Below are 461,373 nucleotides of genomic sequence, written 5' to 3'. Positions count from 1 at the left end.
AGATTGTTTTTTGGTTTATTACATCTTTCTATATGGGAATAGTTATAATTTTTACTATGTTAGCTATTAAAAGTAATAGCATAGTTGTTAAAATAATTTATATGGTAATTTCTATGTTATTCCTGTTATTTTTTTCTAGGTTAGGAATAAAGTTGTACAAAAATAAAATAACTTAACTTATTCAATATAGTATTAATATAATATATATTTAAGTTATTATTTAGAATGAATTAATTATATATTAGGGGACAAACTAAAACTAACCTTTAAAACATAGCTAATTAAATTATTCAATAAATTCTATTTTTAATACAGTAAAAAATATTTAGAGAAACTATTTTAAAATTTTCTTTTCCTAACTTATTTAATTGCTTTTCTATATAATATTGTTTTAGACTTATTAAAAGTAAAGCTATTATTTAATGGATGAATTTCAATATGAAATTTTACGTATTTACAGGAAATTGATGGAAAATATGGATAAATGTAATGAATATTGATATTATTATAATATAGGCTATATAATTTCAATATAAGTATTTAAATAAAAAAATAATTTTAAATAAAAGAATAAATATAATACTTTTTTTTATATTTACAATGAGAACCTCTCTATGTATATTATATAGGAGAGGATATAAGAGAGGATATAATTTTTGGAGAGTTTTTATTTTTCTTAGATTAGCCATAATTTTATTAGGCTTAAAAAGTTAAATTGTTATAAAAAAATTATTTGAGTTGTCATAAGAAAAATTACTTAAACCTTAAAGTATAACAATATGGAACTTTGAAAAGGGTAATATAAATTTTAGAAAAAATAGTGTGAATTTGTTGTTTGTATAAGGAGTTGAAAAGTATGGATAATTCAAGAAAAATAACTAATAAATCAATTAAAGAAATTAAAATGAGAAAAAGAAAGAGAAGAAAATTTAAGCGTATAATAGGTAGTATAGCTATATTATTAGCAGTATATATGGGATATGGAGTTTTTAATTCAATTTTTTATAATGAAGACTTAGAAAAAGAAAAAAAAGTTGAAGAAATAAACAAAGTAGTTAAAGTAGAAAAGTCAGAGAAACCAGAACAGCCGAAACAACCAGAAGAGGTAGATTATTTATCTAAAATACCAGAAGAAATAAAAAACTCCAATGATTTAATGATACAAAAATTATTACAAAAGGCTAATGATAATCAAAAGGTTGCTATGATGTTAAGTGATATAAAATCATATCCAAAACAACTTTTAGAATTAGCATCAAAAAAGGATGAAGTTATAGATTTTGTTGCAAATTATCCTAATCATAAAAAATCAAAAGGTGAAAATATATCTATAATAAAAGATTATAAAAAAGGGGAAATTCCACTTTTTATACAATGGGATGAACGATGGGGATATGAAAATTATGGCTCAGAGTTTATAGCTATTAATGGATGTGGACCTACATCTTTAGCAATGGTAGCTGTAGGACTTACTGGTAATACACATATAAATCCAAAAGTTGTTTCAGATTCAAGTGAAAAAAATGGATATCTAGTAGAAGGAGTAGGTTCAGATTGGAAGCTTATGACTGAAGGAGCTATAGAATTTGGAGTAAATGGGAGAGAGTTACCACTAAGTGCAGATGCTATAATAAGTACATTACAGAGCGGACAACCTATAATAGCAAGTATGGCACCAGGGGTATTCACTACTACAGGACACTATATAGTATTAACTGGAGTTGATAGCAATAATAAAATAATAGTAAATGATCCTGATAGTAAGATAAAAAGCAAACAAGCATGGGATTTAGATGTATTCATGAGAGAAACAGATAATTTATGGGCATTTACAGCCATATAAGATAGAGGATATAGAATTAGAAAAAGGCAAGATTTTATAAATAAATCTTGTCTTTTTTATTCTTATTCTTAAATTTACTTTTATTATTTTTAATATAATAATAAATAAAAAGTGTTTATAGAATGAAAATAATATGAAAAGAATGTAACAATAATATGAAAAGAATTATAAAAGAAGATATACTTTTATTTATAAAATCAGATGCTGGAGCTTTATATAGTGAATATGAAGTTAAATCATGGGGGTTAAATCATGAAGGAATAGAAGTTATATTATCTTAGAATGGAATAGATAACTTAATTATTATTTTAAAACTAAGTAATTTAAATTATGTGGAAAAATATACATAAATTGTGTATTATAAATATAAAGAGTGAAAAGATATACCGTATATAATTGTTTTTTATAGGATAAAATTTACTATAGTTACTATTTTGTCCTTTAGTGAATAAAAAGGGGGATAATTTCAATGAATAAAATTACAGTTTTATTGTTTGGAACTACTATTCAAATGTGTATAACCTTTATCATTTTAAGTTGCATAATTAATATTAGTTTTATAAAAAAGATTAAGAAGATTAGCGAAATAAAAAATATTATCTTTGGATTACATCTAACTTTAATTGGCATATTAACTTTTTACTTAACCCATACTTATATATTTACAAGTATGTTTTGGAGTATTGCTATGTATTTCTTACCAATATATATAATTACAACAGGATTTATGATGAGTCTAGTTGGATATTTTGCTAATTTAAATCATGGGGATTAATATATATTTCAACAAATAAGAGCTTTTATAAAGATATATTAATAATCTATAGGGGGAGTAGAATTTATGAAACCAGCAGATTTAACAGGAATTCTTGTATTTGCTTTCTTAGTAGGGGGGATATTAACCTTTTTAGGATCAATAATTAAATTTTTTAATGCAGGAGATATCCTTAATTTTTTTGATGAGAGCAAACATGATAAAGATAAGGTATCTAAAATTGTAGGAAAAGATCTTTTAACTATAGGAGTAAGCGTAATAATAATTGCTATTATAGGTATATTCATTAATGAAAAATATTATAATTTTATTATGATAAGCCAAGCTGCCATTGTGATTTTAGGATTAGTAATAACTATTTATCATCAATTTTTTAAATGTAAAAAAGATAATTAATAAAAAGGATGTATCAAAATTTAGCTTAGATACATCCTTTTTATTATAAATTTTAGCTAGGAAATTTTTAACTTATATTAAAACCCTTTTTAGCTATTAATTACTAACAAGATTTACGCTATTTAGATTAACTTCATTAACATCTAGTTTAACAACTATTTCCTTCTTTTCATTATTAGTAGTTTTATATTCAAAACAAAAATAAAGATTATCTTTAATTGAATCAATATCAGTATTACTAAACAAAGTTTCAGAACTTATTGTTCCAATAGTCTTATTAGCAAGTAATTCATCACGAAGTGAATCAACTTTATAATCTCCTTCATGAGAAATGGAATTCAATAAAATAGTATCTCTTTCACCATGCTTGTCTATAAATATAGATTTTGAGTAATAATTAATATTTGGAATACTATCACCTGAAAACTCTACATTACCACCATTAAGAAGTTCTTTATCTTTAGATAAAAGTATAAATCCATCATTAATTTTCATGTCAGAATTTTCTCCTTTAATGGAGTATATCTTTAAGGAAGAATTGGTGCTTTTATATTTATATACAACAGTAGTAGCAATAAATATCACATTGGTAATAAGTAAAACAATAATGAGTAAATTTTTGTTATATTTCTTCAAAAAAAACCCTCCTATCTTAATTTAATACTATTTAAAAGTTGAAATATTTATTATAAATTTAATTATATAAAATATTTTGATGATATAATTACATAATTTTTACAAAATAAAGTTTTATGAATATAACATATTTTAAATTTAATGATAATATTTGTAAAATGATATAAAATAAAAAATTAAAAATATTTCATAATGTTAATATATTTATATCAATAAACTATAAAAATGATTATAAAAGGTCTTTATGTAAAAATATAAAAATTACCCAGGAAATAATGAAAAAATAAAGTTATTTATATAGAATAATATGTAAAAAGTAAAAATTTATTTGTAAATAATATCAGTACTAAATTTTACAGTTATTAATTCAGGATTTTGCTTTTCTCCAGTTAAAGTTATTAAGGCAGTATCATCATTACTCCAAGAAATATTTATGTTAGATTCATTTAAATTTTTACCATCATTTAATATGGATGTTTTGTATTTAGATGAATTTAAGAAGTTAGTGAATCCAGTTCTTCTAGAAATAATATTTATAGAGTTGTTTCCAAATAAAAATGAATTAGAATGATTTACAAAAATATTCTTCTGTTTTTTATACGCATAATATATCCCCCTTCATAATTTAGAAGTCTTGCAATTTACATCCAAATATATCTTCAAAATCTTTTTCCTTTTCCATATATTCGTCAAATTCCAAATTATATTGTTTTTTTAGATTATTATAAATTTCTTCTCCATTCTCATATTCTTGTACTATATAATCTTTTATATCACTATAATTGAATTTAATTCCCAATTCTTTCACAAGCTCTAGAAAAAACTCCATACCTTTAAATAAAGTTACTACAGACTGTTCTTCATCCCCATCTATCATATGATTTAAATATTCATCAAAATAATCTGAGTAGAATATTTTTAATAAAGCAGTTAATTTTTTTTCTTCTATTGATATTTTCATAAAAAAACCTCCAATAATTTATATTCGATCTGTTAAGTTATATGAACATTGCTCTTCTCAACTCTAGGAAATACAATAAGTTTGACAAGAACTAATTTCCCCCTAGAAAAGGAGAGAAGAACAATGAACAAAACAAATATTAAATGTCCTCGCTGTCATTCAAATAAACTATATAAGTTTGGTTTAGACAATCAGGCTAATCAAAAATATCAATGCCAAAATTGCAAGCGACAATTCGCTCCTGACAAAGTCAGTAGCCGAGTTTTAAAAAACTATCCTAGATGCCCTAAGTGCGGTAAAGGCATTTACTTACATCATTCCTACAAACATTATAATCGCTATAAATGTAATAATAAAAAATGTAACCATATTATAGTTAATCATCATTCTCTTAATATAGATAATGCTTCTAGCGAAGCTATTACCGGCTCCCTTTCTATGAAAGGAATGCGTTTTCCACTTCATGTTATATTAACTACACTCACACTCTATTTTTTAAATAATTCATCAACAAGGGCTATTTCTCAATTCTTGATGATTAACTCTGGAATTAAGGTATCTCATGTTACGATAGCCAGTTGGACTAATAAATTTGAACCTTTCTTTAAATAAAAGGCTGATAAATTTAAAGCTAGTTTAAACCTACAATCTGACGATTGGCACGCTGATGAAACAGTAGTATTTATTAATGGTGAAAGATACTACCTTTGGTTAGCTATTGATTCAGAAACTAGATTTATTTTAGCATTTCATTTAACTAAATCTAGAAGTTCTGATTCAGCGTACACATTGGTAAATGAAGCTAAAAAATTTGGTGAACCAGTTAGTTTTATAACTGATAGATTACCTTCATATAATGAAGCCGTGGCTACGCTATTGCCCAATACAACTCATATTCCTGTAGCTCCAATGTCTAGTGATACAAATAATAATTTAATTGAATCATTTAATAAAACATTTAAAGCCTGGTATAAAACCAAGAAAGGATTCAACTCTTTTCAGAAAGCTAATAACCTTATATATTTATTTATCTTTCACTATAATTTTATTAGACCACATGGATCATTAAATAACTGTACTCCAGCAGAAGTTGCCGGCTTCATAAGCGATAGCTTTGCTAAAAACTCTTGGTTTTCAGCATCTTAATTAAATTTAATACCTTTGATTAACCTGCAAAAAATCAATGCTATTGTAGGCTTATTTGCCATACAATAAAACATTCAAACTTATATAATTTTCAAAGAGCAAGTAATTCTATGAAAAATCAAGCTATTTTTTCATAACTACTTAACAGATTCTATAAATATTTTAAACAAAATATTTATAAATGTCACTTGTAATAGTATATCCTAAAACCTTCCATATAAAAAATATTAGGGATTTTTTAGGTTGTTGAATTGTTATAAAGATTAATTGATACTATATAACAAATTACAAAATTATCTAAATAAAATATAGTAAAAATAATTCTATTAATAAGGGAATATATTCAAAAAACAAGAATTTAATGGAAAAGTAAATATAATTTTCAATAAAATTATAAATAAATACAAAAAATATAAACAAAATAGATATAATTACAAATTTCTACAAAATTCTTATCCAAAACATGCTATTATTAATAAGAAATTATTTAATTTAATAAATAATTGTTATTAAAAGGTCATAACGATTATTATATGTATTATAACTATGGCGCTGTAGTAATACATTCATTAAAAATTTTATATTTAGTAGAGATAGATTATCTTATAGTAAGGTAGTCTATTTAAATGTAGAGGTATTAATATGAATAGAAAAACAAAACATAGACAAGTTGAAATTTGTTTAATAATAACATTTATAATATCAATTTTTTCATTTAGTTTTATTATAAGTGCTAGTGAGACTACTTTTAAAATGGTTACTAGCCGTAATTCTTTTAAAGATAAATTAAAATATGTTCAGATTGAAGGGAAAAATTCAGGAAAGGATTTAATTGAATTACTTAATGAGAGAGAAGTAAAACAAATAATGACACCTGAGATAGTAGAAAAAATTGAAGCAGAATCTGTCAATTATGTAGGTAAAGTTGTAGGAGTAACCTCAGGAGCTGATATTGAAAAGTACTGTAAAATTACTGGCCGTATTTTAACTAATAATGAAATAGACGAAGGTAAGAAAGTAGCAGTAGTAGGATCAAAACTTAAAAAGTGTATTATTAATGTTGATAATAAAGATTATATTAAGCTATTTAAAGAAAATTTTGAAGTAGTAGGAATTATAGAAAATGAAGAATGGTTAACAGGAGAAATATTTATTCCTATAAAAACACATCCAGACTATGAATTTGTAACGGAAAATAACGTAGTTGTTGTTGATAAAACAGAAGTAAATAAAGTTAAAAATATAAAGGATATAGGTATTAAAGTTAGTGATATACCAAAAGAAAAGGTAAGTGAATTTGTACTTACAAGAATTCCAGAAATAAAAGAAAATATGTTTATGGTATTAGTGGCTTTCTTAAATTTAGTTATATTTTCAATATTCTATTGTCAATATATAAAGAGAGATTTAGCTATAATGAGGCTTGTAGGGGCTAAACCTAAGGATATAGTAAAATACATGTTTTCTAAAGTATCAAAAATTTACTTAAAAGCATTACCAATAGGGTTTTTAACATCATTTATTACTATAAAAGTTGCAAATAGTTTTTATACGAAAGTCATGTTTGATCCTATTAGTATTTATAATGTAATAATAACAATAGGGTTAACTATATTAATATTTATTGTAGCTAATTTTATTGTATTATTTAATGTTCTTAGATTTAATATATTAGAGGATATAAGGTAGGCATATGGGAAAATATTTATTTTTTAATAGAAAAAAAGGTTTTTTTACAAATATACTTATAGTTATACAAGTAATATTATGGATATATTACAGTAGTACTTTAGCAGCACTTATACAATTTAATAGCAATTTTATTAATTATTATAAAAATAATTTTCCAATGGAAAAAGGAGCATTTCTAACATTTCCAAAATCTCAATTATATGGTACAAAATTAGACTTTGAAGAATTAATAAAGTCATTTGAAGAAAATAATATTAAATATGGAATATGTTTTAATAAATTAAATAAAATAGAAGAAGAAGCTATACCAGAAGAAGTATTGGGAGTTAAAGCAAAGGAAATTGCTGTTAAAATGTCAGAGAAATACAATGGCGAAGGGTATATTGAAAATATAAAAGTTAATAAAGGGTGTATAGAGTATTATAAAAATAAAATTATTAGTGATGATAACATAGAAGATATATGGGAAATAGATGAAGAAAATAAAATATGCCCTATAGTAATAGGTAATAATCTATCATGTAGTCTTAAAATAAATGATGAGTTTGAATATAATGGAATGAAATTTATAGTTAAAGGCATATTAAATAAAAATTCCTTTATAGCTCCAAGATATAATACTATTTTAGGAATAAAGCCATTAGATGATAAGGTTTTAACGCCAATTAGTATAGATTATATAATAAAATATTTTAGTTATGAACCAATAACTGTATATGGAGATAAGGATATTGAAAGTACAAAAAATATGGTAAAAAGTGTTTTAGGTGAAAATTTAGAAGCAGTAACAGTATCAGATTACGCTGTAAAGTTAGAGACACATTTAAATGATATTAGATTTAAAATAGCTTTTGAAATAACTAAAACATTAATACTAACAATATTAACTATTTTATCTATTGTTATGACGTTAGTATTTAAGGTGAAAATGAGTCATGATATTATAGGAACTTTATATTCTATTGGAATTAGTAAAAAGAAAGTATTTTGTATTTTTGCAAGAGAATTTCTATCTTTTATAGTAATAGCTATTGGTTTAGGATATGTATTTTACATAAAAAATAGTGAGTATATATTTAGAGTATTTTATAACAAATATAAATATAGTAGTTTAGCTGTTTCTACAGTAGTTTTAATAATTATATTAATAACTTCTTTGAAAATAATTTTTAATAGGATAAATAGATTAACTCCAAAGGAAATAATGGGAGGATTCACAGAATGATAATAAAGTTAAATAAAATAAATAAGTTTTATGGATATAGAGGTAATAAAATAAAAGCATTAAATAGTATAGATTTAGAAATAGAAAAGGGTAAATTTATTTCAATAATGGGACCATCAGGATGTGGAAAAAGTACCTTATTAAATATCTTAGGTTGTATAGATTCACCTGACAATGGTGAGTACTATTTAAAACGTAATAAAATAGACTTTAAAAAAATAAATTCACTATCAGAAATAAGAAATAGAGATATAGCTATGATATTTCAAAACTTCGCTTTAATTAGAGATTTAAGTGTTATGGAAAATTGCCTATTACCTTTAAAATTTAGAAAAGAAAAATCTAAATATAAAAAAGAAGTAGTAGAAAAATATTTGAAAGAATTAGGTTTATATGAATTAAGGAAAAAGAGGGTAGTTGAATTATCAGGTGGACAACAACAAAGAGTTGCAATTGTAAGAGCTTTGGCTCAAGAAACTGATATTATTTTAGCAGACGAGCCAACAGGAGCTTTAGATGAACAAAATACAAAAAGCATAATGGAATTATTAAAAAAATTAAATAAAGAATTTAACAAGACAATAATAGTTGTAACCCATGATAAACTAGTTGCTAGTTATAGTGATAAAACACTGTTTATGAAAGATGGGAAAATATTAAAATTAAATATAGAAAACTAAAAAGATAATTATTTAATTGTTTTGAAATTACCTAAATAAAAAGCAACTAATAAGATTAAATATGAATTGACTACTAGCTACTTAATGGAAGGAAATTCATACTTTTATTAGTTGCTTTTTTAATATGTTTAAAATTTCTTCAGAGGATATATCTGCACAACCTATATATATTAATATTGGAGAAAATTTAAACATAATATTTAATCTAATGACTATTCTTTTTAAAGGATGAAGAGCTTTAATTAATGAGTTTAAATTATTAACATCAATTGCTATGTATTCATTGTTAAAATGCTTTTCTATTCTAAAGTCAATTATATTATCCCAAGAAATAACTCCAATGCTTACGGCAGTTGAGTTGTCTATAATACCTGAATTATTTACAACTATTAATGGCTTTGGTTTAATTAATTTCATAATAGTAAAAACATAACAATATCCGAAAAAAATACTTCCAATTATACCTACAATTATAAAAATAACATTTAAGTTATAAACTCCCTTAAATAGAATTAATAAAGATAATAAAACTATAATTGTTCCTAATGCAATAAGGTTTTTTAATTCATTTCTATTTTCTTTAATAATGATTGAACTCATAAAATTACTCCTTAATTTATATATATATCACTAATTAATGAAATAAGAAGAAAAAATTAATAGATAATAATAATAATAAAACTTATTTATAAAATAAATTGTGTTATATTAAATAAGTTCATATAAATTATAGCATTATTTTCTAATAATTCATATGATCTATATGTAAATAATGTATATATTAACTTTATAAGGAGGACACATGAAAAATACTAAGCTTTTGAATATTATAGGCATAATTTCTATAGTAGGATTATTAATATTATTTTTATATTCATTATATAAAAAAGAATATATGCAATCTATAATGTGTATAGCTTTCTCTATATCTCCAATATGCGGAATATTTGTGTATAATAAAAGTAAAGAAAAATTATAAAAGAATATCTTTTTATTACATCAAATTAAGTCCTCTAAACCGTTAACTGTAGCTAGTTCATTTTCATTAATAGGAACAACTATACATTTTTGCCCATCAATTATTTGAGATTTTATTTGAGGTACTTTTTCAGGTTTTACATGAAGTATAACATCATAGTCATTAGTAGTATTATTATTTTCTAAATCTGTATCATTAGTTTTTTCTAAAGACTCTTCTAAACTATTTTCTAAATTAGTTTCTAAGTTTTCTTCTAAATCAGCTTTTAAAGTTTCTTCTAAAATATTATTATTACCATCTGTAGTTTCATTGGTTATAGCCGATTCTTGTTTAACCTCATTAAGTTTAGTTTGAAGGATTTCCACTTGTTTAATAAGACTCTCTTCTTTTTTTCGTTGAGCATTTGCTTTAAGGACTTTTGCATCAATTAAGCTTTCTACTAAAGGAAGATCTTCACCAAAGTTTTCTAAATAGGATTTTTCAATTTTATTAGTGATTTCTTCGGGAACTCCACTGTCTATTAGAAGCTCTTGTATATTATCCTTTGTCAAAGCTATAGGTTCGGCATCTGTATCATTATATATAGAATTATATTCTTCTATCATATTATTTAGATTTTCTTGTACTTCCATAAAAATCTTATCAGCCTTTTTTTCATCAGCACCCATAGAATCCTTAATAATTGATTGGAAAGTTTCTTTTTGTATAGTAACAGTTTGTCTTGAAGAACAACCTAAAGTATTTTCCATTAATTCTGGATGTGTGTCTTTTGCATTTTTAGTATAGTACATAATAGAATTAACATCTGAACTACGATTAATAAAAGCAGGGAATACAAAGCCATTAATTGGAGCTTCAACTACCCAATCTCTAATACGTGCCTTTATTTTATTTTCTTCTTCAAAGTATCTAAGACCAGGCTCAGAAAGTGAGACAGGACATATTGCACATAGCATATATTCATATACTTCTTCAGATTCATCTAATTTTAAATTATCCTTAGTTTTAGTAATAACATCATAAGCATCATGAAAAATAAGTATTAAAAAGTTACCAGTATAATCATAGTTATTTATAATTGATTCATAAAAATTATCAAGAATAGAATCATCTTTTAATTGACTATTTTTAAGTTGCATAAGGAAAAGTTGTTTTTCATTTATAAGATCATCATTTAGTGGGAAGTTAAGTTCTAAAATATTATTTCCAATAGTTCCAGATAAGACTTTTTTAGCAATTTCTAAATACTTAAAGTATTCATCTTCATCTAAATTTAGAAAGGTTTCTCTAAATTTTAAAATAGTATGCTTTTCTCCATTAACATAACAACCACACATTTTAGTAAAGGTGCAGTAATCCTTTTTCAAGCGTTTTTTTAACTCAAGTATATCTTTTTTCATCATATATAAAACCCCTTAATATAATCTTTTTAGGAAGCCTAATTTCACATAAATTAAAAAAAGTAAGCTTCTATAAGAAAAATAAAATATCTGTATACTTATTTAAGTATAATATTTTTTCATTATTAATTAAAGATTTTATTATAGAAAATTACTATTATATGGATATATTGATATTAAGTTTTTAGCTTTTAATGGTGGAACAATGGAAAGGATACGCATATAGAATCATTAGGTAACCTTACAAAAGAAAGATGCTATAAATTAGTTAATGACTATATGAATTAATAAATAAACTTCATATATAATAGTTATTTAAATAAATTATAAATTAATATATGATAAAAATAAGGATTGTCCACATAAATGATTTTAATAATTTGTGTGGACAATCCTTTTTACTAATTTTTATTAGATATAATTTTATCTGAAATAATACATCCATCTTTTAACTCTATAATTCTATCACATTCATTAGCTAATTTTAAATCATGAGTTACTATAATTACTGTTTTACCATTACTATTTAAAGATTTAAAAATATTCATTACTTCTGAACCAGTTACAGTATCTAATGCCCCTGTAGGTTCATCAGCTAATATTATATTTGGATTATTTACAATTGCTCTAGCAATAGCAACTCTTTGACATTGACCACCAGATAAATTATTAGGTTTTGATTTTAATTTATCCTCAATGCCAAGTTTTGAGCTAACATCAAGTATTAAATCCTTTCGTAAAGACTTTTTTACATTACCATATTTTAATGGCAATTCAATATTATCATATACTGTATAATCATTTATAAGTGCAAAATGTTGAACTATAAAACCAATAGTACTATTTCTAAATTTTGAACGTTGATTCTTAGTAAGATTTTTAGTAATTGTACCATCTATAGATATTGATCCAGATGATTCTACATCTAATTGACCCAATAAATTTAATAAAGTTGATTTACCGGAACCAGATTTTCCTGTTAAAGCAACTAACTCACCTTTTTTTATTTCTAGATTAATATTATTAAGAGCTTTAGTTTCACTTTCTAATTCTCCATATATTTTATTTATATTAGTTAATTTTATCATACTCATTTAATCTTCTCCTTTTATTAATTGATTTAACTGGATTTTGTTTATATTAACTATAGGGATAATTAATATAATTAAATTCATAATTAGTAGAAAAATAAATGTTGAAAGTAAAGCAATAACATTTATTTTATTAGTTAACCCTTTAAATATAAAAATTGGAGTAGATAGTATAATTGCTACAAAAGAAAGTATAAAGAGCTCACCAGATATTATCTTTATAATGTCAATGGTTCTAGCGCCAGTTAAATAATGTACTCCAAAATCTTTTTTATATAATAAGATACTATTTAATAATGTTATTGTAATTGATACAAAAATAAAAATAGTTATAATAACGGATATCATTACTATATCTTTTAAGCCATTTAAATATTGAGTAATCTTTATAGATAAATCAGAAGAAAAATCTCTTACATCAATAGATACATCAATTTCATTAAATAAATTTCTTAAATCAGAGCGAATGTTATTTAGATATTCTTTTGAAGTTGATTTATCAAAAATTAATAATGCAGCACCAGTAAGATAGGCACCACTATCAAGATAATTATTTGGTATAATTATATAATTATTTAAGTTTGCAAATCTTTGACTAGATTGTAGATTGCCAGGATTAAATTGATCTTTAGATAAAATTCCTATAACCTCTGCATTATGAGAACTACCTATGGTTATTATATCGCCTATGTTATAGATATTTAAAAAATCATATCCTAATATTATAGGAATTGTATCTTTAGGTGAAGATATATGGGTAAGTTCAGTATCATTAAATGTACGGCCTTCATAAAGATTAATAGGAAATCTTTTTAATGAATCAGAATTTATATGTAATGATTTGGCATAAAATTTATTACCTTCTTCAGGTGAATTTGGAAATTTGAAATTTTCGTAGTTATCAAATTTTTCTAGTGATAATGATTCTATACTGTTTAGTGTAAGAAAGAAATCATGATTTGAATTAGTATTAAGATAATCATTAATTATTTTCTCAGCATTAGAAAATGCATCATTACTAGTAGAAGAGTTTAAGTCAGACCTAAATTCAATTCCATATAAGATTTCATCACTAAAAAACTTTGAAATTTGTTTTTTTTCAATATTAAATCCAGTAAATATATCAAAGCTATTATATAAACTTAAAATTAAAAAAATTAATTGAAATATAAGCAAAACTGATATAAAAAAACTTTTTTTTATATAAAAATAAGAGTATTTAATCATTAGTTATCTCCTTTTTATTAAGCTAACAAGTTCTAATTTATCTATTCTATAGAAAGATATTATAGCTAGTACAATACAAATTAAAGATATAAATAATATGTTAAGTATAAAGTTATAAGAAGTATATATTATAGATCTGTTTAGTATGTTTGAAAATTCTAAAGCATTTTGAATTATTGGACATAAAGTAAGAGATATTGTTGAAATAAAAATAAGTTTTATTGTTATTTCTTTTATAATATCAAAGGTATTTGCACCACATAATTTTTTTACTCCAATTTCATATTTAATACCATTTACCCAATAATACATACAAAGTATTATTGAAATAAATATAACAATAATTAAGGGCGTATATATAACAATAAAACTAAACACACCTATTTTAATAAAATCCATAATACTTACTTTATAAAAAAAATCAGTTTTAATCTTTTTTATTTTAATATAGGGGTTGTCTTGTACTAATTTAATAAGCTCATCATTTGAATAAATATCACTTTCAATTACTATATTATCGAAGTCCATATTAAGGTTTATATCATTAAGTGATAGATTATAAAAAATTGTAGCAAATTTTACTTGGTTTGATTTACCATTATCAATTACACCAACTACAGTATATTTTTCGCTACCAGAATATAAAAATTTAGAATCGTTATTACTTTCTACATATTTAAGAGCACTTTTAGGAATTACAGCAACTTTATTATTATTTTTAAAATCACTAACATCTAAAAACCGTCCTTCTAATAATTTATAGTTATTAGTATAGTTAGAATTAAAGTATAGACCGTTAGTATAAAAACCATTTGAAAATAATTTGCCATTTACTGATTTTACTACTAAATCATCTTTTTCCATTAAATAAGAAAAAAATAATTTTATTTCTTCAATTACTTCTGTATTTTCATGGGTTTTACATATTGGATCATCTTTATTTATAGAAAATGTAATAGCATTTTTATATGTATAATTACACATATTTAAAATTCCCTTTTCATTAATTATTTCACTAATTAAAATAGAAAAGATAAGTAAAATGCTTGTCATTGATAAAGTAATAAATAAACTATTTTTTAAGTAGTTTTTCATTTTTTTAACTCCTTTTAATGTATATTAATAAAAAAAGGATAGTTTTTAAATATACTATCCTTAGTTAATCCATTTATTATTAAATCTTACAATATTCTTTAATTGAAGAAGTAAGACTATTTATTAAAATAATTGAAGCAGATAGAGTTAGATAACTTAAATTTTGACTTGTATCTTTAATAAATTACAATACAACGCTAGTATAGCATGTGAACATAGAGAAAAATGTAAAAAATAGTAGAAAATAAATAAAAATATATAATTTAATAAAATAATATGTAGTAAAAGACATAATAGAAATAATTAATTATTTCTATTATTAATGTAGTTTTTATACATAAAGAATATAATTATCTAAAGGTTAGATATATTGCTTAACAGTAATATATGTTATAAAATCATATTATTAGCAAAAAAAATGTTTAAATGGAGGAAAATATGTCAATTGATTATATAGAAAAACAGATAAGTGAAGCAATTGGTAATGATAGTATAACTTCTGTAGAAAAGGGACAAAGATTTTTACGCTGGACATTATCATATATTTTTGATAAATCTGATAGTGAAATTGAAGAAAATGATTTGAATTATGGCGTATTAATTTGTGATGGGCCTAATGATTCAGGAGTAGATGCCGCATTTATAGAAAATGACACTATAAGTATAATACAAAGTAAGTATCTAAACTCAAATTCATATGAAGCAATTGCAGGATTTTTATATAAAATAAAAACAATTATTATTGATGGAATAAGTAAGGAATCCAGAGGTTGTTTAAAAGATGTCTATAATGCTACTTTAGATATGGAAGGAATAGATATATATTATGTAACAAACGATAGTATAATGGAGAATGACTGGAAAGTTATATCTAAACAAGTTAAAGAAGTAGAAAAAGCAATAAAAGATAATACTCAAACTAAGAGAGTTAAAATAAGAATATTAGATATAAATAATATTGAAGACTTTATAGATGAATCAAGAAGTATTGTTCCGAAAAAATTCCAAGGAACACAAATGAAACTTATTCTAGAAAAATATTTTGAGAATAAAGAAAATAATACAATAATAGCAGAAGTATCTTTAAAAAGCTTAGCATCATTTATTAAGAATAAGGAAAATTATTTATTCTATTCTAATATAAGAAATTTCTTAGGAAAAAGAAATAAAGTTAATAAAGAAATAGAAAGGACATATAATGAAGATCCTAAAAAGTTCTGGTTTTACAATAATGGGATAACTATAGTATGTGATAGATATTATGATATAAAAGATTTTGGTAATAGTGGAGCATCAATGATGATAGAGACACCTCAAATTGTAAATGGTTGCCAAACATCAAGTACTATATATTCTTTATGGAAAAATCAAAGTAAAGAAGAGAGAATAAATCAAGAAGGGACTATTCTAGTAAAAATAATAGAAGATATTAATAGTACAAAAAGAAAAAAGATAACTAAATATACAAATAGTCAAACAGCAGTAACTGGAAAAGACTTCTTTGCATTAGAAGAGTTTCATTATAAATTACAAAAGGACTTTCTAAAGTTAGGTTATAATTACATAATACAAAGAAAAGATAGAATAGAAAAAAAAGATAGGAAAAAAGGTAATAAAAAATATTCATATTTATTTGATAAGAAATTTAATAATGCCTTCTTTGCTAAAGATATAGTACAAGCATTTACAGCTGGAATACATTTCAAACCTGCAAAGGCTAAAAGCATAAGTAACTTAGTGCCAGGGGGAAGTTACTATGATAAATTATTTAATGATCAAACAACACCACAAGATGCAAGATATTATTTTTTTCCATATGCAATAATGTATTATTCTAAAAATATAATGAACCATAGTAAAAATGATAAATTAAAATCAGTTAATTTATTATTTATTAATATTTATTTCAAGATACTTTTATTCTTATTCCAAAGATTAGATTTAGTTACTGAAGATATAGTTGATATAATTCATTGTGATAAGGATGTAATTGAATGGATTGACAGTATATTTAAGAATCAAAGCTTAAATAAGAAGATTTTAGAATTAACAGAGGAAATTACAAAGATATTCTTAAAAGATACAATGATTAAGAGAAAGATAGGAGATAATTTACCTAAATTCTTAAAATCTAATGTAGAAAATGATGCAGAAGTAATAGCTGTACTTAATGATAAAATAAGAGAAGAAATAGAAGACTGTGATGAATTTAATATATATGATATAAAAGCTTGTTTAGAAACAAGCATAGAAGAAAGTTCAGAGGTATAGTAAACGTGAATATATAGTATAGAAATTACTATATAATAGAAGGAAGATTATTTACTATATATAATAAGAAGAAACACATACACAATAATTTTGCAAGAATTAATTCAAATGCAAAATTTAATTAACTAATAACAACATTTAAATTAAAATACATTTGAAGGTAATATTGCAAATAATAAAATAACTGTATTATTAGTAGTTATTTAAAGTAGGAAAATCTAAATAACAGGAATATGCCTAATTATTAAATAAGTAGTAAGATTTAATTAAATCCTACTACTTATTTTTTATATAGTTGGTTTATTAAACCATAATGAATAGTTTTTAACTTATTAATAAATAATTATACTATCCACATGATTATACTTGGAAGTTTGGGTCAAATGGGGAAAATATGGTGCACCAAATGAAGATGTTTGAAAGAAAAGGACCTTCAGAAGCAGTAAAAAAAATTCAAGAGCAGATATACTGGAAGAGTTTAAACCATATATTGAAGATGGTGAAACTATAATATCAAGCCCACATAAAATATTTGAACTTTAAACAAATGATTTAGTATTACAACTAAGAAAACAAAAGATAGATACAGTAATACTTGCAGAAATAAATTTAAACATTTGTATTGAATCACATATGAGAGATCTAGTTGAACAAGGATTTGAAGTTTATATTGCAAAAGATGCAACAGGATCACCAGGAATGGATGCATATAAGACAACAGAAGTTAACTTTGGAATGTTATCAATTGGATCATTAATAATCGAAGAAGTATTAAAAGAATTAAATTAAGATAAGAAAAGTAGTTAGAGAAATTCTCTAATTACTTTTTTTGTTAAAAAAAATAGTGTTAAAGTTTTAACGGTGAATTACGAATACATAAATTAATTAATGAGAATATGATTTAAAAAACAGTTTATGGTAACGAATTTGTTAAATTGAAAATAATGGAAAGTGTTGCGTTATTTTGATTTTTATTGTATAAAAGGTATAATATCATATTGTTTTATTAATTTTTTTAAATTAGATTATAAAAATGGAGGGGTAAAATGAAAACAATAATGGAAAAATGGAATAATATAAGTTTAGTAAAAAGAATCATAGTCGGTCTAATATTAGGAATAGTAATTGCTTTAACAATTCCAAAGATAGGTGCTCCATTATCATTACTTGGATCATTATTTGTTGGTGCATTAAAAGCTATAGCACCAGTACTAGTATTTTTCTTAGTAATGGCAGCCTTATGTCAGTATAAAGAGGGAAAAAAGACTAATATGAAATCAATCATAGTACTGTATCTTTTAGGAACTCTTGCCGCAGGAATAATTGGTGTTATTGGAAGTTTCTTATTTCCAGTTAAATTAGTATTTACTTCAAGTGTAGAAAATTTAACACCACCAAGTGGCGTAGGAGAAGTATTACATAATTTATTAATGAGCATAGTGGCTAATCCAGTTAATGCACTTGCTAATGCCAATTATATAGGAATATTATTTTGGGCAATAATTTTAGGTCTTGCTTTTAAAAATGCTAGTGAAGGATCTAAAGAAATTATATTAAATATTTCAGATGCTATGTCAGAAGTAGTAAGATGGATAATTAATTTAGCTCCATTTGGAATAATGGGACTTGTATATGAAAGTATATCTAAACAAGGAATAGAGTCATTAGTTAAATATGGACAATTAATATTAGTACTAGTTGGATGTATGGCATTTTTCGCTTTAGTAATAAATCCAATAATAACTTTTATAGCTATACGTAAAAACCCATACCCACTTGTTATTAAATGTTTAAGAGATAGTGGAATTACAGCATTCTTTACTCGTAGTTCAGCTGCTAATATACCAGTAAACATGGCATTATGTAAGGAATTAGGATTAAATGAAGATACTTATTCAATTTCAATACCACTTGGATCAACTATAAATATGGGGGGAGCTGCTATAACTATATCAGTATTAGCACTTGCTGCAACTCATACACTTGGTATAAATGTAGATTTAGGTACAACCATAATACTTACTATATTATCAGCTATAAGTGCATGCGGAACTTCAGGAGTAGCTGGAGGATCAATATTATTAGTACCACTTGCTTGTAGTTTATTTGGTATTCCAAATGATGTTGCTATGCAAGTAGTTGGAGTTGGTTTTGTAATTGGAGTTATACAAGATTCTTGCGAAACTGCACTTAACTCATCAACAGATGTACTTTACACTGCAGTAGCTGAATTTGCAAAAGCTCGTAGAAGTAAACAAAAGTTAGTAAGCTCAAAATAGTATTTAATATATAGTTAATTAATTAAAATATGAGGATGATAAAATAATGTATTATAATAAAATTTATGACTTTATAAAAAAATTAGATAGTACTAACATAGAAGAATATAAGCCTCAGTTAACTAAATATATCATTGAATTAATGCTATCATTTAAAGATTATAATAATAGTATTTCATTAGAAGATTTACAATTCATGTTAGATACAGCACTACTTAGGGAAGAGTTTCAATGTGAACTTAAAAATGAATTAGAAGAAGAAGGTTTTAAATTAGGATTATTAACAGGCGCTTTTATAGATATATATAAAGAATTTACAAGTAATATAGCTGAAAATGGATATATTAATGATGCTATAAGCCTAACAAGAAGTGTTATAAAAGCTTTAGATTGTATTAGCATTCCTTTCTATTTAATAAAAAAGAATGGTGGATTTAATGAAGAAAATTTAAAGTATATGGAATCAATAGATTATTTAAATGATTTGCAAGAAGAGCTAGGAAAATATTTAAATCAATATGTAACTAATACTTCAAAGGAATATTTTAATGTATTAGGTTTAGTTGAATATATTAAAAAAGAACTTGAAGAAAATATAAATAACATTGGTCATATAATTATGTCTCAATTAAGTAATAAGTCTTTAGAAGACTTCAATAAAGAAGAACATATGAATGAATATAAAGCTATTTTTAAAAAGGAATATATTGAAGAATTAAAAAGACGGAAATATCAGTGGAGTATTTTAACTTCCAAGTTAAAAGAAAACTATTTTAGAGATGAATTATATAAAGACCTAGATAGAATATAGAAATAAATAATAAGTATAGAGAGCTTAATTGACTGTTTTAAAACAGTCAATTAAGCTCTCTATTTTTTAATGTACAGGAAATTATATAAATTGAGAATAAGTTACTGATGATTTTAAAATTAAGTATGTTGTTTTAACGGATAAAAAATAATTTATAATAAAAATTATAATTCCCTAAAACTATTTTTAGTATTATTACGAATACTAATATGTACTAGTACTTAATTAAACAAATACAAAGAAAAAAGGGGGGAAGGATGATAGACCATGAATTAAGGCTTATTGAAAATATACAGAAAAAAGGTCATAGAGAATCAGCTAATATGCTTATAAAAGTTTACTATAGAGAAATTTATGGCTATGTCTTTAAACAACTCTCCTGCAATGAGTTATCAGCAGATATAACTCAAGAAATATTTATCAGTATGATAAAATCCATTGATAATTATAATAAAGAAAAATGTTCTTTTAGAACTTGGCTTTATAAAATTTCAAGTAACAAAATAATAGATTATTATAGGTCAAAGTCCTATAAACAGAGAATAAAGTCTCAGACTATTGATGATTTAGATATAAAATGTGAGGGAAGTATAGAAGATGACTTTATAATAGAGGAAACAGTTAATGAAGTCTTAAATATAGTTAATAGTTTTGAGGCTAATATTCAGCAAATATTTAGAATGAAAATTTTTTCTGATATGACTTTTAAGGAAATAGGAAAGGTTTTAGACTTAAGTGAATCAACAGTTAAAACTAAATATTATAGATTAATTAAAAGAATAAAAGTTATGTTAGAGGAGTGTAAGAGCAATGAATTATAAAGATAAGAAGCTTAGTGAAAATGAAAAATTTAATATAGACATAGATTTTGATAATATGGTTATTCCAGATTTACAAGGAAATATAGATGAAATCTTAGATAAAGGTTTAAAAGGTAAAAGAAATTTCTTTTCGTTTTTTAAGGAAGTTAAAAATGAACTTGGCTTTAAAAATATATTTCATGATAAAAGTGAATTGATTTTTATAGGACTTATTTTATCAATAGCTGTTATTATGTTTGGTTTATATTTTAATGAAAGGGAAAATAGTAACTTAGATTTCACTTATAAACTTAAGTCTTATACATTTATTACAGCTCCTATTATATATTTTTTTATTTGTTCTTATAACTTTATAAATAGTAGACTTAATGGAACTTATGAAATACAAGCAACTTGTAAGTATAATTTTTATACTTTAACAGCCATAAGAATGTTTATTTTTAGTATTATATCAATGGTAATTAATACGGCTATAATTTTAATAATGTTTCTAGTTAAGAGAAATTTTAATGTGGTAGAAGTTGTTATAGTTTCTATAACATCATTGTTTATATTTTCTGTAATATATATATTAGCTTTAGTGAAGCTAAAGGAAAGAACTTATAAATATCTTGTATTAATAGTATGGATAGGAGTTTCATCTATTATTATGTATGGAGTTAATAGTAAATTAGCAAAGTATTTTTTAGATAGTCCAATATATATAAACATAGGCATTACCTGTATAGTAGCAGTTTTTTATATTAAAAACTTAAAAAAGCTTATAAAGGTAAGGAGAGGAGAAGTTTAATATGTTAATAGTTAATAATTTAAGTAAGAGTTTTGGAAACTTTACTGTTTTAGAGGATATAAATTTAGAGTTTAAAAATGGAGTTTATGGATTATTAGCGCCTAATGGAGCTGGTAAAACTACATTAATAAAGTTACTTACTACTTTGATTTTCCCAACTAAGGGAGAGATTCTTTATGATGGAGTAGATATTATATCATTAGATGAGGAGTATAGAGAAATTTTAGGATACTTACCACAAAACTTCGGATATTATAAAAATTATTCTCCAAAGCAATTTTTAATGTACTTATCAGCTTTAAAAGGAGTTAATAAAAAAGAGTCTTCAAAGAAAATAGATGAACTTTTAGAAATGGTAGCTTTAAATGATGTTAGCAATAAGAAAATGAAGAAATTTTCTGGTGGAATGATACAAAGAGTTGGGATAGCACAAGCTTTATTAAATGATCCTAAAATACTTATATTAGATGAGCCAACAGCAGGATTAGATCCAAAAGAAAGAGTTAGATTTAGAAATATTTTAACAGAATTAAGTAGAGATAGGATAGTTATAATATCAACTCATATAGTTAGTGATATTGAGTTTATAGCAAATGAAGTAATTATGATTAAAGATAAGAAAGTACTTCATAAAGATTCAGTAGAAAATATTTGTAGAACATTAGAGGGAAAGGTTTATGAAACAGAAATAGACTTTTCAATGGCAAAAGATTTTAGAAATAATCATTTATCTCTTTCAGAAAAACAGGAAGATGGAAAAATGAAAATTAGATTTATAGATAAAGAGAAAAAAAATAACTTATGGAAATCTGTAAGTCCAAACTTGGAGGATGTTTTTCTATATGAATATAATGAGGGGATATAAATGAATAATAAAAGAGAAATATTGTTTCATGAGATAAAAAAGGTATTTAAATCACCAATTGTATTAGTGGTGTTTGCAATATTTTTAGGTGTGGATTTATTTATAGTATTTAAAAACTATGGTTTTAGAGATGATTTAAAGGTATTAAACACTATAATTGATGAGGTTGGATATGAAATTAATGATAAAATGATGGATAATTTTAAAGTATATTATGAAAATAGATTTAAAGATACTATGGACATGATAAAGAAAGTAGAAGGAAAAAGTTATTCTTCTATGGGGGAGCATTTAAGAGCTATAGAGTATAACCTTTATGATGTCAGATATACTAAAGAAGAAAAAAGAATATGTTTAACTGGGAAGTAAACTTACCTAATATAGGATGGTTTAGCATGTCCATTAAAGAATATTTAATTTTAATGATTATACTATTTTATTTATGCATTTTTATATTTATTTTTATAGCATTTGTAATTGGAAGATTTATAAAAAATAGTTATATAGCTTTTGTAGCTTGCTGTATTTTAAATGGAGTGTCTTTAATAATACCTTCATTATCACCAGGAAATAGTAAAATTATTATATATTCAACATTTACTCCATTTAACTTAGTTTATAATCCAATTTGTAGATTTATGAATAGTGGAGCATTAACAATGTTTAAATATTATGAAGGAATAACCATAATTGTTTGGTCAGTATTAATGGTTGGATTTATGTATTATTCAATTAAAACATTTAAAAAAGAGTGTATAAGCTAGGGGGAGAATATGAATATTATCATTAATGAGTTAAAAAAGATTTTTAATATAAAAAGCATTTTAGTAGTAGGAGTTATATGTTTTTTAATATATCAGATGTTTATTGAATTTCATATAAAGATATTTCCAAATGGTTATCCAGATACTGATACATATGAAATTGCTAAAAGAATAGTAGAAGAAAAGGGAGTTTTACCTAAAGAAGGATTAGAGTATCTTAGAGGTATAGAAAATGAATATAAAATTAAAGCAACTGAATACTTAAAAGAAAATAAATTAGCACAGGAATTAGGAATAACAAATTATGATGAGTATGCTGATAAGGTTAATAATATTCACAAGAAACATTATGAATCAGAGAATGATATGGATAAAAAGATAAACCAATTATATGATGATATAATGTTTGTAAATAAGGTAGATGCGTATTGGAATCTTCAAGGAATAGAAGGTTTTATAATGAGGGTAAGAGGTAAGAAAATAACAGATAATATGGAATCATTATCAAAAAGTCAAATAAATAGATTAAATGAAATAATTAATAGTGAAAGTTATAATGATGTTTTACCAGAGTTAGTTTTTTCAAACTATAATGAATTTATAATTAATAGTGCTATATTAATATTAATTTCTGTAGTGTTCTTTATAGCTCCTATATTTACTAAAGATAAACATAATAAATTAGAATATATACAATATTCAACAAAACGAGGAAGAAAATTATATAAAGATAAGATACTAACTTCATTAATAGCTACATTTATAATAGCTACAGTTGAATTAGGTGGTTTATTTTATCTTTATTTAACAAGAGAAAATACAGTAGAGATGTTTTATAATTCAAGCATAAATTCTATATTTAGATATAAGATGAATTGGTTTGACGTAAATTTTAAAGAGTATATTATTTTATGTGTAGTTCTCGTGTACATTTTTGCATTTGCAATATCATTAATAACTTGTTATATTTCAAGAAAATCAGATAGATATATTACACTTACAGGAATATGTATATTGTTAGCTATATTATTAACTAGTATATTAAGATCAAACTATATGGTATATAGCGGGCTGGGGGATTTATACATTCCAAGATTTTTTATAGAAGGAATTTTATTAATAATATTATTAGTAGGAGTGACTTTGATAAATTTAAGATATAGAAAAGAAAAGAGAATTAATATTTAATTTAAAACACCTAGAATTCTTTAAAGAAATTCTAGGTGTTTTTATCTTAAATTCTAAATATAAGCTTATTTAATATTCTATCAGCACAGGGTGTTATAAAGAAATATAAATAAAACATTATGCTAATAAAAAATTCAGAGTTATATTTAATTAGTGTTTCACCATTATTACGATTTTTTAATTTTAGTTTTGAAGTAAATTTCTTTAATAATAAAGAATAAATAATAAATCCAATAACAGCTCCTAATGTATTCATTAATAAATCATCTATATCTGTTGCTCTTACATTTAATAATTGAAATATTTCAATTATTAAAGATAACATAAATCCCATTAGTAATGTATTATGAAATTTTTCAAACCTTTCAAAAAGACTTGGAAGTAATATTCCTAAAGGAATAAAAAGAATAATATTTGCTGTTAGTTGAAATAAATTCATCATAAAATCACTACCAGCAATTATATCTTTGAAAGGAACTAGATTAACAATCATATTCATATCTCTACCTATATCAAAGATATTGCCTGGTCCTGTAATTTCAAATACAACACCTAAATAGTAAGCAAATATGTATAAGCCAATAATAAACCATTTTGAAATTTTAATATTATTACTAATTAAATATTTTTTTAAAAAAGTACTGTAAACTATAATTCCTATTGTCATTACAAATAATAACCCCATAATAAATTTCCTTCCTTATAATTAAATCTTATTAATAGATATATTTTACAATTAATTCTTTAAATGCATCTTAAGTGTTTCTTAAGATAACCTTAATTTGTTTAATATTGATTAAATGGTTCTTTATATGTGATTGTTAAAAAGGCAAAAGAAAAAAGCTTTTATACAGACTTATTTACTATAATGCGTTTAAAGAATTAGTTGGAGTTGATGATTATGAAGAGGCTACTAAAAATTTAAAATTATCAATAAATAGTGAATTATAATTTAAAGATTAATTTTATAATTGTAAATTAAATATTTCTATGAATAATCTTAGGAAATATAAATATAACAATTGTTAAAAGTAAAGTGATAAATTGAGAAATATTTAAAAAAGTAACAGCAAAAGATGCTAAATAAGAAGAAAACATATCTATAAATAGTTCTATAATATAAAAAAATGATAATGATAATAAAAAGATACTCCTTTTCTTTAGAAACAAATATATAACAAAAGTTAAAATAATTAAATCTAATATAATGTCCAAATAAGTACCTCCTATAACTATATTTTATATATATTATTAAATAGTATAAAAAAATATAACATATTTTTTACTATTATATCATTAAGTTATATAAAATGGATAAAAATTTATACGAAAATATAATTAAATTAATAAAATATAAATATTTTAAGGGAGGTATTTTGTGGAATTAGTAAAAAGAGATAAGAAAAATATAACTACTAGGATGGCTCTATTATTAGGATTTATACCTATGGTAAATAATATAAACATAGTGGTAGTATCGGCTATTTTAGCAATTATTCTTATTAAAACAAATATAATAAATAATGGAGTAAAAAAAAGGTTTAATATTGGAGAAGTATTTATCTACAATTTAAAATGTATGATTTTATATTATTTGGTAGCATTTACTATTACTTTATTTACTTATTCAGAGGTTTTAAATATATTTCAGATAAGAAACAATAATGGCCTTTTAGATTATGCTTTTATGCTTTTAGATCCTAAAATAATTTTAATATCAATTTCTATTACATTAAGTTCATACATATGTTCATTAAAACACTCAAAATCCGGAATATTATCTATTATTTTAGCTATTATAAATACAGCATTATTAATATACATAATAAAATTTTAAGTTATATGAGAATTTAGATTATACATATTTAAGTTTAATATCATAGGGGAAAGCACATTTATGTTAAGTTAAAAGGATGAAAAATATAATACAAATGTTTTTTATTGAAAAAAATAAAATAAAATTAAAAAAATAATTAAAATTAGAAAAAATTTATTGAAAAAAATATATATGAAGTGTAAAATGGGGTGTGTATTATTAATAAATAATATAAAGAGGGAGAGAGTATTTATGTATAGAAGGGGATATGAAAAAATACAAAAACAAAAACTATACAAGAATGTAATGGTAGGTGCAATAGTAGCTTCTTTATCATTACAAGGAGTTTCAACAAATGCATCTAGTATAAATGATAGCTTAGAAAGTGATAATAAAACTATAATTCAAAAGTTTACAAGTTTTATGAATAATATTATATATAAAACTGAAAACATACTAAAGGGGAATATTGTAAACGTTCCTGATGCTAACTTAAAAAAGTTATTAAATGCAGCGTTATATCATGAAGAAGATGAAGATATTATGAAAAGTGATTTAGCTAATATAAAATGGTTAAGTAATATAGGACCTGAACCAACTTTAGCTGAAACAAATATAACAAATCTTGAAGGTATTCAATATTGTGTAAATTTAGAGAACTTATTAATAGATGTGTCAAATATAAAGAATTTAAAACCTATGTTTGAAATACCAAGTTTAAAGTGGATAATGTTTGATGAAGTTAAGAATGAACAATTAAAAGGAATAGATTCATTAAAAAATCTAGAAAATTTTAATTGTGAGAAACTAGATTCTTTAGAAGAAATTTCGAAAGTGGAAAATTTAAAAACACTAATCTGTGTAAATGGAAAAATAAAAGATATTAAACCACTAGTAAAATTAAAAAAACTAGAAGCTTTATGGTTAATTGACAATGAAATTGAAGATATAAGTTCTTTAGAAAACTTAAAGCAATTACATGCACTAGGACTTCAAGATAATAATGTAAAAGATATAAGAGCATTAACTAATTTAAAAAATATACAGTTATTGAATTTAGATAATAATAATATAACAGATATAAGTTCATTATCTAACATGGAAAAGTTAGCAGAGCTACATTTAAATGAAAATGACATAAAAGATATAACACCATTAGATAATTTGCCTAATTTAAAGTGGTTATTTATAAATAATAATGAAATATATATGTAATTAAGATTTAACTTAGTATAAGTAAAAATATAACTATGATAATTAAATATTAACTATAATAAAAAGTTAAAAATAGAAAGGAGTTGTATAAAAACAACTCCTTTAATAGTATAACCATTATTAAATTTAAACTTTATTTTACGCTAAGTTAAACTAAAGGAATATCTTCAAATTCTCCAATTATAAATCGCTTCTTTTTTTGTCATGATAAACCTCATTAAATATTTACTTTTCTTTATTATATCAATTATATAAAAAATGTAGAAAGAACTAGGAATTATAGAAAAATAAAATAATAATCAAACAACAATTGTAAATATTTTACATATGAAATAATATGTAAAATAATCACTGAGTTAAAAATATTATACTAAAGAACTTCATAAGATTTGTTTATATAAAAAATATTGTTTTATAAGAATAAAGATAATATAATTCACTAAGAGAGATAATAATTTTTAACAATTATAAAACTAAATTATTTTATAATTGTTGCATCTAGGGGGAAAGACTAATGTTTTTTAGGATATTTGGAATAGCACTTATTGGGTTTTCTATATGGGGATTGATATTTACCTGTATAAATAGAAAGGATATGCCAAATTCTATATTTGCTTTAAAACCTAATAGCTATGAAGTTATAGAAAACGTAAAATTCAATAATTTAATGATATATAAAAGTTTAATATTAAGTATATTATTTTTAATATCAGGAATTTTATGTGTGTGTATTCAAGGTATTGAATCATTTATACCAATATATATAGGAACACTTATTCAAAGTGTTTTAGGTATAAGGTCAAAGAAATATATTAGAATTAAATAAATTTTATATTTGATGATATAATATATAAATAATAGGAATTAACAGGGAGGTTTTTAAATGACTAGAAATGAGAAAGTTATTAATCTTTATAAGGAGACTTATGCAGATGAAAATTTAGAAGAATTATCTATAGATGAAATGGAAGAAGCTTTAATGGAGTATTATTTAGCAACTGGTTTTGAAATAAATTCAGTAGATGAGTTATTTGAGAATCGTGATGTTAATCCTGACTTTGATAAAGAAATGGAAAAGAAAATCCAAGTGGTTTTAAAGGAATTAGCAGAAAAAGAAGCTAAAAAGAATGCTTAATAGTTTAAGTTAAAGAAATGGGATGCTTAAAAGCAATCCCATTTTTATTATATATAAGATTTAAATAGTGATAGTAGATAAAATTAGTAAACTTAAATTTATCTACTGTTTTTTAGAAGATGTTTTTTTATATTTAGTTATATCATAGCAATGTATAAGATAAGTTCCTTTATTTTCTTCCCACTCTAGTTTTGAAGCAGTGGAATTAACCAATAATTTATAATATTCATTATAAAGTTCTATGGAATCTTCAGTACAGTTATTGGATTTTTTTAATAATTTAATTGGACATGATTTACAAGGAGAGTTTTGTCCTTTAAATATAACATTGTAACACTTATCACCGATTTTAGCATGAGGGATAAGAGTTCTAATTTTTTTGTTTATAAAAACTAGCTCATAACTTTCACTATCAACGGCATAAGTATAACTATTTACATTATCTAAAATGGAATTATTAATTTTAACGCTTTTTAATAAGTTATTGTAGGATCGTTCTTTAAGTAAAAAAGTACTAACTATATTTGATACTAGTTTAAGTATTTTTATTTCTTCAAAAGACCAATTTCTATTTTCTTTAAAACATTCATCAAAGCCTACAAAACCTCTAAATTTACCATCATCACAAATTGAATATTGTAAAAATGATTTTACATTTTGTTTTTTTACTAATTTAAGAAGAGGGGGTGGTAAAGTATTTATATTATTGCAAAAGAATAAGCCGTTATCATCAAAATAAGGTGAATATATATCAAATTCTTTAACTGAAATACTTTTAAAAATATTTAGTTTAGGAGATACACCCTCATTACACCATTCAAAAGTATTACAACAATAATCACAGTCTTCGGAAAGCTCATAAATATAAACTCTATTTATATTAAAATGCTCACCAATTATTTTCAATATAAGGTTAATTGCAGTATAGGTATCTTTAGTTTCATAAAGTATTCTAAATATATATTCAAATATATTATTATTAATATCAGATAATAAATATTGTGAATTAGATTCATCTATTGAACTTTTAAAAAAACCGTTTTGTTGAAAGTGAATAGTAGGATCATAAAAGTAATAGGAATCTTTAGTATTTACCTTAGATATATATAGTGCTTTTTGTGCAGCTTTACCTAATTCATCTAATACTGTACCATCCTCAGGGTAAGAGGAAATTCCCATACTAGCAGAAAGCTCTACTTTATCATCGTTACGACCAAAACTTTGTTTTAATAGTATTTTAAGCTTGTCTAATTTATATACTAAAGAACTTTTGTTATCTATTTCTTTTGTAAATACTATAAACTCATCTCCACCAACTCTACCAATTACATCAGCATCTTTAAAAACACTTCTAATTTTTTTTGATATATCCTGTAGTACCGCATCACCAAAACTATGACCTAAATTTTTATTAATTAGAGAAAAGTTATCCATATCTATAATTATTAAATAGTAATGGGTGATTAGGGGTTTAGTTAATATATTTTCAATTTTACTTATAGTAAAACTTTTATTATAAAGATCTGTTAAAGGATCTCTTTGAGTCTTTCTTATCATTTCAAGTTCTTTTAATTTTTTATCATGAATATTTTTAGCATAAACCATAAGTATAATTTGATCTTCTATCTTACTTATAGCAGGGGTTACAGCACAAGTAACCCAAATATATTTATTATTTTTTAAAATTCTTACATCCATATAGGGTGGTTCTTTTCCAGCCATAATTAAGTCTATAACATTTTTTAAAGAAAATAACTTTTTAAATTCATTATAATCGTTAGGATGTATAAATGTATTAGCAATATTATCAAATAATGAACTATATATATTTTCTGAAGTTTTATTTATACTTGAAAGTTCATAAGGTAATCCTTCTCTTGAATATAATAATGTATTATTATTAATGTCAATTTCAAAAATCATATCACTAGCAGCGCAAATAATATTTTTAAATCTTTCTTCATTTTCTCTAATTTTAACAATTATGTTTTGCTGATTTTTAACAAGAACATCTACTAATTGACTTAATCTTAGAGTTTCATCTGTAGTTCCATACTTTAAATAAAGATCGCTTAAAATATTTTTAAGTACATCTATATTGTGTACATTATTTAAACTCATAAATAAATACCTTCTTTCAATTGAATACTTAAAAATAACGCTTTACTAAGAAATTACGCTTTGTAAAAAAATAATTTATATTACAATATATTACAGTAATATCGAAAAAAATAAAAGGGGGTTTGGTAGATATATTTAGAATTTTTTGTTAAAAATGAACTTTTTAGCTTTTAATTGTAACTATAGTATATAAAGAAAATTAATAAATAAACTAATTATGAACAAAATATAAGAAATAGTTTATTTTTACTTAAGTTAGGAGGTTTAAATGAGACTATTAGAAATTTTAATAATATTATTAAAGCATAATAAAATAACAACTAAAGAATTATCAGAGCATTTTAATGTATCAATAAAAACAATTCAAAGAGATTTAGATAAACTTAGTGTATTAGGAATTCCTATAACTACCAAAAGGGGAGCAGAAGGTGGAGTTATATTAGACGGGAAATATAAACTTTCAAGGGGCGTATTAACATATGAAGATTATGATGCATTAATTTTTTCTTTAAAACTAGCAGAAAGTGTATTTGAAAATGTATCAATTCTAGAAGTATTAAATAAACTTCTATTAATTGATTCAGAAGAAGTTAAAAATGAATTCGAAAAAATCAATAAATATGTTCATATAGATATTGTAGATAACAAAATAAAATTGGAATCTAAAATTTGTAAAATAATAAATAAAGCTTTAGGCTATAATAACCTACTTAGTATAAATATAAAAGAAAAAATATATGAAGTTGAACCTTTAGCATATGTAGTTAAAGTAGAAGGAATGTTCTTATATGCTTATATGAATAAAGAATACTGGTTAATACCAATAGCTGCAATCGATGATGTAAATTTATTAAATGTAGAATTTACTCCTAAATTGATAAATTATAAAGAAAATAGTAAAGTAAAAAAGCTGGAATTAAATATAGAATAAAATAAAATTTAATATTTGGTAAAAATGTAAAAAACTTAAAAATAAAATCCAAATAAGACACTATGTGTCCTATTTGGATTTTATTATTTATAACTGTCAGCAATAATAGGAGATTTTAAAAACTATCAACAAATTACTATTTATTAATAGTTTATATTAAATGCATTATAACAAAATCAGATCAAAAGGTATATGGTAATTAATAACATTTAAGATAAGGAGAGAGATTAAAATTTGAAAAAGACAGTTAAGATTATAGGAAATTCAATAGTTTACCTTTTAATTGCACTTATACTAATATCTGCATTAGTAAGTAAAACAAGTGATTCAAAAAAGAGTCCAGAACTATTTGGATATAGTGTTTATTCCGTTTTAACAGGAAGTATGGAGCCAACTATGAAAACAGGAAGTATAGTGGTTGTTAAGAACATTCCAGTAAATGATATAGAAAAAGATGATGTAATAACATTTAGAAGTAACAATACTTCAAATATAACAACACATAGAGTAAGTAATATCATTAATGAAGATGGATTAAAGTTTATAACTAAGGGGGATGCAAATAATGCAGAGGATCCATTACCCGTGGATTCAAATTTAGTTATAGGTAAAGTAATATTTAACATTCCTTTTTTAGGTAAAGCGCTTATTTTTATAAGTAAAAATTTATTATTAATAATAGCTGTATTAGTTATAGCAATGGCTGTAGGAAGTAAAGTTAATAACAGCAGAAATAGCTGATATTATAAAATAAAATAGGAGGAAAGTTAATGGTTAAAAGAAAGGGAATTGGAAAAATTATTATAGCTTTAGGTGTAACAGCTATTCTTGTAGGTGGCACATTAGCTTGGTTTGCTTCGTCAGATACTGTAATCAATAAATTTAGCACTGGATCAGTACCAGGAGATTTAAATTCTGGTGTAGATATTTGGGAAAAATTTAATGAAGAGTCAGCAAAAAATATAGTACCCGGAACAATAGTTGAGAAACTTGTACAAGCAAAAAATACCGCTAGTTATAATTCTTTTATAAGAGTAAAAATAGAAAAAGAATTTTTAGGTACTAATAATGCAAATTTAAGTACTGACATGATAAAACTAGATTTTGGAGACAACTTAACAACAGAGCCTTCAAATGGAAAATGGGTTGATGAAAAAGACGGATATTATTATTATATTGACAAAATTGCACCAGGCAAGTTTACAAATGCCCTATTAAAAAATGTTGAATTAAGCACTGAAGCTGGAAATGCTTATAAAAATGCAACATTCAATGTAAAAATTATTGCAGAGTCAATTCAATCAAGTAATAATGCACATGAAACAGGATGGAGTACTTCATCAGAGGCTGTTAAAGCAAAATTAACAGAGCTTGGTGCAGAATCAGTAGTAGCTGGTGGTAATGATGCAAGTGAACCTGGCGCAATTGAAAAATAAGAGTTAAAAGATGAGAAATAAAATGAAGAAAATATCAAAAGTATTTATAATTACACTTTTAACTTTTTCAATGATAACTATAAAAGGCTTTGCAATAGATAATAAGGTTTCTAATGTTGAACTTGTAGGTAATGCAAATGGATTAGTTTTTATACCTGGAAATGAGCCTTTTTTGTATTCAGATAATATAGTTCCTGGAGACAAAATTAAAAGGACAATAGTTATAAAAAATAATCATGAAGACTCATATGAATTGTTTATGAAGGCAGAAAGAGGCATTCCTAAAGAAGAATTTGATTTACTTAATAAATTAAATTTAAAAGTAACATATAAAGATGAAGTTATATATGAAGGACCTGCTAGTGGTGAAGATAGCTTAAGTAATAATATAAGCTTAGGTGTTTTTAATTCAGGTGATAAGGAAGATTTAGTTGCTGAAGTAGAGTTTGATGGTCCAAGTATTGGAAATGAATTTAAAGATAAATCAGCAGAAGTTAATTGGATATTTACAGCAGTTAAAGAAGTAAAAGAAGAAATTGAAAATAAACCTAACCTAGGTATAGGATCACCAAATACAGGCGATAAAGGAATTTCACTATATGTAGTTTTATTCTTAACTTCTATGTTAGCTCTTATAAAGTTTAACAAGAAAATTTAAGAATTTATTTGGTTTGTATTTTAAAGTTAAGGTGGTAATTAAATTGATTAAAAATAAGAAAAGTAGATACATCATACTAGGGCTATGTTTATCTTTTATTACTTTGATTAATACACCAAGAGTTTATGCAAGTGTTGAAGAAATAAAAAATTGGTTTACAGCTAGGGATGAGGTATCAAATAATTTTATAAATGGAGATATTGATATTTCAATAGAGGAAGATTTTAAAGAGCCAGAAAATTGGGATGGTTTAAATCATGATAAAAAGGTTGCTATACAAAACAATGGGAAATCAGATGCATTTATAAGAGTTAGTATAGTTCCAAGATGGGTGGATGAAAATGGAAAGCCGTGGATTGGAGATTCTAATTATGTAGATTTGACATTTGTTAACGTAACAGAAGATTTAAATACAGCTAATGCGGCTTGGATTAAAGGTGAAGACGGATATTATTATTACAATCAAATTGTAAAGACAACTAATAAAACAGTTGATCTTTTAGAGTCTGTAGCACTTAATATTCCTACTGATAAAAAGGATGTATATAAAAATAGAAAGCTAATTGTTGATGTTAAATCGGAAACAGTACAAGCTACTAGTAATGCATACTTAAAGGTTTGGGAAGGTGTTCCAGAAAGTATAAAAATAGTCTTAGATAGATTATTAGCTAATTAATTAAATATTAAATATAAATAAAAATGAATTTTTGGAGGGTTATAAAATGATAAGAAGAAAAAGCATTAACAGAACTATTTTAGCGGTAGGAGCTGCAGCAGTATTAGTAGGAGGAACATTAGCATGGTTTACATCAACAGATACAGTAACTAATAAATTTAAAACTGGTGGAAATGGAACCGGCCAAAGTAAAGGAGTTGAAATATGGGAAAACTTTGCTAGTGATAAAGCATTAGAGGTTCTTCCGGGAACAATTATTGATAAGGAAGTTCAAGCTCAAAATACAGCTACTTATAATTCATTAATAAGAGTGAAATTAACACCAACAATAATATCAGGATCAACTACTGCTGATGTTAGTAATATAAGATTAATATTTAGTGAAAATGTAATAAAACGAGGTAAAAGTACAGAGGGAAATACAAATGGAAAATGGCTTCAAGGTACAGACGGATATTATTATTATTTAGGAAATGTTGCACCAAATGGATATACAACTATGTTACTAAAAGATGTTCAATTAGATAAAACAGCTGGAAATGAATTTAAAGATGTAACTTTTGATGTAGTAGTTAATGCTGAATCAATTCAAAGTGATAATGGTGCTTATGCAGATGCATGGAAAGGAGCAGGTCAACCTGTTTTAGATAAATTAGCGATAGTTGCTGGACAAACTGCAGGAACAGCTTCACAAATACCAGGAGCTGGAAAATAATAAATAAGAGCTTATTTTAAATAATTATATTATAGGAAGTTGCTATTTTGGTAACTTCCTATAATGCTAAGGTTAAAGGAGGGAGACCTTGAAAAAAATAATAACTAAAATATTAATTGTAATTTTCTGCTTTAGCTTAATGGCTACTACCTCCTATGCAAATATAGATGGTAATTCAAGAGGAGTTTCTTCAGGAAACTTAATTATAGACAAGACAGCTGAAGCTGTAGGAAATGGACAGTATAAAATAACATTAGATGTTAAGGGGGACTTAAAGGAAATACCACCAAAACCTGCTGATATAGTATTAGTTATTGATAAATCAAACAGTATGGAAGATAAAATAAGACAAGTTAGGACAGCTGTTAATAATTTTATAGATAATATCTTAGGAGCATATGGAGAAACTACAAGAATATCAGTAGTTACATTTAGTGGTCCTAATGATTTTTATACTAGAGCTAATAATGAAAAAAACTCACAGATTGTTCACGATTTTAGTAATGATATAAATTCTTTAAAAAGTAAAATAAATCGTATAAGCTTAACAGGTGGTACAAATACTGAATCTGGTATTTGGCGTGCAGGTCAGAAGTTAGATGAATCAAAGAATGCAAGACCTGATGCTAGTAGATATGTTGTATTCTTTACAGATGGTTTACCAACTGCAAGTCATGGTAGTAGAGCAACTAGAGATTATCAAGATAAACATTTTAGGGCAGCTCAAAAAATGTATAATGAAATTATAGGAGGAATAGGAACTTTAGGAGGAATAGGAAGTAGTCCAAATGCTGAAACAGTTAATCCAATTCCAGTAGGTAAACATAGTGATGCTAAATTTTATACTTTAGGTTTATTTACAAGGGCAACTACTTCTGATAAAAATATGGCAATTAAGTTCCTAAAAACTATTCAAAATGTAATTGATCCTGAAGCTTTTAAAGATAAATATTATACTCAAAATACAGAAGCTATAAATGGAATGTTTAATGAAATAGCAGAAGAAATAAAAGGAAGTATAAGCCAAACTATAGCAAATGAAGTTGAAATTACAGATGTTGTAACAAAAGAATTTGATATAGTAGATGGTAGTTTTGAAATAACAGGTGATGTAGATAGTAATTCTATAGTAACTGAAGTAATTAAAGGGGATCCAACAGATAAGGTAAATTTCAAAATAGGTAATGTTGGGAAAAATGGTGTTAAAATAACATTCTTAATTACTCTTAAAGATCCTTATATGAGTAAAGCAGGAGTTCCTACAAATGAAAAGGCTGAAATCAATTGGAAAGATCCTTTAACTGAAGCGCCAAATAGTGCAATTTTCCCAGTGCCTACAGTTGATATATTCCCAATGAAGGGAAAGATAACTATTCAAAAAGAAATAGTATCAAGTGAAAATATTAGCTATGATGAAAATGATACATTTTCAGTATTATTAAATGGTGGTAAGGGAAATGAAAGTTATAATGTAGATTTAAAGTCAGGAGAGGCAAATAAAATAGAATTAGATTTTTATCTTAAGGATATAAATAGTGATGTATCTAAAAATCTTGACTTAAATTATATAACTATAGGAGAGTTTTCTATAAAAGAAAAATTACCTATGAATTATAGACTACAAAAAATTTCAGTAAGTACAGATGGTGGCTCAACATTTAAGGATTTTAATTCAGCTGAAGAATGTAAATTCCTTTTAGATAAGGATAATTCAAATGTAGTAATTAAAATAGTAAATGAAGTTTACAATGATAGTTATTGGTATGATGATGAAGTAAAAAATAATATTTTTCATTTTAATCCTACTGAATAAATTTTTTCATTAAAAGATTATTAGTATATTAAAAGATGAATTCATAACAGTGAATTCATCTTTTTACTGCTAAAGAATCTTTAGTTAAATTATTAAATAAATATTTTTAATAATGGAGGTATATACTTTGGATATTATGAAAGAAATTATTAGATGGCAAAGTGGAAATTATGATGCATTTAACAAAATATATACAAGGTATTACGAAAGGATATACTGGTTATGTTTTAATATTCTAAAAGAAGAAGATGATGCTATGGATGCAACACAAGAAACATTTATTGAAGCTTTAAAGAGAATAAATAAATTAAAAAATGTTAAAGCATTTTATTCTTGGATAAGAAAAATAGCAGTTTGTATATGTAATAAAATAATAATTAAAAATAAAAAAAATTTAATTATTAATGACGAAGATTTAAAATTATATAAAGACTCTGAAGATCAAAGACCAGAAGTCGTATTTTTAAAAAATGAAAATAGAGATTTAATGTTAAGTAGTATAAATAGATTAAAAGCAAAAAAGAGAGATGTAATATTTTTATATTATTATAAAGATCTAGATATACAAACTATATCAGAAGTGTTAAATTGTCCTGTTGGAACAGTAAAAAGTAGATTAAATAGTGCAAGAAATGATCTGAAAAATTATTATAAGGCTATATAACAAATAATTTTAGGAGAGATGTATATGAAAAAAATAATAAATTTAATATTAATATCTATAGTAGCCTTTAGTTCATTTAAAATAGTAGATAAGCAAATTAAATATAGTAAAGATATTAAAGTATATAGTGAAATAAATGAAATAGCATCTGATAATAGTCATATGCTAGATAAAAGCATGTTAGAAGTTAATAATGAATATAGATTTTGGATTAAAGTAGAAAATACTAATATAGATTATCCTGTAGCTCAAGGAAAAGACAATGATTATTACATAAATCATGATTTTAATAAAAATGAAAACATATCTGGAGCTATATTTTTAGATTATAGAAATAACTTTATAAATGATTTAAATACAATAGTTTATGGACATCATATGAGAAATGAAACTATGTTTAATAATTTAGTAAAATTTAAGGATAGTAATTTTTTTAATGAAAATAATAAGATAAAAATTATATATGATGGAAAAGAATTAGAGTATAAAGTATTTTCGGTTTATGTTATAGATGATAAGAATAATTATTTAATTACAAATTTTAATAATAATAATGAATATAATAATTATATAAAAGAAATAAGAGATAGATCATTATATAAGAATGATGTAGAGGTAACAGATAAAGATAAAATAATAACTTTATCTACCTGTAGTTTTGAATTTGAAGGTGCAAGAACTGTAGTTCATGGGAAATTAATTAATAATTAAGTCAAAGAACTAGTAGGAATTAATCTTACTGGTTCTTTGACTTTATTTATAAATCAAGAGAGAATAGATAGTTTTGTGTAAAAACAAAACTATCTACTGTCTCTAAATCAAAAGAATTTTATTTCAAAAATAGTTTTAAAGTTTTCATCACTAGTAACTATAATGGTAGCATTATGTTTTTCAAGTATTTGTTTAGTAACATAAAGTCCAAGACCACTATGATTAGTAGATCTAGATGAATCCCCTTGATAAAAGGGTTCAAATATATTATCTTTAAACTCTTCACTTATACCAATTCCATTATCTTTAAAGCGAATTATGTACTTATTTTTTTTAGTTAAACTTTCAATTTCAACATTAGTTGGAGTAGTATTATGACTTAGGCAATTTTCTAAGATATTAACAAAAGCTCTTTTTATATTAACCTTATCGAAATTAATATAATGAGGAGTTTCTTCTATATTTATATTAACATTAAACCCTCTTTTATCAAAAATCATATAATAGTTTGCTGCAATATCTCTAAGAAAATTATTAATATCTCCTTGTTCTAAATTAAGTTTATAATCACAATATTGAAATTTAACTTGCTCAAATAAAAGACTTATTAAGTCATTTAAATCAGATGCACTTTGATTTATATAAGATAAATATTCTTTTTGTTCTTTAACAGGTAAATCTTCAGTGGCTAAAACTTCAGAATACCCTTTAATAGTAGTAATTGGGGATTTTAAATCATGAGATAGATTTGAGATAAGCCTTCTACTTTGATTTTCCAATCTATCTTTTTCATTTTTTATGGAGTCCATCTCATCTAACATAGTATTATAGCAATCAATAGTATTTTTAGCTTCTAATAAATTTATTTTAGAAGTATCAACTCTACTTTTATCATAAGGTGTTTTTTCAATATTTTTTTGGATAAATAAAAAGTTTTTTCTTATGTATCTATAAATACTCCTTACAAACATAAGGAATGCTGTTAAAAATATTAAAAATGTACCTATTATTAAAGTTATTACATATATTCGAAAGAGTCTATTAAATTTTGATAAGGTGTTACTATTAAAATGTTGAATAAGAACAACTGTAACTTCATTTCCGTTATCTTTTTGTAAAATATTATAATATACATTTTTATATTCATCCATGTTATTTAATAGGTCTGTAAACTCAAGTAATGTATATTTAGATTTAGTTTCTTTATTAAAGCCTTCTGAGTAGATTATATTTAAATTTTTATCAATAACTTCAATAGACGAGTGATTATCATTTAAATATTCCTGGGAAATATCTTCATAGTTCTCTAAATCTACATCTAAAGGCTCATATAGATTGCTTTTAATAATGCTAGTAGTGTACATCTCTTTTATTATCCAATTAAATAATATTAATGATAAAATTGAAACTAAGATGTATAAAAATAACTTATTTAAAATTAAAGTTTGTAAGCTTATTGGTTTTTTATTTCTTTTCAAATTTATATCCAAGCCCCCTAATTGTTTTTATATATTCAGGTTCTTTTGGATTATCCTCAATTTTTTCTCTTAGTCTGCTTATATGAACTGCAATTGTATTTTCATCTCCATCCATATAATTACCACATACAGATTCATAAAGTTGAGATTTTGTAAAAACTCTTTCAGGAGAGGATAATAATTTTAATAAAAGTTTATACTCCATAGCAGTAAGAGTACAATCAACATCATTTTTATAAACAATATATTTTTCTTTATCAATTTTTAAATCCCCAATGTAAGTAATAGTTTCTAATTGATTTAATTTATAACTTCTTCTTATATGAGCATTAACTCTAGATACAAGTTCTAGAGATGAAAAAGGTTTAGTAATGTAATCATCAGCCCCTAAATCAAGGCCTAATATTTTATCTTGTTCCATATTTTTAGCTGTTAAAACTAATATTGGAACACGAGAGAACTCTCTTGTTTTTTGAATTAGAGTAAATCCATCCATTTTTGGCATCATAATATCAAATATGCAAAGATCTATTTTGTCATTTAAAAGAATTTTTAGAGCTTCTTCGCCATCATTGGCTAAAATAACTTCATATCCTTCTTTTTGAAGAAATATTCTTACAAGATTTGCAATTTCCATTTTATCTTCAGCAATTAAAATTTTCATAATAATACCTCCATACTGTTATTATATTACAATATATTTAGTCTTTAAACTAAACTTTTGCTGTAATATTAAGAAATCTTAATATTAACTATAATGGTACTTAATATTGAAGGATTATAATTACAAATATGTGTAAGAAGATATAAGGAAGAGAAAGGGTGAAATATGGATATAAATAGGAGAAGTATTACTATTAAGATATCAATAATAATTATATTGATTTTGGCAATAATATTTATACCAAATAAATATAACTCTGAAAAAGTTCAAGTATATCTAGAGGGAGAAGCTATAGTTTATGATGGCATATTATCAAATGAAGGGAATAAAGAAGCTTTTAGACTTTATACAAAAAATATAAATAGATTAATAATAAATTCAGAAGGTGGAGAGATAAACACAAGTTTAGAATTGGCAGAATGGGTATATGATAGAAATTTAGATATTGAAATAAAAAATAAAGCATTTTCCACTGTTGCAAGTTATGTATTTGTTGCAGGGAATAATAAATATCTACATAAAGATTCTGTAATAAGGTGGGATAATAATTTAAATGATAAAAAAAATATAATTTCAAATATATTTTTTAAAGAGTATCTAAAAGAAATAGATGAAAGAGAAGAGGAATTTTTTGAAAAAATTAATGTAGACAAGCGTTCAGTAACTTATGGAAGTAATTTGGATTTTGAGAAATATGAGGATTCAGGTAAATATGTAGGCTGGACATATGGATTAAGTGCTTTGGAGAAATTAGGAATAAAGAATGTTAAACTTATAGATGGAGTATGGAATCCAAATGATAATATGAAAGAAAAAAAGATATTTACAATAACTGATATTAATTAGGAAATATAGAGGTTAATAATTATTTTCTTAATAATTAATTAATATCTTAATAATTCCTTAAGAAAACCATAAGTTTTTTATATCCTTTTGAATAAGCGTATAAAGTGATATATAATAGACAAGGAAATTTAAAGAAAATAATGTTAAGATAAGGGTTGTAAATGTTAAGATAAAATGAATGGGGGTAAGTAAAATACCGTGGATAATAAAATAAAGGGCAGAATAAAGTTAGCTTTAAAAATAATTTTTGTAATAGCAATTTTTGTTTTAATTGTTACAGAATTTACAAAATTATTTAAAACTTTTGATTTTAGAACGTTTAATATGTATAAGGATCAATTAACTATTTCTAATTTGATTGTAATTGGAATTTTAGGGGTGACTTCATATATACCATTATCTATGTATGATTTTGTTTTAAAGGGTGTTTGTAATATAAAGTTACAGAATAGAAGGCTTTATAAATATTCTTGGATAGCAAGTTCAATTGCAAGTATTGTAGGTTTTGGTGGCGCTTCAGCAATAGCATTAAAGGGACATTTTTATTCACCACATATAGAAGAAGCAAATAAAAAGACATTAGTAAAAGAAGTAACTAAAATAGTGGCTTTAAACTTTACAGGTTTTTCAATGGTATGCTTTTTATATACTCTTTTTAATATATGGCATGTAAAAGACTATAATATAATTCAGTATGGGATGATAGTAATGTCTTTATATACTCCATCTCTTGTAATTTATAATATTTATAGATACATAAAGAATGAAAAAAGAGTAGAAGCGATAAATACACTTAAAATAATGGGGATTTCAGTTATAGAATGGATAACATCAGTTATATTAATTTACGGTATTATAAGAATTTTAGGTACAAAATTAACATTGATGAATATATTCCCTATATATGTAACATCATGTGCAATAGGTATTTTAAGTATGATACCAGGTGGACTTGGAACATTTGATTTAACTTTTATTATGGGATTATCAAAATTTGGAGTTCCACAAGAACAAGCGTTATTGGCATTAGTTTTATATCGTGTAAGTTATTACATAGTTCCAGTTTTAATTGGAATAGTATTAGCTATACATGAAGGTAAAACAGTTATAGATAAAAAATATAATAATATATTTTCGTCTATACTTTCACAGATTTCATATAATATATCAGCAATTTTAATATTTTTGTCAGGAATTATGATTTTACTTTTTAGAGCATTACCTGAAATGAGAGCAACATTTAGAGGGATATATAAACTTATAGAACCATCAAGTAATATATCAATAACCACAGAAATAATAATGGGGTTCTTATTAATAGCAATTTCAAGAATGCTTGCATATAAAGCTAAGGATATTTTTACTATAGTAATGATATTACTTGCAATAGCATTAGGTAGTTCATTTATAGATAAATCAATGGGACAAATAATATTTTTAATATTTGTTATAGCATTTTTATGGCTTAGTAAAAAGAATTTCTATAGAGAAAGTTTCTGTTTTTCTTGGGAAAGAATTCTTCAAGATACGGTATTCTTATTTGGATTTCTTTTGTTTTATTTAATAATATATTTCCCAAGATTCCCAATGAAAGCCAAAAGATTAAGTGCATATGTAGCTGAGTTATTAGAATATAATTATAATTACTTACTTTTAAGTAGTTTACTAGGTTTCCTTTTATCTATAGGTTTTATAGCGATTGTGTATTTAATTGCTAAATCTAAAAAATATCCTTTTGAAAGATTTAAAGATAATAAAGAAGCAATAGATAATATTTTAGAAAATTATAAGGGAAGTCCATTAACACATTTAATGTACTTAGAAGATAAATATGTTTTCTTAAATAAAGAAAAAACTGTTTTAATTCAATATCAAAAATATGCAGATAAGTTAATAGCACTTGGAAATCCAATTGGAGAAAAACATGATTTTATATCAGCTATAGAAGAGTTTTATCAGTTAGCAGATAAATATGGATATACACCTATATTCTATCAAGTAGATATAGAAATGATTCCAACTCTTCATGAGTATGGATATCAATTTATGAAGCTTGGAGAAGAGGGGATAGTTGATTTAACTAATTTCTCAATTGCAGGTAAAAAGACTCGTGGACTTAGAGCTGGATATAATAAAATAGCAAAGGCAGGATATACTTTTGAAGTAGTTAATCCAAAGTTTTCTAAAGAGTTAATAGAAGAGCTTAAAGAAATTTCAGATGAATGGCTTAATGGAAAATCAGAAAAAGGATTTTCTATGGGATTCTTTGATGAGGATTATCTAAATTTAGATACTTTATTTATAGTTAGGGATGAAAATTCTAAAATAAAGTGCTTTGCCAATATGATGCCTATGTACGATAATAAGAGGTCTTTATCTATAGACCTAATGAGATACTCAAATGATTCTCTAGTAGGAATTATGGATTTTATGTTCTTAAATATTATAGAATATGGAAAAGCTAATGGATATAAAAATTTCAATATAGGAATGGCACCACTTTCAAATGTTGGTACTTCTAAGTTTTCTTTTGTTAGCGAACGTATAGCAGCACAATTATCAGTATATGGACAAAATTTCTACTCATTTGTTGGTATTAGAAATTTTAAAGAAAAATATACAAAGCAATGGATACCTAAATACTTAGCATATAGAAGAAATAGTTCATTACCTTTTACAATGTTACAAGTAATTTTGGTTTGTAATAGAAAATTAAATGATAATAGATAGTTGAAAATAATAGAGATAACATATATCATAAGAATTAATAGTGTAAGAAAAATATTATTAACTCCTAAATAATGTCTCTTGATCTAAAACCAATTAAAGTAATGTTTTCTTATATTACTTTAATTGGTTTTTTAATATAAATAATTAGTTGGGGAAATATAAATTTATATAATGTGTAAGGATGGGTAATCATATGATTAAAATAGCTATTTGTGATGACAATAGATATGAAAGAAAGAACTTAATAAGTATCTTAAAGAAAATAGCATTATCAAATAATATTGAAATAGACATAGAGGAATTTGAAAAGGGGCATGTCTTAATAGATACATACATAAAAGATTTACCCAGATATAATATAATATTTTTAGATATACTTTTAGGTGATATAAATGGTTTAGAGGTTGCAAGAGTAATTAGAGAAAAAGACATATTAGCAAAAGTAATACTTTTAAGTAGTAGTAAGGAATACATTTTAGATGGATATGATGTAGCTGCTATGTCATATTTAATTAAACCAGCAACAGAAGAAAAAATAGAGAAAAACCTTTTAAGAGCTATAGAAGAATCAAAGATTAATTCAATAGATAGTTATGAAGCAAATAAAAGTGGAAAAACTATAATTTTTGATTTAAAGGATATATTTTATTTTGAAGCAAGGTTAGGAAAAGTGATTTTACATAAAAAAGATAGTAATTTTGAGTTTTATGAGAAAATAAATTCTATAGATAAAAAACTTAATAAAAAAGGCTTTGAAAGATGTCATAGAAGTTATATAATAAATATTTCAAAAATAAAAGAGTTTAAAAATACAGAAGTTATTTTAGCTAATGAGAAAAGTATTCCAATAGGTAGAAAGTATAAAGGGAATATAAAAGAAGCTTTTATGCAGTATTTAACCTTAAGATAACTTAGGAGGAATAATGAGAATTATTGTAGGAATGCAAATAATATCATTTTTATTAATAGCCTCTATAAATATATATAAATTAAATCTTCTATTTGAACCTAGATTTAATAAAGTAATAAATAGTGCCATTTTATTTATATCACTTTTTCTAGTAATGATAGGTTTAAATATATATGTAAATAGTTTTATATCATATTATTTTTTATTAGTTTTTTTATTTCCATGTGTAGTGTTATTATTTTTTAAAGGAAATAAATATTTAATTGTTCTTCTAAATAATATAACTATGTTAATTATAATTAATTCTCAAAGTATAGTTCTTTCTTTAAGTATAATTTTTAGAAAAACATCATTGTATAAATTATATTTGTATGATAAGTTAAATTTGTTAACAACAATTACCTTGGTTATTATTATTTCAGCTGAATTGTTTATAACTATTTTTATAAAGATGAAATTTTCTTTAGAATATTGTCCTAAGAAATCCTCTTTACTTATTATGAATATAACTTTGTTTTCAAAGGTTATTGTAAATTTACTTTTGCTTTTTTATTTATTCTACTCAAAGTTATATATTGAATTTGCAAAGTTTGTTTTACTGTTTACAATAGTAGGAATAGGGACAGATTTTTATATAATTTGGTTATCCATAAAAAATAATAAAGCTGAAGACAGAGAAAAAGAACTTACTATTTTAAATGAGCAAGTAAAATATCAATATGAGCATTATAAGGACTTAGAAGCTTATTATAAAGATGTAAGAAGAATTTGGCATGATATAAATAATCATAAAAATGTAATTTCGGTTTTAATTGAAAATAGACAATATGTTGAGTTAGAGAATTATATGAATGATATTAATGATTATTTAAAAGAGTTGGACAAGAATATGTTTATTTCCAAGAATAAAATCGTAGAAGCTATTTGTTTAAATAAAGCAAAGCTTTGTAGGGAAAAAAACATTGATATAGAATTTAATATAAATATTCCAGAGGTATTATCTATAAGGGATATTGATTTATGTGCTATATATGGAAATGTATTAGATAATGGAATAGAGGCCTGTGAAAGAGTAGAAAGTGGTAGAGAGAAAAAAATTAAAGTGGAATCTTGTGTTAAAGATGGATATCTTTCTCTTTTTGTAGTTAATACTAAAGAACTTAAGAAAGCTGTAATTGGCGCAACATCTAAAGAGGATAGACTAAAGCATGGAATAGGGCTAGAAAGTATAAAAAAATCTGTTTCAAAGTATAGTGGTCATTTAATGCTTAAGGATAAGTGGGAAACTTTTGAAGTAAGAGTAATTTTAAAGTTATAATTAATACTATAAAGTATAGAGTAAAATTGTGAATAGTAACAATTAAAATTATATATTTTAAGAAATAATAGAATATATTTTATATAAGTATGGGGCTTTCTTATAGGAATTTATATGTAGGAGTATTTAGAGATGGAAGAGTTATTTAGACATATAGAAATAGGTGGAGTTGAACAATACATATTAGTAAGAGGAAATAAAGATAAGCCTATTTTATTATTTATACATGGTGGTCCTGGGACTACTAATAGTGGGTACATATATAAATATCAGCAGTCTTTAGAAAATGAATTTTTAGTAGTTAATTGGGATCAAAGAGGAGCAGGAAAATCTTTTAATAATATGTTAGATTTTGATGATGTTTCTTTAGAAATTATTGTAGATGATGCAGTAGAATTAATTAAAATTTTAATGAAAGAATATAGTAAAGATAGTATTTATCTAGTTGGTCATTCTTTTGGAGCATTAGTAGGAGTAAAAGTTGCAGAAAAAGAACCTAATTTAGTTAAAGCATATTTGTCAATTAGTCAAGTTGTTAATATAGAAAAGGAAGATAAAATATGTTATGAACAATTGCTAAAACTAAGTAAAAAAATGCTTAGATTTAGAGATTTAGATAAACTAAAGAGTATTGGAAAGCCACCATATAATAGAGAAAATAGTGTGAATGTATTCAATAAATATGTATCTAAATATAAGATGAATATAAATTCTATGAGTTATTTTAGTTTTATGATTAAAAGCTTTTCTTTTAAATACTATAATCTATATGATTGGATCAATTTTTTAAGAGGAATAGGTTTTTCAAAAAAGGCTATTTATAAGGAAATAGAAAAAATTGATTTATTAAAAGAGTTAAAAAGTATAAAAGTTCCTGTGTATTTTTTTGTAGGGTTTAATGATTATATAACTCCATTAAATGTAATAGGGGAGTTTTATGATAGTTTAGAGGCACCAGAAAAAAAGATATATATTTTCAAAAATTCATCTCATTTACCACATATAGAAGAGGAACATAAATTTTTCACAATATGTAAATCAATTAAAGATAAATATGAAAAATATAATTAGATAAGTAGATATAAGAAAAGCACATGGTAAGGATATTTAATCTTACTATGTGCTTTTTGTTTGGAAAATATCACATATATATTTTACTTTTCAGATAATAAAGGAGTATTTCTCCACTTGTAAACATTACTTATTAGTCCAATTGATAATATATTAATTATTAAACTACTACCTCCATAGCTTATAAAAGGCAGTCCTACTCCAGCTATAGGAGATAGTGAAAAATTCATTAATATATTTAATAGGAATTGAACTGCAAATATTGAACAAAAGCCACTTACTAAAATTTTTCCAAAGATATCTTTTGTATTAGTTACAATAAAACCAATTCTAATAATAAATGCTAGAACTAATGCAATTATTATTAAGGTAGTAGTCCAACCAAAAGTATACATAATGTATGTTAGTATAAAATCACTATGAAATTCTGGTAACATATCAGGTGTAAATGTTGCACCATTTCCAAATAATCCTGCTGACTCTCTTAAAGAATTTAATCTAGTATACATCCATCCAGCACATTCGGAATATTTATATGGATTTAAAAAAATTAATAACCTAGAGACTCTATATGGTTCAGTAAAAATAAAACCTGCAAATAAAACTGTAAAAGGAACTATTGAAAGAATTATATGTTTTAATTTTACTCCTGAAATTAGCATTACTGTTATAGCTGCAATGAAGTATATACTAGCATTAGATAGGGTATGTCCATAGCAAAAAATAATAGTTGGTGCAAAAGCTAATATACTTCCTATAAGAAGATTTTTTTTATTAGTCCAATCCCAATTTTCAAAAATTCCAGCTAAAGCAATAATTAATGGAAAGGGAGCTATATTAAAAATATTAAAAGAAATAGGTCCAATAATTATCCAACCCATAGCACCATTTATATGAGAGGAGAAGAATATAGTTAATATTGAAGCTAGTATCGTTCCTATATAAATATGTTTAGAATACTTTTTTATATTTCTATAATTTATTTTTAATATAACAAGTAGAAGTAAAGCTCCAATTGCTGCGTAAACTATTGTTTTAGATAAAGAGTTAGAATAAATTTCACTTAGAATATTATTCTTATCCATAAATGATAAAATAAATATACCAAATAAAACAAATGCACTAGTTAGTAATAATAATGGCCAATCTACATTAGCTTTATGGACTTTATTTAAATCAACTCCAACTATTTCAGCTGAGCCCATTTTAGCAAGTGCTTTATCAATAGAAGTTTCATAAGATTCACCTTGAGATATATAATCTTCAGTAATTTCTTCTATATGACATAGTAATTCTTCTCTTATACTTGTATGAACTTTTTTATTTTTTATTAAGCTACAAACTTCATTAATATAGCTATCTACCTTTAAGTTACCTTCTATTGACATAATGCACCCTCCTTTAAAACATGATTTACTGTAGAACTAAATAATTCCCAATCTTCTTGTTTTTCTTTTAAAATATTTTTACCATCATCAGTTATTTTATAGTATTTTCTTTTACGCCTTCCTTCACCAGAGTCCCAATATGACTCAATAAAGTTTTCGTTTTCTAAAGCATGAAGAATAGGGTAAAGAGTACCTTCTTTAAAAGCAAAAATACCTTTAGATCTTATCTCCATTTCTTTTATCATTTCATAACCATACATGTCTTTTCTATTTAAAAGACTTAAAATTAAAATTGTTGTACTGCCTTTTAATAGCTCTTTATTAATTTTCATAACCTCACTCCTTACATAGTAATTCTATACATAGTAAATCTAGGTATAATTATAGTGTTTTATCAAAATTTTGTAAAGCATTTTATAGAAAAAAATCTATTAATAGGAAATTTGATAAAAATAGAGATGAAGATATGTTCACAAAATGTTTAAAAAGTATTCTGTTGGTAATTGAAAATATTTTAATATTTTTATAGATAATATATTATATATTTACAAAAAGTAATTGTATACAATTAAATAAATAAAATGTTATTAAAAATGTTAAATATTTTTGAATAAAATTAGTTAAAAATTAATAAATATGTGTTATAATAAGTCCGTTAGTATAAACAGTTGTTTAAAATTACTTGCTAAAGAGTAAACCTAAATTATCCCCTAAAAAATTATAGAATATTAGATCAATCAATAAATTCTTTAGACTTTACTATTAGTAGATAATTTTAAACAATTAAGTGTGTAAACAGAACTAAGATAAAAGCCTTGAATTTAAATTCAAGGCTTTTACTTATTTCCATACTTAAAAACTTGATATATTGTTATAATTATTCCAAAGAGAATAACTGTTGCTTGCATATTAAGAATATAAATGTAGTAACTTTTATCTACAAAAATACTAATTATACTTATAAGCATAATGCTAAATCCAATAATTAGAAAATTATTACCAACTATTCTTGAAAATTTATCTTTATCATGTTTCTTTTCATTGAAGAAATTAATCATATCCCCAGCATTAAAGTGTTTAATTATTCCACCTAAAACAAGAAATAATGTACCAGCCAGTAAAGAAAATATAAAGATTACAGCCAAATTTGTTCCCATAATAATTCTCCTTTTAATAGTATATTACTATAATATGTACACTTAAATAAAAGGTAATATGATAAAAAAAATATTATTAATAAATTAAAGAAAAATATAAAGTAGAAGAAAATAGAGTTTCTAATTTACATTTATCACTATATAATTAGTTTACGAAGTGTTTTACAGTTATTACCTTTTAGTTTTGAGACAAAAAGTGATTAGGACCTAAATGATTTATATTATAAAGTGGGATTCCAATAATGAGTAGTCTACGAGAAGAAAGCTTAAAAAAATTAAGAGAAGATAATGTTTATAAAAATCTAGTAGAGTTGAGGAAAAGTTTAAAGCCAGGAGAAATAGTAGAGGGATACTTTGAAACACTAAATTATACATCTGAGAAACAAAGAAAAAGTCCAATCTCAGGAGAAAGTGTTTTGGGAAAATAAGAGATCGAGACAATAAATAAAGAAGTGGCTTTTTAGCTACTTTTTTTATTTATTATATTTAAGAAGAATAATAAAGAATCTGTAAATTATAGGGGAAGTTAATATAAAATGAAACTTAATTCAATTTTTCTAATTAAGGGCATAATAGGAGTTTATGTTATAATTAATATAAAAAATATCTTTTCATATAATAATTTTAATATCATATTTAATATTATTAGTAGAATATATTTATAAGTTTTTAGAGCTTTGTAATAAAACAACAATTAAGGAGATGAGACATAATGAATAAAGAGTTTATTGAAAAATATGGATATATTTTATTAAGTATATGTACAGCAATAGGAACATTAATTTTTTCAAAAGCTAATATAATAATACAAATATTATCAATAGTAGTACAAGTATTTATAAATAAATATATTCTTAAAATATTTATAGAAAAAAGCACTATTAAATATAGAAAAATGAAGTTACCTAATGTAGAGAGTTTATCAATTAACCCTAAAATAGATTATTTTATTTCTTTATATTTAGATATATTTTTGTATTGTTTTATAATGTACTTTATAATGGTTATTAATATAGATGGATTTAGTAGTTTTAATAAATTAAATTTAAAATCGCCTTTAAGCATTTTATTAATAGTAACAATTATTGGATTAGGCATATATGGTATTATGGGAGCTGAGGTTCAAGTTATAAAGGATAAAGATAAGATTATATACTTGTTAGAAACTACAAGTCCAGGTAGATATACAAGTACATTAAGTAGTAGAGTTGGAAAATTTAAAGATGGAATAATTATAGATGATTATATTTTTTATAATGATGAGATTCTAAATTCTTTTAAAAGTGAAAAAGAGTTAATAATATATTTAAAAAATAGTAGGCAAATAATAATATATGATAAAAGAGCTATTAATTATTTAAAAGAAATTTCTTAGCATTATATACATTGATAAAATATAAAAGAGAAATAATTTAAAATAGTAAGAATATCGTTTACTATATTATAATACTGAAAATAATTGAAATTCATTAATTACAAAATAAATATGAAGTTTATTATTATTTATAGTAAATAAGGAGTCCTATATAGGTCTCCTTATTTTTCAAGTAAAATTTAATATTACTTATTTTTAATAGTATTATGTATTCTATCTAATTTAGAGTTTAAATCATCAAAACGAGAATTCATTTCTTGTTTTGTTTTTCAAAATTTATTAGGAATATAGAAAACAATACTAAAAACAAGTAATAATATAAATATAATTAAACAATATATTGTCATAAACATCCCTATTACTTATTAACATATTAAAGTCTGGAATAAACAATTATTAATTTAATTATAATATAATATCATTTGAAATAATGGCTAACTTTGTATTAAATTGCAATATTATAAGATTGATTTACAAATAAGATATTATAGTTAAGTGTTTATTTTGTTTATTAATTTTTAGATAGAATAAATAAAATATATTTAGTTTCTTTATCATTAATTTAAATGAATTTAGTAAAAGGTAGGGATTAATATGGAAAAATTAAGACTTGAACTTATAAATAATAGGCATAAAAATCAATATTTAAATATGATAGAAGAGTGTGAAGAGGATATAAAAACTACGGGTTTTGAGTTATATATTCCTATTTCTAATAAGGATAGTTTTGAAGAGGATATGTATAAATTAAAGCAAAGACATGAAGGGGTTAATCTTGAAAATGGATGGGTACCTGAAAGTGTATTTTGGCTAATGAATGAAAATAGTAATGAAATTATTGGAGTTATAGCAATTCGGCATAAGTTAATTTAAATTTTATATTATAACTTCATTATTAAAAGTACTGAGACTAAATGGATATAAACATAGAACGGTATCATAGGTAATTGATACCGTTCTATGTTTTAAATATATTGTTTTAAAGTAATAGATTTTTATTGAAATTTCTCGGGAAATTGTTTAATTATGCCATCAGAAATTATATCAGCAAAATTAATAATATGGTTTTCGCCTTTATCGAATGATTCAATATCATCTTTCCAATTATTATTTAATCTAGCAACAACTTGGTCAGTAACAAACTGTAAATGTTTATATAACATATCTTTTAATTCTTTATTATTATAGTTAGGATTGGCTGAACTTAAAAAATCGGCTATTTTATCTGCATTGTCATACCATAGTTTATTATATTTATCTAACTCATCTTTATTTTTGTTTTTAGCTGCTTCAAGAACTTTTCCAGCAAGGGCTATATGATCTCTTAGTAAAACAGCAAGTTTATTTCCAGCTTCTTCTCCATAATAAGGTTTAATTGAATTTCCTATATCATCTTGATTTTTGAAAAGCCTATGCAAAACATCGTTTTTATCTTCAAGTGAAGCTATATCACTTACAATAAAGCTTCTAGTCCATAAAACATGATCAATCCATAGTTTTCTTTCTAGCATTTTGAAATTGCATTTAACTTCGGGGGAATCACTTATACAAGAGGGGTTTGTTATAGCGTATACATTAAATGGAACTAGAATTAATGCTAGTAAAGTTAATATTAATAGTGAGGTTTTAAAAAAATTTCTCATATTTATATACTCCTTTGTTTGGTTATGTTCATTTTATTTTATACAAAACTAAGTATATATATTCAATTTCAAGTATTAATACTATATTTTAATGTATTGTTGTCTAATATCAAATAAAGTATAATTAATTCATAATATTAGAATTTTTTTAAGAGGTAATAGGTTATGAAGTTAGCGGAGGCTTTAATATTAAGAAGCGACTTGCAAAAGAAAGTTGCAAGTTTAAGATCTAGAATTATTAGAAATGCAAAGGTTCAAGAAGGGGAAAAGCCAGGAGAATCACCTAACGAATTAATAGTTGAACTTAATTCAACTATTAAAGAGCTTGAGGAATTAGTAAATAAAATTAATAGAACAAATAGTAGAACTGTTGTTGAAGGAAGTATTGTTATTTCTGATTTAATTAGTAAAAGAGAGTTCTTAGGAAAACAAAATCAGATATTAAGGGAACTTACTGATGCTGCAACAATAAAGTTTGATAGATATTCTAAGTCAGAAGTTAAATTTTATAGTACGGTTAATGTTTCAGAAATTCAAAAAGAAATTGATAGAATTTCAAAAGAGTATAGATTAACTGATACTAAGTTACAGGGACTAAATTGGACTGTTGATTTAATGGAATAAAATATATAGGATTAGCTTAATTAGGGTGAGTACAACTGAGTTTAGCAGAAAATCTAAACAACTATGCTTAAGCATTATTTAATATGGTTCAGAGCCACCTTTTTATTTACTTTTATGCTCAGTAATTTTACATGTGTATTGAAGATTTTATATCAATTATTTTTTATTGGCAATAAATATTGCATTTACAACCATGTACTAATTAATTAAGTGAGGGTGGGAATTGGGGATAGACATCTTACAATTTTTTTTTGTAAGGTGTCTATTTTATTTTAATAAAATATTTAAATATATTGTTTATCTCATTTTAAAATTGGAATACTAGAAATGAGGTGATTTTATGAAATCTGTATGGAGTGAAAGTTGTAAATTTAAAAAAAGAGAAACTTTAAAGGAAGACATAAAAACTGATATATTAATTATTGGTGCTGGAATAACAGGATTATTAACAGCTCATATGTTAAAGAAAAGTGGTAGAAATGTAATTTTAATTGATGGAGATGAAATAGCAAGCGGAAATACGAAAAACACCACTGCAAAGATAACATCTCAACACGATTTAATTTACAATAAATTAATATTGGAATTTGGAGAAGAAAAGGCTAGACAATATGCAAAAGCAAATGAACTTGCTATAGAAAAATATAAAGAAATTATTAAAGAGAGAAAAATAGATTGTGATTTTGAAGATAAGGCAGCGTATATATATTCTTTAAATGAAATAGGTATTCTTAAAGAAGAGGTGGAAGCAGCTAAGAAAGTTGGTATTGATGCTGAGTTTGTAGAAAAAGCTAATCTGCCTTTTGAAATTAAAGGAGCTGTTAAATTTAATAATCAAGGACAATTTAATCCACTTAAATTTTTGAAAAATATCTCAGAGGATTTAATTATATATGAAAATACAAGAGCCTTGGAAGTTAAAGATAATTTAGTAGTTACAAATAGAGGAGATATAACTGCAAATAGTATAGTTATAGCAACACATTACCCAATAATAAATATGCCTGGATATTATTTTATGAAGATGCATCAAGAAAGATCATATGTTATAGCTTTAGAAAATGTAAATGATATTGACGGAATGTATATAGATGTTGATAAAGAGGGGTATTCCTTTAGGACATATAAAAACTTGTTATTACTAGGTGGTATAAAACAAAGAACAGGAGAAAATGAAAAAGGTGGTAGCTATGATGAATTAAGACGGGTTGCAAAAGAGTTATATCCAAAATCAAGAGAAAGATATCATTGGTCAGCTCAAGATTGTATGACCATAGATGGTATACCATATATAGGAAAATATTCTGATGAAACACCTAATATATATGTTGCTACAGGATTCAATAAGTGGGGCATGACAAGTTCTATGGTAGCAGCTATGATAATATCAGATATGATATTAGAAAAGGAAAATGATTTTTCAGAAATCTTTTCTCCAAAAAGATTTGATTTATCCTTATCAATAAATAATATTGCTAAAGATATAAGTGAAACAGCTAAAAACTTTATTGCACAAAAAATATATATTCCAAGTAGTAAGATAGAGCATATTAAAAATGGGCATGCTGGAATTATTGAATATAATGGAGAAAAGGTTGGTGTTTATAAAGACAATGAGGGAAAAGAATTTTTTGTAAGTACAAAATGTTCTCACTTAGGATGTCAATTACACTGGAATGCAGATGAATTAACATGGGATTGCCCATGTCATGGATCAAGATTTGATTATAAAGGAAGGTTAATAGGAGGTCCTGCAACTAAAGGACTTGTAGAAAATTAAACTTTATGGTGAATTTATCATTTATTTTGTTTGCAAAAAATCAATTTTCTTGTATAATCTATTATATTGATTAACAACTATTATTAAATGACAAAAACTATAATAATATGGGGACTATATTAATTATATTTAATAAAGTCCCCATATTATTATGCGAAATTATAAAAAAGTGGATTAACTAAATGTAAAGATAGGTAAAAATATAAGTTTAGCATTTAACGAAATAAATTCAATTACTCATGCACCATTTTTAAGTGGAGGAATTTATACACCATTAGAAAAGCTAAGTAAACAAGAAATTTACCAAGCTATTCATCATGAATTAGTAGCAAGTGCAATGGCTGTAAAGGCATGCCATGAAATTATTCCAGATGCTAAAATAGGGTGTATGATTTTAGGAATGCCTGTTTATCCACTTACGCCATCTCCAGATGATGCATGGGAAACTCTTAACAGAGAAAGAGAAAACTTTTTCTTTTCAGATATACAAGTACGTGGTTATTATCCATCATATTCAAAAAGATTTTTTAAGGAAAATAATATTAATTTAGATATTACTGAAGAAGATAGAGAAATATTAAAAAATACTGTAGATTTTATTTCATTTAGTTATTATATGAGTATTTGTGAATCTAGTGATAAATCTATTGAAGCTGGTGAAGGAAATATTATTGGAGGAGTACCTAATCCTTATTTAGAAGCAAGTGAATGGGGATGTATTGATTTAGTAAGTTTTACAACTGCACAATTAAAGAAACGTTATGGATTTATTTATGTAGATCGTAATGATGATGGAACAGGAACTTTAAAACGTTATAAGAAAAAAAGTTTTAATTGGTATAAAGAAGTAATTGCAAGTAATGGAGATATTAAGGCATTACTTTCTGATGGGAATATTTAAAATATAAATGTATAATCAATAAAAATATCCTAAGTTAATAGGTTTTATATAACCTTATGACCTAGGATATTTTTATTATAAAATCTTTAAGTGGCAAAGAAGATATATTTACACTTGTTAAAATCTACTTTAATTTAGCATCTAATTCATTTGATATTGCAAGATTATAAATATAAGCATTATTAACTTCATTTATAAAATCTACTTTAAGATCATCAGATAAATTAATTTCAGCTAACATATTATGGTATTTCATAACATATCCTCTTAAATCATTAATATCAGCAAATTGATAATAGTTTAATCCTTCATTTGAAATTTTATAATTTGTACTTAATAATGAAAGGAAGGTTCTACCTCCAAATAAGTCAGCTAAGAATCTTGTATAAGCATATGCAACTAAAAGCTCAGGTTTAGTTTTAGATAATTCTTCTATTTTTGATATACAAGCTTCAGTAGAAGCTAATAATTTCATTGATTTTAACTTATCACCTAATAAGAAATCTAAATCTTTTCTTATAAGTTCAGAACGATATAATTCTTTTGTAACAAAAGGATTAACAACATTATTTCCTTCATTTTTATCTAAGGCATCTTCAATAGCCTTGTACATCTTTTCAAGATTATAAATATATTCAGCATAACCTTCAACAGATGCATTTCCATCTACTAATTTTTTTATATATCCTGTATTTTCAGCTGCACTATGTAATAAAGAAGTTTTTTCTCTTATATCCATCATAAATTTCATTTTTTTCACCTCATATAATTAAAATTAACTTTAATGATAATTTATATCAACAGAAAATAATTATCAAATATCAAAAAAGCTTTATATATCTAATTCTGATTAAAATACTAAGATATTCTTGTTATTTCTTTAATGTTCATAATATTTCATATTTTAAAATTAAGTCATATCTACATAAGCCACAAATATATATTTGCCTAAAATGAGTTAAATTTATACTAGTATTTTTAATATCCTTAAAATGGATTATAAATTAATTAGCTGGAGTTTATTTCAATACAAAATCATATTTAGGGTGGGATAATAAAACTATTGTACCTACTAAAGTTATATTTGATTTTTTAGCAATTGCAATAGGTGGGGAATTAAAATGTAGTGAAGAAAGTATAAAAATTCTAAGATAGAATAAAGCAATTAGCAAATTGATATATAAAATAGTAGTATTGATTTAAGTAAAATAGTTTAGAATGGTATAGGTATTTACAATATACTACAAAAGGGCTATAATTTAGTTAATATAAATTAGGTGCACATAATTTAAAATTAAATACTAAATAAGCTAAGAAAGGGAAAAGTATTATAGAATACAGTTTTTAGGGAGGAAATATCATGGACTGAAAATATTTCTAAATATGCCTATAAGAAAAACTACCCTGGAGCTATGATTGATTAGCTAAAACTAGTGAAATGTCATCGGCGAAAGTCGTTAAAGATATAGAGAAGAATTGAATTGTTTAATTCAATTTGGGTGGAACCACGGATAATTGCATTCGTCCCAAGCAGGGATGAGTGCTTTTTTTATTCTTTAGGAAATTATATCAATATTTAAATTAGTAGGAAACTTAATTGTGATTTTAAAACTAAGAATATTTATCTAAAAAATAAAAAATAAAATTAAGTATGTGTGGCTTAGCTTCTTCTCAGACAAGTTCAGAGGAAACATATAAGTGAAAAAATTAAATTTTAAGTAGGAGGTAAAAGAATGAGTATAAAAGTAAGACTTAATGATGGATCAATAAGAGAAATAGATGATAATTCAACTGTTCTTGATCTTGCAAAATCAATTAGCAGAAATTTAGGAAAAGCAGCAATAGTTGGGGAAGTTAATAAAACCCAGGTTGATTTAGATTATAAACTAAAAAATAATGACGAGGTAAATATTTTAACAGCAGATGATGAAAAAGCAGTTGAAGTTATCAGACATTCTACCTCTCATATATTAGCACAAGCTGTAAAGAGAATTTATAAAGATGCAAAACTAGCTATAGGACCTTCAATAGAAAATGGATTTTATTATGATTTTGATATAGAGACTCCTTTAACTACAGAGGATTTACAAAAAATTGAAAAAGAAATGAATAATATAATTAAGGAAAACTTAGAGTTTGAAAGAATTGATATTCCAAGAGAAGATGCTATAAAGCTAATGGAAGAAAAAAATGAACCATATAAGGTAGAATTAATAAGGGATTTACCAGAGGATGAAAAAATTTCTTTATATAAACAAGGGGAGCATATTGACCTTTGTAGAGGACCCCATATTAAATCAACAAAATATGTAAAAGCTTTTAAGTTAACAAGTGTAGCAGGAGCATATTGGAGAGGAAACGAAAAAAATAAGATGCTACAAAGAGTATATGGTGTAGCATTTTCAAATAAAGAATTACTAGAAAAGTATCTTCATAATTTAGAAGAAGCTAAGAAAAGAGATCATAGAAAGCTAGGAAAGGAATTAAAGCTATTTACATTTATGAATGAGGGACCAGGATTCCCATTCTTCCTACCTAAGGGTGTAGTCCTTAAAAATACTTTAATTGATTTTTGGAGAAAACTTCATTATGATGCTGGATATGTTGAAGTTGAAACACCAATTATGCTTAATAAAAATTTATGGGAAACTTCAGGACATTGGTATCACTATAAAGAAAATATGTATACTTCAATGATCGATGAAGAAGAATTTGCATTAAAACCAATGAATTGTCCAGGTGGAATGTTAGTTTATAAATCAGAAGCCCATTCATATAGAGATTTTCCAATGAGAGTTGGAGAACTTGGAAGAGTTCATAGACATGAACTTTCAGGAGCATTACATGGTCTTATGAGAGTTAGAGCATTTACTCAAGATGATGCCCATATTTTCATGTTACCAGATCAAATAAAATCTGAAATAAAAGGTGTAATAGACCTTATTGATAAAGTATATTCTATATTTGGATTTAAATACAGCATTGAATTATCTACAAGACCAGAAGACTCTATGGGAAGTGATGAAGACTGGAATTTAGCAGAAGAATCATTAAAGGGAGCATTAAATGAACTGAATTTAGATTATATAATAAATGAAGGTGACGGAGCATTTTATGGTCCTAAAATAGATTTCCATCTTGAAGATAGTTTAGGTAGAACTTGGCAATGTGGAACAATTCAATTAGACTTCCAACTTCCACAAAGATTTGAACTAGACTATATAGGTAAAGATGGAGAAAAGCATAGACCAATAGTTATTCATAGAGTAATATTCGGAAGCATAGAAAGATTTATAGGAATATTAATTGAACACTTTGCAGGTAAATTCCCAACATGGCTTGCTCCAGTTCAAGTTAAAATACTACCAATATCAGATAAATTCAACACTTATTCAGAAGAAGTTAAAAATAAATTAATTGAAAATGGAATAAGAGTTGAAATGGATTCTAGAAGCGAAAAAATAGGATATAAAATAAGAGAAGCTAGAAATGAAAGAATTCCTTATATTGTTGTTATTGGAGAAAAAGAAGTAAGTGAAAATAAAATTTCTATGCGTAGTAGAAAAAATGGTGAAGAAGGTAGCATGGAATTAGAAGAGTTAATTAAAAGAATTAAAAATGAAGTTGAAAATAAAGAATTATAGAATTTAATTAATTGTATATATTTTAATATAATATTAATTAAATTAAAGAGAAACATGAATGGAATTTTATTTAGGAAAAGAAGTTAAGGTTATAATAGATAGGAAATTAGGATCTAAACATCCAAAACATAATTTGATATATATATTAAACTATGGATATATTCCTAATACCATTTCTGGTGATGGAGAAGAGATTGATGCATATATTATTGGAGGATTTGAGACTTTAGAAAAGTTTCATAGGTATGTTGTAGGAATAGTTAAAAGAGAAGATGACATTGAAGATACACTAGTTGTATGTAAGGAATTAAGTAAATATAATAAGGAACAAATCCAATCCCTAGTAGAGTTTCAAGAAAGATTTTTAATTCACAAATAATGAACATAAAAGCCATATTATAAAATATTAATTTATAAAGCTTTATATAAAAAAGAAGTAAATAATTTAATTGGAACACCTATTAAATTATTTAGGTATGGAGAATTAATTGATTTTGATAAAGATAATATACCAGAAATGGTAATGTTATATGATAAGAAAGTCCTGCTATATAATATAAAAGATGGTAAGGTAGAGGCTGTTTATGAAAAGAGATTGGGGTCTAGATATGGTCAAAGTGATGTATCTTATAGACTAGGTATTAATACTAAAGATGAAAAGATAAGTATTATAAATTATGACTCTAAAAATGCATGGCAAGAGGAACTTATAGAGATCATTACATTAGAAAATGGTAAAGTTGTAATCAAAAAGCTTTATGCAAAAGCAAAAAAAGATAATGATATTCCTGTTAGAGACAATTTGGTTGAATTTTTTATAGATGATAAACCTATAACATTAGATAATTATAATAGTATATATAATTCAACTGTTAAACACCATGTGCTCCAGGACTTATTTATGCAACTGGCAGTGAAATTAATGCAGTTATTTTGCATACTATTTTAAGTGGATTGGTAGGATCAGCTTTTGCAGGAAGTTCGGTAATTTGGGAAATGGATAATTGGAGTATAGCAAAATCAAAAAAATAAATTCAAAATTTAAATAGATTTGGTTTAATTATAAAATTGTTAAAACTACTGAATTAAAGATTGTGGTACTCCCTTGAAATTAATTTACAAATATAGGATAAAGGCTTATTATTAAAATATAAAAAGGTATTTAAAATAATTATGGGGGAGTAGTTATGGATAAATGGAATAATAAAGCTACTTATCAAAAGATAAATAGGATAGTTGATATTATAGGAATAGCATTAATTATAAGTTTAGTTGTAATTACATTAGTAGCGTGGAAAAATGCACCTGATATTGTGCCAACTCATTATAATTTTAGTGGAGAAGTTGATGGATATGGTTCAAAAAATACAATGCTTATTTTATTACCTATAGTTGTTATAGTTTATATTCCAATGGCAGTTTTATCTAAGTATCCTGAAGTATATAATTATTGTGTTGATATAAATCCAATAAATAAAGAAAAGCAATATTTAATGGCATCAACATTTATAAGAATTATTAATGTTGAAACAGTAGCTATGTTCTTTTATGTTCAGTTAAAGATGGTAATGGGAATGAGTTCAGGATCAAAGAATTTATCAATGGCATTTTTACCTATATCTTTAATTATTATATTTGGAACTATTGGAATCTATATTAGAAAATCAATAAAAAATAAGTAATAAGTTAGAGCAGATTAGAGTAAATTTAAATAAGTAGTTAATTTTATATAGAGTTGTAATAAAAAGTACTTAGTTTATAATTAATAAAAATAAACTAAGTATTTTTTATTAATTTAGCCAGGATAGTGTATTACAGCTTCATAAGATTCTTTAAATATCCAATCATTTGATAAGTCCTTACTTTCAAAAACTACTTTTTTATTGTTATTTAAATCTTGACCAAGAACTAATTTATACATACCATTTTCATAAGTTAAAGAGTCAACTTTACTTAAATAACTTACATCTTCAGTAATTTTATCTAAAGGTAAATTAAGTTCATTCCAAGAATCACCTTTATTATTACTTATAAATAACTTTGGAAATTTTTCATCCATTCCAGAATCAAGAGAAAGAACTCCTATAGTATTATCTAAAAAAGTAATTCCTGTTAGAGTGCTAGATGTATTAGAAAGTGGCAGCTCTTTTTGATTCCAAGTTAATCCACCATCATCAGTCAAGCATAGAATTTTAGCTTCTCCAGATCCCATACTCCAATCAGTTCCTAGTGCTAGATATCCATTTATTTCATCTGTAAAACCAATAATTCTTCTTGTAATTGGTTTTTCAAGATTTATATCTAGTTTAATATTGTTCCAGTTATTACCATCATTCTTTGATAATAAAAGAGTAGGGGATTCACCATATAAAAGTGCAATAATACCTCCAGGATTATCAGAAATATAATAACTATCTGGTGGAATTTCTATTCCTAATCTATAAAATTCTAATGTGCTAGAGAGATTTTCCTCTGATATAGGTATATCAATCCATGTTTCTCCATAGTCACGAGTAATTTTAATTTTATATCCATTTATATAATAATCTTTTTTCATAAAATTATTTTTGTTACCAGATAGACTTTCAGAATTAGCTGGAATACAATTATACATAATTTTATTTTCGCTAAGTGCTAAGCTTGAGCCAGAATATAGAGAAAATATAACAGATGTATGACCATTACTTTTCCCATACTTACCAGACTTATATTCATCAAAAGTAAATGTAGGAAATTTATCATTATTGTTAATGTTAACAATTGGTTCACCTTCTAATGGCTTTGTATTAGAATTATATCCAATACTATAGCTTGGAAAGTCAAGTTTTTCTATTTGTTCTTTAATAGGTATCATCTTTAATTGGGTATCTAAAAATGATATTTCATTATTTTCGTTATATATTTGAGGCAAAGTACTTTTAATATTAGATTTAGGACCAGCATAATTTAAAATTTTCTTTTTTGAATTATAAATAAATCTATAGCTTTGTAAGTATTCTTTTGAATTATTATATCCAGAAAGTACAATGTTAAAATTACCAAGTGTTCCATCCTTAGATATATCTCCATCAAAAGTATCTATTAATAAGATGCTAGAAAGTTCAGTATGTGTTCTAAAAATTTCTTCTAATCCTTTAAATCCTTGCTGTTGTAAATTATATTTTCTAATTGTAAATTTTTGATCACCTTCACTAAAAGGTTTATTATTATTTACAAATTTAAATAATAATAGGAAGGCTATTATTGATAAAACTATTAATCCTAAATATTTAACCTGTTTTTTCATTTAAATTCTCTCCCAATAATTATAAATTTATTTATATATTATTTGTATATATGTAATTATTATACTTTAATACTAAACTATAACTTGTTAATTATTTTTAAAGTTATTTAAATAGAAAGCAACTAATAAGACTTTTTATCTTATTAGTTGCTTTCTTATCTATTTATTTATTATTAAATTTTTATATAGTAAAAGATAGATTTTAATAGATTAAGTATTTTTGATAATTTAATAATTAATTATATTTATAGTAGATTTATTTTTTTGTTAAGTTTATTATATACATTTTCAATAATGTAAGGTTCACTACAATATTTTGAAAGTTCATTTATAGGTAGCCATTTAACACCTTTAGTTTCTTCTTCGTTAACAGTTAAAGCTTCCTTTTCATCAGCTTCAAGTAAATATGTAACATTTAAATGTAAGTGAGATGACACATATTCACCTCTTTTAATATGACCATCTACAGTAAGAACATCTAAAGAAAAAATTTCAGGGGTAACAGCTGTTACATTTTTAAGACCTGTTTCTTCCTTAGCTTCTTTTATAGCAACATAAAGCAAATCATCATCACCATCGGCATGCCCACCAGTCCATGCCCATGAATTATAAATCTTATGATAAATCATTAAGACCTTATCTCTTTTTTTGTTTACAATATATCCAGAGCTAGTAATATGCATAATTACATTTTCTCTAGTTAATAAGTTATTATAATTATTAATTGCGCTAAGTATTAATTCTTTATCTTTTAGTTCTTGATTATTATAAGGAACATAGTTTTGTATAGAATGAACCCAAGTCATTTAATCGCCTCACTTTTATATCATCTTTTTCATAAAGTATCTTTTATGGTTAAGTGGACATTCATCTAATATCCCAAAAACTACATAACCATGCTTAATATAAAACTCTTTTGACTGAAAATCAAAGTTAATCTTCAAATCTGTTTTGTAAATCTAGTTCTAAATTTACTTCATAAGTTTGCATTATTCTATCTACAACCCATTTATCTTTTACCTTAATAAATTTCCAAAACTCAGCAAAACTCTTATTTTTAGTACTTCCTTCAACCATATCATTTGTGTTTACATTTATAATATAGTCAATCATTGAGCCTTTTATAGCAAACCAAACAACATCTTTAGAGTTATCCTTATAATGTTTTATAGCTATTGGTTTTGCACTTATAAGTTTTATATTTTCTAAAATATTGCGTTGTTTTCTTATTTTCATCCAGGATAATTTGGTATTGTGAGTATTATAGATATTATCACTCATATAGTTCTTAGATATATCTACATCCATTTTAGTCCATGCTTCCTATATAAATATTAATTTTTTTCTCATGTCTTTTCTACATATATTAAATTCTTATTATAAGAATAACTTATAAATTACCAAATATCAACAAAAGCCAGTATCATTTTATTTTGATACTGGCTTTTGTATTTAAAGAATATTATCTTAGATTAATTTTTATTAGCTTCGACTTTTCTTATTAGTAAATATTGTCCTAGTATAATAATGATACTTAAAATATTAAATGATATTATACCTTTATATGGATTAAAAGTATTTAAACCAAACGAATTTGTAATAAATAACATAAGACTAAGGAGAATATCACTAAATACATTAATATATATAATGAAGGCTACCAATATACCTAATAATAAAAACTTTTTACTTTTATTTAATCTAAACATTAATATTCCTATAAAGAAAGCAAGCATAAACCAAAATATATAAGAAGAAATATTAAATAGGTAAGTAGAGATTAGGTAATTTATAGCGTTATTAGGAATAAAAAAATTAGAAGAAGATAAATTTACAGCATTTCCATATAATGAATCATAGCCCATAGGACAAGAAACTACTAAGTTAAATAGTCTATTTATTATTATATCAATAAATGCTAGTATAGCTGAAAGTGATATTCCGTATAATACAGTACCTTTTAAAAAACTTTTTCTAGAAATATTATTTCCTTGAGAAAAATAAAATTCGTATTTAAATGAATTTAAAGCACAAATAAATATAAATATTATTGTTGAAAATTCAATGACAGAACAATTAGTATTAGTATGAAGAAATTTATTTAAATAAGCTATTAGTGAAAGTACTCCTAAAAATATTGCATAGAAAATCATAATAGATTTTACAGATGATTTTAGTTGATATTTGCAAATCTTTAAACTTCTATTCATTTAAATTTCCTCCTTATCAGTTAAATTTATAAATAGTTTTTGGAGTTCTACTTTATTAACTTCAAGTTGTAATTCTTTTATATAATTTAAGTCCTCTTTAGTTTTTTCTTGTAAAATAGTAGCTTTTTTAAATGAACCTAACACATCAATAGCTATTACGTTTTTATCTACTATATATTTATCAATAAGATTATCTTTACCAGACACAGCATAAGCTCTAGAAAGTAGATCTTCAACATTTTCATTTTCTATTATCTTAGAGTTATTTAAAATAATAACTCTTTCCAATAAGTCCGAAATTTCTTCAATAATATGAGTTGATATAATAATAGTATTTTGTTTTTCAGTATATAAAGATAATAATTCCTTATAAAACATATCTCTATGCTTGGCATCTAAACCTAACACAGGTTCATCAAAGAATAGGAAATTAGCTCCAGAAGATAAACAAGTTATCAACTTACAAATAGATCTATAACCAGTTGATAATTCTTTAATCCTTTTATTTGTATTTAGTTTAAATTTATTACTTAATATATTTGCATATTCTATATCAAAGTTTGGATAGAAGTCTTTAGTATATTTAAAAATATCATTAATTTTCATATCATCAGGAATTAAATTTTTTTCAGTCATATAATAAACCTTTGAAATTGCATTATCATTTTCGTAAATATTCTGGCCATTTATAAGAATTTCACCCTTATCTATAAAGGTTCTATTAGTAATAGCATTTAGAAGGGTAGTTTTACCAGCACCATTACAACCTAATAATCCATAAATTTTACCTTCTTCTATAGTTAAAGAAATATTATCTAATACAGTTTTATTACCATATGATTTTGATATATTTTTAATTTCTATATTATTCATGATAATTACCCCCTTTTATCATATTTATAATTTCATCAACGGTAATACCAAGTCTTTTGGCTTCAGACATTAAAGTTAAAATATAATTATCAAAAAATTTATTTTTTCTATTAGTTAGTAGTTTTTTTACAGCACCTGTACTCACAAACATACCCACACCTCTTTTTTTATAAATAATTCCTTCATTTACTAAAATATTAAATCCTTTTCCAACAGTAGCAGGATTTATTTTATAAGTTATAGAAATTTCAGTAGTTGAAGGGATTTGACTTTCTTCTTGATAGATTCCATTTAATATTCCATCTTCAATTGAATTTGCTATTTGAAGATAGATTGGAGAGTCTTCATTAAAATTAAATACCATAATTATCCTCCTTATGAGAAATTAGTTGGTTAATTAGTTAGTTACTTATATAATTAACTATATGAGCAAGTAGTGGAATTGTCAACTAAAACTTGTAAAAAAGTTCAAATATATGAATTTATATCTAAAAAATGCTAGTTTAATAAAAATATAGTACTTTTTTATAGTAAAAGGCAGTTATAAGTTAATTGGAATATATTTACATAAAAATAAATAAGTAGTAAACTTAAATTGATATAAATAAATGTACATTAAATTTTAAGGGGGATCAAAATGAAAAAACAATCAAAAAAAGTTTTGAAAAATGCTTTAGCTACTACTTGTGCAGTAACAATAGTAACTACTATGACAGGTGGAAACTTAATTAAAGCTGAAACAATAACAAAAGATGGGGAAAGAGTACAAGCTAATATTTATCCAGTACCTCAAAATCTAGAGTATTCATCAGATGAGGGAATGACTTTAGAAGGTGAAGTAAATGTAGTTATTCACGGGAAGCAAGAAGAGGCAACTTTACCTAAGCTAGAAGAAATTTTAGATGAGAATAATATTAATTATTCTATATCTGATTTTGTGAATAATGAAAAAGCCAATATTATAATTTCTTCCGAAAAAGATCACTGTGAAGATTGTATAAAAGGAGAAATTGAAGAAAGTAATGTTTTAAGTAAAAAAGAAGCATATATTCTTAAAAGTAGTAATGATGAAAATAAAAAAGGAAATATTTCAATTATAGGATCAGATGCTGATGGTGTTTATTATGGAGTTTTAACATTAGCTCAGATATTAGAGCAATCAACTTCAGAAGATAAGTTTGCAGAAGTTATAATAAGTGACTATCCTGAAATTGAATTTAGAGGATTTATAGAAGGTTTCTATGGAACACCTTGGAGTCATGAAGATAGAATGAATCTTATGAAGGAAACAAGTAAGTTTAAAATGAATACTTATATTTATGCCCCAAAAGATGATCCATATCATAGAAAACAATGGAAGGAGTTATATCCTGAAGATAAGGCTACTCAAATAGCAGAACTTGCAAAAGCTGGAAATGATAATAATTTTAATTTCTGCTGGACAATTCATCCAGGAGCTACTCTTAAATTTACAGATGAAGATTATAATGCTCTTATAAGAAAATTTGAACAGTTATATGATTTGGGAGTTCGTCAATTTGGAGTGCTATTTGATGATACAGATGATTGGTACAACGGTAGAAAGCAAGCAGAATGGATTAATAAAATAGATACTGAATTTGTTAAAGCTAAAGGTGATGTAGCGCCGATGATAGTTATTTCAGCAAGATATAACTCTGCTTGGGGACCTAACATGAATGTTTATTTTAAACCATTTATGGAAACATTACATGATGATATTCAAGTAATGTGGACTGGACATGCAACAATGTCTAATGTTTCAAAAGAGGTCTTTGAGTGGCCGAAAGTACAAACAGGAGTAAATAAAGATGTAGCAGTGTGGTGGAATTATCCTGTAAACGATTATTGTGATAGTAGGATACTAATGGCACCACTTCATAATCTAAGTACAGATCTTGATAATGTTAGTGGATTCTTCTCAAATCCAATGAATCAGGCAGAAGCATCAAAGGTAGCCTTATATAGTATAGCTGATTATACATGGAATACAGATTCATTTGATTATATGAAGAGCTGGGAAACATCAATAAATAGATTTGTACCTGAGGTTACTGAAGAGTTTAAAAGATTTGCATCTAATACATGTTATTTAAAAGATGACGGGGGAGCTAGTGGTCCTTTTGAATATGATGAATCATGGTATTTATCAGAAAAAATAGATGCATTAAAAAATGCTATTACAAATAAAGAGAACGTAAAAGGTGAAGCAGAGGCACTATTAGCTGAATTTAAAACAATGAATTCAGACTATGAAGCTATAACAACTAAGGTTAAAAATGAGAATTTACTTACTGAATTAGATCCATTTTTAAAATCATATAAAGCATTATCAGAAGCTGGTATTGCAGCTATGAATGCTTTAATATCTGCACAAGATGGAGAAGTAGGAACATGGCTTAATGAAAATTCAGTAGCAACAGAAAAATTAGATTTAATGGATACTTTCAAGGTATCAAGATTAGAGGATGAGCATGGACAAGTTGTCACTAAAGAATATGTAGTGTCAGTAGGTGAAAAGAGACTTAAGCCACTAGTTAAAGAGGCTATAGGAGCATCACAATCAATAATATCTAATTCTATATTAGTTAATCATGAACCAAAGGTTATAAGTTCTATAGATAGTTTATTAAGTAAAACAGTAGAAGTTTCAGGTGGAAATTATGCAATTAAAAATATAGAAAATGTTACCCTTAACAAAGATGATTATGTAGGTATAGCTTTGCCAAAGGCAATGAAATTAGGAGAAGTGAAAGTAAATGCTAGTAATTATGATAATTTATCAATTGAGTATTCAATAAATGGAATTCAGTGGGATAAGGCTGAAACTATTATTGAAGGTGAAACTTTAAAAACTAATGCTAGTATTTCAGCTACTTATGTTAGAGTTTTAAATGATTCAAAGGAAGCAATTAATATAAATATAGAAAATATTCAAGCCATACCGGTATATAAAGCAACTCCAATAATATCACAGAATATAGGAACTTATCAAAACTATGTAATAGAAAATGCATTAGATGGTGATATGGATACTAAATATTGGTCAGATAAGGCATCAGGAAATGGCCATTACATCCAATTAGATCTTGGTAATAATATTCCTCTTCATGATATAAGTGCTTATTTTAATGGAGAAGACTATATGAGAAATTCAGAATTTATGATTTCTAAAGATGGATCAACATGGACTTCTCTTGGAGACTTACAATACTCAGATAAAGAGGGAAAAAAAGTTGCTTCAGCTGATGCTAATGGAGAAATGGCAAGATATATAAAGATACAAGCTAATGGGGAAAATAATGGATGCTGGGTACAATTATGCGAGTTTCAATTTAATAAAACAGTACCTGAATTAGGTGATGATACAGTAGAATTAGTTACAGGTACTCCAGAAGGAAATTGGAGAAATTTATATGATGGAGATTTATCAACAGCTTTTGAAGCAGAAAATGTGCAAGACGGAGATGCTCTTGTGTATAAAATGTCAAGAGTTACAAAGGTTTCAGAATTATCATTTCTTCAAGATGCAAATAAGATATGTGGAGCAGAGGTAAGTATTAAAGATTTAAATGGGAAATGGATAGATATAGGATCTTTAGATAGTCAATTTAATAAATTAAATGTTTCTAAACAAATACTTGAAGTTAAACTTACATTTGATCCATCAAAACCAGCACCTAAAATATATGAGATAATGGCTAAAGAAGGTGAGGTTTCAGAAGCAGAAAAATTCAAAAGACATTTAGAAATAGCGGTATCAGAAGCTAAGAAAATAGATGAAAATGTTCTTGATAAGGTTGTTCCAGCAGTTAAAAAAGAATTTAATGATGCATTAATAGAGGCAGAAGAAGTCTTAAATGATTCTACCTCTACTCAAAAGCAAATAGATGATGCTTTTGAAAGATTAAGTGAAGTAATGCATATGTTATCTTTTGAGAAGGGAGATAAAGAAAATTTAATATCATTAGTTAATGAAATTAACACTTTAAACTCTAATGAATATATTAAGGAAACTTGGGATAAGTTACAAATAGTTTTAGGTGAAGCAAATTCAGTAATAGCTGATGAAAATGCTATGAAGAATGAAGTAGCTGAAACTTATGATAAATTATTAAGAGCATTTTTAGATTTAAGGTTAAAGCCAAGTAAAGATAAATTACAAGACTTAATAAATGAAGCAGAGAAAAAAGATAGAAATGAGTTTGTTGTTGAAAGTTTTGCTGTATTAGAAAGAGAAATAGTAAATGCTAAAGCTATTATTGAAAAAGAAGATGCTACAGAAGAGGAAATAGGAAATGCTGAAAAAGCATTAGATTTAGCTATGAAGGGGCTAGTAGCTTCAGCAGGAAATAAAGACGAAAATAACAATAATGGAAATACTAACAATGGAAATAATGCTAATGGAAGTAATGGAAGCAACTCAAATGTAAGTACATCAGGTAAAAATAATGGTAAGAAGAATGAATTACCTAAAACAGGTATTGAAGCTTTAGGACATCTTCAAACATTAGGTGCAATGTTTTCAACATTAGGTACAGCATTATTATTAAAGAAAAAAACTAAAAATAAATAATTAAATTATAAAATATAATAAAGATAGTAGCTATCAAAATTAAATTTGGAGCTACTATCTTTTTTGTAATTGTTTGACTTTATTCCGTATTATCTATAGTATTAGAAGTAAATATAATGTTTTCTGGAGGAAATATGGCTAAAAATAATAGTGTTAAGGGAAACTTTCATTACAATAATATAGAAAAGATGAATAAAAACTTTATGTATAACAATCTTACAAGAAGTAATTGTTATAACTCTAGTTTTGCTGGATCAAACTTTAACTTTGCAAGTTTTAGAGGTGCTCATTTTAAATCTTGTGATTTTTATGGTTGTACTTTTAAAAGTGCAGAGTTTATAGGAACTAACCTTAAAAACAGTAAGTTTAGACATGGAAAGTTTGAAGATACTTTATTTGAAGGAGTTAACTTAAATGAAGTAGATTTTAGGGACGCAGAATTTAAAAATACAATTTTTGTAGAATGTAATTTAGATACTTGCAAAAGCTTATTCTTTGATAAAGAAGAGGTAACTATATATGAAGAAATGCCTAAACTAAATATAAGTGAGGAGCTAGAAGAAGCAATAAACAAAGCCATGGAAAATGAGTTTATAAAAGCTTCAAGAGTTATAGATACAAAAGAAGGAAAAATAAATCCTATAAAAATTATAATGTTACAAAAGAAATATAATGAGGAAGTTTTAATTAAAGGATTTAATGATATGGCAGAAGCTGTAGATAGAGATTTTCATACATTAAGTTATCTATTCCGTTTCTTTAAGTAAAAGTAAATTACATAATTTTAAATATATTATTATAAAAATAGTAGATATTCAATTAAGTTGGAGGATACTATTTTTATTTTTTTTATCTTAGATGGTATAATTAGTATATAAAGCTAAAAATTTCATAATAATAGACATAGATTTATAAAAAGAGATACTTAGCTAAAAGGGAGGAAAGTAATGTATATGAGGAGAAAGAATTCCTTTATTTACACCATGGGGAGAGGAGATAAAACTTTAAAAAGATTTAATAGGAAGAAAAATATATACAGCTCTTCTTTATTTAGAATTTTAATAGTAATTATAACTATTACTTTAATGGGTGGAGGATTATATTTTTTACATTACTCAAAGGCTTCTAAAGGAAAAGTAGGTAAAGAAATTGATAGCTATAAAAATGTACCTGTCTATTACAACGGATTAAATTATACAAAAACATATGGAGAGAGCTATAGTGAAGATGGATATTATTACGGTTATAAGTGGCAATGTGTAGAATATATAAAAAGATTCTATAAAGAAGCAAAGAATCATAAAATGCCAGATGTATATGGAAATGCTAAAGATTTTTTTGATAATAGTGTTCCACAAGGAGAGTTAAATAAGAGTAGGGATTTAATTCAATATAGAAATGAAGGAAATGTTAAACCAGAACCAGATGATTTAATAGTTTTTTCAGGGAATATATTTGGACATGTTGCAATTGTAACTGAAGTAACGGAAGATTATGTAGAAGTAATTCAACAAAATGTTTATAGTAAAACAAGGGAAAAATACGATTTAACAGAGAAAGATGGTAAATATATTGTTGGTAAATATAAAAAAATAGTTGGATGGTTAAGAAAAAAACAATAAAATTGTGGTACTATAGAAGATGTTAAGCTGTAAAGGGTAGGCATCTTTTATTTTTTTTATTTACATTAAATTAGATATAAATGTTTATTCAAATATTTAAGTAGTAATATAAATAATACGAAAATGAAACTAAGTAGCAAAAAGGGGTAAAAATTATTAAGGAGGAATTTAAATGAAAGGAACAGTAGTAGCAACTTGGATGAAAACCAACAGAAAATTATTTGGCGATAACATAGTAGATGAAGCCATGGATCATGTTGGATGGGGACGAAACAAGATTTTTTCACCAATTGAAACTGTTGATGATGATAAAGTAAAAACTGTTATAAAGTACATAGCAAAAAATAAAAACATGGATGTTAAAATATTATGGAGAAAAATTGGACAAGATAATATGATTACATTTAATAAGTACTATCCAGCTTTTTTTCAGCATGAAAATGTATATTCATTTTTAAAATCTATGTTTGATGTCCATGTAGTAATGACTAAAAAGTTTGTAGGGGCTAAGCCACCATTATTAACAATAGAACCAATTTCAAATAAAGAAGCTATATTTACATATAATTCTTCTAGGGGGATGTTTGATTATTTCCTTGGTTTATTAGATGGAGTTTGTACACATTTTAAGGAAAAAATAAAAATAGAAGAGGTTTCAAGAACTAATAGTAAGTTAGAGTTAAAACTTACTTTCAATAAAAATATATATTACAGTAAAAATTATTCATTTAATAAATTTCTTTCTCTAGGATTTATTAGGAATTTTGGTATTAAAGCTGGTATATTTACATTTATTATATCTCTAATAGTAATGGTACCATTAATGGGATTAGATAATATTATAAAATCTTTAATATGCAGTGTAATATCAGGACTATCTACTGCTTTAGGGGTATCATTAATGTTATCACCTGTTAATAGAATAAAAAATGAGCTTAGTACAATAGTAGATAATAAATATAATGAAGATGGAGAAATCAAGACAAATGATTTCTTTGAGGATATTTTTACTTTAATTAAGAAACATAAAAATATTATACAAGCGGATTTCGTTGGATTTAAAGGTATTACAGATGAAATGAATACTTTTATAAACAATATAAATTCTATATCTAATTCTATGAATTCTACATCTAGTGAAATAAGTGGGATAGTAGAACAAGTGGCACATAATTCAATTATTCAAGCTAACAATACAGATGATGCAGTACAAACATTGAATGGAAATGTTAACGAGTTAAGAAGTATAGTTCAAAATGAAAATGGTCATAAACTTCAATTAGAAAATGCAATAGGAAAAATAAATAACAGCTATGAACAAGTAGATAATGCAAGTAAAAATATTTCAATGTCCTTAGAAAAATTCAATGATGTTAAGGAAAAAGGAACTCATCTTGAAAATAGAGCTAAAGATATAACAAACATAGTTTCTATAGTATCAGGTATATCAGATCAAACTAATTTATTAGCACTAAATGCAGCTATTGAGGCAGCTAGAGCAGGAGAACAAGGAAAGGGATTCGCAGTTGTAGCTGATTCTATAAAAAAACTTTCAGAACAATCTAAAGATGCAGTTAAGGAAGTAAATGCAAACTTAGAACAATTTAGAGATGAAATAAAATCATTAGTAGAACAAATAGGAATACAATATGATTTACTAGAAAAAGAAACTGATAGTTTAGGTGATGTTAGAAATGCAAGCTGCGAAGCTAACGAATCTATACAAAGAGTTGCTGCTTCAATGATACAAACAATAAATAAATTGAATAAAGAAGCAGATTTAATTTCAAATGCCTATAAGAGTATAGAAGCTTTATCAACAATTGCTGAAGAAAATTCAGCATCATCAGAAGAAGTGAGTGCTAGCGTAACAACATATACAAATGAAATTAAGAAGTTAATAGAAAATATATCTGATTTTAAGGGAATTACAGAAGTATTCAAAAAAGACTTAGAAAAATATAAAATTTAAAATATTATAATTATAAAACTTTAAAAAGTGCTAATCATTAATTTGATATAGCACTTTTTGTGTTTTATATAATATATAGATTATAGGAGATATAGTTAAAATTGTTATACCAACAGAAATTAAAGAAGATTTTATTGATTTTGCAGAGTATACTATTACTTTTACAACTAATAAATTAAAGCTTCTATTCCTAAATGAAGGGAAATATATATTACGGGAAATAGTAGCACCAAATGGATATATATTAAATTAATTTCCTAATAAATTAGTAACTAGTATTACTACAAATGAGGAAAGGCGTAGTAATGATAAATTTGACAATTGGAAAATATAAATTGGTAGAAATTTTGGCGCCTATAGCGGATTAACACCTTTATATTGGACAAAATCTATTAAATTCTAAGTTTTTCTCAGATTTATATTTTTATACAAATTTTTTCTACATGCTCTCCAAAATAAAGAGTATAAAATTCTCTAGGCGGCATATATTTCAAGCTAGAGTGTAATCTTCTTTCATTATAGAAACTCATAAAGGTATTTACTATTTTATAAGCTTCAGCATAAGTTTGAAATTCATTTATTTCACCATGAACATAACCGTATTTTATATCAATTTCCCATACTTGATTAGAAGCTGTGACAGTCCTATTAGATGCTAATATTCGTTTAGTTTTAAAATGTATTTTTCTTTGCCATATAAGGATATTCAATTCTTTACAAAGCCTGTATACCTTTTTGCAATTTATTATTAAATTATATGTGCGCCTTAAGTGATAGGTTATTTTTCTATAACCATAATATTGAGCATCACCATTTATAGATTCCATAATATATTCTTTAATTTCATCATCGCATATTTTTTTATTATTTTTAGTTAATGAATATCCAACTGGCTTACGCCCTACGGCTTTTACTTTATCTTCATCTTTAACTTTATAATTCAGATTATAATAATAAGTAGACCTGCTAAGCTTAACTATTCTTAAAACTAGAGATATACAGTAGCCTAAATTTATATATTTATTAGCAATTTTTATTTTATCTTCAATTGAGGGTTTGCTTTTTTTTATAGATCTTTAAGAATAGATATTTCTAAGTCTTTTTCCCCTAAAATTTTCTTCAACTTATCATTTTCTTGGGTCACTTCATTTATTTCTTCTTCATTACTTTTTCCCTCAACTGAAGTTTTTCTACCTGGTTTAGTTTTTATCTGATCTCTATTTTTTGACTTACTTATCCAAGTGAAAATTGTACTAGTTGATATTCCATGTTTTCTTCCTACTAAAGAAACATTTCCTACCTCTTTAACCTCTTGCAATATTTGTTCCTTTTGTTCGTCTGTGTAATGTTGTCCTCTCATAGTCACCTCCAATTACTTACTATATTTAGTATATATTATATATATTGTAATTGTTCAAATATCTATAGGGGCTTAAGAGTAATAGCTTTGATGAAATTTAAAGTATAAAAATAGATTAATATTTATGTCAAAAACACATCCTAATTATTAAAGGAAAGATTTTTTAATTTATTAATAGGTGGTAACTAAAAAGTGCCTAGTTTATTATGACGCACTTTGTCTATATAATTAGCACATATAATTTACAAAAAGAGGGGATAAAATGAAAAAAAGAGTAGGAGTAATTATATTACTATTAATAATGATAGGCATTTTATTAGGCGGAATAAATTTATTTTTTAAAAATAAAAGTAATTCAGCTAGAAGAATTGTAGTAGGAACATCTGGAACTTATTATCCATTTACTTTTTCAGATGGAGATAGGGTAAGTGGATTTGAAATAGACCTTTGGAATGAAATTGGCAAAAGGTTAAATTATGATATAGAATATAAAACTGCTTCATTTAGTGGTTTATTTGGATTATTAGATTCAAAGAAAGTAAATGTTATATCTAATCAAATAACAGTTACAGATGAAAGAAAAAAAAAGTATTATTTTTCAGAGCCATATGTAGAAAGCGGAGCTCAGATTATAATCAAAAATGACTATGAAGGAAAAATAGAGTCTTTTGAAGATTTAAAAGGGAAAAAAGTAGGAGTAGATTTAGGAAGTAATTATGAGAATTTATTAAGAGGTAAGGACAAAAGTAATGAAATAGATATAGTAACATATCAAAGCACAGATTCTGCCTTTAATGATCTTATGATTGGAAGAATAGATGCAGTTGTAATAGATAAAATATCTGCAGTTATAAACATAAATGAGAAAAACCTACCGTTAAAATTAGCAGGAGAACCATTTGAAAAAGTAGTTAATGCATTTCCTTTCATAAAGAATGATGAAAACTTAGAATTTATAAAAACTTTAAATAATGTATTAGACGATATGAAAAATGATGGTACGTTACAACAAATATCTAATAAATGGCTTAATATTGACGTTGTATCTTATAATAGTGACAGTTTCTTTAACAGATTAATTAAAGGAATTTTTTCAGGGGCTAAGACAACACTAGCATTAGGCATTATATCAATGATAATTGGATTAATTATAGGTACCATAATTTCAATTATTAAAAATTTAAAGGTTATAGGATTAACTCAAATACTATCTATATATGTATCATTTTTTAGAGGAACTCCAGTTTTAGTACAATTATTTTTACTATACTTTGGGTTACCTCAAATATTTCCAGCACTTAAAGGGATGAGTGCATTTACTGCAGCATATATAGGATTAGGACTTAATGCATCAGCATATATTGCAGAAGCGTTGAGAGCAGGCTTTGAGACAGTTGATAAGGGACAGTTAGAAGCAGCTTTAGCAATAGGAATGACTAGAATACAAGCTACAAAAAGGATAATACTACCACAGGTGTTTAGAATGTCAATACCTTCCCTTGGAAATATATATATAGATGTTATAAAGGGCTCCTCTTTAGCATTTACTCTTGGAGTTACTGAAATATTAGCAAAATCTCAAATGTTAGCAGCAGCAAGCTATAGATTTTTTGAAAGTTATATAGCAGTAGCTATTATATATTGGGTATTAATAGGTATATTTAATTATTTACAAAGAATACTTGAAAAAAGACTTTCTATTTATTAGGGGGAAGAATAGATGATAAATATTAATGGATTAAAGAAAAGCTATGATAAATTTGATGTTTTAAAGGGAATAGATTTAGAAGTTAAAAAAGGAGAAATAGTAACAATTATAGGACCATCCGGTTCTGGAAAGTCTACTTTTTTAAGATGCTTAAATTACTTAGAAGAACCAACAGAAGGAATGATTCAAATTAATGATATAAAAGTAGATGCTAAAAATCACACTAATGATGATATACATAATTTAAGAAAGCATTCAGGGATGGTTTTTCAACAATTTAATCTTTTTAATAATAAAACGGTTTTAGAAAATGTTATGGAAGGCTTAATAATTGTTAAAAAGCTAAATAAAAAAGAAAGTGAAGAAATAGCTTTAGAAGCTCTTAAAAAAGTAAATATGGATAATAAAAAAGATGTGTATCCTAAAAACTTATCTGGTGGTCAAAAGCAGAGGGTATCCATAGCACGAGCAATAGCTATGAATCCTGAAGTAATATTATTTGATGAGCCTACATCAGCTTTAGATCCTGAATTAGTGTCAGAAGTTTTAACTGTCATTAAAAATTTGGCTAAGGAACATAGAACTATGATTATAGTTACCCATGAAATGTCTTTTGCAAAAGAAATATCAGATAAGATAGTATTTATTGATAATGGAGGAATTATAGAGCAAGGAACTCCAGAAGAAGTATTATTAAATCCAAAAGAAGATAGAACTAAAGAGTTTTTATCAAATGTAAGATTTTTATAAAAACATACTAGTAACTTAAAAGTGCCTAATTGTTTACTAAATTTACTGAGAATATAATGAAATTGTATTAAAGATAGAAAAACGGAGGAATTTAAAGTGGTAAAACATATAAACGAACAAGAATTTGATTTAGAGGTTTTAAAAGAAAAGGGAGTAGTTGTAGTTGATTTCTTTGCAACATGGTGTGGACCTTGCAAAATGTTAGCTCCAGTTTTAGAAGATGTTCAATCTGAAATGTCTGATATAAAAATAGTTAAGATAAATATAGATGAAAATCAAAAAGCAGCAGAAACATATGGAGTTACCAATATTCCAACTATAAAGATATTTAAAGAGGGAAAAGAAGTTACAACTAAAGTTGGATTCCAACATAAGGATGCATTAATCCAAATGATAAAACAATCTATGTAATCTGAACTAGCAGAGAAGGTAGTATAGCTTCATCATCTGATGTATCATATCTTGATAGAAGATAAGTAAATTTAAAAAAGGAGTATCGTAATTGATACTCCTTATATTTTTTAGGTATATTTTATATGGAGGAACTTTTCTGCTTTTAATCCTCCAACTTCCCCTAAGTATAAATTATATAAAGTTTGTATGTCTTTATTTTCATGAGAAAATCTTATTTCAGATTTTAAATCAATTTCTTCTAATACAAATTTACGTAATGCTATATAATTAGTTTCTAGAAGTGAATTAGTGCTTTTATCATAATAATCTACTGAGATTGCATTACTTCTACATAAATTACTACATAAAGTACATCCTACACATTTATTAATAGAGATTTCAGCAATGTTCTTTGAATTAAAATTTATAGCGTTTACAGGACAATTATTTATACAAGTGCCACATGAAATACAAAGTTTTTCATTAACTCGATCTTTTTTACTTACTTTAGGTGTTCCCCCACCATTGATACAACCCCCTGGACAAGCCATAACTTCTATAAAATGATAATTTATCCATAAACCACTATCTAAGAATTTTATTAAATTTGAAATTCCGCTAATCGCAGCTGTTTTTATAATAGAACCATTTATATTATAATTAACAACTTTTACACCTGGAAATCCATTTAAATCTACTAAATTTATATTATTAGTTAAATCTGGATTTTTATTGTTAAAATAATAATATAAAGTTCTTAAGGTAGATTTAAGAACACCACCACTACTTCCAAATAAGTTTCCAGCACCACTATATTCGCCTAATAGTGTATCAGGATTTTCAGGTTTAAGTGTATTTATATCAATACTATTTTCTTTTAAAAATTTAGCATATTCTCTAACAGTTAAAACTGCATCTATATCAAAGTAATTATTCCTACCCATTCCAGGCCTTTTAGCTTCAAATTTTTTTGAGGTACAGGGTTTAATTGAAGCAATAAAAATATTTTCAGGAGGTATCCCCTTTATTTTAGCGAAATAAGTTTTTATAGTTGCACCAATCATTTGTTGAGGGGATTTGCAAGTAGATATACAAGGAAGTAATTCAGGTTTAAATCTTTCTACCCATTTTATCCAAGAAGGGCAACAAGATGTAAACATAGGTAATACTCCAGCTCTAGTAATTCTTTTAAACAACTCTTTAGCTTCTTCAACAACAGTTAAATCAGCTCCAAAGTCAGTTGTAAAAACCTTTTTAAAACCTAAAGCTTTGGCAGATGGGACAAGTTTTTCAGATACGTTAGTTCCTATAGGTAAATTAAACTCTTCTCCTAAAGTTGCTTTAACAGAAGGAGCAAAAATTGCAACCATATATTTATTACTTTCCTTAGCAGCAATAATTTTATTAGTAGAATTTTCAGCATCAATAGATCCTGTTGGACATAGTAGAGTACATTGTCCACAATATATACATCCACTATTATTAAAATTTCTTTCCTTAGGTATTGTATATTTCTTATTTGGATTATTTAATTTTAAAACAGAAATATTTGTTAATTTAGTACAATTAATTGCGCAAGCTGTACAAGCGATACATTTTTTTCTATCTATTGATATTAATTCATTGGGTTGGCGTATAAGTTTTTTGCTTTTTTTATGATTTTTGCTCAAATTGATTCCTCCTAAAAAATACATCAGTAAAATATATTCTTACAGAAGATTAAAAATACAAAAATTGTAGTTTAAACTAGGATAATTTTAAGCATAATAAATTTTAAAATAATGATTTATATACCTAACTCAGTATTTTTAGATCCAACTTTACCTAGAGTAGGATTAAGTGAAGAAGAAGCAATAAAACAAGGATATGAAATAAAAGTTGCAAAGCTATCCGTAGCATCAGTTCCTAGAGCAAAGGTTATAGATGAAATAGAAGGAATGATGAAAGCCGTAGTTGATGCAAAAACAAATAAAATATTAGGATGTACATTGTTATGTGCTGAATCAAGTGAAATAATTAATATAGTAAGTGCTGCTATGAAAGCTAATGAGGATTATACATTTTTAAGAGATAACATATTTACTCATCCAACTATGAGTGAAGCATTAAATGATTTATTCTCATTAATATAAATAAAAGAGGTAGGTAATGAAAAAAAGAACAATAATAATATATACTATAATTATTTTAATTATAGGTTTAGGTATTGGAGTTACAGTTAATTCAAAAACTAATTTTTTAGGCTTGCTTAGTGGAAAAAGTGAAAGGGAAGTAATAAGTGGTTACTCCTTTGAGAAAATTAAAAATAATGTAATTAACAAAGAGTTTGATGGTAAATATTTAGATCCATTTGTAACTATAGCATTAGAACAAGACGAATTTTCTATAAATTTAAAAGGAATAAAGAAAGAAAGCAAAGTTTTTTTAATTGACCCAAATACTGGAGAAATGAAAGAGATAAAAAATGATAATGAATTGTTTTCTATTACAACAAAACTTGAAAAAGATATAAACTATGGAATCATAGTAGATTACAATTTAGTAGGATCAATTAGAGTAGTTCAAGACTTTAATAGTATAGATGAGGGGAAATTTTATAGAGATATATTGATAAACTTAGGATGTGGGTTATAATTATATAAAATGTAATTTTAGGAGATTGTAGAATGTATAATGTAGATGAAACAATTTATGAATGCCCAGTAGAAGCTTTGTCTAATATACTAGGTAAAAAGTGGGTTGCTGAAATAATATGGAAAATTAAAGAACAAAAAGTTAGATTTGGAGAATTACAAAGAGCTTTAGACGGATGTAGTAAAAAGATGCTAACACAACAACTAGAATTATTAATTAATAATGAAATTATAATTAATAACAAAAAGATAACAAATAATATAGTAGAATCAACGTATTATTTAAGTGATTCAGGATTGAAGTTGTTACCTATTATGGCAAAAATGATAAATTGGAGTAATAATAACCTTTCATGTGAAAAAATAAAAAATTCTTAGAGAATAAGATTTAAGTAATTTTTAAGCAGTATTATTTAATGCAATAAGAAGCAATTAATAATACTGCTTTATTTTTTTACAGTAGTTACAAAAAAGTGCCTAATTGAGTAAAGTAAACTTTTAAACTATTATAAGGAAAAGAGTTAAAACGTAAATATTAATTTTAGATAGGAAGTGATTTTTTTTATGGAAAATATTAATTTTTTAGTGGTGTTTATAGAGGGAGTTCTCTCGATTTTTTCACCGTGTATTTTGCCTATACTGCCTATATATTTAAGCATGCTATCAAATAGCAGTGTAGACAGCATGAAAGAGAATAAGTTTAAAAGTAGTGTTTTATTAAAAAATACTATATTTTTTACCTTAGGGATATCTACTACATTCTTTATATTAGGGTCATCAATAAATGCATTAACTTCATTTTTTAATACAAATAAAAATATGATAATGATTATTGGTGGATTCATAATAATATTTATGGGTTTATTTTACTTAGGTATTATACAGTCAAATATATTAAGTAGAGAAAAAAGATTTAGTGTTAAATCAAAAAATATGACATCATTATCAGCGTTTTTATTAGGATTTACATTTAGTTTTGGATGGACTCCATGTATAGGACCTATATTAGCGTCAGTAATTATTATGGCATCAAGTTCAAAAAATGCTTTAGCATCAAATTTACTTATATTAGTTTATACAATAGGATTTATTGCACCTTTCATAATAGTGGCATTATTCTATAGCAAACTATTTAAAAAGTTTGATAAGGTAAAAAAACATATTGTTTTAATAAAACAAATAAGCGGAATTATTATTCTTGTAGCTGGATTAATTATGATTATAAATGGATTCGTTGGGATAAATAAAGAGTTAGGAACTAAGAATCAAAGTCAAAATAATATAAGTAGTTCACAAAATCCAAATAGTCAAAGTAATGGAAATAATTATGATGATAAAAGTGGTGAAGAACATAAGGTAAAACCTATAGACTTTACTTTAAGTGATCAATATGGAAATAAACATTCTCTTAGTGAATACAAGGGTAAAACTATATTTTTAAACTTTTGGGCAACGTGGTGTCCACCTTGTAGAGCAGAAATGCCTTATATAGATGAATTATATAATGAATATAATCAAAATAAAGATGATGTAGTAATACTTGGAGTTGCATCACCTAATTTAGGTAGAGAAGGTTCAGAAGATCATATAAAGAAATTTTTAGATGATGAGGGACATAAATTCCCAATAGTATTTGATGAAAATGGTGCTATGGTATATCAATATGGAATAAACGCTTTTCCATCAACTTTTATAATAGATAAAGAAGGTTATATAAAAAGATATGTGCCAGGTGGTATGAATAAAGATACTATGAAAAAGTTAATAGAAAGTGAAAGATAGATTTAAATAAACAAATTTACTTAACAATATGATAATATAATTTTACGGTGTATATTTAATAAATAATATAAAATATATTGGGGTGTAAAGTTATGAAGAAATATAAATGTGTAATATTTGATTTAGATGGAACTGTTTTAAACACTGAAAAAATGAACATTCTACCACTTCAAAGATTAATAAAGGAAGAGTTAGGAGAGGAACATTCCTATGAAAGTCTATTAAAGTATATGGCTTATGCTGGGAAAAAGACATTAGAGCTTTTAGGATTTAAAGATATAGACAGATCTTATGAAAAATGGGTAAAATATGTTAATGAATTTGAAGAAGGCGCTACTTTATATGAAGGTTTTGATAAAGTAATAGAAGATTTAAGTTATAATGGTATTTTATGTGGAATAGCAAGTTCAAAAATGAGAAATCAATATGAAATAGACTTTTTTAAGACTGGCTTACAAAATTATATGAAAAGTGTTGTTCTAGCAGAGGATACAGAAAAACATAAGCCACATCCAGATCCATTATTAATGGTGGCTAAAAATCTTGATATAGATCCTAGTAAATGTTTGTATGTTGGAGATACAATATTTGATTATAAAGCTTCTAAGGCAGCAGGAATGGGATTTGCATTAGCTTTATGGGGAGCAGCAGATTTAAGTGGAATAAATGCAGATTATAATTTAGAAAATCCAAGTGATCTTTTAAGTATTTTATAATATAAAAGTAATGAAAATAAGGGGGTTAGTAATCCTCTTATTTTTTATAGTATTTAGAATACAGTGTTAGACGTGGGCTTCAAAAGAGCTTATAGCTTTTATACATAACATAAAAACTCCTTCTGATATAATAAATATGCGGTCTATCAATTTCATTAATATTACAAAAAAGTAATAATATATTAAATATTTATATTAATATATAAATATTTAATATAAATTTGAATTGTATTATAGAATATGTGTGGAAAATCATTTATAATGAAAATCAATATATTAATACAGGTTCTTTATAAAGTATGCACATGCAGTAGTGAAAAAGTATTATTGTAAGTGTGAATAATAGTAAAAGTGAAGTTAATATTAAAAAGTTTATTAGAATTTGAAGAGAAACAAAATAATATTTATATTATTAATGAAATGAGGGGGTTAAACTTATCCCTCTTATTTTTTACCAAAGAATAAATAACTTTAGAATTAAGTCAATAGCAAAAAATATATTAACTAAAAATTCATTAATTAATATTTTCTAATGTTGTTTATTAAAAAAAATAAGTTGTTTATAGAAAATATATATCTATTTTTATAGTATTATATATAATTATATTAAGGAATTTTAAACATGAAACATAAGATTAACATATGTTATATAAATGAAGAGTATAACACATAAAGGGGTTCTACTGAATGGGCAAAATTAAGGGAATGAAAAATAAAGGTAATTTAGTAAAGTTAGCTGTTATTATTGCATGTATATTAAGTTTAACTACTTTTATAAATATAAAAAATGCTAAGTTTACAAGTTATGAAAATGCAGATAGTATAAAACAGGCTTTAAAGCTAATTGAAGAAAATAAAGAAAGCACTATGTATGAAAATAGAATTATAGAGCATTATGATGCTATAAAAAATGAAGTTGAAGTGGCAATATCAGATGAAGAAAAAGAAAAAGGATATTATGCATTAGGGTATATAGAATATATAAATGAAAATTATGAAGAATCTAATGAATATTTATTTAAAGCTCTAAATTATAGAAGAGGAAGTAAGAATAAAACTAAAATTTTAATTTATAATTATATAGCTAATAACTATTTAGCATTAGGAAATTTAAAGGAATCACAGAGAATTTTTAATATAGCAGAGAAAATGGCAATAGACAATAAACATACAGACGAGCTTATTAAAATTTATAGAGAGAGAGCTATCTCTTTAGTTAATTTTAGAAATGGAGTAAATGATGGAATTGAATTATTAAAAAAATCATTAGATGTTAAGCAAGATGATATAAGCATTGCAGAAACTAATATACTACTATCTAAAATGTATCTTTTAATTAATAATTTTCATAAATCTTTAAAATCTGATATTAAAGTATTAAAAATATCAATAGAAGATAATTATGATGATTTTAGAATTAAGGGATGTATAAATTTAGCCACTAATTATTATCTACAAGAAAAGTATGAAGATGCTATAAACATCTATGAAAAAGTATTAAAAGAGGCAGAGGTTTTGGACTTAAGTGATGAATTAACAACTCTTATGTATAGTTCAGCATGTTACGAAGAACTTGGTATGTATGATAAAGCTTATGCTATTAATGATAAAATTTTAAAAAAATCATCTAATATAGTTGGATTAAATAAAAAAAACATTTTAAAAGGTGTTTATAATTCTTATGCAAATTTAAATTTAAAAGAAGGAAATATTGAAGTAGCTGAAGATTATATAAATAAGGCTAAAGAAATAGCAAGTTATACTGAATCATATATACATAACGGATTAGATTTAATTACAGATAATATTGAAATAGGTATAATGTATAAAAAAGGTACCCCTTACGAAGAGGTGTTAAAGGCATATAAAAACCTTCATGAAAGAGTTTCTGATATAGGAATAAATTTTAGAGTATATAATTTAATTACAAAATCAGTAATAGAAATTAGTAAAGAAAATAATGATGAGGAAACCGCTATAGAGTATTTAGATAAGAATGTTAAAGCTATAGATTTTAAAAATAAGTCAAATTTAAATATTAATACAGATTATATAATTAGCAAAATAAAAAATGATTCTATATCAAAACATTTAAATAAATTAAGAGTAGGTTCTAGTATTATGCTTCTAATTACAGGAATATTTTTAGTTGCTTTTTATATTATTTATAATAAAAATAGAAAAATAAATATTTTAAATAGTGAACTTGAAACTTTAAGCCTTACAGATGAATTAACAGGATTAGCTAATAAGAGATTTCTGTTTCAAGAATTAGAATACATGATAAATGGAAAATCAATTACATTTATCATGCTTGATGTTGATTGTTTTAAAGAATATAATGATAATTACGGACATATAGAAGGCGACAAAGTTTTAAAGCAAGTTGCAGATATTATTAGAGCGGTATTTCATGATGAAATAACATGTAGATTTGGTGGGGAAGAATTTAGTATTATCTCTAAAGAACCTAAAGATAACGTAATAGAAAAAATAAAAGAATTAATGGAAAAACTAAATGATTTAAACATAAAGCATTCATATTCAAAAGTAAGTGATAGAATAACTATAAGTGTTGGAATAGAAAGTAGTACTTTACATAGTAAAGATGAGATTATGAGTTTACTTAAAGCAACAGATGAAAAATTATATGTATCTAAAAAATGTGGAAGAAATACTTATACATATTAGGGTAAAGAGATATAAAAGGAGAGTTTACTTATGCACACTCTAATAGATATATTAAAAAAATATTTTGGCTATACATCCTTTAGAGAAGGTCAATTGGAGATTATATCTAGTATTTTAAGAGGAATAGATTGTTTTTGTATTATGCCAACAGGAGGAGGAAAGTCATTATGTTATCAAATTCCTTCTGTAATATTAAGTGGCATAACATTAGTAATATCTCCTCTTATATCATTAATGAAAGATCAGGTTGACAGCATTAATGATAATGGAATATCAGCAGAATATATAAATAGTACGCAATCCATGGATGAAATTAAAGATATTCTTAGAAGATGTTATAAAAATCAGGTTAAGCTTTTATATATTTCTCCAGAAAGACTTGAAAGTGAATATTTTAATAAGATGTTAAGAAAATTAAATATAAGTCAAGTAGCAATAGATGAAGCACATTGTGTTTCTATGTGGGGACATGATTTTAGAAAAAGTTATAGAGGTATAGCACCATTTATTAATAGTTTAAATAGAAGACCTATAGTTACTGCTTTTACAGCAACTGCAACAGAAGAGGTAAGGAAAGATGTTATTAACCTTTTAGAACTTAATAATTATTATATGTATTCAGGAAGTTTTGACAGAGAAAATTTAGCTATATCAGTATATAAAGAAGAAGATAAGGCTGAATTTGTTAAAGACTTTATAAGAGAACGAGAAGAACAAGCGGGGATAGTATATTGTGTTACACGAAAAGAAGTAGATGCTTTATATTATTATTTAAAAGAAAGAGGAATTGAAGTAGCTAAATATCATGGTGGCTTAAGTGATAATGAAAAAAATTACTATCAAGAAGAGTTTCTAAGAGATAATTTTCAAGTAATGATTGCAACTAATGCTTTTGGAATGGGAATAGATAAATCTAATGTAAGATATATAATTCACTTTACTCTTTGTAAAAATATAGAAAGTTACTATCAAGAAATAGGTAGAGGCGGAAGAGATGGTGAAAAAACGGAATGTATCCTTTTATATAATAGATCAGATATTAGAACATTAGAGTATTTAATATACACAACCATAGGCAATAGTAGAAAAGAAATAGAAATAAAAAAGCTTCAAAAAATGGTTGACTTTTGTGAAACACAGGAATGTTATAGAAGCTTTATATTAAATTATTTTGGTGAAAAGAAACCATTAAATTATTGTAGTAACTGTAGAAATTGTTTAAATAATGATGACCTTAGAGACCTTACCATAGAGGCTCAAATGATATTATCATGTGTGTATAGAACAAGAGAACAATATGGTATTTCTGTATTAATAGATATATTACGAGGATTTAAAGGTCCTAAAATAATACAATATAGATTAGATAGACTAACTACATATGGAATAATGAAAGATTATAATAGTAAATTTATTAGAGACTTAATAAATACATTGATAGAGTTAGGTTATGTACAATTAAAAGAAGGCACATATTCAATGTTAAAGCTAAACAGTAATTCTATGAAAGTATTAAAGTCCAAAGAAAAAGTTATATGTAGGTTAGTTGAAGAGAATGAAGAAAAAATAGTTGATAAAGAGCTATTTAGTAAACTTAGAATTTGGAGAAAAGAAAGGGCTATTAGAGAAAATATAAAACCATATATAATTTTTTCGGATGCAACTCTTATAGAATTAGCTAACAAAAAACCTAAAGATAAAGATGAATTATTAAATATAAGAGGACTAGGTGAGAAAAAGTTTGAAAGATACGGAGAAGATGTTTTGGGGATAATTAAAAACATTTTAAGAAAATAGAGTAATAAAACTGGAGGAATATAAATTCTCCAGTTTTTAATTATAAAAAAATATTAAAATTTTAAAAATATGCTTATTAAATGAAATGTAAATGTTGACATAATAAAGTAATAGATGTCATAATATAATTAATGTAATATTATCAAAAAATAGGTAAATGACTTAATAAATTTTGCTTTAGATATTCAAGACTTCTATTGGGTTGCATTATATTAAATTTTATTGTTATTTTTCAATATGATTTGTATGCCTAATTATTTAGAATTGATATTAAATTATTTAAGAAAATTTTTAATAAAGGGCATTCAAATAAATAAAAAAGGGGAGGATTAAATTAATGCAGAGTCTAAGAAAAAGAAAGGGAATTAAAAGAATTTTACCTTTATTTCTTGTGTTTGCTATGATGATTGGTAATGTTTATACTTTTGCCAATGTGAACATTTCAGCAGAACGAGAAAACTTAGCATTAAACAAAGATGCATTTGCATCAAGTGAGGAGACAACTACACTTACTGCAAGTAAAGTAACGGATGGCCAAATAGACAGAGAAGGGGCCAAAACATCAAGATGGGCATGTGAAAGACATGAACAAAATCCATGGGTTGCAATAGACTTTGGAGCAAAGACAAAATTTAATGAGGTTGTAATTGAATGGGAAAGAAAAAATATTAATTCTTATAAAATAGAAACATCAGATAATAGAGAGTCATGGACAACTATATATACAGGAGAAAAAGCAAGTGCTTATAGAGATATTATAAATGTTGGAGAGCAAGATTCTAGATATGTAAGAGTTTTAGTATCAGGATATTCTCCATCAGAAGAAGGATCAGATATTTCTTGGGAAACAGTTTCTATATATGAAATTGAAGTTTATAGAAACCAAAATGTTTCTAAGCCAGAAGCAGGTGTGAATGTAGCTTTAAATAAAACTACTACAGCATCAAGTGTTGAAACAAATAATTTTACAGCTAATAAAGCTACTGATGGACTAGTAGACAGAACTGGAGCTAAATCTTCAAGATGGGCAAGTGCTGTGTCATCAGATGATCAATGGCTTAAAGTTGATTTAGGTGAAAATACTCAATTTGAAAATGTAGTAATTGAGTGGGAAAGAAGAAATTCACCTAGTTATAGAATTCAAGTGTCAGAAGATGATAGTACTTGGATAGATATTTATACTGCAACTTCAGCACCTTCTAATTTTAGAGATGTAATTAATTTAGGTGAAAAAGTAAGCGGTAGATATGTAAGACTTTATATTGACGAACATATTTCTAATTCAGAGGGAGTTGATTGGAATACTGTTTCTGTATATGAATTAGAAATATATAATGGATCAGCTCCAGAGCCACCAAAGACTGCAGATGAAGTAGCTAGAAATTTAACAATTAATGAGCTTACTCCAGAAGACACACAACTTACAATGCCAACAGTTCCAGATGGATATGGAATATCTTTTATTGGAGCAGACTATGAAGAAGTTATAGACTATGATATGAATATTCATAAGCCACTTGTAAATACAAAGGTTGTTGTAAACTTTGAAGTTACAAAGGGAAATGAGAAAGCAACTTCACCAGCAATTGAAGTAACAGTACCAGGAGCTAATGAAGTAACAGGAAATAATAAACCAATAGTTGTTCCAGAACTTAGAGAATGGGCTGGAAAAACTGGAAACTTTGAAGTAACAGAATCTTCTAGAATAGTTGTAAATCCTAGTTCAGAAGCTAATCTTAGAAAGGCTGTTGAAGTTTTTGCAAAAGATTATAAAGATATACTTGGAAGGGAAATTGAAGTAGTTACATCAAATGAGCCAAACAGTGGAGACTTCTATTTTGAATTAACATCTAATTATCCAGAGCTTAGAAAAGAAGGATATTACATGGATGTTAACGATGTACTTAGAGTACAAGCGAATGAAGAACAAGGTATATTCTTATCAACAAGAACTATTCTTCAAATACTTAAACAAAATACAACTTATATACCAAAGGGATTAGTTAGAGATTATCCACAATATGATGTAAGAGGATTTATGTTAGATGTGGGAAGAAAATTTGTTTCATTAGAGTATCTATATGAAATAATGAAAACTATGTCATGGTATAAATTAAATGATTTCCAAGTACATTTAAATGATAACTATATTTGGTTAGCAGATGACTATGGTAATGAGGCATTAGAAAATGCTTATGCTGCATTTAGACTTGAGTCAAATGATGTTGGAGAAAATGGGGTTAAATTAACAGCACAAGATGGACACTACACTAAAGAAGAGTTTGGTAAATTTATAGATGATTCTAAACTTCATGGAGTAAATATAGTACCAGAATTTGATACTCCTGGACATGCTTTAGCTTTCACTAAGGTGCATCCTAATTATGCTTATGAAGATGGAAATGGTGAAAATGCAGCAATGTTAGATGTTACAAATCCAAAAGTTGTTGAATATATAAAGGGCATATTTAATGAATATATGGATGGTGAAAACCCTGTATTTAGAGATTCAACTATTCATATAGGAACAGACGAATTCTATGGAAACTCAGAACAATACAGAAAATATGCTGATGAAATGTTAAAATTTATAAGAGATGAAAAAGGCTCAACACCAAGATTATGGGGAAGCTTAACACGTAAAAATGGTTCTACTCCTGTAACAGTAGAAGGTGTTGAAATGAATATATGGAATACAGGATGGGCAAATCCTAAAGTTATGTATGATGCAGGCTATAAATTAATAAATACAGATGATGCATACCTGTATATAGTACCAGGAGCTAATTATTATAAAAATTATTTAGACATACAATGGTTATATAATAATTGGGAAGTAAACAAATTTAGTAATGGAACTATTTTACCAGAAGGATCTCCTAATATGATTGGTGGAATGTTTGCTTTATGGAATGACTTAATAGATAAGAGAGCAAATGGAATAGTTCAGTATGATATTTTTGATAGAATATTCCCAGCAATACAAGTATTATCAGAAAAAATGTGGGGAGAAGCTGATGATAAAAACTTTAATGAGTTTAAAGAAGCAGCTAATAAAGTAGCTCTTGCTCCAAATACTAACCCTAAATATAAAGTTGAATCAGCAACTGAAAAGGTAGTAGAATATGATTTTGAAAATGCAACCGGAAATATTGCAAATGATAAATCAGGAAATAACTATAATACAGTTAGTGCAAATAATGCAGAAATTACAAATGGATCAGTAAATTTAAATGGAGAAAATAGTTATGTTAAAACTCCACTTAAGAGTATAGGACCAAACTATTCAATTTCTTTCAGTATAAATAGATCAGCTGAAAGTAATGAAGAAGAACAAGTTATTTTTGAGTCATCAGAAGGTTCATTTAAAGCAGTTCAAAAAGAAACTGGAAAATTAGGATTCTCAAGAGAAGCATATGATTATTCATTTAATTATACTCTTCCTAAGGGAGAATGGGTTGATATAACTATAGTTGGAAAAATGAATAAAACTGAATTGTATGTAAATGGTGAATATGTAGACGAAATAAGTAAGTCAAGTACTGCAAATAAATTTGGGACATTTGTATTCCCACTAGAGAAGATAGGTAGTGAAGAAAAATCATTTAAGGGATCAATTGATAACTTATTAGTAACTAATAGAGCTTCTTTAGAAGACCCAACAAAGATTCCACAAGAACAAATGTTAGCAACAGCAACAAGTGAACATCCAAATGTAGGTACTGAAGGATTAGCAAGCTTTGCTATTGATGGAGATGAAACAACTATATGGCATACTAATTACAATACTTCAAGTCCATTACCTCAAAGTATCACATTAAATCTAGGTGGAACTTATCAAGTAGATAGAGTAAGTTATCTTCCAAGACAAAGTGGTGGTTTAAATGGAAATATTACAGGTTATGAGCTACATGTAAGCACAAATGGTTCAGACTTTACAAAGGTTAAAGAAGGAACTTTTGAAAATAATGCTAGTCTTAAAACAATTAAGCTTGATACATCAGCAGAAGCTACACATGTAAAATTAGTTGCAACAGAAGGTGTTGGTGGATTTGCATCAGCAGCAGAATTAAATGTTTATAAGACTAAAGAAGTAGTAGATCCGTCACCAGATCCATCAGAAGTAGGATTTAAAGTTACGGCAAATGAAGAAGTTAAAGTAGGAGAAAACTTTGAAATAAAAGTTGGTACAGAAAACTTAACTTCTGATAATATGTACGCTATGGAATTTAACGTAGAGTATGACAGAGATAAATTTGAGTTTACTGGAGGAACTTCAGTTGATGATTCAAAATATATAGTTAGAGCAGCTGAAAAAGATGGAAAGCTAAAAGTAATAGTTGCAACAAAGGGAGTATCATTAGAAAATAATGAAGATGTTGTTAAACTAGTATTTAAAGCAAAGGCAACAGGAGAAAATGTTGCATTTAACATTGTAGATGGAAAGCTTGCAGATGGAGAAGGAAATGAACATGCATTAGGCAATGCATTAGTAACAACTAATGTAAAAGAAGAAGCTATTAATCCAAATCCAGAAGTAAATAAGAGAGCTTTAGAAATAGCTATAGAATATGCAGATGAAGTAGTAGCTAATGGTGGGCTAGTAGGAGTAGTTCCAGCAGTAGTTAATGAATTTAATACTGCATTAATAGAAGCAAGAATAGTTTATGAAAATGAAAATGCAACAGCAGAAGAAGTAGATAAAGCATTTAATAGATTAATGAAAGCAATTCATATGCTAGAATTTAAGCAAGGAGATAAGACTGAGCTTCAAAACTTAGTAAATATTATAGAAGCTTTAGATAAAACTCTTTATACACCAGAAACATGGGCTAATTTAGAAACAGCTCTTGCAAAGGCTAATTCTGTATTAGCAGATGAAAATGCCATGACAGAAGAAGTAAATACAACTTTTGATGAATTAATGGATGCATTTAATAAGTTAGAAAAAGCAGTAGATAAGACCGAACTTCAAAAGATGGTAAATACTGTTGAAGCTTTAGATAAGACTCTTTATATTCCATCAACTTTAGAAGAGTTAGAAGTAGCACTTCAAAAAGCTAAAGAAGTATTAGCAAATGAAAATGCTACACAAAAAGAAGTAGATAAGGCATTTGAAGATTTAGTTAAAGCTTATGGAAAAATAAGACTAAAACCAAATAAAGATATGCTTAATGATTTAATTAAGGAAGTTAATAATATTGATTTATCAAAATACACACAAGGTAGTGTAGCAAAACTTAATAAAGAATTAAGTAAAGCTATGGAAGTATTAAATAATGAAGAAGCAACACAAAAAGATGTAGATAAAGCGGTGAAAAATCTTAGAAAAGCAAAAGATAATTTAGTAGCAAAAGGAGATAATTCACAAGGAAATCAAAATAACGGAAATAACAATTCAGGAGGAAATAGTAATTCTGGTGGAAGTAACTCTAATGGAGGAAACTCAAATAGTACTTCAGGAAATAAACTAAATACTATACCTCAAACAGGTGGAATGGCTTCAGCAGCAACTGTCTTAGTTTTAGGAGCATTAGCTTCAGTAGCTGGAGTAACAATGATTAAAAAAAGAAAAAACTAAGTTAAGAAAAAAAGAGAGTGTCTTGTAAAAGACATTCTCTTTCCCTTTATGAATTTATATAAATAGGTAGAGTATGTATAACTTAATTATAATCTTAAAAGTAATATATAGATCTAAAAAATGAAATCGTGAAATTTAGCTTTATAAAAGTTGTATAAAGATTATATGTGCAAAAAAATCTATAGATACTTAGTTATATTAAAAATTTTATTATTAGATAAAATAGTATAAAAATATACTATTTTCTTTATATTTAATAATATGTAAATGTTGACATAATAAGGTTGAAAATGTCATAATATAATTAATATTGAATTAAAAATTTATAGAGGTTAAAAAATATTTTAATTCCAACTTAATATGCTTTTATAAATGAATGATAATTGGTTGCTAAGATTTATATTAATATCTGTAAAACTCAAATTGTTTTGAAGTACCTATTTTATAAATTAAAATTCATAGGTATTCATATAAATTTTAACTAATAGGGGAGTATACTGATTCATAGAGGAAGAAGGGGGATGTGATTGTAGAGTTATATAAATTGGCAAATATTTATTCTTATTAAGTTTATTCTTGAGAGTACATGATGGAACTTGACGTAGGAAATTAGAAAGCATAATGTGCTTTGTTTTTAAAAGGGAAGTAAATAATAAGTATCATTAGTGTACAATAATATTTTCTAATGAAGAAGAGTTTAAAAAATCGTATAACTAACAAAAGAATGAAGATATACTTAGAAAATCAAAAGAAGAATTAACAACCTAAAAATTATAGATTAAAAATAGTACTATAGATTATTTAGGCTGAAGTAACAATGCTGAAATAAAGAGAGAGTTAGATTTATATCATAAATAAATTACTCTTTCAAATTACTAATAATTTTATTAGTAACTATCAAATAAAAATTATTAAATTAAAAATAATTAGGTTAGGAGATAGACAACATGAGGTATAAAAAGATATTAGCTACAATTCTATCAACATTGTTAATTACTACATCTTCAGGTATAGCGACATTTGCAGAAATCATTGGAAGAGAAGGGAATGAAATAGTTAGTAAAATAAGTAATGAATCTCAAAGAAAAATATTATTTAATGATGGGTGGACATTTAATTTAGGAGATGTTCCAGCTGCTAAAGAGAAAGATTTTAATGATAGCAGTTGGAGAAACTTAAATTTACCACATGATTGGAGTATAGAATTAGATTTTAATAGGAACTCTCCATCAACACATGAAGGTGGATTTTTAGATGGTGGTGTTGGATGGTATAGAAAGACTTTTGTGTTACCACCTTCAATGGAAGGAAAGGAAATAACAATAGATTTTGATGGAGTTTATATGGACAGTTATGTTTATGTAAATGGAACTCAAGTAGGAAATCATCCTTATGGATATACACCATTTTCTTTTAAGATAACGGATAAGTTAGTATGTGATGGTGTTACTGAAAACGTTATTGCTGTAAAGGTAAATAACAGACAGCCAAGTAGTAGATGGTATTCGGGAAGTGGTATATACAGAGATGTAAATCTTACAGTTACTAATAAAATTCATGTTAAGAAGAACGGAACATTTGTTACAACACCAGATTTAGCAACTAATTATGCAAATGGAAAAGCTAAAGTTAACATAAAAACTGATATTGAGAATGAAGAAAGTGAAAATAAGGAAATAAAAGTTAAGTCTGTTATATATGATGCAGAAGGAAATATTGTTGGAGAAAATTTAACTACAGAAACAGTTGAGGCGGGATTAACAAATAAATTTAATGCAGATGTAGATATTAGTAATCCTACACTTTGGTCAACAGAAAATCCTTACATGTACAAAGTGGCAACTACAGTAATGGTTGAAGAAAATATTGTTGATGAGTATGAAACTGATTTTGGTATAAGATGGTTTGAATTTACAAATAACAACGGATTCTACTTAAATGGTAACCAAATGAAGCTTGAGGGTGTATGTATGCACCATGATCAAGGCGCTTTAGGAGCTGTAGATAATAAAGCATCAATAAAAAGACAAGTTAAAAAGCTAAAAGATATGGGAGTAAATTCAATAAGAGTTACTCATAATCCAGCTTCTCAACATTTAATAGATATATGTAACGAAGAAGGAATACTTCTTATAGAAGAAGCATTTGATACTTGGTATGATGGAAAGAAAACTTATGATTATGGAAGATTTTTTGAACAAAAATCAATTCATGGAGAAATGACTTGGGCTGAATTTGATATAAAGCAAATGGTTGATAGAGGAAAGAATGCACCAAGTATAATAATGTGGTCACTTGGAAATGAAATATGGGAAACTAATCAATCTAAGGCAGTTCAAACAGCACAAAATTTACACAATTGGGTTAAAGAAGTTGATCCAACAAGGCCTACAACAATGGGAGAAGATAAATTTAGGATGGGTACAGGTCAAGGAGCTCATGAGGCTGTAGCTAATATTATCGATGTTGTTGGATTTAATTATGCTGAAGATAATTATGATAGCCTTCATTCTAAACATCCAAACTGGAATATATATGGATCAGAAAATTCATCTGCTGTAAGAAGTAGAGGTGTGTATTCACATCCAGAACAAACTTTATCAATGCATACACATTCAGATAAGCAGCAATCATCTTATGATAATGATCATGTTGGCTGGGGGAAAACAGCAGAAGAGGCATGGAAGAGAGATAGAGATAAAGGTTATATAGCAGGGGAGTATATATGGACAGGTTTTGATTATATAGGAGAGCCAACTCCTTATTATAATGCTTTCCCAGCAAAATCATCATATTTTGGAGCTATAGATACAGCAGGATTTGAAAAAGATATATTCTATTTCTATCAAAGTCAATGGAGTAATAAACCAATGGTACATTTATTACCACATTGGAATTGGGAAAATGATAATAGTATAAAAGTTGATGGAGATAAGATATTAGTTTATGCATATACAAATGCAAACAAAGTTGATTTATACTATAACTCAGATGTAAATAGTGAGGAATTAGGGGAATTAGTAGCAACAGATGAATATGAAATTACAAACGCAGGTTACAATGGAACTTATAAAGAAACAAATGAAGGTAAGCTTCATTTAGAGTTTAGAGTTCAATATAGACCTGGAAAATTAACAGCTGTAGCTAGAGATGGAAATGGACAAGAGATTGCAAGAGATATAGTTAAAACTGCAAAAGAGGCAAAGAAAGTTAATTTAACAGCTGATAGACAAGTTATAGAGGCTGATGGATATGATCTTTCATTTATAACTGTAGATATAGTTGATGAAAATGGTAACATAGTGCCTAATGGGAATAACTTAGTTAACTTTGAAATTTTAGGCAATGGTAAGATAGTTGGGGTTGATAATGGTAATGCTGCAAGTGTGGAAAGATTTAAAGATAACAAGAGAAAAGCATTTAATGGAAAGGCATTAGTTATAGTTCAATCTACCGATAATGCAGGTTCATTTACGTTAAGTGCAACAAGTGAAGGTCTTTCATCAGATAATATAACCATTTACTCAGTTGAAAAAGAAGATATGAATAAAACAGAAATAGTAGGTTATGATGTTAGTGATATTTTTGTACCAGTTAATGGAGAGTTAAATCTTCCAAGTAAAGTTACAGCATTATATAGTAATGGAAGTAAGGGAGAAGTAAATGTTACTTGGGAAGAAGTTTCAAGTGATAAATTATCTAAGGCAGGTACATTTAAAGTTACTGGTACTAATGAACATAGCAACAAGCCAGTAGTAGTTAATGTAATTGTTAAAGATATTATAGGTGTTTTAGATTCAAGGATTTTAACACCAGTTGGAGAAATTCCAACACTTCCAGAAGTGGTATCAGCAGTCTACAATGATGGAAGTATAGAGAATCACAAAGTAACATGGGAAAGAGAATTAACAACAGTAGATGTAGATTCACCTAAGACTGTTGAAATATTAGGAAGGTTAGAAGGTATTCAAGGACTTAATGCAAAAGCTATAATAGTAGTTTCTAATAACTATGAGCTTAAGAATATAGCATTAAATGAAGGAGGAGCTTATCCAAAACCAACTGCATCATATGCTGGACCAGATAATATAAATCATATAAATGATGGAATAATTTCTAAGGGGAATTCTCCTAATAATAGATGGACAAACTGGGGAAAGCCAGGTGGAAATTACGATGACTATGTAACAATAGAATTTGAGAAAGAACATTTAATTAATAAAGTAGGTTTATCATTATATAGAGATGGTGGGGTAGAAATCCCAAGAGAAATCATAATAGAATATTTTGATGGATTAAATTGGGTAGCAGTATCAAATCAAAGCAAGAAAACTGAATTCTCAGAAGAAGGAACTGAAGAAATATCTTTTGATGCAGTAACAACAAATAAAATAAGAGCATTATTAAAAGAGGATACAACTGCAAACAAAGCTGTTGGACTTACTGAATTTGAAGTTTATTCAAATGTTATAACAATGGAAGGAACTGCATTATTACAAGATATAAAAGTTAACAATGTATCTATAGAAAACTTTAATGAAAACAATACAGAATATACAGTTAATGTTGCATATGGAGAAGAAATACCTGTTGTTTCAGCTGTAGCTAAGGATAATGCAAGTATATTTGTAATACCAGCTCTTACTACAAATGGAACAGCAAAAATAATAGTAGCAGCAGAAGATGGAGTAACAAAGAAAACTTACTCAATTAAATTTAAAGAAAGTGCACCAACTTTAGAAAGTGCAAGTATTGCTTTAGATAAAGAAAATGTAATAGAGGATGATATAGTTAATATTTTAGTTGATGCTAGATTACAAGATGGAAATAAAATTGATTTTAGTAATTTAGATGTTAAGTATCATGTATCATCAGAAAATGGTGCAGAAGTTAAAATAGTAGATAATAAGCTATATGCATATACAGCTGGAGATATAAGCTTATATGCAGAAGTAACTTACAAAGGAGTTACGAAGACAACAAATACTATAAATATAAATATTGCAACGAATACTACAGATAAGAAGATAGTTTCTTATGAAAAAATTACTGTTGAAACAGAAAAGGGAGTTAAGCCAGTATTACCTGATAAGGTAAAAGCAACTTATAATACTGGATTACCAAGAGATGTTAAAGTTACTTGGAATGAAGTTAAAGAAGAAGACTATAATAAGTATGGAGTATTTGAAATAGAAGGAACTGTTGTAGGACAAGAATTAAAACCAACTGTAAAAGTTTTGGTAAAAGGAGTATCAGCAGTAAATAATATTTCTCTTGCAACAAATATAGGAGTAGAACCGAAACTTCCAGAATCTATTAAAGCATATTATACAGATGGTACAAGCATAGATATACCAGTAGTTTGGGAAGAATACAATAAAGAGTTATTACAAACAGAGGGAACATTTATTGTAAATGGAACTTTAAATGGGGTAGATATTGTAGCTAAAGCAAGTATTAGAGTTACTTCAAACTTTATAAAGGGAGATAATATAGCTAGAGGAAGAAATGGATATGACTTACCTATGGCTATGGCATCATATACTAACGATAGTTCAATTGATCCAGCATCACAAGATAGTATTTCAAAGGTTAATGATGATGTAATTGAACATGATCCAAATAGAGCTAATAATAGATGGTCAAATTGGAAAAGAGGAGATAAGAACGTAACTGATTGGGTTGGAATTATATTTGGTTCAGGAGTTGTAGAAGAAAAATATATAAACAACTTAGAGGTTGATTATTTCGAAGATGGAGGCTCAAAAGTTCCTCAAAGTCTAACAATTCAATATTATGTTGGGGAAGAATTACCATTACCATCAAATCCAGCTCAAGTTGGAAGTGATTCAAATTCATCTTTAAATGATGATAGTAACTGGGTAGATGTATCTAACTTAAATACTAATCCGGAAGAAATATCAGGATCAGCAACTAATTTCTATACTTTTGACATGGTTAAAACAAAAGCTTTAAGAGTAAAAATGAGTGCTAAACCAAATATGGCATTAGCAATAACTGAAATTAAAGCGTTTGAACAAAAAGTAGTTCAAAACTCAGATTTTGCTGTAAATATGATTAAAGTAAATAATAAAGACCTAGAAGGATTTACTGAAGATAGATACAACTATACAATTAAGATTAATAAAAATGATAATTTACCAGAAATAAAGGCAGAAGCAACTAATAATGCATCAGTTTCAACAGTATATACTACAAATGACTATGAAAAAATTGATGTTATTGTTAAGTCAGAAGATGGTTTAAAAGAAAAGAAATATTCAATAACTATAGAAAGAGAAGACAATAAAGAAGAAGTAAGCAAAACAGCATTAAAAATAGCTATAGATTATGCTGAAGATGTTAAGTTAAATGGAGGCCTTGAAGGAGTAGTTCCAGTAGTAGTTAATGAATTTGAAGAAGGCTTAAAATTAGCTAAGGAAGTTTATGCAAATGAAAATGCAACAGTAGAAGAAGTAGATGGGGCATTTAAGAAATTAATGAATGCAATTCATATGCTTGAGTTTAAGCAAGGAAATAAAGCAGAGCTTGAGAGAATAGTAAATATAGTAGAGGCTTTAGAAAAAGATAAATTTATAGAAAAAACTTGGGTAAAATTAGAAGCTGACCTTGAAAAGGCAAATAAAGTATTAAAAGATGAAAATGCTCTGCAACAAGAAATTGATGAAACATTTGATTCATTAGTAAGAGCTTCTCTTGAATTAAGATTAAAACCAAATAAGTCTTTATTAGAAGATTTAATAAATAGAATTAATAATATGGATTTATTAAAATACACTGAAGAAAGTGTAGAAAAGCTTAAGATTGAGTTAAGTGAGGCAAATAAAGTACTAAATGATAAAGATACAACACAAGAGTTTGTAGATAAGGCTGTTGAAGAATTACAAATAGCATTAGCAAAATTACAAGAAAAACCATTAAATAAGCCAGAAGAAGATTCAGGAAATAAGCCAGGTAATGGAAATAATAATGGAAGTGCTGGTGGAAATAATAACTTAAATGGAAATGGATCTTCAAATAATTCAAGCCCTGGAAATAATTCGAACTCAGGAGGAAAGCTACCTAATACAGGAGGAGTGCAAGTAGGAGTATTTGGATTAGTGTCAGTTTTAGCTGGTTTAGGCTTTTATAAGAAAAGAAAAAGAGCATAGTTAAAGAATTTATAATATAAGGGAGTCGTATTTAAATATATGACTCTTTTATTATATTTAAATATATTATTTAGATTTTTTATTTTAAATATACTTTTAAAAGTAATTATTAATTTGTCATATATAAGCACTATTAATGAATATATTTTAATTAAAAGGGGGGAGTAGTATGAACTTCAAAGAGTTTATCCAAAACGATAGGGAGAGCCATAACAAAGAAAAATTTGAAGGAACTTTTCTTGATTATTTAGAACTATTAAAAGAGAATCCAGATCTAGCAAAGCTTTCTCATAAGCGTATTTACGATATGATTGTTAGTAAGGGTATAGAAGTATTAAAGGGTGAAGAAATCCCTAAGATAAAGAGAATATATGGAAATGACGTAATAAGAAGATATGGATTCTTTAAAGACGACTTTTTTGGTATTGACAAAGTAATTATGAAAATAGTAAATTATTTTAATTCTGCATCTATGAAAGGGGAAGAAGCTAGACAAGTTTTATATCTAGTTGGACCAGTTGGAGCAGGTAAATCCTCTCTAGTTGAGGCACTTAAGAAATCACTTGTAGAGTGTGAACCTATTTATACACTTGAAGGATGTCCTATGCATGAAGAACCGTTACATTTAATACCAAGACATTTAAGAGGGAAATTTGAAGAGTTATTAGGTGTACAAATAGAAGGAGATTTATGTCCTGTTTGTAAATATAGATTAATGAATGAGTTTAATGGAGAATATGAAAATTTTCCAGTAGTAAGAAAGGACTTTTCTATTAGGTCAAGAAAAGGAATTGGAGTTGTACCACCAGTTGATCCAAATAATCAAGATACATCTATTTTAACAGGATCTATTGATATTTCAAAAATGGATATGTATCCAGAAGATGACCCAAGAATATTTTCATTAAATGGTGCTTTTAATGTAGGAAATAGGGGATTAGTTGAATTTATTGAAGTATTTAAAAATGACGTTGAGTATCTTCATACCATAATTACAGCTACTCAAGAAAAGTTAGTTCCATCACCAGGTAAAGGATCAATGATTTACTTTGATGGTGTAATTATAGCTCATTCAAATGAAGCGGAATGGAATAAATTTAAGTCAGATCATACAAATGAAGCAATTTTAGATAGAATTGTTAAAGTGGAAGTTCCATATTGTTTAGAGCTTGATGAAGAAATAAAAATATATAATAAGATTTTAAATAAGAGTAATTTTAAAGCTCACATATCGCCTCATACAATAGAAATTGCAGCTATGTTTGCTATTCTCTCTAGGTTGGCTCCATCAGCTAAAATAGACCCTATGACAAAGCTTAAGATATACAACGGTGAAGAAATAGTAGAAAAGGGTACAACAAAGAGAATAGACATAATGGAGCTTAGAGAAGAAGCAGGTCCATATGAAGGAATGAAGGGGATTAGTACAAGATTTATAATTAAAGCTATAGACAATGCACTTTCAAACTCAGAACATGATTGCATAAATCCTTTAAGTATTATGGAAAGTATAATTAAGTCTGTTAAAGAAATGGATATTTCAGCAGAAGACAAGAAGAAGTATTTAGGATTTATTCAAGATACAATTAGAAAAGAATATAATAAGATATTAGAAAAAGAAATTACAAAAGCATTTATACATTCATTTAGAGAACAAGCTGATAGTTTATTTAATAATTATATTGATAATGCTGAAGCTTTTGTAAATAAGAGTAAAATAAAGGATGTTTCAACTGGAGAAGAATTAAATCCAGATGAAGATTTTATGAGAAGTATAGAAGAGCAAATAGGTGTATCAGAAAGCTCATCTAAAGGATTTAGAGCAGATGTTACATCATATATGTTCTATTTAGTTAGAAATGGTGGGAAAATAGAATACATTTCTTATGAACCATTAAAAGAGGCTATAGAAAAGAAACTTATGGCTTCAGTTAAAGATTTATCTAGAATAATAACTAAATCTAGAGTTAGAGATGAAGAACAAAAAGAAAAATATAATACTATGGTTGAAGAAATGCAAAAGAATGGATATTGTCTACATTGTTGTGATGTAATACTTAAGTATGCAGCAAACAACTTATGGAAGGATTGATAAGAAATGGCCATTTTTAGGGATGCGTCTGATAATCCATTAGAGCATGATCGATCAGTAGAAGATAGAAGAAGGCATAGACAATTAGTAGAGAAATCCATAAAGGAAAATCTAGGAGATATTCTATCAGAAGAAAGTATTATAGGAGAAAGTAAAAATAAAAAATTTAGAATTCCAATTAGAGGTATAAAAGAATATCAATTTGTTTTTGGGAGAAATAATAAAGGGGTAGCAACAGGGACAGGAGAAGAAAAGCGGGGAGATAAAATAGGTGATGGAAGTCCTAGCGGCAAAAATGGAAATCAAGGAGCTGGAAATGCTAGGGGAGATGATATTTACGATACTGAGATAACTTTAGAAGAGCTTATGGATTATATTATAGAAGATCTTGATTTACCCAATTTAGATAGGAAAAAGTATTCAGATATAATTACGGAGAGTTCAGGTAGAAAAAGGGGATATCAAAGATATGGTATTAATCCGAGGCTTGCTAAAAAGAAAACTGTAATGTCTAAAATAGCTAGAAAACAAGGTAAAAAAAGAGCCTTAATGGAAGCTGGGATAGATACTGAAATAGAAAGATTTCCATTTAGGGAAGATGACCTTAGGTATTATAAGGTTAAAAAGAAGCCTAAAAAGGAAAGTAACGCTGTTATGATATTTATTATGGATGTATCTGGATCAATGGATTCTACTAAAAAATATTTGGCAAGATCATTTTTCTTTGTTTTATCTAGATTTATTAAAAGAAAATATAACAATATAGCTTTTGAATTTGTTTCCCATACAACTGTTGCAAAACAAGTTAATGAATATGAATTTTTTCATAAAGCAGAATCCGGAGGAACTTATATATCTAGTGGATTGAATGTTGCATTAGATTTAATAAAAGAAAAGTATCCACCAGAAATGTGGAATATTTATCCTATATACGCTAGTGATGGGGATAACTGGAGTGAAGATAATGAAAGAGCTATAATTGCAGTTAAAGAATTATGCCAAGTAAGTAATATGTTTGGTTATGCAGAGCTTTTACCATCAACATATTCTACAACTATGTATTATAGATTTGAGAAGGACATAAATTGCAAAAACTTTCAAGCTGTAATTGTAAAGGAAAAGAAGGATCTTTGGGAAGCCTTAAAAGTTATGCTATGCAAGGAGTTAAAGGAGGAATAAGGGGTGGAATACAGTCTTAAGGATTTAGAGGTTTGGAATGAGACTATAGAAAAAAAAGCTATAGAAGTTGGTTTGAATTTTTATCCTCAAGAGTTTGAAATAATAGGTTTTAATGAAATGTTAGGATATGAAGCTTATGTAGGTATGCCATCAAAGTATCCGCACTGGAGTTACGGGAAGGCATATGATAAAAATAAGACTCTGTATTCCCTTAATATGACAGGCTTGCCCTATGAGATGGTTATAAATTCAAACCCTTGTTTAGCTTATTTAATGAGAGAAAACACTTTGTTATTACAAATATTAACTATGGCACATGTTTATGGTCATAATGATTTTTTTGCAAATAATAGATTATTTATAGAAGGAACTAAAGCTAAAAATTCATTAGAAATGTTTAAATTAGATGCAGAAATAATACGAGGATATATAAATAATCCTAATATAGGTTATGAAAGAGTTGAAAAGATTTTAGATGCAGCTCATGCAATAAAATTTCAAATCCCTAGAGTTATAGGTGTTAAGGAATTAACTCAAGAAGAAATCAGGGAAAATATTATAGGTGACTATAATAATGAAATAGAAAATAGAAGTATTTTAGACAAAAATAAAGAGATACCAATGCCTGATATAAGTAAAGTTCCATTAGAGCCTTGTGATGATGTTATGGGATTTATAATAAAGTATAGTGGTTTAGAGGAATGGGAAAAATCTATATTAAAAATTGTAAAGAGGGAAACAAAATATTTTATGCCTCAAATAGAAACCAAAATAATGAATGAAGGATGGGCTAGTTTTTGGCATTATAATATATTAAAAGAATTAGATTTAGATGAAGGTCTATATTTTGAATTTTTAAAAAGACATAATGATGTAGTTGCACCTGTAATAGGAGGTTTGAATCCTTATTATATAGGATTTAGGATATTTGAAGATATAGAAAAAAGGTATGGAAGAGAGAAAATATTCGAGGTAAGACAGCTTGAAAGAGATAATTCGTTTTTAAGAAAATATTTAACTCAAGAGTTATGTGAAGAGCTAAACTTATTCCAATTTGCAAAGAGAAGTTTTGAATTTGTTATAGATGAAGTGTCTGATGAAGAAGGTTGGAAAACTATAAGAGATAATTTAGCTTCAAACTGTGGAGTTGGATCTATACCTTATATAAGAGTTATAGAATTAAATAAAAAAGATTATTCATTAACATTGGAACATTCTTTTGATGGACGGGAACTAGAAATATCTTATGCAAAGGAAACATTGAAATATATTTATGATTTATGGAAGCATAGGGTTGTGCTTAGAACTAAAACGAAAGATGGAAAAGAAATAGAAATAATCTGCGATGACAGAAGAGTATTTGTAGATTAAGTTTAAGGTTTGTTAAAAACAGATGATGTATGTTTTATATATCATCTGTTTTTTAGATTATAGAGTACTTATTGCTGTAACAAAAGCTGATGTCATGAATAATTTATAAAGAGAAATATTTTTTTAGGAGAATACAATGGAGTTAAAAGGAAGTAAAACTGAAAAGAATCTATATAGAACTTTTGCTGGTGAATCAAGGGCAAGAAATAAATATAATTTATATGCAGAGAAAGCAAGAAAAGACGGGTATCAATGGGTTGGAGAAATATTTGATACAACAGCTCATAATGAGTTTGCACATGCTAGAGAAGTATATAATAAATATTTAGGGTTGCTTGGAACAACTAAGGAAAATTTAATTGATGCCATAATGGGTGAAACAGAAGAGTATAAGGTATTATATAAGAATTTTGAAATTGAAGCTAGAGAAGAGGGGTTCATGGATATAGCTGATTTTTATAAAGAGCTAAGAGAAGTGGAAGAGCATCATGAAGAAAGATTTAAAAATTTATTTGATAAATTAGAAGATGGAACCATGTTTAAAGGGCCAGAAGAGTCTAAGTGGATTTGCATGAACTGTGGATATATTCATGAGGGAATGGATGCACCATTAGTTTGTCCTTTATGTAAGTACCCTAGAGCTTATTTTAAACCATACTGTGAAATAACAAATGTTTAAGGAGGGAACTTATGTTTATTTCAATGCCAAAGGATTTTTTTATCCCAGTGCTTTTTAGTGATAATTTTGAATTAGATTCAGAAACAGGACAAATGGAATATGATACAAATACAAGAGAAAAAATTAATATAAATGAAAATATGTCTAGAGGAGAAGGAGCCGAAACTTACCAAAAAAAATATGCAGAAAATGTTATAAAAGAAAAAGTAAATACATCATTACAGCCAGAAAAGGAAGAATTTAAAAAGGTTCAAAATGAGGAATTAATAGATATTCATATTAATGTTATTGAGAAGGCTATAATTAATAACATTAATATTAAACAGAATCTATGTAATTTAAATAAGGTAAGTATAAATGGAAAGAATTTCGAAGATAATTTAGATGAACATTTAGATAGAATAGAAGATATTATTAAGCAGCATATTCAAAAATATGCTTATGTAAATAAATCAGCAGTAGGTACTGAATTTACCAATGGGGAAAAAGCTAAGTTAAAGGATAAGTTAATAAATATAACTAAGGATAATTTTGCATTTTTAAATGAAATTACATCTAATATGGAACCAGCAGAAGAGCTTAATGTAATATTAATATATTTAAAAGTTATATTAATGTATCATATAAATAATATGGGATGTCCAAATAAATATAATGGAAATAATATAGAAGAATTAATAGAAATGCACTTAGATAAGATAAAGAGTAATTTTTGTAATAATTGTAAGCTTTTAATGTGTAATAGAATTTCAGATGATGAAAATTATGAAGATGATAAAGAAGTAGATTTAAAGGAAATGCAAAAGAAAATTCTTTATAAAGATAATTTAATATCAGAAATAGATAATGAATATATTTATTCAGTAATTACCAACTAGCAATAAACCGCATTGTTATTCATATAAATAATGCGGTTTCTTTATATGAAGAGGAGAGGTTTTATGGCATATAGAGAATTAATAAAAGATCATTATGATGATTTAAATAATCTTAATTCCCTTTTAAATAGTATGGTTAACTCTTATAGACTTTTAATTGCAGGAGCAAGTGAATTATATAGTATATCATTAGCAAAAAAAAGTGACGTAAAAGATGCGATAGATAGGGCAAATAAACTTGGAGATGTTATAGATGATTTATTAGATACTGTTCAAGATTGTGGAGGTTCTTATTTTAAATATTGTACAATTATGAGTAAATATGTTAAAGCTCAAACAGACAAGAATAATGTATTAACAGAAGTAGATTATGAATTAGATTTTGATAATTCAGAAAGAGATGAATAAATATATGAAGTATATAAATAAAACTCCCTAAATAAGGGAGTTTTATTATAATTTTTTTATTTCAAATGTACTAACCATTAAATATGAACCTGATAACATTAATGCTATTAAAATCCATACACTTATTGAAAAGTTTAATGTCAATAAAACAAATAATGCCATAAATGCTCCTGCTATTGTAATAGGAACACCTCTAAAAGAACCATCAAAATCTGTAGCATTATATCTAGCAAGTCTAAATGCACCACATATTGGGAAAGTAAGTAAAACAACTAATCCTATTATCCCACCAGGGCCAACTTCTCTTAAATTATATAATATGAATACTAATATTGATGGAGCAACACCAAATGATACTAAATCAGCTAAAGAATCTAATTCTTTACCTAAATCACTTGAAACATCTAGCCATCTAGCTACTCTTCCATCATATCTATCTACAAGCCCAGCAACTAATATAAAGACACAAGCTAATAAATAATTTTTATCAAAAGTACATAAAATAGATATAATACCGCAGGATAAGTTAATAAATGTAAATAAGTTTGGAATACAACTTTTTCTCATACTATCACTCCCGTATTAAACTTTAAATTTAAAAGTTTAATTTTCATTTTTCAAAATAATATTATAACACAAAAGAATATGAATTATAAGTGATTTATTGGAAATATAAAATATTAAAATAAATTTAAGAAATTTATTGATATATAGATAATATAAATAGTAATATACTATTTAAAGATAGTTTGTGATAATTAGTATAATTTAATCATAATAATATATACGTAAACTCGACAGTATTTGGTATAAATGATATAATTTAATCAATTTCGCCTAGGAGGGAATATTGTGAAGAAGGTAAAATTTATTTATAATCCATATTCGGGAGAAAATGCTATATTAGATAAATTAGATAAGATTATAAAAATACATCAGGAAGCAGGATATACTATTATCCCTTATAGAATAGAAAGGGATGTTGATGTAATTAAAGCTTTTGAAGATTTTAAAGAAAGTAGTTATTATTATGTATTAATTGCTGGTGGTGATGGGACTATAGATACAGTAGTTAATGCTATGGCTAAGTGTGGGATATCCATTCCAATAGGAATACTGCCAGTAGGAACTGCAAATGATTTTGGTAAATTTCTTGGGATGCCATCAGATATTGTGAAAGCTTGCAAACAAATATTAGAATCAGAAGTAACAACAGTTGATCTTGGAAGTATAAATGATAAATATTTTGTAAATGTTGCAAGTACAGGTCTTTTTACAGATATTTCACAAAAAACAGATGTTAACTTAAAAAATACTATAGGTAAACTTGCATATTACTTAAAAGGTCTTGAAGAACTACCTAATTTTAGAAAATTAAAAATTCGTATACACTCAGAAGAATGCCACTATGATGGACAAATATATTTTATGTTGGTATTTAATGGACAAACGGCAGGAAACTTTAAATTAGCTACTAGAGCAGATGCTAGTGATGGGATGCTTGATGTAATAATATTTAAAGCTATTCCTATAATAGAACTTATACCATTATTTGTTAAAGTTTTAAAAGGGGAACATTTAGATTCTAATAATGTAATATATTTTAAAACAAATAATTTATTTATAGAATGTGATGAAAATATAGTTACTGATATTGATGGAGAAAAGGGACCGGATTTCCCATTAAATATAAAATGTATAAAAGGTGGACTAAAAATTTTAGGCGTAAAAATAAATTAAATATAGAATAAAATATAAATTGTATTAATAATTATAAGTAATAGTACTATGAAAGGATAGGAAGTGGGAATTGATAGGATTTAGCTACTTATGTGTATTATTATTTATAACTATATTAATTTTATACTTAATAAAGAAAAATATAAAATCATCACCTAAAAAGATAAAGTTATTTGTTACAATATCTTTAATACCTTTGGTTTTAAGATATTTAGTATTAATATTAGGTGTTGTAATAGAAAAACATTCAGTTATTTATTTATTAAGACATATAATATTTTTAAATTATTTTAGTATTCCGCTAATAATATTAGCAGCTTTATTTATTTTCTTAAGAGATGAAAAAATAAGATTTAATGTTAATTTTATTTTCTTAGCAATGCTATTAGTTGGCTATGTGCTTATGATTTTTTCAAATAAAATAAGCGTATCAATAAATAATGCTTTTGGGTTTGTTTTAATATTGGAACAATATTTAGTACCAACTCTTATATACTTAATAATATTAGCTTCTCTATCTGTTTTTAGCTTATTATATGTTGATAAGCCTTACAGTAATAAATTAGGAATGAAATTATTGCTTTTAAGTCTTGTTATATGCATAGTTGAATTTATATTATTTTTAGGAGGAATAAAATTATTCCCTTATCCAATAATAGGAGAATTGTTAGTTTTAATATCATTATCAAAAGGATTAAGTACCTTTAAATAATATTAATTATTTTTAAAGTTTAAAAGAGATGTTATGTTACAAAGATAGCATCTCTTTTTTTATTATTAAATTTATAAAAAAATTAAGGTATAATAAGGTAAAAATAACATCTTGAAAAGTGTTGCCTTTTTATATTGTTTTAATATAATATAGTATGGGAAAGATAGTACCATACTAGGTATTATCTTTAATATATTATGTTAATTTAGATTAAAAAAACGAGGAGTGAATTTAAGATGGAGGGTGTCCCTCAGAGTATTAAATTATCAAAATTGAATAATAACTATTTTAGAGGAGACATATTAAGTTTAGATTCATTAGTCTAAATATAATAGAATTTTTATAGTAAAGTATATGTTTCCTCTAAAATTAAGGAGGAAGCTATATGAAAAAACTATCAGTATTTTTATACACTAGCATACTAGGAAAGAAGATGTATGATGAATTTGATGAGGTTTTAGGGGTTCTAAGGGATGTTTATGTAACAACTGAAGATGGTTATCCTAGAATTATCGGATATAGAGTCAAGAGAGATGGTCATACCTTCGATTATGAGTTTAGAAGTATTTATTTTTATCAAAGTGAAAATAAAGTAAAAATAATGACTAGAGGTAGTAAGGAAATACTTCCAAGAACATATTCTTATTTATTATCGCAAAATCTTTTAGATAAAAAGATTGTTGATATTAATGGTAAGCAAGTTGTTCGAGTTGATGACTTAAGAATTGCAGAAATAGCAGGAGAATATAGAGTGTTAGCAGTTGAAACAGGTCCATCAGCTAGATTTAGAAGAATGAATTGTGTGAGCCTAGGAAAATTCATATATAAACTAATAAATAAGGATTATGAAGATAAGGTATTAATGTGGGATGATGTTGAATCATTGGAAATGGTCAATAATAATTTACAAATATCAGTACCTTATAAAAAATTATCAACATTGCATCCAGCAGATTTGGCAGATATATTAGAAGATTTAGATGAAGGAGCAAGAAAGCAGGTATTTGAATCTTTAGATGAGGATTTAGCTGCTGATACATTGGAAGAAATAGAACCAGAATATAAAGGAAGTATTATTAAAGAATTAAGTGATAGCAAAGCAGCAGAACTACTAGAAAATATGCCAAATGATGAAATTGCAGATCTTTTAGATGAATTAGATGACGAAGAAAGAGAAAAGATTCTTATAAATTTAGAAAGAGAAGATGCAGAAGAAGTTAAAGAACTACTACAATATGAAGACGAATCAGTAGGTAGTATAATGAGTAAGGATTTTATATCATTTAATATGGATATTACAATAGGTGAGATAATAGATATATTAAGAGAAATGGAAGATCCAGAGGAAGAAGAATTATATTGTATTTATATAACCGATGAGGAAGATAGAGTTCTTGGGGCTCTAAAGCTTATGGATTTAATATTAAATGCAAATAATGTTAAAGCAAAAGAAGTTATGGAAACTAATATAAATGTTATAAGATATGATGTTGAAATACAGGAAGCTGTAGAACTAGCATCAAAATATGATTTATTAACAATACCTGTAATTGATGAAAATGAGCAGTTAATTGGTGCAGTTAGTACTCATGATTTAATTGATGAAGTATTATATCCTACTTGGAAGAAAAAAATAAAATAGATTATTTAAAAGTGTTGACAATTTAAAGATAAGGAATATAATAAAAATATAAAGTATATTAAAATACTCGGAATTAAAGACGATGAAAAAGGAAAGTAACATAGAGGAAGTTTACAGAGAGAAAAGGATGCTGAGAACTTTTCAATGGTAATTTATGTGAAGTGCCCTTTGGAGTTTAAGCCTGAAAGTTTTAGTAAGGTTTTACGGGTTCACCCGTTATAGTGATATGGTATAGGCATTGTACCTAATTTTTGAAGTGAGATTATTTATATAATCTAATTAGAGTGGAACCGCGGATTAACTTCGTCTCTATAATTTATAGAGACGGGGTTTTTTTATTTTTTAGAAATTTATTATTGGCAAATTAAACTAAATAAAAATAAATTTAAATTATAGGAGGAGTTATAAATGATATATAATGGAGTATTAGAATTAATAGGTAAAACACCAATTTTAAAGGTAAGTAATTTAGAGGAAAATAGTGCAGATGTATATGTAAAATTAGAAAAGTTTAATCCAGGTGGAAGTGTTAAAGACAGAGCTGCTTTAGGTATGATAGAAAAAGCGGAGAAATTAGGATTAATAAAGCCAGGAGATACTATTGTTGAACCAACAAGTGGAAATACTGGAATTGGATTAGCTATGATAGGAAGATTAAAAGGATATAAAGTAGTAATAATTATGCCAGAAACTATGAGCAAAGAAAGAAGAGATTTAATTAAAGCTTACGGGGCGAGTTTAGTTTTAACAGAAGGTGCTGAAGGAATGAAGGGAGCTATAGAAAAGGCAAATGAATTAGTGAAACAACATGGATATTTTATGCCACAACAATTTGAAAATTTAGCAAATCCAGAAAAGCATTATGAAACTACAGCAGAAGAAATATACAATTATTTAAGTGATTTAGATGTATTTGTAGCAGGAGTTGGAACAGCAGGAACAGTTACAGGAATATCAAAAAACTTAAAAAATAAAATAAAAAAATTAGAAGTAGTTGCAGTAGAACCAGAAAAATCACCAGTAATAAGTGGAGGAAAAGCAGGAGCTCATAAAATACAAGGAATAGGAGCAGGTTTTGTACCAAAAATATACAATTCTGAATATATAGATAAGGTAATGACAGTATCAGATGAAGATGCATTAAGAACAACAAAAGAATTTGCCATAAATGAAGGAATATTAGTTGGAATATCATCAGGAGCAGCAATATATGCAGCAATGAAAATAGCTAAAATATTAGGTAAAGGAAAAAAAGTGTTAGCAATAGCACCAGATGGAGGAGAAAAATATATATCAATGGGAATATATGACTAATATTCTATTAATTCAGTTCAACACAAAAGGAGGAGAAGGGCTGTGTTTAGTAGATTAAAATATGATTTAGAAAATATACTAGAAAATGATCCAGCAGCTAGAAGTAAGTTAGAAGTTTTTCTTTTATATCCTTGTATTCATGCTTTAATAGCATATAGAATATCTAATTATTTTTACAAGAACAAATGGTTTTTCCTTGCAAGATTAATATCTCAAATATCTAGATTTTTAACAGGTATAGAAATTCATCCAGGGGCAACTATTGGAAAAGGATTATTTATTGATCATGGAATGGGTGTAGTTATTGGAGAGACAGCTGAGATAGGTGACGATGTAACTCTTTATCATGGAGTAACATTAGGTGGAACTGGAAAAGATAAAGGTAAAAGGCATCCAACTGTTGGAAATAGAGTAATTATTGGTGCAGGTGCTAAGGTTTTAGGGCCTATAACATTAGGTGATGACTGTAAAGTAGGAGCTAATACAGTTGTTCTTAAAGATGTACCAAAAGGTGCTACAGCTGTAGGGTGTGCAGGTAAAAATTTAATTAGAAATGTATGTGATATAATAGACTTAGTAGATGAAGACGGAAATACGAAGACTATATACAATGATATGATTATATAGAGGTTTTAAGATGGGAATAAAAGAAGATATACTAGAATACTGCTCCTCACTTGGACTAGATACAGTTGGCTTTATAAAATGTAGAAAATTTGAAGAGCTTAAAGATTTCTATGAAGATAGAAAATTAAAGGGTTTAGAAAACGAATTTGAAGAAGAGAGTATAGAAAATAGGATAAATCCAAACATTTATATGAAAGAGGGGAAAACTATAATTTCTATAGCTTTCCCTTATCTTCATAATATAGATTATATAGAGAATGGTTTTTCTATGTATACTAGAGGATTAGATTATCATAAAGTAGTAAAAGAATATTTAGAAAAAATATCAAATTATATAAATTCTTTAGGGGGAAACGCAATAACTTTTGTTGATAGTAATACACTACCTGAAAGATATATAGCATATTTATCAGGAATAGGATTTATAGGTAAAAATAATATGATTATTACCAAAAAGTATGGATCATATGTATTTTTAGGTGAAATAATAACAGACTTAGAAATTCAATGTGAGGATATTAGAACATTTAGTGAAATTTCTAGTTTTAAAGAATGTGGGAACTGTGAAATATGCTATAGTGAATGTCCTACTAAAGCTATAAATAGAATAAGAAAAAATAGCAATATATGTGTATCATATTTAACACAAAAAAAAGATTTAGAAGATAAGTTTATAAAGCTTTTAGATGGTAGAGTATTTGGTTGTGATAGCTGCCAAAAAAAATGTCCATATAATTTAGAGGTAGAATATTCTACTATAAAGGATTTTTATCCTTTAAATTTTATGAATGAGGAAAATAGCGATTTTTTAATAAATATGGGAAATAAAGAATTTAAAGAAACTTTTCAAATAACTTCATGTGGATGGAGAGGTAAAAATGTTTTAAAAAGAAATGCTATAATAAGAAAGAAATATAATGGAGAAAATATAGATGGATTTAAAACCGACTCACCATATCTTAAGGATTATATACATAGACTTTTTTTTAGGAATAAAATATAATATTACATAGACTAAATTTATAAGAAGGTGGGGGATTATAGTGTTATCACCAACAATGGCCAAAATTATAAACATATTACCAGATTCTTTACTTATAAAAGTTATAAAAATGACTATAAATGGGTATCTTAAAAAATATGCTAATTTAGATGTAAAAGGAATGGAAAATATAGAGAAAGTAGAAGGCGCTAAAATATTTATTTGCAACCATTTAAGTAATGCAGATGGATTAGTTTTAGATAAAGTATTAAAGGAAAAATATGATCCAACCTTTGTAGCAGGAGTAAAACTTTCAAATGATCCAGTAACGAGACTAGGAACTGAAATAGTAAAACATATTAATATAAAACCTAATTCAGCAGATAAAGAAGCTTTAACTAAAATGGTTAAAGTAGTTAAAGAGGGTGGAAACTTATTACTATTTCCGGAAGGAACTAGAAGTAGAACTAGTCAAATGATAGAAGGAAAAAAAGGAGTTTTATTAATAGCTAGGTTAACTAAAGCAGAAATAGTTCCAATAGGAATGTGGGGAACAGAAGAATTATTACCGATAAGTGAATCGGGAGATATGGCATCAGAAAAATTTAAAGATGCAGATGTTCATGTTAGATTTGGTGAGCCAATAACTTTACCTAAGAAAATTGAAGGTGAATCAAAACATGAATTTGAAGAAAGAAGCATGAATTATGTAATGAAATCTATTGCTAATTTATTACCAGAAGAATACAGAGGAGTATATAAATAGGTGATTTTATGAAGCAAAGAACAAAAACTATATTACAAGTTTTAAAAGAAGAATATCCAGATGCACGTTGTGAGCTAAATCATGAGTCTCCATTTCAATTACTAGTTGCAACTATTTTGTCAGCACAAACTACTGATAAAAAAGTTAATGAAGTAACAGAAACATTATTTAGAGATTATAGAGATTTAGATGCTTTTTTGACATTAAGTATAGATGAGCTAGAAGCAAGAATAAAGCAAATAGGATTATATAGAAGTAAGGCTAAAAATATAGTAATGATGTGTAATCAGTTAAAAGAGAATTTTAATGGAGAAGTACCTAAAACTATGGAAGAGATAACTTCTTTAGCTGGAGCAGGAAGAAAAACAGCTAATGTAGTTCTTTCAAATGCCTTTGGGGTTCCATCTATAGCTGTAGATACTCATGTATTTAGAGTATCTAATAGATTAGGCTTAGCTGATTCTGATAATGTTTTAGAAGTTGAAAAGCAACTTCAAAAAGAGTTACCCAAAAAGGAATGGAGCGATACTCATCATCTTTTAATTTTTCATGGAAGAAGATGTTGTACTGCTAGAAATCCTAAATGTGATATGTGTAGATTAACTAAACAATGTAAATATTATAAACAAAATAAAAAGATTGCTACTAAAAAATAAGTAGCAATCTTTTTATTATTTAGAAGTAGTAACGGATGATGCCGATTTTTTATTATAGAAAAACATATATATAGAAGCTCCTATTATAAATATATATCCAATAATACTTAAGTAATCTGGAATTTGATTAAAGATTATAAAACCAATAATTGCCGAAAATATAATTTGTGAATAGTCATAAATAGAAACTTCCTTAGCAGGAGCGTTTTTATAAGCTTCAGTTAAAGCAAATTGAGATGAAGATGCACAAACACCTGCAAGTAAAAGATATATTAATTGTGTTAAAGAAGGTATTTTAAAATTTAATATAACTAATGGTAATGTTGTAATACATGAAAATGCAGAAAACATAAATACTATTGTAGCGCCTTTTTCTTTTCCACCTAAATATCTTACAAAAGTATAGGCTGCACCAGCAAATATAGCTGATGAAATACCAATTATAGCAGGCAACATTTCTACACTAAATGTAGGTTTTATAATAAATAAACTACCTGAAAAAGCTATAACTAGTGCGAAAATCTGTTTATTACTAATTTTTTCTTTAAGAAAAATAAAAGAGAAAATTATAACAAAAAAAGGCGATAATTTATTTAGCATATTGGCATCAGCTAAAATTAAATGATCTATTGCATAGAAGTTTGCAATAATTCCTAAAGTACCAAAAAGAGATCTAAAAATAAGAGCTCTTCTATTTTCAGATTTTCCTACAAAAGAAGCTTTACTTCTAATAATTATATAAGTTGCTACTATAAGGCTTATAAAATTTCTGAAGAAACTTTTTTCTATAGAAGGCAAATCACCTGCAAGTTTTACAAAAGTGCTCATAAGTGCAAAGCCTAGTGCAGATATAAGCATTAATACTATAGCTTTATTTTTATTTTTCATTGTTCCTCCTTAGTTTGATAAAAATTTTCAATTACTAATTCATAATATCATATTTATGTGTATAAAATAATATTTTGATACAAATAAAATTATTCTAGTTGTTACCTATAGAAACTTTTACTATATAATATATAATGATATAATTATAAAGACTTATATAACAAAGACTTTATTATATTAAGAGTTTTGTAATGTGGAGGAATTAAAATGAAAATTGGAGTAATAATGGGAGGAATATCTTCAGAAAGAGAAGTTTCATTAAATAGTGGAAACTCAATAGTTGAAAATATAGATAAAAATAAGTATGAAGTTGTTCCAATAATAATTGATAAAAAGGAAGATATTATAAATAAAGTTAAAGGAATAGATTTTGCTTTATTAGCGTTACATGGAAAATTTGGAGAAGATGGAACAGTTCAATCAGTTCTTCAAACATTAGACATTCCTTATTCAGGATGCGGACCATTAAGTAGTGCTTTATGTATGGATAAAGATCTTACAAAAAGAATATTAAAATCAAATAATATAAGAACAGCAAGATGGTTAAACGTAAGAAGTGTAGAAGAAATAGACTATGATAAAATAGAAGAAATGAAATATCCTGTTTTTATAAAACCTACTAATGGAGGGTCAAGTGTTGCTACATTTAAAATAACTAAAAAAGAAGATGTGGAAGAGGCTGTAAGAGAAGGCTTAAAGTGGGATAATGAGGTAATGATAGAAGAATTCATTAAAGGAGAAGAAATTACATGTCCTGTGTTTAAGGGAGAAATGTTTCCTGTTATAGCAATAAGACCAAAAACTGATTTTTTTGATTATACTCAAAAATATTCAGGGGATGGAGCAGAAGAAGTAATAATAGAATTAGAGGAAAAGCTTCATAAAGAAGTAGAGCAAATGGCTTTAGACACATATAAAGCATTAAAATGTTCAGTTTATTCAAGAATTGATATGATAGTTACAGAGGATAGGACTCCTTATATCTTAGAAGTAAATACTCTTCCAGGAATGACAAAAACAAGTTTATTTCCTAAGAGTGCAGAAGCAAAAGGAATAAACTTTACTAAATTTATAGATATGATTATTGAACATTCAATAAAAGAAAATAGATAATATTAAAGTATATAAAGTAGGGTAAATTAATAATATTTACCCTACTTTTTGTTAAGGTTTTTTTAAGAATTACATAGATATTTTATTAAGATTTAGAATATAGAATAAGGTTAAAGAGTTGATTAAAAATATGTTAAAATTAATCTAGATAAATCAATTTGGAGGTTAGATTAATGGATAAAGAGAAAATTTTAATAGTAGATGATGAAAAGGAAATAAGAGATTTAGTAGAGATATATTTAAAAGGTGAAGGATATAATACATTAAAAGCTGAAAATGGAGAAGAAGCATTAGATATTTTAAAAACAAATGAAGTAGATTTAATAATTTTAGATATAATGATGCCTAAATTAAATGGTATTGAAGCCTGTTTGAAAATAAGAGAAGAAAGAGAAATGCCAATAATAATGCTATCTGCTAAATCAGAGGATATGGATAAAATATTAGGGTTAAATACAGGAGCAGATGATTATTTAACTAAGCCATTTAATCCACTTGAGCTAGTAGCAAGGGTTAAATCACAACTTAGGAGATATAAGAGGTTTAATAATATTACAATAGCTGAAGAAAGTAAGATTACAAAGCATATAAACATATTAGAAATAGATGAAATAACTATAAATTTAGATACACACGAGGTTTTTAAAGAAGGAGTTGAAATAAAACTTACTCCAACAGAATTTGATATTTTAGTTTTACTTGGAACTAATAGGGGAAAAGTTTTTAGTATTGAAAATATATATAATAGTGTTTGGAAACAAGATTTTATGCAATCAGATAATACTGTAATGGTGCATATAAGAAAGGTCAGAGAAAAGATAGAACATGATCCAAGAAACCCGAGGTATATCAAAACAGTTTGGGGGGTAGGTTATAAAATTGATAGGTAGAAAAAAGAAAGAGAATATTGATAAAGAAAAGGTAGGATTATTTAAAAGAATAGAAAATTTTATAGTAAGGTTATTCTATAAAATATATAATTCAGCATTAGGAATTAAGCTTAGAAAATATTTGGAGTGGTTGATAAAAAGAATTGAAAGAAGTATTAGATTTGAATTAGTTGTTGTATTTGGTATATGCTTTTTATCTGCATTTATGTTTTATGGGTTTTCCAATAATATTTTGGCAAGGGAACAAACTAGCACAAGATTAGAATATGATTATGGACAAATTCAATCAGTTGCCAATGATATTGTTTCACAACTTAGTGGTAGATATGAAACATCAATAAATGGACTTCAAGATAAACAGGGAATAGAAGGAATACTTGAGAACTATAGAAACTCTAAGGCTAAAATTTATTTGACTGATTTAGATGGGAAAATATTATATAAGATAAATGGAGAGGTAGAAGAAAAGCTAGATATATATGCTGTTATGGATAAAAGCAATAATACAGTAGAAGATGGTGGAGAGAAGAGTATTATATATCCAGTGAGAATAGGTGAAGATAGAGCATATCTTATATATTCAAAAATTCCAAGACCATATATTAGTTATGATAATTATATAGTTGAAAACTCATTTTTAGCTTTGTTTTTATCGGTTTTAGTATTTATATCTATATTTATAATAGTAACAAATAGAAAAATGAAATATATAGATGAAATAGCTAAAGGAGTTAAAGTTATATCTTCCGGAAATCTTTCACATAGAATAGAAGAAAGGGGGAAGGATGAAATAAAAAATTTAGCAGAAGATATTAATACTATGGCTACAGAAATCCAGACAAGAATAGAAAATGAAAGAAGATCTGAAAAGACCAAGGCTGAACTTATAACCAATGTATCACATGATTTAAGAACTCCTTTAACATCAGTTATGGGTTACATAGGTTTGGTTAAGGATGGAAAATATGAAAATGATGAAGTTATGAAAGAATATTTAGATATTGCATTTAATAAATCAAATCAATTAAAAGAATTAATAGAAGATTTATTTGAATATACTAAACTTAACAATAGTGGAATACAACTTAATAAATCTAAAGTAAATATAATTGACTTTTTATCACAGTTAATAGAAGAGTATATTCCTATTTTTGAAGATAACAACTTAGAAATTAAGAAAAAGTTTGTTGATGAAAGTATTACAGTAGAAATTGATGCAGGAAAGATAGTGAGAGTATTTGAAAACTTATTTTCTAATACAATTAAATACTCATTTAAACCAGGAGAAGTAGTAGTATCAGTATATGAGAATAACGGATATGTGAATATTGTTATTAAAAATAAAGGAGAGAACATACCAAAAGAAAAAATAGAAAGATTATTTGATAGATTCTATAGAGTAGATGAATCAAGAAACTCAAATGTTAAAGGAACAGGATTAGGACTTGCAATTTCAAAAAATATAGTAGAGCTTCATGGAGGCTTAATATGGGCAGAGTCCATTGGGAATGATGTAAGCTTTTTTGTGAAATTAAAGTGTATCAAATAAATATATTAATAAATGTAACTTTTAATATAAGAAAATAATACTCTAATAAAGAGTATTATTTTTTTTATTTGGAGGAAAAATGCAAAATAAAAATCCTAATAGCCTTTTTGGAATAGACATAAACGAATTTACACAAGGAGCTGATTTTGCAACATTAGCTAGAACTATAGATTTTTTATATCTTAGATCGTCAGGCTCAGGATCAGGAAGGTTTAGAGTAGATAAAAAGTTCTTAGAGTTTGCAAGGTTATCAAGGGAATATGGAATTCCAGTTGGAGCATATCATTTTGGAGTACCATCTTATGATTTAACTACAGCAGATTCTCAATGTGATGATTTTATAGGTATACTTCAAGATGGATTTGGTAATAAGAATTATGGAGATTTATTTCCAGTATTAGATGTAGAAGCACCAACAGATAAAACAATTAGCACAAAAGCATTAATAGATTGGATAGACAGGTTTAGGAAGAGATTTGAAAAGAAAACAAGAAGAAGATTAATGTTATATACAGGTTTATTTTTTATAGACCTATATAATAATTTTACTTTGCCGGGAGGGGCTCAACCTTTGAAAAATATGCCATTATGGATAGCTATGTATACAAAGGTACCAAGTAATCCAGCTTATCCACCAGATGCAGGAGGATGGACCAAGTGGAGAATATGGCAATATAGTGAAGATCAAAAAGTTAATGGAGTACAAAACCCAGTAGATGCAAATTGGGGACCTGATAATATAGCATTATTAATGCAACCTATGAATGTTAGGAATTTTAAGGCTGTCAAGGTAGGAAATAATATAAAAATATCTTGGAGAAAAAATACTGATGTTGATTTATTAGGATATAATTTATTTGCAAATGGATATTGGATAGGTACAGTAGATAAAACAGATACAAACTTTGAAGTTAGTACAAGAAATCTACCATTTACACCAAAGGGACCTATAACAATTAGCATAGAGGCATTTGACTATGACGGAGAAACCTCACCACAGAGAAGTAAAGTAACTGTTTAAAACTAACGCAAAAATCCAGAATAATCTGGATTTTTTGCGTTGAATCTTTAGCAACAAAAAATTAATATTTTGTAACTTTAAATTTAAATGAAAACATAATAAAATAAAGTATAATATTTTATACATACTATTAATTAAATTACATAAATTAATAATTAATGTTAAATTTTTTATTTATATTTACAATTATTTTAATTATGATGGGAGGGGTAATAAATTGGTAGACGACAGAAATAAAACTGAGAAAAGGAATTATAAAAATTTTATATCAGAAAATAAAAAATCTATTTATATATCTTTAGCAATTATTATAACAATAATAACAGTGGGATTTATATACATATTTTCTGTTAAAAGCGAAGTAGAGTCATGGCAAAGTAAAATATATCCTAATGTTACTGTACATGGTGTAGATATTGGAGGTTTAACAAAAGAAGAAGCAAATTTAAAGTTAAAAGAAGAATTATCATCTCCAATAATGGATAAAATACTTAAAGTAGTAGTAGATGATAAAGAGATAGATTTAAAATATTCAGAGGTAAATCCAGTATATGATGTGGAATCCATAACAAATGAAGCTTTTTCTTTAGGAAAAGAAGGAAGTCTTTTCGAAAAGAAAAAATTAATAAGTAAAGGCATAAATAAAGAGCTAGATGCTAAAATAACTTATGATGAAAATGAATTAAAAAAATTCGAGGAAAAAGTTAAATCAGAAGTTAATGTTAATGCAAAAGACGCAACTATATCAATAAATGGTGGAAATATATCAGTAGATGCAGAGGTAGCTGGTAAAAAGATAAATGATGATGAGCTACATAAAAAATTAGTTGAAAGCATAAATGGAAATCCATCTGAAGAAATACAGTTAAAATTCACATTAGAAGAATCACAAGCAAAGGTTAAGGAATCAGATCTTAAAAAGATAACAGGAAAAATAAGTTTTTTTACAACATCTTATACAGATACAGGTGATGGAAGAGTTACAAATATGAATATAGCCTTAAAAGCTGTTAATGGAACAGTTTTAATGCCAGGTGAAGAATTTAGTTACAATAATTTAGTTGGAGATACAACTCCGGACAAGGGTTATCAAAAAGCTAACACATATATAGGAAATGAAATTGTTCCTGATTATGGTGGAGGTATATGTCAAGTTTCAACTACACTATATAGAGCAGTAATGGGAGCAAATTTAAGATCTACAGAAAGAGCTAATCATTCATTAACAGTTTCGTACTCAGAGCCAGGTTTAGATGCTACAGTAGCTTATGGGGTAGTTGATTATAAGTTTGTTAACACATACGACTTTCCAGTATATATAGAAGGATATATTAGTGATGGAACAATTGGATTTAATATTTATGGTAATAAAGAAGCTTTAGGTGGGAAAACTTATAAATTAGTAAATGAAGTAGTTGAAAAATATGAACCACAAGTTAAATATGAAGATAATCCATCACTAAAAGAAGGAGAACAAAGAGTTAAGGTTAATGGTATGCCAGGATATAAGGCAAACTCTTACCAAATTACTTATGAAAATGGTGTAGAGGTAAAAAAAGAAAAAATATCTACCGATGTTTATAAAACAACGGATACTATAATTGAAAGAGGAACTAAAAAGGAATAATAGAAAAAGCTATTATTTCACATAATAAATAGAGAGGTAGGGGAATTAGGTTAGTCTAATCCTCTATTTTATTATTAAAAAATGTAAAATAAATTTAACATTTTTCAATTTTTTCGACATTAATTTAAGTGGTATCATATAATAAAATATTACTTAAAGTTATAGAGGAGATTTTTTATGAAATATAAGATGATTTGCATAGATATGGATGGAACTTTACTAGGAAAAGGTAGAGAGATATCAGAAGAAAATAAAAAAATTATAAAAGAAGCTCATGATGAAGGAGCTGAGATTGTAGTAACTACAGGAAGAATATATAATAATGCAGCTTATTTCTCTAATATTTTAGGTGTTAAATCTCCAGTAATAGCAGCAAATGGAGCCATAATAAGAGAAAAGCATGATAGTAAAATAATATATAAAAATACCATTCCTATAGAGGTCTGTATAAGGCTGGTAAAATTACTTTATAAAAACAAGATGCATTTTCATTTTTATACTACAGATAGTATATATTGCAGTAATAATTTAATTAAATTAGGAACAGAAATTTTTATGACTAAGCAAATAGGTTACGATAGCCTTAAAATAAATTACCATGTAGAAAAGACTTTAAAAGGATGGGAAGAGTTATTTAATAGATTAGGAGATAATATAACTAAATGCATAGCATTTTCAACTAATAAGAAAAAAATAAAGAATTTTAAAGAAGAATTGAATAAGGTAGATGAAGTTGTATATTTTGGCTCAGGAAGTTTTAGCATAGAAATTAATCATAAAGGTGTTTCAAAAGGAAATGCAGTACAAGAGTTAGCAAAGTATTATGGATTTAATAAAGATGAAATTATGTGTATAGGGGATAACGAAAATGATTTATCGATGATACAATATGCAGGTCTTGGAATTGCAATGGGAAATGCAATAGATGCAGTTAAAAAAGCAGCGGATTATATAACAGATACAAATAAAAGGCATGGGGTAGGTAAAGCTATAAAAAAATTTGTTTTAAAGAAATAAAAAAAGTATGTAAATACTTATGTATAAGCATAATAACATTGAGGTGATTTTATGTTTATACCAGATAAAGTAGTTTTTGACGAAAAAGCTTTAAAATATCAACTAGGAATAGAATTACTTAATAGATTTAAAAAAGAAAATATAGAAGTACAAATAAATAAAAGTGGTAGAGTTATTGGAAGCAATAAAGAAACAGATAGAGAAAAATATTTTAATGGCAAAAGGACTTTAGTTGTAGGCGTAAAAGGAGATACAAAATTTCAAAGTTGCAAGCCATCAGCACATTATCAGTTACCATTAGTAAGTGGATGTATGGGGATGTGTGAATATTGCTATTTAAATACACAATTAGGGAAGAGACCTTATATAAAAGTTTATGTTGATATTGATGAAATATTAAATAAAGCTTTTAAGTATGCAGAAGAAAGATTACCGGAGGTAACAGTATTTGAGGGTTCTGCAACATCAGATCCTATACCAGTTGAAGATTATACACATGGATTAAAAAAAGCTATTGAGGCATTTGGAGCTAATGAAAATACTAGATTTAGATTTGTAAGTAAGTTTAAAGAGGTAGATGAGTTTTTAAAACTTAATCATAATGGACATACAACAATAAGGTTTAGCATAAATACAAATGAGATTATAAGAAAGTATGAACATGGAACAGATTCTATTGACGAAAGAATAGAAGCTGCTAAGAAAATAAAAAAAGCTGGATATAAGTTAGGATTTATAATAGCACCTGTTTTTATGTATGATGGATGGAAGGAAGAATATGGTGAGCTTTTAGAAAAAATAAAAAATGAATTTAGAGGGGAAAAAGTGGAATTTGAGGTTATATCTCATAGGTTTACAGAAAGAGCTAAAAATAATATATTATCAATATATCCAAATAGTACTCTACCAATGGATGTAAATGATAGAAAATTTAAGTTTGGTCAATTTGGGTATGGTAAGTATGTGTATAAAAATGAGGAACTTCAAGAGATGAAGGAATTCTTTAAAAAAAGTTTAGTTGGGGCTTTTGACGAGAAGAATATAAAGTATATAATATAAAAACATTTAGTAAATTGTTAGCATTTTCTTTGACTAATATATTTCTATATAGTATCATTTTCAATAGGAAAAGTTTAATAAGTAAGGTGTGGCCATCTTACTTTTTTAGTTGGAGGGTGAAAGACTTGAATTTAAATATAGTATTATATCAACCTGAAATTCCTCAAAATACAGGAAATATAGCAAGAACATGTGTTTTAACAAATTCAACATTACATTTAATAAAACCTATGAGTTTTAGTATAGATGATAAGCATGTAAAAAGAGCAGGACTTGATTATTGGAAAGATTTAAAATTAGAAATTCATGAAAGTTATGAAGATTTTATGAAAAAATACGGTAATGAAAGAATATTTCTAGCTACTACTCATGGAGGAGTACATTATGATGAAGCTTCATTCCAACAGGGTGATTTTATCATGTTTGGTAGAGAATCTTCAGGTGTTCCAGAAGATGTTCATAACAAACATAATGGAATAAGAGTACCTATGATTAAAAGTAGTACTAGAAGTTTAAACATATCAAATACAGTTGCAATTGTAGCATACGAAGCTTTAAGACAAATTGGTTTTCCAGAAATGAAATAGATAATTAGGGGGAGAGCTATATGCAAAAAATAAAAATTGTTACAGATAGTTGTTTAGATATTCCACAAGAAATGATAAAGAAAAATAATATAGAGGTTTTACCAGTACTAATTAACTTTGGAGAAGAAAGTTATATAGATATGGAAGAAATAAACCCAAAAGAGATGCAAGAAAGAATAGAAAAGGAAAATATTTTACCAACTACATCTCAGGTAACGCCAAGTAGATTTGAAGAGTGTTTTAGAAAAAATTTAGAAGAAGGATATAAGGTTATAGCAATTATAATGTCTTCTAATATGAGTGGAACATATCAATCAGCATGTTTAGCAAAAAATATGGTAGAGTCAGATGATATAGTCATTATTGATACACAAACTATTACTTCAGGTCAAGGATTATTAGTTTTAAAGGCATGTAAATTAAGAGACGAAGGATTATCATTAGAAGAAATAGAAAAGGAAATATTAAATACTATTCCTAAAGTTAAAAGTTCATTAGCATTTGAATCTTTAGAGAACCTTGTTAGAGGCGGAAGAATATCAAAAGCAGCAGGAGCTATAGGAACTGCTTTAGGACTTAGAATTATATTAGAAGTTAAAGATGGTATAATGTCTGTAAAGGATAAGGTTAGAGGAAGTAAAAAGGCTTTCAAGAAAATAATTTCAGATTATGAAGCTGCAAATGTAGATCCAAATGAGCCTGTAATGTTACTTCAGTGTGAAAATCCAGAGCTTTATGCTGTTTTAAAAGAGTACTTAACTTCAAATAATATTAAACATATTGATACAGAAGTAGGATGCGCAGTTGGAATACATTCAGGTCCAAAGGCAGGAGGATTATTTTTTATAACTAAATAGGAATTATAATATAAATATATGCGTTAAGTAGTAGGTAGTTATTACTTAACGTTTTTATTTTTCATAAAATTAATATATTAAATGAATAAAAGTTAAAATATAGAATAAAATGAAGGTTTTTCCTAGTGAAGGTTGAATATAAGATATTATATATAGCTATAGGAAGGAGTTGGTATTAATAAGGTAATTAAATTCAAAAGTTCATATAGCAAATAAAAAGATAGAAGCGGGGGATAAAAATTGATAAAAAGAAATAAAAAAATGATTTCGTTAATTATGGCCACGACACTTTTTATTGTAGCAACAGAAGGAGCATTATGGGGAACTGGAAAGTATGTAGGAGCATTAACATCCTGGGGATCAGAGTGGAATAATAATCCAGATGTTTTTCAGGTAAATAGAGAAGAGGCACATTCAACTTTTGTATCATACAAAGATAGTTCTACAGCATTAAAATATGAACAAATGCCTATTAGCCAAAGAGGAATAAGAGTAAATTCAGATTACCATATGTTACTAAATGGTCAATGGGATTTTAATATAGTTGATAAACCAGATTTACGACCTACTGAACTGACAGAAAACGGTTTCGACACAGAGGAATGGACTAATATAAGAGTTCCAAGTAATTGGCAAACGGAAGGATTTGATTACCCAATATATACAAATACAACAATGCCATGGACTGGAAGAGAAAATCCGCCGCAAGGAGGAGCACCAGTTCAATATAATCCAGTAGGAACATATCAAAGAAAGTTTGATTTGCCAGAAGGATGGAATACTGAAAGAAGAGTATATGTATCTTTCCAAGGTGTAGAATCTGCATTTTATCTTTGGATAAATGGAGAGAGAGTTGGGTATTCAGAAGATAGCTATACAGCTAAAGATTTTGATATAACAAATTATTTAAAAGACGGGGAAAATACTATTTCAGTACAAGTATTTAGATGGTCAGATGCAAGTTGGGTAGAAGATCAAGATTTTATAAGATTAAGCGGTATTTTTAGAGATGTTGCCATTTATTCTACTCCAGAAGTTCGTATAAGAGATTTTGGAGTAGTTTCAAATTTAGATGAAAAGTATGAAAATGCAACTTTAGATATAGAAGTAGATTTATCAAATTACTTAAAAAATAATGATGAATATACAGTAGAAGCAATGCTTTATGATGGAGAATATAATAAAGTATTTGAAGAACCAGTTATATCAACTACTGATTTTTCAAGTTCAAGTAAATTAAATAAAGATGCAAAACGAAAAGTTTTAAATATGAGTAAAGAAATACAAAATCCAAGAAAGTGGTCTGCAGAAGATCCATATATTTATACATTAATTTTAACTTTAAAAGATAAATCAGGAAATGAAATGGAAGCAGTAAGCACTAAAGTTGGATTTAAGAAAATGGAAATTAAAGATAGACAAATACTTATAAATGGACAACCTATATATTTTAAAGGTGCTAATAGACATGAAACAGACCCAACTGATGGTAGAGCTGTATCTGTGGAAAGTATGATTGAAGATATAAAAATAATGAAATCACATAATATAAACTCTGTTAGAACATCACATTACCCAAATAACCCGGCTTGGCTTGAATTATGTGATGAATATGGCTTATATGTTGTAGATGAAGCTAATATTGAATCACATGCAGCTAGATTAGCAGGAGATCATATACCAGGTAACAAACCACAGTGGTATGAAATGTGTTTAGATAGAATAAAGAGCATGGTTAAGAGGGACAAAAATCATGCATCGGTAGTTATGTGGTCTTTAGGAAACGAAGCAGGTGCAGGTTCTGGATTTATAAGGTTAGCAGATTGGATTAGAGAAAATGAACCAACAAGACCAATTCATTACGAAGGTGATTATAATTCAGAAACTAGAGCATCAGATGTATATAGTATGATGTATTCAAGTCCAAGTACATTAGCTTCATATAATACTAGAAGTAAACCAGTTATATTATGTGAGTATGCACATGCTATGGGTAATAGCATTGGAGATTTAAATAGTTATATGGAAACTTTTGAAAAATACGATAATCTTCAAGGTGGATTTATATGGGATTTTGTAGATCAAGGTTTATATAAAAATATAGAAGAGAAGTTTACTATTGTTGATTCAAGTAAAAATAACTTTAATGCAGAAGTTAAAGAGGGTGGAAAAGTAGAAGGAAAACAAGGAAATGCCTTAAGAGGGTATGCAGTTTTACCTAATGATGAAAGGTTAAATGTAACAGGGAAGGGATTAACTGTTGAAGCTACAGTTAAACCTGAAGAATTATCTACTGGACATAATGTATTTGTATCAAAAGGAGATAACCAATTTGCATTAAAAGAAAGTGCAAATTATGAAGGTTCAGGAAAAAGAGGATTAGAATTCTTTATATACGATTCTAGTATTCCAGGAAGTTACACTCAATGGGTATCTGCAAGTACAACAGATCTTCCAGATAATTGGGAAGGCAATTGGCATGATATAGCTGGAACCTTTGATGGGGAAAATGTAAGACTATATATAGATGGTGAAGAGGTTGCTGTTAATGCTAAAACTGCAAGTATAAGTTCATCTAACTATGCAGTGGCAATTGGTGGAGATACTCAAGAAAATAGAAGAAGTAATTCAGCCATAGATAATGTAAGAATATATAATAAAGCTTTATCAAAAGAGGAATTAAATGATAAAGGAAGGCAACCAGATGATAATACAGTTCTTTGGATGGATTTTGAAAATTGGAAATCAACTAAGCCAGAAGGTGTAGATAGATTTATTGCATATGGTGGAGACTGGGGAGATAATCCTAATGATAATAATTTCTGTGCTAATGGATTAGTTAATGCAGATAGAACAATAAAACCACAACTTATAGATGTGAAGTATCATTATCAAGATATTGAAATAAGAGATTTAGACATTAAAAATGGAAAAATAACTATTGAAAATGAAAGTTTATTCACTAATATAAATAAATATAATGGAGCATGGGAGCTAGTTAAAGATGGGAAAGTTATTCAAAATGGTGAATTAAATGTGGATATAGAACCTTTAGCTACTAAAGAAATTATAGTTCCATTTACAATGCCTGAAGAGATAGATAGAGGATCAGAATATTTTATTAATATAAAGTTCACAGAAAAAGAAGCTACAAAGTGGTCCGAAGTAGGTCATGAAGTAGCTAAGCAACAAATTAAAGTTAATTTAACTGAAGAATCTAAAGATGTATTAGATACTTCTAATATGGATAATTTACAAGTAGAAGAAACTGATTCTAATCTTAAAGTTAATGGAACTGGATTTGAGCTTAATTTTGATAAAAACACTGGAAATATAAGTTCATTTAAAAATAACGGTAAAGAACTTTTAAGTAGTCCTATTGAACCAGATTTTTGGAGAGCCCCTAATGATAACGATAGAGAAAATGGAATGCCAAATAGAACAGCTACTTGGGAAAAAGCTGGTAAAAATAGAAGTGTAAGTAATGTGGCTATAGAAAAGGGAGAAAAAGTTATAAAAATAGAAATAGAATCAACTTTACCAACAACAACAGAGTCAGAATATAAGAATATAATTAAAATCTATGGAAGTGGAGATGTAGTTATAACTTCAGAGTTAAAACCAGGATCTACATCATTACCAGAAATTCCGGCAATAGGAATGGAATTTAATATGCCTTCGGAGTTTGAAAATTTAAAATGGTTTGGCAGAGGACCATATGAAAATTATTGGGATAGAAACATGAGCACTGACGTTGGCATATATGAAAGTACAGTTGATGATCAATATTTTGATTATATAGAACCACAACAAATGGGAAACAAAACAGATGTAAGATGGTTAACTTTAACTAATAATGAAGGTGTAGGGTTAATGGTATCAGGTGATGATTTAGTTGAAACATCAGCTCTTCATTATACAGAAGAGGAGCTTGGAACTAAAGCACATCCGTATGAGTTAGTTAGACAGGATGAAGTAAATGTTAATATAAATTATAAACAAATGGGACTTGGTGGAGATGATAGTTGGGGAGCAAGACCACATGAAGAATTCCAATTAAAACCAAATAAAGACTACACATATAGAATGAGAATGAGGCCTATAGATATAAAGAGTCAAAATCCAATGGAAATAAATAAATTAGCATTACCATTTGAATTAAAAGAAAATCAAGAAATTTCAATAGATGGTATTAAGGGACATAAGCCAATTTTACCAAATAAAATTGAAGTAGAAACAACAGATGGAATACTTAAAGAGGTTTCTTTTAAATGGAATGAAATTAATGAGTCAGATTATAATACAGTTGGAACATTTACTGTTGAAGGAACTATTACTGGAACTACAAATACAGTAACAGCAACAATAACAATTAAAGAATTGGAAGAAGTTTCACCTAATATAAGTGCTAAGTTAGGAGAAAGAGTATTCTTACCAAAGGAAATAGATGTTAAATACAGCGATGGAAATAAAGTCACTGTACCGGTGGTTTGGAATGAAGTAGAGGATTCTATATTCCAAATAGCAGGAATTCATAAGGTACCTGGTAAATTCACATTATTTGGTATAGATTTTGACGTAACAGCTAAGTTAAATGTGGCAGATGGAGATTATGCAAGTGATATAGATTGGAAGAGTGCTACAGTTGGTTGGTCAACTATAAAGAAGGATAAATCAATAGATGGTAATCCACTAAGATTAATATTAGGAAATAAAGTTGAAACATTTAAAAAAGGATTAGGAACTCACACTGATTCTACAATAATTTATGATGTTACGGGAAAAGATTATAAATATTTCCAAACTTATATGGGTAACGATCAGGAAATGTCAGGGGCAAATAGTGATGGTATTAATTTCTTAGTTTATGTAGATGAAGAACTTGTTTATGAAAGTGGTAAAATGATGCCAGATACTCCAGCTAAATTTATAAATATTGATATTGAAGGAAAGAGAGAAGTTAAGTTAGTTGCCGATAAAATTGGTCATAATGGAAGTGATCATTCTGATTGGGCAGATGCAATGTTTATTAAAAAGGCTGAAGAAATAGTTGATGAAAATATAGGTGACTTTAATGAAAATGGTGTATTAGATATTGGAGATGTAGCATTAATATCTAAAAACTATGGAAAAAAAGCTACTGATAATGATTGGAACAATGTAAAGAAATTTGATATAAACAAAGATGGAATAATAAATGAAACAGATGTAAATATTTTGACAGATAAAATGCTAAATAATTAAAGAAAAAATAGCTAGGAGTTAAAGCCTAGCTATTTTTATTTGGGAAACAATATAAATTCTATAGTATTTAAAACTTAAGTATTTTCTTACAATATAAGAGATTGATAAAATTTAAACAATATTTACTTGATATATTAATTGTTTACAGTTTATACTTGTATTGGGGTACATAATATATTTATTTAAATATTGTGTTATTTTTTGAATGAGGGTGTTTTGTATGAAGCTAGACTTTAATTTGAACCTATCTCAAGAGCAAAAACTTATAATGACTCAGCAAATGCAATTATCTATTAAGTTGTTGCAAATGCCAGCATATGATTTAAGAGAGTATATAGACAAAGAGTTTTCAGAAAATCCTATGTTAGAAGGTAATTTTGATATGGTCCAAGAAGAAATTACATGTCAAGATAAAATTAATTATAAGGAGATGATTAAATATTTAGAGTTTGATAATTATGGTTCACAAAATTATTCAGACTATGGTGATAATGAGGTGTCTCCATTTAATTTTATATCTGAGAAACATTCATTAAAGGAATATTTATATGAACAATTATGTGAATTAAATGAAAATGAATTAGTAAAGAATATAGCAAAATATATAATTGAAAATTTAGATGATAGAGGATATTTAACTATGTCTTTATCAGATATGAGTAAAGAAATACATATTGAAATAGAGATTTTAGAGCAAGCATTAGAAATAATTCAAGAGTTTGAACCAAATGGTATAGGAGCAAGAGATTTAAAAGAATGTTTAAAAATTCAGCTTATAAATCAAGGGTTATTAGATGAAGAAATAAAACTTATAATAGATGAGTACTTAGATTTAATAGCAGACAACAAATTTACTTTAATAGCTAAAAAGTTAAAAATATCTCCTAAGAAAGCACAAGATTATGGAGATATTATAAAATCTTTAGAACCTAAACCATCAAGAGGTTTTTTTACTGGAGATGAAGTGAATTTTATAATTCCAGATGCATGTATTAGAAAAATAGATAGAGAGTATTTTGTAATTACGAATGATAATATATTGCCAAAACTTTCTATAAGTAATGTTTATAAGAAAACATTACTTAATGGCGGAGATAAAAAAACAGAAGAGTATATAAAAGAAAAATTAAATAGTGCAATGTTTTTAATAAAAAGTATAGAACAAAGAAGATCAACTCTAGTTAAAGTATTAGAAGCCATAGTTAGAAGACAAAGGGAATATTTTGATAAAGGTGAAAAATATTTAAAGCCCATGACTCTAAAAGAAATAGCAGATGAGCTAGGAATACATGAATCAACAGTAAGTAGAGCAATAAAAGATAAGTATGTATTAACAAGTATAGGAACAATTAAAGTTAAAAATATGTTTAAATCAGGAATTACATCTAATAAAAATGGAGAAGATACAACTGTAATAAATATAAAAAATCAAATAGAAATTTTAGTAAGTAATGAAAATAAGAAAAAACCTTTATCAGATCAAATTATTTGTGATGAACTAAATAAAAAAGGTTTGAATATATCTAGAAGAACTGTGGCAAAATACAGAGAGGAATTAGGAATTAAATCTTCTAGTAAAAGAAAAAGAATAGAATAAACATAAAATTATAGCAGTTTAAAAGGGAATTTTATAAAATAAACTAATAACTTATAAAAAAATTATTAAAAAACATGAAAGTTTTAGAAAAATTTTATAAACCCCTTTTAAAATATAAAGAAGTGTTTTATAATAATAAATGTGGGACACATAAAAAATGTGTGGGACATTTTGAGACCAAAGGAGGGTTGGAAGTGCAGGAAATATTATCTTTGCAAAAAAAAATAGTTCCTGAACTTGTGGAAGTCCTCGAGAAAAGATACAATGTATTAAGAACTATATATTATAATCAGCCTATAGGAAGAAGGGTTTTAGCAAATCAACTTGATTTAGGAGAGAGAATTGTAAGAACTGAAATAAGTTTTTTAAAGTCTCAAAATCTTATAGAGATTAACACTCCAGGTATGACTGTAACTAAAGAGGGACAAGAAGTAGTTGATAAGTTAAAGGATTTTATGCATGAGATAAAAGGTTTATCTGATATCGAAGGAAATGTAAAATCATTCCTAGGTTTAAGAGAAGTAATAATTGTTCCAGGAGATGTAGAAGCAAATCCTATGGTATTTAAAGAGCTTGGAAAAGCAGCAGCCAATTATTTAAAGTCAATTATAAAAGATGATAATATAATTGCAATAACTGGCGGGAATACTATAAGAGAATTTGTAGATGCTTTTCCTAAGGTTAATAATGTAAACAACATTCTTGTTGTTCCAGCAAGAGGTGGAATGGGAAGAAAAGTTGAAATACAGGCAAGTACTTTAGCAGCATCTTTAGCTAAAAAGTTAAATGGAAATTACAAAATGCTCCATATTCCAGAAAATTTAAGTTTAGAACTTTTAGATACTTTACTTAAAGAAAAGGAAATAAAAGAGGTTATAGACCAAATACATAAAGCTGATATATTGATTTATGGTATTGGTAATGCACTTGTTATGGCAGAGAAGAGAGGGGTTTCATTAAAGGAATTTAATAAACTTAAGGAACTTGATGCTGTAGGAGAAGCGTTTGGATGCTATTTCAATGAAAAAAGTGAAGTAGTTTCAGAAAATACCACTATTGGTATAAAGATAAATGATGCTAAAAAAATTAACACACATATTGCAGTAGCGGCTGGAAAAAATAAAGTAGAGTCAATTTTGGCAACTATGATGAATAACAGCAATGCCGTATTAGTAACAGATGAAGCTGCAGGAAGAAAAATAGTAGATTTCATAAAGGAAAGCCATAATAAATAAGTTTAAAATTTTTAATTTTAATATATAACTATTTTTAGGAGGTAATTGCAAATGGTAAATGTAGCAATTAATGGTTTTGGAAGAATAGGAAGATTAGCTTTAAGATTAATGATTGAAAACCCAGAATTCAACGTGGTAGCAATCAATGACTTAACAGATGCTAAGACTTTAGCTCACTTATTCAAATATGATTCAGCTCAAGGAAGATTTAACGGAGAAATCCAAGTTAAAGAAGGAGCTTTCGTAGTTAACGGAAAAGAAATAAAAGTAACTGCTGAAAGAAATCCAGCTGACCTACCTTGGAAAGAATTAAACGTAGATGTAGTATTAGAATGTACTGGATTCTTTACATCACAAGAAAAGGCTGGCTTACACTTAGAAGCTGGTGCTAAGAAAGTTGTTATCTCAGCTCCTGCAAGTGGAGATATTAAGACAGTTGTTTACAATGTAAACCAAGAAATTTTAGATGGATCAGAAACAGTTATTTCAGGTGCTTCATGTACTACAAACTGTTTAGCTCCAATGGCTAAAGTATTAAATGATAAGTTCGGAATCGAAAAAGGATTCATGACTACAATCCACGCTTACACTAATGACCAAAATACTTTAGATGGTCCTCACGCTAAGGGTGACTTAAGAAGAGCTAGAGCTGCTGCTGCAAGCATCGTTCCAAACTCAACTGGAGCTGCTAAAGCAATCGGATTAGTTATTCCAGAATTAAAAGGAAAGTTAGATGGAGGAGCTCAAAGAGTTCCAGTTATCACTGGTTCATTAACTGAATTAGTATGTAACTTAGAAAAGAAAGTTACTGCTGAAGAAATTAACGAAGCAATGAAAGCTGCTGCAAATGAATCATTTGGATATACTGAAGAACCATTAGTATCATCAGATATAATCGGAATCAGCTTTGGTTCATTATTCGATGCTACTCAAACTAAGGTTATGGAAGTTAACGGACAACAATTAGTTAAAGTTGCTTCATGGTACGACAATGAAATGTCATACACTAACCAATTAATCAGAACTTTAAAATATTTCGTTACTAGATAATTAAATATAAAAGTTTAGAATTTAATTTAAAAATCAAATTTTATATTTAGATTTTTAATGAGGACATAGTGATTGGTCTGGTTTTATAGTAAAAGCTATGAGGCCAGACCAATTTTAACATATGGCCAAATTAAACATAAATAAAGTAATTAAACTTGTTCTATTATTTAGAATAAGATTTCATTATATAAAAATTTTTTAAGAGGTGAATAAGATGAACTTCAACAAGAAGACTATCGAAGATATCGATGTTAAAGGAAAAAGAGTATTAGTAAGATGTGACTTTAACGTACCACTAAAAGATGGTGTTATAACTGATGAAAACAGATTAAATGGTGCATTACCAACAATACAATATCTAATAAAGAACGGAGCTAAAGTTATCCTTTGCTCACACTTAGGAAAAGATGCTTCAAAATCATTAGCACCAGTTGCTAAGAGATTAAGCGAAATGTTAAACCAAGAAGTAGTTTTTGCAAGAGATGAAGAAGTAGTTGGAGAAAACGCTAAGAAAGCTGTTGCTGAAATGAAAGATGGAGATGTTGTATTATTAGAAAATACAAGATGCAGAAAAGAAGAAACTAAGAATGTAGATGAATTCTCAAAAGAATTAGCTTCATTAGCAGAAATATTCGTTAATGATGCATTTGGAACTGCTCACAGAGCTCACTGCTCAACAGTTGGAGTTACTAATTACTTAGATACAGCTGTTTGTGGATACTTAATTCAAAAAGAATTAAAGTTCTTAGGAGATGCTGTAAACAACCCAGAAAGACCTTTCGTTGCTATTTTAGGTGGAGCTAAAGTTTCAGATAAAATCAACGTTATAAACAACTTATTAGAAAAAGTTGATACATTAATAATCGGTGGTGGAATGGCTTATACATTCTTAAAAGCTCAAGGATATGAAATCGGAACTTCATTAGTTGAAGCTGATAGAGTTGACTATGCTAAAGAAATGATAGAAAAAGCTGCTGCTAAGGGTGTTAAGTTCTTATTACCAGTAGATCACAGAGTTGCTGCTGAATTTAAGGATGTAGAAGCTGTAGTTACAGAAGATCAAAATATTCCAGCTGGACACATGGGATTAGATATTGGACCTAAGACAGAAGCTTTATATGCTGATGCTATAAAAGATGCTAAGACAGTTATTTGGAATGGACCAATGGGAGTATTCGAATTCGAAAACTTCAATAAAGGAACAATTGCAGTTGCTAAGGCTATGGCTGATGCAGATGCTACAACAGTTATCGGTGGAGGAGACTCAGCTGCTGCTGTTAACATTTTAGGATTTGGAGATAAGATGACTCACATCTCAACTGGTGGTGGAGCATCATTAGAATTCTTAGAAGGTAAAGTATTACCAGGAATTGAAGCTTTAAATAACTAAGATTAAAAATATAAAAGTGGCGTAAGCCACTTTTATTGATAAATTTATAGATTATAAATTATTAATTATGAGGTGAAGAAAATGAGAAGACCAATAATTGCAGGAAATTGGAAAATGCATTATACTCCAGAAGAAGCTGTTAAAGTAATTACAGAATTAAAGCCATTAGTAAAGGATGCTAACTGCGATGTAGTTATATGTCCAACTTTTGTTTGTTTAGACGCTGCTTTAAAAGCTGCTGCTGGTTCAAACATAAAGATAGGTGCTCAAAATATGCACTTTGAAGAAAAAGGAGCATTTACAGGGGAAGTAGCTCCAGGAATGCTTGAAGCTATGGGAGTTGACTATGTAGTTTTAGGACATAGTGAAAGAAGAGAATATTTCAATGAAACAGATGAAGCTTTAAACAAAAAGGTTAAAGTTGCGTTTGCTCATAACTTAACTCCAATTCTTTGCTGTGGTGAAACACTAGAACAAAGAGAAAATGGAACAACTAACGCTGTTGTTGGAGCTCAAATAAAAGCTGATTTAGAAGGCTTATCAAAAGAATTAGCAGAAAAAGTTGTTGTAGCTTATGAACCAATTTGGGCTATTGGAACTGGAAAGACTGCTACTAATGAACAAGCTAATGAAACTATAGCAGCAATAAGAGGAATACTTGCAGAAATGTTCGGTAAAGAAGTTGCTGATAAGATAAGAATCCAATACGGTGGATCAGTTAAGCCAAACACTATTAAAGATCAAATGGCTATGTCAGACATAGATGGAGCTTTAGTTGGTGGAGCTAGCTTAGTAGCATCAGATTTCTCACAAATAGTTAATTTCTAATATTTTTAATTAGAAGACTATATAATTAGAAATTTAAAGAAACTCAGCTTTGCTGAGTTTCTTTTTTAATGTACAGGAAAGTATAAAAATTTTGAAGGCTGAAAGTTAGATATTATCTAGCTTTTAGCCTTCAAATATGTTAGATTAATTAATTATAAATTAGAGGTTTAACAGATGAAAAAAGGTAAGATAAAAAGAATATTAGAAGACCATTGGAAAGAGTTTGAAAAGTTATATAAAAATAAGATTAGACCTAATGTTAAAAAGGAAGTAGAAAAAGTTTTAAAGTGTAAAGATACAAAGTATGGATTTATTGAATTGAAGTGTAATAATTGTAATACTACAAAGAGAATCGGATTTACATGTAAAAGTAGATTTTGTACTTCATGTGGAAAGATTTATACGGATAATTGGATTGATAATATGTTGGGAAATTTAATAAATGTTAGGCATAGACATATAGTTTTTACTATACCAAAAGAATTAAGAGAATTCTTTGGACTGGATAGACAAAGACTTAAGATATTGCCGAAGTGCGCAGCGAGAGCTGTTACGAGTTGGATGCATAGTTTAAATAGAAAGGAGGAATTCACACCAGGTATAGTAACTGTAATACATACATTTGGAAGAGATTTAAAGTGGAATCCTCATGTACATATGATGGTTACAGAAGGAGGGAGAGGAAATATAACAGAATGGAGGCATATAAGGCACATATCTTATGAATCATTAAGAAAAAGATGGCAAAAGGTTTTGTTAGATGAAATAACTTATATAAATGGAAATACAAAAGAAATTAAATTACTAAAAAATAAACTATATAAAGAGAAAGATAAAGGTTTTTATGTTCATGCTAAAACTGAGATAAAATCAGCGAAGACAGCAGCAAAATATGTAGGGAGATATGTGGGACGTCCTGCGATAGCGGAATCAAGGATTCTTAAATATGATGGTGAAAATGTGACTTATAAATATACTAGACATGAAGATAATAAGGTCATAGTTGAAACTGTACATGTATATGAGTTCATAAAAAGAATAATAAGACATATTCCAGAGAAAAATTTTAAAATGATAAGATACTTTGGAATTTATTCTAGAAGAAGCAAAGGAAAATTTAATTTTATAAAAATGATAGATGAAAAGATATTAAGTATAAGAAGATCTATAGCAACTTGGGAGAATAGAATACTGGCAATAAGTGGTGTAAATCCGTGTAAATGTCCTAACTGTGGTAATAAAATGAGATTTCATGATATTGTATATCCTAAATATGGGTCCATGAGGGAACGGCTGAGAATTAAGATTATAGAAGAGAATGAAGAAAAATTAGAAAAGGCTATAGAAAATTATGCTATTACTAAACGTATATTAAGTGGTAAAATAATTCCGAAAACAACTTAGTTGGAGGAAGTAAGATGAAAACAGAGGAAATATTATATATTTGTACTATTTGCGGAGCTAAAGAAAATATTCCTAAAGAAGTAGTTGAATATTTTGATGAAATGGATCAAAGCAATGTTGATGAACCACCATGCTTTTCATGTGAAAAGTGCGGAGGAGTAATGAGGCCTAAAGAGTATACTGGAGTATATGGAATAAAGTATTAATTAATAGGAAAAATATAGCATAGAACAGATATCGGTTCTATGCTTCTTAAGGTACTTAAAATTAAATTCCCGAAGGGAGCGTGGCGAAAGCCACTTTTTTATACATTTTACGACTAAATGCGAATTATTTGAAAATTAATTAAAATAATTTTTTGCAATGGTTTACTGAAGTATGTATTTAGTTGTTAGTAAGAGATAATTATAGTATAATAAAGTAGAATTTAAAGAAAGATAATATTGTATATTGTCAAATATAGATTTTTTATAATTTGGAGGGACTTATGGCGAAGAAACCTGTAATGTTAATGATATTAGATGGATTTGGAATTGCTCCAAAATCAGATGGAAATGCTGTTGAAGCTGCAAAGAAACCAAACTTTGATGCATTAGTAGAAAAATATCCTCACACTGAATTACAAGCAAGTGGATTAGAAGTTGGATTACCTGAAGGTCAAATGGGTAACTCAGAAGTTGGTCACTTAAATATTGGTGCAGGAAGAATAATATATCAAGAATTAACAAGAATCACTAAGGAAATAAAAGAAGGTGGATTCTTTAAAAATGAATCATTAAACTTAGCAATAGAAAATGCTAAAAAGAATAATTCAGCTCTTCACTTAATGGGCCTTTTATCAGATGGTGGAGTTCATTCACACATAGATCACTTAAAAGGATTATTACAATTAGCTAAAAAGGCTGAATTACAAAATGTATATGTACACTGCTTTATGGATGGTAGAGATGTTGCTCCATCATCAGGTAAAGATTTCATAGTTGAGCTTGAAAACTACATGAAAGAAATCGGAGTAGGTAAAATTGCTACAGTATCAGGAAGATACTATGCAATGGATAGAGATAATAGATGGGAAAGAGTTGAGTTAGCTTACAATGCAATGGTATTAGGAAAAGGTGAAACTGCAACATCAGCAGTAGAAGCTATAGAAAGATCATACCATGATAACAAAACTGACGAATTCGTATTACCAACAGTAGTTATGGAAGATGAAAAGCCAGTAACAACTATAAAGAATGGAGATTCAGTAATATTCTTCAACTTTAGACCTGATAGAGCTAGAGAAATAACTAGAGCTATAAACGATAAGCAATTTGATGGATTTAACAGAGAAACATTAAATTTAACTTTCGTTACAATGACTCAATATGATAAGACTTTAGAAGGTGTTTCAGTAGCTTATAGACCTGAAAGCTACTCAAATACTTTAGGTGAATATGTAGCTAGCAAGGGATTAAACCAATTAAGAATAGCTGAAACAGAAAAATATGCACACGTTACATTCTTCTTCAACGGAGGAGTTGAAAAAGAAAATGAAGGTGAAGATAGAGCTCTTATAGCATCACCAAAGGTTGCAACTTATGATTTAAAACCAGAAATGAGTGCTTATGAAGTAACAGATGAACTAATTAAGAGATTAGATTCAGATAAATATGATATGATTATATTAAACTATGCAAACCCAGATATGGTTGGTCATACAGGAGTAATAAGTGCTGCTGTAAAGGCTGTTGAAACTGTAGATGAATGCTTAGGAAAAGTAGTAAACAAAGTTTTAGAAAAAGATGGATCAGTATTTATAACAGCTGATCATGGTAATGCTGAAACTATGATAGATTTCTCAACAGGAAATCCATTTACTGCTCATACAACAGATCCAGTTCCATTTGTTTGGGTATCAAACCATACAGAAGGAAAAGGTCTTAAAGAAGGAAAGCTTGCAGATATAGCTCCAACAATGTTAACAGAAATGGGATTAGAAGTTCCAGCTGAAATGACAGGAGAATCTTTAATAGTAAATAAGTAATAAAAAAAGACGTCTGTTGTAGACGTCTTTTTTTTATTTGTGAAACAATTATTAATTTTATATTTTGATAATCAAATGATTTGACTAGGAAAATAAATCTGTGTATAATGAAATAAATAAATTTAAATAAACTAGGAGAGAAAAAATGGGGATTAAAATTATAACAGATTCTGCATGTGATTTGCCGGTAAAATATATAAAAGAAAATAATATAGAAATAGTATCATTAACAGTTAATATAAACGGAGAATTTATACCAGATGATTTAGGGCAAACTTTAAAATATGATGAATTTTATAAAATGATTAGAGAGGGAGGGATGCCTTCTACTGCTCAAGTAAATGTTGGAACTTTTGAAGAAGTATTTAAGAAATACGCAAATAAGGGAGATTCTATCATTTATATAGGATTATCATCAGCATTAAGTGGAACTTTTAATAGTGCTAACATAGCTATGCAGAGTATATTAGATGAATATCCTAATGCAGATATTTCAATAATAGATTCTTTAAGTGTATCATTAGGTGAAGGGGCTATAGTATATTATATTTGCGAAATGCTTAAAAAAGGAGAATCTAAAGAAAGTGTTGTTAAATGGGCTGAAGATAATAAGAGAAAAGTAATTCATGCCATAACAGTAGATGATTTAAACCATTTAAAAAGAGGTGGACGTATTTCAGGAGCTACAGCTGCAGTTGGAAGTTTACTTGGAATAAAACCTACTTTAATATTAGATAATGAAGGAAAGGTTATTCCAGGAGCTAAAATTAAAGGAAGAAAAAAAGCCATGAGATACTTAGTTCAAGAATTGAAAGATAAGGCAGTTAACATAGAGGAACAAGTTGTCTTTATATGTCATGCAGATTGTTTAAAAGATGCAGAGGAACTTAAAGAAATGATATTATCTGAAATTAATGTTAAAGATATTATGCTAAACTCTATAGGTGCAGTTGTAGGAACTCATGGAGGACCAGGAACTTTAGCAACAATTTTTATAGGAAAGAATAGATAATAGTAATATATGTAGAGAATACTTGATTATTAGATCTCATCAAGTATTCTTTTTTACAATAATTTACTAGATTTATATTGTTTATTTTATTAAGTTAAATTAAACTAAATTATTCAAACAATTTATAAAATAAAATTTATTCTATAAAAAAGTCAAAAAATTTGTTACAAAATTGTTGACATCCTTTACATGAGTATGTATAATAAAATCATAGCAAAGGTAAACCAGTTTACTAATTAAGTTTACTAAAATGATTTACTAAACAAAATAATGAATGTAAAATGTAGGAGGTAGTTATGAATAACAGATATGCTAATCATCCAGAGGATTCAAAAAAATACACTACAAGCGAGCTAAGAGACCATTACTTAATAGAGGAAATATTTATTGATGATAAAATAGAGCTTACTTATAGCCATGTAGATAGAATAATTTTTGGTGGTATAAAACCGGTTTATAACGAATTAAAGTTAGAAGCAGGAAAGGAAATGGGAGTTGAATATTTCCTAGAAAGAAGAGAACTTGGAATAATCAATGTAGGTGGACCAGCTATTGTAACTATAGATGGAGAAGTTTACGAATTAAATAGAAGAGATGGATTATATGTAGGAATGGGAAACAAGGAAGTAAGTTTCAAATCAGTAAATCCTAAGGACCCAGCTAAATTATATGTTAACTCAGTTCCAGCACATCATGCATATAAGACAGTAAAAATTGAAATAGAAAAAGCTAATCCAGTTAGACTTGGAGACAATTCAACATTAAATAAGAGAACAATATATCAATATGTTCATCCAAATGTTTGTGAAAGTTGTCAATTATTAATGGGATTAACAATGTTAGAACCAGGAAATGCATGGAATACAATGCCATGTCACACTCACGAAAGAAGAATGGAAGTTTACTTCTACTTCGATATGGAAGAAGATACAAGAGTATTCCACTTAATGGGAGAACCAACAGAAACAAGACATTTAGTTGTTAAAAATGAACAAGCTATAATTTCACCTAGTTGGTCAATTCATTCAGGTGTAGGTACAAGCAATTACACATTCATTTGGGGTATGTGTGGAGAAAACAAAACATTCGATGATATGGATGCAGTTTCAATGGAAACTTTAAGATAATCCAGGAGGAAGTATGATTAAGGAAATAAATGTAGAAGAAATCAAAAAAAGAGAAGAGTTTTTAAACACAAAGCTTCTAAGTAAAGAAGAAGTAAAGACAGCTATAGAAAATGCAATAAAGCAAATAGATGCTAATATGGACTATTTCAAAGATAAGTTCCCATCATCAGCAACTAAGGAAAATAAGTATGGAATCATTGAAAATATAGAATGGACAGATGGATTCTGGACAGGAATGTTATGGTTAGCTTATGAGTACACAGGAGATGAAAAGTATAGGGTTCTTGCAGAAAAAAATGTAGCGTCATTTAAAAATAGAGTAGATAAAGATATAGAAATTGATCATCATGACTTAGGATTCTTATATTCATTATCATGTGTAAGTGGATACAAATTAACAGGGTCAGAAATGGCAAAGGAAGCATCGGTAAAAGCTGCAGATAAATTAATCTCAAGATATCAAGAAAAAGGCGAATTTATTCAAGCTTGGGGTGAACTAGGAAGTAAAGACCATTATAGATTTATCATAGATTGTCTTCTAAATATTCCTTTATTATACTGGGCCTCAGATGTTACAGGAGATAATAAGTACAGAGAACTAGCAGATAAGCATTTTGTTACTTCTTGTAATAATGTTATAAGAGATGATGCTTCGGCTTTCCATACATTCTATATGGATCCTGAAACAGGAAAACCTGTAAAAGGTATTACTAGACAAGGTTATAGTGATGACTCAGCTTGGGCTAGAGGCCAAGCTTGGGGAGTATATGGAATTCCTTTAAATTATAAGAACACAAAAAATGAAGCATGTTTTAACTTATATAAAGGAATGACTAATTACTTCTTAAATAGACTTCCAAAAGATAACGTTTGTTATTGGGATTTAATATTCAACGATGGAGATGGACATTCAAAGGATTCTTCAGCAGCTGCAATAGCTGTATGTGGAATGCATGAAATGAATAAGTTTATTCCTGAAGTGGATGAGGAAAAAGAAGTATATAAATATGCAATGCATAATATTTTAAGAGCATTAATTAAAGACTATACCCATAAGGATGTGCAAGAAGGTAAACCGATTTTATTACATGGGGTTTATTCATGGCATTCAGGTAAAGGTGTAGATGAAGGAAATATATGGGGAGATTATTTCTACCTAGAAGCATTAATAAGATTCTATAAAGATTGGGAATTATATTGGTAAGAAGGAGTAATAAATATGAGTAATGTAAATATTGAAATGATGAGAATAGATCAAAGATTAATACATGGACAAGGTCAAATGTGGCTAAATGCACTTGGGGTTAATACTGTTATAGTTGCTGATGATGAAGCTAGTGAAGATAAAATACAACAAACATTAATGAAAACTGTAGTTTCAAAATCAATAGCAATGAGATTTTTCTCAATTGCACATACATGTGAAATTATACATAAGGCATCACCTAAGCAAAAGATTTTTATAGTGTGTAAAACTCCAGAAGACGCATTGAAGTTAGTAGCTGGAGGAGTGCCTGTTAAAGAAATAAACATAGGTAATATTCACAATGCTGAAGGAAAAACTCAAGTTACACGTTCAATTTATTTAGGAAAAGAAGATAAGGCTGCACTAAAGGAATTATCACAAAAATATGATATAAAATTCAATACAAAGACAACACCTTCAGGTAATGACGGAGCGCTACAAGTAGATATTACAAAATATTTAGATTAATATTGTAAACCTTAAAATGAAACTAACCTGCTAAAGAAATTTAGCAGGTATAGATAAAAATTTAATTATATGGAGGGGAAATTCATATGGAAATCACTTTACTTCAATGTATTCTGATTGGATTATGGACAGCGTTCTGTCTATCAGGTATGTTACTTGGAATTTATTCAAATCGTTGTATTATTTTATCATTTGGTGTAGGTATTATCTTAGGAGATATTCCAACAGCTTTAGCAATGGGAGCTGTATCAGAAATTGCATTTATGGGATTCGGTGTTGGTGCCGGTGGAACAGTGCCACCTAACCCAATGGGACCTGGAATAATTGGTACATTGATGGCTATTACAATGAAGGGTCAAGGAATGGACCCGGCTACAGCATTAGCATTATCTTTCCCATTTGCAGTAGCATTCCAATTCTTAATTACAGCTACATATACAGTAGTTTCAGGATCAAGTGAATTTGCTAAAAAGTCAATTCAAAAAGGTCATTTTACACAGTTTAGAATTGCAGCTAATTCTACAGTTTGGGTATTAGCATTAGTTGGATTTATCATAGGATTTGCAGGAGCTTATAGTGTAGACGGACTAAAGGCAGTTGTAGAAATGATACCAGCATGGTTAATCACAGGATTATCAGTAGCAGGTAAGATGTTACCAGCTATCGGATTTGCAATGATTTTATCAGTTATGGCTAAGATTGAATTAATACCATTTGTATTACTAGGATATGTATGTGTAGCATACTTAAATCTACCAGTAATCGGTATAGCATTCGTAGGAACAACATTTGCATTACTAGAATACTTCAGAAAAAACAATAAAAATAATTCAAATAATGAATCAGTGGAAGAAGAGGAGGTTGTGTTTGAAGATGGAATCTAAAGCAGTTTTAACGAGAAAAGACTATTTAAGAACAAGTTTAAGAGCATTCTGGTTACAAAATGGTTTTAACTATGGTAACTATCAAGGTTTAGGATATGCAAATATCTTATATCCATCATTAAGAAAGATATATAGAAATAATGAAGAAGAATTAAAAAATGCGTTAACTGACAACATAGAATTCTTCAACTCAAACCCACACTTCTTACCATTTATCACAAGCTTACATTTAGTAATGCTTGAATCAGGAAGAACATCAGATGAAGCTAGATCAATTAAGATGGCTTTAATGGGACCTTTATCAGGTATTGGTGATTCATTATCACAATTCTGTTTAGCACCATTATTTTCAACAATAGCAGCTTCATTAGCACAAGATGGAATGATTGCAGGACCAATCTTATTCTTCTTAGCAATGAACGGTATATTATTAACTATTAAGTTATTAACCGGTTTATATGGTTATAAACTAGGAACTAGTATTATTGAAACATTAAGCGATAAGATGTCTCAAATATCAGCAGTAGCTAGTATGATAGGTGTTACAGTTATTTCAGGATTAGCAGTATCTTTCGTTAAGATAAACATTCCTATCAAATATGTAGCAACTATGCCAGATGGAGCTGAAAATGTAGTTTCAATACAAACAATGCTAGATAAAATAGCACCAGCTTTATTACCAGCTATATTTACAATAATAGTATTCTATTTAATTAAGAAACGTAAATGGACAACTTATCATTTAGTTATATTAACAATAGTAATAGGTATTATTGGATCAGTACTAGGAATATTAGCATAATAGATAAATAAAATAAAATCACTAAAGAAAAGTAAGTTACACTACTGATTCTAGTTAGTTGTGTAACTTACTCTCATAAATAAGATATATAAACATTAAACTGAGGGGATGAGCGATATGAAAATATTAGTAGTAGGACACGGAGAATATGCAACAGGAATTAAATCAGCAATAAAATTATTAACAGGCGTAGATGAAAATATAGATGCAATAAACCTTAATAATGATTTAACACATGAAGATTTTACAACTATGATTAAAAAGTACGTAAAAGAAAATAATGAATTAATAATATTTGCAGATATTACTGGTGGAGCACCATTCCAAATAACTTCAAGAGAAGTATTATTAAATGAAGAATCTCAAGATCAATATGTTATAGGCGGAGTTTCTGTAGCTTGTATTCTTGATATAGTTATGAATACAGTAGTTATTGGTTCAGGAGATGATACAAGAAAAATAATAGATAACGCAGTTGAAGGTTTAAAAGATATGGCATCAGTTATGTGTAGAAAGGATTTAATGGATTAATATCATGAGTAATGGATTATTAGGAGTTATAATTTTTCTAGCTGCTTATCCAATCATAATATCAATGATTATGCCAATAATCAATAAAAAGAAAATTAGACAACAAGAAGAAAAAAGAGACGAATATTTAAATACTTTAAAGATTAAAGACAAAGTAGTTACTATATCTGGTATTTATGGAACCATTAAAGGTATCCAGAATAATATTGTAAGATTAGAAGTGGCTAAAAATGTAGAAATAGAAATAGACAAAGCCAGCATAATGGTGACTTTGAAGTAGTAAGGAGATGGAGATAAATGAATAACAATAACAAATTTTCACTAGATTTCTTTAACTTAGAAGGTAAGGTAGCTATCGTAACAGGTGGTAATACAGGATTAGGAATGGCTTATGTAGAAGCATTAGCAGCAGCAGGCGCTGATCTTTTTGTAACAACATTTGATAATAATGTAGAAGAAATAAAAGGTATAGTAGAAGGTTTAGGAAGAAGAATAGTTTTCATACAAGGAGACTTAACTAAAAAAGAATTTGTTGAAGAAGTAGTTGATACTTGTGTGAAAGAATATGGAAAAGTAGATATTTTAGTTAATAATGCAGGAACTATTAGAAGAGCTCCTTTATTAGAATATAAAGATGAAGACTGGGAAGCAGTTATGAATATCAACCTAAATGCTGTTTATCACTTATCAAAGAAAGTAGCTAAAATAATGGTAGAACAAAAATCAGGTAAAATAATAAATATAGCATCAATGCTATCATTCCAAGGTGGAAAATTTGTACCACCATATACAGCAAGTAAACATGGGGTAGTAGGTATCACTAAAGCTTTTGCTAATGAATTAGCAGTACACAATGTACAAATCAATGCAATGGCTCCAGGATATATAAAGACGGCTAATACAGCTCCAATTAGAGCTGATGAAAATAGAAATAAAGAAATTCTTTCAAGAATACCAACTGAAAGATGGGGAGAAGTTTCAGATTTAATGGGAACTGTTGTATTCCTATCAAGTAAAGCATCTGACTATATAAATGGTCACGTTATAGCAATAGATGGTGGATGGTTAGCAAGATGATAAATAAAGTAAAGGTATTAAAAGGATTAGAAGAAGAGGCTTTTGTATTAGTGTTAAGAACTAATACATGTGAGGAAGGAATAGATGTTGCAAAAGCCGCAATAGAAGGTGGATGCAATATTATAGAAGTTACATTTACAATTCCAAACGCAAGTACTGTAATTACAGAACTTTGCAAAGATAAAAAAGAGGGAGTAGTTATTGGAGCAGGTACAGTACTTGATTCAGAAACAGCTAGAATAGCAATTCTTGCAGGAGCTGAATTTATTGTAAGTCCAAGCTTTAATAAGGAAACTGCTACTCTTTGTAACAGATATGGAGTTCCTTATATTCCAGGATGTTTTACAGTTAGGGAAATAGTAGAAGCTAGAGAAATGGGCGCTGATGTAATAAAGCTATTCCCAGGATCAGCATTTAAACCATCAATTGTAAAAGATTTTAAAGCTCCAATTAAAGGCCTAAGTATTATGGTTTCAGGGGGAGTAAGTTTCGATAATATGGAAGAATGGTTTAAATATGGATGTGATGTTGTTAGTATAGGAAGTGCCATAGTTAACTTAAAGGATCCAAAAGTTGTAAAAGAGGAAACTAGAAAATATATAGATAGAGTAAAAGAAATAAAAAAATAATGAGGTAGGAAATGAGCACAGTTTTAGTATTAGGAGAAGTATTATTAAGATTAACTCCACCAAATAATTTGAAAATAAGCCAAGCAAATACACTAGATATTTGCTTTGGAGGTGCAGAGGCTAATGTGGCTGTAGGTTTAAGTCATTTAGGAGTTAATACTAGAATCCTAACATGTCTGCCTCCAAATGAATTAGGTGAGTCTGCAAAAGGTTTTCTAAAATCTCATAGTGTTGACTGTGATAATATAGTGATAAAAGGTGAGAGATTGGGGCTGTACTATTATGAAGAAGGTTGCTCATCAAGAAAAGCAAACGTAATATACGATAGAAAGTATTCTTCAATTACAGAATTAAAATATGAAGATATTAATGTAGATGAAGTTTTAAAAGATGTTAAGCTTTTACATGTATCAGGAATTACATTTGGTTTAAATGATGAAGTCAGAGAAGTAGCGGCTAGAATTATTGAAGAAGCTAAATCAAAAAACATAAAAATTAGTGTTGATTTAAATTATAGATCCAAATTATTTAAAAGTTATGAGGAATTTGTATCTATAATGAAGCCTATAGTTAAAGATAGTTATTTATGTTTCGGATGGTTAAGTAGAGATGTTAAAAACTTTAAGGTTTTAGATCCATCAGCTGTAGAAGTAACTGATGAAATGTTAATAGATCAGTTTAAGTATATGACAGAAGATTTAAATGTAAAAAATGTAGCAACTACATTAAGAACAGGTACACCATATAATTATCATTCACTAACAGGCGTATTATTTGATGGAGATAAGCTTTATAGATCATCTAAATATGAATTTAGTATGATATCAAGAATTGGTGGTGGAGATGCATTTGCAGCAGGTGCAATTAAGGGATTAATTTCAGAAGTGAATAATATGCAAGAAATTATAGAATTTGCAACAGCTACAGCAGTATTGAAGCAAACTCAAATAGGAGATGTAAGCTTATCGACTATTACGGAAGTAGAAGAGTTAATGAATAATAAGAATTTAGGAAGCGTAAACAGATAGTTTATGATTAAAAAGAGCTACTTGAAATTTCAAATTCAAGTAGCTTTTTTAGTAAAGGAGAAGTGAAATAGCAATGATAAAATTTGAAAAAGAATTAGTAGCTTTAAAGAAAAATGTTAAAAAAATCATGAAAGATTATGATGTTGATTTTGTGAAAAACTATATAAAAGAAAAATGTAGAACAGAATATTTAAAGAAATTACTTGGGGCAAATCTTTTGCTAAAAAACTCCTTTATTTTTGATGAAACATGGGATATGGAGCAATGTAGAATTCCATATGTAAATAATCCAGTAAAGTGGGATTTTACTCCAAATGGAGATGAAGAGTGGATATTTATGCTTAATAGACATGAATATTTAAATAAATTAATTTTAGCTTATTATATTGAAAAAGATGAAATCTATATAAATAAGTGGAAGGAATTAGTTTTAAACTGGATAGATAATAATGAAATAAAATCAGAGGGCGGCTGTACTATAAGAACCATAGATACAGGGATAAGATGCCAAAGTTGGTTAAACTCATTATTTCATATTATAAATGAAGAAAAAATAAGTGATGAAGAATTATTAAAAATAATATTAAGTATTAAAGAGCAGATACTATATTTAAGGGGAGCTTATATAGATAAGTACATTTTAAGTAATTGGGGAGTATTACAAACTACTTCTATAATGTGTTGTTACTTATTATTAAAAGATTTTATAAAAGATGAGGAATTATTTAATTGGGCTCTAGAGCAAACCTATAATCAGATGGATATACAAGTTTTTGATGATGGATCTCATTGGGAACAATCAGTTATGTATCATGTTGAAGTTTTAAATTGTTCTATGAAAGTAATTAGTACCTGTGAAAAATTTGGTTTTGAACTAAAAAATGAATATAAAGAAAAAGTTCATTCCATGGCAAGATATCTAATGTATTGTGGAGGACCTAGGTCAATACAAGAAGCTCAATGCGATAGTGATAGGACTGATATAAGAGACGTTTTAGTTAAAGGGGCTATACTATTTGAAGATGAAGAACTAAAAGGAATTGCGTTTAAAGAAATAGATTTAAGCAGTATATATATGCTTGGTAAAAAGGGGTATGAAAAGTTTAAGTCTATAAATGGAAGAATACCAACAGAAATAAATAAGTCATTTGTAGATTCGGGAAATATATATATTAGAAGTGATTTTAAGGAAGATGCAAGTTTTACTTATATTCAAAACGGTACCTTGGGAAGTGGTCATGGCCATGCCGATTTAGGACATATATCATTGTATTATAAAGGGGAGCCATTTTTAGTTGATAGTGGTAGATATACTTATGTAGAAGAAGATGTTATGAGAGAATATTTAAAATCAGCAAAAGCTCATAATGTATCTGTAATAGATAAAGAACCTTTTGGGATACCAAATAAATCATGGGGATATAAAAAATATAGTGATGTACTTAAAAATTACTTTGTAAACAAGGGAGAAATAAGTTATTCAGAAATAGCTTATTTAGGTGAGTTAAAGGATAAAACTCAATATACAGTTATAAGGAAAGTTCTTTTTCTTTCTCCTAGGATTTGGATTATAGTAAATGAAGTAAGATGTACGGGAAATCACAGCTGTGAAAACTACTATGTTTTAGATAGCAAGGTAAAGATAAGAGAAGAAAGTAAATATTTGTTAGCAGAAAATAAATCAGGTAAATTAAGAATATATAATTATGGTTCTGATGAAATTAATATTAAGAATACTTTAATATCAAAAAACTATAATCAAATAGAAAATAGTAAAAGATTAGAAACAAGTACCGAATTTAATAACAAGCTCATAAATTATGATATAATTATTGGGGACGATGGTTTCAGCGATATAATTATTACAGATGGAGACTTAAAACAATATAATAATAATGAACGATTATCTAAAGATAAGGTAATTGTTAAAAATATTAAATTAGGCAATAATGAAGAATATGTAATAATAATTTTTAACGAGGAAACCTATAAGGGTGGAAAAGTTTATTTTTATGACAAAACACCTATTTATGGAAAGGTAGTAGTTATTCATAAGAATAGTGATATGAGTAAAGTTATAAGGTTAAGAGGTTAACCAATTTATAAATATTTTAGAAAGTTGAGGCACTTACTGATGGGAAAGGGAAAGAAAGTAACAATAAATGATATTGCTACAAAGGCAAGTACTTCTAAAACTACTGTATCATTCTATTTAAATGGTAAATTTGATAAAATGTCTCCAGATACTAAAAGAAGAATAGAGCAAGCAATTAATGAAACTAAGTATAGTCCAAGCATAATGGCAAGAAGCTTAAAGTCAAAAAAGTCTAATTTAATTGGAGTAGTTGTTGCAGATATAACAAATCCTTTTAGTAATAATATAGTTAAGGGTATAGATGATGTAGCAAGAAAAGAAGGATATCAAATTTTAGTAGGAAGTAGTAATTTTGAGTATAATAATGAAAAAAAATATATAGACAGAATGTTAGATATGGGGGTTGATGGTTTTATAGTTCAACCAACATTAAATTTTAATAAGTTAATAAAAACTATACAAGATAGAGGTAAGAAAATAGTAGTTTTAGATAGTGTTAATAAAGAATTTAAAGGTAGATGGGTTAAAACTAATAATTACGATATAACAAGCAAAGCTACTAGAGAATTATTTAAAGAAGGATATGAAGAATTCATACTTGTTACAGAAGATCCAAAATTATTAATGGCTAGAATGGAAAGAAAAAATGGATTTGAAGATTCATTAAAGGAATTAGGAGCAAAGTATTCAACATTAATAATTGAAAATGATATAAACTATGAAGATTTAGCTAAATTACTAAGAGAAAAAATAAATAAAGATAAAAAAACATTAATTTTCGCAATTAATGGTAGAACACTTCAAAAGGTGTTTATGACATCTAAAAAGGAAAAATGGAATGTTCCAAATGAAATTGGTATTATAGGATTTGATAATTGGGATTGGACATTTTATGCTAGTCCTTCCGTAACTACAATAGATCAACCCACATATGAGGAAGGAACATATGCAGCGAGTATTTTAATAGATATGTTGCAAGAAAAAGGGGATATAGAAGAATCCACTATTTTTGAATGTAGTATAAACTGGGCAGAATCAACTAATATAAATGAAAAACCTTTAGAGCATAGGGAATTTCAAAGTTAATATAAAGGCTTGAAAAATACAAAATATTTTTCAAGCTTTTATATTTAAAATTAAATTGTAAAATTTGTTAATATTATTAGGGCTTTAGAATAGTATATAATAATAAGACTATATGTGAGGGGTAGATTATGGTTAGGACATATGCCTATTCTGCAAACTTAGATAAAGAAACAGAGAAGCTATTTAGAAGCGCTGAGTTTTTAGGGGAAGGTCATAATGGTATTGTATATGAGCTACCAGGAAATAGAGCTATAAAGATTTTTCAACAATCTAAATGCTGTATGGATGAAGGTAGAGTATTAAAGAGAGTAAGTAAGTCAAAATTTTTCCCCAATGTTTATTCAGTAGGCAACCATTATATTGTAAGAGAAAAAATCGGCGGAGAAAGATTAGATCATTATATAAAAAAGAATGGTTTAAGTTATAAACTATGTAAAAATTTATTTGATTTAATTAAAGAATTTAAACATTTAAGATTTACAAAATTAGATGCAAGATGTAGAGATATTTACGTTTTAGATGATGAAACAGTAAGGGTTATAGATCCAAAGCAATGCTATACAAAGAAAGTAACTTATCCAAGGCACTTAATGAAGGGTTTTAAAAAAATAGATTGTCTAGATGAGTTCTTGGAAAATATCAAAGCTATAGATAAAAAAATAGGACAAGAGTGGGAAACAAGAATAAATAAATACTTTTACGATAATGAACGTGAATAAAGGCACCTGAAGGTGTCTTTTTTAATGTACAGGAAAGTATAAAAATTTTGAAGGCTGAAAGTTAGATATTATCTAGCTTTTAGCCTTCAAATATGTTAGATTAATTAATTATAAATTAGAGGTTTAACAGATGAAAAAAGGTAAGATAAAAAGAATATTAGAAGACCATTGGAAAGAGTTTGAAAAGTTATATAAAAATAAGATTAGACCTAATGTTAAAAAGGAAGTAGAAAAAGTTTTAAAGTGTAAAGATACAAAGTATGGATTTATTGAATTGAAGTGTAATAATTGTAATACTACAAAGAGAATCGGATTTACATGTAAAAGTAGATTTTGTACTTCATGTGGAAAGATTTATACGGATAATTGGATTGATAATATGTTGGGAAATTTAATAAATGTTAGGCATAGACATATAGTTTTTACTATACCAAAAGAATTAAGAGAATTCTTTGGACTGGATAGACAAAGACTTAAGATATTGCCGAAGTGCGCAGCGAGAGCTGTTACGAGTTGGATGCATAGTTTAAATAGAAAGGAGGAATTCACACCAGGTATAGTAACTGTAATACATACATTTGGAAGAGATTTAAAGTGGAATCCTCATGTACATATGATGGTTACAGAAGGAGGGAGAGGAAATATAACAGAATGGAGGCATATAAGGCACATATCTTATGAATCATTAAGAAAAAGATGGCAAAAGGTTTTGTTAGATGAAATAACTTATATAAATGGAAATACAAAAGAAATTAAATTACTAAAAAATAAACTATATAAAGAGAAAGATAAAGGTTTTTATGTTCATGCTAAAACTGAGATAAAATCAGCGAAGACAGCAGCAAAATATGTAGGGAGATATGTGGGACGTCCTGCGATAGCGGAATCAAGGATTCTTAAATATGATGGTGAAAATGTGACTTATAAATATACTAGACATGAAGATAATAAGGTCATAGTTGAAACTGTACATGTATATGAGTTCATAAAAAGAATAATAAGACATATTCCAGAGAAAAATTTTAAAATGATAAGATACTTTGGAATTTATTCTAGAAGAAGCAAAGGAAAATTTAATTTTATAAAAATGATAGATGAAAAGATATTAAGTATAAGAAGATCTATAGCAACTTGGGAGAATAGAATACTGGCAATAAGTGGTGTAAATCCGTGTAAATGTCCTAACTGTGGTAATAAAATGAGATTTCATGATATTGTATATCCTAAATATGGGTCCATGAGGGAACGGCTGAGAATTAAGATTATAGAAGAGAATGAAGAAAAATTAGAAAAGGCTATAGAAAATTATGCTATTACTAAACGTATATTAAGTGGTAAAATAATTCCGAAAACAACTTAGTTGGAGGAAGTAAGATGAAAACAGAGGAAATATTATATATTTGTACTATTTGCGGAGCTAAAGAAAATATTCCTAAAGAAGTAGTTGAATATTTTGATGAAATGGATCAAAGCAATGTTGATGAACCACCATGCTTTTCATGTGAAAAGTGCGGAGGAGTAATGAGGCCTAAAGAGTATACTGGAGTATATGGAATAAAGTATTAATTAATAGGAAAAATATAGCATAGAACAGATATCGGTTCTATGCTTCTTAAGGTACTTAAAATTAAATTCCCGAAGGGAGCGTGGCGAAAGCCACTTTTTTATAGATATAAAGTTTTTTATTAAAATTATTAGAAAAATGAACATAATAGACAATCTAGAATATTTTTTAAAAACCATATAAATTTAGTTGAAATATGTAGAAAAATATATTTTTTTAAACAAAAGTGTCTAAAAACTGTTGGAATTATCTACATATTATTACAAAAATATTTTAACCTAAATGATATAATATTAAATAACAAGCTTGTTCAAATAAGAAACTGTTGAAAAATGTAAAAAATAGTTTGGCATTGTAAAAACTATAGAACAGTTTAAAATAAATTTAAGAATTTATGGGTGTAAATTAAATCTTTTAGTAATTAATTAAATTTAATACTTAAATATAAGAAGTTACAATGGGGAAAAGCCACTAGTAAATATACGAATTTAAGTAACAATAGCGGTAAAATTTAGAAACGCATAACAATTAATATGAAATAATATTTATAATAAGAAACATGTCTTAGGTATGTTTTCTATTTTTGAAAGGTAAAGTATGAAGAGAAATGCAATGGTTTTTGATAGACAAACATTTGATTTTCCAATAGTATTGGGATTTACTGTTTCATTAATTTCATTATTTATTGCACTATCATTATTTAAAACTAATTTTGATTTTTTTAATGATACAAATATATATTGGAATAAAAAAGTAAGTTTAAATATAAAAATGAAGCATAAAATTAATAGTAATAGTTTCTACGATAAACTAAATGAAGGTAAAATATATTATTTAAATCAAGATGAAATATATAAAAGAGATATAAAAAATATTAATTATATAAAAGGAATACATGATACTGATTTAAGTGAAATAATACCATTATATTCAGGTGAATATTTAAATGAAGAAGAAATAAATTCTGAAGAAAAGATTGTGGTTATAGGTAAATACCTAGAAAAGGACACTTATAAAAAGAATGAGAAAACTTATATAGATATACATAATGAGAAATATGAAGTTAAAGGACTAATTGGAAGAAAAAGTGACAGTAAATATTCTATATATATATTTATGCCTAGTAGAACTTATAATAAGGCATTTAATGGTGAAGAATCTGATAGTTATATTATAGAAGTGGACAAAGAAACTAATAAGGAAATTATAGATAAAATTAATAATATTTTTAAAGATGAAATAAGTGATATAAATATTGATTATAAAAAATTAAATAAGCCTATTGTAAAAGCTTTTAGATTACAAAAAAATATACTAACTGACTTAAGTGTAGCTATAATTTTTTCAATAGTTTGTAGTATTACTTTTGTTTTATTATGGTTTATGAAAATTAGCAAAAATATTTCAATAAGAAAAGCATTAGGAGCTAATGGAAATGATATATTTATATTTGTATTTAAAAATTTAATACAAATGCTTACTATTTCTATAATTATTGCTTCGGTATTATCATATGGATTATTAAATATAGTAATGAAATATATAACTACATTAGAAATAAGTATAAATATATATGTGATTTTTCAATCAATATTAATATTAATATTAATATTAATTATTATTTTAATGAGTGTAATATTGTTGAAAAAGTTTTCTAAAATGAAAATAAGTAATTTATTAAGGAGTTAAAAGAATGAAAAATAGATTTAGTGTAATAAAGATGAAACCTATAGAACTCCTATTAATATCCATAATATGTAGTTGTACTGTATATTTTATATTTTCAACTATAGCACAAATAAACTTTAAAAAGGATATATTAAAGACTTATGAAAAAAATTATCCACTTGATAAAGGAATATTTACAAGTTTTAGTGAAATAGCAGATAATGAAAAACTTATTATTAAGGAAGATTTAGATTTTAAGTTAGAAAGAAATATATATAGTTTTTTTAATAATCAAAAGGATATAATAGATAAAATATATTTTAATAATTTAAAAATATATCCAATAGATATTGTGAATATAAAAAAACCAAAAATAAAGGATTTAAAGTCAAATGGAGATGTTGAAATTTTAAAAGTTTTTTCTATTAATAAGGATTATTATATTGATTATATAAAAGACTATATAGATGGAGAAGGGTTTGAAAATGTAGATTTTGAAAAAGGTAGTATAAATATTCCTGTATTACTAGGAAGTGATTTTAAGGGGATCTATAAAATAGGGGATATAATTGAAAATGAGAAAATTAAGAAAAGTTTTAAAGTTAAGGGCTTTATCGAAAAAGATAAATTTATATTTTCTATGACAGGTAAACCTGCATATGGAATAGAGGGATTAAATAGTTCAATAGTATGTGCATATAATCAAGAAGGATTAGAAAGAGCTATTAAAATGAACTTATCAATGAAAAAAGATGAGGATATTAGTAATAAGGATACTGTATTAATTTATGATCTATCTAAAATAATACCAAGTATAATTTTAAAGGTAAGGCCAGAACAGGAATTAGACCAAGCCATAGATGAATTGAATAAAAGACTTTTAAATAATGGTTTATCTGTAGAATTATTGTCTATGAAAAGTGATATAGATACATTTTTAGAAAGATTCAATTATGAAATTTCATTTAATACTCTGATATTATTTATTTTTGGAATCCTTTCAGTGCTTGTAGTTTCAACAATAATTAATTATACAATTCAAAAGTTTAAATATAATATAGGAATATTATATTCAATAGGGGCCACAACTAAGGATATATTAAATATATTTTTCAGAAGAATACTACAAATTTCTATTATTGCATTAATATTAGGTGGAATATTGTATGTAGTAATAAGAAAATCTGTATATTTATTCTTTGTAAATGAAATAAAGATTGAATATATAGTATATGGATCATTAGTATATATGATTATAATAGGTATTTCCTTTATAGTTCCAATTGTAAAAATTAAAAAATATAGACCTATTGATTTATTAAAGGATGGTAGAGAATGATTGAATTAAAAAATATATCTAAAATTTATGGAGAAAAAGAGTCTATTACAAAGGCACTAGATAATATTAATTTGAAAATACATAATGGAGATTTTATTAGCATAATGGGACCTTCAGGGTGCGGGAAAAGTACTTTACTAAATATATTAGGATGTCTTGATACCCAAAGTAAAGGTGAGTATATCTTTAAAAATAATAATATTAGTGATAAAACAGAAAAACAATTAGCATTTATAAGAAATAGAGAATTTTCTTTTATATTTCAAAACTTTTCTTTAATAAAAGAACTAAATGTAATTCAAAATATTATATTACCATTAGAGTTTAGTGGAAAAAGAAAAGTTGATTACAAAAAAATAAATGAATATATGGATGATTTGGGAATATTAGAATTGAAAGAACGTAAAATATACACACTATCAGGAGGTCAGCAACAAAGAGTTGCTATTGCAAGAGCATTAGTGCAAGAATCTAATGTTATATTAGCAGATGAACCAACAGGTGCGTTAGATCAATCAAATAGTATAGTAATTACACAAATACTAAAGATGTTAAATGAAAAATATAATAAAACAATAATTCTAGTTACTCATGATAAAAATGTAGCTAGTTGTGCAAATAAGATAATTGAGATGAGAGATGGGAAAATTTTGGCATCTTAACTTATAGGAAAAAGATAAAACTCATATTAGTTTTATCTTTTTTTATTAAACTGAAATGAATAAATTACTTTTCCTAGGTCACAATAAATAAAGTAGGAAAGAATTACTAAAATATTATTAGTAAACTTTGAAGATAATAAAAAAGTATTGATTTAAATACTTAAATATAAAGGAGGAAAAGTAATGAAAGATTATTGTGAAATAGTAGATGTGGTAGCCAGACAAATTATCGATTCTAGATGTTTCCCGACAGTAGAAGTAGAGGTTTATCTTGAAGATGGAACTATGGGAAGAGCGGCTGTACCATCAGGAGCTTCAACAGGTATGTATGAAGCTGTTGAGTTAAGAGATGGTGATAAAGATAAATTTATGGGAAAAGGAGTATTAAAAGCAGTTCAAAATGTTAATGATACAATTGCAGAAGAGTTAATAGGATGCAATGTATATGATCAAACATACATAGATAAAATGCTTATAGAATTAGATGGAACTAACAACAAAGGTAAATTAGGAGCTAACGCTATTTTAGGAGTTTCATTAGCAGTTGCTAATGCAGCAGCAAATTCATTAGGAATGCCTTTATATCAATATGTAGGTGGAGTAAATGCCAAAGTTTTACCAGTGCCTATGATGAATATAATAAATGGTGGATCACATGCAGATAATTCAGTTGATTTACAAGAATTTATGGTTATGCCAGTAGGAGCTTGTTGCTTTAGTGAAGCATTAAGAATGTGTGCTGAAGTTTATCATACATTAAAGAAAATCCTTAATGATAAAGGATATTCAACAGGAATAGGTGATGAAGGAGGATTCGCACCAAATTTAAAATCAAATGCAGAAGCAATAGAAGTTATTTTAGAAGCAATAGAAAAAGCTGGATATAAAGCCGGTGAAGATATGTTTATAGCTATTGATGCAGCTTCATCAGAATATTATAAAGATGGAAAGTATGTTCTTGAAAATGAAGGCAAAACTTTAACAGCTGCTGAAATGGTTGATTTCCTTGAAGATTGGGTAAATAAATATCCAATTATATCTATAGAAGATGGTATGGCTGAAGAAGACTGGGAAGGTTGGAAGTTAATTACTGAAAGATTAGGAAAGAAAGTTCAGTTAGTTGGTGATGACCTTTTTGTAACTAATACAGAAAGATTAGAAAGAGGAATAGATATGGGAGTTGGTAACTCAATTCTTATAAAACTAAATCAAATAGGTACTTTAACAGAAACATTAAATGCAATAGAAATGGCTAATAGAGCAGGATATACAGCAGTTATATCTCATAGATCTGGAGAAACAGAAGATACTACTATAGCTGATTTAGTTGTTGCAGTTAATGCAGGTCAAATTAAGACCGGTGCACCAGCAAGATCAGAAAGAGTTGCTAAGTATAATCAATTACTAAGAATAGAAGAAGAATTAGATGATGTAGCAGAATATAGAGGAAGAAAAGCTTTCTTTAATATTAAAAAGTAATAATCATAAATTAAGAAGTAGTTAAAATAAGGCACATAATACTTTAATAAGTAATTAAAATCCTTAGTAAGTGTTATGTGCTAAATTACGACTATTTCTTATTTATTTTTATTAAAAAATTAGAGAAATTAAATTAGAAAATACTATTTGTTTTATAAATATAAACAAATAGTGAATTAAAGGATTAACTCTTATGTATTCCCTTAAATTTACAATATTCACTTGTTTTTTAACAGTTAATATGTTATGATAGCTTTACGTAAATACGACTGTTTTGAAGATATCGTGGGAGGTGTAATTATGAAGAATTTTCTATTCATACTAGAAGCTGTTCTAGGATTATTAATTATAGTATCAGTATTATTACAACCAAGTAAAGCTGATGCATTAAGTGGTTTAATCCAAGGAAGTAAGACTGAAACATTTTTCTCAAAAAATAAAGCAAGAACTAAAGAAGCAATGCTTGTGAAATTAACAATTATATCAGCAGCAGCTTTTGCTATAAATACTATAGCGTTAAATTTAATATAAGACTTACAAGGCTACTATAATATATTATGGTAGCTTTATTTGTAAGAAAAATAAAATATAAAAGGAGATAGTTTATGGGATTATTTAATGGAATTATGGGAAATGCTTCAGAGGTAAAAATTGAAGATTTAAAAAAAGAATATGTAAAAATATTAGCACCTTCTGAAAATATAGAAAAAGCTTATAAGTTAATAAGGGATATGTTTATCTTCACTAATAAAAGACTAATATTAGTAGATAAGCAGGGCGTAACAGGAAAAAAGACAGAATATCATTCAATACCTTATAGAGCTATAACACATTTTAAGATAGAGACATCAGGACATTTTGATTTAGATGCAGAATTAAAAATTTGGATATCAGGAACAGACTTACCAATAGAAAAACAATTTAATAGTAGTTTAAATATATATGAGCTTCAAGCAGTATTAGCCGAATATTGTTTAAGATAAGATTAAAAAATGATATAAATTTGATATCATTTTTTTTATTATCTAAAATTAATATTAAATTTAGATAATAAAAGAAATAAAAGCAATAAAAGATACACTAATGTATATATTATTCTAACTAATTGTATAAAATATATTGTGTATGGTACTATTATAGTGTATGATAAGAAAATTATGGATACACTTAAAATAGAAAATAATTTTACGGAGGAACTTAAATATATGGGAATAAAACAAACGTTAATAAGCTTTATGAGAGAAGAAGCTTATAGACCTATGGATATTCAAGAATTAGTTGCTGTATTTGATATAAATCCTGACGAGTATAAACCATTTAAAAAAGCATTAAAGTCTATGGAAAAGGAAGGATTAATAGTTAGAACTAAAAAAGATAAGTTTGCCCTTCCAGAAAGATTAGGACTAATAACAGGAAAGATTCAAGTCCATCAAAAAGGATTTGGATTTTTAATACCAGAGGTTGAAGGGGAAAAAGATGTATTTATTCCTAGCTCATGTATGAACGGAGCTATGAATAATGATAAGGTTATTGTTCAAATAACAAGAGATGATTTAAATGGAAAGAAAAGAGAAGGCGAAGTTAGTGAAGTTTTAGAAAGAGCAAATACTAAAGTTATAGGGATTTATGAAGATAGCCGTAACTTTGGATTTGTTGTTCCAGAGGACACAAGATTAAATCAAGATATATTTATTTCAAAAAAGGATAAACTAAATGCTAAAAATGGTGATGTTGTTATTTGTGAAGTAACTAAATGGCCGGAGAAAAGAAGAAGTCCAGAAGGTATAATTAAAGAAGTTTTAGGTCAAAAAGGAGAAAAAGGCTTAGATATTCTTACAATAATAAAGAAATATGGATTACCAGAAGAGTTTTCAGCCAAAGTATTAGACTATGCTGAAAATATTTCCGAGGAAATTGACGAAAAGGAATATAAAAGAAGAAAAGATATTAGAAACTTAAGAATGGTTACAATAGATGGTGAAGATGCTAAGGATTTAGATGATGCAGTATCTATTGAAAGGTTAGATGAAGATAGATTTAGATTAGGAGTTCATATTGCAGATGTAACTCATTATGTTAGAGAAAAAAATCCTTTAGATAAAGAAGCATTAAAGAGAGGTACTTCAGTTTATTTAATTGATAGGGTTATACCAATGTTACCTAAAAAATTATCTAATGGAATATGTTCATTAAATCCAAAGGTTGATAGGTTAGCTTTAAGTTGTTTTATGACTATAGATAGAAATGGAAAAGTTTTAGCACATGAAATAGAAGAAACAGTAATTAGAACAAGTGAAAGAATGACTTATACAGATGTAACTAAGATATTAAGAGATAATGATGAAGAGCTTATAAAGAAATATGATTATTTAGTCGACGACTTTAAGGCTATGGAAGAGCTTTGCACAATTCTTAGAGGAAAAAGAATGAAAAGAGGAGCTATAGACTTTGAGTTTGAAGAATCAAAAATAATATTAAATGAGCAAGGCAAACCAATAGATATAAAGCCATATGATAGAGCAATAGCAAATAGAATAATAGAAGAGTTTATGTTAGTTTGTAATGAAACAATAGCTGAGCATATGTTCTGGACTAATACTCCATTTGTATATAGAATTCATGAAGATCCAGATGAAGAGAAGTTAGAAAAATTTAAAGAGTTCGTTTATAACTTAGGATATGTTGTAAGATGGGGTCAAGAAACTCATCCAAGAGCTTTACAGGATTTACTTGAGAAAGTAAGAGGTAAAAAAGAAGAAACAGTAGTAAATACGTTGCTATTAAGATCTCTTATGAAAGCTAAGTATTCACCTGAATGTGTAGGTCACTTTGGACTTGCGGCTAAATACTATTGTCACTTTACATCACCAATAAGAAGATATCCAGATCTTCAAATACACAGAATAATAAAAGAGCATATAAATGGTAAAATAGATGATAAGAGAAGTACTAGATTAACCAACATTGTTGAGATAGCATCTAAACAATCATCAGAGATGGAAAGACTAGCTCAAGAAGCAGAAAGAGAAGTTGATGATTTAAAGAAAGCTGAATATATGTTAGATAGATTAGGTGAAGAATTCCAAGGAATAATTTCATCTGTAACTTCATTTGGTTTATTTGTAGAATTACCAAATACAATAGAAGGACTAATTCATATAACAGCTTTAGATGACGATTATTATATTTATGATGAAGCTCATCTTTGTTTAATAGGTGAAAGAAGAAAGAAAGTTTATAAATTAGGTGATGAAGTTAAGGTTAAATGTAGTAGGGTTGATATAGAAAATAGAGAAGTTTATTTTGATTTAGTGGAAGTTGAGGATACAAAAGAAGAAATAAAAGCAACTAAAGAATTAGTAGAAAAATTACCTGAGGTAAAAGCTGATATGAAAACAAATTTTTCTGAAGAAATAATGGATGAAAAATAAAAATCATGGCGTAGCTACTTTAGATTATGATATACTAGAATTATTAATAATAGGATAAAAATTGCGTGGTGAGAGAAAATGGTAAGAAAGAAAAATAGCAATACACTAGCAGATAATAGAAAAGCTAGACATGATTATTTTGTTGAGGAAACTATGGAAGCTGGAATTGCTTTAGTTGGGACAGAAGTAAAATCAATTAGGGCAGGAAAATGTAATTTAAAAGATTGCTATGCTGATATAGATAATGGAGAAATATTTATTAAGAATATGCATATAAGTCATTACGAACAAGGAAATATATTCAATGTAGATCCATTAAGAGAAAGAAAGCTTTTACTTCATAAGGAGCAAATATCAAGATTTGCAGGTTTAGTTTCACAACAAGGATACACATTAATACCTTTATCATTATATTTAAAAGAAGGAAAAGTAAAAGTAGCACTTGGATTATGTAGAGGTAAGAAAAATTATGATAAGAGAGATTCAATGCTAGAAAAGGCTCATAAAAGAGATATAGAAAGACAAATGAAAAATTCTAACAGATATTAAATATGAAATTAAGTAAAGCATGTAGTTTTATAAAAGCTACATGCTTTTTATATGGAAAAAAAGCATATAAAAAGGTAAAATGTTATTAGAATATTAATTCAGTAAAAAGAGGATGTGGCCTATGGAAGAAAGAAGATTATTAATTGAAAAATCTCACAAAAGAAGCGAAAGCTATGGGGTAGAAAAAAGCTCAAGTCACTCTAAAAAAATATTAGTTGGAGAAAACTTAGAGGGAGTTTTAACTAAGCACAAAGAATTAATAGAAGTATCTATACCATATATAGATATGGTTTTTTCAGCAGTTCAAGATAAGGATTTTATTATAGTTTTAACTGATAATGAAGGATGTATCTTATATATTAGAGGAGAAAAAGAGATAACCAATGAATTAAATAAGCTTAATGTAAAAGTTGGTGCTTATATGAATGAACAAAATATAGGTACTAATGCAATGGGAACTGCAATAAAAGAAGACAAGTGTGTTCAAATAACAGCTAAAGAGCATTATATAGAAATATTTCAAAATTTAACTTGTTCAGCAGCTCCAATACATAATTCCAAAGGAGAAATTATAGGAACATTAAATTTAACAGGAAATTGTAGTTTAAAACATCCGCATACATTAGGATTAGTTATATTTGGGGTTAAAGCAATTGAAAATGAATTAGATAAACGTAAAATAAATGGCATTCTAAATCAAACATATAATTACATGGAAAGTGTTATAGATAATGTGGATAAAGGTATAATTATTGTTGATGTAGAGGGAAAAATAGTCAATATAAATAAAGTTGCATCCAATGTATTAAATAAAGATAAAGAAGATTTAATAAATGAAAATATAGCTCATATAGTATCAGACCTTGGAAATATATTAGAACAATTAGAAGAGGATGATAAAATAATTATAAAAGAAATTAAGTTTAAACATACAAGTAAATATAAAACTAAGTTTACTTTTAAGGGAATTAGACATAAGGGTAAAGTTATTGGTGTAGTTGTTACAATGAGCAAGGAGAAAGAAGAAGAAGATGTAAATGATGCAACAGGAGCGTTTTTTACTTTTAATGATATTATTGGAGAAAGTGCTGCCATTACAAATGTAATTACAAATAGCAAAATAATTTCTAATAGTCCATCAACAGTTCTTATTGAAGGTGAAAGTGGAACAGGAAAAGAGGTTTTAGCACAATCTATGCACAATTATAGTTTAAGAAGAAAGAATAAATTTGTAGCTATAAATTGTGGAGCAATTCCTGTTAACATAATAGAAAGTGAATTATTTGGCTATGAAGATGGAACATTTACTGGTGGAAAAAAAGGTGGAAAACCAGGAAAATTTGAAGTTGCAAATGGAGGAACTTTATTTTTAGATGAAATAGGGGAGATGCCTCTTGATATGCAAGTAAATTTATTGAGAGTCCTTCAAGAGGGAAGAGTTACAAGACTTGGAGGAAGTGATGAAATACCAATTGATGTTAGGGTAATTGCAGCAACTAATAAAAATCTTAAAAAAGAAGTTAAAAAAGGAAGATTTAGAGAAGATTTATATTATAGATTATGTGTTATTCCAATAAAATTACCTCCTCTTAGAGAGAGAAAGGGAGATTTAGAGAAACTTATAGAATACTTTCTAAGAGTTAAATCATTTAAACTAAATAAAGAAATGCCAGACATAAATAAGGAGTTATATAATAGTTTATTATCTTATAACTGGCCAGGAAATATAAGACAATTAGAAAATTATATTGAAAACATAGTTAATTTAGATGGAAACCTTTCTTTTGATTTATGGGAAGATAATGATGAAAGAAAAGAAAAAACAGAAGAAATTATATATCATAAAGAAATAGTTAATGAAAAAAGTAACAAAGATATAGAAAAAAGTCTTAATTTATCGACACTTGAGAAAGATACCATAGAAAAAGCTATAAAAATTTATAATCATAATATGACTAAGATTGCTAAAGTTTTAGGTATAAGTAGAAATACGTTATATCTAAAGGCTAAAAAATATGATATAAAACTGTAATAAAATAAGACAATGTCCTAAAATAGTACACATATAAAAATAATAGTGTATTATTTTAGGACATATTTATTTTTTGAAAATTTTATCTTATTAGAAAACCTTGAAAATAAAGGGTTGACAAAAAAATAACAAATTGGCACGGTAATTGCTATACATATTTATGTGAATTAAATAATAAGTTATTAAGAATAAATTTTATAATTTTAGGAGGCAATATAATGGCACGTTTTACATTACCAAGAGATTTATATCATGGAGCAGGATCTTTAGAAACGCTAAAGACTTTAAAAGGTAAGAGAGCTTTCGTAGTAGTTGGTGGAGGATCAATGAAAAGATTTGGTTTCTTACAAAAAGTTGAAGATTATTTAAAAGAAGCTGGAATGGAAGTTAAATTATTTGAAGGTGTTGAACCAGACCCATCAGTTGAAACTGTTATGAAGGGTGCTGAAGAAATGAGAGACTTCAAACCAGATTGGATAGTAGCAATGGGTGGTGGATCACCAATAGATGCTGCAAAAGCAATGTGGATATTCTATGAATACCCAGATTTTACTTTTGAACAAGCTGTAGTTCCATTTGGATTACCAGAATTAAGACAAAAAGCTAAGTTTGTAGCTATTCCATCAACAAGTGGTACTGCTACAGAAGTTACTGCTTTCTCAGTAATAACTGATTACAAGGCTAAGATTAAATATCCTCTAGCTGATTTTAACATAACTCCAGATATAGCTATAGTTGATCCAGACTTAGCTCAAACTATGCCTGCTAAATTAGTAGCACATACTGGAATGGATGCTTTAACTCACGCTATAGAAGCTTATACTGCATCATTAAGATCAAACTTCTCAGATCCATTAGCTATGAAAGCTATAGAAATGGTAAGAGAAAACTTAGTTAAATCATATGAAGGAGACAAGGAAGCTAGAAACTTAATGCATGAAGCGCAATGTTTAGCTGGTATGTCATTCTCAAATGCATTACTAGGAATAGTTCACTCAATGGCTCACAAAGTAGGTGCTGTATTCCACATTCCTCATGGATGTGCAAATGCAATATTCTTACCATTTGTAATTCAATATAATAGAGTTGAATGTGAAGAAAGATATGCTGATATTGCTAAAATGTTAAAGTTAGAAGGAAATACAAATGCAGAATTAACTGATTCATTAATTAAACTAATTAACGAATTTAACACTGCTTTAAATATACCTCATACAATGAAAGAATATGGAGTTACTGAAGAAGACTTCAAGAACAATGTTAAGTTTATAGCTCATAATGCAGTATTAGATGCTTGTACAGGATCAAGTCCAAGAGCAATTGATGATGAAACAATGGAAAAATTATTAACTTGCACTTACTACGGAAATAGAGTTGATTTTTAATAATTAGAAAATAGATATTTAGAAAAAGATAATTAATGCACTAGAAAATTTAAAATAAGAAAACCCTACACAAAGGCTCTCACCTAGAGAGCTTTTGTCGTTAAAAAATGCAATTGTAAAAAAGTTAATAAAAATGAGAAATTTATGAAAAATTATCAAGGATAATTAGATACTTATACAAAAGTAAAAAAATATGTTAATATTAAGTAACATGAAAATTAGAGGGGGTACAGGGGATGTACAAAATAGTTGGTAAAAGAGAACTTACAAACAATATCTTTTTAATGGATATTGAAGCACCTAGAGTTGCTAAATCTGCACAACCGGGACAATTCATAATAATAAAGAATGATGAAAAAGGTGAAAGAATACCATTAACAATAGCAGATTATAATAGAGAACAAGGAACTGTAACAATAGTATTCCAAACTGTAGGTGAAGGTACAAAGCAATTAGCTACTTTTAATGAAGGAGACTATGTTTCTGACTTTGTTGGACCATTAGGACAACCAAGTGAACTTGTTCATGAAGACTTAGAAGAACTTAAAAAGAAAAATACAATCTTTGTTGCTGGAGGTGTTGGGGCGGCACCAGTATATCCACAAGTTAAATGGATGCACGAACACGGAATTAAGTGCGATGTAATTGTAGGTAGTAGAAACAAAGAATTATTAATATTAGAAGATGAAATGAAAAAGGTTGCAGGAAACTTATATGTTGCAACTGATGATGGATCATACGGATTTAATGGTAGAGTTACAGATTGTTTAAAAGATTTAGTTGAAAAAGGAAATAAATATGATCATGCAGTAGTAATTGGACCAATGATAATGATGAAATTTATGTGTGTACTTACAAAGGAATTAGAAATTCCAACAACAGTTAGCTTAAATCCAATTATGGTTGACGGAACAGGTATGTGTGGTGCTTGTAGAGTTACTGTAGGTGGAGAAGTAAAATTTGCATGTGTAGATGGACCAGAATTTGATGGACATTTAGTTGATTTTGATGAATCAATGAGAAGACAAACAATGTATAAAACTGAAGAAGGAAGAGCTAAACTAAAACAAGAAGAAGGGGACACTCATAGCCATGGTGGTTGTGGATGTAAAGGTGATAAATAATGGATATGAAAGATAGAATGAAAAGAACACCTGTTACTGAACAAGCTCCAGAAGTAAGAGCAACTAATTTTGAAGAAGTTTGTTTAGGATACAATGAAGAACAAGCAATTAGAGAAGCTAACAGATGTTTAGGATGTAAAAATCCTAAATGTGTTGAAGGATGTCCAGTATCTGTAAATATCCCTGGATTTATAGCAAAGGCTAAAGAAGGTGATTTTGAAGCAGCAGCTAAAGAAATCGCTAAGTATAGTGCATTGCCAGCAGTTTGTGGTAGAGTATGTCCACAAGAAAGTCAATGTGAAGGTAAATGTGTATTAGGAATAAAAGGTGAAGCAGTAGCTATAGGTAAATTAGAAAAATTTACTGCTGATTGGGCAAGAAAACATAACATAGATTTAACAGAAAAAGAAGAATCAAAAGGTAAGAAGGTTGCCGTTATAGGAAGTGGTCCTGCAGGATTAACTTGTGCTGGAGACCTAGCTAAAAGAGGATATGATGTAACTATATTTGAAGCTTTACATGAGCCAGGTGGAGTTTTAGTTTATGGTATTCCAGAATTTAGATTACCTAAAGATGAAGTTGTTAAAGCTGAAATTGAAAACATAAAGAAGCTTGGAGTAAAAATTGAAACTAATGTTATTATAGGTAGAACTATAACTATAGATGAATTAATGGAAGAAGAAGATTTTAAAGCTGTATTTATAGGATCAGGAGCTGGTCTTCCAAAATTCATGGGAATTCAAGGAGAAAATGCTAACGGTGTATTCTCAGCAAATGAATTCTTAACAAGAGTAAACTTAATGAAGGCTTTTAAAGAAGATTATCATACTCCAGTTAAAGTTGGTAAAAAGGTTGCTGTAGTAGGTGGTGGAAACGTTGCTATGGATGCTGCAAGAACAGCTTTAAGACTTGGTGCTGAAACACATATAGTTTATAGAAGAAGTGAATCAGAACTTCCAGCAAGAGCAGAAGAAATACATCATGCTAAAGAAGAAGGAATTATTTTTGATGTATTAACAAACCCAACAGAAATCATAACAGATGAAAGTGGATGGGTTAAAGGAATGAAATGCGTTAAAATGGAATTAGGAGAACCAGATGCTTCAGGAAGAAGAAGACCTGTAGTAGTAGATGGATCAGAATTTGTTATGGATGTAGATACTGTAATAATGTCACTTGGAACATCTCCAAATCCATTAATTTCATCAACAACTAAGGGATTAGAAACAAATAAGTGGAAATGCATAGTTGCAGATGAAGAAGGCTTAACAACTAAAGAAGGTGTTTATGCTGGAGGAGATGCAGTTACAGGAGCAGCTACAGTTATATTAGCTATGGGAGCTGGTAAAAAGGCTGCTGAAGCAATAGATGAATATCTTGCTTCAAAATAGTATTTTTAAAAGGTAATTTTATATAGAGGTAATGTATTAATTTAGTACATTACCTCTATTTTTATTAAAATTATTATAAAAAGAAAAAGGAATTATTAATAATGAATAAATTTTTAGAAAATTCAATAAAAACCCTTTAACATCAATTGACTATTTAGATTTACAATAATATAATGTGGGTGTATTAAGGCGTGTTACTATAACATAGGCATAAGCTGAAAGATGATTAATGCAAGGGAAGAGGAGAAAGTTATGAAGAAGGGGAAAATTATATCAATTTTAACAGCTGCTATGGTAACTAATTCAATAATGTTAGGAATGGGAGTTTCAGCAAAAGATACTTTAAATGAAGTAGAAAAAATTGTTAGCAATATGACTTTAGAGGAAAAAGTAGGTCAAATGTTAATGCCTGATTTTAGGCAGTGGAAGTTAGAAGGAGAAGAGAAGGCAAAGGATTTTACTGAAATAAATGAAGAAGTATCAAATATAATAGATAGATATGATTTAGGTGGAGTTATATTATTTGCACCTAATGTTAAAACAACAGAGCAAACAACTAAATTAGTTCATGATTTGCAAAATGTTGCTATAAATGATAAGGATGGTAACTTACCACTATTGATTACAATAGATCAAGAAGGAGGAATAGTTACTAGGTTAGGAACAGGAACGAATCTTCCTGGTAATATGGCACTTGGGGCAACAAGAAGTGAAAAAAATGCATATGATGCAGGGTATGTAATAGGAAGAGAGCTAAATTCTCTTGGTATAAACGTTAATTTTGCACCATCATTAGATGTTAATAATAATCCTAATAATCCAGTTATAGGTTTAAGATCTATATCGAGTAATCCAGAATTAGTAGGTAAGTTAGGCGTAAATATTATTAATGGTATTCAAGATCAAGGAGTATCAGCAGCAGCAAAACATTTTCCAGGACATGGGGATGTAGCAACAGATTCGCATACTGGTCTTCCAAGAGTAAATAAGAGTATTGATGAGTTAAGAGTAAATGAACTTAAACCATTTAAAGATGCAGTAGATAATGGAGTAGATATGATAATGACTGCACATATTCAATTTCCACAAATAGAAAAGGATAAATATATATCAAAGGCAGATGGAAGCGAAATTGAATTACCAGCAACATTATCAGATGACATAATAGAAGGTTTGTTAAGAAAAGATATGGGATATAACGGTGTAGTTATAACAGATGCCATGAATATGGATGCTATATCAAAGAATTTTGGTGAATTAGAGGCAACAAAATTAGCAATTAATTCAGGAGTGGATATAGTACTTATGCCAACTATATTAAGAAGTAATGAAGATTTAGGAAAACTTGATGGAATAATTAATGGTGTTATTGATGCTGTAAATAATGGAGAGATATCAATTGATGAAATAAATGATTCTGTAGAAAGAATTGTTAAATTAAAAATAGATAGAGGCATAATGAATATAAAAGAAGATAATAGAACTGTTGAAGAAAAGATAAATAATGCTAAAAAGATAGTTGGTTCTGAAGAAAACCGTAATATTGAAAGAAGAATATCATCAGAGGCTATAACTGTTGTTAAAAATGAAAAAGACATATTACCAATAAAGGCTAAAGAAGGAGAAAATGTACTTCTTTTAGCACCGTACAATAATGAATTACCAGGAATGAAATTTGGTATTAATAGATTAATAAGTGAAGGAAAGATGAATTCTATTAATATAAATACTCATTCATATAATAAAGAATCTGAAATAAGTGACGAACTTAAAGCTAAGATAGATAAAGCAAATTATGTAGTTATATTAACTGAAATGGGAAATGTATCTCATTTGGCACCAACACATTGGTTAACTAAAACTCCAAGTGAAGTAATAGATTATGCAAATAAATTAAATAAAGAAGCTATTGCAGTAAGTGTTGGGAAGCCATATGATGCAGGAATTCACTCAAATGCTAAAACTCAACTAATAGCATATGGATATAAAGGAATGGATCCAACAGAGGTAGATGGAGGGCTAACGCCAACAGAAGCATTTGGTCCTAATATTCCAGCCGCTATGGAAGTGATTTTTGGAGGAGCTGATGCTGAAGGGGTACTTCCAGTAGCTATTCCAGTTTTAGAAAATGGAGCCTTCAGTTTAGAAAAGAATGTATATGAATATGGTTTTGGAATAACTAATTTAACTGAAAAAGGTATAGCAAAAATAGAAATACCAAAGGAAGTAATCTCAGGAGATGAATTTAAAGCAAAAGTTAATATTTCTGATATAGAAAGTTTAAAATCAGAGAAATATGAAGTAAATATTAATTATAATAATGATGCATTTGAAGTTGTAAAAGTAGAATCAGTAGATAAAAATACAAATATTACATCAAGTAGCATTGAAGGGGACAAAATCAATATTAACTTAGAGGATTTAGAATCAGAAGGAGAGGCTAAAGATAAAACAAAAATACTTCTTACTTTAAAATCTAAAATAAAAGAAGGAGAAGTAAATGTTATAAATGGATTAAATATTATAGACAAAAATGACAGAGATTTTAAAACAACTCTTGAAAATAATACGATTATAGTTAATAAGTTAATTATTGAAAATCCTGGTAATGATGAGAATAAGGGCGAAGAAGATGGGGATAAAAATGGAGAAAAACATCAACAAGTTAAACCAAATGGCAAATTACCTATAACTGGAGGAACAGCAACATCAACAGTATTAGGTTTAGGACTAATATCATCCTTATTAGGAACATTATTTATGAAAAGAAATAAGAAATAGTAATTAGATCAAATAAACCAGCATTAAATTTGTGCTGGTTTATTTTATTTTTTAATATTTTAATAAAAATAGGAAAATTACTTTTAACTTTGTGGATAAATCGTTAAAATATGTTTATAACAATAATAAAAAGTGAGGTAAGGAAATGTATTTATCTAAATTTACAGATTACTCATTTAGAGCATTAATATATTTAGCAATTAATAAAGATAGGTTATGTACAGTTGAAGAGATTGCAAGTAATTTAGAGATATCAGAAAATCATTTAAAGAAAATAATTCACAAGCTAGCAAAAACTGATTATATAATTTCTATAAAAGGGAGAGCAGGCGGATTAAAATTAGGACTTGAACCAAAAGATATAAATTTAGGAGAAGTTTTAAAAGTTACAGAAGATAACTTAAACATAGCTGAATGCTTCAATAAAGAAAAAACGTGTCCATTTATAAAAGGTGGATGTAAGTTAAAGGGAATTATGAATATATAATTAAAATCATTTTTAGAGGAATTTTCAAAGTATACATTAGAGGATGTCTTATAGATGCCACATAATAATTATTCAGAAATAAAAAAAGAGACTAAAGGTCTTATAATAGACACATATAAGAATTTTACATTTAACATAAAACCCTTAATATACTTTGAGCTTACATATAGATTAATAAGTACATTTTTATTTATACCAATAAATATGTTTATTATAAATAGATTTATGGGACAAATTGGAGTAAATAATATAACAAACAAGGATTTTCTTAAGTTTGGATTAACAATTAAAGGAATAATATATATAACTATGTTAGTTATAGTATCTTTTATAGCTATTTTTATAGAGATGGGGGTTTTAACCTATATATCCTCAAAATCTTATAAGAAAGAAAAGGCAACTTTAATGGAGGCTATCCTAAATAGCATAAAAATAGTTCCACAAACACTAGGTTTTAGTATGATTTTTATAGTTTTAGTGGCTGGGGTTATAGGTCCACTAACAGGAATTGGACTTTATAGTTCATTGATTAAAAAATTAAGTATACCATCTTTCATTACTATTGAGCTTTTTAAAACAACTGGAGGAACTATTTTTTATATTGCTTTTATGATTTTAATAGTAATACTATTTTTAAGATGGGTTTTATCAATTCCAGCAGTAATTATTGAAGATAATAAACTAAAGACGGCAATTAAAAATAGCATAAAGATATATAAAGGAAGTAAATTCAAAATATTTGGTTATGTAGTAGCATGGATTATTATAACCTCTCTAGCTACAGGAATTCTATTATTTTTATATATTATGCTTGGTGAATATATAATAGAGTTATTAGGAAGCGAAAGTATTATAAGTGGAATATTTATGGTATGTTATATATTAATATTTTATATTGCCTATATTATAGCTTCTCTTATAAGTATTCCTTTATTTATTTCATTTACAGTAGAGCTTTATTATAAATATAGAAATTATGAAGTTTTAGAACGTAAATTTAATAGTATAGATATTTATAAAAACAATAAGTTTATAATATTAATACACTCAAAGAAGAACATAACAAAAAGAGTGATTGTAGGAATTTTTATAGTAACTGTTACTTTAATTGGAGTCAATACAATATTCTTTAGAGTAGTAGGTAAGGAAACTCTTGTAACAGCTCATAGAGGAAGCACCATGAAGGCTCCTGAAAACAGTATATCGTCAATAAAACAGGCTATTTTCGAAGAAGCAGATTATGCTGAAATAGATGTTATGACTACAAAGGACAATATAGTAGTTTTATTTCATGATCTTACATTAAAAAGAATTAATAAATCCAATCTTGCAATTAAGGATATGACTTTTGAGGAAACGCAAAAAGTAGATAATGGATCATATTTTAGTGAAAAATTTGCAGGAGAGAAGATTCCAACTCTTGAGGAAGTTTTAAAACTAGCAAAAGGAAAGATAAAGTTAAATATAGAGCTAAAACCAATGCAAGAAAATGAAAAATTAGCAGAAGAGGTAGTAAAGCTTGTAAAGAAATATGATATGGAAAATGAAGTTGTTATAACTTCATTAAATTATGATATACTTCAAGAAACAAAGAATTTAACTAACAAGATTCCTGTTGGATATATATTAATGGCAGGGGTAGGTGATTTAACGAAGCTTAATGTAGACTTTTTAAGCGTAGAAAAATCAGTTCTTAAATCAAAACTAGTTTATGCTATGCATGCTTTAAATAAAGAGGTTCATGTATGGACAATAAATGATATAGACGAAATAGAAGAGGTAATATCATTAGGAGCAGACAATATAATTACAGATGATGTAGAGTTAGTTGAAGAGATAAAAGAAAGTATAAAAAATTCAGGAGAAAAAGATTATATAACAATATTTTATGAAACAATAAATACAATATTAAAATATATAAAGATATAGAAAAGGAGCTATCTAAATTTTTTAGATAGCCTATTTTTATTCTATAATAGACAATAAATTAAATGTAATATCATCATTACTCCAACCTAAATCAAATGGAAATTTATATTTATCTATAGAGTTTGAATTAACTAAAGGATATCCTTTGTTGTCAAAGTCAGTAACTATAGCTGTATGTTCTATTGAATTATTTATGTTGTAAGATATTAAATCTCCATGTTGAAGGTTATTAAAATTACTCATAAGATTTTCAAAATTTCCTGAATTTATTAAAGTACTTCGTTTAGTTGATAGTAGATAATTTATTAACTTATCTGAATTAATCCAAGTTTCACTTGCAGTAGGAGGCTTAGAATGTTTAGTTTCATATAGCCATATTTTATCTTGCTTTAATTTTCCACCTTCATTTTTATCAGATAGACACTGAGATATAAAATTTGTACAATTACCACAAGATGCAGTATAAACATAATAATTATTATTGTAGCGTGAATTATTATCATTGGCCCATGATATTCCACAATACTTATTGGCATAATTAACAGCAGCTTTTCTATCATAGAACTTGTTAGTATTAAATTCTAAATTATTTCTATTAAAATTAACATTATAAGCTTTAAATTTAGTTAAAGGTATTTGTTTTTCAGTAAGATCAAATTTATAATCTTTTAAACCTTCTTGGAAACAATCTAAATAATAATCTTTTTGAACAATAAAGGAATTTCCCATCTTTTTTAAATCCACATTGTGAAGTAATGAAACGCCAAATTCATTATTTATATCAGGAGTATCTTTATAAAAATAATCAAATTTATATTCTTCCCTTAAAACAATAGAATAAGTACTATTATTTATTTTAATGTCCCTAATTTTAGGGGTGGAGCTAATATTTGAAAAGGATATATTTCTTTCATTAGCCCAATCACGCAAATAAGCAATTCTTTTAAACTCATGAAGAAGAGAATATTTACTGTAGGTATGAGAAGTATCATAAAATTTATATAAGTCTGCAACATTTCCAGTTAAAAAAGCTTTATTACGAGTAGTAAATAATTCATTAAAAAATTTTATGATTTCATCTTCATTAGGTTCTTCGCCATCAGTTATGAAAGTACCTACATTAGTTGTAGCTTCATATTGAATATTTTCTTCAAATTGGCAAGATGGAACTAAAATTAAATTATTAGTTCTAGATAATGAGTAAAAGAAACTAATAAATAACACTAATATTAAAAATATATTTAAAAATATAGAAAAAAACTTCTTTTTACTTTTAAAAAACTCTATTAAATCTTTAAACCAAAGTCTCATTTTAAAATCCTCCTTTGAAGAATAATTTATAAGAATAGTATGTGCATTAGAAATAGAAATATTTATATAAGTTTTATATAGTTTAAATAATATATTTTAATTAAGATTAGTAATTCGTATTTATCTTCAGAAATTCAAGGGGAAGAGGGTAGCATAGTAATAGATAAAATAAATAAATTTAATAATGTAAAAATAGTTTATAGAAAGGGTGAAATTGAAGAAATATCAAATCCACAAAAAGTAGATGATATGTGTTATGAAATAGAAGAATTTATAAATTTAATTTTAAACAAAAAATTAGAATCAGAAGTGAATTCATTAGAAAATTCTAGAATAGTTATGAAAATAATGGATGAAGCCCGTAAACAAATAGGATTAAGGTATATAGCGGATTAGAAGAGTTAAGTATCAAGTTGACAGAAAAACGTATATAATATATAATTACTACACAAGATAGAAACAAAATTGAATAACGATGCGTTAAACTTAATTTTTAACCTGGGGGCGTTTTGGCTTCGACGGGGGTAAGATGGGTTTGATAAGCGGGTGGAGGCAAGCATGTCACCTCCTTAATAAAGTATGCATTAAAGATAAACGCAGAAGACAATTTTGCATTAGCAGCTTAATATAAGCTACTCATCAGTCCGGGATGCCCACGTCTCGGGTAGCTGGTGTCATAGAGTGGGAAACGAAGTCTAACAAAGCTTTGAGTTAGAGGGGTATTTATGAAGCTAGGAAATAGGAAGTTTGTTTGTGAGCAACCTAGGACCGAAACCTTAATCACAAACTACACTCGTAGAAATTCAGATTGGTCTACTTTCGGACAGGGGTTCGATTCAGAAAGAGTCGCCTTAGAAAGTGATTTCTAAGTGATAACCTAGCTTTATCGGTGAAACCGTAGCAAGTAGTGTTGCCGGCAATACCGAGAGGTATGTAGAGAAATCTAACAGCCTTGTATCGACTTATAGGTTCCTAAAGCTTATAGCAAAGGAATACTAGGATAGAAGATAAAAACTAAACTAAGCTTCTATAATACGCTAGGTAGCTTAAATAATAATTTAAGTTAAAGATATAGTCAGTGCCATTTTAGAAATAATGGATGCACATGACCCCTCGCCTCCACCAATAAATCAACGAAAGATAAAACTGTACACTATAAGTGTGCAGTTTTTTATTTTATTATAAGGAGTGATAATATGATTAACCAAAGCTTTGTACAAGCTATAAATGAAATTAGTTAAAGTAGTATTTGATTCATATGAAAAGGGAAGAATTACAAGAGTTTGCGTACCATTTGATTACGGACCAAGTAGACGATATAGAGATGGAGAAAATAGATATCATTTTTATGATTTGGATAGTCCATTAAGTAATCATAATTTATCTATATTACCTCAACAAATAAAAAGTATTGAAATACTAAATGAAACGTTCTGTCCAGAAGATTATGTCAAATGGACACCAAGTTGGTTTTTAAGTAGAGATTGGGGAATCTATTCATAAAATTGTATAGTATAGGGGAAAGAAATGAATTTATTAATAAAAAATTGTAATAATATTGACTTAGCTAATATTGAAATAAATGAATACGAATTAAATATAAAGTATGGAATAAATGGAACTGGAAAAAGTACTATATCAAAAGCAATAAAATATTGTATTGAGAATAAAGAAAAATTAATTGAATTAAAACCATTTAAATATTTAAATGGTGGAGAAGAGGTTGCGCCTATAGTAGAAGGGCTAGAAGGGATTAATACAGTAAATATTTTTAATGAATAATATGTTAATCAATATGTTTTTCAAGAAGATGAGGTATTGAAAAATAGTTATGAAGTTTTTATAAAGAATGAAGAATATGATAATTTAATGAGTGAAATTGAAAAGCTTATCAAAGAGGTTAGAGATACATTTAATAAAAATCCGGAGTTAGATAAGTTAATTCAAGACTTAAATACTCTAACAGAATGTTTTGGAAAGTCTAGTAGTGGGTATTCAGCAGCAGGAAGTATAGGAAAAGGATTGAAAAATGGTAATAAAATAATACATATTCCTGACGGTTTAGAAGAATACGGTGATTATATAAAAAGTGATGTCAATTCTAAATGGATAAAATGGCAGGTTACTGGTAAAGAATATTTAGATATTAGTTGTAAATGCTATTTTTGCACAACTGATATTACTAGTAAGAAAGAAAAAGTTCTAAAGGTAAGTGAAGAATATGATTCCAAATATATTGAACATTTAAATAAGGTTATGGATGTGTTTAATAATTTGAAATTATATTTTACAGATGAAACCAATAAAAAGATAAGCGAAATAACCCAAAGTATAAGTGGACTATCGAGTGAGCATATAAACTATTTAAAATTAATTAAGTCACAAGTTAATATTTTACTAGAAAGATTTAATGAATTAAAAAATTTAAGTTTTTTTTCTTTAAAAGATGTTGATGAAATAATTGAGAAAATAAAAAGATATAGAATAGAGTTGGATTTCTTACCAAATTTAAACACTGGTTTTACAGAAGAAAAAATAGGAAAAATAAATAATTCATTAAATGATCTTATTAATAAAGCCGGGATATTAAAAGGAAAAATAAATAAACAAAAAAGTTTAATTTTAAAAAGAATAGAAAAATATAAAAAAGAAATAAATAACTTTTTAAAATATGCAGGCTATAAATATGAGGTAAATATAGAATCTAAAAATAATGAGTATAAGATGGTATTTAAACATAAAGATTGTTGTAAAGAATTAAATAATGCAAATTTATATTTAAGTTATGGGGAAAAAAATGCCTTTGCTTTAATTCTATTTATGTATGAAACTTTAAATAAGAAACCAGACCTGGTAATTTTAGATGATCCTATTTCTTCGTTTGATAAGAATAAAAAATATGCAATAATAAATAAATTATTTAAAGGAGAAAATAGTTTTAGAAACAACACTGTATTGATGCTAACTCATGACTTTGATCCCATAGTAGATATGGTGAAAAATTTTAGATATAAGTTTAATGAAATTAAAACTAATGCATATTTTATATCAAATAAAAATGGAGAGATTATTGAGAAAGAAATTTGCTATTATGATATTAAAACATTTATTGAAATAGTGAAAGAAAATATACTAAGACTAGATAATAATATTAATAAGTTAATATATTTAAGACGATTATATGAAATTAATGATTCGAAGGGATTAGAATGGAACTTACTATCAAATTTATTTCATAAAAGAAAAGAACCTATCACTGATAAGAAAATAAATGGAATAAAGAAAGAGGTTTTAATGGAGTATAATGAAATAGAAGAAGCAACATATAAAATAAAAGAGTTTATAAATGATTTTGATTATGATACTGAATTAGATAGATTATTAAGTAATGAGATTCTAATAAATGCTTATATTGAGTCGAAAAATAATTACGAAAAGCTTCAAATTTTTAGAGTTATTAAAAATGAAAATAGCTCTAATGATATAATAAAAAAATTTGTAAACGAAACTTACCATGTAGATAATGATTATTTATTTCAATTAAATCCATTTGACTATGAAATTATACCAGACTACATTATAGAAGAGTGTGATAATGATTTAATAGATAGTGGCTTTAGTATAGAAGAAAGGTCTTGTATTTTAGTATGATATAAAATTTAAAAGTTAAATGGTGGATTTGAAAGGTCATGTATTGCCTTCACCAAAAAATCCACGACAGAAATGTCGTGGATTTTTATATTTAAAAATTAATTAATAGTATAATTTGTGATAATTAATTCAGGGTAATTTTCACGTCCTTTTTTTTGATTACTTCCGCTATAAGGAATATTTATATGTGTGATATTAAAATTTGAGAAAAGACATTTAATAAAGTAATCATCATTTATTGATAATAAAAATTTTCCTTTTATGTTTTTACATAGATTACTTAAATCAGAATAATCTTTGTCTGTAAATTTTCCAACAGGATAAGATGAGCGAGAAGTATCTCTATAAGGTGGGTCTAAGTAAAAAAATGTATTTTCAGTATCATAGTATGACATTATATTTCTAAAATCTTGGCATTCAATAGTTACTTTTAATAGGCGGTTATGAGCTTGTACAATATCATTTGGAAGCTTGTCCAATCTTAGGCGGCTTACTCCTTTTGATTTACCAAAACCGCATCCACCACCATCTGGTAAGCTTGCGCCAATTCCAGCCTTTAATAGATAATAAAGAATATGAGCTTTATTAACATTATCAAGATAAGTTTTATTTTTATAAATTTCCTTATAATTATTAAAGATAGAGCGACTAATTACTTCATATTTAAAACTATCAATAAATTCATTCTCTTTTTCTTTAAGTACCATCCAAAAATTGCTTAGATTTTCATCCAAATCATTAATTACTTCCCAGTTAGAAGGGGATTTTGCAAACAGTAACCAACCAGCACCACCGAAAACTTCAACATAACCTTCGTGAGGAGGAATTAAAGGTAGAAGGTATTTTAGCGATTTAGATTTTCCACCAACCCATTTTATGGGGCTACGCATATTTATCACCAATATAATTATTTTATCTATAAAAGATATTAAAAAATAAATAAATTTATGAATAATTGGAATGATAAGTATATATTTTTCTTGGGAGTGAAGCTAAATGATAGATGATATAATACAAATATTTAAGGACAATCAAAATAAATGGATGACTTATAAAGAGGTATTTAATGCTTTAAATGAAAGAAAATTTAATTGGGGATCAAATATAAAAGGATCAATAGGTCATAAAAATATAGTATCAAGAGAATTATCAGAAAGGCATAGGGATAAATTTGAAATAGATAAAAGGTTTAGACCACAAAAATATAGATTAAAAAATTTTAATAATAAAGAAATTGAAAATGAAATTTCTATTGATTTAGATATAAATGATAATGATGGAGAAGATGAAATAACGGAATTTGTACTAGATATAGATAATTTAGAGTTTAAAGAATATGATAGTCCCAGTGGTATAGAAATAAGAGAACCATCTGTTAAAATAAAAGAAAAAGGTAGAAAAATTAATTATGATAAAAAGAGTAGGAGAAATAAGAAAAAAGGAGATATAGGCGAAGAGGCTGTTGTTTTACTTGAAAAAAATAAATTAATGGAGTTAGGGAGAGTAGATTTAAGTGAACAAGTTGAATGGGTATCTAAAGAGAAAGGTGATGGATTAGGATATGATATTATTTCGTGGAATGTTAAAGATGGAGAATGGAATAAAATATATATAGAGGTAAAAACAACAGAAGACAATATAAATACACCTTTCGATATAAGTGATACTGAAGTTAGAGTATCTGAGATGCTTGCAGAAAATTATTATATTTATAGAGTTTTGGGAATAGGAAGTGTGATAAGTACTATAAAATATTACACAATAAAAGGTTCTGTTAAGGATAACTTTAATTTAATTCCAATTTTGTATAAAGCATATCTTAAAACTAATGAGAATACATAAACTATATAGTTAATTATATTAACAATTTTAGGCTATATAAATAAAGTTTAAATAAGATATATTTGTTAAAACATTACATTTATTATACAATTAATATAAAATTTAATTAAATAAGGGACAGTAGATAGATTTGTGTAAAAACAAATCTATCTACTGTTTTTTTGTATTAACTAAAAGATGTAAAACAATTGATGATGTTATGGGTAGAAATGAATTAATACAAAGATTAGTTAAAGATATTCTTGAAAATATATTACAAGGTAAAATGGAAGAACATCTAGCAAGAAATAAATATAAACGTGTAGAAATAGTTGATCAAACTAAGAAAAACTATAGGAATGGTTATAGTATCAAGAATTTAAGAAGTTCCTTCGGTTACGTCGACCTAGACGTACCCCATGATAGAAATGCTGAATTTGAACCGCAAATTATAAAAAAATATGAAACTGTATGTACTGAATTAGATAAAAAGATTATATCTCTATATGCGAAAGGCATAAGTACAAGTGATATTCAAACAGAAATTGAGGATATATATGGAATAACTATATCACCATCAATGGTATCTAAAATAACAGATAAAGTATTAGCTAGCGCTACCGAATGGCAAAATAGAGCTTTAGATAAAATATATCCTATAGCTTATTTATATGCTATGCATTTTAAAGTTAGAAGTAACGGGAAAATAGTTAACAAAGCTGTTTATATTTGTTTAGGATATACAATGGAGGGATATAAAGATATTTTAGGTATATGGGTTGATGAAGCAGAAGGTGCTAAGTTCTGGTTAGGAATTTGTAATGACTTAAAAATAGAGATGTTAAAGAAATATTAATTGCATTATGAATGGACTAAAAGGATTACCACAAGCTATTAAAACAGTATTTCCATCAGTAAATATTCAAACATGTATTGTTCATCAAATAAGAAATTCAATAAAATACATATCTTCAAAGGATAAGAAAGCATTTATGAAGGTTTTAAAGGAAGTTTATAAGGCAGCAACTGAGGAACTTGCGTTAGCGCAGCTAGATAATTTAAAAACCTTATGGTGTGATAAATATGGTATAGTTATAGACTCTTGGTACAATAATTGGAGTAATCTATCAAAATTCTTTGAATTCTCTCCAAGTATAAGAAAGATGATATATACTACAAATGTGTTAGAAGGATTTAATCGTCAAATACGTAAATTTACTAAGGTTAGAGTAATTTTTCCAACTGATGAATCTTTAAATAAGAGTGTTTACTTAGCTACAATGGAGATAATTGAAAAATGGAGTCAACCTACTCCAAATTGGGGTGCTACGTTAGCGGAGCTATCAATAATATTTGAAAATCAACTAAAAGATGAATTAGCTTAAAAGCTTGTACTTTTTATAAATTTTATGTATACTATTCGATTTTATTGAAATACTAAAAAGGTAATAAAAAACATTATTAGTATTTCTTAAATATAAAAAAATATTACTGGAAATAAAAATTTCCAGTAATATTAAAACAACAAAAATAATAATAACACAAAACTATCTAGTCTCTCTCATATAAAAAAGCTCACATAATATGAGCTTTATTTTATTTCTCTAAATCGTCTATAAAAGTAATATTTTTCCTTTAAAAGTTCTTCAGAATATCTACCATTTCTAGGCGTTAAGTTTTTATATTCTTCAATTATCATTTTAGCTCTTAATTTTTTTGATTTTATAATTAAATAGGGATAAACATCTTTAAGTAAATTAATAGCATTATTATAGTTAACAACAAATGTATAGCAATTTTTATGTTTTTCTATATTATAATTAGTCTTTTTTGTTATTTTTCCAAATCCAATAGTTGCTTTTAAATATTCAAGTAATTCAATAGTTGTAGAAGTAACAGATATAACAGGAGATGGATAATTATTTTTATGGATTTTTTCTAGCATAATACTTCCTTCGCCATCTATTATTCCAGCAATATAAGATTTTTCTATTTCATTTATAAAATCACCTTCTTTAATTTAGATTTTTGAGATTATCAAAAAATAATATAATTAATAAATGAAATTTGTTATAGCATTTAATGATATATAATTAGTATTTAGAAAAAGATTTTAGAATATGTAAATATAGATAGTAAAGTTAATGGTATTTATTTAAAGAATATATGCTATAAAGGTAGTAGTATGACTTTTTAATAGGATAGTATTTCTTTTTATATAGTTATGTAAAATAATTAAAGTATATATTTCCTTTTAGTATGTTTGAATAAAAATCAACTTAAAATACTAAAAATTTAAAGATATATGTTTACTAAATAAAGTAATATAAAATTTATTATTAATTAAATTATAATCAACAACAAATTGAATTATGGCTTAGAATATCAAGGGTTATTAAATATGATAAAGAAAAAGGCTAATGGGGTAGAAATAGGTCAGCCACTAATAAATATACTGCAAAAGTGCTCCAGCAATAACTTGTTTACTTAATTTTCACGCAAATAACAATTTATAGATATTTCTAAAATAATATTAAAATTTCAATGAATACTTTACAAATGTTTAGAAGGAATTTATAATTAATATGTTTGCAATTGTGACGAAAAATGTCTATTGATATCGATATTATTAACAGATTATAAAGTATAATTATAAAAAAATTTAAAATTTTATTTTAAGAACAATCTACTAAAAGTAAAGTGTATTTAGTGTAGTGTATATGGAACATGATAATACAAAATTTGTACTATTAAGAAGGAGCAGTAAAATGAAATATATTATTGGAATTATAGGATTAGTTGTTGTTTTAGCACTTGCGTGGATTGGAAGTAGTGATAAGAAAAAGATAAAATATAAGCCAATTATTGTAATGCTTGTTTTACAATTTATATTTGCATTTCTTTTACTAAATACTCAATTAGGAAACTGTTTAGTAAGCAGTATAGCAAATGGTTTTGATGTGTTACTTAAATGTGCTGGAGAAGGAGTAGATTTTGTATTTGGTGGATTAGTTAATAATGAACAGTTCTCGTTTTTTATTGGCGTTCTTCTACCAATAGTAGTTATTTCTGCTTTAATAGGAATTTTACAACACTTAAAAATACTTCCTTTTATAATGAAGTATATAGGTTTAGTTTTAAGTAAAGTTAATGGCATGGGTAAATTAGAATCTTATAATGCAGTAGCATCAGCTATACTTGGACAATCTGAAGTATTTATTTCAGTAAAAAAACAACTTGGTTTATTACCTAAACATAGATTATATACTCTTTGTGCATCAGCTATGTCAACGGTATCTATGTCTATAGTTGGTTCTTATATGGTGCTTTTAGAACCTAGATATGTTGTAACAGCACTTGTTTTAAACTTGTTTGGTGGATTTATTATATCATCAGTTATAAATCCGTATACTGTAACAGAAGAAGAAGATATTTTAGTAGTTCGTGAAGAAAAGAAGCAAACATTTTTTGAAGTTCTTGGAGAATATATTTTAGATGGATTTAAAGTAGCTGTTATAGTAGCTGCTATGTTAGTTGGATTCGTAGCAATAATTGCTATGATTAATATTTTATTTAAAGGAGTTTTAGGAATTAGTTTCCAAGATATACTTGGATATGCATTCTCTCCATTTGCATTTTTAATGGGAGTTCCTTTTAATGAATCAATACAAGCTGCAAGTGTAATGGCAACTAAATTAGTATCTAATGAATTTGTTGCAATGAATTTACTAGCAAGTGAAAGTATGAATCTATCAGTAAGATCAATAGGTATTGTTTCTGTATTTTTAGTTTCTTTTGCGAATTTTTCATCAATTGGAATTATCTCAGGAGCAGTAAAAGGACTTAATGAAGAGCAAGGAAACGTAGTTGCACGTTTTGGATTAAAATTATTATATGGAGCAACATTAGTAAGTATGCTAACAGCAATTATTGTTGGATTACTTATATAAAATAAATAAAAGACATTAAAATTAGAGATTTCAATTTAGTAGTATAAAACAACATGATATGGTAAAAACAGCAATAGTATTTTAAATTATTATTGCTGTTTTTAATTATTTAATAACTAAATAATTAGCCATTTTCGTATAGAAAGAGTAGTTAATAATTTTTGTAATATAAATAGAAAATAAAAATAGGGATAAATAATAATCTTTATTTTTTTATGTATAAGTATTAATTTATAAAGAAAAAATAGAGCATATAAGGAGTTGTATAAAAATGATAGTTGAAATATGTAGAGTCTAATTAAAATCCATAATTTCTGTAAGTATATTATTTTTGCTAACTAAAATTATGAGAAAAAAGCAAATATCACATCTAACATTATTTGATTATGTTGTAGGTATTTCTATTGGTTCAATAGCTGCAGAATTTGCTGTAAATGATACAATTACATAAGGAAGGTATTGAAAATTTATCATATATCCTATTTGCTTATGTTGATAGTTCAGATAAAATTAATATATATTTGAAAAATAAAGGGGCGCCTGCTTCACCTACGCTTTAGATTTTATTATAGAACTAATATGAAAAAATCGATAATAAATATAATAGGGTACTTTATTCTTGTATTGAAGAGACAGATAGAGTTCTTTTATTTAAGAACTGTTGTAGTACAAGTGTGTATTGCATTTAGAATTGCAATTATAAAATAACTTTGTTATTTAGTTAGCTTATAAGCTAAAAAGTAATTTTTAAGTTTTACAACAGGTCAATATTTACAACAGGTCAATAAATATTTTAAAATAAAATAAATTTAAAACTAAATGAGGTGTAGTTATGAATAAGTTTATGGAGCAAGCTAAATTGATAAAGGATGATATGATAGTTTATAGAAGAACAATTCATAGTAATCCCGAGGTTGGATCAGAATTATTAAAAACAAAAACTTATGTAATGGATAAGTTAAGAGAATTTGGTTATGATCCTAAAGAAATATGTGAAAGTGGTATAGTAGCAACAATTAAAGGAAATAAACCAGGAAAAACATTTTTACTAAGAGCAGATATGGATGCATTACCAATGAAGGAAGCTACAGAATGTGATTTTAAATCAATTAATGGTAATATGCATTCATGTGGACATGATATGCATACAGCAATGCTTTTAGGAGCTGCAAAGCTACTTAAAGAAAATCAAGATGAAATAGAGGGTACTGTTAAATTAGTATTTCAACCAGATGAAGAAGGATTTACAGGTGCTAAGAAGATGATAAAAGCAGGAGTCCTTGAAGATCCTAAAGTTGATGCAGCAATGGCAATGCATGTACATTCTGGCACACCTTCAAATGTGATATTATGTGGTTTAGGCACTAGCATAGCTGGATGTAGTATATTTAGAATTGTTGTAAAAGGAACTGGATGTCATGGAGCTATGCCTGAAACAGGTGTAGATCCAATAAATATAGCTTCTCACATATACATATCTTTACAGGAAATAATAAGTAGAGAAATATCAGCTACTCAGTCTGCTGTTGTTACAATAGGTAAGTTTATAGGAGGAGATGCACCAAACATAATACCACAAGAAGTTGTTATGGAAGGAACTATAAGAACCTTAGATAAAAAAGTAGAAGAGTTCATATTTAATAGAATGAATGATATAGTTACATATACTGCTAAAATGTTTAGAGGTGAAGCAGAATTAATAAAATTATCATCAGTACCACCACTAGTTAATAATAATAATTTAGCTCATGAAATTACTGGTTATATGAAAGAATTAGTTGGGGAGAAATCAGTTATACTATTTGAATCTGGCGGAATGGGATCAGAAGATTTTGCTTCTTATTCATATGAAGTCCCAAGTCTATACGTTATGTTAGGAGCAGGTTCAAAGGAAGAAAATCCTTTGTTTGGAGAGCCAATGCATAGCGAAAAAGTTGTATTTAATGAAGAAATATTATCTACAGGAGCAGCTATGCATGCATATAGTGCTATAATGTGGTTAAAAAATAATAAGTAAATATATCTTAAGTTATTGTATTTATGTAATTTAAAAGAATGTACTTTATATTTATTATGATAACTCTAGGCAATACATTTTTGTGCTGTCTAGAGTTATTTTAATTTATAGATATGTAGATAAAGACTGTATTTATAGTAGATATACTTATGTAGATTTATGTAGAATTATGTATTTATTTGCAAATTGCAATTAGCATATTATAAATGACTCAATACATTAATATTGGTTATTTCTTAATTGTTATTACAATTTGCAAGGAGATTATTTAAATAACTATTGTTAAATTTAGGGATTAATTTTAACTAATTGTAAAGTTACGTTAAGAAATTTGAAAACGAAACGATATACTAAAATGAAACGATTTGATACATTTAGTGTAGTGTTATCTAAAGTATTAAAGGAGGAAAGTAATGAAAAAATTTTTTTACCCTGGAATTAAACTTATGAATAAATTAAAGTATTCAAAGAAGTTTTTATTAATTCAAATAATGTTTTTAATACCCATTTTAGCAGTTCTTTCCCTATTTGTTACTCAGCTTAGTAGTGATGTTAAAAGAACTAATAATCAAATTAAAGGATTAAACTATATTAATACATCAACAACATTATTAAATCATGTACAACAGCATAGAGGGTTAACAATAATGTTTTTAGATGGTAACAAGTCTGTTAAAGAAAAAATAATTGAAAAAGAACAAGAAATAAAAAAAGATATAGAATCAATAGATAATTTATATGAAAATCATAGTGATTCACTTAATACAATGAATGAATGGAGTAGTATAAAGAATTATTGGTCTTCTGTAAAAATAGATGGAAATAAATCTACAGTTAAAGAGTTAACAGAAAAACATAATGAATTAATAAATACAATACTTAATTTTAATTATGAAATTGCAGATAATTCAAATTTAATGTTACATAAAAAACTACATAAATTTTATTTAGTAGATTCAATAGTGAAAAAGTTACCAGTAGTAGCTGAGAATATGGCATTAGCTAGAGGAATTGGTTCTGGAGTTGCAACAAAAAAATCAATAACCAATGAGGAAGAGTTTAAATTATTATATTTAAATGAATCAGCTAATACTAATTTAGATGAGTCTATAAGAGGAATGGATGTGGTATATAAAACTATACCAGAGATGAAAAATAAATTAAGCGGAAAAACTACAGAGGTTTTTAATAGCTCAAAGAATTTAATTAATATAATTAATAAAGAGCTTCTACAAGCAGGTAATATAACTATTGACTCAACTGAATATTTTAATACGGCTACAACTACTGTAGAGAGTATTTATACTTTAATAAATGATGAGTCTGCAGAATTAATGAATATATTAAAACAAGATAATTCTTATTCATATAAAGTTAGATTTTTTGTTTTAGCTATTTCAATACTAACAATTCTTATTATAATTTATATATTTATAGCTTTTTATTATGGAATAAAGGGTACTATAGAATTAATTGAAGAGGGTACAAATAAAATTTCTAATGGAGAATTAGATGTACATATTGATAGTGATGCGGAAGATGAAACTAGTTTAATAATTAATGCTATAAACAATATGACAAAATCTTTTTCGGAAATTATCATAACAAATAAAAATGTTGCAAATGACGTAATTAATTCAACAGAAAACTTGGCAAAAACTACAGATCAAACAGCTAATGTTGCTAATATTATTACTAATTCTATTCAAAATATTGCAATGAAATCTGAATCACAATTACAAATGTCAGAAGAAGCTTCTATTGTAATAGAGAAGATGTCAAGAGATATAGAATATATTGCAAAAAATTCTAATGAGGTTTTAAATGCTTCAAAGCAAGCTGATGAATTTGCAGAAGATGGTAATACGTCAATATTAGAAACAATTGATATGATGAATAATATAAATAATTCAGTAAAAGAATCTAATTCAACTATTAATGCTTTAGGAAAAAGGTCTAAGAGCATAGGTGATATTATAGATACTATTACATCAATAGCAGAACAAACAAATTTATTAGCTTTAAATGCATCAATAGAAGCAGCTAGAGCTGGTGAAGGTGGAAAAGGTTTTGCTGTAGTAGCAGAAGAAGTAAGAAAGCTTGCAGAACAGTCATCTAACTCAGCTAAAGAGATTTCAGAGATAATACATTCAATACAAAAAGATAGTATGGATTCTATGAGCAATATGGACAAAGTTACAAAAAATGTTCAAGAAGGCTTAAAAGTAGTAAGCGAAACAGGAGAGGTTTTCCAAAAAATCCTATCTTCAGTAAGAAATATAACGAAACAGGTTAGTGAAGTAACAGATTTCTCTAAAAGTATATCAAATAACTCAGAAAAAGTAACAGCTACTATTAATGGAGTAAGACAAATGGCTGTTGAATTTTCAGATAATGCACAAGAAGTTGCATCAGCATCAGAGGAACAATTAGCATCTATGGAAGAAGTATCTTCTTTAGCAAATTTACTTAATGAGAAAGCAGATGAGTTACAAAAGGTTATTGAAAAATTTAAGTTGTAGACTTTTTACTATCCACTATTTTAAGGAGCTAGAGCTTTGTACTCAACAAGTACAAGCTCTGCTCTTTTGTTTTTATATTAATTATAAATTTTAATGCTAAAATTATTAAAATAGTTAAAATTATACTGAAGAAAGATTTATATAGATATGTATAAAAATCAATATAATTAAATTTATGGCTACATTTTATCTGTTTAATACTGTTTATATATATAGTTTTATAAAAATATACATAAATTTAATGTTTTTTTAGGAAGATTAATTCAAATAATAAACGAATCGATAAAAGTCGATTTATGTATAAAAATAGAGAAAAAGTCAGAAAATATAATATAATCAAATCATAAAGAACTTATTTACAAAAAAACAATTTAAAAGTATGTTATTATTTTAACATCTTAAAGAAGAGGTGATACAAATGAAAATAGCAATTGCTGGAGCTGGGGCTATGGGAAGCAGATTTGGACTTATGCTACATAAAACCGGTAATGAAGTTATCTTAATTGATAAGTGGGCTGATCATGTAAACAAAATAAAAGAAGTAGGTTTAAAGGCAAATTTTAATGGTGAAGATGTTGTTGAAAAAATACCGGCATTTTTCCCAAATGAAATGGAAGAATATACAGATAATATTGATACTGTAATATTATTTACAAAGGCTATGCAATTAGATGATATGTTACAATCAATAAAATCAATATTATCAAAGGATACTAAAGTGTTATGCCTATTAAATGGATTAGGACATGAAGATACTGTTAAAAAGTATGTGGCTGAAGAAAATATTTTACTTGGAAACACTATGTGGACAGCTGGATTAATAGGTCCTGGAGAAGTAAAACTTTTTGGGAATGGAGAAGTAGAACTTCAAAATGTATATCCAGGTGGTAAAGAAGCAGCATTAGAGGTTGTAAGTGTACTAAGCGAAGCGGGATTAAATGCAAAATACAGTGAAAACGTTAAGTATTCAATATGGAGAAAAGCTTGTGTAAATGGAACATTAAATGGAACATGTACTATTTTAGATTCAAATATTGCAAGCTTTGGAGCAACTAAAGCAACTGATAAAATAATTCGTACAATTATTAACGAATTTGCAGATGTAGCAGAAAAAGAAGGAATTATTCTTGATCGTGAAGAAATTGTAAATCATGTTAAAACTACTTTTGATCCAAATGGAGTGGGTAAACATTATCCATCTATGCATCAAGATTTAATTAAAAATAATCGTTTAACAGAAATTGATTATATTAATGGAGCAGTATGCAAAAAAGGCGAAAAATATAATGTGCCAACACCTTATTGTCAATTCTTAACTTTATTAGTTCATGCAAAAGAAGAAATTTTAATAGCACAATAAAGGTAAAGGGGATATTTAAATATGGCTGAAAATAAGAAAATTACACCTAAGGATTTTCTAAATAAAGTCCTAGCAGGAACAGCTTTAGGAATTATAGTTGGACTTATTCCAAATGCTGTTTTAGCATCAATTTTAAAATTGTTTGAACAAACAGATTTTGTAGTTTTATTAACTAGAACTGTTGTTATGTTTCAATTAACTACTCCTTTATTAATAGGAGCACTTATTGCATTGCAGTTTGGATTAAATCCAATGAAGATGGCTGTTGTTGCAGGAGCTGCATTTGTAGGTTCAGGTGTTACTATGTTCAATCCACAAATGCAAAACATGGCAACTAATGCTATGGGGGCATATGTAAGTACAGGAACTGGTGATATAATAAATACTATGCTTACAGCATCATTAGCAGTAATGTTAATATTATTAATAGGAGAAAAATTTGGATCAGTAGGAATAATATTAACACCTATTCTTATTGGTGCTGGATCAGGTCTAATAGGATTACTTATACTTCCTTATGTTAAGAGATTTACAGCACTTATAGGAAATGGGATTAATTCATTTACAAACTTACAGCCTATAGTAATGAGTATTTTAATAGCTTGCTCATTTGCTATATTAATTATTTCACCAATATCAACAGTAGCTATTGGTATGGCAATTCAATTAAATGGCATATCAGCAGGGGCAGCGGCTATGGGAGTTGCAGCAACAACAATAGTATTAGTTGTACATTCTTGGAAAGTTAATAAACCAGGACTTACAATGGCTGTGGGGTTAGGTGCAATGAAAATGATGATGCCAAACTTATTCCGTTATCCAATTATTTTAGTACCTGTTTTATTTACTGCAGCTATTTCAGCAATACCTGTTGCACTATTTAATGTTATGGGAACACCTTCATCATCCGGATTTGGATTAGTTGGACTAGTTGGACCATTAGCATCAATTAATGCAGGATTAAATATAATTGTAGCATTAATGGTATGGTTTGTTATTCCTACATTAGCATCAATTTTATCATTAGTTCTATTTGAAAAAGTACTTAAATTATATAAAAAAGAAGAAGCTTTTGCTTATCTTGGATAAAACAATAAAAGTACCAAAGTCAGAATTAATTGGCTTTGGTATTATTTTATATGAGATAAATTAAAGAAGAAAGTTGAAGATTTATAGTTTTATTAGAAATAATATTATTTTTAAAGCTCGAAAGATTTTAGTTTAACTTAGAAAAAATTTAAAGCTTTAAGATAATTATTATGTTATAATTAGTGGAAATTAAAATAAGAGGAAAAAGAAATGAATTTTAAAGAGTTAGGAATAAATGAAAATATAATAAAAATTTTAAAAAAGGCGGGGATAGCAACGCCAACTGAAATTCAAAAGAAAAGTATAAAAGAAATATTAAATGGTAGGGATATTATAGCAGAAGCACAAACAGGTACAGGTAAAACTTTAGCATTTTTATTACCTATATTTGAAAATATCTCATTATCATCTAAAGGTGTTCAATGTTTAATAATTACTCCAACAAGAGAATTAGCAATACAAATTACTGAAGAAGCTACTAAGCTAAAAGAAGGTAAAGAAATTGGTATTTTAGCTATGTATGGAGGAAAGGATATAGGAGCACAGTTAAATAAGTTAAAAGGGGATATTCAAATTATTATTGCTACGCCAGGAAGACTTCTTGATCATATAAAGAGAAAAACTGTTGATTTAAAGAAATTAAAAACTATAGTTATAGATGAAGCAGATCAAATGTTGCTTATGGGATTTAGAAATGAAATAGATTTAGTAATGAAAGAAAGGCCGAAGAAAGTTCAAACATTATGTTTCTCTGCAACAATGGATTCTTCAGTTAAGAAACTAGCATATAGATATATGAATGAACCAAAAGTTATTTCTGTTAAAAAAGAAGAAATAACCTTAGAAAATATTAGACAACAAGTTGTAGAGACTACAGATAGATTAAAAAGAGAAGCTTTATGTGAAGTCTTAGATAAAGATAATCCTTTTATGGCTATTATATTTTGTAGAACAAAAAGAAGAGCTGATGAGCTTGAGATAGTTATGCATAGAAGAGGATATAACTGTAAGGTAATACATAGTGATATACCACAAAACAAACGTGAAAGAATCATGAAGTCATTTAGAAATGCAGATATTCAATATCTAATAGCTACAGATGTGGCTTCAAGAGGCTTAGACATAGGTGGAGTAAGTCATATATATAATTATGATATTCCTGAAAAGGTAGAAACATACATTCATCGTATAGGTAGAACAGGTAGAGCTGGAGAAGATGGTTACACATGTTTATTTGTAGATCCAAAGGATGCAAGACTTTTAGGAGACATAGAAAAGGAAATAAAATTTAAAATACCAAGAAGAACTATTATAATAGAATAAATATTTTTATCTTCCCCAAGGCTAGAGCTTGGGGATTTTTTTGCTTTTTAGGAAATTATATAAATTGTGGATAACTTAATCATAATAATGATTTTAAATTAGTATGTGAACCTAAAGAATAAGAAGGTAGAGGTTTATAGAATATAATTCTACTAACAGTTAAAAATCATAGTTTTTAAAATATAATAAATATGTAGAATAAAGTCGAATATCTTTTGAAAAAGTTATTATATAAATGAAAAAAGTATATTAAGTTCAATTTAATTCATTAATTTACATGAATTATTTAATAAAATAGCATAAATTAAATTGCATTTTAGTAAATTAATATAGTATCATAATAAAATGTAAGGAAATACTAGAAAACATTAAATTTATTTTAAAAAGTTAAAATAAATAAATAATTTAATTTCTAATTTAAATAAATTATTTTATTTGATTTTAGAAATTTTGTTATTTATAATTTATAAATCACGAATTTATTAATAATAATTAAGTTGGTAAAAATGAATAATTATAAATAAATTTAATCAGTAGATTAGGGGGAGGTTTTATGGCTATAACAGTTGAGGAAGCACTAGAACTTCAAATATTAGATGGATTTGAGGTAATAGCAGGAAAAAATGGTTTATCTAAAAAAATAACAAATGTAGCTGTTTGGGATTACGAAACAGGAAGTTTGATAAAGGAAAATTTTAGAGCTGGGGATTTTGCATTAAGTACATTAGTAGCAATAAAAGATAATATAGACGAGCTATACGGAAGTGTAGAAAGAATGATTGAAGTTGGTATTACTTGTTTAGCAATTAAGAATATATATTTCGATTATATTCCAGAAGAGGTAATAAAGCTTGCTGATAAAAACGATTTTGTTTTAATGCTATTTAGGGATACATTTACAGAAGATGTAATAGTTGAAGTAAATAAGGCTATAACAATAAAAAAGCAATATGAAAATTTAGCTTTACAAATAGATAAAATATTATATGATAATTTAAATGAAGAAACTATAAAAAAACTCGCCTATAATATAAATATTAATTTTAAGGAAAATAATATTGTTGCATATTGTAAGAAGAAAAATAACAAACTAATAGGATTAAGAGAATTTTCACATGAAGAGATGCAAGATGCGTATAGTAGAGTAATTCATTATAAAGGTGGTTATTTAGTTATTAATACTTTTAATGATATAGATTCAGATGAGGTTGAAAATATTATTTTAAGAAGGTTAGAGTGGTTGGGATTTTCCCCAAAAGAGTATGTTATAGGAGTTAGTAATTTACATTATAAAATTGCTGATTTGGACAAGTCAATACAAGAAAGTTTATATGCTTTTAAGCACTCAAAAACTTACAATAAAGAAACTTCATTCTTTAGAAAAATAGGATTAAATAGAATTTTTATACCTATTTTAGATAACCCTTGGGTACAAAAATATTATAATGAAGTAATAGAGCCATTAATTCAATATGATAAAAGTAACGATACTGAACTAGTTAGAACTGCCATAAAATATATTGAAAATAACGGAGATATAAAGACAACAGCTGAAGAATTATTTCAGCATGGTAATACTGTAAGATATAGAATTGATAAAATCAACAAGATAATTAGTGCTCATTGTAAGAATGAACACTTTTATGAGGAACTAGCTGTAGGAGTTAGAATATATACTTTGCTTAATAATCCATTGTAATTTTTACAATGGATTGTGTTTTTTATTTTAAAATATTACAAAGACAATGCTATTAATAAAGGTGTATTATATGTACTGTAGTAAAAATATGAGTCATAGGTTAATAAACCTTAAATATTTAAAAAAATATTATTTAAATAAAGATAAATAGTAAATACTAAGTATGACTAATAATATTTACGGGGGGAAAAATATGAATAAATTAAAAATTGCTTATACGCTAGAATCAAAAGAATATTTTGATACTACAAGAGAATTAGTTTTAGCAGAGGAAACAGATTTTACAGATGTAGCAGCAGTAGTAGTAACTGATTCAGATATTGAATTAATAAATGCAGCACATGATACTAAATTTGGAATCCCAATATTTATAGTACTTAAGAATACAGACAAATTATCAAGTGAGTTTGCAGAAAAAGCATACCGTGTAATAGATGGAAATGCTTTTGATTCAAAACTTTATACTAGAGTTGTTGAAACTGCAGCATCACAATATGAAGAAAAAATGTTACCTCCTTTCTTTAAAACTTTAACTAGCTATGTAGAAAGAGGAAATGTTCAATTTGATTGTCCAGGACATCAAGGAGGACAATATTTCCGTAAACATCCAGCTGGTAGATATCTTTATGAATTCTTTGGAGAAAATGTTTTTAGAGCAGATATCTGTAATGCAGACGTTGCATTAGGAGATTTATTAATTCATGAAGGACCAGCAGTTGATGCAGAACAAAATGCAGCTAGAATTTATAATGCAGATAAAACTTACTTTGTAATGAATGGTACTAGTGCATCAAACAACGTTGTTGTAGGATCTTTAGTTTCACCAGGAGACTTAGTATTATTTGATAGAAACAACCATAAATCAGTATATAACTCAGCTTTAGTTCAAAATGGTGCAACTCCTGTATATTTAGAAACAGGACGTAACCCATTTGGATTTATTGGAGGAATTGATGCTCATTGCTTCGATGAAAAGTATATAAGAGAAGAAATAAGCAAAGTTAATCCAGAAAAAGCAAATGAAAAGAGACCATTTAGATTAGCAGTAATCCAACTTGGAACTTACGATGGAACTATTTACAACGCAAGACAAGTAGTTGACAAAATAGGACATTTATGTGACTATATCTTATTTGACTCTGCTTGGGTAGGATATGAACAATTTATTCCAATGATGAGAGACTGCTCACCATTATTACTTGAATTAAATGAAAATGACCCAGGAATATTTGTAACTCAATCAGTTCACAAACAACAAGCTGGTTTCTCACAAGCATCACAAATTCATAAGAAAGATAGTCATATAAAAGGACAACGTCGTTATGTTGATCATAAGAGATTTAATAACTCATTTATGCTTTATGCATCAACAAGTCCATTCTATCCTTTATACTCAACTTTAGATGTAAATGCTAAAATGCAAGAAGGAGAAGCTGGAAGACGTCTATGGGCTGATTGTATAAAACTAGGTGTTGAAGCTAGAAAATCAGTTCTTAAAAGCTGTTCAATGATAAAACCATTTATACCACCAGTAGTAAACGGAAAGAAATGGGAAGAATATGATACAGAAGAAATAGCTAATAACATTGATTTCTTCAGATTTGTACCAGGAGAAAAATGGCATTCATTTGAAGGATACGGAGAAAACCAATACTTTGTTGATCCAAATAAATTTATGTTAACAACACCAGGTATAAATGCAGAAACAGGAGAATATGAAGACTTCGGAATACCTGCAACTATACTTGCAAACTATTTAAGAGAAGTAGGAATAATTCCAGAAAAGAATGATTTAAATTCAATATTATTCTTATTAACTCCAGCAGAAACTTCAACTAAAATGCAAAACTTAGTTGCTCAATTTGCAAAATTTGAGAAGTTAGTTAATGAAGATGCACCATTAAGTGAAGTTTTACCAAGCTTATATAATAAGAATATAGAACGTTATAGAGGATATACAATCAGACAATTATGTCAAGAAATGCATGACTTCTATAAGAATAGTGATGCTAAGAATTATCAAAAGAGATTATTTAGATCAGAATACCTACCAGAAAGAGGAATGGTATATGACAAGGATGCAACAGAAGCTAGAGTAATGACAGCTCAAGATGCTAAATGGGCATTAATAAGAAATAATGCTAAGTTAGTTCCACTAGAAAATATAGTAGGGGAAATAGCATTAGAAGGAGCTCTTCCATATCCACCAGGAGTATTCTGTGTAGTTCCAGGTGAAGTTTGGAGTGAAACAGCTAAAATATACTTTACAATTTTACAAGATGGAATAAATCAATTCCCAGGATTTGCTCCAGAAATTCAAGGTGTTTATCTTGAAGAACAAAATGATGGTACAGTTAAAGCATTTGGATATGTATTAGATAACAAGCATATTTAATTATTAAAAGTAGCTTATAGGTAAGCTATAAGCTACTTTATACTCAAATCAGAAGTTAAGTATCAAAATAGTAAAAAGGATTGGGTAATAATTATGAAAAAACAAAAAAATAAAATGAGTGTAATGCAGTTAACAATGATAACTGCAATAAACATGATGGGATCAGGTATAATAATGCTTCCAACTAAGTTGGCAGAAGTAGGTACTATGTCTATATTATCATGGGTAGTAACAGGGGTAGGATCTATGGCGTTAGCCTATGTTTTTGCTCAATGTGGAATGTTTAGCCGTAAACCAGGCGGAATGGGTGGATATGCTGAATATTCACATGGAAAATCAGGAAACTTTATGGCAAACTATTCATATGGAATATCTTTAATAATAGCTAATATAGCAATAGCAATTTCAGCAGTTGGATATGCAACTGTATTATTTGATGTTGAACTTTCTCCAGTGGCAGTAGGGTTATGTACAATATTTACATTATGGCTAGCTACTGTGTTAAATTTTGGAGGAGCAAGTATAACTGGTAAACTTGGTTCATTTACAGTTTGGGGAGTAATAATTCCAGTATTAGTAATGTCAACAGTTGGTTGGTTCTGGTTTAGTGGAGCAGATTATGTGTCTTCATGGAATCCTAACAATTTCTCTTTCTTTGATGGTATAGGTAAATCAATTTCAATAACATTATGGGCCTTTTTAGGATTAGAATCAGCTTCAGCTAATATGGATGCAGTGGATAATCCTAAGAAAAATGTTCCAATAGCTTGTTTAGGTGGAACAATAGGTGCAGCAATTATATATATCGTATCTACAAATGTTATTGCGGGTATTGTACCGAATGCAGATTTATTAAGCTCTAATGCTCCATTTGGACTAGCTTTTGCAACAATGTTTAGCCCTATGGTTGGAAAAATTGTAATGGGTATGATGATAATTTCATGCTTTGGTTCATTATTAGGATGGCAATTTACTATAGCAGGTGTATTTAGAACATCAGCTATTGAAGGATATTTCCCAAAAATATTTGGAAAAGTTACAAAGAATGAAACACCAATAATTGGTATGGTTATAATTACTATAATTCAATCTTTACTTGCATTAATGACAGTTAGTCCAAGTTTATCAAAGCAATTTGATGTACTTGTTAACTTAGCAGTAGTTACAAATGTTATTCCTTACTTATTATCAATGGGTGCAGTTAATGTAATATTAAAATCAGAAAATGTACCTGAGAAGAAAGTTAAGATTACGACATTTATATCTATAATTGCTTCAATATATAGCTTATATGCTTTATATTCTTCAGGAGTTGAATCAATGTTCTATGGCTCAATAGTAACATTTGCAGGTTGGGTATTATATGGATTTGTTTCATATAGATTTGATCTAAAAAAAGATTCAGAAGCAGAAAAAGTGGAAGTACAATCTTTAAATACGATTCATGAGTAAATCTTCTTATATAAATGAGGTGTTACAAAATGATTTTTCATTTTGTAACACCTCTAATTTTTATTTAAATATAGTTCTGTTAATAAAAGTAGCAGTTATTATTTTTTTCTCTTTAACTCCTGAAATGCAAAGTTTAACAGCTTCACTTCCTAGAAGGTTTAAGTTAAAGTCTATTGTAGAAAAATTAAGAACTTTACTTATTGAGGAATTATCCTGACCAATAATAATAGGTACTTTTTTTTCATGGGTATTAAAGTACCAGTAAATTCCTGATGCAATTTCATCACTATTGGCAAAGATACATTGTAATTTAGGTATAAACTTATGAAAGTAAGTAGCTGCTTTTATCCCATCATCAAAAGTTCTACAGTTTGGAAAGGTGTTTTGTTCATTAAAGTTAATTAAATTTTCACAAAATGTAGAGTATGTATTTTGTGAATTTAAACTACTATTAATGTTTCTACTAAAAGTAACACCTATATTTTCTATATTGTTATCTTTTAATATTTGTAATATATATTTATAAGTTTTAGTTTTTTCTATAATTACTGATGGAATAGAGGAATTGTCGGTATATTCACAACTTACAATATGACCATATTTTAAATACTTTTCAATAGTATCATAGGAATTTGCAGCAGAACTTATAATTATTCCATCAAATTCTTTAGTGGAAAGTAATTTCAAATAATCTATTTCAATATCTTTTTGATAATTAGTTGGCAAAAAAGTTACTCTATAATTCATTTTAAAGCTTTCATAAATAATAGAGTTAATTATAGAATCATAATAGGAGTTATATGTTATATAAGGAATAATAACTCCAAGAGTATAACTTTTACCAGTACTTAGACTAATAGCTTTATTATTAGGTACATAATTCATTTCATTAGCTATATTGCAAATTATTGTTCTTGTTTCTTTTGATATTCTAGAATTATTATTTAAAGCTCTTGAAACAGTAGATGGTGAAAAGCCAGATTTCTTTGCTATATCATATATATTAGTCATACTAAACTCCTCCTTATAAAAATAATATCATAAAAAATAAATTAAAACTATTGACGTGCAATCGGTTGAACAAATTATAGTTAATATATAATAATTAATATTTTATAGAATTGAGAGGAGATAGTTAAAATGAAAAGATTATTAAGTTGTTATGCAAGTGATATTAAAAATATGTCATCTAAGGATCTAAAGCAAGCTATTTTAGCAAGTGAAGGAAGAATAATACTTGGAGAAACTGTTGTAACTTCAGCACCTCTTTTAGAAGGGGTTACAAATGCAGAAGTAATGTGTGCTTTTGGAGCAGATATGGTTTTATTAAATGAATTTGATGTATTTGAAAAAAAGATTAATGGAATGAAATATGAAGATAATCCAATAAAAAAGATTAAGGAGCTTGTAGGAAGACCAGTAGGTATAAATTTAGAACCTGTAGATTATGATGCTAGTTTATTAGAAGAAAAAATAAATTTATCTAGTGGAAGACTTGCAACAGTAAATACTTTTTGCGAGGCTGAAAATTTAGGAGTTGATTTCATATGTTTAACAGGAAATCCTGCTACAGGTGTATCCAATGAATCAATTAATAATTCAATTGAAATTGCAAAGAAGCATTATTCAGGATTAATATTTGCAGGAAAAATGCATGGTGCAGGTGTTTCAGAGAAATTACTAGATGAAAAAATAATACTTTCTTTCATAGAAAATGGAGCAGATGGTATTTTAATACCAGCAGCTAGTACAGTTCCAGGAGTTAATGAAACTTTGTTAACGGATATTATTAATAAAATAAAAGAAAAAAATGCTTTAGTTATGTGTGCAATTGGAACTAGTCAAGAAAGTTCAGATGAAGAAACAATTAAATTAATAGGGTTAAGTAATAAAAGAGTTGGAGCAGATATACATCATATTGGAGATGGTGGATACGGAAGAATGCCAATTCCTGAAAATATAATGGCTTTATCAATAGCAGTAAGAGGTAAAAGGCATACCTACTTTAAAATGACTCAATCTGTAAATAGATAAGATTAAATATTATAAAACGGTTAATTTACGGCGTTAATTATTATTAATTTTAAAAATGATAAAAAAAATTTTTCTTATATTACAAAAAAAGACAAAAAATTTAATATATCTATGGTAATATAATGTTGAAAAAATAATAAAAACAAAACTATGGGAAATTAAAAGATGAATAAAAAAGTAAAATCAATTGCAGTAATGTTAGGACTATTTCTTTCAATAGGTGTAGTTGCAAATGCATCAGTAGGAGTTCCTGTGGAGGGACAAAGTGGAGCTGGAACTCGTTACTCAGGATATGTTCAAGGATCAAAAAATATTTTTGCATGTTGGGTTGCAACAAATACGTCAAGAAAATCAGGATACGAAGATGTCTATGCTTATGTTGAAGTTGTTAATTCTCAGGGATATGTAATTGGAGCAGGAGCAGAAAATACTGGTGCTGATTATGCTTATTCAGGAACTGTAACTAGAAATGGTGGTAAAAATGCATATGGAAGTGTTGGTACAGCTAATGAAACATCAAGAACTTTCGCTCATTTATATTAAATAATTTATAAAAAAGTGTATGAATTCAATTCGTACACTTTTTAAATAGGTGGTTAAATGATAAATTTAAAAAAATATATGAAAATGATATTTATAATAATAATATTTTCATTAATCGTATTTACATTTTCTATAGTTTCTAGCATATTAATTTCAGATTATAAAATGAATGTAGAAATTAATAATGCACAAAATATAGATACAAGTTATTTACAATTTGATGATTCAAATAAAGTTTCATTTAATGATGTAATAAATATTTTAAATGATTATCAAAAATCGAAAATATATATGGAGTATGATCCTATACCTAAATATATTAGCAATAATACATTATTTGGTAAAGGGATATATTGTAATTATAATATAAATAATAATATTCCAATCCTAGAAGGTAGAGATTTTACTCTTAAAGAAATGAACTCAAATGATAGAAAAGTTCTAGTTGGAAATAAGTTAAGATCATATATTGTTAAAGAAAATGATAAGAATTATTTTACTATAGGTAAAGAAAAATTTGAGGTAATTGGTATCTTAGGAAGTATAGAAAGAGAAACGGGATATGATTATACATTTATAATTAATTTAAAATCTAGTGACGATTTTTCAGATTTAAGAGCTAGATGGAGATTAAATGTAAGTGATGAAAATGACTTGAAAAGTATTTTAAATAACTATAAAGATTTAGCTATAGAGCATGGTATGAATGTTAATATTAGTAATGAAAACTATAGTAAAGTAAATCTGATTGATATTTTTGGAATTCATCCTGAATTTACAGGTGTTTTCATAATGGTTTTTGGATTTGGATTAATAAATCTTATAATTGTAGTTTATTATTGGATGAATAAAAATATTAAAGAAATAGGTATTAGAAAGGCTTATGGAGGTAATGATTTTAAAATATCTCTTCATATAATAGTACAATATGAAATAGGTGTAATTATTTCTGTAATAGTTGGAATACTGGCTCATTTATGTTTAAAACCAATTTTAATTGTAATGTTTCCAATGTTTACTTTTAAATTATATTATGAAAATATTATTTTTGCTACAGTATTTTTCATGATTATTGGAGTGATTGTTGCCATAATTCCTTTAATTAAAGCAAAAAAAGTTCAGCCAGTGACAATTATGAAAGGAAATCTAAAATGAATAATTTATGGTATTCCTTTAGGGAATTAAAAAATAACTTATTATTTAAAATAATAATAATAATACAAATAACTATAGCTATTGTACTATTATATAGAGTAAATGAACTTAGAAGTTATGAAACTAATAAGTTAAAAGCTATGGGGGAGATAACCAACAATAAGAAGATTTATAAATTGGTATCAGAATATGAATCAATAGATAAATTTTTAGAAGATAAGAAAATACCAAATAAGTTCAGTAATTTCTCAAGAAGTATACAAGAAAGATTTACATTAGTTACAACTAAATATGGAGAAATGACTTTAAAAAATTTTGATGGTATAGAGAAATTCTTAGATAAGGATCTTCAAAATGCAGAAGTAGAAGAAGGATATTCTTTGGTAAATTCACTTCAATGCACTTCAAACTTTTTTGAAGTTTTTAATATTAAATTATCAGATGGAAGTTTTGATGAGTTTAACAAATTTACAAAGATTAATTTTTTAGAATGGGATGAACAATGTATTCCCATTATTCTAGGAGATTCTTATAGAAAAATATTTAAACTAAATGAAGTAATAGAGACAGCACATATTAAGTGTAGAGTTGTTGGATTTATGAATGAAAATCAATTTATTTTAGATAAAGGTATTTATGATTTATGTAGAGTAAAAAATCTTAATACATTCATTGTATGTCCTATTCCTAAAAATCTTATGGATGCTAACATAAATAACGCTTTTTTAATAGTAGACAATAAAACTTCTGATGATTTTAATTTTATTAAAAATTATATAGATAATTTAGCTGAAAAACAAAATGTCAAGTTATCAATTACAGATCCTAGTGAAAATATAACTAATTTTGTACAATCCCTTCAATATAATGCTAATATAAAACTAATAATTATATACTTTATAGTATTTTTTGTAACAATTGGCTTGATAGTTATATTTACTAATAGTATTTCAACAAGGCGAAAAGAATTTTCAATACATATAATACATGGAGCAACAATTAAAGATATATGTATAAGAATAATTTTAGAGCATGTTTTTCTAGTTAGTTTATCAACAATATTTTCATTTTTATACCTAATAAAAAATAATGTTTTAATAATTACAGAGATAATTAGATTTGAACCAAAATTATTTTTCCAATCTGCTTTAATACTTATTATTATTGTATTTTTAGTTTCTTTAATTCCTATATATTATTTGAAGAAATACAGATTAAATTATTTGATAAAAGGAGAATAAAAATGGAGCTAATTAACTTAAAGGGTATTATAAGAGAATATGGATCTGGAGAAAATATTGTCCACGCCTTAAGAGGAGTGGATTTATCAATAAATAGTGGAGAGCTTATAGCTATTATGGGACCATCAGGATCAGGAAAGACTACTTTACTTAATATTTTAGGATGTTTAGACTCACCAAATTTAGGAGAATATATTTTAAATGGTATAAATATAACGAAATTAAAGCAAAAAGATCTTGCAAGTATTAGAAATTCTAAATTCGGTTTTGTTGTTCAATCATTTGCACTATTAGATGATTATACAATATATGAAAATATAAAAATTCCTTTAGACTATAATAGTAATAAAGTTAAAAATAAAAAATTAAAGATTAAAGAAATATTAAAAATGCTAAGTATTGAAGAAAAAATAAATAAATATCCAACAGAGTTATCAGGAGGACAATGTCAAAGAGTTGCAATCGCTAGAGCTTTAGTAAATAATCCTGATATTATTTTAGCAGATGAACCTACTGGTGCTTTAGATAAAGAAATAGGTGAACAAGTAATGGGGATATTTAAAGAAATTAACAAAAGTGGAAAAACTGTAATAATAGTAACCCATGATTTAAATATAGCATCTCAATGTAGTAGAATAATAAATATTGAAGATGGAAAAATAAAGAATTAATATTATTAATAATAGAGTTATCTTATAAGTGATTTAAAATCATTTGATAAGGTAACTCTATTTTTTGTAACCAATATTATAAATATTACATAATATATAAAGTACAAAATATTAATTATGTAGGAGGCAAATTATATGGGAATTTGTAATATATTATATAATGTAAATGAAATTGTAGTTAAACCTGGATTAGAATGTTCATATATAGAATTTTCAAATAAATTAAACAAATATTTAATTTGTAGATATGGGAAGTACTATTTAGGATTACAACTTTATGAAAGTAAGGATAATCCTTGTGTCTTTTATGTTGTAGCATCCTATAGAGATATTCCTTGTGTATATAAAGCAGCACCTAAAATAGGAAATGATATAAGTGATATTTATGATGAGTGTTGGGGAGATTCTGTTAAACGTACTTCAATATTAAATTTTGTAAATTGTAAAAGAGTAATTTCATAATTAAATTTAATTATTACACCATAAAAATACTTCAGTAAAATAAACTGAGGTATTTTTTTATGTGAATATTTATTTAAAGTAAATATTTACATGAATGTAAAAAATCAAAAACATATAAGGTTAATTACATATATGTTAAGGGTGAAGTATAAGTGGTTTTTTTAAAATTAGAATTAAGAAGCAAAAAATATAAAATGCATTAATAGTAAAAATAACGGAAGAAAAGTTAAGATATAATTTAATAAAAATTCCTAAAATATGTATATAAAATAAAAAATGTCGAAAATTTTGAAGAAATAGCACTAATGATGTAAAGTTTTATAAAAAATTATCGAAAAATAACAAAAACATTCTTGGGGGTGCATTATGAAAAAAAATACTTTTAAAATAACTCATGGGATCATAACTCTTGGAATAATTTCTCTTGTGACTACACTTATAATAAGTTGTATGGCATATTTTAATATGAGAAATTTAAATGACAATATAGAAAAATTATATAGTCATCAATTAAAAAAAGTTGAAGATTCAGGAGCTATTAGTGATAGTTTAGGACAGCTTAGGAATGCATTAACTAAAGTTATAGATAGAAGCTATAGCGAAAATATTGTAAGTACTATTAAGGAGAATGATAAAATAATTAAAGAAAAAATACAATCTATGAATGAAATACCTAGCAATGAAGAGGAAAAAAATACTATTAATACATTAAATACTACTTATGATAAATATATTAAAGATTCAGAGACTATAATTGCTAAAAGAGCTAAAAATGAATTGCTAGATGCGGAGTTCGTTAATAGATATGGAAAAGAAGGAGATGAACTTTCTAAACTTCTTAATGAACTAAGAAGTGAGAATATTAAATCTGCTGAGGATTTATTTTTATCATCTAAAGAAAGTTCCATTAAAACAATTAAAATATTTATAACAATAATTATATTAGCTATTTTATTAATATCTTCAGTTATGATTTTAATATATAAAATTATAAAGAGCTCAATTAAAGAGTTTATAGATACTCTTAAGATTTTATCTACTGGTGATTTTACTGTAGAAATTGATAGAAACTCTTCAAATGAATTTGGAGTTATGCAAAGGGAATTAGCTTTAACAGTAGATTCAATTTCTAATATAATTAAAAATTTTAAGAATAGTGCATCTGAAATAAATGAACAATCTATTTCACTTTATAATATATCAGATGAATTAAGTCAATCTACTGATCAAGTTAGTAGAGCTATAAGTGAAGTAGCTAAAGGTTCAGAAGGACAAGCGAATGAGCTAAGTGATATAAATGCTTCTGTAAATAATTTTGCTGAATCTATAGATAATATAACTTTAGTAGTAAAAGATGTATTAAATAATTCAAATGATATAAATAATATATCTTCAAATGCCAATAGTCAGCTTATGGGATTAATAACATCTTTAGATGATATTCAAAAACTATTTGAAAGTGTATCTAAAAAAGTAATTACATTAGGTGTAAATATAGAGAAGATAGAAGATATAACAAATCTTATAAATAATATAGCTGATCAGACTAATTTACTTGCATTAAATGCAGCTATAGAAGCTGCAAGAGCAGGAGAATCAGGAAGAGGCTTTGCAGTAGTAGCTGATGAAATAAGAACACTTGCAGAACAAAGTAAGAATTTCTCAGATGATATAAAAGAAATAGTAAACTTAATATCAGCTGAATCTAATCAGGTTGTGGAAAGTACAAAGGAAGTAAGTATATCTTTTAAAAGTCAAGAAGAGGTATTAGACAGTTCTATTACTTCATTTAAAGAAATAATAGAAGCTATTAATACAAGTACACCTTTAATTAATAAAATGAATTCACTTGTATATAATTTAAATTCAGAAAAAGAAACAATTATTTATAAAGTAGAAAATATCGCTTCTGTATCAGAGGAAAATGCTGCTTCATCTGAAGAAATTTTAGCTTCTAGTGAAGAAATAAATGCTGCATCTCAAAAAGTTTCTATGAGTTCAGAAGAGTTAAGTAAGATTATTAAAGATTCTATTGAAGAAATAAATAAGTTTAAAATCTAAAAATAAACATAGATAAAATAGAAAGTCTTAGAAATATCTAAGGCTTTTTATTATGTTAAAAAATTATTAAAGCTTTTTAAGTTAAATAGTTGTTAAGGAATTAGATGGGTTATAAGGTTTATTCATAAAAAAATAAACTAGCAGATAAAAATTTAATTATTACTTGCTAGTTTATTTTAAATACTAAAACAGTATTTTGTTTGAGAATAAAAACAAAGAAAAATGCTTTATATAAAATAATAAAACATTATATCAGTATTATTACCTGATTTTATATTTTTATTATAGGATTATATAATAAGCCCTAATTTTATATAAGTTATACTGGTAGGGATTTAATTTAAACTATTATAATATTACTTTAGAAAGTATCTACTTTCTTAGTTTGATATAGTAATGTTTTAGTATATAATATGAATTAAGTAACTATTAAAAGTGAGACATTATTATTTAAAGTTAAGAAAATTTATTTTACGAAATATAAGAGGTCGAGGGGAAGTTATGAAAGTTACAATAAAAGATGTAGCAAGAGAGGCAAATGTTGCTACTTCAACAGTCTCTAGAGTTTTATCAAATAGTAGTCAAATAAGTAAGGAAACAAAAGATAGAGTAAATGCTGCTATAAAGAAATTAAATTATACACCAAATATTATTGCTAGGGGATTGGCTAATAAGAAAACAAATATATTGGCTGTTGTTATTCCTGAAAAGGCAGAAATGATATTTGCAAATCCATTTTTTATTCAAGCTATGAAGGGAGTAAGTATATGTGCTGAAAAAGAAAATTATTACATAATGTATGCTTTTAAAGAAGAAGATAAAAATGATGAGGAACATATTAGAAGATTTATAGATAGTAATTTAGTTGATGGAATATGTTTATTTAGAGCAAAAGATCATGATCCATATATTGATTATTTAAAAGATAAAAAATTTCCTTTTGTAGTTATAGGAAGACCAGAAGAAGCTAATAATGTTTTGTGGGTAGATAATGATAACTTTAAAGCTATGTATGATTTAACAAATAAATTAATAGATATGGGACATGAGAAAATAGGGTTTATTGGAGCTAATATGAGTCTTAATGTATCAAAAGATAGGTTAAAAGGATATAAGCAAGGTTTATTATCTAGAGGAATAGAAATAGAGGAAAAGTTAATTTGCGAAGTTGATGAATTTAAGGAAGAGTGTGGATATAATGCAGCTAAGAAAATGCTAAAGTATACAAAACCTACAGCAATAGTAGCAACAGATGATATAATGGCTTTTGGTGTTCAAGATCTTTTAAGAGAATTAGATATAGAAGGAATATCAGTTATTGGATTTAATAATATTCCATTAGCAGATTATAGAATACCTAAATTATCTTCAGTAGATATTAATTCAGAAAAGTTAGGGTTTTATGCAGCCAAGCTATTAATTGATAATCTTAATAAAAGTGATAATAGAACTAATTATATTATAGATACTAAATTAATAATGAGAGAGTCATTAAAAGAAAATAATGCAATCGGTTGCATAAATAAAAGAAAATAAAAGATATTGTAAGATAAGCTATTATAAATTTAATATAATAGCTTATTATTGCTTTTGAAAATGTTTACTTAAAATGATATATTTAATTTGTAAAAGAAAATTTTTTATAATTCAATGCAAACGGTTGCGATAAAGTGGAGGATATATGAAAAGAAAGTGGTGGAAAGAAGCTATAGGATATCAAATTTATCCAAGAAGCTTTATGGATTCAAATGGAGATGGAATAGGAGATATTCCAGGTATTATATCTAAATTAGATTATTTAAAAGATTTAGGAATAGATGTTATTTGGGTATGCCCATTTTATAAATCTCCTAATGATGATAATGGATACGACATTAGTGATTATAAAGAAATAATGAGTGATTTTGGAACAATAAATGATTTCGATAATTTACTTAGAGAAGTCCACAATAGAGGAATGAAGTTAATAATTGATTTAGTTGTTAACCATACAAGTGATGAGCATCCATGGTTCATTGAATCAAAATCATCAAAGGATAATCCTAAAAGAGATTGGTATATTTGGAGAGAGGGTAAAGACGGAAAGGAACCTAATAATTGGGAAAGTATTTTTAAAGGTTCTGCATGGGAATTAGATGAAAAAACAGAAGAATATTATTTACATCTCTTTACTAAAAAGCAACCTGACTTAAATTGGGAAAATAAAGATGTAAGAAATGAAATTTATAATATGATAAATTGGTGGCTAGATAAAGGAATTGATGGATTTAGAGTTGATGCAATAAGCCATATAAAAAAGGAACCAGGACTTAAAGATATGCCAAACCCAAATAATGAAAGATATGTATCATCTTTTGATAAACATATGAATGTAGAAGGGGTACAAGATTTTTTAAAGGAATTAAAAGAAAATACTTTTGATAAATATGACATAATGACTGTTGGAGAAGCAAATGGTGTTAGTACTGAAGATGCTGAAGAATGGGTGGGAGAGGAAAATGGAAAATTTTCAATGGTATTTCAATTTGAACATTTAGACCTTTGGAATAATGCTAATAATGAAAAATTCAATGCAAAGCAATGTAAAGAGGTTCTTTCAAATTGGCAAATAGCTTTAGAAGAAAAAGGATGGAATGCATTATTTATAGAAAATCATGACATTACCAGAGTAGTTTCTTCATGGGGAAATGATAAGGATTACTGGAGAGAAAGCTCTAAGGCATTAGGATTAATGTATTTTATGCAAAAAGGTACTCCTTTTATATATCAAGGACAAGAAATTGGAATGACAAACGTTAAGTTTAAATCTATTGATGAATATAACGATGTAAAGGGAATTAATTATTTTAAGGAAAATATAGAAAATGGAATGAGTGAAGATGAAGCCCTTAGAATTATAAGAGCTACTTCGAGAGATAATACCCGTACACCAATGCAATGGGATAGCACTAAAAATGCAGGTTTCACTTATGGAACTCCTTGGATAGGTGTAACAGATAATTACAAAAATATAAATGTAGAAATAGAGCTAAATGATGATGACTCCATATTAAATTTTTATAAAAAAATGATTAAACTTAAGAAAGAAAGGTTACCATTAATTTATGGTAAGTATAATCTTATCTTAGAAGAAGATGAAGATATTTATGCATATGAAAGGATTTTAGATAATGATAGATATATTATAATTACTAATCTTTCAGAAAATAACGTAATTTATTCTTATAAAAATGCAGTATTAAACTCTGATAATTTACTTTTGAGTAATTATCAGGTTAAAGAACATAAAGACAGTACAGAGTTTGACTTAAGACCATATGAAGCAAGACTTTATAAAGTAAAATAAATTTAGGGGAGAGATTATTATGAAGGAAAAGGTTAAAAAGTCTAAATTATTCTCATTTGATTTTTGGCAAAAGTTTGGTAAGGCATTAATTGTTGTAATTGCCGTTATGCCAGCAGCAGGTATAATGATATCTTTAGGTAAAGTTGTTGGAATGTACACAGATGCTGTTTTATTAGAAACAATAGCAAGAGTTATGGAAGACATAGGTTGGGCAATTATAACAAACTTGCATGTATTATTTGCTGTTGCAATAGCAGGATCATGGGCTAAAGAAAAGGCTGGAGGAGCTTTTGCAGGGCTAGTAGCCTTTGTACTTATAAATCGTATAACAGGTGCATTATTTGGAGTAAATAATGCTATGCTTGCAGATAACACAGCAGTTGTTAATTCAATGTTTGGTACTGAATTACCAGTTGCAAATTATTTTACTAGTGTTTTAGGTGCACCAGCTTTAAATATGGGTGTGTTTGTTGGAATTATTTCAGGTTTCCTTGGAGGAACATTATATAATAAGTATTACAATTTTAGAAAATTACCAAAATCCTTAGATTTTTTTAATGGAAAAAGATTTGTACCTTTTGTTGTTATTGCTTGGTCAATAGTTGTAGCTTTAGTAATGTCTATATTATGGCCATTTGCTCAAAGTGGATTAAATGCTTTTGGTGTTTGGCTTGCAGAATCAAAAGATACAGCACCAGTACTTGCACCTTTTGCATATGGATTTTTAGAACGTTTATTACTTCCATTTGGATTACATCATATGTTAACTATTCCTATAAACTATACTGAGTTAGGTGGAGCATATCAAGTTTTAACAGGAACTAATGCAGGTGCTATAGTAGCAGGACAAGATCCTTTATGGTTAGCTTGGGTAACAGATCTTGTAAATTTCAAAAATTCAGGAAATATGGCTGAGTATAATAATTTATTAACAGCAGTAGTTCCAGCAAGATTCAAGGTAGGTCAAGTTATATTATCTTGTTCATCATTATTAGCTATTGCCTTTGCAATGTATAAGAATGTTGATGAAGATAAAAAATCAAAATATAAGACAATATTTTTATCAGCAGGAATTGCAGTATTTTTAACTGGAGTTACAGAACCAATTGAATTTATGTTTATGTTTGTATCACCAATACTTTATGTAGTTTATGCTGTTATAACAGGTATAGGATTTGCTTTAGCAGATTTAATATCATTAAGAATACATGCATTTGGATTTATAGAGTTACTAACAAGAATTCCTATGAGTATTAATGCAGGGCTTTTAAAAGATTTAATTAATTTTATAATTACATGTGCTGTTATGTTTGGAGTAAACTTTACAGTATTTAATTTCTTAATTAAAAAGTTTAATATAGGTACTCCAGGACGTAGAGGAAATTATATGGAAGAAGAGGATAATGATTCTACAAAGGAAACTAAAAATACTAACAATGATGAACAAGCATTAAATATAATATCTTTACTTGGAGAAAAGGAAAATATTGAAGAAGTAGATGCTTGTATGACAAGATTAAGAGTTACGGTTAAAGATATTGATAAAGTAGCTGGTGAAGCAGAGTGGAAAAGAAATGGAGCACTAGGTCTTATAAGAAAAGATAAGGGTGTTCAAGCAATTTATGGACCTAAAGCGGATGTTTTAAAATCAAATATACAAGATATACTGGGGATGTAGTAAATGAATTTATTAACTTTAAATTGTCATTCATGGCAAGAAGATAATCAATTAGATAAAATAAAAGTTTTAGCAAGAATAATTAAAGATAATAAATATGATGTAATAGCTTTACAGGAAGTTAGTCAAATAATTAGTGGTGAATTAATTAGTAAATTATCAAAGGAGAATTATATATCTATATTATTAGAAGCCTTAAAAGCTCTTGGAGAAACTTCTTATAAATGTATTTGGGATTTTTCACATATAGGTTATGATATTTATGAGGAAGGGCTGGCAATAATTACAAGACATAAAATAAAAGAATGGAAATCCTTTTATGTGTCTAAGGATACTAATATTAAGAATTATAAGACAAGAAAAATTATTGAAGTAAAAATTGAAGTAAATAATAAAGATTATAAGTTTTACTCATGTCATTTAGGTTGGTGGGATGACTTAGAAGAACCATTTAAAGATCAAGTAGATAAGCTAATAGATTCTTTAGATAAGAAATATATAAATATTATTATGGGAGACTTTAATAATGATGCTCTTATAAGAAATGAAGGATATGATTATTTATTATCAAAAGGTTTATTTGATACTTATTATCTAGCTAGAGAGAAGGGTGAAAGATTTACTGTTGAAGGAAAAATAGATGGTTGGGAAGATAATAAGTCTAGTAAGGTTTTAGATTTTATATTAGTTAACGAGAAAGTAAACGTTGTAGAATCAAAAATTATTTTTAACAATAAAAATGAAGTTAAAGTATCAGATCATTACGGAGTGCAAGTTAAAATAGAAGTTTAAGTATATTAATTTTATAAATATTTTAAGATATTATTTCACGTATTAAAAGATTAAGTTTTAATACGTGATTTTTTTTATAAAAATATTTATATATTTTTATAAATTTATATTGACAAAAATGGAGAAAGAAAATAAAATATAATTGAAGTTGATAATTAATATCAATTAAATTAAGTTTTATAAATTGTGCAAATCAAAATAGCTATTATATATATTGCACACAGGTGTATATAATAACTTCAAAGAGTACATCATATCGAACATCCAAATTTTATTCCTATTTGCACAATTATAATTACAAAATATAGCAAAAGACCTATGCAATTTTGCGTAGGTCTTTTTGAATAATATTCAATTAGATTTTAAGGAGTGTTTTTATGAAAAAAGATTTAAAAATAGTAAATGTAATTGGTAGACAAATTTTAGATTCAAGATGTTTTCCAACAGTTGAAGTTGAAGTTTATTTAGAAGATGGAACAGTTGGTAGAGCAGCGGTACCTTCAGGAGCATCAACAGGTATTTATGAAGCTGTTGAACTTAGAGATGGAAACAAAGATTTATTCCAAGGAAAAAGTGTTTTAAATGCAGTAGCTAATGTTAATGATATAATTGCTAAAAATTTAAAAGGAATTAATGTATATAATCAACCATACATAGACAAGCTACTTATTGATTTAGATGGAACTGAGAATAAAGGTAAATTAGGAGCAAATGCTATACTTGGTGTATCTTTAGCTTGTGCTAAAGCAGCAGCAGAAAGTTTGTCTTTACCACTATATCAATATATAGGTGGAGCAAATGCTAAGGTTTTACCTGTTCCTATGATGAATATTTTAAATGGAGGATCTCATGCAGATAATTCAGTTGATTTACAAGAATTTATGATTATGCCTGCTGGAGCTGAAACATTTAGTTTGGCACTTGAAATGTGTGCAAATGTTTATCATACGCTTAAGAAGATTTTACTTGAAAAGGGATATTCTACAGCAATTGGAGATGAAGGTGGATTTGCACCTAACTTAAAGTCAAACGAAGAAGCTTTAGAAGTAATAATTGAAGCTATAGAAAAGGCTGGATATAAAGCCGGAGAAGATATGTTTATAGCAATAGATGCTGCTTCATCAGAATATTATAAAGATGGAAAGTATGTATTAGAACATGAAGGTAAATCATTAAATGCAGAAGAAATGGTAAGCTTCTTTGAAGAATGGGTAAATAAATATCCAATAATTTCAATTGAAGATGGTATGGCAGAAGAAGATTGGGAAGGTTGGAAGCTGTTAACAGAAAGACTTGGTAAGAAAGTACAACTTGTAGGTGATGATTTATTCGTAACTAATACAGAAAGATTAAGTATGGGAATTGAAAAAGGAGTTGCAAACTCAATTTTAATTAAGTTAAATCAAATAGGAACACTAACAGAAACTCTTAATTCAATTGAAATGGCTAATAGAGCTGGATATACAGCAGTTGTATCACATAGATCAGGAGAAACAGAAGATACAACTATAGCGGATCTTGTTGTTGCTGTTAATGCAGGACAAATAAAGACAGGAGCACCAGCTAGATCAGAAAGAGTTGCTAAATACAACCAATTACTTAGAATCGAATCAGAATTAGGAGAAATTGCTGAGTATAGAAAGAAAAAAGCATTCTTTAATATAAGATAGAAAAAGAAAAATCCACGAATTTAATCCGTGGATTTCTTTTTCTTTTTTAGTTATTTATCCATTCAACTACACCAGGAGTTAAAGAAGCAACGTTATCTTTATTTACTTCAGTAATAAAAAGTAAATCTTTTTCTTCTATAAACTCTTTAAGTTTTACTAAAATTTCTTCAGCACTTAAATCAGTTTTAACTAAAAAGCTAGTAGGCATTAAATGAGCCCATCCTCCTAATGCTTTTATGTTTCCTGTAATAGCATAGTCATCACGAGTATGGTGATGATGGTGATGGTGTTCATCTCCACATCCACATGAATGAGAATTTTCTTTTAAATAATATGTAATTGCATAAATTGTCATATCTTTACCGCCTTTGGTTTATATTTTATTTATAATAATCATAATACATTTTAGAATAAAAATCTATAGTTATTATAAAATAATGATAATTAATTTCAATATTAATATAGCCTTCAAAGCCCCTAAAATCGGTGAAGTTCTTCAAAGTATCAACGTTGAAACATCAGATGTATTAATGAGTTCTAACTATAGAACTTATAAGGTTCTATAGTTAGAACCCTAATAATACAAATAAAAAACAATAAAGATTAGTTTTTTAGAAATATTGATTATATATTTTTAGTTTATTAATTTAAAAGAATACTTTATAATAAAATCTTTGAATTAATTGCTTATATATATATAATAATGTTATTATATAGAAATAATTCTAAAACAAATAATAAGGTGTGTTAGTATGGAAGATTTAAAAAAAGCTATTAATGAAATTGCAAAAGAAGAGATAATAAAAATTATAGTTAGTAATAAAACTAATAAGGATATTAAATATAATAAGATAAGCTTTATATTAAAGGAGAATTCCAAAAAGAAAAAGTATTATCAAATTGAAAAATATACTGATAAGCAAGTATTTCATGAAAATATAGAAACGAATGCTTTAGAAAAAAAGCTTATGGAATACGTATCATCTAATTATAAGCAAGTTGGAGCTTGGTCAAGTGAAACTACATTTGATTTGAAAATATCTAAAAAAGGTAAAGTGCATTTAGGTAAGAAAAAGAGCAATAATTTAAAGCTTGTAAATAAAGGACATAATAAAGAAAAAAATTATATTCTTAAAGAAGGCATGATAATAGAACCTCTTATAGATTTAGGGATTTTTACTAAAGAAGGAAAAGTTATAAATTCAAAGTATGATAAATATAAACAAATAAATAGGTTTATTGAAATTGTTGATGATGAAATTAAGAAAAATGATTATAAGGAGCTTAATATATTAGATTTTGGATGTGGAAAATCTTATTTAACATTTGTGCTATATTATTACTTTGTACAAATAAAGAAAATTAAAGTTAAGATGATTGGTCTAGATCTTAAAGAAGATGTAATTAAGAAATGTAATGAAATAGCTAAGAGATATAACTATGAAAATTTACACTTTGAATTAGGTGACATAAATGGATTTAAGTATAATAATAAAGTAGATATGGTAATTACTTTACATGCTTGCGATACAGCTACCGATTATGCTTTATATAATGCAATAAAATGGAATAGTAAAATGATTTTTTCAGTACCTTGTTGTCAACATGAATTTAATGCTCAAATGAAAACAGAATCATTAACTATTTTAACTAAATATGGAATAATTCGAGAGAGAATGGCAGCTCTTATGACTGATTCAGTAAGGGCTAATCTTTTAGAGTGTTTAGGGTATAAAACTCAGCTTTTAGAGTTTATAGATATAGCTCATTCACCTAAAAATATTTTAATAAGAGCATCAAAAACTAATATATCCAAGGAAAAGAAAGAAAAGGCTTTAAATGAGGTTAAAGCTTTAATGAAGGAATTTAATTTTAATCCAACTTTATTTAATTTATTAGAAAATGATAATTTACTTTAATATTTAAGAGCAGTACTAAAATTTATTAGTACTGTTTTTTAGTTCTATATGTTTTTAGCCAATTTTATAAATGGAACAATAGAAAGTAGAACAATATAGCTATAGTATAGCTATCAGTTTATTGAAAAAAATGTAAAAATTAATTTATTTACAATAATATATTTAAAAAATACAAAAAATATGTTGATTACATAGTAAAAATATGATATAAAATATGTTGTCGAACAAACGATATTATAAAATTATTAATGTTCGTATATTTGCAGAGAGAAGGTTAACAAATGAAGAAGAAATTATTATCAATATTCACAGTAGTGATTTTAGTAATGTCAGCTTTAGCTGGATGTACTTCAATGAATAAGGCATCTAATGATAGGGTGTTAGGTATAATTGGTGCTATGGAAGAAGAAGTTGAAATACTTAAAGCAAAAATGGAAATAAAGGAAACTATAGATGTTGCAGGAATGAAATTTTATAAAGGGAAACTTGATGGAAAAAATATAGTTTTAGTTCGTTCAGGGGTAGGTAAGGTAAATATGGCTACTTGCACTGAAATATTAGTAGATAAATTTAATGTAACTGCTCTTGTAAATTCAGGAGTTGCAGGAACAATGAATCCAGAATTAAAACAAGGAGATATAGTTATTTCAAAAGATGCTGTTCAACATGATTTCGATACAACAGTATTTGGTGATCCACTTGGACAAATATCAAGATTAGATATCACATTCTTTGAAGCAGATAAGAATATGATAGAAGTATCTAAAGAAGCAGCAAATCACGTTTCAGGAATAACAATAAAAGAAGGGCGTGTTGCTTCAGGAGACCAATTTGTAGCTGGTGGAGAAGTGGCTAAAAGAATTAAGGAAAACTTTGGAGAAGTGGAAGCAGTTGAAATGGAAGGCGCTTCAATGGCTCAAGTTGCTTACTTAAATAAAATACCTTTTGTAATTCTTCGTTCAATATCAGATAAGGCAAATGGAGAAGCAGATTTATCATATGAAGAATTTTTACCAATAGCTGCAAAGAATGCAAGCAATTTACTTGAAGAGTTTGTAAAACTTTATTAATATATAAATATTAGAATATTTTTAAATATCTAGTTCTTAAAATATAGGTTATGTAATTATAAAGATGAAATAATAAAAGCATCTAGTAAGATTGGTTATTTTTTCCAGATGCTTTTATTTGTATTATTTTTATAACGGTTGTGTTTTATATTATTGCAAGTATTTAAAAACTCCTATCATATCTAGAACACCATATCCCCATTCAGCATTAGGATAAACATCATTCATTCTCTTAGAGGTACCTCTTGATAAGTAAGTTCTAAGTTTTTGAGCATACATATCAGGATCATTTCCATCTGTTATGCCCCATTGGAACATAAGGGCACTTGCTCCAGCTACAACGGCAGCAGATACACTTGTACCACTAATTACAGCTGTTTTGTTATTAGGAGCAATAGTTTTAACATTTACTCCACCAGCTGCTATATCAATTCCATTTTTAACATTATTTAAAAATGCCATACCAGAACTATTTACTAGATTGTAATTATTTTGATTATAATTAGCTACAGTTATTATAAATTCAGAGGAACCAGGTCCAGTGAAAGTTCCATAAGGGTCTGGAGAGATAAATCTAGTATCTCCTAAAGTAAGTCCTTTTGGAAGTAACCAGGAATTATAAGTGCCATCTAGGACATAATCTCCGAATAAACGTAGTTTCCAAGTTCCTGGTCTTAAATAACTCATATCTATAACTATAAGCTCATCACCAGATAATTCATCAGGTAAATAATAAGTTACTGTAACAATAGTTTTTTCAAATATAAATTGATTAGTTTGCTGTTGATTTAAAAATGCTGGAATTATACCAGAATTCTCACCAGATGAAGATATTATTTCTAGTGACATGATATTAGGTTTATCTACCCATATTTCTATTCTAAGAAAGTTTTGTTTATCAGATATATATAATGGTATATCTTTAAAATCACCTTTTTTTTCAATTCTACCAGATGCATGTCCGGAAGTATCAGCCTCATTACCGGATCCTGTTACAACGGCTAATCCTTTATTATTAGATATGTCGTTTATAAAATCTTCTAATAATCCATCACCTTTATGGTTGCCAAAAGTAGTTCCAAGAGGAAGAAAAATCACCATAGGTTTATTAACAGTTATTGCATATTGATATAGATAATTTAAAGCAAACATAATAGAAGTTCTACCATATATAGGAACTGTTGGAGTAAGATATTTTTCAACTGAAAGAGCTTCAATAAGTTTCACTACTACATATTCACAATCTGGAGCAGCTCCTTTAACTTCAGGATTTAGTCCTTTAGCTCCAATAATTCCAGCCATAGCTGTTCCATGTCCAAGTTCATCCTTAGAAGGTACAATACGGTAAGGATCATTACCTTCATTATAAGCTTTTATTGCATTGTTTATATCAGTATTAGTATATATTGAACCAAATGGAATATTTCCATTTACATTTGGTAATTTAATAGTTTGATCCCATATATTTAGAATTCTAGTAGTTCCATCATCATTCATAAATTCTTTATTTAAATAATCTATTCCAGTATCAATCATTCCAACAATAACTCCTTTTCCAGTTAGAAAAAAGGGTGATTCTATTTGTGTAAGATTAATATTTGCAGCAATTATTGGACTTAGGCTTTGTAATGTATATCCATAATACCTACTTATATAAACGATAGAAGGAAAAGGATTATTTTTAAGGGTAAATCTATCAGTAGGACTTTTTAGAGGCATTGATATAACTGCATATTTATTATTTATCACCGTTATATACATAGTGGATGAGTTTTTAGAGTCTTCTACTATGTTACCTTGATATTCAACTATATAATGTATATAATTTTGATCACCGAATATTGATGGTGGAGCATTAGAGAAATTTTCAATCATATAAACTATCCTCCATTTCTTTAGGAATCCTTATAAATAAGTTATTAATATAATATTCATAATAATCATAATTAAGTAAATTTCTAGTACCGGATAATGTATTAAATATTCCAGAAATATCTAACTTCCCATATCCCCAATCAGGATTAGGATATTCATCAGTTGAATTTCTAGAAGCACCGGTTATTAAATAACTTATTATTTTAGGAGAATACATTGTGGAATCATTTCCATTTACAATTCCCCATTGAACTAAAAGTGCACAAGCTCCAGCTACTATTGAAGCAGCAACGGAGGTACCAGTAACTGTCGTTAATGTATTATCTGTATTAGTAGTAAGAATATCAACTCCAGGAGCTACAATATCAGGTTTTATAAAATTATTTAATGGATAACCTTTACCCGATTCAGAAACTATGGAATCTGTTAACTGATTATAATATCCTACAGAAATGACTTTTTTTGAAGCAGATGGCACTGTTAAGGTAACATATGGATCTGGAGTTAAGAATTTTGTACCAGCTGGTAGGGTGATTTTGGGAGATAACCACATATCAAATCTACCATCTGTAACATATTCACCTTTAAGTTGAAATTTCCAGATGCCAGGTTTTATATCAATAAAAGATAGTATAATAACTTGTAATCCAGTTGTATTATCAGGAACATAAAATGAAATATCCAGTTTGGTATTTTCATAAATAAAATTAATTTGTTCAATCTGATTTATTTTAGATGTTATAAATCTAGAATTCTGACCAGAGGGGGAAATAACATTTAAAGAAAATTTATTAGGTTTTCTTATCCATATTTTAAAAGAAAAATTTTGAAGACTTTTAACAATTCTAAGTTCTGTAGTTTTTATTTCTCCTACGTTAGATATATGCCCAGAAGCATGAAGATCAGCAGCACCTTCATTACCAGTAGATGTAACTACTACTAGTCCTCTATATGATGCAAGTTCATTTATATATCTAGCAACCAAACCAGTACCATCATGGCTATAGTCAGAAGAACCGAGTCCAAGAAGAATTATCATAGGTTTGTTAACATTTATAGCATATTTACGTAAATACTCTAACCCTGCAACTATTTCTGCAGTATTATAGACGGGAACATTAGTAATACCATTCATTAAAAGTTCTTGTTTATAGGTAGCAGATTCTTCAAGTTTAACTATTACAAAGTTACAATCATGGGCAATTCCTCTAATTTCTTTATTATATCCCCTAGCACCTATTACTCCAGCCATTTGAGTTCCATGTCCATTAGTATCTTTTGAAGGAACAATTAAATAAGGGTCCTTACCTGATCTAGCAGCATTTAATGCTTTATTTATTTCATCTTCAGAATAAGTAGTTCCGATGAAGACGGATTGGTTTGGAATATTATTAATTATAGTCTGATCCCAAATAGATTCAATTCGAGTAGTTCCATCTTCACGAGTAAACTCTTTGTTTAGATAATCTATACCAGTATCGACAATTCCAACTAAAACACCAGAGCCTGATAAATTTAAATAAGGATTTAATTTTATAGGTTCAATATTACTAGTAGCTTCGGAAGGAGTTGATTCCAAGACAAAAATATTTCGAAAATTAACAAATAGTATAGAAGGAACGTCTTTTAAAAGTTGATTAAGCTGTCCAGATTCTACAGAAACTATAGCAAATCGCTCTGTTAATATATCACCACATGCATAAGATACTTTGGAAATTTGCCCTAAAAAATCTCCTCTATATTCTATTAAATATTCGTAATAGTCAGGATTAGAATAAAAACTACATTGTTTTAATTCAGTCATAATTAGTCACCCAATAATTAATATAATTTATGATATGAGCTATTAAAGAAATGTGACAATATAGATTTATTTAGACTTATATCAAAATTAAAATAGACATAAGCTTTCATTACATTTTGAACAACCTAAAGATTTTTTTAGATAACATAAATCTTTAATAGTTAAAAAACCATGTTTAAATTCTATTAAGTCTTTAGATTTTAATTTACTTATTAATCTACTTATTGTTTCAGGAGTAGTTCCAATATATTCAGATAAAAGTATATTAGAAAGTTTGGTGTTTATTTTCCATCCATTATTGGTTTTTACTCCATAAGTATTACATAGTCTTATAAGTATAGAAAAAAGAGCTAGTTTTTTATCATAAAAACTAAGATCTCTCATTTGTAGAAAAATTTTTTGACAAAGAAAATCGTGATATAAACATAGATTTCTTAATATAGTAATATCTTTATTTATTATAGTTCTTAAAGTATTAATTGATATTAGTCCAAAGGTACAATCTGTTAAAGTACTTATTTTAAAAAGAGATGAAAAATTATTTTCCATATTAAAAATAGCAGGAAATATAATAGTTTCAGATTTATAAATACCAAGTAAAAGTTCTTTAGAATTTGGTAACATATGAGAAGCTTTTATAGTTCCATTTAGTTTTATTATTATTTTATCTCTTTCAGTTTCTTGTTCTAATAGAGAAACTTTATTTTTTACTGTAATTATATTTTCTATAAAAGGCTTTAGATCCTTTATTAAAGTTTCTCTTAAAGTTATAAGATTCATTTTTCACCTCTTAATATTACGAAAAAATTAATATTAATTATTATAACACATTAATTTAAGTAGCTTTAAAGATAAGGATTTACCAAAGTCACCTTATTCCTTAACCACTATGGGAAAAGTTTTAACTAAGTTAAGTACATTTGCTAATATAATGTCTAAAAGACCAGGAACAGAAGAAGTTACTTTTTATTCTATATTAAATGAAGCACAAAGTACTTGGTGTGGAAATTACTTTGATAAAAAGATGTTAGATATAGTATCACCTCCTATAACATGGAGGCGCATAGAAATAGAAAAATCAATCAGAGATATTTTAAAAAAGTATGTATTTGATTATAAAGAGTCTTTTGCATTTGTAGATATTGGTTGTGGTGGTGGATTTGATAGTTTAGAAATAGAAAGAATTATTTTGGGAATTAATGACATAGCAGGAGAAAATATTATAAATGATTATGATATTTTAAATATAGATATTGATACAAAGTGGTTAAACAATAATGAAAAGTTAGACAAGCATATGTTTGGAGAAAAATCAAAAATAAGAAGATGTAATATGTCTATATTTGAATATTTAGATAGAAGATATTATGCACAAGAATTTTCACATGAAAATAATTTAATAATATCCTGTAATGGCTTTGCAGAATTCTTAACAGATGATGATTTAAAAAGATTATATATAGGGATACGTAATATGGCAGATACATTTAATGGGAAAATACATATTATATTACCTTTTGCAAATAGAAATGAAAAGCAAGAAGCGCTTGGAAATAAAATCGGATTTAAGTTTAGAGCAAAAGAAAAAGAGTATATGATAAGTTTAATAGAAGAAGTATTTAATGGATTTAAAGTTTCATTTACTGAAAAGTATAGTCAAATAGTTCTTGTTGTAGAAAAGTAGATAGATAATAAATTATAAAAGCTTCAATTTTTATAAATTGGAGTTTTTTTTTAGTAAATTAATAAAGTTATTGCCTTAGCAATTTTTTTACTTTTAACAATATATTTAATGGAAAGTGTTGATCTAATAATATATCTTAATATAAAATTACTTTATAAGTTGGTATTTAAGGAGACAATATGAGAAAAGCTTTAGAAGATTTAATTAAAACAATAAATGTACAGGATTTAAGTATAGATATAAAGGAAATAATTGAAGAGAAGTATCTTGTTAAAAATAAGCTTATAGTAAATTCGAAAAAGGGAAATCTTTTAAAAGAATTAAAGTTAAGCTTGCAGGAGTGTAGAAGTTTTTATTTTAGTGTAGCTTTTATTAATTTTAGTGGTTTACAACTTCTTTTGGATTCTTTTAAAGAGTTAGAAGAGAGAGGAGTAAAGGGAAGTATAATTACATCCACATATTTGAACTTTACGGAGCCAAAGGCATTAGAACGGTTAAAGGGATTTAGTAATATAGATTTAAAGGTATTTATAGCAGATAATGAAAAGGGGTTTCATACTAAGGCATATATTTTTGAAAATGAAGAAAGCTATAAAGTTATTATAGGATCATCTAATATTACTCAAAGCGCATTAAAAAGCAATGTAGAATGGAATGTTATGGTGATTTCTAAAAAAGAAACTGAATTTGTTCAGGAAGTTTTAGAAGAGTTTAATTATTTGTGGAGTGAAACTGGATTTATAGATAATGAGTTCTTAAATAAATATAAGAACTTTATAAATATAATAAAAAAAGGAAAAGATAAGAACTTAATTTATTTTAATGATTATAAAATAATTAAACCTAATTTAATGCAAGAGAAAGCATTAGAAAATTTAAATAGACTAAGAGTATCAAAAGAGAATAAAGCGTTAGTTATTGCAGCAACAGGTACTGGAAAAACATATATGTCTGCATTTGATGTAATAAACTTTGAGCCTGAAAAATTACTATTTATAGTACACAGAGAAGATATTTTGCGTAGTGCAGAAAAAACATACAGAAGTTTATGTAAAAATAAAAATATAAAAATAGGTTTTTATACAGGAAATATTAAAGATGAATCTGTTGATTATCTTTTTGCTACATCACAAACTATGGAGAAGCATTTAAAAAGTTTTAAAAGAGATGAATTTCAATATATAGTTATAGATGAGGCTCATCATAGCACAAGTCCAACGTATGAAAAAATTTTAAGTTATTTTGTTCCAAAATTTTTATTAGGGACAACGGCTACTCCAGAGAGATGTGATGATGGAAATATTTTTGAGATATTTGATAATAATGTTGCTTTAGAAGTAAGGTTACATGAGGCATTAGAGAATGATTTAATAGTACCATTTCATTATTTTGGAATAACGGATATTGAAAGTGCTAATTTAGATACAATAAATATAGATAATATTCAAGAAGTATCTAAAAGATTGATGATAAATAAAAGAGTAGACTTTATAATAGAAAAAATGAACTTCTATGGTTTTGACGGTGAATATCAAAAGACAATAGGATTTTGTATAAGCAAAGAGCATGCAAATTATATGGCAGATGAATTTAATAAATACGGTATAAAAAGTGTTTCATTAACAGGAGATGATTCAATTAATAAAAGGCAAGAGGCTATAAAAAAGCTTCAAGATGATGATAATCCATTAAAAGTTATATTTACAGTGGATATTTTTAATGAGGGTGTTGATATACCGGCTGTTAATCAAATATTAATGTTAAGGCCAACTAATTCACCAGTTGTATTTATTCAGCAATTAGGAAGGGGATTAAGAAAATATAAGGATAAAAATTTCTTAACTGTTCTTGATTTTATTGGTAACCATAATAAGGCATTTTTAATTGCGTTAGCTCTAAAGGGAGGTAGATACTATGATAAGGATAGTTTAAAGGTAGCTGTTTCAACTGAGTTTATGGATATACCTGGCTGTACCAATATACAAATGGATAGAATTTCAAAAGAAAGAATATTAGATCAATTAAATACTGAAAATTTTAATAGTTTAAAATACCTTAAAGATGAATATAATGAATTTAAATCACTTTTAGGAGGAAAGGTTCCTTATAAATTAATGGAGTATATAAAATATGATGGGGCACCAGATCCAATTAAATTTATAAATTATCAAAAAACATATCAAAGTTTTTTATCAAAGGTTGAAAAAAATATAAATGTAGAGGAGTTTTTAATAGATAAAGAATTTTTTAGTATTCTTAAAGAACTATCTAATAAGTTGCCTATAAAAAGACCATATGAATTTGCAATAATAAAATATCTAATTAATCATGATAATCTAACAGTAGATACAGCTATAACAGAAATAGCTAGATATTTAGATTCAGTAAATGAGAATACAATTATACATAGTTTTAAAACTCTAAATCAAGATTTTTATGATTCAGCACAAAAAAATAATAATATTAAGTTATTTAATTACCAGGATAATAAGTTAATTAAACTACTGCCATTTGAAAAAATATTAAAAAATAAAGATTATAAATATATAATTGAAGATTTAATAAATTATGGACTTATTAGATATGAAAAACAATTTGGAAGTAAAAATTATGGAGAACCTTTTTTAAAATTATATGAGCAATATCAAATGGTAGATATAGCATTATTATCAAATTATGAAAAAACACATAGTTCATTTAGAGGGTCAGGACTTATAACTAATGGATCAGAATATTTTTTGTTTGTTGATTTACATAAAGGAGATACTGTTAAAGAAAGTATAAACTATAAAGATGAATTTATAAATAGTAAGAATTTTCAATGGCAAACTCCTAATAGTACTTCTACAACTTCAGAAAGAGGTAAAAATATAATTTTTAATAAAGAGAGAAAAATTAATTTGCATTTATTTATTAGAAAATATAAAGAAATAGATAGATCAATACAGCCTTATATTTATATTGGTAAAGGAAATACTTTAAGTTATCAGGGAGAAAAACCAATTACAATTAATTTAGAATTAGAAAATAAAGTGCCAGGAAATTTATATATTGAGTTTACAAAGAAGGTTTAAGTTAGTTCTAATAGTAAAATTTAGAATATTAAGTTTAGTTTCAATTTGTAAAAAACATTCTAAATATATAGAATCCTAAAAATATATATAGTTTTTAATGACAAAATTAATATTACGTAAAATAAGGATTAAAGCGATTTTACTTTAATCCTTATTTTACTGATTTAGCTAGCTGTTTCATAGCAGGAATATCAGCAGGAGCCCATGTTAGGCTTTCTATGTAATCTGTATGTAACCATAATAATTTAGCGTGCTCATTAGCTTTGGGAGTCCCTTGTACTAACTTACATCTTGTAACTATTAAATTTACTATAACATTTTCATACTCGTGAGTATTATCATTAAAAATATCCATAAATTCAACAGTACAATCTAATTCTTCTTTAATTTCTCTAACTATTGCATCGCCTATACTTTCACCATCTTCAACTTTACCACCAGGAAATTCCCAAAACTTAGATACTGACATATCCTTTGATCGTAAGGCACAAAGAATTTCTTGATTATCATTTTCAATGATTGCTCCAACTACTTTTATTAATTTCTTCATTTATAACCACCTCTAAAGCTATAGTATCATAAATTAATAATTAATAGTAAAAAAATTGTTAAAAAAATCTAAATTATTTTATTGAATTGAGTTTAATTAAAATTGAATAAAAATAATCAAAGATAACAAATAGAAAATAGAGCCAAACAATGATTTAACAAATTTACTTATAGGAGAAATTAAAATATATTAAAAAAACAGGAGAACTATACTACAATTAAAATTAAATTAAGATGAATTATTAGCAAATTAGTATATCTAATTTGCTTTTTTTATTAAAAATTATAAATTTAATTTGTTTTTGTACGAAAGTAATATAGAGAAGTATATTTTCTAAAATTCTGTAAAATACCATATTTTAAGTTTAGAGAGGAGACGTTGATGAGCATATGCAAAAAGAACGTGTTAACAAGGCTAAAGATAAAACCATATTGAAATCAATTCAAGGAAAGCTAATATTAATTGTCGGTGCAATAATAATATTTAGCTCGGCAATAACAAGTATATTCACATTTAATGCTATGGAAGAAAAGCAGTATGAACAAATATTACATACATTAAAGGCTGATGTAACTGGAATATCAAACACTATACAATATAAAATGAATAGTGAAGCAGTAGAGGTTAATGGATATATTTTTGATGATGATTTTGTTAATTTTATAAAGGTAGACATTAATGAGTTAAAAAAGAATAATGCTACATTAATTGAAGCGCAAAATAAATTAAATAATACATTAAAGAATAATGTCAAAAGTGAATATATAGAAAATGAATATATGGTAAATAAAGATGGTATAGTTGTTGCAGCTTCTGACAAAGCTGGATTATTGGTGGATGTTTCCAATAGAGAGTACTTTATAAATACAAAAAATGGACAGGATATATATTATTCAAATGTACTTAAATCAAATGAAACAGGAAATTATATTAATGTTATAGCCAAAAGAATGAACGATGAAAATGGGAATTTTTTAGGAATAATTTGTAAAGATGTTGTTGCAGATATTTATAATTCATTATTAAGTCAATATAATCACGAAAGATATGAAGTATTTCTAACAGATAGAGATGGAAAGGTTCTTTATAAGCAGGATAAAAATCTTATTGGAACTGTAACAGGAGTAGATGAAATAGATAATAATCCTAATGAAAAAATTGGTGAAATTAATCAAATTAATTATATATATAATGGAGAAAAGAAAATTTCATTAAGTACTGTAATACCTGAGCTGGGATGGCATGTTTATTCAACTGGATATGTAGATGATATAAAAGATACAATAAACCAGGCATTTAATTCTACTAAAATTGTTACAATAATAACATTAATTATAGCTTTAATAATTATGTATTTTGTATCAAAAAAGCTTACAGATCCAATAAAGAAACTTACAACATGTATGGATGATATCTCAAAAGGTGATTTAAGTATTAGAATTACAGATATTAATACAAAAGATGAAATTGAAGAATTATCCAATCAAATTAATAAGACTGTAGAAAGTTTAGGAAATATTTTAAGGGATATAAATGGTTCTATAAACACAGTTAATGATCAGTCACAAAACTTATCAGCAATAAATGAAGAAGTTTCAGCATCTAATTATGAAATAATGCAGGCTATGAATGGTATATCAGAAAGAACATATGAAGCTGCACAACAAGCTCAAGAATCTGAAGAGCAAACTAAGGATTTAGAAGAATCTATAAATAGTCTTGATAAGAATAATAATATAATGGTTGAGCAAAATAGAGAGGTTATGAATTCTCTTAATGAAAGTAACGAAAGAGTAAATACATTAATGACTTCTAAAAAGGAATCAGTAGAAAGTTTTAATGATTTAAAAGATACTATGGAAGAACTATTTAAAGGAATAAGAAATATAGCTAATTTTTTAGATATTATTAGTAATATTGCAGAACAAACAAATCTTTTATCATTAAATGCAGCAATTGAAGCAGCGAGAGCAGGAGAAGCAGGTCGTGGGTTTGCAGTTGTGTCAGATGAAATAAGAGGATTGTCAAATGAAACACAAAAAGCTACTGATAATATTAAATCAATTATAGATAGCATTAATTTACTAGTAAGAAATACAAGAAATACTTTAGATAGCACTGAAAAAATTAGTAATGAAGAAAAGCATAACTTTGAGTTAATGGAAGAAGCTTTCAATAAAATGCAAGATGTTTTAAATAGAATGGTTAATACTACAACTGAAATAAGCAATGATGTAAAAGTGGTAAATGGTAGAAAAGAAAAAGTATTAGGTGCAATTTCAGAAGTAGCAACTTCTGCTCAGCAAATAGCAGCTATAACAGAAGAAGTTAATGCTTCTGTAACAGAGCAATCAGCAACATTTACGTCAGTTAATAAAAGTGCTGAAGAATTACAATATACAGCGGAAAATGTCAAAAATAGAATAGATGTATTTAAATTATAATATGATAAAAGAACTTCAAAATAAAAAATTGAAGTTCTTTTTTATTTTATATTAAGTATATTAATTATTGAGGGGAATTTTAATAGACAACTAAGAAGTGCATGAAAGGGTGATTATAAATGAATAGAAATCTAAAGTGTGACTATAAAGAATTAGCAACTAAGATAGTCAGTGTAATAAGAGAGAATTTAGAGGATAAGGTATCAAAAAGAGAGATTCCTGTGGGGGTATCTAACAGACATATACACTTAAGTCAAGAAGACTTAGAAATTCTTTTTGGTAAAGAATATCAGTTAAGTGAAATGAAAAAGTTAAAACAACCGGGGCAATTTGCAGCTAAAGAAACAGTATATATAGCAGGTCCAAAAGGATGTATTTTTAATGTGCGTGTACTTGGACCAGTTAGAAAGTCAAGTCAAGTAGAGCTTTCAAGAACAGATAGCTTTGCATTAGGAATAAATAATTGTCCTATTAGGGAATCGGGTGATTTAAAAGGATCAGGTGATATATGTGTTATAGGTCCTAAGGGAAGTATTGTTTTAAAGGAAAAAGCTATAATAGCTAAGAGACATATTCATATGAATTCAAATGATGCTGAAAGCTTAAATGTAGAAAATGGACAAGTAGTTAATGTAATAACTTTAGGAGATAGAAAAACTGTTTTTGGAGAAGTAGTTGTTAGAGTAAATGATAGTTATAAGTTAGAATTACATTTAGATAGGGATGAAGCAAATGCAGCAGGTTTATCTTCAGATGATAGTGTTGAAATAGTAGAGTTGGCCTTATAAGATATTAAGGTTATATTATATAAATTAAGAAATAAGTTTTAATACACTATAAACTAAAAAGGAGGCTGTTTAAAACAGCTCCTTTTTAGTTTATAGTGTATAAGTTATTATAGAAAACTTTTATTCTGATATAGGTAATTTTTCTGTTGGTTAATAAAAATTAATTAGAATTTAAAGAATTATAAATAGTTGAATTTATAATTCTTTAATATTTTCTAAGAAAATTAAAGAAAAATTTATATAGCTTTCAAGTATCGCTTTATTTGCAGTAGAAAGATTAATATTTTTAGATTCATCTTTAAGTGAATTTATTATTTTTTTAGCTTTTAATATACTTTCTTTATTTCTTAATATAGAAGCTTCAAGGTAAAGGGACTCCCTAAGTTTACATAATATATCTTTAAACTTTTCTAAATCTTCTTTAGTAGCCTCAATATCAAAAGGAGTATCTATATTAAAGTCTTCAAATTCGTGAGTTTTACAATACTTACTAGCATTTTTTCCAGCAATTGCACCAAAAACTAATGCATTACAAGTAGATAAGCCGCCTAGCCTATCAGCGCCATTAACACCACCTGTAACTTCACCACAAGCAAAGATTCCATTAACAGTAGTAGAGGCATTTTCATCTATTTTAAGGCCACCATTACAAGCATGAGCAAAAGGTGCTATATGTATTTTATCATTTATATTTTTCTTAGAATCTTTAAGCCATTTGAAATAATTATAGATTAAAGTGTCGTCTATGTCCTCTATATTTTTGGGATATTCAAAATAAGCACTATCATTATCTTTTTTATAATATTCAAACAATTTTTTATCAATAATATTTGATTTAAGTCTAGTTGTAAAAGGTCCATAAGTAGATCTTTCTTTTAATAAATTATTTAAATCCTTTATATTTTCTAATATATCATTACCATCTCTATCTTTTAATGTTATATAATTAAAAACTCTTTCATTAAATACTGTTTTATACATGGGTTTAATATAGGCTGGAATAAATTGAATATACTCTAGATTTATAAGTTCACAGCCATTTTTATATGCTAAATATTGAACTATAGGAGAATTAAGTTCTAAAGAAAAATTGTGCTTAAACAAACAAGTATATCCTCCAGAAGCAATTATTATAGATTTTGATTTTAATATATCTAAAGATTTATCCTTATATTCAACTAAAACACCTTTAGAACTATCTTTAATGTTATATATATCAATTACTTTAGTTTTTGAAAGAACAGTTAAATTTTTATCTTCTAACATTTTTGAAAATACTTTTTTAGCACTTGGAAAATCAAAGCCAAACCATCTTCTTTTATTAGAATCAAAACAAGGAACAACTCCATCAGAATCTATGCTTCTTTTAAAATTAACTCCTTCTTTTAAAAGTAAATCAATTTCATCATTAACATTATCTACTAAAATTGAGCTAAGTTTAGGGTTAGATTTATTACACCCAACTTTAAGTATATTTTCTAATAGATTTTTTTTATCTTCCTCATCTTTAGGGCCAATCATTCCAAGTCCCCAAGTTCCAGGGTAAAAGCTAGCTCCAGAGCAGAATTCCTTAGAAGTTATCATACAGACCTTTAAATTATTTTTTAAAAGTTCTTGAGTAGAACGTAATCCACCAAGACCAGATCCTATTACAATTACATCAAATACATTACTATTCATAAAAACACCCTTTCATTTTTGAAATGTTTATTTATTATGAAATTCTAGATATAAATAATGAATCCTCTTTAATTTAAAATTTAACTTACAAATAATCCTAAAATACTTCAAATATTAATGATATAATACTTTTAAAAAGAGATTTAAACTATAATTAAAAGATATTATGATTTTAAAATAAATTTTTATATAATAGCTATTATTTGGGAGGGATAAAATGAGAATATTACATACAGGAGATTGGCATTTAGGTAAAAACCTAGAAGGATATAGTAGAATGGATGAACAAGAGGAATTTTTAAATGATTTTATAGATATAGTTGAGGAAAATAATATAGACTTAGTAATTATTGCAGGTGATGTTTATGACAGCAGTAATCCACCAGCAAGGGCTGAAAAAATGTTTTATGATACTTTAAAGAAAATATCAAAAAATGGAGAAAGACTCACTTTAGTTATTGCAGGTAATCATGATAATCCAGAAAGATTAGTTGCAGCAGGACCTTTAGCTATGGAACATGGAATTATTATGTTAGGAACTCCTAAAAGCACTGTTGAAGAGGGGGAGTATGGAAAACATAAAGTTATAAAATCAGGTGAAGGATTTATTGAAATAGAGATAAATAATGAAAGATCAATTATATTAACAGTACCATACCCAAGTGAAAAAAGATTAAATGAAGTTCTATATGGAGAAATGGATAGTGATGAAGAAAAAATGAAATCTTATGGAGAAAGAATTCATTCATTATTTAATTCACTTAAGGAAAATTATAGAGAGGATACAATAAATCTTGTAGTATCTCATTTATTTGTTATGAAAAGTGAAGAAAGTGGATCAGAAAGAAGCATTCAATTAGGAGGAAGCTATATTGTAGATGGAAGCTGTTTTCCAAAAGAAGCTCAATATGTGGCTTTAGGTCATGTCCATAAACCACAAATAGTACCAGGAACCGAAAAAAAAGCAAGATATTCAGGTTCACCTCTTCATTATAATAAAAAAGAAATTAATTTTACTAAAAAGTGCTTTATTGTAGATGTTAAAGTAGGAGAAGAAAGTAAAATAAATGAAGTAGAATTTAAGGTTTATAAACCAATTGAAATTTGGAAATGTACAAGTATAGAAGATGCAATAAATAAATGTGAAGAAAACAGAGATAGAAGTTGTTGGGTTTATTTAGAAATAAATACTGATAGGTATATTAGAGAAGATGAAATAAAACAAATAAAGGATATAAAGAAAGATATTCTTGAAATAATTCCCAAATTAAATGATTTTGAAGAAAATGAAGAAGAAGTTAGTATTTATGAAAAGTCATTTGAAGATATATTTAAAGATTTTTATAAAAAGGAAAGAGGAGTAGAGGCTGACCATGAAATTTTAGAACTACTTTTATCAATAGTAGAGGGAGGGGAAGAAAATGAAACCAATTAAACTTAAAATAAAAGGATTAAATAGTTTTATAGAAGAGCAAACAATAGATTTTGAAAAACTAACTGATAGAGGTTTTTTTGGTATTTTTGGACCTACGGGTAGTGGTAAATCTACTATATTAGATGGCATAACATTAGCCTTATACGGAGAAGTATCTAGAAAAAGCTCTAATTATATTAATACTAATTGCGATAGGCTAAATATTAGTTTTGATTTCCAAATATCAGGTGCTGAAATTAAAAGATATTTAGTTGTTAGAGAGTTTAAAAGAGATAAGAAATCGGGAAATCCTATATCAGGAAAATGTAAAATAGTTGATATAACTAATGGAGAAGAAAGGATTTTAGCTGATAAAGTAAAAAGTGTAAATGATAAATGTAAGGAGATAATAGGGCTTAGTTTAGATGATTTCACTAGGACTGTAGTTTTACCACAAGGAAAGTTTTCAGAATTTCTAAAGCTAGAAGGTAAAAGTAGAAGAGAAATGCTTGAAAGATTATTTAATTTACAACAATATGGTGACAATTTATCAAGAAAGCTTTCTAGAGAAATAAATAAAGAAAAAACTGAAAACAGTGTACTTTTAGGACAGCTAATGGGATATGAAGATGTTAGCGAAGAAAAGAGAAATGAAAAAAGTGAAGAATTAAAAATAAGTAATGAAAATTTAGATAATGCAAATAAAGAATTAAAGTTTATAGAAGAAAAGTTTAAAGAAAGTCAAGAAATTTGGAATTTACAACTTGAAATTAATGATTATAAAAATAAAGAAATGGCTCTTATTTGTAAAGGGGAAGAAATTGAAAAATACAAAAATACTATAAAATTAGGAGAATCAGCTCTTAAAGTAAATCCTTATATTTTAGCATATGAAGATATTATAAGGAATATAGAAGTTACAGAAAAAGAATTAAGTAAACATATGTTAAATTTAGATAATATTAAAGAAAAAAAATTAAAGATAGAAGAAGAGTGGAATAATGCTCGATTAAAGAAGGATAAAGAATTACCAGAATATAAGATAAAAGAACAAAAAGTAAAAGATGCCTTAGAAGATAAAAAGCTTTTATTAAACTTAGAAAAAGAAATAGAAAAATTAAAAAATATAGTTTTAACTTTAGAGAAAAACCAAGAGTTAAATGAAAAGAATTTAATTGAACTTGAAGGAAGAGTAGAAAAAGGTAATAAAGTAATAAAGCTTGAAGAAGAACGTAAGGAAAGCTTAAAGGTAGATAGTGAATTTAAAAATGAAATTCAACAGGGGTTACTTATTACTAATAGTTTAGAAGAATCTATAAAGAGATTAGAGGAAAGTAAAGTAAAAACAGAAAGACTTACTAATGAAATAAAAGAAACTAGTGAAAATCAAATAGTATTAAAGAATGAATTAGATAAAAAAATTAAGGTTTTAGTAGAAAATGAAAAAAGCTTAGAAGAATTAATAAAAAATTGCCCGGGAAATCAGAAAGATCTATTAGAACTTCAAAAATTATATTCAGAAAGTAAAAAAAGTTGGATTGAATTTAATAAATGTGACACAGAAATTAATAAATATAAAACTGATATATTAAAATATAGTGGAGATTTAAAAGAAAATAAAAACAACAAGGTTAAAATAGAAAATGAAATAGAAGTTTTAAAATTAAAAGTTAAAGAATTAGAAATAGAAAATATAGCTCAAACTTTAAGAAAAGATTTAAAAGATGGAGAAGTTTGCCCAGTTTGTGGAGCTTTAGAGCATCATAAGGAAAATATAAAACATATAGAATTAAGGGATGTTAAATCTTTAGAAGAAATTATAAAAAATAAAGAAAAGCAACTTAAGGAAATTGAGGCTACTATTACAAAAATAGAAACAAATCAAAGTATAGCTAATGATAGAATTGAAGAAAATACAAAAATTATTGAAATTTTAGGAGTAGAATTTAAAAAATATTCAGTAGAAGAATTAGAAAAAAGATTCATAGAACTAGAAAAAAATATTAATGAATATAGCTTAAAAAAGGAAAACTTAGAAAAGTTAATAGTTAAATTAAAGGATGAGCAATACAATTTAGATATTAATTATAAACAGGTTGAAGCAAGAATCCAAGAAGGTAAAAAGCAATTAGATATTTCAACATATGAGCAAAATAATGAATTAAAACAATTAGAAAATATTAAAGAAGAATTAAATAATATTAAATATAGAACTAAGGTAGAAGATTTTAAAGCTAAAAATGAAGAAATAATTAATACTGAAAAGGAAAGAGAAAAATCTGAAAAAAATATTAAAAGGTATAGAGAAAAACTAGATGAGTTAACTACTGAAAAAGAAAATATAGCTAATACTTTAAATAGTATAAGAGAAAATTTAGCTAGAGAAAAATCAATATTACAAGAAAAAAATAAAAGTAAGGAAGAAAAAAATCTTCAAATAAAAAATAAAATTGGAGATGTAGATAATATAGAAAATCTATTATTATCTATTCAAAAAATAATAAGAGAAATGGAAGAGAACTTTATTAATATTGAAAAAATAAAGGAAGAAACAGAGGAAAGTTATCAAAAATGTAATGATATGATAATTAGCCTTAATGCAAAAAATAATGAGCTTAATAAAAGAAGAGATATTGATAAAGAAAATTTAGATAAGATATTAAAAGAAGAAGAATTTTTAAATGTTGATGAAGTAAGAAATAATCTTATAGAGAAAAATAAGATAGAAAATTTTAAATTAGAAGTTGAAAAATATAATGATGAATTATCAAAAGTTAGAGGAGCTATAGAAAACTTAATTAAAAAAATTAATAATAGAGTTATAACAGAAGAGCAATGGTTAAATATTCAAAATGAAAAAGAGTTAAAAGAAAAAGAAGTTTTAGAGTTAAGTAAAATAAAAATTAAAGTTGAAGAAGAGCTTAAAAATATAGAAAATAAAATTATAGAGCTTAAGGGTTTATTAAAAGAAAAAGAAAAGCTTGAACATAAGCTAGCTTTATTAAATGATTTAGATAAGTTATTTAAAGGTAAAAAGTTTGTAGAGTTTGTTGCAGCAACTAGGTTGAAATATGTTTCTATTGAAGCATCTAAAAGACTTAAAGAAATAACTAATGGCAATTATGCTTTAGAAGTAGATGAAAATGGAAAATTTATAATTAGAGATTATAAAAATGGTGGAGCGGAAAGAGATGCATCAACTCTTTCAGGAGGAGAAACATTTATTACATCATTAGCTTTAGCACTAGCATTGTCCACGGAAATTCAATTGAAAGGAAAGGCTCCATTAGAATTATTTTTCTTAGATGAAGGTTTTGGAACTTTAGATGATAATTTATTAGAAGTTGTTATGAGTTCATTAGAAAGGATTCATAATGATAAATTAAAGGTTGGAATAATAAGTCACGTAGAATCTATAAAAAATAGGGTACCTGTAAAACTAATACTTACACCAGCTGAATCAGGGAGAGGTGGAAGTAAAGTTAAGATAGAAAGAACTTAATTTATGATATAATTGAATAAAAATTAAAAATAGTACAGTAATGTACTATTTTTTTATGTAGGGGATGAGAGTAAATGAATAATAAAATTTATATTATAGAAGATGAGGAGAAAATAAGGTTAGAGTTAAGTACATTTTTAAATAGATATGGATATGACACTAAGTATTCAATAGATTTTGAAAATATAATTGAAGAAGTTTTAAATTATAAGCCACACTTAATTTTATTAGATATTAATCTTCCTTATTATGATGGCTATTATATTTGTAGAGAAATAAGAAAAAAAAGTGAAATTCCTATAATTGTTGTAACAAGTAGAGATAGTGAAGTTGATGAGCTTATGAGTATGAATTTCGGAGCAGATGATTTTGTAACAAAGCCATATAATACACAAATTCTTTTAGCTAGAATTTCATCAATTATAAAAAGAACATACAATAATAATCAAGCAGATATTTTTGAGTATATGGAATTAAAATATAACTTATCTACAAGTGAATTAGAATATAAAGGGGAAGTTATAGATTTAACTAAAAATGAAAGCAGAATAATATATACATTAATAAAAAATAATGAAAAAATAGTTTCTAGAAATGAAATAATACAAGTTTTATGGCAATCAGATGAGTTTGTAGATGATAATACATTAACTGTTAATATAAATAGGCTAAGAAGAAAAATTGAAGGTATAGGGGCTGTAGGATATCTACAAACTAAGAGAGGTCAAGGGTATATTTTAAAATGCAATTAAAAGATTTTATTAAAGAAAGAATAGTATTTATTCTAATTAATATTGGAATACTTGCATTTACTGCAGCTTTATTAAGTATATTAAAGGTTGATGGTTATGCAATAATTTTTATACTAGTTTTAAATTTTATAGGTATTTTAATTTTTCATATAAATGAATATTTAAAGAAGAGAAAATACTATAATGAATTTTTATGTAATATTGAAAAGTTAGATAAAAAATATCTTATATCAGAAGTTATGGAGGAAGGAGATTTTTTAGAAGGAAAAATTTTATACGATATAATAAGGCAAACAGATAAATCAATGAATGATGAAGTAGCAAGTTTAAAAATTAATAATAATGAATATAGAGAATATATAGAGCTTTGGGTACATGAAGTAAAAACTCCAATAGCAACTTGTAAATTACTTATAGAAAATAATCCTTCAGAAATTACAAAAAGCATAAATGAAGAAGTCGAAAAAGTAGAAAATTATATAGAGCAAGCTTTATTTTATACAAGAAGTAATACTTTAGAAAAAGACTATATTATAAAAGAAATAAATATAAAAAATTGTATAAACTCAGTAATAAGAAAAAATGCCAATATTTTAATAGAAAAAGGAATTAAAATTAAAATAGAAGATATTGATAGAATAGTTTATACAGATATCAAATGGATAAAATTTATATTGCATCAAATTATATCAAATTCCATTAAATATATGGATAAGGAGATTAGTATTCTTAATATAAGTTGTGAGGAATATAAAGAAAGTATTATATTACATATTTCAGATAATGGTATTGGAATGAATGAAAAGGATGTAATAAAGGCTTTTGAAAAAGGTTATACAGGAGAAAATGGACGGAAGTTTGGAAAATCTACAGGAATAGGATTATATTTATGTAGAAAATTATCTTTGAAATTAGGATTAAGTATAAAACTTAAATCAGAAATAAATAAAGGCACTAGAGTCTCTATTTTGTTTCCATTAAATAAGATGATGATTTTTGAATAATAGTTAAATGACAAAAATGTAAGGTTTATGTTATGTTCTTCTATGGCTGCTATCTTTTATAGTAGGTAAAATGTAACTGTAAGAAAAAGTAGGAGGCAAAACTATGACTAAAGAAGTTTTAAAGGTAAGTAATATAGAAAAATATTATGGGAGAAAAGGAAATATTACAAAGGCAATAAATAATATAAGCTTTTTAGTAGAAGAGGGAGAGTTTGTTGGAGTAATGGGAGCTTCAGGTAGTGGTAAGACTACACTACTAAATTGTATATCTACTATAGATAAAGTAACAAGTGGACATATTTATATATCAGGGAAAGATATAACAACATTAAGTTCAAAAAGTTTATCTAAGTTTAGAAGAGATAAACTAGGTTTTATATTTCAAGATTTTAATCTTTTAGATACATTAACGGTTTATGAAAATATTGCATTAGCTTTAACTATATTAAAGGTAAACCATAAGGACATAGATAATAAGGTTAAAGATGTTTGTAAAAAATTAAATATAAATGAAATATTAAATAAATATCCATATGAAATATCAGGAGGACAAAAACAAAGAGTCGCTTCAGCAAGAGCAATAATAACTAATCCTTCTTTAATATTAGCAGATGAACCAACAGGAGCTTTAGATTCAAAATCAGCAAAGATGTTACTTGAAAGTTTAGAGAATTTAAATAAAAACTTAAATGCAACAATTATGATGGTAACTCATGATGCTTTTACAGCAAGTTATGCAAATAGGATTTTATTTATAAAGGATGGAAAGATTTTTAATGAATTAATAAGAGGAAATGATTCAAGAAAAGAGTTCTTTAATAAAATAATAGAAGTTATAACTCTCCTTGGAGGTGACCAAAGAGATGTATTCTAAACTAGCAACTAGAAACTTAAAAAGAAGTTTAAAGGATTATACAATATATTTTTTAACATTAATTTTTGCAGTAAGTATATTTTATGTATTTAATTCTATAGAATCACAGCGTATTATGATGGAATTAAGTGATATGCAAGCAAATGCTTTTGAACTAGTAAGTAAAACTATGGGGATTGCATCTAAATTTATGGCTTTTATACTAGGTTTTTTAATTGTTTATGCAAATAATTATTTAATAAAAAGAAGAAAAAAAGAATTTGGAATTTATATGACTTTAGGTATGGAAAAAGGAAGTTTATCTAGAGTTATATTTATGGAAACTTTAATGGTGGGAGTAATATCACTTATAATTGGATTAACTATTGGAGTTTTATTATCACAAGGACTATCTATTTTAACAGCAAAAATGTTTCAGGTAAATCTTGTGAAATTTAAATTTGTATTTTCAGAAACAGCAGCTATAAGAACTGTATTATGCTTTGGAATTATTTATTTAGTTGTTTTACTTTTTAATACAATTTCAATTAGAAAAATAAAATTAATAGATTTATTAACATCTTCAAGAAAAAATGAAACAGTTAAAGTGAAAAATATATGGGTTTCAGTATTAGTTTTTATAATAAGCTTAATGATGATAGGAGAAGCTTATTATATAGTATTAAGTAAAGGTATAGCAGAAATAGGTTTTAATTTTAATTTAATGAGTATATTATTAGGTGTTTTAGGAACATTTTTATTTTTCTTTTCTTTATCTGGTTTCTTATTAAAATTAGTTCAAAGTAATAAGAGGCATTATTTAAAAGGTTTAAATATGTTTATATTAAGGCAGATAAACAGTAAGATTAATTCAACATTTGTATCAATGACATTTATATGTTTAATGCTATTCGTAGCAATATGTACATTTTCAGGTGGAATAGGAATAAATAAAGCTTTAAATTCTGATCTTAAAGACTTAACTAAATTTGATGTTACCTTTTGGGATTTAGATGGTAGTGATATAGAAGAAGTACTAAGAGAAAAAGGAATAGAAATAAACGACTATGCTAGTTCTTATATGAAATATACAACCTATAAAAATAATTTTGGATTTAAAGATTTTTTAAATGAAGATGAAGCAGAAGATGCAAAATCATATTATCCAGTAGCTAAAAATCAAGGTGTTCCAATAGTAAAGCTTTCAGACTTTAATTCTATAATGAAGATGTTAAATATGAAGGAAGTTTCATTAGAAAAAGATGAGTATTTAGCTTTTGGAGATATTAAGGATTTAAAAAAAGGAGTTCAAAATCAAATAAATAATAAGAAGAAAATAAATGTTAATGGTATAGAGTTAAAACCAGCAAATACAGAGTTTTTTGAAATAACTCCATATAATCAAATGATGAAAAGTAATTTGTGTACTTTTGTAGTTAATGATTCGTTAGTTGATGGGTTAGAAAAGCTTCAATCATATTTAAGTATGAATTATAAAATAGATAAAGATAAATGTGAAAAAGATTTTGGAGAGAAAGTAAGAGGTGGATATAAAGATTCTGAAATGGATACTTATTATATGACTAAGGAAGAGCAACTTTCAAATTCAGCAGGTCTTGGAGCAGTAGTATCTTATTTAGGAATATACATTGGGGTTGTTTTCTTAATTACATCTGCAGCCGTATTAGCACTTCAACAACTATCAGAATCAACTGAAAATATTGAAAGATATAAGTTATTAACTAAAATTGGCGTAGATAGAAGTATGATAAATAAATCATTATTTGTTCAAATATCTATATACTTTATAGTTCCATTGTCATTGGCATTAGTACATTCAATTGTTGGGCTTAAGATATCATCTCATGTAGTTGCTACCTTTGGAAATTCAAGTATTATGGACAATATATTAATTGCAGTAGTAGCATTAGTAATAATATATGGAGGATATTTTATGGCAACTTATTTAGGAGCAAAGAAGAATATTAGTCAAAACTAAAATTAAACTATGAAAAATAAGGTGTTTTATAATTAGGTCTTAAGAATACTTCTGTAAAGTAGTTAGTAAAAGGATAACTCATAAAATAAGATTTATGAGTTATCCTTTTGTATAAAAATTAAAATATTATATATAAATAAATACAGTTAGATTTATATGTAAAAATTTTTTTAACAACTTTACATATAAATGTACATATAGTATAATTTGTCTTAACAAGATTATATAGGAAATGAAATTAGCGTGTTACCGCAAGGACATTAGCTAACTTACTACAATAAAGTAAGTTAGCTATTTTTTTATTCTTTAGGAAATTATATAAATTGTGGATAACTTAATTATTATTTTAAAACTAAGTATGTAGGTCTAAAGAATAAAAAATAAAGTACCAGTGCTACATCTTTGAGGCAGGATTTAGATATGTAAAATAGATAAAAGATTCATGCCTTAATGGTTTACTTGGTGATTTTTTAATACATAAGCATAATGGTTTATAATGCATAACATATTTTCAGTAGAGAATATGTAAGATTAATGCATTATTTATAAAACTTTAAATGAAATGGAGGGATGGAAGTCTAAGGCTATCTAGCATATAAGTTTATTATTAAAGGGAGGATAAGAATGAATTCAAGAAAAAAAAGAAGAAACTCGTTGCTAGCATTTTTTATGACTTTTACTATGATATTAGGATTAGCACCTAATATATATACTCAAGCTGTTGAATCAGCAGAAAATGAAAAAATAAATAAAGATTATGAAATTTACCCTATTCCTCAAAGTATAGTTTATAATGGAGGAAATTTAAACTTAAGCTCTGAGGTAAACGTTATCTTTGAAGATGGCTTGGATCAAGCAACTAAAGATCGTTTAATTGAAGTTTTAGAAATTAAAAATATTAGTCATACAATTGGAACAGAAATTGATGAAAGTAAGACGAATTTCTTAATAGGAATCCAAAACTCTATTGGGATTGTTGACAATTATTTTGCAGAAAAAAACCTAAAAGATGCAGAACATTTTAAACATATGGATTCACATATAGTATCAGTTGACAATAATGTTGTAGCAGTATTAGGTAAAGATACTGATTCAGCCTTTTATGGAATAACAACATTAAAAATGATATTTAATCAATTAGAATCTAATGAAATTCGTAATTTGTTAATTAAGGATTATGCAGATGCTCAATGGCGTGGATTTATTGAAGGATATTATGGTATTCCATGGAGCAATGAAAATCGTATGAGTTTAATGGAATTTGGTGGAGATATTAAAATGAATGCGTATATGTTTGCTCCAAAAGATGATCCATATCATAACTCACAGTGGAGAGAACCATATCCAGAAGAAAAATTAGCAGAATTAGCAGAGATGGTTAAAGTAGGAAGTAAATCTAAAAATAAATTTATATGGACTATTCATCCATTTATGCACAATGCAATACGTTTTGATACAGAAGAACATTATCAAGAAGATCTAGCTATAATAATTAGAAAGTTTGAATCTTTATATGATATAGGAGTTAGACAATTTGGAATTTTAGGTGATGATGCTGGTGGAAATGCAACAGATCAAGTAAAACTTATGACTGATTTAGAAGAATGGAAAAAATCTAAAGGTGATGTATATAACTTAATATTTGTTCCAAAAGAATATTGTCAATCTTTTGCAGGTAACAACATAAACTCACCATATTTAAAAACTATAAGCCAAATGCCAAAAGATATTGAAATAATGTGGACAGGTTCAGGGGTTTGTGGTTGGGTAACAACTGATACATTTAACTGGTTTATGCAAGCTTGTTCTACAGCAGAGAATCCATCAAGATTGCCATTTATGTGGTTAAATTGGCCTGTAAATGATATTAATAAAAAGCGTCTTGTTATGGGGAAGGGACAAATGTTAGATCCAACTGTCACAAATTTTAAGGGAATTGTAACTAATCCAATGCAACAAGCTCAAGCTTCAAAGGTGGCATTATTTGCTGTTGCTGATTATACATGGAATAAAGATACATTTAATGCAGATAAAAGTTGGGAAGATTCATTTAAGTATATAGATAAAGATGCAGGCTCAGAATTATATACACTTGCAAAACATATGAGTGATCCAGCTCCAAATGGACATGGATTAGTTCAAGATGAATCAGAAGAAATTAAATCCTTATTAGATGAGTTTAATAGAAAGTATTTAGCAGGAGAATCAATTAAAGAAATAGGACAAACCTTAATTAATGAATACGAAAAAATAGTAAAGGCAGCAGATGATTTTGATACTAAATCTAAAAATGAAGGATTAAAGGCAGAAATAGATCCATGGAGGCAATCTCTAAAGGCTTTAGCTCAATCAACTATTGAGTATATAAAGACTGCAATAGCTATAGAAGATGGAAATAATGGAGAGGTTTGGAGTCACTATTCAGAAGGTGCTGCTAAGTTTGAATTATCAAAAACTTTTCAAGTGCAAAATATCCATGGAAAAGATTACGTAGAAGCTGGATATAAAAGATTAATTCCTTTTGTTAAAAAATTAGGAGATTCTTTAGCGGGAAAAGTTGGAGATATTGTAAATCCAGAAGAAGAAAAATTAAATGTTACTCCATATACAAATGTAAATAATGTATATCAAGGAAATATTCAAAATATAGTAGATGGAGATTTAAATACAAAAGTATGGTTTGGAAGATATATTCAAGAAGGAGACTATGTTGCTCTTGAATTAAGTAAGTCAACAAAAATAACAAGCCTTTCAATAGAACAAGGTAAAAATGCTACTGATAAGGATGCTTTCCATTATGGTAAATTCCAATACTCTATGGATGGAGAAACTTGGACTGATGTAAATAATAAAACTTATGGACCATACCAAAATAAAGTTGAAGTTTCAAATTTAGATATAGAAGCTAAGTATGTGAGATTTATAGTAACTGGAGAGATAAAAGCAGAAGGTGAAGCAAACCCTAAGTGGGCATCATTTAGAGAATTTACTATAAATAAAGATATAAATGAAGGAGATTTAAGCTTATCATTAATTAAATCATCAAATATAGGAAAAAGAAGTGGTGGAAATGAATCTGATATTTTAAGACCAGAAGGTGTATCAAGTCCAATAATGTACGCAAAAGCACCTTATGAAGGAGCAGATAGAGATGGAATACCACAAGATGCATATATAGGTGTAGACCTAGGTAGGGAGGCTAGATTAGGTAAAGTTCATATTGTAGGGGATAAATCAGTTCCTGGTGATATATTTGTAAATGCAGTATTAGAATATTCAGTTAATGGGGAAGATTATACTGAGATAGAAACTTTCACAAATAAGGTAGAAATAAATAAAGACTATTCACAAGAAAATATAATAGCAAGATATGTTCGTTTAAGAAATAAAACAAAAACTAATGTATGGGCTAGATTTACTAAATTCAATGTAACAGAAAGTAATTTAAACACTAAAATTTATACAAATGTTGCAGCTTTAGCTAATAATAAAGTTAATATTCAAAATGATGTTGCTATAATTTCTAATTTAAATGAAATTACATTAGCCACTAATGAATATGTAGGTATTAAACTACCTAGAATTAAAGATTTGACAGAAATAGTTAAAAATTATACAGAAAGTGAAAATCTTACTTTAGAAACTTCTATGAATGAAATAGAATGGGAAACTATAAATAATTTAAATGAGTTACAAGATGCTCGTTATATTAGAATTATTAATAAAACAGAAAATCCTATTGCTTTTAATCTTAATAATTTAGAAGTACATTCATTAGAATATCAAGTTAAAACATTAAAGGATACTAATTTTACAGCAGTAGAAAATACAGATAAAGCATTTGATAATGATTGGACAACCCAAGCATGGTTTAAAAATAATCAAGATCAAGGTAAGTATTTCACTTATGACTTAGGAAGATTAATTAATATAAATTCATTAAAAATGGTAGTAAATGATTATGAACATGATTATATACGTAATGGTGTAATTAAAGCATCAGAAGATGGTAATACTTGGACAGATGTTTTAACTATTGGAGGAAATTTAGATGGAAGTGCAGAAATATCAGATGCATTCCCTAATCACGAAATTTCATATAATACTATTTCAGTAGCAGGATTAAATATTAATGCTCGTTATTTAAGAGTTGAAGTAACTAAGACATTAAATATTGCTAAATGGGTAAGGTTTAATGAAATTATTATAAATAATGGACAATATATTCCATCTGAAAACAATCCAACATTTGTAAGCAATCCTATTGAAGTAGCTGGATATGCTCCAAGTAATTTAATTGATGGAAACTTAAATACAACTTATAAACCAAATAAGCAAGATTTAACTTCAGGATCATTAGTATATCGTATTTCAGAAAATACAGAAATAACTAAGATTAATATACTACAAAGTCCAAATACAATTTCTAATGCATTGGTATTAGTAAGAACTGTAGATGGATGGCAAGAAATTGGAAGATTAGATCGTAGTTTAAATGATTTTATAACAAAAGGCTTAGGAAATATTTTAGAGGTAAAACTAGAGTGGAATGAAGTAGCACCAACACTTCATGAAATAATTTTATCAAATGGAGATCAAAATGTAGATAAGAGCTATTTGGAAAGCAAATTAGAAGAAGCTAGAAATATAGATACATCAAACTGGACACAAGAAAGTAAAAATGCATTAAAAGATGCTATAGATGAAGGGGATAGAGTTCTTGAAGATAAGTATGCGTCACAAAATAAAGTAGATGACCTTATAAGATTATTAAGTACTATTATGGAAAATCCAGAAATAGTAGATACAAATAAGGAAGAATTACAAGCATTATATAATGTAAATAAAGATAGAGTGGAAGCTGATTATACAGTTTCAACTTGGGCTATTTTTAATGAAGCACTTAAAGGGGCAGAGGTAATTCTAGAAAAAGCAGATGTCACTCAAGAAGAAGTAAATGAAGCTAAAGCTAATTTAGAAAATGCAGTAAATCAATTAAAAGAAAAAGCTAAGTTTGTAAGACATTTAGAAATTGCCGTAGAAGAAGGTAAAAAAGTTTCACAAGAAGAACTTGATAAAGTTGTTCCTGCTGTTGTAGAAGAATTTAAGGCTGCTTTAGCTCAGGCAGAAAATCTATTAAATAGCAATGATGCTGCTCAAGAAGATATAGATGCATCTTTCCATAGATTAAGTAAAGCAATGCATATGTTATCTTTCTACAAAGGAGATAAAAAAGAGTTAATAGCATTAGTAGCAAAAATAAATTCATTAAACTCTTCTGATTATATAACAGAAACTTGGGAAGCATTACAAATTGTTTTAGAAAAAACTAATAAAGTAATAGAAGATGAAAATGCATTAGAAGAAGAAGTAAGTACAGCTTACGAAGAATTATTAAAAGCATTTTTAGATTTAAGATTAAAACCAAGTAAAGAAAAATTAGAGGAATTAATAAAGAAAGCTGAAAGTCTAGACAGTAATAAATATACTGAAAAAACTTGGAATGCATTAGAAGAAGAATTAGCTACAGCTAAAAATGTATTAGAAAATGAAAAAGCTAGTGAAAAAGAAATAAATAAAATTACAAAATCTTTAGAATTAGCTATTAATGCATTAGAAGAAAAAGAAAACAATTCTAATGAAGTAGATAAGGAGAAATTAGTTCAGTTAATTGAAAAAGCTAACAAATATTTAGATAGCTCAGAGGAATATACAAATGAATCATATGAAGCTTTCTTAGTATCATTAGATGAAGCTAATAAAGTTAATTTAAATAAAAATGCTACACAAAAAATGGTAGATGACGTTATTGAAAAATTAAATAAAGCAATAGAAGGTTTAGTTAAGAAAAATGAGGAAAAACCAGGAGACAATAAACCATCTACAGATAATCCAGGATCAAATGGAAATAATTCAGTAGATAAAAATAATGGAGATAATACATCATCAGGTAGCAATGGAATAATTCAAGGTAGTTCAAATAGAAAACTACCACAAACAGGTGGTGGAGTAATGTTAGGTTACTTAGGAATAGGATTACTTGCTTTAGGTGGAATTGTTACAGGAAAGAGAAGAAGAAAAAATTAATTAGGGGCTAATTTATAAATTAAGTAAAAATAGGAAGCTATGAATTATAGAATGGAAAGTTCTTAATTCATAGCCTTTTCTGATTAAATATAAGGTTTAAATGGATATATATTAATAATCGCACATAATAGTTGTAAATTTAGAGGGATTTAAGTAAAATATTTATAAATTAATATATTTTTAATATAAAATTAAAAGGAGACAACTTTAGATGAGAATAAATAAACTCCTTAGCAACCTAGGGTTTTGCTCAAGAAAAGAAACTAATAGATTAATAGAGGAAAATAGAATAAAAGTAAATGGAGAGTATTGTATCCCAGGACAATGGGTAGAAAGAGAAGATATTATACTTATAGATGATAAACCAATTCAGGAAAGAGAAAAAGTATATATTGCTTTAAATAAACCAGTTGGAATTACATGTACAGCGGCAAAGGAAATTAAAGATAATATAATTAGTTTTATTAATTATCCTAATTATATATTTCCAGTTGGAAGATTAGATAAAGCTTCACAAGGGCTTATAATAATGACTAACGATGGTGAATTAGCTAATAAAATATTAGAATCTGAAAATAAACATGAAAAAGAATATATAGTAACGGTAGACAAACCTTTTGATGATGAATTTATTAAGGGAATGTCTTCAGGAGTTAAAATTTTCGAAACTATAACTAGACCATGTGAAGTAACTAGAATCTCAAAAGATACTTTTAAAATTATATTAACTCAAGGATTAAATAAACAAATTAGAAGAATGAGCAAGGTATTTGGATATAAAGTTATTAAATTAGAGCGTATTAGGATTATGAATATAAAAATAGATGGAATTGAAATAGGAAAGTGGCGTAATCTTACTGAGAAAGAAATATTAGAATTGAGATATATGTAGTTTTTTTAAAAAAAGATATAAATGTAGTTTTTTGTTGATATAAAGGTTTTATTTGTTTAATACCTTTATTTTTTTCGTATATATAGGAATAAACGAAGAAATATTCATAAAAATTTAATATATTTTTATAAATAATATTAATCCAAAAAAAAAACTAGGTAAAAACTAAAAATTTTACATTTATAAAAATTATTATGTTAGCTATTATAATACTAAATGTAGGTACTTTTGATATTATATATTATTAAAAATTGGAATATTAGTGAGGTAATTATGAAGTGCTAAGGTATTTTTTTATAGCTACTAAATAAACCTCACTTTTTATGATTTAAAATCACATATTATGGAAAAGATTATATATATGCTATTTAATTAATAATTAGAAATTTGTAAGGAAAGTATATTTAGAATAAAATAATATATTCATTGATAAAATGATAAATACAAAAATAGGGGAACAATATTGAAGTATAAAAGTGTAAAAAAAATTAATGTTAAAGATAAATTTTATAAAGTCTTAATGTCTATAGTATTGGGACTAACTAGTTTCATATTAACATTTATTTTTATAAATGCTTATATTTATAACTTAAAAATAGGAACGGGGTTAAATCTTATATTACCTATTTTAGTAACTTTAAATTGGGGATCTATATATGGGTTATTAAGTATGAGTATAGGTCTTGCTGGGGTTTATCCATTCATTATTTTTGATGGTAATATAATATTAGCTATATTTACGTTTATGTACGATTTAGTATTTATAGTATTACACGGATTAGGAAAAAATAGTAGAAAAAACAAAAGAACAATAATCAATAATATATATATATTGCAAATACTATACTCAATATTTGTAATATTGAGTATGATAGTTTTTACAGTTATATATAAAAAATCTATATTAGATGTTAGCATAAGATTATTTATTATAAAAGAGGTAATAGGTAAATTTGCGGTAATATCAATTGGAACTACATTGATGAAATTACCATTTATAAAAAAGATATTTAAAATTAAATCAAATAGTGTAGATTTAAAAAATACAAAGATCATGGCATTAGTAATAGCTATAGGTACTACATTTTTCTTAGGAGTAATTAGCATTACTCAATATCTAATAGAAGAAGATAAAACTTTTAGATGGATTATATCCCCTACAGATAAAGAAAAACTTGTTTATATCATGTCTTTAACTATTCTTATAATAATAGCTGGAAAAATAATTGATTTATATGAAAAAGCTATAAAGGCAATTAAAGAAGCAGAAATAAATAAATTGGAGTACATAAAAGCAAAATATAAGCAAAAAGAAACAGAAGAATTATATAAACTAATACTTTATAAAAGTTTAAATAGTGTAGTAATTTATGAAGCAGTATATGATGAAAATAAGAATGTAGTAGATTTGCAGTATGTTTATGCTAATAAAAGCTATCGTGATCTAATGGGTTTAAGCGATGAAAAAATTATAGGAAAGCTTAGAAGAAAAGATTTAGGTTTAGTGGATGAGGGATTAGATAAGTATTACGAGATACTAGAGAAAAATAAAGAATATAAATACATAGAGGTTTATAATAAAAAAAACGATAGATACTTTTTAGTTAATGGATTTAAATTAAAAGAAAATAAATTAGCTTTAATAATATTGGATATATCAAAGATTATTAAGACTAAAAATGAATTGAATTCAATATTAGAAAGTACAGATGAATTCATTTGGGTTGTAGATAAAGAGTATAAATTAATTAGATATAATTCATCATTAGCTAGATATATAAAGAAAATTTATGGCTTAGATATAGATAAAAATTTAGAGGATATAAGTAAACTTTACGATAGTCATGAAAGTAATTGGAATAAATATTATGAAAGGGCAATTAAAGAGGGTAGGGTAAAAATAGATTGTGTTCCAATTATAGGTGGATTAGAGTTAGAGGTAACATTAAATCCAATATATAAAGATAATGAAATTTCTAAAATAGCTATTTTTGGAAAAGATGTAACAGAAAGAAATAAAGCTAGAAATGATTTAATAAAATTAAATTCAGAATTAGAAGAAAAGATTTTTAATAGAACAAGAAAACTACAGATTGCAGTAAATGAATTAGAAGCCTTTAATTATACAATAGCCCATGATATAAAGTCTCCTCTTAGAGCAATAGAAGCTTATGTAAGGTTTACCTTAGAAGATCATATCGAAACTCTTGATGAAGAAGTTATAAATACCCTAAATGAAATAAGCAAAATAACACAAAATATAACAGACATGACAAATAAGTTGTTAGATTATTCTTGTACATCCATATCAAATATAGATAGAAAAAATATTAACATAGAGGATGTATTTTTTGAAGTCTTTAAAGAAATAAAATTATCATGTTTAGAAAGAAAAATAGTATTTAAAATAAATGATAAATTACCAATAGTAGATGTTGATGAAACATTAATTAGAATTTTAATATACAATTTATTGTCAAATGCTATTAAATTTACAAGGTATAAAGAAAAAGCATTTATAGAAGTAGGATATAAGGATGAAAAAGAAAAATATATTTTTTATGTAAAGGATAATGGAATAGGTTTTGATATGGCTTATTCAAATAAATTATTTGATTTATTTGAAAGAGTACATTCTATAGATGAGTTCGAAGGAAATGGAATAGGATTAACAACAGCTAAAAAAATATTAGAAAAACATAACGGTGAAATATGGATAGAATCTAAAGTAAATGAAGGGACAGTAGTATATTTTTCGTTATTAAAAGTAAATTAAGGATACTGAATATAGGTGATAAATATGTTTAATGTAATGATCGTAGATGATTTACAAATAATGAGAAAAGATATAATAAGAAAAAAAGTATGGGGAGAAAAAACAGGATTCTTAGTAAAAGCTGAAGCTTCTAATGGAGAAGAGGCCTTAGAAAAAATAAAAGAAAATAATATAGATTTAATAATAACGGATATAAAGATGCCAAAAGTAGATGGTCTTGAATTGTTGAAAAAGATTAAGGATAAGAATTCATCTGTTTGTGTAATATTATTAAGCGAATATAGTGAATTTAAATATGCAAGAGAAGGAATTATATTTGGAGCATTTGATTATTTAACAAAGCCCATAAATGAGAAGCAGTTAGAGGAAGCTTTATTAAGAGCCAAGAAATTTCTTGTAAATCAACGTAAAAAAGAAGAAAAAATTAATAAGTTGGATAAATTAGTTAAAGAAGATGACATTATTGAGTTAATAGAGTACATAAAAACTAATAATGAACTTGCGTTAAATAAAGTTGAAGATATTATAAATAGTGCAGTAGAAAAAAATTTTGAAAATTTACAATCGGATAAGTATATAGTAAAGAAAGTTGCAGACGAAATAATATATAAAATACTATTAGAATATAAATGGTACAACAAATTTGTTAATATATCAAATTGGAAAAAAAGCAGTAATTTTAGATGTGATGATATAAGTTTAATAAAAAAGCACATTAAAGAAATAATTAAAAAACTAATGGATGATATAGCAATATTTAAATTTACCAATTTAAAAAATAGAAGAGTAGAAGAAATATGCAACATAATTATAGAAAATATAGAAAATAATATTTCATTAGAGCTAATTTGCAAAAATATGAATATGAATAAGAGTTATATAAGTCATTTTTTTAGAAAAGCTACAGGAAAGACTATAGTTGAACATATGACCTTTATAAAAATGGAGAGAGCTAAAAATTTATTATTAAATGAAGATATAAAGGTATATGAAGTAAGCTATAAATTATCCTATAATGATGTAGAATATTTTAGTAGAACTTTTAAAAAGTATGTAGGTATTTCACCAAAAGAATTTAAAAATTTACAAAAAATGAGCAATTAATATGTTTAGCTAGAAATTAAGTTATATTTCTAGCTTTTTTTTATAGTTTTTTATTATTTGAAAAAATAAATAAAAAAAAACAGGGATATAAGTATAAAAAAATCATTAATTATAAAGGCAAAATAGGATAATATTTACTTATAAAATGGGAGTTATTTTTAGAAATTATATAGAAATTAAACTTTAGAGAGGAATAGTGAATATGAAACAAATAAATTCGAGAATAAACGACATGGATACATTAAAAATATATAGACTAATATTAGAAGGAAGCGTGGAAAAGTTTCCAAGAGGATTTTGGAAAAGGCCAGAAGCTAAACAAGATGCAGCAATATTAACTAGATATTTAATTGAAAACATATTAATGTGGTCAGATGAAGAATTAAAGGAAAATTTAAGATTTATAGTTTTAAAGAAATATAAATTAAGTGGAATGGTAGAAAAAGTCTTTAATTATTCTATTTTTAACTTAGTTGACAATGCATATCCAGGAAAATTTAAACCTTGGGAATTAAGTAAAGTAGAGAATAATTATTGGAATGAAGAAACATGTAGAGAAGCTTTAAAGTGGTTATTTGAAGAAAAATTAAAATGGGGATTAGAAGATATAAAAGAAAATCTTACAGGAGAGGTATTTATAGAAAATAAATTAAACGGAATGTTCTCCAAAATTTTCAATGGATCACCATATGAAGTAGTAAATTTTATTTATCCTAATAAGATTAAACCTTGGGAATTAAAACAAGTTCCTAATAATTATTGGAATGATAATACAACTAAAGAAGCTATAAATTGGCTTTTAAAAGAAAAAGTTGATTTTAATAATAGAAAAAAAATAAGTAGAAAAGTATTTGTAGAAAATAGATTAGATGGAATGATACAAAAAATGTTTTCAGGTTCTGTAAAAAGAGCTAATGTTAAAATAAAATTAGATACAGAAATTTAGTACATAAAAAATAATAATAATATAAAAAATATACTATCAACTAGATTTATAGTATATTTTTTTGTATATTACTTGACGCTATCAATTAATATAGTATAATTGACATTATCAAGTATGTTTAGAGGTGATGTCTATGAGTAATTTAGAAAAATTTATAACTAATTTATGTGGAGAGTTTGATAATAGTGATCAAATTAAAGAGGAAGTTAAGCTAAATAAATTAAATCATCCAAAAGCAAGACATATAAATGGAATATGTAATAGTAAAATAAAAAATTTACCTAAAGATTTTAAAGGATATTTTATTATAGAAGAAAGTTATTATGAAAAAGACAATTTTAAAAATGTATTACCTCATTTATTTTTATTCACACTTAATGAAGATAATAAAATTGTATTAACATCATATGAAATTCCTAAGAATATAAAAAAAGAAGAGTTTCGAAATGATAATAAAGATTTACTAATGGATTATAATGAATTAATACTATCTGAAAAGTTTAAACCTATGGTTTATAATGAAGAAAATGAAATTTTTCAAGGTGAAAGCATAAGTTATTTTTCAGCAGAAAATAAATTTACTCTAAGAGAAAGAATAGAAAATGATATTATTTATGTAAGTGAAGTTTTCGAGAAAAATGGCAAAATAACATTTGGTTTTTTAGATCCTATAATATACAAAAGAATAAGATAGTTTTGAGGTGAATAATTTGTCATGTAATATATTAGGTAAATATATTTCTAATATTAATAGAGATTTTATAAAATATTGTGAACCAAAGTTAGCTAAGTATAATTTAACACTTACAACCTGGAGATGTATGATAGTTATTGATAAAACTCAAAATTGTAGCTTGAAAACAATAGCAGAATCTTTGAATGTAGATAATGCACTTATTACAAGAAATATAAAGAAGCTTAAAGAGTTAAATTATATTTTAAAAAATCCTAGAAAAGAAGATAGTAGATATTTTCAGTTGGAATTAACATCAAAAGGAAAAGAAGTACTTTCTAAAGTAGATAAATTTCAAGGTTTATGGTATGAAAAGATAACAACAGGATTTAATGAAGAGGAAATAGAAACACTTGTTAAGTTATTCGATAAGTTATGCATGAATATTAAATAAACTTTAAAATAGAGTATGTTAAATTTACATACTCTATTTTAAAGTAGGAAATTATATTATCTTTTGAATTTGTAAATAACTTAATGATGATTTTAAAATTAAGTAGTTTATTTAAAGAATAAAAAATAGAATAAAGTACTTAGGTAACAGCTTCTTTTTAGGGGAGTTTAAGAGAGAGAACTTGAATGGAAAAAATCCATGGATTAAAAGTAGAGTTAGAGATTTTTTTATAAATTAAATAAAGATAAATAATTATAAAAACCTATTGTAATTGTTTACTAAAAGGTGTATTATATAGTCAACCGGTTGAGTCAATCGGTTGACTATAATTCTTAGGAGGAAAAATTATGAATAAGATATGTGTCTTAGGAAGTATAAATATGGATCTTGTTTTACAAATTGAAAATATGCCTAAGGTAGGAGAAACTATTTTATCAAATGGATTTGAAAAAATTCCAGGTGGTAAAGGAGCTAATCAAGCTGTAGCAGCTAAAAGAAGTGGTGCTTCAGTATACATGATATCTAAAATAGGCAAAGATGATAATGGACAACTTTTATTAAAGAAATTAATAGATGATAATATAAATACTAAATATGTTTTAATAGATGAAAAAGAGCCAACAGGAATGGCTATGATAATGGTTAATAAAAATGGAAACAATTCTATAATTGTTGTTCCAGGTTCTAATATGACAATAAATAGAGAAGATATAAAAGCTTCAAAAGAAGCAATAATAGAAAGTGATATATTAATATCTCAATTTGAAACACCAGTAGATGTAACATTAGATGCATTTAGAATAGCTAAAAATCTTAATAAAATTACTATACTAAATCCAGCACCAGCAAAATCAATAGATGATGAATTATTAAAGTATACAGATATAATAATTCCTAATGAAACGGAAGCTGAATTAATTACTGGTGTGAAAGTAGATGATTTAGAAAGTGCTAAAGTTGCAGCTAGCAAAATAATAGAAAAGGGCGTTAAATTCGTAATAATAACTTTAGGTTCAAAAGGAGCAGCAATAATATCTAAAAATGAAGCGAAAATTGTTGATGCATTTAAAGTTAATGCAATAGATACAACTGCTGCTGGAGACAGCTTTATAGGCGGATTGAGTTCCAAATTGAATACAAGTGAATTAACATTTGAAAATTTAATTGAAGCTGTAAGATTTGGAAATAAAGTTTCTTCAATAGCAGTTCAAAGAAAAGGTGCACAACCATCAATACCTTATTTAAAGGAAGTATTAGAAGTATATAAGGAGAATTAAAATGAAAAAGACAGCATTATTAAATAGTGATTTATCAGAAGTAATCTCTAAAATGGGACATACAGACATGTTAGCTATAGGTGATTGTGGCTTACCTATACCTGGCTGTACTAAAAGAATAGATTTAGCATTAATAAAAAATTTACCAACTTTCATAGATACATTAAAAGCAGTTTTATTAGAATTAGAAGTAGAGGAAGTTGTAATAGCAGCGGAAATAGAAAGTAAAAATAAAAATGTTTATGAAGAAATAAAAGGATTAATTGGAGATGTAAAAATAACAATAGTATCACATGAGGAATTAAAAGTATTATTAAAAGATTGTAAAGCAGTAGTAAGAACTGGTGAGCAAACACCTTATGCAAATATTATTTTAAAATCAGGAGTTGTATTTTAAAGGAGGTATTTAAATGAGTGCCAAGAACCCAATGTTAAAAATGGTAAATGTAAGCAAAAGTTTTCCAGGTGTTAAAGCGTTAGATAATGTTAATGTAACAGCATTTGGCGGAGAGGTTACAGCTCTAATGGGTGAAAATGGAGCAGGTAAATCTACACTTATGAAAATATTAAGTGGTGTTTATCAAAAAGATCAGGGACAAGTTTTTGTAGAAGGAAAAGAAGTTAAAATTAAAGGGATAAAGGATGCTGAAAGACATGGAATTACAATAATTCATCAAGAATTAAGTGTTATTCCTAATCTTACAATAGCTGAAAATATATTTTTAGGAAATGAAAAATATAATAGGTTTACAGGAAAAATAAATAAAAGTTTATTAATTGAAAGAAGTAAGATGTTTTTAGAACAAATAGGCTGTAATTTAGATCCTAATATGTTAGTTGAAGATATTAACGTTGGGGAAAGGCAAATGATTGAAATTGCAAAGGCACTTACTAAAAATGCAAAAATAATAATTATGGATGAGCCAACTACAGCATTAACAGATGTCGAAACTAAGAAATTATTTGAAGTAATTGATAATTTAAAGAAAAAAGGTATAGCTATTATTTACATATCTCATAGAATGGAAGAGATTTTTACTATATGTGATAGAGTAGAAGTTTTAAGAGATGGTAAATATGCAGGTGAAGCCAAAATTGCAGATATAGATAATGATAAGTTAATAGCCATGATGGTTGGTAGAAAAATAGAAGATCAATTTCCATATAGAAAAATTAAGTTGGGAAGTACTATACTTCGTGTAAACGATTTAAATTATAAAGATATAGTTAAAAATGCCTCATTAGAAGTAAAAGCAGGTGAAATACTTGGAGTTGCAGGATTAATGGGATCAGGAAGAACTGAACTTGTTAAAACAATTTTTGGAGAGTATAGAAAAACTTCAGGAGAAATATTTTTAGAAGGAAATAAAGTAAATATAAAATGCAGTAAAGATGCTATAGAAAATGGAATTTGTTATCTTTCAGAGGACAGAAAAAAAGAAGGTTGTATATTAGGAATGTCAGTTGCAGATAACATGACATTATGTAATTTAAGAAAGTATGAAAGAAAAAATAAATCAATTAATAGAAAAGAAGAGCAAAGAGATGTTGAAGAGTATATTAAAAAGATTAATATAAAAACTCCGAATAGCGAACAACTTATAAAAAATCTTAGTGGCGGAAATCAACAAAAGGTTATTTTGGCTAAATGGTTACTATTATCTCCAAAGGTTCTTATAATTGATGAACCAACTAGAGGGATAGATGTAGGCGCTAAAAAGGAAATATATGAGCTTTTAAATGAATTAAAATCAATGGGAAAGGCAATTATAATGATTTCTTCAGATTTACCTGAAGTTTTAGGTATTAGTGATAGGATAATGGTAATGAGTGAAGGTAAAATATCAGGAGAAATTAGTAGAGAAGAAGCTACTCAAGAAAAAATTATGAAGCTTGCAGTTGGTATGCAATAAGAATGTGGAGGTATTAAAAATGAAAGAAAGTATAAAAGTAAATTTAACAAAGTATAAATCACTTATAGGATTAGTTGCTTTATGTATAATAATATCAATTATAACTCCAAGATTTTTAACAGTAACAAATATAACTAATGTATTAACTCAAATATCAGTAAATGCTATTATAGCAGTTGGTATGACATTTGTTATATTAACAGGTGGAATAGATTTATCAGTAGGTTCAACACTTGCTTTAAGTGGAGCATTTGCAGCATCTATAATTAAATCAACAGGCAATATTTGGCTTGCGATTATAGTAGCTATTATAATTGGTTCAATTATTGGTTTAGTAAATGGAGCTTTAGTATCAAAAGGTAAATTACAAGCATTTATAGCAACACTTGCAACAATGACAATATTTAGAGGTGCAACATTAGTATTTACAAATGGAACACCTATATCAAAGTTACCAGAAAGCTTTATGAAAATAGGAAATGGAAAAATAGGAGTTTTACCTATAGCAGTTTTAATTACAATAATAGTAGCAGTAATCGCAATGTATATGTTATCACAAACTAGATTTGGAAGATATTTATATGCTGTTGGTGGAAATGAAGATTCAGCAAGACTTTCAGGAATAAATACAAATAAAATAAAAACTTTAGTATATGTACTTTCAGGAATTGCAGCAGCAATTAGTGGTGTTATTATAACAAGTAGAATAGGATCAGCTTCACCAAATGCAGGATCAGGTTTTGAATTAGATGCAATAGCAGCAGTAGTAATTGGAGGAACAAGCCTTGCAGGTGGAGAAGGAAAGATATCAGGAACAATTATAGGTGCTTTAATTATAGGAGTATTAAATAACGGATTAAACTTAATGAATGTATCACCTTTCTATCAATCAATAGTTAAGGGATTAGTAATATTAATTGCAGTATTATTAGATAAGAGAGATAGAAGAAAATAACATAATGTAAATATAAGGAGTGATAAATATGAAAAGAAAAGCTTTAAAAATATTAGCTATATCTTTAGTAAGTGCATTAAGTATTAGTATATTTGCAGGATGTTCAAGAAAAGAAGAAAAGAAGAAAATAGGTATGGTACTTTCAACATTAAATAATCCATTCTTTGTATCTATGAAAGATGGAGCAGAAAAAAGAGCAGAGGAGCTAGGGTATAAATTAATAGTTTTAGATTCACAAAATGACCCTGCTAAAGAAAGAGCAAATGTTGAGGATTTAATAGAATCAGGAGTAATTACATTACTTATAAATCCTACAGATAGTGATGCTGTTTCTACATCAATTAAAGTAGCTAATGAAAAAAAAGTACCAGTTATAACATTAGATAGGCAAGCTAATGAAGGTGAAGTTACTAGTCATATAGCATCAGATAATGTAAAGGGTGGAAATATGGCAGCAGAGTTTGCCCTAGAAAAACTAAAAGATAAAGAACATATAAAGGCTATAGAAATACAAGGTGTACCTGGTGCATCTGCAACTAGAGATAGAGGAAAAGGATTCAATGATATAGTAAATTCCAATAGTAATATAGAAATAGTATCAAGTCAATCAGCAGATTTTGATAGGCAAAAGGGACTTCAAGTTATGGAGAATATAATACAAGCAATACCGGAATTTGATGTGGTTTTTGCACATAATGATGAGATGGCATTAGGCGCAGCAAAAGCTATAAAAACTGCTAATAAAAAAGTTATTTTAATCGGATTTGATGGTAATGCTGATGCAGAAGATGCAATTTTAAAAGGAGATATGACTGCGACTGTAGCTCAACAACCAGATGTAATAGGGGCTTTGGGAGTAGATATATCTAAAAAAATAGATAGTGGAGAAAAAGTTGATAAAGAGATTCCAGCATCATTAAAAATACTTATAAAAGAAGATTTATAGAAATTATATAAGTAATAAAGCACAACTATATTTATAATATGTGATATAATTGGATAGTACAAATGACAAAAAGGAAATACTTATATAATATGGGGTGTTTTATGAGGAATGTAACAATGAGTGATATTGCTAAAGAAGCTAATGTTTCAAAGACTACAGTTTCTAAGGTTTTAAATAATAAGCAAATTAGTGTAAGTAATGAAACAAGAAAAAATATTTTTGAAATTGCAAAGAGATTAAACTACGTACCTAATAGCGTAGCAAGAAGTTTAAGTACAAGAAAAACTAATACTATTGGGATTATATTACCTGATATAGAAAATCCATTTTTTTCAGAAATGGCAAAGGCAATAGAAGAAAATGCTGAGTCACTTGGATATAATGTAATCTTATGTAATTCATATAATAAAGACGAAAAAGAAGAAAGGTATATAAGATTATTAGTAAGCAAACTTGTAGATGGAGTTATATTTGCTTCTGGTGGAAATAGTGAAGATAGTCTTAATATATTAAGAAGTAATAGAGTACCATTTGTAGTTATAGATAGAGAGATAGAAACTATAGAAAAATATAGTGGAGTCTTATGTGATAATGAACAAGGAATTGAATTAGGTGTAAATTATCTTTTTAACAAGGGGAAGAGACAAATAGCATTTGTAGCAGGAGAACCTAAATTTCAAATATCTAAAATAAGAAATGAGAGTTATAAAAATATAGCAAAGAAGTTAGGTGTTTATAATCCAGATATAATATGTGAAAGTGAGTTTTCTATAGAAGGTGGAATGAAGGCAACAGAAGAGTTACTTTTAAGATCAAAATATATTGATGCTATATTTTATAGTAGTGATGTAATGGCATTAGGAGGAATGAAATATTTAATAAGAAATGGTTATAAAATTCCTGATGATATATCTATATTAGGATATGATAATATTAATATTTCATCACTTTCAGAACCAGAGCTTACAACAATAGCTCAACCTATATATAGTATGGGAGAAGAGGCTTTTAAGCTTCTTATAGAAATAATAGGTGGTTCAGATAAAAATCAAATTATAAAGTTAAAAACTAAATTAATAGAAAGAGATAGTGTTAAATAATGGGTAAAACTAATAGCAGTTTTACCCATTATTATTTATAATATAATTAGTATAAATAATATTTTTATAGAGGGGGATTTAGAAAAAATGTATAATAATGCTTATAATCAAAGTAAAATTTTATATAGAGAAGTTAAAAGTTATGAAGAAGCTTATAGATATAATTCAGAGTATCAAGAATTAAAACCTAGAACAATTAAAGTAGAAAGTAGATTTTTAAAAGAAGATAATAAAAATGAGAAAAAATTTTCAATAATGCCTATAATATTTGAGAGTATTGAAGCTTTAATTGAGATTATTATAGATATAGTTACCTAAAATAATAGAGATAAAATAAAAATTAATAGTATATATAGTATTTTAAAATAATTTAGTTAGAAAAATTAATAGTAAAATAATAGATGAAAGAGCAGCTAATAAGAATATTTAATCTTACTAGTTGCTTTTTATTATGTAAATTATGAATAAATTAATAATGATTAAAAAAATAACAAATTGTATTTTTAGATCTTTTCCTTATCTATATATAAGAAAAATTTATGTTGAAAAACATAAACTTTAAAGTTTATTATTTAATTATTTGTATAAATTTGTATTAATAAGATGTAATATATTAATTGAAAATGTTATTGTAAAATGTTACTATTAATACATAAAATGGAAAGAAAGGGTTGGGAGGAGAGGCTTTTGATAAGACAAGAAGACATTGCAAAAAAGCTTAATATTTCCAGAACAACTGTAGCCAGGGCATTAAATGGTACGGGTAGTGTAAATGAAGAAACTAAAGAAAAAGTATTAAAAGCATGTGAAGAACTTGGATATAAAAGAAATCCTATAAGTAGTTCATTAGCTCTTAAAAAGAAAAAAAATATATATGCTTTTATAGTAAAAGCTAAAAATAATTACTATACAGATGATATAAAGTTAGGTTTCCAAAAGGCCCAAGGGGAATTTAAATTTTATAAATATCAGTTAAATATAATTGAAACAGATATAGATTCACCAAGGGAGCAGTTAGATGAGTTGAAAGGAGTCATAGATAAGGGTGATATAGATGGAGTAATTATAACGCCGCTTTTAAAAGAAGAAATTAAATTATTGAAAAGAAATAATCCTAATATATTCTTTATAGCATTAGATTTACCTTTAGATAATGTGACTTTTAATATATATTCAAATTATTATAAATCTGGAAGGTTAACTGCAGAATTATTACAAAATGTATTAAATCAAGGTGAGGAAATACTTTTAATAGATACAGAAGATGATAGGATATCTTCTAAACCATATTACTATGGATTTTACGAAAAGATAACTGAGGATAATATTTGTAAAATTGCTAATATAGTATATCAAAGTGATTTGAAAAATAATATAGGCAAAGTTATAAAAGATAATCTAACAGATAATGTTAAAGCTATTTATAGCAGTAGATTTTTAGTTGATATAGTAGAATATGTAATAAAAAACACAGATAGAAAGTTAAAGATAGTAGCTAACGGATTATCTGATAACACTAAAAAGCTTATAGAAAGTAATAATATTATAGCAACAGTAAAAGAGAAATATAAAGAACTTGGATATATTTCAGCTAAAGTAATGTTTGAACATCTTTATAAAGATATAAAACCTAAACATATAAATATAGAGCTTGAAAGTGAAATAATATTAAAAGAGAATTTAAATTAAAAAGAAAACGGTTTCCCGATTCACATCAATGTAGTTAGGCAAAATTTAAAAACTTAAATGTTCACGAGAACATAAAATAGTTAAATGTTACTATGAAAATATTAAATTTTCTTAATATAAAAATTTAAGGGGGAAGTATATTTATGAAAAAGCTTAAGTTACTATCAACAGTTTTATTAGCTACAGCAGTAGCAATGACATCCTTTGTTGGGTGCGGAAACTCAGGAGGGAAAGACTCAGGTAAGGATAAACCTGTAGAAATTACATGGTGGAATTTTCCTAACTTTGAAGTAAAGGATGGACAAGTTGGAAAGTATGAAGAAGAGTTAATAAAATCATTTGAAGAAAAAAATCCTGATATTAAGGTTAATGTAGAAATGATTTCTTTTAATGGTGGTGGTGAAAAATTAAATGCAGCAATAGCATCTAATTCAGCTCCAGACATTCTATATGATGCACCAGGAAGAATTATTGATTTTGCAAGACAAGGAGTATTAGCACCAGTAGATGATATGATCAAAGCTTTAAATGGAGATGTATCTGATGAATTATTAGCAGGATGTAAACTAGAAGATACTTATTATATGTATCCATTTAATACAACAACATTTATGATGGCGGCAAATAAGACTATGTTTGAAGAAGCAGGTCTTTTAGATTTACTTCCATTGAAAAAGGAAGATAGATTATGGACTATAGAAGAATTTGAAGCTGCACTTAAGGGTATTAAAGAAGCTAAGCCAGATGTTATACCAATGGCATTCTTTAGCAAAAGTACAGCTGGAGACCAAGGAACTAGAGCATTTGTTTCCAATCTGTATGGTGGTAGTGTAATGAATAATGATCAAACATCTTATACTTTTGATGAAGAACCTGCTGTAAAATCTATGGAATGGGTTAAGAAGAGTATAGAAAGTGGTCTAATTGGCTCAGGTAGCGAAGCATTGGCTTCAAATGATGCTATAGATCTATTTTTACAACAAAAATCAGCATTTACAATTCTTTATTCAACAGGACTTAAAAAGAATAATGCTGATAAAAAAATAGGAGATTTTGAAGAAGTATTATTACCAATTCCTTCACCAAGTAAAGATAAACTTGCTTTAGAAGCATTAATAGGTGGATTATGTGTATTTAACAATGGAGATGATGCAAAAATAGAAGCTTCTAAGAAGTTTATAGATTTCTTAGCTAATGATCCAGATTGGCAAAAAAAGAATTTAGTTGCAACTGGTACATTCTCAGTTAGAGATTCAATTAAAGGGTTATATGATGAAGAAGAAATGAAGTTTGCTGAAGGAATGGGTAAATATACAGCTGAATATTACAATACTGTAAATGGGTTTGCAGAAATGAGAACTCATTGGTTCCCAGCACTTCAAGAAATAACTTTAGGTCAAACTCCAGCAAAAGAAGCTTTAAAGAACTTTAATGACAAAGCTAACGAAACATTAAATAAAAAATAAATAAAAATATTAATATGAAGGGGAATATCCCTTCATATTAACTATATATGGGAGGTAAACTTAAATTATGGTTACTGAATTAGAGCATAGCAAAAAACCAAAGTTTAAAATGAAAAAACACAGTAAGTTAGCTAAGAAAGAATGGCTTTCAGCATATATTTTCTTATTACCAGCAGCAATATTTTTCTTATCATTTGTTATAATTCCTATGGTAGGTGGTATAGTTATAAGCTTTTTTAACTATACTCCTAGGTCATCAGAATTTATAGGATTAAAAAATTATGTCCAAATATTTAATGATCCTGTATTTAGAAAGTCTTTATGGAACACTTTATTTTTAGTTATAGGTAATGTTCCTATAGTTCTTGTTTTCTCAATGTTTGTCGCAGTAACAATTTACAAAAGGTCATCTAAAGTTAGATCATTTTTTAGATCAGTATTTTATTTACCAGCTATAGCATCTGTAGTTAGTATTACAGTAGTTTGGGGGTGGATATTCCATCCTAATTATGGAATATTAAATTATGTCTTAAGCTTCTTTGGTGTTGAAGCACAATCTTGGCTTGGAAATCCAAGTATAGCTAAATGGGCAATATTAATGGTATTAGTTACATTATCAGTAGGCCAGCCTATAGTTCTTTATATGGCATCTTTAGGTAATATACCAAAAGATTATCTAGAAGCTGCTGAAATTGATGGAGCTAGTGCAAGACAAGTATTTTGGAATATAACATGGCCTTTATTAAAGCCAACAACTTTATATATAGTAATAATAACTACAATAAATTCTTTCCAATGTTTCTCAATAATTCAACTTTTAACAGCTGGAGGACCCAATTATGCTACCACTACAATTATGTATCAAGTATATGAAAGATCATTTACTTTAGGGCAATATGGATTGGCTTCATCTATGGGAGTAGTATTAGCAATTATAGTTATGGCTATATCAGTTGTTCAATATAAATATTTAGGTTCAGATGTTGAATACTAATAGAAGGGAGAAAAGGCATATGTTCGGAAGAGAAAAAAAGAAGAAAGAAAAAGAAGAATTATATGATTGGAGAAATAGGTGGACTCCTAAATATATTTGCTCATTAATTTTATTATGTATATTTATGATAATTTTCATTTTCCCTTTTTATTGGATTATAACAGGGGCATTTAAAGATCAAGCATCTACTATAGTTATACCACCACAATGGATACCAAATAATCCAACATTCCAAAACTGGACAGACTTAGCAAGGCAGCCATTATTAAAATGGACCTTTAATAGTTTTTTCATAGCTATTAGTACAACATTCTTAGTTTGTTTAACTTCTTCTCTTGCTGGTTATGTATTAGCTAAAAAGAGATTTCCAGGAAGGCATATTATCTTTTGGTTACTTATAATAGCAATGGCACTTCCAAAACAAGTTATAATGGTACCTTTATTTAATATATTAACAAAGCTTGATTGGATAAACAGCTATAAGTCTCTTATATTACCAGCTGTAGGATGGCCATTTGGTATATTCCTTATGAAACAATTTAGTGAAACAATCCCAACAGAGCTTTTAGAAGCGGCAAAAATAGATGGTTGTACAGAGCTTGGAATATTTAAAAATATAGTATTGCCTATAGTTAAACCAGGAGTTGGAGCATTAGCTATATTCACATTTATAAGCTCTTGGAATGATTACTTTATGCAATTAATACTTATTAGAAGTACAGATATGCAAACACTTCCATTAGGCATAGCAACAATGCAACTTGAATTTACTACTAATTATGGATTAATGATGGCAGGTGCAGCGTTAGCATCAATACCTATGATAATAATATTCTTAATATTCCAAAAATCATTTACTCAAGGTATTACAATTGGAGCAGTAAAGGGTTAATGATGTTCAATGAATTAAGGAAATTATATATTTTATAGTATAAAGATTTGTATAAGTGAAAATATTAAATAAAAAGTTCGCGAGAACTTAGTTAATATAAATAATTATGGACAAAACTAAAATTAGTTTTGTCCATAATTATTTACTATGGTTATATATTTTTTTATCATTCCAAGTTCAATTATATTATATAAAATGTCTTTATTTCTTTTAATAGGAAGCTTTTTTAGATATTCTCTACAGTTATAAGAACAATTTAAAATTATAAATTCAATTTTAGGTTTTAATATTGTATGAAGCTTTTCAAAAGGTAAATTTTCTTTGTTATACAATTGATTTATAGGATTAAATTTATTTTTTTTAATATCTTCTTTTAAGTCATCTAGTGCATCTATAATATATATCCATTTCCCTAGAGAATAGCCAAAGTTATATAGATCATCTCTTAAATTCTTTCCATCTTTAAATAAAGAATAAGGATAATTTTTAAGTATGTTTCCAACTATATCACTAAAAGGATCAGATATTTCGTCAATTGATGAAAATGACTTTTCTTTTTCAAAGGTTGACAACTGAGAAAGTCTATTTTTTATTAGTTCATTTATAGCAGACATAGATTTATCAAATTTTTTTGTATATAAATAAAGAGATGTAGCATAGAGTTTACTTTTAAATTTATTATCATCTTTAATATCATCTAATAGCTTATAATAAAATAATGATACGTTTATATCAGCTGCATAGGATAATGCATGATTATTTATAACAATAGACCTTTTTTGAGTAGGATGAGAAATACATTTTATTATTTTAAAATTAGGTTCATCTTTAGAAAGTGAATCTAAAAGGACTCCTAAAAAAGTCATATCATAATTTAATGTCATTCTTGGGATATTCCCAAACCTTTCTTTTATATGAAGACATAATCCGCAATAATAATATTTAAATAAGTTAAAATCTCTAACTTTAAGTTCATCTATTAATGGAGTTACATAGCCAAACAATATAATACTCTCCTTACAATTATTGTTAATTAATGTTAACGAAAAAGCAACTTATAATAAATTATATGGAATAAATAAATAAATTAGAAATAATAACAAAAAATAATTTAACAAATGTATAAACAATAGGAATATATTTTAAGTTATTACAGTAGAAAAAATAATATAACTTTTAAATAATTAGTAAATTTTATATGTTTCATAATAAATATTATAAGAAAAAATATCAGATAAAATTATAGTAAGTTATAATAGTTTAAATTATTATAGATATATTTAAATATCTTAGACAAAAAGTGAGGTTTTCTACTGTAGAAAACCTTTATTTTTTATAATATTAATTAATTAAATTCATTAATTGCTAATAGGCATAGAAAAGCAACATAATCTTAATATTTTATTTACAAAATATTTTAGTATCTAGTATATAATTTTATTTAGCGTTATATAATAGTAATGTAAATATTTGAAAATACTCTATATTTAATTAGAATTAAATCGTTAATGTTCGTGTTTTGTAAATTTATAGAATTTTCACAATATAAAACTATTTTATTTTTATCAAGTGAAAACGTTAATTAGTATTTATTCGATGGAATTATAACAACTTTAATTAAAGTATGACAAAAACAGATAAAAAAATGGAATTAAATATGTTGTATTTACGAATTTTATATTGTATAATTTAATTAAAATTCGAATTGACAGTTAAATTTAAAAATCAATATTAGTAAACCTAAGGGGGAAATTAAAAGATGAAAAAAAGAGTAATTGCATTAGCATTATCAGCATTTATGGTAACTGGTTTAGTAGGTTGTGGAAAAAGTGAAAACCCAGAAACTGGAGATGCAAATTTAAAAGTTGGGATGGTAACGGATTCAGGTACAATCGATGATAAGTCATTTAATGAAGGTACTTGGACAGGGGTAACAAAGGCTACAGATGAATTAAAATTAGAAAAGAAGTACTTGCAACCAAATGGAGAAACTCATGCTGACTACATAAAAGAAATTACAAATCTTTATGATGCAGGATTTAAATTAATTGTAACACCAGGATTTAAATTTGAAACTGCTATATATGAAGCACAAGAAAAGTATAAAGATGCTAAATTTGTTTTAATAGATGGAGCACCAAAAAAAGATGATAAATCAGAAGCATCAGTTGCAGATAATACAGTATCAATTTTCTTTGCAGAAGAACAATCAGGATTTATAGCAGGTGTTGCTACTGCTTTACAAATAAAAGAAGGTGAATTAGGATTTATCGGTGGTATGGAAATTCCTCCAGTACAAAAATTTAACTGGGGATTCCAACAAGGCGTTAAATATGCTAATGAAAATTTAGGTACTAAGGCATCAATTAAGAAAGAAAATGTAGTATATCAAGGAACATTTAATGATGTTCCAGCAGGACAACAAATAGCTAATAAAATGTATAATAGCGGTGTTAAAGCTATATTCTGTTCAGCTGGTGGAACTGGGGTTGGAGCTATAAATGCAGCTAAAGCTAAAGTTGAAAAAGGTGAAGAAGTTTGGATAATTGGTGTAGATGTTGACCAATATAGTCATGGTATCTATGAAGGAGATAAGTCAGTTATATTAACTTCAGCAATGAAAAAAATTGATCATGCAGCAGCAGATATGATTAAAGCAGAAAAAGAAGGAAAGTTCCCAGGTGGAAAAACTTTAACTTATGATGTTAATAACGATGGTGTAGGTCTTCCAGAAAAAAATCCAAACTTAAGTGAAGATACTATTAAGAAAGTAAATGAAGTATTAGAAAAGATCAAGAGTGGGGAAATAAAAGTATCGGCTGAAAAAGGTGATTTAATATAATTCGAATGTTAATCTAGGTTGTGTTTTAGCAAAGCAAAATAAAATAAGGGCTATTTAAGGAAGAATTATATATAAAAAAGACGGTTCTTCCGTCTTTTTTTATATATAGCAATTTGGAAAATAAGGGTATAAATTACTTATTTGTGTAAAATTTAAGAAGGAGGAATTAGCATGGAATATGTAGTAGAGATGCTTAATATTCGTAAAGAGTTTCCTGGAATCGTTGCAAATGATAACATCACCCTTCAGCTAAAAAAAGGAGAAATTCATGCTTTACTTGGAGAAAACGGTGCTGGTAAATCAACTTTAATGGGAGTTCTATTTGGTATGTATCAACCAGAAGTTGGTAAAATAAAAATAAAAGGAAAAGAAGTGAAAATAAGCAATCCTAATGTTGCAAATGATTTAGGAATAGGAATGGTTCACCAACATTTTAAGCTTGTTAGTAACTTTACAGTAACAGAAAATATAATTTTAGGGTTAGAACCTAAAAAAGGATTAGTTGTAGATATTAAATCAGCAGCAGAGAGAATATCAGAATTATCAAAGAAATATGGATTAAATGTAGATCCTTATGCAAAAATTGAAGATATTTCAGTTGGGATGCAACAACGTGTAGAAATATTAAAAATGCTTTATAGAAATGCAGAAGTACTAATATTTGATGAACCCACTGCTGTATTAACTCCTCAAGAAATACAAGAACTAATAAAAATAATGAAAGACCTTGTTAAAGAAGGAAAATCAATAATAGTAATTACCCATAAATTAAAAGAAATAAAAGCTTCAGCAGATAGATGTACTGCTATTCGTAGAGGTAAATATATAGGGACAGTTGATGTAAAAACTACTAGTGAAGCTGAAATGGCAAAAATGATGGTAGGTAGGGAAGTGTCATTTAAGGTAGATAAAAAGGATAGCAATCCTAAAGAAACTATTATGAGTATTAAAAATCTTTCAGTTATGAATAATAAAAAAGTATTGGGATTAAAAGATTTTTCATTAGATATAAGAAAAGGGGAAATTGTAGGTATTGCAGGAGTTGAAGGAAATGGACAAACTGAGCTTGTAGAGGCAATAACAGGCTTAAGACCAGTTCATTCAGGAAACATTATTTATAATAATGAAGACATAACTTCAATTCCAGTTAGATCTAGAGTTGAAAAAGGAATAGCTCATATTCCAGAAGATCGTCATAAAAGAGGACTAGTTCTTGATTACACTATAGAAGAAAATATGGTTTTAGAATCTTATAATAAAGCTCCTTTTTCTAAAAGAGGCTTATTAAACAAGAAGTTAATAAAAGATCATGCTCAAAAAATAATAGATACTTTTGATGTAAGATCTGGAGAAGGTGCAGATTCTATAGCTAGAACATTATCTGGTGGTAACCAACAAAAGGCTATTATAGGTAGAGAAATTGAATTAAATCCAGAGGTACTTCTTGCAGTACAACCTACAAGGGGACTAGATGTTGGATCAATAGAATATATTCATAAAAGATTAGTAGAGCAAAGAGATAATGGAAAAGCAGTTTTACTTATATCTTTAGAGCTAGAGGAAGTATTAAATGTATCAGATAGAATAGCTGTTATAAATAATGGTGAACTAGTTGGTATAGTAAGTGCAAAAGAAACAAACGAAAATGAAATTGGCCTTATGATGGCTGGAGTAAAGGGAGGAGAAAGCCATGAAGAATAAAGGATTAAAATCCATTCTTGCAGTTGTTTTAGGTTTGTTAGCTGGAGCAATATTAATGGCTATTATAGGAAGTAATCCAATAGAAGGATATAGTTATTTATTCCAAGGTGGATTAAAGAACATAGAAAGAATTGCTAATACAGTAGCAACTGCAACTCCACTTATACTTACAGGACTTTCAGTTGCATTTGCTTTTAGAACAGGCCTATTCAATATAGGAGCAGCAGGACAAATGTTATTTGGAGGACTTTGTGCAACAGCAGTTGGATTAACAGTAAATCTTCCAAGACCACTATTATTAATAACAATGATTTTAGCAGGTTTTTTAGGTGGTGCTCTTTGTGCAGCAATTCCAGGAATATTTAAGGCTAGATACAATGTAAACGAAGTTGTTTCAACAATTATGATGAACTGGATAGCTTATTGGGTTGTCTATTATACAATACCAGCGTATTTTAAAGGAGCTTTCTTAGAAACAGAATCAGCTAAGTTGTCTCCAGAAGCTTCATTACAAGCACCCTGGATTTCAGAGTTATTTCAAGGATCTTTTATTAACTATGGATTTTTAATTGCAATTATAGCGGTTTTATTAATAGCATTTATTTTAAACAAAACAGTTCTTGGATATGAATTAAAAGCTGTTGGATTTAATAGATATGCAGCAGAATATTCAGGAATGCCTGTAAAAAGAAATATTGTACTTTCTATGATGATATCAGGAGGACTTGCAGGACTTGCAGGAGTTGCTCAATACGCAGGAAATATAGCTAATATGCAAATTGGTGTTACACCATCTCAAGGATTTGATGGTATAGCAGTAGCTTTGCTTGGTTCTAATTCACCTATTGGAGTTTTATTTGCTGCTTTATTCTTTGGATTACTGTATACAGGTAAAGGATTTATGAGTGCTATGACATCTATTCCACCAGAAATAGCAGATACAATAATGGCAACAATTATTTATTTTGCAGCAACAAGTGCAGTAATGGATAGAGTGTTTGATAAGTTTAGACGTAGGAAGGTTCAAATGAATACTAATAAATTAGCTACTGATGGTACTTCAGAAAGAAATGATAAAAAAGAAAGAAAGGGGGATAAATAATATGTGGGATATAATGCAACAAGTATTCCCAAATGCTATAGCATTTACTATTCCTCTTTTAATAGTAGCATTGGGAGCTTTATTTTGCGAAAGAAGTGGTATAGTAAATGTAGGTCTTGATGGACTTATGATTATAGGTTCATTTGCAGGAGCATTTACAATAGTTAAATTACAAGAAAAGATGCCAGGTAGTTCTTTACCTTTATGGATAGGACTCTTAGTGGCAATGATAATAGGAATGTTATTTTCACTATTACATGCATTTGCAAGTATAAACCTAAATGCAAATCAAGTTATAAGTGGTACTGCTATAAATATGATTGCAGGATCATTAACAATTTTCTTAGCAAGGACTATTACAGGAAGTGGTAATATAAGAATTATTAAAGGATTTATACCACAAGATGTACCGGTACTTTCTAAAATACCTATACTAGGAGATTTATTCTTTAGTGATAGTTATATTACAACATGGCTAGTTTTAGTAATTCTTATAATAAGTATATTTATACTTTATAAAACAAGTTTTGGATTAAGGTTAAGAGCTTGTGGAGAACATCCTCAAGCAGCAGATGCAGCAGGAATAAATGTATATAAAATGAGATATATAGGTGTCATGATTTCTGGAGCATTTTCAGCTTTAGGAGGAGTAATTATATTAGTAACATATTCAGGAGAATTTAATGGAAGCGTTGCAGGGCTTGGATTCCTTGCTTTAGCAGCATTAATATTTGGTCAATGGAGGCCACTTGGAATATTAGGAGCTACATTATTTTTTGGAACAGCAGTTACAGTAGCTAATATTTCACAAGTTACGCCAGAATTAGCTGCAGTTCCACAAGTTATATTAAAAGTATTCCCTTATGCCATAACATTATTAGCATTAGTTTTATTTTCAAAATCATCACAAGCACCAAAGGCTGCTGGTGAGCCATTTGATTCAGGTAAGCGTTAATTTTTATTGCGAGAAAAGTGAATTTTCATTTTTCTCGTTTTTTTATATTAAAATAAAAAAGACTTTAACAATTCTTAAGAAATATATGGAAAAATATAATACTCAAGGTTATAATGGTTATATTAGTAATAAGTAACTTAAAAGAGGAAGTAAAATGAAAAAAAGTCAGAATTGCTTTATTGGTGTTAGGCAATATAGGATGTGGAGTTTGTATGATTTTAAATTATAATAAGTAAGATTATAATATTACATTTGTTATATAAAAAAGTGAGTTTTCTAACTAAAAGAAAAGTCACTTTTTTTATACAATAATATTAGGAGGGATAAGAATGAAAATATTAGATGTTAAAAATCTATATAAAGAGTATGAAAATAATGTAGCTGTAGATGATATAAGTTTCTCTATTAGTAAAGGTGAAATATATGGACTATTAGGACCAAATGGGGCTGGGAAAAGTACAACTATTAGCATGATAACAGGATTAAGTAAAGTAAATAGTGGTAAAGTAATTTTTGAAGAAAATGAAACTAACATAAATAAGTGGAAAAATAATATAGGATTAGTTCCACAAGATTTTGCTTTGTATTGGGAATTATCTGCAGAAGAAAATATAAAGTTTTTCTGTTCACTTTATGGCTTTAAAGGGAAGGAATTAAAAAATAGAGTTTATAAAGCTTTAGAGTTTGTTGGACTTACACAATTTAGAAAGAAGAAGGCAAAAGAGTTTTCAGGTGGAATGAAAAGAAGGCTTAATATGGCATGTGCAATTGCTCATACACCAAAGCTTATAATAATGGATGAGCCTACAGTTGGAATAGATCCACAATCAAGAAATCATATTTTAGAATCCGTAAAACAACTAAGATCTGATGGAGCAACTATAATATATACATCTCATTATATGGAAGAGGTTGATGAAATTTGTGATAGAATTTCAATTATGGATCATGGGAATATAATTGCAGAAGGTAGTAGTGAGCATTTAAAAAATTTAGTTAGTGATAAAAATATATTTTCAGTATCTTTAGTTAATAAAGTAAAGGGAATTGAAGAAAATTTAAAAACAATTACTGGAATAGAAAAAGTTATAGTAGAAGGCAATGAAATAAAATGTTACTACTTAAAAGAAAGTAATGTTATAGAACAATTAGTTTCAACTATTTCTAAGGAGAATGGAATTATAAAAAATATTAAAAATGAAACTCCTAGTTTAGAAACTGTATTTTTAGCGTTAACAGGAAAGAATTTAAGGGACTAGGAGGTATATATGATACTTTTATCAATGATAAATAAGGAAGTAAAGCAGTTCTTTAGATATAAGGGAAATGTAATAATGCTTTTTATATTTCCATTAGTTTTAATTACATGCCTTGTTTTTGCTTTAAAGGGCGTTATGGGAGGAGAATTAAATATATTTAAAGATACTAAGGTTTTGTATAAAGTAGAAGAAAAATCAAAGTACTATCATGGATTTGAAATTTTTAAAAATAAGTTTAATAAAATTTCAAGTGTTGAATTTAAAGAAGTAGGTAATACAGACCAAGCAAAGGCATTAGTAGATGAAAGACAAGCTATAGGGTATATAAGTATAAATGAAGAGGGATATAATTTTTATAGAAGAAAGAGTGGAGAAACTACAGCAGGAAAAATATTTAGAGGAGTGTTTGAACAAACATTAGCTAATTATTCCTTAGTAGATACTATTTTGGAGGAAGATCCAACCAGGCTTCAAGAAGTCTTAAAAGAAGAAAGCAACAAATACGTTAGTGAAGGATCTATAGGAGGAAAAGGGATAACTTCTTTTGAGTATTATACTTTCGCAGAACTTGCTCTTATTATTTTATATATCTCCATTACTATAGCTTATTCAGTATATGAAGAAAATAAGTTAACTACTATAAATAGAATTAGAATATCTAAGTCTAATGATTTTCAGCTTATTTTTTCTAAAGGTATTGTAGGAATAATTATAGCTATACTTCAAATAGTTGAAGTATATATTTTTTCAACATTTATATTAAATGTTGAATGGGGAGACAAGTTACCTATAATGGTATTAGTTTTAATATCATTATCTATATTTTCATCAGTTATAGGAATTATAGTAGGTTTACTAGCAAGGGATTCTAAAAATATAAATGGAATATTAAATTCTAGCATTATAGTAATTTGCATGTTAGGGGGGTGCTATGCACCACTTTCAATGATAAAATCAATTCCTATTTTATCATCTTTAGTTAAGGTTAGTCCTGTATATTGGGCAAATACTGCTTTAATTAGTTTAAATACAGGAGTTGATAATAATAGTGGATTAACATCAATATTAGTGTCATTAATATTATCATTAGTATTGGTTTTAAGCTATTTTTTCATAAGAAAGATAAAAGGGGGAAAGATAATTGCTTAAAATAATGTTAAATACATTCAAAATATTAACTAAGAAAAAAAGCTTTATAATAGTATCAATACTATTACCGGCAGTTTTTACAATTGTCTTTAGCTATATGTTAGGTCAACAAACTGTATATAAAATAGGTATTATTAATAATGATAATGCTGAAATATCAGAAGTTATAAAAAATAGAATTGAGAATATTGATGGAGTAAAGATAGAGAATGTTAAGGAAAACGAATATGAAAGTTTTTTAGCATCAAGAGAAATAGAATTAGCTATTGTAATAGATAAAGGATTTTCGGAAGATGTTCTTAAAGGAAAAGAAAATTCTATAAAAATTAGCTCTGTATCTGAAAGTGATATTAAGCCAGTAGTAAAATCAATAATAGAAGCGGAAAGTAAAAATTTATATGTTTTAAGTAAATTAGCAAAGGGTGATTTAAAAAAGTTTAAAGCTTTAGAAAAAGAGTATAGAAGTAATATGCCTAAATATGTACTTAATGAAGTTAACAATTCAATATCTGTTATGCAATCTCTTGGTATAGTTATTATGATAATATTTATATCAGGTCAAGTTATAACAAGATTCATTTTAGATGATGAGGAAAATGGAACAAAGGATAGAATATTATTAAGTAATATATCTGAAAGAAACTATTTTGCAGGTATATTAACTATATTCTTTATATGTTCTTCATTAACATCAATATTTTATTATTCTATTTGTAAATTATTAAACTTTAATTTTGGAATGGAAAATAGCACATACTTTTTATTAATATTATTATTAGTAAACTTACTATCGGTAACATTTAATTTATGTATTGTATCATTTATTAAAAATCCTAACTTAGCATCAAATTTAAGTGTTTTAGTAATAATGCCTACATCAATGCTATCAGGGGCATTTTGGGATTTTGGATTTATGCCAGAATCAATGCAAAGGTTAGGAAATTTATGTCCTCAAAGGTGGGCAATTAATGCAATTGAGAAATTACAAGAAGGTAGCAGTTTTTTAGAAATAATACCGATGGTTTTAGCGTTAATTATGCTTTCTATAGTACTATTCTTATTAAGCTTAGTTTTATCAAAAGCTAAGAATAAGATGGTGCCTTAATAGTTTTAAAAAGATTTTAAATATTATTTATTAAATAAACTGTAGTTTATATTCAAAGATTTCATTGTTTGTAAATTACAGTTTTTTATTATGGCTTTTTAGTATTAAAAACAGTAACAATTAATTTGGAGAATATAGTTTATAAATTATTTCAAAAATAAATTTTAGTTAAATCCCTTTAATTATTTATTAATTTAATTGATATAAAATTGAATAATTGTTAATATAAGTATAAGGATTAGTATATTAAAAAGGGGAGAAATATTATGCAAGAAATGCTTATTAAATTTGCTACTATAGGGGTTCCTATATTAGTAGTAATACTAATTATTTTATCTACTTGGAAAAAGGCACCTCAAGATAAGGCAATTGTAGTAACTGGGTTAAAAAGACGGGTAATTAGTGGAAAAGGTGGATTGGTTGTACCTTTTTTTGAACAGACAGATAGAATATCTTTAGAAAATATGAAGGTTGAAGTTAAAACTCATGAATCACTAGACAGAAATGGAGTACCAATAGATACAGATGGAGTTGCTATTATAAAAGTTAAATCATCTTCAGATGGTGTTTTACTTGCCATTGAGCAATTTAACACTGGAAAAGAAAGAGAAACTATAGAAGTTATAAGAGGTACAGTACAAGATGTCCTTGAAGGAAAGCTTAGAGAAATAGTTTCTAAAATGTCTATTGAAGAAATTTATAAAGATAGAGAAATGTTTGCAAATGAAGTTGAAAATGTGGCAAAAGATGATTTAGAAAGAATGGGATTAGAAATTAAGACATTTACAATTAGAGATATAGATGATACTAAGGGATATTTAACAGCTCTTGGAGCAAAGCAAATAGCGGAGGTTAAGAAAAATGCATCTATAGCAGAAGCTGAAGCTAAAAAAGAAGAAATGCAGAAAACAGCAGAAGCTAAAAGACTTGGAACAGAAGCACAAATAAAAGCAGAAACAGAAATAGCAAGAGCTACTAAGGATAAAGAGCTTAAAGTTCAAGCTTATAAAGAAGAAGAAAAGAAGGCTCAAGCAAAGGCTGACTTTGCATATGAGGTAGAAAAGAATATAGTTCAAAAACAAGTAATAGAAGCAAGAAAAAATGCTGAGTTATTTGAAGAGCAAAGACAAACAGAAATAGCAGAACAACAAGCAAGAAAAAAAGAAATGGAACTTGAAGCTACTATTAAGAAAGTTGCAGAAGCAGATAAATATAGTGAAGAACAAAAAGCAGAAGCAGATAGATATAAATTAATAAAACAAGCAGAGGCAGAAGCAGAATCTATAAAGATAAAAGGTATGGCAGAAGCAGATGCAATTAGACTTAAAGGTGAGGCTACAGCAGATGCTATGAAAGCAGAGGCAGAGGCTATGAAAGAAAAGGCAGAGGCATATAAGATGTATGGTGAAGCCGCTATTATTCAAATGTTAGCAGATAAGCTACCAGAAGTAGCTAAATATGTTTCAGAACCTTTAGGAAAAACTGAAAAGATGGTTATTATAGATAATGGAAATCAAGGTGGAGCATCAAAAGTAACTAAAAATATTACTAATATAATGGCTGAAATTCCTGAAGTAATAAATTCATTAACAGGAATAGATATTATAGATTTAGTAAAAGATTTATCAAAAAATAAAGGTAATATAAATAATTCGGATAATAATAAAGTTAATGAAGAAATAGTGATAGAAAATATAAAAGAAGAGCAAGGTGAAAAAGTATTAAATAATAAGGAAAATTAGTTAGTAAAAATGTTATTTATTTAGAAAATTGCAAATATATTTCATTGAATTTAAAATTATACAGGATTATAATTAGCTTAAATTAATTATAATTAAAAAGAGGTGAAAAGTTTGCAATTTACAAAATCTATTAGTAATATACAAGCGGAAAATTTAATAAAAGAAGATAAAGAACTTCTTATATTGGATGTAAGAAGATTTACTGAATTTAAGGAAAATAGAATACCTAATGCTATAAATATACCTGTTGATGATTTGGAATGGGAGATGGAAACTTTAGAAAATCATAAAGATAATCCAATACTTGTCTATTGTAAAGTAGGAATGAGAAGTAGTGTAGCCTGCGATATTTTAGAAAATGAAGGATTTACTAAATTATATAATTTAAGAGGAGGAATTTTAGATTATACAGGAGCTATTGAAAAGTAAACTAATAAATTAAAAATATTTTAATGTTATTCATACTTAGATAAAATTTTTAAAATGTAGGTTTTAAAAATTAATTTATACTAATAATAAGATTAATAGTTAATATTTATGGAAGGTGGCTAAGTATGATAATAAGAAGAGAGTTAAAAAGTAATTCAAAAGATCAATTAAGAGGAAATTGGGGATTAGCAATAATCACTATTCTTGTTTATAGTTTAATTATTAGTATATTTGGTTATAGTGATAGTATATATAATAATAATATTGAAATAATATTAGATTTATCATCATTATTGTTAAGTGGAGTTCTTACTTTAGGTATAAGTAAATTTCTATTGAATTTAACTAAAAAAGATAGTAGTGCAAAGTTTACAGATCTTTTTTCAGGGTTTAATGTTTATTTTAAAACATTAGGATTAAATATTTTACTTGGAATTATAATAGGAATAGGAACTATATTTTTAGTTGTACCAGGACTTATATTTGCTTTAATGTTTTCACAAACATTTTTCATTTTAAGTGAAGATAATGAAAAAGGAATTATTCAATGTTTATCAGAAAGTAGAGAAATGATGATAGGCTATAAATTTGATTACTTTGTTTTAATGTTAAGTTTTTTAGGCTGGTGGTTAGTAAGTGCTTTAACCTTAGGAATAGGAGCCTTATGGGTATATCCATATCAAAAATTAACAGAAGCAAATTTTTATTTAGAAATTAAAAGTAAATAACAATATAAATTGAAATGTATCTAAATGGAAAGATTTTTCTATTTAGATACATTTTTATTTTAGTAATATATTATTAAAATAAAGGTTTATAAGTTTTTGAAAAAAGATAAGAATTAACTTATAATAATGTATATATTAAAATAAGGTGGAAATTTTTCTTAAAAAGGAGGTTAAAATGAGAATAGGATTAGTATTGTCAGGTGGTGGCGGAAAAGGTGCTTACGAATTAGGTGTTTGGAAAGCTCTAAAAGAGCTAGAAATAGACAAATATATAGACGTTTTTTCAGGGACATCTATAGGGGCTTTTAATGCTGTATTATTTGCACAGGACGATATGTATGCAGCAGAAGAATTATGGGACGAAGTAACTATGGACAAACTAGTCCCTATAGGTAAATTTGAACTTTTTAAAAAGGGGTTTGAGCTTGCAATAGGTGGTAAGTACTTAAACATAGCTAAAAAATATATGTTACAAAAATTAGAAGAGGGTGCGGTTCCTAAAGATGGGGCAAAAGAAATAATAGATAAATATTTAGATATTTCTAGAGTGAAAGAGCGTAAAAAAATATGTTATGCTGCATGTACTGAATTGCCAGATTTTACAGCTAAGTATTTTAAAATAAATGATTATGATGATAAATTAGCCAAAGAAATGGTAGTTGCATCTGCATCCTTACCACTTATATATGATTGTACAGAAATTTTAGGACATAAATATATAGATGGTGGAGTTGCTGATAACACTCCTATTCAACCAGTATATGGTGAAGGATGTGATATCATTATAGTAGTTTTATTATCTAAAGAAAGTAGAATAGATAGGTCGTTATATCCTAATACAGAAATAATAGAATTAGCTCCTAAAAAGTTAGATGAAAATGTAATTAAGGGAACTTTAAATTTAGATGAGGAATCAAAAAGAATAAGAATACGAGAAGGATACTATGATACCATAGAATTACTTAAACCTATAATGTTAATGACTGAATTAAAAGTGAAAATTGAAGAAGAAAAAAATTATCCTATATTATTTAAACTTTATAATTGGATTAAGAAGAAGACTAAGCATTGGAGTAAAAAAACAAATTATAATAATAATAAAAATACCATAGATATTTAAAAGCTATATTAAGGAATGAAAGAAATGAAAGTATTTGATTTATCTCATGAAATTACAAGAAGTATGACAGTTTATTCAGAGAAAGAAAGACCTAATTTTAATAAGGTATCTTCTATAGAAGAAGCTGGTTATAATGAAACAAATATCAATATATATTCACATAATGGAACACATATGGATTCCCCTTATCATATCTTTAAAGAAGGTAAAAAATTAAGTGAATTTCCTGTAGAAAATTTCCTAGGAAATGCTTTTATTTTAGATGTAACTAAAAATAAAGAAAATGAAATTACTTTAGAGTTTTTAAAATTATACCAAGAGGAAATAAAGAAAAGTGAGTTTTTAATATTAAAAACAGGTTGGGAGAAATATTGGAATAATGAAAAATATTTTAATGATTTTCCAGTGTTATCAGAAGAAGCTGCATTATGGTTATCTATGTTAAATATAAAAGGAATAGGGGTAGATACTATATCTGTAGATAAAGTCCATTCAAAGGATTTTAATATACACAAAATATTGTTATCAAAGGAAAAGATAATAATAGAGAATTTAACTAATCTTAATAATTTATATGGAAAGTTTATGTTTATAGCAACACCTTTAAATTTTAAGGAATCAGATGGATGTCCAGTAAGAGCTATAGGCATTTTCAAATAGAAGATAGAAAGTTTACTATCTTCTATTTTTATTAAGGGTGTATCGGTTTACTAAGGCTTAAAAATTATTCATTATTTTTGAAGGATTATAACATAATCCACAGCTACATCTAGCAGATCCAAACATAGTAGTATATGAAGCTGGAAATTCTTTATTTATCTTTCTAACGGTTTCAGAAAAATCCTCTTTATCTTTAGGTAGTTGGGGTAACATATCTGCAATTTCTTGAGTATCCACAATCATAGATGGTGGTATAAATTTATTATCTGCAACAATAACTCCACCTGTAACAATTGCATTTGGAGAAACATATGTGTTTTTACCAATAGTCGCATTAAAAACAATAGAATTAAAACTTATAAAGCACTTGCTATGTAATAAGCATGGTCCATGAATTAAAGCTCCGTGAGCACATGAAACATTATCAGAAATATAAATTGAATATTCTTTAGAATCTACATTTACTTTTCCATCTTCCAATCCGTGAAGTATAACACCATCTTGAATATTTGTATTAACACCAATAAAAAAAGGAGTCCCTTCATCAGCACGAATAACAGCATTACAAGCTATAAATACGTTTTCAGAAATAGTAACATCACCTATTATAGATGAAAATGAACCTATGAAAACAGTAGGATGTATATTAGGAAATTTAGATTCTTTATTAAATGAAGTAATAGGATTACCTCCAATGAAATAATTTACGTTGTTATTAAAGTCATGCGGATTATAATTATTAGAATTAAGTTTTTCAAACACTCTCAATTTTATTCCTCCCTTTGAAAAAAGTATTATTATATTTATATCAAGTAAAATAAATAATATCAATAGTTTTTAGAAAATTAATAAATTTAATATTAATATGTAATAATGTTAATTATTTAAAGTAATATTTAATAATAAATAGTATAAGTATAGACAGATTTAGAATATAATAATTTAAAGAGTATAAATGACTAAAGAAGGATTTTTTATTTATGTACTGAATATTTTTTATAGGAAAATTAAAAGTAGTAAATATTTAAGAGGTGAGAAGTTGAAAAAGAATGCAATGCAAAGAGATTTTAAAAAACTTAAATCACAAATAAATCAAATTGAAGAAATAGTTCACAATTCAAAGATAGGTGCTTTAATTGAACATGAGTCAGCGGTTCGAAAAAAAATAAGACATCTTAAAGATATGGAAAAAGAAGGCTTTAAGGAATATAAAGATTTATATGAAAGATATGAAGAGTTATTAGAATATATATCAAAGAGAATCTTAGATGATTATAATAGAAAAAATAATACAGATTTTGATTTTTATCAAGTATTAAGAGGAAATTAGAATGTTTTTATAAATTCTGGTTTTATGACAGTATTAACTAAACAACACATACCTAAACTTATATCTAAAGAGTTTGAAGAAAACTTCCCAGCTAATCCTAAAGAGGAATATAAAGTTGCAAGAAGTATGAGAAGAAAAATTTTCATACATTTAGGGGAAACGAATACAGGAAAAACTTATACTGCTATGGAAAGGCTTAAAAGTGCTAAAAAGGGAATATATTTATCTCCACTTAGAATATTAGCTTTAGAAAATTATGAGAAATTAAATAATGAAGGAGTAGTATGTAATTTATTAACCGGAGAAGAAGAATTAATTAATAATAATGCTACTCATATATCATGTACAATAGAAAAGGTAAATTTAAATGAGGAGTATGATATTGCTATAATCGATGAAATTCAAATGATTGATGATTCACAAAGGGGAGCAGCTTGGAGTAGAGCATTATTAGGATTAAGATGTAATGAAATTCATATTTGTGGAGCATTAAATGCAAAGGAAATACTAGAAAAGATAATAGAGGATTGTGGCGATGATTATGAATTTAAGGAGTATAAAAGAAATATACCTTTAGAAGTTGAAAATAGAAACTTTAATAATGTTGAGGCAGACGCAGGAGATGCAATAGTTGTATTTTCTAAAAAGAAGGTTTTAAGTTTAGCAGAGCAGTATTCTAATTTGGGAATAAAAGCAAGTATAATATATGGAGATTTACCTCCAGAGGTTAGAAGAAAGCAATATGATCAATTTATAAATAAAGAGAATAAAATATTAATTACAACGGATGCTATTGGAATGGGTGTAAATCTTCCAATAAAAAGAATAATATTTCTAGATTTGCAAAAGTTTGATGGAGAAGAAATAAGACCTTTAACATCACAGGAAGTTAAACAGGTTGCAGGTAGAGCAGGAAGAAAAGGAATATATGAAGTAGGCTATGTTGCTACAGTTAGAGATAATCAAAAATTTATCAAAGAAAAGCTACAAGAAAATGATAGAGTAATAAAAGAGGCTGTAGTAGGTCCATCTGAAGCTATTTTAAAAGTACAGGGACTACCTTTAAATGAAAAGCTGGCCTTATGGGCAACTAGAGAGGAAAAGGTTGATTTTTATAGAAAAATGGATATAAATGAATATCTAATAATCTTAGAAAATATTAAAAGATATAAGCTTAAAGAAAGTATTCAATGGGAGTTATTAAAGGTACCTTTTGATGTTTCAAAAAATGAACTTATGGACACATTTTTAGATTATGTAGAAGAATTATTTGTAATTAAAAATAAAACTATTACAAAACCACAATGTTATAAGGGAAATTTAGATGAATTAGAATGTTATTATCAAAGAATAAATATGTATTATTCTTTTTGTAAAATATTTGGTTTAGATTTTGATGTAAACTGGATATATAAAGAGAGATTACAGGTAAGTGATGAGATTAACAAAATATTATTAAGGATTTAAGAAATAGTCACAAATTTAACAATTTTAAATATAATAAACTATAAATAAAATAATCCTCGGTAGGTGAGGTTACTTTAAGGATACGGATTGATACCGTGAAAGAGTGGAAACACTCTAAGCTGGTTAGCAAATTTTACCGAACAAAGAAGGTTTAATTTAATTCAATTTCATTGCCTTAAAGAGCTAAAACTTGAACGAGAAAGTGTATTTATTAGTTAAATAATACCCTTGTTTGTTCAAGTACAAACAAGGGTTTATTTTTTATAAAGAAATATATTTTTGGAGGTGGAAGAATGGAACCAGAGTACATTTTAGAGAGTGATAGTGGAGAGCGTTTAAAATATATAGTTCATCAAAGAAATGGAAGTAAGGTCTATTCTTCCAAGGTAGAAAATTCCTAGCCTAAATTTCTAGAACCTTTAATCTTTATAGCATCTACTATTTCTTAAGTATAATCTAAGATAATCTCTAAAATGGTTTAATAAAGTAATGTTAAAAGTTATATTTATTTACTATTGTAATTTGGGAGGTATGGGTATGGTTAACGGAAGAAATAGCAATATATCAATAGATAAATTAATTAGGTTTAGCAAAATAAATATAAATGACGTATATAGGATTTTGAAAACTAGTATAAGAGGAATTAGTAATGAAGAAGCAGAATTAAGAAGAAAAAAATATGGAGAAAATAAAATAGAAAATTCCTTAAAAGAAATAAAAGAAAAAAAGTACTATAAAGTAACAAGAGAAGGTGCAGAGATATTGGTATCAGTAGAATATTTAACTATTGGAGATGTAATACATTTAAATATAGGTGAATATGTACCAGCAGATGTTAGAATTATACATTGTAACAATTTATATATTAGTGAGTATACGTTAACAGGAAGAGATACTTTAGTAAAGAAACATGAGAATATACGGGGAGATTATTACCTAAATAAAAAAATAACAGAATTAGATAATATATGTTTGAAGGGAACAGAAATTGTAAAAGGAACAGCTTTAGGTATAGTAATAGCAATTGGAAATAACACTTACTATTCAAAAAATAAATCTCTATCTAACTTTATAATAAAAAGAAAAAATAAAAAGGGAATAATTAGGATAAAAGATATGATAAAATTATTAGAGGCATAATTTTATTATAGAGAGAAGGATATGAAATGATTTTAAATATTTCTCACAGAGGATATAGTGGAAAATATGATGAAAATACAATGATAGCTTTTAAAAAGGCTATAGAGTTTGGAGCAGATGGTATTGAAACCGATGTGCAGTTATCAAAGGATGGTATTCCAGTTATAATTCATGATGAAACTTTAGAGAGAACTATGAATGGAAAAGGGTTTGTTAAGGATTATTCTTTAAATGAATTAAAGTCTTTTAGAAGTAAAAATAATCATGAAATTCCAACTTTAGAGGAATTAATAATATTATTTAAAGATTCTAGTTTAAAAGTGTTAAATATAGAACTTAAAAATAGTATAATAAAATATCATGGGTTGGAGGAAATAGTTTTAGATTTAATAAGAAAATATAATATTGAAAATAGAGTAATTATATCTTCATTTAATCATTACAGTTTATTAAAGGTTAAGGCATTAAATAAAAATATAATTACAGGAGCATTAACTGAAACAACACTTGTAAATGTTCATGAATATTTGAAAAATATAAAGTGTGAGTGTTATCATCCGTATTATTATTCTATATTTGATGAGAATATAATGAATGAGTTAAAGGAAAATTATATTAAAGTCAATCCGTACACTATAAATAATAAAATAGATATGAAAAAGGCAATTGAGTTTGGTGTTACAAGTATTATAACCAATGAAATTGAGTTATTAAATGAGTTAAAATATGAATTAAGAAAATAATTTAGACTTTAAATATAAAAGGATTATCGTACGATAATCCTTTTCAGTTTGTTAAAAATATAATTTATATATCAAATGGTTTTATCAAATGTTTTTTAAAAAGATAATTTGTTTTTATAAAGTAATGTTATTGAAATTATTAAACATAATAATTCAGAAATTAAAGTAGAAATCCAAATTCCTTTTTCACCAAATAAAGAGGTCATAGCAATTAAAACAATAGTAATTAAAACAAGGCCTCTAGACAAAGAAATTATAGTGGCGTCAAAAGTTTTTTCAATTGAAGCAAAGTAACCTGATGTTAAAACATTAAAACCAAGAACTAAAAAAGTAATAGAAAATATTCTAAAGGAACTTACTGAATAGGCAAATAATTCAGGGGATTGTCCCTTTAAGAATATAGATACTATTGGACTAGCAAAAACAATACATAGCATAAATATAAATATTGAAGAAAAAGCAATTGTTTTTATGCTCATCTTTAAAAGTTTTTTTACTACATTATTTTCATTTTTTCCATAATGATAACTAGAAAGTGGTTGCATACCTTGAGTTATTGCAATCATTGTCATTATAACTAAAGTATTTACATAGGAAATTATACTATAAGTTATTATCCCATCTTCTCCAATATATTTTAAAATTGTTTGATTAAATAAAAGTATTACTACTCCAGATGTTAATTCGGTAATTGCATCAGGAAAGCCTATATATAATATTCTCTTTAGCATTTCAAAATTAATTTTAAATTTAACAAATTTCAATTTTCCACGAGAACTTAAAAAATGTATTAAGAAAAATAAACAAGAAACACCTTGTGATATTATTGTTGCAAAAGCAGCTCCTTTAATTCCAAAGCCTAATAGTATAACAAAAATAAAATCTAATACTATATTTGTTACAGCTGAAATAATCATTCCTATTATAGATAAATGAGGAAATCCATCAGTTTTACTTAATACTTCAAGACAATAAGAAATTATAAAGAAAGCATTAAAAATCATTATAATCTTTAAATAATCTTTAACTAATTGAAATGTAGCATCTGTAGCTCCTAAAAATAATGTTATTTTATCTATATTTATTAAACTTATAATAGTAATTGAAATAGATACTACTATTATACAAAGCACATTAAAACTAAAAGCTTCTCTAGCTTTGTCCAATTTTTTTTGTCCTAAATAAATAGCAATTACAGTAGATACCCCTGTTGAAAAAAGCATAGAAAGTGCAAATATAAAATTAACAAATGGCATAGATATATTTACAGCAGCTAAAGCCACGGGACCTACACCTCTACTAACAAATATTCCATCTATCATTGTATATAATGAAAATACCCACATTGCAGCTACTGATGGTAGCAAATATTTAATAAATTTTTTTCTAAGTGTGAGGTTATCATTTATATTTTCTTTTTTTTCCTTCATTGTATAACTCCTTAAGTGAAATTTGATACTACCTATTAATAAATATAAACTATGGTATAATACTAAGGTCAAATTTATTTTAGTAGAAATAAGGAGATTTTATGAAGGAGTATTATAAGATAGGTGAAATTTCTAAGATTTATGGAATTGGAAGAGACTCTCTAATGTATTACGAGGAAATAGGCATATTAAAGCCTATTAGAGATACAAATGATTATAGGTTATATAGTATTAGTGATATATGGAAGTTAAATTTAATTAAAGAATTAAGAGAGTTAAATTTTTCAATGGCAAAGATAAAAGAATATATTAATAATAGAAATATAACTTCTACTAAAGAAATGTTAAATGAAGAAATACGGTTATTAAACAAAAAAATAATAGATTTAAATAAACAAAAAGCTAATATATCTAAAAGGCTTAAAGATATAGAAGAAGTAATAGAGAACAGTTTAATTAATAAAGTAGAAGTTGTTTATATAAAAGAAAGAAAAGCATTAAAGTTAAATGGAGATATATCAAGAGATGTAGAAGTAGATTTTTTAGTTAAAAAACTTCAAAAGGAATATGAAGAGAAATTTTACCTTTTAGGAAATAATCATATTGGTGCGATTTATAATTCAAATAAGTTAGATAAAGGTATATACAATCAATATAAATCTGTATTTTGTCTTTTAGAGGATTTAGATGAAGGATACAATTTAGTTTTAAAAGAAGGTAAATATGTTACATATTCATATAAAGGTGCCTATAGTAAAAATAAAATTTATTTAAAAGAAATGTTTGAGTTTATAGAAAGAAATTCTTATGAAATATTAGATGATCCAATAGAAATATATAAATTAGATGTTCACGAAACATCTATAGAAAATGAATTCATAACAGAAATACAAATTCCTATAAAATAAATTTTTAAAATTAATGCAAAAAATCTTTATAGGTGCAAAGAATATTAAGGTATGTTAAACTAATTTATATAAATTAATGTTGATTATAGTAAAAATCAATAGTAAAAAGGAGATTAATTTATGACATATAAGTTTAATTTTGAAGGAAAAGAATATGAATTAAAAGAAGATAATTTAGATTACTTTGCAAATGATGAAGAATTTGAATTAGAAGGAATAGATGAAAAAAAAGTTTTAGAATTACTTGCAAATAGTGACGATGTAGATTTTGATACTGCATATTATGAAACTTGTTGTGAGGAGTGCAGAGCTGGAAAAGAAGAAAAGAAAAAGGTATTTGATTTTCTAGAGTTTTTCTTTTATGCTTATGGAAAAGATGGTAAATTTATAACAAGTAGTATAGACGATGAATATGAAAAAAAATCATTTACTAAGCTTTATAGAGAAGGAAAAGTCGATCGTAGTTATCTTGTAACAGTAATAGTATGTAAAAACTGTGGAGTATACTCTATTGAAATAGAGAACTTTGAAGTATAAAAATATAAATGCATTAAAAATTTCTATAGGTACAAAATAAGTAAGAAGGACAAATAGTACTTTATAGAAAGGATGTGCTTATATATGCCAAAAAATAATAAAACAAAAGAGTCTCAACAAAAAGGTGAAAGAAGACAAAGACTTCATGGGAATCAAAACAATGTAGGAAATGATAAAAATAGAGCTGAGTACACAGATTTTGATGGAAACTCAATTGAATAATTGAGACAGTAGATAGTTTTGTGTAAAAACAAAACTATCTACTGTTTTTTTTTGTATCAACAGTTGGAAGTTTTGGAATAATATACTATATAAATTAGGAGGAATTATTATGACAAGAAAAATTGATACCGACTTTGATTACAACGAGGAAATTAAAAGATGCAAAACAATCGATGATGTGATGGGTAAAAACGGATTAATACAAAGATTAGTTAAAGATGTTCTTGAAAATATATTAGAAGGTGAAATGGAAGAATATCTAGGAAGAAATAAATATGAACGTGTAGAAGCAGTTGATCAAACTAAGAAGAACTACAGGAATGGTTATAGTCGCAAGAATTTAAGAAGTTCCTTCGGTGACGTCGATCTAGACTACCCCGTGATAGAAATGCTGAATTTGAGCCATAAATTATAAAAAAATATGAAACTGTGTGTACTGAGTTAGATAAAAAGATTATATCTTTATATGCTAAAGGTATGTCAACATCTGATATTCAGGCTGAAATTGAAGACTTATATGGAATAACTATATCACCATCGATGGTATCTAAAATAACTGATAAAGTGCTTGCTAGCGCCGCCGAATGGCAAAATAGAGCATTAGATAAAATATATCCAATAGTTTATTTAGATGCTATGTACTTTAAAGTTAGAAGTAATGGAAAGATAGTTAACAAGGCTGTCTATATATGCTTAGGATACACTATGGAAGGATATAAAGATATTTTAGGTATATGGGTTGATGAAGCTGAAGGTGCTAAATTCTGGTTAGGAATTTGCAATGATTAAAAAAATAGAGGTGTAAAAGAGATTTTAATTGCTTGTATGGATGAATTAAAAGGGCTTCCACAAGCTATAAAAACAGTATTTCCATCAGTAAATATTCAAACATGTATTGTTCATCAAATAAGAAATTCAATAAAATACATACTACAAATATCTTAGAAGGTTTTAATTGAAGATATAGGTTAACATCCTATATCGTTTTTATTAATAAATAATTATTATATATTTTAACATATTGTTTTACTATGTATTAAAATAGTATAATAAATAATGTTAATTTGTAAATAAAAGGAGATTGTGTTATGAGAAAGAATTTAAAAAAATATTTATTAACTATGTTAGCAACCAGCTTAAGTTTAGTAGTTTTAGTTGGATGTACCTCTTCTAAAAATAATGGAAAAAAAGAAGGATCAACAGAAAATTTACCAATAGCAACTATTAAAATAAAAGATTATGGGAATATAGAAGCAGAACTTTATCCCGACATAGCACCTAATACTGTAAATAACTTTATATCTTTAGCTAATGATGGATTCTATAATAATTTAACATTTCATAGAATAATAGAAGGTTTTATGATTCAAGGAGGAGATCCAGAAGGTACAGGTGTAGGTGGCCCTGGATATTCAATTAAAGGAGAATTTAAATCAAATGGATTTGAAAATAACTTAAAGCATGAAAAGGGAGTGTTATCAATGGCAAGAACTAATGATCCTAATTCAGCTGGAAGTCAATTTTTTATAATGACAGAAGATGCTTCTCATCTAGATGGACAATATGCAGCATTTGGTAAAGTAATATCAGGAATAGATGTATTAGAAAAAGTAGAGAAGGTAGAAACTGATTCTAATGATAAGCCAAAAACAGATGTAATTATTGAATCAATTACTGTTGATACAAAGGGAGAAAAATATAATAAACCAGAGAAATCAAAGTAAATTTAAGAGAATAAAAATTAAAAATTAAGATTAATTTAAGATGTATCAGTTAAACTAAAATAAACTAGAAAATACATATGAAAGAAGGTTTAACATTGGGCATACAAGAAATTATGCAATACATTTCTCAATATGGTATGATGTTCTTGTTTTTTATTATATTTTTAGAGTATCTTAATTTTCCAGGTTTAGGAGCAGCTATTATTATGCCTGCTGCAGGTATTGTTGCTTCTAAATCAGGAACTAACTTTTTTGTTGCATTAGGAGTATCAATATTAGCAGGAGTAATAGCTAGTTATATTTTATATGCTATATCATATTACTTTGGAAACTCTATTTTAGATAAAATATATAAAAGATTTCCAAAGACAAGAAAGTCTATAGAGAAAACATATAGCTATGTAGAGAAATATGGTAATAAAGGAGTTTTAGTAACTAGATTAGTACCAGTTGGAAGAACTTTAATACCTTTTGTAGCGGGGACATTTAGAATGAATATAGTAAATTTCACGATATACTCTACTATAGGAATAGCAATATGGAATGCTATATTTATATATGCAGGGTATGCATTTGGTTACTTTTTTATTTAAATTATTAAAATATTTGAAATAAATTTAAATTTATAATATACTTTTTAATAAAGCATATTAACTAAACTTTAAATTAGTTTAGCAAACTAAAGGGTAATAGTTTAAGTACTAGCCTTATTTAGTTAGTTACATAATAAGAGGGGTTGTAAAACCTCTCTTTTAATTGTTAATAAATATTATATAGGTTAAAATAATACTATAAATTTAGAAATCGAGGTATTTTAATGAATAATAAAACATTTAAAAATATGGGATTAAGTGAAGAGATACTTAAAGCTTTAAATAACTTAGGATTTAGCAATCCATCAGAAGTTCAAAAAGAAGCTATACCTAATATGTTAAATAAAGAAGACATAATAGTAAAATCACAAACCGGTAGTGGAAAGACAGCAAGTTTTGGTATACCATTATGTGAAATGGCAATAGTTGAAGAAACAAAAGTTCAAGGACTAATTTTAGTACCAACAAGAGAGTTAGCAATTCAAGTAAAGGATGATATATCCAATATAGGAAGACTTAAAAAAGTTAGATGCGCAGCAGTATTTGGCAAACAGCCTTTTAATGAACAAATTAGAGAGCTTAAACAAAGAGTACATATAGTAGCAGGAACTCCTGGAAGAATAAATGATCATATAAATAGGGGGAATTTAAACTTAGAGCATATTAAATATGTAGTTATAGATGAAGCAGATAAAATGCTTAATATGGGATTTATAGATCAAATAGGTGAAATATTAGATAGATTGCCTAAAGAAAGAAATACTGCATTATTTTCAGCTACTTTACCTGAGGAAATAGAAAATCTATGTTCAAAGTATATGAAAAATCCTAAAAGTCTAACTGTACAATCTAAGGTTTTTAATAGAGAAAAAATAAAAGAAAGTTACATAAACATAGATTCTAATAATAAAGATGAAGAATTATGTAGATGTTTGTATGCACATGCTCCAGAAGCTGCAATAGTTTTTTGTAATACAAAAGATAAGGTTAAAAGTCTTTATAATGAATTAAAGAGAGATGGTATAAAAGTAGAACAACTTCATGGTGATATGGAGCAAAAAGACAGATTAAATACTATGGAAAGATTTAAAAATAAAGAATTTAAAATATTGGTAGCTACAGATATTGCGGCTAGAGGAATACATGTAGATCATATAACTCATGTATTTAATTATGAAATTCCTATGGAAAGAGAAAGTTATGTACATAGAATAGGAAGAACAGGACGAGCTGGAAAAGAGGGATTTGCTATATCATTTGTTTCTAATTATGAAAATAAATTATTAGAAGGAATAGAGGAATATATAGGTTATAAAATTCCAATGGGGAATTTACCATCGCAAGAAAAAGTTATAGAAGGAAGAAAAGTATTTAGAGAAAGTCAAAAAGAATTAAGCAAAAACATAGGAAATAATAAAAAATCTATACATAAGGATGTAACTAAACTTCATCTAACAGCAGGTAAAAAGAAGAAAATTCGTCCAATAGATATAGTAGGATGTCTAAGTAACTTAAAGGAACTAACAGGTGAAGATATAGGAATTATAGATGTTCAGGATATATGTTCATTTGTTGATATTTTAAATGGAAAAGGGAATGAAATTATTAAAAAGTATAAAGAAGTATCTATAAAAGGCAAGAATGTAAAAATTAGTAAAGCTAAAAAGTAAAATAAAAAGGTAGAGTATTAACTTTTTGAAAGTATTGAAAATAAGACAGCTCATAAGATTTAATTTGTGAGTTGTCTATTTTTTTGAAGTTTTTTAAGCTTTAAATTGATATGACATTTTTATAAATAAGTAATGGTATATGCATATAAACATTAACAGAAATTAACATATATTATATAAAAGGGGGTAATATTGTGAATATATTAAAAAAAACAGGAAAACTAGAGATTTTTGACCCTCATAAAATTATGACAAGTATAGAAAATTCAGCTACTGATATAGGAGTATTTCTTAATGAATCAGATTTGAAAATATTGAAAAAAGATATATGGAAAATGATAGCGAAGGCTTTTTGTGGTATTTAAAGTTAATTACTCTAAAGTCACATTTGTGATTTTTTATAAATTTAATAGTTAACAGTAAAAATTCACATAATATAATAAAAGGAAGGTGAGTAAAATGAAAATAATAAAAAAGGATGGTAGAATAGAGGAATTTGATTCTAAAAAAATAATAACAAGTATAGAAAATGCAGCAGATGATATTGGAGAAATGATGAATGAGTCAGATTTGAAGATATTAGCACAAGATATTGAAAGAAAGATACTAGAGATAAGAAAAGATTCTCTTTTAACATCTAGTTATGAAGTTGTAGGAGTAGTATTTTATATTCTTAAAAGAGATGAATTTAGTGATATTTTAAAAGCATATATAGAGTATAGAAAATAGTCTTAATTTAAAATCTATTAAGTATATACTTTATGGAATAAGATATTACTTTATGTTATAATTTCAATGAATCAAATTTGTGGAGGATTAATGAATGTACAAGTTAATTGCACTAGATATGGATGGAACTTTATTAAAAGAAGATAAAAGTATATCTGAAAGAACAAAGTTAGCTATACAAAAAGCAAGAGAAAAAGGAGTAACTGTTGTTTTAGCTACAGGAAGACCTATAGAAGGAGTATCAAGATATTTAGAAGAACTTGATATGTATAAAGATAGTGATTATGTATTAAGTTATAATGGAGCTTTAGTTCAAAAAACTAAAAGCAAAGAAGTGGTTTCTAAAGTTAGCTTGAAAGGTGAAGATGTACATCACTTATATAAATTAAGTAAAGAAAATGGAGTTAATATTCATGCTTTCTCAGAAATACAAGGTTTAATTACACCTAAAACAAGTAAATACACAGAGGTAGAAGCAACAATAAATGGAATAAATATTAAAGAAACAGATTTTGATGCTATAGATAAAAATGAAGTTATAGCAAAAGTAATGATGATAGATGAACCAGAATTATTATCACCAACAGCAGAGAATTTACCAAAAGAAATTTATGAAAAATATACAGTAGTAAAAAGTACTCCTTATTTTTTAGAATTCTTAAATAAAGATGCCAATAAAGGTACAGGATTAGAACTTTTAGCAAAACATTTAGGAATAAAGAAAGAAGAAGTTATAGCTATGGGTGATGCAGGAAATGACTTACATATGATAGAGTATGCAGGACTTGGCGTTGCTATGGGCAATGCTTTTGAAGAAGTTAAGAAAGCAGCAAATTACATAACATCAACTAACGAAGAAGATGGAGTTGCAGAAGTAATAGAAAAGTTTGTATTATAGTTAATGAAAAAGAGGTGTTTTGCATCTCTTTTTATTTTTAATAATAGTATGAGTAATATATTTTGCATAAAGAAAATTTGTATAGTAAAATGTTTATATTAAATACCTATATTAATAAAGGAGAAAAGTAATGAGTAATACTTATGGAAATCTTCAAAAAATTAGAGATGGAGTAAGAACTTATGGAATAACACCTCATTTACCAGGAGGTTTTGTTACACCAGATATGTTAGAAAAAATAGCTAATATAGCTAGGAAATATAATGGTGTGTTGAAAATTACTTCTGGTCAAAGAATTTTAATTACAAATTTGAAAGATTCTGATTTACCTAATATATGGGAAGAGTTAGAAATGAAACCAGCAGTAAAATGCCAAAATTCCGTTAAAAATGTAGAAATGTGCCCAGCAGGATTTTGTAAAAGAGCAAAATATAATACTATAGGTATTGGAATGAGATTATCTAATAAATATCAATGGATGGAAATGCCTTGCAGAACTAAAATAGGGGTAGCAGGTTGTAAGAATGCTTGTGCAAGTACATATTCAAAAGATGTTGGTATAATAGCAGACAAAACTGGATTAATGGTAATTGCAGGTGGATCAGCCGGATACAATCCAAGAGTTGCAGACATAATAGAAGTAGATTTAAATGAAGAACAGGCATTAAGACTTGTAGATAGCATATTTGAATATTATAAAAATAATGCAGATGCAGGAGAAAAATTAAGTTTCTTTATTGAAAGAATAGGAATAGAAAAATTCAAGGAAGAAGTAATAAAAATATCAAAGATATAAACAGCTTATTAAATATTAGCTGTTTTTTTTATGTACGCTTTTTTTACCTGTAGGTAAGAAATATTTACTTATATCAAATTTAAGAAAAGGTTTACTATATAATAAGAGTATAAATTATTGATTATAAAAGATCTAAGGGGGATTAATAATGAAGAGGAAAAGATTATTAGCACTTTCAGTTGCTACTTTATTAACTGCAGGTTTATTTACAGCATGTGGTTCTAAAGAAACATCAAAAAATGATATGAAATTAACTATTTATTGTGGATTAATGGAAGATCATATGGTTAAGATTGTTGAAGAATTTAAAAACGAAACAGGAATTCAAGCAGAAGCAGTTAGAATGTCTTCAGGAGAGGTTCTTGGTAGATTAAGAGCTGAAAAAGATAATCCTAAAGCTTCAGTATGGTATGGTGGTCCAGCAGATGCTTTTGTACAAGCTAAAGAAGATGGATTACTAGAAAAATATGTATCAGATAATGCTAAAGATATTCCAGATAAATATAAAGATAAAGATGGATCATGGACAGGGATATATGTTGGATATTTAGGTTTTGCTTCAAATAAAAAATTATTAGAAGAAAAAGGGGTAAAGGCTCCAGAAAGCTGGGAAGATTTATTAAAACCAGAATTTAAAGGACAAATATCAATTGCAAATCCAGGATCATCAGGAACAGCATATACAGCATTGGCTACAATGGTTCAACTTAAAGGTGAAGAAAAAGGTTTGGAATATATGAAAGAACTTAATAAAAATGTTAAGTCTTATGAAAAATCAGGAACAGCTCCAGCAAGACTTGCAGGACAAGGAGAAGTGATGATTGGGGTTTCATATTTACATGATGGTATCAAATATAGAGAAGAAGGTATGAAAGATATAGTTTTAACTTCACCAAAGGAAGGTACAGGTTATGAAATAGGTGCAACTGCAATAGTTAAAAATGGACCAGATCAAGAAACAGCTAAAATGTTTATTGATTTTGTTTTAAGTAAGAAGGGTCAAGAAGTAGGACAAACAGTAGGTTCATATCAATTCTTAACTAACGAAACAGCAAAAGCTCCTGCTATAGCAGATGAAATAAAAGATACAAAATTAATTGATTATGATTTAGAATGGGCTGGAAAAGTTAGAAGCGAACTTGTAGAAAAATGGAATAATGCCATTAAATAATATTTGGGGGAATAGGCTTTAAAGTGTCTATTCCCAATTAAATATATAGGGGTGATAAGAATGAGTGCTAGCAGACGTCAAATGGCTAGAAAGCATAAACTTAATGATATGAAAAAGATATGGAGAGATCCTATACTTTTAACAACAATAATATTTTTAATAGTAACTTTATCTATATTTATACTATATCCTCTATATTCTGTACTAAAAGCTAGTTTTATTGAAAGTGGAAGTTTTTCACTAAGTGCTTATAGACAAGTGTTAAAAGATATAGATTTTAGACAAACGTTTATAAATACCATTCTTTTAGGGGTTACAGTAGGTGTTTTATCAACAATAATAGGATTTATTTTTGCATATGCTGATGCATATATAAAATCACATTTTAGAAAGCTTTTTAAGTTAGTGTCAATTTTACCAATAGTTTCACCACCATTTGTTCTAGCATTATCTGCAATAATGTTATTTGGACAGTTTGGACTTATAACTAGACAACTTTTAGGTATAACAGATGCTAATATTTATGGATTTAAGGGAATTGTAATGGTACAAACTATGACATTCTTCCCAGTTGCTTATCTTTTACTAATAGGATTGTTAAAGAAGATAGATCCATCATTAGAAGAAGCAGCAAGAAGTATGGGAGCATCAAGGTGGAAAACATTCAGAACAGTAACACTTCCTTTAATGTTACCTGGACTTGCAAATGCATTTTTACTTACATTTATAGAAGTTGTAGCAGACTTTTCAAATCCTATGGTTATAGGAGGAAATTTTTCAACATTAGCTACAAAAATTTATATGCAAGCTATAGGTAACTATGATATGAAAGGTGGAGCTGCCATAGCAGTTATGTTATTAACTTTATCAATATTACTTTTTGTTCTAGAAAAATTTTGGATAGAAAAGAAGTCATACGTAACAGTTACAGGTAAGGCTTCAAGGGATAGAGATTTAATAACAGAAAAAAATATAGTATGGCCAATAGATATAATATGCTTATTAATTTCAATATTTGTATTTGCATTTTATATATTAGTACCTTTAGGTGGAATATTTAAAGTAATGGGAATTGATTATACATTTACCACAGATCATTTTAAATATGTGTTTAATTTAGGATTAAAACCTCTTAGAGATACTACGTTATTATCAATTTATGCAACACCAATAACAGGTATACTAGGTATGATTATAGCTTTCTTAATAGTAAGAAAGAAGTTTATAGGCAGAGGATTTATAGAGTTTACTTCACTTTTAGCAATGGCAGTTCCAGGTACTGTATTAGGTCTTGGATATATAAATGCATACAATACAAAACCATTAATATTAACAGGAACTGCATTTATAATAGTTATAGCTTTTATTGTTAGAAGTTTACCAGTAGGTGTAAGATCAGGAGTTGCATCATTGCAACAAATAGATCCAGCAATAGAAGAAGCGGCTCAAGATTTAGGGGCTAATTCAACGAAAGTATTTTCATCAGTAACATTACCATTAATAAAGCCAGCATTTTTCAGTGGACTTGTATATACTTTTGTAAGAAGTATGACAGCTGTAAGTGCGGTGGTTTTCTTGGTGACACCAAAGTATCAACTATTAACAGCTTCAATTTTATCTCAAGTAGATAATGGAAGATTTGGTGTAGCATCAGCATATTCAACAGTGTTAATAGGGATAGTTTTAATTGCTATTGCATTTATGTACTTTATATTAAATAAATTTGGTGTAAGTAAAAGTGATGATAACTTATTATAGGGAGTGATAGATATGCAAAGAAGTAAAGGTGTTAATATAAAAAATTTAACTAAAATATATTTGGCGCACAGTGGAAATTCAGAATTTAAAGCTGTAGATAATATTTCAATTGATATAAAAGCAGGAGAATTTGTAACTTTACTAGGACCATCAGGTTGTGGTAAAACAACAACATTAAGAATGATAGCGGGTTTTGAAATACCAACAGAAGGTGAAATATATTTAGGAGGAGATAAAATAAATATTTTAACTCCAGATAAGAGAGATACAGCAATGGTTTTTCAAAGTTATGCATTATTCCCACACTTAAATATATACGATAATATTGCATATGGATTAAAGCTTAAAAAAATGGAGAAGAAGGTACTAGACAATAAGGTTAGGAATATAATAGATTTAGTAGGATTAAAAGGAATGGAAGCCAGATATCCCAACCAATTATCAGGGGGACAACAACAAAGAGTTGCTCTTGCAAGAGCATTAGTTATGGAACCAGGAGTATTATTATTTGATGAACCTTTATCAAACCTAGATGCAAAACTAAGGGTTTATATGAGAACTGAAATAAGAAAGATTCAAAAAAAGGTTGGAATTACTGCTGTTTATGTAACACATGATCAATCAGAAGCAATGAGTCTTTCTGATAGAATAATAATAATGAACAAGGGAATAGTTGAACAAGTAGGAACTCCTAAGGAAATATATCATACACCAGCTACAGAGTTTGTTGCAGATTTTATTGGAACAGCAAATTTCTTACCAGGAAAAATTATTGATGCTGAATATGAAAGTGTAAGAATAAAAGTACAAGATGAGGTATTTAAAGTACCATATAAAGGAGCAAAATCAACTGGTGATACTTGTAAGATTGTATTAAGACCTGAAGCAATAGAAATAGGAGAAAAAGGAATATTTAAAGGTAAAATTATAACTTCAACATTTATGGGAGCATTCCAAGACTATTCAATACAAGTTGGAGAAACAATAATAAAATGTGAGGATTTTAATCCTCAAATAAAGAAGATATATGAGGAAGGACAAGATGTAATGATTAACTTTAGCAAGGAGAATGTTCATATAATCTAGTAAAGGAGGTATTATAAACTTATGCCTTTACAGGAAATTGGATTAAGATTGTTGCTGTCAATAATAATAGGTGGAGTAATAGGATATGAGAGAGAATCAACAAATAGTCCAGCTGGGTTTAGGACTCATATTCTAGTTGCATTAGGGGCTACTGTAATTTCATTAATACAAGTAGAAATGGTAAATAAATCAATGGTATTAATAGCAGCAGATCCTACTTTAGCAAATTCTATAAAAATAGATATGGGAAGACTAGGTGCTCAGGTTGTTAGTGGAATAGGCTTCTTAGGAGCAGGAACAATAATCCATACTAAAGGATCGATAAAAGGATTAACTACAGCAGCGTCTTTATGGGTAGTTGCTTGCGTTGGACTGGCTACTGGATTTGGGTACTATTCAATAAGTATTTTAGCAGGAATAGCAATAGTATTAGTTTTAGTAACATTAAAAAGATTTGAAAATAGATTTATAAATAATCGTGGCATATGTAAGGTATATATTGAGTATATAGATAAGCAAGAAGCTATGAGCTGCATTGAAGGATATATGCTGAAAAAAGGAATAAAGATTGCAAATATAGAATTTTATGTAAATGACATTGATGAAACTAATGAAATAAAAAGCTGTTTAATTACTGTAGAATTACCAAAGACAATGGAAATAAATGAACTTTTGGTCCAATGCGGTACAAATGAATATATAACACAAATTTATGAATTGAAAGATTAAAAGTAGTGGCCTAAAATTTTCTAGAGATATTTTAGGTCACTATTATTTTTGTTAAAAATAGTTTATTATAAATAATGGAAATATTTTTAATTATTATACTAGGAGAATTAAAATGTTTAAAAATAACTATAGTTTTAAGAAAAAATTACTAATGGTATTTTTATTAGTTGGAATAATTCCATTAGTATTATTATGGATATATGATGCTATATTTATTATGAAAACAACTTATGAAAAAATAGAGTATTATACAAAGAGTAATATAGAAATTGCATCTGAATTAATAGATAATAATATAAATACATATACAAAAATGGTTAATTATATAGCTGAGAACCAAGATATTCAAAAAATAATAAATAAAGAATATTCAGAAGAAAATTACAGTAGAGAAAAAAGATTTAATGATACTCAAGAACTATATAAAATAATAATGGCCATATTATCAACTCAAAATACAGAAATACCAATTCACATAGTTAATTTAGATAAAACAAGTAGATTCTCAACTACAGATTATTATGCGCCTATATATAATGATATAAGAGGAGATTTTTATAAAAAGCTAGATAATAATGAAGACATTGCTATTACTCAAATTCATAGAAGAGTAGAAGGAAAAGATTCTAAGGATACTGTGTTAGTAATAGGAAAGGCAATAGTAGATAAAGAGACAAGAGAAGTAATAGGTTATGTTATAGCTGATATATATGATGCTTATTTTGACAATATTTTTAAAGCTATATCTTTTGTTAAAGGTTCAAATGTAATGTTACTTGATGATAATGGATATATAATTACAGATAAAAATTATAAAAACTCAACAGGATTTAAATATCCAATTGATTATTTAAATAAAATGAATAGTCATGGAACAGGCACATTAAAAATGAATATAGATGATGTTAATTATGAAGGATATTATACTAATACTAAGAATACAAAAATAAAGGTAATTGAATTAATTCCTAGGAAATATTTTTTTAGTGAAGTACTAGAAAATATGAAAGTATTAATTATTTTAGCTCTAGTAGTAATTACATTATGTATTATAGTTGTTTTAATAACTTCTAAAAAAATGTCTAAGCCCATAATAGAAATGACATATTTAATGAAAGAAGTTGAAAAGGGAAATTTAGATGTTTCTATAGAAAATTATAGTAATGATGAAATAGGTGAATTATCTAGAGGATTTAATGATATGACAAAAGAACTAAGAAGACTTATAGATGAAGGTTATAGAAAAGAACTTTTAGTTCAACAAGCAGAATTTAAAGCATTAAAATCTCAAGTAAATCCACATTTTCTTTATAATTCTTTGGGATTAGTAAATTGGATGGCAAGGCTTGGAGAAGTTGAGGATGTAATAAAGGCAACAGATGCTTTAGCTAAATTTTTTAGATATAGTGTAAATAATACAGAAGATATAGTTCCAGTGAAAAAGGAATTTGAGCAAATAAAAAGTTACCTTACAATACAAAATTACAGGTATAAAGATAAATTTACAATAAAAATAAATGTAGATGAAAATATATTAGATTGGAATATTTTAAAATTAATATTACAACCATTAGTTGAAAATGCTATTATTCATGGTTTAGAGAAGAAGATTGGACAAGGAATTCTAATTATAAATGCATTTGAAATGGAAGAAAAGCTATGTTTTGAAATTAAAGATAATGGCGTAGGTATTCGAGGAAATAGTAAAAAAGGAGAAGGGATAGGAATTAGTAATGTTAATAAAAGAATAAAGTTATTTTATGGAGAGGAATTTGGAGTAGATTATAAAAGGGAAGATGAATTCACGATATTTTCTATTGTAGTGCCTAAAAAGGAGTGCGAATTAAGTGATTAAAGTATTAATAGTAGATGATGAGTATTATTCAAGAAAAGGACTTAAATGCATAATTCCATGGGAGGAAATGAAATGTAATGTTCTTGGAGAAGCATCAAATGCTTATGAAGCTATAGATTTAGCAGAAAAAATTAATCCAGATATAATAGTAACAGATATAAATATGCCAGAAATAGATGGAATAGAAATGGCAAAGAGGATAAAAAAGTTTTTGCCAGATGTAAAGTTTGTAGTAATAACAGGATATGATAATTTTCAATATGCAAGAGGAGCAGTAAAAATAAATGCGTTAGACTTTATTTTAAAGCCAATTCAAGTAGGAGAATTTACCGAGGCTATTACAAATGCAGTAAAGTTAATAGAAAAAGAAAGGTTAACAACTACTATATCTACTGAAAAGCAGATATTAAGGATTTTAAGAGGACAAACTCCTATAGAGTTTGTACATAGTTACTTCAATAATGAGGATAGTGTAAAAATTGTACTTATTAATAATGATAGCTATGATTATTTTGTAAATAATAATAAATCAAATATTAATACTAAAATTAGTTATATAATAAAAGAATGGATAAAGATTAATTTAGGTAAAGTATATATAGTAGAACCACATGCAAATAGAATTGCGTTAATTATAACTGAAGAATATAATTTAAACTTTAAGGAATTAATAAAAAAGGTAATAGAAGAAGTGGAAGGTGTACTTACAATATCCATAACTAATGTTGAATCACCTTTAAAGTTAGAGGAGCTTTATAAGAGAGCAAAGAATTTATATAGTAAATGTTTTTATGAAGGATATGGAAAGGTTTTTAATGAAAATAAAGAAGAGAATATAAAACCTAATTATGAAAAATTAGATGATTTAGTAAATGAAATAGTTAATAATATTTTAAATATAGATATAAAGAAAAGTGAAAAAAATGTTAATAAGTTATTTGAAATTTTTAGTAACAATGAAATTAAAAAAAGTAAGATAATTAAGTTAGTATTTGAATTAATACTTAGAGTAAAACAAGGTTTTCAAGAACTTGATATTTCGGTTGAATCTTTAGAAGCAATAGAATTAGAAAATGATTATGATCAAATGCTTTATTTGAAAAAGGATTTAGAGACATTTATAGTAGTTGCAATAGAAAATATAAGAGAGTATAGGGGAGAGTTAGAGGATAGTAGCATAAAAAGAGCTATTAAATTTATAAATAGTAATTTTAATAAAAACATATCACTAAAAATTGTAGCAAGTAGTGTTTATTTAAATGAAAGTTACTTGTCTAGAGAATTAAAACAAACACTAGGAATGGGTTTTTCAGAATACATAAGGAAGTTGAGAATAGAAAAAGCAATGGATTTATTAAAAAAGGGTTATTCTATTTCAAATATAGCAAAGGAAGTTGGATATAGTGATTATAGACAGTTTTCATCTAATTTTAAAAAATATACAGGAGATGTTCCTAGTAATTATAAAGGTGTGAAATAATAAAGTGGGTAAAAATGATTTTAATTCAGATAAAAGATTTGCAACATCGTTAATAGTTACAATATTTATAATTATAATATTATTAGTTAAGCTATTGAGTTTTATAATTAATTAAGGAGGACATATGGAGAAGTTAAAGAAAAATATAAATTTAATAATAGGAATTGTTCTATGTATATACGTTGTATTGATAAATTTAATTTGTGGAAAAGTTAGTTTTAGTTATTCATTTTTTATATTAGGTATTATTTTAATAATATATCACTTTATCAAAGATAAAATCAAAGGTATAAATAAGGTATTAAAAGTAGTAAAACCAATAATATTAGTATTCATAATTATTTTTATTACTATAGAAGCAGCTATTATTTTATATCCTAAAAAGAATATAGATAAAGCTGATTATATGATAATACTAGGTGCCGGCTTAAAGGGAGAAAAACTTAGTATGACATTGGAGCAACGATTAAATAAAGCTTTAGAATATATAGAAAACTATGATAATGGTATAAATATAGTAGTATCTGGTGGACAAGGTCCAGGAGAAGATATAACAGAAGCAGAAGCAATGAAAAGATATTTGATTAAAAATGGAGTTAAAGAAGATAATATTATAATGGAAAATAAATCTACAAGTACTAGTGAAAATTTAATTTATTCTAAGGAGAAGATAGAAAATATAGTAGATGGAAAGATAAAAAGTGTTAAAATAAAGGTTGTAACATCAGATTTTCATGCTTTTAGAAGTAATATGTTAGCTAAGAGAAATGGATATGAAAAAATTAGCTTTTACACCAATAATACATTTTTTCCTTTAATACCAATAATGTACACTAGAGAGTTTTTAGCAGTAATAAAGTCATATATTTTAGATTAGTAAAAATGGTAATAAATAAAATTATTACCAAGTAAAATTTATTAATAAATTTGTTAGAAAATTAAGTTAAGGTAAAATATTACAGAGGAAATTGAAAGTTAAAGTAGAATAATATCAATGAGTAATTATGTTTTTATGCTATTATATTAAAGGGGGATATCCATGGGAAAAATAGTAGGTTGTTCTGTTGTTATTAAAGATGATTTTAATAATATATTAATAGTTCAAAAAAAGGTAAAAAGAAATGAGCCAAAGTTATGGTATTTGGTTGGTAGAACTCTTAGAGGTAAGGAGAGCACGGAAAAATGTATAACTAGAGCTGTTAAAGATGATTTAAAGGTAAATATTTTTGATTTACAAATTATAGATGAATATAAAATAAATGATGATGAAAATATTTTACTTTATACTGGAAACGTAAAAGAAAGTATAAATATGGGTAAGGATATTACCTCATATAAATGGATAGGCATAGATAATTTAAATTCATATGAATTTGCAGAAGGTGAAAAGGAAAGATTATTATCATGCTTTAATAAATAGCAACTTTAGCTACTAATCATTTTATGGTTAGTAGCTTTAATAATAGTATTTAGATAAATTATAAAAGGGAATATTTAAAGTATATATTGTTGTGGGAGAGGCTATGGATAATTTAAAAAATTTACTCAAAGAGTTATGTGATAAAACAAATATTAAGTATAGATTAACTAATGATAAAGGAGAAGAAATATTTAATAACCTAAATTTAGATTTAGATATAATTATAAAAAATATAAATATAAATAATGGTATATATAAAATTTATATAAAAAGAGAAAATGAAATTTTAATTCCATTTATAGAGTTTTCCCTAGATAAATTTATTGAGAAAAATAACAGTATTCAATTATTATTAGAAGGAGAAAAACCGTGGGATTCTTTTAAAGAAACTTTATTGTTTAGAAAGGGTAAACTATTTATAATAGACTGTAATAATAAAGGTGAGGCACTTAAAGTTATAAAAAATAGCTATTGTCAAGAAGATGTTTTTATTGAGGAAGTTTATGAACAAATAATATTGGTTGGAGATTTGGAAGAGGAAATTGAGCATGGGCTTTCTTTAAGAGAAAGTATAATACAAAATACAGGGGAAAAAGTATTTATTTCAGTTTCAAATTTAGATGGTACCCATAAAGGCTTTTTAAAGGGATATAGGAAGGCTACAGAAGCAATAAAAACAGGAAAGGCATTGAAAATTGTTCCAGAAGTTTATATATCCAAAGATATGGAAATAGAGAATACAATTTATAATTTAAAAAATCAGTACTCTAAAAGTTTGAAAAGCGAGTACGATAATATTTGCAAGAGTTTGAATCATGAACTTATACTAACTATTGAAGAAATATTACGATGTAACTTTTCATTAACTCAAGCGGCAAAAAATTTATATATACACAGGAACACGTTAATATATAGAATAGAAAAAATAAAAAAGGAAACTTCATATGATATAAGAAATTTTAAGGAAGCAACGTTTTTATATATTTTATATGTAAATAGTAAAAGAATAGATTAAGGTGGTTGTATCGATTTATTTCGATACAACTTTTTATTTATTTATAAAATAAGCCTAATTTTTTAAAGTCAATATCGTTATACATAAACGCAACATAATTATAGAAAATATGTAATTATATGTATAATATAGATTTATGAAGATGTTTACATCTAATAAATTTATTAAAGGGGATGAGAGAGTTGAAAAAAAGATCATGTATGAATAGAAATATAGCATATATAATTGCTGGTGCTATTATGGTAGGACAATTACCAGTTACAACATTGGCAGAATCCAATCAAAATTTACCAATAGTTGAAAGAGCTGCAGAATCTAAAGTAGCAGGATTATATGAGCAAAATTATGATGATGATTCAGGGCTTACATGGACTAGGTTACAAGGTAACGGAACTATTTCCAAAAATAAAGATGAAGGTGTATTAAATATAAAAAGAGATTCAACAGATAATAAATTAGTATTTATAGAAGAACAATCACCATCATTAGTAGATGGAGAAGCTGAAATTAGATTTACATTAAATCCATCAGAAGGTGATAATGTTACTGGAAGGTTCGGATTAGTACTAAGAGGAACAAGTGCAAATAGCTATGCGTTTATAGGATATAACCAAGGTGGAAAATGGTTAATAGAAACAGCAAATGCATGGAAGGACGATATAGATGGACCACAAATATCCGCTGGTGAAGCTGTAACTATGACCGTTAGAGTAGTTGGTAATAAAGTTACATTAGTAGTTAATGGAGAGCAAATATTTAATGATGTAGTTAATTTAAATGGTTGGCCTACAGGTGCAGGTAAGTTTGGATATAGAACTTGGTTTGATAATAAAGATATAAAAGTAGATTACTTAAAAGCTGGAGAACTTGGTTCACTACAAAGCCAAGCATTACCAGAATTACAAGTAACAAGTATAGATGAAGTTTCAGCTGAAACATATCCAAGATTAAAACCAACATTACCAGATAAAGTTAACGTAACATTTAATGATGGTTCTAAAACTAGTAGAAGTGTTCAGTGGGATTATATCTCACCAGAAAGTTATTTAAATCCAGGAACTTTTAAAGTTAATGGAACAGTAGCAGGTACAGAAATTAAAGCTGTGGCTAATATAATAGTTAGAAATGAAGCAGTTGTATATGAAACAAACTTTGAAGCGGAAGAAACAAGTGGTAATTGGCAAGTACTTCAAGGTGGTGGAAGTGCAACAGTAGAAAATGGTGTAGTTAAGGTGCCAATGAATGGCGTATCAACTTCAGCTGATATGAATTCACCATCAGTAAAGAATTTTATATATGAAACTGATTTCTCAACAAGTACTGACTTAGGAAGAGTTGGACTTGGATTTAGAATAAAAGATGCAAATAATTGGGGTGCAATTTGCTATGATGCTGGTTCTTGGGTATGGAAAGCAAAAAATAATGGACAAGAGTCATATGGTAATTTCCCAGGTTCATTTAGTATTAGGCAAAATACAACTTATAGAATGAAATTAAAAGTAGAAGACAATAATGTGTCACTTTGGATAGATGGACAATTAATAGGAAAAGCTTCTGTTTCTAATTTTCCAAGTGAAGCTGGAAAAATTGGTTTATCAGCTTGGCATAGTTCAAAAGTTGTTACTTTAGATAATGTAAGAGTTGAGGAATTAACTCCATTAGCACCTCCTGAAGTAAATGAATCATATGAAACAATAGAATCTAACAAAATGAAAGTAACTTTAGATTCAAATTTCCCAAGAGTAAAGCAATATGAGTGGAAAGAAGATAAATCTACACTTATAGGTGAAGAAGAGCAATTATATATTGTTGAAGTAAATGGAGATAAGCACATTCCTAAAGTTAGCTCAAACAAATTGGAAAATAATTCTTTAGAATATACATTAACTTTTGATGAGCTTAATATGAATATTAAATTAAAAATGTCAATTGAAGAAAATAAATTAAGAATGGATGTTACTGAAGTACAAGAAAATGGAGAAACTAAGCTTCAATCTTTAAATTTCCCAGGACAAAGTTTAGCGTCAGTAACTGATAGAGATGGAGGAAAAACAGCATCAGTTCTTACAACAGGTGACTGGAATAATATAATTGAGGAGTTTACAGATGTAGAAGATTTGCAAACAGGAGTTAGAGGAAAAACATATGCATTTATAAATAATAGTGATTTTGCAATAACTATAAATAATAATACTGTAGAAGGCGGTAATAGAGTAGTTTTAACTACAGAAAATAGAGGAGATGAAAATGGTACCTATAAGAAAACTGGTATTTCTAATGGTACTTGGACATATAGAGAAGTACTTGAAAATACAACAGCATTAGGTAGTAATCTATATCAAGGCGAACTTCCATGGTCAGAAGTAATGATAACTAAGGATAATAATGGAGACTCCACAGTTGATTGGCAAGATGCAGCTATACTTTATAGACAGAATATGAAAGTTCCAATGGGTGGAGAAGATATAAAAAATAATTTATCTTATATAGCATTTAATATAGGATATACTCAAAATCCGTTTTTAAGATCATTAGATACAGTAAAGAAAATATCAAACTTTACAGATAATTTTGGACAATTAGTATTGCATAAAGGATATCAAGCAGAAGGACATGATGATTCTCATCCAGATTATGGTGGACACATAGGAATTAGACAAGGTGGAAAAGAAGATTTTAATACATTAATAAATGAAGGTGCTAAGTATAATGCTAAAATAGGTGTTCATATAAATGCAACAGAATATATTAAAGATGCATTTGAATATCCAGGAGCAATTGTAAATGAAAATGCTCCTGGATGGGGATGGTTAGATCAAGCATATTATGTGGATCAAAGACAAGACATAATGACTGGTGAGTTATTTAGAAGATTAGATATGTTAAAGGAAGATGCTCCAAATTTAGGATGGGTTTATGTTGATGTATATACAGGCAATGGATGGAATGCCCATCAATTAGCAAGTAAAATAAATGAATTAGGATATATGTTAGCAACAGAAATGAATGGACCATTAGAACAACAAGTACCATGGACCCATTGGGGTGGAGACCCTGCATATCCTAATAGAGGAAATGAAAGTAAAATAATGAGGTTTATGAAGAATGATACTCAAGATTCATTCTTAGCAGATCCATTATTAAAAGGAAATAAGCATCTTTTATCAGGCGGATGGGGAACTAGACATAGTATAGAAGGTGAATATGGTATGGATGTATTCTACAACCAAGTATTACCTACTAAGTATCTTCAACATTTCCCTATAGTGAAGATGACTGATAATGAAATAAAAATGGAAAATGGTGTTAGAGCAGTAAGAGAAGGAGCAAATATTAACTATTATAGAGATAATAGATTAGTGGCAACAACTCCTGAAAATTCACTTGGCTCAACAGGAATAGGTAAAACAAAATTATTTTTACCTTGGAATCCAGTAGAAGAAGATGAAAAGATTTATCATTGGAATCCATTAGGAACAAGTTCAGAATGGGAATTGCCAGAAAGTTGGGAAAATATTTCTACCGTTAAATTATATGAACTTAGTGATTTAGGAAGAACATTTGTAAAAGATGTTAAAGTTAAAAGTGGAAAAGTTCAATTAGATGTAGATCAAAATAAACCTTATTTAGTTATGAAAGGTGAAGTTGAGGAAAAGAGAATAGCAGATTGGGGAGAGGGTGCTCAAATAAAAGATCCAGGATTTGATTCACAAACATTTAATTACTGGACAGTTGAAACTAAGGCAAGAAATACAAACCATGTAATAATTGAAAATGAAACAAATTCTAGGAGAAAAGGTAATGATTTAGTTAAAATAGGTGCAGGAAAAGAAACAACAATAAAACAACAAATAAGTGACTTAGAAGAAGGTGTAACTTATTCAATATCTGCATGGGTAAAAAATGAAGGAAATAGAGAAGTTACATTAGGTGTAAAATCAGGGGATAAAAATATTACAAATATGGTAACAAGACAATCAGAACCAAGGCAAGGTGAAGGTGTAAAATGGATAGATGATAGATTTAGTAGAATTGAAGTTGAATTTACAGTTCCAAAAGGAGAAACAGGAGCAGAGATTTATTTAACTGCTGCAAAGGGAGATTCAGCTGTTTATGTTGACGACTTTAGAATATGGAATAATCCTGGACATACTAATAAGGATGGTTATGTATTCTATGAAGATTTTGAAAATGTTGATGAAGGAATTAGCCCATTCTATTTAGCTCCAGGAAGAGGACACTCAAATAGATCCCATTTAGCAGAAAAAGATCTTTTAGGTAGACAACAAATGACTTGGGTATTAGATGGTAGATTCTCACTAAAGACTAATCAACAACCAAACGAAACAGGACAAATGTTAATTACTGAGGAATCAACATTTAAGTTAGAAGCAAATAAAACTTATGAGTTAGGATTTATATATTCTTTAGCAAGTGCAGATCCAGGTTATACTGTAAATATTAAATCTAAGTCACAAGGAACATTAGTAAGTATTCCATTAGATGCTACAAATAAAAAAGATATAAAGAGAGAGTTTACAACAGGAGATGTAAATGACTACTATATTTCAATAGATAAGGGAAATGGATTTAAAGAATTAATAGTAGATAACATTTATGTAAAAGAAATAAATAAATCTATAGAAAATGCAACTATAGAATATGTTAATTTAAATACTATGATAAATAATATAGCATCAGGTGAAACAGTTGATGTTTATACTAATGCTTTAAAGAATAATGGAGAAAATGTTGATTTATCATCAGCAACTGTAGAGTATAAAACTTCAAATCCAGCTGTAGTTACAATAGAAAATGGACAAATTAATGGTGTTTCAAAAGGCTCAGCAGATATATGGGTAGAAGTTACTGAAAATGGAAAAACTGTATCATCAAATAAAGTGTTAATAAAAGTTGATGGGGGCGGTGTAGTTACTCCAGATGTTAATAAGTCAGAATTACAAGAGGTAGTAGATAGAGCATCAGAGATAACTAAAGATAATTATACAGAAGAAAGTTATAATTTAATGTTAACAGCACTTAATGAGGCAAAAGCTATATTATCTAAGGAAAATGCAACTCAAGAAGAGGTGGATAATGCAAAGGTGGCATTAGAAAATTCTATAAATAATCTAGTAGAAAATGAAAATAATGAAGTATTTAAGAGACATCTTGAAATTGCAATAGAAGAAGCTAAAAAGGTAAAAGAAGAGGATCTTGAAAATGTTGTTCCAGTAGTTGTAGAAGAGTTTAGAGCAGCACTTGAAGAAGCAGAAGGAATATTGGCAAATGAAAAAGCTACTCGTGAAGATGTTGATAAGTCATTTGAAAGATTAAGTTCAGTAATGCATAAGTTATCATTCTTAAAGGGTGATAAGTCAGAATTAATAAAGCTTGTAGAAAGAATTAATACATTACAAGGAGATTTATACATTAAATCAACTTGGGATGTATTACAAGGTGTTTTAGCAGAAGCAAATGGAGTTATTAATGATGTAAATGCTATGGAAGAAGAAGTTTCTCAAATTTATGATAAATTATTAAGAGCAGAATTAAATTTAAGATTAAAGCCGAATAAAGATATTTTAGAAGAATTAATAAAGGATGCTGAAAATCGTGATTCAAACAAATACACAGAAGAAAGTTGGAGGTCTGTAAGTGATGCATTAGCAAAAGCTAAGGAGGTTTATGGAAACGAAGAGGCTACTATAGAAGAGGTAAAGAATTCTGAAAAAGCTTTAAGAAATGCTCTTGATAATCTTATAGCTAAGAATAATGAAGGTAATAACGGAGGCTCATCCAATAATGGGGGATCATCAAATAATGGAGGTTCATCAAATAATGGAGGAAGCACAAGTGGTAGTAAATTACCACAAACAGGAGGGGTTCCAAGTGGAGCAGTTTCTTTATTAGGATTAATAGCTTCAGCATTAGGTATTACTATTTATAAAAAAAGAAAGTAAGAATATATTTTAAAATGTAATAGTATAATTATAGAAACTACGTTAAATTAATTAACGTAGTTTCTTATTTAATAAAAATAATATATAATAAATTATGGTAAATAATATTCAATTATTAAGAGAGTAATCTTTTTATATTTGTTTATTATTTATAAAAATAAAATTAATCTAACAGAAAAGAGTAATCTAATCTGAAAGAAAATAGTTAAAAGCTTTAAATATTTTAAAGTAAATTAATGATATTAAATATAGATTAAGCATAGTTGATTATTTATCAGCTTTATTTTTAATGGAATTAATATTATTAAAGTCTAGTTTTCTTTTAGAAGAATAAGAAAACTAGACTTTTTTATTAGTTATTAATTATTTAGGAAGTTAGATTAATAAAAAAGGAGGAATTATTATTAAGAAGATAGCTGTAATAAGTGCAATTTTAGAAAATCCTTCAAAGTGTCAACAAGAGTTTAACGAAGTTGTAGCAACCTTTAGAGGAAGTATAAGAGGCAGAATGGGAATACCTTTTGAAGAAGGAGTTTCTGTTATTTCAATAACTGTAGTTGGAGAACTAAATGATATTAATAGCCTTACAGGAAAGCTTGGTAATATACAAGGAGTTACAGTAAAAACTGCTATATCGAAAATAGAAATTTAAATATGGGAGTGATTAATATTAAGGTAAAATTAATAATTGATAAGATTTATAAAGAAAATAATGCAACAAGAGACGAACTTTTATTTTTATTAAATAATTTAAATGATAAAGATAAGGAATATCTTATAGAAAAGGCTCATGAAACTAGAATGAGGACATATGGAGATAAAGTTTACATGAGGGGACTTATTGAGTTTACAAACTTTTGTAAAAAAGATTGTATATATTGTGGAATTAGAAGAAGCAATAAAAAAGCAGATAGATATAGACTAACATATGAAGACATAATGGAATGTGCTGACATTGGGGATAAATTAGGTTATAAAACTTATGTACTTCAAGGTGGAGAAGATGCTTATTTTACTGACGAGAAGATGATAGAAATTATAAAAGGAATAAAAGAAAAATATCCTAATAATGCAATAACATTATCTTTAGGAGAGAGAAGTTATGAATCTTATAAGAAAATGTTTGAAGCAGGAGCCGATAGATATCTTTTAAGACATGAAACTGCAACAAAAGAGCTTTATGAATCTTTACATCCAGGAGCTAGCTTTGAAAATAGAAGAAAGTGCTTAAAAGATTTAAAGAAAATAGGGTATCAAATTGGTGCTGGATTTATGGTTGAAATACCAAACCAAACTAATGAAGATTTAGTTAATGATTTGATATTTGTTAAGGAATTAGAACCACATATGTGTGGAATAGGACCATTTATTCCTCATAAAGATACTCCGCTTAAAAATGAAGTTGCAGGAACAGTAGAGAAAACTACTACAATGTTAGCTTTAATAAGATTATTACTTCCTAATGTTTTATTACCTTCAACTACTGCTCTTGGAAGTATTGATCCTAATGGTAGAGAAAAAGGAATAAAGGCAGGAGGAAATGTTGTAATGCCTAACTTATCACCAACAAGAGTTAGAGAAAAATATTCATTGTATGATGGAAAGATATGTACTGGTGATGAGGCTGCAGAATGTAGAATGTGTATAGAAGGAAGAATAAAAAAAGCTGGATTTAGAGTAGAGGTAACAAGGGGAGATAATATACTTTGGGCTAAATCTAATAATGTAAATAAAGGGACTGGAAATAAAGTTAAAGTTGAGAATATAAGAATTAATAATTTATAAAATTATTAATATAAAAGGAGAGTAAATTATGTTTATAGATCATGAATATATAGAAAGAATTTTAGAAGAAGCTAAATCAGCTACTAAAGATGATATACAAAATGTTTTAGAAAGAGCTAAAGAGAGAAAAGGATTATCACATGAAGATATTGCTATTTTACTTCAAGCAGATGATGAAAATTTAAAGGAAATGTACAAAATAGCTGGAGATATAAAAAATTCAATATATGGAAAGAGAGTTGTTATTTTCGCTCCACTATATGTTAGTAATTACTGTGTAAATAATTGTGTTTATTGTGGATATCAACACTGTAATGAATTTGAGAGAAGAAGATTAACTCAAGAGGAAGTTAAAGAAGAAGTAAGAATACTAGAAAAAATGGGACATAAGAGATTAGCTTTAGAGCTTGGAGAAGATCCAGTTAATGCACCAATAGAATATGTTTTAGAGTGTTTAGACACTATATATAAAACTCAAAATAGTAATGGAGAAATAAGAAGAGTTAATGTAAATATAGCTGCCACAACAGTTGAAAATTATAAAAAATTAAAGAAGGCTAACATAGGAACATATATATTATTCCAAGAAACATATCATAAGCCTACTTATGAAAAAATGCATCCAAAATCAATAAAAGGGGATTACACTTATCATTTAACTGCATTTGATAGAGCAATGGAAGCTGGAATAGATGATGTTGGTGGAGGAGTATTATTTGGTCTTTCAGATCCAAAGTTTGAGGTTTTAGCTTTAATGATTCATAATGAACATTTAGAAGAAAAATTTGGAGTTGGATTCCATACAGTTTCTTTCCCAAGATTAAAAAAAGCAAAAGGAATGGATTTAGAAAGTTTTCCTAATTTATTAGATGATAATATGTTTAAAAGAATAGTAGCAATTACAAGAATAGCAATACCATTTACAGGTATAATAATGTCTACTAGAGAAACAGAAGAAATGAGAAGAGAATTATTAAAGTATGGAGTTTCACAAGTAAGTGCAGGTTCAAGTACAGGTGTTGGTGGATATAAAGAAAGAGAAGAAGGTAGAGAAGTACTACAATTTAAAACATCAGATGAAAGAACACCTCTAGAAGTTTTAAAAGCACTTTTAGATGATGGATATATTCCGAGTTACTGTACTGCTTGCTATAGAAAAGGAAGAACTGGTGAAAGATTTATGAAACTAGCTAAATCAGGAAATATACAATATGTATGTGAACCTAATGCCATGATGACATTAATGGAATTTGCTTTAGATTATGGTGATAAAGAAATATTAGAAAAATCAGAGAAGCTTGTTAGAAATGAAATAAAAAATATAAAAAGAGATGATATTAGGGAGCTTGTAAAAAATAATATAGAAAAACTAAAAAAAGGTGAAAGAGACCTTTATTTATAGTAGGTGGTTAATTATGAATAATACTCCAAATTCTAATAGAAAACATATAGCTATATATGGAAAAACTAACTCAGGAAAATCTTCTTTAATGAATAAGCTTTTAGGACAAGAAATATCTTTAGTTTCAGAATTAGAGGGAACAACTACAGATCCAGTATCAAAAGCAATGGAACTTATTCCAGTAGGTCCAGTATTATTTATAGATACAGCAGGACTTAATGATACTACTATTCTTGGAGAAATGAGAGTAAAAAGGACTCTTGAGATTTTAATGAGAACAGACTTAGCTTTATATATAATGGATAGCAACGATTTAGATTTTAATTCATACAAAGACATGAAACTAAAATTTAAAAAATATAATATTCCTTATATAACAGTTATAAATAAAATAGATACATTAAGTTATGAAAAGTTAGAAGAAATAAAATCAAATTTTGAAGAAGCAGTTTTTATTTCAACATGTGAAAATCAAGGGGTTGAAGGGTTAAAGGAATTACTTATAAAAAAGCTACAAGATGATGAAAGGGAAATACCTATTTTAGGGGATTTAGTACCTTATAATGGAAAGGTAATATTAGTTGTCCCAATAGATTCAGAAACTCCAAAAGGTAGAATAATTCTCCCTCAAGTACAATGTATAAGGGACTGTCTAGATCATGGAATAAAAAGCTATGTTGTAAGAGATACAGAGTTAGAATCTGCTTTAAAAGATATTAAAGATGTAGATTTAGTTATAACTGACTCTCAGATTTTTAAGAAGGTAGATAGAATTGTACCAAAGAATATAAAGCTTACAAGTTTTTCTATATTATTTGCTAGACATAAAGGTGATATTAATGCCTTTGTAGAAGGAGCAAGTAAAGTTCGAAATTTAAAAAAGAATTCTAAAATACTTATATCTGAAAGTTGTTCTCATAATATATCTCATGAGGATATAGGAAGAGTAAAAATACCTAAAATGTTAAACAATTATATAGGTGCTGACCTTAATTATGAATATAGAGTAGGGCATGACTTTCCAGAAAACATAGAAGAATATGATTTGATAATTCATTGTGGAGCTTGTATGATAAATAGGAAAACTGTATTAAATAGAGTGGATTTATGTAAAGAAAAAGGTATTCCTATAACAAACTATGGAGTTTTAATAGCATACTTAACTGGAATTCTTGATAGAACTATAGTAGTTTTAGAAGATAGTAAGAAGAATTTAGATTAGTTATAAGCATTATTATACAGTTATATAAAAATTTAACTATAAATGAATAAATAAAAAAGCAACTAATAAGAATATGGACTGTTTTATGTCTATAACAGGGATAAAAGCTTATATTTAATCTTACTAGTTGCTTTTTATTTTAATAATTGCAAAAATAATTAACAAACTATAGTTTTGAGAAATTATAGTTTTTATTCAGCTATATTTATAAATTTAAATTTAGTTACATCAAAAAGTCCCTTATCTGTAATTTTCAATGAAGGTATTACAGGTAATGATAAAAAAGAAAGGGTTAAAAAAGGATTAAAGTCTATAGTTGGAGCAATTGTATTAATTGATGTATGTAAATTATTTAAATCCTTAACAACCTCTTCTGACTTTCTAGAAGTTATTAGACCTCCTATTTCTAATTGAATAGATGCTAAAACTTTTCTATTTTTTACAACTATTATTCCACCATTTAATTTTTTCAACTCTTCAATAGCAAATAGCATATCATCATCATTGCAACCACAAACTATCATATTATGGGAATCATGGGCAATAGTTGTAGCAATAGCACCTTCTTTAATATTTAAGCCTTTTATAATTCCTAGACCTATGTTAGAAGTTGCATTATGTCTTTCAATTACAGCAACTTTTAAAAGATCTAAAGTTACATTAGAATGAAATTCTTCTTTTAATTTAAGATTATCAATATTTATTTTTAAATGATTGCTTTCTAATTTATTTGGTATTATTTCAATAACATTTAAAAAAGATTTATTTTTAGTAGTGATTTTAAAGTTTTCTTTTGATATAGAAGGAAGATTAATACTATTTTTAAAATCTAATTTAGGATCTTTACTATCATATATGTTTACAAGTTTATTATCCTTAACAACAAGATTTCCATTTTTATAAACGGAATTTATTTTAAAGTTATTTAAGTCATCTAATATTAAAAAGTCTGCAATATATCCTGGAGCAATAGCACCTTTATGTTTTAAATTATAACATTCAGAAGTATTTAAAGTGGACATTTGAATTGCGGTTTCAGGTTTTAAACCATAATTAATAATCATCTTAATAGAGTTATCAATACTTCCATTGATAATTAAATCATCTATATGTTTATCATCTGTACATAAACAAATACGTCTACTATTTGATATTGATGCAGCCTTAATTAGTTCTTTTAAATTTTTAGCTACAGTTCCTTCTCTTATTAATACATACATTCCACGTCTTAGTCTATTTATAACTTCATTAGCATTATGACATTCATGATCTGTTAATATATTAGCTGTAGCATAAGCGTTTAAATGGGTTTCATTGAAACCAGCAGCATGTCCATCTATAATTAAGCCTTTACTTTTAGCATCCCATATTTTATCTATCATTTTTTCATCACAGTTTAATACTGCAGGAAAATTCATAACTTCAGCTAATCCTAAAACTTTATGGCTATTATAAAGAGGGGATAAATCATCCTTTTCTAATATTGCTCCAGAACTTTCAAATGAAGTTGCAGGAACACAGGAAGGAAGCATAAAGTAAAAATCAAATGGTATATTTTCACTTAAATTAATCATTAATTCTATTCCTTTAATTCCTAGAACATTTGCTATTTCATGAGGATCTGTAATCATTGAGGTTATTCCATGAAGAAGTGCAGTTTTATAATACTCATTTGGAGTAATTAAAGAAGACTCTATATGAGCATGAGCATCAATAAGCCCAGGACATATGAATTTACCAGTACCATCAATAGTTTCTAAACCTTCATAATTACCAAGACCAACAAAGAAACCATCTTTAATACCTACATCGCTAATGAAAGAATCATTTTGAAATACATCTATAACAGTAATATTTTTAATAACTAAATCACATAAAGTTGATTTAGAAGCAGCTTTAATTTGCTGAATAAAACATCTTTTGTTCATTATAATAATCCACCTTTTAAATAAAAATTAACCTCCGTGGATATTTTTATTATCTTCATAGTAATACTTTTTACGGTAGTATTGTAGAAACGCTTAAACCATATTATTAAGCATATACGAAGGTTATTGTTACTTATTATAGTTAAGAAGCGAAAATATGTCAAAGGGGAATTTAAAAAATGTTATTTGTAAATTTATTCAAATTACCCATAATATATGATTTAATATTTTTTATAAGAATGGGGTTAAAGTGCCAATTAAGATTCCTAAGGAATTACCAGTTTTTAAAGTTCTGTCAGAAGAAAATATATTTTTTATAAATACTAAAAGAACTAAAAATCAAGATATTAGGCCACTTAAAATTGCTATATTTAACTTAATGCCACTTAAAGTCCCAATCAGAAAATCAAATTTTAAGATATCTATTGAATATACCTATAGAACATCTAGAAAAATTTTATAATTATTTTGATGATATTAAAGAAGAAAAGTTTGATAGCTTAATAATAACTGGAGCACCAGTAGAAAAACTAGGTTTTCAGGAAGTATAGATAATATAAAATAGCAAATATTAAATTGATAATGACATTTTTTTATTAAATTAATATAATAAAGTATAGTACTTAAATTAAGGGGTAAGAAATGAGAAAAAGGATAGTTTTACTAGGTGCTATAGATGATTTTATGGTGTACTTTAGTAAATACCTAATTCTAAATGATACTGAATTATATATAATTATTAGAAAAGAACAAACTAAAAAGGTTTTAGATGAACTAGGGAATAATATAACTATAATTAGGTATGATGGGAATACTGAACATTTAAAATTATTCTTTAAATCAATTGATGCTGACATAGTATATAATCTTTCATATTTTTGCAAAGATAGATGCAATATAAAGGAGTTTATAGATAAAAATTATACATTTATTACTGATATTTTAGAAGGTCTTAAGTCATCGCCAAGAACTAGATTTATAAATTTAAAGGAAAAATATAAATTAGATGATGAAAATGAACCTTTAGAGGTGAATTCTGCTATATTAAAATCAATGGAAATAATAATTAAATATTATACTAAAAAATGTAATATTAATATAGTAGAGTTAGAAAAATTTAATGATCCTAAAATAGATATGGAAAATATTTTAAGTATAACGTAAAAGAGAGGCTATATGCCACTTTTTTACGTTATTTTTATAAGTTTTTTATCCATTGAGTTTAACCTCCAAGGGTTATATCTTGTTTATTATACCAATCTAATGCATCATAAAAATGCTGCGGTTTAAAATCAGGCCATAAATCATCAACTACATAAAAGTCAGAGTATACTGATTGGACAGGTAAAAATCCACTAAGTCTTCTCCTACCGCCCCATCGTATAATTAAGTCTATACGAGATATATCGTTTGATTTTAAATTTCTAGTAATATTCCTTTTCTTAATATCAGCAGATTTTAGAGAGTTTAAGTCCCATTCCCATCCATAGTTAATTAAAAAATTAACTTTAGTTCCACCTTTGCCAAATGTTTTTCTAGTAGTAAATTCAGATAGTTCTTTTGGGAAAACATGAGATTCGGTATTTCCAATTACTAATATTTCACAGTCTTCATGAGTTAAAAGATTTACAGCTTTTATACAAGCATCAATAAAGGCTTCTTTTTGATCAGATGGCCTTTTTGTATTATCTGTTGTAAAGCCATAATAAGTTATTTCATCTATTCCTTCTTTTTGACAAAGTTTAAATAAAATTAATCCAGGATCTATGCCTAAGGAATACCCCTTATCTTTAGTTAGACCTTTAGACACTGCAAATCGTCTATTACCATCTGGAATAATTCCTATATGTTTAGGTACTCTCATAAATTCAACTCCTTATAATATAATAATTAAATTATTCCCAATAAATATTTAATAAATACATAAAAAGGGCTTGAAATAATAATCAAGTCCTTAAAAATTATCCTTCTATTATTTTTACGTAAAATGTTCTATTTCTAGGTCCATCGAATTCACAAAAATATATGTCTTGCCAAGTACCTAAAATTAAATTCCCATTATTTATAATTAGATTTTGGGATGTACCAACAGTAGAGGATTTTAAATGAGCATGAGAGTTTCCTTCAAAATGACGATATTTAGAATCCATAGTTGGATATACTTTTTCAAAACCATAAATCATATCTCTAGTAACATCGGGATCAGCATTTTCATTAATAGTTATACCGGCAGTAGTATGTGGACAATAAACAACCATAATACCATTAGTTACATTACTTTTATTTAAATCCTCTTTAATAATATTTGTAATATCAATCATAGCTTGAGTATTAGAAATTGATATAGTATGTTTATATAAATTAGCCATAGTAAACCTCCTAAATATATTAAGTATATACATATTATAATAATAGAAATTTATTTTTTTAGTAAGTTAAAAATAAATTAAATATTAAATTTTTTATTGATTTTTTTGTAAATAGGATTTAATATGTAATATAGAGTTAATAACAATTATTTGTTAATAGGAGATGGCGATATGAAAAAGTATTTAAATTTATCAACATTTTATTTAATTTTAGGACTAGCCTTTGGTGTGTTTTACAGAGAATTTACTAAAATGAATTCTTTTGAAGGTGTTACAGTTTTAGATGGAATACATTCACATATTTTAATTTTAGGATTTATATTCTTCTTAGTAATATTGCTATTAGAAAAGAGTTTTAAAATATCTTCAGTAAAATCATTTAATAAGTGGTTAATATTTTATAATGTATCATTTATTTATATGATTATATCTTTAACAATTAGAGGAATAATGCAAGTTAATGGCAGTGACTTTGCAGGGTTAAGTCATATAGCGGGATTAAGTCATGTTATGTTAGGTGGAGCATTAATATGGTTTATAGTTATTGCAAATAAAGCTTTAAGGTCTGAATAATAAGAGGGTTTAATAGAAGAGGATTTAGTTTAACTAGATTCTCTTTTGTTTTAAGAAATTTTATATACAAATTTAAATGGTTGATATATAGTTAAAGTAAGAAGATAAAATTTAGGGTGATATTATGAAATTTATAAAAGAAGAACAGCTACGTAGTATGGAAACATTTAAGGATGTATCTGATAGAACTATAGAAAAGTTATGTTCACTTGGAGAAATTACTTGTTATTTAAAGGGATCACATATTTTTAGAGATAAAGATGAAGTTAAAAAGATATATATTGTTTACTCAGGAAAAGTTGCGCTATATAAAATGAATGAATCTGCGCAAAAAAAAGTAGTATTTATTTTAGGAGAAGATAGAATAATAAATGCAGTTGTAATAGATAATTTACCAGCATCTATTAATTGTGAAATATTTGAAAATGCTGAGATTTTATCCTTTGATAGAAATAAATTTATAGAAATAATGGAAAGTGATTTTGAATTATCAAAGGTTGTAATAAGATCTTTAGCAATAAAAGTTAGAAGACTTTATAGACAAATGAAAAATTCTACACCAATTAAGGTAGAGAAAAGAGTAGCAGCTAAAATTTGGAAGCTAGCTAAAGATTATGGTATAGAAAGTGAAGATGGAGTTTTAATTGATTTAAACATAAGTATAACCTATTTGGCAGATATGTTTGGAATGCCAAGGGAAACTATATCTAGAGCAGTAAAGATACTTCAAAAAGAAGGATTAATAATACATAAAAATAAAAAACTTGTAGTAAGAGATAGAGAAAAACTTTCGAATTTTTTCAAGGGATTGTGATAATTATCACAGTCTTTTTTTTATGCATAAGTATAATAGTTATTATGGTTGTTATTTAAATAACAATATAAAGGCTTTAAAATTTAATTTTACTTCCATTTAAAGTTAAATTTGACTGTTTTTACATGATGAGAATTGCATATAAAAGCGATTTTATTATTAGAAAATAGAAACAGTAATAAGCATATGGAATACATTTAATATTTTTAAGTAGTAATTTTATTTAGTATGGTTAGATGAATGGCATTAATATCATATTAAAAAAGAAAGCAAATTAAGAGGTGTTTAAAATGGGATATAAGCTTAACTTAGAAAACTTAAATATTGCTTTAAGGGAACTTTCAAAGGAATATAAAATATATGCGCCGAAAGTTCTTGAAGGAAAAGGAACTTTTTCAGATACTGATATAGTAAGATATGGTGAAATTTCTAAGGTAGAAGAAATTGAATTTGAAAAGAAGTCACAGTTTTCATATAAGGAAGTAATTCTTCCAATTACTCAAACGCTATTTTTCTTTACAGAAGATGAAGTTAAAGAAGCAAGTATAGAAGAAAAATCATTATTAATATTTTTAAGAAGCTGTGATATACATTCATTAAAAAGAATAGATGATATTTATTTAAGAAATGGATTTGTAGATCCTTATTATGAAAAATTAAGAGAAAAGGCTAAGTTTGTTTTAATTGGATGTAATAAAAGTTTTGAAAATTGCTTTTGTGTTAATATGGGAACAAATAAAACTGATGAATATGATGCATATTTAAAGTTAGATGGACAAGATGCATATATAGATTTAAAAGATGAAAAGTTAGAAGCATCATTTACTAATGTAGATGTTGAAAAGTTAGAAGTAAAACCAGAATTCGTTTCAGAAAATGAAGTAAAGGTTAATATTCCAAATAACTTAGAACTTAAAGTTATGGATTCAAAAATGTGGGATGAATATTCACAAAGATGTATAGCATGTGGAAGATGTAATTTCGTTTGTCCAACATGTACTTGCTTTACAATGCAAGATATATTTTATAAAGATAATGGAAAAGCTGGAGAAAGAAGAAGAGTATGGGCTTCATGTCAAGTAGATGGATATACTGATATGGCAGGAGGACATAGTTTTAGAAAAGCTAAAGGTCAAAGAATGAGATACAAGGTGCTTCATAAGGTTTATGATTACAAAAAGAGATGGGGATACCATATGTGTGTTGGCTGTGGAAGATGCGACGATATATGTCCAGAATATATATCATTCTCGAATTGTATAAATAAATTAGAAAATGCCATGGAAGAGGTGAAGTAAATGAGTAAGAATGTTTATACACCATTTATATCAGAAATATTAGAAGTTATTAAACATACAGAAATAGAATATACTTTTAGAATGTCTTTTACAGGAGATGTTAAGCCAGGACAATTTTTTGAAGTGTCATTACCTAAGTTTGGAGAAGCTCCTATATCAGTTAGTGGAATAGGTGAAAATTATGTTGACTTAACAATTAGAAAAGTTGGTAAAGTTACAAATGAAGTATTTAAAAATTATGCTGGAGATAAGCTATTTTTAAGAGGACCTTACGGAAATGGATTTGACATAGAAAACTATAAGGGAAATGAAGTTATAGTAGTAGCAGGGGGAACAGGTCTTTCACCAGTTAAAGGAATAGTAGATTATTTTTCGAAAAATCCAAATGATGCAAATGGTTTTACATTAATATCAGGATTTAAGTCACCAAAGGACATATTATTTAAGAAAGATATGGAAGAATGGAATAAAAATATGAACTTCATATTAACTGTAGACAGTGCAGAAGAAGGATATGAAGGAAATGTTGGACTTGTTACAAAGTATGTTTCAGAGCTTAAAATAAAAGATATGAACAATGTACAAGTTATAGTAGTTGGACCTCCAATGATGATGAAATTTACAGTTTTAGAATTTTTAAAGCTTGGAATAGATGAAAATAATATTTGGATATCACAAGAAAGAAAAATGTGTTGTGGTTTAGGTAAATGTGGACACTGTAGAATAGATGATACATATATCTGTTTAGATGGACCAGTGTTTAATTACTCAAAAGGTAAACAATTAATAGACTAGGGAGGATTTACTATGGATATAAATACTAAAAAGCTTAAAAAAAATGCTTTTAGAGTTACAAAAAGAAGAGGAATAACATCTTCAAGAATAAGAGTTCCAGGTGGATTCTTAAAAGCAGAGTACCTAGGACTTATTCAAGAAATTGCAGAAAAGTACGGTAATGGTTCAGTCCATATTACAACAAGACAAGGATTTGAAATACCTGGAATAGATATGAATAATATGGAAAAGGTAAATGAACTTATACAACCTATAATTGAAGGGTTAGAAATAAATCAAGAAATTCCAGGAAAGGGATATACTTCTGCAGGTACTAGAAATGTATCAGCATGTATAGGAAATAATGTTTGTCCATATGCAAACTATAATACAACTAATTTTGCTAAGAAAATAGAAAAAGCAATTTTCCCAAATGATTTACATTTTAAAATTGCATTAACAGGATGTCCAAATGATTGTATAAAAGCAAGAATGCATGACTTTGGTATTTTAGGAATGACAGAACCACAATTTGATAGAGATAAATGTATATCATGTGGAGCTTGTGTTAGAGCTTGTAAAAAGAAATCAACAGAAGCTTTACATGCAGAAAACTATAGACCAGTTAGAGATCATAGTAAGTGTATAGGTTGTGGGGAGTGTGTTATAAACTGTCCAACTGGTGCATGGACAAGAAGTAAGGAAAAATATTATAGATTAGCTATAATGGGTAGAACAGGTAAGAAGAATCCAAGACTTGCAGAAGATTTTATAGTATGGGTAGATGAAGAAAGTATTATAAAGATTATATTAAATACTTATAAATATGTAGAACAATATATAGATAGAGCTGCTCCAGGTGGAAAAGAACATGTAGGATATATAGTTGATAGAACTGGATTTATGGAATTTAAGAAATGGGCCTTAGAGGGAGTTGAACTTTCAGATAAAGCTATTCTTAAAGAAAATGTATATTGGAATGGTATAAAGTACTAAAATATTTATATATAATGTTTTAGTTATAGTAAATATAAAAATTTTATATTGGATTAAATAAATTTTTTGATTTAATATTTATTTAGGTTAGTCCATATAAGGTTAGATATAAAAGTTAAGTTTAGACCGCTATTTACTTTAAATAGCGGTCTTAGTTCAAATTGATGAAAAAATCTTATGAAAATTAAAGTAAAAGAGGTATAATAAAAGTAATTACAGATAATCTAAATAAGAGATTCTATATATGATGTGTTTAGGAGCGAAATTATGATACAACTAGTTGGAATAAAAAAAAATATAGATATAGAAATAAGAGAAAAATTAGCATTACATAGTAAAAAACAAGAAAATTACACAAAAGAACTTTTAAATTACTTTGATGAAGTAGTGATAATAAGTACATGTAACAGAACAGAAATTTATTTTAATGGTTCTTTATCAGGGGAAGAAGGATTAAAAAAGGTTTTTGAGATATTTAAATGGGATATAAATTTATCTAAGTATTGTTTTTATTTAGATGAAAAAGAAACTGTTAAGCACTTAATGGAAGTAGTATGTGGTTTTCATTCAAGAATACTTGGAGAAGATCAAATATTAGGGCAAATAAAGTCTGCATATCAAAAATCATTAGAAATGGGAGCCGTTAAGCTTGAGCTTCAGAGATTATTTCAAGATGCAATTACTTGTGGAAAAAGGTTTAGAACTGAAGGTAGGTTGTATGAAATACCAGTTTCATCATCATCTATTGCGGTAAATGATGCTATAAATAAAGGTGCTAAAAAGTTTATGGTTATAGGATATGGAGAAGTTGGGACATTAGTCGTTAAGTATGCTCTATCCCATAATATAGATTCATTAAAATTAGTAGTTAGGGATATAACTAAAATAGAATATATAGATGATATCAGAGTTGAGGTAATGGATTATAAACATGGAAGAGAAATAATAAACGATATGGATTGTGTTATTTCATGTACATCGGCACCTCATTTAATAATAGAACAAAAGCATATAAAAGAATATGGAGATAGATTAATAATATTTGACTTAGCTGTTCCTAGAGACGTTGATGAAAAAGTTAAAAATTTTAATAGAGTAGAACTTTTAGACATAGATGATATTAGCTCTATAGATGATGAAAATAAAAAATTAAGAGATGAGCGTATGCAGTATTTTAAATATATACCTTATCAGTACATAAAAGAATTTTTAGAATGGAAAAAATTAAGGGGAATAGCACAAAATATTAAAGAGTTAAAAATATCAGGTAATAAGGTAGTTGAAGAAAGATGTAAGACATTTTCTCATAAGTGTAAAAATCCACAAGATATCCAGCTTGCTAATGTTTTAATAAAAAGTACTTCTGATGCCTATGTAAATAGAGCTATAGAAGTTCTAAAAGAAGAAAAGTTAAAGGGTTGTGAAGAAGAATGTCTAAGAATATTAAAAAGGATATTTCAAATATAGAAAAAGACTATATATACCTATCATTAAAATCAGATAGCCTAAGAATTGGAATTATAGGTGGAGGAAAAGCAGCTTTAATTAAGGCACGCAGTTTTTTAAAAAAAGGATGTTTTGTTGAAATTATATCAAAGAATTTTAATGAAGAATTATTGAGTAATAGAAGTGATTGTTTAAAATTAAATCAAGGGAGTTACTCTAAAGAGTTTATAGAAGATAAACATATTGTAGTAATAGCAGTAGATGATTATGAATTAGTAGAAAAAATAATAGTACACTGTGATGAAAGTTCTAAAATATATGTTAATGCAACAGATTTTAAAAATGGGAAAGCAATAATTCCCGTGCAAAGAGAGAGTAAAAATTTAAATTTTGCAGTAAGCACAAAATTAGGTAATCCTAAAGGAGCTTTATTAGTGGCTAATAAAGCTTTAAGTATTTTAGAGGAATATGATGAATTTATAGAGTATTCTTCTAAAGTTAGAAATAATGCAAAATATATTGAAGAATATAAAAAAGAAATAATAGATTTTGTATGTACGGAAGATTTTAAGTTTATATATAATATTAAAAAACATAAAGAGGTACTAACTATGTTTTTTAATGAGGACATAATAAATAAGTTGTATAAATAAGATGAGGTGGATTTATGGAATTAATTATTGCAACTAGAAAGAGTAAATTAGCTCAAGTGCAGGCAGATAAAGTAATAGATTTAATAAAGGAAAAACAAGGAGTAGACTCTAAAAAATTATTAGTTGTAACAGAAGGGGATAGAAGATTAGATGTATCTTTAAATAAAATAGGTGGAAAAGGTCTATTTGTAAAAGAAATAGAGCTTGCAATTCTAAATAATGAAGCCCATGCAGCTGTACATAGCATGAAAGATGTACCTTTTGAACTTCCGGAGGACTTTGAATTAATTGCAATGCCAGAAAGAGAAGATATAAGAGATGCTTTTATATCACCTAATGGAATTAAAATTAATGAGTTGAAAATTGGGGCAAGAGTTGGAACAAGTAGTATTAGAAGAGCAGCACAACTTAAAGAAATTAGACCAGATTTGGATATAGTTTCTATTAGAGGAAATGTTCAAACTAGACTTTTAAAAATGGAACAAGAGAGATTGGATGGAATAATATTAGCAGGTGCGGGACTAAAAAGATTAGGTATGGAAAATATTATAACAGATTATTTTGACCCTAAAGTATTTTTGCCTGCTATAGGTCAAGGAGCGTTAGGTATAGAATGCTTAAAAAATGGAGTATATAATAAGTATTTTAAGGCATTAGATAGTAAAGATGTTAGAATAACAGTAGATGCAGAAAGAAGCTTTATGAAAGCATTAAATGGAGGTTGTCATACATTAATAGGAGCTTATACAGAAGTTAAAGGCAATGATTTATATATGATAGGAACTTTTAGTGTAGGAGATAAAATAGTTAAAAAAGATATTTTAGGAAACAAAGAAGAAAATATTTTACTTGGAATAAAATTAGCTGAAAAGATTTTATCAGTTTAGGAGGATATCAATGAGTAAGGTATATATAATTGGAACAGGACCAGGCAATGAGGAACTTTTAACATTAAAAGCAGTTGATGTATTAAAAAGATGTACAGCAGTATTATATGATAGATTGGTATCAAACAATATATTAAATTATCTTTCAGAGGATTGCGAAATTTACTATTGTGGAAAAGAACCTGGATGTCATTATAAAACCCAAGAAGAAATTAATGATATGTTAATAGAATTAGCTAAAAAAGGTCATATTGTAGGACGAATTAAAGGTGGAGATCCGTATGTCTTTGGACGTGGAGGAGAAGAGGTTATAGCATTAGCTGAAGAAAATATAGATTTTGAAGTGGTACCAGGAGTAACTTCGCCAATATCTGTACTAAATTATGCAGGAATTCCCATTACTCAAAGGGGGATAGCGCAAAGTTTTCATATAGTTACAGGAATGACAGCTGGTGTCTTAAATATTAATTGGGAAGCCTTAGCAAAGGAAAAAGGAACATTAGTATTTATGATGGGACTTAGCAATTTAGATAAAATAGTAGGAAATTTAATATCAAATGGAAAAGATAGAAAAACTCCTGCAGCTGTAGTAATGAGAGGAACATCATCTAAACAAAGAAAGGTTATAGGAACCTTAGATAATATAGAAGAAATAGCTAAAGAAGCAGGATTTAGATCACCATGTATTATAGTAGTTGGAGAAGTTGTAACTTTAAATGATAAGTTATCTTGGTATGAAGAAAAGCCCTTATTTGGTTCTAATATATGCGTAACAAGATCAAGAGAGCAATCATCAAATCTTAAATGTAAATTAAGAGATCTTGGTGCAGAAGTTACAGAAATAAACTCCATAAAAATTGAAGGAACTAAAGAGAATTTAGAAGGATACTTAGATAAATTAGATAAATATAATCATATTCTTTTAACATCAGTAAATGGAGTAAATATGTTTTTTGATTATTTAATAGAAAAGAAGTATGATATAAGAAATATAGATGCAAAATTTTCTGTAGTAGGAAAAGCAACTAAAAAAGCTTTAGAGAATAGAGGGATAATGGCTTTTGTTATGGCAAAGGAATTTGTTGGTGAAGGTTTATTTAGAGCCTTAAAGCCATATCTTAATAAAGGGGAGAAGGTTCTTATTCCTTGTTCATCATCAAGTAGAGAATATTTAAAGGATGAAATAGAAAAACTAGGTTTAGAAGTAGATAGAGTAAATACTTATAATACTAAATGTGGTGATGTTAAAAATAATAAAGCTTTTGAAGAAGTAGATATAGTATTGTATACTAGTCCAAGTACAGTTAAAAACATGATTAATATGTTTGGAATAGAAAAGATAAAAGAGAAAAAAAATATAGCTATTGGACCACAAACATTTAAGACTCTAGAAGAAAATAATATAAAGAGTCATATGTGCAAAAAACATTCAGAAGATGGTTTTTTAAAAGAGATAACAGATATATATAAAAGTTTATAAGAAAGTTAAGGTGAAGTCAGTGATAAAGAGGGGTAGAAGATTAAGAGCAAATGCTGCAATAAGAGATTTAGTAAGAGAAAATACATTAACTAGTAATGATTTAATTTTCCCTATATTTGTAGTTGAAGGTGAAAATAGAAAGGAAGAAATAAAATCATTAGAAGGAAATTATCATTGGTCTTTAGATAGATTAGATGAAGTTATTAAAGATGTTGAAAATTTAGGAATTAAAGGCGTTATTGTTTTTGGTTTACCAGAGCATAAGGATGAGTGTGGATCTGAAGCATATAGTGATGAAGGAATAGTTCAAAAGGCAGTAAAGAAAATAAGAGAAATTTCAGAAAAGTTATATGTAATAACAGATGTTTGTATGTGCCAATATACAAGTCATGGACATTGTGGAATATTAGAAGGAAATAATATTGATAATGATTTGACTTTAGAAAAGTTAGGGGAAATAGCATTATCTCATGCAAGGGCAGGAGCTCATATGGTTGCACCATCAGATATGATGGATGGAAGAGTTGCTTACATAAGAAATATATTAGATAAAAATAATTATGAGAATGTTGCTATAATGAGTTATTCAGCAAAATATTGTTCTGCTTTTTATGGACCATTTAGAGAAGCGGCACATTCAGCTCCACAATTTGGAGATAGAAAAACTTATCAAATGGATCCTTCAAATGGAATTGAAGCTTTAAGAGAAATAGAAATGGATATAGATGAAGGTGCAGATATAATAATGATTAAGCCAGCTATGTCATATTTAGATATAGTTAGAGCCACTAAAGATAGAATAAATCTTCCTATCTGTGCTTATAATGTAAGTGGAGAATTTGCAATGGTTAAGGCAGCTGCAAAGGCAGGTCTTATAGATGAAAAAGGAATTACATTAGAAATGTTACTTTCTATGAAAAGAGCTGGAGCAGATATGATAATAACATACTATGCTTTAGAAGCAGCTAAATGGTTAAAGGAGTATTAAAATGAGAAATCAAGTTATATTTCATGAGTCTAAGAAATTTATGCCAGGTGGAGTTAATTCACCTGTTAGAGCATATAGAGATATGAACATAGATCCTCCAATAATTAGGAGTGGTAAAGGTGCTATAATAAAGGACGAAGAAGGAAAGGAATATATTGATTTTGTATTAGCTTGGGGTCCTATGATTTTAGGACATTGTGATGAAGATGTTGTTACTTCCATAAAAGAAATATCAGAACATGCTATTGCTTTTGGAGCACCAACAGAATTAGAACTAATAATGGCTAAATTTCTATGTGATAATTTAAAAAATATAGAAATGGTTAGAATGGTTAATTCAGGGACAGAAGCAACTATGAGTGCAATTAAGCTAGCTAGAGGTTATACTAAGAAAAATAAAATAGTAAAATTTGCAGGATGCTATCATGGACATTTTGATGGCTTTTTAGTTGAAGCTGGTTCAGGTGTATTAACAGAAGGAATACCAGGTTGCTTAGGAGTACCTCAAGATAGTATAAAAAACACTCTTATAGGAGTTTATAATGATTTAGAACAAGTAAAGAGTTTATTCCAAGAGTATGGCAATGATATCGCAGGAATAATTATAGAGCCGGTAGCAGGAAATATGGGAGTTATAAAAGCCGAAGATAATTTTATGATAGGGTTAAGAGAACTATGTGATAAATATGGAGCTTTACTTATATTTGATGAAGTTATGAGTGGATTTAGAGTAGACTTTGAAGGAGCACAAAGTCTATTTGATGTTAAGCCAGATTTAGTAACTTATGCTAAGATAATAGGTGGAGGACTACCTTGTGGAGCTTATGGAGGTAAAAAAGAAATAATGGAATGCTTATCTCCAGTAGGTGGTGTATATCAAGCAGGAACAATGTCAGGAAACCCTGTAGTAATGGCTGCTGGAATTGCTACACTAAATAAAATAAAAGAAAATAAAGAAAAGTATTATAATCATATAAATAAACTAGGTGATAAGTTAGAAAAAGGTATGTTAGCAATAGCTAAAGAAAAAAATATTCCAATGGTTATAAATAGGCAAGGTGGAATGTTAACAATATTTTTTAATAACCTAAAAGAAATAAAAACTTATGATGATGTAAAAAAATGTAATAGTGATATTTTTAAGAAATATTTCTTACATATGATAAATAAAGGATTTAATATACCACCGTCACAATATGAGGCGTTATTCTTGTGTACGGAACATAATGAAGAGCATATAAATAAGTTTTTACAAGCTTTTAGAGAATTTGAATAGTTAGTAAAAGGGTGAATTTATGTCAAAAGCAATTATTATAGCTTCTTTTGGAACAACAGATTTAGAAGCATTAAAGAATTTAGATAAAATAGAAGATGAAGTTAGAGTAAGGATAAATAAGAAATATCCTGTAATTAGAGTATTTACATCTAAAACTATAATAAATTCATTAAAGGTTAAACATAATATTTCTGTCTTAAAATTAGATGAAGCATTATTTAAACTAAGTAGTGAAGGATTTGAAGAGGTAATAATACAACCTCTTCATATTATGGAATGTTTGGAATATGAAGAAATAAAAAAAGTAATATATAGCTATGATTATACATTTAAAAGCATAAAGATAGGAAAAACTTTACTGGGTTATTATGGAAGTGAGTTAGAGAATGCTTGTGATAGATTAATATGTGCAATGGATGAGGAATTGCCAAAAGATAAAAATATAGTTTTAGTAGGGCATGGATCAAAAACAATTACTACTGAGGCATATTATATACTTGAAAGTAAATTTAGAGATAAGGGATATAGTAACCTGTTAATAGGAACTTTAGAAGGGGATAGAACAAGAGATTTTATAGTTGATAAATTAAAAAATGAAAATATTGATGAAGTATTAATATTACCTTTATTAGTTATAGCAGGTAACCATGCTAAGTTAGATATAGCAGGTGATGAAAAATCTTGGAAATCTAAATTTTTAGAGGAAGGAATAAAAGTAGATATAAATCTTAAAGCGCTATTAGAATATAAAAAAGTAAGAAACTTATATATTAATCAAATAGAGAGAGTTTTATAAAAAGTACGCATTTAGCGTACTTTTTTAATAAATAAACAAGAATATATAAAAAATAGACAAAATTAGAAAGTTTTCATTGAAAATTTTAAAGTAAGATTGTATTATATATAAATGTGGGCTATAGATGCTCCAATAAATACAAACTTATTAAAAATATAACAAGTTAATTAATAATATATAGGTAGGTGTAGTATGTACAGTAATGAAATTCATAATCTGGCTCATTCGGCTGAAGTGAAAGCAGATTTATTAAAAAGAAGTAAATCAAGATACATAGTAAGTGCTATGTTAGGTAGTTTATTTATTAGTTTAGGAATTATGCTGATTTATTCTATTGGTGGAATCATGCATCATGGTGGTTCACCATTTTATAAAATTATTATGGGTGTATCTTTTGGTGTTGCATTAAGTTTAGTACTAATGGCTGGGGGAGATCTTTTTACAAGTAATAGTATGATAATGACTATGGGAGCTTTAGAAAAATCAGTAACCTGGATGGATGCTTTAAAGATATGGTTTGCAAGTTGGTTTGGAAATATATTAGGTGGAGTAATTGGAGCTTTCTTATTTGTACAAGCAGGATTAACATCAGGGAAAAGTGATTATATAGGAGAGTTTATAGTAAATAATGCATTAGCTAAGATAAATACTCCATTTATGCCACTTTTAATAAAGGGTATTTTATGTAATATACTTGTATGCTTAGCTGTTTGGATGTGCTATAAGTTAAAAGAAGAAACAGCTAAAATATTAATGATTTTTTGGTGCTTATTTACATTTATAACAGCAGGGTTTGAGCATAGTGTAGCTAATATGGGATTATTAGCTATGGGGATTTTTATTGATCCATCAGCTATAACTGTAAGTGGATATATGTATAATATAATTGTTGTAACTATAGGAAACTTTATAGGTGGAGCATTATTCTTAGCGTTACCATATTACTATATAACTAATACTAAGAAGTAAAACAAAAAGAGTTAGATTCATTTTAAAATGGTCTAACTCTTTTATTTATATAAGTTTTACATTAAAGTATAATAAAAGTAAGAATTATAAATGAAGTGAGGAGTTATATGAGTTTCTTTAATCTAATATATAAAAGGGAAAGTGTTAGAGGGTATTTTGATAAGGTAGTAGAAAGAGAAAAAATAGAAAAGATAATTGATGCAGCAAGGGTAGCACCATCAGCTTGTAATTCACAACCTTGGAAATTTGTTGTTGTAGATAGTGAAAAACTAACAAAAGATTTAGCTAAAACATTATACGACCCATTGATAGGAATAAATAAATTTACAACTACTTCAAGGGCATTTATAGTAGTTGTGGGAGAAAGAAGAAATTTAACTTCAAAATTTGGAGAGTTAGTTAAGAAAAAAGACTATACATCAATAGATATAGGCATAGCTTGTGAGCATATATGCTTAGCGGCAACAGAATTAGGTTTAGGAACCTGTATGATAGGATGGTTTAAAGAAAAAGAGATAAAAAATATATTAGATATACCTAAAAATAAAGAAATATACTTGGTTATATCAGTAGGATATTTTGAAAATAAAGAACCTAGAAAAAAGGTAAGAAAAAATATAGAGGAAGTTATAAGTTATAATAAATATAAATAAAGAGGTTGCTTTGCAACCTCTCTATTTTGATCTTTTTTCTAAAAAATGTTTACTCTTTTCTAATATTACGATTAATAGTCCACCTATAATGAAGAAAATAAAGCTAAAACTTTCTAAATTCATAGCAGGTCTAGGAACTTTTAATGTAGTAGGTCCCATAAACACTGCATAGAAAGAACCAATCATTAACCCTATTATAAAGTAAATCATTTTAGATCTATGTTTTTTTAATAAATATCTTATTAACCTTATTGTAGTTACGATACCAGTAAGTACTCCAAAACCAAATATAATTAATATAGGAAGATAGCTTAAGTTAAAAGTTAAAAACTCTTTGACTGCACTTATAATTGGAGCATAAAGTCCAAATACAAGAAGTAAAGTTGAACCTGATATACCTGGTAAAACCATAGCAGAAATAGCAATCATACCAACAACAAATACATAAATTCCAAGAGAAAAAGAAATATTACTTAAATCAACTGATGAAGAACCAGAAGATGTAGGATTGAAATATGTAATTGCTGCAACTACTATAATTCCTAATATAGCATATATTATATTTTTATAGTTTTCTTTTAATATATCTTTTTCTTCACGTATTATTATTGGGATAGAAAATAATATAAATCCAACAAAAACAGAGCTTATATTATAAATTTCTTTATCAAATATAGAGGATAAAAGAAAGATTGAAGAAACCATACCTACAACCCAACCAATTCCTAATTTAAATAAGAAAGCCATAGAAGATTTTTTTCTTTCAAGTCCACCTTTAATAGACACTAATGAATTAAGGGAATTTATAAAATCATCATAAAATCCTAATATAAAAGCGATAGTTCCTCCAGAAACTCCAGGAACGCTATCAGCTAGAGCCATACAAAATCCTCTTATAAAGTTTACTATGTACATAATGTCACCTCTTTAATTAGTAGTATCTTAGAAATAATAACATTGTTAAGTTAAGAATGCATTAAATAAAAGTTACAAATTTCTTAAGATTTATTATAAATATAAAATGTTTATAAATAAAAATAGAGTCCAAAATGGAGCTCTATCTTTTAGTATTAAACTTCAAATATCCAACCTTCTGGAGCTTCAATATCACCAAATTGAATTCCACAAAGAATTCTGTAAAGTTCTTTCGTTGTAGGACCAACTTCAGTTTCACTGTAGAAAACGTGAAGATTATTTTTATATTCTATTCCACCAATAGGAGTTATTACAGCTGCAGTACCACAAGCACCTGCTTCTTTAAATTCATCTAAGTTATCTATAAGTACATCTCTTTCAAATACAGGCATATTTAAGTAGTTTTTAGCTATATCCATAAGCGAATATTTTGTTATACTTGGAAGAATTGAAGGTGAGTTAGGTGTAACAAACTCATTATTTTTAGTTATACCAAAGAAATTAGCAGCTCCAACTTCTTCTATTTTAGTGTGAGTTGCAGGATCTAAGTATATACAATCTGCAAATCCTCTATCAGCTGCAATTTGATGAGGATGAAGAGAAGCGGCATAGTTTCCACCAACCTTTTGTCCACCTGTACCAAGAGGTGCAGCTCTATCATAATCAGCTATCATAAAGTTACATGGAGCTAATCCTTCTTTAAAGTAAGGGCCAACAGGAACTGCAAAAACACAGAATATGTATTCAGGAGCTGGTTTAACACCTATGTTATTACCAACACCAATCATAAATGGTCTTAAGTAAAGAGTAGCACCTGTTCCATATGGAGGAACAAAATGTTCATTAGCTTTAACTACTTGCTTACAAGCATCTATGAATTTTTCAACAGGAACTTCAGGCATTAATAATCTTTTATTACTAACGTTTAGTCTTTCAGCATTTCTATCTACTCTAAATAATTGAACTTTTCCATCTTTTCGTCTATAAGCCTTTAAACCTTCAAAACATTGTTGTCCATAATGTAATGCTGTAGAAGCTTCACTAATAGTTAGCATATTATCCTCTACTAATTTTCCTTCATCCCATTTTCCGTCTTTCCATATAGAAACATATCTATAGTCAGTTTTTATATAACTAAATCCTAAGTTATTCCAATCAATATCTACATTTTTTTCCAAAATAATACCTCCTTAAATTATATAATATCTAATTTTATCATTATTTCAATAAAGCATAAAGATTTAATTTTCGAAAATATATAATTAATTATGAATAAATGAATTATTTGGATTGAATAAACTTAATTAAAAGAAGTTGAAAGTACTGGAAAAAGAATGTATAGTTAAAATATGACATGTTAAATTTAAGATTTGAATTAAGGTGCTAGGATAAAATAAAAGTGTTAATTCATTGGACCAATTAATAAAATTATTTGGAAAAATCCTAGCACCAAATTTTAATGGGAACTGTGACTATTAAAGATCACAGTTATCAGCTTCTTCTCCATATCTAACAGTACCCTCTGTAGAATAATTATCATTAGGATAGTTATCTATAAAGGTACCATCATTAGGTTCTGGAGAGCTATTTTTAAAGTATTTATTATTTATTTTAGTATTAATTTTAGAAGTTTTTTTACCCATATTAACTCCTCCAAATAAGATTATTTGTAGTTAGTATTGGTTAAAATTAAATTAATATACTATAGTTTTAGAAAGGAAGTATAAGAATGACGAGAGAAATAATTTCCACAGAAAAGGCACCACAAGCAATAGGACCATATTCACAAGGAATTAAATTTGGTAATATGGTATTTACATCAGGGCAAATTCCAATAAATCCAGCAACAGGAGAGCTTATTACTGAAATAAAAGAGGCAACAAAGCAATCTTTAGAAAATGTAAAAGCAATATTAGAAGAGGCTGGAAGTAGCTTAGATAAAGTAATAAAAGTTGGAGTATTTTTAAATGACATGAATGATTTTGCTGTTGTAAATGAAGTTTATGCTAAATATTTTAATAATAATAAACCTGCTAGAAGTTGTGTAGAAGTAGCTAGATTACCTAAAGATTCTGTTATAGAAATAGAAGCAATTGCAAGTTTAGAATAATTTCAAAAAGACTTATCAAATTATTTTTTGATAAGTCTTTTTTTATTTTAACTCGGTAAGATTTTTCCAATATCTTTTAGGCATACTTCTTTTTTGAAGTTTTAAATTAAGCCTTTCATCTATAGTTGTAGATTTAAAATATTCTTTCCAAAGTTCTTCAAAATTATCAAATGATTTGGATAAATTCATGTAATCATTCTTATCTAGCTCTGTTATTTCCCAAGAAATTTTATTATATATAGTGGCTATATTTCGTTTAGTGTCATGTATAATCCAATATTCATTTGGAAGTCTTTTTTCAAAGTGAGGAGATATAAGTTCAAGTATATTATTATCAGGATATATTTGTGAATATAAAAACTTATTTCCTATATAAGAGAATCGAACAAGACCAGTAAATCTATGAGCTTCTAATGACACACGTCTATCTATTAAATTAATATTTCTAACTATGTCTAAATGTAAGAAACTATGAATTTTATTAGAAACTTTAAAAGCAAGTTTTAAGTATTTAAAGCATAGTATTCCTTTATCTTTTTCAGAAGATAGATATAGTTTATATATTTTTTCAAGACATAGCCTATCAATTTTTAATATTATAGATTCTTTAACTTTTTTATATTTTTTGTAATCAGTATTTATATTTATATAAGTAGATAAAAGATCTATAGAATATTCATTTTTTGCTAATATTGAATTAGGTGGTATTTTAGAGTAAAAACTATCATATATAGCTGAAAGTAACCCTTGAAAAGAACCATCATAAATGTATGTAATCATTATTTATACTCCTTAAATTAAAATTCACCAGTTATTGATGTGATAGTATCTTTTGGTAATAATATTTTAGGTGATTTATTTAATAATATACCATTAGTAGAAATATCATCGAAAAACGATATTTGTTTTGATAATTCTTTATCTATATTAGGCTTATCAAAATATAATAATCTATTTTTAATTTTTTCGTTATCGAAATTAACATCACCATAATATTTTCCTCTGCAAGTAATAAAATATTGTGCTCTTTTTAATACAATACCAAGCTTTTTTAAATCATCAAAGCTTAAAGAATGAACCTTTCTAGTTAGTAGTATTCTTTTTGCTGATATAACACCTATACCAGGTATTCTCAATAACATTTCATAGGAGGCTTTATTGATTTCAATAGGAAAATAATTAATATTATTTAATGCCCAACTAGTTTTAGGGTCAAAGTTTAAATCAAAATTATCATTTTCATTATTTAAAAGTTCATTAGCTTTAAAACCATAAAATCTAAGTAACCAATCTGCTTGATATAATCTATGTTCTCTAATTAATGGAGGATGAGTTATATTAGGTAAAAATTTATTATTTTTTATAACAGGTACATATGCAGAATAATAAACACGTTTAAGTTTATATTTATTATAAAGATTTTCTGAAAGATTTAAAATTTTAAAATCACTTTCAGGGGTAGCACCAATAATTAGTTGAGTGCTTTGTCCTCCAGGAACAAAACTATTAGCATAGTTAAATTTTCTTTTTAAATCAGTATTTTCTGTAATAGAAGATGTAATAAGTCCCATTGGTTTTAAAATATTTTCTTTTTTCTTTTGAGGTGCAAGTAATTTTAAACTGCTAGAAGACGGAAGTTCTATATTAACACTCATTCTATCTACATACTTTCCAGCTTCCTTTATTAATATATCATCTGCTCCAGGAATTACTTTTAGATGTATATAACCATTAAAATTTTCATTAATTCTAAGTTTTTTTACTATTTTTAATAAAAGCTCCATAGTATAATTGGGTGATTTAAAAACGGCAGAGCTTAAAAATAAACCTTCTATATAATTTCTTTTATAAAAATTAATAGTAAGTTCTATAATTTCTTCAGGGGTAAAAGCGGCTCTTTCAATATCTTTGCTTACTGCGTTAATACAATATTTACAGTCATAAATACAAATATTAGTTAAAAGAATTTTAAGTAAAGATATACATCTTCCATCAGGAGTAAAAGAGTGACAAATACCATTAGAGGAAGTATTACCAATACCATTTTTATTCTTTCTTTTAGATCCAGAAGAGGAACAAGAAACATCATATTTAGCTGCAGCTGATAAGATTCTTAGTTTTTCATTAATATTCAAAAGTATCACCTCTATAATAAGTAGTATTCTTTTATTATACAGAACATATGTTCTCAAATCAATATTTACTAAACTATATTTAATAAGAATAAAATTAGAGAATTTTGGAAAGTATATATTATGAAGCTAACTTAGGAGGTATCTTATGTTTACGATAATGGCTATAAAGATAGAGCCAAGAGACTCAGCAGCACCTAAAGTTCAAGAAGTACTTACTAAGTTTGGATGTATAATTCAAACTAGATTAGGATTACATGAAGCAAGTAAAAATATTTGTTCAAACTCAGGGCTTGTAATTTTAAACTTAATTCATGAAGAAAAAGAAGAAATATCTAAATTAAGTAATGAACTAAATGAAATAAAAGGTGTTGTAGCTAAATTAGTTGAAGTTTAGAATGTTTTTTAAATGAAAATCTTGGAAGTATTATCTCCAAGGTTTTTATTTTTTTACTTTTCAAGTATGTTAATTAAATATATAATGAGTATGTTCGTATTTATAATAATTTTAAAGGAGAATGATTAATGAGAAAAACAATTAAGATTACCTCTTTTATGTGTGTGTTTGTTCTTATGGTGTCACTTTTCACAGGATGTAGTTCTAAAGAAAAGAAGAAGACAATAAATATATTAAACTATGGTGAAAATATAGCAGATGGTTTATTAAAAGAATTTGAACAACAATATAACATAAAAGTTAATGAAGTTACATTTGATACAATGGAAAAGATGTATATTGAATTAACATCAGGTAAAACAAAATGGGATGCTGTGTTAGTTTCAGATTATATGGCTGATAGAGTTATTCAAGAAGGTTTAATTCAAAAAATAAATAAAAATAATATACCAAATTTAAAAAGTATGAATGAAGGGGATATGGGAAGATCTTATGATCCTAATAATGAATATACAGTTCCTTATATGAATGGGACAATTGGTATAATATATAATAAAGATATAGTTACAGAACAAGTAGATAGTTGGGATATAATGTGGAATCCTGAATATAAAAATGAAATTTTTGTTCTTGACTCGCCAAGAGATGCTATAGGAATGGCTTTGAAAAAGCTTGGTTATTCTTTAAATAGTACAAATCCTAAGGAATTAGAAGAAGCAAAGAAACTTTTAATAGAACAAAAGGAATTAGGAACTATTTATGGGGCTGATGAAGTTCAAGATTTAATGATTTCAGGGGAAAGAGCTGTGGCTATGATATGGTCAGGAGAAGGTTTAAATTTAGCAGATGAACATGAGAATTTAGAATATGTTGTTCCAAAAGAAGGTGCAAATTATTGGTTAGATTCATGGGCAATACCAGTAGATGCTAATGATAAAGAAGCTGCTGAAATATTTATTAATTTTGTAAGTGAAAAAGATAATGCATTAAAAATAGCAGATCAAATAGGATATACAACTCCTCAAAAACAAGCTATGGAAGCTCAACCAGAGGAAGTTAGAAATAATCCAGGTGCATATATGCCAAAAGAAGTTACGGATAAATGTGAAGTTTACAAATACTTTTCTCAAGAAGACTTAAAGTTATATGAGAATATTTGGCTAGAGGTAATGACACATAAAGTAGATAAACAATAATTTAAAAGTAAGAGATTGTATTTAAATTAGTTAACAAGTACAGTTTCTTACTTTTTTATTAATTATTCTTAAGAAAGTTTGAACTATTTACCACTATTGTAGAATAAAATAAAGCATTGATGTATAATAATATAAACATCTATTTTGATTTAGAGGAGTGTGCTTAAAGATGGATAGAGTAATTGATTTTAATGAGTTAAAAAATAGAGTTAATGATAAAGATATAGATAAATTTGAATCTTATATATATTCACTATACTATGATATGTCAGCAGGAAAACTAACAATGGCTGATTTTACTAAAGAAATGATGTCATATATGGAGAAAAATAATATTTCACAAGATAAGTTTTTGAAAATGCAAACAAAACTTATGGAGAGATATGGCTTTGATGCATCAAGTTTAGAAGAACAAGTTAAAGCTTTAGGATTAGATAAAATAGCAGGAGCTTCAACAGATGTTGAAAAAATAAGAAAGACTATGAGCTTTCAAGAAAAATATAAAGATAAAATGCAAATGAAAGCAGTAAGTACCTATTCAATTAATAATGAAAAGAACAACGTAGGTATTTTACTAGAAGAAGAAAATGTAATACTTAAAAGCTTTGGAAAAATAGATCTAGCAGATTTAGAATTAAATGAATTTTTATGCTCATATAAAAAGGTAGTAGATAATAAACAATTAAAGATATCTATTTGTGAAAATGTAAAAGAATATGAATATTAGAAAAGATAATTAAATTTACTAAAAGAAATTTCTTTATTTTATAAAATAATCGTATATAATAAATAAGGTGTGATAAAATATCACACCTTATTTTTAATTAGGAAATTATAAATTTATTATAAATGATACTTACGGAGGGGATAAAATGAGCGTTTTAACCGTTAAAAATATGAATCATGGGTTTGGCGATAGAGCAATATTTGAAGATGTATCCTTTAGATTATTAAAGGGGGAGCATGTTGGTTTAATTGGAGCAAATGGAGAAGGTAAATCAACATTTATGAATATAATAACTGGAAAATTAATGCCTGATGAAGGAAAGATTGAGTGGAGCAATAGAGTTAGAGTTGGTTATATGGATCAACATGCAGAATTAGTTAAAGGAACTACTATAAGAGATACATTAAAAGGTGCGTTTAAATACTTATTTGATTTAGAAGCTGAAATGAATGATATCTATGGAAGAATGGGAGAAATGGACGAGGATGAAATGAATAAGTCTCTAGAAAAGACTGCAGTTATCCAAGACATGTTAGATAATAATGGATTCTATCTTATAGATGCAAAGGTTGAAGAAATTGCTGCTGGATTAGGTCTTAAAGATATAGGGCTTGATAGAGATGTTACAGATTTAAGTGGTGGACAAAGAACAAAAGTATTACTAGGAAAGCTTCTACTTGAAAATCCAGATATATTACTTTTAGATGAGCCTACAAATTATTTAGATGAACAACATATAGAATGGCTTAAAAGATTCCTTCAAAATTACGAAAATGCTTTTATTTTAATATCACATGATATTCCATTTTTAAATTCTGTTATTAATTTAATTTATCATGTTGAAAATAGAAAGCTTACTAGATATGTTGGAGATTATGAAAACTTCCAAAGAATTTATGAAGCTAATAAGAGACAGTTAGAAGCAGCTTATGAAAGACAACAACAAGAAATAGCTGGACTTAAAGACTTCATAGCTAGAAATAAAGCTAGAGTTGCAACTACAGGTATGGCTAAATCAAGACAAAAGAAACTTGATAAAATGGAAATAATAGAACTTCAAGCAGAAAAACCAAAGCCAGAATTTAGATTTAAGCAAGGAAGAACTTCAGGAAAGTTAATATTTGAAACAAGAGATTTAGTAATAGGATATAATGAGCCATTAACTAAGCCACTTAACATATCAATGGAAAGAGGACAAAAGATAGCCTTAGTTGGAGCTAATGGATTAGGTAAATCAACATTACTTAAAAGCTTAATGGGGTTAATAAAACCAATAAGCGGAGAAGTGGAACTTGGGGATTACCAAATGCTAGGATACTTTGAGCAAGAAATAAAAGAGGCCAACTATAAAACTTGTATAGAAGAAGTTTGGGAAGAGTTCCCTTCATTTACACAATATGAAGTAAGAGCAGCATTAGCTAAATGCGGACTTACAACAAAACATATAGAAAGTAAAGTTTGTGTATTAAGTGGTGGAGAACAAGCTAAAGTTAGATTATGTAAGCTTATAAATAATGAAACCAATATACTTATACTAGATGAGCCTACAAATCATTTAGATGTAGATGCAAAAGACGAATTAAAGAGAGCATTACAAGAATATAAAGGAACAATATTACTTGTATGCCATGAACCAGAGTTTTATAGAGATGTTGTAACAGATATATGGAACTGTGAGGATTGGACTACAAAAATTGTATAATATTTTTTAGGTTTGGAAGAGTTAGTATAAAAACTAACTCTTTTTAAATGTACAGGAAAGTATAAAAATTTTGAAGGCTGAAAGTTAGATATTATCTAGCTTTTAGCCTTCAAATATGTTAGATTAATTAATTATAAATTAGAGGTTTAACAGATGAAAAAAGGTAAGATAAAAAGAATATTAGAAGACCATTGGAAAGAGTTTGAAAAGTTATATAAAAATAAGATTAGACCTAATGTTAAAAAGGAAGTAGAAAAAGTTTTAAAGTGTAAAGATACAAAGTATGGATTTATTGAATTGAAGTGTAATAATTGTAATACTACAAAGAGAATCGGATTTACATGTAAAAGTAGATTTTGTACTTCATGTGGAAAGATTTATACGGATAATTGGATTGATAATATGTTGGGAAATTTAATAAATGTTAGGCATAGACATATAGTTTTTACTATACCAAAAGAATTAAGAGAATTCTTTGGACTGGATAGACAAAGACTTAAGATATTGCCGAAGTGCGCAGCGAGAGCTGTTACGAGTTGGATGCATAGTTTAAATAGAAAGGAGGAATTCACACCAGGTATAGTAACTGTAATACATACATTTGGAAGAGATTTAAAGTGGAATCCTCATGTACATATGATGGTTACAGAAGGAGGGAGAGGAAATATAACAGAATGGAGGCATATAAGGCACATATCTTATGAATCATTAAGAAAAAGATGGCAAAAGGTTTTGTTAGATGAAATAACTTATATAAATGGAAATACAAAAGAAATTAAATTACTAAAAAATAAACTATATAAAGAGAAAGATAAAGGTTTTTATGTTCATGCTAAAACTGAGATAAAATCAGCGAAGACAGCAGCAAAATATGTAGGGAGATATGTGGGACGTCCTGCGATAGCGGAATCAAGGATTCTTAAATATGATGGTGAAAATGTGACTTATAAATATACTAGACATGAAGATAATAAGGTCATAGTTGAAACTGTACATGTATATGAGTTCATAAAAAGAATAATAAGACATATTCCAGAGAAAAATTTTAAAATGATAAGATACTTTGGAATTTATTCTAGAAGAAGCAAAGGAAAATTTAATTTTATAAAAATGATAGATGAAAAGATATTAAGTATAAGAAGATCTATAGCAACTTGGGAGAATAGAATACTGGCAATAAGTGGTGTAAATCCGTGTAAATGTCCTAACTGTGGTAATAAAATGAGATTTCATGATATTGTATATCCTAAATATGGGTCTATGAGGGAACGGCTGAGAATTAAGATTATAGAAGAGAATGAAGAAAAATTAGAAAAGGCTATAGAAAATTATGCTATTACTAAACGTATATTAAGTGGTAAAATAATTCCGAAAACAACTTAGTTGGAGGAAGTAAAATGAAAACAGAGGAAATATTATATATTTGTACTATTTGCGGAGCGAAAGAAAATATTCCTAAAGAAGTAGTTGAATATTTTGATGAAATGGATCAAAGCAATGTTGATGAACCACCATGCTTTTCATGTGAAAAGTGCGGAGGAGTAATGAGGCCTAAAGAGTATACTGGAGTATATGGAATAAAGTATTAATTAATAGGAAAAATATAGCATAGAACAGATATCGGTTCTATGCTTCTTAAGGTACTTAAAATTAAATTCCCGAAGGGAGCGTGGCGAAAGCCACTTTTTTATGTTGAAAGGAACAATAAAATATGTTTAGGAATAATTTGTTAGTAAAGTATTTTACCGGGGGAAAGTTATGGGATACTACGTTAATGTTGATTCAGGAGTTAAAGTATATGTAGAAGATATTAATGAAAAGGGAGATAAAACAATTGTTTTTTTACATGGTTGGCCAGGTAGTCACGAATTATTTGAATATCAGTATGATTATTTAATACAAAAGGGATTTAGATGTATTGGCTTAGATCAAAGGGGATTTGGTAAATCAGATAGACCTGCATATGGATATGATTATGATACATTAAGCGATGATGTGAAAGCTGTAGTAGATCAACTAGGTTTAAGTAATTTTACATTATTAGGACATTCAACAGGAGGAGCTATAGCTATACGATATATGGCAAGACATTGGGGAAGAGGAGTAGATAAATTAATTCTTTGTGCAGCAGCGGCACCAAGTCTTATTAGACGTCAATATTTTCCTTATGGATTAAAAAAGGAAGATGTTGAAGAAATAATAAAAGGAACATATAGTGATAGACCTAAAATGTTGAAAAATTTCGGAGATACTTTTTTTTATAAAAAGCCAAGTAAGTGGTTTATGGAATGGTTTTTACAACTAGGCTTCCAAGCGGCAGGTTGGGCTACAGCAGAGGTTGCTAATACATGGCTTGATGAAGAAAAATTATTTGAAGATATTAAGAAAATAAAAGTTCCAACATTAATTGCTCATGGTATTCATGATAAAGTGTGTTTATTTCCTTTAGCAGAAGAACAAAAAAAGCTTATTAAAAATTCTAAGCTGATAAAGTTTCAAAATAGTGGTCATGGAGTTTTTTATGATGAAAGAGATAAATTTAATAAAGTAATAGTGAGTTTTATTGGAGGATCTGAAGAAAATACTACTCATATGATTTAATGATATAGAAAAATAATTAAGAGTGATAGTTATATTTTAGAGGAGTTAGTGTAAAAGCTAGCTCTTTTAATATATAATTAACTTATAAATATTATGGAAAATATTTCATATAAAATAATTAATTAATAAGGAGGAAATATGAAAATTAATATTAAATATTTAATAGCTTTTATTAGCATATTTATAATTGAGGTGGTAATTGCACTTTTTATAAAATGATGAAATTATTAGACCTTACATTGGAGATATATTAATAATTATTTTAATGTACACTTTTATAAGAAGTTTTATTAAGAAAAAAATAAAGTATTTACCTATATATTTATTTTTGTTTGCTACATTTGTTGAGATAATGCAATTATTTAATATTGTAGAAAGGTTTGGATTACAAAATAATAAAGTATTTTCAATTATTATTGGTAGTACATTTGATATAAAGGATATTTTATGTTATTTAGTTGGAAGTATAATTCTAATAATATGGGATAGTAGATGGAATTATAGAAAAAATAGCATTAAAAGATATAAATGATAATAAAAGAAAAAAAGTGTATAAAGTTTTATCAGTTTAAAACATATAAATAAAAATTATTCATAATATAGTAATAGAAAAGAAAGGAGGAAATCATATTTAACAAAAGATATGAAATGATAAAGGAATAATGGGGGGAAATATGAATAAAAAATTTATAAGTATTATTTTAGCAACTATTATTTTAGTTGCAACATGTTTTAATTTTAAATTGGTATCAGCTAATACTATAAAAGACTTTGATCTAAATGACTCACTATTAGGATATTATACATTTGAGAATGACAGTATAAATAATATGACAGTTACTAATTTAGCTACACTTGGAGAAAAATATAATGGTAAATTAGGTTCATTAAATAACGATAATGGAACAAATATAACTATAGATAAAGGAATTTTAGAAGATGGATTAAAATTTGATGGAAGTGAAAGTTATTTTAGAGTACCGAATATAATTAATGCAAAAGAAAATTATACAGTTTCATTATGGCTATATAACGATAATTCACAGCCAACTGATTCAACATCAATAAATATTATACAACAAACAGGGGCTGGGAGAACCTTACTATATTTAAAGAATAAAAAATATGGAAGCTATGTTACAGGAAAGGATATTATATCTAGTAAAGTAGAAGAATATGGACAGTGGCAAAATGTTATTATAACAAGTAATGTTAATGATGATGAAAGTATTACCTTTAAAGTATATGCAAATGGAGAGTTGCGTAAAGAAGAGGTAATTCAGGATTTAACTTTAATTAATGGAGGTATTACTGATTTACAATTTGGATGTCATAAAAATACAGATACAGGACATGCTTTTAAAGGTAAAATAGATAGTATTCGTATTTATAATAAATCAGCAGATAATAATATGGTTGATGCATTATTTAATGAGCATAGAAATGTAATTGTTTTCGAAGGGCTTGGTAATACAATAAATTTAGCTGAAGAGCTTTTAGAACATGGAATATTAACAGATGAATATAAAGAGTACACTGATTTATATAGTAAAGTTGAAGAAGCAAAAAATATTACTATAGATTCACCTTATAGTGAGATAGCCTTAGTAAAGACAGAATTAGAAGCACTAATTAATATATATAATGAAACGGCAAAAGACTTACCAGTAAAAATATCTGTTAATTATAATAATATAATTAAAAACATACCAGATTATATGTTTGGAGTAAATCATAGGTATCATATGGATGGGTACGGAAGTTACAATCCAGAAACTCAAAATTTATATGGTGAATTTAAACAGTTATCCAATAGTGCAAATTTTGGTTCTGTAAGATATCCAGGTGGAATTGTAGCTAATTTATTTCAATGGAAAAGATCTATAGGGGATGTAGAAAATCGTATTACAACTATTCATGGAAATTGGAATGAACCAACTATAACGCCTAATTTTGGTTTAGATGAGGCAGCTAGATATATTATTGATGAAAGTAATGGAGAAATGATATATGTATATGGATTTGGTAATGGATCAGCATTAGATGCAGCTGATTTAGTAGAATATCTAAATTGCGAAGTAGGTGAAAATCCTAATGGTGGAATTGACTGGGCTGAAGTACGTGCTAATAATGGTCATGCTAAACCTTATAATGTTAAATTATTCGAAATTGGTAATGAAGTTGACGAAGGATGTGGATATTGGATGCAAAACAGTCCAGATCAATGGTCAGGAAATGGATTAGATGTTGCTAGAATGTATGCAGAAGGAGCAGTTAGAGAATTTGTGAAAGAAAAGGTAGCAGAGATAGATAACTGGAATACATCTAATGATAAGTCAAAGGCTTCATATTTTAGTGATGGAACAGCAAATCAAAAGAAGTATATGCGTTATGCAAATGATGTAACTGATCAAATTGATAAGTCAAAAGCAGTTGAAAGTGATAGTGTACATGTATATATAAATAATGAAGAATGGGCAATTGTAAAAGATATTAAAAAAGCAGATGCAAATGCTAGGGTAGTGCAAGTTAATTATGAAAATGGAGAAATACTTTTTGGTGATGGTATAAATGGAGCAATTCCACCTAAAAATTCAGATATAAGAGTATCATATACTGTTTATAAAGATGGATTGGCTGATTATTATGAAGAAATGAAAAAAGTTGACCCAGATGTTAAAGTATATTCAGGATATTCAAATTCTAATATAGCGCAAGCTATTGCTGAATCAGAAAAAGCAAGTAAAGATGGAGGGAAATTTGATGGTGTAGCGGTACATCCGTATTCGCATAGTAATGGAAGCTTACAAGATAATGATCCGTTATTTTATGAAAAGATAATGGAAAGAATTGAAACAAGTGTTGTATCACAAGTTAGAAGCCGAGAGAATGTCTTAAAAAAATATTGGCCAGATGGAAGTAAAAAGTAGCTATATCAGAATTTGGAATATTTAATCATCCTGGTGATGTTGTACAATCACAAACTCATGCTATATATATAGCAGCAAATATTATAGAGTTTATGAAGTTTAACACTGCATTTACTAATAAGCATTGTTTAATAGATTTCCCAGGTGGAGATGTATTAGGTCCAGGAAAACAAGCTTTAATACAATCTATAAAACAGCCAGATGGAAGTTATAGATTTTATGGAACTCCTTCTTTAAAGGTCTTTAGTATATTAAATAATATGATAGCTAATGATCTTATAGAAACTAAAATTATAAATAATAAAAAGTTCTATAATAACGTAGACACGATCCATGCAATGACAAGTAAAGACAAGGATAGTATTTATGTACTTCTTATAAATATGGATAGAGAAGAAAATGTAAAAGTTAAAATTGATGTAAATAATTCAGAGATAAAAGATAATAAGGCAGAGGTAATGACTCTATCTGGAAATGGTGTGTATGATGTTAATTCATTAGAAGAACCAAATAAAGTAGATGTAGTTAAAAGTGAAGTTATTATTGATCCAGATAATGTGGAATATGAAGTTCCTGCTCATTCAGTTGTTGGAATAAAGTTATCTACAAATGGAGAAGAAGTAGATAAGAGTGCATTAAAAGAGGTAATAGATTATGCAGAAAAACTTAAATCTGAAGGAGCATTAGAAGGAGTATCGCCAACAGTTCTAGAAAAATTTAATAAAGCATTAGAAAAAGCAAATTCAGTAATAGCTGATGAAAATACAACGCAAAAGGAAGTAGATGAAGCACTTAAGGGTTTGCAAGAAGTTATAGGTAAACTAGAAATTTCTAATGTAAACAAGGAGGTGCTTCAAGAGCTTGTAGATAAAATTAATGGTTTAAATAAATATGAGTATATAACATCAACATGGGAGGTTTTAGAAGCTGAATTAAAAAATGCTTTAAATGTATTAACTAATAAGGAAGCAACTCAATCAGAGGTTGATTTAGCACACAATAATTTAAATAAAGCATATTTAAATTTAATATTAATACCAGATAAGTCTAAGCTTGAAGAGTTAATAAATAAAGCAGAGGGTATAGATGCAACTAAATGTACTGTAGATAGTTATAAGACTTTAGAAGAGGCATTAATTAAAGCAAGAGAAATATTTAATGATAAAAATGCCACTTTAGAACAAGTTAATAAATCACAAAAAGAATTAGAAGGTGCTTTAAAGGTTTTAGTTAAAAATAGCAATAATGATATAGTACAAGACGAATCAAATAAGGGCAATAATAGTAATAATATTAACAAAGGAAGCTTGCCAGAGACAGGTAAAACACCTGCTGTAGCAGTAGGATTATTTGGATTATTAATATCTTCTATAGGATTAGATTTACTAATTAGAAAAAATAAATAATAAATGCTGAAATATAAAAATAGAGATTACTCAATTTGTAATCTCTATTTTTATATTTATTTATAAGGTTTAATTTAGTTAATCTTAAGAGTGCAAGGGAAAAAGGAATAGCACCATGTTCAAAATGTAATTAAAATAAACTCTAAACTAACTTAAGTTTTAGAAGGTAAATTTATTAATATATATGGAAGAAATGGAGAATAGTAAATTTGTTTAAGAAGAATTTAAAAAAATAATAATTATATATATAGTATTTATAATTGGAAGTTTTATGGGCGGAATAGGAACAGTTTCTAAATCATTAGAAAAAGATATAAATTCTAAAGTTGAGAGTAATAAGAGGTTACTAGAAAGTAAAAAAGTGCTTTAGAAGATTTAAATAGCAAAAAAGCTAATTTAGAATCAGAAATAAAGAGTCAAAATGTTCAATAGAAGCAGTTTGATTTATGTGTGTACTAAGGATAAAAGTGAAGTTATAGAACTTAAAAATATAAAAGAAATATTTTAAATATTGTTATAAAGAGATAACCTTGGAATTTAAAAATCTAGGGTTATTCTTATAATATTGAAAAATTTAACAATAAGTAATACTGTGAAAAGTGCATTAAATGGGATCTTTATGTAACAAATATAGTTCACATTTAATGCATCTTTTATAGTGAGTTAAGACCATTTAGTAATATTACTATTCGAAATTACTGAGATATTATTAATATTTTTACTAATTTCATAAGTTTAAATTACTAATGTATATAATAAGTTAAAGCGCATCTGCGTAATGGAATTTATTTAATAATATTATATATATTTAATATTTAAGTGTTATTTTGTGTAAATTTTAAAATGAGATGAAGCAAAGAGCACTGGATATTCAAGTTGAAATATCAGCTCTAAATTACAAAGTTGAAGATGAAGCTATAGCAGAGATTCAAGAGTTACCTACTGTACTTGGAGTAGATGAACATATTAAAGCACTGACAAGTGGGCTAATAGATAAAAAGACTTGGCTTATAGTATGTACTAATAAGCGTGTATTAATGTTAGATAAAGGTATAATCTATGGATTAGAATTAATAGATATTCCTTTAGATAGAATTAATAGTATATCACATTGTAAAGGCTTTTTATATGGTAAAATATCTATTACAGATGGAACAACCACAAGGACTATAGAAAATGTGCCTAATATAACAGTAAGTTTCTTTGCTGATGCAGTTAATAAAGAGATGGAAATATATAAACAGTCTAAAACAACTCCATTGACTCAAGTGGCAAATACTAAATCTGCTGCAGATGAATTAATTAAATATAAACAATTATTAGATATGGGAGCATTAACACAAGAAGAATTTAATGTAAAGAAAAAAGAACTCTTAGGCTTATAATTAATGGTGTATAGGGAGATATAATTTATATTTCTGTATACACCATTTTTAGTAATTTTTATAATGTATATTATGACAAAGTAGATGTAATATCAATTAAAAGTAAAGAAGTTCTTAAATATGAGAGGATATCTATTGAAGTTTAAAAGAATAGAACCTAAGAAAATAAAATATTCAGTAGATATAATGGATAAGATATCATTTTTTGATGGCAAAAATAGTGAGAGTGCATTAGAATACAGAGAATATTGTAAAGCAGCAGGATGGGAATTTGTTTGCGAAAGAGAAAAAATACAAATTTATTGCAGTGAAAGTGATTTAAGTAATAATCCTATTCACACTGATGAAGAGGAAAAGTTTAATTGTATTTTTAAAGCATCTTTAAAGCATGTTTTATCAAGTTTAATTATGATATTATCAGTTGTATATATTCAATATATAACCATATTTAGAAGTTATAATGTAAACTTTTTAGCAAATGATATACAAATATTTTTATTATTTATTTTATCTATATTTATAATACATGGAGTAATAGGCGTAGTTAATTTTGTTATTTGGGGTGTTAAGGGTAAAGTTGCTTTAAAAAAAGGAGATGTTGTGTCATATAACTGCTTTAAAGCAATGAAGGTTAGATTAGTTCTTAATAATATAAGTATACTATTAATGCTATCATTAATTATATATATGGGGACAAGTGGAGAAGCATATATGTTAAAATTGTTAGTATTAATTTTATTAGCAACAGGTTTATTATCTATAATAATGAATTTTATAAGTAGAAGTAATTGTAAAGATAAAAAAACTTTAAACATAATAGTTTATGTTGTTTTTACAATAATTATTTTTATTGGGATTAACGTATTAGTTTTTAGTGAAGTTTTTTCAAAAATTAATTCAAGTGATACTAAAATTGAAGAGGAAAATTATCCAATAGTTTTAAATGATTTTAATGATAAGAGTATAAATGATGAGGGTAAGCATATTGATGAAGAAAAGGGGATTTTAGCATCTACATTATATTATAGTGTTAAAGGAGAAAGAATTGATTTAAGTTATGATTTATTTGAAAGTGATTATAAATGGACTGTAGAGTATGTTGTTAATAAGAAGATGGATTGGTTAAAAAAATTTAATATAAAATATATAAAAAAGGAAACAAATCTTCCATCGGAAATACAAGTTTATAAAAAAGAAGATAGAAATACTTATTTAATGTTCTCAGATAATAAAATTATTGAGATTAATGATTGGAATGAAATTTTAAGTGAAGATGAACTATTAAATAAATCTTATGAAAAAGTATTTAAGGAATAATATATTATTTTATTAAAGGTATATAAAAATAGTCCCTAGTAAGAAAAATTAAGTTTACTAGGGGCTGTTTTTTGTGATTTTTCAAAAATAATTATTAAATTATAGTTTTAATATAATGTAATTGTAATTAATACTAATATGATTACAGCTATAAAAATTTATATTTTAGAATAGTTTATTATATTTTGAAATACTGCTTTATTTTCTTTTATGTTTTTATATGTATGAGATTTATTAGCTATAAATCTAATAGAATCTCCCTTTTTTAACTCAAAGGACTTTGAATCTATATCAATAACAATTTCCCCTTCAGTAACTATTATATATTCTTCTACCCCATCATTATGAGGATTAGATATATGATTACATCCAGGATTAAGTTCTATGGTGAATATTTCAAAGCCCTTATTAACATCAAAAGGAAAGATTGGGTACAAACTCATTTTTTTATTATCTTCTATTATTGGTGTTACTTCATTTTGATGTATTATTTGAAGATCATTTTGATTTTCTTCAATAAATAAAGAAAAGGATACTTTTAAACCATTTGCAATTTTCCATAGGGTAGAAACAGTAGGGTTTGATTGACCACGCTCTATTTGACCAAGCATAGCTTTACTAACTCCTGTTATTTTAGAGACTTCATCTAAGGTTAAATTACGCGTATTTCTTATGATTTTAAGTTTATTACCTATAATTAAATTTAAATCTTTCATTTTAATCTCCTATTAGAATTTGTATGTTTTAACAGATATTATTTTATAATATTAGATTGATTTTGTAAAATATATATTATACAATATAACGTATATTTTACAATATAACATATAAAATAAGGAGGAATAGAGTTGAAGAAAGCAATTTTATTTGGTATTGGAGCATCCCTATTTTTTTCGTTAACATTTATATTAAATAGGCAAATAAATATTGAAGGAGGAAGTTGGATATGGAGTTCATCTCTTAGATATATTTTTATGTTGCCAATTTTATTTATTATTATGATTTTAAATAATCAGTTAAATCCTGTAATAAAAGATATTTTTAAAAGACCTATTCAATGGATTATTTGGAGTACAGTAGGATTTGGATTATTTTATGCACCACTTAGCTTTGCATCAGAATACGGCGCTTCATGGTTAGTTGCAGGAACTTGGCAAATAACAATAGTAGCAGGTGCAATTATGACACCATTATTTACTAAAAAAATAGAAGTTGGAAAAAATGTAGTATATGTAAGGAATAGTATTCCTAAAAAATCTTTAATGATGTCATCAATAATATTATTAGGAATATTTATTATGATGTTTGAAGAAGCAAAAGATATTTCAATAGGTAGAACATTTTTAATAATTATGCCTGTAGTTATAGCTGCATTTGCTTATCCACTGGGCAATCGTAAAATGATGGAAGTTTGCAAAAATGAATTTACTACATTTCAAAGAGTGTTTGGAATGACATTATGTAGTATACCTTTTTGGTTATTTATATCAATTTGGGGCACAATAATTGTAGGACTTCCAAGCAAGGGACAAGTAGTTCAATCCTTTATTGTTGCTATGTTTTCAGGTGTTATTGCAACTATACTATTTTTTAAAGCTACTGATATGGTAAGTAATAATGCACATAAAATAGCAATAATAGAATCAACTCAAGCTGGGGAAGTAATATTTACACTTTTAGGAGGGATATTTATATTAAATGATAAGATTCCAACAACTATAGGAATAGTTGGAATAATTTTAGTAGTAATTGGTATGGTTCTAAATAGTATTATTAAATCTTAAAGATAAGGAGGGTAATGATTATAAAGGGTAGTTTAGACTTGTTAAGAAGAAATATTTATATTTGTATACTTAGTAAATATACATGGATTAATTAATGAAGGTAGTAAGAATATATTATTTTATAAAATACATAATTATTAAAAAATAGAATGAAATTTTAAGAATTTAACTATAAATATAGAGAAATAAAATGTAGAATGGCAAAATTTCTGTAGAAATTTTCAAAATAAATATGTATAATGGATAAATAAAACATAAAATATACAATTATGAAAGGGAGATGAATATGGCACTAATAGGAATTTTAATCATAATAATTGGATTTGCATTAAAACTAAATACAATTGCAGTTATTATATCAGCAGGAATTGTAACAGGACTTGTTTCAGATATGAGTTTTGTAGATGTTTTAAGTACTTTAGGAGAAACCTTTGTAGCTAAAAGAGAAATGTGTTTATTCTTACTAACTTTACCTGTTATAGGATTATGTGAGAGATATGGCTTAAAGCAGATGGCAATTATGCTTATAGAAAAAGTAAAAGGACTTTCTACAGGAAAGTTACTTACTGGATACTTATTTATTAGAGAGTTAGCAAGCACATTATCTGTAAGACTTGGAGGGCATCCTCAATTTATTCGTCCATTAATAAATCCTATGGCTCAAGGGGCAGCTATTGCAAAGTATGGTGAAATAGATAGAAAAGATGAGGATATGATTAAATCATATGCAGCAGCTACAGATAACTATGGTAATTTTTTTGGACAAAATGTTTTTATGGCTAATTCAGGAGTTCTATTAATAGCGGGAGCTCTTAGTGAATTGAATTTACCAGGAATAGGATCTAATGTTGATACTTTAGCGGTAGCAAAAGCATCTATACCAGTAGCTATAATTGCATTTATATTAGGAGTAATTCAAAATATTTATTTAGACAGAAAATTATCTAAAAAGTATGGAATTAAAGATAATAAAAAGGGGGAGAAATAAATGGATATAGCTAAACTTTCAAACCTTTTATTAAATATTTTTTATATAATGATTGGTATTATGATGATTATAACAATGGTATATACATTAAAAGATACAAATCATAAAACAAGATTAGGTACAGCAACATTTTGGGGAATACTAGCTACAATATTTATATTTGGTGAATTTATTCCTTCTATTGTTGTAGGAGGTTTAATTGTTATTATTGGAGTTTTAGGAGCATTTAATCAAATAAATGTAGGAACAATAGCTCAATTAAATGAAACTTTTGCAAGAGTAAAAGCAGAAAAAATCGGGATAAAAATATTTTTACCTTCTTTAATAATAGCATTTGTTGCTCTTGGAATAGCACAATTTACTAAGTTATCAGGCGTAACAGCTATAGGAATATCAGCAGTAGTTGCAATAATAATAACATTTTTTATTACTGGAGCAAAGCCTAAGGAAGCTATAGTAGATAGTGATAGAATGTTGCAAGCAATAGGATCAACAGCAATATTACCACAACTATTAGCATCATTAGGAGCATTATTTGCAGCAGCTGGAGTTGGAGATATTATATCAAATATGATTTCTGGTGTAATACCTGAAGGAAATGTTTGGATTGGAATAACTGCTTATTGTGTAGGAATGGCTTTATTTACAGCTATAATGGGTAATGCTTTTGCAGCTTTTACAGTTATTACAGCTGGCATAGGTGCACCTTTTGTTTTTGCTCAAGGAGGAGATCCTATAATAGCATCAGCAATAGCCATGACGGCAGGATTTTGTGGGACATTGTTAACACCAATGGCTGCTAATTTCAATATACTTCCAGCAGTTTTGCTAGATATTGAAGATAATAATGGAGTAATAAAAGCACAGTCAATATATGCAATAGTTTTATTGTTAATACATATACCACTAATGTACTTCTTAGCATTTTAAAATTTAAGAAATGAATAGGAGCGATGAATAATGAAAGTATTAATAACAGGATTTGATCCTTTTGGAGGAGAACCAATAAATCCAGCTTTGGAGGCTGTTAAGAAACTTCCAGAAATAATATCAGGAGCAGAAATAATAAAATTAGAAATTCCAACAGTATTTAGAAAATCTCTTGAAAAGATTGAAGAAGCTATAATAAAAAAAAATCCAGATATTATTATTTCAGTGGGTCAAGCAGGAGGCAGATTTGGAATAACTCCTGAAAGAGTTGCAATTAATATAGACGATGCAAGAATAAAAGATAATGAAGGAAATCAACCCTTAGATATAAGAATATTTGAAGATGGAGAAAATGCATATTTTTCTAACTTGCCAGTTAAAGCTATGGTGAAAGAAGTAACAGATGGAGGATTACCAGCTAGTCTTTCTAATACAGCAGGTACTTTTGTATGTAATCATGTTATGTATGGTGTGCTTTATTTAATAAATAAAAAGTATCCAAATAAAAAGGGTGGATTTATTCATGTTCCTTATGTTTCATCACAAGTAATCTCAAAACCTAATACTCCATATATGTCATTAGATGATATAACTTCAGGATTAGAATTATGCATTAAAGCAGCAGTTGAACATGATAAAGACGTAAAGGTTGTAGGTGGAACTATTTGTTAGAAAATAAAGAAATTAAAATATTTGTGTATGGTAGTTTAAGAGAGGGATTTTTCAATTATGATAGATATTTAAAAGGAAATGTAATTGAAAATAAACCCGCTAAAATGAATAACTTCATTTTATATCATATGCCTTATAAAGGATATCCCGCAGTTATAGATGGTAATGGAGAAGTATATGGAGAAGTTATGACACTTTCAAATTATGATGAGGTTATGAACTCGGTAGATGAAATGGAAGGTTTTATTTCAAAAGGAAATCCTAATAATGAATATAATAAAGAATTAGTAGAAGTTTTATATGAAGATGGAACTAAGGAATTATGTTATTCTTACATATATAATAAAGAATTAGATGTAAATTTTAACGAAGAAGCTATCTTTATTGATAATGGTAACTGGAAAGAATATCAGCAAAAAGAGAATGTTTAAATATATAATTAAAAAATCTTTGTAGACTTTTGTTTACAAAGATTTTTTAGTTATATGATAAATTATTTCTTATAGTATAATTAAAAATATGATAAATAATATTGTTTTAGGATGTGAATTATATGTGGCAGTTATTGAGTCAATTAGCAAGTAATTTAGGATATGTAATATTAATTGCATTTACAATGTCAAAAAGTAAAATAATTCAAAAAGCTATAGAGTATAAGGAGCAAGAGAAAAAGGATATTATAATAGTTTCAATAGTTTTTGCTTTATTAGGTATGATAGGTACTTACCTTGGAATAAATTATAATGGAGCAATAGTTAATATAAGAAATGTAAGTATTGTTGCTGCATCTATTACTTGCGGACCAATAGTAGGAGGAATTGCAGGTACTGTTGCTAGCTTGCATAGATTATATTATGGACCATTAATAGGAACAACAATTCCTTGTGCAATAGGCACTTTATTAGCTGGAGTTTTACCAGGATTATTGTATAAGAAATATCAGATAAAAAATGAATATTCTTATGGGATTTTTAGCACAATTTTTGTAGAAACAATTAGTATGATTTTAATAGCATTAATGATTGAAGATGGAAGAAGTATAATATCAACAATATATGTACCTATGGTAATTATAAATTCTTTAGGAATTTTAATGGTTATGACAATTATAAAAAGCATATTTCAAGAAAAGGAAAGATTAGAGGGAGAGCAAGCGAGAATAACTTTAGAAATAACTAACAAAACTTTACCGTATTTTAAAGAGGTTACAAATGAATCTTTAAAAAAAGTATGTGAAATAATAAGATTTAGTATAGATGCACAAATAGTAATTTTAACAGATAAGGAAGAAATTTTAGCTTATTCATCTCAAAATACTAAGTTAAAGCTTAATAATAGAAAAATAGTTAGTAATTATACAAAGAGAGTTTTAAAAACTGGTGAAACAGAAATATTAAAAAATGAAGAAGGTACAGAATTATTTAGTTGTATTGAAGGCAAGGAATCTAAAGGAGCTATAATAACACCATTAGTTTTTGATAATCAAGTTATTGGAACATTAAAGGTTTATTTTAATAAAGAAAATGGAATTACGGAAAAAAATAAACATTTAGTAATAGGATTAGCTAATTTAATTTCTTATCAAATACAAATAGGTAAGATTAAAAAATATAAAGAAATGGCAGATAAAGCTGAAATAAAAGCACTTCAAACTCAAATAAATCCACATTTTTTATTTAATTCTCTTCATACAATAACTTCATTTGTAAGAATAAACCCAGAAAGAGCTAGAGAATTAATTGTAAATTTATCAGATTATTTAAGATATAACTTAGAGGTTAATGGTGATTTTATCTCATTAAAGAAAGAACTAGAACAAGTTAAGGCTTATGTATCTATAGCTGAAGCTAGATTTGGAGATAGAATTAAAGCTCATTATGAAATAGATGAATTTTATATGAATCTTAAAATACCACCATTAACAATAGAACCACTTATAGAAAACGCAATAAAACATGGTATTTTAGAGAAAAGAACAGGAGGGGATATTTGGATTAGATGTGAAAAATATAAAGATAGGCATAGAATAGTTATAGAAGATGATGGTTGTGGAATTGATTCTAGTATAATAGATAAAATTTATAATGGACAAGTTGATGAAAATAAGATTGGTTTATATAATGTACATTGTAGGATGAAGCTTATATATGGAAAAGGGTTAAAAATAGAAAGACTTCAAAAGGGAACTAGAATTTCCTTTGAAATATGATAGGAAGTGAATTTTATGAATTGTATTATAGTAGATGATGAATTACCAGCAAGAGAAGAACTTAAATATTTTATTAAAAATTTTAGTAGTATGGATATTTTAAGTGAATTTGAAGATGGTACGGAAGCATTAAAGTTCTTACAAGCAAATAGCGTAGACATAATATTTTTAGATATTAATATACCAGGAATAGATGGAATTAATTTAGCGAAAATATTATGTAAGTTAAATTTTAGTGGTAAAGTAATATTTATAACAGCATATAAAGAGTATGCATTAGATGCATTTGATATTCATGCATTTGATTATTTATTAAAGCCATTTTCTGAAGAACGTATTATTTCATCATTAGAAAGAATAGAGGATTCTAGAGATGAAAAATTAAATAACGATAGAAAAAGTGATAAGTTGTCTGTAATGAGAAATGGTAAAATATATGTTGTAAATACTAAAGATATATGCTATTTAGAAGCATCAGGGAGAACTGTTAAAGTTTGTGTTAATGGTGAAGAATATTTATCTAAACATAAAATTTCAGAAATTGAAAGTAAATTATCAAATAAAGAATTTTATAAATCACATAGATCATATATAGTGAATTTAGGAAAGGTAGAAGAAATTAAACCTTGGTTTAATGGAACCTATGTATTAAAAATAAAGGATATAGAAAAAGAAGTTCCTGTTAGTAGAAATAAAGTAAAAGATTTTAAGCGTATATTAAGTTTATAGAATTATTTTAGGTGTATTTCATAACAACATATTGCAGTTCATGTATAAATAGAGTATTTCATGCATAATGAATACCTTTTCAAAAGCTGTAGATATATACTAGGATTAATAAATAAATCCTACTTAAGGAGTGATTGTTATGATATCATTTTTAATTTCATTAGTATTATTAGTAGTTGGTTATTTTACTTACGGTAAGTTTGTGGAAAAAGTTTTTGGAACAGATGACTCTTTTAAAGCACCTTCTGAAACAATGCAAGATGGGGTTGATTTTGTTCCAATGAGTTGGCCAAGAATATTTTTAATTCAGTTTTTAAATATTGCAGGTTTAGGGCCAATATTTGGGGCTATAGCTGGGGCTTTATGGGGACCAGCAGCATTTTTATGGATAGTATTTGGATGCATATTTGCAGGTGCAGTTCATGATTTCTTTACTGGAGTATTATCTATGAGAAATAATGGAGCTTCAGTAGCAGATTTAGTTGGTAAATATTTAGGGGATATACCAAGAAAAATAATGGTTGTTTTTTCTGTAGTTTTATTAGTTTTAGTTGGAGTTGTATTTTTAACAGGTCCTGCTGATTTATTAAAAACATTAACAGGAATAGATAGAAATATATTTATTGTAATAATTATAATTTACTATATTTCAGCAACAGTTTTACCAATAGATAAGATTATAGGGAAAATTTATCCTCTTTTTGGAGCATGTCTTTTAATAATGGCAGTTGGGATAGGAGTTGGAATTTTAATAGAGGGATATACTATTCCTGAAATCCAATTTGTTAATTTTCATCCAAAGGGAACACCAATATTTCCTTATTTATTTATAACTATAGCTTGTGGAGCGATTTCAGGTTTCCATGCAACTCAATCACCAATAATGGCAAGATGCGTAAGAAAAGAATCAGAAGCAAGAAAAGTATTTTATGGTGCCATGATTGCTGAAGGTGTAATTGCATTAATATGGGCTGCAGCCGCTATGAGTTTCTTTGGAGGAACAGAAGGATTAAATACAGCATTAGCAAATGGTGGTCCAGCTACTATAGTAAATACTATATCAAATTCTTTAATGGGTAAGATTGGAGCTATACTTGCCATATTAGGGGTAGTAGCATGTCCTATAACTTCTGGTGATACAGCATTTAGAAGTGCAAGGTTAACTATTGCAGATACTATGGGAATGAAACAAGATAAGTTTGCAAATAGATTTAAAATAGCAATACCTTTATTTGCTGTAGGAATAGCATTAACTTTTATAGACTTTGCTATAATTTGGAGGTATTTCTCTTGGGCTAATCAAACTTTAGCTATGATAATGTTATGGGCTGCATCAGCTTATTTAGTACAAGCTAAGAAAAATTATTGGATTTGCGCAGTACCAGCAGTATTTATGTCAGCTGTAACTAGTGCATATATACTTCAAGCACCAGAAGGTTTTAAATTAGCAGCTGGAATTTCAAATATAGTAGGAATAATATTTTCATTAGTTTTATTTGTAATATTTATTAGATATACAAGAAAGAATCAAAAAGTTTAAATGAATAATATATAAAGATATTAAAAAGTAGTAGCTAAATAATATTAACTACTACTTTTTTTCTGTTGAAAAATATTAAAGGTATGATATTATCATAATAAGTACAAACTAGCTTAATGAGAAGGTGAAGCAAATGAGAAAATTTGATTATAGTAATTTAACAGGAAAAGTAGTTACAAGAGAGGATTTTAGTTATGAAGAAGATAGAAAAAGCTGGAATAGGGCTATTGAAAAATATCCTTTAGTAATTATCTACTGTTATAATAGAGAAGATATTATTAATTCCATAAAGTGGGCAAGAGATAATTTTGTACCAATTAGAATAAGATCAGGTGCTCACAACTATGAGGGATATTCTACAGGAAACGATGTAGCAATTATTGATATAAGTAATATGAATGATATTGATATAGATGAAAAAAATAATATAGTAAAAATACAAGGTGGGGTAAGGAATAGAGAGTTGTATGAATTTTTAGGTGAGAGAAATTATCCTTTTCCAGGAGGTGGATGTCCTACAGTTGGAGTTTCTGGATTAGTATTAGGAGGAGGATGGGGATATTCAGCTAGATTATTAGGACTTGCTTCTGATAATTTAATTGAATTAGAACTTATAAATTATAATGGTGAAAAAATAATTGCAAATAAAGATAAAAATGAAGATTTATTGTGGGCATCTATGGGTGGCGGAGGAGGAAACTTTGGTGTAGTTACATCAATGACATTTAACCTTCCAGAGAAAATAAAAATGGCTACATTGATAAATTTAGATTATAAGAATGTAAGTATGGAAGAAAATATAAATATATTTGAAGTTTGGCAAGAAGAATTTAAAACATTAGATAAAAGATTTAATTTTAAAATGGGAATATATAATTCAAAAGAAAAAGGTAGAGGAGTTCGAATTACAGGGCTATTTTATGGGACCAATGAAGAGGCTAATATAATTTTAAGTCCATTTAGAAATCTATCTAAGATAAGTGACTTTGATTTAGAGTATATTACAGTATTAGAAGCTAATAGAAGAATTCAAGATAGTCATCCACCATATGAAAAATATAAATCTACAGGAAGATTCGTATATAAAGATTATACTAAAGAAGAAATAATAGATATAGTAAATTTAGTAAAAGATAGAGAAGAAGGCTCTATATATGCAGCTGTTTCATTTTATGGATTAGGAGGAGTTATTTCTAATAAGGATAAAGTAAATACAGCTTTTTATTATAGAGATGCAAAATTTATTATGGGATTACAGTCAGTTTGGGAAGAAGCTGAATATGCACCTATAAATAGAGAATGGGTTAAGGAAAAGTTTAAGTATATAAAATCAATTACTAAGGGATCATTTATTAATTTTCCTATTGCAGAACTTGATAATTATGAAAAAGAATATTATGGAGAGAATAGTATAAGATTAAGAACTATAAAGAGTAAGTATGATCCAGAAGATGTATTTAATTTTCCACAAAGTATAAAAATAAATAATGATTAATATCAATAATCTTAGGGAGGAATATTTTTATGGAAAAATTCAATGGAGAGTTAAAAATGGCACAAGGAAAAGGTGGTGCATACATAGAAATTCCTTTTAATGTAGAAAATGTATTTGGAGCAAAAAGAGTTAAAGTAAAAGTAACCTTTGATGGAGTTGAGTATAGAGGATCAATAGTCAAAATGGGAGGGGGATGCCACATAATAGGAGTAACTAAAGAAATAAGAGGTAAGATAAATAAGGATTTTGGAGATATGGTTTTAGTTACAGTAGAAAAAGATGAAGAAGAGAGAGTTGTACAGGTTCCTGAAGATTTAGAATTAGAACTAGCTAGAGATAAAGAGATTAATGATACTTGGAATAGTATGTCTTTTTTAAATAGAAAAAAATATGTTAATTGGATAGTATCTGCCAAAAGAGAAGAAACTCGTAGTAATCGTGTAAAGGAATCTTTAAGAATGCTAAAAAATAAAAAAAGTTTAATTAGCTAAATAATAATTATTCAAATTTAAATTTATTATTATAAAATAAGGGGGAAATTTTATGATTAAACATATTGTAATGTGGAAGCTAAAAGATAATGCAGAAGGAGAAAATAAAATTACAAATGCTAATAAAATTAAAAAATTAATAGAAGACTTAAAAGAATTAATAAGTGAAATAAAATTTATTGAGGTAGGTATAAATATAAAAGAAGGTTCTCAAGCATATGATATTGTTTTAAATTCAGAATTTAGTAGTTTAGAGGATTTAGATAGTTATCAAAAAAATAAAAAACATTTAGAAGTAGCAAAATTTATAAGTAAGGTATCAGAAGAAAGAGCAGTAGTAGATTATAGGATTTAATAAAAAATCAGCTAAGATTTTCTTAGCTGATTTTTTATTTAGTATTTATTTATATTTGACATATTTTGAATATTCCAGTTTCCAGGAACCTGCTCATGTCTAATTGAATAATGTATTCTTCTAGAAAGCTCTTTCCAATTAGGTAAACTTCTAATTTGAGAAGAGAATTTCTTAGAAAAATATGATAATGATTTTGAAATTAAATCAGAGGAACTATTTTCAATAGCTAAAGGATATATATATCTTTCTTGACTTCTTATACTTGTAAGCATTTCATAAGCATCAATTGATGAATCTCTTGCAGCAAGATTTATTTGCTCTTTTAAACTATCACTAATATTTTCGGGATAGCTTACTTCTAAAGTTATTTTGTAACTTACAGTTCTAGTTTTTGTACAAGGGATTTTACTTTCAATGGTTCTACCATCTATTGAACCAATATTTTCAATAAATACATCTTCTTTATATTCAGGTATATCAACAACAGAAAGAACTCTAGAATAAATGTTTTTAACACCTTCATTAGAAAATTCAGTTTTTATATTTTCTCTAAACGTATCATTTGGGTTTTTGTAACAATATCCAGTACAGTCCTCATTTGAAGAGTTAGACCTGTAACATATGAAAGAATCTATTTTCTTTAAATCAATTCCAAAGTATCCCCAATTAAATCCCATCCATCTAAATCCAGAAATAGATACCTTATCTACAGTTATTAGATAAATCCAATAACTACGTCCACTTACTTCCCAAATATAAGTAAATTTATATAAGCAAAAGCTTATTGCATTAGGGCTTACAGCTTTAGTACTAACTCCTTTAGATTTAGAAGAATTAAATGATTGAACTCCAGGATCATTTTTACTTGGTATATAGCTTGGAGGCTTTCCAAGTTTCATGCTAGGATTATTTATGCCAGGATTATTAGGTGGTTGAGGAAAATTCCCAAATGGAGGAATTCTATTAGAATCAGTACTGTATTCATTTAAATTTTCATCATGATTATAGAAATTTTCATCATGATTATAGAAATTTTCATTTCTATAACTATCTTCATAAATAATCATTTTTAACTCCAAATATATTAATTAATTAATAGTATATTTTTATATTTAAATAAATGTTACACTTTATAGTTAAATTATTATTAAGTAAACTTAACTTAAATAAAGACATTAGTATAAAAAGGTGTTATAATTTATAAAGATTTAATAAACAGAGGTGATTAGATGAGTAGCATATCAGGAAAAGGTTGCGAAAGAATGATTCCGACAGAGGAAAAAAAATCATTAGAAGAAATTGAACGTAGTATCGTTAAGAAATATAGAAAGCATATTTGGTCTAAATTTATAAAAGCAGTAAAGGATTATAAATTAGTAGAAGATGGTGATAAAATAGCTGTTGCTATATCAGGAGGAAAGGATTCTTTATTAATGGCTAAATGTTTCCAAGAATTAAAGAGACATGGTCAAATGAATTTTGAATTGGAATTTATAGCTATGGATCCAGGATATCACCCTCAAATTAAAGAATTACTTATAGAAAATTGTGAGCATTTAGGTATTCCTGTATATATTTATGAGGGTGGGATATTTGAAGTTGTAGATAAAATGGCTAAAGATTATCCTTGCTATCTTTGCGCTAGAATGAGAAGAGGATCATTATATAGTAAGGCAAAAGAACTTGGATGTAATAAATTAGCTTTAGGACATCATTATAATGACGTCATAGAAACAACTTTATTAAATGTTTTATATGCAGGTAATTTTAAAACAATGTTACCTAAATTTAAATCTTCTAATTTTAAAAATATGGAGCTTATAAGACCTTTATATTATGTAGAGGAAGATTATATTAAAAGATTTACAAATTATGCAGGAATATGGCCACTAAACTGTGCTTGTATGGTTGCGGCTGAAAAAATAGGAAATAAAAGGTATGAAATAAAAGACTTAATAAAAGAATTAAAGAAAAATTTTGATGGTGTAGAAAAATCAATATTTAAGTCAGCAGAGAATGTTAGTATGGATGCTATTTTAGGTTGGGAAAAGGGCGGAAAGAAAACAAAATATTTAGATGTATATGATGAAGAATAGATTATTTTAAATTTATAAAAATCTATATTATATGTTAAGTAATATTGTTACTTTCACATATAATATAGATTTTTTCTTATAATACATATTTTCTTATAGCATAAGCAACCCCATTTTTATAATTTTCCAAAGTTGTGTACCTACAAATATTTTTTACTTCTTTATTTGCATTTCCCATAGCAATACTATATTTAACTTTTTCTAGCATAGAAATGTCGTTATAATTATCACCAATGGCAACGACATCTTTTAATTCAATATTAAGATAATTAGCTAAAAATTCAAGAGCTTTCCCTTTAGAAGCATTTATGTTAGTTGCATCAAAATTATGAAATGCGGAAGAAGATATGTTTAAGGATTTTATATGAGAAAGATCTTTTCTTCCATTATCTAATCTTTCTTGGTTAAATGAGTTTGCTGCTATATAAAATAGTTCTTTATTAGAAGATAGAATTTCTTCATAGTTTGAAACTCTTACAATGCTTTTATTTTCAACAGTAAATAATTCAAGTAAAGTAGTGAATCCCATATTTGCAAGTGGCGAATTAAGTTCTTCAGTATTATTATAGTCATATTTCAAACGCTTTGAATTATCATCTTTTTGAAAAATTATATCTTCAGTAAATACTGAGTAAGGAAAGTTATTTTTGTCCATGTAATCTAAAACTAATTTAGCATCTTTTTTTTCAATTGGATATGATGCTAATTTTTCACCAGTTGATTTATGGACCATAGCACCATTTGAAGATATTATATAATTAGGATATAAATTAGCAGATTTTAATATGTTATAGGCATCAAGAAAGGGTCTTCCAGTACAAGGAATAACTTCTATTCCTTTAGCTTGTACATCTTTTAAAGCCTTTGCGTTTTCATAGCTTATATTTTGACAATCATCTAGTAAAGTTCCATCTAAGTCAGTAATAAATAATCTCATAATTACCTCCTTTAGTATAAAAAATTATTGTTTTGATATTATAGTAACAAGAAAAGGAATAAATGTATATCAAAATTTAGAATAATTTTAATAGTGAGATAAATACTAGTAGTATAAACTTGGAGGTGATTAGTATGGCAAAACATGGACAACAAGCTTCATGGGAAAAGAAAAGATATAAATCTCCTAAGAAAAGTGAAGCAGCAAAGGTACCAGAAGTAAGTAAAGAAGAAAAACAATAAAGATAGAACTCAAATGAGTTCTATTTTTATTAAGAAAATTAAGAATATATTAAAATTATGACAATAAATTTTAATATGTTTTTTTATTAAATAATATATGATATAGTTTTTATATAGACTATAGAAAATAGGAGTGATAAACAATGGATAGAGAAAGTATTTTATCAATGGATCCTAATATTTTAGTAAGTATGGTAAATATGAAATTAAGGGATTTATATTCATCTTTAGAAGCTTTTTGTGAGGATATAGGAATAGAATCTAAAGAATTAGAGGATAAACTTTCTGCTGTAGGTTATAATTATGAAAAGAAACAAAATCAGTTTAAATAATAAAAATTTTAGAATCTGTTAAGTAGTTATGAAAAAATAGCTTGATTTTTCATAGAATTACTTGCTCTTTGAAAATTATATAAGTTTGAATGTTTTATTGTATGGCAAATAAGCCTACAATAGCATTGATTTTTTGCAGGTTAATCAAAGGTATTAATTAAAATTAAGTAGCAACAAAGCAAGAGTTTTTGGAAAGGGTATCGCTAGTAAAGCCAGCAACTTCAGCTGGAATATAATTATTTAATGAACCATGAGGTCTAATAAAGTTATAGTGAAAGATAAATAAATATATAAGGTTATTAGCTTTCTGAAAAGAGTTGAATCCTTTCTTGGTTTTATACCAGGCTTTAAATGTTTTATTAAATGATTCAATTAAATTATTATTTGTATCACTAGACATTGGAGCTACAGGAATATGAGTTGTATTGGGCAATAGCGTAGCCACGGCTTCATTATATGAAGGTAATCTATCAGTTATAAAACTAACTGGTTCACCAAATTTTTTAGCTTCATTTACCAATGTGTACGCTGAATCAGAACTTCTAGATTTAGTTAAATGAAATGCTAAAATAAATCTAGTTTCTGAATCAATAGCTAACCAAAGGTAGTATCTTTCACCATTAATAAATACTACTGTTTCATCAGCGTGCCAATCGTCAGATTGTAGGTTTAAACTAGCTTTAAATTTATCAGCCTTTTGTTTAAAGAAAGGTGAAAATTTATTAGTCCAACTCGCTATCGTAACATGAGATACCTTAATTCCAGAGTTAATCATCAAGAATTGAGAAATAGCCCTTGTTGACGAATTATTTAAAAAATAGAGTGTGAGTGTAGTTAATATAACATGAAGTGGAAAACGCAGTCCTTTCATAGAAAGTGATCCGGTAATAGCTTCGCTAGAAGCTGGATCAATGTTAAAATTGTGATGATTGACTATAATATGGTTATATTTTTTATTATTACATTTATAGCGATTATAATGTTTGTAGGAATGATGTAAGTAAGTGCCTTTACGCACTTAGGGCATCTAGGATAGTTTTTTAAAACTCGGCTACTGACTTTGTCAGGAGCGAATTGTCGCTTGCAATTTTGGTATTGATATTTTTGATTAGCCTGCTTGTATAAACCAAACTTATATAGTTTATTTGAATGACAGCGAGGACATTTAATATTTGTTTTGTTCATTGTTCTTCTCTCCTGTTCTAGGGGGAAATTAGTTCTTGTCAAACTTATTGTATTTCCTAGAGTTGAGAAGAGCAATGTTCATATAACTTAACAGATCGAAATTTTATATAGGGAGGCAAATTTATGAAAATAAAGAAAGCAGGGAAAATAGCTTTGTTAGTAGCGGCATCTACTGCACTAGTGGCTACATTAATAAATGATAAAAAAATTAAAATAGGAAATAGAATAGAAGAAGGAAAAAATAATAATTAATTTTAAAAAATTAAGGGGGAAAGACAGTGGTCTTCCTCTTTTTTTAATGTACAGGAAAGTATAAAAATTTTGAAGGCTGAAAGTTAGATATTATCTAGCTTTTAGCCTTCAAATATGTTAGATTAATTAATTATAAATTAGAGGTTTAACAGATGAAAAAAGGTAAAATAAAAAGAATATTAGAAGACCATTGGAAAGAGTTTGAAAAGTTATATAAAAATAAGATTAGACCTAATGTTAAAAAGGAAGTAGAAAAAGTTTTAAAGTGTAAAGATACAAAGTATGGATTTATTGAATTGAAGTGTAATAATTGTAATACTACAAAGAGAATCGGATTTACATGTAAAAGTAGATTTTGTACTTCATGTGGAAAGATTTATACGGATAATTGGATTGATAATATGTTGGGAAATTTAATAAATGTTAGGCATAGACATATAGTTTTTACTATACCAAAAGAATTAAGAGAATTCTTTGGACTGGATAGACAAAGACTTAAGATATTGCCGAAGTGCGCAGCGAGAGCTGTTACGAGTTGGATGCATAGTTTAAATAGAAAGGAGGAATTCACACCAGGTATAGTAACTGTAATACATACATTTGGAAGAGATTTAAAGTGGAATCCTCATGTACATATGATGGTTACAGAAGGAGGGAGAGGAAATATAACAGAATGGAGGCATATAAGGCACATATCTTATGAATCATTAAGAAAAAGATGGCAAAAGGTTTTGTTAGATGAAATAACTTATATAAATGGAAATACAAAAGAAATTAAATTACTAAAAAATAAACTATATAAAGAGAAAGATAAAGGTTTTTATGTTCATGCTAAAACTGAGATAAAATCAGCGAAGACAGCAGCAAAATATGTAGGGAGATATGTGGGACGTCCTGCGATAGCGGAATCAAGGATTCTTAAATATGATGGTGAAAATGTGACTTATAAATATACTAGACATGAAGATAATAAGGTCATAGTTGAAACTGTACATGTATATGAGTTCATAAAAAGAATAATAAGACATATTCCAGAGAAAAATTTTAAAATGATAAGATACTTTGGAATTTATTCTAGAAGAAGCAAAGGAAAATTTAATTTTATAAAAATGATAGATGAAAAGATATTAAGTATAAGAAGATCTATAGCAACTTGGGAGAATAGAATACTGGCAATAAGTGGTGTAAATCCGTGTAAATGTCCTAACTGTGGTAATAAAATGAGATTTCATGATATTGTATATCCTAAATATGGGTCCATGAGGGAACGGCTGAGAATTAAGATTATAGAAGAGAATGAAGAAAAATTAGAAAAGGCTATAGAAAATTATGCTATTACTAAACGTATATTAAGTGGTAAAATAATTCCGAAAACAACTTAGTTGGAGGAAGTAAGATGAAAACAGAGGAAATATTATATATTTGTACTATTTGCGGAGCTAAAGAAAATATTCCTAAAGAAGTAGTTGAATATTTTGATGAAATGGATCAAAGCAATGTTGATGAACCACCATGCTTTTCATGTGAAAAGTGCGGAGGAGTAATGAGGCCTAAAGAGTATACTGGAGTATATGGAATAAAGTATTAATTAATAGGAAAAATATAGCATAGAACAGATATCGGTTCTATGCTTCTTAAGGTACTTAAAATTAAATTCCCGAAGGGAGCGTGGCGAAAGCCACTTTTTTATTATATTTACTTTTAAGTTTATTTTATCTAAAATGATATGTGATAGATAAGAATCTGTTAAGTTGATATGAAAAAATAGCTTGATTTTTCATAGAATTACTTGCTCTTTGAAAATTATATAAGTTTGAATGTTTTATTGTATGGCAAATAAGCCTACAATAGCATTGATTTTTTGCAGGTTAATCAAAGGTATTAAATTTAATTAAGATGCTGAAAACCAAGAGTTTTTAGCAAAGCTATCGCTGGCGAAGCCGGCAACTTCTGCTGGAGTACAGTTATTTAATGATCCATGTGGTCTAATAAAGTTATAGTGAAAGATAAATAAATATATAAGGTTATTAGCTTTTTGAAAAGAGTTGAATCCTTTCTTGGTTTTATACCAGGCTTTAAATGTTTTATTAAATGATTCAATTAAATTATTATTTGTATCACTAGACATTGGAGCTACAGGAATATGAGTTGTATTGGGCAATAGCGTAGCCACGGCTTCATTATATGAAGGTAATCTATCAGTTATAAAATTAGCTGGTTCACCAAATTTTTTAGCTTCATTTACCAATGCGTATGCTGAATCAGAACTTCTAGATTTAGTTAAATGAAATGCTAAAATAAATCTAGTTTCTGAATCAATAGCTAACCAAAGGTAGTATCTTTCACCATTAATAAATACTACTGTTTCATCAGCGTGCCAATCGTCAGATTGTAAGTTTAAACTAGCTTTAAATTTATCAGCCTTTTGTTTAAAGAAAGGTGCAAATTTATTAGTCCAACTGGCTATCGTGACATGAGATACTTTAATTCCAGAGTTAATCATCAAGAATTGAGAAATGGCTCTTGTTGATGAATTATTTAAAAAATATAGTGTTAATGCAGTTAGTATTACATGTAGCGGAAAACGCATTCCTTTCATTGAAAGGGAACCACTAACTAATTCACTAGAAGCTGTATCAATATTGGTGGTGTGATGTTTTACTATTATGTGATTACACTTCTTGTTATTGCACTTATAGCGATTGTAATGTTTATATGCATGATGTAAGTAAGTTCCCTTACCGCATCTAGGACATTTAGGATTATTTAGTTTAGGACGTCCGTCACCGTCGCCTAGGACGAATTGGCGCTTACACTGCTTACATTGATACTTTTGTTTAGCCTGCTTATTCATACCAAACTTATATAGTTTATCAGAATTACAGCGTGGGCATTTTATATTAGTTTTGCTCATTGTTCTTCTCTCCTTTTCGAAGGGGGTATTATTTAGTCTTGCAAACCTATTGTATTTCCTTGGGTTGAGAAGAGCAATGTTCATATAACTTAACAGATCGATAGATAAAAAAGGGGGATAAATATGAAAAGTAAAGTAGATTTAATATCAGATAATATTTTTAAAACTTTAATAAAATTATCATTACCAATACTAGGAACTTCATTTATCCAGATGGCATATAACATGATAGATATGCTTTGGATTGGTAGAGTAGGAAGTGATGCTGTTGCAGCAGTTGGAACAGCAGGATTCTTTACTTGGTTTGGTAGTGCTTTAGTTTTTATATCTAAAGTTGGGGCTGAAATTGGAGTTTCTCAATCTATAGGAAAAGATAATTTAAAGGAAAAAAATAAATTTGTATATAATAGTCTATTAATAAATATTATTACAGCTCTAATATATACAGTTACTCTTATAATTTTTAGAAAACAACTTATAGGATTTTTTAATTTAGGAGATATAAATATAATTAATATGTCTATAGATTACTTAGTAATAGTTTCTATAGGAATGATATTTATGTTTTTAAATCCATTGTTTACGGGGATTTTTAATGCATCAGGAAATAGTAAAACTCCTTTTATAATAAATACAATAGGTTTAGTATTCAATATAGTATTTGATCCTATATTAATATTTGGTATGGGAGGATTTCCGGAATTAGGGGTTAAGGGAGCTGCTTTAGCAACTGTATTTGCTCAAGTTATAGTTGCTATAATTTTTATAATAGAGTTTATAAAAAATGGATATAGTTTAAGCTTAAATAATAAAAAGTATATAGACAAATTATATATTTTTAGAATTTGCAAGTTAGGATTACCAGCAGCATTACAAAATGGATTATTTTCAATTTTTGCTATGTTAATAGGGAAAATTATAGCAGGTTGGGGTCCAGTGTCAATAGCGGTACAGAAAGTAGGTTCTCAAATAGAAGCAATATCGTGGATGACAGCAGGTGGATTTTCTACAGCATTAACATCATTTATTGGACAAAATTATGGAGCTAATAAGTGGGATAGAATAATAAAAGGTTATAAAGCAACTATGATAATGGCAATTATAGTTGGAATATTTGCCACAGTATTGTTAGTGTTTTTTGGAGAACAAGTATTTTCATGGTTTATAAAAGAAGCAGATGCTATAGAGCAAGGAAAGGTTTATCTTAAGATTTTAGGGTATTCACAGTTATTTATGTGCTTAGAAATAACTACAGCAGGGGCTTTTTCTGGCTTAGGAAACACAATTACACCATCTTGGATAAGCATTATATTTACAGGATTTAGAGTTCCATTATCAATTATATTATCAAACATTGATTTTTTGGGTATAAATGGAATATGGTGGAGTATAAGTGGAACAAGTATGATAAAAGGAGTATTAATAATTATATTATTTATGCTAATGGTGTTAATTCCCAATAAGAAAAAAATTAAAATGTGTTGACAATTTTAGGGAAGTATCATAGTATAATATTAAGAAAATACTTAGAATAATCCTTTGAAGAGGAAGAGTAGCTACTATGTAAGGTTTAAGAGAGCTGGAGATGGTGTGATTCCAGTACTGTAGCAAGTAGTGAATGGGCCTTTGAGGAGTGAGGTGAAATCTTTTTAGAAAGTAGCTGATCCGTAATTCCCACGATATAGGGAATAGGGTATGTTAGTACCTGAAAATGAGAGGCTTTTTATAAGCAATTTAGGTGGCAACGCGGATATCTCCGTCCTATATTTTATAGGACGGAGTTTTTTTATTTATTTGTAAAAATTATATGGGGGTGTTGAAAATGTTATGAAGTGAATGGTGGTATAAGACGTAGAAAAATAGTTTTTAATTTTAGGAGGAATAGAAAATGAATAGAAATGAAAATGTTAAAAAAATGATATTGAACTCAATATTAATAGCTATAGGAGCATTATTACACCAAATTACCCCTGTATTAGGTTTGCCAATGCAACCAGACTTTGCAATAGCAATTTTATTTATAATTATTATAAGTAATAAAGATTATAAAACAACTTTAATATCAAGCATTATAATAGGAATATTTACTGCTTTAACAACTAAATTTCCAGGTGGACAACTTCCCAATATAATAGATAAAGTATTAACAGCAAATATTATTTATTTTATATTATTACCTTTGAGAAATAGAGTTAGTGATAACGTAAAGATGATACTATCATTAATATTTGGAACAGTTTTAAGTGGGTTAATTTTCTTATATTCAGCACAATTAATAGTTGGACTACCAGGAGAATTTATGAATTTAGTAAAAGTAGTTGTTATACCAGCAGCTATTATGAATGCTATATTAGGAAGTATTTTATATAAAGCAATTACAATTGCATTTAAAGCTACAGGAATGAATTTTAGCGTAAAATAATAAGAGACTAGGATAAACCCTAGTCTCTTATTATTTTTTCATAATTTTATAAAGCTCAGGTGTGTTTTCATCTATAGCCTTAAATTTATAACCTTCAGACTTATAATACTTTATTATGTTTGGCAATGCTTTTGCAGAGTTTTTATGCATATAAGAACAATGCATAAGAAGTATTACTTTATTTTGATTTTTATTTGAGCAAGCTTTTTTTATTATTGTTTCAGGTGAAGAATTTGGATTAGCTCCATCACCACTATCAGTATTCCAATCATATACTCTTAAATTATTTTCATGAAGTAAGTCAATCATTGATTGATTTAATTTATAAGTATTATTGTTACAACCAAAAGGAAATCTTAAAATATGATATTTTTCTCCAGTAACTTTGTAAAGACTTTCTTGATCTTCAAGCATTTCTTTTAAGAAGCCTTCATTTCCACGATATAGCTTTGCTTTTTCATGAGAAAAGCTATGTAATCCTATGCTATGACCTTCATTTTTCATTCTAAGAATAGTATTTTCTTGTCCTTGAATTTGTTCTCCTATAATAAAAAAGGTAGCAGGAACATTTTCTTCTTTTAATGTATCTAATATTTTAAGTGTTGTTTTACCACCTGGACCATCATCGAAAGTAAGATAAACTATTTTTTCTTCGGATTCTGTATTATCATTTTCATTATGTATTGTTAAAGCATTTGGACAAATATTATAAGAAATAAATAATATAAAAACTAAAGAGAAAATGAAAATATTTAATTTATTTTTCATTACATATTACCTCCTTGTTTGTAATATATAATTTAGTATTTCCGAATATAAGTATAATATAGTATTAATTATTTGGAAAAAAGTAAAATTATATTGCAAAATAAAATTAAAGTTGCTATAATTGAGCACAGAAAATAAAAAAATTCTTTAATTTAGTCCAGAGAGGCTGATAAGAAGTTTAGTAATTAAATTATGTAATTCTTGGTTTTGGGGATTATTATAACTTCTTGCAGCTAAATGTCAAGGAGTTTTTTTATTATATAGAATAAGATACCTTTTAAAATCAGTACAGAGATACTGAAAAGGGGAGAAATTAAATTTCTCCTTACTAAAAATAAGGAGGCATGTTTGTATGGCACAATATGTTGAGACAAAAGAAAATTATCAATCACAAGTAGTTAAAAGAGGTTTACGTAAAGGAATTTTAGGATTACAACATTTGATAGCAATGTTTGGAGCTACAGTACTTGTTCCGATGATTACAGGATTAGATATTTCAGTAGCACTATTTTCTGCAGGAGTTGGAACTCTTATATTTCATTTTTGCACAAAAAGAAAAGTTCCAGTATTTTTAGGATCATCCTTTGCATTTATACCTGTTATAGGTGCAGTTACAAATCAATATGGAGATCTAAGATATGCACAAGGTGGAATATTTGTAGCTGGACTTGTATATGTTGCAGTATCATTCTTGATAAAAAAGATAGGTGTTTCTAAAATAAAGAAAGTATTGCCGGCACAAGTAGTGGGACCAATGATAATTGTAATAGGATTAAATCTTATTCCAACTGCATTAGATATGGCTGGAGTAAATTCAGTAATAGCAGGAGTAGAAGGATCAGGAAAGTCTTTAACTATAGCGATGGTTACTTTAGCCTTAGCACTCTTAATTAAAAAGTTTGCAAAAGGTTTTTTATCTCAAATATCTATAATTATAGCAGTAGCTATTGGATATACATTAAGCTTAATATTAGGAGTAGTTGATGTAAATACTATTAAAGAGGCTAGTTTAGTAGCAGTACCAAATTTTACTCTTCCAAAGTTTAATTTTGGAGCAATAATGATAGTAGTACCAGTTGTATTAGCTGTGTTTATGGAACATATAGGGGATATAACAACTAATGGGCAAGTTGTCGGAGAAAATTTCATAGAAGATCCAGGGTTAAATAGAACATTATTGGGAGATGGACTTGCAACTATAGCAGCATCTTTATTAGGAGGACCTGCAAATACTACGTATGGAGAAAATACTGGTGTTCTTGCAATAACTAAAAATTATGATCCGGCAATATTAAGATTAACAGCAATTTTTGCAATAATATTAAGCTTTGTTGATAAGTTTGGAGCAACAATAAAAACCATTCCATCATCAGTTATGGGAGGTATAAGTATAATGTTATTTTCTATGATAGCACTAGTAGGTGTTCAAACAATAAAGAATGAAAAAGTAGAGTTTAACTCAAAGAATATAGTTGTTATGGGTGTGATAATGTTTATAGGTTTATCTGGAATATTCTTAAAAAATCCTATAGCAATAGAAATAACTGAATCAGTAAGTATTTCTGGATTGAGTCTGGCAGCACTAGTAGGAGTTATATTAAATGCAATATTAACTAAAATTTATAATAAATCACTTCAATAAGTTATAAAAATATAAAAGTCCCTATTAAAGAAAGAGGATTTTGTAGCAGTTACATTTAAGTTAGGTTATAAAAATATAAAAGTCCCTATTAAAGGGGCTTTTTATTTATATCTAAAATAATTTGAAAACGTAATACAATTAAATGAAAAATATGGTAAAATATTAGTGGGTAAATAAAAGTCTAATAAGGGCAGTGGTGACATTTATGGGTATGAGACAAAGGGTTTTAATTATGTTTATTACAGTAATATTATTTATCGAAAGTGTAATTATATTAAGAAAAGATGTTAATATAATATGGTTAATTATAATAATATTAGGATATTTTCTAATGATTAAGGAGATTTATTTAGAAAATAGTTATGAAAAATTATATATGATGTCGGAGTATGATGTTGTAACAGGTGTACCTAATAGAAGATATTTTATAAATGAAATGGATAAAATTATAAAAAAATCTCAAAAAAATAAAGATAAAATTGCAGTTGTTTTTATAGATTTAGATAATTTTAAATGTATTAATGATACATATGGTCATTATCTTGGAGATAAAGTATTAGTTGGATTTTGTAATGTTTTAAGTGAATTTTTCTACGATAAATCATTAATTTCTAGATTTGGAGGAGATGAGTTTGTAGTAGCTAAATATGGAATAAAAGATCTAAAGGAAATAAAAGATATACTAGATAGATTGTATAAAACTTTATATAATCCAATAATAATAGAGGATAGAGAAATTTATTGTGCTATGAGTATAGGTGTTAGCATCTATCCAACAGATGGTGAAGATACAGAAACATTATTAACAAAAGCTGATATGACTATGTATAAAGCAAAATCAGATGGTAAAAATAAATATAAAATTTATGATAGGTCTGTATTAGATAGTTTAAATAAAGATAATAAATTAGAAATGGCTTTAAAAAGTGCTATAAATAATAATGAAATTTATTTAGTTTATCAATCAAAAGTAAACTCAATTACAGAAGAGCTTGAAGGATATGAGTGTTTAGTTAGATGGAATAGTAAAGAGTTAGGAAATGTATCATCAACAAAATTTATACCTATAGCAGAAAGTACAGGGCTTATTCTTATATTAGGCAAGTATATAATTGATTGTGCTTTTCAAAATTGCAAGGAGTTAATATTAAAAACTAATAAAAATTTTAAAATATCAATAAACCTTTCTTATATACAAATAAGAGATGAGAAGTTAGTAGATTATATAAAAAGTAAATTAAAGGAATATAATTTAGATAGTCATTATATAGAATTTGAAATTGCAGAAAGTGCTATAATGAAATCTTTTAGTAAAAATATAAAAGTATTAAATGAATTAAAAGCATTAGGAGTATCAATTGCTTTAGATGATTTTGGTTCAGGATATTCGTCTTTAGAATATTTAAGATTATTACCAATAGATGTTTTAAAAATAGATAATAGAATTATAAAGCAAATAAATAAGGATGAAAATATAAATAATATGATAGAAAGTATAGTAGAATTATCTAATACTCTTAACTTAAGAGTAGTTGCAGAAGGAGTTGAAACTAGAATACAACAGGAATATTTAAGAAATATAGGTTGCGATATAATACAAGATTCTTATTATAATACACCAAATAGGTTAGATATGGTAAGTCAAATGATAATAATAAAGCAAGAAAAAGAGCTGATTTAAAAATTTTATTAAATCAGCTTTTTTTTTATCACAAAAAAGGGCCGTAAATCATATTATGTAACTATATTGTTATTAGGAGGGTACTATGAAGATAATGATAGATGACGAGTTTTCTACTAATGAGAATGGCGAAGTGCAATTTAATAATAATTCTAAAGTGAAAAATCAAGGGAATCCAAATGGTGGTGTATCAATTAATGGAAATGAAAATTATAATGTATTCCTAGAAGTACGGGAGGAAGGAGAATGTGATTCTGCACCAGAAAATAATAATTATGCTAACTCAAATAATATTCACCAGGATTATGGTAATGGTATAAATGAAAGTTATTCTAATAATACAGGAGATTATTGCTGTAATAGAAATGCAGCAAATGGACATAATTTTACTAATACTGATAATGCTGGGCAAGAGTATTTTAACAAATTAAATAATTTAGATAGAAATTTAGATAATAATTTAAATAATAGTTGTGCCGAAGAGCTTAACCAAGAGAAAGGACACATTATAGTCTGTGTTAAGTTAGGTAGCAAAGATGGTGTAGAGTTAAAGAGCGCCAAAGTTAATTTGTACATGCTAAACGGTGTATCACCTAGATTATGTGAATCTAAATTAACGGATTCAGAAGGTAAAGTTATATTTGATAATTTAGATGATGGATGTTATAGGGTTATATCAATTGTTGATAGAAGATATTTTGAAAAACCATGTTATATAAACTGGAATGAAGTAATAATTGATTCTAATGTAAAAGAGGCAACAGTATGTGTAGTTAATAGAATAAAGGCATGCTGTTATAGAAAGTAAGATAAAGTAAGACCATAAGATTTAATCTTATGGCCTTATTTTACTTTATATTATCATATGGTAGAATAGGTATATATTTTTTATTGGAGGATTATTAATAATGAATGAATTTAATTTAAGAGTTCAAAAGATACATAAAGATGCGATATTACCTAAATACGCTCATGAAGGAGATGCAGGATTAGATTTATATTCAGTAGAAGAAGTTATTATTGAAAGAAATGAATCAGCTTTAATAAAAACTGGTATAAAAATAGAGCTTCCAAAACAAACTGAAGCTCAAGTAAGACCTAGGAGTGGATTAGCACTTAAGCATGGGATAACTGTTTTAAATACTCCAGGAACAATAGATGAGGGATATAGAGGAGAAATAGGAATTATATTAATTAATCATGGTAAAGAAAAATTTGTAGTAGAAAAAGGAATGAAGGTTGCACAAATGGTAGTTAAACCAGTATGGAAAGTAGAAGTGACAGAAGTTAATGAGTTATCTGATACAGAAAGATCAGTAGGTGGTTTTGGTTCATCAGGAATACGATAATATTAGAATAAAATATTACTTGGTTTTAACCAAGTAATAGAGACAGTAGATAGTTTTGTGTAAAAACAAAACTATCTACTGTTTTTTTTTGTATTAACAGTTGGAAGTTTTGGAATAATATACTATATAAATTAGGAGGAATTATTATGACAAGAAAAATTGATACCAACTTTGATTACAACGAGGAAATTAAAAGATGTAAAACAATCGATGATGTGATGGGTAAAAACGGATTAATACAAAGATTAGTTAAAGATGTTCTTGAAAATATATTAGAAGGTGAAATGGAAGAACATCTAGGAAGAAATAAATATGAACGTGTAGAAGCAGTTGATCAAACTAAGAAGAACTACAGGAATGGTTATAGTCGCAAAAATTTAAGAAGTTCCTTCGGTGACGTCGACCTAGACGTACCCCGTGATAGAAATGCTGAATTTGAGCCACAAATTATAAAAAAATATGAAACTGTGTGTACTGAGTTAGATAAAAAGATTATATCTTTATATGCTAAAGGTATGTCAACATCTGATATTCAGGCTGAAATTGAAGACTTATATGGAATAACTATATCACCATCGATGGTATCTAAAATAACTGATAAAGTGCTTGCTAGCGCCGCCGAATGGCAAAATAGAGCATTAGATAAAATATATCCAATAGTTTATTTAGATGCTATGTACTTTAAAGTTAGAAGTAATGGAAAGATAGTTAACAAGGCTGTCTATATATGCTTAGGATACACTATGGAAGGATATAAAGATATTTTAGGTATATGGGTTGATGAAGCTGAAGGTGCTAAATTCTGGTTAGGAATTTGCAATGATTTAAAAAATAGAGGTGTAAAAGAAATTTTAATTGCTTGTATGGATGGATTAAAAGGGCTTCCACAAGCTATAAAAACAGTATTTCCATCAGTAAATATTCAAACATGTATTGTTCATCAAATAAGAAATTCAATAAAATACATAGCTTCAAAAGATAAAAAAGCATTTATGAAAGATTTGAAGGAGGTTTATAAGGCTACAACAGAGGAACTTGCGTTAGCACAGCTAGATAATTTAAAGGAGAGATGGGGAGATAAATATGGAATAGTAATAGATTCCTGGTATAATAATTGGAGTAACCTTTCAACATTTTTCGACTTCTCTCCAACTATAAGAAAGATGATTTATACTACAAATATCTTAGAAGGTTTTAATCGTCAAATACGTAAATTCACTAAAGTTAGAGTCATATTCCCAACTGATGAATCTTTAAATAAGTGTGTTTACTTAGCAACGATGGAGATACTAGAAAAATGGACTCAGCCTATACATAATTGGGGTGCTACGTTAGCAGAGCTATCAATAATATTTGAAGATCAATTAAAAGATGAATTAGCTTAAAAGCTTGTACTTTTTATAAATTATATGCATACTATTAGATTTTTTTGAAATACTAAAAAAGGTAATAAGAAACATTATTAGTATTTCTTAAATATAAAAAAATATTACTGGAAATGAAAATTTCCAGTAATATTAAAATAATAAAAATGATAATTACACAGAATTATCTATTCTCTCGTAATAGAGAGTGTAAAATAGTCTGTGTAAACTTCAGAAAATGATATAATAAATTATCAATTATGGAGGGAACACAGACTATGTCATTTTCAAAGAAAGAATTAATAAAAATATTAGCAAAGGATCCAAATATTAAAACAGCTGAAGATATTCAAAATGTTTTAAAAGACTTATTTGGAGGAATGCTTCAGCAAATGCTGGAAGCCGAATTAGATAATCATCTTGGATATGAGAAACATGATTACCAAAATAAAAACACAACTAATAGCCGTAATGGCAAGAGCCGAAAAACTATGAAATCCAATCTTGGCTACTTCGACTTAGATGTTCCAAGAGATAGAGAAGGTTCTTTTGAGCCTGAAATAGTAAAAAAACATCAAACTGATGTTTCACATTTAGAAAGCTCAATAATTGGGATGTATGCTAAGGGAATGACTACAAGAGATATAGCATCACAAGTAAATGAAATATACGGAATGGACATATCACCAACATTAGTTTCTAATATAACAGATAAAGTAATTACAATGATTAGAGAATGGCAAAGCCGTCCGTTGGAAACAGTATATCCTATAGTATTTATGGATGCTATTCACTTTAAAGTGAGAAAAGATAACACCGTTGTTTCGAAAGCAGCCTACGCTGCGATTGGAGTAAATATTGAAGGAAAAAAAGATGTTCTTGGTATATGGATAGGAGCATCAGAGTCATCAAAATATTGGTTGCTTGTTCTGAATGAGTTAAAAAATAGAGGCGTAAAAGATATACTAATTGCTTCAGTTGATGGGTTAGTAGGGTTTAACGAAGCCATTAGAGCTGTTTATCCGAACACTGAAATTCAAAGATGTATTATTCATCAAATAAGAAATTCAAGTAAATACTTATCTTATAAGGATTTAAAAGCTTTCAATGCAGATTTAAAACTAGTTTACACCGCTTCTACTGAGGAGGTCGCATTAGCGGAATTAGATAGATTAGAAGAAAAATGGGGAGAAAAATACTTAATAGCAGTAAGGTCTTGGAGAAATAACTGGAATGAGTTATCAACATTCTTTAAATATCCACCAGAGATTAGAAAAATAATATATACAACTAATGCAATGGAAAGTTATAATCGTCAACTGAGAAAAGTTACTAAAACTAAATCTATATTTCCGAATGATGAATCATTAATGAAGATTTTATACCTTGCTACCGTTGATATAACAAAGAAATGGACCCAATCAATACGAGGATGGGCTCAAATTTTAGCTCAACTATCAATCTTCTTCGAAGGTCGTTTAGACGACCAGTTGTTCTAAAAAATATTTAGTCTAACTCTTATTAAAGTGCAGATTATTATGTAAAATTTATCAATTAAAGAAAAATAAAGGTTGGATGTTGTATTAACCTTTCCAACCTTTAAAATAAAACTAAATTTTCTAAAGTTTACACAAAAATATTGACAGACTCAAGTAATATTTTTTTGTTTTTAACATAAATTTTCCCAATCCTCATAAAGGCTAGCAATTATATCTTCAATATTTTTAATTTCTTTACTAACTCTTTCACTTTCAGTAGGATTAGAATAAATTTCTTCAAGGCAAAGTTGTTCCTGAAGTTTAAGTAGATCATTTTCTTTTTTTGCAATTTCTTCTTCAAGTTTTTTAATTTTTAGTTTTAAAGCTTTTTCTTCTTTTTCCTGTTCTTTTTTTTTCTTCTTTTCATCTTTAAGTTTGGTTTTTGTTTTTCCATTTGCTAATTCTTCTAATTCTTGATATCTAGTAGGATTAAGCTTTTTTTCTTGGAAATAGCTGTAGTTACCTAAGTATTCTTTGGCACCATCTTCTTTAAGCTCTAGTATTCTACCTATGACTTTATTTAAGAAATATCTATCATGGGATATTACTAAAAGAGTACCATCATAACTTATAAGAGCATCCTCTAAGGCTTCTCTAGACATAATATCTAAATGGTTAGTAGGTTCATCAAGAAGTAAAAGATTTGACTTTGAAATCATTAGTTTAAGTAAATTTATTCTACACTTTTCTCCACCACTTAATGTTTTAATTTCTTTAAAAACATCGTCACCAGTAAATAAGAATGATGCAAGAATACCTCTAAGTTTAGAAGTTGTAAGATTTGGAAACTCATCCCAAACTTCATCTATTATTGATTTATCAATATTTAAATCAGATTGTTCCTGATCATAGTAACCTACATTAACATTTGTTCCAAGTATTATATTTCCAGAATCACTATCTAGTTTATTTAATATCATTTTAAATAATGAAGTTTTTCCTCTACCATTTTCACCTATTAAGGCTGCTTTTTCTCCCCTTTTTAAATCAAAGGTAAGATCTTTAAAAAGAGTTTTTTCTCCATAGCTTTTTGAAAGATTTTCAATATGTAGTACATCATAACCACTTTTTACAGATGCCTCAAATTTTATTTTAGAAGCTTCTTTTTCTCTATCTGGAGCATCTATTTTTTCCATTCTATCAAGAGCTTTTTCTCTACTTTCAGCCGCTTTAATACTCTTTTCTCTATTAAAGCTTCTAAACTTTTCTATTATAGCTTCTTGTCTTTTAATTTCTGCTTGTTGAATATTATATGCTTTAAGGTCAGCTTCATATTTTTTCTTACGTAAATCTATAAATTTAGTATAAGGAACATTATAACAATTTATATGTCCATTTATTACTTCAAAAGTATTATTAGTTACAGAATCTAAAAAGAATCTATCATGGGAAATAACAAGTACAGTACCCTTATATGATTTTAAATAATCTTCAAGCCATTCTATTGCTTCTAAATCTAAATGGTTTGTAGGTTCATCTAAAAGAATAATATCTGGATTTCTTAAAAGAAGTTTACATAAAGATACTCTAGTTTTTTGACCACCACTTAAAGTGGAAACCTTTTTTTCAAAATCATCTTCTACAAAGCCAAGACCTTTTAATACACGAGATATTTCTCCTTTGTAAGTATATCCACCTTTATGATCATATAAATCTTGAAGAGTTGTATAATCCTTTATTAATTTATCATGGTAAGATGCGTTATTTGCATCATAAGGTTCATTTAGACTTTCTTCTATTTTCTTTAATCTAATTTCTATATTTTTAAGTTCTTTAAAAACAGAAACCAGTTCTTCATATATTGTATTTTCCAAATCTAAATCAACATGTTGAGTTAGATATCCAAGGGTTTTATTTTTATCAATAAAAACTTCACCAGCATCTTGAGTAAGTTCTTTAGAGATAATTTTAAACAATGTAGATTTACCTTCACCATTACCACCAATTATACCAACCTTATCTCCTTCGTTTATCGAAAAGGTTATATTTTTTAAAACATCTCTTATACCATAACTTACAGATATATCTTTACAGCTTAAAACTATCATTTTTATCCTCCAATTAAATTTATCTCTATTTAAATAAAACAATTACTATTAATTATACTATCAACCAACTATGTAATCAAATATAGAAAATATATATAGATTACATAAATATATATATTAATGCAAATACTCTAAAATTGATAAGAGATTTTAGGAGTGAAGGTTTGTGAAAAAGAAAAGATTATTAATGTATATAGCATTTTTTATATTAGTAGGAATTATATTAAGTTTAACAATTATAAAAAAGTCAGATGTAATAAAAGTAAAGGTATATTCGGTGAGAAAGGGAAATATAGCTAGATATATAAATACAACAGGAATTGTTCAATCAAAAAGTAAACAGGAATATTATGCAGGACAATTTAAGATTGTTAGTTTAGATGTTAATGTAGGGGATAAAGTAGAAAAAGGACAACAACTAGCAAAATTAGAAGTTGGAAATATAATTTCAGATAATACTGGAACAGTAACTGAAATAAATGCATCAGAAGGAGGATATACTAATCCCTCATATCCATTAATTGTTGTTCAAGATATAAATAATTTAAAATTAAGGATATTGTTAAATCAATATGATAGTAAATATGTTAATTTAAATCAACTAGCAATAGTTAAAAGTAATAACGAAAATATTGAAGGAAAGGTATCTTTTATAAGTCCTGTGGCTAAGAATATATCGGGTTCCATAGATGGAGAGCCCTATTTAGATGCTGATATAGAAGGCTTAAATAGTGTTAATAATCTTAAAATAGGATTTAAAAATGAAGTTGATATACTAGTAGGAGAAAAGAATGATGTTGTTGTAGTTCCCACAGAATCAATAAAGATAGAAAAGGGAAATAAGAATTATGTATTTGTTTGTACTAACAATGTTATTGAAAAAAGGGAGGTTAAAGTAGGTCTTGAAGGAGAGATGGATATGGAAATATTAGAAGGGATAGAAGTAGGAGAAGAGGTAGTTTTAAATCCTTCAGGAGAATTAAATAATGGAGATAGGGTTAAAAGGGGGAAATAATTCTGATAGAACTAAATAATATAAGTAAAATATATAATACAGGAAAGATACAATATGAGGCTTTAAAAAATATTTCTCTAAATATAGAAAAAGGAGAATTTACAGCTATAATGGGACCATCTGGCTCAGGAAAAAGTACTCTTATGAATATTTTAGGATGTTTAGATAGATATAATAGCGGTAAGTATAAGCTAAATAATAGACTTATAAATGACTTAACTGATGATGAGTTAGCAAAAATAAGGAATATAGAAATAGGATTTGTATTTCAAAATTTTAATCTTTTACCCAGGCTTAATATTCTAGAAAATGTAGAATTACCTATGATTTATGCAGGAGTATCAGTTAAGGAAAGAAATAAAAGAGCTATTAGTGCTTTAGAGAAAGTTGGACTATTACCATGGATTAAACATAGACCAAATGAAATTTCAGGTGGACAAAGACAAAGAGTAGCTATTGCAAGAGCTATTGTTAATAATCCTTCAGTAATAATGGCAGATGAACCTACTGGAAATTTAGATTCAAAAGTTAGCTTAGAAGTTATGAAGATATTTCAAAACTTAAATAAGGAAGGAACTACTATAATCATGGTAACGCATGAAGAGGAAATTGCTAGGTATACAAAACGGGTAGTATATGTAAAAGATGGAGAAATATTTAAGGATGAAAATATTATTTGTAAAGATATTTAAAAGTAAGAGGAGATTTTATGAGGGAAAACTTTAAAATGGCTATTGAAAGCATAAAATCAAATAAGCTTAGAAGTTTTTTAACTATGCTTGGAATAATAATAGGTGTTAGTTCGGTAATTACAATTATTTCTTTGGGGAAGGGTGGAAAGGAAGTTGTAACAGGAAAATTAGAAAAAATAGGATCATCAACAGTACAGATAAAAGTTGATAATTCACGAGCTAAGAAGAAAGATTATATTAAGTTAGAAGATATAAATGAGATAAAAGAAAAAGGTGAATTTGTAAAAGCTATTACTCCAACTGTTATGAGAGTTGGAATATGTAAAGTTGATAATAAAGAAAAGAGTATATATGTAAATGGAGTAACTTCAGATTATAAATATATAGAGAATGCAGAAATAATACAAGGAAGATATTTTACAGAAAAAGAATGTGTAGAAGGAAAAGCAGTAGTTGTTATTGATGAATTTACTGCAAAAAGTTTATTTGGATGCAAAGAGGTAGTAGGAGAAAATATTTTAATTGGAACTTCTAATAACCTAAAAAAGCTAATAATAATTGGTGTAACTAAATCACCAGGATATATGGATGCAGCTCCAGTAGAGCATATACCAGCTATAGCAACAGTTCCTAAAAATAGTTTAGATAATATATTTGGAAAGTCTGAAATAGAGTCAATTTTTTTACTTGCAAAATCTAAAGAAGATATAGAAGCTGCATCTAATGAGGCAATAAATATAATATCAGCAAGGCATAATAATAGGGAAAAGGAGCTATATATTGGAGAAAAAATAATAAAACAAGTTGAAGAAATAAATAAGGTTATAGATATTTTTAGTTCTTTTATTAGCGCAGTTGCAGGAATATCTTTATTAGTTGGAGGTATTGGGGTTATGAATATTATGTTAGTATCAGTTACAGAAAGAACTAAAGAAATAGGAATAAGAAAGGCAGTTGGAGCTACAACTAAAAGTATATTACTACAATTTTTAACAGAGGCAATGATAGTATCATTAATAGGAGGAATTATAGGATTAATTGTTGGAATAACAAGTGCCTTTTTAGTGGGAAGTATAATGGGAGTAATACCAAAGGTTACATTTTTACATATATTTTTAGTAATTATTTTTTCATCGGCAGTTGGAATATTTTTTGGAATTTATCCAGCTAAAAAAGCAGCACAATTAGATCCAATTGATGCTTTAAGAGAGGAATAAAAAATAAGAAGTAGCAAATAAAGTATATTTACCACTTCTTAATTTTTTATTAAACTCCATCTTGAGCAATAATATATCCAAGTTGAGGAGTATTGTTAAATAACCCAATTATATAAATTGTGTAAAATTTACCATTATCTAATTTTAAATCCTTTATAAATTTAAAAAGTCCTTCTGAACTACCAAAAGATACTTTATAGTTATAGATTCCAGGTGAAAGAGGGTAATATCCAGTAGTTTCAATATATTCTACACTATTAAATAGAGAAATATCATTAGGTAGTGATAAAGTTAATAAAGGAGAATTAGAAGATAAATTAATAAATCTTAGAAAAGAATTATTAATTTGTCCAGGGGTATTAGCATCATTTAATACGAATAAATCTATATTATTATTAAGTGTAATGGCCGAAATAGTTGAAGCAGAATTTGGAAGTAAATCTATATTTTTAGTTAATAGTGGGGTATCATATGTTCCAGCTACGTAGAGCTGGACTTCATAATTACCAGGAGCTACAGTAGTATAACAACTTAGGTCACTAAATGATAAATCTTTGGCAATAAGCTCACCATTAGCATAAATATCAACTGCCGGAGCAGAAGGTATTGCATGTATTAATCTTATCTTACATTGTAAGTCAGGTAAATTATCTCTAAATAAAATCATTAAATCACTACTCCTTTTTAGAATATTCAAGTGATAGCTTAATTACCTTTTTCACTATTAAAGAAGAAATAGGATAAGGCATTCTATAAGCTTTAAAGGTTCCTAATATCCCACTATGATTATCTTCTATTTCTTTGAAAATTTTATCTATATTGGAGCAATTAGAAGATCTTAAATCTGAAGAGTCATCCATACTAAAATCAAAATCTTTAAGTATATTCATATGAGTTAAGTCTTCATTAAATTTAGAGTTAAGATTTTCACTAAGTGTAGATGGTATATCAACAACTCTATTTGCTTTACAACTTCCAGTTTTGTTATAAGAATATAACTCATCAGAAGGAACTTCAGATGGATATAATAAATTAATAGCACCTTCATTATTATTTGGATTAGTAGTATTATTTTGCGGTAAAGTTGGTATAATACTAGGGTTTAATGAAGGTTCCAATGTATTTTGTGGAATATTTGTGGTATTAGGCGACATAACTGGAATTTGTGGAATGTTTACTATACCAGAGTTAATACTATTATTATCAATAGGGGAACCAAAACCAAATAAAAAATTGTTAGTAATATTTCTATCTGGATCCACATCGAAATTTATAAAAGGTATCCATTTAGAATCCTTACAAGAAAATGGTTCCCTAATATTTAATGGGACGAATTTTAAGTCATCATCAACTTCAATAATATTATTATTGTTATAATTCATTTTTTCCCTCCAAAGAATATTTATTATAAATATATGTTTAAAAAATCTATATGTTACTTTATACAATATGAGATAAATCGAAATATTAGCACACTAAAATGAAGTTATGAATAAAATATATGGGAGGTATTAGGATGAATGGTATTAGAAATGATTATTTAAGAAACTTGTTGATAGGTCTAGATAGAAAAGTTCCTATTTTAGGTGGACATGAAATAATTCCTATAAATTTTGATAATGCAGCTACTACCCCAGTATTTAAAAGGGTTATGAGCAGAATGTTAGAAATAAGTGAATACTATGGATCTATAGGAAGGGGTATGGGGCAAAAATCAGAATATTCAACTAAGGTTTATAATGAATGTAGGGAATACATTCTTAAATTTTTTAATGCTCCAAATGATAGATACACAGCTATCTTTGTTAATAATACTACAGAAGGTATAAATAGACTTTCTAATATGCTTATATGTAATAAAAACGACATTGTAATAACTACTAGAATGGAACATCATTCAAACGATTTACCTTGGAGAGGAAAATGTAATCTAGACTATATAGAAGTAGATGACCTTGGAAGATTAATGATTAATGAGCTAGAAGATAAATTAGAAAGCCATAATGGTAATGTTAAATATGTATCAGTTACAGCAGCTTCAAATGTAACTGGTTATGTTAATGATATATATAAAATAGCAAGAATAGTTCATAAATATGGAGCAAAACTAATAGTAGATGGAGCACAAATAGTAGCTCATAAAAAAGTAAAAATGGTAGATGGTGATTTAAATGAATCTATAGATTTTTTAGTTTTTTCAGCTCATAAAATGTATGCACCTTTTGGAAGTGGAGCTATTGTAGGGCTTAAGGATACATTTGAAGAAGTAGAATCAGATTTTAAAGGTGGGGGAACTGTAAATACAGTACTTGATTATGAAGAAGTTTATTTAGATCCTCCAGATAAACAAGAAGCAGGAAGTCCTAATTTTTTTGGAGCGGTAGCTTTAGTTGAGTCAATGAAACAATTAAGGGAAATAGGATATGATGAAATTGATAGTAATGAACATGCTTTATTAAAAAGAGCTATTGATGGAATGAAGAGTATTCCAAAAGTTAGAGAATATGGGGATTTAGTAAATATCGAGGATAGATTAGGTATAGTAGTTTTTAATGTGGAAGGCGTATATCATGCAGAAGTAGCAAGAGCATTAGCAAAGTTAAGAGGAATAGCTGTAAGACAAGGAGCTTTTTGTGCCCACCCATATGTAAAAAGACTTTTAAAGTTAACAAATGAAGAGGCAGCAAAACATTTAACAGATCCAATGTATAAAATGCCTGGTATGATTAGAGCTAGCTTTGGTATATATAATAGTGTAGATGAGGTAGATATATTTTTAAATACTTTAGAGTTAATAAGTAGAATGTGATAAATAAAAAATGAAGGGAAATCCCTTCATTTTTTATTTGTTAAATGTTTTAAATTTAGGCATGGTGTTTTCAAAAATTAAATTTGGTAATCCATTTACTAAAGGAGTAAAGTAATTAAGAGCCTCTTCTTTTATATTATTACCATCATGGTTAATCCATTCAATAGGAAAGTATTTAACGTTATTTGCAACTTTATCAGCTTCAATTAAAAAATGAGATGTTGAATAAGGGGAATTTGAATCTCTTTTAATTGCAACCATATATCCACTATTACCTTCAATGGCAAATTTAAGTGCAGCATATCCAGCATCAAAGGCTTCTGTTAAATCTGTATCTGATGCACAATGAATAGAACATCTTTGTAATACACCAAGTTCAAGAGATTTAACTCTTTTAGTTATTCCAGCATCTATAATTAAGTGTTTTAAATATGAACCAACACCTCCAAGTTGAGCATGTCCAAATTTATCATGGACTTCATCTTTTGCTTCTGTTACAAACTTTCCATCTTTATTTCTAATTCCTTCAGATACAACTATAAAAACTTTATTTTGTTTTTTAAATTTTTCTCTAACATCATTAAGGAATTTTATAGCATCAAAAGCTACCTCTGGTAAATAAATAAAATCGGCAACTTGTTTTCCATCTATTTTAGCAAGACAAGCAGATGCAGCTAGCCACCCAGTATCCCTACCCATTGTTTCTAGTATAAATATGCCATTATTTATATATACTGATGAATCTAAATATGTTTCAAGGGTAGAGGTTGCGATAAATTTAGCAGCACTGCCAAATCCAGGAGTATGATCAGTAAACATTAAATCATTATCTATAGTTTTTGGAATTCCAATAAATTTGATATCAATTCCATTTTCTTTAGCATATCTTCCAAGTTTTGCAGTAGTATCCATTGAATCATTTCCACCAACATAGAAAAATGCTTTTATATTATGAAATTTTAATATTTCTAAAAGTCTATCATATTCTTCAGTTGAATCTTCAAGTTTCTTCATTTTATATCTACATGAGCCTAAGCCAGATGAAGGTGTATATCTAAAGGATTGAATTTGATCATCATTTAGAGATGATAATTCTATTAAACTTCCATTAAGTACACCTTCAATTCCGTTTAATCCACCATAAACTTTATCAAAAGTCTTTAAATCTTTATTTGCTTGTAGTAAACCTACGACACTTGAATTTATAACAGAAGTTGGTCCTCCTGATTGTGCAATTATACAATTTGCCATTTAATATACTCTCCTTTGTGATAAATCACTAAATGTGATATACTTTTTGATTTATTAATATACTCTAATTAATAATATACAACAAAATATTAATTATTAAAAGAGTTTATTTAAAATATTTTACTCATAAATATTGTAGAGCTTAATAAAATATATAGTAGATTTCATAAAAAGAGGAGATATGGAAATGAGTATAAAAGAAGTGGTTCTTATAGGAATAGCTATGGCTATGGATGCATTTGGCCTTAGTATAAGTTTAGGAATAAATCCTATATTAAAAAGAAAAAATAAAATTGGCTTTATATTATCCTTTGCCTTTTTCCAATTTTTATTTATATTTATAGGAGGGCTAGTAGGAGTAGTTTTTAATACATATATAGCTAGTATACCTAATTTAGTAGCTGGAGGGGTTATAGGAGTTATAGGAATTATAATGATAATAGAAGGGTTTAAAAATGAAGATAGAGATGATACTTTTTTAATAAAAAAATGCATGTATATTATATTGGGTATGTCAGTTAGTATAGATGCATTAGTTGTGGGTTTTACAGCCTTTCACCATATAACTTCAGGTATTGTATTATTACTTGATTCAATTATAGTGGGATTAATTACTTTACTTATGTGTTTAATAGGATTTTATATGTGTAGATATATAAGGAGAATAGGTTTTATATCTAAGTATTCAGGATTTTTTGGTGGAATAATTCTTATGATTTTTGCAATTAAAATGATATTTTTTTAAGAGTACAAATAATATGGCTTTATGTTATAATTAAACATATTATAGCTTAGGAGATTAAACAATGGAGTGGAAAACTTTTTTAAAAGAAAAAGAAATAAAAGTTACAAAAGGAAGAGTAGCTTTACTTAATATATTAGAGAGCTCTGATAGTGGATTATCTGCAGATGATCTATATGATGAGTGTAAAAGACAAGGTGTAAATTTAAACCTAAGTACTATATATAGAAGCTTAGAGTTATTTGAAGAAAATGGTGTTATTAAAAGAATCGCTGTTGGGAATGGACCGTCTATATATGCTATGAAAAAAGAAAGTCATGAACATATATTAAAATGTGATATTTGTAATAGACTAGTAAAAATTCCATGTCCGATAGATCAAATAGAAGAAATAATAAAAAAAGAAGTTGGATTTAGTCTTACAGAGCATAAGCTTGAACTGAAGGGTATTTGTGACATATGTAAAAATAAGAAGAGGTAGTTATTTACCTCTTCTTATTTTTTAGTTTGTTATTTTTTGAAATAGTATAACACATATAAGTGTAAGTACAGATGTAATAGCTATTGTTCCTCCAGGAGCACTATTCATATAATATGATAAAATTAATCCGAGCATAATATCTAAAAAGCCAAATATTATAGAGTAAATTAATGTGCTTTTAAAGCTTTTCTTTAATTGCATAGAAGTTGCAACAGGAACTACCATAATAGAGGATATAACTAAAATCCCCATAATTCTTATAGACATAGAAATTGTAGCTCCGACTAATAAGGTAAATATGTAATTTATTAATTTTACTTTAATACCACAAGTCTTGGCACCCTCTTCATCAAAGGTTATGTATACAAGTTTATTGTATAAAACTATTAAAGTTATTAAGCATATAATCCCAATAATTGAAATCATAACTATATCGCTTGTACTTACTGTTAAAATACTTCCAAATAAATAAGAATTAACATTAGTAGAGGCTTTTCCACTACTAATAAGTATAATTGCAATACCTAAACTAAAAGTTAATACTAAAGACATTACTAATTCAGCATATTTTTTATAATAATCTCTTAAGAATTCTATAATGAGTGCACAAAATGTAGTAAATAAAAATGCTGAAATTAATGGATTAACTCCAATAACTAATCCTATGGCAACTCCAGCAAAGGATGAGTGAGATAGGGTATCCCCTATCATTGAATATCTTCTTAGCACCAAAAAAAGTCCTATAAAAGGACATAATATAGCTATAATAAAGCTTGCCATAAAGGCATTTTGCATAAATCCTAATTGAAACATTAAAGCCTACCTTTCTTTGAATAATATAATTTTTTATATTATTTGTTTAAATTGCATTATCTAAAATTGAATTTTGTTCTCTAACTTTAATATAATCTTTCACAGTATATAAATTAATAGTACCATTATGGACTTTAAGTATATGAGTTGAATATCTAATAGCTATATTAATGTTATGCTCTATAGAAATAATAGTTTTATTTTTATCTTTATTTAAAGTATTTAATACTGTATAAATTTCTTTTTGATTTATTTCATCAACTCCTGTAGATGGTTCATCTAAAATTAAAATTTCAGGATTTCCCATTAGAGCACGAGCAATTAATATTCGTTGTTGTTGTCCACCAGATAAATTTCCAAGAAGAGTATTCTTAAAATTATACATATTGACTTGTTTTAAAGCAGATTCTATATTTATATTTTTAGTACTTTTTAATGTTTTTCTATGACAGTCTAATACTTCAAAAACTGTAATTGGAAATTGGGCATTAAACGAATCTAATCTTTGAGGAACATATCCTATAGAAGTAGCTTCATTTTCAATAGAGCCAGAAGAGGGGGATAATAATCCTAAAATTAATTTTATAAGTGTTGTCTTACAGCTACCATTTTCTCCAATAACAGAAACGTAAGCACCTTTAGGAATACTTAAATTAATATTATTAAGTAAGTAAGGTTGCTTATTAGTGTATGAAAAACATAAATTGTTTATATTAATCATTAAATCATCTCCTAAATTTTCTAGCTCTATTATATATGATAATGCAAATAGTTTGCAATAACTACTTTTCATTAGCAACTAAAGTTTCCTTATTTAACTCCCATATTCCTTTTTTATTTTTTGTAAGCTTAGCTTTAACGCTAGATTCAGCATGAGGCTCTTCATGACTAAGCCCATGAGCTTCAACTATAACATTATCACCATCAGCAAAAAGTAAATCATATTGCTGAACTCTAAGTAGTCTATCAGATTTTATATTTCTACTTGTAAAGTGATAGTCTATAGCATAGTTTAAATCTTTTAGCTTATTATTAATTATTAAAGTATAAATAAGGAATGTTGAGGATAATAAAATAGCTATTCCTATAGATATAGCTATAAAGAATTTTTTCCTCCTATGTTTAAGTCTTTCCTTTCTTTTCATTTTTAAAACTTTTCTTGAAACTTTTTTACTCATAAAAAACCTCCTTTAAAAAACCCTTTAAAATAATATTACCATAATTTAACATTAAGTAAATACATATCTTGCTTTATTATAGGTTTAAAACATATAATAGATATATATTTTAAAACATTAGATAAAAAATGAATTGGAGGAAAATATTAAGATGGATTTTTCAAGTTTAGTATTAATGGAGAAAGATAAGGAAACAGGATTTATAACAAAAGAATTAGGAAGTTTTGAGGTATCAGAAGGAGCATTGTATGTAAAAAAGTTATTTGTATTAGATAATATTATTAATTTATATTTTGATACAAATAAAGATGTAGAAGAATGGGAATACTCTGCAATATATGATTTATTTAATTATAAAGTATTTGAAGAAAATGGATTCACAGTAGAAGATGTTTTAGATGAATACAACCCAACATTTATGATAAGGTTTGATTATAACGAGGATTATGCTGTTATTAAAGAAAAACTAGATAAATGTGTAAAGCTAATTGAAGAATCCATGGAAAAGGTATTTAAAGATATTTTAGGTAAGGAACAAGAATATATTTAGAAGGGAGGAGCCTAGTTACTAGGCGAATTTTTATGAGTGAAAGTAAGATTTTAAAAAAAAGGGATGAGATTAAAGAGGAAGATAAGTGGAAAGTAGATAAAATTTTTAAAACAGATGAAGAGTGGGAAGCGGCTTTTAATGAACTTAAAAGCAATGCACCTAGTTTAAAGAATTATGAAGGGAAATTAAATAGTGCAGAAAATATTTTAGAGTATCTTAAACTTTATGTTGATATTGGTATAAAAGCAGAAACTATTTATGTATATGCACATTTAAAGTCTGATGAAGATACTTCAAATTCTAAATATCAAGGTATGATGAATAGAATAGATGCATATATGGCTGAATTCTCAACATATACAGCATATTTTGTACCGGAAATTCTAACTTTATCAGAAGAATTTATAAAAGAGTGTATGGTAAAATTGCCAGAGCTTAAAATTTATGATTTTATGTTTGAAGATATCTTTAAAGAAAAACCTCATATTTTAAGCAAAAATGAAGAAGAACTTTTGGCTAGTGTATCAGATTGTTTAGCAGCTCCAGAAGCAATTCACAATATGTTAACAAATGCAGATCTGAAATTTGGTAAAATTTTAGATGAAGAGGGACATGAAGTTGAGTTAACAGAGGGAAATTATTCATCATTTATAAAAAGTAAAAATAGAAGTGTAAGAAAAGCAGCATTTGAAACTTTATATAAGGAATATAAAGCTTTTGAAAATACTTTAGCTACTGCTTTATCAAGTTCAATAAAAAACTTTAATTTTAATGCTAGAATAAGAAAATATAAAAATGCTTTAGATGCATCGTTAAGTCCTAACGATATTCCACAAGAAGTATATAAAAATGCAATTAAAACTATTAATGATAATTTATCTTCTCTTCATAGATACGTAACTTTAAAGAAAAGATTGCTAGGTCTAGATGAAATGCATATGTACGATTTATATGTTCCAGTTATAGAAATTAATAAAGAACATATAGAGTTTGACAAAGCTATAGAAATGGCTGTAGAAGGTCTTAATCCATTAGGTAAGGAATATTTAAAAATATTTAAAAATGGAATAGAAGAAGGCTGGATAGACATTTATCAAAACAAAGGCAAAAGAGGTGGGGCATACTCTTGGGGAGGATATAGTACAATGCCATATGTACTATTAAACTATAATTATGAATTAAATGATGTATCTACTCTTGTACATGAAATGGGACATTCAATTCATTCATATTATTCAAGAAAAGAGCAACCTTATATTTATGCTGGATATACTTTGTTTTGTGCAGAAGTTGCATCAACTACAAATGAAGCATTACTTATACATTATTTAATAAATAAAGAATCAGATAGAAATAAGAAATTATATTTAATAAACCAAGAATTAGAACAAATAAGAACAACTGTATTTAGGCAATTGATGTTTGCAGAGTTTGAGTTATATACTCATGAAACTTTAGAAAGTGGAAATTCACTTACATCAGATGACTATAATAAGATATGGCATGATTTAAATGTTAAATATTTTGGTAAAGATATGATAGTAGATGAGATAATTGATTCAGAATGGTCAAGAATTCCACATTTCTATTCAGATTTTTATGTCTATCAATATGCAACAGGATATGCAGCAGCATCAGCTTTTGCAAAATCAATATTAGAAGGTGAAAAGGATGCTGTGGAAAAATATGTTGGATTCTTAAAAAGTGGCGGAAGTGATTATCCTATAAATATTCTTAAAAAGGCTGGAGTAGATATGACTACATCAAAGCCATTAGAAGCTACAATAGAAAGATTTAATGAGCTTTTAGATATGTTAGATAAAGAAATTTAATGAGGACTATATGGAGAAATTTGAAAAAGTATTCTATAACTTATTAACTAAGAATGCTGGTTTTTTTATGAAGAATTATTATAGTGAATTTCATAAGAAGACTAAGTGGATTGGGATTTTGGATTTAGGTAATTCAGTTTTAGGTGTAATAGTAACTGGGGATGATGAAGAGGATATAAACTATAGAGAGGCAAAAGAATATTTAACTGGGGCTTTTAATAAGCCTCAGATTTTAAACTCTGTTATACTAGCTTCAGGAGAATATATAGAAAATAAAATATCTAGTAATGAAGATAAGTTAATATTTTCTTTAAAAGATAGAAAGATAATTTATTGTTCTCAATCAGCAAAGCCACTAATACCAATTATTGAGTATATAGTTAAAATAGATACATCTCCTAAAGATAAACTTAATAAATATAAGTTTACATATACATTGATAGTTGTAAATATATTAATATACATGATATCAGCAATTAAAGCTAAAAATATTATATATATAGATATTGGTACTTTAATACAAATGGGTGCTAAAGTTAATCCTTTGATAAATCAGGGACAAATATATAGATTAATAACTTCAGCCTTTTTACATGGTGGAATTATTCATATTACTTTTAATATGATGGCTTTAAAAATAATAGGTGTACAAGTTGAAGAAATATATGGAAGAAAAAAATATGCTGTAATATATTTTTTATCAGCAATAGGAAGTTCTTTTCTTAGTTATTTATTTTCACAAAGTAGCGTTTCAGTTGGAGCATCAGGAGCGGTATTTGGGCTTTTAGGAGCTATGCTTATTTTTGCATTTAATAAAAGAAAAACTATAGGTAAAGAATATATGATGAATATTATTCAAGTAATAATATTAAATATAGTTATTGGATTAACAGCAACTAATATAGATAATTTTGGTCACATAGGTGGATTAATAGTTGGTATTTTAGTAGCAGGAATATTTGCAATTAATAAGGAGTGATAGAGTGAATTTTAAAGACAAATCTCAAGAGTTAAAAATAACTTGGTTATCTATGTTCATATTGGCAGTTACAGCTATATATGATTTTATCTTTAGAGCTGGAATCAAGTTTCCTAGAATAATATTATTAGTAGTTACTATATGGGGAGCTTATATAGTTTATAAAAAAAGCTTTTTAAGAAAATCTAAAACATCATATTATATGGTTTTGATTTTTATATTTTTAGCTATGTATTTTGGAAATGTGTGGGATTTTTATGGCATTCCGCATTATGATAAATTTTTACATTTAGGATCAGGAGCTATAATTGCAATTATTGGTTATGCATTTTTTATAGCATTATGTGGGCAAGATGGATTAAAAGTAATAAATCCTGTTACATCGGTTGTATTTGTAATAATTTTTTCAGCAGCAGCAGCTGGAATATGGGAGATATGGGAATTTACAACAGATTCTCTTTTTGGTTTAACAGCGCAAAATAATAGTTTAAATGATACAATGTGGGATATTATTTGTGGAACATTAGTAGGTATAATAACATCAATTCCAATATATATGTATTCAAAAGGAAAAAATGTGAAATTTATAGGTAATATTATAAAAGAAATGCAAGAATAAATTATAAGTTCTATTTAAGTATAAGTTTACTTAAATAGAACTTATTTTAATTATTATAGAAATAATAATTTTTAGAAAGTTCTATATGATATTTACAAGCTATTTTATAAAGATATTCCTTACATTTATTAAAATTTCTTTCTTTTAATAATTTATAAAAATGATTAGATTCCTTACTTGTCATATAACTTTTAAGTTCATTTTCTAATAATTTTAAAACATGTGTTTTATTCTCTACCAAAATTTCATTGTACATAAAAGAATCTATAAATTTATAAAATTCTATTAAAGAAGTATTTTTATTTAAAATATTATATCCTTCGTATAGTATATTTTCTCCTTGTTCTAGTAAGATGAACTTATAATTCTTGAACTCTGTATCTATATTTTCCTTTAATAATGCATTAGATAGTTCTAAAATAGAATTTACAGCTTTAATTGCAGATATATTCTTATCTTTAACTTCAAGCATTATGTCTAATTCAAAGTCCTTACATAAATCTAAATAATATAAAAAGTTAGTTATATTTAATGACTGGGAATGAGCTCCTAGTTTTTTTAATGGATTTTGTTGACTATAATGAACTTTTATGTTTCCATCTTTTTTATTCCAAGTTTTTTTTACTCTTTTCAATATATTAGAAATAGAGTAATTATTATCATTAAAACATTCATTGTGTAAATTATCAAAAACTACAGGAATGGATAAATTTTCACCAATAAACAGTACATCGTCTATAGAGAAGTTTTTTTCATCATTTTCTATAACTAATCTATTTTTTATATTTTTATCTAAATCTTTAAAAACATTCATAAATCTTTTTATAGCTAATTCTTTATCTCCATAAACACCACCAATATGTAAGATTATTTTATGAGAAGAATCTATGCCTAGTGAATCAAGAAATTTAGCATGGTATTGTAAATCTAGTATAGACTTTTTTACAACATCTTCCTTAGGTGAATTAATTACAGTATACTGACCAGGATGCATAGAGACACGCATAGAATTATTTTTTATGAATTTACCTATATTATTTAGTTCATATTGAAAATAGTTATTCCAATCAAAGGTATTTATTGGATGGCTTCCAAGAGGGATTATATCAGAACTTATTCTAAACATTTTTATTTCTTTATCTCTGTTATAAGAAAGAATTCTTAATAAATCATTTAAATTTTCTTTTATAGTATCGATAAGTAATTTTTCGGAATAATATTTTAATGAGATCCTTCTAGTAGTTTTATAAGGAACTAAAAGAGGAGTACATGCATATCCTATTTTCATTAGACAAAACCTCCTATAACTTTATAGAAATATTATTTAATTAAATAAATTTTTATATACTAAAATAATAAAAGAATAATTAGAAAAACAAGAAAAGGTTTTCTGATTGATGATTTATTAAAAAAATGCTTTAAATCACGAGGAATAATTAAAAAAATCAGATATTTCAAAAAAATATAGTAATTTATTTGGGGGTATTGTATTATATAAATAATTAGTAAATAAAGGAGATGAAAATATGAACGGTAGAGAATATGTTGATAGCGTTCTAGAGCAAGTAAAAAAGAGAAATTCAGGTGAAGTAGAATTTTTAGATGCAGTAACAGAGGTATTAAATTCTCTAGTTCCTGTATTTGATAAACATCAAGAATATATAAAAGCTGGTATTTTAGAGAGAATAGTTGAGCCAGAAAGACAGATATTTTTTAGAGTTCCATGGATAGATGATAATGGAAATATTCAAGTAAATAGAGGTTTTAGAGTACAATTTAATAGTGCTATAGGACCATATAAAGGTGGACTTAGATTTCATCCATCAGTAAATCAAAGTATAGTTAAATTTTTAGGTTTTGAACAAATATTTAAAAATTCATTAACAGGACTACCTATTGGCGGAGGAAAAGGTGGTTCAGACTTTGATCCAAAAGGAAAATCTGATATGGAAGTTATGAGATTTTGTCAAAGCTTTATGTCTGAGCTTTATAAACATATAGGTCCTAATATAGATGTTCCGGCTGGAGATATTGGCGTTGGTGGTAGAGAAATAGGATATATGTACGGATATTATAAAAAGTTAAAAGGTGCAAATGACCAAGGTGTTTTAACAGGTAAGGGATTAACATATGGTGGAAGTTTAGCTAGAACAGAGGCTACTGGATATGGTTTAGTATATTTTACTGAAGAAATGCTAAAAGATAATGGTTTAAGCTTTGCAGGGAAAACAGTAGTAATATCAGGATCTGGGAATGTTGCTATATATGCTACTAAGAAAGCAATGGAACTTGGTGCAAAAGTAGTTGCATTAAGTGATTCTAATGGATATATATATGATGAAAATGGAATTAATTTAGATGTAGTTAGAGAGATAAAAGAAATAAAAAGAGGAAGAATTAAAGAATATATAGACAAAGTTCCAACAGCACAATATTTTGACGGTTTTAGAGGAATATGGTCAATAAAATGTGATATAGCATTACCATGTGCAACTCAAGGTGAAATAGATGCAGAATCAGCAAAAATTTTAGTTAAAAATGGAACCATAGCTGTATCAGAAGGTGCAAATATGCCAACAACTTTAGAAGCTATTGAAATATTGCAAAATGCTTCTATAATGTTTGGACCAGCTAAGGCAGCAAATGCTGGTGGAGTTGCATGTTCAGCCTTAGAAATGTCACAAAATAGTATTAGATTATCATGGTCATTTGAAGAGGTAGATAAAAAACTTCAAAATATAATGACTAATATATATCAAAATTCAAAGAAAGCATCAGAGGAATATGGAAACCCAAAAAATATTTTACTTGGAGCAAATATTGCTGGCTTTATGAAAGTTGCTGAGGCTATGATGTCTCAAGGAATAGTTTAAAATTCAATATAGTAATCTCTATTTTGGGTTTTATAAGCATACCTATTATTATAATTAACATAATAGGTGTGCTTTTATTTTTATTTAATAAAAATAAAATTTTAATGGAAGTTATAAATAAGATTACATGAGGATAAGATATAAGTGTAAGAATTAGAGATGTAAATGTTTAATTTGCAAACTTAATGAAATATTAAGATTTCGCACTTGATTTTTTAAAGTCTATGGAATATATTAAAAAGGATGCAGAGAAGGACATTAATGTATTTAAATAAATTTGTAAATTTTGTAGAGTAGTCCTTAAATTTTATAGGAGTGGATGTAATGGGTGATATAATTTTTTCAGTGACAGCAGTTTTTCAAATATTCGTCTTTGCAATTACAATGTATTATTTTATTCTTGCCTTTATGGGATTAAGAAGAAAAGATGAAAAAAAGAACTACAAACCTGAAAAGAAATTTGCTATGATTGTTGCAGCTCATAATGAGGAAGTTGTAATAGGAAAATTGATAGAGAGTATGTTAAATCAAAATTATCCTAAAGAACTTATAGATATATTCGTAATTGCTGATAACTGCACTGATAACACTGCGAAAATAGCAAGAAAATATGGCGTAAATGTCTATGAAAGATTTAATGATGAGCAAAGAGGTAAAGGTTTTGCGTTAGAATGGATGTTTGCTAAAATATTTAAAATGAAGAAAAAGTATGATGCTATAGCTATATTTGATGCAGATAATTTAGTATCAAAAAATTGGTGTAAAGAAATAAACTCAAAGATGCTAGAAGGATATAAAGTAGTACAAGGTTATATAGACAGTAAAAATCCAAATGACTCATGGATAGCAACTTCATATTCAATAGCTTTTTGGTCACAAAATAGAATGTATCAATTAGCAAGAGCAAATGTTGGATTGTCTAATCAAATTGGAGGAACTGGGTTTGCTATAGATACAGAAGTACTTCAAAAACTTGGTTGGGGGGCCACTTGCCTAACTGAAGACTTAGAGTTTTCATGTAAATTAGTTTTAAATGGAGAAAAAGTAGGTTGGGCACATGATGCTATAATTTATGATGAAAAACCTTTAACATTAAAGCAGTCATGGGTTCAAAGAAGAAGATGGATGCAAGGATTTACAGATGTTGCATCAAGATATTTCTTTAAACTTATTAAAAGGGGCTTAAAAGAGAAGAAATGGTTTATTTTAGATTGTGCCCTTTATGTAATACAGCCATTTTTAACATTAATGTTAGGTATTTCATTATTACTAACAGTTCTTCAAGTAGTTAGTTCAAATGGATTAAATATATTCTTAATAAGTTATTTATTTGGAGATGTTTTATTTAAGGCGTTAGCTGTTATACAATTCCTTATAACGCCTTTAATTATGAAATTAGATAATAAAATTTCTTCAGGGTTCTTTTGGATGATTTTATTTTATTCCTTAAGTATATTTATTTTACCAGCAATATTAGGCGATGAAGGTAATATGGGTACATTTATATTAGCTAATGTAGTGTATAATGGAGCATTTTTATTAGCTACAGGATTATTCTTAGGAAAGAAGAATTTAATATTATTCTTTAGATTTTTATTATATGCATTATATACATTAACTTGGATTCCTATAACAATACAAGGTATGTTGAAAAAGAATAATAAGGATTGGAATCCAACAAAACATGTTAGAAGTATAGAAATTTGTGATGTATAGAAAAACCAGCGAATACGCTGGTTTTTATTTTTATTATAATTACAAAGAACAAATGTTTGACAATTTTCTTTAAAACAATTATATTTTAAAAGAAACATTAATTATGTTAAAATTATAAAGATTGTATAGAAGATGTATACTTGGATAAATTATATTTTGAAAGTATGCATTATAAATTATCTATTTTATTTTGGAGGTTAGAATGAGTGATGATTTAATTAAGGGATACGATGTTACCGATTTAACATCCTTAGAAAAATTAGAACCTGTAAGAGTTAGACCAGGTATGTATATAGGGTCAACGGGAAGCAAGGGGTTACATCATTGTATTTGGGAGATATTAGATAATTCAATAGATGAAATTTCAAATGGTTATGGCGATAAAGCAATAATAATTTTAAATAAAGATAAAAGTGTTACAGTTATAGATAATGGTAGAGGAATACCTACAGGAATACATCCAGTTAAGAAAAAGTCTGGGGTAGAGATGGTATTTACAGAATTACATACTGGTGGGAAATTTGATAATAAAAATTATAAAACTTCAGGTGGATTACATGGAGTTGGAGCAGCTGTTGTAAATGCTCTTTCAAAATGGTTAGAGGTTGAAGTTCATCAAAATGGTAATATATATAAACAAAGATTTGAATACTGCTATGATAAAGATCTAAAAAAAGATATGCCAGGAACAGCGGTAGGAAAACTTGAATCTGTTGGAAAGTCAAAAGATACTGGTACAAGAGTTACATTTATGCCAGATAAAGAAGTTTTTTCTACAGTTGATTTTAAATTTGATATTATAGATGAAAGGCTACAAGAATTGGCATTTCAAAATAAAGGGATACATTTAGAGCTTATAGATAGAAGAAAAGATGAAGAAACAAAGAAAGAATATTATTCAGAGAGAGGACTTCTAGATTTTATAGATTATTTAAATGAAAGTAAGACTACTCTTCATCCTAATCCAATTTTCTTTGAAGGAGAAAGAGCACTTGATTCTACCCAAATGTTTGGTGAAGTATGTATTCAATTTACAGATTCAACAACAGAATATATAGCAAGTTATGTTAATAATATACCTACAACTGAAGCTGGCACTCATGAAACAGGGTTTAAAACAGGAATGACTAGAGCTTTTAAAGAAGGTGCAAAAAAGTTAGGTATATTAAAGGAAAAGGACAAAGATTTTGAAGGTGACGATTTAAGAGAAGGTATGACTGCAATAGTAAGGATTAAAATAACTAATCCTGTATTCGAAGGACAAACTAAAACTAAGTTAGGAAGTAGTGAAGCTTATACCATGATGAATGATTTAGCTTATACTAAGTTTGGTGAGTGGATAGAGGATAATAAAGATATTGCAACAATGATAATAAATAATGCTCTTCAAGCAGCACAAAGAAGAGAAAAAATAAAAAAAATAAATGATGCTGAAAAGAAAAAAGTAGGTAAAGGAACTGCTCCTTTAGCAGGAAAAGTTGCAGTATGTACTTTGAAAGATAATGCAGTAAATGAATTTATAGTAGTTGAGGGAGATTCTGCTGGTGGTTCAGCTAAACAAGCTAGAGATAGAAGATTTCAAACTATAATGCCATCTAAAGGTAAGATAATGAATACTGAAAAACAAAAGCTTGAAAATGTTTTGGCTTCAGAGGAATTAAAAATATTTAACACAGCAATTGGCACAGGAACATTAGATAATTATAAAGAAGAAGATTTGAAGTATGATAAGATTATTATAATGAGTGATGCTGACGTAGATGGTTATCATATTAGAACCTTATGGATGACGTATATTTATAGATATATGAGACCACTTATAGCTAATGGACATTTGTATCTTGCGCAACCACCACTATACAAGGTGTATAAAAGTTCTAAAAGTGGAGAAATTTCTAAATATGCATACAGTGATGATGAATTAGAAAAAGTTAAGAAGAAAATTGGAAAAGGTGCTCTTATACAAAGATATAAAGGACTTGGAGAAATGAACCCAGAACAGTTATGGGATACAACATTAAATCCTGAAACAAGAACCCTACTTCAAGTAACAATTGAGGATGCAGCAAAAGCTGAAAAGATGGTTTCATTATTAATGGGTGATATAGTGGAGCCAAGAAAGAATTATATGTATAAGTACGGTGAATTTTAATAGAATGGAGAAATGTTATGGCAAAGAAAGTTAATGATATACCTAGAGATAATAATATTATTAGAATCCCTATAGAAGAGGCAATGCCAGATAACTATCTTCCTTATGCAATAGAAGTAGCGAAGGATAGAGCTCTTCCTGATGTAAGGGATGGATTAAAGCCTGTTCATAGAAGAATATTATACGGAGCATATCTTCTTAAGGCGTATCCAGATAGACCATATTATAAGTCAGCTAGAATTGTTGGTGATATTCTAGGTAAATTCCATCCTCATGGAGATAGTTCTGTTTATGATGCAATGGTAATTATGGCACAAGATTTCTCTACAAGAGAAACTCTTATAGATGGACATGGTAACTGGGGATCTATGGATGGTGATGGTGCAGCTGCTATGAGATATACAGAAGCTAGACTTGCACCTATTGCAATGGAAATGCTTAGAGATATAGAAAAGGAAACTGTAGATATGGTTCCTAACTACTCAGATAGTGAATTAGAACCTAAAGTATTACCAAGTAGGTACCCAAACCTTTTAGTAAATGGGGCATTTGGTATAGCTGTAGGACTTGCAACTAATATACCACCTCATAATTTAGGCGAAGTAACAGATGGGGTACTTGCGTATATTGATAATCCAGAAGTAACAACAAAAGATTTGATGAAATATATAAAGGGACCAGACCTTCCAACAGGTGGAACACTTATAGGGCAAAATTCTTTACTTTCTGCATATGAGACTGGTGAGGGTAAAGTTACCCTAAGAGCAAAAACAAGTATTGAAAAACTAGAAAATGGAAGAATGGGAATAGTAATAACTGAATTCCCTTACAGAAGAAATAAAGCTAAATTACTTCAAATAATTTCAGAGATGACTGGAGATAAAAGGCATGCCAAAGCATTAGAGGCTATAACTGATATAAGAGATGAATCAGATAGAAATGGTATAAGAGCAGTTATAGAATTAAAAAAAGCAATAGATGAAGATGGTGCTGATAAGATTTTAAAGTATCTTTTTAAGAAAACAGATCTTCAATGTAACATAAGCTTTAATATGGTAGCATTAGCAGATGGTAAGCCACAAACTATGGGATTAAAAACTATAATAAGTCATTATGTTAATCATCAAAAAGAAATTGTTACAAGAAGAACAATTAAAGAACTTCAAATAGCTGAAAAGAGATTTCATATAGTAGAGGGATTTATAAAAGCTATAGATGTTTTAGATGAAGTTATAAAAACAATTAGAAATTCTAAATCAAAAAAAGATGCCGGTGTAAATTTAATAGAAAAGTTTGGATTTACTCAAATTCAAGCAGATGCAATATTAGAGTTAATGCTTTACAGGCTAACAGGTTTGGAAATAAAAGTATTCCAAAAGGAATATAATGAGCTAGAAAAAACTATAAAGAGATTAAAGAAAATATTAGATGATGAAAAAGAATTATTGAGAGTTGTGAAAACTGAGCTAAAAGAGATAACTGCAAGGTTTGAAACACCTAGGAAAACAGTTATTATACAGGATGATAGTGAAGCAAAGATAGATCTTGAAGAACTTATAGTAGTGGAAGACGTAATGCTTACAATATCAAAGGATGGATTTATAAAGAGAATACCTCTTAAAACATATAATAGATCTAATGCTAATGTAGAAGATATAGAATATAGGGAAGGGGATAAACTTAAGTTCTTAGTTAAGTCTAATACTGTTGAGAGTTTATTACTGTTTACTAACTTAGGTAATATGTATCAAATAAAAGGAATCAATATACCAGAAGGTAAATGGAAAGAAAAAGGTGAAAGGTTAGATACCTTAATAAAAACTTTAAATTTAGAGAAAGAAACTTTAATAGGCGTAATTTCTACCAATAATTTAAATCCAAATAAGTATATTCAATTCATTACTTCAAGGGGCGGAATAAAGAAAAGTTCCTTAGATAAATTTAGTACTTCATATACAAAGTTACAAGCTTTAAAAATGAAAGATGGAGAAGAAGTTATTGATATAATTTTATTAAGGGAAGATGAGGAAACTAACTTCTTAAAGGTTGAAACTAGAAATGGATTAAACTTTAGTTTAGAAATACCTGTACTTGAAAATCAACCAAGAAATATTCTTCCATTGCAATTATTTAATTTATCATCTAGAGATGAGATTTTAAATATAGAATATACAGATGAAATGGAATTTTTAGAGTTTTCTATAGGTATAAATTCAAGGGGAATTATTAAGGGAGTGTCTAAAGTCAGAAAACAAGATGCTCTTAAAGTTAATACTGATTCTAAAAGTGATATCTTACTGTTTACTAATAAGGGAAATGTATATAAAATTTCTGCATTTTTACTTCAAAATATTAATAAAGGTGATATAGTATTAAATAATATAGTTGATGGTATGTTACCAGGGGAGATAGTTATAAAACTATATTCTTTAAAGAAATTTACAGAAGATAAGAGTATATATTTCTTTACAAAAAGGGGAATGATTAAGAAAACTTTATTAAAAGAGTTTGATGGAGGATATTCTTCTCAAATAGTTTATAAGTTTAAATATGACAAAGATGAAGTTATATCTGTAGATATTTGCGATAATATAAACTCAGAAGTAGTTATAGTAACTAAAAAAGCTATGGCAATTAAATTCTCTACAGAAAATGTAAATCCTATGGGTAAAGTTGCCTCAGGAGTTACAGGGATAAGTTTAAAAGAAGATGATGAAGTTATATTTGGAAGAGTATTTATTAGTAATAGAAATGATGTCAATGGAGAAGTAGCAGTAATGTCGCATATAAAATTAACTCTTGTATCAAAAAGTAAGAGTAAAAAAGAATTAGATATAGAAGAAATAAAACTTCAAAATAGAGCTGGAAGAGGTAGTAGTGCCTTAATGATAGGTATTGATGATGAAGTTAAAGAAGTTATATATAATTAAGTATTAAAGGGAGGAATTTTTATGAAAAAAGTAGCTGTTTTATTAGCAAATGGGTTTGAAACATTAGAGGCGTTAACAGTTGTTGATATTTTAAGAAGAGCAGAAGTAGGTTGTGACACTTTTGGAGTAAATGGTTTAGAGATTACAACTTCTCATAAAATTAAAATTATTGCAGATAAAGTTTTAGATGTTAATGAAGTAAATAAATATGATGTTCTAGTTTTACCAGGTGGAATGCCAGGCTCTATAAATTTAAGAGATGATGAGAGAGTTGTATCATTAATAAAAGAATTTAACAATAACGGAAAGTATGTATGTGCAATTTGTGCAGCACCTATTGCACTAGGAAAAGCGGAAATAACAACAGGTAAAAATATAACTTGTTATCCTGGTTTTGAAAAAGAACTTGAAGGTTGCAATTATAAAGAAGATTTAGTTGTTATTGACAATAATATTATAACAGGTAAAGGGCCAGCAGCGGCTATTGAATTTGCATTTGAAATTTTAAGCAAGATTAACTTAGAAAAGGTAGATGAAATTAAAAAAGGTATGCTATTTATCTAGATTTAAGTTTTCTAGGGGGATGGAATGAAGGAAAAATGGATATTAACTAATAAAAAAGAAAGTTTTTTAAAGTTACGTAATAATATTAATGAAAATCCACTAGTTTTAAGAATATTAGCCAATAGAGGAATCTCAGAAGCTGAAATAGCAAATAAGTTTTTAAAAGTTAACTTGTCAGATTTATATAATGGATTTTTAATGAAGGACATGGAAAAAGGAATAGGAATAATAAAAGAAGCAATAGAAAAAAATAAAAAGATAATTATTTATGGTGATTACGATTGTGATGGTGTTGTAAGTACAGTTGTTCTTTATAAAACTTTAAAGAAATGTGGTGCCAACTTTAGCTATCATATTCCAAATAGAGAAGAAGAGGGATATGGTATGAATAGTGACAGAATAAAAAAGTTAAATGAAGAAGGATACGAGGTAATTTTAACTTGTGATAATGGGATATCTGCATTTGAAGAAGTTAAATTAGCTAAAGAACTTGGAATGGAAGTTGTTATAACAGATCATCATGATATACCTTTGAAAAAGCTTGGTGATGAAGAAATGATTCAAATGATTCCCATGGCAGATGCAGTTATTAATCCTAAAAGACCTGAATGTAAATATCCTTTTAAAAGTTTATGTGGAGCAGGCGTTGCTTTAAAATTTGCACAATGCTTATATGAAAAACTTAAAATAGATAATAGAGAATATGAAAAGTTAATAGAATATGTGTCAATATCAACGGTATGTGATGTTGTTGACTTGTTAGATGAAAATAGAGTTATTGTTAAAAAAGGGTTAGAGATGTTGAATTCTACCAATAATATGGGGATCCAGGAACTAAAGAAAGTTGTAGAGTTAGAAGATAAACAAATTAATGAGTATCATTTGGGATTTGTTATAGGACCATGTATAAATGCAACTGGTAGACTTGAAACAGCAGATCTTTCGGTGGAACTTTTGATAACAGAAGACAGAAATAGAGCTAAGGAGTTAGCCAAAGAATTATATAATTTAAATTCTAGGAGACAAGAACTTACTAAAGAAAGTTCGGAAAGAGTTATAGAAAAAGTAGAAAAGGAAAAGCTGCCTAGTGAAAAGGTAATTGTAGTTTATGATGAAAATATACATGAAAGTATAGCTGGAATAGTAGCAGGAAGAGTAAAAGAAAGATTTAATTTACCATGTATAGTAATCACAAAAGGAAAAGAAATGCCAAAGGGATCAGCCCGTTCTATTGAGGGTTACAATATGTTTGAAGAATTATCAAACTGTAAAGAATTATTAAGTAAATTTGGAGGTCATCCAATGGCAGCTGGATTATCTTTGGAAGAAGAAAATATAGAAAAGTTAAGAAAAAAATTAAATAATAATTGTAAACTTACCAATGAGGATATTATTCCTATAGTTAGGATAGATTCACCATTACCTTTAGAATATTTAGATGAAGAATTAGTGGAACTTATCGAAGGATTAAGACCATTTGGAAAAGGAAATCCAAGTCCATTGTTTGCAGTTAAAAATGTAAATGTAAATAGAATGTGGTTAATGGGGAAGGATAAAAACTTTCTTAAATTAAGATGTGAAATTCAGGGTAAGAATCTAAATATAGATGGAATAAGCTTTGATAAATTTATAGATTTTAAAGAAGAATATACAAAAAAATTTGGAGAGGCAGAGTTTTTAAAAGCTTGTGCTAGTAGCTATATTAATATAAAAATGGATATAATATATTATCCAAATATAAACGAGTTTAATGGTAAAAAAAATATTCAATTAATGATTAAAAATTTAAGAATAGTTTAAACTAAAAGGGGACCTAAATCATTAGGCCCTCTTTTACTTAAATAAAAAATAATTTTAATTTAAGTAATTATTTTTTGTAGAAACATTATTATTTAAATAATGTTTCTTTTCATATTGCAAAAATTCTATACTGCAATATTATTTCAACTATTTATGAAAATATATTACTTCATACCATTTTCATATTGTTGAACCATTCTTTTAACCATTTCTCCTCCAACAGATCCACATTGTTTTGAAGAAAGGTCTCCATTGTAATCAGTGAAAGGAACTCCCATTTCACTAGCTACTTCATTTTTGAATTTAGCTAAACCGTTTTTAGCTTCTGGTACTAATGTCTTAGCCATTATAATCACCTCCTTATATCTTTATGATAATAGCTTGTGTAAAAAAAAGAATTTTATTATATGTAAGTTGAGGAAATTATAGCAAACAATTACTATAATGTAGCTTAAGAATAGTGATTTAACACGGATTTTATGATTTAATAAGTATAGGAAATATAATATAACTATAGAATTTATGAAATTATTTAATCACATGTATGATTTAATTAAGTATAATAGTTTAGGTTAATATATTAAGGAGGAGTAATAGATGAGTAAATATAAAATAATCATGACTGGCGGAGGAACCGCAGGGCATGTAACACCTAATTTAGCTTTAGTTCCAAAACTTAAAGAAAAGGGATTTGAAGTTAAATATATAGGTAGTAAAACGGGAATAGAAAAAGAAATAATAACAGATGCTAAAATACCTTATTATGAGATTTCTTCAGGAAAACTAAGAAGATATTTTGATTTTAAAAATTTCACTGATCCATTTAAAGTAATGAAGGGGATTTTAGAAGCAAAAAAAATATTAAAAGAAGAAAAGCCAGATGTTATATTCTCTAAGGGTGGTTTTGTAGCTGTTCCTGTTGTTATAGCTGCATCAATGAAAAAAATTCCTGTTGTTTCTCATGAATCAGATTTAACTCCAGGACTTGCTAACAAGTTATCAGCTCCATTTTGTAATAGGCTTTGCGTAACTTTTAGAGAAAGTCTTAATTATATTAAGGATGGAAAAGGGGTACTAACTGGAACACCAATAAGACATGAAATTCTTGAGGGAAGTAAATTAAGAGGAAAAGAAATTTGTGGGTTCAAAGACAATAAAGATATATTATTAGTTATAGGTGGAAGCTTAGGGGCAAAAAGTATAAATGAAGAAATTAGAAGAGATTTAGATGAAATATTAAAAATGTTTAATGTAATACATGTTTGTGGTAAGGGGAATTTAGATAAGAAATTAGAGAATACTGTAGGATACAAGCAGTTTGAATATGTTAAAGAAGACCTTCCTCACTTGCTTAAATCAGCAAATTTTGTAGTGTCAAGGGCAGGAGCAAATGTGATTTTTGAATTGTTAGCATTAAAGAAACCAACACTTTTAATACCATTATCTAAAAAAATTAGTAGAGGAGATCAAATATTAAATGCAAATTCTTTTGAGAAAGAAGGGTATTCATTAGTTTTAGATGAAGATGAAATGCAAGAATCCCATAATTTAATAATTAAATTAAAAGAATTAAAAGAAAAGAGTAATTATCTTGCGAAAAATATGGAGAATAGCAATTTAAAGAATGGAGTAGACGCGATTTTGGAAGTAATATTAAACAGCATGGAGTTAAATATGTAAAATAAGCTTATTTTTACGAGTGTCAAGAATATTAGCCTAATATGGATACTTAGTAACTTGCAAAAATAGAATACTGGTATATAATAATAGGGTAAGTAAAAATTAGGTAATATATGCCCAAAAATAAGATTCTATTAATTTATAGTTAAAGAATGAGGTGCTATTTATGAAGAAAATTTCAATTATTTACTGGAGTAATGGGGGAAATGTTGAGGTTATTGCAAATGCAATTGCTGAAAGTGCACAAAAAAATGAGGCAGAAGTTACAATGAAACATGTAGTTGATGCTACTGTTGAGGATGTTACAGAAGCAGATGCTGTAGCATTTGGAAGTCCATCAATGGACAATAATAGAATAGAGCAACAAGAAATGGAGCCTTTTATTAATCAATTTAAATTAATTCAAAATCATCAAAAGAAATTAGTTTTATTTGGATCATATGGATGGGATGATGGAAAATTTATGGTTGATTGGATTGAAAGGATGAAAGACTACGGATTTAACGTAGTAGGAAGTTTAGCCGTTAAAGAATCACCAAGTGATGCTGAATTATTAGAAGCTGCTAAGTTAGGTGAGGAATTAACTAGATAGATTTTTTAGGGGATAGACCAATGTTAGAGTGTTTACTTAGGGGGTAAGGACTCTGCTAAAAGTGCATTGATTGAATCTTTTTCTTACAAAAACTTTGTTTTTGTAATCATAATATGTGATTTTGGTTAAACTAAAATCACGTTTACTAAAGAATGTGAAATTTTAATTAAAGGAAGAGAGGTCAAACATAATGAGAAAAATGAAAACTATGGATGGTAATACAGCTGCTGCTCATATATCATATGCGTTTACAGATGTAGCTGCTATTTTCCCAATTACACCTTCATCACCAATGGCTGAACACGTTGACGAATGGGCTGCACAAGGCAGAAAGAATATATTTGGTCAAACAGTTAAGGTTATGGAAATGCAATCAGAAGCTGGAGCTGCTGGTGCGGTACACGGATCTTTACAAGCTGGTGCATTAACAACAACTTATACGGCTTCACAAGGATTATTATTAATGATCCCTAATATGTATAAGATTGCAGGTGAAATGCTTCCAACAGTATTCCATATTTCAGCAAGAGCTTTAGCTACTTCATCATTAAATATTTTCGGGGATCACCAAGACGTAATGGCTGCAAGACAAACAGGTTTTGCTATGCTAGCAGAAGGTTCAGTTCAAGAAGTTATGGACTTATCAGCAGTAGCTCACTTATCTGCAATTAAGTCAAGATTACCTTTCATGAACTTCTTCGATGGATTCAGAACTTCTCATGAAATTCAAAAAATAGAAGTAATCGAATATGATGAATTAAAGGATTTAGTTGATTATGAAGCTTTAGAAGCATTCAAGAATAATGCTTTAAATCCAAATAATCCTGTAACAAGAGGTACAGCTCAAAATCCAGATATATACTTCCAAACTAGAGAATCAGTAAATAGATTCTATGATGAATTACCAGAAATCGTAGAAGGTTACATGGCTGAAATTACTAAGATAACAGGAAGAGAATATCACTGTTTCGATTACTATGGAGCACCAGATGCAGATAGAATTATAATATCAATGGGATCATCAATTGATGTTATTGAAGAAACAGTTGACTTCTTAAATGCAAATGGAGAAAAAGTAGGTTTAGTTAAAGTAAGACTTTACAGACCATTCTCAATAGAAAGATTATTAAAAGCAATACCATCTACAGTTAAATCTATAGCTGTATTAGATAGAACAAAGGAACCAGGATCAGCTGGAGAACCTTTATACTTAGATGTTAAAAATGCATTCTATGGAAAAGAAAATGCTCCAATAATCGTTGGTGGTAGATATGGATTAGGTTCAAAGGATCCAAACCCATCACATATAGCAGGAGTATATGCTAACTTAGCAAAAGCTGAACCAAAGAACGGATTTACAATAGGAATTGTTGATGATGTAACAAATACTTCTTTAGATGTAGTTGAAGTTGATGCAACTCCTCATAGCACAAAAGCTTGTAAGTTCTGGGGTCTTGGATCAGATGGAACAGTTGGAGCTAATAAGAGCGCAATTAAAATTATTGGAGATCATACAGATATGTATGCTCAAGGATATTTTGCATATGACTCAAAGAAATCTGGTGGTATAACAGTATCACATTTAAGATTTGGTAAACAACCAATTAAGTCACCTTACTTAATTGATAAGGCTGATTTTGTAGCTTGTCACAATCAAGCATATGTTTACAAATATAATGTTTTAGAAGGGTTAAAGAAGAATGGTAAATTCTTATTTAACACTATATGGACTCCAGAAGAAGTTAATGAAAAATTACCAGCTTCAATGAAGAGATTTATAGCTGAAAATAATATAGAATTCTATACACTAAATGCTGTTAAAATAGCTCAAGAAATTGGTCTTGGTGGAAGAATTAATATGATAATGCAAGCTGCATTCTTTAAGATTGCTAACATCATTCCAGTTGAAGATGCAATTAAATACCTAAAGGATGCTGTTGTTAAATCATACGGTAAGAAGGGTGAAAAAGTTGTTAACATGAATCACGCTGCAATTGATAAGGGTGTTGAATCTATCGTAAGAATAGATGTACCAGCAGACTGGAAAAATGCAGTTGAAGAAGTTAATGCTGAAGATCCAACTAAACCAGAATTCATTAAGAATATAGTTGAACCAATCAATAGACAAGAAGGATTTGATTTACCAGTTTCAGCATTTAAGGGAATGGAAGATGGTACTTTCATGGCAGGAACTGCTGCTTATGAAAAGAGAGGCGTTGCTATAAACGTACCAGAATGGCAAGAAGATAAATGTATTCAATGTAATCAATGTTCTTTCGTTTGTCCTCATGCTGCAATAAGACCATTCTTATTAACAGAAGAAGAAAAGAATAATGCTCCAGAAACTATGAGAGTAGTAGCTGCAAAGGCATTAAAGACAGAAGAACCATTATTATATACAATTGGAGTTACTCCATTAGATTGTACAGGATGTGGAAACTGTGCTCAAGTTTGTCCAGCTCCAGGAAAGGCTTTAATTATGAAGCCACAAGATACACAAGAAGGACAAATCGAAGCTTGGGATTATGCTGTTAAGAAAGTTTCAGCTAAGAAGAACCCAATGAACAAGAATACAGTTAAGGGTAGCCAATTTGAGCAACCATTACTTGAATTCTCAGGAGCTTGTGCAGGATGTGGAGAAACTCCATATGCTAAGCTAGTAACTCAATTATTCGGTGATAGAATGATGATTGCTAATGCTACTGGATGTTCATCAATTTGGGGAGGATCTGTTCCAGCTACTCCATATACAGTAAATCATAATGGACACGGTCCAGCATGGGCTAACTCATTATTCGAAGATAATGCTGAATTTGGTTTAGGTATGTTCTTAGGAGTTGAAGCTATAAGAGAAAGAATAGCTAGCAACATGAAAGCAATGCTTGAAACAGAAGTTTCAGAAGATGTTAAAGCAGTTCTTAATGACTGGTTAGAAAACATGGCTAATGGAGAAGGAACAAGAGATAGAGCTGAAAGAGTAATAGCAGCTTTAGAAAATGTAAACTCAGAATTAGCTAAAGAAATCTTAAAGGATAAAGAATTCTTAGTTAAGAGATCACAATGGATCTTCGGAGGAGACGGATGGGCTTATGACATCGGATACGGTGGATTAGATCACGTTTTAGCTTCAGGAGAAGACGTAAATGTTCTTGTAATGGATACAGAAATTTACTCAAATACAGGTGGTCAATCATCAAAATCTACTCCAACTGCTGCTATAGCTAAGTTTGCTGCTGCAGGTAAGAGAACTAAGAAGAAAGATCTTGGAATGATGGCTATGTCTTATGGATATGTATATGTTGCTCAAATTTCAATGGGTGCTGATAAAAACCAAGCACTTAAAGCAATAGCAGAAGCAGAAGCATATCAAGGACCATCATTAATCATAGCTTATGCTCCATGTATAAGTCATGGTATTAAGATTGGTATGAGCAATAGCCAAGCGGAAGCTAAAAAAGCTGTTGATTGTGGATACTGGGCATTATATAGATACAATCCTACTTTAGTTGGAACTAAGAATCCATTCTCATTAGATTCAAAAGAGCCAAAAGCTGACTTTAGAGAATTCTTAATGGGTGAAGTAAGATATGCATCATTAGCAAAAGCATTCCCAGAAGCTGCAGAAGCTTTATTTGAAAAGACAGAAAGAGATGCTAAAGAAAGATTAGCAGGATACAAGAAACTAGCAGAACAATAATCTCTATATTAATAAGGGGCTTTAAGCCCCTTATTTTAATATAATAGGAAAAATACATAAATAAAAATAAAAAAAAAGCATATTTTACTTTTAATTTATTTAAATTAGGGGTAGAATGAAGAGGACTACATAATAAAGGAGGAATTTTATATGTGTAATGAAAATAATTGTGGATGCCACGATGAAGAAAATAAATGTGGATGTCATAGCGAAGGACATGATTGTGGATGCGATCATGATCATAACGAAGGTGGATGTGGTTGTGGAGAACATGAACATGAACACTTTGTAGTAGATTTAGAAGATGATAATGGAAATGTTATATCATGTCCTATTATAGATGCTTTTGAATTTGAAAATAATGAATATATTTTAGCACAACATCCAGAAGAAGATTCAGTGTACTTATTCAGATCAACTGAAGAAGGAGAATTAATAGTTCCAGAAGAAGATGAATTTGATAAAGTATCTAAGTTTTATAGTGAAGAACTAGCTAACGAATAAAAAATGCCGAAAGGCATTTTTTTTATTTTTATTTTATTTATTATTATTTTATATATTTTACATAAAGTACTAAAATATATATTAATTCATAAATTAAAGTATTTTAGTTGTCAATTTATTTTAATAGTGATATATTTTTAATATATAATTTTAGAGAGTAAGGTGTTTAATATGAAGTATGCAGACCTGCATATCCATTCCAACTATTCTGATGGAGCAAAGACACCGGAGGAAATTATTGAAATAGCAAAACAAAATAATGTAAAGTGTATATCAATAACAGACCATGACTGTATTAAAGCTCAATATGTAACTAAAAATACGTATAATGATATAGAAGTAATACCGGGAATTGAATTAAGTACAGAATATAAAGATTTAGAACTTCATATTTTGGGATATTTTATTGATATTGAGAATTCAACATTAAAGGATGTAGTGAATAAACTAAATAAGTCAAGATCAGATAGAATAGAAGAAATTCTACTTCAACTTAAAAAAAATAATATTCATTTAAGTCTAGAAGAATTGGCTGTTGATATAAACTCTACTTTAGGAAGAAGTCATGTAGCTAATGCAATGGTTAAAAAGGGTTATTTTGATAATTATAAGACTGCCTTCACTTCCTTTTTAGTTAAAGGGAAACCAGCTTATGTAAAAGGATTTAAATTAGATTATAAAAAAACAATAGATGTAATAAATAAAGCTGGAGGAATAGCTGTTTTAGCTCATCCAGGTCAGATATATAGAGGGATGGATGTTGAAAAAATTATAAAAGATCTTAAGTGTTATGGACTAAAGGGAATTGAGGTATATCATCCAAGTCACTCAAAATGTCAAATAAACAATTTCTATAATTTATCTAAAAAGTATAAAATTTGTATTACAGGTGGAAGTGATTATCATGGTAAGGAGTTAATTCATGATACTAGAATAGGAAGCTATGGTATAAATGAATTATTACTTAATAAAATATATAATTTAAAAAGTAGATAAAATGGGGGGACAGTAATGAATTTATCAAAGAAAGCTAAAGAAATAAACCCATCGATTACTTTAGCAATTACAGCGAAAGCTAAAGAATTAAAGAATTCAGGTATAGACGTAGTAAGTTTTGGAGCAGGAGAGCCAGATTTTAATACTCCTAAAAATATTATAAATGCAGCAATAAAGGCCATGGAAGAAGGTAAAACTAAATATACACCAACTAACGGGATTTTAGAACTTAGAGAGGCCATTTGCAATAAATTTAATATAGATAACAATTTAAGCTATAATCCTTCGCAAATAGTTGTGTCAACTGGTGCAAAACAAAGTTTAGCAAATGCATTTATGGCTATATTGAATGAGGGAGATGAAGTTATTATTCCAACTCCATATTGGGTAAGTTATCCAGAGTTAGTTAAAATGGCAGGTGGAAATCCTGTTTTTGTAGAAAATGGTGAAGAAGAACATTATAAATATACAATCCATAGCTTAAATAAAGCACTAACAACAAAAACTAAAGCTATAGTTTTAAATAGTCCTAATAATCCAACTGGTACTATATATACAAAAGATGAATTAATAAAAATTGCTGAATTTGCCAAGAAGAATAATTTAATTATTATATCAGATGAAATATATGAGAAGTTAATATATGATAATAATAAGCATGTAAGTATAGCGTCATTATCAAAAGATGCATATGAAAGGACTATAGTTATAAATGGTCTTTCTAAGTCTTATGCTATGACAGGGTGGAGAATTGGATATTCAGCATCAAGTAATGAAATAGCAAAGCTTATGACAGCAATACAAAGTCATATGACATCTAATATTAATTCAATATCTCAATATGCAGCTGTAGAAGCTTTAAATGGCTCGCAAGATGATATAAAAGATATGATAGTAGAATTTGAAAAAAGAAGAAATTATATGGTTAATAGACTGTCTAAAATAGATGGTGTATCAATCATTAATCCAAGTGGAGCCTTTTATGTTATGGTTAGTATAAAAAAATGTTATGGTAAAAAGGTTAATGGGAAAATAATAAATAATTCTTTGGAGTTTGCATCAGAAATTTTAGAAGATGAAAAGGTAGCTGTTATACCGGGTATAGCTTTTGGTTTAGATGATTACATTAGATTGTCTTATGCAACTTCTATAGAAGTGATAGAAGAAGGTTTAAATAGAATTGAAAGATTTATAAAAAAGTTTAAATAGTAAATGGGGTAGAAAATATTTTAAATTTTCTACCTCTTTAATTTTTACAAGTAAGGAGAAAATATTATATAAATCAAATAATATTTTAAATATAAAAAAGTTTATTTTATTTGTTAGAAATGAATAAGAGCTAATATATTAGTATTGATAGTAACATATACTTATTTGATATATAATATATATAAGACTTGGTATGGAGGAATTAATGTGGATAAATTAGCAATATTTGACGTAGACTATACAATAACAAGAAAAGAGACGCTAATGGAGCTTTTTAAATATATGGTTTATAGGGATAAAAAAAATATTAAGTTTCTTCCAAGAGCTATATACAGTGGAGCTATGTATGCATTGAAAGTATATGATGAAAAAAAGGTTAAAGAAAAATTTTTGAAATTTATTGACGGAATAGATGAGGGTGATTTAGCTTTATTAGTTAAAGATTTTTATAAAGATAGGTTAACTAAAATTATATACAAAGATGCTATTAATATGATGAATAATTTAAAAAGTGAAGGGTATAAAATATACCTTATATCAGCATCCCCTGAATTTTATTTAAAAGAACTATATAACATAGATAGTGTAGATATGATTATTGGAACTAAATTCTTATTTAAAAACGGAAAATTCATAAGGAAGATGGATGGAGCCAATTGTAAGGGTGAAGAAAAGATAAGAAGATTGATGGAGGTTTTAAAAAGAGAAAAGTTAGAAATAGATTTTAAGAATTCTTATATGTTTTCAGATTCATTATCTGATAAACCTTTATTAGATTTAGTTGGTAAACCATATTTAATAAATTATAAAAAGAAACATAATTTTGAAATATTAAGATGGAATTAACCGGGAGGAATTAACATGGAAGCTATAAATAAGTTTTATTTAGAAGATGGAAACCTGCAAAGTATTGAAAATTACACTGAAGATACAAAGGAAAAAGGAAGAGTTATATATGAAGTTTTAAGAGTTATAGATGGAATTCCTTTATTTTTAGAAGATCATATAGATAGAATGGCAGAAACATTTAAGTTGATGGATAAAAGTTTTGTGTACACATATGAAAAAATTAGTGAATTTGCAATGGCATTAATAGAAGCAAATAGAGTGAAGAACGGAAATATAAAAGTAACCTTTGATATAAAGACAGATACAATGAAGGTGTATTCAATTAAGCATAGTTACCCTACAGAAGATATGTATATAAATGGAGTGAAAAGTATTTTGTACCATGGAGAAAGGGTTAATCCAAATGCAAAGGTAGTAGATTCAGATTTTAGAAAAAAAGTGACTATAGAAATAGAAAAAGCAAATGCTTTTGAAGCAATTTTAATAGATAATGAAGGATATATAACTGAAGGAAGTAAATCAAATATATTTATGGTAAAGGATAATATATTAATTACGCCTAAACAGTCGAAGGTATTGCCAGGAGTAACTAGGAAAAGAATAATATCTATAGCAAATAGAGAGGAAATACAATTTGAGGAAAGAAATATTTCAGCTAAAGAACTTAAGAGTATAGATGCTATGTTTATATCAGGAACGTCTCCTAAAATTTTACCGATATTTAAAATTGAGGATATAGATTTTAATATTAATAACGAAATTATAAATATAATAAAAAATAAGTTCAATGAAGAAATACATGATTATGTAAATAGCAGAAGATATAATTGATTATTAATAATAATTTATATTATAAGTTTGTGCTAGAAAATATTTATATTATAAAAAGGAGGAATTATGAATACTAATCTTAAAGAAACTTTAGATGAAAACGTTAATGGAAGTATAAAGATAGAAAAAGGAGAATTTATTATAACTAATCCAAAGGGAAATGGAGAGTTTGCAAAATTAATTCCAACTAATAGTGGGGAACTTTATGTAAATGATAAACTTATAACAGACTCTATAGAAGTTAAAGATACGGACAAAATAACTTTTAAAGGTAAAAAAGAGGAAGGTAACTCAGTTATAAATATTACAACTAATAAAAGTAATACTGAAGCATACCTAACTATAGAGTACACACCTTCATTTGTATATAAATTAAGTGATACAGATAAAAGGAATTTTATTCAATTAGAAACAGAAAAGGTTGAAGAAAACATAGAACAAAAAGTATCAAGTCTGGACATTATTAAAGCATTAAAGGAAAAAGGAATTGTTTATGGGGTTGATACAGAAAATTTAAAATTAGTTAATGATAGCTATGAGGTAGAAAAGTTAATTATTGCAAGAGGATTATTTCCAGTACATCCTGAAGAGGACAAGCTTAAAATATATTTTAATAAAAAAAATCAAAAGGATTTAGATTCACTAAAAAATATAGATTATAAAAATTTAAATTATGTAACAAGTGTTAAAGCTGGAGAAATTTTGGCCGAAATTATAAAAGGAGAAGAAGGTAAAGATGGTATAGATGTTTTTGGAAAGCTATTATTAAAAAAACCTAAAAACAAGTTAAAGTATAAAGTTGGAGACGGATGCATATTAAAAGATAATAAGATAGTGGCTAGTATTGATGGAAGGCCTAATATAAAAAAGAATGTTATAACTGTAGAACCTATATATGTAATAGAAAAAGATATAGATATTTCAACGGGAAATATAGAATTTGCTGGAGCTATAGAAATAAAAGGTAAAGTTACAGAAGGAATGAAAGTTAAAGCGGAAAAAGGTGTATTTATATTAAAAGGTATATTTTCATCAGAAATAGAGGCTAAAGGTGATAGTTCTATTTTAGGTAGTATAGTTAATTCTAAAATTAATGTAGGAAGCACCGATTTATTGAAAGAAACAAGAATAACTTCTCTAAATGAATTAATAGAAAGTTTAAACTCTATAGTAGAAAATATAAAGTTTTTAAAGGAAAAGAAACTTGTTAATAATGGTGGAACAGATGGTTTATTGATAAAAACTTTAATAGATACAAAATATAAAATGATAGTGAGACAATGCATTAGTGTTATATCTAATACTATAAATGATGAAGAAGCACAGTCAAGAGTAGTTTCACTTATAAAATCAAAATTAATAGGATTAGGACCTACAAAGATATTGAATTATATGGAGCTTAATCAAATAATTGATGAAGCATTACTAGAAATAGAAAAACTTAAATGTAATTTAAGTTTACCTGTTGATTTGAATATTGAATATGCACAGGAAGCTAATATTGAAGCTTCAGGTAATATATGCATAAGTGGAAAAGGTGTATTTGCATCTAATATAAAAAGTTTAGAAAGTGTAGAGTTTATTCAAAATAATGCTATATGTAGAGGTGGACATATTAAAGCAAAAAAAGTAATTAAATCTAAAATTATTGGAAGCGAGGCAGGATTTACAACTAAGCTAGAAGTTGAAGCTAAGGGGCATATATATGCAGATATTGCATATCAAAATACTGTTTTTATAGTTGGTAATAGGAAGTATGTCTTGGACAAACCTTCAAAGGATATACATGCTTATCTAGATAAATTTGGAGATATTGAAATAGAAAAGTTTGTTTTATAGGAGGATATATATGGATGAGATGAAAATACTTATATTTAACTTGGGAAAAGAATTCTATGCTACAGATATTAGCGAGGTAGAAAGAATTTTAGGCTCAGAAAAAACTACTAAATTACCAGATTCCCCAAGTTTTTTAGAAGGAGTAATAGACTATGAAGAGGGAATATTGCCAGTAATAAATCTTGTAAAAAGATTTAATAAGAGTCTAGAAGATAATTTCAATCTAGAAGATAAAAAAATTATTGTTGTAAAAAAAGAGTTTGGAAAAATTGGTATATTGGTAGATAATGTTAGTGAGGTTTTAAGTATAGGTAAAGATGAAGTTAATAATCCCAAAACAGTTTCTTCATTAGTTTCTAAAGAATATATGAGAGGATTCATAAGAAAAAATGACAATATAGTAATTATGCTGGATTTAGATAAGATATTATCAACAGAAGAAGAAGCCATGTTGTTTCAAGGGTGAATCTAATGCATGCTAAAAATGAGGTTAGAGTAGGAATTGCAGATTACTCTATTGTTTTTGCACCAGGAAGTGTAATTACAATGGGACTTGGCTCATGTGTTGGAATAGCTTTTTATGATAGAATAAAGAAAGTTGCTGGATTAGTTCATATAATGCTTCCTGATAGCACTCAATTTAAAAATATAACTAATCCAATGAAATATGCTGACTTAGCAGTTCCTGCTTTGTTAGATAAAATGATGAAATTAGGATGTTCAAAAAGGAACATAGTTGTTAAAATTGCTGGAGGAGCCTCTATGTTTAATTTTACAGATAAGAAAATTGTAAGTGATATAGGTAAAAGAAACATAGAGGCAACCAAAAATATAATTAATTTATTGGGACTTACTTTAATATCCGAAGATGTCGGTGGAGATAAAGGAAGAACTATGATAGTGGAAGCGGAAAATGGGACAGTAAAAATTAGAGTTGTAGGAGCTGGTATAAAAGAAATATAAGGAGGTAAATGATTTTTGTGTGTAGTTAAAAAAAATACATATGAAGTAATAGTTATCGGAGCCTCTACAGGAGGACCAAAAGCAATAGAAAAAGTATTAAAGTATTTACCATATGATTTAGGTGTTCCTGTTCTAATAGTACAGCATATGCCAAGAGGATTTACAAAATCATTTGCAGATAGATTAAATAAATGCTGTAATATAAGAGTTTTAGAAGCTACTACAGGAATGAAAATAGAGAAAAATACTGCCTATATAGCTCCAGGGGGATATCATATGGAAGTTGAATCAAATAATAAAATTTACTTAAATGAAGATCCTGCTATATGGGGTGTAAGACCTGCAGTAGATAAATTATTTGAGTCAGCATCGAAAGTATATAAAAAAAATGTTATTTCTGTAATATTAACTGGAATGGGAAGAGATGGTGCTAATGGAACTAAGGCAATTAAAGAAGCTGGAGGTACAACTATATCAGAAGATGAAAGTACTTGTACCATATATGGTATGCCAAAGATGGCATATGAAACAGGAGCGGTAGATTTTGTATTGCCTTTACATGAAATCTCAAATAAATTAAAAGATTTATTAGGTAAATCGTAGGAGGAAATATGGATTTTAATGATTTTCATCAGTGGGTTTTCAAAGAACTTGGTGTTAATTTAAATGCATACAAGCCAGAACAATTAAATAGAAGAATAGGCAGTCTAATGTCTAGAGTAGGTGTTAAATCATTAGAAGAATATAAAATTATTCTAAGTAAAGATAAAGAACAAAGGGAAAGATTTTTAGACTTTATTACTATTAATGTTACAGAATTTTTTAGAAATCCAGAGATATTTAAGCAATTAGAAGAGGCTATTAAAAATGAACTTTTAACTAGTAATTCTAAAATAAAAGTTTGGAGTGCTGCATGCTCAATTGGATGTGAGCCATATAGTTTAGGTATATTATTAAAGGAATTAAATCCTTTAGGTAGAAACACTATATTAGCAACAGATATTGATAAAGGAATTCTAGAGAAAGCTAAGTTAGGTGAATATACTTTAGCGGAAATGAAAAATGTAAGAGAAGAGTATATAAACAAGTATTTTAAAAATGTTGACAATAAATATATTATAGATAGTAATATAAAATCTATGATAACATTTAAGAGACATGATTTAATACTCGATACATATGAAAGAGATTTTGATCTTATAGTTTGTAGAAATGTAGTTATATATTTTAAGAATGATGTTAAAAATGAAATTTTTAATAAGTTTAGTAATTCTCTTAAAAAGGGTGGTTTACTTTTTATAGGGGCTACCGAAAGTATATATAATTATAAAGATTATAATTTAGAAAAGGTGTCTACGTTTATATATAAAAAAATATAAAGGGGGGATTTGAAATGGATACATCTCAATATATGAATATGTTTTTAGAAGAATCTATGGATAATTTACAAGTTTTAAATGAAGCATTATTAGATTTAGAACAAGAACCTAATGATATAGATAAACTAAATGAAATTTTTAGGGTAGCACATACTATAAAGGGAATGGCTGCTACTATGGGGTTTAATGATATTGCAGAATTGACCCATAAGATGGAGGATGTATTATCAAATTTCAGAGAAGGAAAGTTAGAAGTTACTCAAGATGTTGTAACAATTTTGTTTGATTGTTTAGATACATTAGAGAGAATGGTAACTAACATAGAAGAAGAAAATGATGAGGTTGTAGATATAAATGATATTATTAGTTCGTTACAAAAAATATCAGTATCTGAACCAGAAAAAAATATAAAAATATTAGAAAGCAAGGATGAAATAGATATTCAATTAAATGAATATGATTTATCTATTATAAAACAAGCTATACAAAATAGTTTCAATGTAATAAATATAGAAATAACATTAAGTGAAAATACATTATTGAAATCAGCCAGAGCTTTTTTGATTGTACAAGAATTAGAAAGTCATGGAGAAATAATAAAGTCTATTCCAACAACTGAAGATATTGAAAATGAACAATTTGACACCAAGCTTATATTTACTATAATTACAAGTAGTGAAGTAGATGAAATACATAATATCGTAAAGAATATATCAGAGGTAGAACAAGTAAATACAAGTACTATAACTATTGATGATATAGCAATGAATGAAGAAGAGACTAAAGAAGAAAATGAAGATAATAAAGAAAATGATATAAAAGAGAATGATATAAAAGTAAATGAATCTATCAAAAGTACTACTTCAGAAAAAAAGATAGATAAGAAAAAAGAAACTAAAAAATCACATCAGTCTGTAAGAGTAGATTTAGCAAGAATAGATAAGCTTATGAATATGGTATCAGAACTTGTAATATATAGAACTAGATTAGAACAAATTGTAATTGATGATAAATCTCAAGAACTTGTTGAGACTTTAGAACAAGTTGAAAGAACTACTTCTGATCTTCAAGATTTAGTGATGAAAATAAGAATGTTACCATTAGATGTTGTGTTTAATAGGTTCCCAAGAATGATAAGAGATTTATCAGTGGAGTTAGATAAAGATATAAAATTTGTTATTGAAGGGGCAGACACTGAGTTAGATAGAACAGTAATAGATGAAATTGGAGAACCTTTAATACATCTTTTAAGAAATGCAGCAGATCATGGAATAGAAAGTAAAGAAGAAAGAGCAAATAGTGGTAAATCTAAAGAAGGAACTATAAAATTAGTTGCTTACCAAGAAGGAACTAAAGCATTAATTAAAGTTATTGATGATGGTGGAGGAATAAAGGTTAATAAGATTAAAGCAAAAGCTGAAAAAGTAGGAATAAGTACAGAAGGCTTAAGTGATAATGATATTAGAAATCTTATATTTTCTCAAGGGTTTAGTACTAACGAAGTTGTAACAGATGTTTCTGGTAGAGGAGTTGGAATGGATGTTGTAAAAACTAAAATAGCTTCTTTAGGTGGAACAGTAGATGTTATAAGTGAAGAAGGTGTTGGTTCTACTTTTGTAATAAAACTTCCATTAACATTACAAATAATACAAGCTTTATTAGTTAAAGTAGGAGAAGAAACCTTTGCAATTTCTTTAGGCTTTATTGACAAAGTTATTGATTATAGGGAAGAAAACATCCAAAAGACTAATGGAGAAGAAGTTATTATATATAGAGATAGTGTAATACCTCTTGTAAGACTAAATGAAAGACTTGGAATTGGAAATAATTCTACAACAAAAAATTTCATTATAATAGTAAAAGTTGGTGAGAAGACTATAGGATTACTTGTAGATTCTTTACTAGGACAACAAGAAATAGTTATAAAACCTTTAGGAAAAACATTAAAAACACTAAAGGAATATATTGGAGCTACGATATTAGGAAATGGGTCAGTTACATTAATCTTAGATGTAGCAGCACTTATATAACACGGGGGAAAGACTATGAATTATAAGGAGTTGACTAAAATTCAATTGGATGCCTTAAAAGAAATTTCAAATATAGGAGCTGGTAATTCAGCAACATCTTTATCTATATTGTTAGGCAGTAAAATTGATATGTCAGTACCTAATGTTAATATAATAGCGTTTGAAGACTTATTTGATCAGCACAAAGAAAATGAAGTAGTAGCAGTTTTAGTTAAGGTTTTAGATGACATTGAAGGAAGCTTACTATATGTTTTTGAGACAGAAATTGCATTAAATATTATTTCTTCATTATGTGGATATAAAAACCAAATAGACGATATGGGTATTTCAGTAATAGGTGAAGTTGGAAATATAATAGCCTCTTCATTTATGAATGCAATAAGTGATTTTATTAACATTAGAGCAACTGTATCTGTTCCAGCTGTAGCTAATGATATGTTAAGTGCAGTTCTTGTATCTACATTCATAGAAGCTGGACAATATGATGAGTATGCACTAGATATAGAAACATTATATACTGGAGAAAATAATAGTAATATTCAAGGTAACTTATACTATATACCTGCTCCAGGATCATTAGAAAAAATATTAAAATCTATAGGAATAGCATAATTGGAGGTAAAATATGTCAAGAGTATTAATTGTTGATGATGCAGCGTTCATGAGAATGATGGTAAAGGACATACTTGAAAAGAATGGTTTCGAAATTATTGGAGAAGCTTGTAATGGAATAGAAGCAGTAGATATATACATGAAAGAAAAGCCAGATGTTGTTACAATGGATATAACAATGCCAGATATGGATGGAATAGAAGCCGTTAAAGCAATAAAGAAGTTTGATCCAAATGCAAAAGTTGTTATGTGTTCAGCAATGGGACAACAATCAATGGTTATGGATGCTATAAAGGCTGGAGCTAAAGATTTTATAGTAAAGCCATTCCAAGCTGATAGGGTATTAGAGGCTATTACAAAAGTTATAGGTTAAAAACCTAATTAGGAGGCATGTTAAATGCAATTTGTAGTATTTAAGTTAGGTAAAGAACATTTTGCTGTAGAAACTGAAAAGATACAAAGTATAAATGATATGATGTCTATAACTAAAGTACCTAAAGCACCTATTTATATAAAAGGATTGATTAATTTAAGGGGAAGTATAAAGTCTTTAGTTGATATTAATTTATTATTAAATATTGCTTCAGATAGGCAGCAAAGTAATATTATAATTTTAAAGTTAGATGAAGAAGAAATTGGAATTGCAGTAGATGAAGTAGATGAAGTAATAGACATAGATGATAACAACTTACAAAAATTAGAATTACACAGTAATCAAGGATATTTACGAGGGGTAATTGAAATAAATGATAAGTTACTTACTATAATAGATATAGAAAAATTATTAAATCAATAGGAAATGAGGGAGGAAAATGGCAGAAGTTTTATCTCAAAACGAAATAGACGCCTTACTATCTGCCTTATCAAAAGGGGATGTTGCTCCAGAGGAGTTAGTTGAGAAGGATGATAAACAAAAGGTAAAAAAATATGACTTTAGGAGCCCTCAAAAGTTTTCAAAAGATCATATAAGAACACTGGAGATGGTACATGATAGTTTCGCTAGACTCGTGGGAAATTATCTTTCAGGACAATTAAGGAAAAACGTAAAGGTAGAAATTCAAAGTGTTGAACAAATAACTTATCAAGAGTTTATACATTCAATACCAAATCCAACAATGATAACTGTTTTTAGGATGCCACCATTACAAGGAAATATACTTCTAGAAATGAACCCTCAGTTTTCTTTTCAAATTTTAGATATACTTTTGGGAGGAACGGGAGATAGGAAGAAATATTCTAAGGAATTTTCTGAAATAGATAAAAATATAATATCTCAAATAACATCTGATATGATAAGCAACTTAGTCTTGGCATGGGATGGAGTATTAGATGTTAAACCGGAATTTGAGGGATTGGAAACAAATCCATCTGCTAATCAAACTTTAGGACCAAATGAACCAGTAGCATTATTAAGCTTTTCAGTAGAGCTTGGAAGAAATACTACATATATGAATTTATGTATTCCATATTTAAGTGTGGAGAAGATATTAGATAAATTAATAGTTCAATATTGGTTCCAAACAGATGAAGCAGCCCTTATAGAAGAATCAAGGGAGAGATTAAAGGAAGGACTAAATCCTGTTGAGGTATCCATGCATGCTGAAATTGGAAGTACTCAAGTTACAGTAGATGACTTTTTAAATTTAGTAATAGGAGATGTTCTAGTATTAAATACAAAGTCTGATAATCCAATTAAAGTTTATGTAGAAGATCAAGAGTGTTTTATAGCTAAACCTGGAATTGTAGGGAAAAATATGGGCATAGAGCTTTTAGATATTTTAGATAAGGATGTGAATGAGTATGAGTAATGGATTTTTATCACAAGAAGAAATAGATTCCTTATTAAATGGAGATTCGGGGTCAGAAAAAGAAAATAATGTTGAAGAAGAACAATTATCTGATATAGAGAAGGATTTACTTGGAGAAATAGGAAATATTTCTATGGGTTCAGCATCAACAGCTCTTCATCAAATAATAAATCAACAAGTTCATATAACAACGCCTAAAGTTTCAATAACAACATTAAAAGAAATAAAAGAAGGGTTTGATTATCCTACTATAATTCTTGATGTTGAATATGTAACGGGAATAATTGGTAGAAACATATTAATAATGAAAATTACAGATGCAGCTGTAATAGCAAACTTAATGATGGGTGGAAATGGTGAAGTAGATAGTATTGAATTGTCAGATATTGAAGTAAGCGCTGTACAAGAAGCTATGAATCAAATGATAGGATCAGCGGCCACTTCAATGGCAACTATGTTTGCAAGAGAAGTAAATATTTCTCCACCACATTCAAAAATATGGAGAGCCTTAGAAGAAAGTATTTCAGATTCAATAGATGAAAAAGAAGAAATAGTTAGAGTATGTTTTGATTTAAAGATAGGTGAATTATTAGAATCTAATATAATGCAAATTTTACCTATACCAACAGCTAAAAAGATAGTTTCTATAATGATGGGTGAAGAAATAGAAAAATTTAATAATGTAGAAGCTAAAATAGAAGATATAAAGGCTGAAGAGATTGCAGAATCAAATTTACAACAAGACATTAGCAGCAGTAGAGTAGAGGAAGCTATTATGAGTAAAGAAATTAACGTAAATCAACCAACAATAGAAGTAAATAAAGCTTCATTTGTACCATTAGAGTCTAAAAAGATAGGTGAAGCAAATAAGAATATAGATTTAATACTAGATGTTCCTTTGAATATATCAGTAGTATTAGGAAGAACAAAGAAAAGTATAAAAGATATATTAAGCTTAAGCACAGGTTCATTAATAGAACTTGATAAGTTAGCTGAAGAGCCAGTAGAGGTTTTAATTAATGGAAAGCAAATTGCACATGGAGAAGTAGTAGTTATTGACGAAAGTTTTGGAGTTAGAATTACTAGTATTGTAAATGGAGTAGATAGAATTAATTCATTAAGATAAAAAAAAGCCAATCTTTTTAAACGGATTGGCTTTTTTGCTTTTTAGTATAAACTTACAATACTTACATACGATAATTAAGTACGGAATTAAAATAGGAGGGAATTTCAATGGATATTAAAGGAATAGGAATAACCAATAGAATTAATTCTTATAATAAGATATCAACTAACAAGGTGAACAATGTGGCTAATAAGGTAACAAAAGACAGAATAGAAATATCTAAAGAAGCAAAAGCCTTGAGGGATTATGGAATAGATAAAAGCGAATTTGATAGAGAAAAAAAGGTAAGTGAAATAAGAACTAAATTATCAAATGGAACTTACAATGTAGATGCGAAGTTAACTGCAAAAGCTATGCTTGATCACATGAGAGGAATTAAATAAGTATGGTTAAAGATTTGGTAGACTTATTAATAGAAGTATTAGTTAAAGAAAAGGAATCATTAAATCAATTGTTAGGTTTATTAGATAAACAGTATAAATTGATAATGGATAAAGATATATTTGGTTTAGAACAAATTGTAGAAGATATTCAGTACTGCAACAAAGAAGTTGCAGTACTAGAAATAGAAAGAAGAAAAGTTTTAAATGAAAATACAATTAGTGAAATTTTAGAGAATATAGAAAATGAAAATTTAGAGAATATATATAGGGAAATTCAAAAAATGTTAAATGAAGTAATACTTCAGAAGAATACTAATGAGTTATTAATAAAACAACAATTAAGTTTTACGAATAAACTTTTAGCTATATTAAATCCAAGGAGAGAAGTTCCAATTTATAATTCTTATGGAAATATAAAAAGATAATAAAAAATAGATATAGAAAATATTGATTTTTTAAGGAGGAGAAAAATGTCAGGACTATTATCAACTTTCAATATAGCAAAGCGTGGTATGAATGTACAACAAAAAGCTTTAGATGTTACATCACATAATATAGCAAATTTAAATACAAAAGGATACACTAGGCAAAGGGTTAAGGTAGAAACCACACGTCCTTTTGGTGGAACAGGAATGAATGCATCAGTTCAAGCAGGACAACTTGGAACTGGGGCTCAGGTTCAAGCTATAGAAAGAGTAAGGGATACTTTTTTAGATTATCAAATTAGAAATGAAAATTCTGTTCTTGGTAGATATGATGCAAGAAATAATTTTTTATATCAAGTAGAAAGTGTTTTTAATGAACCATCAGATACAGGAATATCTACACTTATGGGGAAATTTTTTGATTCTTTTCAAGAGTTATCTAAGCAACCAAGTAGTTCTAATGCAAGAACTGTAGTAGCTCAACAAACAGCAGCATTAACTGATGCTTTAAATAATACTTATAGTAAACTTGAAGATTTACAAAAAAACACTCAAGAAAGACTTAAAAGTGATGTAGTTGAAATAAATAGCTTACTTAATCAATTAGATAGATCAAATCAAGAAATATTAAATGTAAGTGTTTCAGGAAATTCACCAAATGACTTAATGGATAAAAGAGATACATTGTTAGATCAATTAAGTTATAAATTTAATCTTAAAGTAGATAAAAGAGAATTTAATGGAATTGATATAAGCCCACAAGATACTGGGGTAGTAAAGCTTACTAATTTCATTACTTCAAGTCCTAATACTGATGTAGCTAGATTATCTTATATATCTGATATTAGTAAAGATCCACAAGATATATTTAACGATACATATATAATTACATATTACAAAAAAGGTAGTATGGATAGTGAAGAAAATAAACAAACTTTAAAAATTACTGGGCTTTCACCAGAACAAATAAAAGAAATAGAAGATAATAGAATTATATGGGCTTCAAAGGATGGACAAGCAATAAAGGCTGATGGATATCCAATAAAAGATGGTTCTACTATAAATGCATCAGAATTAATGTTATTTGAACCTACTACAGGAGAGTTAAGTGGGTTAGTATCAGTTCAAAAAGATATTAAAGACTATATGGATCAGTTAAATAAACTTGCTAAGTCAATAGCATTTTCTGTAAATGCTATTCATAGTGGGATGAGCAATCCGTTAAATGATGGAGGAGAAGTAGAAAGAGACTATTTACCTTTCTTTGTTAATAAGGATGTAGCTAAATACAATAATAGTAATTTGCTAACAAATTTAGAAAAAACTTTATATTCAGAAGAAGAAATAACAGCTAAAAATATTTCTATAAATAGAGAAATACTTGAAGATGTTATGAAAATTAAAACTAGAACTAATGATGATAAATTTGGATATCCAGATCAAAATACAATTGATGGTGAAGCAGATGGAGCAAGAGCATTAGCTATAGCACAAATAAGAGATTCAGTTATTAAAATTCAAGATATAAATGAAACTATAGTTTCAAGAAAAGATATGTTTGATCCAACTAAAGGAGGAAGCCTATTACAAGATAATGGACTTAAAATATTAAACAGTTCTTCTGGAATGAGAGTTGGAGCATACTTTAAAGATACTATAGATAGACTAGGTGTACAAACACAAGAAGCTAAGAGAATGGTTTCTAATCAAGAAGATTTATTATTTAGCTTAGAAGAAACTAAGGAGTCCATATCAGGAGTATCTTCTGATGATGAAATGGCAGACTTAGTTAAGTTTCAACATGCATATAATGCAAATGCAAAAATAATTTCAACTATAGACGAATTACTAGATGTTATAGTAAATGGGTTGAAAAGATAGAAAGGAATAGCAATATATGAGAGTTACAAATTCAATGATGTCCACAAGCTTCTTAAGAGATTTAGGAAGAAATCAAGAAAACTTAAAAACTTTAAATAATCAGTTAACATCAGGTAAAGAAATAAGAAGACCGTCAGATAATCCATTTAAAGTTGCGAGAGCTATGCAATTACATTCTGATATAGGAGTAAATAAGCAATATAATGAAAATATTAAAGATACTTCAAATTGGTTAGAAACAACAGATGTTGCTTTAGAACAATTAAATAATTCTTTTCAAAGAATTAGAGAGCTTATGGTATCTTCAGGAAATGCATCTTATGGTCCTGATGAAAAAAGAGCTATAAAAGATGAAATAAATGAAAAAACAAATGAAATATCACAAATATTAAATACAAGTTTTGATGGGAAATATTTATTTGGTGGAACTAAAGTAAATTCTAAGCCAGTAAATATTATGCAAGACCCTGTTACTAGCAATAATTTACTTAATTTAAGTGGTAGAGATGGAGAGTTCTTAAGATTAGATTCAAAAGATATAGATATACAAAATCAAATTTCTATGATAGGTACAAAGTTAAAAGTTGAAATTACTCAAGGAGTAACTATGGATTATAGCGTGTCAGCTACAGATTTATTAGTATTTAAAGGTAAAAAAGATGATATAAATGTTATGGATTTACTTAGTGAAATTACTAATAATTTAGATTCAAATGATCCTGTTAAATTATCAAGAATAATTAATGAAAACTTAAAAGCAATGGACGAGGTTATGGCTAATATAAATAAGGTTAGAGCTGAAGTTGGTGCTAAGATGAATAGAATGGAATCAGCTCAAGATCAAAATGAAGAGCAAAATTTTAGTATAAAAGATATATTATCTCAAACTGAAGATATAGATTTTGCAGAAAAAACTATGGAGGTTGCAGTAGCACAAAGTGTTTATATGGCATCACTTCAAACTAGTGCAAGAATACTACAACCTTCACTATTAGACTTCTTAAAATAGAGGAGGAAAAAACTATGGAAATAATATCTCCTGTACACGGTAAAATAGTATATAGTGAATCAGACATAATAAACTTTGAAAAAGGAATACCAGGATTTGATAATTTAAAAAAGTATGTAATAAAAGAAGTAGAAGAAACTAATTTTAGTTTATTACAATCCATAGAAGATTCAGATTTAGCATTTATTATAACTTCCCCTTTTTCTGTAGAAGAGAATTATGAAATAAAATTAAGTGAAGAAATAATAAAAAATTTACACGTACAATCTCCAAATGATGTGATGTTATATGTTATAGTTACACTTAATTCAGATGTCTCTAAAGCAACAGTTAATTTAAAAGCCCCATTAATTATTAATATAAAGGATAGAAATGGGGAACAATTTATAGTAGATAGAGAAGAATATAAAATAAGACATCCACTTTCAAAATAGAAAATAGACAATTACCAACTTGCAATGTACAATTTAAAGCAATGGATTATAATATTGTTAAATATTAATTGTCAATTAATAAGGGGGAGTATAATTGTTAGTAATTACAAGAAAAAAGGGTGAATCAATTTTAATAGGAGATGACATAGAGATTTCAATTTCTAAAATAGAAGATGGAAGTGTAAAACTTGCAGTTAAAGCACCTAAAGAGGTAACTATTTTAAGAAAAGAATTATACAAAGAAGTAAAAGAGGAAAATATACAGGCAACTAAAATTGATATAAATATGTTGAAAAACATAAAAAAATAGAGGTGACAAATGTTAGGAAAGTTAGTTAGCGGAGTTGGACAGACTAACCTAAGCATATACTCAGCACAAGATTCTCAAGTGCTAGGGGATAATGAAGTTATAGAGAGAATACCCGACAGTGAAAGTGAAAAAGAGAAAATTTTAAAAGCTATAGATGAGCTTAATAAATTTTTAAAAGAGAAAAATACATATGTTAAATATTCAGTTCATGAAGAGTTCGGAGATGTAATGATTAAAATAATTAATAGTGATACAGACGAAGTTATAATGGAATGTCCTCCTAAAAAAATATTAGATTTTGTAGCTAAAATGTGCAAGATGGTTGGTGTAATGGTAGATAAAGAAGCCTAATTAGGGGGAGGTACTATGAACTTTTTATTAAATAAAATAGATACAGATTTAAGAAAAAAAGTTTACGAAAAAACTGTAAATGGAATTGTTCATAGAAAAACTGAAATTTCAATATATAAGGATAGTGAAAAGCAAAAAGGTAAATCATTTAATGAGTTTGTTAAGAAAGATAAGAAATCGAAGAAAAAAATAACTGTTAAAGCAAATAAGTTTGTACAACCATTAATACAAGTTAAAGCTGAAAAGAAGGATGATTTTAAGGTATCAGAATATGGAAGTTTTTTAGATATCAAAAAGTAGGAGGAAATAGATGTACGGTAATGCATATAATATATATAAAAATAATAGTGTAAATTATGCTTCAAAGGAACAGCTATTATTGATGTTGGTAGATGGGGCTGTAAAGTTTGCAAAAATTGCAAGAGAAGGTCTAGCAAATAAAGATGTGAATAAGAGTCATGATAATTTAGTAAAAGTACAAAATATATTTACAGAATTAATAGTAAGTTTAGATAAAGATTCAGGAGAATGGGCAGATCAATTACTAGGAGTTTATATATTTATAAAAGATAAATTAGTACAAGCTAATATTACTAAAAATGTAGAATACTTAGATGAGGTTTTACCCTTAATAGATGAAGTTAAAAATATATGGCATGAGGCGTATGAAGTTTCAAAAACTATTAAATAAATTACAGAGGTGAGTATAATGAGAATTACAGGTTTAGCAACAGGAATGGATATAGATAGTATAGTTAAAGATTCTATGAAACCATATAGAATTAAAATTGATAAAGTTAAACAAGATAAGGATAGAATTTCTTTTAAGCAAGAAATGTATAGGGATTTAGTTAAAGAATCAAGAGAGTTTTATAATAAATATTTTGATCTTCAAAGTGAAGATAATTTAATTATGACTAAAAATTATGAAACTGTTAAATTTACTTCAAAAGATGATGTTATTGCAACAGCAAGAGGAGAAGCTGGAGCAAAGGCAGGTAACTATACAGTTACAGTTGATGAATTAGCAGAGCCATCAAAAATAGTAAAAACAGTTGATGAATTAAACGGAAAAAAAGAAATTAAATTTAAATATAGAAATAAAGAAGTAAAAGTAAATATAGATGGATTAACTGATAAAAAAGAGATTGCAAGAAAACTAAATGCAGAAGCATCTAGTATTGGATTAAAAGTTGAATACTCAGATTTTGCAAAGGGATTTGTATTTGAAACTAGAGATACAGGAAAGCTTATTGAAGGTGAAGAAAATAAATTTGAATTAACTATTGATTCAGGGGTTGCAGAAAAATCTGATGGAGAAAAAAATGCAAAAGTAACAATTGAAAATTCAAGAGGAGAAAAAGTTGAATATTCAGACAGTAAAGAAGTTCTAGCTAGTAATAAGGTTAAAATAGATGGGATAGAATTTTCATTTAATAAGGTTGGAAAAACTGATATATCAGGAAAAGTAGATGTTACAGATGCTAAAAAGAAGATAGTATCCTTTGTAAAAGATTATAATAAACTTATGGAAAACTTAAATAAGTTAACTAATCAAACTAAAGCAAAAGGATATAATCCTTTAACAGAAGATCAAAAGAAGGAAATGAGTAAAGAGGAAATAGAACTTTGGAATAAAAAAGTTAAACAAGGATTACTTTACAGAGATAATGATGTTACTAGGTTAGTAAATAATTTAAAAAATGCTATGAGTTCAGTTGTAAATGGTAGTTCAATAGCTTTAAAAGATATAGGTTTAACACCAGTAAAAGACTTTAAAGATAAAAATGGAACATTTACTTTAGATGAAAATAAATTAACAAAGGCATTAGAAGAAAATTCCGATTTAGTTATGGATTTATTTTTAAAGAGTCCTAAAGAAAATGATACAAACGAAAAGAAATTCCAAAATTCAGGAATATTCCAAAGACTAAAAACTGTTCTATATGATGAAACAGTTACAGTAACTGCACCTATAATAAAAAAAGCAGGGGTTGAAGGATCTGTTACAGTGGTTAATAATGAATTAACTAAGATGTTACAAAAGAAAGATAGAAAAATAGAAGATATGGAAAAGGATTTTACTCGTAGAGAACAACAGCTTTATACTAAATATTCTAAGTTAGAAACAGCTATGAATAAATTAAATGCTCAGCAAGCTAGTTTAAGTCAACAATTAGGTGGAGTTTAATATGCTAAGAAGCTTATTAGAAGAATATAAGAAAATTACAGATGAGATATTCTGTGAAGTATCAGGAAATTGTGATGTAGAAGATTTGTTAGATAAGAGGCAAAAGATAATTGAAAGTTTATTTGAAAATTTCAATAAAGATTCTATAAAAAATGAATATTTAGGCCTTGGATTAAAGGAATTAGATGATAATTTATATGATGCTATGGCAAAAGAAAAAAACAAAGTTAAAAGTGAACTACTGAAATTAAAGAAGGTTAGAGCTGCAAGACAATGCTATGAACAAAATATAAGAAAAAATAACTTTTTTAATGAAAAAGTATAAAGGTATAAATTTAAAATGCGATATATTAATTGTACACGACAGAAATAAGGTTGTGTCAATAAAATAGAGACAAGGAAGTCTAAGTTAAAATCAAGGAGGAGAAATATTATGATAATTAATCACAATATGAACGCAATGAATGCACATAGAAATATGGCATCAAACACAGTAGCAACAGGAAAGTCAATGGAAAAATTAAGCTCAGGTTTAAGAATAAACAGAGCAGGAGATGATGCAGCAGGATTATCAATCTCAGAAAAAATGAGAGGACAAATCAGAGGATTAGAACAAGCATCAAGAAATTCACAAGATGGTATATCATTAATACAAACAACTGAAGGAGCTTTAAATGAAACTCACTCAATTCTACAAAGAATGAGAGAATTATCAGTACAAGCATCAAATGATACAAACACAGCAGAAGATAGAGGACAATTAACAAAAGAATTAGATCAATTAAGAAGTGAAATAGATAGAATATCTTCACAAACACAATTCAATAAAATGGATGTATTAAATGGAGATGGAGACAAGTCATTTAAAGCTAATATCCAAGTAGGAGCAAACTCAAATCAAGCAATTGAAATAGCAATAGACAAAATGGATTATAGCAGCTTATTTAAAGCTCACAAAGTAGCTTCAACTGATGAAGTAGCAGGGGATATTACTGTAAAGGCTACAAAAGATATTAAAGTAACTATAGATGGTAAAGACATAACAATTGCAGCAGATAAAGCAAAAGACAAAGTTATGACTAAAGAAGAATTAGTATCTGCAATCAATAAGGGAATCGAAGCAGAGGCTACTTTAAAAGGAAAAGTATCAGCTTCATTTGAAGATAATAAATTAACAATATCAAGAATAGATGGAGTAGATAAAGAAGTTACAGTTAAAGTTGAGAGTGATGGAACTAATACTAAATTAGGATTAGGTACTGATGCTAAGTCAAAAATGGAAGTATTCAATGTTGATTTAACATCACACGCAGCAGCAACAGGATCAATAAGTGCAATAGATAGAGCAATTGAAAAGGTATCAACTCAAAGATCACAACTAGGAGCATACCAAAATAGATTAGAACATACAATAAAGAATGTTGATAATGCAGCAGAAAACTTACAAGCAGCAGAATCAAGAGTAAGAGACGTTGATATGGCAAATGAAATGATGACATTCTCAAAGAATAATATCTTAACACAAGCAGCACAAGCAATGCTTGCACAAGCTAATCAACAACCACAAGGTGTTCTTCAATTATTAAGATAATTTAAAAGTTTATAAAACGAGCCTCCTTATATGGAGGAGGCTCATTATTATATAAATAAAAATAAGACAAGGAAGTCTAAGTTAAAATCAAGGAGGAGAAATATTATGATAATTAATCACAATATGAACGCAATGAATGCACATAGAAATATGGCATCAAACACAGTAGCAACAGGAAAGTCAATGGAAAAATTAAGCTCAGGTTTAAGAATAAACAGAGCAGGAGATGATGCAGCAGGATTATCAATCTCAGAAAAAATGAGAGGACAAATCAGAGGATTAGAACAAGCATCAAGAAATTCACAAGATGGTATATCATTAATACAAACAACTGAAGGAGCTTTAAATGAAACTCACTCAATTCTACAAAGAATGAGAGAATTATCAGTACAAGCATCAAATGATACAAACACAGCAGAAGATAGAGGACAATTAACAAAAGAATTAGATCAATTAAGAAGTGAAATAGATAGAATATCTTCACAAACACAATTCAATAAAATGGATGTATTAAATGGAGATGGAGACAAGTCATTTAAAGCTAATATCCAAGTAGGAGCAAATTCAAATCAAGCAATTGAAATAGCAATAGAAAAGATGGATTACAGTAGCTTATTTAAAGCTCATAAAGTAGCTTCAACTGATGAAGTTAAAGGTGATATTACTGTAAAGACTGGAAAAGATATTAAAGTAACTATAGATACTAAAGAAATAACTATTAAAGCAGATGCTAAGGTTGATAAAACTTTAACTAAAGAAGAATTAGTAGCTGAAATCAATAAGGGAATCGAAGCAGAGGCTACTTTAAAAGGAAAAGTATCAGCTTCATTTGCAGATAATAAATTAACAATATCAAGAATAGATGGAGAAGATAAAGAAGTTACAGTTAAGGTAGAAGATAATAATGCATCTGGTAATACTAAATTAGGATTAGATGGTGATAATAAGTCAAAAATGGAAGTATTCAATGTTGATTTAACATCACATGCAGCAGCAACAGGATCAATAAGTGCAATAGATAGAGCAATTGAAAAGGTATCAACTCAAAGATCACAACTAGGAGCATACCAAAATAGATTAGAACATACAATAAAGAACGTTGATAATGCAGCAGAAAACTTACAAGCAGCAGAATCAAGAGTAAGAGACGTTGATATGGCAAATGAAATGATGACATTCTCAAAGAATAACATTTTAACACAAGCAGCACAAGCAATGCTTGCACAAGCTAATCAACAACCACAAGGTGTTCTTCAATTATTAAGATAATTTAAAAGTTTATAAAACGAGCCTCCTTATTTGGAGGAGGTTCATTATTATATAAATAAAAAAAGACAAGGAAGTCTAAGTTAAAATCAAGGAGGAGAAATATTATGATAATCAATCACAATATGAATGCAATGAATGCACATAGAAATATGGCATCAAACACAGTAGCAACAGGAAAGTCAATGGAAAAATTAAGCTCAGGTTTAAGAATAAACAGAGCAGGAGATGATGCAGCAGGATTATCAATCTCAGAAAAAATGAGAGGACAAATTAGAGGATTAGAACAAGCATCAAGAAACTCACAAGATGGTATATCATTAATTCAAACAACTGAAGGAGCTTTAAATGAAACTCACTCAATTCTACAAAGAATGAGAGAATTATCAGTACAAGCATCAAATGATACAAACACAGCAGAAGATAGAGGACAATTAACAAAAGAATTAGATCAATTAAGAAGTGAAATAGATAGAATATCTTCACAAACACAATTCAATAAAATGGATGTATTAAATGGAGATGGAGACAAGTCATTTAAAGCTAATATCCAAGTAGGAGCAAACTCAAATCAAGCAATTGAAATAGCAATAGACAAAATGGATTATAGCAGCTTATTTAAAGCTCACAAAGTAACTTCAGCTGAGGAAGTTAAAGGGGATATTACTGTAAAGGCTACAAAAGATATTAAAGTAACTATAGATACTAAAGAAATAACTATTAAAGCTGATAAAACAGATAAAACTTTAACTAAAGAAGAATTAGTAGCTGAAATCAATAAGGGAATAGAAGCAGAGGCTACTTTAAAAGGAAAAGTATCAGCTTCATTTGAAGGTAATAAATTAACAATATCAAGAATAGATGGAGAAGATAAAGAAGTTACAGTTAAGGTAGAAGATAATAATGGAGCTGGTAATACTAAATTAGGATTAGATGGTGATAATAAGTCAAAAATGGAAGTCTTCAATGTTGATTTAACATCACATGCAGCAGCAACAGGATCAATAAGTGCAATAGATAGAGCAATTGAAAAGGTATCAACTCAAAGATCACAACTAGGAGCATACCAAAATAGATTAGAACATACAATAAAGAACGTTGATAATGCAGCAGAAAACTTACAAGCAGCAGAATCAAGAGTAAGAGACGTTGATATGGCAAATGAAATGATGACATTCTCAAAGAATAACATCTTAACACAAGCAGCACAAGCAATGCTTGCACAAGCTAATCAACAACCACAAGGTGTTCTTCAATTATTAAGATAATATAAAATTATTAGTTTATAAAATGAGTCTTCTTATATTAGGAGGAGACTTATTTTTATATAAATAAAAATAAGACAAGGAAGTCTAAGTTAAAATCAAGGAGGAGAAATATTATGATAATTAATCACAATATGAATGCAATGAATGCACATAGAAATATGGCATCAAACACAGTAGCAACAGGAAAGTCAATGGAAAAATTAAGCTCAGGTTTAAGAATAAACAGAGCTGGAGATGATGCAGCAGGATTATCAATCTCAGAAAAAATGAGAGGACAAATCAGAGGATTAGAACAAGCATCAAGAAACTCACAAGATGGTATATCATTAATACAAACAACTGAAGGAGCTTTAAATGAAACTCACTCAATTCTACAAAGAATGAGAGAATTATCAGTACAAGCATCAAATGATACAAATACAGCAGAAGATAGAGGACAATTAACAAAAGAATTAGATCAATTAAGAAGTGAAATAGATAGAATATCTTCACAAACACAATTCAATAAAATGGATGTATTAAATGGAGATGGAGACAAGTCATTTAAAGCTAATATCCAAGTAGGAGCAAACTCAAATCAAGCAATTGAAATAGCAATAGAAAAGATGGATTACAGTAGCTTATTTAAAGCTCACAAAGTAGCTTCAACTGATGAAGTAGCAGGGGATATTACTGTAAAGGCTACAAAAGATATTAAAGTAACTATAGATACTAAAGAAATAACTATTAAAGCAGATCCTAAGGTTGATAAAACTTTAACTAAAGAAGAATTAGTAGCTGAAATCAATAAGGGAATCGAAGCAGAGGCTACTTTAAAAGGAAAAGTATCAGCTTCATTTGAAGATAATAAATTAACAATATCAAGAATAGATGGAGAAGACAAAGAAGTTACAGTTAAGGTAGAAGATAATAATGCAGATGGTAATACTAAATTGGGAATAGCTGGTGACACTAAGTCAAAAATGGAAGTATTCAATGTTGATTTAACATCACATGCAGCAGCAACAGGATCAATAAGTGCAATAGATAGAGCAATTGAAAAGGTATCAACTCAAAGATCACAACTAGGAGCATACCAAAATAGATTAGAACATACAATAAAGAATGTTGATAATGCAGCGGAAAACTTACAAGCAGCAGAATCAAGAGTAAGAGACGTTGATATGGCAAATGAAATGATGACATTCTCAAAGAATAATATCTTAACACAAGCAGCACAAGCAATGCTTGCACAAGCTAATCAACAACCACAAGGTGTTCTTCAATTACTAAGATAATTATTAAATTAAATTTTATTTAATAATAAATTTAAACATTTTAATTTTAAAAGAATAATTTTGTTCTAGAAAATAACCAGATTATATTCTGGTTATTTTTTTAAATATAAAATTTAAGTAATTTTATACGATATATAATTTAAGGAGTAGTCTAATTATGAAAAAACAACTTAAACCAAGTTTTTACAATGATTTTAAATGTGTAGCAGATAAATGTGAGATTATTTGTTGTGAAAATTGGAATATTTTTATTGATAAAAAAACTTATAAGAAATATATGAATTTAAAAGGTGATATAAAAAAAGATATTAAGCAGAATATAAAAATAAATAAAGAACATGAATCTACTTGGGATTATGCATTAGTTAAATTAAATAATGAGAAAAGATGTTCTTTATTAAATGAGCAAGGATTATGTAGAATACATGCGGAATTGGGAGAAGATATGCTTTCACATACATGTAAAGTGTACCCAAGACAAAATGTTAAAGTGGGAGATATCTATGAGTATAATTTAAGTATATCTTGTCCAGAGGTAGCAAAAAAGGCATTATTAGGTAAAGAAAAATTTTCATTTATTCTTGAAGAGGATTATATTAGTAAAAAAGAAGAAATAGAAATGGGATATGTTAACTTAGATGAATATTGTGCTAACTTATTATGGGAAGTAAGAAAATTTTCTATAGAAATAATTCAAATGAGAGATATAGAATTATGGAAAAGAATTGTATTATTAGGATTATTCTGTAAGGAGGTTGATGAGAATTTATCTGATGTCAATAAATTTATAGATGAAATTGAAAAATATAGATTTATGACTAGTAATGAAGATATATTAAATTCTTTAAATAATATTAAGATAAATAATGATAAAAAGTTAAATTTATTAACACAATTTGTAAGAAGTAGAATTAATTTTGTAGTAAATAACGATGTTTTTATAGAAGTATGTAATGATTTAGATAGTGCACTAGGTTTTGGAGAAGAAAAGTCTGAAGAAAAAATTATAGAAAATTATACAAATATAGAAAACGGAATTTATAAAAAATTCTTAGTTGATAATAGTCATATATTAGAAAATTATTTAGTTAACACAATATATAGAGAGTTTATACTTTTTTATGCTGAAAAAAGTTTTTATAATAGATTTGTTAAGGTCATTATCCAATATTCTATAGCCAGATTTTTATTAATGGGGCAGTTAGCAACTAAAAAAGAAAGTTTTAATAATAATGATATAATAAAAGTATTTTACTCTTATTCTAGAGTAATTGAACATAATCCAGTTTTTATAGATAATTTAATAGCAGGTTTAAAACAAAAAGGATATGATGAATTAAATTATATGAGTATTTTAATTAGAGAATAGTTAAATTAACAGCAATTACTAAGGTTTAATAATAAGCATTCGATAATAAAACAAGAAATAAAGATGAAAGGAGTAGGAAGATGAGATTAAATCAAAATATAGCATCTTTAAATATATATAAAAACTATAAAAGAAATTTAAAGTTACAATCAGCGTCTTTAGAAAAAATAAGCACTGGAAATAAAATTAATAAAGCTAAGGATGATCCTAACAAGCTTGGAATGAGTGAAGGCCTTAGAATGCAAATTAGAGGTATTCAATCAGCAGAAAAGAATCTACAAGATGGCTCTTCAATGATGCAGTCAGTTGAAGGATCTCTTTCAAGTATAACTGAAATGTTACTTAGAATGAAAGAGCTTGTAATACAGGGTAGTAATGGAACTAATAGTGATGCTGATTTACAAACTATACAAGCTGAAATAGTTCAAATTAAAGAAAATATAGACTTTACTGCAAATACTTCAGATTTTAATGGAGTTAATCTTTTGCACAATGAAAATGTAGATAATAATAATTACCCAGGATATAAGACTCATATGGTAGGAGCTAATTCAGGAGAAGAACTACAAGTACCATTATTCAATATATCTACTAATATTTTAAAAGATAAAGATGGAAATAATGTAAAAAATATAGATGTAACAGATAGAGATAAGGTAAATAAAAATATTTCTGCTATAGACTCAGCTATTTCTATCGTAAATGATGTAAGAAGTAAATATGGTGCTATACAAAGTAGAATGGAAACATCTTATGAAAACTTAATATCTACATCATCTACTTTACAAAAGTCAGAAAGTAAAGTTAGAGATGCGGATATTGCATTAGAAATGGTGGAATATTCAAGAACATCAGTATTACATAATAGTGCTTTATCTATATTAAATCAAAGTAATAATTTTCCTCAAGATGTTTTAAGGATATTAGAAAGAATTAAATAGAAATAAACACAGGACTGTATGATATTGAATATTTTTATTCGATTAGTGTACAGTCTTTTTTGAGTTTTCTACATAGTTATAAAATTATGATTTATATGAATACATATTAATAAAAATCTTTATAATGTTAAGTTATTTAAATTATATAAATATTAAATAGTTATTTAAAGTACGCCAATTTTATCAACTATTATTTTATAGTTTTTCAATTTTTCTAATATTCACTTACTAATTTCTGAAATGGTAATTTTATATATAATAGGCATTCAGAAAAAAGTTAATTATATAAAAAGATTATTAAAAATATTGTTTTAAAATTGGATATAATGAGCAAATATACTAAAAAACATATACAAATAATTAGTATTTAATAAAAAATAAAATAATTTTAAAAATATACTAGAAAAAGTCAGAAAATTTTACTATAATATACTTATATTAGACAAAAAATAAGCAAATAATTAATTGGAAAATGTAAAAAAAGTAAGGGGTGAATTAAATGAATTTTACTAATGACAGTACATTTAGTTTTATAAAAAGGGGATTAGATGTAGCAACTTTAAAAGGAAAGGTTATATCTAATAATTTAGCTAATATTAACACTAAAGGATATAAGAAATTTAGTGTTGATTTTAAAGAAAACCTAGAAAAACAATCAGAAGGATTTAATTTAAAGAAGACTAATGTTAAGCACATTGGTGGAGAGTTACAAAATGGTGATATTTCTGTAAAAAGAGATAAAAGCACAAGCATGAGAATGGATGGAAATAATGTTGACTTAGATTTGGAAAAAGTAAATCAAGCAGCAAATACTCTTATGTATAATGCTTTAATTACTCAAGCCAATTCAAAAATGAACATGACTAAAACGGTTATTTCAGGAGGAGTTAGATAAAAATGAGTTTATTTAATACTATGAGAATTAGTGCAAGTGGTCTTTCAGCAGAGAGGCTTAGAATGGATACTATAACATCAAATTCAACTAATGTAAATACAACTAGAGGGAAAGATGGTAAACCATATGTAAGAAAAATAGCTGTATTTCAAGAAAATCTAGATAATGCTATGGGACTTAATGGAGTAAAAGCGGTTGGAGTAGTTGAGGATAAGTCACCATTAAGAAAAGTTTATAATCCTAGCCATCCAGATGCAGATAATGACGGATATGTAACTATGCCAAATGTAAATATTCTTAATGAAATGGCAGATATGATTGCATCATCTAGGGCTTATGAAGCTAATGTTGATACTTTAAATGCAACTAAGAATATGTTTACTAAGACATTAGAAATAGGAAAATAAATTATTTTTATATAGAAACAAATAGGAGAAAGAATATGAGAGTTAATAGTTTTATACCAGCTAACAGTAACTTAGAAATTAATTCAGCAAAAGACGGAGAAGAAAAAGTTAACAGTTTTAAATCTTTTCTAAAAGAAGGTTTAGATAAACTTAATGAAAAGCAAGTTATTTCAGACAAACTTACAGAAGAATTTGAATCAGGAGATATTGATGTTCATAAAATGATGTTAGCTACAGAAGAAGCAAAAATGTCACTCCAACTTGCAGTACAAGTTAGAAATAAATTTGTAGAGGCAATTCAAGAATTGACAAGAACACAGTTATAGACAAGATAGGAGTATAATTATGGATAAGCTTAAAGAGCGCTTTAAGAGTATATTGGACAAGTTTAAATCCTTAGGCAAGGGCATAAGGATTTGTATTATTGTTGCAATAATAACATTTTTTATTGCAATAATTTCTATGTTCTTTTATTCTTCAAGCAATAAATATAAAGTTTTATTTTCTAATCTAGACCCAAATGATGCTCAGCTTGTAACTAGTAAGTTAAAAGAGCAAAAAGTTGATATGAAAATAGAAGGGGACACAATTAAAGTTCCTAAGGAACAAGTGGATGAGTTGCGTCTAGAAATGGCACCAGAATTATCAAGTGGAAGTAAAGGCTATGAACTTATGGATAATAGTAGTTCATTTGGTATGACTGATGATGAATTTAAACTTAAGAAGTTAAGAATTCAACAAGGTGAATTAGAAAAAACAATAAAAAGTTTTCCACAGGTTGAAAATGTAAGAGTACATATAACACCGGCTAAAGACTCAGTTTTTGTAGAAAATAAAGATCCAGGAAAAGCTGCGGTATATCTTAAATTAGTACCTGGAAATAATCTTAAACAAGAGCAAGTTAAATCTATTGTGGCTTTAGTATCTGGTAGTACAGAGAATATTCCAAAAGAAAATATCGAAGTAATAGACGATAAAATGAATCTTTTAACAAAGGATTTAAACGATACTGATGTAGATGTTGCTAATGCAGAAAGCGTAGAAAAGCAATATGGATTAGAAAGAAAGTATGAAGAAGAACTTGAAAAGTCTATAGTTAACTTATTAGAACCAGTTATAGGTAAAAATAAAGTTAGATCTAAAGTTAAAGTAGATTTAGATTTTGATTCTAAAAAGAAAACAGAAACTATAATAGATCCAAATAAAGTTATAATTAGTCAAGAAACTTCAAAGGAAAACAGTAGAGATAACTCTGGAGCAAATAGTGAGAGTCCAGTTGATAACAATATGGGTAATACTATTGATGATAATAAAAATAGTAATATATCTACAAAAGAACAACAAAAGACTAATTACGAAGTTGGAAAAACTGAAAATACTATTATAAGTGCACCAGGAGAAGTTAAAAGATTAACAGCTTCAGTATTTGTAGATGGAAATCTTCCAGCAGAAGTACAAAAAGCAATGGAAGATTCAGTTAGTACGGCTATTGGGTTTAATCAAGAAAGAGGAGATAAAATATCTGTAGTTGGAATGACTTTTGATGCAGTGGCTAAGGCTGATGCAGAGAAGGAGATAGAGGCTGCAAAAGGAATATTCTCCGATAGTAACAATAAAGTATTAACAATAGGTGGAATTATTTTAGCGTTAATTATATTATTAATTATTCTTATTATTGTATTAGTTCTTAGAAGAAAGAAACGTAATGCTGATGCAAAAGCAGAAGAAGAAGCTTTATTAGATTTAGTTATAGACGATGATACTTTAGAGGATAATGAATTCTTAAAACCTATAGATTTTGGTACAAATAATGCTAATATTCATAAAGAAGATGAAATTAAAAGGTATGCAACCGAAAAACCTGATCAAGTATTAGATATAGTAAAATCTTGGTTAGCTGAAAGTGAGAGGTGATAATATGGCAAGAGAAAAGAATAAATTATCAGGATTACAGAAAGCAGCAATATTATTTATAACTCTTGGACCAGAAGTATCATCACCTATATTTAAAAAGCTTCCAGATCATGAGATTCAAAAAATAACATATGAAATTGCTAATATATCAACAGTTTCTGTAGAGGAAAGACAGGAAATTCTAGATGAATTTTTAGAAATGAATAGAGCTAGAGATTATATTATAGAAGGGGGAATAGAGTATGCAAGAACCCTTTTATCAAAAGCTTTAGGTCCTCAAAGAGCTTCAGATATCTTAAGTAAAGTAACAGAAGCTACACAACAATATAGACCATTTTCTATTGCTAGAAAAGCAGATGCACATCAACTTTTAAATGTTATAAGTTATGAACATCCTCAGACAATAGCTTTAATATTATGCTATCTTCAACTAGATAAGGCAGCACAAGTAATGGCTGAATTGCCAGAAGATACTCAAAGTGAAGTTGCTTATAGAATAGCTACAATGAGTGATACATCTCCAATGGTAATAAGAGAGATAGAAAAAGTACTAGAAAATAAATTAAGTATGGTAGTAAGAAGTGAAATGACTTCACTTGGTGGAGTAGATACATTAGTTGGAATACTAAACCAAGTTGATAGAACTACAGAAAAGAATATAACAGAGTCATTAGAACGAGAAGATGCTGATTTAGCAGATAGAGTTAAGAGTTCAATGTTTGTATTTGAAGATATTATTACTCTTGATGATGTATCAATTCAAAGAGTTCTTAGAGAAGTTGACATTAAAGATCTTTCTCTTGCACTTAAAGGATGTTCTGATGAAGTTTCTAATGCTATTTATAGAAACCAATCAAAGAGAGCTGCTGCTTCATTAAAGGAAGATATGGAATACTTAGGACCAGTAAGATTAATGGATGTAGAAAAGGCTCAACAAAAAGTTGTTTCTATAATAAGAAGGTTAGACGATGCTCAAGAAATAGTAATTTCAAGGGGTGGAGAAGATGCAATCATCTTATAATCTTATTAAAAAATCCGGTGCACATTCAGGCGGTAGTAAGCCTATAGAAACTAATTATGTTAATGAAAAAATAAAAGAGCAAAAAGAACATATTGAAAAAAATATAATTGATATAGATGCAATGGTAAAAAAATATGAAAATCTTGGCGCTAACATAATTAAAAATGCTAAAGCAGAAGCTGAAAAAATTACAATTGCTTCTACTAAAAAAGCCATAGAAATAGAAAGATTAGCTTATGAAAAAGGTTATGAACAAGGTAAGCAAAATGGATATGAAGATGGCTATAAATCAGGATATGATACAGTAATGCAGGATACAAAAGAAAAGGTATTAGAAGATTTAAAATTAGCAGAGTATGTATTAAGTACTGCAAAAGATGATTATAAAACTTATATGAATGAAAAAAAAGATGCTATATTAAAACTTTCATTAGATATGGCAAAAATAATTGCAGGAAAAGAATTTCAATTAGAAGATGGGATTTTACAATTAATTGAACCTATTTTAGAGGATTCTATAGGAGAAGAAAATATAATAATAAAGTTTAATCCTACTTATAAAGAAAAAATAATGGAAAAAACAGATTATTGGAAGAAGGCTTATAGATTAAAAGGTGAGATATTTTTGTTAGAAGATCCATTTATGGAAATAGGAAATGCTGTAATTGAAAAGAATACTGGAAAAGTAGTTGTTGGAATGGATGTCGCTTTAGAAAAATTAGAAGAAGCCCTTTTTAAATAAGATAGGTTGGTGAAAATTATGATAGACATAGATTTTAATATTCTAAACAAAAGAATAAGTGAGATAAACCCAACTTATTGTGAGGGAAAAGTAAAGCAAGTTATAGGATTAACTATAGAGGTACAAGGAATTAAGAGTTTTGTAGGTGAATTATGTACTATTTATAATCAAGAGAATAAGCCTATAAGCTGTGAAGTTGTTGGTTTTAGAGAAGATGCAGTTTTACTTATGCCCTTAGGGGAACTTATAGGAATTGGACCTGGATGTAGAGTAGTTCCCGAAAAGATACCTCTAAGTGTAAAATGTTCAGATGAACTTTTAGGTAAGGTTTTAGATGGACTTGGAAATCCATTAAATGAAGAAGGAATTTTAAATGGGGAGAGATATTCTTTAGAGAATGATCCCCCAGATCCTTTAAAAAGAAAAAGAATAAAAGATATACTTCCAACAGGTGTTAGAGCTATAGATGGTTTTTTAACTGTTGGAGAAGGCCAAAGAATAGGGATATTTGCAGGATCGGGAGTTGGTAAGAGTACTACTTTAGGAATGATAGCAAGAGAGGCTGAAGCAGATGTTAATGTTATTTCTTTAATAGGTGAAAGAGGTAGAGAAGTTTTAGAATTCATAGAGAAGGATTTAGGTCCTGAAGGAATGAAGAAGTCTATTGTAGTTTGTGCAACATCTGATAAACCAGCACTTATTAGAATAAAGGGAGCATTAACAGCTACAGCTATTGCTGAGTACTTTAGAGATCAAGGTAAAAAAGTTATTTTAATGATGGATTCTGTTACTAGATTTGCTATGGCTCAAAGAGAAATAGGACTAGCAATAGGAGAACCACCAGCTCAAAAAGGATATACTCCATCAGTTTTTGCTAAATTACCAAAACTTATGGAAAGGCCAGGTACATCTGATAAAGGATCTATAACTGCTTTTTATACAGTTTTAGTAGATGGAGATGATTTTAACGAACCTATAGCAGATGCTGTTAGAGGTATATTAGATGGACATATAGTTTTATCAAGAGCATTAGCCCATAAAAACCATTATCCGGCAATAGATATATTAAATAGTGTAAGTAGACTTATGTCTAATATAGCTAGTAATAATCATAAAGAAGCTGCATCAATAGCTAGAGATTTGTTAGCAACCTATAAAGATTCAGAAGACTTAATAAATCTTGGTGCTTATGTTAGAGGAAGTAATCCTAAAATTGATACAGCTATAGATTATAATGAACTGATAAATAGATTTTTAAAGCAAGGTATAGAAGAAAAGTCAAATTTTGAAGAATGTATATTAAATCTTACTTCTATGTTTAATAAATAGAAAGAAGTGTAGTTATGGCCAAAAGATTTGAATTTGGATTAGAAAAGTTATTACAAATTAGAGTGGAAAAAGAAGATGAAAATAAGAGGCTATTTACAGAAAGTCAAAGGGAGAGAGAAATAGTAAAGGAGAAACTTAAGAGCCTAAAAGAGAGTTATAGTAAATATAATGGAATAGGTTCTGGAGATTCTGCTGCTTATCAAAAGATTAAGAAAAATTATTTATTTGCTCTTAATAAGGGGATTGATAGTACTGAAAAAGAAGTTGCCTTAAAAGAAAGAGAAGTAAACTTTAGAAGAGAAAATTTAAAGAAAAGTCAAATAGAAAGAAAAACAGTTGATATATTAAAAGAGAAGCAGAAAATAGCTTATATAAGAGAACAAGATAGAATAGAGCAAATATCGAATGATGAATTTGCTTTGTATGCATATATGAGAAATCACCGAAAGGAGGTGAAATCATAAATGATAGATACAAATGCATTTATAAATTTTAAAACTAATGAAGTAGATGTAAAGAAGATTTCTACTAGAAAAGATAGTTTTAGTAGAAAAAGAGATTTTAAAGAAACTTTGAATAATGAAGTAGGAACTAAATTAAAGTCAAATGTAAATTTAGATAATAATAAGGAACCTATAAAAAATGAAGTTGTAACAGTTAAAGAAACTACGAAAAAAATTGAAAAGGCTTTTGAAGAGTTAAAAGATTTCCAAGGAAATAAAGAAGATACTGATTGTCTTGAAAATATTACGCTTTTATTAGGTGAATTGATGCAATCTAAAGAGTTCCAAGATGTTACTTTAGATAATCCAGAAATTAAAGATGAAATTAATTTGATTTTAAAAGATATATTAAAAAGTGATGAAAATTCAGTATTGGGTAAGGATGTATTAAGGCTAGATCTAGAAGAATTTCGTAGTAAACAAGATATTCTAAATGAAGCTGTTAATTTAACAAACAATATATTGGAAATGATTAATTCAAATGATTTTAAAAAAGTTTTATCAGATGAAGATAGTAAAAAACTTAATGCTATTTTAGAGATGTTAAATGAAAAATTATTTTCAGAAGATGCAAATAATTTAAATTTAGCAAATGAAATTAAGAATGAGGAAAACTCAATTATAAGCAAAAAGCATTTAAAGGACTTTGATTCAAAATTAGAAAAATCAGATGAAGAAGTTAACTCAGTTAATAATAAATCACAAAATAATACTTCAATAAATAAATTTAATAAGTCTGATTTGGAAAAAGAAGCTTCTAAAGATAACGCGAATTTTGGTGAGACTTTAAAAAAGGAAGTTATTGATAGTAAATCTAATTCTAAAAGTTTATCAAAAGAAGATAAAATATTATCAAAAATTTTAAATGATGATAAAAATTTAGGATTAAATAAACTATTAAACAATAGATTTTCTTTAAATGATTTAGAAATTATAAAAGAGCCTGCAGTAGTTAATAAGCAAACTATGGATTTAGATATTATTAAAAATGTTAAATTCATGGTTAAAAATGCCATGTCTGAATTAAAGGTTAAAATTTATCCTAAAGAGTTAGGAGAGATGACTATTAAAATTCTTTCAGAAGAAGGAATAATGAAAGCTGAAATAAAAGCTACATCAAAAGAAACTTATAATTTATTAAACTCTAATATAAATGATATAAAGAAAGGCTTAGAACAACAAAACATAAAAATACATGATGTTAATATAGGCCTATATCAAGAAGATGCTACTTTTTATAATGGAGAAAACTTCTCAAACTCACAGAATCAAAATAAGAGTAAAAGAAGTAAAAGCAATTTATCAGAAATTACATCTTTAGATTCTGTCCAAGATGATGAGATAGTAAAAGATGATAATAATGTAAACTTATTAGCGTAGGAGAGATAAATATGAGTAATGTAATTAATAATAATTATGGTGCTAGAGCTACAGAAAGAGGAACTAAGATAATGAAACCTGGGGAAGACATGGACAAAAATGCTTTCCTAAAGATATTATCAGCAGAGTTGTCTAATATGGATCCTATGGGTAATAATGATTCAACTCAATATATAACACAAATGGCTCAATTTGCATCTATGGAACAAATGAGTAACTTAAATAATACTATGTCAAGTTATGCATCACATAGTCTAGTTGGAAAAGGTGTAACTATGAAATCAGTTGATTCAGATGGAAAACCATATACTGGTGTAGTTAAAGCTGTTACAATTCAAAATGGAAAAACTACTTTATCAGTAGAAGTAAATGAAAATGGTCAAAATTCATATAAAGATTTTTCTCTTGACGATGTTATAACAGTTTTAGATGTGCCAGATTATTCTATTCCGCCATTAAATAATATGAATGGAAATATGTCATTTTTACTTGCATCATCATTTATAGGAAAACATGTAGAACTAAATGAACAAGATGATAATAAGAAAAATATTGAAGGTGAAGTTCTTAGTGTAATTAAGGAAAGTGGATTAATAAAAGTAAAAGTTAAACTTCAAGGATCTGAGGAAATAAAAGATTTTGATTATGATAAAGTAATTAAAGTTACTAAATAAATAAATCTAAAAATAATCTAATAAATATTTTATTTTTAGATTTATAAGAATGTAGGTGATTTTCATGGGATTTAGAATAGTAAATGGAAGCCTATATCCGGTGGACAATCTTCAAGCACCTATTCAAAATGATAAGAATAGAGAATTAAATAGTAAAAATAGCACTTTTAAAAATATTTTAGACAAAACAATAGGTAATAGCTTTACATATACTCTTTCAAAGCATGCAGTAGAAAGATTAAAATATATTGATTTTTCAAATAAAGATATGAAGGCTATAGAAAAAGGCTTTCAGATGGCTGAGAAAAAAGGCGCAAAGAATTGTGTGATGATATATAAAGATACAGCATTAATAGCTAGTGTACAAAATAAAACAGTTATAACAGCTGTAGAAAAAGAAAGAGCTAAGGAAAATGTTTTTACAAATATAGATAGTGTTGTGATTTTATAGGCTGGACCTAATATGTAGGAAGCCGAATTCTTGTGGAATGATAGAAACAAGAATAAAAAGAGAGAGGTGTAATTAAGAAATGTTAAGATCAATGTATTCCGGTATTAGTGGAATGAAAGTAAACCAAACAAAATTAGATGTTATAGGTAATAATATATCAAATGTAGGAACAACATCATTTAAATCATCAAGAGCAAGATTTAGCGACATGTTAAGTCAAAATATGTCTAGTGCAATGGCTCCATCTAAAAATCAAGGGGGTGTAAATGCTAACCAAGTAGGACTAGGAGTTCAACTTGCAAGTATAGATTCAGTTATGACTCAAGGGAATTTACAACCAACAGGTAGATCACTTGATATTGCAATAGATGGTGATGGATTCTTTATGGTAAGTAAGGGTCCTTCAATTTATGGTGAAAGCTTAGAAGTAAACCATAGAGCAGGAGCTCATAATATAACACAACAATCACTTGCTAATTCAGATTCTGAAATAATGTATTCAAGGGATGGATCATTTATATTAGATGAACAAGGTAATTTATTAACTGGTTCAGGATATAGAGTATTAGGTTATTCATTAACTAATGATGATAGTGCTAAAGAAGCTACAGGTAAACAACCTACTTTAGTTTCAACTGCTGGATTAGATTTTAGATTTGGACCTGGATCACAATTAAATGGATATAAAGTTGTATTAGGTGATATAGGACCTGGAACAATAACTTCAGCAGATGTTGATAAGTCAGAAAAGAAGATAGTATTAAATGGGGATTTCTCTACACCAGGAGCATTAACAACAACTCAAATTGAATCAGCAATAAATAAAGGTATATCATCAGCTGGTTTTTCACAACAAATGTTTGTTTCAGGTAAGCCTGTAAGTATACCGGATTTAGCTTCAGAAAGAGTTGCAGGTGGGGCTGATGCAACAGCACCAGGAACTGTTTCAATAGGAGGATTTGCATTCCAATTAACTGAAGGTAGTGAATTAAATGGATATTCATTTGAAATAGGAAAAATAGGAACAGGAACACCAACTAAAGTAGAAATTAATAAAGATAATAAAAAAATAAAAATAGATGCTGACTTTGTAACAAAGGGAGCACTATCAGGAAATGTCTTAAAGGATGCTATTAATAGTACTTTAGCAGCAAATGGATTTAAACAAACAGTTGGTAACTTCTCAGGTTCACCAATGAACATATCACAAGTTTATGGACAAACAGACGAAAGTGGATCAGTAGAAAAGAAACCTGAAAATAAATATATTGATTCAACTGGAAAAGATACATCAGACAAAATGGGTGGTTTAGACCTTACTTTTGAAAATGGTGCTGGCTTAAATGGATACAAAATTAAGTTAGGAGATACAACTGCAGGTATATCAACAAAAGTATCTTTAAATAAAAATGATAAAATCATAACAATAAGTGCTGATTTTGACAAATTTGCTACTATTAAAGATGATATTAAAACAGCATTTAATAATGAATTAAGTAAAAATGGAATTCTTTCTCCTAAACTTGAAAAAATAGATGGTACATATGATGCCAAAAAAGCAAAAAATATATTAGTTTTAAATAATGGTAAGGATCTTAAATCACCAAAGGCAATCGATATAGCAGGAGTATCTGTAACATTCCCTAAAGGTGATACTTACAATGGATATTCAGTAGAAATCGTTGATGTTAAGGCTACAGCTTTATCAGTAAAAAAAGATGCTGCTAGTAAAAAAATATTAATATCAGGTGATTTTGTAACGCCAAATGAAGTTACTTCTCAAAAGCTTGCAGATGCGATAAATACGGAATTAGGAATTGGTTTAACTGATAGTAATAGAGTATTGGTTTCAGGAACTCCTAAGGTGTTTACTGGTTTAACATCTCAAGGAATTGATGGTGGTACTGATTTACAAACAGCAGGTTCAGTAAATATTGCTGGAATGGAACTTGAATTTACTCCAGGAGCATCTTTAAATGGATATAAGATTCAAATAGGTAAGGTAAATGCAGGAACTAAAACATCAGCTAATATAGATACAACTAATAAAACAATAGTTATAAATGCTGATTTAGTAAGTGGTTCTGGAACTTCAGCAGCAATGATTCAAAATGTAATTAATGAAGCACTACAATCAAAAGGTATTAACCAAGCTATTAAAGTCTCAAATCAACCAACTCAAATAAGTGGTATAGAGTCAGCAGCTACTGGTGGTGGTACTCCAGTACAAAGTTTAAATGAAGATGGATCTATAAACTTTGTTGATGGAACAAAAGAGTTAAAATCATATGATGGAAATTTAAAAACTCTTAAAATTCCAGATAAGGTTAAAATTCCAGGAACAGATCAAGAACTAAGAGTTAAGACATATACTATAGATAAAAATGGAATAATAAATGGAGTTTTAGAAGATGGTAGAGTTGCGGCTCTTGGACAAATTGCCATGGCAAGTTTTAAAAATCCAGAAGGCTTAACAAAACTAGGCGGAAACCTATATAATTCTTCAGTTAACTCAGGAGAAGCTGTAATAAAAAGTGGTGTTGGAACTTTAAATGATGATAATTCAAAAGGATACGGCTCCAACTTACAAGGTATGCTTGAAATGTCCAATGTAGATTTAGCAGAACAATTTACAGACATGATAGTTTCAAGTAGAGCTTTCCAAGCATCAGGAAAGATGATAACAACAGGAGATGAAATATTACAAGATATAATTAACTTAAAGAGATAATTTTATAAAGAATAGTGCAATGATTTAGCATGATAGTAATATCATTGCCTATTCTTACTCATTTATAAAAGGTGGGAAGAGAAGAAATGATTAATTTAACAGGTATGAATAATGTAGAACTTATTTTAAATGCTGATCATATTGAAAAAATTGAATCAGTTCCAGAAACAGTAATAACTTTAGTATCTGGAAAGAAGTATTTAGTACTAGAAAGTACTGACGAGGTAGTAGAAAAAGTTATTAGATACAAAAATAAAATTGTAACTTATAGGTTTTAGGAGGCATTATTATGAAAAAGTCAGATACATTAACCTTCTTTGGGTTATTGGTAGGTGGAATTTTATTAGTATATGGAATGATGGCAGGAAGTAGTTTAAGAATATTTTGGGATTTTCCATCAGTACTGATAACTGTAGGAGGATCGTTTAGTGCCGTCTTAATAACTTATTCTTTAAAAGAAGTAAAAAATCTAGGTAAATTATTTGTTGAAGCATTTAAAGAAACGAAAGTATCAGCACAAGATATAATATTACAATTTACAGATCTATCAAAAAAAGCTAGAAGAGAAGGACTATTATCATTAGAAGATGATATTTCAGATTTAAAAGATGATTTCTTAAAAAAGGGTCTTCAAATGGTAGTAGATGGTATAGAGCCAGAAACAATAAAAGAAATATTAGAACTTGAAATTGATGAAATGGAAAATAGACATATGAAAGGTTCAAGTATATATAGTACTTGGGGAGTATATGCACCAGCATTTGGTATGATAGGTACTCTTATAGGACTTATTCAAATGTTACAGAACTTAACAGATGTATCAAATATAGCATCAGGTATGGGAAAAGCATTAATTACAACTTTCTATGGTTCAATTTTAGCAAATGTTTTCTGCAATCCTATGGCAGCAAATTTAAAGAGCAAAAGTGAACAAGAAGCTCAAATTAGACAAATGATGTTAGAGGGAATACTTTCAATACAATCTGGAGTTAATCCAAGAATAGTAGAAGAAAAACTTCTTACATATCTTAAGCCAAATGAAAGATTAGCTTACTTAAGCAATACAGTTGAAAACAATGAAGGAGTTGTCAGCTAATGGCTAGAAGAAATAAAAAAATAAAAGTTAATGATGAGCCAACAGGAAATGAATGGTTAGCCACATATTCGGATTGTATTACTTTATTGCTTACTTTTTTTATACTTTTGTATTCAATGTCTAGTGTTGATAATCAAAAAATGCAACGACTATCTAATGCTTTCCAAACATTAATGAATGGTGAAAAAGGTAACACTATAATGGAGTACGACATGTACAATGGTGAGGTTCCTTTAATTGGAGGAGAAGCTGATATAGAAGTTAACGTAGATGAAGCTGCAAGAACAGAGCAACAAAAAATGTATATAGATGTTAAGAAATTTGTTGAAGAAAATGATTTATCATCTGTAGTAGAAATTGTAGATAGTGAAAGAGGCGTAGTAATTCAATTAAGAGATAACATATTATTTGAAACTTCAAGTTCTTCACTAAGAGAAGATAGTAAAGGAATATTGGATAAGATAAATTCTCTTATAGCGTCTATGGATAACCCAATTATAGTTGAGGGACATACAGATAATAGACCAATACATACAACGGAGTTTCCATCAAACTGGGAATTATCAGCTGATAGAGCAGTTAATGTTGTAAGATATTTTGTTGAAGCTAAGGGAGAAAATCCAAAAAGATTTACAGCAGCTGGGTATGGAGAATATAGACCAGTAGCACCAAATGATAGTTATGATAACTTAGCTAAAAATAGAAGAGTTAATATTTTAATAATGTCAAAAGACAAGGAGTGATAAAATGGCTATTGAAAAGGATAAAGACGGAAATAAAGGTAAAAAGATAATTGTTATAATTTTAGCTTTAGTAGTAGTAGGAGCAGCTACTTTTGCAGCAGTTTATTTTGCAGAAAGTAAGAAAGTTTCTGCAGGTGAAGTAGTTATTGAAGAAAGTTACAATGATTTAGGTGAAGTTTTCATAAACCTTAGTGATGAAGGTGGAAGAAGATATGCTAAATTAAGCGCTTCAATTGGATATGATAAGAGCAATGAAGAATTAGGAAAAGAAATAGAAGATAAAAAAGTAGCAATTAGAGATACTGCAATATATTATTTTAAATCTTGTAAAGCTAAAGATTTTAATGCGGAAAGTGAAACTAACTTGAAAGGTGAGTTAGTTAAGAGAATAAATCAAAAGCTAAGAACAGGAGCTATAAGAGACGTTTATATAAAAGACATAGTAATTCAATAGGGAATATAGAAATATGGAATTTATATGGATGTGTGTAAGATTAATACTATCTCTAGTAATTGTATTGGGAGTTATGTATTTAACTTTTAAGGTTAGTGGAGATAGGATTAACCGAATTAATAGAAAGAATTATATTAAAGTATTAGAAAGATCTCAAGTATCAAAAGATAATTTTATTGTTATTTTAAAGGTTGGA

At 27.1% G+C, this 461,373-nt stretch carries 401 protein-coding genes, 1 other RNA gene, 13 pseudogenes, 2 riboswitches and 3 other annotated features (2 of these 420 cut by a window edge); of the genes and pseudogenes, 351 read left to right on the top strand and 64 right to left on the bottom strand.

Annotation, left to right across the window (positions count from 1 at the left end; all coding sequences use genetic code 11):
• The 5 genes from CP523_RS04580 to CP523_RS04565 all read left to right on the top strand — a co-directional run.
• Positions 1-176: the 3' portion of a hypothetical protein gene (locus tag CP523_RS04580; RefSeq protein WP_066675832.1), read on the top strand. Its footprint begins 91 nt before the window's first position; only the last 176 of its 267 coding nucleotides appear in the window; the start codon falls outside the window, past its left edge; it ends in the stop codon at positions 174-176.
• A gap of 680 nt (positions 177-856) precedes the next feature.
• A complete protein-coding gene (locus CP523_RS04575) occupies positions 857-1,843 on the top strand; it encodes a C39 family peptidase (RefSeq protein ID WP_227909576.1) in 987 nt (328 codons plus the stop codon).
• 155 nt (positions 1,844-1,998) lie between these two features.
• On the top strand, positions 1,999-2,124 hold the full coding sequence (locus tag CP523_RS16450) for a hypothetical protein (protein ID WP_265586021.1): 126 nt from the start codon (positions 1,999-2,001) through the stop codon (positions 2,122-2,124).
• 188 nt (positions 2,125-2,312) lie between these two features.
• Positions 2,313-2,618, top strand: coding sequence for a hypothetical protein (locus CP523_RS04570; RefSeq protein WP_066675837.1), 306 nt, complete (start codon positions 2,313-2,315; stop codon positions 2,616-2,618).
• Between the two features lie 66 nt (positions 2,619-2,684).
• Positions 2,685-3,014, top strand: a complete 330-nt coding sequence (locus tag CP523_RS04565) for a DUF3784 domain-containing protein (RefSeq protein WP_120140545.1) — start codon at positions 2,685-2,687, stop codon at positions 3,012-3,014.
• Positions 3,015-3,110: 96 nt separating this feature from the next.
• Here the strand turns inward: CP523_RS04565 and CP523_RS04560 are convergent, their stop codons facing one another.
• On the bottom strand, positions 3,111-3,650 hold the full coding sequence (locus CP523_RS04560; RefSeq protein WP_066675839.1) for a hypothetical protein: 540 nt from the start codon (positions 3,648-3,650) through the stop codon (positions 3,111-3,113).
• Between the two features lie 433 nt (positions 3,651-4,083).
• On the opposite strand from CP523_RS04560, the gene CP523_RS15910 reads away from it, so the two are divergent.
• Positions 4,084-4,221 (top strand): hypothetical protein, encoded by a 138-nt coding sequence (locus tag CP523_RS15910; RefSeq protein ID WP_162925942.1) that lies wholly within the window; start codon positions 4,084-4,086, stop codon positions 4,219-4,221.
• A gap of 54 nt (positions 4,222-4,275) precedes the next feature.
• On the opposite strand, the gene CP523_RS04555 is transcribed toward CP523_RS15910, so the two are convergent.
• On the bottom strand, positions 4,276-4,611 hold the full coding sequence (locus CP523_RS04555) for a hypothetical protein (protein ID WP_066675844.1): 336 nt from the start codon (positions 4,609-4,611) through the stop codon (positions 4,276-4,278).
• Positions 4,612-4,734: 123 nt separating this feature from the next.
• On the opposite strand from CP523_RS04555, the pseudogene CP523_RS04550 reads away from it, so the two are divergent.
• From CP523_RS04550 to CP523_RS04535, 4 genes and pseudogenes are all read left to right on the top strand, one after another.
• Positions 4,735-5,757: pseudogene (locus CP523_RS04550) on the top strand (IS6 family transposase).
• 642 nt (positions 5,758-6,399) lie between these two features.
• The gene (locus CP523_RS04545) at positions 6,400-7,446 is read left to right on the top strand and encodes an ABC transporter permease (protein WP_066676399.1); all 1,047 of its coding nucleotides are present in this window, start codon (positions 6,400-6,402) and stop codon (positions 7,444-7,446) included.
• A gap of 4 nt (positions 7,447-7,450) precedes the next feature.
• Positions 7,451-8,674 carry an ABC transporter permease family protein gene (locus tag CP523_RS04540; protein WP_120140544.1) on the top strand — a complete coding sequence of 408 codons (1,224 nt, stop codon included), beginning with the start codon at positions 7,451-7,453 and terminating at the stop codon, positions 8,672-8,674.
• Positions 8,671-9,354: an ABC transporter ATP-binding protein gene (locus tag CP523_RS04535; RefSeq protein WP_066676404.1), complete on the top strand. Its 684-nt coding sequence runs from the start codon at positions 8,671-8,673 to the stop codon at positions 9,352-9,354. Before CP523_RS04540 ends, CP523_RS04535 begins: the two co-directional genes overlap by 4 nt.
• Positions 9,355-9,450: 96 nt before the next feature.
• Here the strand turns inward: CP523_RS04535 and CP523_RS04530 are convergent, their stop codons facing one another.
• The gene (locus CP523_RS04530) at positions 9,451-9,954 is read right to left on the bottom strand and encodes an STM3941 family protein (RefSeq protein WP_066676406.1); all 504 of its coding nucleotides are present in this window, start codon (positions 9,952-9,954) and stop codon (positions 9,451-9,453) included.
• A 202-nt stretch (positions 9,955-10,156) separates the two neighbouring features.
• Here CP523_RS04530 and CP523_RS15905 point away from each other — a divergent pair, with 202 nt between their 5' ends.
• Positions 10,157-10,333 (top strand): hypothetical protein, encoded by a 177-nt coding sequence (locus CP523_RS15905; RefSeq protein WP_162925941.1) that lies wholly within the window; start codon positions 10,157-10,159, stop codon positions 10,331-10,333.
• A gap of 20 nt (positions 10,334-10,353) precedes the next feature.
• Here CP523_RS15905 and CP523_RS04525 read toward each other — a convergent pair whose 3' ends face one another.
• From CP523_RS04525 to CP523_RS04510, 4 genes are all read right to left on the bottom strand, one after another.
• A complete protein-coding gene (locus CP523_RS04525) occupies positions 10,354-11,736 on the bottom strand; it encodes a DUF4317 domain-containing protein (RefSeq protein WP_120140543.1) in 1,383 nt (460 codons plus the stop codon).
• Between the two features lie 398 nt (positions 11,737-12,134).
• Entirely contained in the window at positions 12,135-12,827 is a 693-nt protein-coding gene (locus tag CP523_RS04520) for an ABC transporter ATP-binding protein (RefSeq protein WP_162925940.1), read from the bottom strand.
• Positions 12,828-14,051 carry an ABC transporter permease family protein gene (locus CP523_RS04515; protein WP_066676411.1) on the bottom strand — a complete coding sequence of 408 codons (1,224 nt, stop codon included), beginning with the start codon at positions 14,049-14,051 and terminating at the stop codon, positions 12,828-12,830.
• 3 nt (positions 14,052-14,054) lie between these two features.
• Entirely contained in the window at positions 14,055-15,146 is a 1,092-nt protein-coding gene (locus CP523_RS04510) for an ABC transporter permease (RefSeq protein WP_066676412.1), read from the bottom strand.
• A gap of 438 nt (positions 15,147-15,584) precedes the next feature.
• On the opposite strand from CP523_RS04510, the gene CP523_RS04505 reads away from it, so the two are divergent.
• From CP523_RS04505 to CP523_RS04460, 10 genes and pseudogenes are all read left to right on the top strand, one after another.
• Positions 15,585-17,417 (top strand): AIPR family protein, encoded by a 1,833-nt coding sequence (locus CP523_RS04505; RefSeq protein ID WP_066676413.1) that lies wholly within the window; start codon positions 15,585-15,587, stop codon positions 17,415-17,417.
• A gap of 558 nt (positions 17,418-17,975) precedes the next feature.
• A pseudogene (locus CP523_RS16175) lies at positions 17,976-18,206 on the top strand (isochorismatase family protein); the annotation flags it as partial.
• A gap of 257 nt (positions 18,207-18,463) precedes the next feature.
• Positions 18,464-19,696: a serine/threonine transporter SstT gene (sstT, locus tag CP523_RS04495; RefSeq protein ID WP_066676414.1), complete on the top strand. Its 1,233-nt coding sequence runs from the start codon at positions 18,464-18,466 to the stop codon at positions 19,694-19,696.
• Between the two features lie 46 nt (positions 19,697-19,742).
• Positions 19,743-20,507, top strand: a complete 765-nt coding sequence (locus CP523_RS04490) for a hypothetical protein (RefSeq protein ID WP_066676415.1) — start codon at positions 19,743-19,745, stop codon at positions 20,505-20,507.
• A 257-nt stretch (positions 20,508-20,764) separates the two neighbouring features.
• A complete protein-coding gene (locus tag CP523_RS04485) occupies positions 20,765-21,328 on the top strand; it encodes an RNA polymerase sigma factor (RefSeq protein ID WP_066676416.1) in 564 nt (187 codons plus the stop codon).
• Positions 21,318-22,118: a hypothetical protein gene (locus CP523_RS04480; protein WP_066676418.1), complete on the top strand. Its 801-nt coding sequence runs from the start codon at positions 21,318-21,320 to the stop codon at positions 22,116-22,118. Before CP523_RS04485 ends, CP523_RS04480 begins: the two co-directional genes overlap by 11 nt.
• Position 22,119: 1 nt before the next feature.
• A complete protein-coding gene (locus CP523_RS04475) occupies positions 22,120-22,983 on the top strand; it encodes an ATP-binding cassette domain-containing protein (protein WP_120140542.1) in 864 nt (287 codons plus the stop codon).
• On the top strand, positions 22,984-23,352 hold the full coding sequence (locus CP523_RS04470) for a hypothetical protein (RefSeq protein WP_120140541.1): 369 nt from the start codon (positions 22,984-22,986) through the stop codon (positions 23,350-23,352).
• Positions 23,334-23,747 carry a hypothetical protein gene (locus CP523_RS04465; RefSeq protein WP_066676422.1) on the top strand — a complete coding sequence of 138 codons (414 nt, stop codon included), beginning with the start codon at positions 23,334-23,336 and terminating at the stop codon, positions 23,745-23,747. The genes CP523_RS04470 and CP523_RS04465 overlap by 19 nt, the downstream gene beginning before the upstream one ends.
• Before the next feature lie 9 nt (positions 23,748-23,756).
• Positions 23,757-24,935: a hypothetical protein gene (locus tag CP523_RS04460; RefSeq protein ID WP_120140540.1), complete on the top strand. Its 1,179-nt coding sequence runs from the start codon at positions 23,757-23,759 to the stop codon at positions 24,933-24,935.
• Between the two features lie 46 nt (positions 24,936-24,981).
• On the opposite strand, the gene CP523_RS04455 is transcribed toward CP523_RS04460, so the two are convergent.
• Positions 24,982-25,620 (bottom strand): VanZ family protein, encoded by a 639-nt coding sequence (locus CP523_RS04455; RefSeq protein WP_066676425.1) that lies wholly within the window; start codon positions 25,618-25,620, stop codon positions 24,982-24,984.
• A 693-nt stretch (positions 25,621-26,313) separates the two neighbouring features.
• Here CP523_RS04455 and CP523_RS04445 point away from each other — a divergent pair.
• From CP523_RS04445 to CP523_RS04430, 4 genes are all read left to right on the top strand, one after another.
• Positions 26,314-26,772, top strand: a complete 459-nt coding sequence (locus CP523_RS04445; protein WP_066676428.1) for a hypothetical protein — start codon at positions 26,314-26,316, stop codon at positions 26,770-26,772.
• A gap of 231 nt (positions 26,773-27,003) precedes the next feature.
• Complete coding sequence (locus tag CP523_RS04440; RefSeq protein ID WP_066676430.1) at positions 27,004-27,966, top strand: leucine-rich repeat domain-containing protein; 963 nt, start codon at positions 27,004-27,006, stop codon at positions 27,964-27,966.
• A 514-nt stretch (positions 27,967-28,480) separates the two neighbouring features.
• Complete coding sequence (locus CP523_RS04435) at positions 28,481-28,792, top strand: hypothetical protein (RefSeq protein ID WP_066676434.1); 312 nt, start codon at positions 28,481-28,483, stop codon at positions 28,790-28,792.
• A 57-nt stretch (positions 28,793-28,849) separates the two neighbouring features.
• The gene (locus tag CP523_RS04430) at positions 28,850-29,101 is read left to right on the top strand and encodes a hypothetical protein (protein ID WP_066676438.1); all 252 of its coding nucleotides are present in this window, start codon (positions 28,850-28,852) and stop codon (positions 29,099-29,101) included.
• 102 nt (positions 29,102-29,203) lie between these two features.
• On the opposite strand, the gene CP523_RS04425 is transcribed toward CP523_RS04430, so the two are convergent.
• On the bottom strand, positions 29,204-31,222 hold the full coding sequence (locus tag CP523_RS04425; RefSeq protein WP_120140539.1) for a sensor domain-containing diguanylate cyclase: 2,019 nt from the start codon (positions 31,220-31,222) through the stop codon (positions 29,204-29,206).
• 268 nt (positions 31,223-31,490) lie between these two features.
• On the opposite strand from CP523_RS04425, the gene CP523_RS04420 reads away from it, so the two are divergent.
• From CP523_RS04420 to srtB, 9 genes are all read left to right on the top strand, one after another.
• Positions 31,491-32,153 carry a helix-turn-helix transcriptional regulator gene (locus tag CP523_RS04420; protein ID WP_120140538.1) on the top strand — a complete coding sequence of 221 codons (663 nt, stop codon included), beginning with the start codon at positions 31,491-31,493 and terminating at the stop codon, positions 32,151-32,153.
• Between the two features lie 234 nt (positions 32,154-32,387).
• Positions 32,388-32,894, top strand: a complete 507-nt coding sequence (locus CP523_RS04415) for a signal peptidase I (RefSeq protein ID WP_066676442.1) — start codon at positions 32,388-32,390, stop codon at positions 32,892-32,894.
• Positions 32,895-32,923: 29 nt separating this feature from the next.
• Entirely contained in the window at positions 32,924-33,589 is a 666-nt protein-coding gene (locus CP523_RS04410) for a BsaA family SipW-dependent biofilm matrix protein (protein ID WP_120140537.1), read from the top strand.
• Positions 33,590-33,599: 10 nt separating this feature from the next.
• On the top strand, positions 33,600-34,247 hold the full coding sequence (locus tag CP523_RS04405; protein WP_083089483.1) for a hypothetical protein: 648 nt from the start codon (positions 33,600-33,602) through the stop codon (positions 34,245-34,247).
• 43 nt (positions 34,248-34,290) lie between these two features.
• Positions 34,291-34,923, top strand: coding sequence for a hypothetical protein (locus CP523_RS04400; protein ID WP_066676446.1), 633 nt, complete (start codon positions 34,291-34,293; stop codon positions 34,921-34,923).
• 46 nt (positions 34,924-34,969) lie between these two features.
• A complete protein-coding gene (locus CP523_RS04395) occupies positions 34,970-35,638 on the top strand; it encodes a BsaA family SipW-dependent biofilm matrix protein (protein ID WP_120140536.1) in 669 nt (222 codons plus the stop codon).
• Between the two features lie 88 nt (positions 35,639-35,726).
• Positions 35,727-37,451 carry a vWA domain-containing protein gene (locus CP523_RS04390; protein ID WP_120140535.1) on the top strand — a complete coding sequence of 575 codons (1,725 nt, stop codon included), beginning with the start codon at positions 35,727-35,729 and terminating at the stop codon, positions 37,449-37,451.
• A 136-nt stretch (positions 37,452-37,587) separates the two neighbouring features.
• Entirely contained in the window at positions 37,588-38,115 is a 528-nt protein-coding gene (locus CP523_RS04385) for an RNA polymerase sigma factor (RefSeq protein WP_227909599.1), read from the top strand.
• A gap of 24 nt (positions 38,116-38,139) precedes the next feature.
• Entirely contained in the window at positions 38,140-38,826 is a 687-nt protein-coding gene (gene srtB, locus CP523_RS04380) for a class B sortase (protein ID WP_066676453.1), read from the top strand.
• 107 nt (positions 38,827-38,933) lie between these two features.
• On the opposite strand, the gene CP523_RS04375 is transcribed toward srtB, so the two are convergent.
• A complete protein-coding gene (locus CP523_RS04375) occupies positions 38,934-40,304 on the bottom strand; it encodes an ATP-binding protein (RefSeq protein ID WP_128499671.1) in 1,371 nt (456 codons plus the stop codon).
• Positions 40,291-40,968, bottom strand: coding sequence for a response regulator transcription factor (locus CP523_RS04370; RefSeq protein ID WP_066676457.1), 678 nt, complete (start codon positions 40,966-40,968; stop codon positions 40,291-40,293). The genes CP523_RS04375 and CP523_RS04370 overlap by 14 nt, the downstream gene beginning before the upstream one ends.
• A gap of 165 nt (positions 40,969-41,133) precedes the next feature.
• On the opposite strand from CP523_RS04370, the gene CP523_RS04365 reads away from it, so the two are divergent.
• The 5 genes from CP523_RS04365 (at position 41,134) to CP523_RS04345 (ending at position 47,843) form a co-directional block, all read left to right on the top strand.
• Positions 41,134-41,814, top strand: a complete 681-nt coding sequence (locus CP523_RS04365; RefSeq protein ID WP_066676459.1) for a hypothetical protein — start codon at positions 41,134-41,136, stop codon at positions 41,812-41,814.
• A 198-nt stretch (positions 41,815-42,012) separates the two neighbouring features.
• Entirely contained in the window at positions 42,013-44,544 is a 2,532-nt protein-coding gene (gene mprF, locus CP523_RS04360) for a bifunctional lysylphosphatidylglycerol flippase/synthetase MprF (RefSeq protein ID WP_120140533.1), read from the top strand.
• A 193-nt stretch (positions 44,545-44,737) separates the two neighbouring features.
• Positions 44,738-45,454: a LytR/AlgR family response regulator transcription factor gene (locus CP523_RS04355; protein WP_066676463.1), complete on the top strand. Its 717-nt coding sequence runs from the start codon at positions 44,738-44,740 to the stop codon at positions 45,452-45,454.
• A 13-nt stretch (positions 45,455-45,467) separates the two neighbouring features.
• Positions 45,468-46,772 (top strand): sensor histidine kinase, encoded by a 1,305-nt coding sequence (locus CP523_RS04350; protein ID WP_066676465.1) that lies wholly within the window; start codon positions 45,468-45,470, stop codon positions 46,770-46,772.
• A 132-nt stretch (positions 46,773-46,904) separates the two neighbouring features.
• On the top strand, positions 46,905-47,843 hold the full coding sequence (locus CP523_RS04345; protein ID WP_120140532.1) for an alpha/beta fold hydrolase: 939 nt from the start codon (positions 46,905-46,907) through the stop codon (positions 47,841-47,843).
• 83 nt (positions 47,844-47,926) lie between these two features.
• Here CP523_RS04345 and CP523_RS04340 read toward each other — a convergent pair whose 3' ends face one another.
• The 3 genes from CP523_RS04340 to CP523_RS04330 all read right to left on the bottom strand — a co-directional run bounded on the left by CP523_RS04340 (position 47,927) and on the right by CP523_RS04330 (position 50,388).
• Positions 47,927-49,231: an FtsW/RodA/SpoVE family cell cycle protein gene (locus CP523_RS04340; protein ID WP_120140531.1), complete on the bottom strand. Its 1,305-nt coding sequence runs from the start codon at positions 49,229-49,231 to the stop codon at positions 47,927-47,929.
• Positions 49,222-49,563 carry a PadR family transcriptional regulator gene (locus tag CP523_RS04335; RefSeq protein ID WP_120140530.1) on the bottom strand — a complete coding sequence of 114 codons (342 nt, stop codon included), beginning with the start codon at positions 49,561-49,563 and terminating at the stop codon, positions 49,222-49,224. Before CP523_RS04335 ends, CP523_RS04340 begins: the two co-directional genes overlap by 10 nt.
• A 504-nt stretch (positions 49,564-50,067) precedes the next feature.
• Positions 50,068-50,388, bottom strand: a complete 321-nt coding sequence (locus CP523_RS04330; RefSeq protein WP_066676474.1) for a DUF3784 domain-containing protein — start codon at positions 50,386-50,388, stop codon at positions 50,068-50,070.
• A 242-nt stretch (positions 50,389-50,630) separates the two neighbouring features.
• Between CP523_RS04330 and CP523_RS04325 the strand changes: the two genes are divergently transcribed.
• From CP523_RS04325 to CP523_RS04315, 3 genes are all read left to right on the top strand, one after another.
• A complete protein-coding gene (locus CP523_RS04325; protein WP_120140528.1) occupies positions 50,631-50,816 on the top strand; it encodes a hypothetical protein in 186 nt (61 codons plus the stop codon).
• Positions 50,817-51,100: 284 nt separating this feature from the next.
• Complete coding sequence (locus CP523_RS04320; protein ID WP_120140527.1) at positions 51,101-51,763, top strand: hypothetical protein; 663 nt, start codon at positions 51,101-51,103, stop codon at positions 51,761-51,763.
• 594 nt (positions 51,764-52,357) lie between these two features.
• Positions 52,358-52,636, top strand: a complete 279-nt coding sequence (locus CP523_RS04315) for a hypothetical protein (RefSeq protein WP_120140526.1) — start codon at positions 52,358-52,360, stop codon at positions 52,634-52,636.
• Positions 52,637-52,758: 122 nt separating this feature from the next.
• Here the strand turns inward: CP523_RS04315 and CP523_RS04310 are convergent, their stop codons facing one another.
• Positions 52,759-53,274, bottom strand: a complete 516-nt coding sequence (locus CP523_RS04310; protein ID WP_243106774.1) for a glycosyltransferase — start codon at positions 53,272-53,274, stop codon at positions 52,759-52,761.
• A 297-nt stretch (positions 53,275-53,571) separates the two neighbouring features.
• Between CP523_RS04310 and CP523_RS04305 the strand changes: the two genes are divergently transcribed.
• From CP523_RS04305 to CP523_RS04295, 3 genes and pseudogenes are all read left to right on the top strand, one after another.
• Entirely contained in the window at positions 53,572-54,030 is a 459-nt protein-coding gene (locus CP523_RS04305) for a DIP1984 family protein (protein WP_066676479.1), read from the top strand.
• Positions 54,031-54,370: 340 nt separating this feature from the next.
• Positions 54,371-55,810, top strand: a complete 1,440-nt coding sequence (locus CP523_RS04300; protein ID WP_120140524.1) for an FAD-dependent oxidoreductase — start codon at positions 54,371-54,373, stop codon at positions 55,808-55,810.
• 208 nt (positions 55,811-56,018) lie between these two features.
• Positions 56,019-56,711: pseudogene (locus CP523_RS04295) on the top strand (family 1 glycosylhydrolase); the annotation flags it as partial.
• Between the two features lie 124 nt (positions 56,712-56,835).
• On the opposite strand, the gene CP523_RS04290 reads toward CP523_RS04295, so the two are convergent.
• On the bottom strand, positions 56,836-57,462 hold the full coding sequence (locus tag CP523_RS04290; protein ID WP_120140523.1) for a biliverdin-producing heme oxygenase: 627 nt from the start codon (positions 57,460-57,462) through the stop codon (positions 56,836-56,838).
• 552 nt (positions 57,463-58,014) lie between these two features.
• Positions 58,015-58,243: a binding site (T-box leader), on the top strand.
• 201 nt (positions 58,244-58,444) lie between these two features.
• Here CP523_RS04290 and thrS point away from each other — a divergent pair.
• The 5 genes from thrS (at position 58,445) to CP523_RS04265 (ending at position 62,037) form a co-directional block, all read left to right on the top strand.
• Positions 58,445-60,355, top strand: coding sequence for a threonine--tRNA ligase (thrS, locus tag CP523_RS04285; protein ID WP_066676487.1), 1,911 nt, complete (start codon positions 58,445-58,447; stop codon positions 60,353-60,355).
• A 58-nt stretch (positions 60,356-60,413) separates the two neighbouring features.
• A complete protein-coding gene (locus CP523_RS04280) occupies positions 60,414-60,734 on the top strand; it encodes an inorganic diphosphatase (protein WP_066676488.1) in 321 nt (106 codons plus the stop codon).
• A 144-nt stretch (positions 60,735-60,878) separates the two neighbouring features.
• Positions 60,879-61,304 (top strand): hypothetical protein, encoded by a 426-nt coding sequence (locus CP523_RS04275; RefSeq protein WP_128499665.1) that lies wholly within the window; start codon positions 60,879-60,881, stop codon positions 61,302-61,304.
• Entirely contained in the window at positions 61,289-61,387 is a 99-nt protein-coding gene (locus tag CP523_RS04270; protein ID WP_243106772.1) for a DUF3021 domain-containing protein, read from the top strand. The genes CP523_RS04275 and CP523_RS04270 overlap by 16 nt, the downstream gene beginning before the upstream one ends.
• A gap of 155 nt (positions 61,388-61,542) precedes the next feature.
• Positions 61,543-62,037: a DUF1648 domain-containing protein gene (locus CP523_RS04265; RefSeq protein ID WP_120140522.1), complete on the top strand. Its 495-nt coding sequence runs from the start codon at positions 61,543-61,545 to the stop codon at positions 62,035-62,037.
• 113 nt (positions 62,038-62,150) lie between these two features.
• Here the strand turns inward: CP523_RS04265 and CP523_RS04260 are convergent, their stop codons facing one another.
• The 7 genes and pseudogenes from CP523_RS04260 to CP523_RS04230 form a co-directional block, all read right to left on the bottom strand.
• Positions 62,151-63,641 carry a WD40/YVTN/BNR-like repeat-containing protein gene (locus tag CP523_RS04260; protein WP_066676495.1) on the bottom strand — a complete coding sequence of 497 codons (1,491 nt, stop codon included), beginning with the start codon at positions 63,639-63,641 and terminating at the stop codon, positions 62,151-62,153.
• Positions 63,642-63,886: 245 nt separating this feature from the next.
• Positions 63,887-64,447 (bottom strand): NUDIX hydrolase, encoded by a 561-nt coding sequence (locus CP523_RS04255; protein WP_120140521.1) that lies wholly within the window; start codon positions 64,445-64,447, stop codon positions 63,887-63,889.
• A gap of 15 nt (positions 64,448-64,462) precedes the next feature.
• Positions 64,463-64,573: pseudogene (locus CP523_RS16290) on the bottom strand (GNAT family N-acetyltransferase); the annotation flags it as partial.
• 1 nt (position 64,574) lies between these two features.
• Positions 64,575-64,952: pseudogene (locus CP523_RS04245) on the bottom strand (Tim44 domain-containing protein); the annotation flags it as partial.
• A gap of 161 nt (positions 64,953-65,113) precedes the next feature.
• Entirely contained in the window at positions 65,114-65,851 is a 738-nt protein-coding gene (locus tag CP523_RS04240) for a hypothetical protein (protein WP_066676504.1), read from the bottom strand.
• Positions 65,852-66,724, bottom strand: coding sequence for an ABC transporter ATP-binding protein (locus CP523_RS04235; protein WP_120140520.1), 873 nt, complete (start codon positions 66,722-66,724; stop codon positions 65,852-65,854).
• The gene (locus CP523_RS04230) at positions 66,717-67,088 is read right to left on the bottom strand and encodes a GntR family transcriptional regulator (RefSeq protein ID WP_066676507.1); all 372 of its coding nucleotides are present in this window, start codon (positions 67,086-67,088) and stop codon (positions 66,717-66,719) included. Before CP523_RS04230 ends, CP523_RS04235 begins: the two co-directional genes overlap by 8 nt.
• A 273-nt stretch (positions 67,089-67,361) precedes the next feature.
• Between CP523_RS04230 and CP523_RS04225 the strand changes: the two genes are divergently transcribed.
• From CP523_RS04225 to CP523_RS04210, 4 genes are all read left to right on the top strand, one after another.
• Positions 67,362-71,318: a glycoside hydrolase family 84 protein gene (locus CP523_RS04225; RefSeq protein ID WP_120140519.1), complete on the top strand. Its 3,957-nt coding sequence runs from the start codon at positions 67,362-67,364 to the stop codon at positions 71,316-71,318.
• Positions 71,319-71,452: 134 nt separating this feature from the next.
• Complete coding sequence (locus CP523_RS04220) at positions 71,453-72,085, top strand: pentapeptide repeat-containing protein (protein ID WP_066676509.1); 633 nt, start codon at positions 71,453-71,455, stop codon at positions 72,083-72,085.
• Positions 72,086-72,271: 186 nt separating this feature from the next.
• A complete protein-coding gene (locus tag CP523_RS04215; RefSeq protein WP_227909577.1) occupies positions 72,272-72,940 on the top strand; it encodes a CHAP domain-containing protein in 669 nt (222 codons plus the stop codon).
• Positions 72,941-73,112: 172 nt separating this feature from the next.
• A complete protein-coding gene (locus tag CP523_RS04210; RefSeq protein ID WP_066676513.1) occupies positions 73,113-74,912 on the top strand; it encodes a heme NO-binding domain-containing protein in 1,800 nt (599 codons plus the stop codon).
• A 416-nt stretch (positions 74,913-75,328) separates the two neighbouring features.
• Here the strand turns inward: CP523_RS04210 and CP523_RS04205 are convergent, their stop codons facing one another.
• A complete protein-coding gene (locus tag CP523_RS04205) occupies positions 75,329-75,754 on the bottom strand; it encodes an IS3 family transposase (RefSeq protein WP_265586023.1) in 426 nt (141 codons plus the stop codon).
• Positions 75,755-75,978: 224 nt separating this feature from the next.
• A complete protein-coding gene (locus CP523_RS04200) occupies positions 75,979-76,272 on the bottom strand; it encodes a transposase (protein WP_120140517.1) in 294 nt (97 codons plus the stop codon).
• Between the two features lie 262 nt (positions 76,273-76,534).
• On the opposite strand from CP523_RS04200, the gene CP523_RS04195 reads away from it, so the two are divergent.
• The 3 genes from CP523_RS04195 to trxA all read left to right on the top strand — a co-directional run bounded on the left by CP523_RS04195 (position 76,535) and on the right by trxA (position 79,141).
• Positions 76,535-77,980 carry an ABC transporter permease subunit gene (locus CP523_RS04195; RefSeq protein ID WP_066676853.1) on the top strand — a complete coding sequence of 482 codons (1,446 nt, stop codon included), beginning with the start codon at positions 76,535-76,537 and terminating at the stop codon, positions 77,978-77,980.
• Between the two features lie 12 nt (positions 77,981-77,992).
• Positions 77,993-78,730 carry an amino acid ABC transporter ATP-binding protein gene (locus CP523_RS04190; protein ID WP_066676855.1) on the top strand — a complete coding sequence of 246 codons (738 nt, stop codon included), beginning with the start codon at positions 77,993-77,995 and terminating at the stop codon, positions 78,728-78,730.
• Between the two features lie 96 nt (positions 78,731-78,826).
• On the top strand, positions 78,827-79,141 hold the full coding sequence (gene trxA / locus CP523_RS04185; RefSeq protein WP_066676857.1) for a thioredoxin: 315 nt from the start codon (positions 78,827-78,829) through the stop codon (positions 79,139-79,141).
• A gap of 110 nt (positions 79,142-79,251) precedes the next feature.
• On the opposite strand, the gene CP523_RS04180 is transcribed toward trxA, so the two are convergent.
• Positions 79,252-80,793, bottom strand: coding sequence for a [FeFe] hydrogenase, group A (locus tag CP523_RS04180; protein ID WP_162925939.1), 1,542 nt, complete (start codon positions 80,791-80,793; stop codon positions 79,252-79,254).
• 117 nt (positions 80,794-80,910) lie between these two features.
• Between CP523_RS04180 and CP523_RS04175 the strand changes: the two are divergent.
• The 15 genes and pseudogenes from CP523_RS04175 to CP523_RS04105 all read left to right on the top strand — a co-directional run.
• Positions 80,911-81,255 (top strand): annotated as a pseudogene (locus CP523_RS04175) (pyridine nucleotide-disulfide oxidoreductase); the annotation flags it as partial.
• Positions 81,256-81,271: 16 nt separating this feature from the next.
• On the top strand, positions 81,272-81,757 hold the full coding sequence (locus CP523_RS04170; protein ID WP_120140516.1) for a hypothetical protein: 486 nt from the start codon (positions 81,272-81,274) through the stop codon (positions 81,755-81,757).
• Between the two features lie 32 nt (positions 81,758-81,789).
• Positions 81,790-82,134, top strand: coding sequence for a winged helix-turn-helix transcriptional regulator (locus tag CP523_RS04165; protein ID WP_120140515.1), 345 nt, complete (start codon positions 81,790-81,792; stop codon positions 82,132-82,134).
• Between the two features lie 186 nt (positions 82,135-82,320).
• Positions 82,321-83,538, top strand: coding sequence for a cytochrome c biogenesis protein/redoxin (locus CP523_RS04160; protein WP_120140514.1), 1,218 nt, complete (start codon positions 82,321-82,323; stop codon positions 83,536-83,538).
• Between the two features lie 92 nt (positions 83,539-83,630).
• Positions 83,631-84,254, top strand: coding sequence for an HAD family hydrolase (locus CP523_RS04155; RefSeq protein WP_120140513.1), 624 nt, complete (start codon positions 83,631-83,633; stop codon positions 84,252-84,254).
• 687 nt (positions 84,255-84,941) lie between these two features.
• On the top strand, positions 84,942-86,945 hold the full coding sequence (locus CP523_RS04150; protein ID WP_120140512.1) for a tetratricopeptide repeat-containing diguanylate cyclase: 2,004 nt from the start codon (positions 84,942-84,944) through the stop codon (positions 86,943-86,945).
• A gap of 30 nt (positions 86,946-86,975) precedes the next feature.
• Positions 86,976-88,742, top strand: coding sequence for a DNA helicase RecQ (gene recQ, locus CP523_RS04145; protein WP_066676874.1), 1,767 nt, complete (start codon positions 86,976-86,978; stop codon positions 88,740-88,742).
• Positions 88,743-89,079: 337 nt separating this feature from the next.
• Complete coding sequence (locus CP523_RS04140) at positions 89,080-94,323, top strand: discoidin domain-containing protein (RefSeq protein ID WP_120140511.1); 5,244 nt, start codon at positions 89,080-89,082, stop codon at positions 94,321-94,323.
• A gap of 947 nt (positions 94,324-95,270) precedes the next feature.
• Entirely contained in the window at positions 95,271-101,495 is a 6,225-nt protein-coding gene (locus CP523_RS04135) for an Ig-like domain-containing protein (RefSeq protein WP_120140510.1), read from the top strand.
• 169 nt (positions 101,496-101,664) lie between these two features.
• On the top strand, positions 101,665-103,587 hold the full coding sequence (locus tag CP523_RS04130) for a PrkA family serine protein kinase (protein ID WP_066676879.1): 1,923 nt from the start codon (positions 101,665-101,667) through the stop codon (positions 103,585-103,587).
• Positions 103,588-103,593: 6 nt separating this feature from the next.
• On the top strand, positions 103,594-104,766 hold the full coding sequence (gene yhbH / locus CP523_RS04125) for a sporulation protein YhbH (RefSeq protein ID WP_066676883.1): 1,173 nt from the start codon (positions 103,594-103,596) through the stop codon (positions 104,764-104,766).
• A 3-nt stretch (positions 104,767-104,769) separates the two neighbouring features.
• Positions 104,770-106,137, top strand: coding sequence for a SpoVR family protein (locus CP523_RS04120; RefSeq protein ID WP_066676885.1), 1,368 nt, complete (start codon positions 104,770-104,772; stop codon positions 106,135-106,137).
• Between the two features lie 136 nt (positions 106,138-106,273).
• A complete protein-coding gene (locus tag CP523_RS04115) occupies positions 106,274-106,816 on the top strand; it encodes a rubrerythrin family protein (protein WP_066676887.1) in 543 nt (180 codons plus the stop codon).
• A gap of 11 nt (positions 106,817-106,827) precedes the next feature.
• Complete coding sequence (locus tag CP523_RS04110; protein ID WP_066676890.1) at positions 106,828-107,694, top strand: hypothetical protein; 867 nt, start codon at positions 106,828-106,830, stop codon at positions 107,692-107,694.
• A gap of 63 nt (positions 107,695-107,757) precedes the next feature.
• Positions 107,758-108,102 carry a hypothetical protein gene (locus CP523_RS04105; protein WP_066676892.1) on the top strand — a complete coding sequence of 115 codons (345 nt, stop codon included), beginning with the start codon at positions 107,758-107,760 and terminating at the stop codon, positions 108,100-108,102.
• Between the two features lie 45 nt (positions 108,103-108,147).
• Here CP523_RS04105 and pssA read toward each other — a convergent pair whose 3' ends face one another.
• Positions 108,148-108,669: a CDP-diacylglycerol--serine O-phosphatidyltransferase gene (pssA, locus tag CP523_RS04100; protein WP_066676894.1), complete on the bottom strand. Its 522-nt coding sequence runs from the start codon at positions 108,667-108,669 to the stop codon at positions 108,148-108,150.
• Positions 108,670-108,954: 285 nt separating this feature from the next.
• Here pssA and CP523_RS04095 point away from each other — a divergent pair, with 285 nt between their 5' ends.
• The 8 genes from CP523_RS04095 to nth all read left to right on the top strand — a co-directional run bounded on the left by CP523_RS04095 (position 108,955) and on the right by nth (position 116,541).
• A complete protein-coding gene (locus CP523_RS04095) occupies positions 108,955-109,842 on the top strand; it encodes a YegS/Rv2252/BmrU family lipid kinase (protein WP_066676898.1) in 888 nt (295 codons plus the stop codon).
• Positions 109,843-109,912: 70 nt separating this feature from the next.
• Entirely contained in the window at positions 109,913-110,554 is a 642-nt protein-coding gene (locus CP523_RS04090) for a hypothetical protein (RefSeq protein WP_083089505.1), read from the top strand.
• A 385-nt stretch (positions 110,555-110,939) separates the two neighbouring features.
• Positions 110,940-112,196 (top strand): magnesium transporter MgtE N-terminal domain-containing protein, encoded by a 1,257-nt coding sequence (locus CP523_RS04085; RefSeq protein ID WP_066676903.1) that lies wholly within the window; start codon positions 110,940-110,942, stop codon positions 112,194-112,196.
• 73 nt (positions 112,197-112,269) lie between these two features.
• Positions 112,270-112,510, top strand: a binding site (T-box leader).
• 94 nt (positions 112,511-112,604) lie between these two features.
• Positions 112,605-113,510 carry a cysteine synthase A gene (cysK, locus tag CP523_RS04080; protein ID WP_120140509.1) on the top strand — a complete coding sequence of 302 codons (906 nt, stop codon included), beginning with the start codon at positions 112,605-112,607 and terminating at the stop codon, positions 113,508-113,510.
• A gap of 42 nt (positions 113,511-113,552) precedes the next feature.
• Positions 113,553-114,137 carry a serine O-acetyltransferase EpsC gene (epsC, locus tag CP523_RS04075; protein ID WP_120140508.1) on the top strand — a complete coding sequence of 195 codons (585 nt, stop codon included), beginning with the start codon at positions 113,553-113,555 and terminating at the stop codon, positions 114,135-114,137.
• Between the two features lie 10 nt (positions 114,138-114,147).
• Entirely contained in the window at positions 114,148-115,140 is a 993-nt protein-coding gene (gene queG / locus CP523_RS04070) for a tRNA epoxyqueuosine(34) reductase QueG (protein ID WP_066676909.1), read from the top strand.
• Between the two features lie 40 nt (positions 115,141-115,180).
• Positions 115,181-115,885, top strand: coding sequence for a lysophospholipid acyltransferase family protein (locus CP523_RS04065; protein WP_066676911.1), 705 nt, complete (start codon positions 115,181-115,183; stop codon positions 115,883-115,885).
• A gap of 8 nt (positions 115,886-115,893) precedes the next feature.
• Complete coding sequence (gene nth, locus CP523_RS04060; protein WP_066676913.1) at positions 115,894-116,541, top strand: endonuclease III; 648 nt, start codon at positions 115,894-115,896, stop codon at positions 116,539-116,541.
• 15 nt (positions 116,542-116,556) lie between these two features.
• Here the strand turns inward: nth and CP523_RS04055 are convergent, their stop codons facing one another.
• Positions 116,557-117,429, bottom strand: coding sequence for a DMT family transporter (locus CP523_RS04055; RefSeq protein ID WP_066676915.1), 873 nt, complete (start codon positions 117,427-117,429; stop codon positions 116,557-116,559).
• Positions 117,430-117,636: 207 nt separating this feature from the next.
• On the opposite strand from CP523_RS04055, the gene CP523_RS04050 reads away from it, so the two are divergent.
• The 49 genes from CP523_RS04050 to CP523_RS03810 all read left to right on the top strand — a co-directional run bounded on the left by CP523_RS04050 (position 117,637) and on the right by CP523_RS03810 (position 176,448).
• The gene (locus tag CP523_RS04050) at positions 117,637-118,542 is read left to right on the top strand and encodes a D-alanine--D-alanine ligase (RefSeq protein WP_066676917.1); all 906 of its coding nucleotides are present in this window, start codon (positions 117,637-117,639) and stop codon (positions 118,540-118,542) included.
• A gap of 173 nt (positions 118,543-118,715) precedes the next feature.
• Complete coding sequence (locus CP523_RS04045; protein ID WP_066676919.1) at positions 118,716-119,432, top strand: response regulator transcription factor; 717 nt, start codon at positions 118,716-118,718, stop codon at positions 119,430-119,432.
• Positions 119,422-120,981 (top strand): sensor histidine kinase, encoded by a 1,560-nt coding sequence (locus CP523_RS04040; RefSeq protein ID WP_083089507.1) that lies wholly within the window; start codon positions 119,422-119,424, stop codon positions 120,979-120,981. The genes CP523_RS04045 and CP523_RS04040 overlap by 11 nt, the downstream gene beginning before the upstream one ends.
• Before the next feature lie 79 nt (positions 120,982-121,060).
• On the top strand, positions 121,061-122,002 hold the full coding sequence (locus CP523_RS04035; RefSeq protein ID WP_066676921.1) for a glycoside hydrolase family 25 protein: 942 nt from the start codon (positions 121,061-121,063) through the stop codon (positions 122,000-122,002).
• Between the two features lie 217 nt (positions 122,003-122,219).
• On the top strand, positions 122,220-123,629 hold the full coding sequence (locus CP523_RS04030; protein WP_066676923.1) for a VanW family protein: 1,410 nt from the start codon (positions 122,220-122,222) through the stop codon (positions 123,627-123,629).
• A 177-nt stretch (positions 123,630-123,806) separates the two neighbouring features.
• Positions 123,807-124,646 (top strand): Cof-type HAD-IIB family hydrolase, encoded by an 840-nt coding sequence (locus CP523_RS04025; RefSeq protein ID WP_120140507.1) that lies wholly within the window; start codon positions 123,807-123,809, stop codon positions 124,644-124,646.
• Between the two features lie 51 nt (positions 124,647-124,697).
• Positions 124,698-125,705 (top strand): spore photoproduct lyase, encoded by a 1,008-nt coding sequence (gene splB, locus CP523_RS04020; protein WP_066676929.1) that lies wholly within the window; start codon positions 124,698-124,700, stop codon positions 125,703-125,705.
• Positions 125,706-125,830: 125 nt separating this feature from the next.
• Entirely contained in the window at positions 125,831-126,292 is a 462-nt protein-coding gene (locus CP523_RS04015) for a tRNA (cytidine(34)-2'-O)-methyltransferase (protein WP_066676933.1), read from the top strand.
• Positions 126,293-126,312: 20 nt separating this feature from the next.
• Positions 126,313-127,149, top strand: a complete 837-nt coding sequence (locus CP523_RS04010) for a DegV family protein (protein ID WP_066676934.1) — start codon at positions 126,313-126,315, stop codon at positions 127,147-127,149.
• Between the two features lie 240 nt (positions 127,150-127,389).
• Entirely contained in the window at positions 127,390-132,393 is a 5,004-nt protein-coding gene (locus CP523_RS04005) for a glycoside hydrolase family 2 TIM barrel-domain containing protein (protein WP_120140506.1), read from the top strand.
• A 220-nt stretch (positions 132,394-132,613) separates the two neighbouring features.
• The gene (rpoN, locus tag CP523_RS04000; protein WP_066679259.1) at positions 132,614-133,990 is read left to right on the top strand and encodes an RNA polymerase factor sigma-54; all 1,377 of its coding nucleotides are present in this window, start codon (positions 132,614-132,616) and stop codon (positions 133,988-133,990) included.
• Between the two features lie 194 nt (positions 133,991-134,184).
• Positions 134,185-135,225 (top strand): sugar-binding transcriptional regulator, encoded by a 1,041-nt coding sequence (locus CP523_RS03995; protein WP_066679261.1) that lies wholly within the window; start codon positions 134,185-134,187, stop codon positions 135,223-135,225.
• A gap of 51 nt (positions 135,226-135,276) precedes the next feature.
• Positions 135,277-136,275, top strand: coding sequence for a type I glyceraldehyde-3-phosphate dehydrogenase (gene gap, locus CP523_RS03990; protein WP_066679262.1), 999 nt, complete (start codon positions 135,277-135,279; stop codon positions 136,273-136,275).
• Between the two features lie 214 nt (positions 136,276-136,489).
• Entirely contained in the window at positions 136,490-137,665 is a 1,176-nt protein-coding gene (locus tag CP523_RS03985; RefSeq protein ID WP_066679263.1) for a phosphoglycerate kinase, read from the top strand.
• Positions 137,666-137,746: 81 nt separating this feature from the next.
• On the top strand, positions 137,747-138,493 hold the full coding sequence (gene tpiA, locus CP523_RS03980) for a triose-phosphate isomerase (protein ID WP_066679264.1): 747 nt from the start codon (positions 137,747-137,749) through the stop codon (positions 138,491-138,493).
• A 174-nt stretch (positions 138,494-138,667) separates the two neighbouring features.
• On the top strand, positions 138,668-139,897 hold the full coding sequence (locus CP523_RS03975; protein ID WP_120140379.1) for an IS91 family transposase: 1,230 nt from the start codon (positions 138,668-138,670) through the stop codon (positions 139,895-139,897).
• Between the two features lie 14 nt (positions 139,898-139,911).
• Positions 139,912-140,103 carry a hypothetical protein gene (locus CP523_RS03970; RefSeq protein ID WP_066677279.1) on the top strand — a complete coding sequence of 64 codons (192 nt, stop codon included), beginning with the start codon at positions 139,912-139,914 and terminating at the stop codon, positions 140,101-140,103.
• 281 nt (positions 140,104-140,384) lie between these two features.
• Positions 140,385-141,923 carry a 2,3-bisphosphoglycerate-independent phosphoglycerate mutase gene (gene gpmI, locus CP523_RS03965; protein ID WP_066675535.1) on the top strand — a complete coding sequence of 513 codons (1,539 nt, stop codon included), beginning with the start codon at positions 140,385-140,387 and terminating at the stop codon, positions 141,921-141,923.
• 145 nt (positions 141,924-142,068) lie between these two features.
• Positions 142,069-142,935: a DegV family protein gene (locus CP523_RS03960; RefSeq protein WP_120140505.1), complete on the top strand. Its 867-nt coding sequence runs from the start codon at positions 142,069-142,071 to the stop codon at positions 142,933-142,935.
• A 296-nt stretch (positions 142,936-143,231) separates the two neighbouring features.
• Positions 143,232-144,062, top strand: coding sequence for a 5-dehydro-4-deoxy-D-glucuronate isomerase (kduI, locus tag CP523_RS03955; protein WP_120140504.1), 831 nt, complete (start codon positions 143,232-143,234; stop codon positions 144,060-144,062).
• 13 nt (positions 144,063-144,075) lie between these two features.
• Positions 144,076-145,266 (top strand): glycoside hydrolase family 88 protein, encoded by a 1,191-nt coding sequence (locus tag CP523_RS03950; RefSeq protein WP_066675526.1) that lies wholly within the window; start codon positions 144,076-144,078, stop codon positions 145,264-145,266.
• A 15-nt stretch (positions 145,267-145,281) separates the two neighbouring features.
• Positions 145,282-145,776, top strand: coding sequence for a PTS sugar transporter subunit IIB (locus CP523_RS03945; protein WP_066675524.1), 495 nt, complete (start codon positions 145,282-145,284; stop codon positions 145,774-145,776).
• 86 nt (positions 145,777-145,862) lie between these two features.
• Positions 145,863-146,660, top strand: a complete 798-nt coding sequence (locus tag CP523_RS03940; protein WP_066675522.1) for a PTS mannose/fructose/sorbose/N-acetylgalactosamine transporter subunit IIC — start codon at positions 145,863-145,865, stop codon at positions 146,658-146,660.
• On the top strand, positions 146,650-147,462 hold the full coding sequence (locus CP523_RS03935) for a PTS system mannose/fructose/sorbose family transporter subunit IID (RefSeq protein WP_066675521.1): 813 nt from the start codon (positions 146,650-146,652) through the stop codon (positions 147,460-147,462). The genes CP523_RS03940 and CP523_RS03935 overlap by 11 nt, the downstream gene beginning before the upstream one ends.
• Before the next feature lie 117 nt (positions 147,463-147,579).
• Entirely contained in the window at positions 147,580-147,993 is a 414-nt protein-coding gene (locus CP523_RS03930; protein WP_066675519.1) for a PTS sugar transporter subunit IIA, read from the top strand.
• Positions 147,994-147,997: 4 nt separating this feature from the next.
• A complete protein-coding gene (gene yajC / locus CP523_RS03925; RefSeq protein ID WP_120140503.1) occupies positions 147,998-148,273 on the top strand; it encodes a preprotein translocase subunit YajC in 276 nt (91 codons plus the stop codon).
• 17 nt (positions 148,274-148,290) lie between these two features.
• On the top strand, positions 148,291-149,070 hold the full coding sequence (gene kduD / locus CP523_RS03920) for a 2-dehydro-3-deoxy-D-gluconate 5-dehydrogenase KduD (protein WP_066675516.1): 780 nt from the start codon (positions 148,291-148,293) through the stop codon (positions 149,068-149,070).
• Complete coding sequence (locus tag CP523_RS03915; protein ID WP_205687126.1) at positions 149,067-149,699, top strand: bifunctional 2-keto-4-hydroxyglutarate aldolase/2-keto-3-deoxy-6-phosphogluconate aldolase; 633 nt, start codon at positions 149,067-149,069, stop codon at positions 149,697-149,699. Before kduD ends, CP523_RS03915 begins: the two co-directional genes overlap by 4 nt.
• 11 nt (positions 149,700-149,710) lie before the next feature.
• Complete coding sequence (locus CP523_RS03910) at positions 149,711-150,727, top strand: sugar kinase (RefSeq protein WP_066675514.1); 1,017 nt, start codon at positions 149,711-149,713, stop codon at positions 150,725-150,727.
• A gap of 73 nt (positions 150,728-150,800) precedes the next feature.
• Positions 150,801-152,822 (top strand): heparinase II/III family protein, encoded by a 2,022-nt coding sequence (locus CP523_RS03905; protein ID WP_066675512.1) that lies wholly within the window; start codon positions 150,801-150,803, stop codon positions 152,820-152,822.
• Between the two features lie 39 nt (positions 152,823-152,861).
• Complete coding sequence (locus CP523_RS03900; protein ID WP_066675509.1) at positions 152,862-153,908, top strand: LacI family DNA-binding transcriptional regulator; 1,047 nt, start codon at positions 152,862-152,864, stop codon at positions 153,906-153,908.
• A 128-nt stretch (positions 153,909-154,036) separates the two neighbouring features.
• Positions 154,037-154,627, top strand: a complete 591-nt coding sequence (locus CP523_RS03895) for a serine/threonine-protein kinase (RefSeq protein ID WP_066675508.1) — start codon at positions 154,037-154,039, stop codon at positions 154,625-154,627.
• Positions 154,628-154,757: 130 nt separating this feature from the next.
• Positions 154,758-155,987 (top strand): IS91 family transposase, encoded by a 1,230-nt coding sequence (locus CP523_RS03890; protein ID WP_120140379.1) that lies wholly within the window; start codon positions 154,758-154,760, stop codon positions 155,985-155,987.
• Positions 155,988-156,001: 14 nt separating this feature from the next.
• The gene (locus CP523_RS03885) at positions 156,002-156,193 is read left to right on the top strand and encodes a hypothetical protein (RefSeq protein ID WP_066677279.1); all 192 of its coding nucleotides are present in this window, start codon (positions 156,002-156,004) and stop codon (positions 156,191-156,193) included.
• Between the two features lie 595 nt (positions 156,194-156,788).
• Positions 156,789-157,880: an FtsX-like permease family protein gene (locus tag CP523_RS03880; RefSeq protein ID WP_128499645.1), complete on the top strand. Its 1,092-nt coding sequence runs from the start codon at positions 156,789-156,791 to the stop codon at positions 157,878-157,880.
• Between the two features lie 4 nt (positions 157,881-157,884).
• Complete coding sequence (locus CP523_RS03875; protein WP_066675504.1) at positions 157,885-159,198, top strand: ABC transporter permease; 1,314 nt, start codon at positions 157,885-157,887, stop codon at positions 159,196-159,198.
• A complete protein-coding gene (locus CP523_RS03870) occupies positions 159,195-159,860 on the top strand; it encodes an ABC transporter ATP-binding protein (RefSeq protein WP_066675501.1) in 666 nt (221 codons plus the stop codon). The genes CP523_RS03875 and CP523_RS03870 overlap by 4 nt, the downstream gene beginning before the upstream one ends.
• A gap of 183 nt (positions 159,861-160,043) precedes the next feature.
• Entirely contained in the window at positions 160,044-161,339 is a 1,296-nt protein-coding gene (gene eno, locus CP523_RS03865) for a phosphopyruvate hydratase (protein ID WP_066675500.1), read from the top strand.
• A gap of 300 nt (positions 161,340-161,639) precedes the next feature.
• Positions 161,640-161,870: a preprotein translocase subunit SecG gene (gene secG, locus CP523_RS03860; RefSeq protein WP_066675499.1), complete on the top strand. Its 231-nt coding sequence runs from the start codon at positions 161,640-161,642 to the stop codon at positions 161,868-161,870.
• 74 nt (positions 161,871-161,944) lie between these two features.
• The gene (locus CP523_RS03855) at positions 161,945-162,322 is read left to right on the top strand and encodes a PH domain-containing protein (RefSeq protein WP_066675498.1); all 378 of its coding nucleotides are present in this window, start codon (positions 161,945-161,947) and stop codon (positions 162,320-162,322) included.
• A gap of 222 nt (positions 162,323-162,544) precedes the next feature.
• Positions 162,545-164,770, top strand: coding sequence for a ribonuclease R (gene rnr / locus CP523_RS03850; RefSeq protein WP_066675496.1), 2,226 nt, complete (start codon positions 162,545-162,547; stop codon positions 164,768-164,770).
• A gap of 78 nt (positions 164,771-164,848) precedes the next feature.
• Positions 164,849-165,319 (top strand): SsrA-binding protein SmpB, encoded by a 471-nt coding sequence (gene smpB, locus CP523_RS03845; protein ID WP_066675490.1) that lies wholly within the window; start codon positions 164,849-164,851, stop codon positions 165,317-165,319.
• A 121-nt stretch (positions 165,320-165,440) separates the two neighbouring features.
• Positions 165,441-167,351, top strand: a complete 1,911-nt coding sequence (locus tag CP523_RS03840) for a sigma-54-dependent Fis family transcriptional regulator (RefSeq protein ID WP_066675488.1) — start codon at positions 165,441-165,443, stop codon at positions 167,349-167,351.
• Between the two features lie 218 nt (positions 167,352-167,569).
• Positions 167,570-168,736 (top strand): iron-containing alcohol dehydrogenase, encoded by a 1,167-nt coding sequence (locus tag CP523_RS03835; RefSeq protein WP_066675486.1) that lies wholly within the window; start codon positions 167,570-167,572, stop codon positions 168,734-168,736.
• A 236-nt stretch (positions 168,737-168,972) separates the two neighbouring features.
• Positions 168,973-169,860 (top strand): sulfide/dihydroorotate dehydrogenase-like FAD/NAD-binding protein, encoded by an 888-nt coding sequence (locus tag CP523_RS03830; RefSeq protein ID WP_066675484.1) that lies wholly within the window; start codon positions 168,973-168,975, stop codon positions 169,858-169,860.
• Positions 169,860-171,251: an NADPH-dependent glutamate synthase gene (gene gltA / locus CP523_RS03825; RefSeq protein WP_066675482.1), complete on the top strand. Its 1,392-nt coding sequence runs from the start codon at positions 169,860-169,862 to the stop codon at positions 171,249-171,251. Before CP523_RS03830 ends, gltA begins: the two co-directional genes overlap by 1 nt.
• A gap of 252 nt (positions 171,252-171,503) precedes the next feature.
• Positions 171,504-174,032, top strand: coding sequence for a glycoside hydrolase family 3 N-terminal domain-containing protein (locus tag CP523_RS03820; protein WP_066675480.1), 2,529 nt, complete (start codon positions 171,504-171,506; stop codon positions 174,030-174,032).
• Between the two features lie 145 nt (positions 174,033-174,177).
• Positions 174,178-174,519 (top strand): RrF2 family transcriptional regulator, encoded by a 342-nt coding sequence (locus CP523_RS03815; protein ID WP_120140501.1) that lies wholly within the window; start codon positions 174,178-174,180, stop codon positions 174,517-174,519.
• A gap of 54 nt (positions 174,520-174,573) precedes the next feature.
• A complete protein-coding gene (locus CP523_RS03810) occupies positions 174,574-176,448 on the top strand; it encodes a glycerophosphoryl diester phosphodiesterase membrane domain-containing protein (protein ID WP_066675475.1) in 1,875 nt (624 codons plus the stop codon).
• Between the two features lie 36 nt (positions 176,449-176,484).
• Here the strand turns inward: CP523_RS03810 and CP523_RS03805 are convergent, their stop codons facing one another.
• A complete protein-coding gene (locus CP523_RS03805; protein WP_066675473.1) occupies positions 176,485-177,759 on the bottom strand; it encodes an amidase domain-containing protein in 1,275 nt (424 codons plus the stop codon).
• Between the two features lie 249 nt (positions 177,760-178,008).
• Here CP523_RS03805 and CP523_RS15900 point away from each other — a divergent pair, with 249 nt between their 5' ends.
• The 5 genes from CP523_RS15900 to CP523_RS03785 all read left to right on the top strand — a co-directional run bounded on the left by CP523_RS15900 (position 178,009) and on the right by CP523_RS03785 (position 181,410).
• A complete protein-coding gene (locus CP523_RS15900; RefSeq protein ID WP_162925937.1) occupies positions 178,009-178,155 on the top strand; it encodes a hypothetical protein in 147 nt (48 codons plus the stop codon).
• 112 nt (positions 178,156-178,267) lie between these two features.
• Positions 178,268-178,598, top strand: a transfer-messenger RNA (tmRNA) gene (gene ssrA / locus CP523_RS03800).
• A gap of 388 nt (positions 178,599-178,986) precedes the next feature.
• The gene (locus CP523_RS03795; protein ID WP_066675399.1) at positions 178,987-179,262 is read left to right on the top strand and encodes a hypothetical protein; all 276 of its coding nucleotides are present in this window, start codon (positions 178,987-178,989) and stop codon (positions 179,260-179,262) included.
• Positions 179,263-179,286: 24 nt separating this feature from the next.
• Complete coding sequence (locus tag CP523_RS03790; RefSeq protein ID WP_083089418.1) at positions 179,287-179,541, top strand: hypothetical protein; 255 nt, start codon at positions 179,287-179,289, stop codon at positions 179,539-179,541.
• 36 nt (positions 179,542-179,577) lie between these two features.
• Entirely contained in the window at positions 179,578-181,410 is a 1,833-nt protein-coding gene (locus tag CP523_RS03785) for an ATP-binding protein (RefSeq protein WP_083089416.1), read from the top strand.
• Positions 181,411-181,508: 98 nt separating this feature from the next.
• Here the strand turns inward: CP523_RS03785 and CP523_RS03780 are convergent, their stop codons facing one another.
• The gene (locus CP523_RS03780) at positions 181,509-182,300 is read right to left on the bottom strand and encodes a DNA adenine methylase (RefSeq protein ID WP_066675397.1); all 792 of its coding nucleotides are present in this window, start codon (positions 182,298-182,300) and stop codon (positions 181,509-181,511) included.
• A gap of 106 nt (positions 182,301-182,406) precedes the next feature.
• Here CP523_RS03780 and CP523_RS03775 point away from each other — a divergent pair, with 106 nt between their 5' ends.
• Together CP523_RS03775 and CP523_RS03770 are read left to right on the top strand one after the other, a co-directional pair.
• A complete protein-coding gene (locus CP523_RS03775) occupies positions 182,407-183,252 on the top strand; it encodes a protein NO VEIN domain-containing protein (protein WP_120140500.1) in 846 nt (281 codons plus the stop codon).
• Positions 183,253-183,451: 199 nt separating this feature from the next.
• Positions 183,452-184,616, top strand: a pseudogene (locus tag CP523_RS03770) (IS256 family transposase).
• 206 nt (positions 184,617-184,822) lie between these two features.
• Here CP523_RS03770 and CP523_RS03765 read toward each other — a convergent pair.
• Positions 184,823-185,233, bottom strand: coding sequence for an LAGLIDADG family homing endonuclease (locus tag CP523_RS03765; RefSeq protein ID WP_066675393.1), 411 nt, complete (start codon positions 185,231-185,233; stop codon positions 184,823-184,825).
• A gap of 766 nt (positions 185,234-185,999) precedes the next feature.
• On the opposite strand from CP523_RS03765, the gene CP523_RS03760 reads away from it, so the two are divergent.
• From CP523_RS03760 to potE, 9 genes are all read left to right on the top strand, one after another.
• Entirely contained in the window at positions 186,000-187,181 is a 1,182-nt protein-coding gene (locus CP523_RS03760; protein WP_066675391.1) for a NupC/NupG family nucleoside CNT transporter, read from the top strand.
• Positions 187,182-188,013: 832 nt separating this feature from the next.
• On the top strand, positions 188,014-189,198 hold the full coding sequence (locus tag CP523_RS03755; RefSeq protein ID WP_066675389.1) for a M20 metallopeptidase family protein: 1,185 nt from the start codon (positions 188,014-188,016) through the stop codon (positions 189,196-189,198).
• Between the two features lie 413 nt (positions 189,199-189,611).
• Positions 189,612-191,720 (top strand): methyl-accepting chemotaxis protein, encoded by a 2,109-nt coding sequence (locus CP523_RS03750; RefSeq protein WP_066675387.1) that lies wholly within the window; start codon positions 189,612-189,614, stop codon positions 191,718-191,720.
• A 418-nt stretch (positions 191,721-192,138) separates the two neighbouring features.
• Positions 192,139-193,080, top strand: a complete 942-nt coding sequence (locus CP523_RS03745; protein ID WP_120140499.1) for a 2-dehydropantoate 2-reductase — start codon at positions 192,139-192,141, stop codon at positions 193,078-193,080.
• 21 nt (positions 193,081-193,101) lie between these two features.
• The gene (locus CP523_RS03740) at positions 193,102-194,169 is read left to right on the top strand and encodes a PTS sugar transporter subunit IIC (protein ID WP_066675383.1); all 1,068 of its coding nucleotides are present in this window, start codon (positions 193,102-193,104) and stop codon (positions 194,167-194,169) included.
• A gap of 210 nt (positions 194,170-194,379) precedes the next feature.
• Positions 194,380-195,492, top strand: coding sequence for a DEAD/DEAH box helicase (locus tag CP523_RS03735; protein ID WP_120140498.1), 1,113 nt, complete (start codon positions 194,380-194,382; stop codon positions 195,490-195,492).
• A 553-nt stretch (positions 195,493-196,045) separates the two neighbouring features.
• Positions 196,046-197,191 carry a PucR family transcriptional regulator gene (locus tag CP523_RS03730; RefSeq protein WP_120140497.1) on the top strand — a complete coding sequence of 382 codons (1,146 nt, stop codon included), beginning with the start codon at positions 196,046-196,048 and terminating at the stop codon, positions 197,189-197,191.
• 193 nt (positions 197,192-197,384) lie between these two features.
• Positions 197,385-199,586: an ornithine decarboxylase gene (locus CP523_RS03725; protein ID WP_066677685.1), complete on the top strand. Its 2,202-nt coding sequence runs from the start codon at positions 197,385-197,387 to the stop codon at positions 199,584-199,586.
• Positions 199,587-199,679: 93 nt separating this feature from the next.
• The gene (gene potE / locus CP523_RS03720; protein ID WP_066677687.1) at positions 199,680-201,038 is read left to right on the top strand and encodes a putrescine-ornithine antiporter; all 1,359 of its coding nucleotides are present in this window, start codon (positions 199,680-199,682) and stop codon (positions 201,036-201,038) included.
• Positions 201,039-201,098: 60 nt separating this feature from the next.
• On the opposite strand, the gene CP523_RS03715 is transcribed toward potE, so the two are convergent.
• The gene (locus tag CP523_RS03715; protein ID WP_066677689.1) at positions 201,099-202,049 is read right to left on the bottom strand and encodes a LacI family DNA-binding transcriptional regulator; all 951 of its coding nucleotides are present in this window, start codon (positions 202,047-202,049) and stop codon (positions 201,099-201,101) included.
• 129 nt (positions 202,050-202,178) lie between these two features.
• On the opposite strand from CP523_RS03715, the gene CP523_RS03710 reads away from it, so the two are divergent.
• The 12 genes from CP523_RS03710 to eno (CP523_RS03655) all read left to right on the top strand — a co-directional run bounded on the left by CP523_RS03710 (position 202,179) and on the right by eno (CP523_RS03655) (position 216,691).
• The gene (locus tag CP523_RS03710) at positions 202,179-203,072 is read left to right on the top strand and encodes a DUF7916 family protein (protein WP_066677691.1); all 894 of its coding nucleotides are present in this window, start codon (positions 202,179-202,181) and stop codon (positions 203,070-203,072) included.
• 165 nt (positions 203,073-203,237) lie between these two features.
• A complete protein-coding gene (locus tag CP523_RS03705) occupies positions 203,238-203,615 on the top strand; it encodes a hypothetical protein (RefSeq protein ID WP_066677693.1) in 378 nt (125 codons plus the stop codon).
• A 57-nt stretch (positions 203,616-203,672) separates the two neighbouring features.
• Positions 203,673-204,770, top strand: a complete 1,098-nt coding sequence (locus CP523_RS03700; protein WP_120140496.1) for an ABC transporter permease — start codon at positions 203,673-203,675, stop codon at positions 204,768-204,770.
• Positions 204,767-206,011, top strand: coding sequence for an FtsX-like permease family protein (locus tag CP523_RS03695; protein ID WP_120140495.1), 1,245 nt, complete (start codon positions 204,767-204,769; stop codon positions 206,009-206,011). The genes CP523_RS03700 and CP523_RS03695 overlap by 4 nt, the downstream gene beginning before the upstream one ends.
• A gap of 2 nt (positions 206,012-206,013) precedes the next feature.
• Positions 206,014-206,682, top strand: a complete 669-nt coding sequence (locus tag CP523_RS03690; RefSeq protein ID WP_066677699.1) for an ABC transporter ATP-binding protein — start codon at positions 206,014-206,016, stop codon at positions 206,680-206,682.
• 135 nt (positions 206,683-206,817) lie between these two features.
• A complete protein-coding gene (locus CP523_RS03685) occupies positions 206,818-207,144 on the top strand; it encodes a hypothetical protein (protein ID WP_066677701.1) in 327 nt (108 codons plus the stop codon).
• Between the two features lie 366 nt (positions 207,145-207,510).
• Complete coding sequence (locus tag CP523_RS03680) at positions 207,511-209,205, top strand: methyl-accepting chemotaxis protein (protein ID WP_066677703.1); 1,695 nt, start codon at positions 207,511-207,513, stop codon at positions 209,203-209,205.
• Positions 209,206-209,706: 501 nt separating this feature from the next.
• Positions 209,707-210,741 (top strand): LacI family DNA-binding transcriptional regulator, encoded by a 1,035-nt coding sequence (locus CP523_RS03675; RefSeq protein ID WP_066677705.1) that lies wholly within the window; start codon positions 209,707-209,709, stop codon positions 210,739-210,741.
• A 145-nt stretch (positions 210,742-210,886) separates the two neighbouring features.
• Positions 210,887-212,551 carry a glycoside hydrolase family 13 protein gene (locus tag CP523_RS03670; protein ID WP_066677707.1) on the top strand — a complete coding sequence of 555 codons (1,665 nt, stop codon included), beginning with the start codon at positions 210,887-210,889 and terminating at the stop codon, positions 212,549-212,551.
• A gap of 19 nt (positions 212,552-212,570) precedes the next feature.
• Positions 212,571-214,229: a PTS transporter subunit IIBC gene (locus CP523_RS03665; protein WP_066677711.1), complete on the top strand. Its 1,659-nt coding sequence runs from the start codon at positions 212,571-212,573 to the stop codon at positions 214,227-214,229.
• A 3-nt stretch (positions 214,230-214,232) separates the two neighbouring features.
• A complete protein-coding gene (locus tag CP523_RS03660) occupies positions 214,233-215,021 on the top strand; it encodes an endonuclease/exonuclease/phosphatase family protein (RefSeq protein WP_120140494.1) in 789 nt (262 codons plus the stop codon).
• A 377-nt stretch (positions 215,022-215,398) separates the two neighbouring features.
• Positions 215,399-216,691, top strand: coding sequence for a phosphopyruvate hydratase (gene eno, locus CP523_RS03655; protein ID WP_066677717.1), 1,293 nt, complete (start codon positions 215,399-215,401; stop codon positions 216,689-216,691).
• A gap of 46 nt (positions 216,692-216,737) precedes the next feature.
• On the opposite strand, the gene CP523_RS03650 is transcribed toward eno (CP523_RS03655), so the two are convergent.
• Positions 216,738-217,046 (bottom strand): hypothetical protein, encoded by a 309-nt coding sequence (locus tag CP523_RS03650; RefSeq protein ID WP_066677720.1) that lies wholly within the window; start codon positions 217,044-217,046, stop codon positions 216,738-216,740.
• 82 nt (positions 217,047-217,128) lie between these two features.
• Here CP523_RS03650 and CP523_RS16445 point away from each other — a divergent pair, with 82 nt between their 5' ends.
• The 3 genes from CP523_RS16445 to CP523_RS03640 all read left to right on the top strand — a co-directional run bounded on the left by CP523_RS16445 (position 217,129) and on the right by CP523_RS03640 (position 219,680).
• Positions 217,129-217,257: a hypothetical protein gene (locus CP523_RS16445; RefSeq protein WP_279221610.1), complete on the top strand. Its 129-nt coding sequence runs from the start codon at positions 217,129-217,131 to the stop codon at positions 217,255-217,257.
• Between the two features lie 186 nt (positions 217,258-217,443).
• Positions 217,444-218,610, top strand: coding sequence for a class I SAM-dependent methyltransferase (locus tag CP523_RS03645; RefSeq protein ID WP_120140493.1), 1,167 nt, complete (start codon positions 217,444-217,446; stop codon positions 218,608-218,610).
• 281 nt (positions 218,611-218,891) lie between these two features.
• The gene (locus tag CP523_RS03640; protein WP_227909579.1) at positions 218,892-219,680 is read left to right on the top strand and encodes a 5'-methylthioadenosine/adenosylhomocysteine nucleosidase; all 789 of its coding nucleotides are present in this window, start codon (positions 218,892-218,894) and stop codon (positions 219,678-219,680) included.
• Positions 219,681-219,830: 150 nt separating this feature from the next.
• Here CP523_RS03640 and CP523_RS03635 read toward each other — a convergent pair whose 3' ends face one another.
• The 3 genes from CP523_RS03635 to CP523_RS03625 form a co-directional block, all read right to left on the bottom strand.
• Entirely contained in the window at positions 219,831-221,555 is a 1,725-nt protein-coding gene (locus CP523_RS03635; RefSeq protein ID WP_066677723.1) for a S8 family peptidase, read from the bottom strand.
• Complete coding sequence (locus CP523_RS03630) at positions 221,548-223,359, bottom strand: S8 family peptidase (protein WP_066677724.1); 1,812 nt, start codon at positions 223,357-223,359, stop codon at positions 221,548-221,550. The genes CP523_RS03635 and CP523_RS03630 overlap by 8 nt, the downstream gene beginning before the upstream one ends.
• Positions 223,360-223,446: 87 nt before the next feature.
• A complete protein-coding gene (locus CP523_RS03625) occupies positions 223,447-224,139 on the bottom strand; it encodes a Crp/Fnr family transcriptional regulator (protein WP_120140492.1) in 693 nt (230 codons plus the stop codon).
• A gap of 109 nt (positions 224,140-224,248) precedes the next feature.
• Between CP523_RS03625 and CP523_RS03620 the strand changes: the two genes are divergently transcribed.
• Both CP523_RS03620 and CP523_RS03615 read left to right on the top strand, forming a co-directional pair.
• On the top strand, positions 224,249-225,043 hold the full coding sequence (locus CP523_RS03620) for a hypothetical protein (protein ID WP_227909580.1): 795 nt from the start codon (positions 224,249-224,251) through the stop codon (positions 225,041-225,043).
• Between the two features lie 179 nt (positions 225,044-225,222).
• Positions 225,223-228,117: a DEAD/DEAH box helicase gene (locus CP523_RS03615; RefSeq protein WP_083089560.1), complete on the top strand. Its 2,895-nt coding sequence runs from the start codon at positions 225,223-225,225 to the stop codon at positions 228,115-228,117.
• A gap of 151 nt (positions 228,118-228,268) precedes the next feature.
• Here the strand turns inward: CP523_RS03615 and CP523_RS03610 are convergent, their stop codons facing one another.
• Positions 228,269-228,667, bottom strand: coding sequence for a (deoxy)nucleoside triphosphate pyrophosphohydrolase (locus CP523_RS03610; RefSeq protein ID WP_066677727.1), 399 nt, complete (start codon positions 228,665-228,667; stop codon positions 228,269-228,271).
• Positions 228,668-229,056: 389 nt separating this feature from the next.
• On the opposite strand from CP523_RS03610, the gene CP523_RS03605 reads away from it, so the two are divergent.
• Positions 229,057-231,111 (top strand): methyl-accepting chemotaxis protein, encoded by a 2,055-nt coding sequence (locus tag CP523_RS03605; RefSeq protein WP_066677728.1) that lies wholly within the window; start codon positions 229,057-229,059, stop codon positions 231,109-231,111.
• 119 nt (positions 231,112-231,230) lie between these two features.
• Positions 231,231-231,899, top strand: a complete 669-nt coding sequence (locus CP523_RS03600) for a phosphate propanoyltransferase (RefSeq protein WP_083089562.1) — start codon at positions 231,231-231,233, stop codon at positions 231,897-231,899.
• A gap of 195 nt (positions 231,900-232,094) precedes the next feature.
• On the opposite strand, the gene CP523_RS03595 is transcribed toward CP523_RS03600, so the two are convergent.
• Positions 232,095-233,579 carry an FAD-dependent oxidoreductase gene (locus tag CP523_RS03595; RefSeq protein WP_066677729.1) on the bottom strand — a complete coding sequence of 495 codons (1,485 nt, stop codon included), beginning with the start codon at positions 233,577-233,579 and terminating at the stop codon, positions 232,095-232,097.
• A 217-nt stretch (positions 233,580-233,796) separates the two neighbouring features.
• Here CP523_RS03595 and CP523_RS03590 point away from each other — a divergent pair, with 217 nt between their 5' ends.
• The 24 genes from CP523_RS03590 to CP523_RS03475 all read left to right on the top strand — a co-directional run bounded on the left by CP523_RS03590 (position 233,797) and on the right by CP523_RS03475 (position 267,267).
• Positions 233,797-235,014 (top strand): exonuclease SbcCD subunit D, encoded by a 1,218-nt coding sequence (locus CP523_RS03590; protein WP_066677734.1) that lies wholly within the window; start codon positions 233,797-233,799, stop codon positions 235,012-235,014.
• Positions 235,001-238,495: an AAA family ATPase gene (locus CP523_RS03585; RefSeq protein WP_066677739.1), complete on the top strand. Its 3,495-nt coding sequence runs from the start codon at positions 235,001-235,003 to the stop codon at positions 238,493-238,495. Before CP523_RS03590 ends, CP523_RS03585 begins: the two co-directional genes overlap by 14 nt.
• A gap of 74 nt (positions 238,496-238,569) precedes the next feature.
• Positions 238,570-239,247, top strand: a complete 678-nt coding sequence (locus CP523_RS03580; protein ID WP_066677740.1) for a response regulator transcription factor — start codon at positions 238,570-238,572, stop codon at positions 239,245-239,247.
• Positions 239,238-240,251 (top strand): sensor histidine kinase, encoded by a 1,014-nt coding sequence (locus CP523_RS03575; RefSeq protein WP_066677741.1) that lies wholly within the window; start codon positions 239,238-239,240, stop codon positions 240,249-240,251. The genes CP523_RS03580 and CP523_RS03575 overlap by 10 nt, the downstream gene beginning before the upstream one ends.
• Positions 240,252-240,354: 103 nt before the next feature.
• Positions 240,355-241,125 (top strand): ABC transporter ATP-binding protein, encoded by a 771-nt coding sequence (locus CP523_RS03570; protein ID WP_066677742.1) that lies wholly within the window; start codon positions 240,355-240,357, stop codon positions 241,123-241,125.
• A complete protein-coding gene (locus tag CP523_RS03565; protein ID WP_120140491.1) occupies positions 241,115-243,103 on the top strand; it encodes an ABC transporter permease in 1,989 nt (662 codons plus the stop codon). Before CP523_RS03570 ends, CP523_RS03565 begins: the two co-directional genes overlap by 11 nt.
• A 624-nt stretch (positions 243,104-243,727) precedes the next feature.
• The gene (locus CP523_RS03560) at positions 243,728-249,190 is read left to right on the top strand and encodes a beta-N-acetylglucosaminidase domain-containing protein (RefSeq protein WP_120140490.1); all 5,463 of its coding nucleotides are present in this window, start codon (positions 243,728-243,730) and stop codon (positions 249,188-249,190) included.
• A gap of 211 nt (positions 249,191-249,401) precedes the next feature.
• Positions 249,402-250,082, top strand: coding sequence for a pseudouridine synthase (locus CP523_RS03555; protein WP_066677939.1), 681 nt, complete (start codon positions 249,402-249,404; stop codon positions 250,080-250,082).
• Between the two features lie 463 nt (positions 250,083-250,545).
• Positions 250,546-252,858 (top strand): PAS domain-containing sensor histidine kinase, encoded by a 2,313-nt coding sequence (locus CP523_RS03550; protein WP_066677933.1) that lies wholly within the window; start codon positions 250,546-250,548, stop codon positions 252,856-252,858.
• A gap of 24 nt (positions 252,859-252,882) precedes the next feature.
• On the top strand, positions 252,883-253,962 hold the full coding sequence (locus tag CP523_RS03545; protein WP_066677931.1) for a response regulator transcription factor: 1,080 nt from the start codon (positions 252,883-252,885) through the stop codon (positions 253,960-253,962).
• A 202-nt stretch (positions 253,963-254,164) separates the two neighbouring features.
• Entirely contained in the window at positions 254,165-254,908 is a 744-nt protein-coding gene (locus tag CP523_RS03540) for a DUF4046 domain-containing protein (protein WP_066677929.1), read from the top strand.
• A 133-nt stretch (positions 254,909-255,041) separates the two neighbouring features.
• A complete protein-coding gene (locus CP523_RS03535; protein WP_066677927.1) occupies positions 255,042-255,602 on the top strand; it encodes a hypothetical protein in 561 nt (186 codons plus the stop codon).
• A gap of 16 nt (positions 255,603-255,618) precedes the next feature.
• Positions 255,619-256,035: a MarR family winged helix-turn-helix transcriptional regulator gene (locus CP523_RS03530; RefSeq protein WP_066677925.1), complete on the top strand. Its 417-nt coding sequence runs from the start codon at positions 255,619-255,621 to the stop codon at positions 256,033-256,035.
• A gap of 347 nt (positions 256,036-256,382) precedes the next feature.
• Positions 256,383-257,312, top strand: coding sequence for a ribokinase (rbsK, locus tag CP523_RS03525; RefSeq protein ID WP_066677923.1), 930 nt, complete (start codon positions 256,383-256,385; stop codon positions 257,310-257,312).
• Between the two features lies 1 nt (position 257,313).
• Complete coding sequence (gene rbsD / locus CP523_RS03520) at positions 257,314-257,709, top strand: D-ribose pyranase (protein WP_066677921.1); 396 nt, start codon at positions 257,314-257,316, stop codon at positions 257,707-257,709.
• Between the two features lie 13 nt (positions 257,710-257,722).
• Complete coding sequence (locus CP523_RS03515; protein ID WP_120140489.1) at positions 257,723-259,225, top strand: sugar ABC transporter ATP-binding protein; 1,503 nt, start codon at positions 257,723-257,725, stop codon at positions 259,223-259,225.
• Between the two features lie 19 nt (positions 259,226-259,244).
• Positions 259,245-260,180, top strand: coding sequence for an ABC transporter permease (locus tag CP523_RS03510; RefSeq protein WP_066677916.1), 936 nt, complete (start codon positions 259,245-259,247; stop codon positions 260,178-260,180).
• Positions 260,181-260,208: 28 nt separating this feature from the next.
• Positions 260,209-261,126, top strand: a complete 918-nt coding sequence (gene rbsB, locus CP523_RS03505; protein ID WP_066677915.1) for a ribose ABC transporter substrate-binding protein RbsB — start codon at positions 260,209-260,211, stop codon at positions 261,124-261,126.
• Between the two features lie 101 nt (positions 261,127-261,227).
• Positions 261,228-262,226, top strand: coding sequence for a LacI family DNA-binding transcriptional regulator (locus CP523_RS03500; protein WP_066677912.1), 999 nt, complete (start codon positions 261,228-261,230; stop codon positions 262,224-262,226).
• Positions 262,227-262,313: 87 nt separating this feature from the next.
• The gene (locus CP523_RS03495) at positions 262,314-262,544 is read left to right on the top strand and encodes a hypothetical protein (RefSeq protein WP_066677910.1); all 231 of its coding nucleotides are present in this window, start codon (positions 262,314-262,316) and stop codon (positions 262,542-262,544) included.
• Positions 262,545-262,913: 369 nt separating this feature from the next.
• Positions 262,914-263,915, top strand: coding sequence for a substrate-binding domain-containing protein (locus CP523_RS03490; protein WP_066677909.1), 1,002 nt, complete (start codon positions 262,914-262,916; stop codon positions 263,913-263,915).
• 143 nt (positions 263,916-264,058) lie between these two features.
• A complete protein-coding gene (locus CP523_RS03485; protein ID WP_066677905.1) occupies positions 264,059-265,381 on the top strand; it encodes an ABC transporter substrate-binding protein in 1,323 nt (440 codons plus the stop codon).
• A gap of 67 nt (positions 265,382-265,448) precedes the next feature.
• On the top strand, positions 265,449-266,375 hold the full coding sequence (locus tag CP523_RS03480; RefSeq protein ID WP_429839728.1) for a carbohydrate ABC transporter permease: 927 nt from the start codon (positions 265,449-265,451) through the stop codon (positions 266,373-266,375).
• Between the two features lie 19 nt (positions 266,376-266,394).
• Entirely contained in the window at positions 266,395-267,267 is an 873-nt protein-coding gene (locus CP523_RS03475; protein WP_083089579.1) for a carbohydrate ABC transporter permease, read from the top strand.
• A gap of 122 nt (positions 267,268-267,389) precedes the next feature.
• Here CP523_RS03475 and CP523_RS03470 read toward each other — a convergent pair whose 3' ends face one another.
• Positions 267,390-268,271, bottom strand: a complete 882-nt coding sequence (locus tag CP523_RS03470) for a DUF5685 family protein (protein WP_120140488.1) — start codon at positions 268,269-268,271, stop codon at positions 267,390-267,392.
• Between the two features lie 755 nt (positions 268,272-269,026).
• Between CP523_RS03470 and CP523_RS03465 the strand changes: the two genes are divergently transcribed.
• The 12 genes from CP523_RS03465 (at position 269,027) to CP523_RS03410 (ending at position 282,059) form a co-directional block, all read left to right on the top strand.
• The gene (locus tag CP523_RS03465) at positions 269,027-270,109 is read left to right on the top strand and encodes a BMP family lipoprotein (RefSeq protein WP_066677901.1); all 1,083 of its coding nucleotides are present in this window, start codon (positions 269,027-269,029) and stop codon (positions 270,107-270,109) included.
• Positions 270,110-270,280: 171 nt separating this feature from the next.
• The gene (locus CP523_RS03460; RefSeq protein WP_066677899.1) at positions 270,281-271,810 is read left to right on the top strand and encodes an ABC transporter ATP-binding protein; all 1,530 of its coding nucleotides are present in this window, start codon (positions 270,281-270,283) and stop codon (positions 271,808-271,810) included.
• Positions 271,800-272,912, top strand: a complete 1,113-nt coding sequence (locus tag CP523_RS03455) for an ABC transporter permease (protein WP_066677897.1) — start codon at positions 271,800-271,802, stop codon at positions 272,910-272,912. The genes CP523_RS03460 and CP523_RS03455 overlap by 11 nt, the downstream gene beginning before the upstream one ends.
• 1 nt (position 272,913) lies before the next feature.
• A complete protein-coding gene (locus tag CP523_RS03450; RefSeq protein WP_066677895.1) occupies positions 272,914-273,867 on the top strand; it encodes an ABC transporter permease in 954 nt (317 codons plus the stop codon).
• A gap of 329 nt (positions 273,868-274,196) precedes the next feature.
• Positions 274,197-275,126, top strand: a complete 930-nt coding sequence (locus CP523_RS03445; RefSeq protein ID WP_066677893.1) for an ABC transporter ATP-binding protein — start codon at positions 274,197-274,199, stop codon at positions 275,124-275,126.
• Between the two features lie 9 nt (positions 275,127-275,135).
• The gene (locus tag CP523_RS03440) at positions 275,136-276,275 is read left to right on the top strand and encodes an ABC transporter permease (RefSeq protein WP_120140487.1); all 1,140 of its coding nucleotides are present in this window, start codon (positions 275,136-275,138) and stop codon (positions 276,273-276,275) included.
• On the top strand, positions 276,268-277,380 hold the full coding sequence (locus tag CP523_RS03435) for an ABC transporter permease (RefSeq protein ID WP_083089576.1): 1,113 nt from the start codon (positions 276,268-276,270) through the stop codon (positions 277,378-277,380). Before CP523_RS03440 ends, CP523_RS03435 begins: the two co-directional genes overlap by 8 nt.
• 266 nt (positions 277,381-277,646) lie before the next feature.
• The gene (locus CP523_RS03430; RefSeq protein WP_120140486.1) at positions 277,647-279,122 is read left to right on the top strand and encodes a flotillin family protein; all 1,476 of its coding nucleotides are present in this window, start codon (positions 277,647-277,649) and stop codon (positions 279,120-279,122) included.
• 111 nt (positions 279,123-279,233) lie between these two features.
• The gene (locus tag CP523_RS03425) at positions 279,234-279,551 is read left to right on the top strand and encodes a rhodanese-like domain-containing protein (protein ID WP_066677889.1); all 318 of its coding nucleotides are present in this window, start codon (positions 279,234-279,236) and stop codon (positions 279,549-279,551) included.
• A gap of 125 nt (positions 279,552-279,676) precedes the next feature.
• Positions 279,677-280,279 (top strand): DUF975 family protein, encoded by a 603-nt coding sequence (locus CP523_RS03420; RefSeq protein ID WP_066677886.1) that lies wholly within the window; start codon positions 279,677-279,679, stop codon positions 280,277-280,279.
• A gap of 175 nt (positions 280,280-280,454) precedes the next feature.
• Positions 280,455-281,399, top strand: coding sequence for a patatin-like phospholipase family protein (locus CP523_RS03415; RefSeq protein ID WP_066679090.1), 945 nt, complete (start codon positions 280,455-280,457; stop codon positions 281,397-281,399).
• 15 nt (positions 281,400-281,414) lie between these two features.
• Positions 281,415-282,059 carry a cyclase family protein gene (locus CP523_RS03410; RefSeq protein ID WP_243106769.1) on the top strand — a complete coding sequence of 215 codons (645 nt, stop codon included), beginning with the start codon at positions 281,415-281,417 and terminating at the stop codon, positions 282,057-282,059.
• A 57-nt stretch (positions 282,060-282,116) separates the two neighbouring features.
• On the opposite strand, the gene CP523_RS03405 is transcribed toward CP523_RS03410, so the two are convergent.
• On the bottom strand, positions 282,117-282,821 hold the full coding sequence (locus CP523_RS03405) for an LbetaH domain-containing protein (RefSeq protein WP_066679111.1): 705 nt from the start codon (positions 282,819-282,821) through the stop codon (positions 282,117-282,119).
• Between the two features lie 277 nt (positions 282,822-283,098).
• Between CP523_RS03405 and CP523_RS03400 the strand changes: the two are divergent.
• From CP523_RS03400 to CP523_RS03390, 3 genes and pseudogenes are all read left to right on the top strand, one after another.
• A pseudogene (locus tag CP523_RS03400) lies at positions 283,099-284,856 on the top strand (SUV3 family DEAD/DEAH box RNA helicase).
• Between the two features lie 48 nt (positions 284,857-284,904).
• Positions 284,905-285,066, top strand: a riboswitch (M-box (ykoK) riboswitch).
• Positions 285,067-285,393: 327 nt separating this feature from the next.
• On the top strand, positions 285,394-285,996 hold the full coding sequence (locus tag CP523_RS03395; protein ID WP_066679100.1) for a P-type ATPase actuator domain-containing protein: 603 nt from the start codon (positions 285,394-285,396) through the stop codon (positions 285,994-285,996).
• A gap of 26 nt (positions 285,997-286,022) precedes the next feature.
• Entirely contained in the window at positions 286,023-286,739 is a 717-nt protein-coding gene (locus tag CP523_RS03390; protein ID WP_066679101.1) for a glycerophosphodiester phosphodiesterase, read from the top strand.
• 95 nt (positions 286,740-286,834) lie between these two features.
• Here the strand turns inward: CP523_RS03390 and CP523_RS03385 are convergent, their stop codons facing one another.
• A complete protein-coding gene (locus CP523_RS03385) occupies positions 286,835-288,169 on the bottom strand; it encodes an MATE family efflux transporter (protein ID WP_066679102.1) in 1,335 nt (444 codons plus the stop codon).
• A gap of 101 nt (positions 288,170-288,270) precedes the next feature.
• Here CP523_RS03385 and CP523_RS03380 point away from each other — a divergent pair, with 101 nt between their 5' ends.
• From CP523_RS03380 to hydF, 25 genes and pseudogenes are all read left to right on the top strand, one after another.
• Positions 288,271-289,077: a MerR family transcriptional regulator gene (locus tag CP523_RS03380; protein ID WP_066679107.1), complete on the top strand. Its 807-nt coding sequence runs from the start codon at positions 288,271-288,273 to the stop codon at positions 289,075-289,077.
• A 120-nt stretch (positions 289,078-289,197) separates the two neighbouring features.
• A complete protein-coding gene (locus CP523_RS03375; RefSeq protein WP_066679109.1) occupies positions 289,198-289,614 on the top strand; it encodes a DUF3785 family protein in 417 nt (138 codons plus the stop codon).
• Between the two features lie 84 nt (positions 289,615-289,698).
• Complete coding sequence (locus CP523_RS15895) at positions 289,699-289,836, top strand: clostri-philic family protein (protein WP_162925935.1); 138 nt, start codon at positions 289,699-289,701, stop codon at positions 289,834-289,836.
• A 109-nt stretch (positions 289,837-289,945) separates the two neighbouring features.
• A pseudogene (locus tag CP523_RS03370) lies at positions 289,946-290,766 on the top strand (IS256 family transposase); the annotation flags it as partial.
• A 158-nt stretch (positions 290,767-290,924) separates the two neighbouring features.
• Positions 290,925-291,560, top strand: coding sequence for a peptidylprolyl isomerase (locus CP523_RS03365; protein ID WP_066677201.1), 636 nt, complete (start codon positions 290,925-290,927; stop codon positions 291,558-291,560).
• Between the two features lie 77 nt (positions 291,561-291,637).
• Positions 291,638-292,153 carry a DedA family protein gene (locus tag CP523_RS03360; protein ID WP_176712689.1) on the top strand — a complete coding sequence of 172 codons (516 nt, stop codon included), beginning with the start codon at positions 291,638-291,640 and terminating at the stop codon, positions 292,151-292,153.
• Positions 292,154-292,377: 224 nt separating this feature from the next.
• Positions 292,378-293,823 carry a DEAD/DEAH box helicase gene (locus CP523_RS03355; protein WP_066677204.1) on the top strand — a complete coding sequence of 482 codons (1,446 nt, stop codon included), beginning with the start codon at positions 292,378-292,380 and terminating at the stop codon, positions 293,821-293,823.
• Positions 293,824-294,017: 194 nt separating this feature from the next.
• Complete coding sequence (locus CP523_RS15890; protein ID WP_162925934.1) at positions 294,018-294,188, top strand: hypothetical protein; 171 nt, start codon at positions 294,018-294,020, stop codon at positions 294,186-294,188.
• Positions 294,189-294,282: 94 nt separating this feature from the next.
• On the top strand, positions 294,283-294,552 hold the full coding sequence (locus CP523_RS03350; protein WP_066677205.1) for an ATP cone domain-containing protein: 270 nt from the start codon (positions 294,283-294,285) through the stop codon (positions 294,550-294,552).
• A gap of 94 nt (positions 294,553-294,646) precedes the next feature.
• Complete coding sequence (gene yidA, locus CP523_RS03345) at positions 294,647-295,450, top strand: sugar-phosphatase (RefSeq protein WP_066677207.1); 804 nt, start codon at positions 294,647-294,649, stop codon at positions 295,448-295,450.
• Between the two features lie 130 nt (positions 295,451-295,580).
• Positions 295,581-296,246, top strand: coding sequence for a nitrite/sulfite reductase domain-containing protein (locus CP523_RS03340; protein ID WP_066677209.1), 666 nt, complete (start codon positions 295,581-295,583; stop codon positions 296,244-296,246).
• Positions 296,247-296,394: 148 nt separating this feature from the next.
• Positions 296,395-297,417 carry an ABC transporter substrate-binding protein gene (locus CP523_RS03335; protein ID WP_066677214.1) on the top strand — a complete coding sequence of 341 codons (1,023 nt, stop codon included), beginning with the start codon at positions 296,395-296,397 and terminating at the stop codon, positions 297,415-297,417.
• Between the two features lie 60 nt (positions 297,418-297,477).
• Positions 297,478-299,175 (top strand): ABC transporter permease subunit, encoded by a 1,698-nt coding sequence (locus tag CP523_RS03330; protein WP_066677216.1) that lies wholly within the window; start codon positions 297,478-297,480, stop codon positions 299,173-299,175.
• A 12-nt stretch (positions 299,176-299,187) separates the two neighbouring features.
• The gene (locus CP523_RS03325; protein ID WP_066677218.1) at positions 299,188-300,261 is read left to right on the top strand and encodes an ABC transporter ATP-binding protein; all 1,074 of its coding nucleotides are present in this window, start codon (positions 299,188-299,190) and stop codon (positions 300,259-300,261) included.
• Positions 300,262-300,282: 21 nt separating this feature from the next.
• Entirely contained in the window at positions 300,283-300,990 is a 708-nt protein-coding gene (locus CP523_RS03320; RefSeq protein ID WP_066677219.1) for an MgtC/SapB family protein, read from the top strand.
• Between the two features lie 112 nt (positions 300,991-301,102).
• Positions 301,103-302,845, top strand: a complete 1,743-nt coding sequence (locus CP523_RS03315; protein ID WP_066677221.1) for a sensor histidine kinase — start codon at positions 301,103-301,105, stop codon at positions 302,843-302,845.
• Positions 302,838-304,325, top strand: coding sequence for a response regulator (locus CP523_RS03310; RefSeq protein WP_066677222.1), 1,488 nt, complete (start codon positions 302,838-302,840; stop codon positions 304,323-304,325). Before CP523_RS03315 ends, CP523_RS03310 begins: the two co-directional genes overlap by 8 nt.
• 124 nt (positions 304,326-304,449) lie before the next feature.
• Positions 304,450-305,202, top strand: a complete 753-nt coding sequence (locus CP523_RS03305) for a YdcF family protein (RefSeq protein WP_066677223.1) — start codon at positions 304,450-304,452, stop codon at positions 305,200-305,202.
• 162 nt (positions 305,203-305,364) lie between these two features.
• Positions 305,365-305,745, top strand: a complete 381-nt coding sequence (locus CP523_RS03300; protein WP_066677224.1) for an NUDIX hydrolase — start codon at positions 305,365-305,367, stop codon at positions 305,743-305,745.
• A gap of 103 nt (positions 305,746-305,848) precedes the next feature.
• Positions 305,849-306,760, top strand: a complete 912-nt coding sequence (locus CP523_RS03295; RefSeq protein ID WP_066677226.1) for a PucR family transcriptional regulator — start codon at positions 305,849-305,851, stop codon at positions 306,758-306,760.
• A 182-nt stretch (positions 306,761-306,942) separates the two neighbouring features.
• Positions 306,943-312,723, top strand: coding sequence for an endo-alpha-N-acetylgalactosaminidase family protein (locus tag CP523_RS03290; protein ID WP_066677228.1), 5,781 nt, complete (start codon positions 306,943-306,945; stop codon positions 312,721-312,723).
• Positions 312,724-313,126: 403 nt separating this feature from the next.
• Positions 313,127-313,375, top strand: coding sequence for a TM1266 family iron-only hydrogenase system putative regulator (locus CP523_RS03285; RefSeq protein WP_066677229.1), 249 nt, complete (start codon positions 313,127-313,129; stop codon positions 313,373-313,375).
• Positions 313,376-313,377: 2 nt separating this feature from the next.
• Entirely contained in the window at positions 313,378-314,508 is a 1,131-nt protein-coding gene (hydE, locus tag CP523_RS03280; RefSeq protein WP_083089528.1) for a [FeFe] hydrogenase H-cluster radical SAM maturase HydE, read from the top strand.
• Positions 314,509-314,536: 28 nt separating this feature from the next.
• Entirely contained in the window at positions 314,537-315,910 is a 1,374-nt protein-coding gene (gene hydG, locus CP523_RS03275) for a [FeFe] hydrogenase H-cluster radical SAM maturase HydG (RefSeq protein ID WP_066677230.1), read from the top strand.
• Positions 315,911-315,923: 13 nt separating this feature from the next.
• Positions 315,924-317,132 carry a [FeFe] hydrogenase H-cluster maturation GTPase HydF gene (gene hydF, locus CP523_RS03270; RefSeq protein WP_120140485.1) on the top strand — a complete coding sequence of 403 codons (1,209 nt, stop codon included), beginning with the start codon at positions 315,924-315,926 and terminating at the stop codon, positions 317,130-317,132.
• Between the two features lie 191 nt (positions 317,133-317,323).
• On the opposite strand, the gene ade is transcribed toward hydF, so the two are convergent.
• Positions 317,324-319,060: an adenine deaminase gene (gene ade / locus CP523_RS03265; RefSeq protein WP_066677232.1), complete on the bottom strand. Its 1,737-nt coding sequence runs from the start codon at positions 319,058-319,060 to the stop codon at positions 317,324-317,326.
• 38 nt (positions 319,061-319,098) lie between these two features.
• A riboswitch (purine riboswitch) is annotated at positions 319,099-319,200 on the bottom strand.
• A gap of 110 nt (positions 319,201-319,310) precedes the next feature.
• On the opposite strand from ade, the pseudogene CP523_RS03260 reads away from it, so the two are divergent.
• Together CP523_RS03260 and CP523_RS03255 are read left to right on the top strand one after the other, a co-directional pair.
• A pseudogene (locus CP523_RS03260) lies at positions 319,311-319,608 on the top strand (homoserine O-acetyltransferase/O-succinyltransferase family protein); the annotation flags it as partial.
• A gap of 94 nt (positions 319,609-319,702) precedes the next feature.
• Entirely contained in the window at positions 319,703-320,224 is a 522-nt protein-coding gene (locus CP523_RS03255; RefSeq protein WP_066677234.1) for a hypothetical protein, read from the top strand.
• Between the two features lie 58 nt (positions 320,225-320,282).
• On the opposite strand, the gene CP523_RS03250 is transcribed toward CP523_RS03255, so the two are convergent.
• Positions 320,283-320,924, bottom strand: coding sequence for an undecaprenyl diphosphate synthase family protein (locus CP523_RS03250; protein WP_066677236.1), 642 nt, complete (start codon positions 320,922-320,924; stop codon positions 320,283-320,285).
• Between the two features lie 97 nt (positions 320,925-321,021).
• Positions 321,022-321,429 carry a secondary thiamine-phosphate synthase enzyme YjbQ gene (locus tag CP523_RS03245; RefSeq protein WP_120140484.1) on the bottom strand — a complete coding sequence of 136 codons (408 nt, stop codon included), beginning with the start codon at positions 321,427-321,429 and terminating at the stop codon, positions 321,022-321,024.
• Positions 321,430-321,600: 171 nt separating this feature from the next.
• On the opposite strand from CP523_RS03245, the gene CP523_RS03240 reads away from it, so the two are divergent.
• From CP523_RS03240 to CP523_RS03175, 14 genes are all read left to right on the top strand, one after another.
• The gene (locus CP523_RS03240; RefSeq protein ID WP_066677240.1) at positions 321,601-322,002 is read left to right on the top strand and encodes a DUF2871 domain-containing protein; all 402 of its coding nucleotides are present in this window, start codon (positions 321,601-321,603) and stop codon (positions 322,000-322,002) included.
• A 124-nt stretch (positions 322,003-322,126) separates the two neighbouring features.
• On the top strand, positions 322,127-322,816 hold the full coding sequence (locus CP523_RS03235; protein WP_120140483.1) for a Crp/Fnr family transcriptional regulator: 690 nt from the start codon (positions 322,127-322,129) through the stop codon (positions 322,814-322,816).
• A gap of 290 nt (positions 322,817-323,106) precedes the next feature.
• Entirely contained in the window at positions 323,107-324,114 is a 1,008-nt protein-coding gene (gene asrA / locus CP523_RS03230; RefSeq protein ID WP_066677244.1) for an anaerobic sulfite reductase subunit AsrA, read from the top strand.
• The gene (gene asrB, locus CP523_RS03225) at positions 324,115-324,909 is read left to right on the top strand and encodes an anaerobic sulfite reductase subunit AsrB (protein WP_120140482.1); all 795 of its coding nucleotides are present in this window, start codon (positions 324,115-324,117) and stop codon (positions 324,907-324,909) included.
• A 12-nt stretch (positions 324,910-324,921) separates the two neighbouring features.
• Positions 324,922-325,884, top strand: coding sequence for a sulfite reductase subunit C (gene asrC, locus CP523_RS03220; RefSeq protein ID WP_066677250.1), 963 nt, complete (start codon positions 324,922-324,924; stop codon positions 325,882-325,884).
• Positions 325,885-326,151: 267 nt separating this feature from the next.
• A complete protein-coding gene (hemA, locus tag CP523_RS03215) occupies positions 326,152-327,351 on the top strand; it encodes a glutamyl-tRNA reductase (protein ID WP_066677252.1) in 1,200 nt (399 codons plus the stop codon).
• Positions 327,315-327,983 carry an NAD(P)-dependent oxidoreductase gene (locus CP523_RS03210; protein ID WP_066677254.1) on the top strand — a complete coding sequence of 223 codons (669 nt, stop codon included), beginning with the start codon at positions 327,315-327,317 and terminating at the stop codon, positions 327,981-327,983. Before hemA ends, CP523_RS03210 begins: the two co-directional genes overlap by 37 nt.
• A 14-nt stretch (positions 327,984-327,997) precedes the next feature.
• The gene (hemC, locus tag CP523_RS03205; RefSeq protein ID WP_066677256.1) at positions 327,998-328,870 is read left to right on the top strand and encodes a hydroxymethylbilane synthase; all 873 of its coding nucleotides are present in this window, start codon (positions 327,998-328,000) and stop codon (positions 328,868-328,870) included.
• A gap of 10 nt (positions 328,871-328,880) precedes the next feature.
• Positions 328,881-330,350, top strand: a complete 1,470-nt coding sequence (gene cobA, locus CP523_RS03200) for a uroporphyrinogen-III C-methyltransferase (protein ID WP_066677258.1) — start codon at positions 328,881-328,883, stop codon at positions 330,348-330,350.
• A gap of 19 nt (positions 330,351-330,369) precedes the next feature.
• Entirely contained in the window at positions 330,370-331,338 is a 969-nt protein-coding gene (hemB, locus tag CP523_RS03195) for a porphobilinogen synthase (RefSeq protein WP_066677260.1), read from the top strand.
• Between the two features lies 1 nt (position 331,339).
• Positions 331,340-332,614, top strand: a complete 1,275-nt coding sequence (gene hemL, locus CP523_RS03190; protein WP_066677262.1) for a glutamate-1-semialdehyde 2,1-aminomutase — start codon at positions 331,340-331,342, stop codon at positions 332,612-332,614.
• 19 nt (positions 332,615-332,633) lie between these two features.
• Positions 332,634-333,410 carry a sirohydrochlorin cobaltochelatase gene (locus CP523_RS03185; RefSeq protein WP_083089530.1) on the top strand — a complete coding sequence of 259 codons (777 nt, stop codon included), beginning with the start codon at positions 332,634-332,636 and terminating at the stop codon, positions 333,408-333,410.
• Between the two features lie 192 nt (positions 333,411-333,602).
• Entirely contained in the window at positions 333,603-334,379 is a 777-nt protein-coding gene (locus CP523_RS03180; RefSeq protein WP_120140481.1) for a formate/nitrite transporter family protein, read from the top strand.
• 107 nt (positions 334,380-334,486) lie between these two features.
• Positions 334,487-335,032: a nitroreductase family protein gene (locus CP523_RS03175; protein WP_066677266.1), complete on the top strand. Its 546-nt coding sequence runs from the start codon at positions 334,487-334,489 to the stop codon at positions 335,030-335,032.
• 21 nt (positions 335,033-335,053) lie between these two features.
• On the opposite strand, the gene CP523_RS03170 is transcribed toward CP523_RS03175, so the two are convergent.
• The 3 genes from CP523_RS03170 to CP523_RS15885 form a co-directional block, all read right to left on the bottom strand.
• Positions 335,054-335,947 carry a DUF368 domain-containing protein gene (locus CP523_RS03170; protein WP_066677268.1) on the bottom strand — a complete coding sequence of 298 codons (894 nt, stop codon included), beginning with the start codon at positions 335,945-335,947 and terminating at the stop codon, positions 335,054-335,056.
• A 155-nt stretch (positions 335,948-336,102) separates the two neighbouring features.
• Positions 336,103-337,125, bottom strand: coding sequence for a branched-chain amino acid aminotransferase (locus tag CP523_RS03165; protein ID WP_066677270.1), 1,023 nt, complete (start codon positions 337,123-337,125; stop codon positions 336,103-336,105).
• Between the two features lie 297 nt (positions 337,126-337,422).
• Entirely contained in the window at positions 337,423-337,590 is a 168-nt protein-coding gene (locus tag CP523_RS15885) for a hypothetical protein (RefSeq protein WP_162925933.1), read from the bottom strand.
• Positions 337,591-337,676: 86 nt separating this feature from the next.
• Here CP523_RS15885 and CP523_RS03160 point away from each other — a divergent pair, with 86 nt between their 5' ends.
• Positions 337,677-338,057: a RidA family protein gene (locus CP523_RS03160; RefSeq protein WP_066677272.1), complete on the top strand. Its 381-nt coding sequence runs from the start codon at positions 337,677-337,679 to the stop codon at positions 338,055-338,057.
• 42 nt (positions 338,058-338,099) lie between these two features.
• Here the strand turns inward: CP523_RS03160 and CP523_RS03155 are convergent, their stop codons facing one another.
• Both CP523_RS03155 and CP523_RS03150 read right to left on the bottom strand, forming a co-directional pair.
• Positions 338,100-338,837: a TIGR03915 family putative DNA repair protein gene (locus CP523_RS03155; protein ID WP_066677274.1), complete on the bottom strand. Its 738-nt coding sequence runs from the start codon at positions 338,835-338,837 to the stop codon at positions 338,100-338,102.
• Positions 338,838-338,854: 17 nt separating this feature from the next.
• Complete coding sequence (locus tag CP523_RS03150) at positions 338,855-340,192, bottom strand: putative DNA modification/repair radical SAM protein (protein ID WP_066677276.1); 1,338 nt, start codon at positions 340,190-340,192, stop codon at positions 338,855-338,857.
• Between the two features lie 145 nt (positions 340,193-340,337).
• Here CP523_RS03150 and CP523_RS03145 point away from each other — a divergent pair, with 145 nt between their 5' ends.
• The 12 genes from CP523_RS03145 (at position 340,338) to CP523_RS03090 (ending at position 353,850) form a co-directional block, all read left to right on the top strand.
• On the top strand, positions 340,338-340,586 hold the full coding sequence (locus CP523_RS03145) for a CPF_0552 family protein (RefSeq protein ID WP_066677277.1): 249 nt from the start codon (positions 340,338-340,340) through the stop codon (positions 340,584-340,586).
• A 128-nt stretch (positions 340,587-340,714) separates the two neighbouring features.
• Positions 340,715-341,782 (top strand): ABC transporter substrate-binding protein, encoded by a 1,068-nt coding sequence (locus tag CP523_RS03140; RefSeq protein WP_120140480.1) that lies wholly within the window; start codon positions 340,715-340,717, stop codon positions 341,780-341,782.
• 169 nt (positions 341,783-341,951) lie between these two features.
• Entirely contained in the window at positions 341,952-342,509 is a 558-nt protein-coding gene (locus CP523_RS03135) for a DUF3867 domain-containing protein (RefSeq protein WP_120140479.1), read from the top strand.
• A gap of 145 nt (positions 342,510-342,654) precedes the next feature.
• Positions 342,655-344,211, top strand: a complete 1,557-nt coding sequence (locus CP523_RS03130) for an ABC-F family ATP-binding cassette domain-containing protein (protein ID WP_120140478.1) — start codon at positions 342,655-342,657, stop codon at positions 344,209-344,211.
• Between the two features lie 153 nt (positions 344,212-344,364).
• The gene (locus tag CP523_RS03125) at positions 344,365-345,594 is read left to right on the top strand and encodes an IS91 family transposase (RefSeq protein WP_120140379.1); all 1,230 of its coding nucleotides are present in this window, start codon (positions 344,365-344,367) and stop codon (positions 345,592-345,594) included.
• 14 nt (positions 345,595-345,608) lie between these two features.
• Positions 345,609-345,800 carry a hypothetical protein gene (locus tag CP523_RS03120; protein ID WP_066677279.1) on the top strand — a complete coding sequence of 64 codons (192 nt, stop codon included), beginning with the start codon at positions 345,609-345,611 and terminating at the stop codon, positions 345,798-345,800.
• Positions 345,801-345,969: 169 nt separating this feature from the next.
• Positions 345,970-346,812: an alpha/beta fold hydrolase gene (locus CP523_RS03115; protein WP_066678408.1), complete on the top strand. Its 843-nt coding sequence runs from the start codon at positions 345,970-345,972 to the stop codon at positions 346,810-346,812.
• 265 nt (positions 346,813-347,077) lie between these two features.
• Entirely contained in the window at positions 347,078-347,344 is a 267-nt protein-coding gene (locus CP523_RS03110) for a ribosomal maturation YjgA family protein (RefSeq protein WP_242871387.1), read from the top strand.
• Between the two features lie 142 nt (positions 347,345-347,486).
• On the top strand, positions 347,487-349,742 hold the full coding sequence (locus tag CP523_RS03105) for a LamG domain-containing protein (RefSeq protein WP_162925932.1): 2,256 nt from the start codon (positions 347,487-347,489) through the stop codon (positions 349,740-349,742).
• A gap of 92 nt (positions 349,743-349,834) precedes the next feature.
• Positions 349,835-351,148: an alpha-L-arabinofuranosidase C-terminal domain-containing protein gene (locus tag CP523_RS03100; RefSeq protein ID WP_120140476.1), complete on the top strand. Its 1,314-nt coding sequence runs from the start codon at positions 349,835-349,837 to the stop codon at positions 351,146-351,148.
• An 848-nt stretch (positions 351,149-351,996) separates the two neighbouring features.
• Positions 351,997-352,533, top strand: a complete 537-nt coding sequence (locus CP523_RS03095) for a PH domain-containing protein (RefSeq protein WP_066678414.1) — start codon at positions 351,997-351,999, stop codon at positions 352,531-352,533.
• A gap of 120 nt (positions 352,534-352,653) precedes the next feature.
• On the top strand, positions 352,654-353,850 hold the full coding sequence (locus tag CP523_RS03090) for a DUF2812 domain-containing protein (RefSeq protein WP_083089615.1): 1,197 nt from the start codon (positions 352,654-352,656) through the stop codon (positions 353,848-353,850).
• Positions 353,851-354,008: 158 nt separating this feature from the next.
• On the opposite strand, the gene CP523_RS03085 is transcribed toward CP523_RS03090, so the two are convergent.
• Complete coding sequence (locus CP523_RS03085; protein ID WP_066678417.1) at positions 354,009-354,566, bottom strand: helix-turn-helix domain-containing protein; 558 nt, start codon at positions 354,564-354,566, stop codon at positions 354,009-354,011.
• Positions 354,567-354,698: 132 nt separating this feature from the next.
• On the opposite strand from CP523_RS03085, the gene CP523_RS03080 reads away from it, so the two are divergent.
• From CP523_RS03080 to CP523_RS03030, 11 genes are all read left to right on the top strand, one after another.
• Positions 354,699-355,634, top strand: coding sequence for a DMT family transporter (locus CP523_RS03080; protein ID WP_120140475.1), 936 nt, complete (start codon positions 354,699-354,701; stop codon positions 355,632-355,634).
• A 286-nt stretch (positions 355,635-355,920) separates the two neighbouring features.
• A complete protein-coding gene (locus CP523_RS03075) occupies positions 355,921-356,622 on the top strand; it encodes a DUF969 domain-containing protein (protein WP_066678421.1) in 702 nt (233 codons plus the stop codon).
• Positions 356,623-357,552: a DUF979 domain-containing protein gene (locus tag CP523_RS03070; RefSeq protein WP_066678425.1), complete on the top strand. Its 930-nt coding sequence runs from the start codon at positions 356,623-356,625 to the stop codon at positions 357,550-357,552. It begins immediately after the preceding gene.
• Positions 357,553-357,582: 30 nt separating this feature from the next.
• Positions 357,583-358,224: a pyroglutamyl-peptidase I gene (pcp, locus tag CP523_RS03065; RefSeq protein ID WP_066678427.1), complete on the top strand. Its 642-nt coding sequence runs from the start codon at positions 357,583-357,585 to the stop codon at positions 358,222-358,224.
• Positions 358,218-358,655 carry a gamma-glutamylcyclotransferase family protein gene (locus CP523_RS03060; protein WP_066678429.1) on the top strand — a complete coding sequence of 146 codons (438 nt, stop codon included), beginning with the start codon at positions 358,218-358,220 and terminating at the stop codon, positions 358,653-358,655. The genes pcp and CP523_RS03060 overlap by 7 nt, the downstream gene beginning before the upstream one ends.
• Before the next feature lie 134 nt (positions 358,656-358,789).
• The gene (locus CP523_RS03055) at positions 358,790-360,433 is read left to right on the top strand and encodes a LytS/YhcK type 5TM receptor domain-containing protein (protein WP_227909581.1); all 1,644 of its coding nucleotides are present in this window, start codon (positions 358,790-358,792) and stop codon (positions 360,431-360,433) included.
• A 15-nt stretch (positions 360,434-360,448) separates the two neighbouring features.
• Entirely contained in the window at positions 360,449-361,162 is a 714-nt protein-coding gene (locus CP523_RS03050; RefSeq protein WP_066678432.1) for a LytR/AlgR family response regulator transcription factor, read from the top strand.
• A gap of 139 nt (positions 361,163-361,301) precedes the next feature.
• Positions 361,302-362,702 (top strand): carbon starvation CstA family protein, encoded by a 1,401-nt coding sequence (locus CP523_RS03045; RefSeq protein WP_066678434.1) that lies wholly within the window; start codon positions 361,302-361,304, stop codon positions 362,700-362,702.
• 133 nt (positions 362,703-362,835) lie between these two features.
• Entirely contained in the window at positions 362,836-364,197 is a 1,362-nt protein-coding gene (locus CP523_RS03040) for an FAD-dependent oxidoreductase (RefSeq protein WP_120140474.1), read from the top strand.
• A gap of 29 nt (positions 364,198-364,226) precedes the next feature.
• Positions 364,227-364,688, top strand: coding sequence for a YdeI/OmpD-associated family protein (locus tag CP523_RS03035; protein WP_066678436.1), 462 nt, complete (start codon positions 364,227-364,229; stop codon positions 364,686-364,688).
• Between the two features lie 52 nt (positions 364,689-364,740).
• The gene (locus tag CP523_RS03030; RefSeq protein ID WP_066678437.1) at positions 364,741-365,043 is read left to right on the top strand and encodes a Dabb family protein; all 303 of its coding nucleotides are present in this window, start codon (positions 364,741-364,743) and stop codon (positions 365,041-365,043) included.
• Between the two features lie 38 nt (positions 365,044-365,081).
• On the opposite strand, the gene CP523_RS03025 is transcribed toward CP523_RS03030, so the two are convergent.
• The gene (locus CP523_RS03025) at positions 365,082-366,110 is read right to left on the bottom strand and encodes a hypothetical protein (RefSeq protein WP_066678439.1); all 1,029 of its coding nucleotides are present in this window, start codon (positions 366,108-366,110) and stop codon (positions 365,082-365,084) included.
• Positions 366,111-366,272: 162 nt separating this feature from the next.
• Here CP523_RS03025 and CP523_RS03020 point away from each other — a divergent pair, with 162 nt between their 5' ends.
• Entirely contained in the window at positions 366,273-367,139 is an 867-nt protein-coding gene (locus tag CP523_RS03020; RefSeq protein WP_066678442.1) for a tRNA 2-thiocytidine biosynthesis TtcA family protein, read from the top strand.
• A 76-nt stretch (positions 367,140-367,215) separates the two neighbouring features.
• Here CP523_RS03020 and CP523_RS03015 read toward each other — a convergent pair whose 3' ends face one another.
• Positions 367,216-368,076, bottom strand: a complete 861-nt coding sequence (locus CP523_RS03015; RefSeq protein ID WP_066678444.1) for a Cof-type HAD-IIB family hydrolase — start codon at positions 368,074-368,076, stop codon at positions 367,216-367,218.
• A gap of 385 nt (positions 368,077-368,461) precedes the next feature.
• On the opposite strand from CP523_RS03015, the gene CP523_RS03010 reads away from it, so the two are divergent.
• On the top strand, positions 368,462-368,650 hold the full coding sequence (locus tag CP523_RS03010) for a DUF4250 domain-containing protein (protein WP_066678445.1): 189 nt from the start codon (positions 368,462-368,464) through the stop codon (positions 368,648-368,650).
• A 163-nt stretch (positions 368,651-368,813) separates the two neighbouring features.
• On the opposite strand, the pseudogene CP523_RS03005 reads toward CP523_RS03010, so the two are convergent.
• Positions 368,814-369,835, bottom strand: a pseudogene (locus tag CP523_RS03005) (IS6 family transposase).
• Positions 369,836-369,958: 123 nt separating this feature from the next.
• Between CP523_RS03005 and CP523_RS16440 the strand changes: the two are divergent.
• The 3 genes from CP523_RS16440 (at position 369,959) to CP523_RS02995 (ending at position 371,675) form a co-directional block, all read left to right on the top strand.
• Entirely contained in the window at positions 369,959-370,087 is a 129-nt protein-coding gene (locus CP523_RS16440) for a hypothetical protein (RefSeq protein WP_265586022.1), read from the top strand.
• Between the two features lie 152 nt (positions 370,088-370,239).
• Complete coding sequence (locus tag CP523_RS03000; RefSeq protein WP_120140379.1) at positions 370,240-371,469, top strand: IS91 family transposase; 1,230 nt, start codon at positions 370,240-370,242, stop codon at positions 371,467-371,469.
• Between the two features lie 14 nt (positions 371,470-371,483).
• On the top strand, positions 371,484-371,675 hold the full coding sequence (locus CP523_RS02995) for a hypothetical protein (protein WP_066677279.1): 192 nt from the start codon (positions 371,484-371,486) through the stop codon (positions 371,673-371,675).
• A 303-nt stretch (positions 371,676-371,978) separates the two neighbouring features.
• Here the strand turns inward: CP523_RS02995 and CP523_RS02990 are convergent, their stop codons facing one another.
• Positions 371,979-373,001, bottom strand: a complete 1,023-nt coding sequence (locus CP523_RS02990; RefSeq protein ID WP_120140473.1) for an IS6 family transposase — start codon at positions 372,999-373,001, stop codon at positions 371,979-371,981.
• A 123-nt stretch (positions 373,002-373,124) separates the two neighbouring features.
• On the opposite strand from CP523_RS02990, the gene CP523_RS02985 reads away from it, so the two are divergent.
• A complete protein-coding gene (locus CP523_RS02985) occupies positions 373,125-374,486 on the top strand; it encodes an MATE family efflux transporter (RefSeq protein WP_066679188.1) in 1,362 nt (453 codons plus the stop codon).
• A 45-nt stretch (positions 374,487-374,531) separates the two neighbouring features.
• Positions 374,532-374,768: a binding site (T-box leader), on the top strand.
• Positions 374,769-374,889: 121 nt separating this feature from the next.
• A complete protein-coding gene (locus CP523_RS02980; RefSeq protein ID WP_066679186.1) occupies positions 374,890-375,423 on the top strand; it encodes a tryptophan transporter in 534 nt (177 codons plus the stop codon).
• Positions 375,424-375,453: 30 nt separating this feature from the next.
• On the opposite strand, the gene CP523_RS02975 is transcribed toward CP523_RS02980, so the two are convergent.
• Complete coding sequence (locus CP523_RS02975) at positions 375,454-376,191, bottom strand: polysaccharide deacetylase family protein (RefSeq protein WP_066679184.1); 738 nt, start codon at positions 376,189-376,191, stop codon at positions 375,454-375,456.
• Between the two features lie 352 nt (positions 376,192-376,543).
• On the opposite strand from CP523_RS02975, the gene CP523_RS02970 reads away from it, so the two are divergent.
• The 6 genes from CP523_RS02970 (at position 376,544) to CP523_RS02945 (ending at position 383,726) form a co-directional block, all read left to right on the top strand.
• Positions 376,544-377,833, top strand: a complete 1,290-nt coding sequence (locus CP523_RS02970) for a uracil-xanthine permease family protein (RefSeq protein ID WP_066679183.1) — start codon at positions 376,544-376,546, stop codon at positions 377,831-377,833.
• 232 nt (positions 377,834-378,065) lie between these two features.
• Positions 378,066-379,514 (top strand): putative bifunctional diguanylate cyclase/phosphodiesterase, encoded by a 1,449-nt coding sequence (locus tag CP523_RS02965; protein ID WP_162925931.1) that lies wholly within the window; start codon positions 378,066-378,068, stop codon positions 379,512-379,514.
• A gap of 85 nt (positions 379,515-379,599) precedes the next feature.
• Entirely contained in the window at positions 379,600-380,322 is a 723-nt protein-coding gene (locus tag CP523_RS02960; RefSeq protein WP_083089655.1) for a hypothetical protein, read from the top strand.
• 100 nt (positions 380,323-380,422) lie between these two features.
• Positions 380,423-380,863 carry a dUTP diphosphatase gene (gene dut, locus CP523_RS02955; protein ID WP_066679179.1) on the top strand — a complete coding sequence of 147 codons (441 nt, stop codon included), beginning with the start codon at positions 380,423-380,425 and terminating at the stop codon, positions 380,861-380,863.
• A 146-nt stretch (positions 380,864-381,009) separates the two neighbouring features.
• The gene (locus CP523_RS02950) at positions 381,010-382,248 is read left to right on the top strand and encodes an IS256 family transposase (protein ID WP_120140384.1); all 1,239 of its coding nucleotides are present in this window, start codon (positions 381,010-381,012) and stop codon (positions 382,246-382,248) included.
• Positions 382,249-382,505: 257 nt separating this feature from the next.
• The gene (locus CP523_RS02945) at positions 382,506-383,726 is read left to right on the top strand and encodes an IS256 family transposase (RefSeq protein ID WP_120140472.1); all 1,221 of its coding nucleotides are present in this window, start codon (positions 382,506-382,508) and stop codon (positions 383,724-383,726) included.
• 170 nt (positions 383,727-383,896) lie between these two features.
• Here CP523_RS02945 and abc-f read toward each other — a convergent pair whose 3' ends face one another.
• Positions 383,897-385,813, bottom strand: a complete 1,917-nt coding sequence (abc-f, locus tag CP523_RS02940; RefSeq protein WP_120140471.1) for a ribosomal protection-like ABC-F family protein — start codon at positions 385,811-385,813, stop codon at positions 383,897-383,899.
• Positions 385,814-385,979: 166 nt separating this feature from the next.
• On the opposite strand from abc-f, the gene CP523_RS02935 reads away from it, so the two are divergent.
• From CP523_RS02935 to CP523_RS02925, 3 genes are read left to right on the top strand one after another with little or no spacing between them, the layout of a single operon-like run.
• Positions 385,980-386,828, top strand: a complete 849-nt coding sequence (locus CP523_RS02935) for an efflux RND transporter periplasmic adaptor subunit (RefSeq protein ID WP_066677023.1) — start codon at positions 385,980-385,982, stop codon at positions 386,826-386,828.
• 2 nt (positions 386,829-386,830) lie between these two features.
• Positions 386,831-387,520, top strand: a complete 690-nt coding sequence (locus CP523_RS02930; RefSeq protein ID WP_066677021.1) for an ABC transporter ATP-binding protein — start codon at positions 386,831-386,833, stop codon at positions 387,518-387,520.
• A gap of 17 nt (positions 387,521-387,537) precedes the next feature.
• Positions 387,538-388,737 (top strand): ABC transporter permease, encoded by a 1,200-nt coding sequence (locus CP523_RS02925; protein ID WP_066677020.1) that lies wholly within the window; start codon positions 387,538-387,540, stop codon positions 388,735-388,737.
• 49 nt (positions 388,738-388,786) lie between these two features.
• On the opposite strand, the gene CP523_RS02920 is transcribed toward CP523_RS02925, so the two are convergent.
• Positions 388,787-389,404 (bottom strand): DUF4397 domain-containing protein, encoded by a 618-nt coding sequence (locus CP523_RS02920; protein WP_066677019.1) that lies wholly within the window; start codon positions 389,402-389,404, stop codon positions 388,787-388,789.
• Between the two features lie 7 nt (positions 389,405-389,411).
• On the bottom strand, positions 389,412-390,119 hold the full coding sequence (locus tag CP523_RS02915; protein ID WP_066677016.1) for a hypothetical protein: 708 nt from the start codon (positions 390,117-390,119) through the stop codon (positions 389,412-389,414).
• A 134-nt stretch (positions 390,120-390,253) separates the two neighbouring features.
• On the opposite strand from CP523_RS02915, the gene CP523_RS02910 reads away from it, so the two are divergent.
• Positions 390,254-391,546: an aminotransferase class V-fold PLP-dependent enzyme gene (locus CP523_RS02910; RefSeq protein ID WP_066677015.1), complete on the top strand. Its 1,293-nt coding sequence runs from the start codon at positions 390,254-390,256 to the stop codon at positions 391,544-391,546.
• Between the two features lie 33 nt (positions 391,547-391,579).
• Here the strand turns inward: CP523_RS02910 and CP523_RS02905 are convergent, their stop codons facing one another.
• The gene (locus tag CP523_RS02905; protein ID WP_066677014.1) at positions 391,580-392,797 is read right to left on the bottom strand and encodes a 6-phosphofructokinase; all 1,218 of its coding nucleotides are present in this window, start codon (positions 392,795-392,797) and stop codon (positions 391,580-391,582) included.
• A gap of 187 nt (positions 392,798-392,984) precedes the next feature.
• Between CP523_RS02905 and CP523_RS02900 the strand changes: the two genes are divergently transcribed.
• Positions 392,985-393,542 carry a manganese efflux pump MntP gene (locus CP523_RS02900; protein WP_066677012.1) on the top strand — a complete coding sequence of 186 codons (558 nt, stop codon included), beginning with the start codon at positions 392,985-392,987 and terminating at the stop codon, positions 393,540-393,542.
• A 61-nt stretch (positions 393,543-393,603) separates the two neighbouring features.
• Positions 393,604-394,020 carry a Fur family transcriptional regulator gene (locus CP523_RS02895; RefSeq protein WP_066677010.1) on the top strand — a complete coding sequence of 139 codons (417 nt, stop codon included), beginning with the start codon at positions 393,604-393,606 and terminating at the stop codon, positions 394,018-394,020.
• Positions 394,021-394,041: 21 nt separating this feature from the next.
• Here CP523_RS02895 and CP523_RS02890 read toward each other — a convergent pair whose 3' ends face one another.
• The 3 genes from CP523_RS02890 to CP523_RS02880 all read right to left on the bottom strand — a co-directional run bounded on the left by CP523_RS02890 (position 394,042) and on the right by CP523_RS02880 (position 396,011).
• Positions 394,042-394,833: a metal ABC transporter permease gene (locus CP523_RS02890; RefSeq protein ID WP_066677008.1), complete on the bottom strand. Its 792-nt coding sequence runs from the start codon at positions 394,831-394,833 to the stop codon at positions 394,042-394,044.
• A 46-nt stretch (positions 394,834-394,879) separates the two neighbouring features.
• On the bottom strand, positions 394,880-395,554 hold the full coding sequence (locus tag CP523_RS02885) for a metal ABC transporter ATP-binding protein (RefSeq protein WP_066677030.1): 675 nt from the start codon (positions 395,552-395,554) through the stop codon (positions 394,880-394,882).
• Positions 395,555-395,615: 61 nt separating this feature from the next.
• Positions 395,616-396,011 (bottom strand): hypothetical protein, encoded by a 396-nt coding sequence (locus CP523_RS02880; RefSeq protein WP_066677007.1) that lies wholly within the window; start codon positions 396,009-396,011, stop codon positions 395,616-395,618.
• 151 nt (positions 396,012-396,162) lie between these two features.
• Here CP523_RS02880 and CP523_RS02875 point away from each other — a divergent pair, with 151 nt between their 5' ends.
• Genes CP523_RS02875 through CP523_RS02860 form a run of 4 tightly spaced genes read left to right on the top strand, consistent with a single transcriptional unit; the run spans position 396,163 to position 399,991 of the window.
• Entirely contained in the window at positions 396,163-396,561 is a 399-nt protein-coding gene (locus CP523_RS02875; RefSeq protein ID WP_066677006.1) for a DUF6762 family protein, read from the top strand.
• A 32-nt stretch (positions 396,562-396,593) separates the two neighbouring features.
• On the top strand, positions 396,594-398,393 hold the full coding sequence (gene pepF / locus CP523_RS02870) for an oligoendopeptidase F (protein ID WP_066677004.1): 1,800 nt from the start codon (positions 396,594-396,596) through the stop codon (positions 398,391-398,393).
• A gap of 10 nt (positions 398,394-398,403) precedes the next feature.
• Positions 398,404-399,372: a rhomboid family intramembrane serine protease gene (locus tag CP523_RS02865; RefSeq protein WP_066677002.1), complete on the top strand. Its 969-nt coding sequence runs from the start codon at positions 398,404-398,406 to the stop codon at positions 399,370-399,372.
• Positions 399,373-399,376: 4 nt separating this feature from the next.
• On the top strand, positions 399,377-399,991 hold the full coding sequence (locus CP523_RS02860) for a DUF2238 domain-containing protein (protein ID WP_227909584.1): 615 nt from the start codon (positions 399,377-399,379) through the stop codon (positions 399,989-399,991).
• A gap of 46 nt (positions 399,992-400,037) precedes the next feature.
• Here CP523_RS02860 and uvsE read toward each other — a convergent pair whose 3' ends face one another.
• Positions 400,038-401,279: a UV DNA damage repair endonuclease UvsE gene (gene uvsE, locus CP523_RS02855; RefSeq protein ID WP_066677001.1), complete on the bottom strand. Its 1,242-nt coding sequence runs from the start codon at positions 401,277-401,279 to the stop codon at positions 400,038-400,040.
• A 238-nt stretch (positions 401,280-401,517) separates the two neighbouring features.
• On the opposite strand from uvsE, the gene gdhA reads away from it, so the two are divergent.
• From gdhA to recJ, 6 genes are all read left to right on the top strand, one after another.
• Positions 401,518-402,864: an NADP-specific glutamate dehydrogenase gene (gene gdhA, locus CP523_RS02850; protein WP_066677000.1), complete on the top strand. Its 1,347-nt coding sequence runs from the start codon at positions 401,518-401,520 to the stop codon at positions 402,862-402,864.
• 324 nt (positions 402,865-403,188) lie between these two features.
• The gene (locus CP523_RS02845; RefSeq protein ID WP_066676999.1) at positions 403,189-404,580 is read left to right on the top strand and encodes a glycosyltransferase family 2 protein; all 1,392 of its coding nucleotides are present in this window, start codon (positions 403,189-403,191) and stop codon (positions 404,578-404,580) included.
• 202 nt (positions 404,581-404,782) lie between these two features.
• Positions 404,783-406,732 carry a DNA gyrase/topoisomerase IV subunit B gene (locus CP523_RS02840; RefSeq protein ID WP_066676998.1) on the top strand — a complete coding sequence of 650 codons (1,950 nt, stop codon included), beginning with the start codon at positions 404,783-404,785 and terminating at the stop codon, positions 406,730-406,732.
• 17 nt (positions 406,733-406,749) lie between these two features.
• Entirely contained in the window at positions 406,750-409,662 is a 2,913-nt protein-coding gene (locus CP523_RS02835) for a DNA topoisomerase IV subunit A (protein WP_066676996.1), read from the top strand.
• Positions 409,663-409,683: 21 nt separating this feature from the next.
• The gene (locus tag CP523_RS02830) at positions 409,684-410,226 is read left to right on the top strand and encodes a DJ-1 family glyoxalase III (RefSeq protein ID WP_066676994.1); all 543 of its coding nucleotides are present in this window, start codon (positions 409,684-409,686) and stop codon (positions 410,224-410,226) included.
• 24 nt (positions 410,227-410,250) lie between these two features.
• Positions 410,251-412,026, top strand: a complete 1,776-nt coding sequence (gene recJ, locus CP523_RS02825) for a single-stranded-DNA-specific exonuclease RecJ (protein WP_066676989.1) — start codon at positions 410,251-410,253, stop codon at positions 412,024-412,026.
• 164 nt (positions 412,027-412,190) lie between these two features.
• On the opposite strand, the gene CP523_RS02820 is transcribed toward recJ, so the two are convergent.
• On the bottom strand, positions 412,191-412,373 hold the full coding sequence (locus tag CP523_RS02820; RefSeq protein ID WP_066676988.1) for an alpha/beta-type small acid-soluble spore protein: 183 nt from the start codon (positions 412,371-412,373) through the stop codon (positions 412,191-412,193).
• Positions 412,374-412,623: 250 nt separating this feature from the next.
• Here CP523_RS02820 and CP523_RS02815 point away from each other — a divergent pair, with 250 nt between their 5' ends.
• From CP523_RS02815 to CP523_RS02555, 54 genes and pseudogenes are all read left to right on the top strand, one after another.
• On the top strand, positions 412,624-413,706 hold the full coding sequence (locus tag CP523_RS02815) for an undecaprenyldiphospho-muramoylpentapeptide beta-N-acetylglucosaminyltransferase (RefSeq protein ID WP_066676986.1): 1,083 nt from the start codon (positions 412,624-412,626) through the stop codon (positions 413,704-413,706).
• Between the two features lie 166 nt (positions 413,707-413,872).
• Positions 413,873-414,298, top strand: coding sequence for a flavodoxin (locus CP523_RS02810; protein ID WP_066676985.1), 426 nt, complete (start codon positions 413,873-413,875; stop codon positions 414,296-414,298).
• 190 nt (positions 414,299-414,488) lie between these two features.
• The gene (gene nifJ, locus CP523_RS02805) at positions 414,489-417,995 is read left to right on the top strand and encodes a pyruvate:ferredoxin (flavodoxin) oxidoreductase (RefSeq protein ID WP_120140470.1); all 3,507 of its coding nucleotides are present in this window, start codon (positions 414,489-414,491) and stop codon (positions 417,993-417,995) included.
• Between the two features lie 150 nt (positions 417,996-418,145).
• Positions 418,146-418,499 carry a DUF1292 domain-containing protein gene (locus CP523_RS02800; RefSeq protein ID WP_066676981.1) on the top strand — a complete coding sequence of 118 codons (354 nt, stop codon included), beginning with the start codon at positions 418,146-418,148 and terminating at the stop codon, positions 418,497-418,499.
• Between the two features lie 171 nt (positions 418,500-418,670).
• On the top strand, positions 418,671-419,495 hold the full coding sequence (locus tag CP523_RS02795; protein ID WP_066676979.1) for a PHP domain-containing protein: 825 nt from the start codon (positions 418,671-418,673) through the stop codon (positions 419,493-419,495).
• A 15-nt stretch (positions 419,496-419,510) separates the two neighbouring features.
• On the top strand, positions 419,511-420,704 hold the full coding sequence (locus CP523_RS02790; protein ID WP_066676978.1) for a pyridoxal phosphate-dependent aminotransferase: 1,194 nt from the start codon (positions 419,511-419,513) through the stop codon (positions 420,702-420,704).
• Positions 420,705-420,911: 207 nt separating this feature from the next.
• On the top strand, positions 420,912-421,550 hold the full coding sequence (locus CP523_RS02785; RefSeq protein WP_066676976.1) for an HAD-IB family hydrolase: 639 nt from the start codon (positions 420,912-420,914) through the stop codon (positions 421,548-421,550).
• A gap of 15 nt (positions 421,551-421,565) precedes the next feature.
• Positions 421,566-422,384, top strand: a complete 819-nt coding sequence (locus CP523_RS02780; protein ID WP_066676974.1) for an aminotransferase class IV — start codon at positions 421,566-421,568, stop codon at positions 422,382-422,384.
• A 66-nt stretch (positions 422,385-422,450) separates the two neighbouring features.
• On the top strand, positions 422,451-424,223 hold the full coding sequence (locus CP523_RS02775) for a flagellar assembly protein A (RefSeq protein ID WP_066676973.1): 1,773 nt from the start codon (positions 422,451-422,453) through the stop codon (positions 424,221-424,223).
• A gap of 4 nt (positions 424,224-424,227) precedes the next feature.
• Positions 424,228-424,689: a chemotaxis protein CheW gene (locus CP523_RS02770; RefSeq protein ID WP_162926017.1), complete on the top strand. Its 462-nt coding sequence runs from the start codon at positions 424,228-424,230 to the stop codon at positions 424,687-424,689.
• A gap of 5 nt (positions 424,690-424,694) precedes the next feature.
• Positions 424,695-425,186: a chemotaxis protein CheD gene (locus CP523_RS02765; protein WP_066676968.1), complete on the top strand. Its 492-nt coding sequence runs from the start codon at positions 424,695-424,697 to the stop codon at positions 425,184-425,186.
• Between the two features lie 42 nt (positions 425,187-425,228).
• Positions 425,229-425,789 (top strand): annotated as a pseudogene (locus CP523_RS02760) (CheB methylesterase domain-containing protein); the annotation flags it as partial.
• 8 nt (positions 425,790-425,797) lie between these two features.
• Complete coding sequence (locus CP523_RS02755; protein ID WP_066676964.1) at positions 425,798-426,565, top strand: CheR family methyltransferase; 768 nt, start codon at positions 425,798-425,800, stop codon at positions 426,563-426,565.
• A 14-nt stretch (positions 426,566-426,579) separates the two neighbouring features.
• Positions 426,580-428,595 (top strand): chemotaxis protein CheA, encoded by a 2,016-nt coding sequence (locus CP523_RS02750; protein ID WP_066676962.1) that lies wholly within the window; start codon positions 426,580-426,582, stop codon positions 428,593-428,595.
• Positions 428,596-428,610: 15 nt separating this feature from the next.
• Positions 428,611-429,207, top strand: coding sequence for a chemotaxis protein CheC (locus CP523_RS02745; protein WP_066676961.1), 597 nt, complete (start codon positions 428,611-428,613; stop codon positions 429,205-429,207).
• Positions 429,208-429,220: 13 nt separating this feature from the next.
• Complete coding sequence (locus CP523_RS02740) at positions 429,221-429,580, top strand: response regulator (RefSeq protein WP_066676960.1); 360 nt, start codon at positions 429,221-429,223, stop codon at positions 429,578-429,580.
• A gap of 24 nt (positions 429,581-429,604) precedes the next feature.
• Positions 429,605-430,003 (top strand): chemotaxis protein CheW, encoded by a 399-nt coding sequence (locus tag CP523_RS02735; protein ID WP_066676959.1) that lies wholly within the window; start codon positions 429,605-429,607, stop codon positions 430,001-430,003.
• A 16-nt stretch (positions 430,004-430,019) separates the two neighbouring features.
• Entirely contained in the window at positions 430,020-431,015 is a 996-nt protein-coding gene (fliM, locus tag CP523_RS02730; RefSeq protein WP_066676958.1) for a flagellar motor switch protein FliM, read from the top strand.
• Positions 431,008-432,141 carry a flagellar motor switch phosphatase FliY gene (fliY, locus tag CP523_RS02725; RefSeq protein ID WP_066676956.1) on the top strand — a complete coding sequence of 378 codons (1,134 nt, stop codon included), beginning with the start codon at positions 431,008-431,010 and terminating at the stop codon, positions 432,139-432,141. Before fliM ends, fliY begins: the two co-directional genes overlap by 8 nt.
• A 107-nt stretch (positions 432,142-432,248) precedes the next feature.
• Positions 432,249-432,524 carry a flagellar biosynthesis anti-sigma factor FlgM gene (flgM, locus tag CP523_RS02720; protein WP_066676954.1) on the top strand — a complete coding sequence of 92 codons (276 nt, stop codon included), beginning with the start codon at positions 432,249-432,251 and terminating at the stop codon, positions 432,522-432,524.
• Positions 432,525-432,526: 2 nt separating this feature from the next.
• Entirely contained in the window at positions 432,527-432,949 is a 423-nt protein-coding gene (locus tag CP523_RS02715; protein ID WP_227909585.1) for a flagellar protein FlgN, read from the top strand.
• 45 nt (positions 432,950-432,994) lie between these two features.
• Positions 432,995-434,830 (top strand): flagellar hook-associated protein FlgK, encoded by a 1,836-nt coding sequence (gene flgK / locus CP523_RS02710; protein WP_066676952.1) that lies wholly within the window; start codon positions 432,995-432,997, stop codon positions 434,828-434,830.
• A 16-nt stretch (positions 434,831-434,846) separates the two neighbouring features.
• A complete protein-coding gene (gene flgL / locus CP523_RS02705) occupies positions 434,847-435,839 on the top strand; it encodes a flagellar hook-associated protein FlgL (protein WP_066676950.1) in 993 nt (330 codons plus the stop codon).
• Positions 435,840-435,853: 14 nt separating this feature from the next.
• Positions 435,854-436,273, top strand: a complete 420-nt coding sequence (gene fliW, locus CP523_RS02700) for a flagellar assembly protein FliW (protein ID WP_066676948.1) — start codon at positions 435,854-435,856, stop codon at positions 436,271-436,273.
• Positions 436,274-436,367: 94 nt separating this feature from the next.
• Positions 436,368-436,583 (top strand): carbon storage regulator CsrA, encoded by a 216-nt coding sequence (csrA, locus tag CP523_RS02695; protein ID WP_066676946.1) that lies wholly within the window; start codon positions 436,368-436,370, stop codon positions 436,581-436,583.
• 9 nt (positions 436,584-436,592) lie between these two features.
• A complete protein-coding gene (locus CP523_RS02690; RefSeq protein ID WP_066676945.1) occupies positions 436,593-436,934 on the top strand; it encodes a flagellar protein FlaG in 342 nt (113 codons plus the stop codon).
• A gap of 15 nt (positions 436,935-436,949) precedes the next feature.
• Positions 436,950-437,234, top strand: a complete 285-nt coding sequence (locus tag CP523_RS02685) for a hypothetical protein (RefSeq protein WP_066676944.1) — start codon at positions 436,950-436,952, stop codon at positions 437,232-437,234.
• 10 nt (positions 437,235-437,244) lie between these two features.
• Complete coding sequence (gene fliS, locus CP523_RS02680; RefSeq protein WP_066676943.1) at positions 437,245-437,625, top strand: flagellar export chaperone FliS; 381 nt, start codon at positions 437,245-437,247, stop codon at positions 437,623-437,625.
• Positions 437,626-437,643: 18 nt separating this feature from the next.
• Positions 437,644-439,125: a flagellar filament capping protein FliD gene (gene fliD, locus CP523_RS02675; RefSeq protein WP_066676942.1), complete on the top strand. Its 1,482-nt coding sequence runs from the start codon at positions 437,644-437,646 to the stop codon at positions 439,123-439,125.
• A 1-nt stretch (position 439,126) separates the two neighbouring features.
• Positions 439,127-439,450, top strand: a complete 324-nt coding sequence (locus CP523_RS02670; protein ID WP_066676941.1) for a hypothetical protein — start codon at positions 439,127-439,129, stop codon at positions 439,448-439,450.
• A 108-nt stretch (positions 439,451-439,558) separates the two neighbouring features.
• The gene (locus tag CP523_RS02665; protein WP_120140469.1) at positions 439,559-440,716 is read left to right on the top strand and encodes a flagellin N-terminal helical domain-containing protein; all 1,158 of its coding nucleotides are present in this window, start codon (positions 439,559-439,561) and stop codon (positions 440,714-440,716) included.
• A 105-nt stretch (positions 440,717-440,821) separates the two neighbouring features.
• Positions 440,822-441,985, top strand: a complete 1,164-nt coding sequence (locus tag CP523_RS02660) for a flagellin N-terminal helical domain-containing protein (protein WP_120140468.1) — start codon at positions 440,822-440,824, stop codon at positions 441,983-441,985.
• Positions 441,986-442,089: 104 nt separating this feature from the next.
• Positions 442,090-443,250, top strand: a complete 1,161-nt coding sequence (locus CP523_RS02655) for a flagellin N-terminal helical domain-containing protein (protein ID WP_120140467.1) — start codon at positions 442,090-442,092, stop codon at positions 443,248-443,250.
• A 113-nt stretch (positions 443,251-443,363) separates the two neighbouring features.
• Positions 443,364-444,527, top strand: coding sequence for a flagellin N-terminal helical domain-containing protein (locus CP523_RS02650; protein WP_066673892.1), 1,164 nt, complete (start codon positions 443,364-443,366; stop codon positions 444,525-444,527).
• A 157-nt stretch (positions 444,528-444,684) separates the two neighbouring features.
• A complete protein-coding gene (fliB, locus tag CP523_RS02645) occupies positions 444,685-445,896 on the top strand; it encodes a flagellin lysine-N-methylase (protein WP_066673894.1) in 1,212 nt (403 codons plus the stop codon).
• A gap of 80 nt (positions 445,897-445,976) precedes the next feature.
• Positions 445,977-446,837 (top strand): flagellin N-terminal helical domain-containing protein, encoded by an 861-nt coding sequence (locus CP523_RS02640; protein WP_066673895.1) that lies wholly within the window; start codon positions 445,977-445,979, stop codon positions 446,835-446,837.
• Positions 446,838-447,336: 499 nt separating this feature from the next.
• Complete coding sequence (gene flgB / locus CP523_RS02635; RefSeq protein ID WP_066673896.1) at positions 447,337-447,732, top strand: flagellar basal body rod protein FlgB; 396 nt, start codon at positions 447,337-447,339, stop codon at positions 447,730-447,732.
• A gap of 2 nt (positions 447,733-447,734) precedes the next feature.
• Positions 447,735-448,139, top strand: a complete 405-nt coding sequence (flgC, locus tag CP523_RS02630; RefSeq protein ID WP_066673900.1) for a flagellar basal body rod protein FlgC — start codon at positions 447,735-447,737, stop codon at positions 448,137-448,139.
• Positions 448,140-448,174: 35 nt separating this feature from the next.
• Entirely contained in the window at positions 448,175-448,465 is a 291-nt protein-coding gene (gene fliE, locus CP523_RS02625) for a flagellar hook-basal body complex protein FliE (RefSeq protein WP_066673906.1), read from the top strand.
• A gap of 19 nt (positions 448,466-448,484) precedes the next feature.
• On the top strand, positions 448,485-450,053 hold the full coding sequence (gene fliF / locus CP523_RS02620) for a flagellar basal-body MS-ring/collar protein FliF (RefSeq protein ID WP_066673908.1): 1,569 nt from the start codon (positions 448,485-448,487) through the stop codon (positions 450,051-450,053).
• A 4-nt stretch (positions 450,054-450,057) separates the two neighbouring features.
• Entirely contained in the window at positions 450,058-451,074 is a 1,017-nt protein-coding gene (gene fliG, locus CP523_RS02615) for a flagellar motor switch protein FliG (RefSeq protein WP_066673910.1), read from the top strand.
• Positions 451,058-451,816 carry a FliH/SctL family protein gene (locus CP523_RS02610; RefSeq protein WP_066673912.1) on the top strand — a complete coding sequence of 253 codons (759 nt, stop codon included), beginning with the start codon at positions 451,058-451,060 and terminating at the stop codon, positions 451,814-451,816. Before fliG ends, CP523_RS02610 begins: the two co-directional genes overlap by 17 nt.
• Before the next feature lie 18 nt (positions 451,817-451,834).
• A complete protein-coding gene (fliI, locus tag CP523_RS02605; protein ID WP_066673913.1) occupies positions 451,835-453,145 on the top strand; it encodes a flagellar protein export ATPase FliI in 1,311 nt (436 codons plus the stop codon).
• Between the two features lie 14 nt (positions 453,146-453,159).
• The gene (gene fliJ, locus CP523_RS02600) at positions 453,160-453,609 is read left to right on the top strand and encodes a flagellar export protein FliJ (RefSeq protein WP_120140466.1); all 450 of its coding nucleotides are present in this window, start codon (positions 453,160-453,162) and stop codon (positions 453,607-453,609) included.
• On the top strand, positions 453,610-455,028 hold the full coding sequence (locus CP523_RS02595; protein ID WP_066673917.1) for a flagellar hook-length control protein FliK: 1,419 nt from the start codon (positions 453,610-453,612) through the stop codon (positions 455,026-455,028).
• 11 nt (positions 455,029-455,039) lie between these two features.
• Positions 455,040-455,702 (top strand): flagellar hook capping FlgD N-terminal domain-containing protein, encoded by a 663-nt coding sequence (locus CP523_RS02590; protein WP_066673919.1) that lies wholly within the window; start codon positions 455,040-455,042, stop codon positions 455,700-455,702.
• Between the two features lie 64 nt (positions 455,703-455,766).
• Positions 455,767-456,153: a TIGR02530 family flagellar biosynthesis protein gene (locus tag CP523_RS02585; RefSeq protein WP_066673921.1), complete on the top strand. Its 387-nt coding sequence runs from the start codon at positions 455,767-455,769 to the stop codon at positions 456,151-456,153.
• A 79-nt stretch (positions 456,154-456,232) separates the two neighbouring features.
• A pseudogene (locus tag CP523_RS16565) lies at positions 456,233-456,736 on the top strand (flagellar hook-basal body complex protein); the annotation flags it as partial.
• A gap of 273 nt (positions 456,737-457,009) precedes the next feature.
• Positions 457,010-458,884, top strand: coding sequence for a flagellar hook-basal body complex protein (locus CP523_RS16560; protein WP_341466917.1), 1,875 nt, complete (start codon positions 457,010-457,012; stop codon positions 458,882-458,884).
• A gap of 86 nt (positions 458,885-458,970) precedes the next feature.
• The gene (locus CP523_RS02575; protein ID WP_066673925.1) at positions 458,971-459,162 is read left to right on the top strand and encodes a flagellar FlbD family protein; all 192 of its coding nucleotides are present in this window, start codon (positions 458,971-458,973) and stop codon (positions 459,160-459,162) included.
• Between the two features lie 11 nt (positions 459,163-459,173).
• On the top strand, positions 459,174-459,980 hold the full coding sequence (locus CP523_RS02570; protein WP_066673927.1) for a motility protein A: 807 nt from the start codon (positions 459,174-459,176) through the stop codon (positions 459,978-459,980).
• On the top strand, positions 459,980-460,723 hold the full coding sequence (locus tag CP523_RS02565; protein ID WP_066673928.1) for a flagellar motor protein MotB: 744 nt from the start codon (positions 459,980-459,982) through the stop codon (positions 460,721-460,723). Before CP523_RS02570 ends, CP523_RS02565 begins: the two co-directional genes overlap by 1 nt.
• A 4-nt stretch (positions 460,724-460,727) precedes the next feature.
• The gene (locus CP523_RS02560) at positions 460,728-461,177 is read left to right on the top strand and encodes a flagellar basal body-associated FliL family protein (protein WP_066673929.1); all 450 of its coding nucleotides are present in this window, start codon (positions 460,728-460,730) and stop codon (positions 461,175-461,177) included.
• A gap of 13 nt (positions 461,178-461,190) precedes the next feature.
• Positions 461,191-461,373, top strand: partial view of a flagellar biosynthetic protein FliO gene (locus tag CP523_RS02555; RefSeq protein ID WP_066673930.1) — the beginning only. It continues 189 nt past the right edge of the window; 183 of the gene's 372 nt are visible here — the first part of the coding sequence; it begins with the start codon at positions 461,191-461,193; the stop codon falls past the right edge of the window.

This window comes from Clostridium septicum (assembly GCF_003606265.1).
Lineage (GTDB): Bacteria > Bacillota > Clostridia > Clostridiales > Clostridiaceae > Clostridium > Clostridium septicum.
Note: the sequence above shows the minus strand (reverse complement) of the source record. Positions and strands in the feature narration are given on the sequence as shown.

Coding starts and splice junctions, on each gene's coding strand:
- CP523_RS04575 (WP_227909576.1), top strand. CDS start 857: ATGGATAATTCAAGAAAAATAACTAATAAATCAATTAAAGAAATTAAA.
- CP523_RS16450 (WP_265586021.1), top strand. CDS start 1,999: ATGAAAAGAATTATAAAAGAAGATATACTTTTATTTATAAAATCAGAT.
- CP523_RS04570 (WP_066675837.1), top strand. CDS start 2,313: ATGAATAAAATTACAGTTTTATTGTTTGGAACTACTATTCAAATGTGT.
- CP523_RS04565 (WP_120140545.1), top strand. CDS start 2,685: ATGAAACCAGCAGATTTAACAGGAATTCTTGTATTTGCTTTCTTAGTA.
- CP523_RS15910 (WP_162925942.1), top strand. CDS start 4,084: ATGTTAGATTCATTTAAATTTTTACCATCATTTAATATGGATGTTTTG.
- CP523_RS04555 (WP_066675844.1), bottom strand. CDS start 4,611: ATGAAAATATCAATAGAAGAAAAAAAATTAACTGCTTTATTAAAAATA.
- CP523_RS04545 (WP_066676399.1), top strand. CDS start 6,400: ATGAATAGAAAAACAAAACATAGACAAGTTGAAATTTGTTTAATAATA.
- CP523_RS04540 (WP_120140544.1), top strand. CDS start 7,451: ATGGGAAAATATTTATTTTTTAATAGAAAAAAAGGTTTTTTTACAAAT.
- CP523_RS04535 (WP_066676404.1), top strand. CDS start 8,671: ATGATAATAAAGTTAAATAAAATAAATAAGTTTTATGGATATAGAGGT.
- CP523_RS04530 (WP_066676406.1), bottom strand. CDS start 9,954: ATGAGTTCAATCATTATTAAAGAAAATAGAAATGAATTAAAAAACCTT.
- CP523_RS15905 (WP_162925941.1), top strand. CDS start 10,157: ATGAAAAATACTAAGCTTTTGAATATTATAGGCATAATTTCTATAGTA.
- CP523_RS04525 (WP_120140543.1), bottom strand. CDS start 11,736: ATGATGAAAAAAGATATACTTGAGTTAAAAAAACGCTTGAAAAAGGAT.
- CP523_RS04520 (WP_162925940.1), bottom strand. CDS start 12,827: ATGAGTATGATAAAATTAACTAATATAAATAAAATATATGGAGAATTA.
- CP523_RS04515 (WP_066676411.1), bottom strand. CDS start 14,051: ATGATTAAATACTCTTATTTTTATATAAAAAAAAGTTTTTTTATATCA.
- CP523_RS04510 (WP_066676412.1), bottom strand. CDS start 15,146: ATGAAAAACTACTTAAAAAATAGTTTATTTATTACTTTATCAATGACA.
- CP523_RS04505 (WP_066676413.1), top strand. CDS start 15,585: ATGTCAATTGATTATATAGAAAAACAGATAAGTGAAGCAATTGGTAAT.
- sstT (WP_066676414.1), top strand. CDS start 18,464: ATGAAAACAATAATGGAAAAATGGAATAATATAAGTTTAGTAAAAAGA.
- CP523_RS04490 (WP_066676415.1), top strand. CDS start 19,743: ATGTATTATAATAAAATTTATGACTTTATAAAAAAATTAGATAGTACT.
- CP523_RS04485 (WP_066676416.1), top strand. CDS start 20,765: ATGATAGACCATGAATTAAGGCTTATTGAAAATATACAGAAAAAAGGT.
- CP523_RS04480 (WP_066676418.1), top strand. CDS start 21,318: ATGAATTATAAAGATAAGAAGCTTAGTGAAAATGAAAAATTTAATATA.
- CP523_RS04475 (WP_120140542.1), top strand. CDS start 22,120: ATGTTAATAGTTAATAATTTAAGTAAGAGTTTTGGAAACTTTACTGTT.
- CP523_RS04470 (WP_120140541.1), top strand. CDS start 22,984: ATGAATAATAAAAGAGAAATATTGTTTCATGAGATAAAAAAGGTATTT.
- CP523_RS04465 (WP_066676422.1), top strand. CDS start 23,334: ATGTTTAACTGGGAAGTAAACTTACCTAATATAGGATGGTTTAGCATG.
- CP523_RS04460 (WP_120140540.1), top strand. CDS start 23,757: ATGAATATTATCATTAATGAGTTAAAAAAGATTTTTAATATAAAAAGC.
- CP523_RS04455 (WP_066676425.1), bottom strand. CDS start 25,620: ATGGGGTTATTATTTGTAATGACAATAGGAATTATAGTTTACAGTACT.
- CP523_RS04440 (WP_066676430.1), top strand. CDS start 27,004: ATGTATAGAAGGGGATATGAAAAAATACAAAAACAAAAACTATACAAG.
- CP523_RS04435 (WP_066676434.1), top strand. CDS start 28,481: ATGTTTTTTAGGATATTTGGAATAGCACTTATTGGGTTTTCTATATGG.
- CP523_RS04430 (WP_066676438.1), top strand. CDS start 28,850: ATGACTAGAAATGAGAAAGTTATTAATCTTTATAAGGAGACTTATGCA.
- CP523_RS04425 (WP_120140539.1), bottom strand. CDS start 31,222: ATGAGTTTAAATAATGTACACAATATAGATGTACTTAAAAATATTTTA.
- CP523_RS04420 (WP_120140538.1), top strand. CDS start 31,491: ATGAGACTATTAGAAATTTTAATAATATTATTAAAGCATAATAAAATA.
- CP523_RS04410 (WP_120140537.1), top strand. CDS start 32,924: ATGGTTAAAAGAAAGGGAATTGGAAAAATTATTATAGCTTTAGGTGTA.
- CP523_RS04405 (WP_083089483.1), top strand. CDS start 33,600: ATGAGAAATAAAATGAAGAAAATATCAAAAGTATTTATAATTACACTT.
- CP523_RS04395 (WP_120140536.1), top strand. CDS start 34,970: ATGATAAGAAGAAAAAGCATTAACAGAACTATTTTAGCGGTAGGAGCT.
- CP523_RS04385 (WP_227909599.1), top strand. CDS start 37,588: ATGAAAGAAATTATTAGATGGCAAAGTGGAAATTATGATGCATTTAAC.
- srtB (WP_066676453.1), top strand. CDS start 38,140: ATGAAAAAAATAATAAATTTAATATTAATATCTATAGTAGCCTTTAGT.
- CP523_RS04370 (WP_066676457.1), bottom strand. CDS start 40,968: ATGAAAATTTTAATTGCTGAAGATAAAATGGAAATTGCAAATCTTGTA.
- CP523_RS04365 (WP_066676459.1), top strand. CDS start 41,134: ATGGATATAAATAGGAGAAGTATTACTATTAAGATATCAATAATAATT.
- CP523_RS04355 (WP_066676463.1), top strand. CDS start 44,738: ATGATTAAAATAGCTATTTGTGATGACAATAGATATGAAAGAAAGAAC.
- CP523_RS04350 (WP_066676465.1), top strand. CDS start 45,468: ATGAGAATTATTGTAGGAATGCAAATAATATCATTTTTATTAATAGCC.
- CP523_RS04345 (WP_120140532.1), top strand. CDS start 46,905: ATGGAAGAGTTATTTAGACATATAGAAATAGGTGGAGTTGAACAATAC.
- CP523_RS04340 (WP_120140531.1), bottom strand. CDS start 49,231: ATGTCAATAGAAGGTAACTTAAAGGTAGATAGCTATATTAATGAAGTT.
- CP523_RS04335 (WP_120140530.1), bottom strand. CDS start 49,563: ATGAAAATTAATAAAGAGCTATTAAAAGGCAGTACAACAATTTTAATT.
- CP523_RS04330 (WP_066676474.1), bottom strand. CDS start 50,388: ATGGGAACAAATTTGGCTGTAATCTTTATATTTTCTTTACTGGCTGGT.
- CP523_RS04325 (WP_120140528.1), top strand. CDS start 50,631: ATGAGTAGTCTACGAGAAGAAAGCTTAAAAAAATTAAGAGAAGATAAT.
- CP523_RS04320 (WP_120140527.1), top strand. CDS start 51,101: ATGAATAAAGAGTTTATTGAAAAATATGGATATATTTTATTAAGTATA.
- CP523_RS04315 (WP_120140526.1), top strand. CDS start 52,358: ATGGAAAAATTAAGACTTGAACTTATAAATAATAGGCATAAAAATCAA.
- CP523_RS04310 (WP_243106774.1), bottom strand. CDS start 53,274: ATGCTAGAAAGAAAACTATGGATTGATCATGTTTTATGGACTAGAAGC.
- CP523_RS04305 (WP_066676479.1), top strand. CDS start 53,572: ATGAAGTTAGCGGAGGCTTTAATATTAAGAAGCGACTTGCAAAAGAAA.
- CP523_RS04300 (WP_120140524.1), top strand. CDS start 54,371: ATGAAATCTGTATGGAGTGAAAGTTGTAAATTTAAAAAAAGAGAAACT.
- CP523_RS04290 (WP_120140523.1), bottom strand. CDS start 57,462: ATGAAATTTATGATGGATATAAGAGAAAAAACTTCTTTATTACATAGT.
- thrS (WP_066676487.1), top strand. CDS start 58,445: ATGAGTATAAAAGTAAGACTTAATGATGGATCAATAAGAGAAATAGAT.
- CP523_RS04280 (WP_066676488.1), top strand. CDS start 60,414: ATGGAATTTTATTTAGGAAAAGAAGTTAAGGTTATAATAGATAGGAAA.
- CP523_RS04275 (WP_128499665.1), top strand. CDS start 60,879: ATGTTATATGATAAGAAAGTCCTGCTATATAATATAAAAGATGGTAAG.
- CP523_RS04265 (WP_120140522.1), top strand. CDS start 61,543: ATGGATAAATGGAATAATAAAGCTACTTATCAAAAGATAAATAGGATA.
- CP523_RS04260 (WP_066676495.1), bottom strand. CDS start 63,641: ATGAAAAAACAGGTTAAATATTTAGGATTAATAGTTTTATCAATAATA.
- CP523_RS04255 (WP_120140521.1), bottom strand. CDS start 64,447: ATGACTTGGGTTCATTCTATACAAAACTATGTTCCTTATAATAATCAA.
- CP523_RS04240 (WP_066676504.1), bottom strand. CDS start 65,851: ATGAATAGAAGTTTAAAGATTTGCAAATATCAACTAAAATCATCTGTA.
- CP523_RS04235 (WP_120140520.1), bottom strand. CDS start 66,724: ATGAATAATATAGAAATTAAAAATATATCAAAATCATATGGTAATAAA.
- CP523_RS04230 (WP_066676507.1), bottom strand. CDS start 67,088: ATGGTATTTAATTTTAATGAAGACTCTCCAATCTATCTTCAAATAGCA.
- CP523_RS04225 (WP_120140519.1), top strand. CDS start 67,362: ATGAAAAAACAATCAAAAAAAGTTTTGAAAAATGCTTTAGCTACTACT.
- CP523_RS04220 (WP_066676509.1), top strand. CDS start 71,453: ATGGCTAAAAATAATAGTGTTAAGGGAAACTTTCATTACAATAATATA.
- CP523_RS04215 (WP_227909577.1), top strand. CDS start 72,272: ATGAGGAGAAAGAATTCCTTTATTTACACCATGGGGAGAGGAGATAAA.
- CP523_RS04210 (WP_066676513.1), top strand. CDS start 73,113: ATGAAAGGAACAGTAGTAGCAACTTGGATGAAAACCAACAGAAAATTA.
- CP523_RS04200 (WP_120140517.1), bottom strand. CDS start 76,272: ATGAGAGGACAACATTACACAGACGAACAAAAGGAACAAATATTGCAA.
- CP523_RS04195 (WP_066676853.1), top strand. CDS start 76,535: ATGAAAAAAAGAGTAGGAGTAATTATATTACTATTAATAATGATAGGC.
- CP523_RS04190 (WP_066676855.1), top strand. CDS start 77,993: ATGATAAATATTAATGGATTAAAGAAAAGCTATGATAAATTTGATGTT.
- CP523_RS04170 (WP_120140516.1), top strand. CDS start 81,272: ATGAAAAAAAGAACAATAATAATATATACTATAATTATTTTAATTATA.
- CP523_RS04165 (WP_120140515.1), top strand. CDS start 81,790: ATGTATAATGTAGATGAAACAATTTATGAATGCCCAGTAGAAGCTTTG.
- CP523_RS04160 (WP_120140514.1), top strand. CDS start 82,321: ATGGAAAATATTAATTTTTTAGTGGTGTTTATAGAGGGAGTTCTCTCG.
- CP523_RS04155 (WP_120140513.1), top strand. CDS start 83,631: ATGAAGAAATATAAATGTGTAATATTTGATTTAGATGGAACTGTTTTA.
- CP523_RS04150 (WP_120140512.1), top strand. CDS start 84,942: ATGGGCAAAATTAAGGGAATGAAAAATAAAGGTAATTTAGTAAAGTTA.
- recQ (WP_066676874.1), top strand. CDS start 86,976: ATGCACACTCTAATAGATATATTAAAAAAATATTTTGGCTATACATCC.
- CP523_RS04140 (WP_120140511.1), top strand. CDS start 89,080: ATGCAGAGTCTAAGAAAAAGAAAGGGAATTAAAAGAATTTTACCTTTA.
- CP523_RS04135 (WP_120140510.1), top strand. CDS start 95,271: ATGAGGTATAAAAAGATATTAGCTACAATTCTATCAACATTGTTAATT.
- CP523_RS04130 (WP_066676879.1), top strand. CDS start 101,665: ATGAACTTCAAAGAGTTTATCCAAAACGATAGGGAGAGCCATAACAAA.
- yhbH (WP_066676883.1), top strand. CDS start 103,594: ATGGCCATTTTTAGGGATGCGTCTGATAATCCATTAGAGCATGATCGA.
- CP523_RS04115 (WP_066676887.1), top strand. CDS start 106,274: ATGGAGTTAAAAGGAAGTAAAACTGAAAAGAATCTATATAGAACTTTT.
- CP523_RS04110 (WP_066676890.1), top strand. CDS start 106,828: ATGTTTATTTCAATGCCAAAGGATTTTTTTATCCCAGTGCTTTTTAGT.
- CP523_RS04105 (WP_066676892.1), top strand. CDS start 107,758: ATGGCATATAGAGAATTAATAAAAGATCATTATGATGATTTAAATAAT.
- pssA (WP_066676894.1), bottom strand. CDS start 108,669: ATGAGAAAAAGTTGTATTCCAAACTTATTTACATTTATTAACTTATCC.
- CP523_RS04085 (WP_066676903.1), top strand. CDS start 110,940: ATGAAAAAACTATCAGTATTTTTATACACTAGCATACTAGGAAAGAAG.
- cysK (WP_120140509.1), top strand. CDS start 112,605: ATGATATATAATGGAGTATTAGAATTAATAGGTAAAACACCAATTTTA.
- queG (WP_066676909.1), top strand. CDS start 114,148: ATGGGAATAAAAGAAGATATACTAGAATACTGCTCCTCACTTGGACTA.
- nth (WP_066676913.1), top strand. CDS start 115,894: ATGAAGCAAAGAACAAAAACTATATTACAAGTTTTAAAAGAAGAATAT.
- CP523_RS04055 (WP_066676915.1), bottom strand. CDS start 117,429: ATGAAAAATAAAAATAAAGCTATAGTATTAATGCTTATATCTGCACTA.
- CP523_RS04050 (WP_066676917.1), top strand. CDS start 117,637: ATGAAAATTGGAGTAATAATGGGAGGAATATCTTCAGAAAGAGAAGTT.
- CP523_RS04045 (WP_066676919.1), top strand. CDS start 118,716: ATGGATAAAGAGAAAATTTTAATAGTAGATGATGAAAAGGAAATAAGA.
- CP523_RS04035 (WP_066676921.1), top strand. CDS start 121,061: ATGCAAAATAAAAATCCTAATAGCCTTTTTGGAATAGACATAAACGAA.
- CP523_RS04025 (WP_120140507.1), top strand. CDS start 123,807: ATGAAATATAAGATGATTTGCATAGATATGGATGGAACTTTACTAGGA.
- splB (WP_066676929.1), top strand. CDS start 124,698: ATGTTTATACCAGATAAAGTAGTTTTTGACGAAAAAGCTTTAAAATAT.
- CP523_RS04010 (WP_066676934.1), top strand. CDS start 126,313: ATGCAAAAAATAAAAATTGTTACAGATAGTTGTTTAGATATTCCACAA.
- rpoN (WP_066679259.1), top strand. CDS start 132,614: ATGAAGCTAGACTTTAATTTGAACCTATCTCAAGAGCAAAAACTTATA.
- gap (WP_066679262.1), top strand. CDS start 135,277: ATGGTAAATGTAGCAATTAATGGTTTTGGAAGAATAGGAAGATTAGCT.
- CP523_RS03985 (WP_066679263.1), top strand. CDS start 136,490: ATGAACTTCAACAAGAAGACTATCGAAGATATCGATGTTAAAGGAAAA.
- tpiA (WP_066679264.1), top strand. CDS start 137,747: ATGAGAAGACCAATAATTGCAGGAAATTGGAAAATGCATTATACTCCA.
- CP523_RS03975 (WP_120140379.1), top strand. CDS start 138,668: ATGAAAAAAGGTAAGATAAAAAGAATATTAGAAGACCATTGGAAAGAG.
- CP523_RS03970 (WP_066677279.1), top strand. CDS start 139,912: ATGAAAACAGAGGAAATATTATATATTTGTACTATTTGCGGAGCTAAA.
- gpmI (WP_066675535.1), top strand. CDS start 140,385: ATGGCGAAGAAACCTGTAATGTTAATGATATTAGATGGATTTGGAATT.
- CP523_RS03960 (WP_120140505.1), top strand. CDS start 142,069: ATGGGGATTAAAATTATAACAGATTCTGCATGTGATTTGCCGGTAAAA.
- kduI (WP_120140504.1), top strand. CDS start 143,232: ATGAATAACAGATATGCTAATCATCCAGAGGATTCAAAAAAATACACT.
- CP523_RS03950 (WP_066675526.1), top strand. CDS start 144,076: ATGATTAAGGAAATAAATGTAGAAGAAATCAAAAAAAGAGAAGAGTTT.
- CP523_RS03945 (WP_066675524.1), top strand. CDS start 145,282: ATGAGTAATGTAAATATTGAAATGATGAGAATAGATCAAAGATTAATA.
- CP523_RS03940 (WP_066675522.1), top strand. CDS start 145,863: ATGGAAATCACTTTACTTCAATGTATTCTGATTGGATTATGGACAGCG.
- CP523_RS03935 (WP_066675521.1), top strand. CDS start 146,650: ATGGAATCTAAAGCAGTTTTAACGAGAAAAGACTATTTAAGAACAAGT.
- CP523_RS03930 (WP_066675519.1), top strand. CDS start 147,580: ATGAAAATATTAGTAGTAGGACACGGAGAATATGCAACAGGAATTAAA.
- yajC (WP_120140503.1), top strand. CDS start 147,998: ATGAGTAATGGATTATTAGGAGTTATAATTTTTCTAGCTGCTTATCCA.
- kduD (WP_066675516.1), top strand. CDS start 148,291: ATGAATAACAATAACAAATTTTCACTAGATTTCTTTAACTTAGAAGGT.
- CP523_RS03915 (WP_205687126.1), top strand. CDS start 149,067: ATGATAAATAAAGTAAAGGTATTAAAAGGATTAGAAGAAGAGGCTTTT.
- CP523_RS03910 (WP_066675514.1), top strand. CDS start 149,711: ATGAGCACAGTTTTAGTATTAGGAGAAGTATTATTAAGATTAACTCCA.
- CP523_RS03905 (WP_066675512.1), top strand. CDS start 150,801: ATGATAAAATTTGAAAAAGAATTAGTAGCTTTAAAGAAAAATGTTAAA.
- CP523_RS03900 (WP_066675509.1), top strand. CDS start 152,862: ATGGGAAAGGGAAAGAAAGTAACAATAAATGATATTGCTACAAAGGCA.
- CP523_RS03895 (WP_066675508.1), top strand. CDS start 154,037: ATGGTTAGGACATATGCCTATTCTGCAAACTTAGATAAAGAAACAGAG.
- CP523_RS03890 (WP_120140379.1), top strand. CDS start 154,758: ATGAAAAAAGGTAAGATAAAAAGAATATTAGAAGACCATTGGAAAGAG.
- CP523_RS03885 (WP_066677279.1), top strand. CDS start 156,002: ATGAAAACAGAGGAAATATTATATATTTGTACTATTTGCGGAGCTAAA.
- CP523_RS03880 (WP_128499645.1), top strand. CDS start 156,789: ATGAAGAGAAATGCAATGGTTTTTGATAGACAAACATTTGATTTTCCA.
- CP523_RS03875 (WP_066675504.1), top strand. CDS start 157,885: ATGAAAAATAGATTTAGTGTAATAAAGATGAAACCTATAGAACTCCTA.
- CP523_RS03870 (WP_066675501.1), top strand. CDS start 159,195: ATGATTGAATTAAAAAATATATCTAAAATTTATGGAGAAAAAGAGTCT.
- eno (WP_066675500.1), top strand. CDS start 160,044: ATGAAAGATTATTGTGAAATAGTAGATGTGGTAGCCAGACAAATTATC.
- secG (WP_066675499.1), top strand. CDS start 161,640: ATGAAGAATTTTCTATTCATACTAGAAGCTGTTCTAGGATTATTAATT.
- CP523_RS03855 (WP_066675498.1), top strand. CDS start 161,945: ATGGGATTATTTAATGGAATTATGGGAAATGCTTCAGAGGTAAAAATT.
- rnr (WP_066675496.1), top strand. CDS start 162,545: ATGGGAATAAAACAAACGTTAATAAGCTTTATGAGAGAAGAAGCTTAT.
- smpB (WP_066675490.1), top strand. CDS start 164,849: ATGGTAAGAAAGAAAAATAGCAATACACTAGCAGATAATAGAAAAGCT.
- CP523_RS03840 (WP_066675488.1), top strand. CDS start 165,441: ATGGAAGAAAGAAGATTATTAATTGAAAAATCTCACAAAAGAAGCGAA.
- CP523_RS03835 (WP_066675486.1), top strand. CDS start 167,570: ATGGCACGTTTTACATTACCAAGAGATTTATATCATGGAGCAGGATCT.
- CP523_RS03830 (WP_066675484.1), top strand. CDS start 168,973: ATGTACAAAATAGTTGGTAAAAGAGAACTTACAAACAATATCTTTTTA.
- gltA (WP_066675482.1), top strand. CDS start 169,860: ATGGATATGAAAGATAGAATGAAAAGAACACCTGTTACTGAACAAGCT.
- CP523_RS03820 (WP_066675480.1), top strand. CDS start 171,504: ATGAAGAAGGGGAAAATTATATCAATTTTAACAGCTGCTATGGTAACT.
- CP523_RS03815 (WP_120140501.1), top strand. CDS start 174,178: ATGTATTTATCTAAATTTACAGATTACTCATTTAGAGCATTAATATAT.
- CP523_RS03810 (WP_066675475.1), top strand. CDS start 174,574: ATGCCACATAATAATTATTCAGAAATAAAAAAAGAGACTAAAGGTCTT.
- CP523_RS03805 (WP_066675473.1), bottom strand. CDS start 177,759: ATGAGACTTTGGTTTAAAGATTTAATAGAGTTTTTTAAAAGTAAAAAG.
- CP523_RS15900 (WP_162925937.1), top strand. CDS start 178,009: ATGTGTTATGAAATAGAAGAATTTATAAATTTAATTTTAAACAAAAAA.
- CP523_RS03795 (WP_066675399.1), top strand. CDS start 178,987: ATGAAATTAGTTAAAGTAGTATTTGATTCATATGAAAAGGGAAGAATT.
- CP523_RS03790 (WP_083089418.1), top strand. CDS start 179,287: ATGAATTTATTAATAAAAAATTGTAATAATATTGACTTAGCTAATATT.
- CP523_RS03780 (WP_066675397.1), bottom strand. CDS start 182,300: ATGCGTAGCCCCATAAAATGGGTTGGTGGAAAATCTAAATCGCTAAAA.
- CP523_RS03775 (WP_120140500.1), top strand. CDS start 182,407: ATGATAGATGATATAATACAAATATTTAAGGACAATCAAAATAAATGG.
- CP523_RS03760 (WP_066675391.1), top strand. CDS start 186,000: ATGAAATATATTATTGGAATTATAGGATTAGTTGTTGTTTTAGCACTT.
- CP523_RS03755 (WP_066675389.1), top strand. CDS start 188,014: ATGAATAAGTTTATGGAGCAAGCTAAATTGATAAAGGATGATATGATA.
- CP523_RS03750 (WP_066675387.1), top strand. CDS start 189,612: ATGAAAAAATTTTTTTACCCTGGAATTAAACTTATGAATAAATTAAAG.
- CP523_RS03745 (WP_120140499.1), top strand. CDS start 192,139: ATGAAAATAGCAATTGCTGGAGCTGGGGCTATGGGAAGCAGATTTGGA.
- CP523_RS03740 (WP_066675383.1), top strand. CDS start 193,102: ATGGCTGAAAATAAGAAAATTACACCTAAGGATTTTCTAAATAAAGTC.
- CP523_RS03735 (WP_120140498.1), top strand. CDS start 194,380: ATGAATTTTAAAGAGTTAGGAATAAATGAAAATATAATAAAAATTTTA.
- CP523_RS03730 (WP_120140497.1), top strand. CDS start 196,046: ATGGCTATAACAGTTGAGGAAGCACTAGAACTTCAAATATTAGATGGA.
- CP523_RS03725 (WP_066677685.1), top strand. CDS start 197,385: ATGAATAAATTAAAAATTGCTTATACGCTAGAATCAAAAGAATATTTT.
- potE (WP_066677687.1), top strand. CDS start 199,680: ATGAAAAAACAAAAAAATAAAATGAGTGTAATGCAGTTAACAATGATA.
- CP523_RS03715 (WP_066677689.1), bottom strand. CDS start 202,049: ATGACTAATATATATGATATAGCAAAGAAATCTGGCTTTTCACCATCT.
- CP523_RS03710 (WP_066677691.1), top strand. CDS start 202,179: ATGAAAAGATTATTAAGTTGTTATGCAAGTGATATTAAAAATATGTCA.
- CP523_RS03705 (WP_066677693.1), top strand. CDS start 203,238: ATGAATAAAAAAGTAAAATCAATTGCAGTAATGTTAGGACTATTTCTT.
- CP523_RS03700 (WP_120140496.1), top strand. CDS start 203,673: ATGATAAATTTAAAAAAATATATGAAAATGATATTTATAATAATAATA.
- CP523_RS03695 (WP_120140495.1), top strand. CDS start 204,767: ATGAATAATTTATGGTATTCCTTTAGGGAATTAAAAAATAACTTATTA.
- CP523_RS03690 (WP_066677699.1), top strand. CDS start 206,014: ATGGAGCTAATTAACTTAAAGGGTATTATAAGAGAATATGGATCTGGA.
- CP523_RS03685 (WP_066677701.1), top strand. CDS start 206,818: ATGGGAATTTGTAATATATTATATAATGTAAATGAAATTGTAGTTAAA.
- CP523_RS03680 (WP_066677703.1), top strand. CDS start 207,511: ATGAAAAAAAATACTTTTAAAATAACTCATGGGATCATAACTCTTGGA.
- CP523_RS03675 (WP_066677705.1), top strand. CDS start 209,707: ATGAAAGTTACAATAAAAGATGTAGCAAGAGAGGCAAATGTTGCTACT.
- CP523_RS03670 (WP_066677707.1), top strand. CDS start 210,887: ATGAAAAGAAAGTGGTGGAAAGAAGCTATAGGATATCAAATTTATCCA.
- CP523_RS03665 (WP_066677711.1), top strand. CDS start 212,571: ATGAAGGAAAAGGTTAAAAAGTCTAAATTATTCTCATTTGATTTTTGG.
- CP523_RS03660 (WP_120140494.1), top strand. CDS start 214,233: ATGAATTTATTAACTTTAAATTGTCATTCATGGCAAGAAGATAATCAA.
- eno (WP_066677717.1), top strand. CDS start 215,399: ATGAAAAAAGATTTAAAAATAGTAAATGTAATTGGTAGACAAATTTTA.
- CP523_RS03650 (WP_066677720.1), bottom strand. CDS start 217,046: ATGACAATTTATGCAATTACATATTATTTAAAAGAAAATTCTCATTCA.
- CP523_RS16445 (WP_279221610.1), top strand. CDS start 217,129: ATGATAATTAATTTCAATATTAATATAGCCTTCAAAGCCCCTAAAATC.
- CP523_RS03645 (WP_120140493.1), top strand. CDS start 217,444: ATGGAAGATTTAAAAAAAGCTATTAATGAAATTGCAAAAGAAGAGATA.
- CP523_RS03640 (WP_227909579.1), top strand. CDS start 218,892: ATGAAGAAGAAATTATTATCAATATTCACAGTAGTGATTTTAGTAATG.
- CP523_RS03635 (WP_066677723.1), bottom strand. CDS start 221,555: ATGATTGAAAATTTCTCTAATGCTCCACCATCAATATTCGGTGATCAA.
- CP523_RS03630 (WP_066677724.1), bottom strand. CDS start 223,359: ATGACTGAATTAAAACAATGTAGTTTTTATTCTAATCCTGACTATTAC.
- CP523_RS03625 (WP_120140492.1), bottom strand. CDS start 224,139: ATGAATCTTATAACTTTAAGAGAAACTTTAATAAAGGATCTAAAGCCT.
- CP523_RS03620 (WP_227909580.1), top strand. CDS start 224,249: ATGGGAAAAGTTTTAACTAAGTTAAGTACATTTGCTAATATAATGTCT.
- CP523_RS03615 (WP_083089560.1), top strand. CDS start 225,223: ATGAGAAAAGCTTTAGAAGATTTAATTAAAACAATAAATGTACAGGAT.
- CP523_RS03610 (WP_066677727.1), bottom strand. CDS start 228,667: ATGAAGAAATTAATAAAAGTAGTTGGAGCAATCATTGAAAATGATAAT.
- CP523_RS03605 (WP_066677728.1), top strand. CDS start 229,057: ATGCAAAAAGAACGTGTTAACAAGGCTAAAGATAAAACCATATTGAAA.
- CP523_RS03600 (WP_083089562.1), top strand. CDS start 231,231: ATGAATAGAAATCTAAAGTGTGACTATAAAGAATTAGCAACTAAGATA.
- CP523_RS03595 (WP_066677729.1), bottom strand. CDS start 233,579: ATGAATAGTAATGTATTTGATGTAATTGTAATAGGATCTGGTCTTGGT.
- CP523_RS03590 (WP_066677734.1), top strand. CDS start 233,797: ATGAGAATATTACATACAGGAGATTGGCATTTAGGTAAAAACCTAGAA.
- CP523_RS03585 (WP_066677739.1), top strand. CDS start 235,001: ATGAAACCAATTAAACTTAAAATAAAAGGATTAAATAGTTTTATAGAA.
- CP523_RS03580 (WP_066677740.1), top strand. CDS start 238,570: ATGAATAATAAAATTTATATTATAGAAGATGAGGAGAAAATAAGGTTA.
- CP523_RS03575 (WP_066677741.1), top strand. CDS start 239,238: ATGCAATTAAAAGATTTTATTAAAGAAAGAATAGTATTTATTCTAATT.
- CP523_RS03570 (WP_066677742.1), top strand. CDS start 240,355: ATGACTAAAGAAGTTTTAAAGGTAAGTAATATAGAAAAATATTATGGG.
- CP523_RS03565 (WP_120140491.1), top strand. CDS start 241,115: ATGTATTCTAAACTAGCAACTAGAAACTTAAAAAGAAGTTTAAAGGAT.
- CP523_RS03560 (WP_120140490.1), top strand. CDS start 243,728: ATGAATTCAAGAAAAAAAAGAAGAAACTCGTTGCTAGCATTTTTTATG.
- CP523_RS03555 (WP_066677939.1), top strand. CDS start 249,402: ATGAGAATAAATAAACTCCTTAGCAACCTAGGGTTTTGCTCAAGAAAA.
- CP523_RS03545 (WP_066677931.1), top strand. CDS start 252,883: ATGTTTAATGTAATGATCGTAGATGATTTACAAATAATGAGAAAAGAT.
- CP523_RS03540 (WP_066677929.1), top strand. CDS start 254,165: ATGAAACAAATAAATTCGAGAATAAACGACATGGATACATTAAAAATA.
- CP523_RS03535 (WP_066677927.1), top strand. CDS start 255,042: ATGAGTAATTTAGAAAAATTTATAACTAATTTATGTGGAGAGTTTGAT.
- rbsK (WP_066677923.1), top strand. CDS start 256,383: ATGAATAAGATATGTGTCTTAGGAAGTATAAATATGGATCTTGTTTTA.
- rbsD (WP_066677921.1), top strand. CDS start 257,314: ATGAAAAAGACAGCATTATTAAATAGTGATTTATCAGAAGTAATCTCT.
- CP523_RS03515 (WP_120140489.1), top strand. CDS start 257,723: ATGAGTGCCAAGAACCCAATGTTAAAAATGGTAAATGTAAGCAAAAGT.
- CP523_RS03510 (WP_066677916.1), top strand. CDS start 259,245: ATGAAAGAAAGTATAAAAGTAAATTTAACAAAGTATAAATCACTTATA.
- rbsB (WP_066677915.1), top strand. CDS start 260,209: ATGAAAAGAAAAGCTTTAAAAATATTAGCTATATCTTTAGTAAGTGCA.
- CP523_RS03500 (WP_066677912.1), top strand. CDS start 261,228: ATGAGGAATGTAACAATGAGTGATATTGCTAAAGAAGCTAATGTTTCA.
- CP523_RS03495 (WP_066677910.1), top strand. CDS start 262,314: ATGTATAATAATGCTTATAATCAAAGTAAAATTTTATATAGAGAAGTT.
- CP523_RS03485 (WP_066677905.1), top strand. CDS start 264,059: ATGAAAAAGCTTAAGTTACTATCAACAGTTTTATTAGCTACAGCAGTA.
- CP523_RS03480 (WP_429839728.1), top strand. CDS start 265,449: ATGGTTACTGAATTAGAGCATAGCAAAAAACCAAAGTTTAAAATGAAA.
- CP523_RS03475 (WP_083089579.1), top strand. CDS start 266,395: ATGTTCGGAAGAGAAAAAAAGAAGAAAGAAAAAGAAGAATTATATGAT.
- CP523_RS03465 (WP_066677901.1), top strand. CDS start 269,027: ATGAAAAAAAGAGTAATTGCATTAGCATTATCAGCATTTATGGTAACT.
- CP523_RS03460 (WP_066677899.1), top strand. CDS start 270,281: ATGGAATATGTAGTAGAGATGCTTAATATTCGTAAAGAGTTTCCTGGA.
- CP523_RS03455 (WP_066677897.1), top strand. CDS start 271,800: ATGAAGAATAAAGGATTAAAATCCATTCTTGCAGTTGTTTTAGGTTTG.
- CP523_RS03450 (WP_066677895.1), top strand. CDS start 272,914: ATGTGGGATATAATGCAACAAGTATTCCCAAATGCTATAGCATTTACT.
- CP523_RS03445 (WP_066677893.1), top strand. CDS start 274,197: ATGAAAATATTAGATGTTAAAAATCTATATAAAGAGTATGAAAATAAT.
- CP523_RS03440 (WP_120140487.1), top strand. CDS start 275,136: ATGATACTTTTATCAATGATAAATAAGGAAGTAAAGCAGTTCTTTAGA.
- CP523_RS03430 (WP_120140486.1), top strand. CDS start 277,647: ATGCAAGAAATGCTTATTAAATTTGCTACTATAGGGGTTCCTATATTA.
- CP523_RS03420 (WP_066677886.1), top strand. CDS start 279,677: ATGATAATAAGAAGAGAGTTAAAAAGTAATTCAAAAGATCAATTAAGA.
- CP523_RS03415 (WP_066679090.1), top strand. CDS start 280,455: ATGAGAATAGGATTAGTATTGTCAGGTGGTGGCGGAAAAGGTGCTTAC.
- CP523_RS03410 (WP_243106769.1), top strand. CDS start 281,415: ATGAAAGAAATGAAAGTATTTGATTTATCTCATGAAATTACAAGAAGT.
- CP523_RS03395 (WP_066679100.1), top strand. CDS start 285,394: ATGGTTAACGGAAGAAATAGCAATATATCAATAGATAAATTAATTAGG.
- CP523_RS03390 (WP_066679101.1), top strand. CDS start 286,023: ATGATTTTAAATATTTCTCACAGAGGATATAGTGGAAAATATGATGAA.
- CP523_RS03385 (WP_066679102.1), bottom strand. CDS start 288,169: ATGAAGGAAAAAAAAGAAAATATAAATGATAACCTCACACTTAGAAAA.
- CP523_RS03380 (WP_066679107.1), top strand. CDS start 288,271: ATGAAGGAGTATTATAAGATAGGTGAAATTTCTAAGATTTATGGAATT.
- CP523_RS03375 (WP_066679109.1), top strand. CDS start 289,198: ATGACATATAAGTTTAATTTTGAAGGAAAAGAATATGAATTAAAAGAA.
- CP523_RS15895 (WP_162925935.1), top strand. CDS start 289,699: ATGCCAAAAAATAATAAAACAAAAGAGTCTCAACAAAAAGGTGAAAGA.
- CP523_RS03365 (WP_066677201.1), top strand. CDS start 290,925: ATGAGAAAGAATTTAAAAAAATATTTATTAACTATGTTAGCAACCAGC.
- CP523_RS03360 (WP_176712689.1), top strand. CDS start 291,638: ATGAAAGAAGGTTTAACATTGGGCATACAAGAAATTATGCAATACATT.
- CP523_RS03355 (WP_066677204.1), top strand. CDS start 292,378: ATGAATAATAAAACATTTAAAAATATGGGATTAAGTGAAGAGATACTT.
- CP523_RS03350 (WP_066677205.1), top strand. CDS start 294,283: ATGAAAATAATAAAAAAGGATGGTAGAATAGAGGAATTTGATTCTAAA.
- yidA (WP_066677207.1), top strand. CDS start 294,647: ATGTACAAGTTAATTGCACTAGATATGGATGGAACTTTATTAAAAGAA.
- CP523_RS03340 (WP_066677209.1), top strand. CDS start 295,581: ATGAGTAATACTTATGGAAATCTTCAAAAAATTAGAGATGGAGTAAGA.
- CP523_RS03335 (WP_066677214.1), top strand. CDS start 296,395: ATGAAGAGGAAAAGATTATTAGCACTTTCAGTTGCTACTTTATTAACT.
- CP523_RS03330 (WP_066677216.1), top strand. CDS start 297,478: ATGAGTGCTAGCAGACGTCAAATGGCTAGAAAGCATAAACTTAATGAT.
- CP523_RS03325 (WP_066677218.1), top strand. CDS start 299,188: ATGCAAAGAAGTAAAGGTGTTAATATAAAAAATTTAACTAAAATATAT.
- CP523_RS03320 (WP_066677219.1), top strand. CDS start 300,283: ATGCCTTTACAGGAAATTGGATTAAGATTGTTGCTGTCAATAATAATA.
- CP523_RS03315 (WP_066677221.1), top strand. CDS start 301,103: ATGTTTAAAAATAACTATAGTTTTAAGAAAAAATTACTAATGGTATTT.
- CP523_RS03305 (WP_066677223.1), top strand. CDS start 304,450: ATGGAGAAGTTAAAGAAAAATATAAATTTAATAATAGGAATTGTTCTA.
- CP523_RS03300 (WP_066677224.1), top strand. CDS start 305,365: ATGGGAAAAATAGTAGGTTGTTCTGTTGTTATTAAAGATGATTTTAAT.
- CP523_RS03295 (WP_066677226.1), top strand. CDS start 305,849: ATGGATAATTTAAAAAATTTACTCAAAGAGTTATGTGATAAAACAAAT.
- hydE (WP_083089528.1), top strand. CDS start 313,378: ATGGGAGTGATTAATATTAAGGTAAAATTAATAATTGATAAGATTTAT.
- hydG (WP_066677230.1), top strand. CDS start 314,537: ATGTTTATAGATCATGAATATATAGAAAGAATTTTAGAAGAAGCTAAA.
- hydF (WP_120140485.1), top strand. CDS start 315,924: ATGAATAATACTCCAAATTCTAATAGAAAACATATAGCTATATATGGA.
- ade (WP_066677232.1), bottom strand. CDS start 319,060: ATGAACAAAAGATGTTTTATTCAGCAAATTAAAGCTGCTTCTAAATCA.
- CP523_RS03255 (WP_066677234.1), top strand. CDS start 319,703: ATGAGAAAAAGGATAGTTTTACTAGGTGCTATAGATGATTTTATGGTG.
- CP523_RS03250 (WP_066677236.1), bottom strand. CDS start 320,924: ATGAGAGTACCTAAACATATAGGAATTATTCCAGATGGTAATAGACGA.
- CP523_RS03245 (WP_120140484.1), bottom strand. CDS start 321,429: ATGGCTAATTTATATAAACATACTATATCAATTTCTAATACTCAAGCT.
- CP523_RS03240 (WP_066677240.1), top strand. CDS start 321,601: ATGAAAAAGTATTTAAATTTATCAACATTTTATTTAATTTTAGGACTA.
- CP523_RS03235 (WP_120140483.1), top strand. CDS start 322,127: ATGAAATTTATAAAAGAAGAACAGCTACGTAGTATGGAAACATTTAAG.
- asrA (WP_066677244.1), top strand. CDS start 323,107: ATGGGATATAAGCTTAACTTAGAAAACTTAAATATTGCTTTAAGGGAA.
- asrB (WP_120140482.1), top strand. CDS start 324,115: ATGAGTAAGAATGTTTATACACCATTTATATCAGAAATATTAGAAGTT.
- asrC (WP_066677250.1), top strand. CDS start 324,922: ATGGATATAAATACTAAAAAGCTTAAAAAAAATGCTTTTAGAGTTACA.
- hemA (WP_066677252.1), top strand. CDS start 326,152: ATGATACAACTAGTTGGAATAAAAAAAAATATAGATATAGAAATAAGA.
- CP523_RS03210 (WP_066677254.1), top strand. CDS start 327,315: ATGTCTAAGAATATTAAAAAGGATATTTCAAATATAGAAAAAGACTAT.
- hemC (WP_066677256.1), top strand. CDS start 327,998: ATGGAATTAATTATTGCAACTAGAAAGAGTAAATTAGCTCAAGTGCAG.
- cobA (WP_066677258.1), top strand. CDS start 328,881: ATGAGTAAGGTATATATAATTGGAACAGGACCAGGCAATGAGGAACTT.
- hemL (WP_066677262.1), top strand. CDS start 331,340: ATGAGAAATCAAGTTATATTTCATGAGTCTAAGAAATTTATGCCAGGT.
- CP523_RS03185 (WP_083089530.1), top strand. CDS start 332,634: ATGTCAAAAGCAATTATTATAGCTTCTTTTGGAACAACAGATTTAGAA.
- CP523_RS03180 (WP_120140481.1), top strand. CDS start 333,603: ATGTACAGTAATGAAATTCATAATCTGGCTCATTCGGCTGAAGTGAAA.
- CP523_RS03175 (WP_066677266.1), top strand. CDS start 334,487: ATGAGTTTCTTTAATCTAATATATAAAAGGGAAAGTGTTAGAGGGTAT.
- CP523_RS03170 (WP_066677268.1), bottom strand. CDS start 335,947: ATGTACATAGTAAACTTTATAAGAGGATTTTGTATGGCTCTAGCTGAT.
- CP523_RS15885 (WP_162925933.1), bottom strand. CDS start 337,590: ATGGGTAAAAAAACTTCTAAAATTAATACTAAAATAAATAATAAATAC.
- CP523_RS03160 (WP_066677272.1), top strand. CDS start 337,677: ATGACGAGAGAAATAATTTCCACAGAAAAGGCACCACAAGCAATAGGA.
- CP523_RS03155 (WP_066677274.1), bottom strand. CDS start 338,837: ATGATTACATACATTTATGATGGTTCTTTTCAAGGGTTACTTTCAGCT.
- CP523_RS03145 (WP_066677277.1), top strand. CDS start 340,338: ATGTTTACGATAATGGCTATAAAGATAGAGCCAAGAGACTCAGCAGCA.
- CP523_RS03140 (WP_120140480.1), top strand. CDS start 340,715: ATGAGAAAAACAATTAAGATTACCTCTTTTATGTGTGTGTTTGTTCTT.
- CP523_RS03135 (WP_120140479.1), top strand. CDS start 341,952: ATGGATAGAGTAATTGATTTTAATGAGTTAAAAAATAGAGTTAATGAT.
- CP523_RS03130 (WP_120140478.1), top strand. CDS start 342,655: ATGAGCGTTTTAACCGTTAAAAATATGAATCATGGGTTTGGCGATAGA.
- CP523_RS03125 (WP_120140379.1), top strand. CDS start 344,365: ATGAAAAAAGGTAAGATAAAAAGAATATTAGAAGACCATTGGAAAGAG.
- CP523_RS03120 (WP_066677279.1), top strand. CDS start 345,609: ATGAAAACAGAGGAAATATTATATATTTGTACTATTTGCGGAGCGAAA.
- CP523_RS03115 (WP_066678408.1), top strand. CDS start 345,970: ATGGGATACTACGTTAATGTTGATTCAGGAGTTAAAGTATATGTAGAA.
- CP523_RS03110 (WP_242871387.1), top strand. CDS start 347,078: ATGTACACTTTTATAAGAAGTTTTATTAAGAAAAAAATAAAGTATTTA.
- CP523_RS03105 (WP_162925932.1), top strand. CDS start 347,487: ATGAATAAAAAATTTATAAGTATTATTTTAGCAACTATTATTTTAGTT.
- CP523_RS03100 (WP_120140476.1), top strand. CDS start 349,835: ATGAAGTTTAACACTGCATTTACTAATAAGCATTGTTTAATAGATTTC.
- CP523_RS03095 (WP_066678414.1), top strand. CDS start 351,997: ATGAAGCAAAGAGCACTGGATATTCAAGTTGAAATATCAGCTCTAAAT.
- CP523_RS03090 (WP_083089615.1), top strand. CDS start 352,654: ATGAGAGGATATCTATTGAAGTTTAAAAGAATAGAACCTAAGAAAATA.
- CP523_RS03085 (WP_066678417.1), bottom strand. CDS start 354,566: ATGAAAGATTTAAATTTAATTATAGGTAATAAACTTAAAATCATAAGA.
- CP523_RS03075 (WP_066678421.1), top strand. CDS start 355,921: ATGGCACTAATAGGAATTTTAATCATAATAATTGGATTTGCATTAAAA.
- CP523_RS03070 (WP_066678425.1), top strand. CDS start 356,623: ATGGATATAGCTAAACTTTCAAACCTTTTATTAAATATTTTTTATATA.
- pcp (WP_066678427.1), top strand. CDS start 357,583: ATGAAAGTATTAATAACAGGATTTGATCCTTTTGGAGGAGAACCAATA.
- CP523_RS03050 (WP_066678432.1), top strand. CDS start 360,449: ATGAATTGTATTATAGTAGATGATGAATTACCAGCAAGAGAAGAACTT.
- CP523_RS03045 (WP_066678434.1), top strand. CDS start 361,302: ATGATATCATTTTTAATTTCATTAGTATTATTAGTAGTTGGTTATTTT.
- CP523_RS03040 (WP_120140474.1), top strand. CDS start 362,836: ATGAGAAAATTTGATTATAGTAATTTAACAGGAAAAGTAGTTACAAGA.
- CP523_RS03035 (WP_066678436.1), top strand. CDS start 364,227: ATGGAAAAATTCAATGGAGAGTTAAAAATGGCACAAGGAAAAGGTGGT.
- CP523_RS03030 (WP_066678437.1), top strand. CDS start 364,741: ATGATTAAACATATTGTAATGTGGAAGCTAAAAGATAATGCAGAAGGA.
- CP523_RS03025 (WP_066678439.1), bottom strand. CDS start 366,110: ATGATTATTTATGAAGATAGTTATAGAAATGAAAATTTCTATAATCAT.
- CP523_RS03020 (WP_066678442.1), top strand. CDS start 366,273: ATGAGTAGCATATCAGGAAAAGGTTGCGAAAGAATGATTCCGACAGAG.
- CP523_RS03015 (WP_066678444.1), bottom strand. CDS start 368,076: ATGAGATTATTTATTACTGACTTAGATGGAACTTTACTAGATGATTGT.
- CP523_RS03010 (WP_066678445.1), top strand. CDS start 368,462: ATGGATAGAGAAAGTATTTTATCAATGGATCCTAATATTTTAGTAAGT.
- CP523_RS16440 (WP_265586022.1), top strand. CDS start 369,959: ATGAAAATAAAGAAAGCAGGGAAAATAGCTTTGTTAGTAGCGGCATCT.
- CP523_RS03000 (WP_120140379.1), top strand. CDS start 370,240: ATGAAAAAAGGTAAAATAAAAAGAATATTAGAAGACCATTGGAAAGAG.
- CP523_RS02995 (WP_066677279.1), top strand. CDS start 371,484: ATGAAAACAGAGGAAATATTATATATTTGTACTATTTGCGGAGCTAAA.
- CP523_RS02990 (WP_120140473.1), bottom strand. CDS start 373,001: ATGAGCAAAACTAATATAAAATGCCCACGCTGTAATTCTGATAAACTA.
- CP523_RS02985 (WP_066679188.1), top strand. CDS start 373,125: ATGAAAAGTAAAGTAGATTTAATATCAGATAATATTTTTAAAACTTTA.
- CP523_RS02980 (WP_066679186.1), top strand. CDS start 374,890: ATGAATAGAAATGAAAATGTTAAAAAAATGATATTGAACTCAATATTA.
- CP523_RS02975 (WP_066679184.1), bottom strand. CDS start 376,191: ATGAAAAATAAATTAAATATTTTCATTTTCTCTTTAGTTTTTATATTA.
- CP523_RS02970 (WP_066679183.1), top strand. CDS start 376,544: ATGGCACAATATGTTGAGACAAAAGAAAATTATCAATCACAAGTAGTT.
- CP523_RS02965 (WP_162925931.1), top strand. CDS start 378,066: ATGTTTATTACAGTAATATTATTTATCGAAAGTGTAATTATATTAAGA.
- CP523_RS02960 (WP_083089655.1), top strand. CDS start 379,600: ATGAAGATAATGATAGATGACGAGTTTTCTACTAATGAGAATGGCGAA.
- dut (WP_066679179.1), top strand. CDS start 380,423: ATGAATGAATTTAATTTAAGAGTTCAAAAGATACATAAAGATGCGATA.
- CP523_RS02950 (WP_120140384.1), top strand. CDS start 381,010: ATGACAAGAAAAATTGATACCAACTTTGATTACAACGAGGAAATTAAA.
- CP523_RS02945 (WP_120140472.1), top strand. CDS start 382,506: ATGTCATTTTCAAAGAAAGAATTAATAAAAATATTAGCAAAGGATCCA.
- abc-f (WP_120140471.1), bottom strand. CDS start 385,813: ATGATAGTTTTAAGCTGTAAAGATATATCTGTAAGTTATGGTATAAGA.
- CP523_RS02925 (WP_066677020.1), top strand. CDS start 387,538: ATGAGGGAAAACTTTAAAATGGCTATTGAAAGCATAAAATCAAATAAG.
- CP523_RS02920 (WP_066677019.1), bottom strand. CDS start 389,404: ATGATTTTATTTAGAGATAATTTACCTGACTTACAATGTAAGATAAGA.
- CP523_RS02915 (WP_066677016.1), bottom strand. CDS start 390,119: ATGAATTATAACAATAATAATATTATTGAAGTTGATGATGACTTAAAA.
- CP523_RS02910 (WP_066677015.1), top strand. CDS start 390,254: ATGAATGGTATTAGAAATGATTATTTAAGAAACTTGTTGATAGGTCTA.
- CP523_RS02905 (WP_066677014.1), bottom strand. CDS start 392,797: ATGGCAAATTGTATAATTGCACAATCAGGAGGACCAACTTCTGTTATA.
- CP523_RS02900 (WP_066677012.1), top strand. CDS start 392,985: ATGAGTATAAAAGAAGTGGTTCTTATAGGAATAGCTATGGCTATGGAT.
- CP523_RS02895 (WP_066677010.1), top strand. CDS start 393,604: ATGGAGTGGAAAACTTTTTTAAAAGAAAAAGAAATAAAAGTTACAAAA.
- CP523_RS02890 (WP_066677008.1), bottom strand. CDS start 394,833: ATGTTTCAATTAGGATTTATGCAAAATGCCTTTATGGCAAGCTTTATT.
- CP523_RS02885 (WP_066677030.1), bottom strand. CDS start 395,554: ATGATTAATATAAACAATTTATGTTTTTCATACACTAATAAGCAACCT.
- CP523_RS02880 (WP_066677007.1), bottom strand. CDS start 396,011: ATGAGTAAAAAAGTTTCAAGAAAAGTTTTAAAAATGAAAAGAAAGGAA.
- CP523_RS02875 (WP_066677006.1), top strand. CDS start 396,163: ATGGATTTTTCAAGTTTAGTATTAATGGAGAAAGATAAGGAAACAGGA.
- pepF (WP_066677004.1), top strand. CDS start 396,594: ATGAGTGAAAGTAAGATTTTAAAAAAAAGGGATGAGATTAAAGAGGAA.
- CP523_RS02865 (WP_066677002.1), top strand. CDS start 398,404: ATGGAGAAATTTGAAAAAGTATTCTATAACTTATTAACTAAGAATGCT.
- uvsE (WP_066677001.1), bottom strand. CDS start 401,279: ATGAAAATAGGATATGCATGTACTCCTCTTTTAGTTCCTTATAAAACT.
- gdhA (WP_066677000.1), top strand. CDS start 401,518: ATGAACGGTAGAGAATATGTTGATAGCGTTCTAGAGCAAGTAAAAAAG.
- CP523_RS02845 (WP_066676999.1), top strand. CDS start 403,189: ATGGGTGATATAATTTTTTCAGTGACAGCAGTTTTTCAAATATTCGTC.
- CP523_RS02840 (WP_066676998.1), top strand. CDS start 404,783: ATGAGTGATGATTTAATTAAGGGATACGATGTTACCGATTTAACATCC.
- CP523_RS02835 (WP_066676996.1), top strand. CDS start 406,750: ATGGCAAAGAAAGTTAATGATATACCTAGAGATAATAATATTATTAGA.
- CP523_RS02830 (WP_066676994.1), top strand. CDS start 409,684: ATGAAAAAAGTAGCTGTTTTATTAGCAAATGGGTTTGAAACATTAGAG.
- recJ (WP_066676989.1), top strand. CDS start 410,251: ATGAAGGAAAAATGGATATTAACTAATAAAAAAGAAAGTTTTTTAAAG.
- CP523_RS02820 (WP_066676988.1), bottom strand. CDS start 412,373: ATGGCTAAGACATTAGTACCAGAAGCTAAAAACGGTTTAGCTAAATTC.
- CP523_RS02815 (WP_066676986.1), top strand. CDS start 412,624: ATGAGTAAATATAAAATAATCATGACTGGCGGAGGAACCGCAGGGCAT.
- CP523_RS02810 (WP_066676985.1), top strand. CDS start 413,873: ATGAAGAAAATTTCAATTATTTACTGGAGTAATGGGGGAAATGTTGAG.
- nifJ (WP_120140470.1), top strand. CDS start 414,489: ATGAGAAAAATGAAAACTATGGATGGTAATACAGCTGCTGCTCATATA.
- CP523_RS02800 (WP_066676981.1), top strand. CDS start 418,146: ATGTGTAATGAAAATAATTGTGGATGCCACGATGAAGAAAATAAATGT.
- CP523_RS02795 (WP_066676979.1), top strand. CDS start 418,671: ATGAAGTATGCAGACCTGCATATCCATTCCAACTATTCTGATGGAGCA.
- CP523_RS02790 (WP_066676978.1), top strand. CDS start 419,511: ATGAATTTATCAAAGAAAGCTAAAGAAATAAACCCATCGATTACTTTA.
- CP523_RS02780 (WP_066676974.1), top strand. CDS start 421,566: ATGGAAGCTATAAATAAGTTTTATTTAGAAGATGGAAACCTGCAAAGT.
- CP523_RS02775 (WP_066676973.1), top strand. CDS start 422,451: ATGAATACTAATCTTAAAGAAACTTTAGATGAAAACGTTAATGGAAGT.
- CP523_RS02765 (WP_066676968.1), top strand. CDS start 424,695: ATGCATGCTAAAAATGAGGTTAGAGTAGGAATTGCAGATTACTCTATT.
- CP523_RS02755 (WP_066676964.1), top strand. CDS start 425,798: ATGGATTTTAATGATTTTCATCAGTGGGTTTTCAAAGAACTTGGTGTT.
- CP523_RS02750 (WP_066676962.1), top strand. CDS start 426,580: ATGGATACATCTCAATATATGAATATGTTTTTAGAAGAATCTATGGAT.
- CP523_RS02745 (WP_066676961.1), top strand. CDS start 428,611: ATGAATTATAAGGAGTTGACTAAAATTCAATTGGATGCCTTAAAAGAA.
- CP523_RS02740 (WP_066676960.1), top strand. CDS start 429,221: ATGTCAAGAGTATTAATTGTTGATGATGCAGCGTTCATGAGAATGATG.
- CP523_RS02735 (WP_066676959.1), top strand. CDS start 429,605: ATGCAATTTGTAGTATTTAAGTTAGGTAAAGAACATTTTGCTGTAGAA.
- fliM (WP_066676958.1), top strand. CDS start 430,020: ATGGCAGAAGTTTTATCTCAAAACGAAATAGACGCCTTACTATCTGCC.
- fliY (WP_066676956.1), top strand. CDS start 431,008: ATGAGTAATGGATTTTTATCACAAGAAGAAATAGATTCCTTATTAAAT.
- flgM (WP_066676954.1), top strand. CDS start 432,249: ATGGATATTAAAGGAATAGGAATAACCAATAGAATTAATTCTTATAAT.
- CP523_RS02715 (WP_227909585.1), top strand. CDS start 432,527: ATGGTTAAAGATTTGGTAGACTTATTAATAGAAGTATTAGTTAAAGAA.
- flgK (WP_066676952.1), top strand. CDS start 432,995: ATGTCAGGACTATTATCAACTTTCAATATAGCAAAGCGTGGTATGAAT.
- flgL (WP_066676950.1), top strand. CDS start 434,847: ATGAGAGTTACAAATTCAATGATGTCCACAAGCTTCTTAAGAGATTTA.
- fliW (WP_066676948.1), top strand. CDS start 435,854: ATGGAAATAATATCTCCTGTACACGGTAAAATAGTATATAGTGAATCA.
- CP523_RS02690 (WP_066676945.1), top strand. CDS start 436,593: ATGTTAGGAAAGTTAGTTAGCGGAGTTGGACAGACTAACCTAAGCATA.
- CP523_RS02685 (WP_066676944.1), top strand. CDS start 436,950: ATGAACTTTTTATTAAATAAAATAGATACAGATTTAAGAAAAAAAGTT.
- fliS (WP_066676943.1), top strand. CDS start 437,245: ATGTACGGTAATGCATATAATATATATAAAAATAATAGTGTAAATTAT.
- fliD (WP_066676942.1), top strand. CDS start 437,644: ATGAGAATTACAGGTTTAGCAACAGGAATGGATATAGATAGTATAGTT.
- CP523_RS02670 (WP_066676941.1), top strand. CDS start 439,127: ATGCTAAGAAGCTTATTAGAAGAATATAAGAAAATTACAGATGAGATA.
- CP523_RS02665 (WP_120140469.1), top strand. CDS start 439,559: ATGATAATTAATCACAATATGAACGCAATGAATGCACATAGAAATATG.
- CP523_RS02660 (WP_120140468.1), top strand. CDS start 440,822: ATGATAATTAATCACAATATGAACGCAATGAATGCACATAGAAATATG.
- CP523_RS02655 (WP_120140467.1), top strand. CDS start 442,090: ATGATAATCAATCACAATATGAATGCAATGAATGCACATAGAAATATG.
- CP523_RS02650 (WP_066673892.1), top strand. CDS start 443,364: ATGATAATTAATCACAATATGAATGCAATGAATGCACATAGAAATATG.
- fliB (WP_066673894.1), top strand. CDS start 444,685: ATGAAAAAACAACTTAAACCAAGTTTTTACAATGATTTTAAATGTGTA.
- CP523_RS02640 (WP_066673895.1), top strand. CDS start 445,977: ATGAGATTAAATCAAAATATAGCATCTTTAAATATATATAAAAACTAT.
- flgB (WP_066673896.1), top strand. CDS start 447,337: ATGAATTTTACTAATGACAGTACATTTAGTTTTATAAAAAGGGGATTA.
- flgC (WP_066673900.1), top strand. CDS start 447,735: ATGAGTTTATTTAATACTATGAGAATTAGTGCAAGTGGTCTTTCAGCA.
- fliE (WP_066673906.1), top strand. CDS start 448,175: ATGAGAGTTAATAGTTTTATACCAGCTAACAGTAACTTAGAAATTAAT.
- fliF (WP_066673908.1), top strand. CDS start 448,485: ATGGATAAGCTTAAAGAGCGCTTTAAGAGTATATTGGACAAGTTTAAA.
- fliG (WP_066673910.1), top strand. CDS start 450,058: ATGGCAAGAGAAAAGAATAAATTATCAGGATTACAGAAAGCAGCAATA.
- CP523_RS02610 (WP_066673912.1), top strand. CDS start 451,058: ATGCAATCATCTTATAATCTTATTAAAAAATCCGGTGCACATTCAGGC.
- fliI (WP_066673913.1), top strand. CDS start 451,835: ATGATAGACATAGATTTTAATATTCTAAACAAAAGAATAAGTGAGATA.
- fliJ (WP_120140466.1), top strand. CDS start 453,160: ATGGCCAAAAGATTTGAATTTGGATTAGAAAAGTTATTACAAATTAGA.
- CP523_RS02595 (WP_066673917.1), top strand. CDS start 453,610: ATGATAGATACAAATGCATTTATAAATTTTAAAACTAATGAAGTAGAT.
- CP523_RS02590 (WP_066673919.1), top strand. CDS start 455,040: ATGAGTAATGTAATTAATAATAATTATGGTGCTAGAGCTACAGAAAGA.
- CP523_RS02585 (WP_066673921.1), top strand. CDS start 455,767: ATGGGATTTAGAATAGTAAATGGAAGCCTATATCCGGTGGACAATCTT.
- CP523_RS16560 (WP_341466917.1), top strand. CDS start 457,010: ATGTTTGTTTCAGGTAAGCCTGTAAGTATACCGGATTTAGCTTCAGAA.
- CP523_RS02575 (WP_066673925.1), top strand. CDS start 458,971: ATGATTAATTTAACAGGTATGAATAATGTAGAACTTATTTTAAATGCT.
- CP523_RS02570 (WP_066673927.1), top strand. CDS start 459,174: ATGAAAAAGTCAGATACATTAACCTTCTTTGGGTTATTGGTAGGTGGA.
- CP523_RS02565 (WP_066673928.1), top strand. CDS start 459,980: ATGGCTAGAAGAAATAAAAAAATAAAAGTTAATGATGAGCCAACAGGA.
- CP523_RS02560 (WP_066673929.1), top strand. CDS start 460,728: ATGGCTATTGAAAAGGATAAAGACGGAAATAAAGGTAAAAAGATAATT.